General features: G+C 72.0%; 319 protein-coding genes, 7 tRNA genes, 1 other RNA gene, 2 pseudogenes and 1 riboswitch. Of the genes and pseudogenes, 171 read left to right on the forward strand and 158 right to left on the reverse strand.

The window, feature by feature from the left end:
- Window positions 1-140: 140 nt before the first annotated feature.
- Window positions 141-1,679, reverse strand: coding sequence for a long-chain fatty acid--CoA ligase (locus AB0912_RS01950; RefSeq protein WP_366695732.1), 1,539 nt, complete (start codon window positions 1,677-1,679; stop codon window positions 141-143).
- A gap of 572 nt (window positions 1,680-2,251) precedes the next feature.
- A complete protein-coding gene (locus tag AB0912_RS01955; protein ID WP_366695734.1) occupies window positions 2,252-3,439 on the reverse strand; it encodes a thiolase family protein in 1,188 nt (395 codons plus the stop codon).
- Window positions 3,440-3,815: 376 nt separating this feature from the next.
- On the opposite strand from AB0912_RS01955, the gene AB0912_RS01960 reads away from it, so the two are divergent.
- Window positions 3,816-4,628, forward strand: coding sequence for an SAM-dependent methyltransferase (locus AB0912_RS01960; RefSeq protein WP_366695736.1), 813 nt, complete (start codon window positions 3,816-3,818; stop codon window positions 4,626-4,628).
- A gap of 90 nt (window positions 4,629-4,718) precedes the next feature.
- Here the strand turns inward: AB0912_RS01960 and AB0912_RS01965 are convergent, their stop codons facing one another.
- Window positions 4,719-6,737, reverse strand: coding sequence for an ABC transporter ATP-binding protein (locus AB0912_RS01965; RefSeq protein ID WP_366695738.1), 2,019 nt, complete (start codon window positions 6,735-6,737; stop codon window positions 4,719-4,721).
- A 325-nt stretch (window positions 6,738-7,062) separates the two neighbouring features.
- Here AB0912_RS01965 and AB0912_RS01970 point away from each other — a divergent pair, with 325 nt between their 5' ends.
- Window positions 7,063-7,467 (forward strand): FKBP-type peptidyl-prolyl cis-trans isomerase, encoded by a 405-nt coding sequence (locus tag AB0912_RS01970; RefSeq protein WP_366695740.1) that lies wholly within the window; start codon window positions 7,063-7,065, stop codon window positions 7,465-7,467.
- A gap of 244 nt (window positions 7,468-7,711) precedes the next feature.
- Window positions 7,712-8,611, forward strand: a complete 900-nt coding sequence (locus AB0912_RS01975) for a GNAT family N-acetyltransferase (protein WP_366695742.1) — start codon at window positions 7,712-7,714, stop codon at window positions 8,609-8,611.
- A gap of 206 nt (window positions 8,612-8,817) precedes the next feature.
- Here AB0912_RS01975 and AB0912_RS01980 read toward each other — a convergent pair.
- A tRNA-Pro gene (locus AB0912_RS01980) sits at window positions 8,818-8,891 on the reverse strand.
- Window positions 8,892-9,068: 177 nt separating this feature from the next.
- Here AB0912_RS01980 and AB0912_RS01985 point away from each other — a divergent pair.
- Entirely contained in the window at window positions 9,069-9,770 is a 702-nt protein-coding gene (locus AB0912_RS01985) for a transketolase (RefSeq protein WP_366695744.1), read from the forward strand.
- A gap of 116 nt (window positions 9,771-9,886) precedes the next feature.
- The gene (locus AB0912_RS01990; RefSeq protein WP_366695746.1) at window positions 9,887-10,798 is read left to right on the forward strand and encodes a transketolase; all 912 of its coding nucleotides are present in this window, start codon (window positions 9,887-9,889) and stop codon (window positions 10,796-10,798) included.
- Between the two features lie 115 nt (window positions 10,799-10,913).
- On the opposite strand, the gene AB0912_RS01995 is transcribed toward AB0912_RS01990, so the two are convergent.
- The 13 genes from AB0912_RS01995 to AB0912_RS02055 all read right to left on the reverse strand — a co-directional run bounded on the left by AB0912_RS01995 (window position 10,914) and on the right by AB0912_RS02055 (window position 24,001).
- The gene (locus tag AB0912_RS01995) at window positions 10,914-12,152 is read right to left on the reverse strand and encodes an MFS transporter (RefSeq protein ID WP_366696262.1); all 1,239 of its coding nucleotides are present in this window, start codon (window positions 12,150-12,152) and stop codon (window positions 10,914-10,916) included.
- Window positions 12,153-12,927: 775 nt separating this feature from the next.
- On the reverse strand, window positions 12,928-13,287 hold the full coding sequence (locus AB0912_RS02000) for an MmcQ/YjbR family DNA-binding protein (protein WP_366695748.1): 360 nt from the start codon (window positions 13,285-13,287) through the stop codon (window positions 12,928-12,930).
- Window positions 13,288-13,337: 50 nt separating this feature from the next.
- Complete coding sequence (locus AB0912_RS02005; RefSeq protein ID WP_366696263.1) at window positions 13,338-13,907, reverse strand: GNAT family N-acetyltransferase; 570 nt, start codon at window positions 13,905-13,907, stop codon at window positions 13,338-13,340.
- 11 nt (window positions 13,908-13,918) lie between these two features.
- Entirely contained in the window at window positions 13,919-14,500 is a 582-nt protein-coding gene (locus AB0912_RS02010) for an XRE family transcriptional regulator (RefSeq protein WP_366695750.1), read from the reverse strand.
- Window positions 14,501-14,649: 149 nt separating this feature from the next.
- Window positions 14,650-15,561 (reverse strand): LysR family transcriptional regulator, encoded by a 912-nt coding sequence (locus tag AB0912_RS02015; RefSeq protein ID WP_366695752.1) that lies wholly within the window; start codon window positions 15,559-15,561, stop codon window positions 14,650-14,652.
- Between the two features lie 97 nt (window positions 15,562-15,658).
- The gene (locus AB0912_RS02020) at window positions 15,659-16,852 is read right to left on the reverse strand and encodes a glycine C-acetyltransferase (RefSeq protein WP_366695754.1); all 1,194 of its coding nucleotides are present in this window, start codon (window positions 16,850-16,852) and stop codon (window positions 15,659-15,661) included.
- A 19-nt stretch (window positions 16,853-16,871) separates the two neighbouring features.
- On the reverse strand, window positions 16,872-17,900 hold the full coding sequence (tdh, locus tag AB0912_RS02025) for an L-threonine 3-dehydrogenase (protein WP_366695756.1): 1,029 nt from the start codon (window positions 17,898-17,900) through the stop codon (window positions 16,872-16,874).
- A 224-nt stretch (window positions 17,901-18,124) separates the two neighbouring features.
- The gene (locus AB0912_RS02030; RefSeq protein WP_366695758.1) at window positions 18,125-18,712 is read right to left on the reverse strand and encodes a GAF domain-containing protein; all 588 of its coding nucleotides are present in this window, start codon (window positions 18,710-18,712) and stop codon (window positions 18,125-18,127) included.
- The gene (locus AB0912_RS02035; protein ID WP_366695760.1) at window positions 18,709-19,308 is read right to left on the reverse strand and encodes an ATP/GTP-binding protein; all 600 of its coding nucleotides are present in this window, start codon (window positions 19,306-19,308) and stop codon (window positions 18,709-18,711) included. The genes AB0912_RS02030 and AB0912_RS02035 overlap by 4 nt, the downstream gene beginning before the upstream one ends.
- Window positions 19,286-19,657 carry a DUF742 domain-containing protein gene (locus AB0912_RS02040; protein ID WP_366695761.1) on the reverse strand — a complete coding sequence of 124 codons (372 nt, stop codon included), beginning with the start codon at window positions 19,655-19,657 and terminating at the stop codon, window positions 19,286-19,288. The genes AB0912_RS02035 and AB0912_RS02040 overlap by 23 nt, the downstream gene beginning before the upstream one ends.
- Before the next feature lie 2 nt (window positions 19,658-19,659).
- Entirely contained in the window at window positions 19,660-20,094 is a 435-nt protein-coding gene (locus AB0912_RS02045) for a roadblock/LC7 domain-containing protein (protein ID WP_081220442.1), read from the reverse strand.
- Window positions 20,095-20,226: 132 nt separating this feature from the next.
- Window positions 20,227-22,440 (reverse strand): ATP-binding protein, encoded by a 2,214-nt coding sequence (locus AB0912_RS02050; RefSeq protein WP_366695763.1) that lies wholly within the window; start codon window positions 22,438-22,440, stop codon window positions 20,227-20,229.
- 343 nt (window positions 22,441-22,783) lie between these two features.
- Window positions 22,784-24,001, reverse strand: a complete 1,218-nt coding sequence (locus AB0912_RS02055; protein ID WP_366695765.1) for an MBL fold metallo-hydrolase — start codon at window positions 23,999-24,001, stop codon at window positions 22,784-22,786.
- A gap of 406 nt (window positions 24,002-24,407) precedes the next feature.
- Between AB0912_RS02055 and AB0912_RS02060 the strand changes: the two genes are divergently transcribed.
- A complete protein-coding gene (locus AB0912_RS02060) occupies window positions 24,408-25,586 on the forward strand; it encodes a Glu/Leu/Phe/Val dehydrogenase dimerization domain-containing protein (RefSeq protein ID WP_366695767.1) in 1,179 nt (392 codons plus the stop codon).
- Between the two features lie 49 nt (window positions 25,587-25,635).
- The gene (locus AB0912_RS02065; protein ID WP_366695769.1) at window positions 25,636-26,256 is read left to right on the forward strand and encodes a TetR/AcrR family transcriptional regulator; all 621 of its coding nucleotides are present in this window, start codon (window positions 25,636-25,638) and stop codon (window positions 26,254-26,256) included.
- 221 nt (window positions 26,257-26,477) lie between these two features.
- On the opposite strand, the gene AB0912_RS02070 is transcribed toward AB0912_RS02065, so the two are convergent.
- From AB0912_RS02070 to AB0912_RS02080, 3 genes are all read right to left on the reverse strand, one after another.
- Entirely contained in the window at window positions 26,478-27,263 is a 786-nt protein-coding gene (locus AB0912_RS02070) for an SGNH/GDSL hydrolase family protein (protein ID WP_366696264.1), read from the reverse strand.
- Window positions 27,264-27,527: 264 nt separating this feature from the next.
- The gene (locus tag AB0912_RS02075) at window positions 27,528-28,427 is read right to left on the reverse strand and encodes a LysM peptidoglycan-binding domain-containing M23 family metallopeptidase (RefSeq protein WP_366695771.1); all 900 of its coding nucleotides are present in this window, start codon (window positions 28,425-28,427) and stop codon (window positions 27,528-27,530) included.
- 4 nt (window positions 28,428-28,431) lie between these two features.
- Window positions 28,432-28,604, reverse strand: a riboswitch (cyclic di-AMP (ydaO/yuaA leader).
- A 283-nt stretch (window positions 28,605-28,887) separates the two neighbouring features.
- The gene (locus tag AB0912_RS02080; RefSeq protein ID WP_366695773.1) at window positions 28,888-30,960 is read right to left on the reverse strand and encodes an alpha-galactosidase; all 2,073 of its coding nucleotides are present in this window, start codon (window positions 30,958-30,960) and stop codon (window positions 28,888-28,890) included.
- A gap of 199 nt (window positions 30,961-31,159) precedes the next feature.
- Between AB0912_RS02080 and AB0912_RS02085 the strand changes: the two genes are divergently transcribed.
- Complete coding sequence (locus AB0912_RS02085) at window positions 31,160-31,957, forward strand: tyrosine-protein phosphatase (RefSeq protein ID WP_366695775.1); 798 nt, start codon at window positions 31,160-31,162, stop codon at window positions 31,955-31,957.
- 54 nt (window positions 31,958-32,011) lie between these two features.
- Here AB0912_RS02085 and AB0912_RS02090 read toward each other — a convergent pair whose 3' ends face one another.
- From AB0912_RS02090 to AB0912_RS02160, 15 genes are all read right to left on the reverse strand, one after another.
- Entirely contained in the window at window positions 32,012-32,161 is a 150-nt protein-coding gene (locus tag AB0912_RS02090) for a DUF6126 family protein (RefSeq protein WP_366695777.1), read from the reverse strand.
- A complete protein-coding gene (locus AB0912_RS02095) occupies window positions 32,158-32,868 on the reverse strand; it encodes an XRE family transcriptional regulator (RefSeq protein ID WP_366695779.1) in 711 nt (236 codons plus the stop codon). The genes AB0912_RS02090 and AB0912_RS02095 overlap by 4 nt, the downstream gene beginning before the upstream one ends.
- 61 nt (window positions 32,869-32,929) lie before the next feature.
- Window positions 32,930-34,330, reverse strand: coding sequence for an aspartate aminotransferase family protein (locus AB0912_RS02100; protein ID WP_366695781.1), 1,401 nt, complete (start codon window positions 34,328-34,330; stop codon window positions 32,930-32,932).
- The gene (dxs, locus tag AB0912_RS02105) at window positions 34,327-36,279 is read right to left on the reverse strand and encodes a 1-deoxy-D-xylulose-5-phosphate synthase (protein WP_366695783.1); all 1,953 of its coding nucleotides are present in this window, start codon (window positions 36,277-36,279) and stop codon (window positions 34,327-34,329) included. Before dxs ends, AB0912_RS02100 begins: the two co-directional genes overlap by 4 nt.
- A 27-nt stretch (window positions 36,280-36,306) precedes the next feature.
- A complete protein-coding gene (gene ispG / locus AB0912_RS02110) occupies window positions 36,307-37,464 on the reverse strand; it encodes a flavodoxin-dependent (E)-4-hydroxy-3-methylbut-2-enyl-diphosphate synthase (protein ID WP_366695785.1) in 1,158 nt (385 codons plus the stop codon).
- Between the two features lie 4 nt (window positions 37,465-37,468).
- Window positions 37,469-38,491 carry an adenosyl-hopene transferase HpnH gene (hpnH, locus tag AB0912_RS02115; protein WP_366695787.1) on the reverse strand — a complete coding sequence of 341 codons (1,023 nt, stop codon included), beginning with the start codon at window positions 38,489-38,491 and terminating at the stop codon, window positions 37,469-37,471.
- A gap of 5 nt (window positions 38,492-38,496) precedes the next feature.
- On the reverse strand, window positions 38,497-39,138 hold the full coding sequence (locus AB0912_RS02120) for a 1-hydroxy-2-methyl-2-butenyl 4-diphosphate reductase (RefSeq protein ID WP_366695789.1): 642 nt from the start codon (window positions 39,136-39,138) through the stop codon (window positions 38,497-38,499).
- Window positions 39,138-41,138 carry a squalene--hopene cyclase gene (shc, locus tag AB0912_RS02125; protein ID WP_366695791.1) on the reverse strand — a complete coding sequence of 667 codons (2,001 nt, stop codon included), beginning with the start codon at window positions 41,136-41,138 and terminating at the stop codon, window positions 39,138-39,140. The genes AB0912_RS02120 and shc overlap by 1 nt, the downstream gene beginning before the upstream one ends.
- A gap of 148 nt (window positions 41,139-41,286) precedes the next feature.
- The gene (locus AB0912_RS02130) at window positions 41,287-42,417 is read right to left on the reverse strand and encodes a polyprenyl synthetase family protein (protein WP_366695793.1); all 1,131 of its coding nucleotides are present in this window, start codon (window positions 42,415-42,417) and stop codon (window positions 41,287-41,289) included.
- On the reverse strand, window positions 42,414-43,820 hold the full coding sequence (gene hpnE, locus AB0912_RS02135; protein WP_366695795.1) for a hydroxysqualene dehydroxylase HpnE: 1,407 nt from the start codon (window positions 43,818-43,820) through the stop codon (window positions 42,414-42,416). Before hpnE ends, AB0912_RS02130 begins: the two co-directional genes overlap by 4 nt.
- A complete protein-coding gene (locus AB0912_RS02140) occupies window positions 43,817-43,957 on the reverse strand; it encodes a DUF6380 family protein (RefSeq protein ID WP_366695797.1) in 141 nt (46 codons plus the stop codon). Before AB0912_RS02140 ends, hpnE begins: the two co-directional genes overlap by 4 nt.
- Complete coding sequence (hpnD, locus tag AB0912_RS02145) at window positions 43,957-44,907, reverse strand: presqualene diphosphate synthase HpnD (protein ID WP_366695799.1); 951 nt, start codon at window positions 44,905-44,907, stop codon at window positions 43,957-43,959. The genes AB0912_RS02140 and hpnD overlap by 1 nt, the downstream gene beginning before the upstream one ends.
- Entirely contained in the window at window positions 44,904-45,806 is a 903-nt protein-coding gene (hpnC, locus tag AB0912_RS02150; protein ID WP_366695801.1) for a squalene synthase HpnC, read from the reverse strand. The genes hpnD and hpnC overlap by 4 nt, the downstream gene beginning before the upstream one ends.
- A gap of 358 nt (window positions 45,807-46,164) precedes the next feature.
- The gene (locus AB0912_RS02155; RefSeq protein WP_366696265.1) at window positions 46,165-46,914 is read right to left on the reverse strand and encodes an ABC transporter ATP-binding protein; all 750 of its coding nucleotides are present in this window, start codon (window positions 46,912-46,914) and stop codon (window positions 46,165-46,167) included.
- Window positions 46,915-47,185: 271 nt separating this feature from the next.
- Window positions 47,186-48,106 (reverse strand): ABC transporter permease, encoded by a 921-nt coding sequence (locus AB0912_RS02160; protein ID WP_366695803.1) that lies wholly within the window; start codon window positions 48,104-48,106, stop codon window positions 47,186-47,188.
- A gap of 161 nt (window positions 48,107-48,267) precedes the next feature.
- On the opposite strand from AB0912_RS02160, the gene AB0912_RS02165 reads away from it, so the two are divergent.
- Window positions 48,268-48,936 (forward strand): TetR/AcrR family transcriptional regulator, encoded by a 669-nt coding sequence (locus AB0912_RS02165; RefSeq protein ID WP_366695805.1) that lies wholly within the window; start codon window positions 48,268-48,270, stop codon window positions 48,934-48,936.
- Window positions 48,937-49,069: 133 nt separating this feature from the next.
- Here the strand turns inward: AB0912_RS02165 and galE are convergent, their stop codons facing one another.
- The 3 genes from galE to AB0912_RS02180 all read right to left on the reverse strand — a co-directional run bounded on the left by galE (window position 49,070) and on the right by AB0912_RS02180 (window position 53,251).
- Window positions 49,070-50,050 (reverse strand): UDP-glucose 4-epimerase GalE, encoded by a 981-nt coding sequence (galE, locus tag AB0912_RS02170; protein ID WP_366695807.1) that lies wholly within the window; start codon window positions 50,048-50,050, stop codon window positions 49,070-49,072.
- Between the two features lie 165 nt (window positions 50,051-50,215).
- On the reverse strand, window positions 50,216-51,895 hold the full coding sequence (locus tag AB0912_RS02175; RefSeq protein WP_366695809.1) for a glycosyltransferase family 2 protein: 1,680 nt from the start codon (window positions 51,893-51,895) through the stop codon (window positions 50,216-50,218).
- Between the two features lie 156 nt (window positions 51,896-52,051).
- Window positions 52,052-53,251, reverse strand: coding sequence for a glycosyltransferase 87 family protein (locus AB0912_RS02180; RefSeq protein ID WP_366696266.1), 1,200 nt, complete (start codon window positions 53,249-53,251; stop codon window positions 52,052-52,054).
- A 276-nt stretch (window positions 53,252-53,527) separates the two neighbouring features.
- On the opposite strand from AB0912_RS02180, the gene AB0912_RS02185 reads away from it, so the two are divergent.
- Window positions 53,528-55,123 (forward strand): glycosyltransferase family 39 protein, encoded by a 1,596-nt coding sequence (locus tag AB0912_RS02185; RefSeq protein ID WP_366695811.1) that lies wholly within the window; start codon window positions 53,528-53,530, stop codon window positions 55,121-55,123.
- Here AB0912_RS02185 and AB0912_RS02190 read toward each other — a convergent pair.
- Window positions 55,017-55,514 (reverse strand): MarR family transcriptional regulator, encoded by a 498-nt coding sequence (locus AB0912_RS02190; protein WP_366695813.1) that lies wholly within the window; start codon window positions 55,512-55,514, stop codon window positions 55,017-55,019. The genes AB0912_RS02185 and AB0912_RS02190 overlap by 107 nt on opposite strands.
- 122 nt (window positions 55,515-55,636) lie before the next feature.
- Between AB0912_RS02190 and AB0912_RS02195 the strand changes: the two genes are divergently transcribed.
- Window positions 55,637-56,050, forward strand: a complete 414-nt coding sequence (locus tag AB0912_RS02195; RefSeq protein ID WP_366695815.1) for an organic hydroperoxide resistance protein — start codon at window positions 55,637-55,639, stop codon at window positions 56,048-56,050.
- Window positions 56,051-56,086: 36 nt separating this feature from the next.
- On the opposite strand, the gene AB0912_RS02200 is transcribed toward AB0912_RS02195, so the two are convergent.
- From AB0912_RS02200 to AB0912_RS02240, 9 genes are all read right to left on the reverse strand, one after another.
- Window positions 56,087-57,799 carry a hypothetical protein gene (locus AB0912_RS02200; protein WP_366695817.1) on the reverse strand — a complete coding sequence of 571 codons (1,713 nt, stop codon included), beginning with the start codon at window positions 57,797-57,799 and terminating at the stop codon, window positions 56,087-56,089.
- Between the two features lie 84 nt (window positions 57,800-57,883).
- Complete coding sequence (locus AB0912_RS02205; protein ID WP_366696267.1) at window positions 57,884-59,140, reverse strand: hypothetical protein; 1,257 nt, start codon at window positions 59,138-59,140, stop codon at window positions 57,884-57,886.
- A 74-nt stretch (window positions 59,141-59,214) separates the two neighbouring features.
- Window positions 59,215-61,449, reverse strand: a complete 2,235-nt coding sequence (locus AB0912_RS02210) for a CDP-glycerol glycerophosphotransferase family protein (protein WP_366695819.1) — start codon at window positions 61,447-61,449, stop codon at window positions 59,215-59,217.
- A gap of 1 nt (window position 61,450) precedes the next feature.
- Window positions 61,451-63,610 carry a bifunctional glycosyltransferase family 2 protein/CDP-glycerol:glycerophosphate glycerophosphotransferase gene (locus tag AB0912_RS02215; RefSeq protein ID WP_366695821.1) on the reverse strand — a complete coding sequence of 720 codons (2,160 nt, stop codon included), beginning with the start codon at window positions 63,608-63,610 and terminating at the stop codon, window positions 61,451-61,453.
- Window positions 63,611-63,733: 123 nt separating this feature from the next.
- Window positions 63,734-66,325 carry a bifunctional glycosyltransferase family 2 protein/CDP-glycerol:glycerophosphate glycerophosphotransferase gene (locus tag AB0912_RS02220; RefSeq protein WP_366695823.1) on the reverse strand — a complete coding sequence of 864 codons (2,592 nt, stop codon included), beginning with the start codon at window positions 66,323-66,325 and terminating at the stop codon, window positions 63,734-63,736.
- Window positions 66,326-66,477: 152 nt separating this feature from the next.
- Entirely contained in the window at window positions 66,478-67,389 is a 912-nt protein-coding gene (locus AB0912_RS02225; protein WP_366695825.1) for a carbohydrate ABC transporter permease, read from the reverse strand.
- Window positions 67,386-68,726 (reverse strand): sugar ABC transporter permease, encoded by a 1,341-nt coding sequence (locus tag AB0912_RS02230; protein WP_366695827.1) that lies wholly within the window; start codon window positions 68,724-68,726, stop codon window positions 67,386-67,388. The genes AB0912_RS02225 and AB0912_RS02230 overlap by 4 nt, the downstream gene beginning before the upstream one ends.
- 7 nt (window positions 68,727-68,733) lie before the next feature.
- The gene (locus AB0912_RS02235) at window positions 68,734-70,146 is read right to left on the reverse strand and encodes an ABC transporter substrate-binding protein (protein WP_366695829.1); all 1,413 of its coding nucleotides are present in this window, start codon (window positions 70,144-70,146) and stop codon (window positions 68,734-68,736) included.
- Window positions 70,147-70,936: 790 nt separating this feature from the next.
- Complete coding sequence (locus AB0912_RS02240; protein WP_366695831.1) at window positions 70,937-75,118, reverse strand: FHA domain-containing protein; 4,182 nt, start codon at window positions 75,116-75,118, stop codon at window positions 70,937-70,939.
- A gap of 573 nt (window positions 75,119-75,691) precedes the next feature.
- On the opposite strand from AB0912_RS02240, the gene AB0912_RS02245 reads away from it, so the two are divergent.
- The 4 genes from AB0912_RS02245 (at window position 75,692) to AB0912_RS02260 (ending at window position 81,092) form a co-directional block, all read left to right on the forward strand.
- On the forward strand, window positions 75,692-77,377 hold the full coding sequence (locus tag AB0912_RS02245) for a serine/threonine-protein kinase (RefSeq protein WP_366695833.1): 1,686 nt from the start codon (window positions 75,692-75,694) through the stop codon (window positions 77,375-77,377).
- Between the two features lie 105 nt (window positions 77,378-77,482).
- A complete protein-coding gene (locus AB0912_RS02250) occupies window positions 77,483-78,736 on the forward strand; it encodes a serine/threonine-protein kinase (protein ID WP_366695835.1) in 1,254 nt (417 codons plus the stop codon).
- 223 nt (window positions 78,737-78,959) lie between these two features.
- On the forward strand, window positions 78,960-80,066 hold the full coding sequence (prfB, locus tag AB0912_RS02255; protein ID WP_366695837.1) for a peptide chain release factor 2: 1,107 nt from the start codon (window positions 78,960-78,962) through the stop codon (window positions 80,064-80,066).
- A 405-nt stretch (window positions 80,067-80,471) separates the two neighbouring features.
- Window positions 80,472-81,092, forward strand: coding sequence for a hypothetical protein (locus tag AB0912_RS02260; RefSeq protein WP_366695839.1), 621 nt, complete (start codon window positions 80,472-80,474; stop codon window positions 81,090-81,092).
- Window positions 81,093-81,335: 243 nt separating this feature from the next.
- Here AB0912_RS02260 and AB0912_RS02265 read toward each other — a convergent pair whose 3' ends face one another.
- Window positions 81,336-81,527 (reverse strand): hypothetical protein, encoded by a 192-nt coding sequence (locus tag AB0912_RS02265; protein WP_366695841.1) that lies wholly within the window; start codon window positions 81,525-81,527, stop codon window positions 81,336-81,338.
- A gap of 321 nt (window positions 81,528-81,848) precedes the next feature.
- On the opposite strand from AB0912_RS02265, the gene ftsE reads away from it, so the two are divergent.
- From ftsE to AB0912_RS02295, 6 genes are all read left to right on the forward strand, one after another.
- Window positions 81,849-82,538, forward strand: a complete 690-nt coding sequence (gene ftsE, locus AB0912_RS02270; protein WP_081217588.1) for a cell division ATP-binding protein FtsE — start codon at window positions 81,849-81,851, stop codon at window positions 82,536-82,538.
- Between the two features lie 33 nt (window positions 82,539-82,571).
- The gene (gene ftsX, locus AB0912_RS02275) at window positions 82,572-83,489 is read left to right on the forward strand and encodes a permease-like cell division protein FtsX (protein ID WP_366695843.1); all 918 of its coding nucleotides are present in this window, start codon (window positions 82,572-82,574) and stop codon (window positions 83,487-83,489) included.
- A gap of 67 nt (window positions 83,490-83,556) precedes the next feature.
- Window positions 83,557-84,723 carry a S41 family peptidase gene (locus AB0912_RS02280; RefSeq protein WP_366695845.1) on the forward strand — a complete coding sequence of 389 codons (1,167 nt, stop codon included), beginning with the start codon at window positions 83,557-83,559 and terminating at the stop codon, window positions 84,721-84,723.
- 69 nt (window positions 84,724-84,792) lie between these two features.
- Window positions 84,793-85,338, forward strand: coding sequence for an SsrA-binding protein SmpB (gene smpB, locus AB0912_RS02285; RefSeq protein WP_366696268.1), 546 nt, complete (start codon window positions 84,793-84,795; stop codon window positions 85,336-85,338).
- A 198-nt stretch (window positions 85,339-85,536) separates the two neighbouring features.
- Window positions 85,537-85,925: a transfer-messenger RNA gene (ssrA, locus tag AB0912_RS02290) on the forward strand.
- A 105-nt stretch (window positions 85,926-86,030) separates the two neighbouring features.
- On the forward strand, window positions 86,031-87,641 hold the full coding sequence (locus AB0912_RS02295; RefSeq protein ID WP_366695847.1) for a hypothetical protein: 1,611 nt from the start codon (window positions 86,031-86,033) through the stop codon (window positions 87,639-87,641).
- On the opposite strand, the gene AB0912_RS02300 is transcribed toward AB0912_RS02295, so the two are convergent.
- A complete protein-coding gene (locus AB0912_RS02300; protein ID WP_366695849.1) occupies window positions 87,620-88,846 on the reverse strand; it encodes an MFS transporter in 1,227 nt (408 codons plus the stop codon). The two genes, AB0912_RS02295 and AB0912_RS02300, sit on opposite strands and share 22 nt — an antisense overlap.
- Window positions 88,847-89,073: 227 nt before the next feature.
- On the opposite strand from AB0912_RS02300, the gene AB0912_RS02305 reads away from it, so the two are divergent.
- From AB0912_RS02305 to AB0912_RS02380, 16 genes are all read left to right on the forward strand, one after another.
- Window positions 89,074-90,036: a LysR family transcriptional regulator gene (locus AB0912_RS02305; RefSeq protein WP_366696269.1), complete on the forward strand. Its 963-nt coding sequence runs from the start codon at window positions 89,074-89,076 to the stop codon at window positions 90,034-90,036.
- Between the two features lie 870 nt (window positions 90,037-90,906).
- Window positions 90,907-91,863 carry a hypothetical protein gene (locus AB0912_RS02310; RefSeq protein WP_366695851.1) on the forward strand — a complete coding sequence of 319 codons (957 nt, stop codon included), beginning with the start codon at window positions 90,907-90,909 and terminating at the stop codon, window positions 91,861-91,863.
- A 459-nt stretch (window positions 91,864-92,322) separates the two neighbouring features.
- Window positions 92,323-94,452, forward strand: a complete 2,130-nt coding sequence (locus AB0912_RS02315; RefSeq protein WP_366695853.1) for a glycosyltransferase — start codon at window positions 92,323-92,325, stop codon at window positions 94,450-94,452.
- 182 nt (window positions 94,453-94,634) lie between these two features.
- Entirely contained in the window at window positions 94,635-95,960 is a 1,326-nt protein-coding gene (locus AB0912_RS02320; RefSeq protein ID WP_366695855.1) for an acyltransferase, read from the forward strand.
- 78 nt (window positions 95,961-96,038) lie between these two features.
- Window positions 96,039-96,701, forward strand: coding sequence for a hypothetical protein (locus tag AB0912_RS02325; protein ID WP_366695857.1), 663 nt, complete (start codon window positions 96,039-96,041; stop codon window positions 96,699-96,701).
- 113 nt (window positions 96,702-96,814) lie between these two features.
- Window positions 96,815-97,735 carry a hypothetical protein gene (locus tag AB0912_RS02330; protein WP_366696270.1) on the forward strand — a complete coding sequence of 307 codons (921 nt, stop codon included), beginning with the start codon at window positions 96,815-96,817 and terminating at the stop codon, window positions 97,733-97,735.
- 48 nt (window positions 97,736-97,783) lie between these two features.
- Window positions 97,784-98,107 carry a hypothetical protein gene (locus AB0912_RS02335; protein ID WP_366695859.1) on the forward strand — a complete coding sequence of 108 codons (324 nt, stop codon included), beginning with the start codon at window positions 97,784-97,786 and terminating at the stop codon, window positions 98,105-98,107.
- Between the two features lie 149 nt (window positions 98,108-98,256).
- A complete protein-coding gene (locus AB0912_RS02340) occupies window positions 98,257-99,444 on the forward strand; it encodes a hypothetical protein (RefSeq protein ID WP_366695861.1) in 1,188 nt (395 codons plus the stop codon).
- A 198-nt stretch (window positions 99,445-99,642) separates the two neighbouring features.
- Window positions 99,643-100,164, forward strand: a complete 522-nt coding sequence (locus AB0912_RS02345) for a hypothetical protein (RefSeq protein ID WP_366695863.1) — start codon at window positions 99,643-99,645, stop codon at window positions 100,162-100,164.
- Between the two features lie 20 nt (window positions 100,165-100,184).
- Complete coding sequence (locus AB0912_RS02350; protein WP_366695865.1) at window positions 100,185-100,859, forward strand: hypothetical protein; 675 nt, start codon at window positions 100,185-100,187, stop codon at window positions 100,857-100,859.
- A 202-nt stretch (window positions 100,860-101,061) separates the two neighbouring features.
- A complete protein-coding gene (locus tag AB0912_RS02355) occupies window positions 101,062-101,718 on the forward strand; it encodes a hypothetical protein (protein WP_366695867.1) in 657 nt (218 codons plus the stop codon).
- Window positions 101,706-102,758, forward strand: coding sequence for a hypothetical protein (locus AB0912_RS02360; RefSeq protein WP_366695869.1), 1,053 nt, complete (start codon window positions 101,706-101,708; stop codon window positions 102,756-102,758). The genes AB0912_RS02355 and AB0912_RS02360 overlap by 13 nt, the downstream gene beginning before the upstream one ends.
- A 192-nt stretch (window positions 102,759-102,950) precedes the next feature.
- Complete coding sequence (locus AB0912_RS02365) at window positions 102,951-104,336, forward strand: hypothetical protein (protein ID WP_366695871.1); 1,386 nt, start codon at window positions 102,951-102,953, stop codon at window positions 104,334-104,336.
- Between the two features lie 151 nt (window positions 104,337-104,487).
- Window positions 104,488-105,057 carry a hypothetical protein gene (locus tag AB0912_RS02370; protein ID WP_366695873.1) on the forward strand — a complete coding sequence of 190 codons (570 nt, stop codon included), beginning with the start codon at window positions 104,488-104,490 and terminating at the stop codon, window positions 105,055-105,057.
- A gap of 674 nt (window positions 105,058-105,731) precedes the next feature.
- Entirely contained in the window at window positions 105,732-106,907 is a 1,176-nt protein-coding gene (locus AB0912_RS02375; protein WP_366695875.1) for a uroporphyrinogen-III synthase, read from the forward strand.
- Window positions 106,908-107,038: 131 nt separating this feature from the next.
- Window positions 107,039-107,800: a maleylpyruvate isomerase family mycothiol-dependent enzyme gene (locus AB0912_RS02380; protein ID WP_366695877.1), complete on the forward strand. Its 762-nt coding sequence runs from the start codon at window positions 107,039-107,041 to the stop codon at window positions 107,798-107,800.
- A gap of 7 nt (window positions 107,801-107,807) precedes the next feature.
- Here the strand turns inward: AB0912_RS02380 and AB0912_RS02385 are convergent, their stop codons facing one another.
- Entirely contained in the window at window positions 107,808-108,305 is a 498-nt protein-coding gene (locus tag AB0912_RS02385) for an anthrone oxygenase family protein (protein WP_366696271.1), read from the reverse strand.
- Between the two features lie 323 nt (window positions 108,306-108,628).
- Between AB0912_RS02385 and AB0912_RS02390 the strand changes: the two genes are divergently transcribed.
- The 6 genes from AB0912_RS02390 to AB0912_RS02415 all read left to right on the forward strand — a co-directional run bounded on the left by AB0912_RS02390 (window position 108,629) and on the right by AB0912_RS02415 (window position 116,031).
- The gene (locus AB0912_RS02390; protein ID WP_366695879.1) at window positions 108,629-109,228 is read left to right on the forward strand and encodes a CGNR zinc finger domain-containing protein; all 600 of its coding nucleotides are present in this window, start codon (window positions 108,629-108,631) and stop codon (window positions 109,226-109,228) included.
- 403 nt (window positions 109,229-109,631) lie between these two features.
- Window positions 109,632-110,162 carry a sigma-70 family RNA polymerase sigma factor gene (locus AB0912_RS02395; RefSeq protein ID WP_037619265.1) on the forward strand — a complete coding sequence of 177 codons (531 nt, stop codon included), beginning with the start codon at window positions 109,632-109,634 and terminating at the stop codon, window positions 110,160-110,162.
- Window positions 110,163-110,200: 38 nt separating this feature from the next.
- Entirely contained in the window at window positions 110,201-110,980 is a 780-nt protein-coding gene (locus AB0912_RS02400; protein ID WP_366695881.1) for a zf-HC2 domain-containing protein, read from the forward strand.
- Window positions 110,981-111,063: 83 nt separating this feature from the next.
- Entirely contained in the window at window positions 111,064-113,484 is a 2,421-nt protein-coding gene (locus AB0912_RS02405; protein WP_366695883.1) for a UvrD-helicase domain-containing protein, read from the forward strand.
- 456 nt (window positions 113,485-113,940) lie between these two features.
- On the forward strand, window positions 113,941-115,374 hold the full coding sequence (locus AB0912_RS02410) for an NAD-dependent malic enzyme (RefSeq protein ID WP_366695885.1): 1,434 nt from the start codon (window positions 113,941-113,943) through the stop codon (window positions 115,372-115,374).
- Window positions 115,375-115,749: 375 nt separating this feature from the next.
- A complete protein-coding gene (locus tag AB0912_RS02415; RefSeq protein WP_007382399.1) occupies window positions 115,750-116,031 on the forward strand; it encodes an HU family DNA-binding protein in 282 nt (93 codons plus the stop codon).
- Between the two features lie 109 nt (window positions 116,032-116,140).
- Here AB0912_RS02415 and murA read toward each other — a convergent pair whose 3' ends face one another.
- Window positions 116,141-117,481: a UDP-N-acetylglucosamine 1-carboxyvinyltransferase gene (gene murA, locus AB0912_RS02420; protein WP_366695887.1), complete on the reverse strand. Its 1,341-nt coding sequence runs from the start codon at window positions 117,479-117,481 to the stop codon at window positions 116,141-116,143.
- A 282-nt stretch (window positions 117,482-117,763) separates the two neighbouring features.
- On the opposite strand from murA, the gene AB0912_RS02425 reads away from it, so the two are divergent.
- The 11 genes from AB0912_RS02425 to AB0912_RS02475 all read left to right on the forward strand — a co-directional run bounded on the left by AB0912_RS02425 (window position 117,764) and on the right by AB0912_RS02475 (window position 130,966).
- Complete coding sequence (locus AB0912_RS02425; RefSeq protein ID WP_366695889.1) at window positions 117,764-118,336, forward strand: YqgE/AlgH family protein; 573 nt, start codon at window positions 117,764-117,766, stop codon at window positions 118,334-118,336.
- Window positions 118,337-118,365: 29 nt separating this feature from the next.
- Window positions 118,366-118,665 (forward strand): DUF3039 domain-containing protein, encoded by a 300-nt coding sequence (locus AB0912_RS02430; RefSeq protein ID WP_081217546.1) that lies wholly within the window; start codon window positions 118,366-118,368, stop codon window positions 118,663-118,665.
- Window positions 118,666-118,978: 313 nt separating this feature from the next.
- Window positions 118,979-120,367, forward strand: coding sequence for an extracellular solute-binding protein (locus tag AB0912_RS02435; RefSeq protein ID WP_366695891.1), 1,389 nt, complete (start codon window positions 118,979-118,981; stop codon window positions 120,365-120,367).
- Window positions 120,368-120,371: 4 nt separating this feature from the next.
- Window positions 120,372-121,358 carry a sugar ABC transporter permease gene (locus AB0912_RS02440; RefSeq protein ID WP_366695893.1) on the forward strand — a complete coding sequence of 329 codons (987 nt, stop codon included), beginning with the start codon at window positions 120,372-120,374 and terminating at the stop codon, window positions 121,356-121,358.
- A gap of 2 nt (window positions 121,359-121,360) precedes the next feature.
- On the forward strand, window positions 121,361-122,239 hold the full coding sequence (locus AB0912_RS02445) for a carbohydrate ABC transporter permease (RefSeq protein WP_366696272.1): 879 nt from the start codon (window positions 121,361-121,363) through the stop codon (window positions 122,237-122,239).
- Window positions 122,240-122,246: 7 nt separating this feature from the next.
- Window positions 122,247-123,914, forward strand: coding sequence for a beta-N-acetylhexosaminidase (locus AB0912_RS02450; RefSeq protein ID WP_366695895.1), 1,668 nt, complete (start codon window positions 122,247-122,249; stop codon window positions 123,912-123,914).
- Between the two features lie 279 nt (window positions 123,915-124,193).
- Entirely contained in the window at window positions 124,194-125,087 is an 894-nt protein-coding gene (locus tag AB0912_RS02455; RefSeq protein ID WP_366695897.1) for an FAD binding domain-containing protein, read from the forward strand.
- Window positions 125,084-127,147 carry a 2Fe-2S iron-sulfur cluster-binding protein gene (locus AB0912_RS02460; RefSeq protein ID WP_366695899.1) on the forward strand — a complete coding sequence of 688 codons (2,064 nt, stop codon included), beginning with the start codon at window positions 125,084-125,086 and terminating at the stop codon, window positions 127,145-127,147. Before AB0912_RS02455 ends, AB0912_RS02460 begins: the two co-directional genes overlap by 4 nt.
- Window positions 127,144-129,450 carry a molybdopterin cofactor-binding domain-containing protein gene (locus tag AB0912_RS02465; RefSeq protein WP_366695901.1) on the forward strand — a complete coding sequence of 769 codons (2,307 nt, stop codon included), beginning with the start codon at window positions 127,144-127,146 and terminating at the stop codon, window positions 129,448-129,450. Before AB0912_RS02460 ends, AB0912_RS02465 begins: the two co-directional genes overlap by 4 nt.
- Window positions 129,447-129,599 carry a hypothetical protein gene (locus AB0912_RS02470; protein WP_366695903.1) on the forward strand — a complete coding sequence of 51 codons (153 nt, stop codon included), beginning with the start codon at window positions 129,447-129,449 and terminating at the stop codon, window positions 129,597-129,599. Before AB0912_RS02465 ends, AB0912_RS02470 begins: the two co-directional genes overlap by 4 nt.
- 191 nt (window positions 129,600-129,790) lie before the next feature.
- Window positions 129,791-130,966, forward strand: coding sequence for an SUKH-4 family immunity protein (locus tag AB0912_RS02475; protein ID WP_366695905.1), 1,176 nt, complete (start codon window positions 129,791-129,793; stop codon window positions 130,964-130,966).
- 66 nt (window positions 130,967-131,032) lie between these two features.
- Here AB0912_RS02475 and AB0912_RS02480 read toward each other — a convergent pair.
- Window positions 131,033-131,104, reverse strand: a tRNA-Cys gene (locus AB0912_RS02480).
- Window positions 131,105-131,325: 221 nt separating this feature from the next.
- Here AB0912_RS02480 and AB0912_RS02485 point away from each other — a divergent pair.
- The 4 genes from AB0912_RS02485 (at window position 131,326) to AB0912_RS02500 (ending at window position 137,632) form a co-directional block, all read left to right on the forward strand.
- Entirely contained in the window at window positions 131,326-132,777 is a 1,452-nt protein-coding gene (locus AB0912_RS02485; RefSeq protein ID WP_366695907.1) for an MFS transporter, read from the forward strand.
- Window positions 132,778-133,349: 572 nt separating this feature from the next.
- Window positions 133,350-135,152 (forward strand): DEAD/DEAH box helicase, encoded by a 1,803-nt coding sequence (locus tag AB0912_RS02490; protein WP_366695909.1) that lies wholly within the window; start codon window positions 133,350-133,352, stop codon window positions 135,150-135,152.
- 637 nt (window positions 135,153-135,789) lie between these two features.
- Window positions 135,790-136,431 carry a helix-turn-helix domain-containing protein gene (locus AB0912_RS02495; RefSeq protein WP_366695911.1) on the forward strand — a complete coding sequence of 214 codons (642 nt, stop codon included), beginning with the start codon at window positions 135,790-135,792 and terminating at the stop codon, window positions 136,429-136,431.
- A gap of 412 nt (window positions 136,432-136,843) precedes the next feature.
- Window positions 136,844-137,632 carry a S16 family serine protease gene (locus AB0912_RS02500; RefSeq protein WP_366695913.1) on the forward strand — a complete coding sequence of 263 codons (789 nt, stop codon included), beginning with the start codon at window positions 136,844-136,846 and terminating at the stop codon, window positions 137,630-137,632.
- A 155-nt stretch (window positions 137,633-137,787) separates the two neighbouring features.
- On the opposite strand, the gene AB0912_RS02505 is transcribed toward AB0912_RS02500, so the two are convergent.
- The 5 genes from AB0912_RS02505 to AB0912_RS02525 form a co-directional block, all read right to left on the reverse strand.
- Window positions 137,788-138,675: a glycine betaine ABC transporter substrate-binding protein gene (locus AB0912_RS02505; protein WP_366696273.1), complete on the reverse strand. Its 888-nt coding sequence runs from the start codon at window positions 138,673-138,675 to the stop codon at window positions 137,788-137,790.
- A 161-nt stretch (window positions 138,676-138,836) separates the two neighbouring features.
- A complete protein-coding gene (locus AB0912_RS02510) occupies window positions 138,837-139,703 on the reverse strand; it encodes an ABC transporter permease (RefSeq protein WP_366695915.1) in 867 nt (288 codons plus the stop codon).
- The gene (locus AB0912_RS02515) at window positions 139,700-140,911 is read right to left on the reverse strand and encodes a betaine/proline/choline family ABC transporter ATP-binding protein (protein ID WP_366696274.1); all 1,212 of its coding nucleotides are present in this window, start codon (window positions 140,909-140,911) and stop codon (window positions 139,700-139,702) included. The genes AB0912_RS02510 and AB0912_RS02515 overlap by 4 nt, the downstream gene beginning before the upstream one ends.
- A gap of 295 nt (window positions 140,912-141,206) precedes the next feature.
- Window positions 141,207-141,854 carry an ABC transporter permease gene (locus AB0912_RS02520; protein ID WP_366695917.1) on the reverse strand — a complete coding sequence of 216 codons (648 nt, stop codon included), beginning with the start codon at window positions 141,852-141,854 and terminating at the stop codon, window positions 141,207-141,209.
- Window positions 141,855-141,878: 24 nt separating this feature from the next.
- Complete coding sequence (locus tag AB0912_RS02525; RefSeq protein ID WP_366696275.1) at window positions 141,879-142,349, reverse strand: Lrp/AsnC family transcriptional regulator; 471 nt, start codon at window positions 142,347-142,349, stop codon at window positions 141,879-141,881.
- Between the two features lie 122 nt (window positions 142,350-142,471).
- On the opposite strand from AB0912_RS02525, the gene hppD reads away from it, so the two are divergent.
- Window positions 142,472-143,626 (forward strand): 4-hydroxyphenylpyruvate dioxygenase, encoded by a 1,155-nt coding sequence (hppD, locus tag AB0912_RS02530; RefSeq protein WP_366695919.1) that lies wholly within the window; start codon window positions 142,472-142,474, stop codon window positions 143,624-143,626.
- A gap of 141 nt (window positions 143,627-143,767) precedes the next feature.
- On the opposite strand, the gene AB0912_RS02535 is transcribed toward hppD, so the two are convergent.
- Complete coding sequence (locus AB0912_RS02535; RefSeq protein ID WP_366695921.1) at window positions 143,768-145,504, reverse strand: tetratricopeptide repeat protein; 1,737 nt, start codon at window positions 145,502-145,504, stop codon at window positions 143,768-143,770.
- A 92-nt stretch (window positions 145,505-145,596) separates the two neighbouring features.
- Here AB0912_RS02535 and AB0912_RS02540 point away from each other — a divergent pair, with 92 nt between their 5' ends.
- On the forward strand, window positions 145,597-147,012 hold the full coding sequence (locus AB0912_RS02540) for an FAD-linked oxidase C-terminal domain-containing protein (RefSeq protein WP_366695923.1): 1,416 nt from the start codon (window positions 145,597-145,599) through the stop codon (window positions 147,010-147,012).
- A gap of 191 nt (window positions 147,013-147,203) precedes the next feature.
- Here the strand turns inward: AB0912_RS02540 and AB0912_RS02545 are convergent, their stop codons facing one another.
- Entirely contained in the window at window positions 147,204-147,716 is a 513-nt protein-coding gene (locus tag AB0912_RS02545; protein WP_366695925.1) for an SsgA family sporulation/cell division regulator, read from the reverse strand.
- A gap of 329 nt (window positions 147,717-148,045) precedes the next feature.
- Between AB0912_RS02545 and AB0912_RS02550 the strand changes: the two genes are divergently transcribed.
- Window positions 148,046-149,839 (forward strand): RDD family protein, encoded by a 1,794-nt coding sequence (locus AB0912_RS02550; protein WP_366695927.1) that lies wholly within the window; start codon window positions 148,046-148,048, stop codon window positions 149,837-149,839.
- 65 nt (window positions 149,840-149,904) lie between these two features.
- Window positions 149,905-150,693, forward strand: a complete 789-nt coding sequence (locus AB0912_RS02555) for an RDD family protein (RefSeq protein WP_366695929.1) — start codon at window positions 149,905-149,907, stop codon at window positions 150,691-150,693.
- A gap of 166 nt (window positions 150,694-150,859) precedes the next feature.
- On the opposite strand, the gene AB0912_RS02560 is transcribed toward AB0912_RS02555, so the two are convergent.
- A complete protein-coding gene (locus AB0912_RS02560) occupies window positions 150,860-151,186 on the reverse strand; it encodes a hypothetical protein (protein WP_366695931.1) in 327 nt (108 codons plus the stop codon).
- 440 nt (window positions 151,187-151,626) lie between these two features.
- Between AB0912_RS02560 and AB0912_RS02565 the strand changes: the two genes are divergently transcribed.
- Window positions 151,627-153,981, forward strand: a complete 2,355-nt coding sequence (locus AB0912_RS02565) for an immune inhibitor A domain-containing protein (protein ID WP_366695933.1) — start codon at window positions 151,627-151,629, stop codon at window positions 153,979-153,981.
- Window positions 153,982-154,102: 121 nt separating this feature from the next.
- Window positions 154,103-154,438, forward strand: coding sequence for a hypothetical protein (locus AB0912_RS02570; protein ID WP_366695935.1), 336 nt, complete (start codon window positions 154,103-154,105; stop codon window positions 154,436-154,438).
- A gap of 27 nt (window positions 154,439-154,465) precedes the next feature.
- Here AB0912_RS02570 and AB0912_RS02575 read toward each other — a convergent pair whose 3' ends face one another.
- Together AB0912_RS02575 and AB0912_RS02580 are read right to left on the reverse strand one after the other, a co-directional pair.
- Window positions 154,466-155,050: a nicotinamidase gene (locus AB0912_RS02575; protein WP_366695937.1), complete on the reverse strand. Its 585-nt coding sequence runs from the start codon at window positions 155,048-155,050 to the stop codon at window positions 154,466-154,468.
- A 245-nt stretch (window positions 155,051-155,295) separates the two neighbouring features.
- Window positions 155,296-156,597, reverse strand: a complete 1,302-nt coding sequence (locus tag AB0912_RS02580; protein ID WP_366695939.1) for a nicotinate phosphoribosyltransferase — start codon at window positions 156,595-156,597, stop codon at window positions 155,296-155,298.
- A 222-nt stretch (window positions 156,598-156,819) separates the two neighbouring features.
- Here AB0912_RS02580 and clpS point away from each other — a divergent pair, with 222 nt between their 5' ends.
- From clpS to AB0912_RS02615, 7 genes are all read left to right on the forward strand, one after another.
- Window positions 156,820-157,137, forward strand: coding sequence for an ATP-dependent Clp protease adapter ClpS (gene clpS, locus AB0912_RS02585; protein ID WP_366695941.1), 318 nt, complete (start codon window positions 156,820-156,822; stop codon window positions 157,135-157,137).
- A 52-nt stretch (window positions 157,138-157,189) separates the two neighbouring features.
- Window positions 157,190-157,792, forward strand: coding sequence for a DUF2017 domain-containing protein (locus AB0912_RS02590; protein ID WP_366695943.1), 603 nt, complete (start codon window positions 157,190-157,192; stop codon window positions 157,790-157,792).
- A 372-nt stretch (window positions 157,793-158,164) separates the two neighbouring features.
- Window positions 158,165-159,622 carry an amino acid permease gene (locus tag AB0912_RS02595; protein WP_366695945.1) on the forward strand — a complete coding sequence of 486 codons (1,458 nt, stop codon included), beginning with the start codon at window positions 158,165-158,167 and terminating at the stop codon, window positions 159,620-159,622.
- 134 nt (window positions 159,623-159,756) lie between these two features.
- On the forward strand, window positions 159,757-160,179 hold the full coding sequence (locus AB0912_RS02600) for a M67 family metallopeptidase (RefSeq protein WP_366695947.1): 423 nt from the start codon (window positions 159,757-159,759) through the stop codon (window positions 160,177-160,179).
- 100 nt (window positions 160,180-160,279) lie between these two features.
- Window positions 160,280-160,381 carry a putative leader peptide gene (locus tag AB0912_RS02605; protein WP_323178196.1) on the forward strand — a complete coding sequence of 34 codons (102 nt, stop codon included), beginning with the start codon at window positions 160,280-160,282 and terminating at the stop codon, window positions 160,379-160,381.
- Between the two features lie 113 nt (window positions 160,382-160,494).
- On the forward strand, window positions 160,495-160,773 hold the full coding sequence (locus AB0912_RS02610) for a MoaD/ThiS family protein (RefSeq protein ID WP_366695949.1): 279 nt from the start codon (window positions 160,495-160,497) through the stop codon (window positions 160,771-160,773).
- Between the two features lie 17 nt (window positions 160,774-160,790).
- Window positions 160,791-161,741 carry a cysteine synthase gene (locus AB0912_RS02615; protein WP_366695951.1) on the forward strand — a complete coding sequence of 317 codons (951 nt, stop codon included), beginning with the start codon at window positions 160,791-160,793 and terminating at the stop codon, window positions 161,739-161,741.
- A gap of 135 nt (window positions 161,742-161,876) precedes the next feature.
- On the opposite strand, the gene AB0912_RS02620 is transcribed toward AB0912_RS02615, so the two are convergent.
- Entirely contained in the window at window positions 161,877-162,362 is a 486-nt protein-coding gene (locus AB0912_RS02620; RefSeq protein ID WP_366695953.1) for a type II toxin-antitoxin system PemK/MazF family toxin, read from the reverse strand.
- A 249-nt stretch (window positions 162,363-162,611) separates the two neighbouring features.
- Between AB0912_RS02620 and AB0912_RS02625 the strand changes: the two genes are divergently transcribed.
- Window positions 162,612-163,364, forward strand: a complete 753-nt coding sequence (locus tag AB0912_RS02625; protein ID WP_366695955.1) for an MBL fold metallo-hydrolase — start codon at window positions 162,612-162,614, stop codon at window positions 163,362-163,364.
- Window positions 163,365-163,434: 70 nt separating this feature from the next.
- On the opposite strand, the gene AB0912_RS02630 is transcribed toward AB0912_RS02625, so the two are convergent.
- Window positions 163,435-164,685 carry a PTS transporter subunit EIIC gene (locus AB0912_RS02630; protein ID WP_366695958.1) on the reverse strand — a complete coding sequence of 417 codons (1,251 nt, stop codon included), beginning with the start codon at window positions 164,683-164,685 and terminating at the stop codon, window positions 163,435-163,437.
- A gap of 274 nt (window positions 164,686-164,959) precedes the next feature.
- Window positions 164,960-166,246, reverse strand: a complete 1,287-nt coding sequence (locus AB0912_RS02635; RefSeq protein WP_366695960.1) for a PTS transporter subunit EIIC — start codon at window positions 166,244-166,246, stop codon at window positions 164,960-164,962.
- A 174-nt stretch (window positions 166,247-166,420) separates the two neighbouring features.
- Between AB0912_RS02635 and AB0912_RS02640 the strand changes: the two genes are divergently transcribed.
- The 4 genes from AB0912_RS02640 to rdgB all read left to right on the forward strand — a co-directional run bounded on the left by AB0912_RS02640 (window position 166,421) and on the right by rdgB (window position 168,885).
- Window positions 166,421-166,654, forward strand: coding sequence for a PTS glucose/sucrose transporter subunit IIB (locus AB0912_RS02640; protein WP_362501359.1), 234 nt, complete (start codon window positions 166,421-166,423; stop codon window positions 166,652-166,654).
- Between the two features lie 161 nt (window positions 166,655-166,815).
- On the forward strand, window positions 166,816-167,562 hold the full coding sequence (gene rph, locus AB0912_RS02645; protein WP_366695962.1) for a ribonuclease PH: 747 nt from the start codon (window positions 166,816-166,818) through the stop codon (window positions 167,560-167,562).
- 145 nt (window positions 167,563-167,707) lie between these two features.
- On the forward strand, window positions 167,708-168,106 hold the full coding sequence (locus AB0912_RS02650; RefSeq protein ID WP_366695964.1) for a hypothetical protein: 399 nt from the start codon (window positions 167,708-167,710) through the stop codon (window positions 168,104-168,106).
- Between the two features lie 176 nt (window positions 168,107-168,282).
- Window positions 168,283-168,885, forward strand: a complete 603-nt coding sequence (gene rdgB, locus AB0912_RS02655) for an RdgB/HAM1 family non-canonical purine NTP pyrophosphatase (RefSeq protein ID WP_366695966.1) — start codon at window positions 168,283-168,285, stop codon at window positions 168,883-168,885.
- Between the two features lie 67 nt (window positions 168,886-168,952).
- Here the strand turns inward: rdgB and AB0912_RS02660 are convergent.
- The 3 genes from AB0912_RS02660 to AB0912_RS02670 form a co-directional block, all read right to left on the reverse strand.
- Window positions 168,953-169,027 (reverse strand) — tRNA-Leu (locus AB0912_RS02660).
- A 326-nt stretch (window positions 169,028-169,353) separates the two neighbouring features.
- On the reverse strand, window positions 169,354-169,710 hold the full coding sequence (locus tag AB0912_RS02665) for a co-chaperone GroES (RefSeq protein WP_366695968.1): 357 nt from the start codon (window positions 169,708-169,710) through the stop codon (window positions 169,354-169,356).
- Window positions 169,711-169,753: 43 nt separating this feature from the next.
- Window positions 169,754-170,092 (reverse strand): DUF3618 domain-containing protein, encoded by a 339-nt coding sequence (locus AB0912_RS02670; RefSeq protein ID WP_366695970.1) that lies wholly within the window; start codon window positions 170,090-170,092, stop codon window positions 169,754-169,756.
- A gap of 134 nt (window positions 170,093-170,226) precedes the next feature.
- Between AB0912_RS02670 and bcp the strand changes: the two genes are divergently transcribed.
- Window positions 170,227-170,694, forward strand: coding sequence for a thioredoxin-dependent thiol peroxidase (bcp, locus tag AB0912_RS02675; RefSeq protein WP_366695972.1), 468 nt, complete (start codon window positions 170,227-170,229; stop codon window positions 170,692-170,694).
- Window positions 170,695-170,766: 72 nt separating this feature from the next.
- Here bcp and AB0912_RS02680 read toward each other — a convergent pair whose 3' ends face one another.
- Window positions 170,767-173,337 (reverse strand): transglycosylase domain-containing protein, encoded by a 2,571-nt coding sequence (locus tag AB0912_RS02680; protein WP_366695974.1) that lies wholly within the window; start codon window positions 173,335-173,337, stop codon window positions 170,767-170,769.
- Window positions 173,338-173,555: 218 nt separating this feature from the next.
- Between AB0912_RS02680 and AB0912_RS02685 the strand changes: the two genes are divergently transcribed.
- The 4 genes from AB0912_RS02685 to AB0912_RS02700 all read left to right on the forward strand — a co-directional run bounded on the left by AB0912_RS02685 (window position 173,556) and on the right by AB0912_RS02700 (window position 177,461).
- Entirely contained in the window at window positions 173,556-174,356 is an 801-nt protein-coding gene (locus tag AB0912_RS02685) for an ABC-2 family transporter protein (RefSeq protein ID WP_366695976.1), read from the forward strand.
- Window positions 174,349-175,296, forward strand: a complete 948-nt coding sequence (locus tag AB0912_RS02690; protein ID WP_366695978.1) for an ABC transporter permease — start codon at window positions 174,349-174,351, stop codon at window positions 175,294-175,296. The genes AB0912_RS02685 and AB0912_RS02690 overlap by 8 nt, the downstream gene beginning before the upstream one ends.
- A 205-nt stretch (window positions 175,297-175,501) precedes the next feature.
- On the forward strand, window positions 175,502-176,452 hold the full coding sequence (locus tag AB0912_RS02695) for an ABC transporter ATP-binding protein (RefSeq protein WP_366696276.1): 951 nt from the start codon (window positions 175,502-175,504) through the stop codon (window positions 176,450-176,452).
- A gap of 124 nt (window positions 176,453-176,576) precedes the next feature.
- Complete coding sequence (locus AB0912_RS02700; protein ID WP_366695980.1) at window positions 176,577-177,461, forward strand: DUF1707 domain-containing protein; 885 nt, start codon at window positions 176,577-176,579, stop codon at window positions 177,459-177,461.
- Between the two features lie 101 nt (window positions 177,462-177,562).
- Here the strand turns inward: AB0912_RS02700 and AB0912_RS02705 are convergent, their stop codons facing one another.
- Window positions 177,563-178,894, reverse strand: a complete 1,332-nt coding sequence (locus AB0912_RS02705; protein WP_366695982.1) for an SGNH/GDSL hydrolase family protein — start codon at window positions 178,892-178,894, stop codon at window positions 177,563-177,565.
- A 230-nt stretch (window positions 178,895-179,124) separates the two neighbouring features.
- Between AB0912_RS02705 and AB0912_RS02710 the strand changes: the two genes are divergently transcribed.
- From AB0912_RS02710 to AB0912_RS02725, 4 genes are all read left to right on the forward strand, one after another.
- Window positions 179,125-180,594 (forward strand): DUF445 domain-containing protein, encoded by a 1,470-nt coding sequence (locus AB0912_RS02710; RefSeq protein WP_366695984.1) that lies wholly within the window; start codon window positions 179,125-179,127, stop codon window positions 180,592-180,594.
- Between the two features lie 236 nt (window positions 180,595-180,830).
- Entirely contained in the window at window positions 180,831-182,372 is a 1,542-nt protein-coding gene (locus tag AB0912_RS02715) for an MFS transporter (RefSeq protein ID WP_366695986.1), read from the forward strand.
- A gap of 126 nt (window positions 182,373-182,498) precedes the next feature.
- A complete protein-coding gene (locus AB0912_RS02720) occupies window positions 182,499-182,984 on the forward strand; it encodes a hypothetical protein (RefSeq protein ID WP_366695988.1) in 486 nt (161 codons plus the stop codon).
- Window positions 182,985-183,178: 194 nt separating this feature from the next.
- A complete protein-coding gene (locus AB0912_RS02725) occupies window positions 183,179-183,538 on the forward strand; it encodes a VOC family protein (protein ID WP_366695990.1) in 360 nt (119 codons plus the stop codon).
- A 120-nt stretch (window positions 183,539-183,658) separates the two neighbouring features.
- Here the strand turns inward: AB0912_RS02725 and AB0912_RS02730 are convergent, their stop codons facing one another.
- A complete protein-coding gene (locus AB0912_RS02730; RefSeq protein ID WP_366695992.1) occupies window positions 183,659-183,934 on the reverse strand; it encodes a hypothetical protein in 276 nt (91 codons plus the stop codon).
- A 42-nt stretch (window positions 183,935-183,976) separates the two neighbouring features.
- Complete coding sequence (locus tag AB0912_RS02735; RefSeq protein WP_366695994.1) at window positions 183,977-184,465, reverse strand: DUF2269 family protein; 489 nt, start codon at window positions 184,463-184,465, stop codon at window positions 183,977-183,979.
- A gap of 296 nt (window positions 184,466-184,761) precedes the next feature.
- Between AB0912_RS02735 and AB0912_RS02740 the strand changes: the two genes are divergently transcribed.
- Window positions 184,762-185,724 (forward strand): helix-turn-helix domain-containing protein, encoded by a 963-nt coding sequence (locus AB0912_RS02740; RefSeq protein ID WP_366695996.1) that lies wholly within the window; start codon window positions 184,762-184,764, stop codon window positions 185,722-185,724.
- Between the two features lie 99 nt (window positions 185,725-185,823).
- Here AB0912_RS02740 and AB0912_RS02745 read toward each other — a convergent pair whose 3' ends face one another.
- Window positions 185,824-186,126 carry a hypothetical protein gene (locus AB0912_RS02745; protein WP_366695998.1) on the reverse strand — a complete coding sequence of 101 codons (303 nt, stop codon included), beginning with the start codon at window positions 186,124-186,126 and terminating at the stop codon, window positions 185,824-185,826.
- Window positions 186,127-186,347: 221 nt separating this feature from the next.
- On the reverse strand, window positions 186,348-187,280 hold the full coding sequence (locus AB0912_RS02750) for a helix-turn-helix transcriptional regulator (RefSeq protein WP_366696000.1): 933 nt from the start codon (window positions 187,278-187,280) through the stop codon (window positions 186,348-186,350).
- A 276-nt stretch (window positions 187,281-187,556) separates the two neighbouring features.
- Between AB0912_RS02750 and AB0912_RS02755 the strand changes: the two genes are divergently transcribed.
- From AB0912_RS02755 to AB0912_RS02770, 4 genes are read left to right on the forward strand one after another with little or no spacing between them, the layout of a single operon-like run.
- A complete protein-coding gene (locus AB0912_RS02755) occupies window positions 187,557-188,342 on the forward strand; it encodes a hypothetical protein (RefSeq protein ID WP_366696002.1) in 786 nt (261 codons plus the stop codon).
- On the forward strand, window positions 188,339-189,781 hold the full coding sequence (locus AB0912_RS02760) for a hypothetical protein (protein WP_366696004.1): 1,443 nt from the start codon (window positions 188,339-188,341) through the stop codon (window positions 189,779-189,781). The genes AB0912_RS02755 and AB0912_RS02760 overlap by 4 nt, the downstream gene beginning before the upstream one ends.
- Window positions 189,778-191,598 (forward strand): DEAD/DEAH box helicase, encoded by a 1,821-nt coding sequence (locus AB0912_RS02765; RefSeq protein ID WP_366696006.1) that lies wholly within the window; start codon window positions 189,778-189,780, stop codon window positions 191,596-191,598. The genes AB0912_RS02760 and AB0912_RS02765 overlap by 4 nt, the downstream gene beginning before the upstream one ends.
- Before the next feature lie 41 nt (window positions 191,599-191,639).
- Window positions 191,640-192,110 carry a very short patch repair endonuclease gene (locus AB0912_RS02770; protein WP_366696008.1) on the forward strand — a complete coding sequence of 157 codons (471 nt, stop codon included), beginning with the start codon at window positions 191,640-191,642 and terminating at the stop codon, window positions 192,108-192,110.
- Here AB0912_RS02770 and dcm read toward each other — a convergent pair.
- Together dcm and AB0912_RS02780 are read right to left on the reverse strand one after the other, a co-directional pair.
- Window positions 192,042-193,391 (reverse strand): DNA (cytosine-5-)-methyltransferase, encoded by a 1,350-nt coding sequence (dcm, locus tag AB0912_RS02775; RefSeq protein ID WP_366696010.1) that lies wholly within the window; start codon window positions 193,389-193,391, stop codon window positions 192,042-192,044. The genes AB0912_RS02770 and dcm overlap by 69 nt on opposite strands.
- Window positions 193,392-193,601: 210 nt before the next feature.
- Window positions 193,602-194,615: an SEC-C domain-containing protein gene (locus tag AB0912_RS02780; RefSeq protein WP_366696011.1), complete on the reverse strand. Its 1,014-nt coding sequence runs from the start codon at window positions 194,613-194,615 to the stop codon at window positions 193,602-193,604.
- A 182-nt stretch (window positions 194,616-194,797) separates the two neighbouring features.
- On the opposite strand from AB0912_RS02780, the gene AB0912_RS02785 reads away from it, so the two are divergent.
- From AB0912_RS02785 to AB0912_RS02800, 4 genes are all read left to right on the forward strand, one after another.
- Window positions 194,798-195,679 (forward strand): class E sortase, encoded by an 882-nt coding sequence (locus tag AB0912_RS02785; RefSeq protein ID WP_366696013.1) that lies wholly within the window; start codon window positions 194,798-194,800, stop codon window positions 195,677-195,679.
- A 205-nt stretch (window positions 195,680-195,884) separates the two neighbouring features.
- On the forward strand, window positions 195,885-196,190 hold the full coding sequence (locus tag AB0912_RS02790) for a DUF6412 domain-containing protein (protein WP_366696277.1): 306 nt from the start codon (window positions 195,885-195,887) through the stop codon (window positions 196,188-196,190).
- Window positions 196,191-196,301: 111 nt separating this feature from the next.
- Entirely contained in the window at window positions 196,302-197,183 is an 882-nt protein-coding gene (locus AB0912_RS02795) for a YidC/Oxa1 family membrane protein insertase (RefSeq protein ID WP_366696278.1), read from the forward strand.
- Window positions 197,184-197,357: 174 nt separating this feature from the next.
- On the forward strand, window positions 197,358-198,215 hold the full coding sequence (locus AB0912_RS02800; protein WP_366696015.1) for a fumarylacetoacetate hydrolase family protein: 858 nt from the start codon (window positions 197,358-197,360) through the stop codon (window positions 198,213-198,215).
- Window positions 198,216-198,470: 255 nt separating this feature from the next.
- On the opposite strand, the gene AB0912_RS02805 is transcribed toward AB0912_RS02800, so the two are convergent.
- Entirely contained in the window at window positions 198,471-198,956 is a 486-nt protein-coding gene (locus tag AB0912_RS02805; protein ID WP_366696017.1) for a heme-degrading domain-containing protein, read from the reverse strand.
- Window positions 198,953-200,038 (reverse strand): Gfo/Idh/MocA family oxidoreductase, encoded by a 1,086-nt coding sequence (locus tag AB0912_RS02810; RefSeq protein WP_366696019.1) that lies wholly within the window; start codon window positions 200,036-200,038, stop codon window positions 198,953-198,955. The genes AB0912_RS02805 and AB0912_RS02810 overlap by 4 nt, the downstream gene beginning before the upstream one ends.
- 57 nt (window positions 200,039-200,095) lie before the next feature.
- Here AB0912_RS02810 and AB0912_RS02815 point away from each other — a divergent pair, with 57 nt between their 5' ends.
- The 14 genes from AB0912_RS02815 (at window position 200,096) to AB0912_RS02880 (ending at window position 215,429) form a co-directional block, all read left to right on the forward strand.
- Window positions 200,096-201,397 (forward strand): ROK family transcriptional regulator, encoded by a 1,302-nt coding sequence (locus AB0912_RS02815; RefSeq protein WP_366696021.1) that lies wholly within the window; start codon window positions 200,096-200,098, stop codon window positions 201,395-201,397.
- A 405-nt stretch (window positions 201,398-201,802) separates the two neighbouring features.
- Entirely contained in the window at window positions 201,803-202,765 is a 963-nt protein-coding gene (locus AB0912_RS02820; RefSeq protein ID WP_366696023.1) for a hypothetical protein, read from the forward strand.
- A 212-nt stretch (window positions 202,766-202,977) separates the two neighbouring features.
- Window positions 202,978-203,736, forward strand: coding sequence for a GntR family transcriptional regulator (locus AB0912_RS02825; protein ID WP_366696025.1), 759 nt, complete (start codon window positions 202,978-202,980; stop codon window positions 203,734-203,736).
- Between the two features lie 143 nt (window positions 203,737-203,879).
- Window positions 203,880-205,004, forward strand: a complete 1,125-nt coding sequence (locus AB0912_RS02830; protein ID WP_366696028.1) for a TIGR03364 family FAD-dependent oxidoreductase — start codon at window positions 203,880-203,882, stop codon at window positions 205,002-205,004.
- Window positions 205,001-205,825: a phosphonatase-like hydrolase gene (locus tag AB0912_RS02835; RefSeq protein WP_366696279.1), complete on the forward strand. Its 825-nt coding sequence runs from the start codon at window positions 205,001-205,003 to the stop codon at window positions 205,823-205,825. The genes AB0912_RS02830 and AB0912_RS02835 overlap by 4 nt, the downstream gene beginning before the upstream one ends.
- Window positions 205,822-206,874, forward strand: a complete 1,053-nt coding sequence (locus AB0912_RS02840; RefSeq protein WP_366696030.1) for an ABC transporter ATP-binding protein — start codon at window positions 205,822-205,824, stop codon at window positions 206,872-206,874. Before AB0912_RS02835 ends, AB0912_RS02840 begins: the two co-directional genes overlap by 4 nt.
- A gap of 166 nt (window positions 206,875-207,040) precedes the next feature.
- Complete coding sequence (locus AB0912_RS02845) at window positions 207,041-207,835, forward strand: 2-aminoethylphosphonate ABC transporter permease subunit (RefSeq protein WP_366696280.1); 795 nt, start codon at window positions 207,041-207,043, stop codon at window positions 207,833-207,835.
- Window positions 207,822-208,619 (forward strand): ABC transporter permease, encoded by a 798-nt coding sequence (locus tag AB0912_RS02850; protein WP_366696032.1) that lies wholly within the window; start codon window positions 207,822-207,824, stop codon window positions 208,617-208,619. Before AB0912_RS02845 ends, AB0912_RS02850 begins: the two co-directional genes overlap by 14 nt.
- 65 nt (window positions 208,620-208,684) lie before the next feature.
- On the forward strand, window positions 208,685-209,776 hold the full coding sequence (locus AB0912_RS02855; RefSeq protein WP_366696034.1) for a 2-aminoethylphosphonate ABC transporter substrate-binding protein: 1,092 nt from the start codon (window positions 208,685-208,687) through the stop codon (window positions 209,774-209,776).
- A 273-nt stretch (window positions 209,777-210,049) separates the two neighbouring features.
- Entirely contained in the window at window positions 210,050-211,531 is a 1,482-nt protein-coding gene (locus AB0912_RS02860; protein ID WP_366696036.1) for an alkaline phosphatase family protein, read from the forward strand.
- Window positions 211,532-211,664: 133 nt separating this feature from the next.
- Window positions 211,665-212,444, forward strand: coding sequence for an HAD-IIA family hydrolase (locus AB0912_RS02865; protein ID WP_366696038.1), 780 nt, complete (start codon window positions 211,665-211,667; stop codon window positions 212,442-212,444).
- 190 nt (window positions 212,445-212,634) lie between these two features.
- Entirely contained in the window at window positions 212,635-213,186 is a 552-nt protein-coding gene (locus AB0912_RS02870) for a hypothetical protein (RefSeq protein WP_366696040.1), read from the forward strand.
- A 1-nt stretch (window position 213,187) separates the two neighbouring features.
- The gene (locus AB0912_RS02875; RefSeq protein WP_366696042.1) at window positions 213,188-213,853 is read left to right on the forward strand and encodes a class F sortase; all 666 of its coding nucleotides are present in this window, start codon (window positions 213,188-213,190) and stop codon (window positions 213,851-213,853) included.
- Window positions 213,854-214,415: 562 nt separating this feature from the next.
- On the forward strand, window positions 214,416-215,429 hold the full coding sequence (locus AB0912_RS02880) for a glycoside hydrolase family 6 protein (protein WP_366696044.1): 1,014 nt from the start codon (window positions 214,416-214,418) through the stop codon (window positions 215,427-215,429).
- A gap of 126 nt (window positions 215,430-215,555) precedes the next feature.
- Here AB0912_RS02880 and AB0912_RS02885 read toward each other — a convergent pair whose 3' ends face one another.
- The 3 genes from AB0912_RS02885 to AB0912_RS02895 all read right to left on the reverse strand — a co-directional run bounded on the left by AB0912_RS02885 (window position 215,556) and on the right by AB0912_RS02895 (window position 219,946).
- Window positions 215,556-217,493 (reverse strand): kelch motif-containing protein, encoded by a 1,938-nt coding sequence (locus AB0912_RS02885; RefSeq protein WP_366696046.1) that lies wholly within the window; start codon window positions 217,491-217,493, stop codon window positions 215,556-215,558.
- Window positions 217,490-219,439, reverse strand: coding sequence for a glycosyltransferase family 2 protein (locus tag AB0912_RS02890; protein WP_366696048.1), 1,950 nt, complete (start codon window positions 219,437-219,439; stop codon window positions 217,490-217,492). Before AB0912_RS02890 ends, AB0912_RS02885 begins: the two co-directional genes overlap by 4 nt.
- A 433-nt stretch (window positions 219,440-219,872) precedes the next feature.
- A tRNA-Lys gene (locus AB0912_RS02895) sits at window positions 219,873-219,946 on the reverse strand.
- Window positions 219,947-220,131: 185 nt separating this feature from the next.
- Here AB0912_RS02895 and AB0912_RS02900 point away from each other — a divergent pair.
- From AB0912_RS02900 to AB0912_RS02930, 7 genes are all read left to right on the forward strand, one after another.
- The gene (locus tag AB0912_RS02900; protein WP_366696050.1) at window positions 220,132-221,574 is read left to right on the forward strand and encodes a peptidoglycan-binding protein; all 1,443 of its coding nucleotides are present in this window, start codon (window positions 220,132-220,134) and stop codon (window positions 221,572-221,574) included.
- Between the two features lie 157 nt (window positions 221,575-221,731).
- A complete protein-coding gene (locus tag AB0912_RS02905; protein WP_366696052.1) occupies window positions 221,732-223,084 on the forward strand; it encodes an SPFH domain-containing protein in 1,353 nt (450 codons plus the stop codon).
- Window positions 223,085-223,342: 258 nt separating this feature from the next.
- Window positions 223,343-223,978, forward strand: a complete 636-nt coding sequence (locus AB0912_RS02910) for a lytic polysaccharide monooxygenase (protein ID WP_366696054.1) — start codon at window positions 223,343-223,345, stop codon at window positions 223,976-223,978.
- A 122-nt stretch (window positions 223,979-224,100) separates the two neighbouring features.
- Window positions 224,101-224,607 carry a DUF3592 domain-containing protein gene (locus tag AB0912_RS02915; protein ID WP_366696056.1) on the forward strand — a complete coding sequence of 169 codons (507 nt, stop codon included), beginning with the start codon at window positions 224,101-224,103 and terminating at the stop codon, window positions 224,605-224,607.
- Between the two features lie 73 nt (window positions 224,608-224,680).
- On the forward strand, window positions 224,681-226,429 hold the full coding sequence (locus AB0912_RS02920; RefSeq protein WP_366696058.1) for an AMP-binding protein: 1,749 nt from the start codon (window positions 224,681-224,683) through the stop codon (window positions 226,427-226,429).
- Between the two features lie 162 nt (window positions 226,430-226,591).
- Complete coding sequence (locus AB0912_RS02925; protein ID WP_366696060.1) at window positions 226,592-228,142, forward strand: sensor domain-containing protein; 1,551 nt, start codon at window positions 226,592-226,594, stop codon at window positions 228,140-228,142.
- A gap of 398 nt (window positions 228,143-228,540) precedes the next feature.
- A complete protein-coding gene (locus AB0912_RS02930) occupies window positions 228,541-229,842 on the forward strand; it encodes a M18 family aminopeptidase (RefSeq protein WP_366696062.1) in 1,302 nt (433 codons plus the stop codon).
- Window positions 229,843-229,896: 54 nt separating this feature from the next.
- On the opposite strand, the gene AB0912_RS02935 is transcribed toward AB0912_RS02930, so the two are convergent.
- From AB0912_RS02935 to ehuB, 6 genes are all read right to left on the reverse strand, one after another.
- Window positions 229,897-229,970, reverse strand: a tRNA-Lys gene (locus AB0912_RS02935).
- A 96-nt stretch (window positions 229,971-230,066) separates the two neighbouring features.
- A complete protein-coding gene (locus AB0912_RS02940; protein ID WP_366696064.1) occupies window positions 230,067-230,825 on the reverse strand; it encodes an IclR family transcriptional regulator C-terminal domain-containing protein in 759 nt (252 codons plus the stop codon).
- 253 nt (window positions 230,826-231,078) lie between these two features.
- Window positions 231,079-231,846: an ectoine/hydroxyectoine ABC transporter ATP-binding protein EhuA gene (ehuA, locus tag AB0912_RS02945; RefSeq protein ID WP_366696281.1), complete on the reverse strand. Its 768-nt coding sequence runs from the start codon at window positions 231,844-231,846 to the stop codon at window positions 231,079-231,081.
- A gap of 46 nt (window positions 231,847-231,892) precedes the next feature.
- Window positions 231,893-232,543 carry an ectoine/hydroxyectoine ABC transporter permease subunit EhuD gene (gene ehuD, locus AB0912_RS02950; protein WP_366696066.1) on the reverse strand — a complete coding sequence of 217 codons (651 nt, stop codon included), beginning with the start codon at window positions 232,541-232,543 and terminating at the stop codon, window positions 231,893-231,895.
- Window positions 232,540-233,289 carry an ectoine/hydroxyectoine ABC transporter permease subunit EhuC gene (ehuC, locus tag AB0912_RS02955; protein ID WP_366696068.1) on the reverse strand — a complete coding sequence of 250 codons (750 nt, stop codon included), beginning with the start codon at window positions 233,287-233,289 and terminating at the stop codon, window positions 232,540-232,542. The genes ehuD and ehuC overlap by 4 nt, the downstream gene beginning before the upstream one ends.
- Window positions 233,286-234,218, reverse strand: a complete 933-nt coding sequence (gene ehuB, locus AB0912_RS02960; protein ID WP_366696070.1) for an ectoine/hydroxyectoine ABC transporter substrate-binding protein EhuB — start codon at window positions 234,216-234,218, stop codon at window positions 233,286-233,288. The genes ehuC and ehuB overlap by 4 nt, the downstream gene beginning before the upstream one ends.
- 97 nt (window positions 234,219-234,315) lie before the next feature.
- Here ehuB and AB0912_RS02965 point away from each other — a divergent pair, with 97 nt between their 5' ends.
- Window positions 234,316-234,810 carry a DUF3830 family protein gene (locus AB0912_RS02965; RefSeq protein WP_366696072.1) on the forward strand — a complete coding sequence of 165 codons (495 nt, stop codon included), beginning with the start codon at window positions 234,316-234,318 and terminating at the stop codon, window positions 234,808-234,810.
- 304 nt (window positions 234,811-235,114) lie between these two features.
- Here AB0912_RS02965 and AB0912_RS02970 read toward each other — a convergent pair whose 3' ends face one another.
- A complete protein-coding gene (locus tag AB0912_RS02970) occupies window positions 235,115-236,527 on the reverse strand; it encodes an amidase (protein ID WP_366696074.1) in 1,413 nt (470 codons plus the stop codon).
- An 18-nt stretch (window positions 236,528-236,545) separates the two neighbouring features.
- A complete protein-coding gene (locus AB0912_RS02975) occupies window positions 236,546-237,532 on the reverse strand; it encodes a D-2-hydroxyacid dehydrogenase (protein WP_366696076.1) in 987 nt (328 codons plus the stop codon).
- Window positions 237,533-237,736: 204 nt separating this feature from the next.
- Between AB0912_RS02975 and AB0912_RS02980 the strand changes: the two genes are divergently transcribed.
- The 3 genes from AB0912_RS02980 to AB0912_RS02990 all read left to right on the forward strand — a co-directional run bounded on the left by AB0912_RS02980 (window position 237,737) and on the right by AB0912_RS02990 (window position 240,614).
- The gene (locus tag AB0912_RS02980) at window positions 237,737-238,516 is read left to right on the forward strand and encodes an aspartate/glutamate racemase family protein (RefSeq protein ID WP_366696078.1); all 780 of its coding nucleotides are present in this window, start codon (window positions 237,737-237,739) and stop codon (window positions 238,514-238,516) included.
- Window positions 238,513-239,244: a decarboxylase gene (locus tag AB0912_RS02985; RefSeq protein WP_366696080.1), complete on the forward strand. Its 732-nt coding sequence runs from the start codon at window positions 238,513-238,515 to the stop codon at window positions 239,242-239,244. Before AB0912_RS02980 ends, AB0912_RS02985 begins: the two co-directional genes overlap by 4 nt.
- 254 nt (window positions 239,245-239,498) lie before the next feature.
- Window positions 239,499-240,614 (forward strand): LLM class flavin-dependent oxidoreductase, encoded by a 1,116-nt coding sequence (locus tag AB0912_RS02990; protein ID WP_366696082.1) that lies wholly within the window; start codon window positions 239,499-239,501, stop codon window positions 240,612-240,614.
- 188 nt (window positions 240,615-240,802) lie between these two features.
- On the opposite strand, the gene AB0912_RS02995 is transcribed toward AB0912_RS02990, so the two are convergent.
- A complete protein-coding gene (locus AB0912_RS02995; RefSeq protein WP_366696084.1) occupies window positions 240,803-242,797 on the reverse strand; it encodes an EAL domain-containing protein in 1,995 nt (664 codons plus the stop codon).
- A 322-nt stretch (window positions 242,798-243,119) separates the two neighbouring features.
- Here AB0912_RS02995 and AB0912_RS03000 point away from each other — a divergent pair, with 322 nt between their 5' ends.
- On the forward strand, window positions 243,120-244,667 hold the full coding sequence (locus tag AB0912_RS03000) for a M6 family metalloprotease domain-containing protein (protein WP_366696086.1): 1,548 nt from the start codon (window positions 243,120-243,122) through the stop codon (window positions 244,665-244,667).
- 68 nt (window positions 244,668-244,735) lie between these two features.
- On the opposite strand, the gene AB0912_RS03005 is transcribed toward AB0912_RS03000, so the two are convergent.
- The 10 genes from AB0912_RS03005 to AB0912_RS03050 form a co-directional block, all read right to left on the reverse strand.
- On the reverse strand, window positions 244,736-244,861 hold the full coding sequence (locus tag AB0912_RS03005; protein WP_366696088.1) for a hypothetical protein: 126 nt from the start codon (window positions 244,859-244,861) through the stop codon (window positions 244,736-244,738).
- A gap of 77 nt (window positions 244,862-244,938) precedes the next feature.
- Window positions 244,939-245,205 (reverse strand): hypothetical protein, encoded by a 267-nt coding sequence (locus AB0912_RS03010; RefSeq protein WP_366696090.1) that lies wholly within the window; start codon window positions 245,203-245,205, stop codon window positions 244,939-244,941.
- Between the two features lie 451 nt (window positions 245,206-245,656).
- A complete protein-coding gene (locus tag AB0912_RS03015) occupies window positions 245,657-245,887 on the reverse strand; it encodes a hypothetical protein (RefSeq protein ID WP_366696092.1) in 231 nt (76 codons plus the stop codon).
- Between the two features lie 448 nt (window positions 245,888-246,335).
- A tRNA-Lys gene (locus tag AB0912_RS03020) sits at window positions 246,336-246,409 on the reverse strand.
- Window positions 246,400-247,140 carry a hypothetical protein gene (locus AB0912_RS03025; protein WP_366696094.1) on the reverse strand — a complete coding sequence of 247 codons (741 nt, stop codon included), beginning with the start codon at window positions 247,138-247,140 and terminating at the stop codon, window positions 246,400-246,402. The genes AB0912_RS03020 and AB0912_RS03025 overlap by 10 nt, the downstream gene beginning before the upstream one ends.
- A gap of 233 nt (window positions 247,141-247,373) precedes the next feature.
- Entirely contained in the window at window positions 247,374-247,751 is a 378-nt protein-coding gene (locus AB0912_RS03030) for a hypothetical protein (RefSeq protein ID WP_366696096.1), read from the reverse strand.
- A gap of 134 nt (window positions 247,752-247,885) precedes the next feature.
- The gene (locus tag AB0912_RS03035) at window positions 247,886-249,220 is read right to left on the reverse strand and encodes an AAA domain-containing protein (RefSeq protein ID WP_366696098.1); all 1,335 of its coding nucleotides are present in this window, start codon (window positions 249,218-249,220) and stop codon (window positions 247,886-247,888) included.
- Window positions 249,217-250,809, reverse strand: a complete 1,593-nt coding sequence (locus tag AB0912_RS03040) for a hypothetical protein (RefSeq protein WP_366696100.1) — start codon at window positions 250,807-250,809, stop codon at window positions 249,217-249,219. Before AB0912_RS03040 ends, AB0912_RS03035 begins: the two co-directional genes overlap by 4 nt.
- Window positions 250,800-251,999 carry a hypothetical protein gene (locus AB0912_RS03045; protein ID WP_366696282.1) on the reverse strand — a complete coding sequence of 400 codons (1,200 nt, stop codon included), beginning with the start codon at window positions 251,997-251,999 and terminating at the stop codon, window positions 250,800-250,802. The genes AB0912_RS03040 and AB0912_RS03045 overlap by 10 nt, the downstream gene beginning before the upstream one ends.
- A complete protein-coding gene (locus AB0912_RS03050) occupies window positions 251,950-252,951 on the reverse strand; it encodes a phosphatase PAP2 family protein (RefSeq protein WP_366696102.1) in 1,002 nt (333 codons plus the stop codon). The genes AB0912_RS03045 and AB0912_RS03050 overlap by 50 nt, the downstream gene beginning before the upstream one ends.
- 276 nt (window positions 252,952-253,227) lie before the next feature.
- Between AB0912_RS03050 and AB0912_RS03055 the strand changes: the two genes are divergently transcribed.
- Window positions 253,228-253,824 (forward strand): histidine phosphatase family protein, encoded by a 597-nt coding sequence (locus AB0912_RS03055; RefSeq protein WP_366696104.1) that lies wholly within the window; start codon window positions 253,228-253,230, stop codon window positions 253,822-253,824.
- Between the two features lie 259 nt (window positions 253,825-254,083).
- Here AB0912_RS03055 and AB0912_RS03060 read toward each other — a convergent pair whose 3' ends face one another.
- Window positions 254,084-255,700: a hypothetical protein gene (locus AB0912_RS03060; RefSeq protein ID WP_366696106.1), complete on the reverse strand. Its 1,617-nt coding sequence runs from the start codon at window positions 255,698-255,700 to the stop codon at window positions 254,084-254,086.
- Window positions 255,701-255,997: 297 nt separating this feature from the next.
- Between AB0912_RS03060 and AB0912_RS03065 the strand changes: the two genes are divergently transcribed.
- Entirely contained in the window at window positions 255,998-256,435 is a 438-nt protein-coding gene (locus AB0912_RS03065; protein WP_366696108.1) for a hypothetical protein, read from the forward strand.
- 410 nt (window positions 256,436-256,845) lie between these two features.
- Window positions 256,846-257,754 carry a fused MFS/spermidine synthase gene (locus tag AB0912_RS03070; RefSeq protein ID WP_366696110.1) on the forward strand — a complete coding sequence of 303 codons (909 nt, stop codon included), beginning with the start codon at window positions 256,846-256,848 and terminating at the stop codon, window positions 257,752-257,754.
- A gap of 51 nt (window positions 257,755-257,805) precedes the next feature.
- Here AB0912_RS03070 and AB0912_RS03075 read toward each other — a convergent pair whose 3' ends face one another.
- Entirely contained in the window at window positions 257,806-258,342 is a 537-nt protein-coding gene (locus AB0912_RS03075; protein WP_366696112.1) for a hypothetical protein, read from the reverse strand.
- Between the two features lie 155 nt (window positions 258,343-258,497).
- On the opposite strand from AB0912_RS03075, the gene AB0912_RS03080 reads away from it, so the two are divergent.
- The 3 genes from AB0912_RS03080 to AB0912_RS03090 all read left to right on the forward strand — a co-directional run bounded on the left by AB0912_RS03080 (window position 258,498) and on the right by AB0912_RS03090 (window position 262,241).
- Window positions 258,498-259,202: a response regulator transcription factor gene (locus AB0912_RS03080; protein ID WP_366696113.1), complete on the forward strand. Its 705-nt coding sequence runs from the start codon at window positions 258,498-258,500 to the stop codon at window positions 259,200-259,202.
- Window positions 259,199-260,575, forward strand: a complete 1,377-nt coding sequence (locus AB0912_RS03085) for a HAMP domain-containing sensor histidine kinase (RefSeq protein WP_366696115.1) — start codon at window positions 259,199-259,201, stop codon at window positions 260,573-260,575. The genes AB0912_RS03080 and AB0912_RS03085 overlap by 4 nt, the downstream gene beginning before the upstream one ends.
- Before the next feature lie 187 nt (window positions 260,576-260,762).
- On the forward strand, window positions 260,763-262,241 hold the full coding sequence (locus AB0912_RS03090) for a cellulose binding domain-containing protein (RefSeq protein WP_366696117.1): 1,479 nt from the start codon (window positions 260,763-260,765) through the stop codon (window positions 262,239-262,241).
- 223 nt (window positions 262,242-262,464) lie between these two features.
- Here AB0912_RS03090 and AB0912_RS03095 read toward each other — a convergent pair whose 3' ends face one another.
- The 4 genes from AB0912_RS03095 to AB0912_RS03110 form a co-directional block, all read right to left on the reverse strand.
- Entirely contained in the window at window positions 262,465-263,895 is a 1,431-nt protein-coding gene (locus tag AB0912_RS03095) for a GH1 family beta-glucosidase (RefSeq protein ID WP_366696119.1), read from the reverse strand.
- A gap of 156 nt (window positions 263,896-264,051) precedes the next feature.
- Window positions 264,052-264,963, reverse strand: a complete 912-nt coding sequence (locus AB0912_RS03100) for a carbohydrate ABC transporter permease (RefSeq protein WP_366696121.1) — start codon at window positions 264,961-264,963, stop codon at window positions 264,052-264,054.
- Window positions 264,960-265,988: a sugar ABC transporter permease gene (locus AB0912_RS03105; protein WP_366696123.1), complete on the reverse strand. Its 1,029-nt coding sequence runs from the start codon at window positions 265,986-265,988 to the stop codon at window positions 264,960-264,962. The genes AB0912_RS03100 and AB0912_RS03105 overlap by 4 nt, the downstream gene beginning before the upstream one ends.
- The gene (locus tag AB0912_RS03110) at window positions 265,985-267,310 is read right to left on the reverse strand and encodes an ABC transporter substrate-binding protein (RefSeq protein ID WP_366696126.1); all 1,326 of its coding nucleotides are present in this window, start codon (window positions 267,308-267,310) and stop codon (window positions 265,985-265,987) included. The genes AB0912_RS03105 and AB0912_RS03110 overlap by 4 nt, the downstream gene beginning before the upstream one ends.
- A gap of 389 nt (window positions 267,311-267,699) precedes the next feature.
- On the opposite strand from AB0912_RS03110, the gene AB0912_RS03115 reads away from it, so the two are divergent.
- Together AB0912_RS03115 and AB0912_RS03120 are read left to right on the forward strand one after the other, a co-directional pair.
- The gene (locus tag AB0912_RS03115) at window positions 267,700-268,755 is read left to right on the forward strand and encodes a LacI family DNA-binding transcriptional regulator (protein ID WP_366696128.1); all 1,056 of its coding nucleotides are present in this window, start codon (window positions 267,700-267,702) and stop codon (window positions 268,753-268,755) included.
- Window positions 268,756-268,981: 226 nt separating this feature from the next.
- Window positions 268,982-269,809 (forward strand): serine/threonine protein kinase, encoded by an 828-nt coding sequence (locus AB0912_RS03120; protein WP_366696130.1) that lies wholly within the window; start codon window positions 268,982-268,984, stop codon window positions 269,807-269,809.
- A gap of 2 nt (window positions 269,810-269,811) precedes the next feature.
- Here AB0912_RS03120 and AB0912_RS03125 read toward each other — a convergent pair whose 3' ends face one another.
- Window positions 269,812-270,318 carry a GNAT family N-acetyltransferase gene (locus tag AB0912_RS03125; protein ID WP_366696132.1) on the reverse strand — a complete coding sequence of 169 codons (507 nt, stop codon included), beginning with the start codon at window positions 270,316-270,318 and terminating at the stop codon, window positions 269,812-269,814.
- Window positions 270,319-271,044: 726 nt separating this feature from the next.
- Here AB0912_RS03125 and AB0912_RS03130 point away from each other — a divergent pair.
- The 4 genes from AB0912_RS03130 (at window position 271,045) to AB0912_RS03145 (ending at window position 282,219) form a co-directional block, all read left to right on the forward strand.
- A complete protein-coding gene (locus AB0912_RS03130; RefSeq protein ID WP_366696134.1) occupies window positions 271,045-272,295 on the forward strand; it encodes a hypothetical protein in 1,251 nt (416 codons plus the stop codon).
- Entirely contained in the window at window positions 272,296-274,773 is a 2,478-nt protein-coding gene (locus AB0912_RS03135) for a LamG domain-containing protein (protein ID WP_366696136.1), read from the forward strand.
- A gap of 128 nt (window positions 274,774-274,901) precedes the next feature.
- Window positions 274,902-281,363 (forward strand): RHS repeat-associated core domain-containing protein, encoded by a 6,462-nt coding sequence (locus AB0912_RS03140; protein ID WP_366696138.1) that lies wholly within the window; start codon window positions 274,902-274,904, stop codon window positions 281,361-281,363.
- A 73-nt stretch (window positions 281,364-281,436) separates the two neighbouring features.
- Entirely contained in the window at window positions 281,437-282,219 is a 783-nt protein-coding gene (locus AB0912_RS03145) for a tetratricopeptide repeat protein (RefSeq protein ID WP_366696140.1), read from the forward strand.
- A 638-nt stretch (window positions 282,220-282,857) separates the two neighbouring features.
- Here AB0912_RS03145 and AB0912_RS03150 read toward each other — a convergent pair.
- The 4 genes from AB0912_RS03150 to AB0912_RS03165 form a co-directional block, all read right to left on the reverse strand.
- A tRNA-His gene (locus AB0912_RS03150) sits at window positions 282,858-282,930 on the reverse strand.
- A gap of 108 nt (window positions 282,931-283,038) precedes the next feature.
- Window positions 283,039-283,641 (reverse strand): oligoribonuclease, encoded by a 603-nt coding sequence (orn, locus tag AB0912_RS03155; protein ID WP_366696142.1) that lies wholly within the window; start codon window positions 283,639-283,641, stop codon window positions 283,039-283,041.
- A gap of 153 nt (window positions 283,642-283,794) precedes the next feature.
- Window positions 283,795-285,042: a helix-turn-helix domain-containing protein gene (locus AB0912_RS03160; protein ID WP_366696144.1), complete on the reverse strand. Its 1,248-nt coding sequence runs from the start codon at window positions 285,040-285,042 to the stop codon at window positions 283,795-283,797.
- 383 nt (window positions 285,043-285,425) lie between these two features.
- A complete protein-coding gene (locus tag AB0912_RS03165; RefSeq protein ID WP_366696284.1) occupies window positions 285,426-286,073 on the reverse strand; it encodes a hypothetical protein in 648 nt (215 codons plus the stop codon).
- A gap of 481 nt (window positions 286,074-286,554) precedes the next feature.
- Between AB0912_RS03165 and AB0912_RS03170 the strand changes: the two genes are divergently transcribed.
- Window positions 286,555-287,082 (forward strand): universal stress protein, encoded by a 528-nt coding sequence (locus tag AB0912_RS03170; RefSeq protein WP_366696146.1) that lies wholly within the window; start codon window positions 286,555-286,557, stop codon window positions 287,080-287,082.
- 492 nt (window positions 287,083-287,574) lie between these two features.
- Here AB0912_RS03170 and glmS read toward each other — a convergent pair whose 3' ends face one another.
- Window positions 287,575-289,392 (reverse strand): glutamine--fructose-6-phosphate transaminase (isomerizing), encoded by a 1,818-nt coding sequence (gene glmS, locus AB0912_RS03175; protein WP_366696148.1) that lies wholly within the window; start codon window positions 289,390-289,392, stop codon window positions 287,575-287,577.
- 13 nt (window positions 289,393-289,405) lie between these two features.
- Window positions 289,406-289,663 (reverse strand): hypothetical protein, encoded by a 258-nt coding sequence (locus AB0912_RS03180; RefSeq protein WP_355863081.1) that lies wholly within the window; start codon window positions 289,661-289,663, stop codon window positions 289,406-289,408.
- Window positions 289,664-289,827: 164 nt separating this feature from the next.
- Here AB0912_RS03180 and AB0912_RS03185 point away from each other — a divergent pair, with 164 nt between their 5' ends.
- Complete coding sequence (locus tag AB0912_RS03185) at window positions 289,828-291,399, forward strand: metallophosphoesterase family protein (protein ID WP_366696150.1); 1,572 nt, start codon at window positions 289,828-289,830, stop codon at window positions 291,397-291,399.
- Between the two features lie 196 nt (window positions 291,400-291,595).
- Here the strand turns inward: AB0912_RS03185 and AB0912_RS03190 are convergent, their stop codons facing one another.
- Window positions 291,596-292,492, reverse strand: a complete 897-nt coding sequence (locus AB0912_RS03190) for a DUF4429 domain-containing protein (protein WP_366696152.1) — start codon at window positions 292,490-292,492, stop codon at window positions 291,596-291,598.
- A gap of 119 nt (window positions 292,493-292,611) precedes the next feature.
- Here AB0912_RS03190 and AB0912_RS03195 point away from each other — a divergent pair, with 119 nt between their 5' ends.
- Complete coding sequence (locus AB0912_RS03195) at window positions 292,612-294,261, forward strand: beta-N-acetylhexosaminidase (RefSeq protein ID WP_366696154.1); 1,650 nt, start codon at window positions 292,612-292,614, stop codon at window positions 294,259-294,261.
- Between the two features lie 93 nt (window positions 294,262-294,354).
- On the opposite strand, the gene AB0912_RS03200 is transcribed toward AB0912_RS03195, so the two are convergent.
- From AB0912_RS03200 to AB0912_RS03245, 10 genes and pseudogenes are all read right to left on the reverse strand, one after another.
- Window positions 294,355-296,127 carry an IucA/IucC family siderophore biosynthesis protein gene (locus AB0912_RS03200; protein WP_366696156.1) on the reverse strand — a complete coding sequence of 591 codons (1,773 nt, stop codon included), beginning with the start codon at window positions 296,125-296,127 and terminating at the stop codon, window positions 294,355-294,357.
- On the reverse strand, window positions 296,124-296,669 hold the full coding sequence (locus tag AB0912_RS03205) for a GNAT family N-acetyltransferase (RefSeq protein WP_366696159.1): 546 nt from the start codon (window positions 296,667-296,669) through the stop codon (window positions 296,124-296,126). The genes AB0912_RS03200 and AB0912_RS03205 overlap by 4 nt, the downstream gene beginning before the upstream one ends.
- Window positions 296,666-297,943, reverse strand: coding sequence for a lysine N(6)-hydroxylase/L-ornithine N(5)-oxygenase family protein (locus AB0912_RS03210; RefSeq protein WP_366696161.1), 1,278 nt, complete (start codon window positions 297,941-297,943; stop codon window positions 296,666-296,668). Before AB0912_RS03210 ends, AB0912_RS03205 begins: the two co-directional genes overlap by 4 nt.
- Window positions 297,927-299,369, reverse strand: a complete 1,443-nt coding sequence (gene desA / locus AB0912_RS03215) for a lysine decarboxylase DesA (protein ID WP_366696163.1) — start codon at window positions 299,367-299,369, stop codon at window positions 297,927-297,929. The genes AB0912_RS03210 and desA overlap by 17 nt, the downstream gene beginning before the upstream one ends.
- Before the next feature lie 187 nt (window positions 299,370-299,556).
- Window positions 299,557-300,150: pseudogene (locus tag AB0912_RS03220) on the reverse strand (siderophore-interacting protein).
- Window positions 300,151-300,231: 81 nt separating this feature from the next.
- Window positions 300,232-301,278 (reverse strand): ABC transporter substrate-binding protein, encoded by a 1,047-nt coding sequence (locus AB0912_RS03225; protein ID WP_366696165.1) that lies wholly within the window; start codon window positions 301,276-301,278, stop codon window positions 300,232-300,234.
- A 171-nt stretch (window positions 301,279-301,449) separates the two neighbouring features.
- Window positions 301,450-302,610 carry an acyl-CoA dehydrogenase family protein gene (locus AB0912_RS03230; protein ID WP_366696283.1) on the reverse strand — a complete coding sequence of 387 codons (1,161 nt, stop codon included), beginning with the start codon at window positions 302,608-302,610 and terminating at the stop codon, window positions 301,450-301,452.
- An 11-nt stretch (window positions 302,611-302,621) separates the two neighbouring features.
- Window positions 302,622-303,581: a hydroxymethylglutaryl-CoA lyase gene (locus AB0912_RS03235; protein ID WP_366696167.1), complete on the reverse strand. Its 960-nt coding sequence runs from the start codon at window positions 303,579-303,581 to the stop codon at window positions 302,622-302,624.
- Window positions 303,578-305,512 carry an acetyl-CoA carboxylase biotin carboxylase subunit gene (locus AB0912_RS03240; RefSeq protein ID WP_366696169.1) on the reverse strand — a complete coding sequence of 645 codons (1,935 nt, stop codon included), beginning with the start codon at window positions 305,510-305,512 and terminating at the stop codon, window positions 303,578-303,580. The genes AB0912_RS03235 and AB0912_RS03240 overlap by 4 nt, the downstream gene beginning before the upstream one ends.
- Window positions 305,513-305,520: 8 nt before the next feature.
- On the reverse strand, window positions 305,521-307,137 hold the full coding sequence (locus AB0912_RS03245; RefSeq protein ID WP_366696171.1) for a carboxyl transferase domain-containing protein: 1,617 nt from the start codon (window positions 307,135-307,137) through the stop codon (window positions 305,521-305,523).
- A gap of 96 nt (window positions 307,138-307,233) precedes the next feature.
- On the opposite strand from AB0912_RS03245, the gene AB0912_RS03250 reads away from it, so the two are divergent.
- From AB0912_RS03250 to AB0912_RS03265, 4 genes are all read left to right on the forward strand, one after another.
- Window positions 307,234-307,836, forward strand: a complete 603-nt coding sequence (locus AB0912_RS03250; protein ID WP_366696173.1) for a TetR/AcrR family transcriptional regulator — start codon at window positions 307,234-307,236, stop codon at window positions 307,834-307,836.
- A 179-nt stretch (window positions 307,837-308,015) separates the two neighbouring features.
- Complete coding sequence (locus tag AB0912_RS03255; RefSeq protein ID WP_366696175.1) at window positions 308,016-309,173, forward strand: acyl-CoA dehydrogenase family protein; 1,158 nt, start codon at window positions 308,016-308,018, stop codon at window positions 309,171-309,173.
- Between the two features lie 34 nt (window positions 309,174-309,207).
- Window positions 309,208-310,089, forward strand: coding sequence for an acyl-CoA thioesterase II (locus tag AB0912_RS03260; RefSeq protein WP_366696178.1), 882 nt, complete (start codon window positions 309,208-309,210; stop codon window positions 310,087-310,089).
- Window positions 310,090-310,113: 24 nt separating this feature from the next.
- Window positions 310,114-311,100, forward strand: a complete 987-nt coding sequence (locus AB0912_RS03265; RefSeq protein ID WP_366696180.1) for a cation diffusion facilitator family transporter — start codon at window positions 310,114-310,116, stop codon at window positions 311,098-311,100.
- Between the two features lie 106 nt (window positions 311,101-311,206).
- On the opposite strand, the gene AB0912_RS03270 is transcribed toward AB0912_RS03265, so the two are convergent.
- Window positions 311,207-311,995: a phosphatase gene (locus AB0912_RS03270; RefSeq protein ID WP_366696182.1), complete on the reverse strand. Its 789-nt coding sequence runs from the start codon at window positions 311,993-311,995 to the stop codon at window positions 311,207-311,209.
- Window positions 311,996-312,196: 201 nt separating this feature from the next.
- Between AB0912_RS03270 and AB0912_RS03275 the strand changes: the two genes are divergently transcribed.
- On the forward strand, window positions 312,197-312,538 hold the full coding sequence (locus AB0912_RS03275) for a DUF5713 family protein (protein ID WP_366696184.1): 342 nt from the start codon (window positions 312,197-312,199) through the stop codon (window positions 312,536-312,538).
- Between the two features lie 86 nt (window positions 312,539-312,624).
- On the opposite strand, the gene AB0912_RS03280 is transcribed toward AB0912_RS03275, so the two are convergent.
- Window positions 312,625-314,376 (reverse strand): helix-turn-helix domain-containing protein, encoded by a 1,752-nt coding sequence (locus tag AB0912_RS03280; protein WP_366696186.1) that lies wholly within the window; start codon window positions 314,374-314,376, stop codon window positions 312,625-312,627.
- A 180-nt stretch (window positions 314,377-314,556) separates the two neighbouring features.
- Here AB0912_RS03280 and AB0912_RS03285 point away from each other — a divergent pair, with 180 nt between their 5' ends.
- The 3 genes from AB0912_RS03285 (at window position 314,557) to AB0912_RS03295 (ending at window position 318,776) form a co-directional block, all read left to right on the forward strand.
- Window positions 314,557-316,020: a sodium:solute symporter gene (locus AB0912_RS03285; protein ID WP_366696188.1), complete on the forward strand. Its 1,464-nt coding sequence runs from the start codon at window positions 314,557-314,559 to the stop codon at window positions 316,018-316,020.
- Window positions 316,021-316,113: 93 nt separating this feature from the next.
- Window positions 316,114-317,094, forward strand: coding sequence for an agmatinase (speB, locus tag AB0912_RS03290; protein WP_366696190.1), 981 nt, complete (start codon window positions 316,114-316,116; stop codon window positions 317,092-317,094).
- Window positions 317,091-318,776 (forward strand): thiamine pyrophosphate-binding protein, encoded by a 1,686-nt coding sequence (locus tag AB0912_RS03295; protein WP_366696192.1) that lies wholly within the window; start codon window positions 317,091-317,093, stop codon window positions 318,774-318,776. Before speB ends, AB0912_RS03295 begins: the two co-directional genes overlap by 4 nt.
- Before the next feature lie 157 nt (window positions 318,777-318,933).
- Here AB0912_RS03295 and AB0912_RS03300 read toward each other — a convergent pair whose 3' ends face one another.
- The gene (locus AB0912_RS03300; protein ID WP_366696194.1) at window positions 318,934-320,421 is read right to left on the reverse strand and encodes an FG-GAP and VCBS repeat-containing protein; all 1,488 of its coding nucleotides are present in this window, start codon (window positions 320,419-320,421) and stop codon (window positions 318,934-318,936) included.
- Window positions 320,422-320,683: 262 nt separating this feature from the next.
- On the reverse strand, window positions 320,684-321,487 hold the full coding sequence (locus AB0912_RS03305) for an endonuclease (protein WP_366696196.1): 804 nt from the start codon (window positions 321,485-321,487) through the stop codon (window positions 320,684-320,686).
- Window positions 321,488-321,903: 416 nt separating this feature from the next.
- Here AB0912_RS03305 and AB0912_RS03310 point away from each other — a divergent pair, with 416 nt between their 5' ends.
- The 4 genes from AB0912_RS03310 (at window position 321,904) to AB0912_RS03325 (ending at window position 328,872) form a co-directional block, all read left to right on the forward strand.
- Window positions 321,904-322,827 carry a serine hydrolase gene (locus tag AB0912_RS03310; RefSeq protein WP_366696198.1) on the forward strand — a complete coding sequence of 308 codons (924 nt, stop codon included), beginning with the start codon at window positions 321,904-321,906 and terminating at the stop codon, window positions 322,825-322,827.
- A gap of 169 nt (window positions 322,828-322,996) precedes the next feature.
- Complete coding sequence (locus tag AB0912_RS03315; protein WP_366696200.1) at window positions 322,997-326,725, forward strand: ABC transporter ATP-binding protein; 3,729 nt, start codon at window positions 322,997-322,999, stop codon at window positions 326,723-326,725.
- Between the two features lie 118 nt (window positions 326,726-326,843).
- Window positions 326,844-327,233 carry a hypothetical protein gene (locus AB0912_RS03320; RefSeq protein ID WP_366696202.1) on the forward strand — a complete coding sequence of 130 codons (390 nt, stop codon included), beginning with the start codon at window positions 326,844-326,846 and terminating at the stop codon, window positions 327,231-327,233.
- A 175-nt stretch (window positions 327,234-327,408) separates the two neighbouring features.
- Window positions 327,409-328,872 carry a S28 family serine protease gene (locus tag AB0912_RS03325; protein ID WP_366696204.1) on the forward strand — a complete coding sequence of 488 codons (1,464 nt, stop codon included), beginning with the start codon at window positions 327,409-327,411 and terminating at the stop codon, window positions 328,870-328,872.
- A gap of 24 nt (window positions 328,873-328,896) precedes the next feature.
- Here the strand turns inward: AB0912_RS03325 and AB0912_RS03330 are convergent, their stop codons facing one another.
- The 3 genes from AB0912_RS03330 to AB0912_RS03340 all read right to left on the reverse strand — a co-directional run bounded on the left by AB0912_RS03330 (window position 328,897) and on the right by AB0912_RS03340 (window position 332,979).
- Window positions 328,897-329,529: a hypothetical protein gene (locus AB0912_RS03330; RefSeq protein ID WP_366696206.1), complete on the reverse strand. Its 633-nt coding sequence runs from the start codon at window positions 329,527-329,529 to the stop codon at window positions 328,897-328,899.
- Window positions 329,530-329,641: 112 nt separating this feature from the next.
- Window positions 329,642-331,531 carry a glycoside hydrolase family 3 protein gene (locus tag AB0912_RS03335; protein ID WP_366696208.1) on the reverse strand — a complete coding sequence of 630 codons (1,890 nt, stop codon included), beginning with the start codon at window positions 331,529-331,531 and terminating at the stop codon, window positions 329,642-329,644.
- Between the two features lie 536 nt (window positions 331,532-332,067).
- Window positions 332,068-332,979, reverse strand: a complete 912-nt coding sequence (locus AB0912_RS03340) for a LysR family transcriptional regulator (protein WP_366696210.1) — start codon at window positions 332,977-332,979, stop codon at window positions 332,068-332,070.
- A 141-nt stretch (window positions 332,980-333,120) separates the two neighbouring features.
- On the opposite strand from AB0912_RS03340, the gene AB0912_RS03345 reads away from it, so the two are divergent.
- Window positions 333,121-334,098, forward strand: coding sequence for an EamA family transporter (locus tag AB0912_RS03345; RefSeq protein WP_366696212.1), 978 nt, complete (start codon window positions 333,121-333,123; stop codon window positions 334,096-334,098).
- Between the two features lie 54 nt (window positions 334,099-334,152).
- Window positions 334,153-335,505, forward strand: a complete 1,353-nt coding sequence (locus AB0912_RS03350; protein ID WP_366696214.1) for a Gfo/Idh/MocA family oxidoreductase — start codon at window positions 334,153-334,155, stop codon at window positions 335,503-335,505.
- A 1-nt stretch (window position 335,506) separates the two neighbouring features.
- Here AB0912_RS03350 and AB0912_RS03355 read toward each other — a convergent pair whose 3' ends face one another.
- Complete coding sequence (locus AB0912_RS03355; RefSeq protein ID WP_366696216.1) at window positions 335,507-336,457, reverse strand: LysR family transcriptional regulator; 951 nt, start codon at window positions 336,455-336,457, stop codon at window positions 335,507-335,509.
- 49 nt (window positions 336,458-336,506) lie between these two features.
- Between AB0912_RS03355 and AB0912_RS03360 the strand changes: the two genes are divergently transcribed.
- Window positions 336,507-337,112, forward strand: coding sequence for an alpha/beta hydrolase (locus tag AB0912_RS03360; protein WP_366696217.1), 606 nt, complete (start codon window positions 336,507-336,509; stop codon window positions 337,110-337,112).
- A gap of 193 nt (window positions 337,113-337,305) precedes the next feature.
- Here AB0912_RS03360 and AB0912_RS03365 read toward each other — a convergent pair whose 3' ends face one another.
- Window positions 337,306-338,145, reverse strand: a complete 840-nt coding sequence (locus AB0912_RS03365) for a sugar phosphate isomerase/epimerase family protein (protein WP_366696218.1) — start codon at window positions 338,143-338,145, stop codon at window positions 337,306-337,308.
- Window positions 338,146-338,251: 106 nt separating this feature from the next.
- Entirely contained in the window at window positions 338,252-339,301 is a 1,050-nt protein-coding gene (locus AB0912_RS03370; RefSeq protein ID WP_366696219.1) for a LacI family DNA-binding transcriptional regulator, read from the reverse strand.
- A gap of 419 nt (window positions 339,302-339,720) precedes the next feature.
- On the opposite strand from AB0912_RS03370, the gene AB0912_RS03375 reads away from it, so the two are divergent.
- From AB0912_RS03375 to AB0912_RS03385, 3 genes are read left to right on the forward strand one after another with little or no spacing between them, the layout of a single operon-like run.
- Entirely contained in the window at window positions 339,721-340,872 is a 1,152-nt protein-coding gene (locus tag AB0912_RS03375) for a Gfo/Idh/MocA family oxidoreductase (protein WP_366696220.1), read from the forward strand.
- Entirely contained in the window at window positions 340,869-342,026 is a 1,158-nt protein-coding gene (locus tag AB0912_RS03380) for a dihydrodipicolinate synthase family protein (RefSeq protein ID WP_366696221.1), read from the forward strand. The genes AB0912_RS03375 and AB0912_RS03380 overlap by 4 nt, the downstream gene beginning before the upstream one ends.
- On the forward strand, window positions 342,023-342,853 hold the full coding sequence (locus AB0912_RS03385) for a sugar phosphate isomerase/epimerase family protein (RefSeq protein ID WP_366696222.1): 831 nt from the start codon (window positions 342,023-342,025) through the stop codon (window positions 342,851-342,853). The genes AB0912_RS03380 and AB0912_RS03385 overlap by 4 nt, the downstream gene beginning before the upstream one ends.
- Window positions 342,854-343,206: 353 nt before the next feature.
- On the opposite strand, the gene rbsD is transcribed toward AB0912_RS03385, so the two are convergent.
- The 5 genes from rbsD to AB0912_RS03410 form a co-directional block, all read right to left on the reverse strand.
- Window positions 343,207-343,596, reverse strand: coding sequence for a D-ribose pyranase (gene rbsD, locus AB0912_RS03390; protein ID WP_366696223.1), 390 nt, complete (start codon window positions 343,594-343,596; stop codon window positions 343,207-343,209).
- Window positions 343,593-344,495 (reverse strand): ribokinase, encoded by a 903-nt coding sequence (locus AB0912_RS03395; RefSeq protein ID WP_366696224.1) that lies wholly within the window; start codon window positions 344,493-344,495, stop codon window positions 343,593-343,595. The genes rbsD and AB0912_RS03395 overlap by 4 nt, the downstream gene beginning before the upstream one ends.
- 257 nt (window positions 344,496-344,752) lie before the next feature.
- Entirely contained in the window at window positions 344,753-346,702 is a 1,950-nt protein-coding gene (locus AB0912_RS03400; RefSeq protein WP_366696225.1) for a substrate-binding domain-containing protein, read from the reverse strand.
- Window positions 346,692-348,341, reverse strand: a complete 1,650-nt coding sequence (locus AB0912_RS03405) for a sugar ABC transporter ATP-binding protein (RefSeq protein ID WP_366696226.1) — start codon at window positions 348,339-348,341, stop codon at window positions 346,692-346,694. Before AB0912_RS03405 ends, AB0912_RS03400 begins: the two co-directional genes overlap by 11 nt.
- The gene (locus AB0912_RS03410; protein ID WP_366696227.1) at window positions 348,338-349,516 is read right to left on the reverse strand and encodes a substrate-binding domain-containing protein; all 1,179 of its coding nucleotides are present in this window, start codon (window positions 349,514-349,516) and stop codon (window positions 348,338-348,340) included. The genes AB0912_RS03405 and AB0912_RS03410 overlap by 4 nt, the downstream gene beginning before the upstream one ends.
- Window positions 349,517-349,751: 235 nt before the next feature.
- Here AB0912_RS03410 and AB0912_RS03415 point away from each other — a divergent pair, with 235 nt between their 5' ends.
- Both AB0912_RS03415 and AB0912_RS03420 read left to right on the forward strand, forming a co-directional pair.
- A complete protein-coding gene (locus AB0912_RS03415) occupies window positions 349,752-352,052 on the forward strand; it encodes an ATP-dependent RecD-like DNA helicase (RefSeq protein WP_366696228.1) in 2,301 nt (766 codons plus the stop codon).
- Window positions 352,053-352,249: 197 nt separating this feature from the next.
- Complete coding sequence (locus tag AB0912_RS03420) at window positions 352,250-353,539, forward strand: citrate synthase (protein WP_366696229.1); 1,290 nt, start codon at window positions 352,250-352,252, stop codon at window positions 353,537-353,539.
- 703 nt (window positions 353,540-354,242) lie between these two features.
- On the opposite strand, the gene AB0912_RS03425 is transcribed toward AB0912_RS03420, so the two are convergent.
- The 3 genes from AB0912_RS03425 to AB0912_RS03435 all read right to left on the reverse strand — a co-directional run bounded on the left by AB0912_RS03425 (window position 354,243) and on the right by AB0912_RS03435 (window position 357,740).
- Window positions 354,243-356,486: a heavy metal translocating P-type ATPase gene (locus tag AB0912_RS03425; RefSeq protein ID WP_366696230.1), complete on the reverse strand. Its 2,244-nt coding sequence runs from the start codon at window positions 356,484-356,486 to the stop codon at window positions 354,243-354,245.
- A 158-nt stretch (window positions 356,487-356,644) separates the two neighbouring features.
- Window positions 356,645-356,893 (reverse strand): heavy-metal-associated domain-containing protein, encoded by a 249-nt coding sequence (locus AB0912_RS03430; protein WP_366696231.1) that lies wholly within the window; start codon window positions 356,891-356,893, stop codon window positions 356,645-356,647.
- Between the two features lie 172 nt (window positions 356,894-357,065).
- A complete protein-coding gene (locus tag AB0912_RS03435) occupies window positions 357,066-357,740 on the reverse strand; it encodes a TetR/AcrR family transcriptional regulator (RefSeq protein ID WP_366696232.1) in 675 nt (224 codons plus the stop codon).
- Window positions 357,741-357,907: 167 nt separating this feature from the next.
- Between AB0912_RS03435 and AB0912_RS03440 the strand changes: the two genes are divergently transcribed.
- Window positions 357,908-360,394 (forward strand): MMPL family transporter, encoded by a 2,487-nt coding sequence (locus tag AB0912_RS03440; protein WP_366696233.1) that lies wholly within the window; start codon window positions 357,908-357,910, stop codon window positions 360,392-360,394.
- Between the two features lie 41 nt (window positions 360,395-360,435).
- Window positions 360,436-361,479 carry a zinc-dependent alcohol dehydrogenase family protein gene (locus AB0912_RS03445; protein ID WP_366696234.1) on the forward strand — a complete coding sequence of 348 codons (1,044 nt, stop codon included), beginning with the start codon at window positions 360,436-360,438 and terminating at the stop codon, window positions 361,477-361,479.
- 159 nt (window positions 361,480-361,638) lie between these two features.
- Here AB0912_RS03445 and AB0912_RS03450 read toward each other — a convergent pair whose 3' ends face one another.
- The 3 genes from AB0912_RS03450 to AB0912_RS03460 all read right to left on the reverse strand — a co-directional run bounded on the left by AB0912_RS03450 (window position 361,639) and on the right by AB0912_RS03460 (window position 363,907).
- Entirely contained in the window at window positions 361,639-362,217 is a 579-nt protein-coding gene (locus AB0912_RS03450; protein WP_366696235.1) for a GNAT family protein, read from the reverse strand.
- A gap of 202 nt (window positions 362,218-362,419) precedes the next feature.
- Complete coding sequence (locus tag AB0912_RS03455; protein WP_366696236.1) at window positions 362,420-362,620, reverse strand: MerR family transcriptional regulator; 201 nt, start codon at window positions 362,618-362,620, stop codon at window positions 362,420-362,422.
- 465 nt (window positions 362,621-363,085) lie between these two features.
- Window positions 363,086-363,907, reverse strand: a complete 822-nt coding sequence (locus tag AB0912_RS03460; RefSeq protein ID WP_366696237.1) for a sugar phosphate isomerase/epimerase — start codon at window positions 363,905-363,907, stop codon at window positions 363,086-363,088.
- Between the two features lie 304 nt (window positions 363,908-364,211).
- Here AB0912_RS03460 and iolC point away from each other — a divergent pair, with 304 nt between their 5' ends.
- The 6 genes and pseudogenes from iolC to AB0912_RS03490 all read left to right on the forward strand — a co-directional run bounded on the left by iolC (window position 364,212) and on the right by AB0912_RS03490 (window position 371,998).
- On the forward strand, window positions 364,212-365,162 hold the full coding sequence (gene iolC, locus AB0912_RS03465) for a 5-dehydro-2-deoxygluconokinase (protein WP_366696238.1): 951 nt from the start codon (window positions 364,212-364,214) through the stop codon (window positions 365,160-365,162).
- Entirely contained in the window at window positions 365,159-366,220 is a 1,062-nt protein-coding gene (locus tag AB0912_RS03470) for a deoxyribose-phosphate aldolase (RefSeq protein WP_366696239.1), read from the forward strand. Before iolC ends, AB0912_RS03470 begins: the two co-directional genes overlap by 4 nt.
- A 7-nt stretch (window positions 366,221-366,227) precedes the next feature.
- Window positions 366,228-366,647, forward strand: a pseudogene (locus AB0912_RS03475) (5-deoxy-glucuronate isomerase); the annotation flags it as partial.
- 143 nt (window positions 366,648-366,790) lie between these two features.
- Window positions 366,791-368,674 (forward strand): 3D-(3,5/4)-trihydroxycyclohexane-1,2-dione acylhydrolase (decyclizing), encoded by a 1,884-nt coding sequence (gene iolD, locus AB0912_RS03480; RefSeq protein WP_366696240.1) that lies wholly within the window; start codon window positions 366,791-366,793, stop codon window positions 368,672-368,674.
- A 14-nt stretch (window positions 368,675-368,688) separates the two neighbouring features.
- Window positions 368,689-370,191, forward strand: a complete 1,503-nt coding sequence (mmsA, locus tag AB0912_RS03485; protein ID WP_366696241.1) for a CoA-acylating methylmalonate-semialdehyde dehydrogenase — start codon at window positions 368,689-368,691, stop codon at window positions 370,189-370,191.
- A gap of 394 nt (window positions 370,192-370,585) precedes the next feature.
- Window positions 370,586-371,998: an APC family permease gene (locus tag AB0912_RS03490; protein WP_366696242.1), complete on the forward strand. Its 1,413-nt coding sequence runs from the start codon at window positions 370,586-370,588 to the stop codon at window positions 371,996-371,998.
- A 39-nt stretch (window positions 371,999-372,037) separates the two neighbouring features.
- Here AB0912_RS03490 and AB0912_RS03495 read toward each other — a convergent pair whose 3' ends face one another.
- Window positions 372,038-372,448, reverse strand: coding sequence for a GNAT family N-acetyltransferase (locus AB0912_RS03495; protein WP_366696243.1), 411 nt, complete (start codon window positions 372,446-372,448; stop codon window positions 372,038-372,040).
- A 116-nt stretch (window positions 372,449-372,564) separates the two neighbouring features.
- On the opposite strand from AB0912_RS03495, the gene AB0912_RS03500 reads away from it, so the two are divergent.
- From AB0912_RS03500 to AB0912_RS03515, 4 genes are all read left to right on the forward strand, one after another.
- Window positions 372,565-375,249, forward strand: a complete 2,685-nt coding sequence (locus AB0912_RS03500) for an alpha/beta fold hydrolase (protein ID WP_366696244.1) — start codon at window positions 372,565-372,567, stop codon at window positions 375,247-375,249.
- Entirely contained in the window at window positions 375,246-376,109 is an 864-nt protein-coding gene (locus AB0912_RS03505; protein ID WP_366696245.1) for an ABC transporter permease, read from the forward strand. Before AB0912_RS03500 ends, AB0912_RS03505 begins: the two co-directional genes overlap by 4 nt.
- Before the next feature lie 200 nt (window positions 376,110-376,309).
- Entirely contained in the window at window positions 376,310-377,926 is a 1,617-nt protein-coding gene (locus AB0912_RS03510; protein ID WP_366696246.1) for a von Willebrand factor type A domain-containing protein, read from the forward strand.
- 149 nt (window positions 377,927-378,075) lie between these two features.
- Entirely contained in the window at window positions 378,076-379,995 is a 1,920-nt protein-coding gene (locus AB0912_RS03515; protein WP_366696247.1) for an AMP-dependent synthetase/ligase, read from the forward strand.
- 96 nt (window positions 379,996-380,091) lie between these two features.
- Here the strand turns inward: AB0912_RS03515 and AB0912_RS03520 are convergent, their stop codons facing one another.
- Window positions 380,092-380,502, reverse strand: a complete 411-nt coding sequence (locus AB0912_RS03520; RefSeq protein ID WP_081217351.1) for a rodlin — start codon at window positions 380,500-380,502, stop codon at window positions 380,092-380,094.
- Window positions 380,503-380,705: 203 nt separating this feature from the next.
- Window positions 380,706-381,119, reverse strand: a complete 414-nt coding sequence (locus AB0912_RS03525) for a rodlin (protein WP_366696248.1) — start codon at window positions 381,117-381,119, stop codon at window positions 380,706-380,708.
- 252 nt (window positions 381,120-381,371) lie between these two features.
- Here AB0912_RS03525 and AB0912_RS03530 point away from each other — a divergent pair, with 252 nt between their 5' ends.
- From AB0912_RS03530 to AB0912_RS03540, 3 genes are all read left to right on the forward strand, one after another.
- On the forward strand, window positions 381,372-381,788 hold the full coding sequence (locus AB0912_RS03530; protein ID WP_366696249.1) for a rodlin: 417 nt from the start codon (window positions 381,372-381,374) through the stop codon (window positions 381,786-381,788).
- Between the two features lie 314 nt (window positions 381,789-382,102).
- Window positions 382,103-382,360: a chaplin gene (locus AB0912_RS03535; RefSeq protein WP_366696250.1), complete on the forward strand. Its 258-nt coding sequence runs from the start codon at window positions 382,103-382,105 to the stop codon at window positions 382,358-382,360.
- A 106-nt stretch (window positions 382,361-382,466) separates the two neighbouring features.
- On the forward strand, window positions 382,467-383,480 hold the full coding sequence (locus AB0912_RS03540) for a chaplin (RefSeq protein WP_366696251.1): 1,014 nt from the start codon (window positions 382,467-382,469) through the stop codon (window positions 383,478-383,480).
- A 63-nt stretch (window positions 383,481-383,543) separates the two neighbouring features.
- On the opposite strand, the gene AB0912_RS03545 is transcribed toward AB0912_RS03540, so the two are convergent.
- Both AB0912_RS03545 and AB0912_RS03550 read right to left on the reverse strand, forming a co-directional pair.
- Entirely contained in the window at window positions 383,544-384,815 is a 1,272-nt protein-coding gene (locus AB0912_RS03545) for an FAD-dependent oxidoreductase (RefSeq protein WP_366696252.1), read from the reverse strand.
- Window positions 384,815-386,317, reverse strand: a complete 1,503-nt coding sequence (locus AB0912_RS03550) for an ATP-grasp domain-containing protein (protein ID WP_366696253.1) — start codon at window positions 386,315-386,317, stop codon at window positions 384,815-384,817. The genes AB0912_RS03545 and AB0912_RS03550 overlap by 1 nt, the downstream gene beginning before the upstream one ends.
- Before the next feature lie 239 nt (window positions 386,318-386,556).
- Here AB0912_RS03550 and AB0912_RS03555 point away from each other — a divergent pair, with 239 nt between their 5' ends.
- The gene (locus tag AB0912_RS03555) at window positions 386,557-387,918 is read left to right on the forward strand and encodes a glycosyl hydrolase (protein WP_366696254.1); all 1,362 of its coding nucleotides are present in this window, start codon (window positions 386,557-386,559) and stop codon (window positions 387,916-387,918) included.
- Between the two features lie 22 nt (window positions 387,919-387,940).
- Here the strand turns inward: AB0912_RS03555 and AB0912_RS03560 are convergent, their stop codons facing one another.
- The 7 genes from AB0912_RS03560 to AB0912_RS03590 form a co-directional block, all read right to left on the reverse strand.
- A complete protein-coding gene (locus AB0912_RS03560) occupies window positions 387,941-389,083 on the reverse strand; it encodes a GNAT family N-acetyltransferase (RefSeq protein WP_366696255.1) in 1,143 nt (380 codons plus the stop codon).
- Window positions 389,080-389,736, reverse strand: coding sequence for a lipopolysaccharide biosynthesis protein (locus AB0912_RS03565; RefSeq protein WP_366696256.1), 657 nt, complete (start codon window positions 389,734-389,736; stop codon window positions 389,080-389,082). Before AB0912_RS03565 ends, AB0912_RS03560 begins: the two co-directional genes overlap by 4 nt.
- Before the next feature lie 15 nt (window positions 389,737-389,751).
- Window positions 389,752-390,864 (reverse strand): glycosyltransferase, encoded by a 1,113-nt coding sequence (locus tag AB0912_RS03570; protein ID WP_366696257.1) that lies wholly within the window; start codon window positions 390,862-390,864, stop codon window positions 389,752-389,754.
- Window positions 390,864-391,625 (reverse strand): polysaccharide deacetylase family protein, encoded by a 762-nt coding sequence (locus AB0912_RS03575; protein ID WP_366696258.1) that lies wholly within the window; start codon window positions 391,623-391,625, stop codon window positions 390,864-390,866. The genes AB0912_RS03570 and AB0912_RS03575 overlap by 1 nt, the downstream gene beginning before the upstream one ends.
- Complete coding sequence (locus tag AB0912_RS03580) at window positions 391,609-393,414, reverse strand: lipid II flippase MurJ (protein ID WP_366696259.1); 1,806 nt, start codon at window positions 393,412-393,414, stop codon at window positions 391,609-391,611. Before AB0912_RS03580 ends, AB0912_RS03575 begins: the two co-directional genes overlap by 17 nt.
- 434 nt (window positions 393,415-393,848) lie before the next feature.
- The gene (locus AB0912_RS03585; RefSeq protein ID WP_366696260.1) at window positions 393,849-395,300 is read right to left on the reverse strand and encodes an O-antigen ligase family protein; all 1,452 of its coding nucleotides are present in this window, start codon (window positions 395,298-395,300) and stop codon (window positions 393,849-393,851) included.
- Between the two features lie 4 nt (window positions 395,301-395,304).
- Window positions 395,305-396,242: exopolysaccharide biosynthesis polyprenyl glycosylphosphotransferase (locus tag AB0912_RS03590; protein ID WP_366696261.1), on the reverse strand; the 938-nt coding region annotated here is incomplete at its 5' end.

The raw sequence follows: 396,242 nt of genomic DNA on the forward strand, positions 1-396,242 counted from the left end.
GGGCGCGGGGCGGTCGCTCGGGCCTGGGGCTGTCACCCAGCGCCGGGAGGCCCCGGGCCGCAAGGCCCCGGGCCGCAAGGCCCCGGGCCGCAAGGCGCGTGGGTGGCCGGGGCTGGGGCGCGAGGTCGGCCGGGGCCGGGTCAGGCCGTTTGGCGGGGGGCCGTGTAGTGGGTGGCTGTGTAGCGGGTGCGGAGTTCGCGCTTGAGGATCTTCATGCTGGGGCCGAGGGGCATCTCGTCGGTGAACTCCAGGCGGCGCGGGTACTTGTGACGGCCCAGATGGTCCTTGGACCACTCGGCTATCTCCGCCGCGCCGGCCGTGGCGCCCGCCGCGCGGACGACGACGGCGCACACCTCCTCGCCGTGCAGTTCGTCGGGCAGTCCGATCACCGCGACCTGGGCGACGGCGGGGTGACGCATCAGCACTTCCTCGACCTCGCGCGGATAGACGTTGTAGCCGCCGCGGATGATGACGTCCTTCTTGCGGTCGACGATCCGCAGGAAGCCGTCCTCGTCCTTGGTGCCGAGGTCACCGGTACGGAACCAGCCGTCCACCACGGCCTCGGCGGTGGCCTCGGGCCTGCCCAGGTAACCGGAGAAGACGTTGTGGCCGCGGATGACGACCTCGCCCAGCTCACCCGGGGGCAGCAGTTCGATCCGCCCCTCGACCTCGGCCCGCGCGATCTCCACGTCGACGCCCCACAGCGGATGGCCGATCGTGCCCGCCCGGGTGCCGAACAGCGGCTGGTTGACGGAGGCGGTCGGCGAGGTCTCCGACAGCCCGTACCCCTCGTAGATCTTCGCGCCGAACGCGGCCTCGAACCGTTCCAGCACGGCGAGGGGCAGCGAGGCACCGCCGGAGATGCAGACCCGCAGCTCGGGCAGGGTCGCCGCGTCCGCCGCCGCGGCGGCAAGGGCCACGTACATCGTCGGGACACCGTGGAAGGTGTTGACGCCTTCCCTCACCATCAGCTCGATCGCCCGCGCGGCGTCGAATCGCGGCAGCAGGACGAGGGTGGCGCCCGCGCGCCAGGTGGAGTTGAGGGAGACGGTCTGGCCGAAGGCGTGGAAGAGGGGCAGGGCGCCGAGGGCGATGTCGTCGGGGCGGATGTCGTTGGCGTCGAAGGCGTTGACGGTCGCGTTCATCACCAGGTTGAAGTGGCTGAGCACGGCGCCCTTGGGCACGCCGGTGGTGCCGCTGGTGTAGAAGACGACGGCCGGATCGTCGGCGTCCCGGGTGACGTACGAGGTGAGGGGCTCGGCGTCCGCCGCGAGCGTCTCGAACTCGGCCCCGAGCGTGACGACTCGGACGCCGAGGGCACGCGCGGCGGCGCCGCCGGTCGCCTCCTGCGCCGGGTGACAGAGCAGCAGGGTCGCTCCGCTGTCCTTCAGGACGTGTTCGACCTCGGAGGCGGACAGGAGCAGGTGGACGGGGACGACCACGCCGCCGGCCGCCGCGATCGCGTAGTAGGCGTGCGGGAACTCCGCCGTGTTGGGCGCCATCAGGGCCACCCGGTCCCCGGGCCGCACACCGAGCCCGGTGAGCGCTCCGGCCTGCGCCAGCACGGACCGCCACACCTCGGCGAAGGTGAGACGCAGATCGCCCTCCACGAGCGCCGTCCTGGCGGGACGGCGCCGGGCGTTCTCGGCGAGGATCGCGGCGAGGGAGAGGGTTGCCATGGAGGGTGGCTCCGTTTCTTGCTGGTGCGGCTCTGGACCAGAGGGGGTGGGTGGGACCGGTGGGCGAGGGGACGGCGGTCGAGGGGTCAGGGGCAGGGGCAGGGTCGGGGTCGAGGCCGGTGGGCACGCGGCGGGGGCGTACGGCGGCTCGCCGTCTGGGATCGTGGGCGAGGCTGGGCCCGCGCGCGGTGGAGGCGGCAGGGCTCGTGGCCTACGGGCGTGGGCAGCGGCCGGGGTCCGGGGCGCCGGGCGTTGGGCAGGGGTCCGGCCCACGGGTCTCCGGCGGCTTGCCGGGGTTCGGGGGCCACCGGCGCTCGGGCGCCTGCCGGGGTCCCGGGCCACCGGCATTCGGCGCCCGCCTGCCGGAAGCGCAGGCCCACCGGCGTTCCGCGCCCACCTGCCGGAAGCCCAGGCCCACCGGCATTCCGCGCCCGCCTCCCGGGAGCCCAGGCCCACCGGCATTCCGCGCCCGCCTCCCGGGAGCCCAGGCCCACCGGCATTCCGCGTTCGGTCGCCCGCCGTAGACCCAGGCCGCGACCCAGGTCCACGGATGTCAGCCGCCTTGCCGGTGTTCAGTGGCGCTCGATCAGGACCGCGCTGCCCTGACCGACCCCGACGCACATCGTGGCCAGGCCGCGGGCGGCGCCGGTACGGCGCATGCGGTGCAGCAGGGTGGTGAGGATACGGGCGCCCGAACAGCCGAGCGGATGGCCGAGGGCGATGGCGCCGCCGGTGGGGTTGACGAGGTCGGGGTCGATGCCGAGGCGGTCGACACAGGCGAGGGCCTGCGCGGCGAACGCCTCGTTGAACTCGGCCTCCGCGATGTCGCCGACGCTCCAGCCGACGCGCGCGAGCGCCTTTTGGGTGGCGGGCACCGGCCCGATGCCCATGACGTCCGGGTCGACTCCGGCAGAGGCCCCGGCGACGTACCGGCCGAGGGATTCCAGATGAAGTTCGTTCAGGACCTCCTCGCTGACGAGGAGCACACCGGCGGCGCCGTCGTTCATGGGCGAGGCGTTGCCCGCGGTGACGGTCCCGCCCGCGCGGAAGACCGGCTTGAGGCGGGACAGCTTGTCGAGCGAGGTGTCCTCGCGGACGCTTTCGTCGCGGTCGACCACAACGCCGTCGGGGCGCTCCACGGGCAGCAGTTCGGCGTCGAAGTACCCGTTCTTGCGGGCGTCGGCCGCGCGCTGGTGGCTGCGGAGCGCGAAGGCGTCCTGACGCTCGCGGGAGACGTCGTACCGCTCGGCGACCTCCTCGGCGGTCTCCCCCATGGACAGCAGCCCGTGCAGTTCCTTCATCGCCGGGTTGACCAGCCGCCAGCCGAGCCGGGTGTCCACGGTCTCGATGCGGTGCGGCAGCGCCTCGTCCGGGCGCGGCAGGACGAAGGGGGCGCGGCTCATCGACTCGGAGCCGCCGGCGAGCACGATGTCGGCCTCGCCGGAGGCGATGGCGCGGGCGGCCGTGGTGACGGCTTCGAGGCCGGAGGCGCACAGCCGGTTGACGGTGGCGCCGGGCACGCTGTCGGGCAGCCCGGCGAGCAGGGCGGCCATGCGGGCGACGTTGCGGTTGTCCTCGCCGGCCTGGTTGGCGGCGCCCCAGTAGACGTCGTCGACGCGGGCCGGGTCGAGGGTGGGCACCTCGGCGACCAGGCCGCGGATGACACCCGCGGCGAGGTCGTCGGGCCGTACGGAGGACAAGGCCCCGCGCAGCTTGCCGATGGGCGTGCGGCGGGCGGCCGCGAAATGGACGGGACGCACGACTGGACTCCTGACGGACACCGAGATTAATTAGCACTGCTAGTTTTGGACTATACCCCCCGCTGTGGGCCCTTGGGAAGATCCGCCGACGGCCGGTATCCGCCCATCCGTCCCGCACAGGGATGCCTGAACACATGCCTGTACAGATGCCTGCACAGATGCCCGTGCACATGCCCTTACGCACGACCGTACGCACGCTCCTGCGTACGGCTGTGCGTCCGGGCGTGCGCGGCCCGGAAAGCCGGAGACCGACACCCGGTGGCCGGGGATCGACGGTCCCCCTGCCCGGTCCGCCCCCGGATGGCACACTGCTCGCGCACCGGCGGGACAGCCCGTCGGCGAGGTGAACAGGCCGAGCGGAAAAGGGAGTTGTCGTATGACGGGGACCGGATCCACCGCAGACCGGATCGACACCAGCAGACCCCATCCGGCACGGGTGTACGACTGGTACCTGGGCGGCAAGGACAACTACCCCGTGGACGAACAGCTCGGGCGGCACATCATGTCCCTCGACCAGGGCGCCGCACGGGCCGCGCGCAGCAACCGCTGGTTCATGCAGCGGGCCACCCGTCATCTGGTCCGCACGGCGGGAATCAGCCAGTTCCTCGACATCGGCACCGGCATCCCGACCGAGCCCAACCTGCACCAGATCGCGCAGACCACCGCTCCGGAGGCCCGGGTGGTGTACGTCGACAACGACCCGATCGTCCTGGCCCACGCCGAGGCGCTGCTGCGGGGCACCCCGGAGGGGGTGACGGAGTACATCCAGGCCGATGTCCGCGAGCCGGACAAGATCCTGGCCGAGGCCGGGCGGGTGCTCGACCTCGACCGGCCGGTGGCCCTGTCGCTGATCGCGCTGATGCACTTCATCTCCGACGAGTCCGGCGCGTACGAGCTGGTGGAGACCCTGGTGGACGCGCTGGCGCCGGGCAGTTGTCTGGCGCTGTCCGCCATGACCGCCGACTTCGAGCCGGAGAACGTACGGCGGGGCATCGAGACGTACGCGCGCGGCGGCGTCACGCTCGTGGGCCGTTCGCACGCCGAGGTGAGCGGCTTCTTCCAGGGGCTCGACCTCGTGGAACCGGGGATCGTGTCCGTGAAGGACTGGCGCCCCGACCTCGCCGAGGACGAGACGCCGATCGGCGACGAACCGGTGTCCCTGTACGGCGGGGTCGGCTTCAAACGCTGAGCGGCCCGGAGGCCCTGCCCTCCTTTCGGAGTCGTTCGTAGGGGTGTGGGCGGGCTGGTTGTCCGTACGGGTGTCGGCGGCCCGCCCCGGTCAGTGGTGCTCGGCCGGGGCTCCCAGGTCGTCCACCGGCGCGGCCGGCCCGTCGGCCGTCGGAGACAGGTCGGCCGCTGCCGGCAGGTCGGCCGCTGCCGGACCGCCGGCCGACACCAGACGGCCCGCCGATGCCGGACCGCCCACCGGCACCGGACCGCCGGCCGATACGAAACCGCCCGCCGAAGCCAGGCCGCCGCCCGAAGCCAGGCCGCCGCCCGATGCAGGGCCGTCGGCGATGAAGCCGCCCGACTGGTGGCGCCACAGCTTGGCGTAGGCCCCGTCGGACGCGAGGAGTTCCTGGTGGGTGCCCTGTTCCACGATGCGGCCCCGGTCGAGGACGACGAGCCGGTCCATGCCGGCGACCGTGCTCAGCCGGTGCGCGACGACCAGCGCCGTACGCCGCTCCATGAGCCGCCACAACGCCTCCTGGACAAGGATCTCGCTCTCGGAGTCGAGGGCGCTGGTCGCCTCGTCGAGGAGCAGGATCGGCGCGTCCCGCAGGATCGCCCGGGCGAGGGCGACCCGCTGGCGCTGCCCGCCGGACAGCTTGATGCCCCGCTCCCCCACCATGGTGTCGAAACCGTCGGGCAGCGCGTCGGCGAACTCCGTGACGTGGGCCGCCTTGGCCGCGCGCCGGATCTCGGCCTCGGTGGCGTCCGGGCGGGCGAAGGCGATGTTGTCCCGCAGGGTGCGGTGGAACATCGCCGGGTCCTGCGGCACGTAAGCGATCAGGCTCCGCAGATCGGCCTGGCGCAGCCGGCTGATGTCCTGGCCGCCGATGAGGATGCGGCCCGCGTCGACGTCGGTCATCCGCAGCAGCAGCCGGGTGAGGGTGGTCTTGCCGCCGCCGGACCGGCCGACCAGGCCGACCTTCGCGCCGCTCGGGACGACCAGGTCGAGTCCGGCGAACAGCGGCTTCGCGCCGCCGTGGGTGAAGTTCACCCGTTCGAAGCGGACGTCGGCGGCCCGGGTGCGCAACGGCTCCGGGGTGACCGGGTCGAGCACGGTCGGCGGTGTCAGGAGCAGCTCCGTGAACTGGGCCGCCTCCGTCATCGAGCTTTCCAGCCGCCGGTAGATCTGGTTGAACTCGAACATGATCCGGGTGGCGTTGGTGTAGTACGTGAACGCGACGACGACGGCCTCCACGCCGTGCCCGCTCCCGCCGAACGCGACCGCGAGCAGCAGACCGAGCGCGTTGGTCAGCACCGACATCGGCGCGACGAAGGTGTCGATGCGCAGGTTGCCGTAGTCCCAGGACCGCAGGGTGAGCCGGCGTGACGCGGCGACGCGCGAGCGGTGTTCGGCGGCCTCGCGCTCCTCGGCGGCGAAGGCGCGGACGGTGTCCATGTTCATCAGGCTGTCGGCGACATGGCCGGAGACCCGGGCGATCGCCTCCTCGCGCTGGGCGACGAGTGCCTGGCGGCGGCGGATGAGGGGGACCACGCACAGGGCCGTCACCGTGATCATGGTCAGGAGTCCGACGACCAGCAGGGGCTCGTAACACCACAGGACGGCCGAGCCGAACACCAGCGGCACGAAGCTGCCGACGACCTGGAAGGTCATGGTGTCGATGAACTCCTCGAAGCGGGTGGCGAAGCTCAGCACCCGCTTGGTGAGCGACCCGGCGAAGTTGTCGTGGAAGAACGCGGCGTCCTTCGCGAAGAGTTCGTCCATGCCGACCACGTAGAGGTGCTCGATGCCGAGGGCTTCCAGCCGGTTCAGACAGTGCACGCCGAGGCGCCACAGCGCCTCCGCGAGCAGCAGCACACCACCGAACCCGAGGACGTACGGGAGTGCCGTGCCGAGGGTGATGCCCTTGTCCTCGGCGATGCGGGCGACGAGCTTGGCGACGATGAGCGGCGCGACGTAGGCGATGCCGATGTTGCCCAGCGCGGGCAGCAGCGTGGTGGGCACCGTCAGCCCGCGGAGCCGGCGCAACTCCCGTCCGTAGTAACGGAGAGCGAGCAGCACCGGGCCCCCGCCCGGTAACGCCTTGCTCGTTTCAGGTGATGCCATCCCCACCCCCGTGTCGTCGGGGCGGCCCTGCCGACGCTTATGCGAGGGGGCCGCCGATACCTGAAGAGGCCGGTGCGCGAAGAGACCGCGCGCGGCGCGGAGCCGTCCGGGCCGGCCGAGACCTCAGTGTCCCGTGACCGTGTCTGCGGGGTCCACGCGTTTTTTGCCGAGCGGTCCCTGAAGGCCGCGCGGTAGCCGGGGCGGCGGCGGTGGACGCCGTGTGGCCGCGGCCTGGTACTGACGCCGGTGTCGGCCGGTGTCGCCCGTATCGGCGATGATTTCGGACAACGACGTCCGAGGTCCGACGGCGAGTGAGAAGGCTGCGATGAGTGAACCGACAAAGCCCGAGGTCGAGGTCCCGGAGGGTGACGCCCCTGCCGAGCTGACCGTCCGGGACCTGGTCATCGGGAACGGGGCCGAGGTGAGGCCGGGCATGGTGGTCAAGGTCCACTACGTCGGGGTGACCTTCGAGTCCGGGAAGGAGTTCGACGCCTCCTGGGACCGGGGTCAGCCGTTCAAGTTCGCCCTGGGAGGCGGCAAGGTCATCAAGGGCTGGGACCGGGGAGTGCGAGGGATGAAGATCGGCGGTCGGCGCGAGATCATCGTTCCCCCGCGTCTCGGCTACGGCAAGCAGTCGCCCTCGCCGTTGATCCCGCCGGGATCGACCCTGGTGTTCGTGGTGGACCTGCTGGACTCCTACTCGGGCACGACCGGGTGGAGCAACGCCTAGCAGGACCCCGGGGCCTTGAGGGAACTCTGCGTCGTCCCGCGAGCCCCTCCTTCACGGGGCGCGGAAATCCGTGGACGGACCACCAGAAGATCACGTACGGTGTGGTTCCACGCCCTGAGACGGACGGAAGGAGGCGAGTGCCGTGCAGTTCACATCGTTCCAGCGCTCCCTCTTCCGCTGTCCCGGCGTCGTTCGTCAGTTCTGACCGGGAGCGCTCCAAGCAGCCTGTATCCCGGAGGAATCCATGACCGATCCGGTCATCCGCGCGCTCTCCGCGAGCGACGCCCATCTCTTCGACGCACTCCCCGACCCCCTGGGCGCCCGTGCAGGCCATCGGCGTACCCAGTTCCGCCCCGACTGGAAGCGCGTCGCCCTGCGCGACGGCGAGGTGGTCGCGCGCGGCGCGTGGTGGGGCGGCCCCGACGATTCGGAGCCCGTCAACATCAACTGGTTCGACGTGGCCGAGGGCGAGGAGGAGGCCGGGGCCGAACTCCTGCGCTCCGCTCCCTGGCGGGTCGAACTCGAGATCAACCTGCCCGGCGGCTGGCGGGAGAAGACCGACCTGCGCGCCGGCGCCGAGGCTCGCTTCGCCGCCGCACGAGCCGCAGGGTACGAACTCCTGGTGGAACGCTTCCTGTACCGCTGGACCCCGGAGCGAGGTCTGCCCGAGCGGCCCGGACGCCTGCGCTTCAGCGCCGAACCCGACGACAGCGTGTTCTTCGACGCGTTGCGCCGCATCCACTCCGCCACCCTGGACGCCCACGCGCTCAGGGCCATCGAGGAGGGCGGCCTCGACCAGGCCGCCCAGGAGGAACTCGACTTCTTCCACTGGTGCCCCTCCCCTCGGGAATGGTGGCAGACCGCACACACGCCGGAGGGCGACCTGGCCGGCATCCACATCCCGGCCCACAACCCCTCCGGCCCGACCATCGGCTTCATCGGAGTCGTCCCGGAACAGCGCGGTCGTGGCTACGCCTACGACCTCCTCGCGGAGTGCGCTTGCCTCCTCGTCGAGCAGGGCGCGGAGTTCATCAGCGGAGCGACGGACCGGGCCAACTTCCCCATGGCCGCGAACTTCGCCAGGGCCGGTTTCCCCGTCGTCAGTGAACGCATCAACTTCCACCCGGCGGGCCGAACGACCTAGGGTGCGTCGTCTGGACCACATCCGCCGCCGGCCGAGCCGGCCTTTTCAATCCTTTTCAATGGTGGGCCGCTACGCCTCACTGGCCCGCCCGGCGAAACGGGGGGGGAGGTCCCCGGCGGAATCCAGTCCCCAGCCGGTCCCCGGGAACGATCAAGGGCCGGTCTCGGATGTCTCCGAAACCGGCCCTCACATGCGACTGTCTCCAGTCGGGACGACAGGATTTGAACCTGCGACCCCTTGACCCCCAGTCAAGTGCGCTACCAAGCTGCGCCACGTCCCGATGCCCGCCTGACCTGGGGTTTCCCCTGGCTGGACGTGCACGGAAACAATACCGCACTCACGCCCGTGGTCGCGCACCCGTTTATCCCGGGGCGGTCGCCCGGTGCGGTCCGGAAACAGGAGGCGGCTTCCGCGACCGCTTGACCTGAAGTTTGGTTGAGGTTGCACGATCGTTCGTATGACGATCACCGCGAAGCGCCGCCACACCTACGCCGACCTGCCGCGACTGATGGGGCTGATGACGGGCGACGAGAAGCACGGCCCGGCGGCGACCTCCACACTGGACGCGCTGTGGGTCCTGTACGACCGGGTTCTGCGCGTCACTCCCGAACGGCTCACCGACCCCGAGCGTGACCGGTTCCTCCTGTCCAAGGGGCACGGGCCGATGGCCTACTACGCGGTGCTCGCCGCCAAGGGGTTCCTGCCGGTGGAGTGGCTGCCCGGTTTCGGTTCCCACGACTCGCCGCTCGGGCACCATCCGGACCGGGTGCTGGTGCCGGGTGCCGAGATCGGCAGCGGGTCGCTCGGCCACGGGCTGCCGATCGGGGTCGGGATGGCGCTCGGGCTGCGGGCACGGGGTCTCGGCGAGCCGCGGGTGTGGGTGCTGGTCGGCGACGCCGAACTGGACGAGGGCAGCAACCACGAGGCCATCGCGTTCGCCGGACCGGCCGGGCTGGAGCGGCTGCACACCGTCGTGATCGACAACTCCTCGGCGAGCCATGGCCGGCCGGGCGGCATCGCGGCCCGGTTCGAGGCGGCCGGCTGGTCCACGGCCCCCGTGGACGGGCGTGACCACGAGGCCCTGTACGCGGCTTTCACCGCCCCGCATCCGGGCCGGCCGCACGTGGTCGTGGCCCAGGTCGAGCCCAAGAGCCCGTGATCGCCACCCCGGTTCCCGGCCTTGCGCTTCCCTCCCTCCGCGCTCAGTCGTCACGACCGCTTGTCCGGGGTCCACAGGCCCCGCTGCCCATCGTCTTCAGGAAGGACCCCGTACCCATGGACACCATGCGTGACCGTTTCGGACCCGTCGTCTCGCGGCTGCTCGCCGAGGACCCGCGCGTCGCGGTCGTGCTCGCCGAGATCGGCGCGGACGGCTTCACGGAGGCCCGGCGCCGGCATCCGGACCGGGTGATCAACGTCGGCATCCGGGAGCAGCTCCTGATCGGGGCGGGCGCGGGCCTGGCGCTGACCGGGTTGCGGCCGGTGGTACACACCTTCGCGAGCTTCCTGGTGGAGCGGCCATTCGAGCAGATCAAGCTGGACCTCGGGCACCAGGACGTGGGCGCCGTCCTGGTCAGCGCGGCGGCCTCCTTCGACTGGCCGGCCGGCGGGTTCACGCACATGGCGCCGGGCGACGTGGCACTGCTGGACACCCTCGACGGCTGGACCGTCCATGTGCCGGGTCATCCCGACGAGGCGGAGACCCTGCTGCGGCACGCCGTCGCCGCCGGGGACGACAAGGTGTACGTCCGGCTGTCCGTGCAGGCCAACGCGCACGGCCGCGTGGTCGACGGGGTCCGCTTCCACACGGTCCGGGAGGGCCGCGACGGTGTGGTGGTCGCGGTGGGGCCGATGCTGGACGCCGTACTGGCCGCCACCGAGGGACGCGATGTGAGCGTGCTCTACGCGACCACCGTCCGCCCGTTCGACGGGGCCGCCTTGCGCCGTGCCACCGGGTCGGCCGGCACCGACGTCGTGCTGGTCGAGCCGTATCTGGCTGGTACCTCGTCGGCCGCCGCCGGGGAAGCGCTGGCCGACGTGCCCCACCGCGTCCTCGGTCTCGGTGTGGGCCGCCGTGAACTGCGCCGCTACGGGACGGTCGAGGAGCACCTGACGGCGCACGGCCTGGACGCCGGGTCCCTGCGCGAGCGGATCGACGGCTTCCTCGGGGCCCGGGCACACGCCTGAACCGCCGGCCGACCGTGCCGGGTCCCCCGTCGAGCGGGCGTGCCCGTGCTCCGCCACCCGCGCCGGGTCCCCTGCCGCCCGGGGGTGCCCTTGCTCCGGGCCCGGCGCGCGCCGCTCACCCGGTCCGGCGTCTCTCTTTCCGGGCCGGTGTCGCGGCGGCGACGGTCGCGCCGAGCCGGGGCACGGGTCCCTCGACCCGGACCAGGTCGCGGATCGCGGGCACGGACAGCAGGGCCGCGGCCACGACGAGGCTCATGACCCCGCCGATGAGCAGGACGCGGTCGGCGCCGAGGGCGGCTGCCGCCGGTCCGGCGAGGGCCTGGCCCACCGGCATCATCGCCAGGGAGCCGGCGACGTCGTAGGCGTGGATGCGGTTGAGGACGTCGGGCGCGACCTGCGTCTGCACGCTGGTCGCCCACATGACCCCCCAGACGGACATCCCCGCCCCGGCTATGACCGCTCCCGCTGAGATGGCCCCGACACCGAGGCCGGCGCCGACGGAGGCGGGGAAGCAGGCGAAGGCGAAGAGGGCGATCGAACCGGCGCGCAGCATCCGGCGCGGACGCAGCCGCAGCGCGACGAGTCCGCCGAGGACAGTGCCCGCGCCGAGGGCGGAGTTGATGAGTCCGTAGGCGCGCGGGCCGTGCTGCTGCACCACCTCGGTCGCCACCAGGGGGACGGTCGGGCCCCAGACGGCGATCATGTAGACGCACCAGATGACGATCACGCCCCAGAGCCAGGTGCGCGCCCTGAACTCCCGCCAGCCTTCGGTGAGATCGGCGCGGAAGCTGGCGCCGTGCGCCCGGCTTCCGGGAGCCGCGGCCGGCAGGCGGAGCAGCAGCAGGCACAGGGCGCTGAGCGCGAAGGTCGCGGCGTGGGCGACGAACACCCCTCCAGCGGAGGCGAACGCGACCAGCAGGCCGGCGAGGGCGGGGCCGCCGAGCTGTGCGGCGGACTCGGCTATGCGGATCGCGCCGTTGGCCCCCTGGACGTCGGTGGCGAGGCGCGGGACGGTGCTGGCGACGCCGGGCTGGAAGACGGCGCCCGCGACGCCGTTGACCGCGCCGATCACGCAGATCTGCCAGAGGATGACGTGGTCGGTGAAGAAGAGCGCGGCGGCGGCGGACTGGGTGACCAGTCGCACCAGGTCGGCGCCGATCATCAGCTTGCGGGTGTCGAACCGGTCGGCGATCACCCCGCCGAAGATGACCAGTCCGGCGAAGGACGCGGCCGACGCGGCCATGGCGAGACCGACGGCGCCGACCCCGTACCCGTACTGGAGGAGTCCGGCGGCGAGGGCGACCGGCAGCATGGTGTCGCCGAGCCGGGCGAGGGCCCTGGCGACGAAGAACAGGGCGAAGTCGCGCGACCAGACGGACGCGGGCGGCGACGGGTCGACGCCGAGACCGGCGGCGCGGAGCGGACGCCTGTCCGAGGAGCCCTCAACAGCGCACCCCGGCCCACCGCCCGCCCCGGAGAGCCCGGACTCACCTGGGACAGGACCGGCGCCGCCCGCCTCGGACGGCCCGGACCCCCTTCGGGCAGGACCAGCGCCCTCCACCCCGGACGGCCGGGAACCACCTCGGGGAGGACCAGCGCCCTCCACCCCGGACAGCCGGGAACCACCTCGGGGAGGACCCGCGTCCTCCACCCCGGACGGCCCGGAACCGCCTCGGGCAGGACCGGCCCCGCTCATCCCTGACGGCCCCGAGCCCCCTGCGGCGGACCGAGCGACGCCCGCCCCGGACGAACCCGGACCTCCCGGCACCGGACCGGCACCGTCATCCGGCCGGGTAACGCCTACGGTCCCCGAGGGTTCCGCGGCGCCATCCTCCGTACCGGAAAGCCCACTTGACGGGCGGGACGCTCCCGGTGACAGGTCACGCCCGTCCCCGGGCGACCCCGTGCGCCGGGCCGCCGCGCCCCGCTCGTCCACGACGGGGTCCTTTGTCGCGCACCCCGACGGTCCCCCGCACCGCGGCTCGTCGCCCGATGAGGTCCTGGTCATCCCGCTCGCACCCCTCCCCTGGCCGCCGGCCTGCCTCACGACTCCCCCACGAAGCCGTCCGTCCGGCACTCCACTCCTGTTCCGGATCATGCCACGGGGGTCTGACAACGCCGGAGGTGTTTCAACCGGCGGACGGGGCGCCCAACTCCGGGTGGGCCTCGATCAGTCGGGGCGGGGCCGCCTGGCGCCAGGAGTCGGCGAGGATGTCCCGGAGTTCGTCCTCGTCCTCCAGGGCGGAGAGCCGGGCCCGGACCCAGGCGAAGCCGGCCTCGTGGTCGGCGGTCCAGAACTTGCCCGGCTCGGCCAGGACCAGTTCGTCGCGCTCCTCCTTCGGGCAGCGGACGGCGATGGAGGTCTCGGCCTCGGGCAGCGTCGCGAACATCTTTCCCGCGACCCGGAAGGTGGGCATGCTCCAGGCGATCTTCTCCGTCGTGTCCGGCAGGGAGAGGGCGATCCGTCGTACGTCTTCGGCATCCGGCATGCGTCGCACGCTAGCGGGCCGCACTGACATCGGCGGACGGAAGCGGCACGTCAGAGCGCGGCCGGTCCGGTGTCCGCGCCCAGCCGTTTGTAGAAGAGCGTCGTCGGTCGCAGCTCGCCGGACGGGGTCGCCGCGTAGTCGGGGATCGCCCCGACGCGGGTCCAGCCGGCCGAGAGATAGAGGGACTCGGCGGGGCTGTCCGTCTCGGTGTCGAGGTGCAGGAGGGTGACGCCCGTCGCGGCGGCGGCCGTCTCCGCCGTGGCCAGGAGCGTCCGGCCGAGGCCCTGCCCGCGCCCCGCCCGGTGCACCATCAGCTTCACGAGTTCCGCCCGGTGCACCATCAGCTTCACGAGTTCCGCGCGGTGGCGGCTGTTGGGCTTGTCCGGGCGGTCGAGGCTCACGGTGCCGAGCAGCCGGGTGCCGCGACGGGCGGTCCAGACGGTGAGGTGCCCCGCCGCGACGGCGGTCGCCCGTGCCTCCCACCAGGCGACGGCATCGGACCGGCCGAGCGGCGCGAGGAAACCGATCGAGGCCCCGCCCGCCACGGTGTCGACGAGCAGATCGGCCAACTCGCCTGCGGCGTCGAGGAGTTCACCCTCGTCGAGTCGGGACACGGTGATGATGGGGCCGGTCACGGGAGCACCACCGCCAGGACGTAGCGCACGTCTTCGGGGCCGGGGCAGCGAAAGCGCGTCGGGCCCCACACCCGCAGCCGGAGGCAGTCGCCCACGCCGAGCCGGTGCTCGACGTCCCGCGCGGTCACGTCGAGCGACCCTTCGAGGACCCAGATGTGCTGTTCCAGGCCGGGTACGGGAGGCCGGTCGTAGGCGATGTCGGCGCCGGCCGTGAGGCGACCCTCGACCAGTTCGCCCCGCAGTCCGGCGTGCGGGGGTGACACCGACCGCCGCTCGAAGCCGGAGGCCCGGTCCGTCCACACCGTCTGGTCGGCGGCGCGGACCAGCGGCGCCGGTTCGGCCTCGATCTCGCTCAGCAGGTGGGACATGGTCCGCCCGTACACGTGGCAGAGGCGGTTCAGGAGCGAGGCCGTGGGGCTGATCTCAGCGCGCTCGGCACGGGACAGGGTCGAGCGGCTGACCCCGCTCCGCTCCGCCAACTCGCCCAGAGACCAGCCCCGTTCGGCTCGCAGCTCGGCCAGCCGCGCCCCGAGCCGGGCGTCGACGGCGTCCGCCGCCTCAACTTCTCCGCTTCCCATATCCGGGATCGTATCCCATATACGAGACAGGGCGCGATCGTCAGTCGCCCGCCGCGGCCTCCGTCAGCGCCAGACACCCGTCGCGGCCTCCGTCAGCCCAGTCGCCCTCGCCGGCCTCCGTCAGCGCCAGACACCCGTCGCGGCCTCCGTCAGCGCCAGTCGCCGGTCGCGGCCTCCGTCAGCGCCTCCAGAACCGGCCGGATCAGCGGATGCCCCTCCGCTCCGCGGCGGACGGCGGCGAAGACCCGGCGGGTGGGCGGGACCCCGTCGACGGGGCGGACGACGACTCCGGTGAGTTCCATCCCCCGCAGCGCCGAGCGGGGCACGAGGGCGACACCGGCGTCGGCCGAGGCGAGGGCGACGACCGCCCGGAAGTCGTCCGAGGAGTGTTCGAGACGCGGCTGGAATCCGGCGTTCTCGCAGGCCAGGACGACCACGTCATGGCAGGGGTTGCCGGGGTAGGGGCCGATCCACGGGTCCTTGGCCAGTTCGGCGAGCGGCACCTCCTCGGCGCCGGCCAGCCGGTGGGCGACGGGGACGACCGCGTCGAAGGGCTCGGCGTAGAGCGGGACGTGGGTCAGGCGCGGGTCGTCCGCGTCCGGCGCTCCCCGGTACTCGACGGCCACCGCGATGTCGACCTGCCGGTCCAGCACCATCGGCAGGCTGGCGTCCCCCTCGGCGTCCTGGACCCGCAGACGGATACCGGGGGCGGAGACGGCCAGCCGGGACAGGGCGGGGGCGACGACCAGGTTGATGCCGGTGGCGAAGGCCGCCACCGTGACCGTACCGGCCGATCCCGAGCTGTACGCGGCCAACTCGGCCTCCGCACGCTCCAGTTGGGCGAGTACGGAGTTGGTGTGGCCGAGCAGGATCTCGCCGGCCGGGGTCAGCCGTACGCCCTTGGCGCCGCGCTCGACCAGCCGGTGGCCGGTCTCCTGCTCCAGCGCGGTCAACTGCTGCGAGACCGCGGAGGGGGTGAGGTACAGCGCGGCGGCTGCCGCGGTCACCGTACGGTGGTCCGCCACCGCACGGAGGATGTGGAGCCGCCGCGCTTCGATCATGCGACCGATTCTCTCAGGTCACAGGGGTACGCCGGTCATCCGACCGCGGGGCCGGGATCGGCGGAGCCGGGCCGTAGGACAGGCGTCTCCCCTCCCCTCAGCCCTGGAGTTCCGCCCGTGCCGCCACGAAGGCGTCCACCGCGCGGTTGACGTCCTCCGTGGAGTGGCCGGCGGAGAGCTGCACCCGGATGCGGGCCTTGCCCTGCGGGACGACCGGGTAGGAGAAGCCGATCACGTAGACGCCGCGTTCCAGGAGCAGTTCCGCCATCCGGCCGGCGACGGAGGCGTCACCGATCATGACGGGCGCGATGGCGTGGTCACCGGGAAGGATGTCGAAGCCCTCCTCGGTCATCCGGGACCGGAACAGCGCGGTGTTCTCGGCGAGCCGCACCCGCAGGTCGTCGGCGGACTCCAGCAGGTCCAGGACCTTCAGGGAGGCCCCGGCGATCACCGGGGCGAGGGTGTTCGAGAAGAGGTAGGGGCGGGACCGCTGGCGCAGCAGGGCGACGATCTCGGCGCGGGCCGCGACGTAACCGCCGGAGGCGCCGCCGAGGGCCTTGCCGAGGGTGCCGGTGATGATGTCGACGCGGTCCATGACGCCGTGCAGCTCGGGGGTGCCGCGACCACCGGGGCCGACGAAACCGACGGCGTGCGAGTCGTCCACCATGACCATGGCGTCGTAGCGGTCGGCGAGGTCGCAGATCTCCTTGAGCGGGGCGACGTAGCCGTCCATGGAGAAGACGCCGTCGGTGACGATGAGCCGACGGCGGGCGTCGGAGGCCTCCTTGAGCTGCGCCTCCAGGTCGGCCATGTCGCGGTTGGCGTACCGGAAGCGGCGGGCCTTGGAGAGGCGGATGCCGTCGATGATCGAGGCGTGGTTGAGGGCGTCGGAGATGACCGCGTCCTCGGCACCGAGGAGGGTCTCGAAGACACCGCCGTTGGCGTCGAAGCAGGAGGAGTAGAGGATCGTGTCCTCCTGGCCGAGGAACGCGGACAGCCGCGCCTCCAGCTCCTTGTGCACCTCCTGCGTACCGCAGATGAAGCGCACGGAGGCCATGCCGTAGCCCCAGCGGTCCAGGGCCTCGTGGGCGGCGGCGACGACCTCGGGGTGGTCGGCGAGGCCGAGGTAGTTGTTCGCGCAGAAGTTGAGGACCTCACCGGGGCGGCCGCCCGCGGTGACGTTCACGGTGGCGGACTGCGGGGTGCCGATGACCCGCTCGGGCTTGTACAGCCCGGCGGCGGTGATCTCTTCGAGGGTGCTGCGCAGGTCGTCACGGACGGAGTCGAACATCATCAGTTCCTTAGAGTCCTCAGAGGGTCCAGTCGAGGATGACCTTGCCGCCGCGACCGCTGGCGGCGTCGGCGAACGCGTCCTCGTAGTCGCGGAATCCGTAGCGGCCGGTGATCACGGGCGCGAGGTCGAGGCCGCCCTCCAGCAGGACCGACATCGCGTACCACGTCTCGAACATCTCGCGGCCGTAGATGCCCTTGATGGTGATCATGGAGGTGACGATCCGGGACCAGTCGACCGGGAACTCCTCGGAGGGCAGGCCCAGCATCGCGATCCGGCCGCCGTGCGTCATGTTGGCGATCATGTCGCGCATGGCCTCGGGGCGGCCAGACATTTCCAGGCCGATGTCGAAGCCCTCGCGCAGGCCGAGGGTGCGCTGACCGTCCGCGATGGTGGCGCCCGAGACGTCGAGCGCGAGGCTGACGCCGATCTTGCGGGCCAGTTCGAGGCGCTCCTCGCTGACGTCGGTGATGACGACGTTGCGGGCGCCCGCGTGGCGGGCCACGGCGGCGGCCATCAGGCCGATCGGACCGGCGCCGGTGATCAGGACGTCCTCGCCGACCAGCGGGAAGGACAGGGCGGTGTGGACGGCGTTGCCGAACGGGTCGAAGATCGCGGCGACATCCAGGTCGACGGGGACGCGGTGCACCCACACGTTGGCGGCGGGCAGCACGACGTACTCGGCGAACGCGCCGTCGCGGCCCACGCCGAGACCGACCGTGGCACGGCACAGATGGCGGCGGCCCGCGAGGCAGTTGCGGCACTTGCCGCAGACGAGGTGGCCCTCGCCGCTGACCCGGTCGCCGACGTTGATGTCGGCGACGTCGCGGCCGGTCTCGACGACCTCACCGACGAACTCGTGGCCGAGGACGAGGGGTGTGGTGATGGCCTGCTGCGCCCAGCCGTCCCAGTTGCGGATGTGCAGGTCGGTGCCGCAGATACCGGTCCTGAGGACCTTGATCAGCACGTCCGTGGGGCCTGCCTGCGGCTCGGGGACGTCCGTGAGCCAGAGCCCGGGCTCCGCCTTCTCCTTGACCAGCGCCTTCACGCGACGGCTCCTGTGGGTGAGGTCCCGGGAAAGGGCACGCCGAAGGCAGCCCAGGCCGGGGAGAGGGGTGAATTCCCTGAGGAATCTGCCCTACGACGGTACCTCCGGTCCATCGAGGTTTTCTTAAGCGCGGCCCCAGCTTTCCTTCACGCCCCGGATACGCCCCGGGGCCGCCCCGCATTTCCCCGCCTCTTTCCCGCCCTTTTCCGGTTTCCCTCCCCGCGTCAGAAGCCGTGGGCGCCTTCCCGCCGTTCGAGTTGTCCGGCCAGTTCCGCCGCCATCGACTTGATGGTCTCCAGGCCCGCCTTTCCCCACGGGCGCGGTTCGACGTCCTCGACGCAGATCGTGCCGAGCGCGATACCGGTGCTGTCGATCAGCGGAGCGCCGAGATAGGAGCGCACGCCGATCTCGTCGACGAGCGGATTGCCCGCGAAACGCGGGTAGTCGCGCACGTCCTCCAGGACGAGCGCCTTGCGGCGGACCACGACGTGCGGGCAGAAGCCGTACTCCCGGCCCAGACGTCGGCCGATGCCCCGCTCCCGTTCCCGCTCCCCCGCCGGAATGTCACCGAGCACACCGCCGCGGTCGGGCGTGTGCAGGCCGGCGAAGAACTGCTGTTCCTCGCCGACGAACGTGACCTTCGAATACGGAGCGGCGGCCACCCGCGCCAGCCGGTCGGCGAACACGTCGAAGGCGGGCTCGGCCCGCTCCCCGAGACCGAGCCGGCGCAGCCGCCGCACCCGGGCCGGGGCATCCCTGTCCTGGGGGGTCAGCAGCAGACGGCCTGTCGGCCTGGGCGGGTCGTAGCTCATGTCCGCACCCCCTGGCCGGGCAGACGCACGGGGGCGTGGGCGAGCAGATGGCGGACCAGGGTGAGCAGGGTCTGCACGCCCGAGCTGGAGATCCGCGCGTCGCAGGGCACGATGGGGATCGCGGGGTCGAGGTCGATCGCCGCGCGCACCTCGTCGGGGCTGTAGCGGTACGAGCCGTCGAACTCGTTCACCGCGACGATGAAGCCGAGGCCGCGCTGTTCGAAGAAGTCGACCGCCGCGAAGCAGTCCTCCAGGCGGCGGGTGTCCGCGAGGACGACCGCGCCGAGCGCGCCCTCGGAGAGTTCGTCCCACATGAACCAGAACCGCTCCTGCCCGGGTGTGCCGAACAGGTAGAGCACGTGTTCCTGGTCGAGGGTTATCCGGCCGAAGTCCATGGCGACGGTCGTCTCGACCTTGTTCTCGATGCCGTCGAGGTTGTCGGTCGCGGCGCTGACCGTGGTGAGCAGCTCCTCCGTGCTGAGCGGCGCGATCTCGCTCACCGCGCCGACGAAGGTCGTCTTGCCGACCCCGAACCCGCCCGCGACCAAGATCTTCAGCGCGGTGGGAAAGGGGTCAGAGCTGTCGTCGTAGTCCATCGAGCACTGCCTCCAGAAGAGACCGGTCAGTGGGGTTGTGGTGGAACTCCGGGGGCTTGGTGGTGAGCGCCCCGCAGTCGACGAGGTCGGACAGCAGCACCTTGGTGACCGCCGCCGGCAGCTTCAGATGAGCGGCGATCTCCGCGACGGAGACCGGTGCCCCGCACCGTTCGAGTGCCTGGCTGTGCTCGGGCCCCAGGTAGCCGAGGGGTGTGGCTCCGGTGGCCATGACCTGCGAGAGGAGGTCGAGGGCGGTCGACGGACGGGTTCGGCCGTTGCTGACGGTGTAGGGGCGCACCAGGCGTCCCGCGGCATCGTCCAGCCAGGGCCCGTCGCCGGCCGCGGTCACGCTCAAGACCTCATCGCCGGGGTTTCGACGGCGTGCTGCCGGGGCGCGGTGACCAGGTAGGGCCGGACGCTCTTGACCAGCATGGCCATCTCGTAGCCGAGCACCGCCGCGTCCGCCTCGCGCCCGGCGAGCACGGCCAGACAGGTGCCGGAGCCGGCGGTGGTGACGAACAGCAGCGTCGAGTCGAGTTCGACCACGACCTGCCGGACGTCACCGCCGTCCCCGAAGCGCACACCGGCGCTGCGCCCGAGGGAGTAGAGGCCGGAGGCCAGCGCGGCCATGTGGTCGGCGCTGTCCGGGTCGAGCCCGTGGACGGACTTCACGAGCCCGTCGCAGGACAGCAGTACGGCGCTGGTGGTGTGGGGTACGCGCTGGACGAGGCCGCTCATCAGCCAGTCGAGGTCGGAAACGTGGCCGGTCGGCGCATCGCTCGCCATGGGGGATCGACTCCTTGGGGTACGAAGGTCTGCGGGAGCGGTGGGGGGGGCTGTGTGGGGGTTGCGGTCAGGGGTGTGCGGTCAGGTGTGCGGTTCGTGGGTGTGTGTGGGGGGGGGGGGGGGGACGGACGGTCATCCGGCCGGTGGGCTCCCGTCCGTGCGGCCGGTACGCCCGGTTCGGTCGTGTCCGGACGCGGTGTCCGGGTCCTCGTGCGGCACCGGCGCGTACGTGCTGTGTGCCTCGCCCGCGTACGGCACCGGAGTCCCCTGCGTCAGGGGTACGGCGCCGGTGCCCGGGTCGTCGGAGGGCGGGGCCGGGGCGGGCACCCCACCGGGGTGGGACAGGGGGCCGTCCGCCGCCTGCTGAGGCGCCCGTTCCACCGGTCTCGGCACGCCTTCCGCCGCCCCGGGCGCCCTTTCTGTTTCCGCCGCCCCCGGCGCCCTTTCCGCCGGCGCCGGGACCGCATCCCGGTTCGGAGTCCCCGGGGACGCCTCCCTGGCATGGGCGGCCTCCGCGCGTCCGATACCGCGCTGGAACGCGGCCATGAGCCCCGGATCGTGCCCGACGACCTCTTCCGGTTCCTGCCGGGCCACGGGACCCTCGCGCAGTTGCGGGACCAGGTGTTCCTGGGCGCGCCGCCTGGGCAGGTGGGGCTTGCCCATGGTGCCGCGCACGGCGCCCGTGCGTGGGGTGGGCGGACGGCCCACGTGCTCCGCGGCGGCGGCCCGGTCCTCCGCCCGGATGCCGGGTACGGCGTCGGCGGGGTTGGGGCGTCGGGCGCGGTTCGTGCGGGTGGGGAGCGGCGCGGGGCCGCCGTCTGGCGTGCGGCCTGGGGCCGGGACCGGCGGAGGCGGCGTCTCGCCGGGGGCGAGTTCGCGCTGTGCCTGGCGCGGGATGGGGGCCACCGGGCGGCCGGTGGGGGCGGCGGCCGTGTGTCCCGTCACGGGCTGAGGAGCCAGAGCCGGGGCGGGCGCCCTCGAACCGCCGGGTGCCAGAGGCGCACCGGGCGGCAGAGGTACACCCGGCGTCACAGGCACGCCGGGCGCCAAGGGCACGCCGGGCGCCGGATGTCCGCCGCCCGCCCCCTGCCGTACGCCGGCCTCGTGCTGTACGCCCGCGGGCCCGAGCGCACCCGGCGCCGAGCCCAACAGCTCCTGCGGGACGACGAGTACGGCTTGGACACCGCCGTAGATGTTGCTCTGGAGGCGTACGTGGATGCCGTGCCGGCGGGCGAGTTGCGAGACGACGAACAGGCCGATCCGCCCGTCCTGGAGGAGGCTCGCGACCTGGACCTGGTCGGGGTCGGCGAGCAGGGCGTTCATCTTGTTCTGTTCGCCCGGCTGCATGCCGAGGCCCCGGTCCTCGACCTCGATGGCCAGCCCCGAGGTGACGAGGTTGACGCGGAGCAGGACCTGCGTGTGCGGGGCGGAGAACACCGTGGCGTTCTCCACGAGTTCGGCGAGCAGGTGGATCACGTCGGCGACGGCGTGGCCGCGCACGGTGCCCTCGATCGGCGGCACGAGTTTGACCCGGGAGTACTGCTCGACCTCGGCGATCGCGGACCGCAGCACCTCGGTCATGGAGACGGGGTTGCTCCACTGGCGGCGCGAGACGGCGCCGCCGAGCACCGCGAGGTTCTCGGCGTGGCGGCGGATGCGGGTGGCGAGGTGGTCGACGTGGAAGAGCCCCTTGAGCAGGTCGGGGTCCTCGATCTCGTTCTCCAGCTCGTCGAGGATGGAGATCTCCCGGTGCACCAGGGACTGCAGGCGCCGGGCGAGATTGACGAAGACCTCGACCTTCTGTTCGCTGCCCGCGTGGCCGGAGAGCCGCGCCGCCTGGACGACGGCGGCGACGGCGCCGTCGTGGACGCGGGACAGGTCGGCGGCGAGCAGCTCGAAGTCGTCGGCGTCGGCGGGCGGCTGCCTGCGGGACTTGCGCGCGGGCGGGCTCTCGCCGCGGCGCAGGCCCTCCACGACGGTGCGCAGGTCGGCCTCGGTGCGGGCGCTGGCGCGGCGCAGGGCGCCTATGCGTTCGCCGACGGACAGGGCGGCGCGGTCGGCGGCCACGGCGGCGATGAGGATGCCGGCCATGGCGACGGCCACCGCTCCGGCGAGGACCGCCCACAAGGCGGGGCCGGGCCGGGCGCCAGTGGAGCGGACGGTGAACAGGACCGCCGCGCACCCGCTGAGGGCCACCGCCGTGGGGGGCAGGACCGCGAGGCGCAGCAGTTGCGGCCGCAGGTGCGACTCGGCCGGTGCGGGGGTGGGGCGGGCGACGGGTCGTCCGTGTCGCCCGCCGCCCTCACGGCGGTCTGCGCGTGCGGCCGGTGCGCGAAGGTGAGACATCGGCGTCCTCGTACTGGATGCGTCGGGGCACAGGGCTCCCGCGGGTCTGCGACTCGGGCATGCGCCATCACGTGCCGGTCGACGAAGCCGGGGAAATCGACCCCGTGTCGCCCGACGGCAACTGACAGTAGTCGTCAACACGTCATGTGCGATGGGCTGTTGACAAACTCCCCCGGTCGAGGTCCCGCTCTGATATGAGGCTTCGTACGGCTGACCGATAACTTCGTCGGACACTCGTTCGTAGCAGCCGCGCATCCGATCGGACCTGGTCGGAAGCGGTCACGAACAGACGGCGAGGGCCGAGGAGCGGATAGCTCCTCGGCCCTCGCCGTCGACGGGTTCGTCAGCCCGCGGGCACCGCTTCGGGGTCTCCCGTGCCGTCCGCGGCGCCGGCCACGACGTCACCGGGTGTGTCCGCCACGGCCTCCGCGTGGACCGGCCAGCCGCCCCGCGGCGTACGGGCCACGGCGCGCCACCAGAGCTCCGAGGGGACGGTCTCGGCGGTGGGCTCGAAGGGCTCGCCGGGGCGCGGCAGGGCGACCTTCGCGCCCACCGCGCGGGCGGCGGCCACGGTGCCCTCGCCCGGGTCGGCCCAGGTGTGGTTGGCCAGGTTGAAGGTGGCCCAGTGGATCGGCATCATCACGCCGGCGGGCCGCCCGCCCTGGAGGTCGAGGTGGGAGCGCATGCCCTCCTCGGGCGTCATGTGGATGTCCGGCCAGTACTCGCTGTAGGCGCCGATCTGGATCATCGTGGCGTCGAACGGGCCGTGGGCCGCGCCGATCTCCTTGAAGCCCTGGAAGTAGCCGGTGTCTCCGCTGTGGTAGATCCGGTGGGCGTCGCCCTCGACCACCCAGGAGGCCCACAGCGTGTGCTGGAAGTTGCGCAGGCCGCGCCCGCAGAAGTGCCGGGCCGGTGTCGCCGTCAGAGTGATCCCGCCGACCTTCGCCGACTCGTTCCAGTCCAGCTCGCGCAGGCGGTCCGCGGAGACGCCCCAGCGCTCCAGGTGGGCGCCGACGCCGAGCGGGACGGCGAACACCGTGTCCGTGCCGGCCAGGGCCTTGATCGTGGGCAGGTCGAGGTGGTCGTAGTGGTCGTGGGAGATGACCACGACGTCGACCGGGCCGAGCGCGGCCAGCGGCAGGGGCACCGGGTGCAGCCGCTTGGGTCCCGCGAAGGCGAAGGGGGAACAGCGCTCGCCCCAGACGGGGTCGAAGAGCACGCGGTGCCCGTCGATCTCGGCGAGGACGCTGGAATGGCCCATCCAGGTGAGCCGCAGGCCGGTCGCGGCGGGCCGGGCCAGGTCGGCGACCGTCGTCGGGTGGACGGGGACGGTCCCTTCCGGGGAGCGGTGCAGGCGCTCCTCCTTGCGGAAGTAGACCTTCGCGAACTCCAGCATCGAGCCGTCGGGCCGGGTGCGGGCGCTCTCCGGGTTCTGGAAGACGCCGTCCGCGAAGTTCGGTGATCTGCGGATGCGCTCCAGGCGCGCACCGCCCGGATCCGCGCCGAAGGCGGCGGGCCGCAGCGTGCGGAGCCCGGAGCTCAGGGTACGGAAACCGGTCACGGGTACCTCCAGAAGGAGTCGGTCAGGCTTTCATTATGGTCGTCGCCTCTGACAGCGCCGCGTCGCCCCGGTCACGACGCGATGTCCGTGCGCCCGGGCCTGTGTCTCCTCAACCCCGGCACCCGTCCGCTTCTTCCGTCCCGGGCAAAGCTCCTTCCTTGCCACGGCTCGACCCCGAGGGCCTTGCCACGGCTCGCCCCGAGGGCGATGCCCGCACCGCGCCGCACGCCCGCTCCAGAGCGCCCGGGCACCCGCGCACCCACGCGCCCACGCACGCACCCGGCGCGTTGACAGGACGCCACACCGGTTTCGATACTGAACCATGGTTCAGTAATGATCCCCGATCCGCAGGCAGGCCCCCTGCGCACCCCGGCACCACCGGGACGCCCGTCCCCGAGGAGACCCCATGACCGCCCCCCTGATGTCGCTCACCTGGACGGACCACGTCACCGGACGTCAGGGGTTCCTCGTCGTCGACCGGCTCGTGCGGGGTGTGGCGAGCGGGGGCCTGCGGATGCGGCCCGGGTGCACGCCGGCGGAGGTCGCCGGGCTCGCCCGGGGGATGACCATGAAGGAGGCGCTGCACTACGACCCGGACGGGCGGTACGTCCCGCTGGGCGGCGCCAAGGGCGGCATCGACTGCGACCCCCGGGACCCGGCGGCGTACGGCCTGCTGGTGCGGTATCTGACGGCCATGCGCCCCTACATCGAGTCCTGCTGGACGACCGGTGAGGACCTCGGCCTCTCCCAGGACCTGATCGACCGGGCCGCCGGCGAAGTCGGACTCGTCTCGACCGTCCAGGCGGTCTACCCGCTGCTCGACGACGAGACGGCGGCCCGGCGACGGCTCGCGGACGCCTTCGCGGTCGAGGTCGACGGCATCGGCCTCGACGAACTGGCCGGCGGCCGCGGTGTCACCGAGTCGGTGCTCGCGGCGCTCGACCGGGCCGGGGTCCCGTACGCGGGGACGCGGGTGGCGTTGCAGGGGCTCGGCACGATGGGCGGGGCCACGGCGCGGTTCCTCGGCCGGGCGGGACTGAAGGTGGTGGCCGTCGCGGACGTCAAGGGGACGGTCGCCAACCCGGACGGCCTCGACGTCGAGGCGCTGCTCGCCGCGCGGGACGCGTACGGGACCGTCGACCGCGCGGTGCTGCGCCCCGGTGACCGCGAACTCCCGGGCGACGCCTGGCTGTCCGCCGACGCGGAGGTGCTGGTGCCGGCCGCCGTCTCCTATGTGATCGACGCGGCCAACCAGGCCGGGATCAGGGCGCGTTGGGTGGTCGAGGCGGCCAACATGCCCGTACTGGCGGACGCGGAGGAGCAGCTCGCGGCGCGCGGGGTCACCGTGCTGCCGGACGTGGTGGTCAACTCCGCGACGAACGCCTGGTGGTGGTGGACGCTGTTCGGCGACATCGGCGCCGACGCGGACGAGGCGTTCGCCCGCATCCGGCGCTCGATGCGCGCGCTCGTCGACCGGACGCTCGCCCGCGCGGAGGCCGACGGGACGACACCGCGGGCCGCCGCCCACGCCATCGCCGCCGACCGGCTGCCGGTCATCGCGGAGCGGTTCGGCTGGTACGGATGACGCGAACTCGTGTCCGACCGCGCGGGGACCGGCTGTGTAGGGTTGCCGCGTGGCGAGAGTGCGGTTGAGCGTGGCGGAGCGGCGCGAGGAGTTGCTGCGGGCCGCCGTCGAGCAGATCGAGGCGCGGGGCGTGGCGGCGGTGCGGATCGCCGACGTGGCCTCGTCCCTCGGTGTGAGCAACGCGCTCGTCCTGTACCACTTCTCGACGAAGGAGAAGCTGGTCGCCGCCGCGTTCGCCCACGCCGCCGAGGACGATCTCGCCCACCTGCGCAAGCTGCTCGGCCGCCGCACCACCGCGCTGCGGCGGCTGCGGACGGCGGTGCGCTGGTACGCGCCCACGGGTGCGGCCAAGGGCTGGCGTCTGTGGATCGAGGGCTGGGCCGCCGCGCTGCGCGAGCCGGCCCTGCTGGAGGTCACCCGCGATCTGGACCGCCAGTGGAAGGCCGCGCTCACCGAGGTGATCGCGGAGGGTGTCGCGGCGGGCGAGTTCCACTGCCCGGACCCCGTGGCCGCGGCCCTGCGTCTGACCGCGCTGCTGGACGGTCTCGCCGTCCAGATGACCGCCTACGGCGGCACGGTCTCCCGGGCCCGCACCCTGGAGTGGGCGGATGACGCCCTGGCCCGCGAACTGGGCCTGGAGCGGGCCCAGTTGGTGGCGGGAGTCCGCTGAGGACAGCGCGCCCGGGGCGGGCGCCCGCCCGGCGCGAACGTGGTCCGGGGCGGGGTTCGCCCGTTCGCCTCCCGGGCGCGGCGTCCGCACGGCAGACGACAAGTCGGCCCCGGGCCCGAAGGACCCGGGGTGCGTGAGCGTCGCGTGGCCGCTCGGGCCACCGGCTCGATACGACCGTCCAGGACCTACGACGCCCAGGACCGCCGGCTCGGTACGCCCGCTCAGGCCACCGACTCGATGCGCATCTTGATGTCGTCCGGGGAGAGCGTGCCCTTGGCGGCTACATGGTCGCCGGAGGACTCGCCGCGCAGCCGGCGGCCGATCCAGGGCACCAGGTACTCGCGCGCCCACTGGATGTTGTCGCGCCGCACCTCGAAGGTGCCGCGCGGCGGCAGGGGCGGCCAGGGCTGGTCCGGGTCGGCGGGCACCTCCAGGCCGAGCACCTGTCCGGCGCGCAGCGCCACCCGGGTGTGCCCCTCGGGCGAGAGGTGCAGCCGGTCGCCGTCCCAGGCGCGGCGGTCCTGGATCGTCTTGAGGGACCACAGGTCGAGCACCGGGCAGCCGTAGCGGTCCGCGATGGCCCGCACATGGCCGTTGTACGTGGCGATCTTGCCGCGCAGATGCTTGAGCACGGGTACGCCCCGGGTGTCGAAGCCGGTGGTCACCATGACCGTGCCGACGGCCGAGGTGAGGTCGGCGACGGCTCGCTCGAAGCGCTCCGCGACCTCGTCGGGGTCGGTGCCGGGCCGGATGATGTCGTTGCCGCCCGCGCAGAAGGAGACCAGGTCCGGGCCGAGTTCCTTGGCGCGGACGAGCTGGGTCTCGACGATCTGGTCGAGCAGTTTGCCGCGCACGGCGAGGTTGGTGTAGTTGAAGTCGCCCTCGGGCCGCCGGTCCGCGAGCAGTACCGCGAAGCGGTCCGCCCAACCGACGAAAGCCCCGTCGGGCCCCAGGTCGCCGACGCCCTCGGTGAAGCTGTCCCCCACCGCCACGTACGACCCGATCACTGATCTGTCGTCACTCTTCGAATCGTCTGCCACGTCGGCCCATGATTCACCTTCGGATGTGAGCTACGCGACCGTAGGGAAGGGTTGACGGCCGGTGAGATAGGCCACTCGTCAAGTGTTGGTCAACCGTGGAATAAGGCTCTCATCAGGGGTGTTGAGGCAGCCGCGACCAACATCGAAGGCCGGACCCCACGGATCGTGGGGTCCGGCCTTCGATGGCTGTCCTGCCGTCAGGAGCAGGTCGGGCGGGTGCGGTGCCAGGGGTCAGCCGACGGCGACACCGTGCGAGCGCAGGTAGGCGACCGGGTCGATGTCCGAGCCGTAGTCGGGCGTGGTGCGGACCTCGAAGTGCAGGTGCGGTCCGGTGACGTTGCCGGTCGCGCCGGAGAGGCCGATCTGCTGGCCCTCGGTCACGGTCTGGCCCGCCGAGACGGACAGGGCCGACATGTGGGCGTACTGCGAGTACTTGCCGTCGGCGTGCTGGATGACGACCTGGTTGCCGTAGGCGCCGCCCCAGCCTGCGGAGACGACGGTGCCCGCGGCGATGGCCTTGATGGTGGTGCCGGTCGGGACGACGAAGTCGGTGCCGGTGTGGTAGCCGCTGGACCACATGCTGCCCGCCACCTTGTAGTTGGTGCCGATGACGGCGCCGTCCACGGGGAGGGTGTAGCCCGAGCCGTTGTCGGCGGCGGCCGGCTTGGCGGGCGCGCTCACCGGCTCGGCCTTCTGGGCCGCGGGCTTGGCGGCGGAGGGCTTGGCTGCCGAGGGCTTCGCCGGGGCGGCGGCCTTCGGGGCGGCGGCCTTGGCGCCGAGCGACAGCTTCAGACCGGGGTGGATCAGGGACGGGTCGCCGCCGATGGCGGAGCGGTTGTCCGAGTAGATCTTCTTCCAGCCGCCGGTGACGTGGTGCTCGTCGGCGATCTTGGCGAGGCAGTCGCCGGCCTTCACCGCGTACGTCGTCGTCGCGGCGGCCTTCGCGGCGGCCGGGGTGACGGTGGCGGTCTTCTGGGTGTGCTGCGCGACGGCGGCGGCCGGCGTCGCGGCGTGGGCGCCGGTGGCTCCCATCAGGGGCAGCGCGAGCGCGGCGCCACCGGTTCCGGCCACGGCGATCGAGCGGGTGAAACGCAGGGACTTGGGACGGCGGTGCTTACCCTTCGCGGGCATGGCGAATTCCTCTCCGGCGCCTGCGAGGTGAGCTGTCGGGTGCGGGCTGGAGATGCCCGGCCGCGCTGCTGCGCGGCTGTACCCCTAGCCTGTTCCGGAGTCCGGACCAGGCACGGAACCTGTGGGTCCCCCGCTCCTGCCGTGTACGGGTGAGTGGATTCCGGGCGGCGGCAGGATTGGGCGTCCGTCCGGATTGAGGCAGAACGTAAGCGAGATGAGCGCGCGTCGACAACCAGCCGCGGATTCCGGACGCTCACCTTTCTTGATCCATGCGGAATTCACCGTCACCCTCCGTGGAATGACGATCTTTACGGCCTTTCAATCCGCCCGAATTCAAGGGTGCGTTGAGAAATGCCGACGGCAACGCATCGTCACGAATATGACCCTGCTCACGCCCCCGGACCCACCTCGCCCTATTCCAGGGCCAGTTGGAATGAAGGTGCCATTTCGGACAGAACAGTCAGATACGGCGCAGCCGGATGACCGTCGCGTCGAGATCGCCGCGCAGCCCGCTGTGCAGGCCGTGGTGCAGCAGCACGGCACCTCGGTGGATTTCGCCCGTTTCGACCCGTTCATAGCCGGCCGCGGGGTCGAGTCCGCGCAGCCTGAGGGGGGCGGGGTGCTCTCCGTAGTGCTGCGCCTGGAGCCAGGCGAGGACCACCACCTCGTCCCCGAGGACGTACTGCGTGGCGCTCAGCCCGCCCGCCGGGGGCCGCAGCCGGTAGAGGTCGCCACGCTGCACGACCGGCCTGATCTCCCGGTAGAGCCCGACCCAGTCCCGCGCCTCGGCCAGCTCCTCCTCGCTCCACCGGGCGAGATCGCCGCCGACGCCGAGGACCCCGGCCATGGCGCTCACGAAGCGGAAGCGCAGGCTGCTGACCCTGCCGTTGAGCAGGTTGTTCGGGCTGTCCGTGACCCAGGCCGCCATGACCCGCGCCGGATGGATCTGACTGAAGCCGTGCTGGATGGCGAGCCGGTCGAGCGGGTCGGTGTTGTCCGAGGTCCACACCTGGTCGGTACGGGCCAGGACGCCGAGGTCGACACGGCCGCCTCCACCGGAGCACGACTCGAAGGCGACGCCGGGGTGTGCGGCGCGCAGCCGGTCGAGCAGGGCGTAGAAGGCCTCGACGTGGGCCGTCCAGAGCTTTTGCGGATAGGGCTCACCCGGCCAGCCGGCATCCGTGAAGGACCGGTTGAAATCCCATTTCACATAGTCGATCGGCGCGCCGGCGAGCAGCGCGTCCAGCCGCTCCCAGAGATACTCCTGAACGTCCGGCCGGGCGAGGTTCAGGACGAGCTGATTACGGAACTCCGTCCTGGTTCGTCCCGTTTGGTGCTGCACCCAGTCGGGATGGGCGCGGTAGAGGTCGCTGTCGGGGTTGACCATTTCGGGCTCGACCCAGATCCCGAACCCCATGCCGAGGGCGTGAACGTCGTCGGCGAGCGGTGTGAGACCGGCGGGGAAGCGGTCCGGGTTGGGGGTCCAGTCACCGAGTCCGGCGCGGTCGCTGGTGCGGGCCCCGAACCAGCCGTCGTCGACCACGAACAGTTCGACGCCCATCCCGGCGGCCCGCCGGGCGAGCGCCCGCTGTCGCTCCTCCGAGATGTCGAAGGTGGTGGCCTCCCAGGAGTTGAACAGCACCGGCCGGTCCCGCTCCGCGTCCGGGATCACGTACGTCCGCTGGTACGCGTGCCAGGCGCGGCTGGCGCCGCCGAACCCGCCGTCGCTCCACAGCCCGGCGAAGACCGGCGTGGTGAAGGTCTCCCCCGGGGCGAGGGACAGCAGGCCGGAGTCGTCGTGTCCGGCACCGCCGGTGATCTGCACGCGCCCGTCGGGGAGTTGGGCGACCAAGATCCGCCAGGAGCCGGACCAGCCGAGCGCGCAGCCGTACACCTCGCCGCTCTCCTCGGTGGCCTCGCTGTCGAGGGCGACCCAGGGCAGATGCTGGTGGCCGGTGTGCCCGCGGCGGCTGCCGATGACCTGCTCGCCGTAGGTGAGGGGTGAGCGCGTCAGCCGGGACTCGGCGGCCCAGCGGCCGTGGAGCTGGGACAGCCGCCGGCCCTCGCGTTCGGGCAGGGTCCAGGTCGCGGAGTCGGCGCGCAGCAGCTCCAGGTCGCCGGGCCCGTCGTTGACGAGCGTGACCCGGCGCTCCAGCACATCGCCGCGCGGCCGGTAGTGCAGGGTGATGCCGAGGCCGGCGTCACGGAAGCGCAGCCGCAGCTCGTCGTCCTGGACCGTCGCGTCCTCGAAGCGCCACTCGGTGCCGCGGCGCTCGGCGGTCCGTACGCAGAGGGCGGGCCGGACGAAACGGGGGCCGCCCTCGACGGGGTACTCCTCGCGTCCGTCGAGCGGGGACTCGAAGGGGCGGTAGGGCGGTGCCGGGCGGGCGGCGAGGGCCTCGGCGTCGGCGAGCGTGATCCGCGGGCCCCAGTGCAGGTGGAGCAGTTCGTCGCGTTCGGTGAGGTGGAGTGCGTAGCCGCTGGTCGGGCCGGTGAGGAGCCAGGTCCGGCCGGCCGCGCCGATCTCGATCATCAGTCCCCCACAGATCCGAACAGGTGCGCTCAGGGATCAACATCTTCGGCGCTGTCGTGGGCGGGAGGCAACGCCTGTGGACAACTCAATGCACCAGGAACGCATGTCGTATCGTCGGGAGCGCGACCGAAGACACCAGCCGCCGGGCGCCGACCGGGTCCGCCCGATGGCGAGTGGCGGCCGAAGATGAGGAGCCCCCGTGACGCAGCAGGTCCCGTCGACCGAGCCCGAGCTCGCCGGAGTTCGCAACTTCCGCGACGTGGGCGGCCTGCCCACCACGGACGGCAGGCGGGTGCGCCCGGGCCGGCTGTTCCGCAGCGGCCACCTCGCGCACGCCACCGAGGAGGACGCCGCGTTCCTCGCCTCGCTGGGACTCCACACGATCTTCGACTTCCGCAACGCGGCGGACCAAAAGCTGGAGGGCCCGGACGTCGAGCTGCCCGGCGTGCGGAACGTGAACCTTCCGCTGACCGACCCGGCGGACGGCAGCGAGTTCTGGAAGATGGTCCGCGACGGCGACCTCGACCAGCTGCGGGCGATCCTCGGTGACGGCAAGGGCGCGGACCGCATGATCGGCTCCTACCGCTCGATCATCAAGGAGCGCACGGCGGAGCACTCCCGGGTGCTGCTCTCGATGGCGCGGGACAGTGTGCCCGCGCTGATGCACTGCGCGGCCGGCAAGGACCGCGCGGGACTGTCGATCGCGATCACCCTGCTCGCCCTCGGTGTCGAGCGGGACGCGATCTTCACCGACTACCTGGAGTCGAACGCCACGCACCGGCGCTACAAGGTGCGGCGCAGCAGCTCCGCCGCCTCCGCCTACTCCCCCGAGGTCATGGAGCTGCTCAGCCCGCTCTTCGACGCGCGCGCGGAGTATCTGACGGCGGCGTTCGAGACGGTCGAGGAGACCTGGGGCGGGGTGGACCCCTACCTGGAGAAGGGCCTCGGGCTGACCCCGGAGCTGCGCGAGCGGCTGCGCGAGCACCTGCTCGACTGAGCCGGGCGTCTCCTGAGCCGCGCCTTCGCGCCGGGCCGGAGCGCGGGCCGGCGGCTACTGGTTCTGCGCTCCCAGGGTGAAGAGCAGGTAGATGAAGGCCGCGAAGAGGTGGCCGACGGCCACGTAGATGATGAGCCGGACCCACAGGGCGCGCGGGAACTTCTCCTCCATGGACCGCTTCGGCGGTTCGGTGGGCTCGGTCATGAGGTCTCTCCCGGGGTCGGGTGGCCCGCCGCCGGCCCGAGGCACAGGGCGGCGGTCGGGCTCTGCAGCAGGGTGTGGACGAACAGGAGTGCCGCGCCGGTGCGATCGGCGGCGGCGATGCGGTGCGGGGTCAGCGAGTCGAAGTGCGCGCTGTCACCGGGTGCGAGCAGGTGCGCGGTGTCGCCGAGGCGCAGCCGGAGCCGCCCTTCGAGGACGTACAGCCACTCCTCGCCGGGATGGACCCGCACGATGTCGCCCTGCGAGCCGTAGGGGACGCGGACCCGCAGCGCCTGCATACCGCGCCCGGCGGAGCCGGCCTGCCAGTAGGTCCAGCCGCCGGCCGGGGTCGGTTCCATGTCGGCGGCGCGTACGACGGCGTCGCGGTCGGCGGCCGTCTCGCCGAGCAGTTCGGAGACCGTCGTACCGTAGACGCGGGCCACGGCGAGCAGCATCGGCAGCGAGGGCTGGCGCTGACCGGTCTCCAGCCGGGAGAGGTGCGCCGGGGAGAGTCCGGCGGCGCGGGCGGCGGCCTCCAGGGTGAGGGCGGCGCGCCGGCGCAGCGCGCGGAGCTGGGGCGCCACGGCGTGCAGTCCGGCGGAAGGGTCGTGAGGCGGCTCGGCGGACGGGTCGGCGGCTCGCCCGTCGGACAGCTCGGCGAAGAGGTCGGCGGGCGGCTCGGCGGCCGTTCCCGGATCGGCGGGACTCATATACCCATTGAGCCCGAGAATTACCTCCGGGGCAATTTTCTTGCCCCGGAGGCAAAAAGCGTCAGCGGTTCGCGACCGCCTGCTTCACCAGGGTCTTCCCGAAGTCCCACATCAGTCCGCCACCGCTGTGCGCGTCGTCCATCACGGCGGTGAAGGCCTCCACGAACCGGTCGACGTCCGCCTCGTCGACGACCAGTGGCGGGATCAGCTTGATGACCTCCAGGTGGTCGCCGGAGACCTGGGTGAGGATACGGTGCCGCTGGAGCAGCGGGACGACCACCATCTGCGCGAACAGCCCCTTGCGCGCGGCCTGGAGCATGGTCCACCGGCCCCGCAGTTTGATCGACTTGGGGCGCCCGAACTCGATGCCGATCATCAGTCCCCGGCCGCGTACGTCGCTGAGCAGTTCGTACCGGTCGATCAGCGCTGTCAGCCGGTCCTTGAGCCGCTCGCCGGTGGCCCGGGCGTTCGCGACGATCTGCTCGTTCTCCATGACGGAGAGCACGGCGAGGCCGGCCGCCATGGCCTGCGCGTTGGAGCCGAAGCTCGCCGAGTGGACGAGGACCCGGTCCATCGAGGAGTAGACCTTCTTGAAGATCCAGTCCTTGCCGAGGGTCGCGCCGACCGGCACATAGCCGCCGGAGAGCGCCTTGGCCACGCACACCAGGTCCGGTTCGACGCCCTCCTCGTGCTGGTAGGCGTAGAAGTCGCCGGTCCGCCCGAGGCCCGTCTGCACCTCGTCGGCGATGAGCAGCGCCTTGTGACGGTGCAGCAACTCCTGGGCGGCGCGCAGATATCCGGGCGGAGCCTCGTGGACGCCCTTGCCCTGGATCGGCTCCACGATCAGCGCGGCGACGTCGCCCTTCTTCAACTCCCGCGCCAGGGCGTCGAGATCGCCGAGCGGGACGGCGGTGTCGGGCAGCAGTGGGGCGAAGCCGTCGCGGAAGCCGTCCTCGCCGTTGACGGACAGGGAGCCGGTGGTCAGCCCGTGGAAGGCGTGCGAGCAGTACAGGACGCGCGGCCTGCCGGTGGCGAACCGGGCGAACTTGAGCGCGGTCTCGACCGCCTCCGTGCCGCTGTTGCCGAAGAACACCCGGTCCAGGTGCGGGCTGTGGGTGAGCAGCCGCTCGGCGAGCAGGCCCGGCAGCGGCTGGCAGTCGAAGCGGGTGAGGTCGGCGAGCGAGGCGTCGAGGACGTCGTGCAGCGCCCGCCGGACGACGGGGTGGTGGCGGCCGAAGCCCATCACCCCGAACCCGGCGAGCATGTCCAGGTAGTCGTTGCCGTCCGCGTCCCAGAAGTGGGCGCCCTCGGCCCGCTCGTACACCTTGTCGAAGCCGATGGTGTGCAGCATGCGCGGGAGCTGGTGGTTCAGGTACTTGGTGTGCAGCTCGTAGCGCTCGGCTCCGCGTTCGGCGAGGAGCGCGCCGAGGTCGAACTCCCCCTTCTGTGCTGGGTCGGTCATTCCTTCTTCTCCTTGGACGACTCGTTCCGGGCCGGCGCGTCGGCGGCCTTCGACATCTCGTGGGCGGCCCGGGCCCGTTCGCCTCCGGCGGCCAGGCCGGCGCTGATGCGCCCGGCGATCTCCACCGGCGTGAGCCCGATGTCGGCCAGCACCTCGGCCCGCTTGGCGTGCGCGAGGAACTGCTCGGGGATGCCGAACCGCCGTACCGGCACGTCGACTTCGGCGTCCCCGAGGGCCAGCGCGACGGCGCCGCCGACGCCCGACGCCCGGCTGTTGTCCTCGACGACGGCGACCAGGGCGTGTTCGGCGGCGAGTCCGGGCAGCGCCGGGTCGACGGGTTTGACCCAGCGCGGGTCGACCACGGTGCAGTTGATGCCGCGGGCCTCCAGGAGTTCCGCGGTCTGCAGACAGACCGGGGCCATCACGCCCACCGCGACGAGCAGCACCTCGGGGCGCTCGCCCCGGTGCAGCACGTCGAGTCCGCCCACGTGGTCCACCGCGGGAATCGTCGGTCCGACGGACTCCTTGGGGAAGCGGACCAGGGTGGGCGCGTCGTCCACGGCGACCGCCTCCCGGAGCTGGGCCCGCAGTTGGCCGGCGTCGCGCGGCGCGGCGATCCTGAGGCCGGGCACGACCTGGAGGACCGACATGTCCCACATGCCGTTGTGGGAGGCGCCGTCGACGCCGGTGACGCCGGCCCGGTCGAGGACGAAGGTGACCCCGCAGCGGTGCAGGGCGACGTCCATGAGGAGCTGGTCGAAGGCCCGGTTGAGGAAGGTGGCGTACACGGCGACGACGGGGTGCAGTCCGCCGGTCGCGAGGCCGGCCGCGGAGACGGCGGCGTGCTGCTCGGCGATGCCGACGTCCCACACCCGGTCCGGGAACTTCGCGGCGAACGCGCCGAGCCCCACCGGGTGCAGCATGGCGGCGGTGATGGCCACGACGTCCGGGCGTTCCTCCGCGATCCGGACGATCTCCTCGCCGAACACCGAGGTCCAGGAGGGTCCGTTGGACGGGGTGAGGGGCTCGCAGGTGAGCGGGTCCATCACCCCGACGGTGTGGAAGTGGTCCTCCTCGTGGGCGAGCGCGGGCTCGTAGCCGCGGCCCTTCTCGGTCAGGCAGTGGACGAGGACGGGCCCGTGGAAGCGTTTCGCCCGGCGCAGCGCGGACTCCACGGCGCCGATGTCGTGGCCGTCGATCGGGCCGACGTACTTGAGCCCGAGGTCCTCGAACATGCCCTGTGGCGCGAAGGCGTCCTTGAAGCCCTTCTTCGCGCCGTGCAGCGACTCGTAGACGGTCTTGCCGATCAGGGGCGTGCGCTGGAGGACCTTCTTGCCCCAGGCGAGGACCTGCTCGTAGCTGTCGGTGGTGCGCAGCGTGGCGAGGTGGTTCGCGAGGCCGCCGATGGTCGGCGCGTAGGACCGCTCGTTGTCGTTGACGACGATGATCAGCGGGCGGTCCTTGGCGGCGGCGATGTTGTTCAGCGCCTCCCAGGCCATGCCGCCGGTCAGGGCGCCGTCGCCGATCACCGCGACGACGTGCCCCTTCTCCCCCTGCACCTGGCGGGCCTTGGCGAGCCCGTCGGCCCAGCCGAGCGCCGTGGAGGCGTGGCTGTTCTCGATGACGTCGTGCTCGGACTCCTCGCGGGAGGGGTAGCCGGACAGGCCGCCCTTGCCGCGCAGCTTCGAGAAGTCCTGACGCCCCGTCAGCAGCTTGTGCACATAGCTCTGGTGGCCGGTGTCCCACAGGATGCGGTCGACCGGCGACTCGAAGACCCGGTGGAGGGCGATGGACAGTTCCACCACTCCCAGGTTGGGCCCGAGGTGCCCGCCGGTCCTGGCGACCGCGTGCACCAGGAACTCCCTTGTCTCCTCGGCCAGTTCCCCGAGTTCCGGCTCGGACAGCGCCTTCAGGTCGCGTGGTCCCCGGATGTTCTCCAGCCTCGTCACGTCGGGCCCCCTCTCGGTCCGTGCTGATCAGCTCACGGTGACGGCCGGTTCGCCGGAGGCGACGCCGTCCTTCTCCATCTGCTCGGCGAGCTTCATCGCCTCGTCGATGAGGGTCTCCACGATCTTCGACTCGGGTACGGTCCTGATGACCTGGCCCTTGACGAAGATCTGGCCCTTGCCGTTGCCGGAGGCGACCCCGAGGTCCGCTTCCCGCGCCTCGCCGGGGCCGTTGACGACACAGCCCATGACCGCGACGCGGAGCGGGACCTCCATCCCCTCCAGCCCGGCGCTGACCTCGTCGGCCAGCTTGTAGACGTCGACCTGGGCGCGCCCGCAGGACGGGCACGAGACGATCTCCAGGCGCCGCTGCCGCAGGCCGAGCGACTCCAGGATCTGGATGCCGACCTTGCACTCCTCGGCGGGCGGGGCGCTCAGCGAGACCCGGATGGTGTCCCCGATGCCCTCGGAGAGCAGCGCCCCGAAGGCGACGGCCGACTTGATGGTGCCCTGGAACGCCGGTCCCGCCTCGGTCACGCCGAGGTGCAGCGGGTAGTCGCACTGGGCGGCCAGCTGCCGGTAGGCGTTGACCATGATCACCGGGTCGTTGTGCTTGACGGAGATCTTGATGTCGCGGAAGCCGTGCTCCTCGAAGAGCGAGGCCTCCCACAGCGCCGACTCGACGAGCGCCTCGGGCGTCGCCCTGCCGTACTTCTCCAGCAGCCGCCGGTCGAGCGAACCGGCGTTGACGCCGATCCGGATCGGGATGCCGGCGTCCCCCGCCGCCTTCGCGATCTCCCGCACCTTGTCGTCGAACTGCTTGATGTTGCCGGGGTTGACGCGCACCGCCGCGCAGCCGGCGTCGATGGCCGCGAACACGTACTTCGGCTGGAAGTGGATGTCCGCGATCACCGGGATCTGCGACTTGGCGGCGATGGTCGCGAGGGCGTCCGCGTCGTCCTGCGTGGGGCAGGCGACGCGGACGATCTGGCAGCCGGACGCGGTCAGTTCCGCGATCTGCTGCAGGGTGGCACCGATGTCGGACGTACGGGTCGTCGTCATCGACTGCACCGACACGGGCGCACCGCCCCCGACCGCCACCGGTCCGACCTGGATGCGCCGTGAGACACGGCGCTCCGCGATCGGCCGGACCGGCACCTCGGGGAGGCCCAAGGAAACGGCGGTCATGACGTCACCCGCGGCTTTCCGTGAAGGTCTCACGGGCGGCGCGGATGGACTCCTTGAGGGACCCCATGGTGGCGAGGACGGCCGTCGGCTCGTAGCCGCAGTGCGCCATGCAGTTGGCGCACCGGTCGTCCTTGCCGCGACCGTAGGAGTCCCAGTCGGTCTCCTCCAGGAGCTGCTTGTACGTCTGCACGTACCCGTCGCTCATCAGGTAGCAGGGCTTCTGCCAGCCGAACAGCGAGTAGCTGGGGATCGCCCACGCGGTGCACGGGAAGTCGACCTTGCCCTCCAGGAAGTCCAGGAAGAGCGGGCTCTGGTTGAGCCGCCAGCGGCGCCGGTTGCCGCCCGCGAAGGCCTTCTTGAACAGTTCCCGGGTCTGCTGGACACCGAGGAAGTGCTCCTGGTCGGGCGCCTTCTCGTAGGCGTAGGCGGGCGACAGCATCATCTCGTCGACCTTCAGGTCGTCGTTGAGGAAGTTGAGGACCTCGATGATGGTCTGCGGGGTGTCGGTGTTGAAGAAGGTCGAGTTGGTGGTGACGCGGAAGCCTCGCCGCTTGGCCTCCTTGATGGCCTCGACCGCCTCGTCGAAGACGCCTTCCTTGGCAACCGACTCGTCGTGCCGCTCGCGCAGCCCGTCGATGTGCACGGCCCAGGCGAAGTACGGCGAGGGCTTGAACTTGTCCATCTTCTTGCGCAGCAGCATCGCGTTGGTGCACAGGAAGACGTACTTCTTCTTGGCCACCAACTGCCGCACGATCTCGTCGATCTGAGGGTGCATCAGCGGCTCGCCGCCGGCGATCGACACCATCGGCGCACCGGACTCCAGGACCGCGCCCACGGCCTGCGCCACGGGCATGCGCTGCTTGAGCACACCCGCCGGGTGCTGGATCTTCCCGCAGCCCTCGCAGGCGAGGTTGCACGCGAAGAGCGGTTCCAACTCGACGAGCAGGGCGAACTTGTCCCGCTTCCTGAGCTTCTGTTCAAACAGGTATGCAGCGACCTTCATGGACTGCCGGAGCGGCATGGCCATCTGGCTCACCTCCGAGGGAGCAACAAAGAACGGTGCCATTCAAAGAAAGCGGGGAGCACGGCACGAAGAACACGGAAAGCCGATATTCCACCGCGGACCGTGCCGATACGGACGAGTTCATGTTCTGGAGCGTCCACGACCACCCGTACGGCCGCAACCGGGCGGGTGCCCGTGCGGACCGCGGCGAGCAGCGTGGCCGCGGACTCCATGTCCACGGCGATCGCTCCGGTCGCGAGCAGGTCGGACCGCTCGTGACCTCGGACGACGTGATCGGAGCCGGTGAGCGGCCCCCTGTGCACGGTGCGGCCGGGCAGGGCCCGCACCAGTTCCTTGACGAGGAGGTCGGTCCCCAGGCACGGCGTGGTGCCGGCCGGGTCGCGGGTCTCCTCGGCGACGACCAGGTCACCGGGGTGCATGCCCGGGGCGAGCCCCGCGCAGAACCCGGTGGCCAGTACGGCCGCCGTACTCAGGGCCGGGTCGCCGAGGACCCGGGTGACGGACCGCTCGGCGGCCCTGGGGCCCATCCCCGTGCGCAGCACGGTGACGGGTCCGCCGGCGCCGCTCCGGTCGCCGCTGCGCAGCGCGAGGTGCTCGATGCCGAGCGCGCAGGCGATCAGCAGCGGGGCCGGGGCGGGATCACCGGTCATCAGGCTCCCTTCGCCACGGAGAAGGGCTCGCCGTTGACGTAGCGGCCCAGCGCGGTGAGCGGGAAGACCTGCCGGTAGAGGTGGTAGTTGATCGAGAAGTCCCACGGGAAGCCGGTCCCCGTGAAGTAGGGCTCGTCCCAGGAGCCGTCGGGCAACTGGGTCTCGGCGAGCCAGCCGACGCCGCGCTCGACGGCCTTGGACTCGCTCTCCCCCGCCGCCAGCAGGGCGAGCAGCGCCCAGCCGGTCTGGGAGGCGGTGGAGGCGCCGCGTCCGCTCCACCCGGCGACGTCGCGGTAGGAGCGCAGGTCCTCGCCCCAGCCGCCGTCCTCGTTCTGCACGTTCTCCAGCCAGGCCACGGCCCGCCGGATCGCGGGGTGCGAGGCGGGCAGCCCCGCGGCCACCAGCGCGGGGACCACCGACCCCGTGCCGTAGACGTAGTTGACGCCCCAGCGGCCGAACCAGGAGCCGTCGGTCTCCTGGTTGGCGAGCAGCCACTCGATGCCCCGCCGGGTGCGCGGGTCGTGCGAGAGGCCCTCGACGGCCAGCATCTCCACGACGTGCGCGGTGACGTCCGCGGAGGGCGGGTCGATCACCTCGCCGAAGTCGCAGAACGGCAGCCGGTTGGGGAACGGGCTGGTGTTGTCGACGTCGAAGGCGCCCCAGCCGCCGTCCTTGGACTGCATGCCGAGGTTCCAGCGGACCCCACGTCCGATGGCGTTCTCGACGCGGTCCGGGTCGTGGTGGCGGACGCGGCGCAGCGCGAGGACGACCTCCGCGGTGTCGTCGATGTCCGGGTAGTTGTCGTTGTGGAACTCGAACGCCCAGCCGCCCGGCGGGAGCTGGGGCCGTTTGACCGACCAGTCGCCGGGCCGGACGATCTCCTCGCCGAGCATCCAGTCCACGGCCTTGACGAGCTGCGGGTGGTCGGCGGGCACGCCCGCGTCGGCGAGCGCGATGGTCGCGAGGCAGGTGTCCCACACCGGGGACTGGCAGGCCTCGACCATCCGGGAGCCGTCCTCGCGCCAGACGGCGAACCGGTCGAGGGAGGCCAACCCGGCACGCATCACCGGGTGTTCGAGGTCGTAGCCGAGCAGGTGCAGGGCGATGACCGAGTAGACGGCGGGCGGCTGGATGCCGCCCCAGCAGCCGTCGTTCTCCTGCCGCTCGACGATCCAGCGTCCCGCCGTGTTCATCGCCGCTCTGCGCAGGGCGCGCGGCGCGACTCTGCGGTACTGGTGCAGGGCCTTGTCCAGACGCTGGAACATCCCGTCCCAACTGGCCACCCGCGCAAGGGGCTTGGGCGGATTGGGGTTAGTGGGGTCGGTGTGCAGTTCGTCGAGCGGGAACGGGGCGGGCCGGACCGGCCGCTTCGCCGACACGATGGTGAGCGGCACGATCGTCTGCCGCGCCCAGCAGCCGAAGTCGTAGATGTTCAGCGGCATCCACTTGGGGAAGTAGATGAGTTCCGGCGGGAGTTCGGGCAGGTCGTCCCACTTCCACCAGCCGAAGAGGGCGAGCCAGATCCGGGTGAAGACCCGGGCCGAGGCGATGCCCCCGCGCTCACGGATCCACGCGGACGCGCGCGCCATGTGCGGCGCGTCCGGGGCGTCCCCGGCCAGCCGCAGGGCGACGTACGCCTCGATCGTCGTGGAGAGTTCGCCCGGGCCGCCGTAGAACGAGGCCCAGGTGCCGTCCTCGCGCTGCTCGCCGCGGATGAACAGGGCCGCGCCACGGGTGGTCGCCTCGTCGCGGATGCCCAGGAACTGGCGGAGCAGGAGATCCTCGGCGTCCATGGTGACGTTCGTCTCCAGGTCGCCCTTCCACCAGCCCTGGTCGTCCTGCAGCGAGAGCAGGAAGTCCGTGGCGCGTGCCATGGCGCGCGTGGCGGCGTCTCGGGTCTCGACCGTCCCGGCCGCCGCGGGAGTGTCGTGCTGGATATCGCTGGCCGAGGCAGCGCGGGGAGGAAGTGCCCCGGTGCTTCCGTCGGTCGTCGCTGTCATGGCTTCCCCTTCGTGCAGTGGTACGACTCTGCTGTGGGTCCGCCGTCGGCCGGTGCGTGCGATGCGATGGTGGTCCGTGCTCGAACGGGGTTCGAGGCCCGGGAGGCACCGGCCGGCGACTACGCGAGGTGTATTCGACCGATAGTGATCATCTCTTTCGTACGACGACGAAGTCGGCGAGTGCCACCAGCTCGGCCCGCACGCGGTCGGGCATCGGTACGGCGTCCAGCGCCTCGATGGCGATCGCGTGCTGCCTGCGCGCTTCCTGGGCGGTCCAGTCCCGGCCGCCCGCCTCCTCGATGAGCGCGGCGCGCGCGGCGAACTCCTCCTCGGAGAAGTTCTCGAAGTCGCTGGCCTTGGCGTCCTCGGCGAGCAGGGCGCCGAGCCGCTCGGAGGCGGGGCCGCCCGCGGCGAGCGCGGCGACGACCGGCAGGGACTTCTTGCGCTGGCGCAGGTCGCTCCAGGTCTGCTTTCCGGTCGACTCCGGGTCGCCCCAGATGCCGAGGAGGTCGTCGACGGCCTGGAAGGCGAGGCCGAGGTGGTAGCCGTAGCGCTCCAGGGTGTCGGCGGTGAGGTCGTCGGCGCCGCCGAGGACCGCGCCGATGGAGCAGGCGCAGGCGAGCAGGGCGCCGGTCTTGTTGCCCTCCATCTCCAGGCACTCCTCGACGCTCACGCGGTCGCGGTGCTCGTAGGAGATGTCCTGGGCCTGGCCGTCGATGAGGGCCCGGGTGGCGGTGGTCAGACGGCGGGCGGCGCGGCCGGCCTCGACGCTGCCGAGTTCGAGGAGCACCTCGTTGGCCAGCGCGAACAGGGCGTCGCCGACCAGGATCGCCTGGGCGGGGCCGTGCACCTTCCAGACGGTGTCGCGGTGCCGGCGCTGTTCGTCGCCGTCCATCAGGTCGTCGTGCAGCAGCGAGAAGTTGTGCACCAGCTCGACAGCGACCGCGCCGGGGACGCCGACCTCGGGCTCGGCGCCGGCGGCCTGGGCGGAGAGCACGGCGAGCGCGGGCCGGACGGCCTTGCCGCCGTCGCCGTCCGCGGGGTTGCCCTCGGCGTCGATCCAGCCGAAGTGGTAGGCGGCGACGGTGTCCATGGGCGCGGCCAGCCGGTCGACGGCGGCCTTCAGCACCGGGGTGGACAGGGTCCGGCCGCGCTCCAGGAGCGCGGTCACGTCCACCGCGTCGGCAGCCGTTTCGGCCGGGGGCACAGTGGGCACAGTCTCTCCTTTTGTTGCGAAACCGGGGGTGCGGGGGCCTGTCGTGCTCTGTTCGAGCGTCATGCCGCCTCCTCGAAGAGTCCGAGGAGATGATCGCGGGACCGTCCCAGCGCGCCCAGCGCGGCGTCCGCCGCGCCGACGCCGCTGCGGACCGCACTCTCCATGGTCGCGGGCCACCCGGTGGCGGTCCACGCTCCGGCCAGGTACAGGCCGGGGGCCTTGGTCCGGGCTCCCGGGCGCAGCCGCCCGACGCCCGGGCCGGGGGCGAACGTCGCGGTGCGCTCCCGGGTCACGAAGAAGTCCTTCACCCCGGCGCCGCGCGTCCCGGGCAGCAGCCGCTCCAGCTCCGGGAGGTACCGCTCCCGCAGGGCGGAGACCGGCTCGTCGATCTCGTCCCGCGCCGCCGACTGCGACAGCGCGAGGTACTGGCCCTCACGCAGCCCGGAGGCCTCGGTGCGGTCGAAGACCCACTGCACCGGGGAGCCGAGCGCGGCGAAGAAGGGCGCGGTCAGGACGGGGCGGTCGTAGACGACGTGGACGTTGAGGATCGGCGCGGTGCCGATGTCCAGGAGCCGTTCGGGGGCGTCGAGCGCGCCCTCGGGGAGCAGATCGTGGGCCTCGCGCTGGGGTACGGCGAGCACGACGGCGTCGGCGTCGATGCGCTCGCCGGGAACCTGAACACTCCACCGCCCGTTCCCGTAAGGGGAGACGGAGGTGACGCGTGTACGGATCTCGGTGCGTACGCCCGCGGAGTCGAGCGCCTTGCGGGCCAGGGTGTCGTGCAGTTCGCCCAGCGGGACGCGTGCCCAGCCGATGTCGGCCGCGCCCGGGTCGGACAGCAGACCCGTCTTGAACACCATCGCGGCGAGGGCGAGCGAGCAGTCGCCCGCCACCGCGTTGAGGGTGGCGACCCCCACGAGGTCCCACAGTGCCTCGACGGCCCGTCGTGACTGGCCGTGCCGGGCGAGCCAGTCGCCGAAGCTCTGCGCGTCGAGCGCCGGATCGGTGAGGTCCAGGCCTTTGAGGGCGAGGGCGGCGCGGCCGACCTTGGCGCGCTCGGCGAGCGAGAGGTGCGGGTAGGTCGCGAGGCTGCGCGCGAGATGCAGGGGTACGGGCAGCGCGCTGCGGCCGATGCGTCCGAGGCGCCGCCCGACGGGTGCCTCCGCGTCGAGAACGGGCACGTCGAGACGATCCTGCAAGGGCGCGAGCGAGGCGGCGTCGATGCGGTCGAGGAACCAGCGGTAGGCGGTGCAGCAGCGCAGATAGACGTGCTGGCCGTTGTCGACGGTGAGGTCGCCGCGCTGGAAGGAGAACGCGAGACCGCCGAGCCGGGGCCGGCCTTCGAGCAGGGTGACGCGCAGCCCGGCGTCGGCGAGCGCGAGCGCCGCGGTGATCCCGGCGAGTCCGCCGCCGATCACCACGGCGGACCGGGCGGAGTCGCCCGCGGACTCCTGGACCTCGCTCATCGTGCACCCTCCCCTGGGGCCGCGCCGTGGTGATCGAACCACGCACGGCGGGCCGTCGCAGTCAGGGACGCGGACGGGGTCCGGAGGGTTGCCTGCCGTTTTTCACCGGCCGTGTCGCCTTGGCCCATATTGTCCATCAGGCGCGCCTCCGGACGGTGCGGCGGGAGACGTGGCGGGCGTCGAGTCCGGACAGACCGCGTACGGCGACGAACGCCTTCTCGCGTCCGGGCAGCGAGACCCGGCCGCGCAGTACGGCCTCGGGGTCGCGCTCGATGCGGTCGAGGAGCCGCCGGTAGATGCCGGCCATGGCCGCGACACAGGCGCCGCTGCGCCGGTCGAGCATGGGCAGCAGCCGGTAGCCCTCGGCGAACAGGGCGCGTGCCCGGCGGACCTCGAAGTGCACGAGGCCGGCGAAGTCCGAGCCGGGCGGCGGGGTCGGGCCGTCGAACCCGGCCGAGCAGCCGAACTTCGCCAGGTCGTCGGCGGGCAGATAGGTACGGCCGCCCTCGGCGTCCTCCCGGACGTCCCGCAGGATGTTTGTGAGCTGGAGCGCGAGCCCGAGCGTGTCGGCGTACTCCGGCGCGCGCTCGGCGCCGCGCGCCCCCGGTTCGGTGCCGAAGACGCCGAGCGAGAGCCGCCCGATCGCCCCGGCCACGCACCGGCAGTAGACCTTCAGGTCGTCCCACGTCTCGTAGGTCTCGCCGCGTACGTCCATGAGCACGCCGTCGATGAGTTCGTCCAGGCCCCCGAGAGGGACCGGGAAGTACTCGGCGGTGTGCGTGAGGGCGACCGCGACCGGGTCGGTGTCGTCCTCGTCGACGGCGCCCGCGCGGACGCGGGCGAGCAGGGCCCGCGTCTCCTCCAGGCGTGCCGCCTTCACGTCCGGTGCCAGCGTGCCGTCGCCGATGTCGTCGACACGCCGGGAGAACGCGTAGAGCGCCGACATCGCACGGCGCTTGGCCGTAGGCAGCAGCCTGATGCCGTACGCGAAATTGCGGGCCTGCTGGCCGGTCACTGCCTCGCAGTAGCTGTACGCGGCGAGTACCGGTGCGGACACGTGCTGTTCCGACTCCACGGTCCGGATCACCCCTTTCCTCGCAGAGTCACTCCCACCTCGCGCAGCAACTGGAGCTTGCCGGGCTTGGGCGGGCCTGTCAGTACGTCGTATTCGGCGGCGACGATCGCGTCGATCGCCGCCTTCCCCCCCGCGACGAACCCCGCGAGCAGCAGCTTCAGCCTGCCGTGGACGCTACCCACGAGGGGGGTGCCTTCATTCAGGAGGTTCAAGGCGCGTTCTGCTTCGTATGCAACCAGTGCTCGCACCGATGCGCCTGCTGTGGGGGCGGCGAGATCCGCTTCGGTGACATGAAAGCGCTTCATGTCCACGGCGGGGAGATAGACACGGTCGCGGCCGAGGTCCTCGGCGACGTCCTGGAGGTGCTCGACGATCTGCAGTGCCGTGCACACCGCGTCGGAGTGGCGGACCCGCTCGGGGGTGGAGGTCCCGGTCACGGAGAGGACCAGCCGGCCGACGGGGTTCGCGGACAGCTCGCAGTAGGCGAGCAGGTCGTCGTAGGTCTCGTACCGCTTGACAAGCTGGTCCTGACGGTTGGCCGCGATCAGTCCGAGGAAGGGCTCGGGGGTAAGGCCGGCGCGGCGGACGGTGGGCTGCAGACGGAGCATCAGGGGGTGGGCGGGCGTCGAGTCGAAGACCCGGTGGAGATCGGCTTCCAGGGCGTCCAGCAGGACCGCCCTGTCCTCGGCGTCGGTGGCCGGTACGCCGAGGAGGCGGGCGTCGGCGCCGCCGGGGGCGAGGTCGCCGTCTCCGATGTCGTCGACGAGGCGGGCGAAGCCGTAGACGGCCATCAGGTCGTCGCGCCAGGCCTTGGGCAGGAAGAAGGGGGCCACGGGAAAGTTCTCGTCCGCGGCTTTGTCCAGGGTGCCGCGCCCCGGATCACCGGGTCGGGCCGTACCGGCTTCGGTCACCGCTGGCCGCCCGGCGCGGGGACGGCACACGCGTCGCGGAGCTGGAGAGTCACCGTAGCCATTGCCGTCACATCTCCCGTTCTACACTGCCGACCCAACCCTGCCCATTTCGGACACGCCGCCCGGAGATCCGCGCGGCGCGACGCTGCCGGGTGTCGCGCATTATCGCCCCACTTGGCGCGATTCAGCACCGGTACAGCTTACGTTGTACAACGCTGCACACTCCGGCGGGGTGTCCTGCACATCACAACAACACACCGATTGGCGCCAAGATTCCTAACGCCGACCGGAGTTGACGTTTCCTTTGCAGACGCAGGACCCCGCCGGAGAGTTCCGGCGGGGTCCTGGGCGGAACGGGTCACTTGCCCGTGAACTTCTCGTATTCCTTGAGGACGTCCTCGGTGGGGCCGTCCATGCGCAGTTCGCCGCGCTCCAGCCACAGCACGCGGTCGCAGGTGTCGCGGATCGACTTGTTGTTGTGGCTGACCAGGAAGACCGTGCCCGCGCTCTTGCGCAGCTCCCGGATACGGGCCTCGGAGCGCTTCTGGAAGGAGCGGTCACCGGTGGCGAGCGCCTCGTCGATCATCAGGACGTCGTGGTCCTTGGCCGCCGCGATGGAGAAGCGCAGCCGGGCCGCCATGCCGGAGGAGTAGGTCCGCATCGGCAGGGTGATGAAGTCGCCCTTCTCGTTGATCCCCGAGAAGTCGACGATCTCCTGGTAGCGCTCCTTGACCTGCTCGCGGGACATGCCCATCGCGAGGCCGCCGAGGTAGACGTTCCGCTCACCGGTCAGGTCGTTCATCAGGGCCGCGTTGACGCCGAGCAGGGAGGGCTGGCCGTCCGTGTAGATCTTGCCGGTCTCCACCGGGAGCAGGCCCGCGACCGCCTTGAGCAGCGTGGACTTGCCCGAGCCGTTGGTGCCGATCAGGCCGATGGCCTCACCCCGGTAGGCGGTGAAGGAGACCGACTTGACGGCGTGCACCTTGCGGACGCCGGCCGCCTTCTCGGTCTGCTTGCGGCGCAGGATGCGGTTGAGGGCGGCGGTGGCGCTGCCGCGTCCGGCGCCGGTGCCGTTGACGCGGTAGACGATGTCGACGCCCTCGGCGATGACGGTGGGGACGCGCTCGGAGCCCCCGCCCGCCGGACCCCCGGTGCCTCGCGGCCGGGCGTCCTGCGGTCGGGCGTCCTGCGGCCCGGTGTCCTCGGGCCAGGCGCCTCGCGGCCGGGTGTCCTCGGGCCAGGCGCCTCGCGGCCGGGCGTCCTCCGGTTCGGCCCGCGTACCCGGCCCACCCTGAGCGCCGCCCCGCATCCCCTGTGTCTCCTGCATCCCCTGTGCCCCCTGAATCCCCTGCGTGTCCTGCGTGTCCTGCGTGATGGTGTCAGCCACGGCCGTAGGTCTCCTCGGCCTTCCAGAAGTAGATGAACCCGCCGACGCCGGCGACGAGCGCCCAGCCGACCGCCAAGGCCCAGACGTGGTGCGGCAGTTGGTGGGAGTGGAAGCTGTCGATCAGCGAGAAGCGCATCAGGTCGATGTAGACCGCCGCCGGGTTGTTCTGCAGCAGGATCATCGCCCAGTGCGGCAGGTCGTCGTGGCTGAGCACCTTGTCGATGCTCCACATGACACCGGAGACGTACATCCAGGTGCGCAGCAGGAACGGCATGAGCTGGGCGATGTCCGGGGTACGGGCGCCCATCCGGGCCATGACCATCGCGACGCCCGCGTTGAAGGTGAACTGGAGCACCAGCACGGGCACGGTGAGCAGCCAGGAGGCGCTGACCGGCACCCCGAAGCAGAGCAGGATGACCACGAGCGCGGCCATCGAGAACAGCAACTGCTGGAGCTGCTGGAGGGCGTACGAGACCGGCAGCGCGGCACGCGGGAAGTGCAGGGCGCGGACCAGGCCGAGGCTGCCGGAGATCGCCCGGGTGCCCGCCATGATCGAACTCTGTGTGAAGGTCCAGACGAAGACGCCGGTGACCAGGAACGGGATGTAGTCCGGGACGCCGTGCTTGGTGCCGAGCAGGATGCCGAAGATGAAGTAGTAGACCGCCGCGTTCAGCAACGGGGTCATCACCTGCCACACCTGGCCGAGCTTGGCCTGGCTGTACTGCGAGGTGAGCTTGGCCGTGGCGAACGCGGTGATGAAGTGGCGCCGGGCCCACAGCTGGCGGACGTACTCGGACAGGCTCGGGCGGGCGCCGCTGACGTTGAGGCCGTACCGGGCGGCGAGGGCCGCGGCTTCGTCGGCGGGGGAGACCGGCGCCGTCGTCACGGGCGGGGTGTGGAGGACCTGGCTCACATCCGTTGCTTTCGCTCGGGGGGTGGGGGTGCGGGTGCGCCGGCCTGACCGATTCGAGGACCGCTCTTTGCCGTTCTCTTACGTCGGGACGGGATCGTATCGTCGCAACGTGAGCGTAGGGCTCTCTACGTCGGAACGCAACCGTTTCGTCGTCACGGCCTATGCTGGTCCGTATGACCACGAACGCCGACACAGCCGCGAGTGCCGCCACGCCCGCGCCTGCCGACGGGAAGGCCCCGCGTCGCCGGGCGCCCGCCGGTGCGGCCGTCCTGAGGGAGGATGTGACCGAAGCGATCCGAGCCGCCGTCTTCGAGGAACTCGCGGCCGTCGGGTACGCCCGGATGTCCATCGAGGGCATCGCCCGCCGCGCCGGGGTCGGCAAGACCGCGGTGTACCGGCGCTGGCGCTCCAAACGCCACCTGGTGCTCGACCTGGTGTCGGCGATCGCCGTCCAGGGCCTGCCCGCCCCGGACACCGGCTCCCTGGAGGGCGACCTGCGCCTCCTCTACGAGGTCACCTCACGCGCGCTGCGCCACCCGGTGGCCGGCCAGATCATCCCCGACCTCCAGGCGGAGGCGGCCCGCAACCCCGAGATCGCGGAGGCGTTGCAGAAGGCGCTGCGGGAGGGCCAGCAGAGTGTGGCGAGCGGCATCGTCGCGGCGGCCACCGCCCGCGGCGAGGTCCGCGAGGGCGCCGACCTGGACCTGGCCCTGGACCTGATGTCCGGCCCCCTCTACTGGCGAGCGGTCGTGGCCCGAGCCCCCAAACTCCCCAAGGGCTACCTGGCCACCCTGGCCCGCACGACGGCGGCGGCGCTCAAGGCGCTGTGACCTCCGGGACGCCGCCGAAGGCGCTGTTCCGGGTCTCGAGGGGGGCTCGTCCTATTCGCTTACGGGGGCCCGCCGGGCGTGTCTGCGCCGGGCGGGCCCCCGGACTTCCTTCCGCGCGCGCCCTGTTGTGCCCTCAGCCCCGCTCCGCCCCCGGGTGGCGGTGGGTCCAGCCTGTCCAGGCCGAGGTGATCATGTCGGTTACGTCGTGGCGGGCCTTCCAGCCGAGTTCCGTGGCGATGCGGGTGGCCGAGGCGACGACGCGGGCCGGGTCGCCGGGGCGGCGGGGGGTGGTGACCGGGGGGAGGCCGTAGCCGGTGATCGTGTTGACGCGGTCGATCATCTCGCGGACCGAAACCCCCTCGCCGCGGCCGATGTTGAGGGTCAGGTCGGTGCCGGGGGAGGCCTGGAGGGCGCGGGCCGCGGCGACGTGCGCCTCGGCCAGGTCGACCACGTGGATGTAGTCCCGCACGCACGTGCCGTCCGGCGTCGGGTAGTCGTCGCCGAAGATGCGCGGCGGCGCGTTCTCCGTGAGTTTCTCGAACACCATCGGGACGAGGTTGAAGACTCCGACGTCGGCCAGTTCGGGGCTCGCCGCGCCCGCCACGTTGAAGTAACGCAGCGATGCGGTCGACAGGCCGGTGGCGCGGCCCGTCGCCCGGACCAGCCACTCGCCCGCGAGCTTCGTCTCGCCGTACGGGCTCATCGGCGCGCACGGCGTCTCCTCCGTCACCAGCTCCACGTCCGGCATGCCGTACACCGCCGCCGAGGACGAGAACACGAACGCCGTCACGGACGCGCCGGTCACCGCCTCCAGCAGGACGCGCAGCCCCTCGACGTTCTCCCGGTAGTAGTGCAGGGGCCGTTCCACCGACTCGCCGACCTGCTTCTTCGCCGCCAGGTGGACCACCCCGGTGACCGCGTGCTCGGCGAGGGTCCGGGCGACCAGTTCGCCGTCCAGGGTCGAGCCGACCACCAGCGGGACGTCGGAGGGAACCCGCTCGGCGATCCCCGTCGACAGGTCGTCGTAGACCACGGCCCGCTCGCCCGCCTCGCGCAACGCGCGTACGACGTGCGCCCCGATGTAGCCGGCGCCGCCGGTGATCAGCCAGGTCATGTGGGCCGTCCCTCGTCCGTGAGTCCGTGAGTCCGTGAGTCCGTGAGTCCGTGAGTCCGGGAGTTCGTGAGTCCGTGAGTTTGGTGAGTCCGGGAGTTCGTGAATCCGTGGTGCGTGTTTCGCGGGGCGCGGGGCGCGGGGCGCGGTTCGCGGAGCGCGGGCGTATCAGTGAAGCAGGCGGCCGAGTCTGCGGCGCAGCACTTCGGTCATTCCCCGCCAACCCGACGCCGTACGCAGGGCGAGCGACCCCGCGTGGGTCCGGTACGGCTGCACGAGCAGGACGCTGCGCACCCCGTGGCGGACGTCCGGGACGGCGCGGCGGCGCAGCAGGCCGGAGCCGCCCACCGCGTGCGCGGTCACCTCCCGGCCGGTGCCGTCCCGGAAGCGCAGGTTCAGGCGCAGGTCCCAGGTGCCCGGCTCCAGCGCCGACAGCTCCACCGGCGTCGTGGCCGTCCACAGATCCCCGTACCGGTCCGCCAGCAGCCGCGCCTCGGAGCGCGGGCCCTCGTGGCCGTCCTCCCGGCGGGTGAACACCACGTCCACCGCGACCGGCCCCGCCTCCGCCATCCGGCCGTACAGCTCGTGCAGGCGCAGCCGCAGCCGGGTGCCCCGCGCCCGGACCCGCAGCTCCGCGTCGACGGCGGCCGGCAGCAGATGGGCCGGGCGCTCCAGGAAGTGTTCCAGGGTGACCTGCGGCAGGTCGGAGGACCAGACCGGGGTGCCGTCGGAGGCGCGCGCGTACGGGGGGAGCAGCCGGGCAGGGCGGGCCGCCAGCTCGCGCAGGCGGGGCAGGTCGCGCGGGGCGGGCGAGGCGAGCAGCACCCGGGCGATCAGCCGGCCGGGGGCGCTCGGGTTGAGGGTGAGGTCGGCCGCGTCGAACGCCGACAGATACGCGCGCGTGTGGTCCCACCAGGCGCGCCGGTACCCGGCGGTGCGCAGCTCCAGCTCGCGGGTGTACATCCGCAGGTCGTGGTCGAGGAACTTGGCGCGCACGGCCCGCGCGAGCCGCTTCTCACCGGCGTTCAGGAGGATCTCGTACGCCTCCCGGTTGGCCTCGGTGCGCGCCCGCCAGTTGGAGATGTCCGAGCGGTCGAGCGAGATCGACAGCCGCTCGGCGTCGCGCCGGACGTGCCACACGTACACCGTGTCCGGGATGAGGGCGACGCGCGGCGCGGCGGCCAGGACGCGCGCGGTGAACACGCAGTCCTCGTAGGGGTAGTGGCCGACCGGGAAGCGGATGCCGTGCTCGCGCAGGAAGTCGGTGCGGTACAGCTTGTTGACGCAGAGCGTGTCGTGCGCGAGACGTGGCCGCCGGGACGGGTGGGGGAGCACGGCGGGCCCCGCGTAGAGGGCGCGCTCCCAGGGGATCTCGCGGCCCGAGGGCAGTTCGCGGCGCACACACAGCCCGGCCGTGACCTGGACGCCGTGCGCCTCGGCGGTGCCGAGCAGCGCGTCGACCGCGCCGGGCGGCAGGACGTCGTCGCTGTCGAGGAACATCACGTACGGCGCGCCGGCCGCGTCGATGCCGTCGTTGCGCGGGCTGCCGCAGCCGCCGCTGTTGACGGCCCGGTGGATCACCCGCAGCCGCGGCTCCCCGGCGGCGAGCGTGTCGAGGAGGGCCGCGCTGCCGTCCGTCGAGCAGTCGTCGACGGCGATCACCTCGCGCACGGCGTCTCCCTGGGCGAGGGCGGAGCGCACGGCGTCGGCGACATGGGCGGCGTCGTCGTAGCCGATGACGACGACGCTGACCTTCGCGCGATGAGCGGTCGCTGGAGCGGTCGCCGGAGCGGTCGTCGGGGCGGTCGCTGGAGTGGTCGCTGGAGCGGTCCTCGGAGAAGCGGTCATGGGCGCGGTCCACGGTCCGTATTCGGATGAGTTGCCGCAATTCTCCGTTACGGGGTGCTCACTGTCCTGTCCGGAGGCCGCCTGGTGACGCTGACCGCCCCGCGCGGACGCCGGCCACGGGTGCCGACCGCCCTGTCCGGAGCCCGGCCAAGGTGCTCACCGCCCCGCCCGGAGACCGGCCGGGTCGCGGCGCGGGCCGCGGGTGCGGCGGCGCGGGACGCGGCCCGTCGGGGCCGGGGGCAGGCCGGAGCGCCACAGCCGTACGAGTGAGAGGCCGGCCGCCGTCGCCAGCAGGCCGTTGCGTACGAGCATCAGCAGACAGCCCGTCCAGGTGCTGTGGATCACCTCGCCGTACAGCGCCGGGTACACCACCGTGCTGACCGCCGTCGCCGCCACGATCAGCGCGGCGACCGGGCGCTGGGTGGTGTGCCGCGAGGTCAGGCAGACGGCGGCGAGGCCCAGCAGCCACACCATGTACTGCGGGCTGATCACCCGGCTGGTCACCGTGAACAGCAGAACGGCGGCGAGCGCGGCGTCGTACGGGGTCGCCGCCGTCCAGTGCCGGGCCCGCACCCGCCACAGCAGCAGGACCCCGAACGCCGCGACGGTGAGGGCCAGCGAGAGGGCCGCGACCGAGCTGACGTACGGGCCCACGAACTCCATGGCGCCGTACTGGTAGCGCGCCCGGCCCGGCCAGCCCGCGTGCCGCGCGAGCCCGAGCGCCGTGCCGCCGAGCGACTCGATCTGCACGCCCCGGCCGCCCTGCTGGCGCAGGAAGTCGAACGGGTTGCTGAAGGCGGTGGCCAGCAGGGCGAGCAGCGCGGCGCCGGCGACCGCCGCCGAGGTCCAGGTCTGCCGGGTGGTGCGCCCCCGGGGCGTGCCGATCAGCGCCAGCGCGGGCCACACCTTCACCAGCGCGCCCGCCGCCGCCAACGCCCCGCCCACGCGCGGGGAGCGCCCCAGCGCCAGCAGGGACAGCACGGCGAACGCGGTGACCTGGACGTCGTACCGGGCCAGCGGTACGTGCAGCAGCAGCGGCAGGCCCAGCACCCACAGCAGGGCCCCGCGCGGACTCCGCCCCGGGCGCCGGCCCGCCCGCGTGAGGGCGGCCGTGATCACCAGGTCCGCGACGAGGGTGAGCACCACGAACGCGGTGAAGTACGTCAGCCACGGCAGCAGCGCCGGCGCCAGCAGGACCGGCCCCGCGCCCGGCGGGTACTGCCACAGCCGGTCGCCCGCGGGGAACGCGCCCTGCGACAGGACCCCGTACCAGCGGAAGTACAGATGGCCGACCTCGCGGGAGACCCCGCCCCGGCCGAGCAGGCGGTGATGGTCGTGGGCGAGGAGCCACAGCATCAGGGCGCGGGTGGCGAGCCAGGCCGCGCCGAGCGCGAGCGACCGGGGGTCGCCGGGCACGAGCGATCGGGGGTCGCCGGGCACGAGTGGTCGGGGGAGGCCGAGCACGAGCGGTCGGGGGACGCCGGGAGCCGGACGGCGGTCGGCGGGGGCAGGCGGGCGGGGGTTCCTGAGGGCGCTCATCAAGGCCGGATCGTAAGCCGCATGGATGGGCTATCGCGGGCGATACGCCGTCAATACCGGTCAAAGGTTGTTTAATAGCAAAAAATCTGGCCCATGGTGCTTGCGTGGGTCAGACGGTCGTGGTCGGCGGCGAGGCGTCCCGGGACGGTGGCCGTACTGCTGCCCGTGCTCGTCATGTTCGTGATCGGTCTCTGGGGGCTCGACCGCGGCGGCATGTGGCGCGACGAGGCGGTGACCTTCCAGGTCGCCCGGCGCTCGGTGCCGCAGATCTGGCACCTGCTGCACAGCGTGGACGCCGTGCACGGCCTGTACTACCTCCTCATGCACGCCGTCCTCGCCCCGCACCCCGGCGAGATCGCCCTGCGGCTGCCCTCCGTCTGCGGCGCCGCCGCGACCGCGGGCCTGATCGCCGCGCTCGGCGTCCGCCTGTGCCGTCCGCGCGTCGGCCTGTGGGCCGGCCTGCTGTACGCCGTCACGCCCATGGCCGGCCACTTCGCCCAGGAGGGCCGGTCCTACGCGCTCGTCGCGGCCGGCGCCGCCGCCGCGACCCTGCTGCTGGTGCGCGCCGTGCCCGCCGCCCGGCCCGGCCCCTGGTGGGCGTACGGCACGACGCTCGCCGTCACCTGTCTGCTGCACGAGATGGCCCTGCTCCTGCTGCTCGGCCACGCCTGCACGCTGGCCCTCGCGCGCCTCCCGCTCCCGGTGTGGCGGCGCTGGCTCACCGCCGCCGCGGGCGTGACCCTCGCCCTGCTGCCGCTGCTGCTCGTCTCCCAGGGCCAGTCCGCGCAGGTCGCCTGGCTGTCCCGGACCGGCCTCGGCAGCGCGGAACGCCTGCTCACCCTGTTCACCGGCCCGGCCCGGCTGGTCGTCCTGCCCTATCTCCTGCTCGCCGCCCTCGCGTTCCTGCCCGGCCTGCCCCGGCGCGGCGCGCTCACCCTCCCCGCCGTAGCCCTGCCGCTCGCCGCCGTACCGCCCCTCGTGCTGCTGACGGTGTCGCACTGGTGGCCGCTCTACGACGAGCGGTACGTCCTGTACGCGCTCGCCGGGGCCCCGCTGCTCGCCGCCGCCGGAGCCGAACGCGTCACCGGCCTGCTGCCCCGGATGCTGCCGCACGCGGTGCTCAGCGGTGTCCTCGGCGTCACCCTCGCCTTCGCCGTCCAGCTCCCGGTGCTCCGCCAGGACCGCAGCCCCGACCGGCGTCCCGACAACCTCGCCGCCGTCTCCGCCGTCGCCCACCGCGAACTGCGCCCGGGCGACCCGGTGCTCTTCCTGCCCTCGCTGGCCCGGCGCGCGGCCCTCGCCTATCCGAGGGGCTTCCGCGGGATCCGCGACATCGCGCTGAGCGTCCCCGCCCCGGCCTCCGGCACCCTGTACGGGCGTGAGGCGGGCGCGGCCGAACTGCGCCGCCGGCTGGCCCGGCTCGACCGGGTCTGGCTGGTCGCGGCACCGTTCGCCACCGCGCCCGCCTGGTATCCGGGCAGCCCCACCGAGCGGGCCAAACTCGCCGTCGTCGACGAGCAGTTCGTCCCCCGCGAGCAGGTCGTCCGGCGCGGGGTGACCATGCGCCTCTACGTGCGCAGGCCTACTCCGGCTCTGGCGTCTGCGACCGAGCCGCCCGGTCGAGAGCGGCCGTCAGCCGGTCGAGCCGGTCCCGGAGCTCTCGGATCTCCTCCAGGTCCGCCCCGGTAGCCGCCGCGATCCTGCGCGGCACGGACAGCGCGCGCTCCCGCAGGGCGCCGCCCGCCTCGGTCAGCCGTACCTGCACGGACCGCTCGTCGCGCGTGCTGCGCTCGCGCAGCACGAGTCCGGCCGCCTCCAGTCGCTTCAGGAGCGGCGAGAGCGTCCCCGAGTCGAGCCGCAGATGCTCGCCGAGCCGCTTCACGGGCAGCTCGCCGTGCTCCCACAGCACCAGCATCACCAGGTACTGCGGGTAGGTGAGCCCGAGGTCCTTGAGGATCACCCGGTACACCCCGCCGAAGGCGCGCGAGGCGGCGTTCAGCGAGAAGCAGATCTGCTGGTCGAGGCGGAGGAAGTCCCCGTCGAAGGGGGCCTGGGGGCTGGGCGCGGGTGTCGCGGTCATGACTCCAGGATAGCTCGGTCGAGCCATTGAGTTGTGCACAACTGAATTGTGTGCTCTAATTCTGGTCGTGGGGCGCCGGACCGGCGGCCCGCCAACGAACCGAATCGAGAGGGATGGTCCCCATGGACGCGCTCTACACCGCCGTCGCCACCGCCACCCACGGCCGTGACGGCCGTGCCGTGACCTCCGACGGCAAGCTCGACCTCCAGCTCGCCGTCCCGGTGGAGATGGGCGGCAGCGGACAGGGCACCAACCCCGAGCAGCTGTTCGCCGCCGGTTACGCCGCCTGTTTCGCGAGCGCCCTCGGCCTCGTCGGCCGCGCCGCGAAGGTCGACCTCACCGACGTCGCCGTCACCGGCGAGGTCGGCATCGGCAAGCAGGGCGAGGGCTTCGCCCTGGCCGTCACGCTCCGCGTCGAACTGCCCGACACCGTGGACGAGGCCACCGGCCGCAAGCTGGTCGAGCAGGCCCACCAGGTCTGCCCCTACTCCAACGCCACCCGCGGCAACATCCCGGTCGAGCTGGTCGTCGAGTAGCCGATCCTGCTGTAGCTGTAGCTGTAGCTGTAGCTGTTACCGGCCGGGGCGCGCCCCGGGACCGTCCGCCGGACCGGCGGTCTTCGTGCCCTCCCCCGCCGGCCCGGCCCCCGTGCCGACCCGGGCCAGCACCTCCCCGGTCTCCCGGCTCCACGCCACCACCGTCGCCTCCTCGGGAACCCGCCGCCAGCGCGTCAGCAGCAGCCAGCGGACGTGGTACCGGCGGGCGACGGCGGTGCGTTCGGCCCGCCTCGACGCCGGGTCGAGATAGGCGCGGACCGCCGCGACCCGCCGGCGCCGCTCGCCCTCGTCCAGGGCCGGGTCCGGCCAGGCGGGCGCGGCGAGGTCGGGGCCGTAGCCCGCGATCAGGTGGACCGCGTAGTACCCGTCGGTGATGACCGCCTCGCCGGGCCGGATGTGCCGGGCCGCCCAGTCGTACGTGGGCCAGCGCGGCGGCTGGTCGAAGCCCACCGGGTCGAGCGCGCGCGGCACGACCGCTCCGGCCTGCACGGCGAGGAATCCGGTCAGCGCCGCGCCGGCCGCCACCCACCCCAGCAGCCGCCGTCCCCGCCCCCACGGCCGCGCCGCCGCCAGTTCCACCCCGAGCGCGAACTGGAGCGGCACGAGCGACAGCCCGAGGATCCTGCCGTACGTGTAGTGCCCGCTCGCCCAGCCGTACGCCACCACCGCGCAGTCCAGCGCGAACAGCAGCACCAGCGGATCACGCCACCCGCGCCACCCGTTCCGTCCGCGCCACCCGCGCCACCCGTGCCGTCCGGGGCTCCCGGGCCCGCCGGCCCGCCGGGCGCTCCGGGCCCGCAGCCACAGGGCCGGCAGCCCGGCCAGGGCCAGCCAGAAGTGCCCCGGCATCCCGTCGTACAGCCGCGCGTGCATGGCGTCCACGCTGCGGTCCCCGGTCAGCGCCAGGACGTCGAAGTACGGCCAGGCGTACGCGACCGCCAGGGCCACCGCGCCCGTCAGCAGCCACCGGCCCAGCACGGCGGGCCGCCATCCGCGCTGGGACCCGGCGATGAACGCCACCGCGCCGAGCGCCGCCGCGACCGCGGTGATCGGGTGGACGAGCAGGATCAGCCCGTACAGCGCACCGAGGGCCGCGTATCCCCACCAGCCGGTGAGGCCGCCCGGGCCCACGAAGCGCACCGGGCCGCCGGTGGTGCCCGCCGCCCGCGTCCCCGTCAACGCCCAGGCCCAGAACGTCAGTCCGATGGCGAACGTCGACGGATAGCCGAGGTTGCCGGTCATCGACATCAGCCCGAGATAGCCGCTCCACCAGGCCCGGTCGGTGCCCCAGAGCAGCACCATCGCGAACAGGCAGAGCACCGGCGCCCATTGACGGGGCGTCAGCATCCGTGCGAAACGGCCGATCCCGGTCAGCAGCACCAGCAGGTTCACCGGGCCGGACAGCCGCACCACCGCCCAGCCGCCGAGCCCGGTCAGCCGGGCGAACGCGCCCTGCGCCACCGCGTACGGCGAGTAGTACGGGCTGCCCGCGCCCGGCAGGTCCGCCATCGGGTGGCGCGGATGGAGCAGATGTGCCCGCAGCCGCTCGACCACCGCCGCGTGCTGGCCCGCGTCGCAGCACAGCGGGACCCGCCAGTAGGCGAGCGTCATCACCAGCCAGAACAGACCGCCGAAGAGCTGGTACGGCGTCGGCCGCCAGGTCTTCGTGCCGCGCAGCGCGGTCGCGCCCCGGACAGCCGCCCGCCGGGTGAGGACATCGGCGCTCATCGGACGGCGGGGGAGAGGGGCTCAGCGGTTTCCGGCATTTGGCGTATATGCCCGCCCGGAGCGGGCCGCTAGCCCAAGATCACCTCATCGGGCGACCTCGGTGTCCCGCCGCGCCGGACCCGGCACCGTGCCGGTGAGCGCCCGTACGCCCGGACGGACCAGCGTGTCCAGGAGCAGCGGCAGGCCCACCACCGGGAGCAGCCACAGCACCACGATCAGCCGGTCGCCCCAGATGTTGATGTCCGGGTGCCCGGCCTGGTTGAGCACCCCGGTGGACGCCACCGCCAGCAGGAAGAGCGCGAAGACGCGGTGCCGGCGCAGCGCGCCCCAGCCGGCCGCCACCACGGCCGCGAGGAACAGCGGCTCCCACATCTGGCGGCGCAGCCACTCGATCCAGAACGCCGTCTCCAGGTGCAGGAACTCCGGCCACGGGTGGACGCGGTCGGGGCGGGCGAAGTGCCCGGTCAGCAGGTCCTGGAGGCTCTCCGACTCGGACGGGTAGCGCAGCAGCCCGGCCAGCACGACGGTGCCCACCGCCGCGCCGCCCGCGACCACCCCGAGGGTCCGCAGCGGCCCGTCCCACCGGCGCCGGCGCGCCATCAGCAGCGCGCAGACGGCGGCCAGGCACAGGCCGAGGAAGAGCGCCTGCGAGTGCTTGACCGTGAAGAGGACGGCGAGGGCGCCGCCGGCCAGCCAGGTCCCGGCCCGCGCGCGTCCCTCCAGGAGCAGCGCGCAGCCCCACAGCGCCGCCAGGGTGACCGTCATCATCAGGCCCTCGGTCATCGGCCGCATCGCCGTCGTCCCGCACGGCAGCACGTAGAACAGGGCCTGGCCGGTCAGGGCGGCGCCTGTCGAGGCGCGCAGGGTCCGCAGGACGAGGAAGACGAGGACGCCTCCGGCCACGGTCACGGCGACGCCCGCCGCCCACAGCCCCCAGGTCACCCCGAACACGGTGATGAACGGCACGAGGAGCACCGGGTAGCCGGGCCGCACCTCGAAGATCCGCATGAAGCGCGGCGGCATGAACGGCACGGTGTGCCCGGTGGTCTGCCCGGCCGCCAGCCGCGCGGACACCCCCCGCCACTGCTCGCGCCGGCACTCCTCGACGACCCGGCGCGTCGGACTCGCCCGGTGGAAGCGGACCACGTCGACGGCCTGGTTGCGGCGGGCGATGGACGCCTTGCTCGCGCACGCGTAGTCGATCGTCCGGGCCGCCGCCTCCTGCTTGCCCGCACCGCTCAGACTCAGCGCGTAGGCCAGGTAGTTCTTGGTGTCGGGGGTGTCCCGGCCGGTGACGTTGGCGAGCTGGAGCACGGCGAACAGCACGGCGATCACCACCACCCAGCCGCGCGCCGACCGCGGCCCGCGCGCGGCTCGCGCCCAGGAGCGCGGGGAGCGGGCGCCCGTCGGGGCCCTCACGACGACGCGAGGACGTCGTGCCCCGCCTGCGCGGGAACCGCGACCGCCGGGACCGGCGCCTCGGGCCGCTCGCCCAGCATCAGCGTCCGCACCACCCGCTCGGCGGCCCGCCCGTCGTCGAACTCGCAAAAGCGCGCCCGGAATCCGGCCCGCAGCCGCGCCGACTCGGCGTCCCGCCAGGACCCCGAGGCGAACAGCCACGCCAACTCCCGCTGGGTGCGCGCCACATGCCCCGGCGCCTCGGCGGTGACATCGAAGTAGACACCCCGGCTCGCCGCGTACGCGCCCCAGTCGTCGGCGAGGAGCACGATCGGCCGGTCCAGGTTGGCGTAGTCGAACATCAGGGCCGAGTAGTCGGTGATCAGGGCGTCGGAGGCGAGCATCAGGTCCTCCACGCGCGGTTCGTCCGTCGCGTCGACCAGCACGCCCCGCCGGTGCAGTTCGGCCAGGCCCATCCCGCGCGCCGGACCGTCCGCGAGCGAGGGATGCAGCCGCACGACCAGGGTGTGACCGGCGCCGAGATCCTCCGCGAACCGGGCCAGGTCGAGCCGGTCGACATGCCCGCCGCGCACGTAGTCCCGGCGGGTCGGCGCGTACAGCACCACCCGGTTCCCGGCCGGGACGCCGAGCCGGGCCCGCACCTCCGCCCCGGCCCCGGCCCCCGGCTCGCTCCCGCCTTCGGTGCGGGCCCGGACGAGGACGTCGTTGCGCGGGCTGCCGGTGCGCAGCGAGGTGAAGTGGCAGGGGTAGGCGCGGTCCCAGACCAGCTCGGAGTGGCGGTTGGCGACCAGGCTGTAGTCCCAGCGGTCGGCGCGGCGCAGCATCTGCGGCACGTCGAGCCCGTACCGGGCCCCCGGCTTGTGCAGCAGGTCCGCGGCCATGAACTTCAGCGGGGTGCCCTGATGGGTGTGGATGTGGACGCTGCCGGGCCGCTTCACCAGCGCGCCGGGCCAGTTGACGTTGTTCACGAAGTACGTGGCCCGCGCGGTGACCTGGCGGTAGCGCGCCGAGTCGAGCAGCACGTGCTCGGTGTCCGGCGGCAGCAGCGCCGCCTGCTCCGCGTCCCGGACCACCCACACCCCCCGGATGTGCGGGGCCAGTTCACGCGCCGCCGCGTACACGGCGGCGGGGTCGCCCAGCACTCCCCGGTGCGAGAACGCCGAGTACACCGCGAGGTGGGGGTCCAGCGGGCGGCGCGCGTGCGGCGCGGACCGCCCGCGCTCGATCCGCGCCGTGACCGCCCCGCGCACCCGCTGCCCGCGCCGGCTCAGCTCCCGGCCCGCCCGCCCCGCCTGCCGGCGCAGCCGGTAGCGCGTGAACCCGCCCTCCAGGACGCGCAGTTCGGGCGGTACGGGACCGCTGCGGTGCTTGCGGAACAGGGCGGCCGTCAGCCGGAAGAACTCGGCCTTGTCGCCCGGCGGCAGCCGGTCCGGCTTGGAGAGGATGTCGAGACAGTGCTCGCCCATCTTGTGGTGCAGATAGGGGCGCCAGCTCGACAGCTCCGGCCGGGCGTCGACGAACGCGAAGACCCGCTCGTACTGGTCGTGGATGTCGAAGTGCTTGCGGCTGGTGGTGGACAGGATGTTGCCCTGGCGGCGCTGCCGGTAGGCGAGGCAGATCCGGTCCAGCGCCGCGATCCGCCCGGCGCTGAGCATCACCGGGAACGTCCACGGGGTGTCCTCGTAGTAGCCGGGCGGGAAGGCGAACCCCTCCCGCTCGACGAACTCCCGCCGGTAGACCTTGTTCCACACCACCATCAACAGGTCGAGGATCTCCGGGTGTTCGGACGCCGTGAAGGTCTGGTCGCCGGCCTCCGCGAGCACCCGGGCCAGCACGTTCCGGCGGGTGCCGCCCCACCAGTAGGTGCGCGCGTAGTCGAAGACCAGCACGTCCGGGTCGGTGGTCTCCGCCAGCCGGTCGGCGACCGCGCGCAGCGCGCCCGGGGTGAGCGTGTCGTCGCTGTCGAGGAAGAACAGGTAGTCCCCGCCGGCCAGCGGCATGCCCGCGTTGCGGGCCCGGCCGAGCCCCACGTTCTCCGGCAGGTGCAGCACCCGCACACGCGGGTCGCGCTCCGCGTACTCGTCGAGGATCGCCCCGCAGCCGTCCGGCGAGCAGTCGTCCACGGCGATCACCTCCAGATCCCGGTACGACTGCTCCAGGACCGAGTCGAGGCACTCGCGCAGGAAGCCCTGCACCTTGAAGACGGGGACGATGATGCTGAAGCGGGGCACGTCAGCTCCTTACGAGGGTGGACGCGGCGGGAGCCGGGACGCGTTCGGCGAGCGGCAGGACGGGCGGGATCGCCTCCGGGGGTTCGCCGAGCAGCACCCGGCGGACCACCCGCTCGGCGGCCCTGCCGTCGTCGAACTGGCAGAACCGCTCGCGGAACCGGGCCCGCAGCGCCGCCGCCTCGGAGTCGGCGTACGAGCCGTCGGTGAAGAGGGCGGCCAGCTCGCCCGGGGTGCGCGCGACCCGGCCCGGCGGCTGCTCCAGCAGGTCGAAGTAGACGCCCCGGGTCTCCCGGTAGACCTCCCAGTCGTCGGCGTACACCACGACCGGGCGGTCCAGGTTGGCGTAGTCGAACATGATCGAGGAGTAGTCCGTGATCAGCGCGTCGGCGGCCAGGCAGACGTCCTCGGAGGAGCGGTGCCCGGTCACGTCGATGATCCGCCCGGAGCCGCGCCCGCTGCCCTCGTCGTAGAAGTAGTGGGCGCGCAGCAGCACCACGAACTGCTCGCCGACCGCCTCGCAGAAGGCCTCCAGGTCGAGCCGGGACTCGAAGCCGGTGCTGTAGTCGCGGTGGGTGGGTGCGTACAGCAGGGCGGTGCGGCCCTCGGGCACCCCGAGCCGCCGGCGGGCCCGGGCCACGTCCTCGGCGGTCGCCGTGCAGTACACGTCGTTGCGCGGATAGCCGTACTCCAGGGCCTCGTAGCCACCGGGGAAAGCCCGCTCCCACATCTGGGTGGAGTGCCGGTTGGAGGAGAGGTTGTAGTCCCAGCGGTCCACCCGGGCCAGCAGTTTGGTGAAGCTGCCCGTCGCGGCGGCCACCACCGGATACGTCGACTGGTCCACGCCCATCTTCTTCAGCGGGGTGCCGTGCTGCGTCTGGACGTGCACGCTGCCGGGCCGCTTGACCACGGCGTCCGCGAAGTTGGCGTTGTTGATCAGGTACTTGGCGCGGGCGAGGACCTCCCAGGCGCGCCGGGTGCCGATCACCGCGTGCTCGACGCCCTCCGGCACGGCGGCCACCGCGTCCGGCTCGACCAGGAACACCGAGCGGATGTGCGGGGCGAGTTCGCGGGCCTTGGCGTGGATCGCGGCCGGGTTGCAGGCGTAGCCGCGCCCCCAGTACGCGCAGTACACGGCGAGGTTCTCGTCCAGCGGGCGGCGCAACTGGGCGGCGTAGAAGAGCCGGGTGCGCAGCAGGCGCGGGCGCGGCACCCGCCGCAGGGCCCCGGCCGCCGCCCGGTTGGCGCCGCGCAGAGCGCGGAACGCGCCGTAGGCCCCGGTCGCGAGCAGCCGGTGCTGTACGCCCAGGCTGCCGCCGGGCGGCCGGAAACCGGCCGGGCGGTGGCGGCGGTAGAGGCGGCCCGCCCGGCGGAAGAAGGCCCGGCGGTGGCGGGCCGGCACCCGTGCGGGCTGCGCCGCCGTCTTCAGGACCAGCGCGAACAGCGCCCCGAACAGGGCCTTCGACGGGGCTGCCGGCAAAGGCCGTTCGCCCGCCGCGGTGAGGACCCGCTCGACCTGGTCGAGGAGTTCGAGGTGGTGCTCGCCCGGCACGTTGAGCCGGCTGCCCTGGCGGCGCAGCCGGTGCCGTACGCAGACCGTGCGCAGCACCGCCGTCCGCCCGGCGGCCACCGCCACCAGACCGCCCCAGCCCACGTCGGTGAAATGACCCTCGGGAAAGGCGAGTTGGCGGTCGAGGAGGAAGCCGCGCCGGTAGGCCGCGCTCCACGCCGGGACGTGCACACCGAGGATCTCGGGGGACTTGTCGAGCGGCGGAGTGCTCGGCTCGCCCTCCCACCAGTGGACCCGCTGGTGCCCGAAGTAGAGGACGTCCACCCCCTCCGGCAGCGCCGCGTCCAGCGCGCCGAGCGCACCCGGCGCCAGCTCGTCGTCCCCGTCCAGGAAGAGCACGTACGTGCCGGTCGCCGCCGCGAGCCCGGTGTTGCGGGCCCCGCTCAGCCCGCCCGAGGGCGGCGAGTGGACCGGCGCCACCCGGGAGTCGCGGGCCGCGTACCCGGCGGCGACCGCCGCGGCGGGCGAGCCCGGGCCGTCGCAGACCGGGATCAGCTCGACGTCGCCGAAGGACTGGGCGAGCACCGAGTCCAGTGCGTGGGACAGTCGCCCGGCGACTCCGAAGGTGGGCACGATGACGCTGAAGCGGGGCATGCTGCTCTTTCTCTCAAGGGGCACCGGACGGGGATGTCAGCGCCCGGGGCGCCCGGTCGGCCGCCAGGTGGTGGGCCGGGTGGGCGTGGGCCGCGACGGGCTGGAGGGCACACGGACTCCGGTTCAGTGCTGCTCGGTCAGGGGGACGGCACCGCCCGGCGCCGGGACGGTCGCGAGCGGTCCGGCGGGAGCACCCTCGGCGAGGGCCGGGGAAGGGGCCGGGGCCGGGGCCGGGCTCGGGGCCGAGACCGGGGACGGGGATGAGACCGAGGCGAGCTGCGAGGCCGGGGTCGAGACCGGGGACGGGGGTGAGACCGGGGCCAGGTGCGAGGCGGGGGCCGAGACCGGGGACGGGGGTGAGACGGGGACCAGGTGCGAGGCCGGGGCCGAGACCGGGGACGGGGATGAGACCGAGGCGAGGTGCGAGGCCGGGGCCGAGACTGGCGGGGACGGGGCCGGGGATGCGGCCGGGGACGGGGCTGTGGCGGTGGCTCGGGAGGCCGCCGCGCGGGGAGCGGTGGCGGCGGCCGAGGGGACCGGATGCCGCTCGGCGGACGGGATGAACGGCGGCAGCCCGGCGCTCTCCCCGAGCACCACCCGCCGCACCACCCGCTCGGCGGCGCGCCCGTCGTCGTACGGGCAGAACCGCTCGCGGAACGCGGCCCGCAGTTGCGCGGAGCGCGAGCCCCGCCAGTGGCCGGACGCGAAGATGTCGATCAGCTCGTCCTCACTGCGGGCGACCGCGCCCGGCGGGAAGGCGCGCACGTCGAAATAGGTGCCGCGGGCCGCCTCGTAGGCCGCCCAGTCGTCGGTGTGCACGACGATCGGTCGGTCCAGGCCCGCGTAGTCGAACATCAGCGACGAGTAGTCGGTGACCAGCGCGTCCGAGGCGAGGCACAGCGACTCCACGCTCGAATGGTCCGACACGTCGATGATCCGCCCGCCCGCCGCCTCGGCGAGCGGTTCCGCGTAGCGGTGGTGGGCGCGGGTGAGGATCACGAACCCCGGGCCCAACTGGCGCAGCACCCGCTCCAGGTCCAGGGTGCGGCGCTGGCCGGCGCGGTAGTCGCGGTACGTCGGCGCGTACAGCACCGCGACCGCCCCCTCGGGGATGCCGAGCGCGCCGCGCAGCCGCGCCACGTCCGCCGAAGTCGCCCGCTGGAACACGTCGTTGCGCGGCATCCCGTACTCCAGCGTCGTGTACGAGGAGGGGAAGGCGCGCTCCCACACCAGCGTGGAGTGGCGGTTGGCGGACAGGCAGTAGTCCCAGCTGTCGGCGCCGCGCAGCAGCTCGGCGAAGTCGGTGCCGCCCGCGGCGGCCGGCCGGTCCCGGAGGTCGAGCCCCATGTGCTTGAGCGGCGTGCCGTGGTGCGTCTGGATCACCACCTGGCCCGGCCGCTTCACCATGCGCCGGTCGAAGTCCACGTTGTTCACCAGGTACTTGGAGCGGGCGAGCGCCGTCCAGTACCCGGCGCTCCCCGGGCGCAGCCGGCCGGTGGGCGCCGGGATGGTGTGCTGGTGTTCGCGGTGCGCGATCCACGCGGTGCGCACCTGCGGCGCGAACGCGCGGAACGCCGACTCCAGCGCGCCCGGATTGCAGCCGTGCCCCCGGCCCCCGTGACTGGAGAACACGGCACGGTCGGCGCGCAGGGGCAGCCGGAGCTGCACCCGGTAGTGCAGGCGCAGCGCGGTGGCCCGCACCGAGCGGCGCAGCGCGCGGACCGTCCGTACGGTCCGCTTCCGGGTCCGCGACAGGAACGACAGCAGCCGGTACGTGCGATGGGCGCCGAACCCGACCAGGGCGTGCCGCAGCCGGAGTCGCGGACCGGCGGGGGAGCCGGGCACGCGGTAACGCCGGTAGTGCGAACGGGCCTTGCGGAGGAACTCGGCGCGCGCCCCGCGCGGCAGCCGGTCCGGCCGCACGAACACCGTGGCGAGATGGTCGACCATGCGCCCGAACAGCAGCGGACGCCACCGCTCCAGCTCGGGACGCGCGGCGAGATACGCGAACACCCGGTCGTACTGCTCGAAGACGTCGAAGTGCTTGCGGCTGCTGGTGCCGAGGATGTTGCCGTGCCGGCGCTGGCGGTAGTGCACGCACACCCGGTCGAGGGTGGCGATCGTCTCGGCGGACATCATCGCCGGATAGGTCCACGGCGTGTCCTCGTAGTACCCGGGCGGGAAGGCGAGGCCCGCGCGCTCCACGAACTCCCGGCGGTACGCCTTGTTCCAGACCACCATCAGCAGCCGCAGCAGTCCGGGCCGCTCGGTGAGCGGGAAGGGCGCCGGGCCCTCCTCGGCCAGCTCCGCCGCGAGCCGGTTGCGCCTCACCTCGCCCGACCAGTAGGTGCGCGCGTAGTCGTAGACCAGCACGTCCGGTTCGGAGGTCTCCTTCAGCCGGTCCGCGATGGCGAGCAGGGCGTCCGGGGTGAGGCTGTCGTCGCCGTCCAGGAAGATCAGGTAGTCGCCGGTGGCGCGTTCGAGACCGGCGTTGCGGGCCCGGCCGAGGCCCACGTTCTGGGGCAGGTGGACGGGCACCACACGGGCGTCACGGGCCGCGAACTCGTCGATGATCGCCCCGCACGCGTCGGGCGAACGGTCGTCCACCACGATGAGTTCGAGATCCGGACACGACTGTTCGAGCACCGACTCCAGGCACTCGTGCAGGTACGCCTGAACCTTGTACGCGGGGACGATGACACTGAACCGGGGCACGGGGACATCCATGGGTCGGCGCGGGCATACCTGCCCGGGAACGGCCGAAGGGGTGACTTGGTTACGCCAGATGTGGCATACGGGGGACGCCCGGTGAACGCCGAGGGGCGGGCCGGTGACCGGCCCGCCCCTCAAACACCGCTGAAACGAACTTATTTGACCGCGCCGGCCATCACACCCGACACGAACTGCCGCTGGAACGCGAAGAAAACGGCCAGCGGGATGACCATCGAGATGAAGGCGCCCGGCGCCAGCACGTCGATGTTGTTGCCGAACTGGCGTACCTGCGTCTGGAGCGCGACCGTGATGGGCTGGCTGCCCGAGTCGGAGAACACCAGGGCGACCAGCATGTCGTTCCACACCCACAGGAACTGGAAGATCCCCAGCGAGGCGATCGCCGGCCCGCCGAGCGGCATCACCACCCGGGCGAACAGCCGCAGTTCGCCCGCGCCGTCCAGCCGGGCCGCCTCCAGCAGCTCCCGGGGGATCTCCGCGAAGAAGTTCCGCAGCAGGAACACCGCGAACGGCAGCCCGTAGCCGACGTGGAAGAGGACCACGCCGATGATCGAGCCGAAGATGCCGATCTGCCCGAAGAGTTCGGCGATCGGGATCAGCGCCACCTGCACCGGCACCACCAGCAGACCGACCACGCCGAGGAACCACCAGTCGCGGCCGGGGAACTCCATCCACGCGAAGGCGTAGCCCGCCAGCGAGCCGATCACCACCACGAGCAGCGTCGCCGGCACCGTGATCAGCACCGTGTTCAGCAGCGAGTTGGTGATGTCGCTGTTCTCCAGGAGCTTCTGGTAGCTGTCCACGGTGAGCTGCGAGGGCGCGCTGAACACCTTCCACCAGCCGCTCGCGCTCATGTCCTCCGGCTTGCGCAGCGAGGACAGCAGCAGCCCGAGCGTGGGCACCAGCCAGAACAGGCCCACCAGCAGCAGGAACACCCGCAGGACACCGCTGCTGACGGCGCTCGCGATCCGTGAACCGAGCGACCGGCGGGCCGCGTTCACCGCCGGCGCCGGTGCCGTCTTCGTCAGATCCCCGGCATGGGCCGTCATCGCCGCACCTCCCGCCTGAGCCTGCGCACATTGAAGAGCATCACCGGGATCACCAGCAGCAGCAGGAACACCGCGATGGCGCTCGCGATGCCCGGCTGGTCCTCCGCGAAGCCCTTGCGGTACAGCTCGAGCGCCAGCACGTTGGCATCGTCCTGCGAGGAGCCCGGCGCGATGATGAAGACCAGGTCGAACACCTTCAGCACGTTGATCATCAAGGTCACCGCGACCACCGCGAGCACCGGCGCCAGCAGCGGCACCGTGACCCGGCGGAACACCTGCCACTCGTTCGCCCCGTCCACCCGGGCCGCCTCCAGGAGTTCCCGCGGCATGCCCGCGAGCCCCGCCGCGATCAGCACCATCGCGAAGCCCGCCCACATCCAGATGTACGAGCCGATGATCGCGGGCGTGACCAGCGACGGGCCGAGCCAGTCGAGGCCGTTGTACGGCTCCTTGAAGTTGCTCGCCGGCAGCCGCAGCAGCGCCCCGTCCGCCTTGCCCGACAGCGTGAACGTGCCGTCGTCGCGGACCGTCGTCGAGTCGACGACCTTGCCGTCCTTGACCGCCTCGACCCGCATCCCCGAGTAGCCCAGCTCACCCGCGTCGACCTGGCCGAGCCGGCCCACGCCCTTGCCGCGGGTGAAGTCCTGCCAGGCCGTGCCGGTGACCTTGCCGGGGTCCGCGCTCGCCCGCGCCGCCTTCCCGGCGCTGTCCGGCATCTGCTCCGGGGCGACGCCCACCAGCGGCAGCGCGACCGGCTGCCCGGCCCGCACGGCGTCCCGGGTGACGAACCCGCCCTTCTCCGCCTCCAGCGGCGACTGCCGGCCGGGGTGCGCCTTCGGGAACGCCGAGGACGAGACGAAGGTGTCGTGCACACCCACCCACACCGCGTTCGCGACGCCCTTGTCCGGGTCCTGGTCGTACACCAGCCGGAAGATGATGCCGGAGGCGAGCATCGAGATCGCCATCGGCATGAAGACGACCAGCTTGAACGCCGTGCCCCAGCGCACCCGTTCGGTGAGCACCGCGAAGATCAGGCCCAGCGCGGTCGCGACCGTCGGCGCGAACACCACCCAGATGATGTTGTTCTTCAGAGCAGTTCGGATGCCGTCGTCGCTGAACAGGGCCCGGTAGTTGTCGATCCCGGCGAATCCGTCGCCCGACTGGTCGTAGAAGCTGCGCACGACCGAATACCCGATCGGGTAGACCACGAGCGCGCCGAGCAGCACCAGGGCGGGCAGCAGGAACAGCGCCGCCACGGTTCTGCTGGTGCCGGTCACGCTCTTGCGCTTACGGGCCGGGGGCACCGGTGCGGCGCCCCCGGCCGTTGCCGACGTCATCGCCGGATCAGCCCTTGTAGGCCGCTGCGGCGTCGGCTTCCAGCTTCTTCTGCGCTCCCGCGACGTCCTTCGGGTTCTTCAGGAAGTCCTGGAGGTCCTTCCACTCGCCCTTGCCGGGGGTACCGCCGAAGGACTGCGGGGCCTGGTCGGACATGTCGAAGCGGAAGTCGTCGCCGGCCGCGATCAGCGCCTTGGCCATCTTCTGCTGGACCGCGTTCGGATAGGCCGACAGCGGCACGCTCTTGTTCGGCGACAGATAGCCGCCGAGCTTCGCCTGGATGGTCGCCGCGTCGGGCGAGGCCAGGAACGTGGCCAGCGCCTGCGCCCCCTTGGAGTCCTTCAGGATGACGGCCGCGTCACCACCGCTGACCACCGGCGGCTTGTCGCCGACCGCCGGGAACGGGAACACCTTCGCGTCCGTGCCGATCTTCGCCTTCGTCTCGGCGATGTTGACGGCCACGAAGTCGCCCTCGAAGACCATGCCCGCCTTCGGCTGGTCGCCGCCGGTGAACGTCTGCGTCACCGACGCCGGGAACTCCGTCTGCAGCGCGCCGTCCGGGCCGCCCGCGATGAGGTTCTTGTCGCCCCAGATCTGCGCGAGCGTGGTCAGCGCGTCCTTCACGGACGGGTCCGTCCACTTGATCTTGTGCTGGGCGAGCTGGTCGTACTTCTCCGGGCCCGCCTGGGAGAGGTAGATGTTCTCGAACCAGTCGGTGAGCGTCCAGCCGTCCGCGCCGCCGACCGAGACGGGGGTGACCCCGGAGTCGTAGACGGTCCGCGCGGTGCTGACGAAGTCCTTCCAGGTCTTGGGCTCCTTGGCGCCCGCGTTCTCGAAGACCTTCGCGTTGTACCAGACCAGCGACTTGTTGGCGGCCTTGTAGTAGACGCCGTACTGCTTGCCGTCCACCTTGCCGAGGTCCTGCCAGCCCTGGGCGTAGTTCTTCGCCAGCTCCGCCTGCGCCTCCGGCCCCACGGGCTTGGCCCACTTCTTGTCGACCGCCTGCTTGATGGCGCCGACCTGCGGGAGCATCGCGACGTCCGGCGGCGCGCCACCGGCTATCTTCGAGCCGAGGAAGTTGATGATCGGGTCCTGCGCCGGGACGAACGTGACCTTCGCGCCCGTGCGCTTCTCGAACTCCGCCAGCACCTTCTTGAAGTTGGCCTGTTCGGCGCCGGTCCACACGGCGGCGACTTCCAGGGTGGTGCCGTCGAGCTTGGGCAGGGTCACGGAGCCGGTGCCGCTGCTCGCGGTGCCCTTGCCGGTGTCGTCCTTCTTGTCGTCGTCGCCCCCGCCGCACGCGGTGAGCGTGAGCGCCCCCGCGACGAGGGCGGCGGCCGCGGCCTGTGCGGTCCTGCGTGAGCGGCGCGCGGTGTGAGCGGTGTGATCGGTCGACCTGTGTGTACGAAGAGTGCTGCGCATCAGTGCCCCGTTCTCCGTTCTGCGTTCCTCGTTGAACGTCCGAACAGACTGTCCCGTGCGCTCCGGTCTACGCCTCCTCGCTCCAGCCCGGCAAGAGCGCCGGTACTGTCAACTGGAAGATCGTAATTGGGTCGTGACGTGGGATGTGTGCGAGGGGGGCTTCAACGGGGGTTCGGGGGAGGGCAGTTGGGGCGGTTCGGCGTCCGGCGGAGGTGGGATGGGCCTCCACGCCGCGATGGCCTCCACGCCGGGTCGGCGCCTCGGCACGGGGTGGTTCGTACGCTGGTTGGTCCTGGCGCCGGTTGGCCATCACGCCGAGACGGCCCCAACCCGGTTGCGGGCCAACTTGGTTGGCCCTCGGCCCCGGTGAACCTTGTCCCGGGTGGGCCTCAACGCGGCCTGGCTCTCGCCCCGGTTGGGCCCTGCGCAGGGCGGGCCCTCGCCCTGGTTGGTCCCCGAGCCGGGGTGGCTCCAACCCGGCTGGGGCCTCCTCCCCCTGGGCGGCGGCCGACCTCGCGCCGGGGGCCGGGTGCCGGGTCGGTCTCAACGCCGGGTGGCGCTCACCCCGGTTTTTCCCCGGGGTTGTTGGCCTTCGCACCGGGCTGGTCCTCGCCTCGGGATGGCTCTCACGCCGGGTTGGCCCGTCGGCCCCGGGGTTGGTCCCGCCCCCGGTGTTGTTCCTCGCCCCGGGGTGGGCCCGGGGACTCCGGCCACGCTGGTCCCGGTCGCCCGCGCACGCGGGCCGGCTCCAGCGGGCCAGGGAGCGAAGCGCGACGGCATGCCGTCGCCTCTAGAGCAGGGACGGCACCTCTGTCGCGGAGACCGACCGCGCCGCGCGTTCCAGTGCGCTGGCCAGGAGGGCCAGGTCCGTCGGGCCGTTGCCCAGCTCGCGGACCGGGCGGCGGGTCGGCGGGTCGCCCATGCGGTGCCATTCCAGCGGGACGACCGTGGGGCGCAGCGTCGCCGTGCGGGGGATGCGACCGGTGACCCGGCCCCCCTGGAACGGGGTCTCCCGGCCGTCCGGACGCGCCAGCCGCCCCCGCCCGGGGGCAGGCTCGTCCGGTCCGGAGGCCGGCGCTTCGAGAGCGACCCGCAGCGCGGCGGAACGCGCCAGCTCCGACCCCGCCGTACGCCCGTCCGCCGCGGCTGCCGCCACGAGGTGCACGCCGAGCCGGTCACCCTCGCGGGCCACCGCCTCCAGCGCGCGGACGACCGAGCCGGCCGCCGGGCGCCCGGGGGAGCCCAGCGGCGGTGACAGCAGGGCGTCCAGGTCGTCCACGACCACGACCAGACGGGCCAGCGCGGGCCCCGGCTCGGCCTGTCGGCGGGCCGCCGCGGGCCGCAGCCGCAGTGTCGAGCTGGCCGGCGTGTCTATGTCCGCCGCCCCGGAGGACGGAGCCCCGCCCGACGCCGGGCCGGGCGCCCGCTGGGACACCAGCCTTCCGGACACCGCCCGCCCGGTGTGCCACTCGCCGAAGCCGAGCCGGCCGAGCAGCTCGGAACGCCGCTTCAGCTCGGCGCTCAGCGACTGTGCGAACTCCCGCATCCGCACGGGGTCGTTGGCCGTCAGGTGGGTGGTGACATGCGGCAGGTCGGTGCAGACCCGCAGCCCTTCACCGGTGTTCCCGGCGCCGTGTCCGCCCGTGCCGTCGCGGCCCTCCATCAGGACGATGCCGAGCCGGTCGGGCCGTTCGGCGGCGGCCAGGGACGCGGCGACCGAACGCAGCAGCTCCGTACGGCCGCTGCCCGGCGGTCCCTCGATCAGCAGGTGCGGGCCCTCGATGTGCAGGTCGACGGCGACCGGGCCGCGCGGACCGGCGCCGAGGACCGCCCGGGCGCGTCCGCCGAGCGCCTCCGTGTCGTCCGCCGCGTCCGCCCAACGGGCCATCAGGGACGCCGGGGTGGCCCGAGCGAGCCCCAACTCGTCCAGCAGGCGCGCCGCCTGGGGCAGCGGCGCGGACACGCGCGTGTGCCGGTCGCCGTGCGGCCCGTCCGTCCGCAGCGGGGCGAGCGCCCGCGCGAACCGCTCGGCCCACGCGAGCGAGACGGCGTCCACGGCGGCGACGGTGCCGTGCCCGACGGGACCCCGCGCCGGATGCGCCCCGGAACCGGGGGAGATGCGACCCGCCTGCGACGCGGGCGCACCGAAGGACGCCCCACTCGTTCCTTGCCCGGCGCCCGATCCGTGCCCGGCACTCGTTCCGCGTCCGGCGCCCGACGCCGGCCCGGCACTCGTTCCGTGCCCGGCCCCAGCTCCGTACCCGCCCCCCGATCCCCGCCCGGCCCCCGGATGCGGGATGCCCAGGTGCGTCGATCCGTCGTCCCGCGACCTGGCCGCCGACGGACCGCCGTACGCGGCGCCGGAACGCGGTGACGCCCCCGCCGACGGCCCCCCGTGCTCCACCCCGGGACGCGGCGAACCGCCGTACGCACCACTCCCGCCCCGCGAGGCCCCGCCCGGGGAACCAAGGGAACCCGGTGAACCCGGGGACGCCGGAGAGCCAAGGCCACCGGAACCCGGGGACCCGGGGAAGCCCGAGGAGTCCGGGAGAGCCGCGCCGGTCCCGCCGGCCGCCACCCGCAGCAGCCGCAGCGCCGTCGCCACATCCCCGCTGAGCAGGGCCACCGCCCCGCACGCCCGGAAGGCGGGCACGACCGCGCACGCCGCCTCGTACGTCTCCGTGACCGGGGACGCCGGCGACGCGGCCGGCGTCTCTGCGAGACACAGCACATGGATACCGGCCCGCGCACCCTCGTGGGCCAGGCGCAGCACGGCCTCCCGTACGTCCGCGCCCCCGGGGTCCCCGTCCACCACGACCACCGTGAACGGGCCCTCGAAGGCGCCCTCCGTACCCTGCACGGAACCGGAACCGGAACCTGAATCGGAACCAGTGCCGAAGCCGGGGCCGGTGCCGCCCGGGCCGTCGCTCGCGGCGCGGGCCCAGGCCGGCCGGTGTGCCGCACCGCGCGGACCGTCCTCGGCACCAGGACTCTCGGGGCGACCGCCCGCGTACCCCTCGGCCCTCCGGGCGCCCGGCACACCGGCACCCTCGCCGCCGGAGCGGAGACCCCGCCGGGGCCCGCCCTCCGTCTCCGCGAGGTGGTCCTCCAGCCGGCGCAGCAGCTCGTCGGTGCGCGCCGCCGCCTGTTCCCGGTCGTACGCGAGGAGGAGCCGGCAGTCCTGGCCGTGGGCCGGACGCAGATGGGGGAGCCAGCCGAGCCAGGACCACTCGGCGGTGCGCTCGGCCACCGGACGGGCGCGGTCCGCGCTGATGAGGACGATCTCCAGCGTGTCGGGCGAGTGCAGCGCGGCGAGCTGGGCGACGACCGCGCGGGCGAGTCCCGCGAGCCTCGGCCGCGGTCCCGCGAGGCCCAGCGAGCCGGCTTCGCGGAGCCCCGCGGTCACCGGCACCACGGGCAGCGGGCCCGAGCCGTCCGGGGCCGTCCGGTCCGCCGTGCCGAGCCGCACGGTCAGGGCCTCCGGGTGACCGGGGCCGCGCTCCCAGAGCCGGGGGCCCGGGCCGAGGGCGGTGAGCAGCAGCGTGGCCGGGTCGGGCCAGGTCTCGGGTGAGCGGTGCGCGGCGGCCGGCAGGTCCCGTACCGCGAACTCCGCGTCGTCGTACGTCTCGTGCGGGGGCTCCTCCGGGCCGCCGCGGCTGCCGGTCAGCCGCCGGGCCCAGGCGCCGAGGCCGCCCCGCCTGCGGAGTCCCGCCGGCACGTCGGTGCCCCGCATCGGCGTGCCCTTGCGGCCCGCCGGGAGCCCGGGTCCGGCGCCGAGGGCACCGTCCGGATACTCCTCGGACCATCCGTCGGCGGCTCCCGCGCGGCCACCGGTCCCGGCGTGACCGTCGTGGCCGCCGCCACCCCCCGGGCGGACCGCTCCATACGCGGACCCGCCGGAGCCGGAGGTAGTACCGAGGTCGGAGCCGGAGCCGGAGGCAAAGCCGGGGCCAGAGCCGGAGCCGGGGCCGGTCGTGGCGTCGCCGCGCGGTCCGTTCTCGATCCGGGGCGCCCCGCCCTGCTCCGGCACGACCGGCGGCACCGCCCGTCCGGGCCGGCGCTCCCCGTGGACCTGGCCGGGCGAGGCGGGCCACTCGGAGGTCCCGTAGGCGTGCTGCGTCTCGCCCACCGGGGGAAGCGAGCCGCCTTGCGGGAGCGAGGCGCTCTCCCCGCGCGCGTGCGGAACCGCCCCGTGCGGCTGCCGGCTCTCCGGGGAGGCGCCCGGCGCCGCCACGGACGAGGACGACGGGGCGCCACCCGGGAGGCCGGCCGCCGTCCCGTCGGGCGCCCCCACCGACACCCGTACATGGCCCTCGCCGTCCGGGGCCGTCGCCACCGTGCCCGGGCCGCCGGGCGGGGCCAGGCGCAGGGCGGACTCGCCGACGCGCAGCAGCGCGCCCTCGGGGAAGCGGACGGGACGGCTGCCCACGCGGGTGCCGTCCAGCGTCGTACCGTTCGTGGAACCCGTGTCGGCGACCGAGACGCGGCCTTCCGGGGACACCGTGACGGCGCAGTGCAGCCGGGAGACGTCCGGGTCGTCCAGGGGGATGTCCGCCGCGGCGGAGCGGCCCACGTCGATCCGGCCGCCGTGCAGCAGATGGACCCCGCCCGCGTCCGGCCCCGCGACCACGTGGAGCTGGGCCGAGACGTCGTCCAGCTCGGGACCCGGCTCGGCCGGCGCGCCGAGACCGAGCACCGCCCCGTCGGTCAGCGGCGGCTCGCCGAGGGTGCAGCGCTGGGCGTCGAGCCGCTCCGCCCCCGCGTACAGCACGATCTGGCCCCCGCCGGGCTCCCGCCCCCGCTCGCCCTGGGCCGTGCCCCCGCCGCCCCCGACCGCCGAGGCCAGCCCCGACGCGACCGCGGCCAGCGCCGTCCCGGCGGGCGCGGTCACCAGCACATCGCAGGCCGCGGCACGCCCCCGCGGCTCCGAGGGCGGGCCCAACGGGTCTACGACGGTCAGCCGGATCTGCATCGCCGTCAGGGGTCCCTTCCGCGCAGGTGTCCGCGCCGAGGACGAGGCTGTGCTGCGGTCCCCCACCGCAGAGTCCCCCCACCGCGCACGGGCACGTCGGCCAGTACTGGAGGCATCCTCGCACCTGCCACTGACAACACGCCCGCCCCCCACCCGTAAGTGATCTTGATTGGTCGGCTCTGCCCGTAAAAGTGCCTGACCGGTGCCCGCCGTGTGACCGCTTGAGATCGGTCACGCCCACCCGCGGCAACCAAGCGACCGGACCGAGCGTCTTTCCACCGAACATGCACGGGTCGCCGCCGGACACGCACACGTGACCGCGCCGAACACGCACACGTGACCGCGCGGAACACGCACACGTGACCGCGCGGAACACGCACACGTGACCGCGCGGACGCGCTTACGCGGACCACACGGCGCGCGGGGACCTATGGGCAAGCACACGACGACGACAGCCCGGGGTCCGGGAAGGCGGCACTACAGTGGTTCGGAAACCCGCGCCGCGGCGACGCCGGTGGACGGACCGGGCGACCAGGCAACGACCAGGCAAGCAAGCAGCAGGGAGCGCATGACGTGCGGCCGGTAGGGAGCAAGTACCTCCTTGAGGAGCCGCTGGGACGCGGCGCCACAGGCACGGTCTGGCGCGCCAGCCAGCGGGAGACCGCGGGCGCCGAGGCGGCCGTCGCGGGCCAGCCCGGCGAGACCGTGGCCATCAAGGTGCTGAAGGAGGAGCTGGCCAGTGACGCCGACATCGTCATGCGGTTCCTGCGCGAGCGGTCGGTGCTGCTGCGCCTGACCCACCCGAACATCGTGCGCGTACGCGACCTCGTCGTCGAAGGCGACCTGCTCGCCCTCGTCATGGACCTGGTCGACGGCCCCGACCTGCACCGCTACCTGCGCGAGAACGGCCCCTTCTCACCCGTCGCCGCCGCCCTGCTGACCGCCCAGGTCGCCGACGCGCTCGCCGCCAGCCACGCCGACGGCGTCGTGCACCGCGACCTGAAGCCCGCCAACGTCCTGCTCAAGCAGGACGCCGGCGGCATGCACCCGATGCTCACCGACTTCGGCATCGCCCGGCTCGCCGACTCGCCCGGCCTCACCCGCACCCACGAGTTCGTCGGCACGCCCGCCTACGTAGCCCCGGAGTCCGCCGAGGGCCGCCCCCAGACCTCCGCCGTCGACATCTACGGCGCGGGCATCCTGCTCTACGAGCTGGTCACCGGGCGCCCGCCGTTCTCCGGCGGCTCCGCCCTCGAAGTGCTGCACCAGCACCTCAGCGCCGAGCCGCGCCGCCCCTCCACCGTCCCGGACCCGCTGTGGACGGTCATAGAGCGCTGCCTGCGCAAGAACCCGGACGAACGGCCCAGCGCCGAGAACCTCGCCCGCGCCCTGCGCGCCGTCGCCGCGGGCGTCGGCGTGCACGCCACCCCCGCGCAGATCACCGCGGCGGAGGGCGTCGGCGCGCTGCTCGCGCCCGACCCGTCCCCGGCGACCGTCCCCGACATGCCCGGCGCCGCCGACCCCACGCAGGTGCTCCCGCACAACGCGGGCTCCTACGACCCCTACGCCGCCACCAGCGTCCTCCCGCACACCTCCGGCGACGCCGACCCCACCTCCGTACTGCCCAGCCGGGGCGCGGCCGACCCGACCGCCGTGCTGCCGCCCGTGCCGCAGAACCAGCCCGGCGGCCAGGGCGAGGACCCGCACCCCTGGCAGAACCAGCTCCGCGCGGCCCGCGACCGCAACGAACAGACGCAGGTCCAGTACCTCGACCCGAACGAGGACCCGCTGCGCCGCCGCCCCCAGCGCCAGGTGGCCCGCCCCCAGCAGCCCCCTCAGCGGCAGCGCCCGCAGCAGGGCCAGCAGCCGCCGCCCGGATACGGCTACCCCCAGCAGCAGCCGCAGCAGTACGCGCCGCGGCACCAGCAGCCGCAGCGCTATGCCCCCGCCCCCCAGCAGCAGCCCCAGCCGCAGCGCTACGCCGAGCCTCAGCGCCCCCAGCAGCCCGCCCCGCGCCCCGCGCGCGAGCCGAGGCAGCGCAGCTCCAACCCCATGAAGATCCCGGGGCTCGGCTGCCTGAAGGGCTGCCTGTTCACCCTCGTCATCCTCTTCGTGGCCGGCTGGCTGGTGTGGGAGTTCAGCCCGCTCCAGGACTGGATCGGCTCCACCAGGTCCTTCTGGGGCCAGCTCACGCACATGTACGACGAGGTCAGCGGCTGGGTCAAGGACCTCGGCAGCGGCAACGCCCCGAGCAGCTGACCCTGCGGATTTGTCGATATCTGACGGGTGATTTCCGCCTCGGGAGTGAAGGTTGGCTCCTCGGACGCGTACTTTTAGCGACAACACGCGTCTGTAGGAGCAGTCTTGGCACGCAAGATCGGCAGCCGGTACACCGCGAACCAGATCCTGGGGCGGGGGAGCGCCGGCACGGTGTGGCTGGGCGAGGGTCCCGAGGGTCCCGTCGCCATCAAGCTGCTGCGCGAGGATCTCGCGTCCGACCAGGAACTGGTGGGGCGTTTCGTGCAGGAGCGCACCGCCCTGCTCGGCCTCGACGATCCCCACGTGGTGGCGGTCCGTGACCTGGTCGTCGACGGCAACGACCTCGCCCTCGTCATGGACCTCGTGCGCGGCACCGACCTGCGCACCCGGCTCGACCGGGAACGCCGGCTCGCCCCCGAGGCCGCCGTCGCGATCGTCGCCGACGTCGCCGACGGGCTCGCCGCGGCCCACGCCGCGGGCGTCGTCCACCGCGACGTGAAGCCCGAGAACGTACTGCTCGACATGCAGGGCCCGCTCGGCCCCGGCGGCTCCCACCCGGCGCTGCTGACCGACTTCGGTGTGGCCAAGCTCATCGACTCCCCGCGCCGCACCCGGGCCACGAAGATCATCGGCACCCCGGACTACCTGGCCCCCGAGATCATCGAGGGCCTCCCGCCACGCGCCGCCGTCGACATCTACGCCCTCGCCACCGTGCTCTACGAGCTGCTCGCCGGGTTCACCCCCTTCGGCGGCGGCCACCCCGGCGCGGTCCTGCGCCGCCACGTCACCGAGACCGTCGTCCCGCTCCCCGGCATCCCCGACGAGCTGTGGCAGCTCATCGTCCAGTGCCTCGCCAAGGCGCCCGCCTCCCGGCTGCGCGCCTCCGAGCTGGGCGACCGGCTCCGCGAGCAGCTTCCCCTGCTGGCCGGGATGCCGCCGCTGGACGTGGACTCGCCGGACGCGGAGGCCGCCGACGCGGACGAGGAGCGGCAGGAGGGCGACGAGCGCGCCGAGCCGTCCGAGCCGGCCGCCGAGCGGGTCCGGCGCGGGGCCGTCCCGCTCGTCACCGGGGCCGCGCCCGACTCCAACCGGGACACGCACACCTCGATGCGGGTGCCCGCGCCCGACGAGCTGGCCGGCGGCGCCCGGGGCACCGCCCGCGCCCCCCGGGCCGCAGGCGCGCCCCGGCCCGGGTCCGCCCGGCACCGGGCCTCCGCCCGGCGGCGGCGGATCACGCTCGGGGCGGCGGCGGTCGCGCTGGTCGCCGCGGTGGGGGTCGGCACCTGGCTCGCCACCTCCGGCGACGACTCCGGCACCCCTCCCCAGGACACGAAGAACTCGGCCCCGTCCGCCCCGTGAACCCCGGGCCGGCGCCCTGACCAGGCGCTTTTCGCCCCTCCGCCCCTTCCCGTCCCCCTATCCGGGGGCTGCCGCCCCCAGGCCCCCGCTTCGGCCTGAGCGGCCTCGTCCTCCAACGCCGGACGGGCTGTTCCCCGGCCTCTCCGGCGTTTGAGGAGCGGGGTCCGGGACGGAGCCCCAGGTACGGCACGGCCCCGGTTGCCGTAGCCGTTACGCTGGAGGCGTGGCAGTCGTCGATGTATCCGAAGAGCTCAAGTCCCTCTCCTCGACCATGGAGTCGATCGAGGCCGTCCTGGACCTCGACAAGCTGAGGGCAGATGTCGCCGTGCTCGAGGAGCAGGCGGCCGCGCCGTCCCTGTGGGACGACCCGGACGAGGCGCAGAAGATCACCAGCAAGCTGAGCCACCTCCAGGCGGAGGTCAGGAAGGCCGAGGCGCTCCGCGGGCGCATCGACGATCTGAGCGTGCTCTTCGAGATGGCCGAGGAGGAGGACGACCCGGACACCCGCGCCGAGGCCGAGAGCGAGCTGGCGGCCGTCCGGAAGGCGCTGGACGAGATGGAGGTCCGCACCCTCCTGTCCGGCGAGTACGACTCCCGCGAGGCCGTCGTCACCATCCGCGCCGAGGCCGGCGGCGTCGACGCCTCCGACTTCGCCGAGAAGCTCCAGCGGATGTACCTGCGCTGGGCCGAGCGGCACGGCTACAAGACGGAGCTGTACGAGACCTCGTACGCGGAGGAGGCGGGCATCAAGTCCACCACCTTCGCCGTCCACGTCCCGTACGCCTACGGCACCCTCTCCGTGGAGCAGGGCACCCACCGTCTCGTGCGCATCTCCCCCTTCGACAACCAGGGGCGCCGCCAGACCTCCTTCGCCGGTGTCGAGATCCTGCCGGTCGTCGAGCAGACCGACCACATCGAGATCGACGAGTCCGAGCTGCGCATCGACGTGTACCGCTCGTCGGGACCGGGCGGCCAGGGCGTCAACACCACGGACTCCGCGGTGCGCCTGACCCACCTGCCCACCGGCATCGTCGTCTCCTGCCAGAACGAGCGCTCGCAGATCCAGAACAAGGCCTCGGCCATGAACGTGCTCCAGGCCAAGCTGCTGGAGCGGCGCCGCCAGGAGGAGCAGGCCAAGATGGACGCCCTCAAGGGCGACGGCGGCAACTCCTGGGGCAACCAGATGCGTTCGTACGTCCTGCACCCGTACCAGATGGTCAAGGACCTGCGCACCGAGTTCGAAGTCGGCAACCCCGAGGCCGTGTTCGGTGGCGAGATCGACGGCTTCCTGGAGGCCGGAATTCGCTGGCGCAAGCAGCAGGAGAAGTAACAGGAGAAGTAACAGGACAAGCAGCGGACGACGCGAGAGCGCGAACGGCCGCCCCCCGGAGGGGAGTTCCGCCCCCTGCGCGGACCGCTTTGTCGACAAGGCAACTGCCGCCCACTGGGCGGCAGTTGCCTTGTCGTTGCCTTTGCCGATGTCTTGCCGCGGCTTTGTTGTGGGGGCCCTCTGGGTTTTACGTCACAGTCAGATGTCCTCACGACCGGCAAAAGACGCCGTTCCGGACATCGCGTACGCAACGACCTTGACGTTGCTGTGAAAACTGGGAAGGGTGACGCGTGGCATGCGTGTCTCCGGGGCGCATGTGAACCGGGGGGCTGAGAGAGGCCACCTGTGACGCCGTGGCCCCGGGCGCTGCTCTACTGACGATCAGCTACTGGGGGTAGCAGGCAGATGACCAAGAAGACGCGGGTCCGCGCGGCGCGGATAGCCGCCGGTGCGGTGATTGCCGCCGGTGCTTCGCTCACCGCTGCGGGTGCCGCCTCGGCGCTCGACCTCAATGTCGGCCTCGGCGCGACCACCGCCGACCCCGACCCCACGGACACCGTGACGGGCATTCCGACGACCCCGGAGCCCACGGACCCGACCACCGACCCGGGGCCGACCGAGACGGAGCCCACCGACCCGGGCACCACCGACCCGGGTCCCACGGACCCGACCACCGACCCGGCGCCCACCGATACGGAGACCACCCAGCCGGCTCCCACGGAGTCCGACCCCACCGAGGACCCGACCGAGGACCCCTCCGACGGTTCGACCGCGAGCAGCGGCACGGGCACCGGCAACAACACCGACCCCAACGGCGGCTCCTCCGCCCAGGACGAGGGCTCCTCCGCCCTCACCGACACGGGCTCGGACACCGCGCCGCAGGGCAAGAACGACGGCGAGCTGGCCGAGACCGGTGCCGGCCAGACCACGTTCCTGCTGATCGGCGCCGCCACGATGATCGCCGGCGGCATCGGCTTCCGGATGCTCCCGCGCCTCGCGGCCGGCCGCGGCACCACCCCCGCCTGACGCACCCGGCGCTGACGCACCCCGCGCACCACGAAAGGCCCGGAGCAACTCGCTCCGGGCCCTTCGTCATGTCAGGGGCAGGTCATCGCCCGCGGGCCGTGATCGCCCGCCAGAGGCTCACCCCCGGGTCACGCGGCTGCTCGGGCCGCCACGCGCGTTCTCGTACAACCGTCACGCTCGTTCTCGTACAACCCCGCTCACACGTAACCCCCGCTTACGTGTAACCCTGCTCACACGGTCCGCTCACACCGTCTGGTGGGCCACCAGCGCCAGCGCCGCGATCAGCACCGCGAGCAGGGCGATCAGCGCCATGGGGTTCAGATTCCCGAAGGGGCTCTCCTGCTGGAGCCGCTCACGGTTGGCACGGCAGACGCGGCAGCGGCCCTCGCTGACGGGCCCCGCACAGTTAGCGCACACCAATCGGTCGTACGTCATGCGCCGGCCCTCCTTGCGCTGTCTCGCGCCGCACCGACTCTCGCGTGCGTGTCGCTCTCTTAACGCTACGGGGAACGCAACCGTTCCCCCTCCACTGTGCCAGGTTCCGCGGATTTCGGCGCGGTCCGCCTTATCCTGCCCCGCCCGGAGGCCCGCCAGCGGCCCGGAGCCGGGAAAGAACCCCGCGCATCCGGAGAGAATCGCACGTCAGATCCGTGACAAAACGTGCAAGCCGCGCGCAACCCCGTACGCCGACTGCGCTCGCACACCCGGTTCGCGTATGGTCACGCACACCTACCCCCGGCGACCCGTGGTGCATCCGTGATCCGATTCGACAACGTCTCCAAGGTCTACCCCAAGCAGACCCGCCCCGCCCTCAGGGATGTCTCCCTGGAGGTCGAGCGCGGAGAATTCGTGTTCCTCGTGGGCTCCTCCGGCTCCGGAAAGTCCACCTTCCTGCGGCTGATCCTCCGCGAGGAGCGGTGCAGCCACGGCCAGGTGCACGTCCTGGGCAAAGACCTCGCGCGCATCTCGAACTGGAAGGTGCCGCAGATGCGCCGCCAGCTCGGGACCGTGTTCCAGGACTTCCGGCTGCTGCCCAACAAGACGGTCGCCGAGAACGTGGCCTTCGCCCAGGAGGTCATCGGCAAGTCCCGCGGCGAGATCCGCAAGTCCGTGCCCCAGGTCCTCGACCTCGTCGGCCTCGGCGGCAAGGAGGACCGGATGCCCGGCGAGCTGTCCGGTGGTGAGCAGCAGCGCGTGGCCATCGCGCGAGCCTTCGTGAACCGGCCCAAGCTCCTCATCGCCGACGAGCCGACCGGAAACCTCGACCCGCAGACCTCGGTCGGCATCATGAAGCTGCTCGACCGCATCAACCGGACGGGCACCACCGTGGTGATGGCGACCCACGACCAGAACATCGTGGACCAGATGCGCAAGCGCGTCATCGAGCTGGAACAGGGCCGCCTCGTCCGCGACCAGGCACGCGGCGTCTACGGCTACCAGCACTGATCATCGACCACGGAAAGGTCTGAGGAAGACGCCATGCGCGCGCAGTTCGTTCTGTCGGAGATCGGTGTCGGTCTCCGCCGCAACCTGACCATGACCTTCGCGGTCGTCGTCTCGGTCGCCCTCTCGCTCGCCCTGTTCGGCGGCTCGCTCCTGATGAGCGACCAGGTGAACACCATGAAGGGCTACTGGTACGACAAGGTCAACGTCTCGATCTTCCTCTGCAACAAGAGCGACGCCGAGTCCGACCCCAACTGCGCCAAGGGCGCGGTGACCGCCGACCAGAAGAAGCAGATCCTGGCCGACCTGGACAAGATGACGGTCGTCCAGAAGGTGTCGTACGAGTCCTCGGACCAGGCGTACAAGCACTACAAGGAGCAGTTCGGCGACTCCCCGCTGGCCAGCAGCCTCACGCCGGACCAGATGCAGGAGTCGTACCGGATCAAGCTGAAGGACCCGGAGAAGTACCAGGTCATCGCCACCGCCTTCGACGGCCGGGACGGCGTGCAGTCCGTGCAGGACCAGAAGGGCATCCTGGACAACCTCTTCGGGCTCCTCAACGGCATGAACTGGGCCGCCCGCGCGGTGATGGCGATGATGCTCGTCGTCGCGCTGATGCTGATCGTCAACACCGTCCGCGTCTCGGCGTTCAGCCGGCGCCGCGAGACCGGCATCATGCGCCTCGTCGGCGCCTCCGGCTTCTACATCCAGGCGCCGTTCATCATGGAGGCCGCCGTCGCCGGACTCATCGGCGGCGGGGTCGCCTGCGGGTTCCTGCTGATCGCCCGGTACTTCATCATCGACCACGGACTCGCCCTGTCCGAGAAGCTGAACCTGATCAACTTCATCGGCTGGGACGCGGTGTTGACCAAGCTGCCGCTCATCCTCGCGACGAGTCTGCTGATGCCGGCGCTGGCCGCGTTCTTCGCGTTGCGCAAGTACCTGAAGGTGTGACACATGCCAAGAGGGCCGTACCGTCAACCGGCGGTGCGGCCCTTCGCGTTGTCCTAGACTCACCGGCATGTCAGGCCGTGACCCGTTCTGCGAACCCCGCCGCATGTGCCGCGGGGCGGCCCTGACGTTGGTGTTCGCGAGCGTCCTCGCCGCCGGAGCGGCCACCGGATCGTTCTCCGGCGCCGCGCCCAAGACCGTGGCCGACGCCCCCCGTCCGGCGCCGGCGCACCACCAGGAGACCGTCACCCGGGCCGCCGCCCGGGCGATGGCCGACGGCAAGTCCCCCATGGAGGCCGCCGAACGCGCGGTCAGCCGCAGCGGCGACCGCTGGGGCGCGGTCTACTCCCCAGGGGAGTTCGAGGAGTTCGAGGAAGCCCTCGACGGCCGGTACACCGGCGTCGGCCTCTGGGCCCGCCGCGAGCGCGACGGACGGATCGAGGTCACCCGGGTCGCGGCCGGCTCGCCCGCCGCCGCCGCGGGCATCCACCCCGGCGACCGGCTGCGCGCCGTCGACGGCACGCGCGTGGACGGCCGGCCGGTCACCGAGGTCGTGGCGTTACTGCGCGGGGACGCGGGCGACGCCGACGCCGGCACCGAGGTCCGCCTCGGCCTGGAGCGCGGCACCCGCTCCTGGAGCCGCACCCTGCGCCGGGCCACGCTCTCCACGGACTCCGTGACCGTCAACAGACTCCGTGGCGACGCCACCGTGATCAAGGTCGCCGCCTTCACCAAGGGCGTGGGCGCCGCCGTACGGACCGCCGTCGACCAGGCACCCCGGGGCGGCGGCATCGTCCTCGACCTGCGCGGCAACTCCGGCGGCCTGGTCACCGAGGCCGTCACCGCCGCCTCCGCCTTCCTCGACGGCGGCCTCGTCGCCACGTACGACGTGAACGGCTCCCAGCGCGCCCTGCACGCCGACTCCGGCGGCGACACCGACCGGCCCCTGGTCACCCTCGTCGACGGCGGCACGATGAGCGCCGCCGAACTGCTCACCGGCGCCCTCCAGGACCGCGGGCGCTCCGTCGTCGTCGGCTCCAGGACCTTCGGCAAGGGCTCGGTCCAGATGCCGAGCCGGCTGCCCGACGGCTCCGTTGCCGAGCTGACCGTCGGCCACTACCGCACCCCCGCGGGCCGCTCCGTCGACGGCCGGGGCATCACGCCCGACCTGGAGGCGGACAGCGAGACCCTGCGGCGCGCCGAGACCGTGCTGAGCGGTCTGGGCGACCCGTCCTGACCCGCCGGGCACCGGCCCGGTAATCGGCTTTCCCCCGAGCCCCCCTGTAGTGCGAAAATGGCCAGCACTATGAGCAAGGGAATGTACGTACCGAAGGAGTCCCAGCCCAAGCAGGGCGGCCAGGCCTCCGGCAAAGCCAAGGACGGCAAGCGCAAGATCGTCGCGCAGAACAAGAAGGCACGGCACGACTACGCGATCATCGACACCTACGAGGCCGGGCTCGTCCTGACCGGCACCGAGGTGAAGTCGCTGCGTCAGGGGCGGGCCTCGCTGACGGACGGCTTCGTCCAGATCGACGGGAACGAGGCGTGGCTGCACAACGCCCACATCCCCGAGTACAGCCAGGGCACGTGGACCAACCACACCGTGCGCCGCAAGCGCAAGCTCCTGCTGCACCGCGAGGAGATCGACAAGCTGGAGGCGAAGACCCAGGAGACGGGTCACACGATCGTGCCGCTCGCCCTGTACTTCAAGGACGGCCGGGCGAAGGCGGAGATCGCGCTCGCCCGCGGAAAGAAGGAGTACGACAAGCGGCAGACCCTGCGGGAGAAGCAGGACCGGCGCGAGTCCGACCGCGCGATCGCGGCGGCCAAGCGGAGGCAGCGCGGCGCGTGAGCCGCGTCCTCGGGACGCGGGGCCGAGGCGGCGCGGCGCGTGAGGGCGGGCCCGCGGGAATAGGCTGGCACCGTCGTGCGTTGGTCACGTACGATGGCAACGCACCTCACAGCGGGTGCGGGTTCCTCCTCGGAGGGGCCGGGCGTCACTGGGAAGCCGGTTAAGGCGGCTCCCGCCGGCGCTTTGAAAAATCAACATGGGGATGATCGGTTTCGACAGCGGCTGTTGAAGCAGGGGAAGCGTGTCGAGGAAGCGGCAATGATCTCGTAAACCATATGTCGCAAAAAATAATCGCCAATTCCAAGAGCGATTCCCAGTCCTTCGCCCTCGCTGCCTAATAAGCAGTGAGTGAAGGACCCTTAATGGGTGTCAGCCCGGGAGTGTTCCCGACCCGGACCCTGGCATAATCTAGGGAACTAAACCAGCGAGCCCGGTCACGGGGTTCGCTGGGAAATCAAACAGTGACTGAGCCCGTCGGCGACTTGTTCGCGTGATCGCCGGGGCTGAGAAAATCACAGCGAACTGCACACGGAGAAGCCCTGATTTTGCACCGTTGGACGCGGGTTCGATTCCCGCCATCTCCACTCATCCCATGTGGGCACAGGCCCCGCGGCTTCCGAGCCGCGGGGCCTGAGTCATGCCGGGGACCGGTCGCGTGCGTGAAGGGCCTGAACGGCCGGAGGGGGGCGAGGGTGACGGGTCGGCACGAGCCGTACAGCGTCAAAGGGCAGGGCGTCGGAGAGCAGGGCGTCGGAGGGCAGGGCGTCGGGGGGCAGGACCCGTACTACGTCCGCTACGACGGGGACTTCGGGCTCAGCGGGCTCGCCGAGGCGTTCGCCCTCGCGCCCGCTCCGGAGCATCCCCGCGCGGCACGCGGCCTCGTCACGGCGAAGCTCGACGCGTACGACCGGGAGACGCCCGTGGGGACCGTCGCCCATCTCGGCGCGGACGAGCGGCGCATCCTCGGGTTCGACACCAGCCACGACGAGTGGGGATACGCCGACGACCTGCGCACCGACGTGCGCACACTGCTCGACGCGTCGCTGCCGGACGAGACGATCCGCCTGGTGTGGCGGGCGGCGGCCGAAGACGGATGGGATCCGGCGGAGCACGGGATGAGCGCCGGTGACTGGCTGCGGAGCGTCGAGGAGATCTGCGCCGCGCGTGAGCCCCGGCGGATTCCCGGCCGGCGACCGGCCCCTTCCGCGCTGTGGGACGCCCGGCCGCCGTCGGCCGACGCGGTGCGAGGTGACGTGGTCGCGGAGATACGGGCCTGCCGCGAGCGCCCGGCCGGCTCACGGCCGGCTGCCCCTGCCCGCCTGTCTCCTGACATCCTCTCGGCGCTCGAAGAAGTCGCGGTCCCTGCCCCCGAGCTGGCCTTCCGGCTGCTGCTCCGCACCCTGAAGGCGTGCGCCGTGCGGATCGACAAGGAACGGCACGACCGGTTCCATGCCTTGGCCGACGGGTTCGGCCACCACGCCGGTCTGGTCGACACCGGCCTCGACGTCGCATGGGCGCCCCTCGACCCCGCCCGCCGCGACACCACCTGGGACTTCGGGCTCTCCGCACTCGCGGGGAAGGCGCGCGAGGACTGGGCCGGGCGACGGGAGGACATCCGGGCACAGGCCGAGGCGGACGACATCGGGCAGACCCCGGGTTCCGCGGCGGCCGTCCTCCTGGACGACGTGCTCCGCCTGCTGCGGTCCCAGCTCACCGACGCGGCGCTCTCCGCTCTGTGGTGCGCCGCCGCGGACCGGCCACGGGGCACGACCGGCGGGCGGGAGTGGTTGCGGCTGATCGCGGAGGTGTGCCGCGTGCGGCTGCGGGAGGCCGCCCCCGCGTACGTACCCGTCGTACCGCCCGTTCGTGCGGGACTGGACGACTCGGCTCCTCTCGCTCGCAGGGGGCTGGACGACTCGGCGGCCCTTGCTCGTCGGGGACTTGGCGGCTCAACGGACCCTGCTCGTCAGGCACTTGACGAGTCCGGGTCGTCGGCGCCTGTCGATCTTGTCGATGCCGTCCTGCGTGAACTCAGGGAGGTGGCGCCCGTGTTGACGAGCGGCACCGTCAACTCTCGCTGTCCCGTGCCTGAGACAGAGGGCACCGAGGTCATGGACGCGCTGGAACACGTGGTCACCCACGTCGATCCCGACCTCGGCTTCCGGCTGTTCCTGCGGGTGCTGGCCGCGCTGTCGGTGCCCCTCACGCGGGAGCGGTACGAGCGGTACCAGGCGATCGGGGAGCGCCTCGGGTACGGCGAGTATCACGTCTCCTGCGTGGACTACCTGGTCGAGACCGGCTGAACGGTTCCGGCGGAGGACGCGCCCAGCGCGGCGATCGTGAACGCGAGGGCGGCCGCCAGGACCGGTACCGCGTAGCCCGCCTCCGGGGACAGGTGTTCCACGACCCAGCCGCCGGTCGCGGAGCCGCCGGCTATCCCGCCCAGCAGACCGGTCACCGCCAGGGTCATGCCCTCGTTCAACCGGCCCTCGGGCGTGCGCCGTTGGACCAGCGTCATACCCGTCACCATCGTCGGCGCGGTCGCCATGCCCGCCACCAGCAGTGCCCCAGCGAGCAGCGGCAGCGAACCCGTCAGCGAGACGGCGAGCAGCGGCAGCGTCAGCAGGACGGCCATGGCGGCGACACAGCGCGGGAAGCGGCGCTCGGCGAGCGACTCCGGAGCCGCCCCGGTCTGCAGCACCGAGCCGTACAGCAGCCCCGACACGCACGACCCCGCCGCCTGGAGCGCGAGTACCGCGCCGGCCGCCGACTTGTGCCCCCGCGCGTCCGCGAACGCGATCGTCACCACCTCCATCGCGCCGAACACCGCGCCGGTCGCGAGGAAGGCGAGCAGCAGCGCGGGCATTCCCGGCGCGCGCACCGGGGATGCGGACGCCGTCCGTGGCCGCGGCGGCGGCTCCGTCGACCGCTGCGCCGCGAACAGCAGGACGCCCGTCATCAGCAGCACCGATCCGGCCAGCATGCCCGCCTCCGGGAACAGCGTCCCGGACAGGACGGCCGCGAGCACCGGGCCCAGCATGAAACAGAGTTCGTCCACGGCCTGCTCGAAGGAGTTCGCCGTGTGCAGCGCCGCCGGGTCGCCCGCCAGCAGGTGGGCCCAGCGCGCCCGGGACATGCCGCCCGTGTTGGGAGTGGTGGCGGTGGCGGCGTACGCGGCGAACAGAGTCCAGTCCGGGGCGCCGAACCGTACGCACAGCATGAGACCGGTCCCGCCGAGCAGCGCGACGGCCGTCGCGGGCACCGCCACCCGGGCCTGCCCGTACCGGTCCACGAGCCGCGCGGTCCACGGGGCGACCACCGCCGTCGCCGCCAGGCCGGTCGCGGTGACGGCGCCCGCGAGCGCGTAGGAGCCCCGGGCGCTCGCGATCATGACGACGGCGCTCACGCTGAACATGCCCATGGGCAGCCGGGCGACGAGGTTGCCGAGGGTGAAGGCGCGGGTGCCCGGGCGCGCGAACAGCAGGCGGTAGGGGGTGAGGGGTGACATGCGGCAACCGTCGCCCGGCGCCCCGGACGGGGTCCAACACCTATTCCGTGGTGATTGACGCGCCCGGGTTGTAAGTTCGCGTGGTGCCTGGTCGAACCCCTGTTCCCGGAGCGTCCCCCTCCGGACCGCCTGTTCCCCGAGTTTCCTCCGGGTCCTTTCCCGGAGTGTCCCGCGCAGTCTCCTCCGGGTCTTCCTCCGGAGGCTTCACCGGCCCCGCTCGTGGGCACCTGGACCCCCGCCTGCTGCGGGCGTTCGTCGCCGTCGCCGAGGAGTCGCACTTCACCCGGGCCGCCGCCCGGCTGTACGTCGCCCAGCAGGCGCTGAGCCGGGACATCCGGCGCCTGGAAAGGGAGTTGGGGACCGAGTTGTTCGTCCGGACCACCCGGCAGGTGGCGCCGACGGTCGACGGTGAGCGGCTACTGCCGTACGCGCGCCGCGTCCTGGAGGCGCACGACGCCCTGCTCGACGCGTTCGTACGTCCCGGCGGCGCCGAACGGCCGCTGCTCGTGGACGTCAACTCTCCCGGCCTGGTCGGCGGCCGTGTCCTGCGCCGGGCCCGCGAACTCGCCCCCGACAGCGAGCTGATGGCCCGCTACGAGAGCGGACTCACCGGTGCCGCCGCGGAACTGCTCGCCGGCCGGCTGGACGTGTCGTTCGGCCGCTTCGCCGGACTCGACCCGGCCGTCCGGGCCCGCCTGGAGCACCACTTCGTACGGTACGAGCCGATGGCCGTTCTGCTGCCGGAGGACCACCGGCTCGCGGAGCTGGAGGAGGTGCCGCTGGCCGCGCTCGCCGGCGAGACCGTGTACGCGGGGGACGGCAACCCCCGCACGCTGGAGTGGACCGACCTCGCACGTCACCTGTTCGAGGGGCGGGGGATCGAACTCGCGTCACCCGCACCGGTGGCGGTCGGGCCCGAGGAGTTCCAGCGCGTGATGGCCAAGTCCCGTACGCCTGTTCTGGCCGTGGTGGACTTCCCCGCGCTGGCCGGAACCGTGCTCCGGCCGCTGGTCGACCCCGTCCCGCTGTCACCCGTGTCTCTGGTGTGGCGCAAGGGGTGTGCGCACCCGGGGATCGACGCCCTGCGGTGCGCCGCCGCCCGGCTCGCGGCCGAGGAAGGATGGCTTATGAGCCATGAGGAAGGGTGGGTTCCGCGCGGAGAATCACTCATTCTGATGAGCCATGTGTAAGACCCGACCCCGCGAGTCCCGCACGGCGCTACCTTTCTTCCTCCGGGCGCAGTGTGATATTTGGGGTGCTTTTGACCGGGTGGGGGCCCGGTCCTGACGGCGAAACGACGCAGGGCCCGGAGCCGTCGCGCACCCCGTGAACAGTCCCGTGGGGGGAAGCGCGTGCGCGTGGAGAACTGGCGAGAAGACGCTCAACCGAATCGGCGAAGCGCCGATCAGCGGGACGGGCGGACAGCCGAACCGTCCCCGGGGCCAGGAGCCGCGGACCCGGTCGTATGGCCGGCGGCCGCAGGCGCAACGACATCGTGGCCGAGCGGGGGAGTGGGCATCAGTCCTGAGCGTGGTGAACGGGAGCGGGAACGGGCCGGGGGTGCCGAGGGCTTCGGGAGGCGTTCCGGAAGGGCGCCGGAGCCGGACGCCGATCTGCCGGCGGGGCGCGCGTCCGACGCGGGGCTTCTCGCCGGTGCGGCGGCGGGTTCGGGGCGGCGGTCCGGGCGGGCGGTGGAGGCTGGGCTGCTGTCCGGGCGGTCGGCGGGTGCCGGGTTGCCGTCCGGGCGGGCGGCGGGTGGGGGGCCGCTTGCCGGTCGGGGTGATGCCGTGGCCATGGCAGATGTCGATGCCGGCGCCAGTGTCGGTACGAGTGCCAGTGTCAGTACCGGTGTCGGTGTCGGTGCCGAGGTGAGACCGTCGGGCGGGCGTGCCCGGGCGGGGAGGTCGGGACGGTCGCGGTTCGCGTTCGGGGGATCCGCGGAGGGCGGAGCGTCGTCCCGCCGGGGGGCCGAGGGTGGTTCTTCGTCGCGTGGCCGGCGGGCCAAGGGGGTCAAAGAGGCCCAGAGGGGCAAGGAGGTCAAGGGGGCCAAGGGGCGGTCCGTGTTCGACGGCCCGCAGGGCGCCGAGGGTGTCGACGCCTCCCACCCCGCAGGCTCCACCGACTCCAACCGCTCCGAGCCGCCGACCGAGGTGCTCACCGGTTCCGTGGTGACCCAGCGGTCGTCCTCGGACCCGGGGCCCACGGCGCCGGGCTCCGGTACGGCCCCGCCCTCCTGGGAGCAGCCGGGCGTCCCCGGGCACAACCACGATCCACACGAGGTGACCGTGCAACTCGACGGCACGGGACGCCGGTTGGACGACCGGCTGGTCAAGCAGACCGAGGGCGGCGCGGCCGGGCAGGAGTCGGACGGGCCCGTCTTCGTGGACGAGTCCGGCCGCCGAAGCCGCCGTTACCGCCGCCTCGGCATCCTCGTCGCCGCGGCCTGCGCGGTCTACGCCGTCGTCATCGTCGCCACCCTCCTGTCAGGGAACTCGAACGCGCCCTGGCTGCCGGTGCCCGGCCAGAAGAAGGACCAGCCCGCGCGCAAGGTCGACACCAAACCGCTGCCCTCCCACGCGGTCGACCCGTCCGCGCCGGGAGAAGCCGCCGCACCGGGCGCGGTCGCGACCGCCGAGGACGGCACGACACCCGAGCCGGGCAAGTCCCCGAAGGCCAAGGCCTCCGGCGCCTCCAAGGCCCCGGGAGCGTCCGGCGAGCCGAAACCCAGCGCGTCGGCGACGAAGAAGCCGAAGCCGGGCGTCACGACCAAGGGGCCGGGGTCGGGGCTGGACCCCAAGCCCAAGCCGTCGGATACGGTCGTCAACCCGCCCGCGGAACCGAACCCGCCGACCTCGACGGAGACGACACCTCCGCCGGACACGGAGCCTCCGGCCGGCAGCGGCGGTGGTGGTGAGGCTGGGGGAGCAGGCGGCGTACAGCCCGCGGGCTTCACCCCGTCGGCGCCGGCCCCGAGCGACTCCGTCTCGTCGGCGCCTGCCGCGCCGAGCGACGCGTAGGCGGCCGATTCGGCCGGTTTCGCCGGTTCCGTCACTTCCGGCCGTTCCGTCGGTCTGTCGGATGGTGCTGAACGGTGCCTGTGCCGGGGGGAGTTGGCCGGAATCGCGCCAACCTCCTTTACCGGAAGGGAGGTTGTTGCCCCGGCGCACCTGCGGCGTGGCCCGTGACGGCCGTAGTCGCGAGTGCCGCCCCACCCCCGGGCTCGTAACCCCCGTACTCCTGCTGGCTATCCGCCACCCGCCACCCGCTACCCGCCATCCGCCTCTCGCCACCCGTCACGGCCGCGCGGCACCCCGCACTTCCGCTACCGCCACCCGACCCTCTCCCCACACGTTCCCGGAGCACCCTCTCTGATGGCATCCCGTACCAGCCGTCACGGTCCGGCGTCCAAAGCGCCGGGTCCTGGCCCACGCACCACCCAGAAACGTCACCGTGACGCCCGGCGCCGGCGGCTGCCGATGCGCCTGCTGCTGCCGATGTTCATCCTGCTCGCGATGATGGCGATGCTGATGCTGCGCGGCTATGTGCACAGCGAGATCCTCGCCGACCACCGCGTCCGACCGGAGGCCGCCACCGACCAGGTGCCGGAGAAGATCCTCGACGGCGGCCCGGTCATCGACACCCGCGGCGGCCGTACGACCAGCCTGCGCATCCCCGACCACCGGCTCGTCCTCACCTTCGACGACGGACCCGACCCGACCTGGACGCCGAAGGTCCTCGACGTCCTCAAGGCGCACCACGCCCACGCGGTCTTCTTCGTCACCGGCACCATGGCCTCGCGCTACCCGGACCTGGTCGAGCGGATGGTGCGGGAGGGCCACGAGGTTGGCCTGCACACCTTCAACCACCCCGACCTGTCGTACCAGTCGAAGGGCCGCATCGACTGGGAACTGTCGCAGAGCCAGCTCGCGTTGGAGGGCGCCGCCGGAATCCGTACGTCCCTGTTCCGGCCCCCGTACTCCTCCTTCGCCGACGCCATGGACAACCGGTCCTGGCCCGTGACGAAGTACATCGGCACCCGCGGCTACATCACCGTCGTCAACAACACCGACAGCGAGGACTGGCAGAAGCCGGGCGTCGCCGAGATCGTCCGCCGGGCCACCCCCAAGGGCGGCAAGGGTGCGATCGTCCTGATGCACGACTCCGGAGGCGACCGCCACCAGACCGTGCAGGCCCTGGACACGTTCATCCCCGAACTCCAGGAGCGGGGCTACGACTTCGAGAACCTCACCGAGGCCCTGAACGCGCCGAGCGCGCACACCCCGGTCACCGGGCTCGACCTGTGGAAGGGCCGGGCCTGGATCTTCCTCGTGCAGGCCGCGGAGAGGATCACCGACGTCCTGGTCGTCGGCATCGCCGTCATCGGCGTGCTCGTCTTCACCCGGTTCGGCCTGATGCTGCTGCTCTCCGCCACCCACGCGCGCAAGGTCCGCCGCGCCGGCTTCCGTTGGGGCCGCACGCCGGTCACCGAACCGGTGTCGGTGCTGGTCCCGGCGTACAACGAGGCCAAGTGCATCGAGAACACCGTCCACTCCCTGATGGCGAGCGAGCACCCCATCGAGATCCTCGTCATCGACGACGGGTCGAGCGACGGCACCGCCCGCATCGTCGAGGACCTGGAGCTGCCGAACGTCCGCGTGGTGCGCCAGCTCAACGCCGGCAAGCCCGCCGCCCTCAACAGGGGCCTGGCGAACGCCAGTCACGACATCATCGTGATGATGGACGGCGACACCGTCTTCGAACCCGCGACCGTCCGCGAACTCGTCCAGCCCTTCGCCGACCCGCGCGTCGGCGCCGTCGCCGGCAACGCCAAGGTCGGCAACCGCGACTCCCTCATCGGCGCCTGGCAGCACATCGAGTACGTGATGGGCTTCAACCTCGACCGCCGCATGTACGACCTGCTGCGCTGCATGCCGACCATCCCCGGCGCCGTAGGAGCCTTCCGCCGTACGGCACTTGAGCGCGTCGGCGGGATGAGCGAGGACACCCTCGCCGAGGACACCGACATCACGATGGCCCTGCACCGCGACGGCTGGCGGGTCGTCTACGCGGAGAACGCGCGCGCCTGGACCGAGGCCCCGGAGTCCGTCCAGCAGTTGTGGTCCCAGCGCTACCGCTGGTGCTACGGAACCATGCAGGCGATCTGGAAGCACCGGCGCGCCCTGATCGAGCGGGGCCCCTCCGGCCGCTTCGGGCGGGTCGGCCTGCCCCTGGTGTCCCTCTTCATGGTGCTGGCCCCGCTGCTGGCCCCGTTGATCGACATCTTCCTGCTCTACGGCGTCATCTTCGGCCCGACCCAGAAGACGGTCGCCGCCTGGCTCGGCGTCCTCGCCATCCAGGCGGTGTGCGCGGCGTACGCCTTCCGCCTGGACAAGGAACGCATGACCCACCTGATCTCGCTTCCTCTCCAGCAGATCCTTTACCGGCAGTTGATGTACGTCGTGCTGCTCCAGTCCTGGATCACCGCCCTCACCGGCGGCCGTCTGCGCTGGCAGAAGCTGCGCCGCACCGGCGTGGTGGGGGCGCCGGTATCGGCCCCGCGCCAGCGGGAGCCGCAGGACGGGAACGAACGGAGGCCGGTCGGATGACCGACACACACGAGTACCCGGCGGGCTCCACGCCGCCGTTGGGATCACCGAGGGTCGGAGTGCCACGGCAGCCCGGGGGCACGGGGGGCCGGAGCGAGGGTGGGGGAGCGAGTACAGGCGCGAGTACGCGCGCGAGTGCGGGAGCGAGTGCGGGAGCGAGTACGGGCGCGGCGCACCGGCGTATGAAGGCGGGAACCGAAACGGGAACCGGAATGGGAACCGGAGGGGAGGTGAGGGCGGCGGGGGTGCCGGTAAGTCCTGAGGTGCCTGGGGCTGCGGCAGCGGCTGGGGCGGGGGCTTGGGCGGAACCGGGGCGGGGGCCGGCCCCTGGCCCGCTGTCCACGGCACCCCGCCGCCCGGGCCGGGACCGCTACCTGGACCTGCTCCGTTCCATCGCCCTGGTCCGCGTGGTCGTCTACCACCTCTTCGGCTGGGCGTGGCTGTCGGTCCTGTTCCCCTCCATGGGCGTGATGTTCGCGCTGGCGGGCTCGCTGATGGCACGCTCGCTGAACCGGCCGGCGTGGAGTGTGATCCGGGGACGCGTCCGACGGTTGCTGCCTCCGCTGTGGGCGTTCAGCGCGGTGGTGCTGGCGCTGATGTTCGCCGGCGGCTGGAACCCCGCGCACGACCCGGACACCGGGGGCGGCGCGTGGGGTGTCGTCGACGTCCTCAACTACATCGTCCCGGTGGGCGCTCCGCCGTACCCGGAGCACATCGGCTCCGAGTCGGGCCTGCTGGAGGCGACTTGGGCGGAACAGGGCGCGGGCCCGCTCTGGTACCTGCGCGCGTACCTGTGGTTCGTCGTCGCGTCCCCGGTCCTGCTGTGGGCGTTCCGGCGGGTCCCCTGGGCGACGCTGCTGGCTCCGCTGGCACTGACGGCGGTCGTCGGCACCGGGCTGGTCACCATCCCCGGTGAAACGGGCAACGCCGTCACCGACTTCGCCGTCTACGGCGCCTGCTGGGTCCTCGGCTTCGCCCACCATGAGGGCAAGCTCGCGCAGATCCCGCGCTACGTCGCGATCTCGTGCTCCGCCCTGGTGATGGGCTTCGCCCTGTGGTGGGCGTCCGGCCATCTGGGCCCCGAGGGCTGGGACTTGAACGACATCCCGCTGGCCGACGCGCTGTGGTCGTTCGGGTTCGTGGTGATCCTGCTCCAGTACAGCCCGTCCTGGCAGGAGTTGCCGGGCCGCCTCGCCAGGTGGGACAAGCCGATCACGCTGTCGAACAACCGCGCGGTCACGATCTACCTGTGGCACAACATGCTCATCATGGCCACGGTCCCGATCATCGACCAGATGTACGCGCTCCCCTTCATGTCCGGCGACAGCGCCGCCGCGGCTCTCGACTCCACGTACTCCCTCTGGATGTTCATCCTGGTCTGGCCTCTGATCGCCCTGGCCATCCTCGCCTTCGGCTGGATCGAGGACATCGCCGCGAAGCGCCCACCACGGTTGTGGCCGGATGGGAGGAAGGGGAAGCGGAGGGGGAGGGGGGTTCGGGGGAGCTGATTCGCGCTGGTGTCGTCCCGTGGGCCCCGGATAGCGTGTTGCTGCCCTTTCGTACCCCACGTCGCACAGGAGCCTGCCGTGAACCGCCGTCCCCGCCTGCTTGCCACAGCCGCCGTCGGCGCGACAGCCGTACTGCTTTTGACCGCGTGCGGGGGCAGTGACGGCGAGTCCAAGGCCAACGACAAGATCGCGGGGGCGGACACCGGCAGCTCGGCGCCGGCTTCGCCGAGTGCGAGCGCGAGTGCTTCGGTGGATGCGGGGCGGCCGAAGATCGTGTTCCCGTCCGACGCGCGGAACGTGTTCGAGGGGCAGAAGACCGGAGACGCGAAGAAGGACGCCGTGCTGGCGGACAACGCCGAGCGCGTCAACTCCATCGACGACGCGATCTTCCGAGGACGTGTCAACACCGAAGCGCTGGGCTTCTACAGCGCCCAAGGGGCCCTGGACAGTGCGAGGTCGTTCGTTCGGGGCTACCTGGACCACAACCACTCGTGGACGGGTATCACGCGGTACTTCGACCGCGAGGTGAGCTTCCGGAGCGATGGCAGTGCCGTGGTCGTCTACTGCTCGGACGAGAGCAAATCGTTCCTGAAGGACCGCAAGACGAACAAGCGCGAGAACACGCCCACCTCGGCCGACAGCTACGTGCTGTACAACACCAAGTTGGTCAAGAACGCGGACGGCGTGTGGCAGACCACGAACGTGATCTCGAAGCGGGGAGCCGACCAGTGCCAGCCCTGAAGCGAGTAACCGGTTCGGCGACCTTCGTCGTGCTGCTCTGCCTTGCGGCGCTCAGCCCCCAGCTCTCGTACGCCGGTGGACGTGGCGACGAGGGCAACGAGAACACCTCGCCGATGCCGAGCGGCAACGTCACGGACGACGGCAAGCTGTCCGCCACCGCCGGAGCTGTCGTCTTCGATCGTTCGAAGAACGGGTCCGGAGCGTCGACGGGCCGAGTGACCGCTGCTTCGAGCAATTGGACGCCGCCCGCTTGCTATTACGCGCCGAAGTACACACCCGCACAGATGGAGAAGTACAAGGAGGCCATCTGGGGTGTCGATTCGACGGGTTACCAGTGGGACGCGTCGCAACGCGAGAAGTATGTGAACGGGCATCCGTACAAGGACTTCAACAAGGACAAGGCCGGCAAGGGCTACTGGTGGGACTCGTACGTCACCCCAGGCCGTGAGGGCGACCCCGGTGCGACGGACTGCAACGAGGACGTCTTCTGGGTCGATACCGGCGACACTCCACCGGCGAACATCCGCCAGGCGATCACTCCGGAGATTCTGGCGCAGTTGGCGTATGCGGAGATTCGGGTGCCGTCGACGGAGGTGGATTTGGCGCCTGCGGGGGTGACGAAGGTGAATTTGCCGACGTGGGCGTGGTTGGACACGGCGGAGTTCAGGCCGGTGTCGGTGACGGCGTCGGTGCCGTTGCTGAATGTGTCGGCGACGACGGTGGCGGAGCCGGTTTCGTTGAGGATCGAGCCGGGGACGGGGGATGCGGTGACGTATCCGGCGTCGGGGGTGTGTGAGATTGCGGGGGGCCGGATCGGTGAGGCGTATGCGAAGGGGCGGGCGAGGGAGACGCCACCCTGTGGGGTGAAGTATCTGCGTTCTTCGGGGGGTGGCTCGTTCTCTTTTCGGGCGACGGTTACGTGGCGGATCCATTGGACTGGTACGGGTGTTGCTCAGGCGCAGGACTTGCCGGATGGCACGTTCGGTGCTGATCAGGACGTGGTCGTACAGGAGATCCAGTCCGTCAATCGCTGAGTCCGGCGTGTGTTCCGGACTCGCTGAGATCCGGAAGAGGCACAGGGCGTGGCGGAGCGGTTGGCCGTTGACGGCGATGAGCTGTCGCACTTCATGAAGATGCTCAGGGCGTCGACCGACTCGCTGAAGGGCATGCGCAAGGCGCTGGAGGACGCCACGGTCACCGGTCTGGGCACGGACGACCTGGACCGGGCCTGCGAGGACTTCCAGGAGAACTGGAAGTTCGGCACCGACCAGATCGGTGAGCAGACCGAGGACCTGGCGAAGATCGTCGGAAAGAGCCGGGACAGTTACCGCGAGGTCGACAAGGCGCTGGAACGGGCCTTGGCGCACAGCAGGAACGGCCGTGGCGCCGGCGGTGGTACGCGGTGACGTACCCGCCCGGAGACACGGGAGCCGCCCTCGATCCACGATCCCGCGCCGACCGCTCGCGCCCGCAGGGCCTCAAGTCGGCACCCCCCATCCCGAACCCGCACTTCCCCCATCTCGGGTTCAATCCGGTACCCGGCAGCACGGACACCGTGGCGGGCCTGCGCAAGAAACTCACCGGCTGCGCGAAGGTTCTCGAAGAGACCCATGGCCTGGTGACGAGGCTGATGGACGGCAGCTATTGGGAGGGTGACGCGGCGGTCGCTTTCCGGGAGCAGCTCGACGGTGGTCCTTTGCCGCTGAATCTGAAGAACGCGGCCCACTCGATTCGCAAGGCGGCGCGTCAACTTGACCGCTGGGAGGCCGAACTCGACGACTTCCATCGGCGGGCCAAGCGGCTGGAGGCGGACGCCAAGGAGGCCCAGGCCGCGGTGGACCGCGCGAAGGGGCATGCCGCCCAGGCGGGCGAGGACCCCGACCTCCACCAGAAGAACTCGGCGAACACCGAGGCGCGGAAGGCCCTGACCAAAGCGAACCAGGCTGTGGACGACGCCGAGGACGCCTTGGAGAAGGTCCGCTCCAAGGCGCGGGAACTGGCCTCCGAACACGAGCACCAGGCCCAGCGGCGGGCGGCCAAGATCCGCGACGCGACGAAGAAACTCGCTCCGCACGAACCGGGCTGGTTCGACTCCGCCCTCGACTGGCTGGTGGACAACCTGCCGGACATTCTGAGTGCGGTGGGGGCTGTTGTGGGGCTGGTGGCGTTGTTCGTTGTTTCGGGTGGGACGGCGGCGGCGGTTTTGTTGCTTGCGGCGTCGGTTTTGAGCGCAACATCCCTGTCGTGGCGCATCACTCAGGATCCAGCGGTGTGGGCCTCGCTCAAAGACGGTTTTACCAAAGGTGAGCTGGATACGGACTTCTGGAGCAACTTCGTGACGGTAGGAGGCGACGTACTCGGCGTATTTCCGGGCCTGGGTGCGGCATGTAAGGGGGCGGTCGCCGGCCTGAGAGCCACCGGCGAAGCAGGGGAGGCCCTGGTCATCGGGCAGCGCGTATCGCGCTTCGGAAGCGTGACTATGGAGAACACCAAGGCCATTTCCGACCTTGACAACTCATTGCTGGGCTTCACGATCAGGGGCGCCCGAGCAGCTCAAGTGACGAGAGCTGTCGAGGTCACTTCAGCCGGGGTCGGCGTAGCCACGGCAGGCTTCGGCCTGGCCATGTCTGCCGTAGACACCGACGACGACGGAATCAAGGACGGATCCGTCGCGGGTATCGACGGACTTCGACTCGGAATTGACAGCGGAGCGCTCATTGATGTCGCTCGCCATGTCTTTTAGGGTAAGTCAAAGGGATCTCACTCGATGAACGCGACCAACTACACAACTGCCTGGGATCATCCGGCAACCCGACGTGCTTGGATCCAGCACGTAATCACCACCGGTCTGCGACTGGTTGGCTGGATCGCAGTCTGGGTTGGCTCTCTAGGGTTCCTAGTCTCCTTTCTGAGTCCGGGCTACGGTTTCCTGTTCATCCCGGTGCTGCTGTATTCAGCGTTCCGAGCCGTCCTCCAACTCGCCTACATCCGGCCCTCGCTCTACATCCGGCGTGTTCTCCAGCAGTACCCCTGGCAGCTCCTTACCGGCATTCCCCGTGGCCGGAACAAGCATCCCCAGGTGCAACAGGACGAGATGTGGCTGGAGTTGCCCAACCCGGAGCGGCCGGAAGAGCAGATCCCGCTGCTGTTCCTCTCCGGGATGCGTACCTTCTGGTGGATGCGACGGTTCGGGACCGCCCGTACGAAACCCGAGCTGAAGGCGCAGATCGAACCGCTCTGGTTCGCCGGAGACCCCCGGTTCATCGCCGTCATCGCTGCCACCGGCCGCAACGACAACGCCCCCCGGCGGTTGCACCTGCTCTACCAGCTCACGGCCACGGGTCACCGTGGCATCGAGCCCGTCGACTGGGACGCGAGCCCCGCCGCGCTGGAACGGGCCCGCCGTTCCGGAGCACACGTCCCCAACACGGTGAGCCCTCACCCGCACGTCCGCCCGCACTGACTCGCCCTTGGCAGGACCCGATGACCACAGCACCAGCACCGCACATCACCGTCGCAGAGTCGGCCGAAGACCCCGAGGCGGACATCTGGTTCGCCGAGCCGACGGGGTTCACCGCGGTACCTCTCGAAGCGTTGCTTCCGTCGGCGGAGTCGCCGTCGGGCGGAGACCTGAACTCGGTCCTGGAGCCGCTTCTCCTCGCGGCGCCCGACGAACTGGCTCGGCAACAGTTCATCGCCCGGCTGGCCCAGGGCCGGCAACTGCTCGGCGCCCTGGGTGAAGCAGGAGTCGTCCACTGCTCGATCGGTCTGCATCGTGACGATGTCGAGGGAGCGGGCGCGGGCGGCGGCGGGCTGCTGCTGTCGTTCCTCACGCTCTCCTGGAGTACGACGGCAGCGTCACCCCGTGCGGTGACGGCCGCTCGCGCGGTGAGCGACCTCGACAGCCAGACGGGCGTCGAGTACGCCGAACTGCCCTGCGGTCCGGCGACGTTCAGCGAGACGCTTCGGACTCCCAGGGCCGGTTACGGTCTGCCGGAGCTGCCGCTGCTCCAGTTCTACGCCCACCTGCCCCACCCGGACTGCCGACGGCTGGCGGTGTTCACCCTGAGCACCACGGCAGTGGCGCGTCAGCGGGAGTACAGGGTACTTCTCCGCCAGATCGCGGGTTCGGCGTGCTTCGTGAGTCCGCTGGAGTGAGTTTGCGGTGGCCAAGTCGGTGACGCATCCCACTCCGGTCGGTCACTCAATAGAGCTATAAGGGAGGGCAGTTGATCCCTGATTGCGCCGCTACGTCCGTCCCTGATCCGTTCGCTTGACGCCGTTCGCTCTGGTGTCGTCCCGTGGGCCCCCGATAGCGTGTTGCTGCCCTTTCGCACCCCACGTCGCACAGGAGCCTGCCGTGAACCGCCGTCCCCGCCTGCTTGCCACAGCCGCCGTCGGCGCGACAGCCGTACTGCTTTTGACCGCGTGCGGGGGCAGTGACGGTGAGTCCAAGGCCAACGACAAGATCGCGGGGGCGGACACCGGCAGCTCGGCGCCGGCTTCGCCGAGTGCGAGTGCTTCGGTGGATGCGGGGCGGCCGAAGATCGAGCTGCCCTCGGATCTGACGTACACCTTCGATTGGCCCAAGACGGGGGACAAGAAGAAGGATGCGGTTCTCTCGGACAGTGAGCAGTCGATCAAGGCAGTTGCCCTTGCCATCGCCAATCAGGACGCTCTCGACAAGGGCTACCTCTTCTATCACGAGGGCGAAGCGGCCGCAGCCACCCAGACGTTCATTGAGGCCTACGTCAAGGCCAAGGCCCGTACAACGGGTGCTTACCGCTACTACGACGCCGCGGTGAAGGTGAACGGCTCGGACAGCGCGTCGCTCGTGTACTGCGAGGACCAGGGCAAGGCGTACGACATGTACCTGAAGTCAAAGAAGATCAACAAGACGGCTGTCACGAAGAACAGTTACGTGCTTTACAACACCCAGCTCCACAAGAACGAAAAGGGCGTCTGGGTCATCGAGAAGCTTCTTTCCCAGAGGGGGAGTTCTAAGTGCCAGCCCTGAGGACCGGGTCACGCGTTCTGATCACCTCCGCGCTGATCGGCTCGATCTCCTTGAGTGCCACCCCAGCGATGGCCGACAACGAGATAGGTGGTGGTACGCGGAATCCTCCTCCCAACGGCCAGGCGCACGGTGACACGGATGGCGAGGGCAACCTGTCCGCCACAGCGGGCGTCGTGGTCTTCGATCGTTCGAAGAACGGCTCCGGTAACTCGACCGGTGGAGTGACCTCCTCGTCAGGTGACTGGACGCCCCCTGCGTGCTACTACGCCCCGAAGTACACGCCGGATCAGTTGCAGAAGTATCTGGAGCCGATCTGGAACGCGGAGTCGACCAGTCCCGAGTGGGATGCGACGCAGCGGGACAAGTACGTCAACGGTGGCGAGGCGAAGGATTTCAACAAGGACAAGGCCGGCAAGGGCTATTGGTGGGACTCGTATGTCACGCCGGGGCGTGAGGGCGACCCGGGGGCGCTGAAGTGCGACAAGTCCATCTTCTGGGTGGACACCGGTGATGCCCCGCCCGCCGATGTCCCGGAGGCGATCACTCCGGAGATTCTGGCGCAGTTGGCGTATGCGGAGATTCGGGTGCCGTCGACGGAGGTGGATTTGGCGCCTGCGGGGGTGACGAAGGTGAATTTGCCGACGTGGGCGTGGTTGGACACGGCGGAGTTCGGGCCGGTGTCGGTGACGGCGTCGGTGCCGTTGCTGAATGTGTCGGCGACGACGGTGGCGGAGCCGGTTTCGTTGAGGATCGAGCCTGGGACGGGGGATGCGGTGACGTATCCGGCGTCGGGGGTGTGTGAGATTGCGGGGGGCCGGATCGGTGAGGCGTATGCGAAGGGGCGGGCGGGGGAGACGCCACCCTGTGGGGTGAAGTATTTGCGTTCTTCGGGGGGTGGCTCGTTCTCTTTGCGGGCGACGGTTACGTGGCGGATCCATTGGACGGGTACGGGTGTTGCTCAGGCGCAGGACTTGCCGGATGGCACGTTCGGTGCTGATCAGGACGTGGTCGTACAGGAGATCCAGTCCGTCAATCGCTGAGTCCGGCGTGTTCCGGACTCGCTGAGATCCGGAAGAGGCACAGGGCGTGGCGGAGCGGTTGGCCGTTGACGGGGGCGAGTTTGAGCACTTCGTGAAGATGCTCAACTCGTCCGCCGATTCAGTGAAGGGCCTGCGCAAGGCGCCGAAGGAAGCACTGCGGAAGTCCGGGAACGCGCCCGCGAGGGGCGCGAAATGACCTACGCGCCGGGGATCGACCCCGATCCGTCCGCCAACTCCGCCAACTCCGCCAACTCCTCCGACTCCGCCGCACGGCACAACGGTGACCTTCCGCAGGGCCTGAAGTCCTCGCCGTACGACCCGGACATTCCGAACCCCGACTACCCGCACCTGGGGTTCAATCCGGTCCCGGGCAGCCCCGACACCGTGCGTGCCCTGCGCAGGAAACTCGGCAACTGCGCGAAGGTTCTCGAAGAGACCCATGGCCTGGTGACGAGGCTGATGGAGGGAAGTTACTGGGAGGGTGACGCGGCGGTCGCTTTCCGGGAGCAGCTCGACGGCGGTCCTCTGCCGCTGAATCTGAAGAACGCGGCCCACTCGATTCGCAAGGCAGCACGGCAACTTGACCGCTGGGAGGCCGAACTCGACGACTTCCAGCGGCGGGCCAAGCGGCTGGAGGCGGACGCCAAGGAGGCCCAGGCCGCGTTAGACCGGGCGAAGGGGCATGCCGCCCGGGCAGGGGAGGACCCCGACCTGCACGGCAAGGGGAGCCGCGGGGACTGCGCGCGGAAGGCGCTGACGCGGGCGAACGCTGCGGTGGACGATGCCGAGGACGAGTTGGAGAAGGTCCGCGGCAAGGCGCGGAGGCTCGCGGAGGAGCACGAGGACAAGGCTCGTCTTCGAGCCGGGAAGATCCGCGACGCCACGAAGAAGCTCGCGCCTCATGAGCCGGGCTTCTTCGATGAGGCCCTGGACTGGCTCACCGACAACCTGCCGGACATCCTGAGCTGGACGGCGGCCCTGATCGGCATCATCGCGCTGTTCGTGGTAACGGGTGGTACCGCCGCGGCTGCCCTGTTGCTGGCCGCTTCCGTGCTGAGCGCAGGCGCCGTCAGCCTGCGGCTTTCCGATCCCGCCGTGCGTGCGTCCCTGTGGGACGGTTTCAGGCATGGGGAGTTCGACGCGGACTTCTTCAGTAACGCGATCGGGCTGACGGCTGACGGGCTGGGCATGCTTCCGGGCATCGGAGCAGTCGGAAAAGGCGCGGCCGGCACGCTGCGCGGCGCGCGGGGTGCCGAGGAAGCCCTCAGCCTCGGACAGAAGTTGAGCCTGTTCGGAGAGAAGACCATGGCCGGTGCCCGGGAGTTCACCGATCTGGAGAACCCGTTGCTGGGCAAGGTGATTGTCAAAGCCCCGCAACTGACCAGGGCGGTCGAGCTCGGTGAGAAGGCCGCGCCCTGGGCGGGGTTCGCCACCGCCACGTACGGTCTCGCCGCCGGCTTGGCCGACACTCTTGACAATGACACGGCAGCGAATATCGGTACCGCGCTCGACGGGGCTTTCCTGGGTCCTGTCGACGGCGGGGAGGCCATTGACCTGCTCCGGCGTGCCTTCCAGTGACCCGAGACTCTCGACCGTCTCCAGCGAAAGCAGAACAGACATGAACCCCGCCGATCACCCGACCGCCTGGGACCACTCGCTCACACGGCGGGCCTGGGGCAGGCACATGGCTAGGAACGCGGTCGGTCTTGTGGGTTGGGCAGGGGCGTGGGTGGCGCTGCTGGGGATCTCGACGGAGTCTCCGGGATGGGTCGTCTGGATCTTCATGCCCTACTTCCTCTATGGGCTGTATCGAGTCTTCGTGCAGCTCGCCTGCTTTCCGTGGGCTTTCCGCATGCGGCGCATCCTCAGGGAATATCCCTGGTCGATCCTCAAGGACGTTCCGCGCGGACTAAAGAGGCATCCGGAAGCGGGCGACGACGGGATGTGGTTCGAGTTCCGGAATCCGCGGAACCCCGGCGAGAAGGTGCCGCTGGTCTTCATCAGGCATCACCGCTCGCATTGGTGGTTGAGGCGGATCGGCGGCCCCCGTACCGAGCCGCAACTGAAGGCGGAGATCGAACCGCTTTGGTTCTCCGGTGACCCTCGATTCATGGGAGTCGTCGCGGCCCCGTCCCGGGATGGAAACGCTCCGGTCCGACTCCATGTGCTGTATCAGCGAACGGCATTCGGCAGGACTTCGGCGGGCCCCGCGTGGGCGGCCGATCCGGAAGACGTGGAGCGCGCACGTCGTGCCGGTGCCCAGGCTTCCGTCCCCACTCCGCAAGCGCAGAAGATCTGAACCATGACCACAGCGCCCTGCACCCTCCACCCGAGCGTCTCCGAACCCGGCCCGGGTCTGTGGTTCGCGATCCCCGCAGGTTTCACACCGGTGCCTCTCGATTCCCTGCTGGGAACGGCGGGTGAAGCTCCCGGGGCTCGTATGGCCGCGGTTCTGGCACCCCTGCTTGATTCCGCTCCCGATGAATCCACCCGGCGGCAACTCGCCACACAGCTTGGCTCAGTCGAGTGGATGCTCCGGACCCTCACGGCGGAGGGCACGGTTCATTGCTCTCTCGGCCTGCACCGAGACGACACGGGTGGCGGGGGGAGCGGCGGTCCGCTCCTCTCCCTCTTCACCGTCACCTGGGTGCACACCGCGTGGGCCCGCAGAACTGGGCCCAGTATCCGCGTGCGGTATCTCCCACCGACGGCCGGATACGGCCGGATACGGCGGATATGGAGGGTCCGGACACGGAGGGTTATGGCGAGCATGGGGAGGGTACGCGGCCCCCGCCTCGTACGGTGCGCCCCCCGGGATTCGGCAGCCCCGCCGCGCCCCCTCCCCCACCCCCTCACCCGTAACGCCCCCGTCACCCCCCTGAACCTCCCACGTCATGGGGCGTTGGCAGGCTCCCGAAGTCTCGACCGGTGTCGGCGTCATCGGCTCCGGGGTGTGAGGTGAGAGCCGGAGTCATGTACGACGAACAGCAGGGGTCGGGGCACCGGCCGCTTTCCGGGTTCACCGTGGGAGTGACCGGGGTGCGTCGGGCCGGGGAGCTGGGGGAGTTGCTGCGGCTGCGCGGGGCCGCCGTCGTGCACGGGCCCGCCCTGCGGATCGTTCCTCCGGCCGATGACGGTGAACTGCGGTCGGTGACCGAGGCGTTGGTGGTCAGAGCGCCGGACGTCGTCGTCGCCACGACCGCCGTCGGGTTCCGGGGCTGGGTGGAGGCAGCCCGTGGCTGGGGACTCGGCGACGAACTGCTCCGGCGGCTGCGGGGCGCCGCGCTGCTGGCCCGGGGTCCCAAGGCCACGGGCGCCATACGGGCCCAGGGGCTGACCGAGGAGTGGGCGCCGGTCTCCGAGTCGATGTCCGAGGTGCTGGGGCGACTGCTCGGCCAGGGTGTCGAGGGGCGCCGTATCGCCGTACTGCTGCACGGGGAACCACTGCCCGGGTTCCTGGAGTCCTTGACGGCCGCCGGTGGCGAGGTCGTGCCCGTGCCGGTGTACCGGTGGACGCCGCCCGAGGACACCGGGCCGCTCGACCGGCTGCTCGACGCCGTCCTCACCCGTGGCCTGGACGCGCTCACCTTCACCAGCGCGCCCGCCGCCGCGTCCCTGCTCTCCCACGCCGAGAAGCGTGGGCTCCGCGCGGATCTCGTCGCCGCGCTGCGTCACGACGTACTGCCCGTCTGCGTCGGCCCGGTCACCGCACTGCCCTTGCAGGCCCAGGGCGTCGAGACCGTGCGGCCCGAACGGTTCCGGCTCGCACCCCTCGTCCAGGTGATCTGCCGGGAACTCCCGCACAGGGCAAGGGTGTTGCCAATCGCCGGACACCAGGTGGAGATTCGCGGGCACGCCGTACTGGTGGACGGCGCGCTGCGGCCCGTACCGCCCGCCGGGATGTCGTTGCTGCGGTCGCTCGCCCGGCGCCCCGGCTGGGTGGTCGCGCGGGCCGAACTGCTGCGCGCGCTGCCCGGCGCCGGACGCGACGAGCACGCCGTGGAGACCGCGATGGCCCGGCTGCGTACGGCACTTGGCGCGCCGGCGCTGATCCAGACGGTGGTCAAACGGGGCTACCGGCTCGCCCTCGACCCCGTGGCGGACTCCAAGTACGCCGACCTCGGAAGCGTTCCGGGACGCGCCCGTTGATGATCACGCGGCAGTCGGGCACCGGAAACGCCTCGTCGACCTGGCCGCCTCCCGCGAGATGCCCTGCCCCCGTCACGGGCGGCCGGGAAAACCGGGTGCGGTCCGCCGAACCGGGCTGATAGGCAGGCGATGTGACAGACAGAATCGAGTACTCCGCCCTGCTGCGACTGATCGACGAGCGGTCCGCCGCGTTCCGGAGCGCGGTCGCCGCAGCGCCCGGCCTCGACGCGCCGGTGCCGTCCTGCCCAGGGTGGACGTTGTTCGATCTGGTGCGGCACCTGGGTACCGGCCAGCGCTGGTGGGCCGCGATCGTCGCCGCGGGCCCGGCGGAGGCTCCGCCGGCCAAGGACGCCGCGGAGGTGCCGCGCGAGCCGGAGGCGCTGCTGGCCTGGTACACCGAGTCCAACGAACTGCTGCTGAGCGCCCTGCGCGCGGCCGGCCCGGAGCGCGAGTGCTGGGCCTGGTGGGCCGCGGGCGTGTCACCGGCGAACTCCTGGGGCGTCGCCCGGCGCCGGGTGCACGAGGTGCTGGTGCACACCTACGACGCCCAGCTCGCCGCAGGCGCCGTGCGGCCGATGCCGGCGGACGTCGCGATCGACGGCGTGGCCGAGTTCCTCGACACCTGCAACTCCACCCCGGAGGCCTGGCCGCACGAGCCCGCCAGCATCCACTACCACGCCACCGAGGGCCGCTCCTGGCTCCTCACCCTGGACGCCACCGGCGCCTGGCCCGCACCCCTCCCGGCCGACGCCGCCCCCGCCTCCGCCTCCGCCACCGGCACGGCCGAGCAACTGCTCCTCTTCGTCTGGGGCCGGCTCACGCTGAGCGACCTGAAGACCGAGGGCGACCAGCGGGTGTTCGAGCGGCTGATCGCCTGGGAGCCCGAGGAGTAGCCGGCCGTTACCGGCGCCGGAACACGTACAGCGCACGGGTCAGACAGGCCAGCGCGACCGTCGAGAACACGGCCCGTACGACGTTCCAGGCCACCCACGTGTCCTCGAACCGGGCCCGTACGGCGGCCGGGTCGGCGATCCGGGCCGGGGAGCCGGCGTTCGCCAGCTCGTCGTTGAGCGGGATGTGCACGGCCACCGTGACGAGGAAGACGAGCGCGTAGGCGGCGAGGGCGGCGTACACCCACCACCGGTGCGGCGCCCCGCGCGACTGCCACGCGGCGACCGCCGTCAGGGCGAGCGCCCCGAGGAAGCTCAGGAAGAACACCGGGTTCTGGATGACGTCGTTGATGTTCCGCATGACCTCGATGAACACCCGGTCGCCGCTGCGGGCCAGCGCGGGCATCACCGCGCAGGCGAAGATGTAGAAGACCCCGGCGATCAGGCCCATCGCCACGGTCGCCGCACCCAGAACACCCCCGGCGCCCAGAACACTCCCGGCGCCCAGACCACCCCCGGCGCCCGGACCACCCTGGACGCTCGAATCACCCCCCGCGCTCGGACCACTCACACTTCTCGGATCACTCACACTCCTCGGACCACTCACGTTCCTCGGATCGCCCACGTTCCCCGTGTCGTTCGCGTCGGTCGTCATGTCCGTCAGTCAACCGGCGCGGGCCGGCCACCGACATGGCCGAGGAGCGCGCCCGCATAAGCGGGCGTCCACCCCCTCGTGTCCGGTACGGGCCGGTACGGAGTCTTCCGGCACGGCCTGCGGGCATGCACTGTAGGAGGGATGACGGCGGGTGACCCCAAGGCGGTGACAGGCGCATGGCAGCGGGCACGGCAGCGGGCACGGCCACGGCCTCGTACGACCTGCGGTTCGACTCCGGGCGGATCTGCCTGGACCTGACGGCGACCACGCATCCCGGCGAACGGCTCGACTGCGCGGGCCGGTTGGCCGCCTGGGTCGTCGCCTCGGGGCTGGTACCCCCGGGCACCCCGCTGACCGGCGTGGACGCCCGCTGGCTGCTCGGCTTCCGCGAACTGCGCGGCCACATCGCCCGGTTGGTGCGCGGCGAACTGGACGGCCGGCCCGCCGACGGCGCGCTCGCCCGGGTCAACTCCGCCGCCCTCGTGGCCCCGCCCGCCCCCTGGGCCGTCCGCGCCGGCGACGGCTCGCTGCACCGCCGACTGCACTCCGAGCCCGGCTGCGCCGAACTGCTCGCCGTGGTGGCCCGGGACGCCCTCGATCTGCTCACCGACCCGCCGGCGCGGGCGAGTCTGCGCCAGTGCGAGGGCGACAACTGCCCGATCGTCTACCTGGACACCTCGCGTGGCCGACGGCGGCGATGGTGTTCCAGCGAGGTCTGCGGCAACCGCGAGCGGGTGGCCCGCCACCGCCGCCGCGCGGCCCTCGCCCGCACCTGACCCCCACGAGCGGCCCCCGGGCACGACCCTCGGCACGACCGGCCTCCCGGGGCACGACCCCCGGCACGACCGGCCCCCCGGGGCACGACCCCCGGCACGACCGGCCCCCCGGGGCACGCCCCCGGCACAACCGGCCCCCGCCGGCGCGGATCGCCCCCCACCCCGCCCGTCCCCACCACCCCACCCCTCCGTAACCTCCCTCTGACCCCACGTGATCAATACGCTTCCTTTTCGCCGTCTTCACAACTCAAACAGAAAAACCCCTGTGCACTTTGAACACCCGCCTGCCGGCACACGTACCCGGTGATGAGCGACCGACTGGGGGAACCCCCGGACACCGGAGGTAGGCGTGCGCAAGGATTCCGCCGTGGCTGATGAACGCAGGCCAAGGGCCCGACATCGCATGTCTCAGCAGTCCTCGTCGACCGAACCCGACGAGGAGCTGATGCGTGCGCTGTACCGGGAACACGCGGGGCCCCTGCTGGCCTACGTGCTGCGGCTGGTCGCGGGAGACCGGCAGCGCGCCGAGGACGTCGTGCAGGAAACACTCATCCGTGCCTGGAAGAACGCCGGCCAGCTCAATCGAGCGACCGGTTCGGTACGCCCCTGGCTGGTGACGGTCGCCCGGCGCATCGTCATCGACGGCCACCGCAGCCGGCAGGCCCGGCCGCAGGAGGTCGACCCGTCGCCGCTGGAGGTCATCCCCGCGGAGGACGAGATCGACAAGGCGTTGTGGCTGATGACACTGTCGGACGCGCTGGACGACCTGACCCCTGCTCACCGGGAGGTTCTGGTCGAAACGTACTTCAAAGGGCGTACGGTCAACGAGGCGGCCGAGACCCTCGGCATCCCCAGCGGCACCGTGCGCTCCCGGGTGTTCTACGCCCTGCGGTCGATGAAGCTGGCGCTGGAGGAGCGGGGGGTGACAGCATGAACACGTACGGGGGTTACGGAACAGGTGGTCCGGGAGCCATGCAGGGTCCGCGGGGACAACAGGGCCCCGGAGACATCCACGAGACCGTCGGCGCCTACGCGCTGGGGATTCTCGACGACGCCGAGGCAAGCGCTTTCGAGGAGCACCTCGCGGGCTGCGAGTGGTGCGCCCAGCAGCTCGACGAGCTGGCCGGGATGGAGCCGATGCTCGCCGCGCTCGCGGACCTGCCCGCCTCCCAGGGCAGCCCGGCCATCGCGGAGTCCCTCTCGGCCCGCCCGAGCCCACGGCTCGCGGAGCGGCTGGTGGACGAGGTCGCGGCCCGCCGCGCCCACAAGCGCCGGCGCGGCATGTACCTGGTGGCGGCCGCTGCCGCGCTGATCATCGGCGGTCCGCTGACGGTCATGGCGGTGAGCGGCGGCGACAGCGGTACGGCCATGCCGCAGGCGCACGCCACCAGCCCCGCCAAGGCCGCCTTCGAGGTGATGACCGACAAGAAGCAGGCCACCGACCCGGCCACCAAGGTCAACGCCGTGGTCGCCGTCGAGCCGAAGGACTGGGGCACCCACGCCGTCCTCCAGCTCAAGAACGTCAAGGGCCCGCTGAAGTGCTCCCTGATCGCCGTCGGCAAGAACGGCGAGCGCGAGACGGTCACCTCCTGGGCGGTCCCCAAGTGGGGCTACGGCATCCCCGACGCCAAGTCCGAGGAGGCGAAGCAGCCGCTCTACGTGCACGGAGGCGCCGCCTTCACGCCGAACCAGATCGACCACTTCGAGGTCATGACCTTCGACGGGAAGCGGCTCGTGGAGGTGGACGCGTGAGCGGACCCCGGGCGCGCACGTAGCCCGGCGGGCCCCCCTTCGCGTACGGTTGACGGCTGCCCAGCACGTCAGAAGGGGGCCCGGTGGCCGCTCAGGCTCAGCAGGAATCCGCGGTCGGTTCGGTCCGTCCGCCCGTACCGGAGAAGTCCGTCCAGGACGACTCCGTACGGGACCGGGAGATCGGCGTCGAACAGGAACATCTGGACCGGGTCTACCGGCGCCTGGAGGAGAAGATCCACGAGGCCGAGTTCCTGATGAACGACGCCGCCCAGCGCGGCCAGGTCGGCACACCGGGGGCGCTCGCGGAGCGGGACGCCCAGGTGTTCCGCGCCGGTATCCACCTCAACCGGCTCAACAACGAGTTCGAGGACTTCCTCTTCGGCCGGATCGACCTGCTCCTCGGGAAGGACGGCAAGAAGGGCCCCGACGGCGCGTACACAGCGGTCGAACCCGCCGAGGGCGCGGTCCGCGAGGACAACACGGCCGACATCGCGGAGACGCTCCACATCGGCCGTATCGGCGTCCTGGACGCCGACTACTCGCCGCTGGTCATCGACTGGCGGGCGCCCGCCGCGGCCCCGTTCTACCGCTCCACCCCCGTCGACCCCGGCCGCGTGGTGCGCCGGCGCGTCATCCGCTCCAAGGGCCGCCGGGTGCTCGGCGTCGAGGACGACCTGATGCGCCCCGAGCTGACGGCCACCCTGGACGGCCGTGAACTGTCCGTCGTCGGGGACGGCGCCCTGATGGCCGCGCTCGGCCAGGCCCGCAGCCACACCATGCGGGACATCGTGGCGTCCATCCAGGCCGAACAGGACCTGGTCATCCGCGCCCCCGCCGCCTCCGTCACCTACGTCGAGGGCGGCCCCGGCACCGGCAAGACCGCCGTCGCCCTGCACCGGGCCGCCTACCTCCTCTACCAGGACCGCCGCCGGTACGCGGGCGGCATCCTGATCGTCTCCCCGACCCCGCTGCTCGTCGCCTACACCGAGGGCGTGCTCCCCTCCCTCGGTGAGGAGGGCCAGGTCGCCATCCGGGCGATCGGCTCGCTGGTCGACGGGGTGAGCGCCACCCTGTACGACTCCCCGGCGGTGGCCCGCGCCAAGGGCTCGTACCGGATGCTGAAGGTGCTGCGGAAGGCGGCCCGCGGGGCGCTGGAGACACCGGCCGGGGCGAGCGGCGCAAACCGGGCGGGCGGTTCCGGTGACGGCGGCTCCGGGCAGCTCGCCTTCGGGGAGGCGGAGACCGCGGCGCCCGCCGGGCCGCCCGACCGGCTGCGCGTGGTGGCCTTCGGACGCCGGATCGAGCTGGAGTCCGCCGAGCTGGACCGCGTCAAGCAGAACGCGCTCGGCGGGACCGCGCCGGTCAACCTGCTGCGCCCGCGCGCCCGCAAGCTGCTGCTCGACGCGCTCTGGGCGCGCTCGGGCGCCGGGACCCGGCACACCGACCCGGAACTGGCGGCCGAGCTGCGCTCCTCCTTCGACGAGGACGTCACCTCCGAGGACTCCTTCCAGTCGTTCCTGGACGCCTGGTGGCCCGAGCTGACCCCGCGCGGTGTGCTGGCCGCGATGGCCGACGAACGGCGCCTCGGCCGCTGGGCGCGCCGCGTCCTCAACCCGGGCGAGGTGCGCCGGGTCGCCCGCTCGCTGAAGCGGGACGGGTTCTCGGTGCACGACGTGGCGATGCTCGACGAGCTTCAGGCGATCGTCGGTATGCCCGCGCGGCCCCGCAAGCGGCGCGATCTGGACCCGCTGGACCAGCTCACCGGCCTGGAGGAGCTGATGCCGGTGCGCGAGGAGACGCAGCGCGAGCGCGCCGAGCGGCTGGCCCAGGAGCGCACCGAGTACGCGCACGTCATCGTGGACGAGGCCCAGGACCTCACGCCCATGCAGTGGCGGATGGTCGGCCGGCGCGGCCGGCACGCCACCTGGACGGTCGTCGGCGACCCGGCCCAGTCCTCCTGGTCCGACCCCGACGAGGCCGCCGAGGCCCGTGACGAGGCCCTCGGCACCCGCCCCCGGCGCCGGTTCACACTCACCGTGAACTACCGCAACCCGGCCGAGATCGCCGAGCTGGCCGCCAAGGTCCTCGCGCTCGCGATGCCGGGCTCCGACTCGCCCTCCGCCGTCCGCTCCACCGGCGTCGAACCGCGCTTCGCGGTCGTACGGGACTCCCTCGCGCAGACCGTGCGCGCCGAGGCCGCCCGGCTGCTCGACCGGGTCGACGGCACGGTGGGCGTGGTCGTCGCCATGAACCGGCGCGAGGAGGCCGCCCGCTGGCTCGCCGGCCTCGGGGACCGGGTGGTGGCCCTCGGCAGCCTGGAGGCCAAGGGTCTGGAGTACGACGCGAACGTGGTCGTGTCGCCGGCGGAGATCGCGGACGAGTCGCCGGCCGGCCTGCGGGTGCTGTACGTGGCCCTCACCCGGGCCACCCAGCAGCTCACCGTGGTCTCCGCCGACCGCGACGACCCGGACGCGTCCGGCGTCCCCGACCTGCTCAGGGACTGACGCCCGCCGCCGACCCGCACCGCCCGCCCGTACCGCCTCGACGTCCCGCCCGCCCGGCCCCCCGCGCCGGGCGTGTCCCGCCCCGCCGAAAAGAACTCCCGGGACGGGAATTGCCTTACGGGGATCCTTTGTTACCTTTGACGTGACACCGGCCCGATCCAAGCCCCCGGGCCCAACCTTCGTCGCTACGAGCGACCACTTGCCGCGAGGCGAGCATGGCGGGTCGGTGTCATTGAACGGCGTCCTCCCCGGAGGACCGGAAGAGGCCCACGTCCGATGACGTGGGCCTCTTTCGTTGTCCCGGCAACTCTCGTATGGTGGAATCCGTTTTCCGAAAGTGCGGTCCGTGGCGAACAAAACGTTCGCAATCCGGGGCGACTACCACGTACTCAGGGGTAGGTGCGACGATCGGACGGCACAAACGCAGTGACACGGTGAAAGCAGAGGAAGTCGGCCATGGCAACGGCGCCCAGCGTCTCCTACTCGATGACGGTCCGGCTGGAGGTGCCCGCCAGCGGAACGGCGGTCTCCCAGCTCACCACGGCCGTCGAGTCCAGCGGAGGCTCGGTGACCGGCCTCGACGTGACCGCGTCCGGCCACGAGAAGCTCCGGATCGACGTCACCATCGCGGCGTCGTCCACCACGCACGCCGACGAGATCGTCGAACAGCTCCGGCACATCGAGGGCGTCACCCTCGGCAAGGTCTCCGACCGCACGTTCCTCATGCACCTCGGCGGCAAGATCGAGATGCAGTCCAAGCACCCGATCCGCAACCGTGACGACCTCTCCATGATCTACACCCCGGGCGTGGCCCGGGTGTGCATGGCGATCGCCGAGAACCCCGAGGACGCCCGCCGCCTCACCATCAAGCGCAACTCCGTTGCGGTCGTGACGGACGGCTCCGCCGTGCTGGGCCTCGGCAACATCGGCCCCAAGGCCGCGCTGCCCGTCATGGAGGGCAAGGCGGCCCTCTTCAAGCGCTTCGCCGGCATCGACGCCTGGCCGCTGTGCCTGGACACCCAGGACACCGACGCGATCGTGGAGATCGTGAAGGCGATCGCCCCCGGCTTCGCGGGCATCAACCTGGAGGACATCTCCGCGCCGCGCTGCTTCGAGATCGAGGCCCGGCTGCGCGAGGCCCTGGACATCCCCGTCTTCCACGACGACCAGCACGGCACCGCCATCGTGGTCCTCGCCGCGCTGACGAACGCCCTGCGGGTCGCGGGCAAGGCCATCGGCGACATCCGGGTCGTCATGTCCGGCGCGGGCGCGGCCGGCACGGCCATCCTCAAGCTGCTGATCGCCGCCGGGGTGAAGAACGCCGTCGTCGCCGACATCCACGGCGTCGTGCACGCGGACCGCTCCGACCTGGTCGCCGCCGCCCCCGACTCGCCGCTGCGCTGGATCGCCGACAACACCAACCCCGAGGGCCTCACCGGCACCCTGAAGGAGGCCGTGCACGAGGCGGACGTCTTCATCGGTGTCTCGGCCCCGAACGTGCTCGACGGCGACGACGTGGCCAAGATGGCCGACAACGCCATCGTGTTCGCGCTCGCGAACCCCGACCCCGAGGTCGACCCGGCGGTCGCCCGGCAGACGGCCGCGGTCGTGGCCACCGGCCGCTCCGACTTCCCCAACCAGATCAACAACGTCCTGGTGTTCCCGGGCGTCTTCCGTGGCCTCCTGGACGCCCAGTCGCGTACCGTCAACACGGAGATGATGCTCGCCGCCGCGGCCGCCCTCGCGGACGTGGTGACCGAGGACGAACTGAACCCGAACTACATCATCCCCAGCGTCTTCAACGACAAGGTCGCGGGCGCGGTCGCCGGAGCGGTGCGGGACGCCGCGAAGGCGGCGGGGGTGACGGACGCGGCCGCCGCGACCGCGTAGCCGAAGCGACCGCGGCCGGGCCGCGCGACCGGTCACAACCGGCCGCCGGCCCCGCTGTGACGGCCGCCACGGCCGCCCGGAACCCGGCGCGTCGCGGAACGCGGGGCCACCGGCCGCCTCTATGGTGGCGGCCAGGCTTGGGCCTCGCGGGCCTCTCCGTGTGACCCCCAAGGGTGTTCGTTCGACTCCCAGGGGTGCCGGATTGGCTTTCCCGCCGCAGGTGGGGGCAGGATGCCTCTTCGGGCGCGACGGTCTGGCTACGGACCCGGGTCCGGAGGCCGACCGAGGACCCTGGCAGCATCGGCTTCACTGTGCCCGATATGCGGCTCCGCCGCGTGGCACGCCTCAACAGCAAGAAGAACACGGGAGTACAACATGAACCGCAGTGAGCTGGTGGCCGCGCTGGCCGACCGTGCCGAGGTGACCCGCAAGGACGCCGACGCCGTTCTGGCCGCTTTCGCCGAGACCGTCGGCGAGATCGTCGCCAAGGGCGACGAGAAGGTCACCATCCCCGGCTTCCTGACCTTCGAGCGCACCCACCGTGCCGCTCGCACCGCGCGCAACCCGCAGACCGGCGACCCGATCCAGATCCCGGCCGGCTACAGCGTGAAGGTCTCCGCGGGCAGCAAGCTCAAGGAAGCCGCCAAGGGCAAGTAGGTCCTGGCCGGTACGTCCCCGTCACGGGAGGCGTACGAGGCGCGGAACGACGATGGGGCGGCCCCTTTTCAGGGGGGCCGCCCCATCGTCGTACGTACCGCCCTGCCCGCTAGCCGAGCGCCTTGCCGGGCAGCTCGACCTTCGCGCCCAGCTCGACGAGCTTCTCCATGAAGTTCTCGTAGCCGCGGTTGATCAGGTCGATGCCGTGGACCCGGGACGTGCCCTGGGCCGCGAGGGCCGCGATGAGGTACGAGAAGCCGCCGCGCAGGTCGGGGATGACCAGGTCGGCCCCCTGGAGCCTGGTCGGGCCCGAGACGACCGCCGAGTGCAGGAAGTTGCGCTGCCCGAAGCGGCAGTTCGAGCCGCCCAGGCACTCGCGGTAGAGCTGGATGTGCGCACCCATCTGGTTGAGCGCGGAGGTGAAGCCCAGCCGGGACTCGTACACCGTCTCGTGGATGATGGACAGGCCGGTGGCCTGCGTCAGCGCGACGACCAGCGGCTGCTGCCAGTCCGTCTGGAAGCCCGGGTGGACGTCCGTCTCCAGGGCGATGGACTTGAGCTGCGAGCCCGGGTGCCAGAAGCGGATGCCCTCGTCGTCGATCTCGAAGGCGCCGCCGACCTTGCGGTAGGTGTTCAGGAACGTCATCATCGACCGCTGCTGGGCGCCGCGGACGTAGATGTTGCCCTCGGTCGCCAGCGCCGCGGACGCCCAGGAGGCGGCCTCCAGACGGTCCGGGAGGGCCGCGTGGGTGTAGCCGCCGAGCGTGTCCACACCGGTGACGCGGATCGTCCGGTCGGTGTCCATCGCGATGATGGCGCCCATCTTCTGCAGCACGCAGATGAGGTCCTCGATCTCCGGCTCGACGGCCGCGTTCGAGAGTTCCGTGACGCCCTCGGCGAGCACCGCGGTCAGCAGCACCTGCTCGGTCGCGCCGACCGACGGGTACGGAAGCTGGATCTTGGTGCCGCGCAGCCGCTGCGGGGCCTCCAGGTACTGGCCGTCCTCCCGCTTCTCGATCTTCGCGCCGAACTGGCGCAGCACCTCGAAGTGGAAGTCGATCGGCCGGCCGCCGATGTCGCAGCCGCCGAGCCCCGGGATGAAGGCGTGGCCGAGCCGGTGCAGCAGCGGGCCGCAGAAGAGGATCGGGATGCGCGACGAGCCCGCGTGGGCATCGATGTCAGCGACGTTCGCGCTCTCGACGTGAGACGGGTCGAGGACCAGCTCGCCGGGTTCCTCACCCGGACGGACGGTCACACCGTGGAGCTGCAGCAGGCCGCGGACGACCCGCACGTCGCGGATGTCGGGGACGTTGCGCAGTCGGCTCGGACCACTGCCCAGGAGGGCGGCGACCATGGCCTTGGGTACGAGGTTCTTCGCACCGCGGACACGGATCTCGCCCTCAAGCGGGGTTCCGCCGTGGACAAGCAGGACATCGTCGTTGACGGTCATGTATCTCGCGTTCCGATGAGTTGGGCAGGTGTGAGTCGTCGGCAGGCCGGTCGTACGGGAGCCGAACAGCAAGGGTAATGGCCGCCCACCCCCCCTCTGTAAGCCCACGGACCCCGCGGACGCGTCATAGCTTCGCCACAACACGAACCGTTCCGAAACGGGCACGCGGGGTCACCGCCCCCCGGTGTGCGCGGGCGGTGCCTCCGCGCGCCCTGAGCTGCGTTCACTCCCGTACGGGTATTGGCTCCCCACCGGAGGGGAATGTGCGGGATCATGTCTGGCATGACCGAGGTGTCCTCGCTCACAGGGCGGCTGCTCGTGGCCACGCCCGCCCTGGCGGACCCGAACTTCGACCGCGCGGTGGTGCTGCTCCTCGACCACGACGAGGAGGGCTCCCTCGGTGTCGTCCTCAACCGGCCGACCCCGGTGGGCGTCGGGGACATCCTGGAGGGCTGGGCGGGCCTCACCGGAGAGCCGGGCGTCGTCTTCCAGGGCGGGCCGGTCTCGCTGGACTCGGCGCTCGGGGTCGCGGTCATCCCCGGCGGGGCGTCGGGGGAGCGGGCGCCGCTCGGCTGGCGGCGGGTGCACGGGGCGATCGGTCTGGTCGACCTGGAGGCCCCGCCCGAGCTGCTCGCCTCGGCGCTCGGCTCGCTGCGCATCTTCGCCGGATACGCCGGCTGGGGCCCGGGCCAGCTGGAGAACGAACTGGGCGACGGCGCCTGGTACGTCGTCGAGTCCGAGCCCGGTGACGTCTCCTCGCCGGCGCCCGAGCGGCTCTGGCGCGAGGTGCTGCGGCGGCAGCGCAGCGACCTGGCGATGGTGGCGACGTACCCCGACGACCCTTCCCTCAACTGATGGGCGCGGCCCCCAGTACCCTTGGCTCCATGAGCACTCTTGAGCCTGAGACCCAGCCCCAGCGAGGCACGGGGACGGGGACCCTCGTAGAGCCGACGCCGCAGGTGTCGCACGGCGACGGGGACCACGAGCGCTTCGCCCATTACGTCCAGAAGGACAAGATCATGGCGAGCGCGCTGGACGGCACGCCCGTCGTGGCGCTGTGCGGCAAGGTGTGGGTGCCGGGCCGCGACCCGAAGAAGTACCCGGTGTGCCCCATGTGCAAGGAGATCTTCGAGTCCATGGGCGCCGGCGGCGACCAGGGCAAGGGCGGCGGCGACAAGAAGTAACACCCGGCTCCCTCCGGCGCGGTACGCCGCGTGGACCGAGTGAGGCCGCGGCGCCCCTGACGAGGGGCGCCGCGGTTTTGTCGTGCGCGGGGCCGGACGGGTCGCGGGCGGGGTCGCGCGTTGTTGTGCCGTGGGGGCGGGCGCGTTCGCCGCGCGGGGTGCCGGGCGTTGCACGGAGTGCGTCCCGTGGTCACAGAGTGGTTGAGACCTCTTGTGGGCATGTTCCTGTACTCCATAGCCTCCGGGGTGTTGTGCAGAGCAAAACCGCCATTGCGCATGCTGCAACGCGCGCACCCCCACCGGAGGATGCTCGATGAACTTCCCCGCCCCCCGAGTCCGCGCTCCCCGCGTACCCGCCCCCCACGTCCGCGCCTCCCGCGTACCGGCCTCCCGAATCCGCGCCCCCCGCATCCGCGCGGCCCGTACCGCCGCCGCCCTCGCGGCCCTCGTCGTCGCCACCGCCTGCGCCCCCCAGACCTCCGGCGACTCCGCCTCGGGCAAGGACGAGAAGAGCGGCACCCTGCGGGTCTGGCTCTTCCAGGAGGTCGGCAACAAGCCCAAGGAGAAGGTCGTCGACGCGGCCGTCACCGCCTTCGAGAAGAAGCACGACGGCACCCGGGTCGAGGTCGAGTACATCCCCGTGGAGACCCGCGCCCAGCGCATCAAGGCCGCCTTCAACGACCCGAAGAGCGCCCCCGACGTCATCGAGTACGGCAACACGGACACCGCCGGCTACGTCAAGGACGGCGGACTCGCCGACGTCACCGGGGAGTTCGCGGCCTGGGACGACGCCAAGGACACCGACCCGACCGCCCGGCAGTCGGTCACCGTCGACGGCAAGGTCTACGGCGCCCCCTACTTCGTCGGCGTCCGGGCCCTGTACTACCGCACGGACGTCTTCAAGGAACTGAACCTCACCGTCCCGAAGACCCAGGCCGAACTGGCCGGCACCGCACGGAGGATCCACGCCGCGAAGCCGGACCTGTACGGCCTCGCCGTGGGCGGCGCCTACACCTACGGCGCCCTGCCGTTCGTCTGGGCCCACGGCGGCGAACTCGCCCGCGGCAAGGGCGGGTCCTACTCCGCCGCCATCGACAGCCCGGAGGCCCGCGAGGGCATCAAGGCCTACACCTCGCTCTTCGGCGCCGCCAACTGCCCCGCCGCCAAGTGCGCCGGCATGGGCGGCAACGACACGGTGACCGCCTTCGCCGCGGGCAAGGCGGGCATGGCCATCGGCGGCGACTTCAGCCACGCGGCCGTCGAGGCGGGGAAGGTGAAGGGCAAGTACGCGGTGGTGCCGCTGCCCGGCGTGCGCCCCGGCTCGGTGGCGCCCGCGTTCGCCGGCGGCAACAACCTCGGGGTCCTGAAGAGCACCGCCCACCGCACGCTGGCCGTCGCCCTGATGGAACAACTCGCGTCCAAGAAGACGCAGAGCGACCTCTTCGACGCGATGGGCTTCCTGCCCACCTACACCGACGTCCGCGAACAGGCCGCCGCCCGCGAGCCGTTCGTCGCCCCCTTCGTGAAGACCCTCGCCTCGGGCGCCCGGTTCGTGCCGGCCTCGCCCGCCTGGGCCCAGATCGACGCCTCCCTCGTCCTGCCGACGATGTTCCAGGAGATCGTCAGCGGCAAGAAGGACGTGGAGCGCGCCTCCGGCGACGCGGCGAAGAAGATGAACGACGCGTTCGGCACCGCGGGCTGACCGGATGACGACCCCCGACACCCTCGCCGAGCGCCCCGGGCGCGCAGCGGTCACCACGGCCGCCCGCCGCGCCCCGGGGCGCCGCGGCGGACCCACGGCCGGCCCCGCCACACGCGGACGGGCCGGCTGGACCCCCTGGCTCTACCTCGCCCCCGCCCTGGCCGTCCTCGGCGCCCTGCTCGTCTACCCGATCTGGCAACTCGGCCTGATCTCCTTCCTGGAGTACACCCAGGCCCAGGTCAGCGGCGGACAGCCGACCAGCTTCGTCGGCCTCGACAACTACACCGAACTGTTCGCCGACCCGCAGTTCCGGCAAGTGCTCCTCGCCACCGTGCTGTTCGCCGCGGCCTGCGTGGTGTCGACGCTGGCCACCGGCTGCGCCCTCGCGGTACTGCTCACCCGCGTACGGGCCGTGCCGCGGCTCGCGCTGATGCTGGCCGCCCTCGGCGCCTGGGCCACCCCGGCGGTCACCGGCTCCACCGTCTGGCTGTTCCTCTTCGACCCCGACTTCGGGCCCGTCAACCGGGTGCTCGGCCTCGGCGACCACTCCTGGACGTACGGCAGGCTCAGCGCCTTCGCCCTCGTCCTGCTCGAAGTGGTCTGGTGCTCCTTCCCGTTCGTCATGGTCACCGTGTACGCGGGCATCCGCGCCGTCCCCTCCGAGGTCCTGGAGGCCGCCGCCCTGGACGGCGCCTCGCAGTGGCGGATCTGGCGTTCGGTGCTCGCGCCGATGCTCCGGCCGATCCTGGTGGTCGTCACCATCCAGTCGGTCATCTGGGACTTCAAGGTCTTCACCCAGATCTACGTCATGACGGGCGGCGGCGGCATCGCCGGGCAGAACCTCGTCCTGAACGTCTACGCCTACCAGAAGGCGTTCGCCGCCTCCCAGTACAGCCTCGGCTCGGCCATCGGCGTGGTGATGCTGGTGCTGCTGCTCGCGGTCACCCTGGTGTACCTGCGGCTGCTGCGCCGGCAGGGGGAGGAACTGTGAGCCTGCTCAACGGGGTCGTCCTCAAGGGGGTTGTCCTCAAGCGGGCCGTCCGGCGTCCCCGGCGACCGTGGCGGCTCGCCGCCGAGGCGACCGCTCTGCTCGTCGCCGTCGTGGTCGCCTTCCCCCTCTACTGGATGGTGCTCGGCGCCTTCAAACCGGCCGGGGAGATCCAGTCCACCGAACCCCGGCCCTGGACGGCCTCACCCACCCTGGATTCCTTCCGGCGCGTCTTCGGGCAGCAGGAATTCGGCCGCTACTTCCTCAACAGCCTTGTCGTGGCGGGCTCCGTGGTGATCGCCTCCGCGCTCATCGCGTTTCTCGCCGCGACCGCCGTGACCCGATTCCGCTTCCGATTCCGGACCACCCTGCTGATCATGTTCCTGGTGGCCCAGATGGTGCCCGTCGAGGCCCTGACCATCCCGCTGTTCTTCCTCATGCGCGACACCGGCCGGCTCAACACGCTGGGCTCGCTGATCCTGCCGCACATCGCCTTCTCGCTGCCCTTCGCGATCTGGATGCTGCGGGGTTTCGTCAAGGCCGTTCCCGAGGCGCTGGAGGAGGCCGCCCACATCGACGGGGCGAGCCGCGCGCGATTCCTCTGGCAGATCCTTTTCCCGCTCGTCCTGCCCGGTCTCGTGGCCACCAGTGTGTTTTCCTTCATCTCCGCCTGGAACGACTTCCTGTTCGCCAAGTCCTTCATCATCAGCGACACCTCGCAGTCCACCCTGCCGATGGCGCTGCTCGTCTTCTACAAGCCGGACGAACCCGACTGGGGCGGTGTGATGGCCGCTTCCACCGTCATGACGATTCCGGTGCTGATCTTCTTCGTACTCGTACAACGACGACTCGTCTCCGGCCTCGGCGGAGCGGTAAAGGACTGATGGACTGATGGCACTGACGGACGTTTCGGATACGGGGCTGATTCCCGCTCCTCTTGCCGTCGAGGACGGCGGACGCGGCGCGTTCACCCTCGACGCGGACACCACGCTGGCCGCCGCGCCCGGCACCGAACGCACCGAACGCTGGCTGCGCTCGACGCTCGGCGCCGCCCTCGGACTGCCCCTGCGACCTGCGCCGCGAGACGCCCGGGGCGATGTGCGGCTGCTCCTCGACGACACCCTGGGCGCGGAGGCCTACCGGCTCGACATCGGCGACGGCGGCGCCGAGATCCGGGGCGGCGACGCGGCCGGCGTCTTCTGGGGCGCGCAGACGCTGCGTCAACTCGTCGGCCCCGACGCCTTTCGCCGCGCCCCCGTCGCTCCGGTGACGCGCCGGGAAATCGCGGCCCGCGCCATCGAGGACGCGCCCCGATTCCGCTGGCGCGGTCTGATGCTCGACGTCGCACGGCACTTCATGCCGAAGGAAGGCGTCCTGCGCTACCTCGACCTGATGGCCGCGCACAAACTCAACGTCTTCCACTTCCACCTCAGCGACGACCAGGGATGGCGTGTCCAGATCAAGCGCTACCCGAAGCTGACCGAGACCGGTTCCTGGCGGGCCCGCTCCAAATTCGGCCACCGCGCCTCGCCGTTGTGGGACGACAGACCGCACGGCGGCTTCTACACCCAGGACGACATCCGCGAGATCGTCGCCTACGCGGCCGACCGGCATATCGCCGTCGTCCCCGAAATCGACATCCCGGGACACTCGCAGGCCGCCATCGCCGCGTATCCGGAACTGGGCAACACCGACGTCATCGACACGACCTCCCTGACCGTCTGGGACAACTGGGGCATCTCCCGAAACGTACTCGCCCCCACTGACACCACCCTGCGCTTCTACGAGGGCGTCTTCGAGGAACTCCTCGACCTGTTCCCCGCGGACCCCGCCCGCTTCCCGGAGTTCTCGGGCTTCTTCCACATCGGCGGCGACGAGTGCCCCAAGGACCAGTGGAAGCAGTCGCCCACCGCGCAGGCGCGCATCAAGGAACTCGGCCTCGCCGACGAGGACGCGCTGCAGTCCTGGATCATCCGGCACTTCGACGAGTGGCTCTCCGCGCGCGGGCGCCGGCTCATCGGCTGGGACGAGATCCTGGCGGGCGGGCTCGCGCCGGGCGCCGCCGTGTCGTCGTGGCGCGGCTACCAGGGCGGGATCACGGCCGCGCGCGCCGGCCACGACGTCGTCATGTGCCCCGAGCAGCACGTCTACCTGGACTACCGCCAGGCCGCCGGCGAGGACGAGCCGGTGCCCATCGCGTACGTGCGCACCCTGGAGGACGTCTACCGCTTCGAGCCCGTTCCCGCGCAGCTCACCGAGGACGAGGCGCGGCACGTGCTGGGCACCCAGGCCAACCTGTGGTCGGAGGTGACGGAGGACCACACGCGCGTGGACTACCAGGCGTTCCCCCGGCTCGCCGCCTTCGCCGAGGTGGCCTGGAGCCGCCTCCCGGCCTCCGCCGAACGGGACTTCGCCGGATTCGAGCGCCGGATGACCGGCCACTACGCGCGCCTCGACGCCCTCGGGGTCGGCTACCGCCCGCCGGCCGGACCCCTGCCGTGGCAGCGGCGGCCCGGAGTCCTCGGACGCCCGATCGAGGGACCGCCCCCGAACGTGTGAGGGGCGGCCGACCGGTGTGCCCCGCGCCCGTCTCCCTGGCACGGTGACTCCCGTAAGGAAAAAGCCCCCAAGGATCACCGAAGAGTGGCAATCGACACTCACCGGTGATGCCGTGCCAAAACGGACCATCTCCCCAGCGACGGGGGCGAATGCCTCCTAGCGGACCCCCGCGCCGAGCGCCGGGGAAGATGTGCCAGAGTTGCCACGTCCGCCCTGTCAGCACGTACCGTACGGCAGCACAGGTGGGACCAGGTGGGGCAGCGGGAAGGGGCAGCCGGTTTGACCACGCACGCACCGCAGGCGGCGCAGGCCGTGACGCTGCCCGTGTCGCTGGACGAGGCAGTCGCGGCACTGTCCGCCATGCCCGCCGCCGTCCCGGTGGCCGGCGGCACCGACCTGATGGCCGCGGTCAACTCCGGGCAGCTCAGGCCGGCCGCGCTCGTCGGCCTCGGCCGGATCAGCGAGATCCGCGGCTGGCAGTACCAGGACGGGCACGCGCTGCTCGGCGCCGGCCTCACCCACGCCCGGATGGGCCGCCCCGACTTCGCCGCCCTCATCCCGGCGCTCGCCGCCGCCGCGCGGGCGGCCGGACCGCCGCAGATCCGCAACGCGGGCACCCTGGGCGGCAACATCGCCTCGGCCGCGCCCACCGGCGACGCGCTGCCCGTACTGGCCGCCCTGGAAGCCACGTTGATCATCGCGGGCCCGGGCGGAGGCCGCCGCGAGATCCCCGTGTCGCACCTGCTCGCGGGCGTGGACATGCTCCGCGGCGGCGAACTCATCGGCTACGTGCGCGTGCCGCTGCTGCACGCCCCCCAGGTCTTCCTGAAGGCCACCGGACGCACCGGACCCGGGCGCGCCATCGCCTCCGTCGCGCTCGTCCTCGACCCCGCCCGGCGCGGGGTGCGCTGCGCCGTCGGTGCCATAGCGCCGATGCCGCTGCGGCCCCTGGACGCCGAGGCGTGGGTGGCCCAGTTGATCGACTGGGACAACAGCCGGGCCATCGTCCCGGAGGCGCTGACCGCGTTCGGGGAGTACGTCGCGGCGGCCTGCATCCCCGACCCCGTCCCGGCCGAGGACGGCACCGTGCAACAGCTTCCGCCCGCCGTACTGCACCTGCGGCGCACCGTCGCCGCGCTGGCCCGACGAGCACTCGGGAGGGCGCTGTCGTGACCGACGACCAGCACGAGGAAGGCGCCCGCCACAGCGGGGGCCGCTGGGACCCGCTGCCCCAGGGCGACTACGACGACGGCGCGACCGCCTTCGTCAAGCTCCCCGAGGGCGGCATCGAGGCCCTCCTCGCCTCCAGGGAGCCGCTCGCGGCGCCCGGACACGGTTACGTGCCCCCGCGGATCGACGCGGCCCCCACCCCGCCCGAGGGCGCCGACCCGGCGGCCGGCGAGAACTGGGGCACGCGGCACACCGGCTCCTGGCCGGACCCGAACGCCGGCCGGCAGGACGCCGGGCAGCACGGAACCGGCGTCCACGACGACCGGTTCGCCTACCAGCCGGGCGGCACCGGGCAGTGGGAGTACACCGAGTACACCGAGTATGCCGACGAATACGCTGGCACCACCCGTGAGGACACCGGGCACGGGACGGTGTACGAGGGCGGACACGCCGGGGAGCACGGCTCGGCGGACGACGGCCGACACACCGGTGAGCACGGCGTGCCGTACGCGAGCCGTCAAGGCGGCGGACACGCCGGCGGACATGAGGCCGGGCACACCGGCGAGTACGCGGCCGGGCACCTCGGTGAGCAGGGGGCCGGGCACGATGTGACCGGGCAGTGGTCGATCCCGGTCGCCGGCGGGGATCTCCCGGACGAATCGGGCGAGTTCACCACGTCGGCGCTCGTCGAGCAGTGGGGCGGCACCCCGCCCGCGACGCTGCCCGGCGGCGCCTCGGCGCCCTGGGCGAGCGAGATCGGCCGGCCCTGGACGGCCGAGCCGCGCGAGGTGGCCCCTGAGGCCCCCGCGGACCCCGCCCCGCAGTCACCCCCGTCCCCGGACTCCCAGGCCCCCCAGCGGCCCGCCGAGCCCTCTCACGAGGCCGCCGGGTTCAGCGCCGCCGAAGCGGTGACCGGGCGGCACCCGGAGACGGCCGAGGCGACCGATGTGGCCGAGGTGTCCGAGGGGGTCGGGACGGCCGAGGGTTCCGGGACATCCGAGGTGTCCCGGACGTCCGAGGTGTCCCGGACGTCCGAGGTGTCCCGGACGGGCGAGCTGTCGGAGGTGCCGGAGGCGTCCGCGCCCGACCCGGCGCACCGGAGGCCCGAGGCACATGAGGCCGTCGGCGCCGACGGGTCCGGCGACCTCGCGGCGCCCCCGGCCCACGAGTCCGAGGCGGTCGCCCCCGGGGACGGCCGCGCGGGAGACACCGCCGAGGAGACCCCGGACGCGGATCACTCCGACCGGGAGCACTCCGACCGGGAGCACTCCGACCGGGAGCACCCCGACCGGGACCACCCGGACCAGAACCACCCGGACCAGAACCACCCGGACCAGAACCACCCGGACCCGGACCACCCGGACCCCGCCCCGCACGACGACCACCCCCTCGCCTCCTACGTGCTGCGCGTCAACGGCGCTGACCGGCCCGTCACCGACGCCTGGATCGGCGAGTCCCTGCTCTACGTGCTGCGCGAGCGGCTCGGCCTCGCGGGCGCCAAGGACGGCTGCTCACAGGGCGAGTGCGGCGCCTGCAACGTCCAGGTCGACGGCCGGCTCGTCGCCTCCTGCCTGGTGCCCGGCGTCACCGCCGCCGGCAGCGAGGTGCGCACCGTCGAGGGCCTGGCCGCCGACGGACAGCCCTCCGACGTACAGCGCGCCCTGGCCAAGTGCGGTGCCGTGCAGTGCGGTTTCTGCGTCCCCGGCATGGCGATGACCCTCCACGACCTCCTGGAGGGCAACCCGGCGCCGACCGAACTGGAGACCCGCCAGGCCCTGTGCGGCAACCTGTGCCGCTGCTCCGGCTACCGGGGTGTCCTGGACGCCGTCCGCGAGGTCGTCGCCGAGCGCGAGCACACCTCGGCGGCGGCCGAGACCGCCGCCGAGAGCGCCGACGTGGACGAGGCCCGCATCCCGCACCAGGCGGGCCCCGGCGCCGGCGGCGTCCACCTCTCCGCCTACGAGGACTCCGGCTACGAGGACTCCGCCCACGAGGGCGACGGTGGTTACGGCTCCCCGGCGCCGCACGAACAGCCGTACGGCCAGGACGGAGGCCAGGCGTGACCAACCAAGCCGCGACCGCGACACCGGCGACGCCCGACACGGGCCCCGAGCCCCTGCCGCACGGACTCGGCGTCTCCCTGCCGACCGCCGAGGCCCGCGCCAAGACCGAGGGCACCTTCCCGTACGCGGCCGACCTGTGGGCCGAGGGACTGCTGTGGGCCGCCGTGCTCCGCTCGCCCCACCCGCACGCGCGCATCGTCTCCATCGACACCCGCCACGCGCGCGAGATGCCCGGCGTGCGCGCCGTCATCACCCACGAGGACGTCCCCGGTAGCCCTCTGCACGGCCGCGGCAGAGCCGACCGGCCCGTGTTCGCCTCCGACGTCGTACGCCACCACGGCGAGCCCATCGCCGCCGTCGCCGCCGACCACCCGGACACCGCGCGGATGGCCGCCGCCGCCGTCATCGTCGAGTACGAGGTCCTCGAACCGGTCACCGACCCGGAGCAGGCCTTCGAGGCCGAAGCGCTGCACCCCGACGGCAACCTGATCCGGCACATCCCGCTGCGCCACGGCGACCCGGACGCGGCGGGCGACATCGTGGTCGAGGGCCTCTACCGCATCGGCCGCCAGGACCCCGCCCCCATCGGAGCCGAGGCCGGACTCGCCGTGCCGCGTCCCGACGGCGGCGTCGAGCTGTACGTCGCCTCCACCGACCCGCACACCGACCGCGACACGGCCGCCGCCTGCTACGGCCTGGACCCCGCGCGCGTGAAGGTCGTCGTCACCGGCGTCCCCGGAGCCACCGCCGACCGCGAGGACCAGGGCTTCCAGCTCCCGCTCGGCCTGCTCGCCCTGGCCACCGGCTGCCCGGTGAAACTCACCGCCACGCGCGAGGAGTCCTTCCTCGGCCACGCCCACCGCCACCCCACGCTGCTGCGCTACCGCCACCACGCCGACGCCGAGGGCAGGCTGGTCAAGGTCGAGGCGCAGATCCTGCTCGACGCGGGCGCCTACGCCGACACCTCCGGCGAGTCCCTGGCCGCCGCCGTCTCCTTCGCCTGCGGCCCCTACGTCGTCCCCAACGCCTTCATCGAGGGCTGGGCCGTCCGCACCAACAACCCCCCCTCCGGGCATGTGCGCGGCGAGGGCGCCCTCCAGGTGTGCGCCGCCTACGAGGCCCAGATGGACAAGCTCGCCAAGAAGCTCGGCGTCGACCCCGCCGAACTGCGCCTGCGCAACGTCATGGCCACCGGGGACGTGCTGCCCACCGGCCAGACGGTGACCTGCCCGGCACCCGTCGCCGAACTGCTCCAGGCCGTCCGCGACTTCCCGCTGCCCGCCCTCCCCAAGGACACCCCCGAGGACGAGTGGCTGCTCCCCGGCGGCCCCGAGGGCGCGGGCGAACCCGGCGCCGTACGCCGGGGTGTCGGCTACGCGCTCGGCATGGTCCACATGCTCGGCGCCGAGGGCGCCGACGAGGTCTCGACGGCCACCGTGAAGGTCCACGACGGCGTCGCCACCGTGCTCTGCGCGGCCGTGGAGACCGGCCAGGGCTTCACCACGCTGGCCCGGCAGATCGTCCAGGAGACCCTGGGCATCGACGAGGTGCACGTGGCGCCCGTCGACACCGACCAGCCCCCGGCGGGCCCCAGTTGCCGCGGCCGGCACACCTGGGTCTCCGGCGGAGCCGTCGAACGCGCCGCCAAGATGGTCCGTACGCAGCTCCTCCAGCCGCTGGCGCACAAGTTCGGCATGTCCACCGAACTCCTCCAGATCACCGACGGCAAGATCACCTCGTACGACGGTGTCCTGTCGACCACCGTCACCGAGGCGATGGACGGCAAGGAGCTGTGGGCGACCGCCCAGTGCCGCCCCCACCCGACCGAACCCCTCGACGAGGCCGGCCAGGGCGACGCCTTCGTGGGCCTCGCGTTCTGCGCCATCCGCGCGGTGGTGGACGTCGACATCGAACTGGGCTCCGTACGGGTCGTGGAGCTGGCGCTCGCCCAGGACGTGGGCCGCGTCCTCAACCCGGCCCAGTTGACCGCCCGTATCGAGGCGGGCGTCACCCAGGGCGTGGGCGCCGCGCTGACCGAGAACCTCCGCACCGCCCGCGGCCTGGTCCGGCACCCCGACCTCACCGGCTACGCCCTGCCGACCGCCCTGGACACCCCCGACATCCGGATCGTGAAGCTGGTCGAGGAGCGCGACGTGGTCGCGCCGTTCGGCGCCAAGGCGGTCAGCGCGGTGCCGGTCGTGACGTCCCCCGCGGCCGTCGCGGCGGCCGTCCGGGCCGCCACCGGCCGCCCGGTCAACCGCCTCCCGATCCGCCCGCAGGCCGCCGTGGTGACGACGCCGTGAGCACGCCCGAACCCGCGAACGGCGACACGGCCCCCGCCGACCAGCCGCGCTACGAGCCCCCGCCCAGCGTCGGAAAGCTGCTGATCTGGGTGCTGCTCTTCGTCCTGGCGGCGGTGGTCGTGGTGTTGGGCGGCGTGTACTTCACCTGAGGGCGCGGGGTCCGGGGCGCGAGTCCGTGAGGCTCGGCCAGGGCCCCGACCGGCCCCGGGAGGGGGCCCGCCCCTGAGCCCGCCGCGTTGTCAGTGGGGCGGCGTATGGTTTTCGCCAATGGGGAACTGCCGTGGAACCACCGGCCGTTCCCCTCGGGGGAAGCACAAGCGTTCACATGCGCGGGGGAGCCATGAGCACGACTGACACCGATGTCGGCGGCGCGATCACACTGTCCGACCACGAGCTGGATCCGTACGTCACCCACCTGCCCACGCGGCACCTCCTGACGGGCGCCGGACTGCCCGCCGAGAGCGCGCTGCTGGGGTTCGACACCCTCCGGGAGTACGGCCTGCGCACCCTGGCCGACCTGGCGGGGGACGCCGACCGGCTCGCGGAGGAGCTGCGCGACCGGCTCGTCATCGGGGCGCTGCGCAGCCTGGACCGGGACCTGGAGTCGCTGCTGCTCGACGGGACGACGGGCGAGGTCTCCTCGGCGTACGTCCCGAGGAACCCGGCGCACCTGGACCTTTCGCCGCTGGCCCCCTCCCTGGAGGCGCTGCTGCGCTTCGCGGCGGCCACCGAGGAACTCACCGCCCCGGGGAGCCGTCCGGCCCCCTTCGGCCCGAAGGCGGTGGCGGAGACCTCGGACCGGCTGGGCGCCGTCTTCGCGGACACGGCGGACCGGGCGGGCGCGGACGTGGCGCCGTACTGGCGGATGGCCGCGCTGATCCGCCCGCTGGCCCGGATCGCCGGCCCCGGCGAGGGCCTCGTGCTCGCCCTGCCGAAGCGGCTGCTGGACGAGGAGTTCGGGGTGGGCGCGATCATGCGCTTCGAGGACCTCGACTTCCCGCGCGCGCTGACGCACGAGCCGACCCGCCGCTTCCTGCGGGAGACGGGACTGCCCGAGGACGGGCTGCTCTTCCAGCTGGACACGGAGGTGGCGCTGCCGCCCCTCACCGAGTACTACGCGGACGAGCGCCCGCAGGCGTTCGCCGCAGCCCACCTGCCGGTCACCGCCGGCCGGCTGATCCGCCTCGGGCGGCTCGCGGAGGACACCAGCCTGGTGGTGGACGGGGCCACGGGCGCGGTGCTCGCCTGGAGCGAGCCGGACCTGACCCTGCGCCCGCTCAACGCGGACATCTCCACGCTGGCGTTCACCCTCTGGCTCCTGCACCGCGAACGCACCCTGGACGCGGTCCACGCCCTGAGCGATTCCCACGACCACCTGGCGGCGACCCTGACCCAAACCCTGGCCACGGTCGACCCCATCGCCTGCGACCCCACCCCGACCCTCCCCGGCGACGACGGCCTCCGCCACTGGCCGAAAATATTCGAGAACCGGGAGGCCGGCGTGCTGTACGCGTAGCGCGGGCGGTCGCCACCCGGAAACGAGAACCGGCCGCCCCCGAAACGGGACCGGCCGGCCACAGGGAGGCCGTGGCGGGAATCGAACCCGCGTAACTCGCTTTGCAGGCGAGTCCCTGAACCACTCGGGCACACGGCCGTTCTCAGGTGCGGCACGGCTCACTCGTTCCGAACCTGATGGGTCGACCGTAGGCGCGTGGGGTGCCCGGCTCAAGGGGGGCGGGGGCGCCGCAACGGGACTGCCATACGCCGTTCACGAACGCGAGGCGCGGAGGCGGCCGGGTCCTACGACCAAAGGACCGGGGGATCACCTACCTCCGACAGGAGTCAGTGCGGGCTGCGCACCTTACGCTGACGGTCATGGCAGCCCTGGACACCCCCGACACCGTGACCGTTCCCGCCCGGGGCGGGGGCGGTGTGCTGAGCCGGGACCACCGGGCGCTCAGCATCGGGATCGTGTCCGTCGTGCTGGTCATCGCCTTCGAGGCCACCGCCGTCGGTACCGCGATGCCCGTCGCCGCCCGGGAACTCCACGGAGTCGCGCTCTACGCGTTCGCCTTCTCCGGGTACTTCACCACCAGCCTGTTCGGGATGGTGCTCGCCGGGCAGTGGTCCGACCGGGACGGGCCGCTGGGGTCGCTCACCGCCGGCATCGGCGCGTTCGCCGCGGGGCTGCTGCTCTCGGGGACCGCCGCCGGCATGTGGGTGTTCGTGCTCGGGCGGGCCGTCCAGGGGCTCGGCGGCGGGCTCGTCATCGTCGCCCTGTACGTCGTCGTCGGCCGGGCCTATCCGGAGCGGCTGCGGCCCGCGATCATGGCGGCGTTCGCGGCGGCCTGGGTGGTGCCGTCCGTCGTCGGCCCGCTCGCCGCCGGTGCGGTCACCGAACACCTCGGCTGGCGCTGGGTGTTCATCGGCATCCCGGCCCTCGTCGGCATCCCCCTCGCCCTCGCCCTGCCCCAGATCCGGGAGCGGGCCGGCGGACCCACCGAGGGGGCGGAGGAGGGGTCCCTCTCCGGCCGCCCCCTCGACCGGCGGCGGATCCGGCTCGCGTTCGGGATCGCCTTCGGGGCCGGCCTCCTGCAGTACGCCGCCCAGGATCTGCGGGCTCTGGCGGCCCTGCCCGCGCTGGCCGGCGTCGCGCTGCTCGTGCCCGCCGTGCGCGGACTGCTGCCGCGCGGCACCTGGCGGGCGGCGCGCGGGCTGCCGTCCGTGGTGCTGCTGCGCGGGGTCGCGGCCGGTTCCTTCGTCGCCGCCGAGTCCTTCGTGCCGCTGATGCTCGTCACCCAGCGGGGACTGTCCCCGACGCTCGCCGGGCTCTCGCTCGCCGCGGGCGGGGCCACCTGGGCGCTGGGCTCCTGGGTGCAGGCACGGCCGCGCGTCGAGCCGTACCGGGAACGGCTGATGTTCCTCGGCATGGTGCTGGTCGCCGCGGCCGTCGCGACCGCGCCCAGCGTGCTCGTTCACGCCGTGCCGGTGTGGACCGTCGCCGTCGCCTGGGCGTTCGGCTGCTTCGGGATGGGGCTCGTGATCGCCTCGACCAGCGTGCTGCTGCTCCAGCTCTCCGCCCCGCACGAGGCCGGTACGAACTCGGCCGCCCTCCAGATCTCCGACGCCCTGTGCAACGTGCTGCTGCTCGCCCTCGGCGGAGCCGCCTTCGCGGCGCTCGGCGGCGGTGCCGTGGCCCACACGGAGGCCGGCCCGGCCTCCGGCGCCCACAGCTCCCACCCGGCCGCCTTCGCCGCCGTGTTCCTGCCCATGGCGGGCGTGGCCCTGGCCGGGGCGTGGGTGACCACACGGGTCCGGCGACGGTGATTCCGGTCCGGGAGCCGGGGTCCGGGGCCCAGGGATGGTGATTCCGGTCCGGGGGCCGGGGGCCGGGGCCCAGGGATGGTGATCCCGGTCCGGGGTCCGGGGTCCGGCGATGGTGCTCCCTGGTCCCGGGTCCCGGGTCCCCGGTCCCGGGTCCCCGGTCCGGCGACGGTGATCCCGGAGGCGGGTCCCGGGTCCGGCGACGGTGATCCCGGGTCCGCGCTCCCGGGTCCGGCGATGGTGCTCCCTGGTCCCCGGTCCAGGGTCTCCGGTCCCGGTCCGGCGACGGTGATCCCGGGGGAGGGACATCGCGGGCCGGGCGTGTCGCGGTGTCTCCGAGCCGGCACGCGACCCGCCGCACGGGCCCTGTGCAGGGGTGACTCCGGACCGTCATGTGACCTCAGTCCCATCCACCCGGGACCCGGTGTCGTCCGCGCGTGGACACGCCGTGGGCGCCGGTAGGGTGGCCCGGTTGTCATACGTAGCCGAGCCGACCGCCCGTCTGCCGTCACCGCCACATCCGACGCGCCGCGCGCGGACCCGGACGCTCCCAATCGACACCCAGACCGGAGACCGTGACTACCACCGCCGCCAGCGCCTCCGCGCACTCGCATCACCTCTCGCCCGCCTTCCCCGGCCGCGCCCCCTGGGGCACCGCCAACAAGCTGCGCGCCTGGCAGCAGGGGGCGATGGAGAGGTACATCCAGGAGCAGCCGCGCGACTTCCTCGCCGTCGCCACCCCCGGCGCCGGCAAGACGACGTTCGCGCTGACCCTCGCCTCCTGGCTGCTGCACCACCACGTGGTCCAGCAGGTGACCGTGGTCGCGCCGACCGAGCACCTGAAGAAGCAGTGGGCCGAGGCGGCCGCGCGGATAGGGATCAAGCTGGATCCCGAGTACAGCGCCGGGCCGCTCAGCAAGGAGTACCAGGGCGTCGCCGTGACGTACGCGGGTGTCGGTGTGCGGCCGATGCTCCACCGCAACCGCTGCGAGCAGCGCAAGACCCTGGTGATCCTGGACGAGATCCACCACGCCGGTGACAGCAAGTCCTGGGGCGAGGCCTGCCTGGAGGCGTTCGAGCCCGCCACCCGCCGGCTCGCGCTGACCGGTACGCCCTTCCGCTCCGACACCAACCCCATCCCCTTCGTGACGTACGAGGAGGGGCGCGACGGCATCCGGCGGTCGGCCGCCGACTACACGTACGGCTACGGTTCCGCGCTCGGGGACGGCGTCGTGCGGCCCGTCATCTTCCTCTCCTACAGCGGCAACATGCGCTGGCGCACCAAGGCGGGCGACGAGATCGCCGCGCGGCTCGGCGAGCCGATGACCAAGGACGCCGTCAGCCAGGCCTGGCGCACCGCGCTCGACCCGCGCGGCGAGTGGATGCCCAGCGTGCTGCGCGCCGCCGACCAGCGGCTCACCGAGGTGCGCAAGGGCATCCCGGACGCCGGCGCTCTCGTCATCGCCACCGACCAGGACTCGGCCCGCGCCTACGCCAAGCTGATCCGGGAGATCACCGGCTCCAAGGCCACCGTCGTCCTGTCCGACGACACCGGCGCCTCCAAGCGCATCGACGACTTCGCGGCGAGCGACGACCGGTGGATGGTCGCCGTCCGCATGGTGTCCGAGGGCGTGGACGTGCCGCGCCTCGCCGTCGGCGTGTACGCGACCACCATCTCGACGCCGCTCTTCTTCGCGCAGGCCGTCGGCCGTTTCGTACGGTCCCGGCGGCGCGGCGAGACGGCGTCCGTGTTCCTGCCGACCGTCCCCGACCTCCTCACCTTCGCCAACGAGATGGAGGTCGAGCGCGACCACGCCCTCGACAAACCGAAGAAGGAGACCGAGGACGACCCGTACGCCGAGTCCGAGAAGGAGATGGAGGAGGCGAACCGGGAGCAGGACGAGGACACCGGCGAGCAGGAGCAGTTCTCCTTCGAGGCGCTGGAGTCCGAGGCCGTCTTCGACCGCGTCCTCTACGACGGGGCCGAGTTCGGCATGCAGGCCCACCCGGGCAGCGAGGAGGAGCAGGACTACCTCGGCATTCCCGGGCTCCTCGAACCCGACCAGGTGCAGCTGCTGCTTCAGAAGCGGCAGGCCCGGCAGATCGCGCACAGCCGCAAGAAGCCGGACGAGGAGGCCGACCTCCTCGAACTGCCCGCCGAGCGGCGGCCGGTGGTCTCCCACAAGGAGATGCTGGAACTGCGCAAGCAGCTCAACACGATGGTCGGCGCGTACGTCCACCAGAGCGGCAAGCCGCACGGCGTGATCCACACCGAGCTGCGGCGCGTCTGCGGCGGGCCGCCGAGCGCGGAGGCGACGGCCGGCCAGCTACGGCAGCGGATCGCCAAGGTCCAGGAGTGGGCCACCCGGATGCGGTGACCCCCGGAGCCCCCCGGGGGTGGGGTGGGGTGTGGGGTCCCGGACGGAGGTCCGGGGCCCTTTCCGCGCGTGCCGGCTTCCGCGCGTGCCGGCTTCCGCGCGTGTCCTCCCGCCGGGCGGCGGGCGGCGGGCGCCGGTCGTCTGCCGCCTGCCGCCTGCCACCGGTCGGGGGTCGCCGGACCGCGCGGGGTTGGGCGGGGCCGGCCGGGGGCCGCGACATGGAGAACCGGTTACCTGCGGGGTGCCGGTATGCGGAACCCCGCGACGGGTGCCGGCAGTCCCCTCTTTCAGAGCGCTCGGACCTTCGGCCGGGCGTGCGCACTCGCCTGTGCGCTGCGTACGCGCGCGGTGTACGCGGAGTCCGCGCGCCCGTGCGTTCCGGGACAAACGGAATCAGTCCGTACGAGTCGATGCCCGGATTCTGGACGGAGACTTCCGCTCAGCGGACCGGCTCGCTACTGTCCCGCTACGCACACGCCCCGTGGCAGCGCCGCCGCGGAGCGCAGCCGTGAAGCGACTCCGCCCGGGGAAGAGCCCGGGTCGCCAGCCGACCGGCGGCCGCTGAGCGCGTCGCCGACGGGACTCGGTGACGCATCGCCGAGCGGGCCGTCGACCTCACCACTAAGGAGTGGGCGTCGTGACCGCGGAGACCTCCCAGACGCTCGACCGGGGACTGCGCGTCCTCAAGTTGCTCGCCGACACGGATCACGGGCTGACCGTCACCGAACTCTCCAACAAACTGGGCGTCAACCGGACCGTGGTCTACCGGTTGCTCGCCACGCTGGAGCAGCACGCGCTCGTACGCCGGGACCTCGGCGGTCGCGCCCGGGTCGGACTGGGGGTGCTGCGCCTCGGGCGCCAGGTGCACCCGCTGGTCCGCGAGGCCGCCCTGCCCGCGCTGCGCGCGCTGGCCGAGGACATAGGGGCGACCGCGCATCTGACGCTGGTCGACGGGACGGAGGCGCTCGCCGTCGCCGTCGTTGAGCCGACCTGGACGGACTACCACGTGGCCTACCGCGCCGGGTTCCGGCATCCGCTGGACCGGGGAGCGGCGGGCCGCGCGATCCTCGCCGCGCGGCAGGCCCCGGTGGGGGAGCCCGGGTACACGCTGACCCACGGCGAGTTGGAGGCCGGCGCGAGCGGGGCCGCGGCGCCGCTCATAGGGGTGACGGGGGTGGAGGGCAGCGTGGGCGTGGTCATGCTCGCGGACGCGGTTCCCGAGCGGGTGGGTCCCCGCGTGATGGACGCGGCCCGCGAGGTCGCGGACGCCCTCCGCTGACGCCGAAGCCGAAGCCGAAGCCGAAGCCGAAGCCGAAGCCGAAGCCGAAGCCGCACCGGCACCGGAGCCGACGCCCACGCCGAAGCCGCAGCGGCACCGAAGCCGACGCAGAAGCCGCACCGGCACCGGCCACCAAACTCGACGCAGAAGCCGGCCCGAGGGCGCCCCACAATGACACCGGCCGGAGAGGCTGGGGGGGTGTGTCTCGCGCCCACGCGGATCAGGGAGCGGACCCAGGAAACCGGCCGCCTGACGCTGACACCGGCACGGGACCCCGGGGCCGCCTTGTGCCGGCGTCGACCGGGGACCCCGGGGCCGCCTTGTGCTGGCGTCGGCCTGGGACCCCGGCATCTCATGACGCCCCCGGGACCTGTCCGGAGGGGCAGGTGGGGCGGGACGTTAGATTGACCCCGTGCTCTCTCGCCTCACGCGCCCCCAGGCCGTCGCCGTCTGCGCCCTCCCCGTCGTGGCCCTGCTCGCCACCGCGGTGTTCGCGCCGCTGCCCTTCTCCCTGGCGCAGCCCGGCCTGACGGCGAACGTCCTCGGCGAGAACAAGGGCGACCCGGTGATCACCATCACGGGCGCGCCCACCCGGAACACCCGGGGCCAGCTCCGGATGACGACGATCGAGGCGACCGGGCCGGACGCGAAGGTCTCGCTCGGGGACGTGCTCAGCGGCTGGTTCGCCACCGACAAGGCCGTGATGCCCCGTGACTCGGTCTATCCGAGCGGCGGCAGCGTCAAGGAGATCGAGCGGCACAACGCGAACGAGATGAAGAAGTCCCAGGACACCGCCACCGAGGCCGCCCTCGGCTATCTGCACGAGAAGGGCGACGTCAAGGTCACCCTGAAGCTCGCGGACGTCGGCGGTCCGAGCGCGGGGCTGCTCTTCTCGCTGGGCATCGTGGACAAGCTGGACGGCGACGGCAGCGGCGGCGACCTCACCGGCGGCCGGGTCGTCGCGGGTACGGGGACGATCGACGCCGACGGCAAGGTCGGCGCGGTCGGCGGCGTCGCCCTGAAGACGCAGGCGGCCCGCCGGGACGGGGCGACCGTCTTCCTCGTGCCGAGGGCGGAGTGCTCGGACGCCAAGACGGAGCTGCCGAAGGGGCTGCGGCTGATTCCGGTGACCACCCTCAAGGGCGCGGTCGACTCCCTGGTGGCCCTGGAGAAGGGCAAGGGCTCGATCCCGAGCTGCTGACTGCCGCGCCCGCGGCGACCCCGTACGACCGCCCGGTCACCCGAGACCGCCGCCCCGCCCGCTTCCGCGCCCCCGCCTCCGCTTCCGTTCCCCCCCCCCCCCCCACACACACTTCCGCCCCCCGGGCTTCCGCCCCGCAACTCCGGCTTCCGCTCTCAGTTCTCCTTCACGAACCCCTTCGACGTCATCCAGTCCAGTGCCACCTGGTGGGGGTCCTGGCCCTCGACGTCCACCTTGGCGTTCAGGTCCTGGGCGACCGTGTTGTTCAGGGCCTTCGTCACCGGCTCGATGACCTGGGCGATCTGCGGATACTTCTTGAAGGTCTTCGCGTTGACAACCGGCGCCGCGTTGTAGTTGGGGAAGAACTTCTTGTCGTCCCGCATCACCTCCAGGTTCATCGACTTGATGCGCCCGTCGGTGGTGAACACCTCCCCGTAGGTGCAACTGCCCTTCTTCACCTGGGTGTAGATGATCCCGGTGTCCATCTGGGTGACGTTCTTCGCCGGGACCGACATGCCGTACGCCTTCTCCATGCCCGGCAGTCCGTCGGCCCGGTTGGCGAACTCGCTCTCCACGCACAGGGTGACCGCGCTGGGGTCGGACTTCGACAGCGCGGCCACCTCCGAGAGCGTCCGCGTCCCGTACTTCTTGAAGTTGGCCTGGTTCATGGCGAGCGCGTACGTGTTGTTGAGGGCGGACGGGGGCAGCCAGATCACGCCGTTCTTCGGGTCGACGTCGTGCACGGCCTGCCACTGCTTCTGCGGGTCGGGGATCGGCTTGCTGTTGCCGAGGTAGGTGATCCACGCGGTGCCCGTGTACTCGTACGTGGCGTCCGCGTCGCCGTTCTTGATGGCCTCGCGGGTGCCGATCGAGCCCTGGATGCCGGTGCGGTCGACGACCTTCGCGCCGGCCGCCTGGAAGGCGATGCCCATGATCGCGCCGAGGACGAGCTGCTCGGTGAACTCCTTGGACGCCACCGTGAGCGTCGCGCCCTTGAGCGGCTCGCCCCTGCCGACCGTGCCGGGCCCGACGTCGTCGGTCATCGGGGAACCGCTGGTCAGCCCGCAGCCGGAGGCCAGCACCAGCAGCCCGGCGACCCCCGCGAGGGCACGCGTCCTCCTCGTCGGCCCCTGCGCGCCCGCGCTCCCGGTCCCCTTCGCGCCCGCGCCCCCGGTCCCCTTCGCGCCCCCGGCTCCCGCCCGCTTCACGTCCCCACCTCCAGGCCGCGCGGCCGCAGCAGCAGTTCCGCCAGTGACGCCAGCCAGTCGACCAGCAGCGCGAGCGCGACCGTGAGGATGGCGCCGAGGACCAGGACCGGCATGCGCTGGGTGGTGATGCCGGTCGTGATGAGGACGCCGAGTCCGCCGCCCCCGCCGAAGGTGGCGAGGGTGGCGGTGCCCACGTTCAGGACGAGCGCCGTCCGCACCCCGGCGAGGATCAGCGGGACCGCCAGCGGCAGTTCGACCCGGGTGAGCACGCCCAGCGGCGACATGCCGATGCCGCGGGACGCCTCCAGCAGCGTCGGGTCGTTGGCCTGGAGACCGGCGATCGTGTTGGAGAGGACCGGCAGGATCGCGTAGATCGTGATGCCGATCAGCGCCGACCGCTCGCCGGTGCCGAGCCAGATCACCAGGAGCGCCAGCAGACCGATCGCCGGTGTCGCCTGCCCCATGTTGGCGAACGTCATCGCGACCGGGGTCGCCTTGCGGAACGCCTTGCGGGTCAGCAGGATGCCCAGCGGGATCGCGATGACCAGCACGAAGAACGTGGAGATCACCGTCAGCTGGATGTGCTGCCACAGGGCCTTGGACACCTGGCCGTTGGACAGCGCGTTCTTCGAGATCGGGTCGAGGTCCGCCTGCTGGAACCACAGCCAGGTGCCCAGCAGCAGGGCGACCAGGAGAGCGGGCAGGAACGTCAGCTTCCGCCAGCCGATCCGCCGCCGGGGCGGCCCGGCCGACGGCGGGGCCTCCCGCTCGCCCTCGCCGTCACCGCCGCTGTCGTCGCGGAAGGCGAGCCCCTTGACCTCGTGCTCGCCCTCGGGGCGCTGTTCGGTGGGCGGGATGTTCACGCCTTCGCCTCCCCGCCGTCGACGCCCTCCTGCTCGAACTGGGTCTGCTGGGCGCGCGCCTCCTCCAGCTCGTGCTGGTGCTCCATGGCCTCCAGCCGGTCGGCCTCCAGGAGTTCGTGGACCGAGTTCATCAGGGTCTCCATGTCGACCACCCCGGTGTACTCGCCGCGCCGCCCGGTGACCGGCACCCGGCCCGAGTTGTCCGTGAGGACCGCCTCCAGGGCGTCGCGCAGGGTGGCGTCCCGGGTCACCGTGTCGTGCACCAGGGTGCCCGCGCGCGCCAGCGAGCCCCTGGCCCGCATCAGGTCGCCGCGCCGCAGCCACTTGTAGGGGCGGCCCCGTCTGTCGAGCAGCAGGATCTCGTTCGTCCCGCTGGAGCGGAGCTTGCCGAAGATCTCCTGGAGCGGGTCGTCGACGGTGACCGTCGGATAGTCGGTGATCTCCACATCCCGTACGCGGCTGAGGTTCAGCCGTTTCAGGGCGGCCCCCGCGCCGACGAACCCCGACACGAAGTCGTCGGCCGGGTTGGTGAGGATCGCCTCCGGGGTGTCGAACTGGGCGATGTGCGAGTGCTCGCGCAGCACCGCGATCCGGTCGCCGAGCTTGATGGCCTCGTCGAAGTCGTGGGTCACGAAGACGATCGTCTTGTGCAGCTCGTGCTGGAGCCGGATCAACTCGTCCTGGAGGTGGTCCCGGGTGATCGGGTCCACCGCGCCGAACGGCTCGTCCATGAGCAGCACCGGCGGGTCCGCGGCGAGCGCCCGCGCCACCCCGACCCGCTGCTGCTGGCCGCCGGAGAGCTGGCGCGGGTAGCGGCCCTGGAACTCGGAGGGGTCGAGCCCGACCAGGTCGAGCATCTCCTCGACGCGGGCCTTGATCCGCGCCTTCGGCCAGCCGACCATCTTCGGCACGAGCGCGATGTTCTGGGCGACCGTCATGTGCGGGAACAGCCCGGAGGACTGGATCGCGTACCCCACCTTGCGGCGCAGCTTCACCGGGTCCATGTCGGTGACGTCCTCGCCGCCGATCCGGATCCGGCCGCCGCTCGGCTCGATCAGCCGGTTGATCATCTTCAGGGTGGTCGACTTGCCGCAGCCGGACGGCCCGACGAACACCACGAGTTCGCCCGCCTTGATCTCCATGTTGACGCTGTCCACGGCCGCGCTGCGGCTGCCGGGGTAGCGCTTGGTGAGGTTCTCCAGCTCGATCGTGGCGCCCGTGGTCGAGGAGGCGGCGGCCCCCGCGGCACTCCCCGGGCGCCCGACGGACCCGGTCGAGCCGGTGGCCCCGGTGGAGCCGGTGGACCCGGCGGACCCGGCGGACCCGGTGGAGCCGGTGGAGCCGGTGGAGCCGGTCGGCCCGCTGGAGCCGGACGCGCCGACGGAGCCCGTACCGCCGGCGGAATCCGTACCGCGGGTGGAGCCGGTACCGTCGGCGGAGCCCGTGGCGCCGGTGGAGCCCGTGCCGCCGGTGGGGCCGGAGGTGCCGGCGGGGTCGGAGGTCTCAGGCACGGATCCCCCTCGGGATGGTCAGCCGGCCGATCAGGACGTACGCGGCGTCGAACAGCAGCGCCAGGATGATGATCCCGACCGTGCCGGCGAGCACCTGGTTGAGCGCGTTCTTGCTGCCCAGCGAGCTGATGCCACGGAAGATCTCGTTGCCGAGGCCCGGACCGGAGGCGTAGGCCGCGATGGCCGCGATGCCCATCAGCATCTGGGTGGAGACCCGGATGCCGGTGAGGATCGGCGGCCAGGCCAGCGGCAGTTCCACCCGCAGCAGCCGGGCCGCCCGCGACATGCCGATCCCGGTGGCCGCGTCGACCAGCGAGGGATCGACGCCGCGCAGACCGACGATCGCGTTGCGCACGATCGGCAGCAGCCCGTACAGCGTCAGGGCGATGACCGTCGGCGGGACGCCCAGGCCCACGATCGGGATCAGCAGACCGATCATGGCGAGCGAGGGGATGGTCAGGATCGCGGAGGTCGTGGTGGTGGCGAGGTTGCCCGCCCAGTCGCTGCGGTAGGTGAGGACGCCGATCAGCACCCCGATGAGCGTCGCCACGACCATGCACTGGAAGACCGCGCTGGCGTGCTGCCCGGCGTCCGTGAGGAGCTGCTCATGGCGGCTGCTCAGGTACTCCCAGAAGTTCACGCCATGTCACCCCGGTCGCTCGGTTCACTGCTCGGTCGCCGCTTGTTCCACCAGCGGGATGATCCGCAGCGGAACGGGGTTCTCCATGACGATCGCCGTGGAGGCCCGGACGATGCCATCAAAACCGACAACCCGGTCGATCACCCGCTGGAGATCGGCGTTCGACCGGGCCACCAGCCGGCACAGCATGTCCCCGCTGCCGGTCGTGGTGTGCAGCTCCAGGACCTCCGGCACCGTCGCCAAGTGCGCCCGCACGTCGGCGCCTTGGCCCTGCCGGATCTGCAGCGTGGCGAACGCCGTGACCGGATAGCCGAGCGCCGCCGGGTCGACCTCGGGACCGAAACCCCGGATGACGCCATTCGACTGAAGCCGGTCCATCCGGGCCTGCACGGTGCCCCGCGCGACCCCGAGCCGGCGGGACATCTCCAGCACGCCGATACGCGGCTCCCGCGCCAGCAGCACCAGCAGCCGCCCGTCCAGATGATCGATCGCCACAGCGCCCTCCGGGATGGTCATCGTGTACAGAAAGCCCGCAACTCTGGGCCATTCGCTGTACATGTTGTTCAGCGGATACGCGAACTATTGCGCACCTTGCGGAACGGCGGGAGTCTGCGGCCATGACAGCGACCTCCGCGAACACAGACCACGCTCCCGACACCGCCCGGCAGGCCGACCCCTTCCCGGTCAAGGGAATGGACGCGGTCGTCTTCGCCGTCGGCAACGCCAAGCAGGCCGCGCACTACTACTCCACGGCCTTCGGCATGCGGCTCGTCGCCTACTCCGGACCGGAGAACGGCAGCCGCGAGACGGCGTCGTACGTCCTGGAGAACGGCTCGGCGCGCTTCGTCCTCACCTCCGTGATCAAGCCGGCGACGCCCTGGGGCACCTTCCTGGCCGAGCACGTGGCGGAGCACGGCGACGGTGTCGTCGACCTCGCCATCGAGGTCCCGGACGCCCGCGCCGCCTTCGCTTACGCCGTCGAGCACGGCGCCCGCGCGGTCGTGGAACCCCACGAGGTCAAGGACGAGCACGGCACGGTCGTCCTCGCCGCGATCGCCACGTACGGCCAGACCCGCCACACGCTGGTCGAGCGCACCGGCTACGACGGCCCCTACCTGCCCGGCTACGTGACCGCCGACCCGATCGTCGAGCCGCCGGCCCAGCGCACCTTCCAGGCGGTCGACCACTGCGTCGGCAACGTCGAACTCGGCCGGATGAACGAATGGGTCGGGTTCTACAACAAGGTCATGGGCTTCACGAACATGAAGGAGTTCGTGGGCGACGACATCGCGACCGAGTACAGCGCCCTGATGTCGAAGGTCGTCGCCGACGGCACGCTCAAGGTCAAGTTCCCGATCAACGAGCCCGCCGTCGCCAAGAAGAAGTCCCAGATCGACGAGTACCTGGAGTTCTACGGCGGCGCGGGCGTCCAGCACATCGCGCTGAACACGAACGACATCGTCCGCTCCGTCCGCACCATGCGCGCGGCCGGCGTCCAGTTCCTCGACACCCCGGACTCGTACTACGACACCCTCGGCGAGTGGGCCGGCGAGACCCGCGTCCCCGTCGAGACCCTGCGCGAGCTGAAGATCCTGGTCGACCGGGACGAGGACGGCTATCTGCTGCAGATTTTCACCAAGCCGGTCCAGGACCGTCCGACCGTGTTCTTCGAGATGATCGAGCGGCACGGCTCGATGGGCTTCGGCAAGGGCAACTTCAAGGCCCTGTTCGAGGCGATCGAGCGCGAGCAGGAGAAGCGCGGCAACCTCTGACCGGACCCGTACGGGGGCGCCTGTCAACAGGCGCTCCCGTACGGCCGGTTGGCCCCTCTCGCGCCGGTCCGGCGTCAACTGGAGCCGGGAGTGGTGGCCATGGGCCTGTCCGGCTTCAACCAGCGAGCTGTGTACGAGAGTTCAGCGAGCCGGCGCCCCGGACGCCCCCGCACCCGCCGCCCCCGCACCGCCCGCCTCCGCCCCTGCCCCCGCACCTGCGGCCTCCGCCCCCGGTGGCCCCGCCGCCCCAGCCTTCCCGGCGTCCTCCCCGCCCTCCCCGGCGCCTTCCGCCGTCCCGGACGGGTCCGGGAGTCCCTCTGCCGAGGGTTCGCCCAGTTCCGCCAGGGCCTCTCGCGCGGCGGGCGCCAGCAGCGGGGAGAAGGACGGGTTGATGCGCAGCGCCTCGGCGAGATGCCGGCGCGCCGGGCCGGCCTTGCCCAACTCCCTTTCGATCTGCCCCCGGTGGTACGCGTACAGCGCGCTGCGCACCTCGCCGCCGTGCTCCTGGTCCATGGTCCGGACGGCGAACGTCAGCGCCTGCGCGTCGTCCCCGGCCCGGTGCAGCGCCCAGCCCAGCGCGTCCGCCACCGCGATACCCGGCTGCCGGTCCCACTCGGCGCGCAGCCGCCGCACCGCCTCCCGGGGATCACCGTGGTCCGCCTCCAGGAACCCGAGCACCAGCTCGTCGTCCACGCCCCCCGCGCCGTCCCGCCGCACCAGCTCCCGCACCAGGTCGTACTGCGCCCGCGCCGCCCCCGGCAGCCCCAACTTCTCGTACAGCTCGCCCAGTTCCAGCGCGGAGTGCGGCGCGGGCCGCTTGGCGAGCGCCGTCTGATAGGCGCGCAGCGCCTCCGAGGTACGCCCCAGCGCCGCCAGCGCGCGCCCCTGGCCGGCCAGCGCGCCGTGCTCGTCGGGGTCGGCGTTCAGCGCCGCCCGGTAGTGGTCGAGGGACTCCTGAACATCCCCGCGTTCCCAGGCGAGTTGGCCGCCCTGCTGGAGGAAGGCCGCCTCCTGGGAGGGCGTCGTCGCGGCGGCGGTCGCGTCGGCGATGGCCGCCCCCGCGTCCTCGCGCCAGCCCCGGTCCCAGTAGACGCGCGCCGCGACGGCCCGTGTCACCGGCCCGGACCGCAGGCCCAGCAGCTTGTCCAGCGCCTTGCGCGCCGCCTTGTGGTCGCCGAGCCCGCTGTAGGCGTCCACGAGCGCCGGATACGCCGTCCACCGTTTCGGCGCCGCCTTCACCGAGGCCTCGCCCCACTGCTTCGCCGCCCGGAAGTCACCGCGCGCGATCGCCAGCCCGGCGAGCCCGTCCAGCGCGGCCGTGTTGTCCTTCGGGCGGACGTCCAGCGAGGTGCGCAGCGCCTTCTCGGCCTTCGGGTAGTACGCGGCCGTCGCCGTCCGCCGCGCCTGCTCCGCGTAAGCGGTCCCGAGCACCGCCCAGGACTGGTCGTCGCGCGGATGGGCCCGCAGATGCCTCTCGCGGTCGCCGATGAGCGCGGTCAGGTCCGGCAGCGCGGCCGGCGCCCCGGCCCCCACCGCGGTCATCGCCCGGGCCACCGGCCCAGGCGACGGCGGCACCGCCCCGCCCGGCCCGGACGCGGGCAGCAGCACCAGCACACCGCCGAGCACGGCACAGCCGACGGCCGCCCCGATCAGGGTGCGCCGGACGGCCGGCGAGGGACGGTCGGACAGCCGCCGCCGGGCGGCCACCGCGCCCCGCCCGAAGGGCGACCGGCGGGCGATCAGCGCGCCCCGCGCGAACGGCGACCGGCGGTCCCCGGCGGACTCGCCGGTGGACGCCCCTGCCGACCCCCCGCTCCCCGTACCACTCCCGGCGTCCCCGGACCCGGCGGGCACCGGCTGTCGCTCTTCGATGTCCATGCCGCTCACTGTGCGTCAGTACGAAGACCACACCCCGGCATGCCAAGCCCCGCACGGATGGGGTTCACACCGATGGCCCCGGGTGCGACCCTGTGATCATGAGCCGTATCGAAGCCCCGCGCGATGAGGACACGGCCGTGACCGGCGGCCTCGTCGACCGTCTGCTGGGCGGCCTGCCGGCCGAGGCCGTCCTCACCGACCCGGACGTCACGGCCGCGTACGCCAACGACATGGCGAGCTTCTGCGCGGCGGGCACCCCCGCCGTGGTCGTCCTGCCCCGCACCGTCGAGCAGGTCCAGCACGTCATGCGCGTCGCGACCGAGCTGCGCGTCCCGGTCGTCCCGCAGGGCGCCCGCACCGGCCTGTCCGGCGCGGCGAACGCCTCCGAGGGCTGCGTGGTCCTCTCCCTCGTGAAGATGGACCGCATCCTGGAGATCAACCCGGTCGACCGCGTCGCCGTGGTCGAACCCGGCGTGATCAACGCCGTGCTCTCCCGCGCCGTCAACGAACACGGCCTGTACTACCCGCCGGACCCGTCGAGCTGGGAGATGTGCACCATCGGCGGCAACATTGGCACGGCCTCCGGCGGCCTGTGCTGTGTGAAGTACGGGGTGACCGCCGAGTACGTGCTCGGGCTCGACGTCGTCCTCGCGGACGGGCGGCTGATGTCCACCGGCCGCCGCACCGCCAAGGGCGTCGCCGGCTACGACCTCACCCGCCTCTTCGTGGGCTCCGAGGGCTCGCTCGGCATCGTCGTACGGGCGACCCTGGCCCTGAAGCCGCAGCCGCCCGCGCAGCTCGTGCTGGCGGCGGAGTTCGGGTCGGCGCGGGCCGCCTGCGACGCCGTCTGCCGGATCATGGAGGGCGGTCACGTGCCGTCCCTCCTCGAACTGATGGACCGTACGACCGTCAAGGCGGTCAACGACCTCGCCCACATGGGCCTGCCCGAGACCACCGAGGCGCTGCTGCTGGCCGCGTTCGACACCCACGACCCGGCGGCCGACCTCGCCGCCGTGGGCGCGCTCTGCGACGCCGCGGGCGCCACCCAGGTGGTCCCCGCCGAGGACGCGGCCGAGTCCGAACTGCTGCTCCAGGCGCGGCGGTTGTCGCTCACCGCGCTCGAAGCGGTCAAGGGCACCACGATGATCGACGACGTGTGCGTGCCGCGCTCCCGGCTCGGCGACATGCTGGACGGCATCGAGCGCGTGGCCGAGAAGTACGCGCTGACCATCGGCGTCTGCGCGCACGCCGGCGACGGCAACACGCATCCGACCGTCTGCTTCGACGCCACCGACCCGGACGAGTCCCGGCGGGCCCGCGAGTCCTTCGACGAGATCATGGCCCTCGGCCTCGAACTCGGCGGCACGATCACCGGCGAGCACGGCGTGGGCGTCCTGAAGAAGGAGTGGCTGGCCCGCGAGATCGGGCCGGTCGGCGTCGAGATGCAGCGGGCGATCAAGACCGCGTTCGACCCACTCGGCCTCCTCAACCCCGGAAAGCTCTTCTGAGACCCCTGGAACCGGTGGGACCCCTGAGACCCGTGGGATCCTTGGGACCCCTGGGACTCCCAAGGCCCCTGGGGCTCCTGGGAATCCTGAGAATCCTGAGCCTCCTGAGATCTCCGAGTCCCCCGAGGCTCCCGGGGCTCCCGGGGCTCCTGGGACCCGGCCGGCGGGACGGGCGCGGGACACCGCGCGGACTACTCACCGTCCGTGGACTCGTCCGAGGGCCACGGGTCGCGCAGCCACAGGTCGTCGGCCGCCCCGGCCGCGCCCTGTTCCAGCGTGGCCGACAGCCTCGGAGAGGGCGCGAGCAGCTCGGCGAGGCCGGCGTCGATGCCGAGCTGCTCGGCCTCAGAGCCCGGGGGGACCGCCCTCAGCGTGCGCTCCAGCCAGGCCGACACCTGCGCGGCGGGCGCTTCGAGCAGCGCGTCGCCGTCCGGTGAACTCAACGCCATCAGGACCACGGAACGGCCCCCCACCTTCGTCGGCCACACCCGCACGTCCCCGTGACCGCACGGCCGGAACACCCCCTCGACCAGCAGCTCGCGCGCGAACGTCCAGTCGACCGGGTGGTCCGAGCCGATGTGAAAGGTGATGTGGACGGCGTACGGGTCGTCGGAGCGGTAGCTCAGCCGCGCCGGCACGGGGATGCTGCGCTCGGGCGACAGGACGAGCCGGACCTCCAGCTCGCGTTCCACCACGGTGTGCATGTCGATGCCCTTCCCTTCGTCGTACGGGCCTCACGGCGGGCCCGTACGAGTGGAGAGCGCGTCCGGGCCGGACCATTACGCGAGTCGGGAGAAGTTTTTTTTCCGGGCCTGCCTTTCTCTGTCCGCCCGGCCCCCCCTCGCCGTGTCCCCGGGCCCGCTCGCCCCGTCTTCGGACACCTGCCGGACAGCTTCGCCACTTGCTTGGCGGAAGGTGGCGGATCCTGCCCGAAAGGGGGTGGGTACGGCGGGACCGGCCGTGACGGGCGCCCCGTTCTGGTAGATGTGGACCCCCGACACGACCACCCCCGAGCAGATACGGGACGACGGACATGAGCGCCCCAACCCCGGCACCCGGCGACGACAGGCCCCGCGAGGGGTACTACCCGGACCCGTCCATCCCTGGATACGTCCGGTACTGGAACGGTGCCGCCTGGGTGCCCGGCACCAGCCGCCCCGCGCCGTCCGCCGGCGAACCGCTCGTCGCCCCGGCCGGAGTGCGCCCCGCCCAGGTCCCCGGGCCCGCCCCGGCGCCGGCGGAGGAGACCGGCCCGCACTTCTTCGACGAGGACCCCGAGCCCCGTACGGCGACGCCCGCCGAGGCGCAGCACGGCAGCCGGCCCGAGCCCGCCGCCGCCTGGGGCGCCGACCGCTCCCGGCAGACCGGCTTCGGCGGCGAACCCGACCGGCGGGTGTCCTGGGGCGCGCCGCAGGTGGCCGACCCGCGGGTGCCGCGCTCGGCGGGACCCGCCGACCCGGCGTCCCGGTCCGACGGTGTGGTCCACGCGGACGGCACCACGACCATCCCGCCCGCCGAACCGGCGCCCGGCGCCCAGGCCCCGGCGTCCGGCGGCCCGGTGGTCTTCCGCCGCCCCGCCGACCCGGTCCGGCCCGCGGACGCCGAGCACCCGGGCGCCGCGGCCGGCACGGCGCCGAGCGGTACGAGCGCCACGAGGGGCTCCGACGGTACGAGCGGCCCCGGCGGTACGAGTCGTCCGGCGGCGGCGGGTTCGGGCGCCGCCGACGGGCGGGCACTGCCCGGTGCCGGGCGCCCCGGCGCCTCCACCGGCACCCAGGACCCGCCGCCCTCCGAGGGCACGATGGCCATGCGCGCGCTCTCCCCGCGCGCCGAGCGGCCGGGCGCGGCACACGGCGAGGGCACCGGTCGGGCCGGCACGAACGCCGGAAGTACGGACCAGAGGAGTACGGACCAGAGCAGTACGGACCGGGGGAGCGCGGGCAGGGGGAGCGCGGGTCAGGGGCGTACGGCCCCCGCCCCGGGAGCGGCGTCCGCCGCCTCCGCCCCCACTCCCTCCCCGGCCCCCTCCGCTTCTCCGGCGGCCGGGAGCGGATTCGGCGCCGGGCAGGCCGCCCAGGCCGCCGCGGCACAGGCATCCGCTCCGGCCCCGGCGTCAGCCCGCCCCCCGGCCCCCGCCGCGCACTCCGCCCCCGCACCCGCCGTGCCCCAACAGTCCGGTCCGGCCACGCCGATGGCCTCCGGGTCCGGTGGCGGTCAGCCCTCCTGGGCGCAGCAGGTGCACCGGCTCGCGGGTGACCCGGCCGAGCAGGGCGGCCCGGTCGCGCCGTGGAAGCCGCCGGTGGAGGACGTGTTCCAGGCGGCGGCACGCCGGCAGGCGGCGGCCCGTCCGGCCGGCCTCGGCCGACGGCTCGTCGCCCGCCTGTTCGACAACGTGATTCTCGCGGCGGTCACCGGCGTGGCCGCGGTACCGCTCGGCACCCGGGCGATCGACCACATCGAGCAGAAGATCGACGCGGCCAAGCTGTCCGGCGAGAAGGTCACCGTCTGGCTCCTCGACGGCACGACCTCCGTTTGCTTCGGCGGCATCCTCGCCGTGCTCCTCCTCTTCGGCGTCCTCTACGACGCCCTGCCCACCGCCAAGTGGGGCCGCACCCTCGGCAAGAAGCTGTGCGGGGTCGAGGTGCGCGACATCGAGGCCCACGAACCGCCGGCCTTCGGCCGGGCCCTCGCCCGCTGGCTGGTCTTCAGCGTCCCGGGTCTCCTGGGCATCGGTGTCCTCGGCATCCTGTGGGGGCTGTTCGACAGGCCCTGGCACCAGTGCTGGCACGACAAGGCGGCCCACACCTTCGTGGCCGGGCCCTCCTAGGAACCCGTCCCCCGGACGGCCCCTCGCCGGATGCGGAGGGGAGGGGTTCGCGGTCGACTCGGGCCATGAGCAGCGAACCGCCGCCCCCGGGCCCTGGCCAGCCATCGGACGACGACCCGTTCACGAAGCAGCCCCCGCCCGCGCAGGGCGGGGGTTCCCCGTACGACCCGCCCCCCGGCGGCCAGCCGCCGCCCTACGGCGCCCAGCCGCCCCCGCCGGGCGGCCAGCCCCCGCCCTACGGCGGCCAGCAGCCCCCGTACGGCGGGCAGCAGCCCCCCGGCGGCGGTGGCCCCTACGGCGGCGGCCCCTACGGCGGTCAACAGCCGCCCGGCGGTGGCCCCTACGGCGGCCGGGGCGGGGACCCCTACGGCGGTGGCGGCCCCTACGGCGGTGATCCGCTCGCCGGGATGCCGCCCCTCGCGGAGAGCGGCAAGCGCGTGCTCGCGAGGATCATCGACATGATCATCGTCGGGATCGTGGTCTGGCTGCTGTCCTGGGCGTTCGGCGTCACCGAGTACAACGTCGACTCGGACAAGATCGAGTACGGCAAGTCCTTCGGCCAGTCCCTGGTCGCCGCCGTGCTCTACATCGCCTACGACACGGTGATGATCAGCAGGACGGGGCAGACCCTCGGCAAGAAGCTGTTCAACCACCGGGTCGCCAACCTCGACAACGGCTCCACGCCCTCGGTGCAGACCTCGCTGGTGCGCGCCCTGGTCCTGTGGCTGCCGTTCGCGTTCTGCTGCGCCTGTATCTGGACGGCGATCGCGGGCGGCTGGAGCTTCTTCGACAAGCCCTACAAGCAGGGCCTGCACGACAAGGCGGCCAAGACGGTGGTGGTCCGCACCGCCTGACGGCCGGTCGGCGGCCGGTCGGCGGACGGGCGGGCGGCCCGAACCGCGAACCGTGGACGGCGAACGGCGAACGGCGAATGGCGGGCCCGTGAGGTACGGGCCCGCCATTCGCCGTTCGTCGTTCGTGGTCCGGGATCGACGCCTTGGGGGCGTCCCGCGCGCGGCCTCAGCGCTCCGCGTGCGCGCGCACCGGACGGCGCCCGTGCGTGGTGCGTACCGGACGGCGCCCGTGCGCGGAGGAGACGGCGACGGGCGCGGTCTCGCTTCGCTCCGCGGCCGGCTCGCGCACGGGCGGAGCGGTGGCGCTGGCGGACGGAGCCTGCCTGGGGAGCGGGACCGTCAGGGCGACGAGCAGTCCGAGAGCGAGTGCCGAGAGGGTGATCAGCACGATCCCCACGCTCGAACTCGTCTGTGACAGCAGCAGCATGGCGAGCGTGGAGAAGATCACGGTGCAGGAACCGTAGGCGAGCTGTGCGGCGGTCGGACGCGGCATGGCAATCGTGTCCTCGGATGGGGGTTCTCCCCCCGGGTGCCTCTCGCGACGGGGGAGGGTGCGGACAGGGATCGAGGGTGGACAACGACGTCGACCGGGCGTTTCGCCGATCTCCGGCGCTCCGCCCAGCGACTCTATTCGCCTGCATGCCCGACGGGAACGACCGGTAAGCGTGACCTTACCCACGGTGCCGGTGCACAGGGGGCGCACGGAGTCATCACGTCCACCAAGTGGACGTTCCGGCGCGCCGGTTGGGGGTGTCCGGGCGCGTTCGGATAGCGAACGACCGCTCCGCATAATGCACTTGCCAGGTTCAAGTCAAGATCTGTTTTTTCTTTGGTAACTCCGGTCAAATGTCGTCACTTGAATCGCGTTGCGCGCGCGGACCTCCATGACCCGGAACCCCCCTCCGCGTGAACGGACGCGGGGGAGGACATCAAGTGACCAGCAGACCATGGACGTTCAGAGCAGCGGCGGTGGGCGTAGCCCTCGCGGCGGCCACCGCCACGTTCTCGACGTACGCCGTGGCGGAGGCCGACTCGGCCGCCAAGGCACCGGTCGTGGACCGCCACGACCCGCAGCCGGTCAGGAACACGGTCGATCACGACCTGGACGGCCCGCTGAGCAAGACCCAGAACGCCCAGCGCCAGGAGGCGCTGAACCAGGTCATATCCGGCGGCGCCTCGGTCAAGGACCGCAACGGCTCGAAGGTCGTGCAGCTCAAGAGCAAGAAGGGCGCCGGCAAGTACGTCGAGCTGGGCCGCGAGAAGACCGACAAGATCTTCACGATCCTGGTGGAGTTCGGCGACAAGACGGACCCCAAGTACGGCGGCACCGCCGGTCCGCTGCACAACAAGATAGCCAAGCCGGACCGCAAGAAGGACAACAGCACGGCCTGGCAGGCGGACTACAACCAGAAGCACTTCCAGGACCTCTACTTCGGCACCGGCAAGAAGACCGAGTCGATGAAGAAGTTCTACGAGCAGCAGTCCTCGGGCCGCTACTCGGTGGACGGCGAGGTCGCCGACTGGGTCAAGGTCCCCTACAACGAGGCCCGTTACGGCAACAACGCCTGCGGCGCGACCAACTGCCCGAGCGTGTGGAACGTCGTCAGCGACGGCGTCACCGCCTGGGTCGCCCAGCAGAAGAAGGCCGGCAAGACGGACGCCGCCATCAAGACCGAGCTGAAGCAGTTCGACCAGTGGGACCGCTACGACTACGACGGCGACGGCAACTTCAACGAGCCGGACGGCTACATCGACCACTTCCAGATCGTGCACGCCGGTGAGGACGAGTCCGCGGGCGGCGGCGTCCAGGGCACCGACGCGATCTGGGCCCACCGCTGGTACGCGTTCGGCACCGACGCGGGCGCCACGGGCCCGAGCGACAACAAGCTCGGCGGCGCGCAGATCGGCGACACCGGCATCTGGGTCGGCGACTACACCATCCAGCCGGAGAACGGCGGACTCGGCGTCTTCGCCCACGAGTACGGCCACGACCTCGGTCTGCCGGACCACTACGACACGGCCGGCGGCGACAACTCCACCGGTTTCTGGACCCTGATGTCCTCGGGTTCCTGGCTCGGCACCGGCAAGGACTCCATCGGTGACCTGCCCGGCGACTTCAACGCCTGGGACAAGCTGCAGCTCGGCTGGCTGAACTACGACACCGCCAAGGCCGGCAAGCAGTCCACCCACAAGCTGGGCATCGCCGAGTACAACACCTGGAACAAGCAGGCGCTCCTGGTCACCCTGCCGGACAAGGCGGTGACGACCACGGTCGTCAACCCGGCGCAGGGCTCGACCCAGTGGTGGAGCGGCAGCGGCGACAACCTGAAGAACACGCTGACCCGGTCGGTGGACCTCACGGGCAAGTCGTCGGCCAAGCTGACGCTCGACGGCTGGTACGACATCGAGGCCAACTACGACTACCTCTACACCGAGGTCTCGACCGACGGCGGCGCCAACTGGACCGCCCTCGACGGCACGGTGGACGGCCAGGCGATCCCGCGTGACGGCAGCGACAAGCCCGCCCTCACCGGCACCATCGACGCCTACGCCAAGCTGTCGTACCCGCTCGACGCCTACGCCGGCAAGAAGATCGACCTGCGCTTCCGCTACCAGACCGACGGCGGGGTCGCCCAGAAGGGCTTCGCGGCCGACGAGATCAGCGTGACCGCGGACGGTTCGGTCCTCTTCTCGGACAACGCCGAGTCGGCGGACGCCGCTTGGACCGCGGCCGGCTTCTCCCGTATCGGCGCGTCCTTCACCAAGGACTACGCCCAGTACTACATCGCGGAGAACCGCCAGTACGTGTCGTACGACAAGACCCTCAAGGTCGGCCCGTACAACTTCGGCTTCTCGACGACCCGTCCGGACTGGGTGGAGCACTACCCGTACCAGAACGGCCTGTTGATCTGGAAGTGGGACACCTCGCAGGCGGACAACAACACCAGCCAGCACCCCGGTGTCGGTCTCGCGCTGCCGGTCGACTCGCACCCGAAGGCCCTGTGGTGGTCCAACGGCACCCTGATGCGCAACCGCGTCCAGGCCTACGACTCGCCCTTCAGCCTGTACCGCACGGACGGCATCACGCTGCACAACGCGGACGTGGCGACGAAGATCCCCTCCTCGAAGGGCGTCTCGGTCTTCAACGACCACACCAGTGACTACTACGACAACCGGAACCCCACCGGTGGCGTCAAGGTCACTGACACCAACACCAAGATCGAGATCGTCAAGGAGGCCAAGGACGGCTCCACGATCTCCCTCAAGGTCGGCCCCGCGGTGAAGTAGTCCGTATATCCGCAGGTCACAAGCGTATCGGCGGCAGCCCCCTGGCGGGTTGCCGCCGATCGTGTTTAGGTGCGTCCTGTGCCTGGCTTATTGACACCGAAACGCACGGGGGTGTGACCGCATGGCCGCAGGAGGCTTCTGCAAGCTGCCGAACGGCAGCGTCGTGGTGGCAATGAACCTGCCCAGTCCGGCAGGTTCCGGCAGCGGCTGTGTCCGGTTCCTGGTCGTCGCCCAGAACCGGGCCCGCGCCCTGACCCGGCTGCGGAATCTGGGCCTGCGCGCCGTCTACCTGCGAGGCAACGCCGCTCCGCCCACGCCGGACGAGATCACCGCCGTCCTGCACCATCCGGACGGCCTGATATGGCGGACGGCCCCCGACAGCGCCCTCCCCGAGCTGACCCAGGAGCTGTGGCACCCGATCAGAGCCCTGCTCAGACGCCCGGCACCCCAGCCCTGAGGGCGTGAGCGCGGGCCGCTCCGGTGGTCAGACCACCGGCTTGCCCGTGAGATCCACGCCCGCCTCGCGCAGCTCCTCCAGCGCCCGGTCCGTCGTCTCCTTCGCCACCCCGGCCGTCAGGTCGAGCAGCACGGTCGTCCGGAACCCCTCGCGGGCCGCGTCCAGGGCGGTGGCCCGTACGCAGTGGTCGGTCGCGATGCCGACCACGTCGACCTCGCCGATCCCGTGGGCGCGCAGCCACTGGGCGAGCCCGGTCCCGTTCTCGTCGACGCCCTCGAAACCGCTGTACGCCGCCGCGTAGGCGCCCTTGTCGAAGACCGCGTCGATCGCGCCCGAGGCGACGGCCGGGGCGAAGTTCGGGTGGAAGCCGACGCCCTCCGTGCCGGCCACGCAGTGCGCGGGCCAGGAGTGCACGTAGTCGGGGTTGTCGGCGAAGTGGCCGCCGGGCGCGATGTGCGCGTCCCGGGTGGCGACCACATGCCGGTAGCCGGCCTGGGCCTGCCCGATCAGCTCGGTGATGGCGGCGGCCACGTCGGCGCCCCCGGACACCGCGAGGCTGCCTCCCTCGCAGAAGTCGTTCTGCACGTCTACGACGATCAAGGCGCGGCGCATGGGCGGTGTCCTTCGGCTCTGTGGGGTCGGCGTCGGCGAACTGGTGTGTGCGGGGCCCGGCCGTTGAGCTTCCGAGCCTAGAGACTTCGCGGGCGGTGCGGGAGGGGCTGTCCGGCGGACTTCGCGGGCGTACGAGGGGCGGGGGCGGTGTCGGCGGGCCCGGCCGGGCGCGCTGGCCGTTGCATTCCCGCTCACCCGGCGTTCATGCGCGGCCCCCGCCCGCCCCTCCCGCGTGCCGTCCGCGCTCAGACGTACTCGGTGGGCAGCACCGGCTCGCCCCGGGAGAGCTGGGCCGCCGACAGCGGCAGCCGCTCGCGGGCCGCGGTGTGCCGGTCCCGTACGACGTCCAGGGACTCGCGGGCGAGGACCTGGCCGCCCTTGATCAGTTCCACGAGGAGCTGCTGGTCGGCCAGCTCGGCGGGGACCGGCCCGGTGCCGATGACCTCGGCCTCGGCGACCCCGTGCTCGTCCAGCCGGCGCGCGGCCCACTTGCGTCCGCCGATGGACGTCTTGCCCCCCGAGGACTTCTTCGCCACCGGCACCAGCGGCGCCGCCGGGTCGTCCGACTCGGCGCGGGCGACCAGCTTGTAGACCATCGAGCAGGTGGGGTGGCCCGACCCCGTCACGAGCTGGGTGCCGACCCCGTACGCGTCCACGGGCGCCGCCGCCAGCGACGCGATCGCGTACTCGTCCAGGTCGGAGGTGACGACGATCTTCGTGTCCCGCGCGCCCAGCTCGTCCAGTTGCTCGCGCACCCGGTGGGCGACGAGCAGCAGGTCGCCGGAGTCGATGCGGACCGCGCCCAGCTCGGTCCCGGCGACCTCGACGGCCGTCCGCACCGCCTCGGCCACGTCATAGGTGTCCACCAGCAGGGTGGTGCCCCGGCCCAGCGAGTCCACCTGGGCCTGGAAGGCGTCCCGCTCGGTGTCGTGCAGCAGGGTGAAGGCGTGCGCCGAGGTGCCCACGGTCGGGATGCCGTAGCGGAAACCGGCGGCCAGGTCGGAGGTGGTGGCGAAGCCGCCGACGTAGGCGGCGCGCGAGGCGGCGACCGCCGCCAGCTCGTGGGTGCGCCGGGCGCCCATCTCGATCAGCGGCCGGTCGCCCGCCGCGGTGGCCATCCGGGAGGCGGCGGCGGCGATCGCGGAGTCGTGGTTGAGGATCGACAGGATCACCGTCTCCAGCAGCACGCACTCCGCGAAGCTGCCCTCGACCCGCAGGATCGGCGATCCCGGGAAGTACACCTCGCCCTCGGGGTAGCCCCACACGTCCCCGCCGAAGCGGTAGGAGGAGAGCCACTCCAGGGTCGGTTCGTCCACGATCCCGCGCTCGCCGAGGAAGGCGAGGACGTCCGCGTCGAACCGGAAGTTCTCGACGGCGTCGAGCACCCGTCCGGTGCCCGCGACCACCCCGTAGCGCCGCCCCTCGGGCAGTCGCCGCGTGAAGACCTCGAAGACCGAGCGCCGCTCGGCGGTCCCGGCCGCGAGGGCGGCACGCAGCATGGTCAGCTCGTACTGGTCGGTGAAGAGCGCCGTCGACGGAACGCCCACCCGTCGCCCGTCACCACCCTTCCGAGGAAGCGCTTCGCGCCCTTCTTCTTCCGGCAACCCAAGGTCCGCTGTGTTCATGGCAGGGATCGTACCCCCATCTCGTCACTTTGACGATTTCTGGCCCGCCGGCGCCTCCGCGCGGGCCTCGCGCCCCGTTTCCCGGTAGCCGCCGCACCCTGTTCCGGAGGCCCGTTTGTGCGGCTGCCCCCCTCTGGTGGCAGCATGGGCGGTGTGACGGCTCCCGCACCTCTAGAGATCGAGAAGACCGAGTCGGCGGAGGAGGTCTTCGCCGTACCCGAGCCGGACCTCCCCTGGGTGACGATCGTCCACAACGACCCGGTCAACCTCATGAGCTATGTGACGTATGTCTTCCAGACGTACTTCGGCTACTCCAAGGACAAGGCCACCAAGCTGATGATGGACGTCCACCACAAGGGCCGGGCTGTCGTCTCCAGCGGCTCGCGCGAGGAGATGGAACGCGACGTGCAGGCCATGCACGGCTACGGTCTGTGGGCCACCCTTCAGCAGGACCGGAAGTAGCCGGACCCTGTCCACCGACCGCCCGCAGGACCGGAAGCAGCGAACACACTCCATGCCAGGACACTTCGAACCGCTCCCCGGCGGCGGCGCCGCCGTCGCCCTCGACGAGGTCGAGATCTCCATCATCCGCTCCCTCGCCGTCCAGCTCCTGGAGCTCATCGGACCCGGCCCGGCGGAGGACGCCCCCGACGACCCGCTCGCCGAGCTGTTCGCCGAAGGCCCGAGCGAACCGCCCAGCGACCCGGTCCTCAAACGCCTCTTCCCGGACGCCTACAGCGGCCCCGGCGTCGCGGCCGCCTCCGCCGAACAGGCCGAGGAGCAGCGCGCCCACTCCGCCGAGTTCCGCCGCTTCACCGAGAACGACCTGCGCGCCGGCAAGCGCGAGAACGCCCTCGCCGTGATCCGCTCGCTGGACGGCCTCGCCCCCGGCGACGGGGGAGCGGTCCTCACGCTGGACCCCGCCCAGTCCGAGCAGTGGCTGCGCGCCCTCAACGACCTGCGGCTCGCGATCGGCTCCCGGCTCGACGTCGTCGACGAGGAGGACACCGACCTCCTCTACCGCCTCCCGGACGAGGACCCGCGCAAGCCGATGGTGATGGCGTACCTCTGGCTGGGCGGCCTCCAGGAGACCCTGGTCGAGACCCTCATGCCGTGAACCTCGCGCCGTGAACCTCGCGCCGTGACCCTTGTGCCACGACCTGTCCGGACATAACACCTCTGGTGTTCGCTCAACGGACGCTCAATTCCGGATAACGATCGCGTCACCGTGACCGTGCCCTATGGGGCACGGTCCATTCTTTTGTCCGGTTTTTCCTGTGGTCCGCGCCACGCGCACCTCAACCGGTCAATGTGGCGGCCGTGATAAATCTTCACGACCGCCCGACGGGACACCACCCACGTCCCGCCGGGTGCGCCACCGAGCCGGCGGACCGCCGGCCAGGCACAGCTCCACCTATCCGGGGGGATCGGAAACCGATCCGAAGCCAAGGGACTGGCTCGGATCGGCATGGAGAAAGGCGCACCAGACATGACCTCATCGCAGGTCGACAAGCACTACGACGGCAGTGAGGCCGTGGGCGGCGACGCCCCCGAAGAGGGGTACGAGCGCGGGCTCGGGAGCCGCCAGGTCCAGATGATCGCGATCGGCGGCGCCATCGGCGTCGGCCTCTTCCTGGGCGCCGGGGCGAACATCGCCAAGGCCGGCCCCAGCCTGATCATGATGTACGCCCTCGCCGGCGTGATCATCTTCTTCATCATGCGGGCACTCGGCGAACTGCTGCTCTACCGCCCGGTCTCGGGTTCCTTCGCGGAGTACTCGCGCGAATTCCTCGGCCCGTTCTTCGGCTACTTCACCGGCTGGACGTACTGGCTGATGTGGGTGGTGACCGGCATGGCCGAGCTGACGGCCGCCGCGATCTACGTCCACTACTGGTTCCCGGACATCCCGCAGTGGGTGACGGCCCTGGTCTTCCTGGTCGTCCTCTTCGTGGCCAACCTGATCTCCGTGAAGCTGTTCGGCGAGATCGAGTTCTGGTTCTCGATGGTCAAGGTCACCGCGCTGATCGGCATGATCGTCATCGGCCTCGGTGTCCTCACCTTCGGCTTCAGCTCCGCCGGCGACACCGCCTCGGTCGCCAACCTCTGGCAGTTCGACGGCTTCTTCCCCAAGGGCATCGGCTCCTCCCTGATGACCCTCCAGGGCGTGATGTTCGCCTACCTCGCCGTCGAGCTGGTCGGCGTCACCGCGGGCGAGTCCGAGAACCCCGAGAAGACGCTCCCCAAGGCCATCAACACCCTGCCCTGGCGCATCGCCCTCTTCTACGTCGGCGCCCTCACCGTCATCCTCTGCGTGGTGAAGTGGACGGAGTTCGCGCCGGGCGTGAGCCCCTTCGTCGAGGCCTTCGCCAAGATCGGCATCCCGGCCGGCGCCGGCATCGTCAACTTCGTGGTCCTCACCGCCGCCCTGTCCTCCTGCAACTCCGGCATGTACTCCACGGGCCGCATGCTGCGCACCCTGGCCGACAGCGGCGAGGCCCCGAAGATCTTCAACAGGCTGTCGTCCACCAAGACCCCGGCGTTCGGCATCACGGTCTCCGTCCTCTTCATGGGCATCGGCGTGATCCTGAACTACGTCGTCCCCGAGAAGGCCTTCGGCTACGTCACCTCGGTGGCCACCGCCGCCGGCATCTGGACCTGGCTGATGATCCTGATCAGCCACATCCTCTACCGCCGCGCGGTCGACGCGGGCCGGCTGCCCGCCTCGTCCTTCCCGGCCCCCGGCGGCGCCCGGTGCAGCTATGTCGCGGTCGCGTTCCTGCTCTTCGTCACCGGTCTCATCGCCTACGACGCCGACTCCCGGGTCTGCCTCTACGTGATGGCCGTCTGGGCCGCCGCCCTCGCTGTCGGCTGGGCGGTCCTCAAGGCCCGCGACCCGCAGATCGCCCAGCGCCGCGAGCCGGAGCCGGAGCCGGAAAAGGTCGGCTGACCTCCCCGGTCCGCCGCCGGTCCGGCCGCCCCGCCCGAGCGCCCGGCCCGGCGGGCCCGGTTCTCGGTTCACGATGTGGGCCGCCCCGTACCACTCCTCGGTACGGGGCGGCCCCACTGCTTATGCTGGCCCGCATGCTGACCATCACCCAGGCCCTGTTCGACCAGATCGTCGCGCACGCGCGCCAGGACCACCCCGACGAGGCGTGCGGAGTCGTCGCGGGACCGGCGGGCACCGACCGCCCCGAGCGGTTCGTCCCGATGCTCAACGCGGCCCGCTCGCCCACGTTCTACGAGTTCGACTCCGGCGACCTGCTCAAGCTCTACCGCGAGATGGACGACCGCGACGAGGAGCCCGTCGTCATCTACCACTCGCACACGGCGACCGAGGCCTACCCCTCCCGCACCGACATCACCTACGCCAACGAGCCCGGCGCGCACTACGTGCTGGTCTCCACGGCCGACTCCGACGCCGCCGGGCCCTTCCAGTTCCGCTCCTACCGGATCGTGGACGGCGAGGTCACGGAGGAGGAGGTCAAGGTCGTCGAGGCCCACTGACCTCGCCGCCGGTCCCGCTCATCTCGCACGCCGGTCGGAAAACGTCCGTGATGTGAGATCACACTCCGGGACCCGTACCGGGAATCGATACGATGAGCCCATGGTTTTCCACGACGTGAGCGACAAGACGCCGGGCGCCCTGCTCGTGGCGCGGCTGCACGTCGACCTGTGCAGGCTGCAGAGCGCCATCTGTACGCGCTGACCCGCCGCCGCCGTACGGCCGAGAGCCGCGGCACCGCGACCCGGTACCACCCGCACCGCCCGCGCCGCCGCGCGTCTTCCGACCTGACTTCCTTCCGACAGGAGCCCGCAGACATGGCCATCGAGGTCCGCATCCCCACCATCCTCCGCACCTACACGAACGGCGAGAAGGCCGTCGAGGGCGGCGGGGCGACCCTTGCCGAACTCTTCGCCGACCTCGACACCCGGCACGCGGGCATCCGCGCCCGGATCGTGGACGGCGACGAACTGCGCCGCTTCGTCAACGTCTACCTGAACGACGAGGACGTCCGCTTCCTCGACGGCATCAGCACCAAGCTCACCGACGGCGACAGCGTCACCATCCTGCCGGCCGTCGCCGGCGGCATGGCCTGATCGGCCGCTGGTCCCCGATGCGCTACGACTCCCCGCTCGCCGCGGTGGGCAACACCCCTCTGGTGCGCCTGCCGCGGCTGTCGCCGTCCGAGGACGTCCGGATCTGGGCGAAGCTGGAGGACCGCAACCCGACGGGTTCGGTCAAGGACCGGCCCGCCCTGCACATGATCGAACAGGCGGAGAAGGACGGCCGGCTGACCCCGGGCTGCACGATCCTGGAGCCGACCAGCGGCAACACCGGCATCTCGCTCGCGATGGCGGCCAGGCTCAAGGGCTACCGCATGGTCTGCGTGATGCCCGAGAACACCTCCCGGGAACGCCGTGACCTGCTCGGCATGTGGGGCGCCGAGATCATCCCGAGCCCCGCCGCGGGCGGTTCCAACACCGCCGTACGGGTCGCCAAGGAACTGGCGGAGCAGCACCCGGACTGGATGATGCTCTACCAGTACGGCAACCCGGACAACGCCGGCGCCCACTACGCCACCACCGGCCCGGAGATCCTCGCGGACCTCCCCTCCGTCACCCACTTCGTCGCGGGCCTCGGCACCACCGGCACCCTCATGGGCGTCGGCCGCTTCCTGCGCGAGAACAAGCCGGACGTCAGGATCGTCGCCGCCGAGCCGCGCTACGACGACCTGGTCTACGGCCTGCGCAACCTGGACGAGGGCTTCGTCCCGGAGCTGTACGACGCCTCGGTCCTCACCACCCGCTTCTCCGTCGGCTCGGCCGACGCGGTCACCCGCACCCGGGAACTCCTCCAGCAGGAGGGCATCTTCGCGGGCGTCTCCACGGGTGCCGCGCTGCACGCCGCGATCGGCGTCGGCACCAAGGCCGTCAAGGCCGGCGAGTCCGCCGACATCGTCTTCGTGGTCGCCGACGGCGGCTGGAAGTACCTGTCGACGGGCGTCTACACGGCGGCGACGACGGAAGAGGCGATCGAGACACTGCAGGGCCAGCTCTGGGCGTAGCGCGTCCCGGATGCCGGGATGGCCGAGAGGAACCCCGGCCGCCGGGGGCGTTCCCGCGCTCCCGGCGGCGGGCGGCGTGTGGTCCCGGTGACCGGAAGCCCTGGGGCCGGGCGGGGCGGCCGGCCGTCCTTGTGGTCAGTCCGCCAGGTCGCGGACCCGGTCCCACAGGGCCGGATCGACCACGCCGACCCGGCGCCGGAAGTCACCCACCGGCACCTCGCGCAGCTCGTCCGTCTCCAGGTAGCTCCGCCGCCCCCGCGCGTCGCCGACGGCGCCCGGCGGCAGCGCGATCACGCCGGGCCGCTCGTCGTGGTGCTTGCTGGTGATCTTCGCGACGGTCACCCGCTTCCCGCGCACCGTCAGCACCAGACACGGCCGGTCCTTGGCGCCGGGCCCGTCCTCGTAGGGGACGTTCGCCCACCAGATCTCCGCCGGCCGGGGCAGCGGCCCGCCACGGAGTTTCGCTCCCCGGCGCGGACCCGTGGGCCGCCCCGGCGGACGCCCGCGCTCCGCCTTGCGGCCGGCCGGCCGGCGCCCGCGCCGCCCCCAGCCGTCCACCACTGCCGCGATCAGCGCGAGCAGTACCACCGCCGCCGACGCGAGCCACCAGGACGTGTCCATACCGAAGAAGGTACCGGCGCGCATCCGCGCGCGCCCGCCCGGTGCGGACCCCGGTTGCCCCAAGGTCCATCCGAACCGGTGACACCACAGGTGAGTTCCCCCACAACAGCCCCTGGCGGAGGAGCGACCGGCCCTGACGCGCCTTACGCTCGACGGACCGCACGACTCCCGTTCCCGTATCCGCACCCGGGTACCCGCACCTCGCAACCACTCTCTGCACGTCCTGCCAGCGCGGAGGTTCCAGCTCTTATGAAGCTCACCGTCGTCGGCTGCTCGGGGTCGTTCCCGTCCGTGGATTCGGCCTGTTCGAGCTACCTCGTAGAGGCCGACGGCTTCCGGCTGCTCCTCGACATGGGCAACGGTGCCCTGGGCGAGCTGCAGCGCCACTGCGGTCTCTACGACCTCGACGCGATCTTCCTCAGCCATCTGCACGCCGACCACTGCATCGACATGTGCGCGTACTTCGTGGCGCGCTACTACCGTCACGACGGCGGCCGCTGCGACCCGATCCCCGTCTACGGACCCGAGGGCACCGAGCACCGCCTGACCACGGCCTACGCCGACACGCCGTCCGCGTCCTCGATGAGCGAGGTCTTCGACTTCCACACGGTCAAGCCGAGCACGTTCGAACTCGGGCCGTTCACCGTGCACACGGAGCGGGTGCGGCACCCCGTGGAGGCGTACGGGATCCGGCTGGAGCACGGCGGGCGGTCGCTGACGTACTCCGGGGACACCGGACCGACCGCGGCGCTGGACGAACTCGCCCGCGATACGGACCTGTTCCTGTGCGAGGCGGCGTTCACGCACGGCAAGGAGGAGATCCCCGACCTCCACCTGAACGGCCGCCAGGCCGGCGAGTCCGCCACCCGAGCCGCCGCCCGCCGCCTGATCCTCACCCACATCCCCCCCTGGACCGACCCCCAGACCAACCTCACCGACGCCCGCACGGCCTACCCGGGCCCCCTGGAACTGGCGGTACCCCGGGTGACGTACGAGGTGTGAGGGCCGCGTGACGCGGAAGGCCCCCGGAACCAGACGGTTCCGGGGGCCTTCGCGCGTGGGACGGGACGGCTCACGCCTTGGTGAGGTCCTCGACCTCCTCCTCGGGCTCGCGGCCCGGGGTGGCGAGGTTGAACTTGATGATCGCGAACCGGAAGACCACGTAGTAGATCACCGCGAAGACCAGGCCGATCGGAATGATCATCCAGGGCTTGGTGGCCAGGTTCCAGTTCAGGAAGTAGTCGATGGCGCCGGCGGAGAAGCTGAAGCCGTGGTGCACGCCCAGGGCCCAGGTGACGGCCAGCGACAGGGCGGTCAGCACCGCGTGGATCACGTACAGGACCGGCGCGATGAACATGAACGCGAACTCGATCGGCTCGGTGATACCGGTGACGAACGAGGTGAGGGCGAGCGACATCATCATGCCGCCGACGGCCTTGCGGCGCTCGGGACGGGCGCAGTGCGTGATGGCCAGGGCGGCGGCCGGCAGCGCGAACATCATGATGGGGAAGAAGCCCGTCATGAACTGACCGGCCGTCGGGTCGCCGTGGAAGAAGCGCGGCAGGTCGCCGTGCCACACGGTTCCGGCGGCGTCCTTGTAGGACCCGATCTCCTGCCAGGCGACGGTGTTGACGAACTGGTGCATGCCGACCGGGAGCAACGCGCGGTTGATGGCGCCGAAGATGCCCGCGCCGACGGCGCCGAGACCGGTCATCCACTCACCGAAGTTGGTGATGACGTCGCCGACGGGCTCCCAGACGAGACCGAAGAAGACGCCGACGGCGGTGCCGATGAAGGCCATCAGGATCGGGACGAGACGGCGGCCGTTGAAGAAGCCGAGCCAGTCGGGCAGCTTGGTGCGGTGGAACCGCTGCCAGGTGACGGCGGCTATGAGGCCCATGATGATGCCGCCGAGCACCTTGGGGTCGTTGTACGTCGCGGCGATGTCCGCGCCCTTGGTGATCTTGGCGTCGGTGATGGGGAACGCCGTCAGCACGTTCTTGTAGACCAGGAAGCCGACCAGCGCCGCGAGCGCGGTGGAGCCGTCGGCCTTCTTGGCGAAGCCGATGGCGATGCCGACGCAGAACAGCAGCGGCAGGTTGCTGAACACCGCGTCGCCGGCGGTCATGAAGACGGCCGCGACCTTGTTCCAGCCGAGGCCGTCCTTGCCGAAGACGTCGTCCTGGCCGAGCCGGAGCAGGATGCCCGCCGCCGGCAGCACGGCGATCGGCAGCTGCAGGCTGCGGCCGACCTTCTGCAGGCCCTGGAACAGGCCGGATCCCCGCTTCTTCGCGGGTGCCGCCGATGCTGTGGCGGTGCTCATAGTTCCTCCATGTGCTGGCGCTGCCGGGGGGGACGGGGAAGGGTTGCGCAAAGGGGTGGGCAGCGGCCGCGTGGTCTACACCACTCAGTGGTGTAGACCTGTTGTAGCACGGTGAAGGCTGGATAAGGAACCCGGTGTTTTTGTGGTCTCGGCCATAACGGGAATAAGGGATTCCGGTCATGCCGAAGGCCCCCGGACCAGGTGGTCCGGGGGCCTTGGGGGAGAGCGGTGCTGGTGAGCGGCCCGGGGGAGGCCGCGGACGTTGCCCGGGGGCCTACGCCTTCGTCGTGTCCTCGACTTCCTCCTCCGGCTCCCGCCCCGGCGTCTTCAGATCGAACTTCGTGATCGCGAACCGGAAGATCGTGTAGTACACCGCCGCGAAGCACAGCCCGATCGGCACGATCGCCCACGGCTTCGTCGCCAGGTTCCAGTTGATGACGTAGTCGATCAGACCCGCGGAGAAGCTGAAGCCGTCGTGCACCCCGAGCCCCCACGTCACCGCCATCGACACACCGGTCAGCACCGCGTGCACCGCGTACAGCAGCGGCGCGATGAACAGGAACGAGTACTCCAGCGGCTCCGTGATGCCTGTGACGAACGACGTCAGCGCCACCGACAGCATCAGACCGCCCACCTCCTTGCGCCGGTGCGGCTTCGCGCAGTGCGTGATCGCCAGCGCCGCCGCCGGCAGCGCGAACATCATGATCGGGAAGAAGCCCGAGGTGAACTGCCCCGCGTTCGGGTCGCCCGCCAAGAACATGTTGATGTCACCGTGCACGACCTGCCCGTCCGGCTTGGTGAAGCTGCCGAACTGGAACCAGATGGGCACGTTCAGGAACTGGTGCAGCCCGATCACCAGCAACGCCCGGTTCGCCACGCCGAACACACCCGCGCCCCACGCGCCCAGCCCGACCAGCCAGTCGCTGAAGTTCTCCAGCGCGTCACCGATCGGCGGCCACACCCACACGCACAGCGAGGCGAACAAGATCGCCACGAACGCCATGATGATCGGCACCAGCCGGCGCCCGTTGAAGAAGCCGAGCCAGTCCACCAGCTTCGTACGGTGGAACCGCTGCCAGAAGTACGCCGACAGCAGGCCGATCACGATGCCGCCGAACACCCCCGGGTTCTGGTACGTGAACTCGACGACCGAGTTGTCCTCCAGCTGGCAGCCCAGCTTGACCGCCGTACTCCCCGACGGGCAGTCCTCCGGGAAGGCGCGCAGCACGTTGTAGTAGACGAGGAAGCCCACCACCGCCGCGAGCGCCGTGGAGCCGTCCGCCTTCTTCGCCATGCCGATGGCCACGCCCACGCAGAACAGCATCGGCAGACCGAGCTGGCCGTCGAGCAGCGCGCCGCCCGCCGCGCCCATCACCTTCGAGACGTTGTCCCAGCCGAGCCCGTCCGCGCCGAACACATCGGGCTGGCCGAGCCGGTTGAGGATGCCGGCGGCCGGCAGCACGGCGATCGGGAGCTGGAGGCTCCGCCCCATTTTCTGCAGACCCTGGAAGGTCTTGTTCCATCGGTTACGCGCAGGTGAGACGGCACTGACGGCACTCATGGGCGTCCTTCGGGCCGGGCCGGTTTGGCGACTGCCCGTCAACTGGTGTAGACCAGTTGACGACGGGTCGCTCTGTCGTGATCGCCATCATTCGGCACCTACGACATGACCGCTCGCGAAGTTGGGCCAACTGTGGGTTACTGCGACAAAGCGGTTCTGATCAGGGAGTAGGACATGGCCACGAAGGCTGAGAAGATCGTCGCCGGGCTCGGCGGCATCGACAACATCGAAGAAGTCGAAGGCTGCATCACCCGCCTGCGCACCGAGGTCAACGACCCCTCGCTGGTCGACGAAGCCGCCCTCAAGGCCGCGGGCGCCCACGGCGTCGTCAAGATGGGCACCGCCATCCAGGTCGTCATCGGCACCGACGCCGACCCCATCGCGGGCGAGATCGAGGACATGATGTGAGAACCGGGACCCGCTGAGGCCCGCGCCGCCGCTTCCGCCCCCCGCCCCCGTGCGAGCGGACCGCGAGCGGCACGTCGCCTCGACGCACCCGGCTCACCCTTGAGGGGCTGTTCCGTCACCGGCGGACAGCCCCTCACCCATGGGCCGATAGGCTCAGCCGCATGTCTCGCATCGACGGCCGCACCCCCGAACAGCTTCGCCCCATCACCATCCAGCGTGGCTGGAGCAAGCACGCCGAGGGCTCCGTCCTCGTCTCCTTCGGCGACACCAAGGTCTTCTGCACGGCCTCCGTCACCGAAGGCGTCCCCCGCTGGCGCAAGGGCAGCGGCGAGGGCTGGGTCACCGCCGAATACTCCATGCTGCCCCGCGCCACCAACACCCGCGGCGACCGCGAGTCCGTCCGCGGCAAGATCGGCGGACGCACCCACGAGATCAGCCGCCTCATCGGCCGCTCCCTGCGCGCCGTCATCGACTACAAGGCGCTCGGCGAGAACACCATCGTCCTCGACTGCGACGTCCTCCAGGCCGACGGCGGCACCCGCACCGCCGCCATCACCGGCGCGTACGTCGCCCTGGCCGACGCCGTCACCTGGGCCCAGGGCAAGAAGCTGATCAAGGCCGGCCGCAAGCCGCTCACCGGCACCGTCTCCGCCGTCTCCGTCGGCATCGTCGGCGGCGTCCCCCTGCTCGACCTCTGCTACGAGGAGGACGTGAAGGCCGACACCGACATGAACGTCGTGTGCACCGGCGACGGCCGCTTCGTCGAGGTCCAGGGCACCGCCGAGGCCGAGCCTTTCGACCGCAAGGAACTGAACGCCCTGCTCGACCTCGCCGTCGCGGGCTGCGACGAACTCGCCGCCGTCCAGCGCGCCGTGCTCGAATCGGCCGCCGAGGCAACCGAGCGTTAATCCCGAGCGTTCTAAGGGGTACGGGCGTACGGTCCTGCCGTGCGCCCGCCGGCCACCTCGGGCGGGATCGGGACGACCCCACCGCGGGACGCACCGGCCGCCGACGCGGCCGCACGCCATCATGCCCACGGGGAGGGACCGTTCCATGGCCGCGCGCCACCGCACTCGTCGCCGCACCGCCTCACTCGCCGTCGCCGCCGCGCTCGCCGCCCTGCCGGCGGCCGTCGGCTGCGACGCCGTCAACAAGGCGCTCGACTGTGTGCAGACCGCCGACTCGATAGCCGACAGCGTCACCGAACTCCAGCAGGCGGTCGAGAACGCGGCGAACGATCCGTCGCAGACCGACGCCTCCCTCGACTCGATCGAGACCAACCTCGACAACCTCGGCGACAAGACCGACGACGCCGACGTCAACAAGGCCGTCGACCAGCTCAACAAGGCCGTCGCCAACGTCCGCACCGCCGTCAGGAACGGCGACAGCACCCCCGACATCAGCCCCGTCACGGCCGCGGCGGGCGAACTGACAAAGGTGTGCACGCCCTAGCCGCCCGGGACCCCCGCTGACGGGGCCGTCCCCCGAACAAGGCCACCGGCAACACACGGAAGACCGGGACACCCGGCCGCGCCTGCGCGCGTCGCCCTGCCCGGGGTCGGTGAACACGCCCTTGCCACCGGGACACCCCTCCGGCGCCGGTCGCCCCCTCGGAGATACTGGCGACCATGACCCGCCTGATCCTCGCCACCCGCAACGCCGGCAAGCTCACCGAACTCAAGGCGATCCTCGCCGACGCAGGCCTCACCCATGACCTCGTCGGCGCGGACGCCTACCCCGACATCCCCGACGTCAAGGAAACCGGCGTCACCTTCGCGGAGAACGCCCTGCTGAAGGCCCACGCCCTCGCCCAGGCCACCGGGCTGCCCGCCGTCGCCGACGACTCGGGCCTGTGCGTCGACGTACTGAACGGCGCCCCCGGCATCTTCTCCGCCCGCTGGGCCGGACGGCACGGCGACGACCAGGCCAACCTGGACCTGCTCCTCGCCCAGCTCTCCGACATCGACGCCCCGCACCGCGGCGCCCACTTCGCCTGCGCGGCCGCCCTCGCCCTGCCGGACGGCACGGAACGCGTCGTCGAGGGCCAACTCCCCGGCACCCTCCGCCACACCCCGGCCGGCACCCACGGCTTCGGCTACGACCCGATCCTCCAGCCCGAAGGCGACACCCGCACCTGCGCGGAACTCACCCCGGCGGAAAAGAACGCGATCAGCCACCGAGGCAAGGCCTTCCGCGCCCTGGTCCCGGTGATCCGCGAACTCCTCGGCTGACCGGCGGGACGACTGGCGGTACGCGGAGGGGCGCGCCCTCACGAAGACGGCGCGCCCCTCACGACTGTGGGCCCGGTGGGACTCGAACCCACGACACACCGGACCTAAACCGGCGCCCTCTAGCCTGCTGGGGTACGGGCCCAACGCCGTCACTTTACTGGTCCGCGCGTGCCGTGCGTCCGCCGACTCCGGGAGCCGGGGCCGGCCGGGAGTAGGTCCCCCGGTGTCGGGCTCCCGCCGCACCAGCGCACCGCGTCGTCGATGTGTCGTGTCTCGCGAGCCGCTTCCTCCAGCAGCTCACGGGTGTATCTGGCGCCCATGTCTCCCTCGTTCCGGTCCGCCCGTTCGTTCCCCGAACGGATCAACGAGCAGTTCATCCGATCGTCACGCCCGGAAGGGCGGCAGAGGGCGTTGAACGCCGAAGGGGCCGGTGACCATGGTCACCGGCCCCTTGGTGGGCGGTCCTGCCTACAAATACAGGCCCGTCGAGTCCTCGGAGCCCTCGAAGCGGTCCGCGGCCACCGCGTGCAGGTCCCGTTCGCGCATCAGCACGTAGGCGATCCCGCGCACCTCGACCTCGGCGCGGTCCTCGGGGTCGTACAGGACCCGGTCGCCCGGCTCGACCGTACGGACGTTCTGGCCCACCGCGACGACATCGGCCCAGGCGAGGCGGCGGCCGACCGCGGCCGTCGCGGGGATCAGGATGCCCCCGCCGGACCGCCGCTCGCCCTCGGTGACGTCCTGCCGCACGAGCACACGGTCGTGCAGCATCCGGATGGGCAACTTGTCGTCATGCGTGTTGTGCTGTTCCCGATTGGCGCTCACGCCCAGAACCTACCTGTCCCCGAGACTTCCCAAGGCCGCCGGGTCAGCCCTTGCGCCGCCGCGTGCCCAGCACGAGCAGCCCGACGACACCCACCGCCAGCAGGGCCGCTGGCACGATGCGCTCCAGCCGGGGCGCGCCCTCCTCGGTGACGAACCGCCCCTTCACATCGCCGACGACCCGGTTCACGCCGACGTAGGCGCGCCCCAGCGTGTGGTCGATGTTGGAGGCGACCTTCGCCTTGGCGTCTCCGACGATCGTCTTCGGATGGACCCGCACGCCGATCTCGTCGAGCGTGTCGGCGAGCGTTGCGCGGCGGTTCTTGATGTCCGCCTCGATCTGCGCCGGAGTCCTGGTATCCGACGTGTCCGACGTATCCGACACCGCGCTGCCTCCGTGGTCGTATGAGTGACTGCCTGGTCCGGACAGTCTGTCAGCTCCTGCTGCGCCGCACCCCTCGGCACCCCCATTACGCTCGTTCCGTATCCATTCCACCCACCTGGCCACGTGAGGTACCGATGAGCGAGCGACTCCAGCCCGGCGACACCGCCCCCGCCTTCACCCTGCCCGACGCCGACGGCAACGAGGTCTCGCTGGCGGACCACAAGGGCCGCAAGGTCATCGTCTACTTCTACCCGGCCGCCCTCACCCCGGGCTGCACCAAGCAGGCCTGCGACTTCACGGACAACCTCGACGTGCTGGCGAGCGCCGGTTACGACGTCATCGGCGTCTCCCCGGACAAGCCGGAGAAGCTCGCCAAGTTCCGGGAGAAGGAGTCCCTGAAGGTCACGCTGGTCGGGGACCCCGACAAGTCGGTCCTGGAGGCGTACGGCGCCTTCGGCGAGAAGAAGCTGTACGGCAAGACGGTCGTCGGGGTCATCCGTTCCACGGTGGTGGTGGACGAGGAGGGCAAGGTCGAGCGGGCCCTGTACAACGTGAAGGCGACCGGTCACGTCGCGAAGATCATCAAGGACCTGGGGATCTGACCCGCCCCCTCTGATCCGGCCGCCCTCACCCGCCGGCCCTGGTCCGGCGCCCCGCCGCGCCCGCTCGACGCCTCAGGGTTTCCCCGAGGCGAACGGGCTCAGCGGGCCCTCGCCCGCGATGGTGCCCGTTCCGCCGTCCGTGTCCCCGCCGTCGCCGCCGGTCCCGCCGTCCGTGGTGGAACCGGTGGTACCGCCCCCGGTGGTGGTCCCCCCGGCGTCGCCGCCCGTGGTGCCGCCCCCGGTGTCGGCGCCGCCGTTGCTCTGCCCCTGGTTCTGGCCGGCGGTCTGGCCCTGGCTCTGGCCGTTGGTCTGCCCGGGGGACCGGCTCGGGCCCTGGGTCCCGCCCTGGTCCTGGCCGGGGGTCCGCCGGCCGCCGTCGGTGCCGCCGTCGTCGCCCTGGCCGCCGGTGGCGTCCGGTTCGCTGGGCTCGAAGGACGGGACGTCCTCCTGGTCCTCGGCGCCCGGCTGGACCTGGAGGTCGAAGTCGGACGCGTCGGTGCCGTCGAGGGCGTCCTTGGTGAACTGGGCCCAGATCTGGGCGGGATAGCCGCCGCCGTTGATACGGGCCTGGCCGAGCGCCCCGTACAGGGACTTGTGGGCGCCGGTCTCGGGGTCCTGGCCCATCACGGCGACGACGGTGGCGAGGTCGGGGGTGTAGCCCGCGAACCAGGCGGCGGTGTCCTCCTCGGCCGTGCCGGTCTTGCCGGCGGCGGGCCGGCCGGCGGCCTGCGCGGCCTGCCCGGTGCCGCCGTCGACCACGCTCCGCAGCATGGACGTGGTGGTGTCGGCGGCCTCCCGGCTCACCGCCTGGGTGGTCCGCCGCTCCGGCAGCTCCACGGCGTCCTCGCCGTCCTTGGTGATCTTCTCGACGAGGGAGTACGTGCCGTGCCGGCCGTGGTTGGCGAGCGTGGCGTACGCCTCCGCCATGTCGAGGACGCTGGCGGTGGCCGGGCCGAGGGCGATCGAGGGGGAGGCGGTCAGGTCGGGGGTGTTCGCGGGCAGGCCGAGCGCCACCGCGGTCTTCTCCACCTTGGCGGGGCCGACGTCCACGGCCATCTGCGCGTACACCGAGTTGACCGACTTGTCGGTGGCGGTGCGCACGGTGATGTCGCCGTACGAGACGCCGTCCTCGTTCTCCGGGGCGTAGCTCCCGCCGCTCCAGCCCTGCACCGGGCGCTCGTCGGTGCCGTCGTAGACGGTGTTCGGGGTGATCATGCGGCCGTCCTGGGTCGTGGAGAAGTTCTGCACGGCCGAGGTGAAGACGAACGGCTTGAAGGTGGAGCCGACCTGGTAGTCCCGGCGGGTCGCGTTGTTCACGTACTGCCTGGTGTAGTCGATGCCGCCGTACATCGCGCGGACCTTGCCGCTGGAGGGGTCGATGGCGACACCGCCGGCCCGGACGTACGTGTCGACCTTGCGGTTCTTCTTGTCGAGCCGGTCCGTCACCTGATCGTCGACGGCCTTCACGAAGGCGTCCTGCTTGGGCTTCTGGAGGGTGGTGGTGATGCGGTAGCCGCCGGTGGTGAGGGTGTCCTCGTCCAGGATCTTGTTCGAGGTCAGATAGTCGTTGACGGCCTGCACCAGGTAGCCGCGCTGGCCGGACATGCCCGAGGGGCCCTTGGCCTGCTTGGGCGGCTGGAAGGTGACCCGGGCGCGCGCGGGCTGGGTCAGCCACTTCTTCTTGACCATGCCGTCGAGGACGTAGTTCCAGCGGGCGAGGGCCGCCGCCTTGTTCTCGGGGTGCGCGATCACGTCGTACTCGCTGGGCGCGTTGAGCAGGGCGGCGAGGTAGGCGCCCTGGCCGACCGTCAGGTCGTCGGCGTCGACACCGTAGTAGGCCTGCGCGGCGGCCTGGATGCCGTAGGCGTTGCGCCCGTAGTAGCTGGTGTTGAGGTAGCCCTCCAGGATGTCGTCCTTGCTCTTCTCCCGGTCGAGCTTGATCGAGATGAAGAACTCCTTGATCTTGCGGGTGACGGTCTGTTCCTGGCCCAGGTAGTAGTTCTTCACGTACTGCTGGGTGATCGTCGAGCCGGACTGCTTGCCCTTGCCGGTCGCCGTGTTCCAGCCCGCGCGGACCATCGCCTTGGGGTCGATGGCGGACTCGGTGTAGAAGTCGCGGTCCTCGGCGGCGAGCGTGGCGTGCTGGGCGTCCTTGGAGATCTGCGCCAGTGACACGTTCTCGCGGTTGACGTCGCCGTCGCGGGCGAGCTGGCTGCCGTCGGCGTACAGATAGACGTTGCTCTGCTTGGTCGCGGCGGCGTTCGCCGGCGGGATCTTGACCAGGTAGTAGCCGAGCGCGAAGAGGCCGACGAGGACGAGGATCAGGCACACCAGGGTGCCGAGCAGCATCCGCCAGGTCGGCACGAGCCGGCGCCACCCGGTCCGCTTCCGCTTCTCCTTCGCCTGGCCGGCCTTACCCGCTGTGGCGGCTGTGGCCGCTGAGCCCGCTGTGCCCGCGTCGCCCTCCTGGCCGTTCTCCTCCCCCTCCGCCCCGGTCCCGCCCGGTCCCGCCGCGGACCCGGCCGGCCCCCGCGCCGGCCCGCCCGGTCCCGCCGCCGGGTCGCCGGCCGGGCGGGGGCCCGGTTCCGGTTCCCGGGGTGCCCAGCCCTGCTCGTTCCGCTGCGGCTGCGGCTCGTCACTCATCTGTTCGCCGGACTCCTGTTTCACGTCGTACGTCGCCGTACGACCTCTTACGCCTCTTACGCCTGGTGCGCCCCTCTTGAAGACTGTCGCACCCCGCGTTTCGTTCCCGGATCCCGGCACGCGTCCCGCCGGAAAATGCCTGGCGGCACACCCCGCACCGGGGCTAGGCTCCTGCGCTTTGGCTCAACTTGGCTCAACGCTCGGGAGGAGGACCGGTTGTGGGCACGGCGCGGTTGTACGCGTCCGTCGCGGCGGGCGGGTTCCGGCGGTACGCGACCTACCGGACCGCCACGGCCGCGGGCGTCTTCACCAACACCGTCTTCGGGCTGATCATCGCCTACGTCTTCATCGCGCTCTGGGACAGCAGGCCGCACCTCGGCGGCTACGACCAGGCCCAGGCGCTCAGCTATGTGTGGCTCGCCCAGGCACTGCTGATGGTGGTCGGGGTGATGGGCGGCGGCTTCGAGGAGGAGCTGATCGAGCGCATCCGCACGGGTGACATCGCGATCGACCTGTACCGGCCCGCCGACCTTCAGATGTGGTGGCTCGCGCAGGACCTGGGGCGGGCGCTGTTCCACCTGCTGGGCCGCGGCCTGGTCCCGCTGGTCTGCGGGGCGCTGCTGTTCGACCTGGCACTGCCCGCCGACCCGCTGACCTGGCTCGCCTTCCTGGTCGCGGTCGGGCTCGGGGTGGTCGTCGGGTTCGGGATCCGTTTCCTGGTGGCGCTGTCGGCGTTCTGGCTGCTCGACGGCGCCGGGGTCACCCAGCTCACCATGATCGCCGGGGTGTTCTGCTCGGGGATGCTGCTCCCGCTGAACGTGTTCCCCGGCACGCTCGGCGAGATCGTACGGGCCCTGCCGTGGTCGTCGCTGATCCAGGCCCCGGTGGACGTCCTGCTCGGCACGGCGGACCCGCTCGGCACATACGCGTTCCAGGCCGCCTGGGCGCTCGCGCTGCTCGGCGCCGGGCGGCTGCTCCAGTCGGCGGCGGCCCGGAGGGTGGTGGTGCAGGGTGGCTGACCCTGTGGAGGAGGCGGTGCGCGGGCGGGCCGGCGGGACCGGGCCCGTGGCGGCACACGCGGTCGGCGTACCCGGCACCTCGCGCGAGTGGGCGGTCGGGGAGCCCGGCGCCGGACGGGAGGGACCGTACCGGCGGCTGCTCGACGGGCTGCGCGCCTACCGGCTGATCACCGCGATGTGGATCCGCTCCACGATGGCCTACCGGGCGTCGTTCGCGATGACCGCGTTCGGGAACTTCGCCGCGACCGCCCTGGACTTCGTGGCGATCCTGCTGATGTTCTCGCAGGTCGACCGGATCGGCGGCTACGGACTGCCCGAGGTCGCCTTCCTCTACGGCGTCTCCGGCACCGCGTTCGGGCTCGCGGACCTCGCGCTCGGCTCGATGGACCGGCTCGGGCGGCGGGTCCGCGACGGCACGCTCGACACCCTGCTGGTGCGGCCCGCGCCCGTCCTCGCCCAGGTCGCCGCCGACCGGTTCGCGCTGCGCCGGCTCGGCCGGGTCGTCCAGGGCCTGCTCGTCCTCGGCTACGCCCTGGTCGTCCTCGACATCCAGTGGACGCTTCTCAAGGTGCTGCTGGTCCCGGTGATGCTGCTCAGCGGCGGAGTGATCTTCTCGGCGGTGTTCGTGGCGGGCGGGGCCTTCCAGTTCGTCGCCCAGGACGCCTCCGAGGTGCAGAACTCCTTCACCTACGGCGGCAGCACGCTCCTCCAGTACCCGCCGACCGTCTTCACCAAGGACATGCTGCGCGGGGTGACCTTCGTCCTCCCGCTCGCCTTCGTCAACTGGCTGCCCGCCCTCTACGTCCTCGGGCGGCCCTATCCGCTCGCTCTGCCGGAGTGGGTCACCTTCGCACCACCACTCGTGGCGGCGCTCTGCTGCGCGCTCGCCACCATCGCCTGGCGCGCGGGGCTGCGCGCCTATCGCAGTACGGGAAGTTAGGGGAACGGTCGTGGCCATCACCGAGGAGAGCGGACCCGGCGGGCGGGACGGCGGACCCGGCGGCGGGGAGAACGGGCCCGGCGGGCGGGACGGCGGGTCCACCGGTCCGGACGGCGGGTCCACCGGTCCGGACGGCGGGTTCACCGGTCCGGACGGCGGGCCGGAGCGGAGGGGGAGGGGGGCCGCCGGTCCGGACAGCGCCTTCATCGAGCTGGACGGTGTCGAGAAGGTCTTCGACGTGCGCAAGCGGACGGGGTTCCTGCGCGGGGAACGGCGGCAGGTGCGGGCGGTCGACTCGATCTCCTTCACCGTGCCGCGCGGCGAGATGGTCGGCTACATCGGTCCCAACGGCGCCGGCAAGTCCACGACCATCAAGATGCTCACCGGCATCCTCACCCCGAGCGGCGGCCGGCTGCGGGTCGCCGGACTCGACCCGTCCCGCGAGCGGACCCGCCTCGCCCGCCGTATCGGGGTGGTGTTCGGGCAGCGTACGACCCTGTGGTGGGACCTTCCGCTGATCGACTCCTACCGGCTGATGCACCGCATGTACCGCATCCCCGACGGACGTTACCGGGAGAACCTCGACCGCTGCGTCGAACTCCTCGAACTCGGGGCCCTGTTGGACGTGCCCGTGCGCCAGCTCTCGCTGGGGCAGCGGATGCGCGGCGACATCGCGGCGGCACTGCTGCACGACCCCGAGGTGCTCTACCTGGACGAGCCGACCATCGGCCTCGACGTGATCAGCAAGGCGCGGGTCCGCGAGTTCCTGCGCGACCTGAACGCCGAGCGCGGCACGACGGTCCTGCTCACCACGCACGACCTCACCGACATCGAGCAGCTCTGCCGGCGCGTGATGGTCATCGACCACGGCCGGCTGATGTACGACGGCCCGCTGGCCGGGCTGCACGAGGTGGGCCGGAGCGAACGGACCCTGGTCGTGGACCTGGAGCGCGAACTCCCGCCGATCCAGGCGGAGTCGGCGCGGGTGGTGAAGGTGGAGGGGCCGCGCCAGTGGCTGGCCTTCCCCGCCGACCGGTCGGCCGCCCCGCTGGTGGCGCGGATCGCGGCGGAGTACCCGCTCGTGGACCTCTCCGTGCGCGAACCGGACATCGAGGCCGTGATCAGCCGCATGTACGCCGGGAAGGCGGCCTCCTGAGCCCGCTGCCGGGGCGGGTCCCCCGCGGGCCCGTGGGCGGGTCCTGGCCGAGGCGTGTCGAAGGCTCTGTCCGAGGCGGCGAGCGGCATGGCGGGCGGGCAGGGGAACTCGTAGGCTGGCGTCCATGACCGACGACGAACTCCCGGAGCTGCGCGCCTCCGACGCCGACCGCGAACGGGTCGCCGAGAAGCTGAGGGACGCCCTCGCCGAAGGCCGCCTCGACATGGAGGAGTTCGAGGAGCGGCTGGAGGCCACCTACAAGGCCCGTACCTACGGGGAGCTGGCGCCGATCACCCGCGATCTGCCGGGAGTTGCCGCGGCGGCCCCGGTCTCCATGGTCAAGCAGCCGGTGGACGACGGCAGTTGGGCATCGCGGATCGTCGGCGGCGAGGGCTCCTCGTCCTGGGGTGTGGCCGTCCTGTCCGGGTTCGAGCGCAAGGGCCGCTGGACGGTGCCGCGGCGCTTCAACTCCTTCGCCCTCATGGGCGGTGGCGAGATCGACCTGCGCGAGGCGAACTTCGCGGACCGCGAGGTCGTCGTCAACTGCGTCGCGGTGATGGGCGGGATGAACGTCGTCGTGCCGCCCGGCGTCGAGGTCGTGGTGCGTGGCATCGGCATCATGGGCGGCTTCGACCACCGCGAGGAGGGCCGGCCCGGCGACCCCGGGGCGCCCAGGGTGGTCATCACCGGCTTCGCCTTCTGGGGCGGGGTCGGTGTCGAGCGCAAGCTCACCCGCGCCGAGCGCCAGCGCCAGCGGGAGGAGCGCCGCCAGGAGAAGCTGGAGCGCCGGGCCGCCCGCAAGGAGCTGGAGGGCTCGCAGGGCGGCCGGCTCGGTGACGTCTTCGACGCCCTGGACGACGCGCGGGACCTGATCCGCGACCGGCACGAGGATCACCACGAGTACCGGTACGAGCGGGAGCGCGAGCGCCGCGACCGTCAGGAGGAGCGCCGGGAGCGCCACCGGGAGCGCCGCGAGGACCGCCACCGCCGCCACTTCGGCGACCACTGACCAACTCCCGCCGCCCTCCGGCACGTTGACGCGCCGGAGGGGGGAGGGGCCGGGGTCACGGCCCAGGCAGGGCTGGGGTCACGGCCCAGGCAGGGCCGGGGTCACAGCTCCGCCGGAGCCGAGCCCCTCAGTTGCCGCAGGTCGAACACGTCGGCCATCCGCCGGAAGCCCCGGTCGCTCGGGTGGAGGTGGTCCCCCGAGTCGTAGTCGGGCCGCAGCCGGCGCGGGTTGTAGGGGTCGCGCAGGGCCGCGTCGAAGTCGACCACGGCGTCGTACACCTTCCCGGCGCGGATCTCCGCGTTCACCGCCTCCCGTACGGCCTCCCGCTGCGGGGTGTAGCCGCGGTGGCCCTGGAAGGGCATCAGGGTGGCGCCGACGACCCGCAGGCCGCGCGCGTGCGCCCGGGCGACCAGGGTCCGCAGCCCCTCCGTGACGGTGTTCGGGTCGACCTGGTTGGGGTTGCGCAGGATGTCGTTGATGCCGAGGTCGATGACGACGGCCTTGACGTTGGTGCGGTCGAGGACATCGCGTCCGAAGCGGCTCAGCCCGCTCGGGTTGTCGGCGGGACGGCCGAGGCCGGCGGCGAGGATCTGGTTGCCGCTGATGCCCTGGTTCACGACGCTGTAGCGGGGCGTCTCACCGGTTCCGGCCGAGGCGCGCAGCCGTTCCGCGAGGACGTCCGTCCAGCGGCGGTTGGCCCCCACCGTCGAGGTGACGCCGTCGGTGAGCGAGTCGCCGAGCACGACGACCGTGCCGTCCGCCTCGTCGCTGAGCACGTCGACGGCGGTCAGATAGCGCCAGTACGGCGTCCGCTCGGTGTACGCGGTGCCGCTCACGTCCTCCGTACGGTCGCCCCGCGCGACGTACGAGAGCTGGCGTGCCATCCGGTGGTAGGTGACCGGGCCGGACGGGGTCGGCGAGTACGTCGTCACGAGGAGGTCGGCGCCGTGCGGGACGCGCACGCGGACGGCGTCGCTCATCACCTGTCCGCCCGCCGGGATCACCACCGCGGCGGCGCCGCCGAAGGTGAGACGGCGCAGGGTGTCGGCCGCGGCGGCGGGGTCGTTGGCGGCCAGGGCGACCGCGATCGTGGCGTGCGCGATGGGCAGCGGGCGCTGGCCGTAGAGGTTGGACAGGGTGATGCGGGCGCCGGTACCGCCGACGGCCGCGTGCACGACGTTGCGCACCGAGCGGCCCGCCATGCCGGTGGTCTCCGTGCCGGGTTCCGCCCCGGACGGGGACGCCGACCAGGTGCCGACCCAGGTGCCGGTGGAGGCGGGCGCGGCGGAGTTGTGCGACGTACGCCCACCGGCGACGTCGGTCCGGGTGCCGCTGCCGTCGTCGGCGGCGACACCGATGTAGATGGCCCCGGAAAGGACCACGACCACGGCGAGAACCGCGGCGAGCAGGGCATAACCGTGACGCTTGGTCATGCGGTGCGTCTCTCCTCGAAACGATGGGAGCGAAATGCTCCGATGTGATCACCCCATGATGCGGCATGGGCCGGGAGAGTACCGACGCACCCCCCTTTGGGCCCCTCCGGTCGAATCCCCATCCGAACAGACGCCGGGAACCCGTGTGCCGTTCCCGTAGTCGGTCAAGAAGAGAGGGGAAAGGGACAATGGTGACCTGGCGGGTCGGGTTCTGTGGACGGGTGAAGTGAATGGAACGCACGAAATCGGGTGAACCGGACGGGGTGGGGCACGCGCACCCCGGGGAGACCGGGAGCACCACCCGCCCCGGCGGAACCGGGAGCACCTCCAACCCCGGGGGGACCGGGAGCACCTCCAACCCCGGCGGGACCGGGAGCACCTCCGGTCCCGGCGGGACAGGGAGCGCCTCCCGCGCCGCCGCGCCGCCGGGACGCGCCATGAACACCTTCAGCGCCGCCGACCTCGAGAAGCGGCGCGGGGTGCGCCGGATGAAGGCGACCGCCACCGGCCTGCTGCTCTTCGTCGCCCTGGTCTACGTCCTGGCGAAGTGGGCCTCGCACGAGGGCGCGGGCGCCTGGGCCGGCTATGTGGCGGCCGCCGCGGAGGCGGGCATGGTCGGCGCGATGGCCGACTGGTTCGCCGTCACCGCCCTCTTCCGGCACCCGCTCGGCCTGCCCATCCCGCACACCGCGATCATCCCCACCAAGAAGGACCAGCTCGGCGTCTCGCTCGGCGAGTTCGTCGGCGAGAACTTCCTCTCCGAGGAGGTCGTCCGGCAGCGGCTGCGGGCCGTCGGCATCGGCGGCAGGCTGGGCACCTGGCTCGCCGACCCCGACCACGCGGACCGGGTGACCGCCGAGCTGGCCACCGCCCTGCGGGGCGCCCTGACCGTGCTGCGCGACTCCGACGTGCAGGCCGTGGTCGGCGAGGCGATCACCCGGCGCGCCAACGCCCAGGAGATCGGGCCCGGCATCGGCAAGATGCTGGAGCGGGTCGTCGCGGACGGCGGGCACCGGCGGGTCGTCGACCTGGTGGTCAGCCGCGCCCACGACTGGCTGGTCTTCCACGACGAGCAGGTCATGGGCGCCGTGCAGGGCGGCGCGCCTGGCTGGACGCCCCGCTTCGTCGACAAGAAGGTCGGCGAGCGCGTCTACCGGGAGCTGCTGCGCTTCGTCACCGAGATGCGGGACTCCCCGTCCCACCCGGCCCGCGGCGCCCTCGACCGGTTCCTCACCGACTTCGCCTCCGACCTCCAGTCCGACACCGACACCCGGGCCCGCGTGGAGCGCCTCAAGGGCGAGGTGCTGGGCCGCGGCGAGGTCCAGGACCTGATCGCCTCCGCCTGGACGGCCGTACGGTCGATGATCGTCTCCGCGGCGGAGGACGAGCGCAGCGAGCTGCGGCTGCGCGTGCGGGCCTCGCTGCTCTCCCTCGGCGCCCGTATGGCCACCGAGCCCAAGCTCCAGGCCAAGGTCGACGGCTGGATCGAGGGCGCGGCGGTGTACGTGGTGACGACGTACCGGGGAGAGATCACCTCGCTCATCACCGACACGGTGGCCGGCTGGGACGCCGAGCACACGACCAAGAAGATCGAGGCAAACATCGGCCGTGACCTGCAGTTCATCCGGATCAACGGCACGGTGGTCGGCTCCCTGGTCGGCCTGTTGATCTACGCGGTGTCGCGGGCGCTGGGGGCGTGAGCGGGCGGAGAACACCGGGGGCGCGGCCGAGATCACCGGGGGCCTGAACGGAGGTCACCGGGGGGTTGAGCGGAAGTCACCGGGGGTGTGAGCGGCGGTCACCCGGGGCCGTGCGGGGAGATCACCAGGGGGCGTAAGCGGAGATCACCGGGGGGCGTGCGCGGAGATCATCGGGGGCGTAAGCGGGCGCGGATCGGGGAACACGTGCGGCGTTCACTCGAAGGAGAGGGACCCCCATGACCGCACCCGCATCCCCGGCCCCCACCCCAGCGTCGACCGGCACGATCACGACGAGCGTGCCCGCCCGGCTGGACCGGCTGCCGTGGTCCCGCTGGCACTGGATGATCGTGATCGGCCTCGGCACCGTCTGGATTCTGGACGGCCTGGAGGTCACCACCGTCGGCAACATCGCGGGCCGCCTCTCCGAGGACGGCAGCGGGCTGTCCATCACCTCGGCGCAGGTCACCGGTATCGCGGCGGCGCTCTATGTGGCGGGCGCCTGCGCGGGAGCCCTGTTCTTCGGCTGGCTGACCGACCGCTACGGCCGCAAGAAGCTGTTCATGGTCACCCTGATGGTCTATCTCGCCTCGACCGCGCTGACCGCCCTGTCCTTCGACGCCTGGTGGTTCTTCACCTTCCGGTTCCTCACCGGCTTCGGCATCGGCGGGGAGTACGCGGCCATCAACTCGGCGATCGACGAGCTGATCCCCGCCAAGTACCGCGGCCGGGTCGACCTCATCATCAACGGCAGCTACTGGCTCGGCGCGATCGGCGGCGCCCTGCTGTCGATCCTCATGCTGAACACCGACATCTTCCCCAAGGACCTCGGCTGGCGGCTCACCTTCGCCCTCGGAGTCGTCCTCGGCCTGGTGATCCTGCTGGTCAGGCGGCATGTCCCGGAGAGCCCGCGGTGGCAGTTCATCCACGGACACGGCGAGGAGGCCGACGAACTCGTCGAGTCCGTCGAACAGGAAGTCGAAAAGGAGACGGGCAAGCCGCTGCCGCCGCCCGCCGGCGAGATCACCGTCGAGCAGCGCAAGAGCATCGGCTTCGGCGTCATCGCCAAGACCGTCTTCGGCCGCTACCCCAAGCGCGCGGTGCTCGGCCTCGCCCTCTTCATCGGCCAGGCCTTCCTCTACAACGCCATCACCTTCGGCTTCGGCGCCATCCTCACCAAGTTCTTCGACGTCCCCACGGGCGGCACCGGCTACTACTTCGCCGTCATCGCGGCCGGCAACTTCATGGGCCCGCTGCTGCTCGGCAAGCTCTTCGACACCGTCGGCCGCCGGGTGATGATCTCCTCGACCTATCTGCTCTCCGGCATCCTCCTGTTCGTCACCGCGTGGCTCTTCGACCAGGGCTCGCTGACCGCCGTGACGATGACCGCCTGCTGGTGCGTGGTGCTGTTCTTCGCCTCCGCCGGCGCCTCCAGCGCCTATCTGACCGTCTCCGAGATCTTCCCCATGGAGACCCGGGCCATGGCCATCGCCTTCTTCTACGCCATCGGCACCGCGGCCGGCGGTATCAGCGGCCCGCTCGTCTTCGCCGACCTCACCGAGTCGGGCGTCGTCGGCGACACGGTCCTCGCCTTCCAGATCGGCGCCGGCCTGATGTGCGCGGCGGGCCTGGTCGCCGTGTTCCTCGCGGTCAACGCCGAGCGCCGCTCGCTGGAGGACATCGCCGCGCCCCTGTCGACGGCGAACTCGGGGCCCGGCGGCTCGGGCGGGTCCGGCGGCTCCGGGGAGGCGTCGTCCGACTCGTCGGCGCCGGTGAAGTGAGGTGCGTACGGGGCGGGGCGCCGCCCGGACGGGGCGCGGGGCCGGTCTGAGTATCCGGTGCTGAGTACCGGGTTCTGAGTACGCGTACTCTGTCGGGCCCCCGCCGCACAGGGAACGCTCGTACGCATGACCGAGAAGCTGCTCCGCCCCCTGCGAACGCGCCCATGGCCGGAACGCTGGCTGACCCGCGTGCTCGGCGCCGCCCTCTCCTGCGCGGCGTACCTCCTCTGCCTGCCCTGGGACCCGCGCAACCGCCCCGAGACCCCGGGCTCCCCGGTGGAGACCACCCCGGTGACCGGCACGGGCGTCCTCGCCCTCGCCGCCTGCCTGCTGCTCCTGGCCGCGTACGTCGGCCTCCGCGACGCGCTCGCCTGGCCCCTGCTGATCGTCGCCGCCCCACCGGCCGCCCTGCTCCACGTGTCCCTGCGCACGCATCCCGCGCCGCCGGACGGCTTCGCCGAGGCCTGGCCGCTGACCTGGGCGTTCTTCACCCTGCTGGGCGCGTCCGGGGTGCTGGTGGTGGCCGCGGTGGCCCGGCGGTTCAGGACGGACGGCACGGAACCGGCCGACAGCGAGGACTGGTTCGTACTCGCGCACGCGCACCGTTCGTAGGGACGCGGGGCGGGAGAGCCGCCCGCTGTCTGTGACGCCGGCGGGCAGAAGGGGCGCGCACTGTTTGGGACGCCGGTGGGCAGGAGGGCCGCGCGCTGTCTGTGACGCCGGTGGGCGGGACACCGGCACACTGGGCCACCCGGGGCACCTCGCCCCACCCCGAGACCTTTCCGAGTCGCCAGGAGGCACCGCTGATGAGCATCCGCAGGATCGTCCCCGACATTCAGGTCGGCTCCGACAAGGAGATGGAGACGAACCGTGACTTCTACGGCTTGCTCGGCTTCGAGGAGGTCATGAACCAGGGCTGGGTCATGACGCTGGCCTCCCCGGCCAACCCCACCGCCCAGATCAGCTTCCTCACCGAGGAACGCACCGCGCCCGTCGTCCCCGACCTGAGCGTCGAGGTGGAGGACGTCGACGCGGTGTACGCGCGGGTCCTCGCGTCGGGCGCGGAGGTGGTGCGGGAGCTGCGGGGCGAGGAGTGGGGCGTACGAAGGTTCTTCGTCCGGGACCCGAACGGGCGGGTGGTGAACGTGCTGGGGCACCGGGCCTGAGGGCGCTCCCCGGGTCCACCCGGTCCGCCTGGTCCACCCGGTCCGGGGGCCCCGGGGTTCACCGGGTCTGTCCCGGTCCCGGGGTCCGTCCGGGCCCCGGGTCCGTCCCGGTCCCGGGGTTCACTGGGCGTAGAAGTACCGCGTTGCCTTCTCCAGGAAGTACGAGGCGTAGACGCGTCCGAGGGCGGGCTTGCCGCGGTACATCCCCACGTACTGGCGGGAGCTGTCGACCACGACGGGCCGGGTCATACAGGCGAACTTGATCCGCTGCTGTACCTCGGCCCACTGCACGGCGGCCGGATCGACGCGGTCGCTGACCAGCACGGGGAAGGCGCCGACACCGTTCTGGAAGCCGACGGGCAGACCGCCCTTGGTGTCCTTGGCGTACTGCGTCACCTGGTCGGTGAAGGCGGGCGGCTGTGGGGTACGGCAGTCCGGTCAGGCTCCGGTCGTGGAGCCGGGCCGGATGATCATCAGGACGGTGACGGTGGCCCAGAGCAGGTTGAAGATCCCGGTGAACATGGCGAGTTGAACGGTGGCGGCGCGATCGAGGGCCCCTGCTCCGTCCCGCGTGCCCGCGAGCCCGTCCACGAGCCCGTCCACGAGGGCCTCCTGCCGGGGCAGCACGAGCAGGGCGAGGACGCCGGCCGCGAGGGCGGTCAGCACGATGGAGACGATCAGCCAGGTGTCGCCGAGCACCCCCATGTTGCTCGCGGTGGCGAACCCGAACACGGGAACGACGACGCCGACGACGGCGTAGACCCGGCAGACGCGGTGCAGCAGCCGCGCGGTGGAGAGGGCGCCGGCATCCCCCGGCGCCGCGAGGGCCCGGCGCGCGGCCGGCGGAAACATGCTCGCGGCGACCGTCACGGGCCCGATGGCGACGATCGCGGCGATGACGTGGACGGCGAGGAGGAACTTGGTCACGGGGTGACGTTAGGGGCGGGGGCCGATCTTGCAGAAGTGGCGCTTTTGCCAGAGGGCAACGGATTCTAGCCAGGGGTATCGATGCTGGTGGCGCTGGTGGTCGGGGCTGCAGATGGGGGGAATCCGCAGGCGGAGGCGGAGGCGGAGGCGGGAGCGGGAGCGAGGGCGGCGGCCGGGTGTGACGCTGGGGCGAGGCGGGTGGTCTCCCCGGGGTGGTGAAGGTCAGGGATGGACGTGAGGGATGGATGCAAGGGGGGGGACGTGACGAGAACCGGTCGTACCCGTACTCTCCAGACATGCACACCGTGGCCGTACTGGCGCTCGACCAGGTCATCCCGTTCGATCTCTCCGTCCCGATCGACACGTTCGGCTGGGCGAGGCTGCCGGACGGCAGGCCCGCGTACCGGACCCGGGTCTGCTCGGTTATGGCGGACGCGGAGGTGAACGCGGGGGCGTTCACGCTGCGCGCGCCGTACGGGCTGGAGGCGCTGGCGGAGGCGGACACGATCGTGCTGCCGGGTCGGTCCGACCCGTCGCTGCCGCTGCCGCCAGGGGTCGCGGAGGCGCTGCGCGCGGCGGCGGCGAACGGCACGCGGATCGCGTCGGTCTGCGTGGGAGCGTTCGTCTTGGCGGCGACGGGACTGCTGGACGGGCTGCGGGCGACGACGCACTGGCGGGCGGCGGCGGAACTGGCGGCCCGCCACCCGGCGGTGACCGTCGACCCGAACGTCCTCTACGTCGACAACGGCCAGTTCCTCACGTCGGCGGGGGCCGCGGCGGCGCTGGACATGTGCCTGCACATGATCCGCCGGGACCACGGCTCGGCGGTCGCGGCGGACGCGGCCCGGCTGTCGGTCATGCCTCTCGAACGGGAGGGCGGGCAGGCCCAGTTCATCGTGCACGCCCAGCCACCGGCGCCGGCGGGCACGAGGATGGAGCCGCTGCTCGCGTGGCTGGAGGAGAACGCGGAGCGCGAACTGACGCTGGAGGACATCGCCGTCAAGGCCGGCATGAGCACCCGCACCCTGAACCGCCGATTCCGCGAACAGACGGGTACGACGCCCTTGCAGTGGCTGCACCTGGCCCGCGTCCGCCGCGCCCAGTACCTCCTGGAAACGACCACTCACCCCGTGGAACGCATCGCCACCCAGGCGGGTTTCGGCTCGCCGACGGCGTTCCGGGAACGCTTCAAGAGGGTGGTCGGCACGAGCCCGCAGGCGTACAGGCGGGCGTTTCGGGGGGAGGGGGCGGCGGCGTAACGGGGCCGGGGTGAGTCCCCCCGGGGGGTGCCGGCTGGCCCCGCCGGTCAGCCCCGTCGGTGAGCAGTGCCCCGCTGGCCCCGCTGGTCGCCCCGCCGGTCAGCCCCGCCGGTCGGCGACGGCCCAGGAGGTGAGGGCCACGGCGCCGGCGACACCGAAGACGGCGGGCCAGGCGCCCACCTTCTTGGCGAGCGGGTGAGACCCGGCGAAGGCGGCGACGTACGCGGCGCTCAGCACCCCGGCGGCCGTCCCGCCGGCCCGCTGCTTCCACTGCTGAGCGGCAAGGACCCCGGCACCGGCGAGAACAACCCCGCCGAGCTGCCGCTTCCTGGTCCACCGGGCAACCCCGTACCCCCCGACAAGCCCCCCAGCAGCCACCACTCCACCAGGAACCTTCACCATCACTGCCTCCCACTACCGCCTACACCGCCCCAGCGCCGACCGCCGAACGGGTACCGAACGAATCGAGGCTAACGGGGCCGAATCGACGGAACGCACGGCACCCCGGCACGAGCACGCGCGGGTGCTCGGCGCGAACCCGTGTCCAGCATCACCTCGACGCCGGACCCCGGGGTGATTTGTGCAGCAGACCGGACCTGGAGGACGTGCTTGGCCAGCCTCACTCAAGAGGTGCCAGTCCGCGTCGTGAGAGCTGCTTGCAAGAGGGCGGCAGCGTCGTCGGGGTTTCCATTCTGGTGGAGATGAGCCGCTGCCCGCATCACGTCGGGATCGGAGTTGTCCCGCCCGTAGATGTGAATCAAGGTGGAAGCCAGGTCATCCAGTTGAGTCTCCCGCAAGACGTGGACAAGGGTCGCCGTCTCAGCCGGGCTGATCACCTCGGCAGACTGCCGAAGCAGTGACAGAGCCCCGTCTTGCCGGCCGCTGCTCTGCAGATCCCCGGCCTGCCGGGCGACGTGCAGAGCAGCCCGCATCTCAGGAATTCTCTGTTGCCGGTCCCCCTTCGAACGGGGGACCGGCAACAGAGCTGCGTCTTGTCGGGCACTCTGACGTGATCGCTGGCCGGCTCGAATGGCCCTCCGCGCCGTTCGTTTGAGTGCTCGCCCTTCACGGGCCTCCAATGCCCGCACCTGGTGCTTCAAGGCCGTGGCCCGCTTATGGAGGGCTGAGGCCTCCTGCTGCGCTGCGTCACGTTCAGCCCGTGTGCTGCCAAGCTCCACGGCACCGGCGGTGACCTGCCGCCGCAGTTCCACACAGGCGCGGCACTGCTCAGCGTCGGCTGCGGCATGCAGCTTCTCCAAGTGGCTGAGCGTGACGTCGGCTCCCTCGATGCCATCCACCGCGGTGTGGATCGTCCTAAGAACGGCCTGGCCCGGCAGGTACTTGCCGCTGAGGTACCGCGACAGTGACGTTTCGCTTACGTGCAGCCGGGCGGCTGCCTGCTTCTGAGTTGGAGCGCTGCCGTCAGGTTCCAGCGCCAGGAGACGGCAGAGCCGTTGCAGCTCCGTTGCCAGCGCGCGCTTTCCTGGCGAAATGTCACTGGCGAAGGGCTTCTCGGCCCAGCAGTAAGGCGCGTAGCTTCCTTTTGCTCGTGGCATACCAGATGCCTGGCCTTTCGGGAGTATGCGGGTGAAACGGTTGAAATCGATGCTGGATAGCGGGCGGGGGCGTTTCGTGTGTGTCAAGTGTGCATGGCCGTCGTGGAGTTGAAAGCTTGCTACTTGGTGCGCAAGTGTTCCATGGAGGACTGGTTTTCGGTTCGCGGTGGGACACTGGGGTTAGCCGCTCGTGGAGGAGCTCGTGGAGGAGTGGGGGGTAAGGCTGGGGGGTAAGGCGGGGCGGTGCGGCGCGAGTTACGGGCGCTCGTAAACCTCGTGAACATCGCCTTCGTTAACCTCGTGAACATCGCCTTCGTTGGGAAACGCGCGATTGACAGCAGGAGTGAGCAAATGGCAATGCCGTCCTGGCGGGACACCACTATCGGAAGCATGGCTCGGGCTGCACTCTGGCTGGTGCAGGAAGTAGGAGTGGGAAACATCTTCACGAAGGCGGAACTGCGGGAAGCATTCCCGGACGTTGCGCAGATCGACCGGCGTATTCGCGACCTGCGAGACCATGACTGGAAGATTTCGCCGAGTCGTGAGGATCCCACCCTTCGTCAGCAGGAGCAGCGCTTCGTTGCTCAGGGGGCGGAGGTATGGATTCCTGGGAAGTCGAAGGCGCCGAAGCATAAGGCGAGCCTTACGGCTGCCCAGCGCGCGAAGGTGCTGTATGAGGATGGGTACCTCTGCCGCACGTGCGGCATCGCAGCCGGTGAGGTGTATGAAGAAGGGATCGCACAGGCTGTGCTCAATGTGGCTCGCCGCCCGGTGGTTCAGCCTGACGGCGGTGTCGCCCACCAGCTGGTCACCGAGTGCAAGCGGTGTGGCGTGGGGAGCGTGGGCCGACAGGCGGACCTTCAGCAGGTCCTTGGGCAGGTGAGCGCCTTGTCTCCCATGGAGCGGCGGGTACTTCGCGCCTGGATTGCCGCTGACCGGCGTTCCTTGAGTCCTCTGGACAAGCTCTGGGGGCAGTACCGGACGCTTCCGGAGGTTTCCCGCAAGGCCGTGGCGGATGTTCTCGACGGCGTAGACGACTCGGACAGGACGGAACAGGAATGATGCGAGAACTTCCCCCGCCGCCCCAGGCGGACGAGCTGAGTGAACTGATCAAGAAGAAGGTTGCGGAGGCGCAGACCGCCGGCGGCACCCGCGAGACGGTGACCGTCGACTGGAATGAGCAGAAGGCACACGTCGATGTGATCGACCTTCCGCTCAGCAAGCTCTACTTCAACCCCAGTACGCACCGCATTCGTGCCCAGCGCAGCCACGACGCTGCGCGGGACGCGGAGCTGGACCAGAACCCGTGGAGTGCGGAGAGCCAGGACTATCTCCGTTTTCTCCTGCAGGCGTCGCCCACCGACACCCACCTGCGCGATGTGGACTTTGACGCTCTCAAGGAGAGCCTTGAGGAGTTCGGCCAGAACGATCCCGGGCTCGTTACCCATGACGGAATCCTGGTCAACGGCAACACGCGTGCCGCCGCGCTGCGTGAGCTTCGAGTGCAGTCGATGCGTGTGGGGGTGCTGCCGGAGTCGTTCACGTGGGCGGACATCAATGCCGTCGAGCTGTCCTTGCAGCTCCGTAAGGACCACCGTCGCGACTACTCGTACATCAACAGGATCATCGCCATGGAGGAGCAGGCGGCCCTGGGACGTACGCCGGAACAGATCGCCAAGGAGTTCCGGATCCAGGTCCGGACCTACCACCAGGAGCGCTGGATCCTGAGCACGATCCGTGAGCTGATCAAGCGCAGCCAGAGCGCCGGCGGCGACGGCCTTCGGCTGGTCGACTGGGAGGGCGCTCAGGAGCGTCTCAAGGAACTCCAGCGCCTGTACGTGAAGCTGGAAACTCTCGACCGTGACCAGGCGGAGATCCTCAAGGAGCTGCGGCTGGCCGCGATCCTGCTCAACTTCTCCAAGACTGATGTGCGTTACATCAACGAGGACTTCCTCAAGGAAGGGCTGGAACAGGGGCTGGTGGCCGCTGCCCTCGGGACTGTGGAACGGCCGGAGGCCAAGCCGGCGGGTGTCATGATCCCGGGGCTCGGGGTGGAGGTCCCGGCCGCGTCCTCCGCTGTGGCTGACATGAAGGCCCTCAACGACAGCCTGCTGCGTGCCAGCGCCGTCGTACGCGGCAAGAACGCCGGCGTGGACCTGGGGAACGAGGCAAAGGAGCAGGCTCAGAGCATTCTGGACAATGCGAAGAGGTCCTTCGACGAGGCCATTGAGGCGGCTGGCCGCAGCGCGCGCCTCCGGAAGCGCAAGCAGTTGGCGCCAGCCAGGCTCGCGGAGGCCTGTGCCAGCATCGACCAGTGTGTGAGCGATCTGGTGCAGGCCCGCACTTCGCGCAGTCTTGATGAAGAGGCCTTCGATGACGCGGTAGTCAAGCTTCGGGGCAGTCTGCTGAAGCTTGCCCAGCAGGCGGGCCGCGGACTTGACGACCCGGGAGATGGCGTCGCGTGGCTGGTGGAGGCTGTCGCCAAGGAGGGCCAGCAGTGACCACCGAATCGGATGAAACGTCCCTGCACCTGGGCTTCGACCAGAGCCACACGCTCGTCGTCCTGCGGACCACTCAGTACTACCAGGCGGACCTAGTCCAGCTCGCCGCCCGGTTTCGGACGGGCGGACAGCTTGATCTCCTCAGTGCCTCAGTCGCTCTTGACGATTTCCTGGCCAACCTGGAAGTCCTCGGCGACTGGCCGGATCCCGGCGGGGTGGAATGGTCCGACGCTCTGAGGAAACTGGTGACTGGTGTACTCCAGGACGCCAGGACCGTAGAAGCCCGGCTCGCGGGCACGGGTACGGCCGGCGAGGTGCAGGCCGACGAGGTCATGGGGCTGCTCGGCGACAACTGGAAAGGCGAGTTGAGCCCATTCCAGCAGCGGGACATCGCGAAACTCTTGTCCCTCCAGCACGGCGCCAACTTCAGCGTGCCCGGTGCGGGCAAGACGCGCGTCGCGCTTGCCGTCTACGCGGCTCAGAAGGCAGCGGGCCACGTCCGGCGGCTCCTTGTCGTCTGCCCGAAGTCGGCCTACGACTCGTGGCGCTTCGAGACATCGGAGTGCCTGACACACGCACTGCGCATCAATGTCCTGGACGGGTCCCGGGATCAGTGGGCCGAGGTCATAGTCGTCAACTACGAACGGCTGGACCGTTCCTTGGCGATGCTGACCGCGTGGCTGGCCGCCGAACCTTCAATGATCATCCTGGACGAGGCGCACCGGATGAAGCTCGGAGCCCGCGGCACATATGGCGCCGCGTGTATGGCCTTGGGGCCGCACGCCGACCGGCGGCTCATCCTCACGGGCACGCCGGCTCCCAACGGATCCAAGGACTTGGAGAACCTTCTGGGCTTCGTGTGGCCGGGGCACGGGCAGCAGACCGTTGTACGTGCCGTCGCAGGGGGTGACCTCAAGCGGGCGAGTACTGTCCTGCGGCCCTTGTTCACGAGGACGACGAAGCAGGAACTCGGTCTTCCGCCTGTCGATCTGGGCATCCGCTACGTGGACATGCCGCCGTTGCACGACGAGATCTACACCTCTCTCGTCGGCGGGATGGGCAGTGGGGCGGCACGGGAGGACCTTGGCGCGCTCGGCAAGACCGCCCTGCGGCTCCTCATGGCAGCGACGAGTCCGGCCCTCCTGCTGGAGGGAGCCACCAAATACGAACCGCTGGCATACCAGTTGCCTCCGCTGGAGGTTCCCGTGGGCGATTCGCTCTACTCGAAGCTGCAGAATCTCCCCGACTACGAGCTGTCGCCGAAGTACAAGGAAGCCGTTGCGATCATCGCCGAGAACGCGGCGGCGGGGCGCAAGACCCTGGTATGGACAACATTCGTCCGGAGTCTCACGACGCTGGAACAGATGCTGGGAAAATTCAGCCCGGCCGTGGTCTACGGAGGAACCCCCGACAGGGAAGAGCAGATCCGCCGTTTCCGCGAGGACCCGGCCTGCATGGTCCTGATCTCGAACCCGGCGACCCTCGGCGAGGGCATCAGCCTGCACCAGCACTGCCACGACGCTGTCTACGTGGACCGGGACTTCATGGCTGGCCGGTTCCTCCAGAGCCTGGACCGTATCCACCGCCTGGGACTGGCTCCGGACACCGAGACGCGGGTGACGGTTCTCGCCGTACGCAACTCCATCGATGAGGTGGTGGCCGCTCGGCTGGAGCAGAAGCTGGCCTTCATGGGACAGATCCTGGACGATCCCACCGTCCAGCAGCTCGCCGACCTGGAAGAGGAACCGTCGGTGGCTGCTGGTCTGGCGCCCAGTGACATCGAGGCGTTGCTGAGTCACCTGGGAGGCAGCCGGTAGGGCTGAGGCCGGAGGAGTCGGAGAGCACTACGATCGTTGCCGTGTCCTCCGACTCCTCCGAAGCCGAATGGGCGGCACCCGAAGGTTCGTGGGCTTCGTCTGCCGCCCGTCGCCGCAACATGCAGGCGATCCGAAGCCGCGACACGAAACCGGAGTGGCTGGTCCGGCGCTTGGTGCATGCCCAGGGGCTCCGTTACCGGGTTTCGGCGCGTCCCCTGCCAGACCTTCGCCGGACGGCCGACATGGTGTTCCGTCCGGCGAAAGTAGCGGTATTCATCGATGGCTGCTACTGGCATGGATGCCCTGAACACTATGTGCCGCCGAGAACCAACTCGGGTTACTGGTCCGAGAAGGTGGTGCGCAATGTGAAGCGGGACCGGGATACCGATCAAAAGCTCGCGGAAGCGGGCTGGGTCGTACTCCGCTTCTGGGAGCACGAGTCCTCAGCGGCTTGTGCCGACAAGATTGCCGCGATTGTCCTTGCGCGCCGAGGGGGCCCCGCCCACAGCTGAGACAGAGAGTTCCAACTGCTGTGGAACGTCCTCAACGACGGCCGTATCCGCGCTGTCGACGTGGTATTCACTCAGAAGCTCATCCCGGTGTTCCGGCCGCAGAACCGCAGCGATTGCCCGTCCGACGGCTTCCGCGACCGGAGGGGGAAAGGCATTGCCTACCTGCCTGTACTTGGCTGTCTTCCTCCCCTGAAACTGCCAGTCTCGTGGGAAGCCCTGAATCATCGCGGCTTGCTCGACAGTGAGCATCGGACCGTTGTCTCTGAACAGATCACGTTCCGGGTCGCAGGCCTCCGGGTCGTTGGCCACCCCCATGGCGTCAACCCCCATCGCCTGCCAGGCCCTCTTCGCGCGGGTGGGTCCAAGGTCGGCACCCCCGTGCTTCCTTGATCCGCCCACGAGCGTGGGGGCCACACCGCGGCCTGCCGCCGCCGATTTCTCGGCCGCTTCAAGCCACTCCTCGAAGACTTTTTCACCCGTGCGATCGTTCGGCCTCGGCGGCTTTCCGTACTTATTCTTGTTCCAGTACGGAGTGCACCGTTCCCGCATGGTCTCTTTGAGGGTTTCAGCGACAGTGGCTTCGTCAGCCTTGAGCGCCAGAGGCCATCGGAATTCTTCCGCATGGACATCTGGCAAGTCGTCACGGATCGCGACAAGGATGGCTCTGGGGCGCAATTGGGGAACGCCGAAGTCCTTGGCGTCGAGTCGGCGCCACACCTTTCGCATTTGAATATCTTGCGCTGTAGGCGAGAGTGACTCGTTGATTTCGGGTACCCTGTAGCCGGCCTGGCGCAGCTCGTCGAGAATCTCGATGCGATACTTGATGAAAACTTCCGGGGGCTCGAGAATCCCCCGGACATTCTCGATCATCACCGCCTTGGGGCGGAGCTTCCTGATGATGCTCAGTGCCGCAGGGAATAGGTCTCGCTCGTCATCGGCCCCAAGGCGCTTTCCAGCCAAAGAAAACGGGGGGCACGGGACGCCACCGGCAAACAAGTCAAGATCGCCCTCGTTGAGGCCAAGCGCCTTACGTGTGTCTGATTTGAGGAAGTTCTTGACGTCCATAGGGTCGAGGGCCTGGGCTTTTTCAGGCGTCCACCCAGGCCAGTGGCCGACGTTGGCCCGCAGGGTACTGACCGCGTGCTGGTCCCACTCAACAAGGGCCAAATGGTCAAATCCGGCGTTGTGCAGCCCCACGGCCTGCCCGCCGGCCCCCGCACAGATCTCGATCGAGGTCAATGGCGTGGCGAACTGCGGTCGCTTCTGGCCGCTGGGGGGCATGCCGCTCCTTCTGGAATGAGCCATCGTGCTGAGGAGCGTCCGTGCCGGTGACGGTCACTCCCAAACCAAGAGTCTCGCATTTTTCACGCCATCCAGATGCACCGGTGCATGACCGCGCCGCACCAGACTGACGAGGCCACCGCCCGATGGTGCGCTGGTTCTGCCACGCGAGGCCTCTCGTAGCGGGTGGCGGGTCTCCTCGGCCGCGTCCTAATACGCCCCGTGGCACTCCCCATAAGCATTCCCCGACCCGCACCAGCAGGCCCCCGTTCGCTGGGGCGGCCACGCGGTTGCCAGGCCGCGGGCGGCCAGGGTGGTCGCGTACTGGGGGAGGAGGGTCGTGTCCGAGGGGGATGAGGCCTCTGAGGCGGCGAAGGCCTCGTAGGACGGGACCGTGGCCGTGACGATGCCCAGGTTCGGGGTGCCGGACGTGGACAGTTCGCGCAGGGAGGACTCTATGGTCGCCAGGTGCTCCTGGTGGGAGGGGTACTCCTCGGCGAGGTCCGGGTACGCGGTGACCAGTTCCGCCAGTTCGGGGGCCGACCAGTGCAGGACCGCCACCGGGAACGGGCGGGACAGCGCCTCCCGGTACGCGCCCAGTTCCGCCTGGAGGCGGCTGATCTCGGCCTGGAGTTCCGCCGGGTTGTCCGAGCCGAGCGACCAGATCCGCTTCGGGTCGTGCAGTTCGTCCAGCGAGACCGCGGACGAGTGCAGGGTGTCGGCCAGCGCGTCCCACTCGTCGTGCGCCGCGCCCAGCATGCGCCGCACCCGGTGCCGGCCGAAGAGCAGCGGACGCGTGGCGTACGGCGGCTCCGCCACGTCCGTCAGCAGCAGGGTCGCTCCCTCGGTGAAGGTGTCCTGCGCCGCCTCCAGTTCGTCGTGGTGCTCCAGGGCCTCGGCCACGATGACCCAGGGAGCCGGGTCCCGGGGGGCGCCCGCGCGGACGCCGTCGATGATCGCGCGGGCCTCGGCCTCGTGGCCGTACTCCCACAGGTTCGACGCCTTCAGGGCGCGCACCAGGTGGGGGTTCTCCAGCGGGTCCGCCGAGGACAGCAGGCGGTCGTAGAGCGCGGTCGCGGCCGGCCGGTCTCCGGCCAGTTCGAGGTGGGCCGCCGCCTGCACGAGCAGGTGTTCGGCGTCCTCCGGGTAGAGGCCGGCGGTCCGCTCCAGGCGTGCCGCTTCGGCGGTGTGGTCGACGTTCTCGGCAGGCGTGTCGGGGCGCATGGATGACACCGTACTGCCGTTGGCCGACAAAGAAGAGAGAGGTGCTGGCCACGGCGGCGGGAGTCACCGGGGGCATATGCGAACCGGAACGGGGGCGCCCGTGCCAACCGGCGCTTTCCGTACGGCTCTGGTGACTTCGCGGGGTGCCGCCTATCGTGCGGGCCGGCGAAGGGGGCGGGCCGATGCGGGCTCCGGGGGTGGTGCACCACGGCACGCGACGGCGGCGGGCGGCTTGCCGGCGGGCCGTCTGGATCGGCGCCGAGGTACTCGTCACCGTCGGAGTGGTGCTGCTCCTCCTCGTCGTCCACCAACTCTGGTGGACCAACCGGCAGGCCCGCCACGACGCGGAACGCAAGGTGCAGGCCCTGGAGCGGGAGTGGGGGAAGGGGAACGGGGACGGGGACTGGGAGGCGGGGTCCTCGTCCGGAACTCCGGGAGGTCGGGACTCCGGATCTCCGGAAGGCCGGGGCCTCGGGACTCCCGGAGATCGCGACTCCGGAACTCCGGGACCTCGTGACTCCGGTTCCGGTGCGGAGGCCGTCGGCGGTGGGAGTCCGAACGGGGCGGGAGGCTCGGCCGGCGGTGGTGGCAGCGTGGCCGCCGCTCCCCGTTGGTCCCAGGCCTACGCCGTCCTCCGCATCCCCCGCCTCTCCCTCCGGGTTCCCATCGCCGAAGGCGTCGGCAAGACGGACGTCCTCAACAAGGGGTACGTCGGTCACTACCGGGGCACCCAGCAGCCGGGGCAGGCCGGGAACTTCGCGCTCGCCGGGCACCGGAACACCCACGGCGAGCCCTTCCGGTACCTGCCGAGGCTCAGACGCGGCGACACGATCACCGTCGAGACGCGGAGCGCCGTCTACACGTACGCCGTCGACCGGACCCTGCCGCAGACCTCCCCGCGTGACGGCGGGGTCATCCGGGCGGTGCCCCGCAGCAGCGTGCGGCCCTCCTACGGGTACAGCGAGCCCGGGTACTACATCACCCTCACCACCTGCACCCCCGAGTACACCTCCACCTACCGCATGGCGGTCTGGGGCAAGCTCACGGCGATGCGCCCTCGCTGAGCCTCGCCTCCCGAACCGCCCGGCGCCGGGCATCCTGTATAACCGACGGGAGGACAGCCAGGCGGTGACACAGCAGGTGGTGACACACCAGGCAGTGACATACCAGGCAGTGACATACCAGGCAGTGCACGCCAGGCAGAGTTTCCTCGGACTCGGACAGAGACAACAGACGCAGGTGCCGCGACCAAGTGGAGGGCAGCCCGTGATGCGTAGCTGGGCCAATGCCCGCCCCGCCGCCGTGCTGGCGCTCCTGCTGCTCCAGATCGCCCTGCTCGACACCGGCAGCCTCTCCGCCACCGTCGCGCTCGCCGCGACCGCCGCGGCCGGGTCCGCCTTCGTCGCCTGCTCGCTCCTCGCCTCGCGCTGCGCGCCCGCCGTGCCGCCCACCCGGGTCCGTACCGCCATCCGCGACCGTGCCCGCCGTACGGCCTTCCTCGCCCAGCGCGACCCGGACGCCAAGGGGCGCCCTCGGCCCAGGGCGCCCGGACACGCCCTCCCGACGGCCGCGTAGGGCACCCCGCTCCGCCTTCTGCACCCCCGGTGACCCCGCGTGGTCCGTCATGCCGCATTCCGTACTCCCGGCACGACGAGACCCCCGGAGGGCTCACCCATGTCCACGTTCCTGTCCGCGTTCGCGCATCTGGTCGAGAACTTCGCCGACCTGCTCCAGCCCGTCTTCCACGCCTCGGCCGCGGCCGTCGCGATCGTCCTGTTCACCGCGCTCGTACGACTCCTCGTGCACCCCCTCTCGCGGGCCTCGGCGCGCGGACAGCGGGCGCGTGCCGCGCTCCAGCCGCGGATCGCCGAGCTGCGCGAGAAGCACGGCAAGGACCGCGAGAAGTTCCAGAAGGCGCTGATGGAACTGCACGCCGAGGAGAAGGTGTCGCCGCTCTCCGGCTGCCTGCCCAGCCTCTGCCAGATGCCGGCCTTCTTCCTGCTCTACCACCTGTTCTCCAGCTCGACGATCGGCGGCGGCGCCAACTCCCTGCTCTCGCACACCCTCTTCGACGCTCCCCTCGGGGGACGCTGGGCGGGCGCCCTCCGCGACGGCGGGCTCTTCGGGCCGGCCGGGCTCGTCTACCTGGGCCTGTTCGCCGTCGTCGCGGCCGTGGCCACCTTCAACTTCCGGCGGACCAGGCGGATGGTCTCGGCGGCGGCTCCGGTCACCCCGGCGGGCTCTGCCGGCGGGGGCGCCGACGGCACCGGCGGCACGGGCAGGACCCGCGGCACTGGCGGCACCGGCGGCACCGACGGCACGGGCAGGACCCGCGGCACCGGCGGCGCTGGCGGCACCGGCGGCACCGGTGGTGAGTCCGTGCCCGGGCTCGCCTCGGTCAACAAGCTCATGCCGTTCATGTCCTTCTTCACGCTCTTCACCGTGGCCGTGGTGCCGCTGGCCGCCGCGCTCTACGTCGTGACCAGTACGACGTGGGCCGCCGTGGAGCGGGCGGTGCTCTACCGCGACATGCCGGGGGCCTCGCCCGCCGCGCCCGCCCTCGTCTGAGGCCGGGCGGGGGACCACGCCGGGCGCCGTTTTCCAGCCGGGCGGCCCAGCCGGGCGGCCGGGTCCAGTCCGTGAACGGGGTCTTGCGGAGTGGACCGCGAACTTGGAGGATCAGCCAGTCATCCGATGGCTGCACCCGTCGGCCGACGCCCGCGATCGAGGGAGACGGTGATCATGAAGCTGCTGCGAGTCGGTACGGCGGGGTCGGAGCGGCCCGCGCTGCTCGACGCCCGGGGGACGCTGCGGGATCTGTCGGGTCTCGTTCCCGACATCGACGGGGGACTGCTCGCCGACGAGGCCGCGCTCGGCCGGATCCGGTCCGCCGCCGCCTCCGGTGAGCTGCCCGAGCTGGACGCGGCCGGGCTGCGCGTCGGGCCGCCGGTCGCCCGGATCGGCAAGGTCGTGTGCATCGGGCTGAACTACCACGACCACGCCCGCGAGACCGGGGCCGAGGCGCCCGCCGAGCCGGTCGTCTTCCTCAAGGCCGCGGACACCGTCGTCGGACCGGACGACACGGTGCTCGTGCCGCGCGGGTCGGTGAAGACCGACTGGGAGGTCGAGCTGGCGGTCGTCATCGGACGTACCGCCCGCTATCTGGAGTCCCACGAGGACGCGCTCGCGCATGTCGCCGGGTACGCGGTGGCGCACGACGTGTCCGAACGGGAGTTCCAGATCGAGCGGGGCGGCACCTGGGACAAGGGCAAGAACTGCGAGACGTTCAACCCGCTCGGGCCGTGGCTCGTGACCGCCGACGAGGTGCCGGACCCGCAGGCGCTGTCGCTGAAGCTGTGGGTCAACGGGGAGTTGCAGCAGGACGGTACGACCGCCGAGCAGATCTTTCCCGTCGCCGAGGTGGTGCGGTACGTCAGCCACTTCATGACGCTGTACCCGGGGGATGTCATCAGTACCGGGACGCCGGCCGGGGTCGCCATGGGGCGGCCCGACCCCAAGCCGTATCTGCGGGCCGGGGATGTCGTGGAGCTGGAGATCTCCGGGTTGGGCAGGCAGCGGCAGGTTCTCACGGGGGCGTGAGCGCTCCGCTGCCTTTGGGGTGGGGCCGCTGGGGGGCGGAGTCCCTTTTGGCCGCGGGTGCGCTGTGGCTTGTCGCGCAGTTCCCCGCGCCCCTGAAACGGTCGCCCGGCTTCTTTGTCCGCGGCGTGCGCTGTGGTTGCTCGCGCGGTTCCTCGCGCCCCTGGAGTGGGCCGGGCGCGTTCGTCGTCTGGCGGCCTGCGCTCTGGTTGCCCGCGCCGTTCCCCGCGCCCCTCAGGGCGCGGGGGCAACCGGCGGTTACTGGCCCAGGAACCTTTCCAGGGCCTCTACCACCAAGGCGTGGTCCTCGGTTTGGGGGAGGCCGGAGACGACCACCGTGCCGATGACTCCCGTGTCCCGCACGGTGAGCGGGAACGCCCCGCCGTGGGCCGCGTAGGTGTCGGGGTCCAGGCGGGAGGAGTCCTCGAAGGTGGTCCCCTTCGCGCGGAAGCGGGAGCCGACCAGGAGCGAGGAGCAGCCGTAGCGCTCCACCACGCGGCGCTTGCGGTCGATCCACGCGTCGTTGTCCGGCGTCGAACCGGGCAGCGCCGCGTGGAACACCTGCTGGCCCCCGCGCCGGATGTCGACGGCCACCGGCGCGTTCCGTTCGCGAGCCAGCCCGACGAGGATCGTGCCGAGGGTCCAGGCGTCGTCGTGGGTGAAGCGGGGGAGCGTCAGCCGGCGTTCCTGCGCCTCCAGTTCGGCGATCAGCTCGGCGGTGCCGGGGGCGGCGGGCGCGTTCACAGGGACACCACCACTCCCTCGTGCGCGGAGCGGCGGGCCGCCTCCAGGACGTCGAGCGCCGCCGCGGCCGCGTGCGCGGTCACCGGGTTCGGGGCGCCGTCGCGCAGGGCGGCGGCGACGGCCGCGTAGTACGCCGGGTACGCGCCCGGAACGGTCGGCTGGGGGCGCCCGCCGCCGGTCAGCGGGGACTCGCCGGAGCCCACGCGCCCCCACAGGGACCGCGGTTCCTCGCCCCACGCGTCCGCGCCGCCGGGACGCTTGCCCTCGCGCAGGTCGGCCTCCTGCGGGTCGAGCCCGTACTTGACGTAGCCCGCCCGCGAGCCGAGGACGCGGAAGCGCGGGCCGAGCTGGGCGGTCGTCGCGGAGACGTAGAGGTGGGATCGGACGCCGCTCGTGTGGGTGATCGCGATGAACGTGTCGTCGTCGGTCGCGGCCCCGGTCCGGCGGATGTCCGACTCGGCGTACACCGAGGCGGCGGGGCCGAAGAGGACGAGTGCCTGGTCGACCACGTGGCTGCCGAGGTCGTAGAGGAGACCTCCGATCTCTGCCGGGTCGCCGGACTCGCGCCAGCCGCCCTTGAGCTGCGGACGCCAGCGTTCGAAACGGGACTCGAAGCGCCAGACCTCGCCCAGTTCGCCTTCGGCGACGAGCCCTTGGAGGGTCAGGAAGTCGTTGTCCCAGCGGCGGTTCTGGAAGACGGAGAGCAGCAGGCCGCGCTCGTCGGCGAGGGCGGCCAGCTCGCGGGCCTGCGCCGCCGTACCGGCGATGGGCTTGTCCACGACGACCGGGAGGCCGGCCTTGAGGGCGGCGGTCGCGACCGGGACGTGCGTCTTGTTCGGGGACGCGATGACGATCAGGTCGAGTTCGTCGGCGCGGGCCCACAGGTCGTCGGGTGTGGCGGCGAACCGGAGTCCGTCGCCGAACTCGGCGCGGGCCTGTTCCTGCCGCTCCGGGTTGGAGGTGACGACCGTGTCGAGGGTCAGGCCCTCGGTCGCGGTGATCAGCGGGGCGTGGAAGACGGAGCCCGCGAGGCCGTAGCCCACGAGACCCACACGCAGGGGCGTACCAGTCATGCCTGTCATGGCTCCCACTTTCGCAACGCTGTTGCCAAAGTGCAAGCGCGGGGGACAATGGGTCCCGTGAACAGGACCGATGTGGGTGGGAGCGGTGGCGTGACCGGGGGTCCCGGGGCGCCCGGCGTGACCGGGGTGTCCGGCGTGACCGGGGTGCCCGGGGGCTCCGGCGGCTCCGGGAGGGGCAGGGGTGCCGGGGGGGCCGGGGGCGGTGGGGGAGGCGCGGCGGTCGTCGGCGGGCCCGGGACTTCCGGGGTGAACCTCCCCGCGCTGCGCAGCCACAACACCGCCCTGGTGCTCGACCTGCTGCGCACGGCCGGGCCCGCCGGGATCAGCCGGCTCGAACTCGCCGAACGCACCCGGCTGACCCCGCAGGCCGTCAGCAAGATCACCGCGCGGCTGCGCGCGGACGGTCTGGCGACGGAGGCGGGCCGCCGCGCCTCCACCGGCGGCAAGCCCCGTACGGTGCTGCGGCTCGTGCCCGAGGCCGGTCACGCGGTCGGGCTGCACCTCGACCGGGACGAACTGACCGCCGTGCTCTGCGATCTCACCGGTGCCGTGGTGGCCGAGCGGCGCGCCCCGCTGGATCTCGGGGCCGGGGCGGACGCGGTGGTCGAGGGGGCGGCCCGCGAGGTCGAGGCCCTGCTCGGCGGGGTGGCCCCGCTGGGGGTGGGGGTCGCGCTGCCGGGGCCGCTGGACCACACGCTCGGCGTGCTGCACCGGGTGACCGGGTTCCCCGAGTGGGACGGCTTCGCGCTGCGCGACGCGCTGACCGCACGGCTCGGGCTGCCGGTCGTGGTCGACAAGGACACCAACGCGGCGGCCCTCGGGGTCGCCGTGGGCGTGGGCTCCGGCCCCGGCGCCGGCCCCCGCTCCGGTCTCGGCTCCGGTGTGGCGGGCGGCGGCTCTTTCGCGTACCTGCATCTCGGTACGGGGCTGGGCGCCGGGCTCGTGATCGGCGGGGCCGTGCATCGCGGGGCCCGTACCGGGGCCGGGGAGTTCGGGCACCAGGTCATCCAGCTCGACGGACCGCTGTGCGAGTGCGGGAACCGGGGCTGCGTCGAGGTGCTGTGCCTGGACGCGGTGGGACGGGGGAGCGTGGACGAGGCGGCCCGGGTGCTCGGCGCCGGGGCGGCGAACCTGGTCGGCCTGCTCGACATCGACCTCGTCTTGCTCGGCGGCCGTACGGTCGCCGCCCACGAGGAGGTCTTCGTACGGGGCGTCGGCGCCGTCCTCGCCGAACGGGCCCGGCGTGAAGGGGGCGGCCCGGCGGTCCCGGTCCGTATCGCCCCGGGCGGAGCCCGCGGCGTCGCGGAGGGCGCCGCCCAACTCCTGCTGGCGCCGTTGTTCGGGCGGGGGGAGGGCTGAGGGGAGGGGGTACGGGGGCCTGAGCCGAGCTGCTTCCGTCCCGGGGGCCGGGGTCGAGTTGCTTCCGCCCGGGGGACCGGGGGCTGGGCTGGGGGCCTCCTTCAGGCAGCGCCTCGGCGCCGCTCGGGCCCGCTCGGCATGGATGCCTGCGCCTGCCTCCGCGGTGACGGTGTCCTGCCCCCCCCGTGCCCCCCGCCCGGCAGCATCCCCGCCCCGAGGGGCATCACCGCCATCCGCCGGACACCCCCACCCGAGCGCACCCACACCCCCGAACGAGTGGCCCCCAGGCGTGGCGCGGCCGGGGGCCGTGGGTCCGTGTGGCAGGGTCGCGGCGCCGTTGCCCTGTATCTGCTGACGCTCGAAGCTTCCGATCCCCTTCCCCCACCGATCGGCCCGAGGCTCCTCATGCGACTGCGTACGTCCCGCCCGCTCGTCCCGGCCGCGCTCACTCTCGGGCCGGCCGTCGCCCTCGTTCTGAGCACCGCGCTCGCCCCCGCGCCCGCCCGCGCGTCGGAGCCGCGCCCCGCCTGTGTGGCCTCCGACGTCCACGACTTCCCGGTCAGGAGCCGGATCCACGGCGGCCCGCGCGCCTACCAGCCCGGCGGCGACTCCGGTACCTGGTACATCGACCTCACCAACACCACCTCGCACACCTGCGGCGCGATCCACCCCGTCGTCGTTCTCGCGGACACCCGGCGGACGCTGCGGCCGGAGCAGTTGCGGATGGAGTTCTACGAGGGCGAGCGGGCGCACCCGGTGACGTTCGAGCGGAGCGACGAGTCCGAGAACGTGGCGCCGTTCGACGACGGCTTCCCCGGGTTCACCGTGGCACCCGGCCGCACCCTCACCGTCAAGGTGCGGCTCTCCCTCACCTCCGCCGCGACCGCCCCGAACGACGTCGTGGCGACCGCCTCGGTCGTACAGCGGCACGGCGGGGACGGCGACTGGGTGGGGGAGTCCGGCGACTACCGGTTCCATGTCGGGGACCCCGGCGACCCCGACACCAGCCGGGAGACGGGCACGGACGAGGGCCGCACCACCGACCCCGGCACCGCCACGGCCGACGCCGACCCCGGTACCGGCAGCCCCAGCCCCCATCCCAGTACGGGCACCGCGTCCGCGGACGCGCAGTCCCCCGGAACCGGAACGGGCACCGCCAGCCCGGGGGCGAGTGAGGGCGCCGGCGTCGGTGCCCTGGCCTCCTCCGCCGGTACGGGCGCGGCGGCGCCGGACCTGGACGAGCTGGCCAGGACCGGGCCGGGCGGCGCCCCGAACCGTCCCGCACTGGCCGCGCTGGCGGTCGCCCTGACCGCCCTCGGAGCCGGACTCCTCGTCGTGGCACGGCGGTTGCGCACCCGCCGCCGGTGAGAGGCCGCCCCCGCCGCCGGTGAGACGCCACCCCCCCGCCGCCGGGGAGACCGCCCCCGCCACCGCTGAGAAGCCGCCGGGCCGGAGCGGATGGGAGCCGGGCCGGAGCGGGATCGGAGCCGGACCGGAGCGGGGCCGGAACCGGACCGGAGCCGGTCCGCCGCCGAGAGCTGGCACCCGCGCGGCCCGCTCCGTCTGCGACGATCGTGTCCGTGGACTACCCGACTGACCAGGCCCCCGGCGCCCCCGTCCGTTCCGGCATTCCGGAGCACGGCCGTATTCCGAAGTACTACGCGGTGAAGGCGCACATCGCCCGGCTCGTCGACGAGTTGGGCGAAGGGGGGCTGCTGCCCACCGAGCGGGACCTCTCGGAGACGTACGAGGTCGCCCGCGAGACCGTGCGGCAGGCGCTGCGCGAGCTGCTGCTCGAAGGAAAGCTGCGGCGCCAGGGGCGCGGCACGGTCGTCGCCGGTCCCAAGCTGGAGCAGCCGCTGTCGCTGGCGAGCTACACCGAGGGCGTGCGCAGACAGGGCCGGGTCCCGGGCCGTTCGCTGATCTCCCTCGACCGGTTCCCGTGTCCGGAAGCGCTCGCCGCCGAGGCGGGCCTGAAGCGCGGCGAACCGGTGTGGCACATGGAGCGGGTGCTGCTCGCCGACGACGAACGGGTGGGCCTGGAGAGCACATACGTGGCGGTGGGCCGGGTCCCCGGGCTCGACAGCGACTTCGACCCCGACTCCTCCTTCTACGCCTACCTCCACGACCGGCTGGGCATCGCGTTCGGCGACGCCGACGAGCGGATCGAGACCGTGCTCGCCACCCCCCGCGAGGCCCTTCTGATCGGCACCCCGCCCGCCCTGCCGATGCTCCTCATCCACCGGATCTCCCGGGACTCCGACGGGCAGCCGCTGGAGCGGGTGCGGACGCTGTACCGGGGCGACCGGTTCTCCTTCACCGCACACCTGGGCGACTGATTCAGGCCAGACCGAGGCGAGCGTCCGCTCGCCTCTTTTTATAACGACAAGATAACGGGTCTAGCCCAAACGTGATGGGCAGTTCACCATCTGGTTGCTGTGTGGACCCTTTTGATTCCCCCGTACCGAGGAGTGTGGCCGTCGTGAGAGTGATAGTCGTCGGAGCCGGCGTAGTGGGCACCCTGCACGCCTGGCATGCCCTGGAGCGCGGCCACCAGGTCGTACAGATCGAGCGTGAGGCGGAGGCCCGCGGGGCCTCGCTGCGCAATTTCGGCCAGATATGGGTCAGTGGCCGGGCCGGAGGAGAGGAGCTGGACACCGCCCTGCGGGCACGGGAACTGTGGGAGGAGATCGGCGCCCGGGTCCCGGGTCTCGGCTTCCGCGGCTGCGGATCGCTGACCCCGCTGCGCAACCCCCGCGAGATCGCCGTCGCCGAGGCCGCCCTGGCCCGCGACGACGCCGCCGCCCGCGGCTACAAGCTGCTCACCGCCGGTGAGGCGCGCGCCGTGAACCCCGCCCTGCGCGGAACCTTCGAGGCCGCCCTGTGGTGCGAGCGCGACGCGGCCGTCGAGCCGCGCACCGCCCAGGTCGCCCTGCGCGCCGAACTGCTGAAGTCCCCGGACTACACCTTCCTGCCGGGCCGCGAGGTCCGCGAGGTGATCGGCGAGAACGCCGTCCGCGACGACCACGGCGACGTCCACACCGGCGACGCGGTGGTGCTGTGCACCGGCGCCTGGCTCGGCGGACTCGTGCGCGAGCTGGCCGGACCCGAGCTGCCCGTGCGGCGCGTACGGCTGCAGATGATGCAGACCGACCCGCTGGGCGAGCCCCTCACCACCTCCGTCGCCGACGCGGACAGCTTCCGCTACTACCCGGCCTACCGGAGCGAGGCGCTCGACGCCCTCAACGCCGGCCAGCCGCAGGCGCCGACCGCCGCCGAGCACCGGATGCAGCTCCTCATGGTGCAGCGCGCGGACGGCGGCCTGACCATCGGCGATACCCACGAGTACGAGCACCCCTTCGCCTTCGACACCGTCGAAGACCCCTACGACCACCTCACCGAGGTCGTCGAGTCCTTCCTCGGCCGTCCGCTGCCGAAGATCCGGCGCCGCTGGGCCGGGGTGTACGCGCAGTGCACCGACACCAGCCGGGTCGTGCACCGCCAGCGCGTCCGGGACGGCGTGTGGCTGGTCACCGGGCCCGGCGGGCGCGGCATGACCTGCTCACCCGCGATCGCAGAGACCACCGCCGACGAGCTGGGATGGTGAACGAGATGACCGAGCCGAACAACCCGACCGCGCTGAACGAGCCGACCGCGGTGACCGCCCCGCACGAGCCGGCCGCGCAGCACGAGCCGACCGCCCCGAACGAGCCGACCGCCCCGCACGACATACGACTTGTGGTGCTCGACATGGCCGGCACCACCGTCGCCGACGGCGGCCTCGTGGAGCAGGCCTTCGCCGTGGCCGCCGGGGAACTGGGCGTCGAGCCCGGCTCCGCCGACCACACCGAGAAGCTCGACTACGTCCGCGCCACCATGGGCGAGTCCAAGATCTCCGTCTTCCGGCACCTGTTCGGCGAGGAATCCCTCGCCCAGCGCGCCAACGCCGCCTTCGAGAAGGCGTACGGCGAACTCGTCGACGGCGGCCGGATCGCGCCGATCGACGGCGCCCGCGAGGCGATCGAGGAACTCCAGGCGGGCGGCCTGACCGTCGTCCTGACCACCGGCTTCGCCCGCGTCACCCAGGACGCCATCCTCGCCGCCCTCGGCTGGCAGGACCTCGTACCGCTCACCCTGTGCCCGGCGGACGCCGGCGGCCGCGGCCGCCCCTACCCCGACATGGTCCTGGAGGCGTTCCTGCGCACCAAGGCCGCCGAGGACGTCCGGCAGACCGCCGTCCTCGGCGACACCTCCTACGACATGCTCAGCGGCGTCCGCGCCGGGGCCGGCCTGGTCGCCGGTGTCCTCACCGGCGCCCACGAGGAGGACGCGCTGCGCGCCGCCGGTGCCGCGCACGTCCTCGGCTCGGTCGCCGAACTGCCCGCTCTGCTCGGCGAGTTCAAGGCACCAGGCGGAGCCGGGCGATGAGCAGCGGGATCCGCTTCGACCGGGTGTCCGTCGCCTACGGCGGCACCACGGTCCTTGACTCCCTCGACCTGACCGTCGAGCCCGGCGAGGTGATGGCCCTGCTCGGACCGTCCGGCTCGGGCAAGACCACCGCGCTGCGGGCCGTCGCCGGATTCGTGCGGCCCGCGGCCGGGCGGGTGTTCATCGGCGACCGCGATGTCACGGACCTGCCGCCGCACCGGCGCGGGATCGGCATGGTCGTCCAGCAGTACGCCCTCTTCCCGCACATGCGGGTCGAGGACAACGTCGCCTTCGGGCTCAAGGCGCGGAAGGCCCCCAAGGGCGAGATCCGCGGGCGGGTGGCCGAGGCGCTGGAGATGACCGGGATGGCGGCGTACGCGCGGCGCTACCCGCGCGAGCTGTCCGGCGGGCAGCAGCAGCGGGTGGCCATCGCGCGGGCGCTCGCCATCCGGCCCGGTGTTCTCCTGCTCGACGAGCCGCTGTCCGCGCTCGACGCGCGGCTCCGCTCCGGGATGCTCACCGAACTCGCCCGGCTGCACCGCGAGTTGCCCGACGTGTCGATCCTCTATGTCACCCACGACCAGGTCGAGGCGCTGACCCTGGCCGACCGGATCGCCGTCATGGACAGGGCCCGGCTCCAGGACGTGGGCACGCCACAGGAGTTGTACCGGGCGCCGCGTACCGAGTTCACCGCGTCGTTCGTGGGCAACGCGAATCTGCTGCCGGTGACGGTGGGGACGGAAGGGGTCGACTTCGCCGGGACCGAGTTGAAGGTTCCCACCGGGGACGCCGGGCCCGGGGCGAGCGCCACCCTGTGCGTGCGTCCGCACCTCGTCGGGCTCGGCGAGGGCGCCAACTCCCTTGGCGGGACCGTCACCGAGGTGCAGTGGAGGGGGTCCACCCATCGGCTGTACGTGGATGTCGCGGGCCACCGGATGATGGCTGACCTGCGGGAGCTGCGCGATCCTCCCGTCCCCGGGGACTCGGTGGAGCTGCACTTCGCCTCCGAGGACGCGGTGCTCCTGGCCGGAGGGGTGACCGGTGGGTAGCTCCAGCGAACCCCTGACGACAAGTGGCCCGGCGTCGCCGGCTGTGCCCACCCGTCCAGCCCCGCGGAACGATTGCCCGCAGCCGGAGCGGCCACGGCCTCTCGACCGCGGGACGGCGAAGGCGACCCGAGGCCGGCGGAGCTGGTCCAGTGCGCCGCTCTGGGCCCTGCCGCCCGTTCTCGTGCTCGGGCTGGTCTTCCTCTATCCCCTCGGGCTGGTCGTCCAGCAGTCGTTCCGGCCCGACACCGGGGGGACCTCGGCCGCGGCGTACGGGCACGTGTTCGCCTCCGCCGCGTTTCGGGAGGCGCTCGGGACCACCGTGTGGCTGGCCCTCGGGTCCACGGCCGGGTGTCTGGTCCTCGGGTTCGTCCTCGCCCTGGTCATCGCCTTCGTACCGTTCCCCGGCGGGAAGGCGGTCGCCAAGTTCATCGACGTCTTCCTCTCCTTCCCGTCCTTTCTGATCACGCTCGCGCTGCTGTTCGTCTACGGCACCGTCGGCATGGCCAACGGGCTCTGGACCGGCGCCACCGGGGCGGCCGAGGGGCCCTTCCAGTTCCTCGGCACGCCCTGGGGTGTGCTCCTCGCGGAGGTCACCTACTTCACCCCGTTCGTGATGCGGCCGCTGCTCGCCGCCTTCTCCGGCATCGACACCGGGCAACTGGAGGTGGCGTCCTCGCTCGGCGCGCGGCCCGCGCGGATCGTGCGGCAGGTCATCCTGCCCGAGGCACTGCCCGCGCTCGCCGCCGGCGGCAGCCTGGTCCTGGTGCTGTGCCTGAACGAGTTCGGCATCGTCCTGTTCACCGGGGCGAAGGGGGTCACCACCCTGCCGATGCTCGTCTACAGCAAGGCGATCCTGGAGTCCGACTATCCGGGAGCGTGTGTCGTCGCCGTCGTCAACGTCCTGATCTCCGTGGGGCTCTACGGCCTCTACCGGGTGGTGAGCCGCCGTGTTGGTGCATAGCCGCAAGGGGAAGTGGGCCACCTGGGCCGTCTTCTTCGTCCTCTTCCTGCCCCTGTTCGCCCTGCCCCTGCTCGTCGTCCTCGCCGCGTCGTTCGCCACGAACTGGTCGAGCGCGTTCCCGTCCGGCTTCACCACCGGGCACTACACCGCCGCCACCCGCGGCGAATCCCTCCAGGCCCTCACCACCAGCCTGGTCACCGCCCTCACCGCGAGCGTCCTCGCGCTGGTCGTGGGCACCTGGGCGGCGCTCGCCGGGCACGCCCTGAAGAAGCGCGGCAAACGCCTGCTGGACGCGCTGTTCATGCTGCCGGTCGCGGTGCCCTCGGTCGTCGTCGGCCTCGCGACCCTGGTCGCCTTCTCCAAGCCGCCGGTGCTGCTCAACGGCACCCGGTGGATCGTCATCCTCGCGCACGCCGTTCTCGTCACGGCCTTCGCCCACCAGTCGGTCTCGGCCGCCATCGTGCGGCTCGACCCCGCCTACGAACAGGCCGCCGCCTCCCTCGGCGCCCGGCCCTCCCACGTGCTGTGGCGGGTGCGGCTGCCGCTGCTGCTGCCCTCGCTCACCGCCGCCGCCGGACTCTGCTTCGCCCTGTCCATGGGCGAGCTGAGCGCCACGATGATGCTCTACCCGCCGGACTGGACCCCGCTTCCCGTCCGGATCTACGCGGCCACCGACCGCGGCGCCCTGTTCACCGGCTCCGCGCTCGCCGTGGTCCTCATGACGGCGACCGTGCTCGTGCTGTTCGCGGTCTCCCGGCTCCGCACCAAGGCCACCTACCGCTGACGGACTGCTCCACCCCCCGTCGGACACCCTCAAAATCCCCACCTACGCAAGGAGTTCATCTCGCCATGCCCAGAAACGCCCGCTCGCTCCGCCTCGCCCCGATCGCCGCCGTGACCGGCAGCCTCGTCCTCGCCGGCTCCCTCACCGCGTGCGGCGGCGACTCGGCCGCCTCCGACGCCAAGGTCGTCACCGTCTACAGCGCCGACGGCCTCAAGGGCGAGAACGGCGACGGCTGGTACGACCAGGTCTTCAAGGACTTCGAGAACAAGACCGGCATCAAGGTCAAGTACGTCGAGGGAGGTTCGGGCGAGATGGTCCAGCGGGCCGTCCGCGAGAAGGCCAACCCGCAGGCCGACCTCCTCGTCACCCTCCCGCCGTTCATCCAGCAGGCCGACGGCAAGGGCCTCCTCCAGAAGTACGCCCCCCAGGGCTCCGACCAGGTGGACGGCGCCGACAAGGCCGCCGACGCCACCTGGACCTCCGTCGTCAACAACTACTTCGGCTTCATCTACAACAAGAAGGAGCTGAAGAAGGCCCCCACCACCTGGGACGAACTGCTCGGCGCCACCTACAAGAACAAGATCCAGTACTCCACGCCCGGTGTCGCCGGCGACGGAACCGCCGTGCTCATCAAGGCGATCCACGACTTCGGCGGCAAGGACGCGGCGCTCGACTACCTGAAGAAGCTCCAGTCCAACAACGTCGGCCCGTCCGCCTCCACCGGCAAGCTCGCCCCCAAGGTCGACAAGGGCGAACTGCTGGCCGCCAACGGCGACGTCCAGATGAACTACGCGCAGTCCAAGGACATGCCGAACCTCGGCATCTGGTTCCCCCAGGCCACCGAGAAGGCCGCCGACGCCGCCGGCAAGCCCAGCACCTTCGCCCTCCCGTACGCGGCCGGCCTCGTCACCAAGGCCCCGCACTCCGAGAACGGCAAGAAGCTCCTCGACTTCATGCTGTCCGTCAAGGCCCAGCAGCAGGTCAGCGAGATCGGCGGCGGCTTCTCCGCCCGCTCCGACGTCAAGGCCACCGACGCCAACGCCATCGCGCTGACCAAGCTCATGGACGGCGTCGAGATCTTCGAGCCCGACTGGGCGGACATCGACAAGAACCTCACCACGTACGTCGAGGACTGGAAGTCCGCCACCGGCAGCTGAACCACCGGCACCCGCCGACCCGCACCACGCGCCGACCCGCGCCACGCGCCGACCCGCACCATCCGCCGACCCGCGCCATCCGCCGATCCGCACCACTCGCACCACCCGCGCCACTCGCACCACCCGCGCCACCCGCGACGCCCCTGGACCCGCACCGCCGGGGGCGTCGCCATGCCCGGCCGCGGCACCCCGGACCGTCCCGCCGCGCCCCCCGCTGTTCCATCCGTGCCCCACACCCTCGTCCCCCTCCCGGAGGATCACGTGTCGTCACGCATGTCCCGTCGCTCCCTGCTCGTCTCCGCGGCCGGCCTCGCCCTCGCCGCCGGACCGCTCGCGTCCGTCGCCCGGGCCGCCGCCAAGACCCCCAAGGTCCTCGTCATCGGCCTCGACGGCACCCTGCTGAGCCGCGTCAAGGACGCCGACGCCCCCAACCTCGACGCCCTGATGGCCGCCGGCCTCACCGCGCCCAGCAGCATCTACGCCAACCCGTTCGCGCCGACCCTCTCCGGCCCCGGCTGGGCCACCCTCATCACCGGCGTCTGGCCCGACAAGCACAACGTCAAGGACAACAACTTCACCGGCCAGAAGTTCGCCCAGTACCCGGACTTCCTCACCCGGATCGAGACCGCCAAGCCCGCCCTGTCGACGTACGCCGTCTCCTCCTGGGCACCCCTGACGGACACCGTCTTCTCCTCCAAGGTCGACACCCGGGTCTCCACCCCGAGCGCCGAGTACGACACCGGCACCACCTCGCGCGCCGTCGCCCGGTTGCGCGACGCCGACCCCGACGCGGTGTTCGTCCAGCTCGACAACGTCGACCACGCCGGCCACAGCTACGGCGCCGCCAGCCGGCAGTACCTGGACGCCATCCACGGCGTCGACACCCAGGTCGGGCAGATGGTCGCCGCCGTCAAGGGCCGTGCCACGTACGCCTCCGAGGACTGGCTGATCATCGTCACCGCCGACCACGGGCACACCGACGCGGGCGGCCACGGCGGATCGAGCTGGCCCGAGCGGCAGACCTTCATGATCGCGACCGGCCCCACCCTGGCCGCCGGCTCGGTGCGCCACGACGTGAAGATGCCGGACGTCGCCGCCTCCGCGCTCGCCCACCTCGGCGTCGCCATCGACCCCGCCTGGGGCCTGGACGGACGGCCGGTCCAGCAGCCCTCCCCGGACGACTTCGACGCGCTGCGCCCGCAGCTCTCCACCCGCGTGGACGAGACCGGCATCGGCGCCACGGTGATCGGCTTCACCCACACCCCGCCGAGCGGCTGGTCGGTCGACAACTCCGCGATGGGCACGGGCGGCGTCACCGAGTGGCGCGGCTGGAGCTTCACCACGGACGAGTTCTGGACCAAGGCCCAGGTGGACCAGAACCGCGAGAGCAACGTCCGGGCCCGCAACGTTTTCGCGGTGGCCGACGGCGACGAGTGGGCGGACAAGACCTACTCGGGCACCTTCGACTCCACCCTCGTCAGCCCCGCCTACCCGGTCACCGGAGGCGCCCCCGCCACCCTCACGTACACCACCTACTACCGCCAGGAAGCCCCGCAGAAGGGCGAGGTGCTCGTCTCCTACGACGGCGCCACCCCGGTCAGCGTGAAGACGTACACCGCCGACACCTCCTCCCGCGTCGAGAAGCTGACGCTCCAGGTCCCGGCCGGGGCGAGGACCGCCCGGGTCCGCTTCCGCTACACCGGCGGGAACAACTGGTACTGGGTGGTCGACGGCGTCTCGCTCACGTCCGGCTGACCCGCCCCGCGTGCTCCCGGCCCGTCCGGGAGCACGCCGTCCTGACTAGGCTGGGGGCGTCGGCACACCGTCGTTCCGGCGCCCCCCGGAGCGAGTGCGTACGTACGCAACAGGACGGCAGGAGACCCAGCACATGTCAGAGCGCAAGCCCGTCGAGTCGTGGCTCACCGACATGGACGGCGTACTGATCCACGAGGGCGTGCCGATCCCCGGCGCCGACTCCTTCGTCAAGAAGCTGAGGGAGTCCGGCAAGCCCTTCCTGGTTCTGACGAACAACTCCATCTACACCGCCCGTGACCTGCACGCGAGGCTGCGGCGGATGGGCCTGGACGTGCCGGTCGAGAACATCTGGACCTCGGCGCTGGCCACCGCCAAGTTCCTCGACGACCAGCGGCCCGGCGGCACCGCGTACGTCATCGGCGAGGCCGGACTGACCACCGCGCTGCACGACATCGGCTACGTGCTCACCGACCACGAGCCCGACTACGTGGTCCTCGGCGAGACCCGTACCTACTCCTTCGAGGCCATGACGAAGGCGGTCCGGCTGATCAAGGGCGGCGCCCGGTTCATCGCCACCAACCCGGACGAGACCGGCCCCTCCACCGAGGGCCCGCTGCCCGCCACCGGCGCCGTCGCCGCGCTGATCACCAAGGCCACCGGCAAGCAGCCCTACTTCGCCGGCAAGCCGAACCCGCTGATGATGCGGACCGGGCTGAACGCCATCGGCGCGCACTCCGAGACCAGCGCGATGATCGGCGACCGCATGGACACCGACGTACTGGCCGGGCTGGAGGCCGGGATGCAGACCTTCCTCGTGCTGACCGGGCTGACCACGCCCGACGAGATCGAGCGGTACCCCTACCGCCCGTCCCAGGTCGTGGACTCCATCGCGGACCTCGTCGAACGCGTCTGACCCGCCGGGCCGCGCCCCCGGGCGCACCTCCGCCAGGCCGTACGGCCCCGGAGCGGACCCCGGCCGGACCCGTCCCGGCCGGTCCCAAACCCGGAACGCGCCGGGCACACCCGTACGGAGCAACGGCGGGCCGCAGAAGATGCGGGCCACCCCCGCCCGGGGGACTCTCCAGGTGTCTGGAGGTTTCACGATGCGTTCAGTGCGACTCACTCTCTGTGCGGGGGCCGTGGCCGCGGCCGCGTTCACGCCCGTCGCCCACGCGGCCGACGCCGGACCGGCCGGGGTCCTGGTGACACCCGCCGGCCCCGCCTTCGGCAGTGACATCCGGCTGCGGGCGATGGGCTGCGCGGGCCGGACCGGCACCGCCGTCTCGGACGCGTTCGTCTCGGACGCCCGGCTGACCGGCGGGGGCGGCGGCGGCCTGGTCGGCGAGACCCGCGTCCGCACCGCCCTGCGCCCCGGCAGCTACCCCGTCGAGGTCTCCTGCGACGGACGCGCCGACCGGGTCAAGGGCACGGTCACCGTCGCCGCCCCGGCCGCCGCGCCCTCCGTGACCGCGCCCGCCTCACCCGTCGCGCCCGTGCACGCCGGCGGCGGCGCCACCGCCCACTTCGGCTCCGTGGACGCCCGCGAGGCCGGCCCCGGCACCCGGCAGGCCGTGACCGGCCTGGTCCTCGCGGCCGTCGCCGCGGTCGCCGTCGCGCTGCGCAGCGCCCGGCGAGGCCAGGAGAGCCGCGACTGACATGGCCGAACGCGAACGTTCCGCCGGCCCCGGCCGGCTGCTGACCGGGATCGCCTGGCTGGTGCTGCTGCTCGGCCTGTGGCTGTGGGGGAGCGATGTGACGGAGCTGCGGCTCGGCCTGTCCGCGCCCACCACCGGGGACATCGCGGCCGTCGGGCGGCCCCCCGAGGTACGGCTGCCGCACGCCGTCAAACCCCTCGGCAACGCCCGCCCGCAGCGCGTCGACATCCCCGCCATGGGCGTGCAGGCCCCGGTCGTGGCCCGCGGCCTCGACCGGGCGGGCGCCATCGACCCGCCGCCCTACGACCAGCCGGGCGTCGTCGCCTGGTACGCGGCCGGTGTGGAGCCGGGCGCCGTGGGGACCGCGCTGATGGTCGGCCACGTCGACACCGACACCCGGCCCGCCGTCTTCTACAAGCTCAGCTCCGTCAAGCCCGGCGACACCGTCCGGGTGGTCCGCGACGACGGGACGGTCGCCGAGTTCACCGTGGACGACGTCCAGGTGCTCCCGCGCGACCACTTCGACGCCCGGCAGGCCTACGGGACACGCCGGCCGGGGCGCGCCGAACTGCGCCTGGTCACCTGCGGCGGCACCTTCGACAAGGCGACCGGGAGCTACACGGCGAACGTGGTGGTGTCGGCGTACCTCACCGGCCGCAGCGTGTGAACCGGCGCCGGGGTCGCTCGCCGGGCAGGGTCCCCTGGTGACTCGCCGGGCAGGGTCCCCCTGGTGACGGGTGACGGGTGACGGGTGACGGGTGACGGGTGACGGGTGACGGGTGACGGGTGACGGGTGACGGGTGACGGGTGACGGGTGACGGGTGACTGGCGACCGCCACCGTCGCCGCAGTCCGGCCGGCGGCCCGCTCCCCCAGAGAAGCCGCCGGCCGGACTGGTCCTCGACCGCGCGCGCACGGATCGCGGGAGTGACCCGGCACCGACGCGGGAGGTCTGGATCCCGCACGCCGGCCAGGCGGCCGGGCGGGGACACTGCCGGCCGGGGGCTGGGGCCGCTGGGGGCCACCCTAGACGGAACGGGCGAAACCTCCTAGAGGGTGTCCGAAAGTCAACTCGCCCCGGAAAGCGGCCCGATGGGGTCTCCGTGCCCGGTCCGGACGCGGTCGCGCCGGGGCTGTAACAGCTCCCGGCCAAGGGGCCGAGACCCCACGGGGGAAGCGGTGGGTATGTCACGATTGACTCTTAGGACGGTGCACCCGAGGGGGAGTTGGATGTACGGCAAAAAGGGTGCCGGGGCACGGGCGTCCACGGCGGTGCTGGGGGCGGCACTGCTGCTCGCGGGGTGCTCCTCCGGGGGCGGCGGCAAGGACGACGACTCGGGGGCCCCGGTCACACAACAGCCCAAGAACGCGGACCCGTTCTGGGTCAACCCGGACGGCAACGCGGTGCGCCAGGTCGCCGCCTACGCCAAGGCCGGCCGCGACGACGACGCCCGGCAGATCCGCAAGATAGCGGGACAGCCGACCGGCGAGTGGATCGGCCCGGAGAACCCCGAGCAAGAGGCGCGCGGCTACACCGAGGCCGCCGAGAAGGCCGACCGGGCCGCGATCCTCGTCCTCTACAACATCCCGCACCGCGACTGCGGCCAGTTCTCGCAGGGCGGCGCCGCCGACGGCAACGCCTACCGCGCCTGGATCGACGGCGTCGCCCAGGGCATCGGCGACCGCCCCGCCACGGTGATCCTCGAACCGGACGCCATCTTGCACCTGGTCAACCAGTGCACCCCGCCGGAGTTCCGCGAGGAGCGCTACGACCTGCTGAAGGGCGCCGTCACCCGGCTCACCTCGCTGAAGAACACGAAGGTGTACCTGGACGCGGGCAACGCCGGATGGGGCCACCCCGACCAGATCTTCGAGCCGCTGCGCGCCGCCGGGATCGACCGGGCCGACGGCTTCGCGGTCAACGTCTCCAACTTCTACTCGACCGAGGACTCCATCGCGTACGGCAAGCGGCTCGCGGCGAAGGTGGGGGACAAGCACTTCGTCATCGACACCAGCCGCAACGGCAACGGCCCCTACACGGGCGGCAAGCCCGAGGAGAACTGGTGCAACCCGCCGGGCCGCGCGCTCGGCGAGAACCCGACCACGAACACGGCGGACCCCCTCGTCGACGCCTATCTGTGGGTCAAGCGGCCCGGCGAGTCGGACGGCACCTGCAAGGGCGGCCCGAAGGCGGGCGAGTGGTGGGCGGAGTACGCGCTGAAGCTCGCCAAGGCGTCCAGGTGACGTCACCGGCCGCCGCGCGGTCCCTGTAGCGCCGGCCCTCGGTTCCGTATCACCCCATCCGCCGACACCCCAAGAGGGCGCCCTCCGCCGGAGCGAGGGGCGCCCTCTTCATCAACTCGCCTGCTTTCAGGGAACCTTGACCCACTGGGCCTTGCTCGGCGTGCCCTGGTCGTCCGTCACGAACAGCATGTACCAGCCGGACTCCACGAGGTTCCGGTTCTTCGGCACGGTCACCGAGATCCCCGTCCTCGTCCTGGTGAAGTCCAGGGCGATGGACCGCTGGTCGACGTCGGTGACATGGGTGGACGCGCTCGGCCGGATCAGCCGCGCCGTCTTGACGGACGAGGCGTGCGCCGAGGTGAACGTCGCCGAGCCGCCCCGGGGAATCGTCTTCGGCCCCCCGGACAGCGACGGCCGCGCGTCCCGGTACAGATAGGGCGGCGTGTAGATCTCGATGCGCTGCTCGAACGTGGCCGGTTTGGTGTTGGCCTTGTCCGCGTAGAGCGAGTTGGAGCCGAAGAACATCACGCGGCCGTCGGGCAGCAGGATCGACCCCGAGTGGTAGTTGCGGCCCACCAGCGGGTCGGCCACCCGGTCGAAGCGGTTGGACCTCGGGTCGTAGATCCGCGCCTGGAGGATGTCGGAGTCGCCGCGCCCCCGGTAGTCCTCGGAGCCGCCGGACACCAGCACCGTGTCGTCGGGCAGGATCGAGGACTGCGGATAGCGGGTGCCCTTCTCCAGCTCGGGCCCGTCCACGAACTTCGGCTTCGGGTCCAGCAGGTCGACCAGCCGGGTCTTCTTGCTGGACAGCCGGGACTCGCCGACCCCGCCGCCGCCGATCACCAGGTACTTCTCGTCCTGCGCGGGCGGCAGCAGCACCGTGCCGGACGTCTCCATCATGTTCGGGTCGCTCAGACCCGGGACCTTGGTGAAGGTGTTGCCCGCCAGGTCCCAGACGCCGGGGTCGCGGCCCACGTCGGCGGGACCGTAACCGGCGTTCGAGCCCGAGTAGAACAGCTTGCCGTTCTGCATCAGGGAGATCGCCGGGTAGGTCGGGAACTGCCGGACGCCCTTGGTGTACGTCCACTTCCTGGTCTTCGGGTCGAAGACCTCGTTCTTGCCGGGGACGAGCTGGCCGATCTCGTCCAGGCCGGACAGGCTGAGCACCTTGCCGTCGCCGAGCGTGGTCAGCGTCGGGTACCAGCGGGCCTCGTTCATCGGGTCGACCTTGATGTACCGCTCGGCGACCGGATCGAACTCGTAGGCGTCCCGGATGCCCTGGAAGTCCTTCTTGTCCAGGGCGAGTTTCTGGGCGATCCCGTAGGTGTTGCGGGCGTCGGAGCCGCTCAGGCCGTGGACCCGGTAGTTGTCCTGGGTGCCCGTCTCGTACTTCTGGCCGCTCTTCTGCGCCTCGACGTAGATACGGCCGAGCCCCGGGTCGTTGCGCAGGAACGCGCCGGTCTTCTTGTCGAAGACCTTGGTGGCGCGCGGGACGAGCACCGGGTCCTTGGAGACGAACGTCTTGCCGTTCTCCTTGCCGGTGAACACGCTGCCCGCGGGGAGGGTGATCGGCTTGTCCGGGTTCTCGTTGTGGACGACCATCAGGCCGCCCGCCTTGGTGACGTCGCCCTTCAGCGTCTCGTACCGCTTGGTGCCGCCCGCGATCAGCAGATTGCCGTTGGCGAGCTGGGTGTGTCCGGTGCAGAAGAGGTCGGCGGGGGTCGGGATCTTCTTGATCGTGCCCTTGACCGGGTCCCAGATCCGGGTGTCGAACTTCTTCGCGTCGAAGTTCTGCTGGTTGTTCCCGGAACCGGCGATCAAGAGAATTCTGCCGGTGTGCAGCAGGGCCGCGTGGATCGTGTTGAGCCGGTACCGCGCCGGGAAGTTGACGATGTCCCAGTGGCCGTTGTCGGCTTTGTACTCCGGTTTGTTGATCGTGTACTGGTGGTACCTGTCCGTCCCGAAGCGGTACAGCCAGGGCCCGTTCATGCCGGCCAGCGCGAGCACCACCACCCCGGTTATCCCGAGGCGGCGGGCACGGCGGCGACGGGCGCCGTCCTTCATTTCTTACGTCCCCCAAGGGCGATCTGCATGGTCTGGTCGCCGCCGCTGGTCGCGGCCCAACTGGGCCTGGGCTGCGGCGCGTGCGGGGTGTGCCGCTCTCGTTGCGGGGCCGGGACCTGCCGCTGCGCCGGGACGTCCTCGGGTGCCGCCGCCGAGGGCCTGCGCCGCTCCTGGCGCAGGCTCCACTGCCAGGCGAGGATCGGCGAGGCGGTGATCAGCAGGGCGAAGGCCCCCCACGTGATCATCGCCGGGTGGGAGTGCCCGAACACGAAGCCGGCGGTGATCGAGCCGGCGAAGACCAGGATGAAGAAGAGGTGGATCCGGAAGGTCCCGAACAGGGTGTCGGGGCTGGCCGAATCGCCCTTGGGGGTCACCACGAACCGGCTCTTGCGGCGCAGCACGGTGTCCAGCAGCGACCGCGCGTAGATCGGCGCGGACAGCGCGGACATCGCCATGCCGGCGACACCGCCGGACCCCTCCGGCTCGTGCGGCGAGACGTTGTGCCGGCGGTTCCAGACGTACAGGCCGATCTGGAGCGCCGAGGCGTTGCCGTAGAGCATCAGCCACACGGTCGGGTCGATGTTCACGCCGGAGGCGCCCAGGCCGAGGAACAGGGCGCAACTCAGCGCCGCGAGGATCCAGTTGAGCGCGGACATCGGGTAGAAGATGATCATCATCGTGTAGTTGAAGAGCTTGCCCGCAGGCATGCTGGCGAAGCCCTTCCAGTACTGCTTGAGGATCGTCTCGTAGGTGCCGCGCGACCAGCGCAGCTGCTGGGTGAAGAAGTCCGTCCAGGCGCCCGGCCCCTCACCGACGGCCAGCACGTCCGGGGTGTACACCGACTTCCAGCGGCGGCCCGTCGCCGGGTTCTTGGCGCGGTGCATCTCGAACCCGGTCGCCATGTCCTCGGTGATCGAGTCGTACAGCCCGCCGATCTGCTTCAGCGCCTTGATGCGTACGGCGTTGGAGGTGCCCACGAACATGGGGGAGCCGTAGAAGTTCCCGGCCCGCTGGATGAGGGCGTGGAAGAGGAACTGCTGGGACTCGGCGGCCTTGGTGATGGGGTTGTCGTAGTTGCCGTACACCTGGGGGCCGATGACGAAGCCGACGTTCGGGTCGCGGAAGAAGCCGAGCATCCGCTCCAGGTAGTTGGGCAGCGGCACATGGTCGGTGTCGACCGAGGCGAAGTAGTCGTACGCGTCGCCGTGCGCCTCCAGCCAGGCGTTGTAGTTGCCGTGCTTGGTCTTCGCGCGGTGGGCGCCCTTGGGCTGGTTCCACTTCTCGACGCCCTTGCGGGTGAAGTGGTGCACGCCCAGGCGCGCGCAGACCTCCTTCACCTCCGGGTCGTCGCCCTCGTCGAGGAGCCAGATGTGCAGAAGGCCCCGGTGGCGCAGCCTGACGGCGGCCTCCAGGGTCTTCGTCACCATGGCGAGCGGCTCCTTGCCGGGCACGAACGAGGTGAGGAAGGCGACTCTGGTGCCGGTCTCGGGCACCACCGGGATCGGGTCGCGGGCGACCAGGGTGGCGTGCGCGTTGGACAGCACGTTCATGCAGCGGAAGAACTCGATCAGGCCGATCGAGACCAGCATCACGATGTCGAGGGCCGGCAGGAAGTCGTAGGCGGGATAGTCCCGTTCGGTCCAGTGCTCGGGCCTCAGCAGCCAGCCGAGCAGGACCAGCGACAGCAGCGGGGCGGCGCCCAGCATGAGCGCGGCCCGCAGACGGTGCGGTTCCTGCGAGAGCAGGGAGCGGTACCGCACCCGGTAGGGCTTGTCCGGGTCGGGCTGGGTGAGCGGGCCCGCGAGCCGGCTGTAGTGCTCGTAGTCGTATCTCGGCAGTGTGTTCTTGATCCGCCGCATGCTGCCGGTCCGGTGGGACGGCATACGGAGCTGGGTCGTCTCGGACGGGTCGGCATCCTTTCGGGCGCCCGTCGGCGTCGACGTCATGAGTCATCCCCCCAACACGCGCCGTGCGGCACGTGTTCGTCGTTTCACTTCGTCCTCCGGGTCCCCTCCGACCCTTGCGGACGTGTCACTGGCAGGCCGGGACCGTCACATCATTCACACGATATGGACAGAAATCCCCGGCGTTCCGGTTGCGCGACGCCCCCCTCGGCGTCGGCCGTGAACGGGGCCCCCAACCCCCCCACGCCGCAACCGGCCAAGCCCCCCATTCCTCTCAACCGACGTCAATCGACAGCCGCTTGAGGGCCCAGGGTTCTACGTTCGCCGTCATGATCGCAAGATGCGAAACGCGGTGTTAACCGGTCATACGCGCTAATTGGGACGCGTGTACGAAGATGGGGCGGATGTGGGTCACCCGTGAGGGGGGCGGGCATGACGAAGGGCCCCTCGCGATGGCGAGGGGCCCTTCGGTCGGTGCGCCGCCAGGGACTCGAACCCCGGACCCGCTGATTAAGAGTCAGCTGCTCTAACCAACTGAGCTAGCGGCGCCTGCTGACGCGAGAACTCTACCCGACCCGAGGGGGTGCTCCCGACCGCGGGCCGCCGCTCCGCAGCAGGTGGGAGGGGTCCCGTACATCATTCGGACCGTCAACATGCGACACCGGACGACAGTTGAGAAACTGACGATTGTGCAGAAATGCGGACATTTCCATCTGGAGTGTGAGGGGCAGCGCATGGAGACTCCGGTATTCGAGGAACTCGATCCCGTGAGCGACTGTGACTGCCCCGGATGCGTTCACTGGCGGCGCGTCCTGCCCCCAGGGTTCCGGGCGGCGGGCCCCGTGGGCCACCCGGCGACCCTCTCCCACCTGCTCGGCCGCGCCCGCGCCGGGCGGACCCCCATGGCTCTCGCGCTGGCCGCCACGGCGGGCACCCTCCTCGCCGCCGGCCAGTCGGTGCCGGCCCTCGCCGCCGCGCACGGGCCCGCCCGGCCGGGCGCTCCGGCGAACGACGACGAGCCCGACACCCCGCAGGGCACCAAGGCGCCGCTGCACGGTCCCGCCGGGAAACCGGCGGCCACGGCCCAGTCCGGCACCGCCCTCAAGACGCCCGCCACCACCCGGGCCGAGATCATCAACCGGGCCAAGAGCTGGATCGACGCGGGCGTGCCGTACAGCATGAGCGCCTACTGGAAGGACGGTTACCGGCAGGACTGCTCCGGGTTCGTCTCGATGGCCTGGGGGCTGCCCGGCAACGAGTGGACCGGCAGCCTCGACGGGTTCGGCGTCCGGATCACCAAGGACCAGCTCCAGCCCGGCGACATGCTCCTCTTCCACAACCCGGCCAACCCGCAGAAGGGCTCGCACGTCGTCATCTTCGCCGGCTGGACCGACTACACCCACACCTACTACGCCGCCTACGAGCAGACCCCGCCGCGCGCCCGGAAGCAGTCCACCCCGTACGCGTACTGGTCGAACTCGGACCGCTACGTGCCCTACCGCTACAAGGGGCTGGCCGAGGGCGCGGGCGGCGCGGAGCCGTCCACCCCGACCGCCCCCGGCACGGCGACCGCCTTCCCGGGGGCCGCGTACTTCGGGCCCGGCGCGAGCAACGCCTATGTCACCCGGCTCGGGGAGCTGCTGGTCGAGCGGGGCGGTCGCCGCTTCTACACCACCGGTCCCGGCCCGCGCTGGACGAGCGCGGACCAGCGGGCCACCCAGGCGTTCCAGAAGGCCCAGGGCTGGACCGGCGCGGACGCGGACGGCCTGCCGGGGCCGACCACCTGGGCCTATCTGACCGGCAAGAAGGGCAAGGACATCCCGGCGGTGGCGGGCAGCTCCGGACCGCCGGGGACGGGCACGGGCACGGGTGCCGGCTCGGGCTCGGGTGCGGGAGCGGGTACGGGGGCGGGCTCGGGTACGGGTGCCTCGCAGCCGGTGCCCGCCTTTCCCGGACGCGCGATGTTCCGGCCCGGCGCGAACAACGCCTATGTCACGCAGCTCGGAAAGCAGCTGGTCAAGAAGGGCTTCGGCGCGCACTACACGACGGGGCCCGGGCCGCGCTGGGGCGAGGCGGACCGGCGCAACGTCGAGGCGTTCCAGCGGGCCCAGGGCTGGCGCGGCGGCGCGGCGGACGGCTACCCCGGCCCGGAGACCTGGCGCCGGCTCTTCTCCTGAGCCGGCCGGACCCCCTCATCCCGATCCGGCCGGGTTCCTCATCGAATCCCCGGCCGGGTTCCTCATCGAATCCCCGGCCGGGTTCCTCATCGAATCCCCGGCCGGGTTTCCCACGGCTCGTGAACACACTTCCAGGCGCGGAGGCATGGAGGCAGCTATGACCACGACGACGTCACACACGCCGGAGCACACCCCGGACCACGTCCCGGACCACACGCCGGAGCCCGAAAGGCCGGTCCCGTCCGGGGCCCGGGGCGCGGTACCGGGCGGCCCCGCCGTATCCACGGCGCCAGGCGGCACCACCGCACTCGGCGCACCGGCCGCACCCGCCGTACCGGCCGCACCCGCCGCCGTACCGGCGGTGTCCGCCGCACCGGCCGGCGGACCAGGCGGCTCCGCCGACGGCGGCGGACCCCGGTCCGTGCGGCTCATCCAGAACGAGGCGACCACCGAGATCCCCGTCCACCTGCTCTTCCGCGACGACCCCGACCCGGTGTCGGTGCCGCTCGCCCCCGCCGTCGTGGGCCGGCGGCGCGGCACCGGGGAACAGCCGAGGGTGCGGCGGCCCGCGATGGGCAGGCCCCCGCGCCCGGTCCCGGAGGCCGACCCCGACCTCGTGGAGCGGCCCGCCCGGGTGCTCCCGGGCCTGGCCGGTGTGCTCGCCGGGGCCTGCGGGGTGGCCGGCTGCGCGGTCACCTCCTGGTGGGCCGGCGTCCTGCCGCCCGCACTCCTCGACGCCCTGCACCTGTCCCAGGCCGCGGACGCCGGTCTCGGCCCCGCCCGCTGGGCGGCGTACGCGGGGGCGGGCGCCCTCGGCCTCTTCGGGTTCGGCGGCCTCGCCCGCGGCAGGACCGGCCGGGCCTGGGTGCTCGGCCTGTTCGGCCGCTACCGCGGCACGGTCCGGCGCACCGGCCTGATGTGGGTCAACCCGCTGGTGCTGCGCCGCCGGGTCGACGTCCGGCTGCGGCACTGGCGCAGCGAGCCGATGTCCGTGGTCGACGCGAACGGCGTCGCGCTGCGGGTGGTGGTGCTCGTCGTGTGGCGGGTCAGGGACACCGCGCGGGCCACGCTCGGGGTGGACGACCACCAGACGTATCTGCGCGAGTGCGTGGAGGCGGCGCTGTCCCGGGTGCTCTCGCAGCAGCCGGCCGAACTGCCCCCGGCCGTGGTCAAGGACCTGACCCTGCGCAACACGGACGCGGTCGGCGAGGCGCTCACCCGGATGGTGGCCGCGGACACCGCGCCGGTCGGCCTGGAGGTCTTCTCCGCCCAGCCGACCCGGATCGAGTACGCGCCGGAGATCGCCGCCGTGATGCAGCGGCGCCGGATCGCGGCGCTGGACGCGCAGCACCGGGACAGCGTGCTCGGCTCGGTCGTCGACTCGGTGGAGGACACGGTGACCCGGCTGACCATGCGGGGGCTGGTCGAACTGGACGACTACGAACGCAAGGCGCTCGTGAAGGACCTCACGGTGGCGTTCTGCACGGGCCGCGGGGAGGTGTCCTCGTAACCCCGGGTTCACGGCCGGAGCGCCCAACGGGGCTCGCGACCGGGCGCCCAACCGGGTTCACGGCCGGGGCGCCCAACCGGGTTCACGGCCGGGCTCGGGGAGGGGTGCGGGCGCCGGTACCGGCCGGGCCGCTCGGGACAGCTCCGCGATTGGTATGGACATGTTCAACTACCCGCAATAATCTGGGACTTGGTCTAGACCTGAGCACCGCGCGCACGGCTCACGGGAACATCCCCCACGTCCTCCAGGAGCGGCAGCATGCGCAAACGGACGCACAAGTCCCTCACCAGCCACAAGACGAAGATGTACGCGGCGGCCCTCGGCCTCGCCACGGCGGGCACGTTCGTGCTCTCCACCGGCGGGGCCAGCGCCCACGGCTACACCGACCAGCCCCTCAGCCGGCAGAAGATGTGTGCCAGCGGCGGCTCCGTCGCCAACTGCGGTGACATCCAGTGGGAGCCGCAGAGCGTCGAGGGGCTCAAGGGCTTCCCGGCGGCGGGTCCGGCCGACGGGCAGATCTGCTCCGCGGGCCACACCAACTTCAGCCAGCTCGACCAGCCCAAGACCCCCGCGGGCACGGCCTGGCCGACGACCAAGGTCACCGCGGGCCAGAGCTACAGCTTCCGCTGGCAGTTCACGGCCATGCACGCGACGACCGACTTCAAGTACTTCATCACCAAGACCGGCTGGAACCAGAACCACGCGCTGACCCGCGCGGATCTGGAGACCACCCCGTTCCTGACGGTCCCCTACAACGGACAGCGCCCCCCGTCCACGCTCTCGCACACCGGCACCCTGCCGAGCGGCAAGAGCGGACACCACATCATCCTCGGCGTGTGGACGGTCGCGGACACGGCGAACGCGTTCTACTCCTGCGCGGACGTCACGTTCTGAGGCCGCCCGGTTTCTGAGCCTCCCTTGAGGCGCGGACACCCCCGGCGCGGGTAAGTTCCCCGCATGCCGCCCCGATCGCGGTGGCATGCGGGGAAGCAGTGTCCGACCACCGGGGGTCCGTGATGAACGTGTTCTTCTATGCCGTGCCAGCCCTGATCATCGCTATGGTGCTGCTCGTCGCGGGCAAGGCGGTGCGCCGCTCGCTGGAACTGCGCAGCGCCTGGCGCAGCGGACTGACCGCCGAGGCCCGCTGTCTGCGCTCCTACACCACGACCGACGGCGGCACCGGCGACTCGGGGGTCACCACGACCCTGCACCACGTCTACGAGTTCACGACGCGCGAGGGCCGTGCCGTCCGCTTCGAGGAGACGAACGGCAAGCCGACCGTCGTCGAGGGCGACATCGTCACCGTGCACTACAGCGCCGACCGCCCCGAGAAGGCCACCGCCCACGCGCCGAGCCCGGTCAAGGCCACGGCGGGCACGGTCGCCGTACTGGCCTTCTGCGGCCTGATCGTCGCCTTCTGCGTCGGCTTCATGGTCACCTACCACCAGGAGTTCGCGGGGGACGAGTTCTTCGGCGGTCTGCCGGGCGTCACGGACGGGGCGCGCGCGGCCCTCCACATCTGATCGGCGGCCCCTTCGCATCCGGACGTCGCAGCGCACTCCACATCTGACGGTCCGTCAATTACCGTACGCACCCATGGAGTCCAGCGGGCGTACGGTCGGGGAACTCGTCGCGGAGCGGTGGGGCGACCACCGTCCCGGGCTGTGGTTCGAGGGACGGACCGTCAGTCATCACCAGGTCGCGGCGGGCGCGGCGCGGCGGGCCGCGCTGCTCGCCGACCTCCTGCCGCCCGGCGCCGAACCGCACGTCGGGGTACTGCTCGACAACACCCCCGAGTACGCCCTGTGGCTCGGCGCGGCGGCCCTCGGCGGAGCCGCCGTCGCCGGGATCAACCCGACCCGGCGCGGCCCCGAACTGGCCCGCGACATCCTGCACACCGAGTGCCCGGTCCTGGTCACCGAGCGGGCCCACCTCCCGCTCCTCGAAGGACTCCAACTCCCCGGCGTACGCGTCCTGGTGACCGACGAGGACGCCTACGCCCGCCTTCTCGCCCCGTACGGGGGAACGCGCCCCGACGCCTCCGCGGCCCGCCCCGGCAGCCGGTTCCTGCTGCTCTTCACCTCCGGGTCGACCGGCGCGCCCAAGGCCGCGATCCGCACCCAGGGCAGGATCGCGGCGGCCGGTCGCTCGCTCGCCGGCCACTTCGGGGTCCGCCCGGACGACACCCACTACATCTGCATGCCGATGTTCCACGGCAACGCGGTGATCGCCGACTGGGCGCCCGCGCTCGCCGCCGGTGCGCGGATCGCGCTGCGCCGCCGCTTCTCCGCCTCCGGGTTCCTCCCCGACGTCCGCGCGAGCGGCGCCACCTACTTCACCTACGTGGGCCGCGCGGTGCAGTACCTGCTGGCCACCCCCGCCCGCCCGGACGACCGGGACAACCCGCTGCGCGTGGGGTTCGGCACCGAGGCCGGAGCGGTCGACGCGGCGGCCTTCGAGAGACGCTTCGGGGTCCGGCTGGTAGAGGGATACGGCTCCTCGGAGGGCGGCGCCGCGATCCAGCGCACGCCCGGCACTCCCGCCGGGGCCATCGGACGGGCGGCGCCCGGCGACGACCTCGCGGTGATCGACCCGCGGACCCGGCGCGCCTGCCCGCCGGCCCGCTTCACCCCGGACGGCCGCCTGCTCAACGGGGCCGAGGCGATAGGGGAGTTGGTCAACCGGGGCGGCGGCCCCTTCGAGGGGTACTGGCGCAACCCCGGCGCCGAGGCCGACCGGCGCCGGGGACCCGGCCCCCTGCCGGGCGCCGCCGGCACCGGCCGGGACTGGTACTGGACGGGCGACCTCTTCTACCGCGACACGGACGGCTACCTCTACTTCGCCGGACGCGCCGACGACCGGCTCCGCGTCGACAGCGAGAACCTCGCCGCCGCGATGATCGAGAACATCCTCGCCCGCTACGGGGCCGCGGCGGCCGTCGCGGTGTACGCCGTGCCCGATCCGGTCGCCGGCGACCAGGTCATGGCGGCCCTCGCCCTGAAGGACGGGGCCTCTTTCGACCCGGCGGGCTTCGCGGCGTTCCTGGAGGCCCAGCCCGACCTGGGCACCAAGATGGCGCCGCGCTTCCTGCGCGTCCTGGCACGGATGCCGGTCACCGCCACCAACAAGATCCACCGGGTGGGCCTGCGCCGCGAGGGCTTCCGCTGCCCCGGCCCCCTCTGGTGGCGGCCCCCGGGCGAGGACATGTACCGGCCCCTGACGGCACCGGACACCGACGCGCTCGTCGCGCGGTACCGGGAACACGGCCGCGAGGAACTCCTCGACGGCCACCGACGCCCGGACGGCGAAGGGGAGTTGGCGCCGGACGGGGCGGCGCGGACGTAGATCTCGCGCTGGGTGAGCGCGGGTTGGCCGTCCCGGGGGCGGTGGCGCTCGGCCTGTTCCGGGAGCGGCGGCCGGTGGATTCCGTACCGGCGGCCGGGAGGATTCCGGATGCGCGGCGGGCCGGTTGGTTTCCAACTGCCGCACCCGCATACGGTGTTCGGCATGATCCGTCCGGTCGCGTACACGGGATATCTCGTCGGCGGAGTGCTGGTCGGCGCCCCGCTGGCGGTCGGCCTGCTGATTCTCGGCACCCTGGGCGCCGCGCTCACCCCCGTCCTCGTCGGACTGCCGCTGCTCGGGCTGCTCGCCCTGGCGGGCATCCCCGTCGGCGCGCTCGAACGCCGCCGGCTGCGCCCGCTCGACGCGCCCGCCGCACCCGACCCCGGCCGCCGCGACACACCCGCCCGGCCCCACCCCGGCCCGCACCGCGCCCCCGCCGAACCGGGACTCGCCCCCTGGGCCCGGCTCCGCCTCACCGAGCAGGCCACCTGGCGCGAACTGGCGTACGCCGTGCTGCTCGCGTTCCTGCTCTGGCCGCTGGACCTGCTGGTCCTGACCGGGACCTTCGCCTTTCCCGGCGCCCTGATCGCGGCGCCGGTCCAGTTCGCCCGCGCCGGTGACGGGACCCGTGTCAGCGGTCTCTGGCTCGTGCACGGCTATCCGCAGGCCTCCGTGATCGCCGTCGGCGGACTTCTCCTGCTCCTCGTCCTGCTGTGGCCGCTCGGCCTCTACACCCGGGCCCGCGCCGCCCTCGCCCGGCAGCTCCTCGCGCCGCGCGAGACCGAGGGGCGGCTCGCGGAGGTGACGGAGTCCCGGGCCCGGCTGCTGGCCGCCTTCGAGGCCGAACAGCGGGGCATCGAGCGGGAACTGCGTGACGGACCCCGGCGACGGCTGCTCGCGCTGAGCCTGCGGCTCGGCCTCGCCCGCCGCGACGCCCCGCCCGAACTCGCCGACTCCCTCGCCCAGGCCCAGCGCGAGGCCGACCAAGCCCACGAAGAAATAGGGGAGTTGCTGCACCGTATCCATCCCCGGGTGCTCGTGGAGCAGGGGCTCGGGGACGCCATCGCCGACGCGGCGGACCGCTCCCCCCTCTCCGCCGAGGTGGACGTCGAACTGCCCCGGTTCACCGAGGCCGTCGAGTCCGCCGCGTACTTCGCCGTGCGCGAGGCGCTCACGGACCTGGCACGACGCGAGGGCACCGGCCGGGCCCGGATCAGCGCCGGTTGCACGGCGGGGGGCGGGCACGGGCGGTACTTGTGGATCGAGGTGTGCGGCGAGGGGCGTGTTGGGGGTGAGGGCGGTCTTGGGGGCGAGGGCCGCTTCGGGGGTGAGGGCCGTCTCGGGGGAGAGGACTGCTCCGGGGGCGATGGCCGTTCCGGCGCCGTAACGCCTGACGCCGTAACGCCTGACGCCGTATCGCCCGGCGCTGTAACGCCTGACGCCGTATCGCCCGGCGCTGTAACGCCCGGCGCCCTACCGTCCGGCGTCATGCGGCCCCGCACCGGGAGCCCCGCTTCCGGACTCACCGGCACCACCGACCTCACGGGAACCACCGGCCTCACCCATTCCACTCACCGCACCCACACCACTCGCCCCACCCACACCACCCACCTCACCGCACTCTCCGACCGCCTCGCCGTCCTCGGCGGGACCCTGTCCGTCGCCGGCCCGCCCGGCGGTCCCACCGTGCTGCGGGTGGAGATCCCGTACTGAGCGGGTCGAGTCGGTCACGCCGGTCGAGTCGGTCGCGCCGGTCGCGCCGGTCGCGCGGTGCGCGGCGGCGCCTCCCGGGGGGAGCGGGAATCGCCCGCGCCGGGGACGGGAACCGGTGCGCCGTCGCCGTATTCGCTTGCCCGCAGGGCCAGTTGGGGCGGTTCGGGCTTCGCCGGAGTGCCGGGAAGGATGCCGGGGTGAGGAGTTCCGGCCGGTTCGGGCGGGGAGGATACCGGGACACGTGAACCGACGGGTTCGCGTATCCGACGCCCGCGCCCGGCGGGGTCTCTCCGAACGGAACCGGTCGGAGAGACGCCCCTCCCGGGGCCGGACCGCGCGCCCGGTCCGAGGGTTTGGCGGTGCCCCCACCCACCCCCGACAGCATCCGAAAGGCACTCATGTCCCCCACGCATGACACGCTCGACCGCGGACACGGCGACGACCTGCTCGCTTTCGTCCGGGCCAGCCCCTCGCCGTACCACGTGGTGGCGAGCGCGGCACAGCGCCTGGAGAAGGCGGGCTTCGTGGAGACGCGGGAGCGGGACGACTGGACGGCGGCGGCCGAGGGCGGCCGGTATGTCGTCCGCGCGGGAACGCTGCTCGCCTGGTACGTGCCGCCGGGCACCCCCGCCGCCACCCCGTTCCGGATCGTCGGCGCCCACACCGACTCCCCGAACCTGCGGGTGAAGCCCACCCCGGACACCGGCTCGGCGGGCTGGCGGCAGATCGCCGTGGAGGTCTACGGCGGGGTGCCGCTCAACACCTGGCTCGACCGTGATCTCGGCGTCTCGGGGCGGCTGGCGCTGCGGGACGGCTCGACCCGGCTGGTCTGCGTGGACGAGCCGCTGCTGCGGGTGCCGCAGCTCGCCATCCACCTGGACCGGGCCGTCAACGACGGGCTCGCCCTGGACCCGCAGGGCCATATGGCTCCGCTGTGGGGACTGGGCGAGGCGCGGCCGGGCGCGCTGCTCGACAGGGTCGCCGGGGCAGCCGGTGCCGACGCCTCCGACGTCCTCGGCTGGGACCTGATGCTCCACGACGCGCAGCCGCCCGGCTATCTGGGCGCGGACGAGGAGTTCATCGTCGCACCGCGCCTGGACAACCAGATCTCGGTGCACGCCGGAGTCACCGCCCTGGTGGCCGCGGCGGGCGCGGACCGGCCGCCCGCACACATACCGGTGCTCGCCGCCTTCGACCACGAGGAGGTGGGCAGCGGCTCCGAGTCGGGCGCCCAGAGCCCCCTGCTGGAGCGGGTGCTCGCCCGGTCCGTGGCCGCCCGTGGTGGTGGCCCCGAGGACGTGGGCCGGGCACTCGCCGGTGCGCTGTGCGTCTCCTGCGACATGACCCACGCCGTCCATCCCAACTACGCCGAGCGGCACGAGCCGGGCCACCACCCGCTGCCCAACGGCGGCCCGGTGATCAAGGTCAACGCCAACCAGCGGTACGCCACCGACGGCACGGGGTTCGCCGCGTTCGCGGGGGCGTGCGAGCGGGCCGGGGTGCCCTGGCAGCGGTTCGTCTCGCACAACGCGATGCCGTGCGGGACGTCGATCGGCCCGATCATCGCGGCCCGCCTCGGGGTCGCGACCGTGGACGTGGGGGTCGCCGGGCTGTCGATGCACTCGGCGCGCGAGCTGTGCGGGGCGCGGGACCCGGGGCTGCTGGCGCGGGTGCTGACGGAGTTCGTCACGGCGGAGTAGGTCCCGCCGGTACGCGTGAAGGCCCCCCACACGTGTGGGGGGCCTTCACCGATGTGCGCCGCCAGGGACTCGAACCCCGGACCCGCTGATTAAGAGTCAGCTGCTCTAACCAACTGAGCTAGCGGCGCATGACTCTCGCCTCCCGCTTCCGCAGGCGGCGACAAAAGAAATACTACCTGGTCCTCAGGGGTGCTTCCGACCACCCGCGCGACATCGTGACGGGCCTAGATCGTGAGGGAGAGCAGCACCGGGGCCGCCCCGCGGTTCAGCGTGTCCGCGGCGTGGCGCAGCCGGTGGGCCTGCTCGACGGGCAGGGAGAGGGCGAGGCTGCCGACGGAGGAGCCCGCGGTGACCGGGACGGCCGCGCAGACCGTGCCGATCGCGTACTCCTGGAGGTCGAGGACCGGCACGGTGGCCGGCTGGGAGTCCAGGCGGGACAGCAGCAGCCGCTCGCTGGTGATGGTGCGCGAGGTGAGGCGGGCCATCCGGTGCCGGGCGAGGTGGTCGCGGCGGCCGGCGTGGTCGAGCTGGCCGAGCAGGCTCTTGCCGGCCGCGCTGGCGTGCGCGGAGGAGCGGAAGTCGACCCACTCGTTGACCGCGGGGGCCCGCGGGCTGTCCGCGTACTGGGTGACCTGTACCTCGCCGTCGATGTACCGGCTCAGGTAGACCGCGGCGCCCACCGTGTCGCGGAGCCGGTCGAGGGTCCGCTGAAGCCTCTCGCGCGGGGCCTGGTCGTGGCTCTGGGCGGAACCGAGCCGGCTGAGGGAGCTGCCGGTCACATACGCCCCGTCGGTGATCTGCTCGACGTATCCCTCGCGGCGGAGCATCCGCACCAGCGCGGTCAGCCGGTCACCACCGAGGCCGGACTGGCGGGCCAGCTCGGCGCCGGTGACGCCGGTGCTGTGCCGCGCCACCGTCTCCAGGACGCGCAGGGCGTCCTGGGCCGAGTGGTACGGCGCGGACGGCTCGCGCTTCAGCGCCACGGTTCCCCCTGCGCTCGGTGGCCCGGCACGAAGGCGACGTCGGACCGGACGGCTGGGCTCACTCCACGATAACCGTCAAGTAGCTTCCCGGGAGAGCCCGTTGGTGAGATCGGGGGCGCGCTCCCGCCCACCCGGCGGGAGCGCACCGGCCTGGCATATGCCGAGGTCATGGCCGGTTCGGCATGATCCGGACGTCCGACCTGGCGCCTTACCGGCCGCGCCCGCCGTCGGCCCCCCCGTTCCCCGCCCGCTCTCACAGCACGGCGCTGAGGAATTCCCGGGTCCGTTCCTGCTCCGGATCGCTGAAGATCTTCTCCGGCGGGCCGGACTCGATGACATGGCCGGAATCGAACATGAGGACCTGGTCCGAGATGTCCCGGGCGAAATTCATCTCGTGGGTCACACAGAGCATCGTGATGTCCGTGGTGCGGGCGATGTCACGCAGGACGTCGAGGACCCCGGCGACCAGCTCCGGGTCGAGCGCGGAGGTCACCTCGTCGAGCAGAAGCACCCGCGGCCGCATCGCCAGCGCGCGGGCGATCGCCACCCGCTGCTGCTGGCCGCCGGACAGCCGGCCCGGCCGCTCGTCGCACTTGTCCGCGAGACCGACCAGGTCAAGCAGCTCCCGCGCCCGCTCCTCGGCCTCGTCCCTGGACATGCCGAGAACGGTCACCGGTGCCTCGGTGACGTTCCTGAGCACGCTCATGTTCGGGAACAGGTTGAAGTGCTGGAAGACCATCCCGATCTTCTTGCGGACCTCGCGGACCTGCTTGCGGTCGGCGGGGAAGAGCCGGTCACCGGCGACGGTGATCGTGCCCTCGTCCGGCCTGGTCAGCGTCATCAGCAGCCGCAGGATCGTCGTCTTGCCGGAACCGGACGGGCCGATCAGCGTGACGTGCTTGCCGGAGTCGACGCGGAAGTCGAGGTGGTCGAGGACGGTGTTGTCCCCGAAGCGCTTGGTGACCTGGTCGAAGCGGATCAGCTCACTGCCGTCCACCTTGGGGTTGGTGAGGTCGTCCACCTTGGGGTCGGTGAGGTCCTTCAGGGGACCGGTTCCGGTGTTCGGGTCAGCGGACAAGGCGTCGCTCCAGGGCTCGCAGCAGCAGGGAAGCCGGGTAGGAAATGAGGATGAAGGCCACGCCGATGACCGTGAGCGGCTCGGTGAACCGGAAGTGCTGCTGCGAGTACAGCCGCGCCTCCCCGAGCATCTCCAGCACGGTGATCGTCATCAGCAGCGGGGTGTCCTTGAGCATCGAGATGACGTAGTTGCCGAGCGCCGGCAGCACACGGCGGATCGCCTGCGGCAGGATCACCGCCGTCCAGGTGCGCCGCACGGGCAGGCTCAGCGCCGTGGCCGCCTCCCACTGGCCGGCGGGCACGCCCTCGATACCGGCCCGGTAGACCTGCATCGTGTACGTCGAGTAGTGCAGCCCGATCGCGATGACCCCGGTGGTCAGCGCGGAGAAGGTGATGTCCCACTCGGGCAGCACGTAGAAGAGGAAGAAGAGCTGCACCAGCAGCGGGGTGTTGCGGACGAACTCGGTGACCGCCCCGACCGGCCAGCGCACCCAGCGCGTCGGCGCGCGCATCAGCAGCGCCCACACCAGACCGAGCGCGAAGGAGATCACCGAGCCGAGGGCCAGCGCCTCCAGGGTGACCAGCAGGCCGTCCCAGAAGTGCGGCATGAAGTCGCCGACGGCGTTCCAGTCCCAGGTCATGAGGCACCCCCGCCCGCGGCACCGGCACCGGCACCGGCACCCGCGCCCACGCCGGTCGCTCCGGCCCGCTTCAGTTCGCGCTTCGCCATGCCGTCCGGCTCCTTGCCGATCCCGGCCTTCAGCCGCTTCTCCAGACCGCGCATCAGGCGGGTGAGCAGGAAGGCGATGACGAAGTAGATCAGCAGCACATACGTGTAGATCTCCGCGCTCTGCTGGAGCGCGAGCCGCACCAGGTTGGCGCTGAACGTCAGATCACCCATGCCCATCACGGAGACCAGCGCCGTGCCCTTCAGCAGCTCCACCAGCAGGTTGCTGAACGGCGGGATCATCTCCGGCACGGCCTGCGGCAGCAGGATCAGCCGCATCCGCTGCCAGTGCGTGAAGCTGAGCGCGATCCCGCCCTCACGCTGCGCCGGGTCGACCGCGTTCAGCGCGCCGCGCACGATCTCCGAGCCGTACGCGCCGTACGTCAGCCCCAGCGCCAGGGTGCCCGCCCACAGCGGGACGAGCTGCCAGCCGAAGGCGAGCGGCAGCACGAAGTACACCCAGAAGATCATGATCAGGGCGGAGGTGCCGCGGAACACCTCGGTGTAGAAGCCCGCGAGGAAGCGGACGATCCACCGCCGCGAGGTCCGCGCGATGCCCGCGACGAAGGACATGGCTCCGGCCAGCAGGGCGCTGAAGAACAGCAGTTGGACGGTGACCCAGACGCCTTCGAGGACGAGTTCCCAGAGTCCTGATGTCATCCGCGACAGAGCTCCTTCGCGGTCAGACCGGTCATCTCGGCCTCGGTGAAGCCGAACGGCCGCAGGATGCGCAGGACTTCGCCGCTCTTCTTCATCTTCCGCAGCTCGGTGTTGAAGGCGTCCCGCAGCCGCGTCTCCGGCGAACGGAACGCGAAGCCGCCGCCGTCGACGTGCGGCTTGCCCTTGACCAGGGGTGCGAAGGGTTTCGTGCTCTCGGTCCTACGGGACTTCCGCACCACCTCGCGGACGGTCACCGCGGTCCCGGCGAAGACGTCGGCCCGGCCCGCCTCGACGGCGTTCAGACCGGCGACCTGGTCGGGCACGATCAGGATCTCGCTCTCCTTGTACCCGGCCTCGACCGCGTACTGGATCTCCGCGTAGCCCGTGCCCGTCGCGAACCTGGCCTTCTTCGCCACGACGTCCTGGTAGTCGTGCAGGCCCTTCGGGTTGCCCTTGCGCACGATGAACGCGTCGAGCATCTGGTAGTCCGGGTCGGCGAAGATGACCTGCGCGCACCGCTCGGCGTTGATGTACATCCCGGCGGACACGACGTCGAACTGCTGTGAGTTGAGTCCGGGTATGAGCGAGCCGAACTCGGTCGGCACCGGCTGCACCCGGTCGACGCCGAGCCGCTTGAAGACGGCCTTGGCCAGTTCCGGTGCCTCTCCGGTGAGCCGGCCGTCCCGGTCGATGTACCCGAACGGGATCTCGCCCGCGATGCCGAGCCGGACCACGCCCTGTGCCCTCAGCCGGTCGAGGAGGTCACCGCCGTCCGTCGCGTCCGCGGTGTCCACCCGGCTGCACCCGGCGGCACCCAGCGCACCGAGCGCCGCGACCCCCGCGAGCAGCGATCGGCGCGTGGTGGTCCGGGGCGGGTGTCTGTCGTGTGCGCGGTCATTTCCACGTGCTTTCCCAAATGGTGGAGCCATGGGCGCGCCGCTACCCGAGATCACGCGGAGTATGCGGACCGATTTCGGCCCCGTCCGCCGGGCCGGTGTACTTGACCCCGGGGGGACCATGGAACGCATGGCTGATCGATTCATCGAAGTCTCGCTGGTCAAGCGCGATGTCCACTGCACCGCGAAACTCCTCGACGACCGCGCGCCGATCACCTGCGCGGCGGTCTGGAACGCCCTTCCGCTGAGCGGCGACGTCTATCACGCGAAATACGCGCGCAATGAGATCTACGGACTCTTCCCCCCTTTCGCGAAATCCGAGCCACCCCTGGAAAATCCGACAGTTACCCCTATTCCGGGAGACCTCTGCTATTTCGCGTTCGCGGGAACGGAACTGGGCACCAAGGCCTACGGCTACGACGCCGACGTCCGCCCCGGCACGACCGTGGTCGACCTCGCGCTCTTCTACGAACGCAACAACCTGCTCCTGAACGGGGACGTGGGCTGGGTCCCGGGCATCGTCTGGGGCCAGATCGTGGACGGCCTCGACCGGATGGCCGAGGCCTGCAACGACCTGTGGCGGACCGGCGCGGCGGGGGAGACGCTCAGCTTCCGACGGGCTTGAGGAGCAAGTGGGCTGTGGCGCAGGTGGCTTGAGGCACGCGAGACCCGTGGCGCACCGGTGGCGGCACCGGCAGCGGCACCAGCAGCGGGCGTTCCGCGCCGGCGCCCCGGCGCCCCGCTTCCCCGCCGCCCGCCCCCCACTGCTGGGGTCCTGCGCCGGTGCAGCCCCCCCGGGCCGCCGGGGGCCTGTGCCTGTGCCTGTGCCGCCCCCCCCGGGTCGCCAGGGGCCTGTGCCGGTGCCGCCCCCGCCCGCTGGGGAAAGCGGAGCCGCCGGTGTCGCCGGGAAGCCGGGACCGCCGCTGCCGCTACGGGAGGAGCGGGACCTCCGGTGGTGTCACCCCGGCCGCCCCCGCCTCGTACAGCGCGTGCGCCGTCCGCAGGACGAGGTCGTCCCGGTGCCGGGCCGCGACGATCTGGAGTCCGACGGGCAGCCCCTCGCCGTCCACCCCGACCGGCACCGTCGCCGCGGGCTGCTGCGTCAGGTTGAAGGGGTACGTGAACGGAGTCCAGCCCGTCCAGCGGCGCCGGCCCGAACGGGGCGGGACCTCGACGCCCGCCGTGAACGCCGTCAGCGGCAGGGCCGGGGTCACCAGCACGTCGTACTCCGTGTGGAACAGGCCCATTCGGCGGCCCAGCGCCATCCGCACGTCCGTCGCGGCGAGATACTCCAGCGCGCTGTAACGGGCGCCCCGGTCGCGGATCTCCCGCAGCCCCGGGTCGAGCAGGGCCACCCGCTCCGGGCCGAGCGACTGGGTCACCCGGGCCGCCCCGCTGAACCACAGGGTGTGGAAGGCCTCCACCGGATCGGTGAAGTCCGGGTCGGCCTCGGTGACATGCGCGCCGAGACCGGCCAGCCGCTCCACCGCCCGCCGTACCGCCGCCGCGACCGCCGGGGCCACCGCGACCTGCCCGCCGAAGGCCGGCGAGTAGGCGACCCGCAGCCCGCGCACCCCGCCGCCGAGGGCGTCCACGAAGGAGCCGCCCGCCGGTCCGAGCGCGGACCAGTCGCGGGCGTCCGGCGCGCCGATCACATCGAGCAGCAGCGCCGCGTCCGCCGCGTCCCGGGCCATCGGCCCCACGTGCGCGAGCGTCCCGAACGCGCTCGCCGGATACAGCGGCACCCTCCCGTACGTCGGCTTCAGCCCGAAGATCCCGCAGAACGCGGCCGGGATGCGCACGCTGCCCCCGCCGTCCGTGCCGAGCGACAGCGGGCCCGCGCCGAGCGCCACGGCCGCCGCGCTGCCCCCGCTGGAGCCGCCCGCGGTGCGCGTGAGGTCGTACGGATTGCGGGTCACGCCCGACAGCGGGGAGTCCGTGACGCCCTTCCATCCGAACTCGGGCGTCGTCGTCTTGCCGAGGAACACCGCGCCGTGCTCGCGCAGCCGGGCCACCGCGGGCGCGTCCTCCGCCCAACGCCCTTGCTCGCTCACGGCCTTGGAGCCGCGCAGCGTCGGATACCCGCGCAACGGCAGGATGTCCTTCACCGTGACGGGCACCCCGTCCAGCAGGCCCGCCGGCTCCCCGCGCCGCCAGCGGTCCGCCGACGCGCGGGCCCGGGCCAGGGCGTCGTCCGCGAGGAGCCGCACGAACGCGTTGACGGCCGGCTGCGCTTGCCCGGCCCGCTCCAAGGCGGCGCGCGTCACCTCCTCGGGGCCGAATTCGCCCTTGCGGTACCCGTCGACGAGTTGTACGGCGGTCAGTCCGGTGAGTTCCGACATCGGCCCCTCCACGTCAGGTCAGTGACCGGGTACGTACCCACGCTCCTTGTCGACCACGTTCCGCAGCGGCCGGCCCGCCGCCCAGCGGTCGAACAACTCCAGGAACTGGGCGCTCAGTTCGTCCCGCCAGCCGACCGTGTCACCGCTCATGTGCGGCGACACGATCAGATCCGGGACCCGCCACAACGGGCTGTCGGGACCCAGCGGTTCGTGCTCGAAGACATCGAGCGCCGCGCCCGCGATCCAGCGCTTCGACAGCGCGTCGGCGAGCGCCGCCTCGACCACGAGCTGCCCGCGCCCCACGTTGACGAACCGCGCCGAGGGCTGCATCATCCCGAAGCGCCGCGCGTCGAACATGCCCCGGGTCTCGGCGGTGAGCGGCGCGGCACACACCACCCAGTCCGCGCGGGCCATCAGCCGGTCCAGCTCCGCCGGTCCGTGAATCCCGGTGCGCGGGGTGCGGCCGACCAGCGCGGTGGTGATGTCCAGCGCCTTCAGCGTGCGCGCGATCGCCCGCCCGATCGGGCCCGAACCCACCACGCAGGCCCGGGTCCCGGCCACCCGCCGCGACTCGCGGTGCCGCCACTCCCGCTCGCGCTGGAGGTCCAGGGTGCGCGGCAGGTCCTTGGCCATGGCGAGCACCAGCGCCGCCACGTACTCGGCGATCGGCTGGTCGAACACCCCGCGCGCGTTGGTCACCACCGTTTCGGAGGCGGCGAGTTCGGGGCACATCAGATGGTCCACGCCGGCGCTCGCGGTGTGCACCCAGCGGGGGCGCGGTCCCTCGCCCGGCCAGGCGCGGCGCACCGCGTGCGAGGTGAAGTCCCACACCAGCAGCGCGTCCGCGTGCGGCAGCTTCTCCGCGAGCGTCGTGTCGTCGGCGTGCTCGACGCGCACGCGGCCGGTGAGCCGGCCGAGCCGGGGCGGCGGATCGGCGTCCAGCACGAGCAGGGTGGTCCCGGCGGAGGCGGGGGAGGACGGCGCGGGGGACATACGGGCGTTCATCGGGGGAAACCGTTTCGCAATGCGAGTCCGCTTCTCTGAGGTGTCCTGAGCCGGAACGACCGGGACGGCGTGCGGGCGTACAGGGGTCGAAGTCGTCTGAGATGCGCGGATTGACCACGCTCGCACCCGAACCTACCTTCGTCAACACGGGCCCGCACACGGTCCGTTGCCCGCCTGTTTCCCTCCGTGAGGCCGGTGTCAGCCATGGACGTCTCCTTTCTCGGCGGTCCGCATCCGCAGCGCGGGGTCGGCGTGGTCGCCCCGTTCGACTTCGCCCTCGACCGGGAGCTGTGGCGCTGGGTGCCGGCCGAGGTCTCCCTGCATCTGACCCGCACCCCGTTCGTGCCGGTCGAGGTCAGTCTCGACCTGGCCCGGCTGGTCTCCGAGCACGAGACCCTCGGCGACGCGGTCCGCGCGCTGAACGCGGTCGCGCCCGAGGTCGTCGCGTACGCCTGCGCCTCCGGCAGCTTCGTCGGCGGGCTCGCCGGCGAGAAGGCGATGTGCGAGGCGATGACCCGGGCGGGCGCGCTGCCCTCCCTCACCACCTCCGGCGCCCTCCTCGACGCCCTCACGGAACTCGGCGCCCGCCGGATCGCCCTGGTCACCCCGTACACCGTCTCCGTCACCCAGTCCCTGGAGGAGTACCTCGCCGAGGCCGGCATCACCGTCACCGACCGCGCCTTCATGGGCCTGACCCGGCACATCTGGAAGGTCCCCTACCGCGAGGTCGCCGACATGGCCCGGCGGGCGGCGCGCGGCCCGGCGGATGCCCTCTTCATCAGCTGCACCAACCTCCCGACGTACGACGTCATCCCGCAACTGGAGGCCGAGCTGCGGATCCCGGTGATCTCGGCCAACCAGGTGACGATGTGGGCGGCACTGCGCCAACTGGGTACCCGAGCGGTGGGCCCCTATCAGCGGCTGGTCGATCCGGCCGCCCGCCGGGGCCCGGTACTGCCGGAAGAACAGGTAGGTTGGGCATGACCGCACTCGGATTCCTCTACCCCGGCCACTCGGCCGAGGACGACTACCCGCGCGTGGAGCAGTTGCTCGGCAGCGACGTCCGGCTGACCGTCGTCCACACGGACATCGGGGAGGACGCCCACCGGGTGGACGCCCTGCTGGAGATGGGCTCGGCGGAACGCCTGGAGGCGGGTGTCGAGGAGTTGCGCCTGTCCGGCGCGGAGGCCGTGGTCTGGGCGTGCACCAGCGGCGGCTTCGTGCACGGCCGGCAGGGCGCCCACGAACAGGTCCGCGGCCTCGCGCGCGCGGCCGGCCTCCCCGCCTCCTCGACGTCCTTCGCCTTCGAGCACGCCCTCCAGGAGATCGGCGTGCACCGGGTGGCGATCGGCGCGACCTACCCCGAGGACGTGGCCGCGCTCTTCGCCGCGTTCCTCAAGGAAGCGGGCGCCGAGGTGGTCGCGGTGAGCGCCTCCGGGATCGTCACCGCCGCCGAGGTCGGCACCTGGGAGTACGACCAGGTCCTCGCGCTGGCCCGCGCGGCGGACCGCCCGGACGCCGAGGCGGTCCTCCTCCCGGACACCGCCCTGCACACGGTGTCCCACCTCCCGGACCTGGAGAAGGAACTCGGCAAGCCGGTCCTCACCGCCAACCAGGTCTCGGTCTGGGAAGCCCTCCGCCTCACGGACCGCCGAGTGAACGCCCCTCAACTGGGCGCCCTCTTCACCAGGGAACCGATCGTCCAGGCGTGACGGTCGCAGCCCTTCCGGCGCTTGCGATGTTTCAGCCCCTCCGGCGCCGGCGACGACTCAGCCCCTCCGGCGTTTGAGGAGCGGGGTCCGGGGCGGAGCCCCAGGTACGGGACGGGCAGGGGCGGAGGGGGCGAAACCCGCCTTCCCCGCCCGCCCCCGCCGGGGCGGCACCCGCGAGACCGGAGGAATAAACGGACCCCCCCTCCTGTTAAGGACCGCGAGGAAACGATCGCGCGGCAACAGGAGGCACCCCGGTGGACGAGAAGGCCGAAACGGACGAGATCCGAGGCACGACACAGGGCACCGCCCCCGTCCCCCTCTCCGTCCTGGACCTGGTCACCGTAGGAGCCGGCCGCACAGCGACCGACGCCCTGCGCACCAGCGTGGAGATCGCCCGCCTCGCGGAATCCCGCGGCTTCCACCGCTACTGGGTGGCCGAACACCACTCCATGCCTGGCGTCGCCAGCTCCTCACCCGCGGTGATCCTCGCCCACCTGGCCGCCCACACCTCCCGCATCCGGCTCGGCTCGGGCGGAGTGATGCTCCCCAACCACGCCCCGCTGGTCATCGCGGAGCAGTTCGGCACGCTGGAGGCGATGGCCCCGGGCCGTATCGACCTCGGCCTCGGCCGCGCCCCCGGCACGGACGGCGCCACGGCCGCCGCGCTGCGCCGCACCCAGCGGCTCAACGAAGGCGCCGACGACTTCCCCGAGCAGCTGGCGGAACTCACCCGCTTCCTGGACGACGACTTCCCCGACGGCCACCCGTACGCGCGCATCCACGCCGTCCCGGGACCCGTCCAGGCCACCTCGCCCGGCGGGGTCCAGTCCCCGCACCGGCCGCCGGTCTGGCTGCTGGGCTCGTCCGGCTTCAGCGCCCGCCTCGCCGGAGTGCTCGGCCTGCCCTTCGCCTTCGCCCACCACTTCTCGGCGCAGAACACCATCCCGGCGCTCGACCTCTACCGCGAGTCGTTCCGGCCGAGCGAGGTCCTCGACGCCCCCTACGCCCTCATCGGCGTCTCCGCGCTGGCCACGGACGACGAGCGGGAGGCCCGCCGCCAAGTGCTGGCCGCCGCGCTGAACATGGTCCGCCTGCGCACCGGCCGCCCGGGACTCGTCCCGACGCCGGAAGAGGCCGAGGCCTACGAATTCAGCCCGATGGAGCGGGAGTTCATCGACTCCTGGAACAGCAACGTCATCCACGGCACCGCCGACGAGGTCCGCGCAGGACTGGACGACCTCCAGAAGCGCACCGGGGCCGACGAGTTGATGATCACGGGCAACGCGCACGGCGGAGACGTACGCCTGCGCTCGTACGAACTCATCGCGGACGCCTACGGGTTCCGGAAGGACCAGCCCGCCGACGCCTGAGGGAACCCGGGCCGCCGGGGCCGGGAACGCGCCCGGCGCCCGGAACACGATCCGGACCGGCCGCCCGGGTCGGCGGACCGGCGGGCTCAGATCGGCGGACCGGCGGACCGGCGGGCTCAGGTTGGTGGACCGGCGGACCGGCGGGCTCAGGTCGGCGGACCGGCGGCTCAGGTCGGCGGACCGGCCGTTCAGGTCAGCGGGCAGGCGCCCGAGGTCAGCAGTTCGGAGATGAGATCCGGCGCCACCGGCCGGGAGTAAAGCCACCCCTGGCCGGTGTCGCAGCCGATCCCGCGCAGCCGGGACGCCTGCGACGCGGTCTCCACGCACTCCGCGGTCACCGTCAGCCCCAGCCGGTGCGCGAGCTGGATGAGCGCCTCGACGATCACCTCGTCGGCGGGGTTGGGGTGGGCGGAGGTCCCGTCGGCGTTCTCGTACTGGAAGCCGCGGACGAAGGAGCCGTCCAGCTTCAGCACGGACACCGGGAGCCGGCTGAGGTAGGCGAGGTTCGAGTAGCCGGTGCCGAAGTCGTCGATCGCGATGCGCACACCCATGTCGCTGAGCGCCTGGAGGGCCTGGAGCGGGCGGCCCGCCGAGCCCATCACCGCCGACTCGGTCAGCTCCAACTGGAGCAGATGCGGGGCGAGTCCGGTCTCCGCCAGGATCTCCGCCACATCGGCGACCAGATCGGAGTCCCACACCTGCCGTACGGCCACGTTGACGCTGACGAAGAGCGGCGGGGCGTCCGGATGGTCCACCTGCCAGCGCCGGGCCTGCCGGCAGGCGGTGGCCAGCACCCAGCGGCCGAGCTGCACGATCGAGCCGTCCTCCTCGGCCAGTCCGATGAACCGATTCGGCGTCAGCATGCCGAACCGCGGGTGGTTCCAGCGCACCAGCGCCTCCACCCCGTGCACCCCGCCGTCCTCCATACCCACCAACGGCTGGTACTCCAGGGCGAATTCACCGCGTTCGATGGCCGCGCGCAGGGTGGACGACAGGGCCTGGCGGGTCATGCGGTGCGCGTTGCGCTCCGGGTCGAAGAGCGTCCAGCGGCCCTTGCCGTCGGCCTTCGCCCAGTACAGCGTGGTGTCCGCGGCCTGCATCAGACCGGTCGCGGTCGTCCCGGTGGCGCGCCGCTCGACGACCCCGATCGACGCCGACAGCGACAGCCGCTGGCCCGACAGGTCGAACGGCGCCTGGAGCGCCTTTAGTACGGACTCGGCGAGATCCGCCAACTGCTCGGTGCCGGTGGAGTCCTCGACCAGCAGCGCGAACTCGTCCCCGCCGAGCCGGGCCACCAGGGGAGCGGCGGCGCGGGTCTGCCCCGCCTCGTCGGCGCAGCGCGTCAGCCGTTCCGCGACGGCCGCGAGCAGCCGGTCCCCGACCCGGTGGCCGAGGGTGTCGTTGACCGCCTTGAAGCCGTCGAGGTCCAGATAGCAGAGCCCGATCCGGCCGGTGCCGCCCTCCTCGTACGCCTCCGCCTCCAGGGCCGCCGTCAGGCGCTCGAAGAACAGGGTGCGGTTGGGCAGCCGGGTCACCGGGTCGTGCATCTGCAAGTGCCGTAGCCGCGCCTGGAGTTCACGCCGGGGACCGATGTCGGCGACCGACACCAGGACCGCCTGCTCCTGCGGGGGCAGCGGGGTGACCGTGATCTGCACCCACAACGAGTGCCCGTCGGGGTGCTTGAGCCGGCGGGTGCAGCGCAGCCGGGCCTGCCGGCCGCGCAGCACCTCGCGGTAGGCGTGCCAGGTCCGGACGTCGGAGGCCAGGTCCACCAGCTCGGAGGCGGACCGCCCGGCGAACGACCGGGAGTCGACGCCCAGCAGGGCGCCCAGCGACTCGTTCGCGGTGACGACCGTGCCGTCGCGGTCGACGACGGCCATCGCGAGGGGCGCGGTGGCGAAGGCCGCCTGGAAGGCGCGGGGTGACGTGCCGTCGGGAACCGGCGGATCGGTGAGAGCGCCCGGTGACGCGGGAGGCGCGGGGGCCGCCGCCGGGGCGGACGCGTCGAGGGAGGTCGCGCCGGGGGAGGCCGCGCCGAGTGAGGTCGCGCCGGGAGGAGGCCCGGGAGGTGACCCGGGGGACGACCCGGTGGACGTACGAGAAGACGTGTCGATGTGACGCTCTGTGACGGTCGGCCGGACGAGGTCTCCCGCGGGCGCCGGCCCTTCGGACGTTCCGCTCACCGCTCGCTCCCGCAGTGCAGTCGTTCTTCGTATGGGTCTCTCGGGTGGTCGGCCGGACTGGGCGGCCGCACAAGCCGTGTCGGTGCAGGAAAGTGTGCCGATCATAGAGGCTGCTCTCGGGACGGTGCAGCCTCTGTCCAGTGTCCCGGAACAACCACCCGTTCTGACAGATCGTTTCTGCCTGCATCTGGACGGGTTCCTTCCCTCGCCGATCGCATGTGACGTTCCGTGAGTGTTCGGGGGTGTCGGCCCGGAAGGCCTCTCACTCTTCTGGTGCAGACAAACAGGGCGAAGTAATACAAATCAACACAGTCTGGGTGCGGTGTCCCGAAATCCGCATCCGGAGGTCGACGTGCCGCGTCCGCTCCCCCTGGGGGTTCTCACCCGTGGAACCCTGCGCGGTCTCACCCGCGACGGAGTGCCCCGTTGGCGCAGTACGGCGGCGGCGTTCACCTCGATGACCGCGCTCGCGGCGACCTCGCTGGTGCCGGGCCCCGCCCTCGCCGAGCCGCTCGTGGACCCCTGCGCCCTGACGCGGACCGAGGCGCACCACTCGGAGGGCGTCGACACCTGGAACTCCGCCTATGTGCGCCCCACCCGCCCGCTCGACGCCGTGATGGTGTTCCTGTCCTTCCCGGACTCCGCCCCGCGCACCACCCCGGCCGAGCTGACCGGCGACTACTTCCCCGCGACCAGCCGTTTCTTCGAACGCGCCTCCTACGGCAAGTTCACGGTCCGCCCGCATCCCCAGCGCGACTGGATCCAGATGCCGCACGCCTCCACCTCGTACGCCATACAGCGCGACTGGAACGCCGCCGACCGGGCCGCCTATCTGCGGGACGCCCTCGCGGTGGCGGACCCGCGGGTCGACTTCTCGCGCTACGACGTCGTCTACTTCGTCGCCGACCCGGACGCGCCGGGCGTCGACTCGGACGCCACGAAGGTCGTCAACCTGGACACCCCGCTGCGCGCGGACGGCACGGACATCCGGCGGGTCGTCACGGTCTTCGAGAAGCACCCGCCGGACCGGCTGGTCCTCGCGCACGAGACCGGCCACGTCTTCGACCTGCCCGATCTCTACCACCGCCCCGAGGACGGCAAGGGCGACTGGGACACCTACGTCGGCGACTGGGACCTCATGGGCAGCCAGTTCGGCCTCGCGCCCGACCTCTTCGGCTGGCACAAGTGGCGGCTGGGCTGGCTGGAACCGAACCAGGTGGCGTGCGTACGGGGCTCCGGCACCACCCGTCTGACCCTGGAACCGCTGGGCACGGGACCGGCCGGGGCGGCGGGGCCGGACGGAGCGGCGACGGGTTCGGCGGGCTCGGGGCGTGCGGGGCGTCCCGGGGGCTCCCCGGAGCCGACGGAACCGACGGAGTCGACGGAGCCGACAGGAGCGGCGGGAGCGGTGGGAACGGTGGGAACGCCGGGGCCGGTGGGAGCGGCGGGGACGGTGGACGACAAGGCTCCCGTCGACGCCGAGCCCGGGGCGCTGGGGGTGGCGGCCCTGCCGGGGTCGCGGACGTTCGGAGTGGGGCGCGGCACCAAGCTGGCGGTCGTCCCGACGGGCCCCGGCAGCGCCCTGGCCTTCGAGGCGCGCGGCTCGGTGGGCAACGACGGCTCGACCTGCACACAGGGGGTTCTCGTCTACCGGGTGCGCAGCGGCACGGAGTCGGGCGGCGGCCCCATCCAGGTCCTCGACGCCCACCCGCACACCGAGGGCTGCTGGGAGGACTCGGTCTACCCGCCCCTGGCGGACGCCCCGGTGAGCCTGGGCGAGAGCTTCACGGTGCCGGGCGAGCGCGTACGGGTGGACGTGGAGGACCGGGCGGCATCGGGCGCGTTGACGGTCAAGATCACGACGGGCTGAGCGGGATGGTGCCCAGCGGGTTCGGAGCCGTTCGTTCTCGCTGGTCGGCAGTCTTCTGGCGTCACCGGCTACATGAGGGGCGGTTCCGGATCGTTCAGCGCTGCGATCATCCCCGTCGGCACGACCATCGGGGTGGCGACGCAGGAGGTGATCTCGGCTCGCGGTGCTGCGTCCTTGGCCGGTTCGAATGGCACAAAGATGCTGGTCTGGTCCGCCGACGGAACCGTCTTCGGCCTGTCGGCAAGGTCTGCGATCGGGCTGCGAGGAGGTGTCAACGTCGCAGTTCAGGGCTGAGCCATGCCAGGTGCGGTAGCACGTTCTCGGTTCCTCCGGCAGCGTTCGCCCCGGCCAGCATGGGGTTTGCCACGGTTCCGGGACGATAAGCCACGAGCCTGACCCGGTTGACCCCGGCGACTGGCAGGGTTTTCTCTGCTGGTTGTCCAAACGTCACATGCCAGATGCCCTTTGATTGGCTGTCGAAGTACACCTCGAAGGTGCCCTTCTCGTTGTCGTCAGGACTTGAGTCGAGCACCGCCATTCTTATTGTGAGCGTCCGATACCGGCCGCCGAGGTTGAATGAAACGACGCTTTCCGGCTTGTCTCCCTGTCCGGTGTTGCAGTACCAGTCGCAGACGAACGTGATGCTGTGGTCATACGTCTGGCCTTTGACAACCGCCGGCTCATCTACCTTGGTGTCCGACGGGGACCGCTGGACTGCCGTGAGTTCTGTAAGGGGGCGACGGCTCGGTATCAGAGGTGCGGTTTCGGACGGCGTGATGTCATCCGGAAGGTCCGTATCCGTAGGAGTCGGTGGGGCAGTGGAACTCGGGTGCGAGGGCGCCGGCGTGGGCCCGGGGCCGCCGTCCTGCTTCGTGTACGTGTTGTGGTCGCCGCAGTTGTACGTGTGCTGACAGGAGTTTTGGGTGCAGGCCGCGAGGCCGGTGGCAGCCAGGCAAGCTGCCACCAGGTAGGCCGCCGATGTGCTGGCCCTAGTTGCCAGTCGCACTGTTGCCCTCGGTGGGAGCCGACGGCGATGGCGTGGCTGCCGATGGGCCGATGTTGATCTGGTTGCTCTCGCCGCAGTTCTGAACGGTCTGTCGATCATTCTTGCAAGCGTTGGTCTTCGAGGAGCCTCCAAGGAGGCCGGTGAGGAGAGCTGCGACGATCGCGGCGACCGCCGCGATGACAGCCCCGATGATGATCGCCCTCGCTTGGGTCATGGCAGCACTCCTTGTCCCCGAGTGGTCATGGCCGGATTGTGTCACGGTGAAGTCGCGCTGGTTTTCGCAAAGTTGACGCAATGGATCATGTACCCGTGGGTCACAAAGGAAAGTCCTGATGAATGACTTGCGTGCAGTCGGCAGCAATCCGCTCACGTGGCCGGGATCACATTGCGTGAGAAAGAGGCCTATACCAAACGGGCGGTCGGTTGGAATTCCAGCGCCTCTTCACCGGCCACCCCGCCGACGCTCGGTCTCTTGGGCTGAGGGAACCGGGGCGGCGCATCGCTCGGGCCCGGAGCCGGCCACTTTGCGGGCGGGCAGCGACGAGCCCCAGGCTGTCCGCCGTGCGGCCGGATGAGGGCGCCGTTACCTCTTGCCGACATCCGACCTCTAAAACGACCAAAGGCATCCTTCTGAAGAGAAGGATGCCTTTGGTCACAGACTGTGCGCCGCCAGGGACTCGAACCCCGGACCCGCTGATTAAGAGTCAGCTGCTCTAACCAACTGAGCTAGCGGCGCCTGCTGACGTCGTAGACCTTAGCATCCTGATCGGCGGGAGGAAAAATCGATATCCGCACCGCCGCCGACACCGCCGCGCGGGCCGCCCGGACGGCCGCCCAGAGCAGGATCTCGGGCCCCGGGAGCCAGGGCTGACGGGTGTCGGGGGCGACCAGCCAGCGCGTGTCGGACCGGTCGGCGTCCGTCGTGGTCCCGGGCGCGGCGAGCGCAGGAACGGTCACCGCGTCCCCGGTGCCGTGGCAGAGCAGCGGCGGCACCTCACGGCAGCGGCCCACGCCCCGGTCGGACGCTCGCTCCGCGCCGCCCCCGCCGCCTGCGCCGCTCCCTCCGCCCGTGTCGTCTTCCCGGCCGTCGGTGCTCCGGGAGCCCCATTCCTCCCAGCGCATCAGCGACGGCAGCCGCTGGGCGGTGCCGGGGGCGGCGAACAGCAGTATCCGCCCCCGGTAGGCCGCCACCGGGCCGGAGCCGGGCCCGTCGTCCCAGAGGCGGTCGAGCATCCGTCGTCCGAACAGCGCCGGCGCGCTGACGACGTCGAAGGCGCTGCCGCACGGCAGTACGACCGGGGCGTCGGGCCGTTCCGCCCACAGGGTGAGCGTGCTGCGCGGATACGTGCCCGCCGAGGCGAGCCAGGCGGCCCCCTCGGAGGTGACCCCCGAAACATCCCGCCACTCGACCAGCGGTGTTCCGGCTCGGTGGGAACTACTGCTTACCGGGTTCCGAGTGCTGCTCATGCCGCCTACATCTACCCCCCGTGACCACCTGACCCCGAAGGGTTCCCGGAAACCGGGACAGGAACGGGGAGGGGGGAGTATCTTGCCCGGCTGGCATATGCCAGGAATGTGCCGGGCCGGGCGACGCCCAGGCCGGGCGAGGCCCGGGTTGGCCGCAGAGCCGGCCGGAGCGGGGCTGGCCGGGGCGGGGCTGGCCGGAGCGGGGCCGGCCGGAGCAGGGTTGGCGGGGCGAGTCAGAGGATGTCGGCGGCTCCGTGGCCGTGGCCCGTGTTCTCCGTGCCGGAGAGCAGATCGCGGCCGAACTCGACCATCTTCTTCGCGTAGTCCTCGGTCCACTCGGCCCGCCCGGCGATCTCGGCCGAGGTCAGCCGGTCGAAGCGGCGCGGGTCGGCGAGCTGGGCCGCCGCGATGGCCTGGAACTCGACCGCCCGGTCCGCCGCGGCGCGGAACGCCTGCGCCAGCTCCGTGGCCCGGTCGAGCAGCGCGCGCGGATCGTCTATCGACTCCAGGTCGAAGAAGTGCTCCGGGTCCCCGGCGGCTTCCGCGGGCTCGAAGAGCAGGGGCGCGGGGCGTAGCCGCGGTTCGTGGTGACGCGGCGTGGGCTCCGCCATGTCTTCTCCTCCTCGTACGGTTCAGGTGCCCCTCTCGGAAGAGGGCCACCGTCCATTGTCCCCCCGCGGCGCAAGTGGGCCCCTGGCGGCGCGAATGGCCCACCGGCGTCCGGACGCGCCTCTCGCGCCGGGGTTCAAGAACCCCAGGTCACCCGATGCTCCTCCAGGTGGGACAACACGGAGTGGTTGGCCTCCCAGCCGTCCGGGAACTTCACCGTGACGCCCAGCTGGACCGGCTCGGTCGAGGGGTGGTCGTCCAGCAGCCCGTCCACCCCCTCCCGGCACACCACGACGCAGGCGTGCCGGTGCCGGGAGGCGAGCACGCACAGCCGCCCGGTCTCCAGGTGGAACGCCGTGGCGTCCGGCCGCCCCGACAGCGGATGCAGCACCACCGTGACGTCGAACTCCCGTCCCTGGAGCCGGTTCGCCGTGTCGACGGTGACGTCCGCGACGCCGAGGGATGTCAGCGCCGCCCGCACGGCCGCGGCCTGGTCCCGGTGCGCGGTGCCGACGGCGATCCGGTCGGCGGTCAGCGGCACCGGCTCCGGCGACCGCTCCGAGGTGGCCGCCCCGCCCCGGTCCAGCAGCCGCCGTACGACCTCGGCCACCGCCCGTACCGCCTCCGGGTCCGTGCGCGGGGTGTGCCGGGCGGGGAGCTGGAGCAGGCCCCAACCGGTCGCCGCCGCCTCGTCGATGACCCGGTCGGTCCCCGAACCGTCCGACGGGACACCGAAGTCGAGCCGCCGGTCGCCGTGCCCGGTGCCGCTGCGGAACGGCGTGTACGGGTAGAAGGCGTCCGAGACGAGCGGCGCCGCCGACGCGGGCAGCCGCCAGGACACCGGAAGCCGGTGCTGCGGCAGGTGCGGGTTGTGCGCGAGCAGGGTGGTGACGGCGGACGCGGACGGGTCGTACGACAGCCCCGCCCACTGCTCCGAGCCGACGATGGCGAACGGGTCCAACTGGCCCGGATCGCCCACGAACAGGGCCCGCTCGAAGAGCCCCGCGACGGCCAGCAGCGCGTCCGAACGCATCTGGTACGCCTCGTCCACGATCGCGTGCCGCCAGGGCTCGACCCCCTTGACGTGGGCCCACTTCGCGGCCGTCGAGACGACCACGTCCAGCCCCGCGAGGTCGGCCGCCTTCGTCGACGTACGGACCTGGTCCAGGGCGTCGAGCGCCTTGTCGTAGGCGTCGGAGTCGGAGCTGTGCAGCCGGCCCACCGGCAGCTCCGGGGCCTTCTCGGCGATCCGCAGCACCAGGTCGTCCACCTGCGCGTTGGTCTGCGCGATGACCATCAACGGGCGCCCCGCCGAAGCCAGTTCGAGCGCGGCCCGGACCACGAGGGTCGACTTCCCGGCGCCCGGCGGGGAGTCGACCACCACGCCGCGGTCGGTGCCGTGCAGCGTGTCGTGGAGGATCGCGTCGGTGGCGCGGGCGGCCTCGGCACCCGGGTCGAAGACGGCGGTCACAGGACGTCCTCCTCGGTCACCGGGTCCGGCAGCGGCAGGGCGTCCGGCTCACCCGGCGGCCCGCCGTGCGTCCACGGCGTCTCCTCCGGGTCGGGCAGCTTCGCGCCACCGCGCTGCTCGTGCTCGAAGAGCGTGAAGCAGACGAGGTCGCCCTTCTCCGGCACGGACCCCGGCTCGGGCTCCTTGCCGCGCCCCATCTTGTCGGTGATCCGCAGCACCACGGCGGAGCCGTCGTCGTACCCCACGAACTCCGCGCACTGCGGCTTGCCGCCCAGCGAGCGGTACACCTTCGCCCGCTCGCCGAGATGCGGCCGGTCGGCCGTGCGCACGGTGACCAGCGGGCGGGGACTCGGCCGCTTGCCCTCGCTGTACGCCATCACGACCTCGGTGACCTCACCCGCGAACGCCTCCCCGGCGAGCCGCCGGCCCGCCATGACCAGCGGGTCGTCCAGCGCCTCCTGCGCCTCCAGCCGCGCCTGCTCCCGCTCGCGTGTGGCCAGCTTGTTCGCCGCGGTGACCGCGTCGTCCCGGCGCGGCTGCGGGGGTTCGCCCGCCGCCACCCGGTCGCGGTGCCCGGTGAACGACCAGCGGTCGCGGGTCCACCGGTCGGCGGCGTGCGCCCCCTCCGGGAGCGTGCGCAGCAGGTCGAGGCCCCGCCACACCGCGTCCCAGGTGGGCCGGGTGACGCTCGCGACGAGATCGCGGATCCGGTGCTCGGCCGCGGTCAGCTCACCGAGCCGGTCGTCCGCCTCGATGCCGTCCTCGGCGGCGGCGAGGGCCGTCCGCGCGCGGTCGTAGCGCTCGATGGCGGGGGCGAGGAGCTGGTTGTCGAAGGCGGGGTCGGTGGCGGGTCCGGCGGGCGGGCACACGAGCTGGCCCCGGCCGTCCCGCTCCAGCTCGGCGCGGATCGCGGCCTCGGCGCCGGGCTCGCCCTCGGGCGGGTCGATCCAGGCGAGCAGCGCCCCGAGGTGCTGGTCCTCCAGGCTGCTCTGGCCGGTGGCCCAGTGCCGGGACAGCACGTCGGTGAGGGCGAGGAGCAGCGCGGAGCCGGGCACCCGGGCCCGCTCCCCGAAGTGGGTGAGCCAGCGCCCGGCCAACGGCACCCGGGGCGGCGCCGGATGCGGTGTCTCGGGGTCCTGCTCGGCGGTGCGGCGGAACCGGGTGGAGCGCCCGAGGAGGCGGACGAACTCGATGCCGGCCCGGCCCGGCACGATCAACTGCGGTGCGTCCGCGCACAGTTCGACCTCGACCTTGACGCGCTTGCCGGTCTCCGGGTCGGTGTCGCTGCGCTCGGCCGCCTCCACCACGTCCGCGTAGGAGTCGATGTACGGCAGGACGATGTCCGCCAGCTCGGCGAGGAACGCGAACCGCAGGTCGCGGTCGCGGGGCTGCGGCACGACCAGCAGCCGCGGCGCGTCCCGGTCGGTACCGACGAGCGCGCCGAGCGGCGCCCCGGCCTCACCCGCGGTGGTCAACGGCACGAACACCAGCGGCCGTTCCACGAGATGCCGGTGCAGCACGGTCGCGGCGACCTGCGCCCGCCCGCTCTCCACGGCCTCCAGCCGGGCCAGCGTCGAGATCAGCGACATGCGCTCGCCTCCCGTCCGTCTTCCGAGGTCGCCGCCGCCGGCACCCGCGCCGGGACGGAACCCCCCGGGTCCCCGAAGGCTCGGGTCGCCAGTGCCTCTGTTCGTAGTTCCGCTGCTCTGCGGAGTGCGGCGACGGCCGGGTCCGTCGGGTCGCCTGCCTCTCCGTGGGCCGCCGCCAGTACCTCCGTGACCGTCGTCAGGCCGCCCAGCTCGGCGCGCAGGGAGCGGCCCAGGGACGTCACCGCGCCTCCCGCGCGGGAGCGGGCCCGGCAGTGGAAGGCCAGCTCGCAGGCGGACAGGCACTCGGGCGCGTACGTCGCGGGGACCGCCTCGACGGCCGTGATCAGCTCCTCGGCCGGGAGGTCGGGGGAGAAGCGGCTGCCCTCGGGGAGGGCCGCCGCGATGTCCTCGACCCGGGTCAGCCGGGCGAGCTGCCTGCGGGTGACCGCGCGCTGCTTGCGCACGTCGACCGCCGAGGCGGCCGGGAGGTTGGAGAAGTCCTTCGGGCAGACCAGCAGGACGCGGTGACGGACCTCGGGGGCCGGGTCGAGGCGGGCCGCGACCTCCTCCAGCGCGAGGACGTACACCGCGGACTGCCGGGCGGCGGCGCCCACCTTCGCCGGGTCGGCCGAACCGTCCAGCATCGGGAACGACTTGATCTCCACGACCGTCCAGCCGCCGTCGGGGTGCACGACCACCGCGTCCGGCTCCAGGAAGGCGGCGGAACCCGCGACGTCCAGGGCGAGCATCGGATGGTCGAGCAGCGTCCAGCCGCCGGCCACGGTGGCTTCCCGCAGGGCCAGCGCCGTACGCGCCGCGCGCCCCTCGGGGCCGACCGCGCTCAGATCGGGAACCGCGCCGGAACCGGGCGGCTCGGCGCCGGGGTCGAGCTTCTCGTGCACCAGCCGCAGCAGCTCCGCGCCGCCGTCGGCCTTGACCCGGGCCTCGAACGCGTTGCCCCGCATGAAGGCGAACTGGGACTGGCCGAACGCGGACGGGGCGCCCAGCGCGCCCGCCAGCCTCGCCTTGTCGACCCCCGCGCCGTCCAGCAGCGCCCGCCGGTCGCACCCGGGGTTGGTGGCCAGCGCCGCGAGGGCCCGCGCGTCCAGCGCCTTCGCCGGGACGCCCGGACCGCGCAGCTCAGCGAGCCGCTGCCGCAGCGCCGTCCCCCGCGTCCGCGGAAGAGGCACCCGGCTCGGCTCCCGGTCCGGATCGGGACTCGCGCTGTCGGGGAATGCGTTCACCCGGGGAAGTCTGGCACCCCGCACTGACAATCGCGGAACCCTCGCCCCGCGCGACCCCCGCGACCCACGGGACACGGCCCTCGAAGAGCGACCACACCCGGTTCGCCGCCCGCGTCACGAACGGGGTCAGCAGCAGGCCGACGCCCATCACCGCGGCGCCCGCGACGGCGTCCAGGAAGTAATGGTTGGCGGTGCCCATCACGACGATCGTGGTGAGCAGCGGATAGCCGACCCCGGCCACCTTCGCGGCGGGCGTACGGCCGTGGCGCCACAGCATCACACCGCACCACAGCGCCCAGCCCACGTGCAGGCTCGGCATCGCCGCGTACTGGTTGGTCATGCCGCCCAGCCCGCGCGGCGCGCTCGCCTCGCCGCCCCACCAGCCGTACGAGCTGTACTGGGCCATCGTGTCGACGAAGCCGTGCCCCGGCGACAGCAGCCGGGGCGGGCACGTCGGCAGCAGTGTGAAGCCGATCAGGCCGATGAACGTGGACGTCATCAGCCAGGTGCGGGCCGCCCGGTAGCGCACGGCCCGGGAGCGGAACAGCCAGACGAGGATCGCCGGCGTCACCAGGTAGTGCAGCGACGCGTACCAGAAGTCGGCGGGCACGCCCAGCCAGGCCTCCCGGGTGAACAGCCGGTTCAGCGGGTGCTCGGCGTTGAGACGGAGCAGCTTCTCGACGCGCAGGATCGCCAGGCCGTGGTCGACGGCGCCGGAGGTGTCCCCGCGCGCGAGCAGCCGGCCCGCGGAGTAGCACGCGTACACCAGGACGATCAGCGGCAGCTCGGTCCACCAGCGGAGCCGGCCCGGCGTGGCCGAGGACTCGCGCGGCTCCGTCTTGCGGCGCGGTCGGGCGCCTGGCGCCGCCTCCGTACGCGGTGCATCGGTCCGCGGCATCCGATCGCCCTCCCCCATCTGCTCGTGGTCCGTCTGCTGGTGACCAGTCTGTCGGCCGTGACCCGACAGTCTGCAGTCTGGCGACGGCGATCTGTGGCCACATGGGATTTTACGGTGCGCGCACCCGCCCCGAAGGGGCGCCCCCGGTCCTCGAAGACGCACGGATCGCCCCCCGGGTTGCCTCGCGCGCCGGTGCGCGATGATGGAGTGACCGACTTGTCAGCGGTTCCGAGCGCCTGTTCCCTCGTGCCGCCCGCCCCGGAAAGGCTCCTCTCCATGGCACCGCGCATCCTGCTGGCCCGGCACGGACAGACGGAATGGTCGCTGTCCGGAAAGCACACCGGCAGGACCGACATCCCGCTCCTCGAAGAGGGCCGGCGCGGCGCCAAACTGCTGGGCGAGCGACTGCACCGGGCCCCGCTGGACGGGCTCTCCGGCGCCGAGGTGCGTACCAGCCCGCTCGTCCGCGCGCGCGAGACCTGCGAGCTGGCCGGTTTCGGCGACCGCGCGGACACCTGGGACGCCCTCATGGAGTGGGACTACGGCGCCTACGAGGGCATGACCCCGGCCGAGATCCAGGCCGTCCGGCCCGGCTGGTTCATCTGGCGCGACGGGGTTCCCCGGGGCGAGACCCTGAAGCAGGTCACCGCCCGCGCGGACGAGGTCGTCTCCTGGGCCCGCTCCGCCGACCGGGACGTGCTGGTCTTCGCCCACGGCCACATCCTGCGCTCCATAGGCGCCCGCTGGCTCGGCCTCCCGCTGGACTTCGCGGCCCGTATCCGGCTGAACCCGACCTCGCTGTCGGTGCTCGGCTGGGCCTACGGCGAGCCCGCGATCGAGGCGTGGAACGACTGCGGCCACCTGAGCGGCTGACCCGCGCCGGGCACCCAGGGCACCCAGGGCACCGGGCCACCCGGGGCCTCACGCACGTGCCGGGCCTGCCAGGACTTCACCGCGCGCCGGGCACCCGGGCCTCACGCCCCCCGTCCCACCGGGCACCCCGGGTCCCACGCCCCCCGTCCCACCGGGCACCCCGGGCCTCACGCCCCCCGTCCCACCGGGCACCCCGGGCCTCACGCCCCCGTCCCACCGGGCACCCCGGGTCCCACGCCCCCGCCGGGCACCCCGGCCCTCACGCCGTGCGCGGCAGACCCGCGTGGCGGTCCAGGAACGCCGAGACCCCCGAGGCCCTGCGGTGCGGGAGCAGCACCCGCGCGGTGCCCGCCAGCATGGTCTGGATACGGGACGACTGCACCTCGCTCAGCAGCTCCAGGACGCGCAGCCCGGCGACAGCCGCCTCGTCGGGGCGCCCGCCGCGCGCCAGGTCGTCGGCGAGTTCGGCGGTGTAGAGGGCGATGTTGCGGGTGAAGTGCGGGTCCTGGAGATCGGCGGCGCGGCGCGCGTGCCGGGCCGCCCGGGGCCAGTCCCCCAGCGTCGACCAGCACTGCGCCTCCAGACCCTCCAGTTCGGCCTCCCCGTAGAAGGTCATCCACTCCGGGTCGGTGTCGGCGGGGCCCCGCGCGTAGAGGGCGTGCGCGCGGGCCAGCGCCTGTTCGCAGCTCCTGCGGTCGGCGAGCCCCGCCCAGCCGCCCGCCTCGCGCAGCGCGAGCAGCGAGAGCAGCCGGGACGAGCCGAGCGGCCGGGCCGCGCGCTGGGCAGCCTGGGCCGCGCGCACCGCCTCGCGCGGGCGGCCCGCGTCACGGGCGAGGAACGCCGTGTTGCAGAAGGCGTGCGCCTCCAGGCCCGTGTCGTCGGCCATCCGCGCGGTCGCGAGCGCCTCCGCGTAGTGCGAGCGCGCGTCGTCGAAGCGCCCGGAGTCGTGGGCCAGCCAGCCCACCGAGATTGCCAGTTCGCCGGCGCCCGCGTACAGCCGGTCGGCGGTCGCCTGCCGGGTGGTGCCCGCGTCGAGCAGCTCGTAGGCGGCGCGCAGGGGTGCCGCCGCGCGCCGGTACAGGCCGTCGGCGCCGTGCCGGTCGTCGAGCAGCCTGATCCTGCGGACTGCCTCCTCCAGGGCGCCGGCCTCGGAGGTCCCCGCGCGGTGGACACGCCGTTCGGCGGCCACGGCGCTGCCGCCGAACGCGACCGCGAACGGTCCCAGTGAGGCCGCCGCCACGGTGGCGGTGCCTCCCGTCATGAATGCGCGACGCTGCACGTCGCTCTCCTCGTCGTTCTGATCGTGTTCCTCGTACGGGGCGTACGGGGCGTACGGGGCGTACGGGGTGTACGGGGCGTACGGGTACGTGTCACACGCGTGCTGCGGGTCGCACGGAACGTGCGGGTCGTGTGCGGCGTACGGGTCGTGCGGGTCGTGTGCGGTGTGCGCGGCCCGTGGTTCGTAGGGGGTGGCCCGGTACGGGTCCGGTGTCTCATACGTCTCACCCGCCTCGCCCGTCTCACACGAGGCGGGTGAAGGGGGCGTGAGGTGCTCGGGGGGCGCCTCCTCGGCGTCGCGCGCCCCGCGTCCGCGTACCCATGAGCGGGGTGCGAAACCGAGGTCGGTCAGCGTGCGGCCGGGGAACATGTGCAGGAACACCCGCTCGTACGCGTAGTTGGGGCAGCGGATCTCGCCCGCCTCGACGCGCCCGATGTAGCGCGCGTCGCAGCTCACCCGCTCGCCGATCTCCCGCGCGGCCCGCCGGACCAGCGCGGCGAACTCGCCGGGGGAGCGCTGGCCGCGCAACCGCCTGAAGGCGAGATTCGGCCGGGGTGGCCGGGGGGACGGGGACGAGGTCACCGTTGACGACGCCATGGCCGGGCCCTCTCTTGCGAACCGTCGAACCATTCCGGAAGCGAGGCGAGTTGCCCGGGTTGTGCCCGGTAATGCCCTGCGTCCGGCGGGGCAAGAACGTACCTGCTGTGACGGGACCGCCACGCTGAGTTTGGCTACAAACCGGATATCTCATCCACGATCTGCCATGAACTGCCATCCTTTGCGGCGCGGTTTCGCCGTAGCCGTTGACGTCCTGGCGCGTTGAACCCGGTGGACCGGGAGCCGCCCGAACTCCCGACCCACTCGTCATGAGGAGGGGTTCCGTTGGAGGCGGGGATGCAGATCAGACAGAGCACCGAGGCGCGGACACCGCTGCCGGCGGCACCGTACGGACCGCCCCCGGAGTGCGGTGCCCCCCGGGGCCCGGCCGCCGGGTGCGACCTGGTGACCGTGCCGGCACGTCAGGGTCTTGAGGCGGTCGACATCCTGCGCCGTGGCGCGGGCGACGCCGTGGGGCCCGTCCTGCACGACGACGACTGCGACACGCTCGGCTTCTTGGTGCCGCCGGGCACCGCGGACGCCTGGGACGTGCCGGGCAGCACCTGTACCCAGACCGAGGGCCGGGGCCTGCGGCTGGCCCCCGAGCCCCCGGTCGAGGGCTCGGACTGGCTCCTCCCGCCCGGCGACGCCGACCTCGCCACCGACCCGGCGGTGCTGCGGGCCGCGCTGGGCGAGGCGGCCCGCCTGATCGAGGCGGCCGACGGCTGCCAGTGACGAGGGGAGCCGCGGTCAGCGGAACCGCGCCGAGCCGCGCCGCGGTCAGCGGAACGCGCACGGTGGTCTTGTGACCCCGCGATCCGGTGGTGGCCACGGCCGCGATCCGGTAGCCGGTGCCTTCGCCGACCGGTAGCCCGGCGCCTTCGCCGACCGGCAGCTCACTGCCTCCGCCGACCGGCAGCTCACTGCCTCCGCCAACCGGCAGCTCACTGCCTCCGCCAACCGGCGGCCCGCGCCCCACTGACCCAGCGGCCCGCGCTCCCGTAACCCGGCGGCCCGCGCCCCCCTGACCCGACGGTCGGGCCCCCGCCCCCCTGACCCGACGGTCGGACCCGCCCACCCATGCCCAGCCGCCCCCGCCGATCCGCCGTTGGGCTGAGCCGTCCGCGCCCCCGGATAATGGCGGGATGGCACGGGCGAAGAACCAGCGGTCGGACGAGCGACGCGACCGCGACACGGGGCGGGGCGCGCGGCGCGGTCAGGCGGCCGAGGCGGTGGTCGAGACCGTCGACGGCGGCCTCGCCGAACTCCTGCCCGACCGGGACCGGGCGCGGGCCTGGACGCTGCTCATCGACGGCGCCCCGCAGTCCCACGTGGACCTCGACGACCCGTCCTACCTGAGCTTCGAGTACCAGCGCCGCCTCGGCCACGTCATCGACCTCGTCGCGCCGCCGGGCAAGCCCATACAGGCCGTGCACCTCGGCGGCGGCGCCCTGAGCCTCGCCCGCTACACCGCCGCGACCCGCCCCCGGTCCACCCAGCAGGTCGTCGAACGGGACGCCGCCCTCGTCCAACTGGTGCGCCGCGAGCTGCCGTTGGACCCGAACGCGCGGATCAGGGTGCGGTCCACGGACGCCCGCGAAGGTCTCGGCAAGGTGCCCGACGGCTGGGCCGATCTGCTCATCGCGGACGTGTTCAGCGGCGCGCGCACTCCGGCGCACCTCACCTCCGTCGAGTTCGTCACGCGGGTGCGCCGCGCGCTGAAGGGCTCCGGGGTGTACGCGGCGAACCTCGCCGACGGGCCGCCGCTCGCCCATCTCCGGGGCCAGATCGCCACCGTGGCCGCCGTCTTCCCCGAACTCGCCCTGATCGCCGACCCGGCGGTGCTGCGCGGCAAACGCTTCGGCAACGCCGTCCTCGTCGCCTCCGGCCTGCCCCTCCCGGTCGCCGAACTCACCCGGCGCGCCGCCTCCGACCCGCACCCCGCGCGCGTCGAACACGGCAGACAGCTCGCGGACTTCACCGGCGGCGCGGTTCCGGTCACCGACGCGGTGGCCGTCGCGTCACCGGCCCCGCCGCCCTCCGTGTTCCGCTGAGCCGCGGCCCTGAACTCCCCGACTCCCGCCCGGGGCAGTCCTGGAGCGGGCTCAGTACGTCCCGATCTCCACGCGCGGCGGCCCGTCGTGCCAGGTGCAGAACACCGACACCCGGTCCGCGCCCGAGGTGTACTCCACGCGAATCCACGACTCGGTCTTCCACACCTGCATCGCCCAGCCGGCCTTCGGCGTCGCGGAGACCAGCGTCGCGTAGGCCGGCTTGATGTCGAAGACCGCACGGCCGCCGTCGGTGTCGTAGCTCTTGATCCGGCCGGACGGGCTCGGGGAGGCGGGCGCCCGGCTGCCGCTCGGGGAGGCCGGGACGGACGGGGCGGCCGACGGGGTCGTGCTCGGGCGCGGGGTCGCGGCCGGGCCGCTCGACGCCTTCTTCGAGGGCTCGACACGGTGGGTCGAGGAGGCGAGCGGTGACGACTCGCGCGCCGTCGCGCCGGCCGCCGTGATGGGCAGCGCGCGCGGCGGGTCGTACGCCGTCCCCGCCATCACCGTGTGCACGCCCCACCATGACAGCGTGACCGCCGCGCCGGTGGCGAGCGACCACGCGAGTACGTGTACGAGTCCTCTGCGCATCGCCGCCATACTGCACCACGCGCCCCACGGGTGTCGCGGGGACCCGGCACCGTACGGAGGGTCCGGGGCGTCCGGCCGGGATTGTCCACAGGTGCCCGGAAGGGGTTGTCCACAGGCGCCGTGCGGCCTCGCCCGGATGGCGTACGGTGCCGCCCATGGCAAGTGTGCTCGTGGTCGAGGACGACCAGTTCGTACGCTCGGCCCTCATCCGGCATCTGACCGAGGCCGCGCACACCGTGCGCAGCGTCGGCACCGCCCTTGAGGCGCTGCGCGAGGTCGCCCATTTCTCCTTCGACGTCGTGATCCTCGACCTCGGACTGCCCGATCTGGACGGGTCCGAGGCGCTGAAGATGCTGCGCGGCATCACCGACGTGCCCGTCATCATCGCCACCGCGCGGGACGACGAGACGGAGATCGTCCGGCTGCTGAACGACGGGGCGGACGACTATCTGACCAAGCCGTTCTCGGTCGAGCATCTGTCGGCGCGGATGGCGGCCGTGCTGCGCCGCTCCCGTACCAGCGCCGGCGAGGCCCCGCCGTCCACGGTCATCCGGGTCGGCGGCCTCGCCATCGACCCGCTGCGCCGTCAGGCCGAGCTGGACGGCGTGCGACTCGATCTGACCCGGCGCGAGTTCGACCTGCTCGCCTTCCTCGCCGGCCGCCCCGGTGTCGTCGTGCCGCGCCGGGAGCTGCTGGCCGAGGTGTGGCAGCAGGCGTACGGCGACGACCAGACCATCGACGTCCATCTGTCCTGGCTGCGCCGGAAGCTGGGCGAGACGGCGGCGCGCCCGCGCTATCTGCACACCCTGCGCGGGGTCGGCGTGAAGCTGGAGCCGCCGAGGGCGGAGCGACCGCTGTGAGGTGGGCGCTGGTCAAGGTGTGCGTGGCGGTGACCACGATGGTCGTGGTCGCCTTCGCGGTCCCGCTCGGCCTGGTCATCAAGGAGATGGCGCGGGACCGGGCGTTCTCCAACGCCGAGCGGGAGGCCGCCGCGATCGCGCCCGCCCTGTCCATCACCACCGACCGGGACGAGCTGGAGCGCGTCGTCGCCTCGGCCGGCTCGGACGCGGGCATCGCCGTGCACATACCCGCCGCCGACCGCGAGCCCGCGGTCGAGATCGGCGAGCGGCGGGCCGCCGCCAAGGACATCGCCATGACCCGCAGACTCGGCCGGGCCTCCACCACCGAGGTGGCCGGCGGGTCCACCCTGCTCCAGCCCATCGCGCTCAGCTCCGGCGAGATCGCGGTCGTCGAGGTGTACGTCCCCGAGGCCGAGGTCAGCAACGGCGTGGGCACCGCCTGGGCGGTCCTCGCCGCGGTGGGCGTCGCGCTCGTCATCGGGTCCGTCGCGGTCGCCGACCGGCTCGGCATCCGGATGGTCCAGCCCGCGCAGCGCCTGGTCGAGGGGGCGCACGAGCTGGGGGAGGGCAAGCTCGGCGCCCGCGTGCCCGAGGAAGGGCCGACCGAACTGCGGCTGGCCGCCGTCGCGTTCAACTCGATGGCCGACCAGGTCGTCCAACTCCTCGCCAACGAGCGGGAGCTGGCCGCCGACCTCTCGCACCGGCTGCGCACCCCGCTGACCGTGCTGCGCCTCAACACCGCCTCGCTCGGCGACGGTCCGGCCGCCGAGCAGACCCGGGCCGCCGTCGCGCAGTTGGAGCGCGAGGTCGACACGATCATCCGGACGGCCCGGGACGCCAAGCCGCGGACCGCGGCGATCGGCGCGGGCGCCGGGTGCGACGCGGCCGAAGTGGTCCGGGAGCGGATGGACTTCTGGTCGGCGCTCGCCGAGGACGAGGGCCGCAAGGTGCGGGTCGCCGGGGTGGACCGGCCGGTCCGTATCCCCGTCGCCCGCGCCGACCTGGTGGCCGCCCTGGACGCCCTGCTGGGCAACGTGTTCCGGCACACCGCCGAGGGCACCGCGTTCGCGGTCGACGTGCACAACGGCGAGGACGCGGTGATCGTGCTGGTGTCCGACGCGGGCCCCGGCATCGCCGACCCCGAGGCCGCCATGGCGCGCGGCCGGGGCTCGGGGAACGACGGCTCGACCGGCCTCGGCCTGGACATCGTCCGCCGGCTCGCGGAGTCGACCGGCGGCGACGTCCGGATCGGCTCCTCGGTCCTGGGCGGCACCGAGGTGCGCATCTGGATCCAGCTCGACGGCCGGGCCCCGGTCCGCCGCGGCCACCGGGGCACGGTCCGCCGGCGCAGACGCGGCGCGGCCGTGAGCTGAGCAGGGCCCGAACCCCCCATATTGGTCTCGACCTTTAACCGCCCCCGATGCCTTCCTTAAGCGGACCCTAAGATCCTCAACCGGCGCCCGGATGAACCGGTTTGACCGATTCCGGATCGCTAGCGTGCTGCCACACCCCCATGGGACACCCCCTGAACGCCCGTGAAACCGCGAAGGCAGGCACGTGATGAGCAAGACGCACCGGCGCAAGGTCAGTGGCAGGAACAAGGCGATAGGCGGCGTGGTCGCCGCGGCCGTGGTCGGTGGCGGCGCCCTCCTGTTCACCGGCAGCGCGCAGGCGGCGAGCGTCGGCGCGGCGTACACGAAGACCAGCGACTGGTCGACCGGCTACACCGCCCAGTACGTCATCACCAACGACACCGCCCAGGCCAAGAAGGACTGGAAGCTGGAGTTCGACCTGCCCTCCGGCAGCACGCTCAGCTCGCTGTGGAACGCCACCTCGAAGGTGAGCGGTCAGCACGTCACCGTCGTCCCCGCGTCCTGGGACAAGGACGGCCTCGCCCCCGGCGCGAGCGTCACCGTCGGCTTCGTCGTGAACGGCTCCGCGAACCCCACCGGCTGTCTCATCAACGAGGTGAAGTGTTCGGTGGACGGCGGCGCGACCCCCGAGCCGACCGGCCGCCCGACCGAGTCCGCGACCCCCACGGCCACCCCGAAGCCGACCGCCACCGCCTCCCAGAGCGAGAGCCCGAAGCCCACCGCGACGGCCACCACCCCGGCCCCCACCCAGAGTCCGGGCAGCGGCAGCGCCGCCACCGCAGGCTTCGCGCCCTACGTCGACACCTCCCTCTACCCGGCCTTCGACCTGGTGAAGGCGGCCGAGGCCACCGGCGTGAAGAACTACAACCTCGCCTTCATCACCGACGGCGGCGGCTGCACCCCCAAGTGGGGCGGCGTCAGCGACCTCGCGAGCGACGCCGTGGCCGCCCAGATCGGCGCCCTGCGTGCCAAGGGCGGCGACGTCCGGGTCTCCTTCGGCGGCGCCTCCGGCTCCGAGCTGGCCACCACCTGCTCCTCGGCGGACGCGCTCGCGACGGCGTACGGCAAGGCCGTCGACGCCTACAAGCTCACGAAGGTCGACTTCGACATCGAGGGCGGCGCGCTGCCGAACACGGCCGCGAACACCATCCGCGCCAAGGCCATCGCCAAGCTCCAGCAGCAGCACCCCGGCCTCGACGTCTCCTTCACCCTGCCGGTCATGCCCGAGGGCCTCACCCAGGACGGCGTGAACCTGCTGGCCGACGCCAAGGCGAACGGCGTGAAGACCAACACCGTGAACATCATGGCGATGGACTACGGGCCCGCGTACAGCGGTGACATGGGCACCTACGCCGAGCAGGCCGCCACCGCCACCCAGGCCCAGGTCAAGAGCGTCCTCGGCCTCTCCGACAGCGCCGCCTGGAAGGCCGTCGCCGTCACCCCGATGATCGGCGTCAACGACGTCTCCTCCGAGGTCTTCAAGGTCGACGACGCCGCGCAGCTCGTCACGTTCGCCCAGTCGAAGGGCCTCGGCTGGCTCTCCATGTGGTCCGCGACCCGCGACAAGCAGTGCGCGGGCGGCGCCAAGAACTCCGCCGACCCGGTGTGCAGCTCCATCACGCAGAGCGACGGCGCCTTCTCGAAGGCCTTCGCGGCCTACAAGTAGCCATCGGACCACGGGGGCCGCACGCCCCGGCCGGACTCTCCACCCCCCACCCGGCCGGGGCGTCACGGCGTCCCGGTGCGGACGCGCCCGCAGCACAGCGGGGCGCGGCACCCTCTCGGTGCCGCGCCCCGCTCCCGTTTCCCCCGCTCCCGTTTCCCCCGCTTGCGTTTCCCCCGCGGCCGGGGCCTTCCGGCCCGCACCGCCCGGCCAGCCCGGCGGCCGGCTACTCGGCGGCAGGCACCGGCGCCAGCGTGCCCGTGCGGGCCGCCTCGCCGTACCAGTGGGCGCTCGACTTCGGCGTACGGGCCTGCGTCGCGTAGTCGACGTACACCGCGCCGAACCGCTTGCCGTAGCCGTACGCCCACTCGAAGTTGTCCATCAGCGACCACAGGTAGTAGCCGCGCACGTCCGCGCCGTCGGCGATCGCCCGGTGCACGGCGGACAGGTGGCCGTGCAGGTAGGCGACGCGCTCGGGGTCGTGGACGCGCCCGTCCGGGTCCGGCTTGTCGTCGTAGGCGGCGCCGTTCTCCGTCACGTACAGCGGCAGGCCCGGCACCTCGCGGGTGTAGCGCATGATCAGGTCGTGCAGACCCGTCGGGTCGATCGTCCAGCCCATCTCCGTGCGCTCGCCCGGCGTCTGGTGGAACGCCACGTCGTCCGCGCCCGGCCACGGCGAGTGCGCGCTCGCCCCGTGACCGTCCGCGCGCGGCCCGTCCGCGGGCGCCTCGGCCGCCGAGACCAGCGCGGGCGTGTAGTAGTTGAGGCCCAGCGCGTCCAGCGGCTGCTTGATCGTCTGGAGATCGCCGTCCTGGACGAAGGACCAGTCGGTCACCGAGCGCGTCGCCGCGAACAGCGTCTGCGGGTACGCGCCGTGCAGCATCGGGCCGTGGAAGATCCCGTTGGCGAGGTCGTCGATCCGCCGCACCGCGTCCAGGTCCGCCGGGTCCTGCGAAACCGGCCTGACCACCGCGGAGTTGAGGCTCACCGCGACCGAGTTGCGGGCCGGCATCACCGAACGCAGCGCCGAAGTGCCGAGCCCGTGCGCCAGGTTGAGGTGATGGGCGGCGCGCAGCGAGGCCACCGGGTCCGTCCGGCCGGGGGCGTGCACCCCGGAGCCGTAGCCGAGGAAGGCGCTGCACCAGGGCTCGTTGAGGGTGATCCACTGCTCGACGCGGTCGCCCAGCGCCTCGCCCACGATCGCCGCGTACTCGGCGAACCGCAGCGCCGTCTCCCGCTCGGGCCAGCCGCCCGCGTCCTCCAGCTCCTGCGGCAGGTCCCAGTGGTAGAGGGTGACGGCCGGCTTGATGCCGTGCGCGAGCAGCTCGTCCACCAGCCGCCGGTAGAAGTCGAGGCCGCGCTGCACGGCGGGCCCCCGGCCGGTCGGCTGCACCCGCGGCCAGGACACCGAGAAGCGGTACGCGTTCAGGCCGAGGTCCGCCATCAGCGCCACGTCGTCGCGGTAGCGGTGGTAGTGGTCGACGGCGATGTCACCGTGCTCGCCGCCGGCCGTCTTGCCGGGCGTATGGCTGAAGGTGTCCCAGATCGATGGCGTGCGGCCGTCCTCCCGCACCGCCCCCTCGATCTGGTACGCGGAGGTCGCCGCACCCCAGAGGAAGGCCGGAGGGAAGGTCAGGGGCGGAGTGGACTCAGGCATGGAAGCGCTCCCAAGGGGGTCGTGAAGACCGACGGGTCGGAGGAGGGGACGGCGGGAGGAGGGGACGGCGGGAGGAGGGGACGGCGGGAGGAGGGGACGGCGGGAGGAGGGGGGACGGGGGCCGGGGCGGCGATGACCCGGCCCCCGGGCGGGCGGTCAGCCCTTGATCGCGCCCTGCATGATCCCGCCGACGATCTGCTTGCCGAACAGCAGGAAGGCGATGAGCAGCGGCAGGGTGCCGAGCAGCGCGCCCGCCATGATGACGGCCTGGTCGGGGATGTAACCGGTGCCCAGCGAGTTCAGGGCGACCTGCACGGTCGGGTTCTGCTGGTTGAGCGCGATGATCGGCCACAGGAAGTCGTTCCAGGCCATCACGAACGTCAGCAGCCCGAGCACGGCCATGGCCGGCCGCGCCGCCGGGAAGACGACGTGCCAGACGACCCGCAGACTGCCGGCGCCGTCGACCCGGGCCGCCTCGATCAGCTCGCTCGGCAGCGCCTGCACGAGGTACTGGCGCATGAAGAACGTGCCGAAGGCGCTCACCAGGGTGGGCAGGATGACCGTCTGGAGCTGGTTGGACCAGCCCAGGTCGCTCATCCACAGATACAGCGGGACGACCGCGAGCTGCGGCGGGATCATCATGGTGCCGATGGTGAGCAGCAGGAGCAGGCCGGAGAACCTGAACCGCAGCTTGGCGAAGGCGAACCCGGCGAGCGTGGAGAACACCACCGTACCGATGGTGATGGTCCCGGCGACGATCGTGGAGTTGACCATCGCGGTGCCGAGCCCGGCCTGCTCCCACGCGGTCTGGAGGTTCTTGAACAGGTTCCCGCCGAACCACAGCGGCGGCGGTGCCTGCGCCAGCCGTTCGTTGTTGCGCGAGGCGGCGACGGCCGTCCAGACCAGCGGGGCGAGCGAGACCAGCGCGAAGAGGGTCAGGACGAGATAGGTGACCGGACCCGCGTGCAGTTGCTTGCCCGCGCCGAGCACCCGGCGGCGCCCCGGGACCCGGTCCTGCGGGCTCCCCTTCGCCTCCGCCTGAGGGGCGGTCAGTTCAGTGGTGGTCATTGGGACTTCCTCAGCCGTCGGGTGACCAGCAGGTTGATCGCGGCGATGATCAGCAGGATCAGGAACATCGACCACGCGATCGCTGACGCCTTGCCGAGATTGCCGATGCCCCAGCCCTGGTCGTACATGTAGAGGCCGAGCGTCTGGTACTGGTGCGCGGAGCCGCCCTTGGAGCCGCTGACCCCGCCGAACAGGAGCGGCTCGCCGAAGAGCTGGGTCGCGCCGATGGTGGAGACGACCACGGTGAACAGGATCGTCGGCCGCAGCATGGGGACCGTCACATGGCGGAACTGCTGCCAGCGGCCCGCGCCGTCGAGCGCGGCCGACTCGTACAGGTCGGCGGGGATGGCCTGCATCGCCGCGAGGTAGATCAGCGCGTTGTAGCCGGTCCAGCGCCAGATCACGATCGAGGAGACGGCGAACTGGCCGCCCCAGTCGGACTCGCGCCAGTTGATCGGGTCGATCCCGACGAAGTGCAGCAGCCAGTTGACCATTCCGCCGTCCCACGAGTACAGCAGCGTGAAGACGAGCGTCGCGGCGGCCACCGAGGTGGCGTACGGGGTGAGCATCACGACCCGCCACACGGTCGAGCCGCGCAGCCGGTAGTTGAGCAGGTGGGCGATCCCGAGCGCCATGACCAGCTGCGGGACGGTGGAGATCACCCCGATGGTGAAGGTGTTCTCCAGGGCGTTCCAGAAGAACTCCGAGGACAGCAGGTTCTTGTAGTTGTCCAGACCGGCCCACGTCTGGTGGTCGAGGCCGGAGAGCTGCACGTTGTGCAGCGAGTACCAGGCCGTGTAGAGGAGCGGCACGAGCCCGAAGGCGCCGAAGACGATGAAGAAGGGGGCGATGAACGCGTACGGCGACGCCTTCATGTCCCAGCGGTACAGCCGGCTGCGCCAGGAGTCCGGGCCCGGCGGCGGCGTACCGCGACCCTGAGCGCCCCGGGCCGCGCCCGGCTGGGAGCCGGGCGCGGCGTCGGCGCTCGTCGCGGGGTGCGCGAGAGCCTGCTCGGAGCTGGTCACTGGCCGAGCACGTCCTTGATCTCGGCCTTGGCCGCGTTCCAGCCCTGCTCGGGGGACTTGCCCTTCTGCTCGACCTGGAGGATGCCGACGTCGGTGATGGCGGTGCCGATCGGCTGGTCCTTGGTGCCGAAGCTCTGCACGGGGATGGTCTTGGCGGAGTCGGCGAAGATCTGCGTGATCGGCGCGTCGGAGAAGTACGAGGTCGTCGCGGTGGCCGGCTTCAGGCTGTCGTACGCCGCCGGGGTCGACGGGAAGCTGGCCTGCTTGGCGAAGACCTTGGCCTGCTGCTCGGGCGCGGTCAGCCACTTGGCCAGGGCGATGGCCTCCTTCTGGTGCTTGCCCGCCGTCGGCACGCCGATGAACGAACCGCCCCAGTTGGCCGCGGTCGGCGCCGCCGCCACGTCCCACTTGCCCTTGCCGGCGTCACCGGACTTCTCCTGGATGTAGCCCAGCATCCAGGCGGGGCAGGCCACCGTCGCGAACGAGCCCTTGGCGAAGCCCTGGTCCCACGTCGGGTCGAACTGCTTCAGCTTCGCCGACATGTCGCTGGTCGCGACCGTCATCGCGGCGTTCCAGGACTTCTTCACGCCGGTCGACTTGTCCCAGATGACGTTGCCGTCCTTGTCGTAGTACCGCTGGCTCTCGCCGCCGAGCGCCGCGTTGTAGACCGAGGAGGCGGAGTCCACGAACTTGGTGCCGCTCGGCGCCTTCTTCATGTACTGCTTGCCGAGGTCGACGTACTTGGCCCAGTCGCCGTTCCACTGCTCGGCGAGCTTGGTCCGGTCCGTCTCCAGGCCGGCCTTGGCGAAGAGGTCCTTGCGGTAGCAGATCGCCATCGGGCCGATGTCCGTACCGAGCCCGATGGTCTTGCCGTCCTTGGTGGTGGCCTGGGCGAGCTTCCAGTCCAGCCACTGCGACTTGTCGACCTCCTTGCCGAGGTCGACGAACTTGTCCTCCTGGGTCTGGACGGCCTCGGTGATGTTGCCGACCTCGATCGCCTGGATGTCGTCGGTGCCCGAGCCGGCCTGCAGACGGGTGAGCGTCTTGGGCCAGTACACGTCGGTGCGGGTGGTGACGTTCTCCTTGATGGAGATGCTCGGGTGCAGCTTCATGTACTCGTCGTAGAGCCCGGCCTGCTTGTAGCCGAAGACGCCGAAGGTGCCGACGGTCAGGGTCGTCTTGCCCTTGCCTCCGCTTCCGTTGTCCGCGTCCGACGAGCCGCTGTCCGGGTCGCTGGAACAGCCGGCCAGCAGCCCCGTGGCGAGCGCGGCGACGGCCGCGATGGCCCCCAGCCTGCGGGATCGGCGGGTACTCGTGCGCATTGCGTCCTCCTGTTGCCTGACGTGCCGACCCCCCGGCCAACTGCATTGGTGGCGCCCGTTGTTACTCGCTGCGGCTCGGGCGGGGAACGTGCGGGTTGTGTATGTGTCAGGTACTGTGGGAGCGCTCCCACCAGTGATGTGTTGAAGAGTCGTCGGTTCCCGCGGGGGTGTCAAGGGTGGGGGAGCGGAGAGACGCGTTCAGTTATCGGCCTGTTAGCTGAAGATGTCGTTCCGCTACATGCCCGGAGTTGTCTTATAGCCCCTTCGGCGCCCGAAGACGAGCGCCGGGTCCGAGAAAGGTGCCCGAAGCCGTACGTGAGCGGCGCTCACCTCGGCGGACGGGGCTGTTAGATTCCAGGCCACTTGGTGTCGACGGGAGGGCGAATCCCATGGCAGTCCACGGAGCGCGGGGCCGCGGCGGCGGTCGGCCCACCCTCGAAGAGGTGGCCGCGCGCGCGGGCGTGGGCCGCGGCACGGTCTCCCGGGTGATCAACGGTTCCCCCCGGGTCAGCGACGCGACCCGCGCCGCGGTCGAGGCGGCGGTCGCGGAACTGGGCTACGTCCCCAACACGGCCGCCCGCGCGCTGGCCGCCAACCGCACGGACGCCATCGCCCTGGTCGTCCCCGAGCCGGAGACCCGGTTCTTCGCGGAACCGTACTTCTCGGACATGCTGCGCGGTGTCGGGGCCGAACTCTCCGACACCGAGATGCAGTTGCTGCTGATCTTCGCGGGCAGCGACCGGGAGCGGCAGCGCCTCGCCCAGTACCTCGCGGCACACCGGGTGGACGGCGTGCTGCTCGTCTCCGTGCACGCGGACGACCCGCTGCCCGACCTGCTCTCCCAGCTGGAGATCCCCGCCGTGATCAGCGGCCGGCGCTCGGCCGACGAGACGCTGCCCTCGGTGGACTCCGACAACTACGGAGGGGGCCGCGCGGCCGTGGAGCACCTGGTGTCCCGGGGCCGCCGCTCGATCGTCCACCTGGCCGGCCGGATGGACGTCTACGGAGCCCAGCAGCGCGTCGCCGGCTACCGGCAGGGCCTGCTCGACGCGGGCCGCCCGGTGGACGACGCGCTGATCGTGCCGGGCGACTTCACCGAGGAGGGGGGCCGCCGGGCGATGACCCTGCTCCTGGAGCGCTGCCCGGACCTCGATGCCGTCTTTGCCGGCTCCGACGTCATGGCGGCGGGCGCCCGCCAGGTCCTGCGCGAGTCCGGCCGCCGCATCCCGGACGACGTGGCGCTGATCGGCTACGACGACTCGGCGATAGCCCGCCACATGGAACCGCCCCTGACCAGCGTCCGCCAGCCCATCGAGGACATGGGCCGCGCGATGACCGACCTCCTCCTCGGCGAGATAGCGGACCGCCGCCCGACCGCGTCCCGCGCTCTGGAGCAGCGCCAGCTGGTGCTTCCGGCGGAACTGGTGGTGCGGGCGTCGTCGTAGGCCGCTCGTGAGCCCCGGGGTCCTGTGCCCGCAGTCTCTGAGCCTCTGCGCCTCTGTGCTCTGCGCCTCTGTGCCCTGAGTCCCTGTGCCCTGAGTTTCCTGGGGCGAGTCGGACCCCTTGGACGGCCTTGGGCGGCCTTGGACGGTCTTGGACGGCCGACGCGCCCGGAATGCCTGGCCTGGGGTTTCCGTCCTTTTGGGGGCCGAGTAGGGCAGGCTGGCGGGCATGGTGCTGCATCCCTTGCTCGGAGTCGACGAAGTGCCCGCCGTGGAGACGTACTTGGGCCGGGTGGGCGAGGTGTTCACGGTCTTCCGTGAGCAGGACTCCGGGTGTCTGTCCTACGGAGTGCGCCTGCTGGACGGCGCCCGCTGGTTCGTCAAGGAGGCGGCCGACGAACGCGGCCGGCGCTCGCTGGACCGGGGCTGGGCCTTCCACCGGGCCGTCCGGCACACGGCGGTCGTCCCCCAGGTGCACCGGATCGCGGTGCGGGACGGATGGGCGGTGGTCATGCCCTGGCGGGCGGGCGAGGTGCTGTACCAGCCCACCGCGGGCGGCCCCCGGGACCGTACGGGCCCCGCCGGCCCGATGGCCCGCTTCCGCTCGCTGCCCGTCGCCGACGTGCTGCGCGCCTTCGACCGCGTCCTCGACGCGCACCTCGCCGTCGAGGCCGCCGGCCAGGTCGCCGTCGACTTCCACGACGGCTCGCTGCTCTACGATTTCACCTCCCGCACGGTCCACCTGGTCGACCTGGACGAGTACCGGCCGGGCCCCTTCGTCCTCGACGAGGAGCGGTTGCCGGGGTCACGGCGGTTCATGGCCCCCGAGGAGTTCGAGCGCGGGGCCGTGATCGACACCCGTACGACCGTCTTCACCCTCGGGCGGACGGCCCGGCTGCTGCTCGACGCGGGCGATGCGGAGCGGGCCTGGCGCGGCACCCCGGAACTGCTGGCGGTGGTCGAACGCGCCACGTTCCCGGCACCGGACGACCGCTTCCCCGACGTACACCGCTTCGCGGCGGCCTGGCGCACGGCGGGCGGCTCCCGGCAGCGGTGACTTCACGGGCGTACCGACAGCTCCCAGCGGACTTCGCCGTCCTGGAGGGCTCCGGTCGGCGACAGCCCGGCGGCGGTGGCGACGGCGGCGGAGGCGTGGTGGCCGGGGTGGATGTGGGCGACGACGGTACGGACGCCGTACGCGGCGGTGACCAGCGGGACCAGTGACCGGGCCGCCTCGCTGGCGTACCCGCGCCCCTGCCAGGGCGTCCCCACCACCCAGGCGATCTCCGCGACCCCGCCCTCGACGGTGGCCTGCACGGTCCCCACCAGGCACCCTTCCGCTCGGGCCCGGAGCACCCAGTTGCACCAGACGACGGCCGGGTCGGGGGCCCCGGCGACAAGCCGCCCGTACCGCACCCGCAACGCGTCGACACCAAGCGGCTCCCCGCCGGTGAACGCGTGCAGCGCCGGGTCGGAGAGCACCCCGGCCATCTCCTCGGCGTGCTCCGCCCGCAGGGGGAGGAGATCGAGCCGGGCGGTGGCTACGCCGATCGGTTCGGGGTGCATGTCTTCTCCGTTCGGCGCGGCGCGCGGACTGGTTTCCTGGGAACGTAATCAGCCGGTGACCTGTGCGGCATCCGGTTTGACCGTGGCCAAATTCCCGCGGGGGACGCTGGGCGCGCGTGAAGCGCGGGGTGCGTACCGGCTTACGGCGGGATCGGTGGGCGCGGGCCTTCATTCAGGCGGGATCCAGGTATTCGCCGGGACCAGTGCCGTGTCATCGCCCGCGCAGCCCGGGGAGGACAGGCTAACGGAGAGATTCGGCGCTCTCCGGTCGAACGCTGCGGTGCCCAGCGTGTCGAACATCCCGGCCGGATCTCCGTGCGCGAGCCGACGAGGCGCTTGAGGCAGGCTATCGACGGCGCACCCGAGGAGACCGGGCAGTTCAGCGGGCGCGATGTCGAGCCGCACAGGGGGCGGCGGATGTGAGCGACCTCGTCCTGTAGTGGACTGGGCCTGATGGCCTTGGAATAGGCGACGACATGCGGCCGGGGATCTCGCGATGTGGGCCGAGCCTGTGGTCGGCGTATTCGAGCCGCACCACCCTCAAGGCTGGAGGCACTCCTGCTGATTCAAGGATCAATAAAGCAGACTTTGCTGTTTCCTTGACACTAGATGGCCATTCCGTGTGTCATGTGCATCACCTGTGTCGATCATGTGCGAGCAAGGGGTGGGGCGGTGGGGGACAGGCGGCAGCGTGCCCGAATAGGCATCTGTGGGCATCGAGGCGGCTTGGCTTGGCTGACCGCGCTTGCTGTACTGGCGACAGCGCCGGCGGTAGCACCCATCGTGGCGACACAGACAGCGGTTGCGGCTGAGAGCGGCGTTCTGACGGAGTCGGAGCGAGCACAGGAACAGGCGGCCGAGTCCGGTGAACAGGTCGAGGTAGTGGGCGAACGCACTGCACGGGAGACGGTGTTCGCCAATCCGGACGGCAGGACGTTCACGCTTCGGAAGTCGATTGCTCCTGTGCGCGTGGAAAAGCCCGACGGCGGCTGGACAGAGCCGGACGCGACGTTGGTCAAGCGAGCGGATGGAACCGTCGGGCCCAAGGCTGCCACGGTGGATCTGTCGTTCTCCGGTGGTGGGGACGGCAAGGATCTGGTGACGATTGCCGAGGGCGGGCAGTCGGTCACGCTGGGCTGGCCGGGAACGCTTCCGGCGCCTCGACTGGAAGGCGCGCGGGCGGTCTACGAGAACGTGCGGCCGGACGTGAACCTGATCCTGACAGCGACAGTGGAGGGCTTCCGGCAGGTGCTGGAGGTCGAGACGCTGGCAGCGGCGAAGGACCCGGCGCTGGCTTCGCTGAAGTATTCGATGGACGCCGAGGGTCTGCGGGTTCGTGATGGCGCGGCCGGGACCATGGAGGCCCTGGACGGCAACGGCCAGGTCGTCTTCCGGTCGCCGTCGGCCCGGATGTGGAACTCCGCCGGGCAGGCGGGGAGCAGCGGGGGTGGGAGCGCGCAGAACCTCGTGCTGCGACCTGCGGGCAAGATCTCGTCGACTGAGCCGCCCGAGGGATCCCAGTCGGTGACCTTGAAGGATGAGCGTCCCGCTGGCCCGACGGAGGAAGGCGATCCGCTGGCCGGTCCCGGCACCGGGGACGAAGCAGCTGTCATGGATGTGGATGTGACGCAGACCCAGATCACTGTCACACCCGATACCGGCCTGATAGCAGACACCACGAGCACCGAACTCCCGCTCTACATCGACCCGTCGGTAGAGATGAACGAGTCGGAGCGCACCGTGCTGTCATCGGACGGTGACGTCTTCTACAACTTCTCCGGCGGCGACAACGGCATGAGCGTGGGCCGGTGCAGCTCGGCGGTGATCGGCGGGGTCCGCTACTACTGCACCGCTGGCAGCGCCTACACCAACCGGATGTATTTCGAGTTCACGCCGGGCAAGCTCAAAGGTAAGGAGGTGTTGGACGCGACGTTCTCGGTGACGGAAACGTGGTCGTTCTCGTGTGACGCGCGCTGAGTGGATCTGGAGCGCACGGACGGAATCTCCTCATCCACCCACTGGCCTGGTCCCGGTGGGCCGAAGTCGGACAACTCCTGGGACCAGATGGGCGATCGGAATGTCTCGGCGGGACGGGGCAGCGCCTGCAGCCCATCCCAGCCGCGCGCGCCGATCGAGTTCAACGACAACCCGGCCGAGTCCGACGAGAACCTGACCCCGACTGTGAAGGCCTTCGCCGATGGTAAGTTCAAGACGCTGACGCTGATGCTGATGGCGAAGGACGAGTCGGACGCGATCTCGTGGAAGCGCTTCGATGACGACGCCGTCATCGATGTGACCTATGTCGGCAAGCCCGCCGTGCCGACCGAGTACGGTCTGGAGACCGGCACCAACCAGATCTGCTCGAAGAGCGCGAGCGCGCCGACGACATGGTCGGATCCCACTCCGAATCTGGCAGCCACGCCGCAGACAGTCGCCGGCGGTGAACCGTCTGCCTCCCTGCGGGTGTACTTCGACCTGGATGTCAAGAACGGCGATGGTACCTGGTCGGACGCGAAGGAGCCCTCCACCGGCTCGGAGAGCCCGACCAGCGGATTTGTGGGTGATGGCCACGATCTGAACAAGACGTGGGACGCCACCCTCACAGACGGAAAGCAGTACCGATACCGCGCCTGGACCCGCTCGTACTACAACAGCGGGAAAAGCACCCTCGGCGGATCTGCGACACCCTTCTGCTACTTCAGGATCGACAGCAGCGCGCCCAAGCCACCGACCATCACTTTCACCTCGACGTATTCCGAGTGCGTGACGGGTGGTGACTGTACGCCCAAGGGCGCTCCGGGCAAGTCGGGGACGGTAACGTTCGGACCGGCTGGCGGGGACACGAACGTCGCCTACGCCTACAAGCTGTCCACGGACAGCGTTTGGCGGCCGTGGAAGACGGGAGCGACGGTGACCGAGAGCATCACTCCGGTCGACTCCGGAACGATCACCCTGCAGGTCATGGCCAAGGACTCGGTGGGGAGGACGGGCGAGAACAAGGTCCGCTTCCTGGTCGATGAGGGTGACGGCCCCGTCGGCAGATGGACCTTCAACGAGCCCTCCGGTGCCGCCGTCGACGTCTCCGCGGCAGCATCGGCGCAGCGCGACGACGCGTCCATCAGCGGCGCCACCCGGGTGAACACTGGCCGCCGGGGTGTGGTAACCGAAAACGGCGGCACCGGTGAGGACAAGGCCCTGCGGGTCGGCGGTACGTCGTATGCGGCGACCTCCGGCAAGGTTCTGGAGACTCAGGCGTCCTACACCGTGTCGGCGTGGGTCCGGCTGGACGCCACCGGTACCACGTCGACCGTCCTGGGGCAGGACGGCACCTACTACAGCCCGTTCTTCCTCGGCTACTGCTCCAATGTGAACCGCTGGTGCCTGCGTCTGGCGGATGCCGACGCAGCGACGACCCCACTGGACAACCAGCGCGTCAACTCGCTGGACGCGCCGCAGGTGAAGGTGTGGACGCACCTGGCCGCGGTGGTCGACACCAGCGCGAAGACACTCGCCCTCTACGTCAACGGCGTGCCGCAGGGCACGGACACTCTTACCACCGGTGCCTGGTCGGCGGCCGGCGCACTGCAGATCGGCCGGGTGAAGTGCAAGGGCTCCTACGTCGACTACTTCCCAGGTGAGGTGGACGAGGTTGCGGTGTGGCAGGACGCCAAGTCGGCCGAGGTGATCGCCCGCGAGGTCAATCCGGTCGACGCGAACGGCAAGGCGTATGCGGAACTCGTGGCCCAGTACAAGCCGGAGGGCGCGACCGGCACCGCGTTGACCGACATCTCCGGATACGGCAACAACCTCACCCTGTCGTCCTCGGGCGCGTCCCTGGACGGTGAGGCTCTCGTCCTCGACGGCACGGCCGGCGCTGCGACAGCATCGCGACCTCTGGTGTCCGACAACGGCCCCTTCACCGTTGCTGCCACCGCCGACGTCGACACCGAGGCGCTGAAAGGGAAGCCGGACGGCTACCGCGCGCAGATCGTGGGCCAGCGCACTGCGACCGGCTCCTCCTGGAGTCTGTGGGTGGAGAAGACCGGAACGGACAGTGAGCCGATCCTGGACGACGACGGCAATCCGGTCCTGGACGACAACGGCGTCCCGCAAACCCGCTCGGTCGTGACCGCCCGCTGGCACTTCGGCAAGCTCACGGCCGACGGCACCGGCACCTCCGTCGTCAGCCAAGAGACGGCGGTCCTCGACAGTGAAGTCGGCCTGGTCGGCGCTTACGACGCGCGTACTGGCGAGATCACTCTGTTCGTCGGCAGCGCACGGCAAGGAGATCCGCTCGCTTACACCGCATCGGTCGGCAGCGGCGAGTTCGCGGCGGGCAAGGGCTACCTCGACGGCGTGTGGGGCAACTACCTGCCCGGCCAGATCACCGACATCCGTCTGTGGGCGGGTGCGGTGACCGACGGCACTCAGGTCGAAACCCTCATCGGCTACTGAACCCCACCTGTGGTGCCCCCACCCACCCCTGATATGGGCGGGGCGGGCACCGCAGCCGTTTTCACCTTCTTGGAGAACTCGCTGTGTTCCCTCGCCTGTATCCACCCGGCCGACGTGCCCGGCGGAGCGTGTTGACCGTACTCCTTACGGCGGTGTTGTCGGTCCCGGCCTCGCTGACACCGCTGGCGTCGGCAGCGGAACTGCCGGGACGCCCAGAAGTACCCCGGGTCAAGGCCGCCAAGGTACGGCAGGTCACCACTCCCCGGGCCAAGGCCGCGCGGGCCAAGGTGGCCCAGCAGAAGAATGCCAACGAGAAGTTGGTGCAGTCGGCTCGCGCGGAACGTGCGGCGGCGTGGCCGAAGGCTTCTTCGTCGACGACGGATCTGTCCGGCGTCTCCAGGACACAGGAGACAAAAGCCCTGGTTCTGGTGAAGCCGGCGAAGGCGGGCGCCGCGTCGGCCTCAGGCACGGCCAAGGTCGCGATCCTCGACCAGCGGGCTACCCGGCGGATGGGCGTGACCGGCGTAGTCTTCACGGTTGCGGCAGACAAACCGGGTGCCGCGCAAGTCACCGTCGACTACAGCTCGTTCGCCTCAGCGGTGGGTGGTAACTGGTCCTCCCGGTTGGGCCTGGTCAAGCTCTCGGGCTGTGCCCTCGCGACCCCCACTAAAGCGGCTTGCCGCACTACCACGCCCGTGGCTTCGGACAATGACGTCATCGGGCAGAAGGTCACCGCGCGTACCTCGGTGACCTCCACCGCCACTCCCACTGTCATGGCTCTGGCGGCTACCTCGGCGACCACGTCCACGGCCGGCTCGGGTGACTACGAGGCCACGCCGCTGTCCGCCTCGTCGAGTTGGCAGGCCGGGGCCTCATCCGGGTCGTTCTCCTGGTCGTACCCGATCGCCACGCCGCCCGCCGCAGCGGGGCCGGCGCCGTCCCTCGCTCTGTCCTACGACTCCGGGAGCATCGACGGGCGAACGGCCAACACCAACAACCAGGGCTCCCTGGTCGGGGAGGGCTTCGATCTGACCTCTTCGTACATCGAGCGCAAGTACGGTCTTTGCGACGATGACGGCCAGGATGACAAAAGCGACCTGTGCTGGAAGTACGACAACGCCTCCCTGGTGTTCAACGGCAAGGCCACCGAACTGGTCAAGGACGACACGACCGGCGTCTGGCACCTGAAGGACGACGACGCCTCCAAGGTCACCCGCCTCACGGACGCGGACAACGGTGACGCCAACGGCGAGTACTGGAAGATCGTTACCGGCGACGGCACCACCTATACCTTCGGCCTGAACAAGCTCCCCGGTGCGGGCAGCGAGCGCACCAACTCCACCTGGACCGTCCCGGTCTTCGGTGACGACAGCGGTGAGCCCGGCTATGACAAGGGCACCGAGTTCAAAGGCCGTTCGGAGACGCAGGCCTGGCGTTGGAATCTCGACCTGGTCAAGGACCTGCATGGCAACGCGTCCACGTACTGGTACGCGGCGGAGACCAACCACTACGCCAAGAACGGCGACAAGACCACCCTGGCCTCCTATACGCGCGGCGGCTACCTGGAAGAGATCCGCTACGGGCAGCGTGGCGACTCCCTGTTCACGGCCCCCGTCTCCGACAAGGTGACGTTCACCTACAAGGAGCGCTGCACCGCATCGGACTGTTCCTCACTGACGGAGGACACGTCCGACAACTGGCCAGATGTCCCGTTCGACGCGATATGCTCGGCAGGCGAGGACGACTGTCTGGCCATGGGCCCGTCCTTCTTCACGCGCAAGCGGCTGACGTCGATCAACACCTACTTCTGGTCACGGGCTGCGGAGCCGGACGCCTTCCTGCCCGTCGACTCCTACACCCTGGACCAGGAGTTCTTCGACGGCCAGGACATCGGCAACAGCTCCGATCAGGTGCTGGTCCTCAAGTCCCTGACCCGGACCGGAAAGAACGGCACGGACAAAGGCCTCCCGCCGGTGGAGTTCACCTACCAGCAGCGTCCGAACAGGGTCGACTCCACGAGCGACGACATCCTGGCCCTGACCCGGCCGCGCATCGCCTCGGTCGTCTCCGAGACCGGCGCGATCACCTCGGTCACCTTCTCGGACCCGGAGTGCGTGCGCGGCAGCATGATGCCCGCGGTCGAGGACGACAACGATCTGTCCTGCTATCCGGTCTACTGGAACATCAACGGCGGCGACCCGCAGCTGGACTGGTTCCACAAGTATCGCGTCACCGCGATCACCACCAACGACCCGGGCGCCGGCAACCCCGGCACGCAGATGTCGTACGAGTACTCAACCCCCGGCTGGCACTACAACGACGATCCCTTCACCAAGGAGAAGGAACGCACCTGGTCGATCTGGCGCGGTTACCAGAAGGTCACCGTGTACAAGGGTGACGTCGGGGCGATCCGTTCCAAGACAGTGAAGCTGTTCATGCAGGGAATGAACGGCGATAGGCGCAAGGACGGCACCGCCCGCACGGCGGTTGTCAAGGGCATAGACCTGGACAACGTGGCCAGGGTCACGACCGACAACCTCGACGTCGCCGACGCCAATGACTACGACTACTACGCGGGCCAGTTGCGCCAGGAGATCACCTATAACGGTGCGACCGCGATCTCGACCACGGTCAACAACCTGTGGTCCGGACAGACAGCGAGCCAGCAGAAGTCGTACGCGAATATCAAGGCGTACTTCGTCAGGACCGGGCGCACGTACAGCGATACGTACCTGACAGCTGCCCAGAAGTGGCGTATCGCGGCGACGTCGAACACATACGACTCGACGTACGGCATGGTCACCATGGTCGAGAACCACGGCGACTGGTCGGCCACGGGCGACGAGAGCTGCACGCGGACCTGGTACGCACGCAACGATGCCAAGGGCCTGACCGCACTGGTATCGCGTACCCGCACCGTCGCCAAGTCCTGTGCCACAACGGACGCTTCGCTGGCGCTCCCTGCCAGCTCCGCCTCCCGTGGCGACGTCCTGTCCGACATGGCGACGGTGTTCGACAACCCCTCGGCCACCGGCTGGGTTCCGGATCAGCTCCCGACTCTCGGGCTGGCGACCTGGACGGGCCGTGCGAAGGCCTACCCGGCAGCCTCCGGTACCGCCGAGCGCAACCCTCTGCCGGCCACCGGCTGGCAGACCATGACCACGACCACCTTCGACACGGCGGCGGCGAAGCTCGGCCGACCACTGACGGTTACCGACGCCAAAGGCCGGGTCACGACCACCGCCTACTACCCGGCTGCTGCGGGGCCGATGACCACGAAGGTCATCACCAAGCCCAAGCTCGCCTCCAACGGCCAGGCGCACCAGACGACCACGGTCTACGATCCGGCGCGCGGCACGGAGAGCTACGTCCTCGACGCGAACGCCAAGCGGACCGAAAACACGTACGACGCGCTCGGCCGGATCACGGCGTCCTGGCTGCCCAGCCGATCCAGGTCGGCCAATGACACGCCGAACATCAAGTACGCCTACGGGCTGGAGCGCAACAAGGCGCCCTGGTCCTCTGTGGCCACGCTCAAGGCCGACGGCGCCAGCTATACCACGACGTACACCCTGTTCGACTCGCAACTGCGTTCCCTCCAGACACAGAGCCCGTCACCCCAAGGCGGCCGGATCCTGACCGACACCCGCTACGACAGCCGCGGCCTGGCCTACGAGACCTACGCCGGTGTCTACGACAACACCACTGCCCCCAGCAGCACATACACGCAGACTCCATACGGTGGTGGGAGCCAGACCGAGACGGAGTTCGACGGCGCCGAGCGCGCCACCACCTCCACCCTGCTGGTAGACGGCGTGAACAAGTGGTCGACGACCACGACCTACACCGGCGATTCGACGGCGACCACGGCCGCCCAAGGCGGCAACGCCACCCGTACCATCACGGACGTTCTGGGGCGCACCGCCGAGACCCGAACCTATGCGGGCACGGCACCGAACGACACGGCCTACGGCGCCACCACCGGTACGTCGTACACAAGGGTTCGGTACACCTACACGCCAGACGGCAAGCAGGAGACGATCACCGGCCCCGATGACACCAAATGGTCGTACGCGTACGACCTGTTCGGTCGTCAGGTGAAATCGGTCGACCCGGACAAGGGCACCACTGTCACCACCTACACCGAACTCGACCAGGTCGACACCACGACCGATGACGAGGACCGGAGTCTGCTGTACGGATACGACGAACTCGGCCGCAAGACGGGCCTGTGGCAAACCAGTCGTACTGATGACAACAAGCTCGCCGCTTGGACGTTCGACAGCGTGGCCAAGGGCCAGGCGACCGCTTCCATCCGCTACGAGGGTGGTGTCAAGGGCAAGGCCTACACCCGGCAGACCACCGCCTATGACAATCTGTACCGGCCGACCAGCACAAGTGTCACCCTTCCCTCTGACGACCCTCTGGTGAGTTCCGAAGCCGTCGCGCGGACCAGCACGGTCGAGACGACGTACCGCCTCGACGGCACCGTCGGGACGAGCAAGGAACCCGCCGCCGGGGGGCTCGCCGCAGAGACCCTGGAGTACCGCTACAACAGCGCCGGGCTCAACAATGAGCTGTCCGGCAAGACCGGATACCTGCTCGCGACCGACTACACCGCGCTGAGCCAGGTCGGCCAGCTTCAGCTGGGTACGGCAACAGGGACCAAGCGGGTCTTCGTCACCAACACGTACGAGAAGGGCACTGGTCGGCTCCTCAACGCCGCGGTGGACGACCAGACCCGCGGTGCTGTCCAGAACCTCAGCTACGGCTACGACCAGGTTGGCAACGTCACATCGATATCCGACGGCGCCAACATCGGCGCCGGCACGGACAACCAGTGCTTCGCCTATGACGCCCAGCGACATCTGACCGAGGCGTGGACGCCGAAGACCACCGACTGTGCGGCCTCCGGCCGTACGACAGCCAACCTCGCCGGCCCGGCACCGTACTGGACGTCGTACACGTACACCACGTCCGGACAGCGCAAATCCGAGAAGCAGAACACCGCCACCCCGGTCACCACCACCTACTGCTACGGCGCGACCCGGCCGCATGCGCTGACGGCCACCACGACCGGCAGCACCTGCACGGGCGTGACCGCGCAGTACACCTACGACGACACTGGCAACACCGAGAAGCGTGTGGAGAAGACCGGTTCCAGCACCAGCCAGAGCCTGGACTGGAACGGCGAGGGCAAGCTGGCAAAGCTCACCGAGGGCACGACAGCCACCGAATACATCTACGATGCCGATGGTTCGCTCCTCATCAGGCGTGACACCGCGAGCGCCGGAGAGACGGTGCTGTACCTCGGTGCCACCGAGGTCCATCTGAAGTCGGGCCAGAAGTGGGCAAACCGGTATTACACCGCAGCTGGTTCCACCATCGCTCTGCGTACCAACCGGGGCGGCACGGAGAAGCTCAGCTTCCTCGCCGCCGACCAGCACGGCACCAGCTCGATCGCTGTCACCGCTGACTCCACCCAGGCACTGACCAAGCGCTACAGCACCCCCTTCGGCACCCCGAGGGGAGCAACTGTCGGTGTCTGGCCGGACGACAAGGCGTTCCTCGGCATGCCGACGGACGCTGGAACCGGCCTCACCCATGTCGGGGCACGTGAATACGATCCCTCAACGGGCCAGTTCATCAGCGTCGACCCGCTTCTGACTCTCGAACAACACCAGTCGCTCAATGGTTACAGCTATTCGGACAACAACCCGGTCACCACGTCCGACCCGTCCGGTCTGTCGAACCAGATCTCCTGTGAAGGAGACTCGTGCGACGGGGAGATGCGCTTCAAGGAATCCCACGCCGCTCCCGACTTCTCATCAGGGGAGACATGGGAGGAGAAGTATCCCTGGGAGACCTCGCACTACGACTACTACGACCCCAACGCGGTCTACTGCGACGCTTATTGCCAGATGCAGCTCCAGGCGGCGATGTTCACGCCGGCCGTCAACACGGGCCAGTGCGGATCCACCATCGGCGGAACCTCGTGCCCTGGATTCCTGACCCCGGGACAGATCCGGGCCGGCGCTGTCATCTCGATGCTGGACCCGACCGGGTTCATCGGTGGAGCCAACTGCATTCAAAACCCGTCCAAGCTCGGCTGTGGGTTTGCGCTGGCTGGTGCCGTGCCGATATTCGGCAAGGGGTTCAAGGGTGGCAAGGTCCTGCTGGAGGGCATCGACGGATTGGATAACCTTCCCAAGAAGCTGCCCCGCGAACTGAATTTCCCCGCCTTCCCTGAAGGGAAGACCGCAGCTTATTCCGACGGCAACTACACCCTCAGCGGCTACGGTGAACTCGCACCCGACGGTTTCGCCCGACCCGATGTCGGGGAAGTCGGCACCCTATTCGACATGCAGAAACGTCAGCCTTTCTTCATGGACAACGCAGCCGGCGACGGTGCCTACTACCTCAGCCACGCGGAGAAGCAGGCGGTCACGTTGAGCCCAGGAAGCCCAGTGGTAGTGACGAAGCCCATGTGCGACAACTGTTTTCAAGGATTCACGGACTTCGCTCGTGATACGGGACAGTCGCAATGGGTTCTTGATCCGAGCGGACTGTACGTATTCAGACCGCAGTGATAACTCGATAGAGAAAGGCGTGTTCGTGCTACAATTCGCGAACACGTCTTTTCTCTTTCATCTTGGAGCTACAGTGGATCGCGCCTACAAGAAGAAGCTCTTGGAGCAAGCTCGTGAGGCGGTCCGAGGAACGAGATCCCATAACGCTGAGGCGGCCAAGCGCCTGCAGCAGTTGTACCCGGAAGTACGCCAAATCGCGGACTCGGGTGACCCCGAGTTCCAGGAATTGATTGGCGGCATCGCGCTTGAGTACATGAAGGAGTACGAAGCCGCGCGCTGGTACTTCGGACAGGCCGCGAAGGCGGGGAATGTCGCAGCGCTACGCGGGCTCGGGTACATGCTGCTCCGAGGTCTGGGTGGTAATAAGAACCCCGAGAAGGCCGTAGAGCTGTTCCAGGCCGCCGCTGACGAGGGTGACAGTGCGGCGCAGTACAACCTGGGCGCCATGTACCTCAGGGGAGATGTGGTGCCGAAGTCCCGGGACAAGGCCCTCCACTACCTCGAAGCAGCGTCAGGGGCCGGAGAGGGCACGGCCTCCTGGCAACTCGGAGACATCAAGCTGGCAGAGCGGGACTACAAGGCAGCACGACGCTACATGGAACTGTCGGTCGATCAGGGCGCGTACGTCGGCCTCAAGGAACTTGCCCCGATGTGCCGTGACGGCGTCGGTGGAGACGTCGATCTGGTCCGAGCCCTCGGCTGTTTCCTGAAACTCCTGGATATCGGAGACGGTGACGGTATGCACGAGGCACACCAGATGGCGGATCGGATGACCGACGAGGAAATCAGGGAAGCCGCTGCCTGGGCGAATCGTGATGCTGAGGGCGAGTCCCTCATCAGGCGGGCTCGCCGCTGAGGCGGCAGGGAGCGCCCCGGGGCAACGCACTTTGCATGCTGAACAGATGTTGCGTTGTCTCGCGGGCCCGGTGCAGGGCGCCGGTGATCGCCGATGCGCTGTCCGAACCACGTGTGATCAGGCCGTCCGTCCGAGTGGCCGGGCATGATGCGATCTGGCATTCCGACTGGCCAACGGCCTGCAACGCGGTGACGGGTCGTCAAGTGCGTCGGGTTGGGCGTTCCTGTTGGTCGCGGCTGAGGTGGCTCGGCTGCTGGTCCTCGACAACGCGGCGACCCTGCCCCGCGCTTCCGCCGTTGGTTCATCGAGCCCCCGCGCCGCGCGCCCGGGCGCCGGTGAGCACTGGTTTCGGCGTCAGTGTCGTGACGTCTTACGCCGCCTCCGCGGCACCGCCGCCCTCCTGGCGGACGGGCCCATGAGTCTGATCAGGACCCGTCACTCAGCGCAGGATCGACGCACGAAAGGCACCGAACGCGTTACTGGGTGCATGCGTTAAGTGAGATTCTGGGCGGGCTCGCGGCTACCGCTCCTTCCCGGGACGACTCGAATCGCGGATGGACGGCCGTGGTTCGAATCGTGGCCAAACGGCAGATAGGCCCCTGGCCTGCGTTTTCGCAGGCCAGGGGCCTATCTCGTAGGGTGAGTGACGGGACTTGAACCCGCGGCCACCTGGACCACAACCAGGTGCTCTACCAACTGAGCTACACCCACCATGTCCGGTCTTGGTGTTTCTCCGACCGGCCGAGAAAAAGTGTACAGGGTCTTCAGGGGTGCTCGCGCACGGCTTTTTGCGGGGCCCGGGAGGGCCCCGGCAAAGGCCTACTCCGTGGGTACGACGTGCTGGGCCGCGATGGCGCGGGCGGTCTCCGAGTCGGGCCCGGGCTGCGGGACGAAGATCGCCTCGCGGTAGTAGCGCAGCTCGGCGATGGACTCGCGGATGTCGGCGAGGGCGCGGTGGTTGCCGTTCTTGTCCGGGCTGTTGAAGTACGCCCGGGGGTACCAGCGGCGCGCCAGCTCCTTCACCGAGGAGACGTCGACGATGCGGTAGTGGAGGTAGTTCTCCAGCGCCGGCATGTCGCGGAGCAGGAAGCCGCGGTCGGTGCCGACGGAGTTCCCGCACAGCGGCGCCTTGCCGGGCTCCTTGACGTGCTCCCGTACATAGGCGAGAACCTGCGCCTCGGCGTCCGCCAGGGTCGTGCCCCCGGCGAGTTCCTCCAGCAGGCCGGAGGCGGTGTGCATTCGGCGCACCACGTCCGGCATCGTCTCCAGCGCGGCCTCCGGCGGGCGGATCACGATGTCCACTCCGTCGCCGAGCACGTTCAGCTCCGAGTCGGTGACCAGCGCGGCCACCTCGATGAGCGCGTCATCCGACAGCGAGAGCCCGGTCATCTCGCAGTCGATCCACACCATGCGATCGTTCATGTGTCTCACCCTACGGCCCGCCCCGGCCAGGTGGACCCGCCCGTGCGCCGGGCCAGCGCGCCGGGTCGCGCCGGGCGGCACGCAAGGGGGCCCGTACGCGAGAGGGCCCGCACCCTGACAGGTGCGGGCCCCCGACAGCGTGGGACGGCCGGACTACGGCGCGCTGCGCTGGCCCGGCAGGCTCGGCCGGCCCGCCACATACAGCTCGGGCCGCTCGGGCCGCTCGCGCAGCGCCTCCCCGGACAGCGCCGCCGCGCCCAGCGCGCCGGCCGCCGCGGTGCGGCGGGTCTGCATCGGGACCGGGCCCGGATGCTCCTGGTGCACCGACGGTGGCGGCCCGACCGGACCCGGCGCGCTCTCCGCCTCCACCGCCCGCTCCGCCTGTGGCCGGCGGGCGCGGTACGCCGCCCGGTACGCGGCCGGGGACGACCCGAGCTGGCGCCGGAAGTGGCCCCGCAGCGCCACCGGCGAGCGGAAGCCGCACCGGCCCGCCACCTCGTCGACCGAGTAGTCGGACGTCTCCAGCAGCCGCTGCGCCTGGAGCACCCGCTGGGTGATCAGCCACTGCAGGGGAGCACTGCCGGTCAGCGAACGGAACCGGCGGTCGAAGGTGCGGCGGCTCATGTACGCGCGCGCCGCCAGCGTCTCGACGTCGAACTGCTCGTGCAGATGCTCCAGCGCCCAGGCGACGACCTCGGCCAGCGGGTCGGCGCCGATCTCCTCCGGCAGCGACCGGTCGAGGTAGCGCTCCTGGCCGCCGCTGCGCCGGGGCGGCACCACCAGGCGCCGGGCGAGCGCGCCGGCCGCCTCGTTGCCGTGGTCCGTGCGCACGATGTGCAGGCACAGATCGATTCCGGCCGCCGTACCCGCCGAGGTGAGCACGTCGCCGTCGTCCACGAACAGTTCGCGGGGATCGACGTGCACCGACGGATAGCGCTTGGCCAGCGTCGGCGCGTACATCCAGTGGGTGGTCGCCGGACGGCCGTCCAGTAAACCGGCCGCGGCCAGCACGAAGGCGCCGGTGCACAGTCCGACGATGCGGGCACCCTCCTCGTGGGCGCGGCGCAGCGCGTCGAGCGCCTCCTCGGGTGGCGGCGAGGTGATCGACCGCCAGGCGGGCACGACGACCGTGCCGGCTCTGGAGATCGCTTCCAGGCCATGTGGTGCGGTGAGTTCCAGGCCCCCTGTGGTCCGCAGCGGGCCTTCCTCGCCGGCACACACCAGAAGGCGGTAGCGCGGCACGCCGGCGTCCTGGCGGTCGATTCCGAACACCGACAGCGGTATGGAACTCTCGAAGATGGGGCCGCCGCTGAACAGCAGCACCGCGACGATCTCCTTGCGGCGTCGCCCGGACAGCTTCCGGGCCGCGGCATCCGGCGCGGCAGTGGAGTCGTGGCTCATCCCGCTAAGCCCCCCTCGGTGGTCGCGGCGCCCTGGTCCCTTCGGGTCTGTCGCTCCAACACGTTTCCCCTCGGTCCTGCACGAGTCCCCCGCCGTAAGACAAGATCGAATCTACTGTGTCCCGTGGCGCCAAGGTGACCAGATCGGTACTCCGCAGAATGTCGACATGGCAACTTGGCGTGAAGCATTCGATCACGAAGCGTTGCACTCGCGGGCCGCGCAGGGAAGTGCGCCTCGTGGCGGTGGCCAATCCACGTAGGGTGTGTGCGCCCTCCTCACCCCTGTCAGTGCAGGTGGAACGGGGGTTGGGGGGTCGTTCGAGCAAGGGATCGGCCATAACGAGAAGTTGGCTGAAAAGAAGCGCAGGAGTACGTGCAAACCGGTCAGTCGGCGGCCGGGTTTCCGGCGCTTCCGGCGGCTCCCGCGTTTCTCGCGAGGCCCGCGTTCCCCGGGGTTCCCGCGCTGTGACGCCCGCCGCGTCGCGCTCCCGTACCGCTGCCGCCCCGCTGGTCGCCCCCGGCCACCGCACCGCCCACCCGCCCCGCGTCCGCCACCGGCCCCTGCCCCGCCCCCGGCGCCATCCTTCCGTGCCGGCTCCGCTGCTGCGGGGTCCACTGCCCGGCGGGCGCGGACGCGGGCGCGGTGGCAGTGGCGGTGGCGGTAACAGAAGCGGAAGCCGGGGTCGAGTCCGACGCCGGGGCCGAGCCCGACGCCGGGGCCGAGGCCGACGCCTCCGTCGCCTCCCGCTCCCGCAGCACCGCCGCCCCCCGCTCCGACCGGCGCAGCAGTACCAGGCAGGCCCCGGTCACGGCGGCGAGACCGAGGGCGGTGCCGGTCGCGCCGGCCGCCGAGGTGCCGTACCAGAAGAGGACCACGGGGACCAGGACGCAACTGAAGGCGGCCCAGCGGACCACCTCGCTCACCGTGTCGGGGCCGGGCGCCGGTGGGCGGGGGGTGGCGGTCCGGGGTCCGGGGTGGGGCGCGGCCGGTGACGGGGTGGAGGGGTGGGGGGCGGTGTCGGGTCCGGGCACGTTCTGCTCCCTCGTACGTACTCCTGTTGTTCTCCATGCTCTCCATGGCGGTGGCCGCGCAGGGTTCAACGCCTGGTCGACCGCCCGGTCACTGCCCGGCCGCCCGCGTCCGCCGTCCGGCAGGGGAGAAAGGGAACCCGTATCCCGTATAAGGGAACCCGTATCCCGGATAGGCGCCCCTGCGGGGAGCGGGGAGCGGGGAGCCCCCGGCCAGGCGGGAGGCCCCTTCTCGCCCGTACGGATGGAAAAGCGTCCCTCCCCGGGTGAACCCCTCGCAAACCGCCTGTACGGGGCAGCAACCATTGCGTTACGGGCGCCTCTCATGCATGCTCCCTGGAACGCCGCGTAAGGCGCGCGGGATCTGGGCAGAGGAGGCGTGCCGCCGTACCCTTGGGGGTATGGGGTCGGGAAGACAGTTCCCGGACACAGCTCTGCCGATCGTTGTCGTCCCCACCACGAGGATCCAGACGCCGAGACAACCATGGCCGGTCACGAATTCTTCGATCACGCGGACCGCAAGCGCCCGCTCGCCGATCCCACGGCGGCCGAGCCCCTGGCGGCGGAAGCACCGCGCCAGTCCTGCGATCCCGCCTTCCAGCACGGCGTCGTCGTCGGTTTCGACGGCTCGACGTCCAGCGAGCGTGCCCTCGCCTACGCGATCGGCATGGCTCATCGCTCCGGCTCGGGTCTCATCATCGTGCACGTGGCCAACCGGCTGCCCACCACGGTCTGGGCGGGCTGTGAACCGCCGGTCTTCGTCGACGTCCCCGACCACCGCACCGAGGTGCTCGGTCTGGAACTCGCCTGCGCCGACTACCTCTCCGAGGTGCCCTGGATCCTGGTCGAGCGCGGCGGGGACATCTGCCACGAACTCGAAGAGGTGGGGCGGGAGTACGAGGCGGACGCGATCGTCGTCGGCTCCACGCACGGCATCGTCGGCCGTATCTTCGGCTCGGTCGCGGGGCGTCTCGCCAAGCGTGCCAAGCGCCCGGTGATCGTCATCCCCTGACGCGCTGTCATCTGCTGACGCATCGTCAACACCAACCCCCCGAGGTCCCGGTCGCCGGTCAACCTACCGGCGCGTAGCGGGTGTTCACGCCCTGGTGGGGGGAATGTAACGGACGCCGGTCCCTGTGGCGGCGACCGCCGGGACGCGATGTCCACCGCACCGGACAGCACCGTGATCGACGCCGCCCCGGACCGCCGCGACGCGCCGCGGCCGGGGTGTGACGGCCACCGGCTGAGATCGGCGCGGGCCGGGGCATGGGCGGCTCCGGCCCTTCGGGAACGGTCCCCGTGCGCAGGTGGCGCGCACGGGGACCGTTCATGTCCGACCCGGCCCGCGAGGCTCAAGTTCATCTGCCCGCACCCGATATGACGGAGCGTCTGCCCGACCGTCACGGTGGACGTCCACTCGACGGTCACGGGGACGTCCACCCGACGGTGACGGGGACGTCCACCCGAGGGTCGAGTAGACGTCCACTCGAAGGCGACGGGACGTCTACTCGACGGTCACCGACTTGGCCAGGTTGCGCGGCTTGTCGATGTCCCGGCCGAGTGCCAACGCCGTGTGGTAGGCGAGCAGTTGGAGCGGGATGCCCATCAGGATCGGGTCCAGCTCGTCCTCGTTCTTCGGGACGACGATGGTCTGGTCGGCCTTCTCCTGCTCCTGGTGCGCGACAGCCAGAATCCTGCCGCTGCGGGCCTTGATCTCCTCCAGGGCGGCGCGGTTCTTCTCCAGCAGGTCGTCGTCGGGGACGATCGCGACCGTGGGGAGCGCCGGCTCGATGAGGGCCAGCGGGCCGTGCTTCAGCTCGGAGGCCGGGTAGGCCTCGGCGTGGATGTACGAGACCTCCTTGAGCTTCAGGGAGGCCTCGCGGGCCACCGGGTAGCCCCGGACGCGGCCGATGAAGAGCATCGAGCGGGCCTCGGCGTACTGCTCGGCCAGCTTCTTGATCTCGTCCTCCTGCTCCAGGATCTCGGAGATCTGCGCGGGCAGCTTGCGCAGGCCCTCGATGATCCGCTTGCCGTCGCGGACCGACAGGTCGCGGGTGCGGCCGAGGTGCAGGGCGAGCAGCGCGAACGCCACGGTGGTGTTGGTGAAGCACTTCGTGGAGACGACGCAGACCTCGGGGCCGGCGTGCACGTACATGCCGCCGTCGGCCTCGCGGGCGATCGCCGAGCCGACGACGTTGACCACGCCGAGCACCCGCGCGCCCTTGCGCTTCAGCTCCTGCACGGCGGCCAGCACGTCGTAGGTCTCACCGGACTGGGAGACGGCGACGTACAGGGTGTCGGGGTCGACCACCGCGTTGCGGTAGCGGAACTCGGAGGCCGGCTCGGCGTCCGCGGGGATCCGCGCCAGCTCCTCGATCATCTGGGCGCCGATCATGCCCGCGTGGTACGAGGTGCCGCAGCCGAGGATCTTCACACGGCGGATCTGCCGGGCCTCGCGGGCGTCCAGGTTCAGGCCGCCGAGGTGGACCGTGGAGAACCGGTCGTCGATCCGGCCGCGCAGCACCCGGTCCACGGCCTCGGCCTGCTCGTGGATCTCCTTGTGCATGTACGTGTCGTGGCCGCCCATGTCGTAGGAGGCGGCCTCCCACTCCACGGTGGTCGGCTCGGAGGTCGTCCGGGTGCCCTCGGTGGTGTAGGTCCGGAAGTCGTCGGCCTTCAGGGTCGCCATCTCGCCGTCGTCCAGGGTGACGATCTGGCGGGTGTGGGTGACCAGCGCGGCGATGTCCGAGGCGACGAACATCTCCTTCTCGCCGATGCCGAGCACCACCGGGGAGCCGTTTCGCGCCACCACGATGCGGTCGGGGAAGTCGGCGTGCATCACCGCGATGCCGTAGGTGCCCTCGATGACCCGCAGGGTCTCGCGGACCTTGTCTTCCAGCTTCTCCTGCCGGGAGCGGGCGATGAGGTGGGTGAGGACCTCGGTGTCGGTCTCGGAGAGGAACTCGACGCCGTCCGCCTCCAGCTTCTTGCGCAGGTCGGAGGCGTTGTCGATGATGCCGTTGTGCACGACGGCCACCGAGCTGTCGGCGGAGAGGTGGGGGTGCGCGTTCACGTCGGAGGGGGCGCCGTGGGTGGCCCAGCGGGTGTGCGCGATACCGGTGGTGCCCGCGAACCGCTTGGGGACCTTGGCCTCCAGATCGCGGACCCGGCCCTTGGCCTTGACCATCTTCAGGCCGGCCGCCTTCGGGGAGGTCACGACGATGCCCGCCGAGTCGTAACCGCGGTACTCCAGGCGCTGCAGGCCCTCCAGGAGCAGCGGCGCCACGTCACGCCTGCCGATGTATCCGACGATCCCGCACATATATACGTATTCCTCAGCCGTAGACGATGCGGCGCAACTGCCGGAGGCTCAGCTCGGGCGGTGCGACCGCGCGGTACTTCAGGTCCGCCTCGATCCGTTCGAAGATCGTCGCGTTCACCAGGCCCTGCGCCTGGAGTTCGCGGTGGCGGCGACGGACGTATTCCTCGGTCGTCTCGTCGAACCAGGCGAGCACGTCCTGGACCACGCGCAGCGCCTCGCCCCGGCTCAGGGGCGTGGACCGCGTCAGATGATCAACAAGTTCGTCGTGCACCCGTTGATCCTGGGGTACCGGAAGGCGATGTGCAAGAATTCTGCCCGATATCGGGCAAGCGGTAGTTGAAACTCTTATGGACCGCTGTTTACAAGCTGTCCATCCTGCGTCTTGCACCCCGTCGACTGCCGAGAGCAACTTCTTCAGCCATGGACACTCCACGCATGGGCGTACCCGAGCGGCTCGCCGAGAAGATGAGCATGGTCGAGCAGCACGAGTACCTGCGCGCCAAGTTCTCCCGGCGCAACATGATCAGAGGCGGCGCCGTGACCCTCGGCGCAGTCGCCGGCGGCGCCTTCGTGCCCGGCGCCGTCGCCCAGGCGGCGGTCCCGGCGCACCGGCCCGCCGCTTCCCCCTCCACCGAGAAGGTGGACGGCGCGCTCGTCGCCCCCTTCGGCCGTCACCTCGCCTTCGGCAACGACCCGCGCACCGAGATGACCGTCTCCTGGCAGGTCCCGACCGCGGTCAGCAAGCCCTACATCCGTATCGGCGCCCACCCCTGGGACCTCTCCCGCAAGATCGAGGCCGAGGTCCGCACCCTCTACACCCCGGCCGGCGTCGGCGCGAGCGGCGACCACACCCAGTACTACCTGCACGCCAAGCTCACCCACCTGCGCCCCGGCAAGACCTACTACTACGGAGTGGGCCACGCCGGCTTCGACCCGGCCGCCCCCCACCTGCTCGGCACGCTCGGCACCTTCACCACCGCCCCCGCGCACGCCGAGCCCTTCACCTTCACCGCCTTCGGCGACGAGGGCGTCGGCTACCACGGCCTCGCCAACGACGCCCTGCTGCTCGCCCAGAACCCCGCCTTCCACCTGCACGCCGGCGACATCGCGTACGCGGACCCGTCCGGCGCGGGCAAGAAGGAGGACACCGGCTTCGACTCGCGGATCTGGGACCAGTTCCTCGCCCAGACCGAGACGGTCGCCAAGCAGGTCCCGTGGATGCCCGCCTACGGCAACCACGACATGGAGGCCTGGTACTCGCCCAACGGCTACGGCGGCGAGGAGGCCCGCTGGACGCTGCCCGACAACGGCCCCGACGCGGCCAACCTGCCCGGCGTCTACTCCTTCGTCCACGGCAACACGGCGATCATCTCGCTGGACGCCAACGACATCTCCTTCGAGATCCCGGCCAACCTCGGCATCTCCGGCGGCACCCAGACCAAGTGGCTGGAGAGCCGGCTCAAGAAGTACCGGGCCGCCCGGGACATCGACTTCATCGTGATCTTCTTCCACCACTGCGCGTACTGCACCTCCACGGCGCACGCCTCGGAGGGGGGCGTGCGACAGGAGTGGGTGCCGCTGTTCGAGAAGTACACCGTCGACCTGGTGATCAACGGCCACAACCACCAGTACGAGCGCACCGACGTCATCAAGAACAACGCGGTCACCAAGAAGCTCCCGATCGGCGGCACCGCCTACCCGGAGACCGACGGTGTCGTCTACGTGACGGCGGGCGCGGCCGGCCGCAGCCTCTACGCGTTCACCGCGCCGGAGTCCTACGAGGGCAAGGAGAACGAGGTCGAGTCCGTGGCCTCCTTCGTCAACCTCAAGGACGGCAAGCAGAACGAGACGGTCACCTGGTCGCGGGTGCGCTACCTCAACTACTCGTTCCTGCGCGTCGACGTCACCCCCGCCTCCCGGGGACGCCTCGCCACCCTGAAGGTGCGCGGCATCGCGGAGACCGGTGCCGAGGTCGACCACTTCACGGTCGCCCGCCGCGCCAAGTAACCACCCCGGTACGTCCGCTGCGCCCGTACGTCCCCGTGTGCCCTGAGCGCGGGGCGTGCGGGCGTGTGGGGCGCGGCTCTTACGGGTTGTACGGGCGTGCAGGGACTGCGGCGCGCGGGTGTACGGGCGTGCAGGGACTGCGGCGTGCGGGTGTCGAGCCCGTCGGGGGGTGGTCCTCGGTCCGTGTCCGGCGCCGTCACAGACGCTTGAGGACCGCCTGCTTGGCCATCGTGAACTCCTCGTCCGTCAAAACGCCCTCCCGGTGCAGCTCGCCCAGTTCCCGGAGCCTGCGCAGCAGGGCGTCGTGATCGGGCTCGGCGGCCGGGCCGGGGACCGCCGCCCGGACCGGTTCCGTCGCCTCCTCGGGCCGGGCGGCCCGCGTCTCCGGTGCCGCCGCCGGGTGCGGAAGGCGGGCCTGGACCGCCGCCGCGACCAGCGCCATCAGCGGGTCCTTCTTGAAACCCCACAGCTCGACCGCGTTCGGGTCGTACTTCGGCGGCGCCTTCGTCCGGGTGCCGCGCACGGTGAACCGCAGACAGCCGTTCTCCAGGCCGACCGCCGGATGCCACTCGACGGCCGTGATGTCGCCGAGGGCCAGCGTCCGCGCCCCGCCCGCCGACTTCGCCTCCTCGGTCTTCCAGTTCCACTCCAGCCGTACGGTCTCGCCGTCGAAGGCCGCCGAGCCGTCCCCGGCGGAGGCGGACAGCGGGACCGCCGGGCCGGGGAGCAGATAGCCGTCGACCGGCCCCGTGGGCACCTCGTCCAGCAGCAGCGCGTTGCGGACCTCGTCCACGAGGTACTCGGCGACGCCGAACCGGTCGGCCTCGACGCTCAGTTGGTAGGGATCGTGCGGCTCGCCGAGCTTGCCGCCGGTCGCCTGGAGCAGCGGGTCCGCGCCGTCGCGCAGCCGGAGCCGCAGCCGCCCGGACTTCCTGCCCTGCTCCAGCGAGATGCCCGCCAACGCCCCCAGCGGGACGGTCAGTTCACCCAGTTCCCTGCGCAGCAGACCGACGTTCCTGTCCCGTCCCGGGGTCAGCCGCAGCGCGTCGCCGTCGAAGACCCAGGTGCCGTCCCGCTGGATGATTTCCGCCATGCGGGGGATTGTTCCACCGCGACTGCGGGAGAGTGGTCTCGACCACTGCGCCGGCACGGTGAGCGGCCCGCCCCCCAGGGCCGCTCGGCTCCCCGTGCCGGGCACCGAAGGGAGCGCAGGTGAGACAGCACCACAGAACGCCCCGACTGCTCGGAACGCTGCTGCTCGTGACCGCGGCCGGTATCTCGCTGGCCGGAGCGGCCCCCACCCGGCAGGCCCCCACCCGGCAGGCCCCCGCCCCACAGGCAGTCCCCGCCCCGGCCGGCCCCACCACCCCGGCCGGGACGACCCCGCTGAGCCGGGTCGTCCCGGCCCCCGCCTCCGTCACCCCGGGCGGCACGCCGTACCGCATCACCCGGGACACCCGTATCCGCGTCGACGGCTCCCGCGCGGTCCGCGAGGTCGGCGCCTACCTCGCGGGCGTCCTGCGGCCCTCCACCGGCTACCGGCTGCCCGTCACCACCCACGGGGAGGGCGCGATCCGGCTGCGGTTCGGCGGCACCGGCCTCGGCGCCGAGGGCTACCGCCTGACCAGCGGCCGAACCGGCGTGACCATCACCGCCGGCCGCCCCGCCGGCCTCTTCCACGGCGTCCAGACGCTGCGCCAACTGCTGCCCGCCGCCGTCGAGAAGAAGACCGTCCAGCCCGGGCCCTGGACGGTCGCCGGCGGCACCGTCACGGACACCCCGCGCTACGGCTACCGGGGCGCCATGCTCGACGTCTCCCGGCACTTCTTCACCGTCCCCCAGGTCAAGCGCTACATCGACGAACTCGCCCTCTACAAGATCAACACCCTGCATCTGCACCTCAGCGACGACCAGGGCTGGCGCATCGCCCTCGACTCCTGGCCGCGCCTGGCCGCCTACGGCGGCTCCACCCAGGTCGGCGGCGGACCGGGCGGCCACTACACCAAGGCCGACTACCGCGAGATCGTCCGCTACGCCGCCTCCCGCTACCTGGAGGTCGTCCCGGAGATCGACATGCCCGGCCACACCAACGCCGCGCTCGCCTCGTACCCGCGGCTCAACTGCGACGGAGTCGCCCCGCCGCTCTACACCGGCACCGAGGTCGGCTTCAGCTCGCTGTGCGTGAACAAGGCGGTGACGTACGACTTCGTGGACGACGTCCTGCGCGAGCTGGCCGCGCTCACCCCGGGCCGCTACCTCCACATCGGCGGCGACGAGGCCCACTCCACCAGCCACGCCGACTACGTGACCTTCATGGACAAGGTGCAGCCGCTGGTCGCCCGGTACGGCAAGAAGGTCATCGGCTGGCACCAGCTCACCGGCGCCACCCCGGCCAAGGGCGCCATCGCCCAGTACTGGGGGCTCGACGACACCGACGCCGCCGAGAAGGAGCAGGTCGCGCGGGCCGCGCGGAACGGGACCGGGATCGTCCTGTCGCCCGCCGACCGGCTCTACCTCGACATGAAGTACACCGCCGACACCCCGCTCGGCCAGGACTGGGCCGGACTGGTCGAGGTGCGCCGGGCCTACGACTGGGACCCCGGCCGCTATCTCGCCGGGGTGCCCGCCTCCGCCGTCAAGGGCGTCGAGGCGCCGCTGTGGACGGAGACGATCACGACCTCCGCCGACATCGACGTCATGGCCTTCCCGAGGCTGCCCGGAGCCGCCGAACTCGGCTGGTCGCCCGCCTCGACGCACGACTGGGACACCTACAAGCAGCGCCTCGCCGCGCAGGCCCCGCGCTGGGACGCGCTCGGCATCGGCTACTACCGCTCGCCCCAGGTCCCCTGGCCCGCCGGTTAGGGCGACATGCCCTGGTCGGACACGCCGACGGGCGCCCCGGAGGACCGTCTCCGGGGCGCCCGCCTGTCCATGAGGGCTCGGGGAGCCCGTGGTTCAGAACCCGGCGATCGGGTTCTTCAGGGTGCCGATCAACTGGAGCGCGCCCGACGGGTCCGCCAGGTCCACCATCTGCCGGTTGTCGCGCAACTGGAGCCGGTTGAGGCAGGACAGCGCGAACTCGGGGGCGAACAGGTCGTACTGCCGGAACTTGTCGGCCAGTTCGGGATGCGCCTCCTGGTAGGCGCGCACCGACTCGGCGACCGTGCGCCAGAAGTCGTCCTCGCCGAGGATGCCCTCCTCGGCCAACTGCGCGGCCAGGAAACGGAAGTAGCAGTCGAAGACGTCCGTGAAGATGGACAGCAGCTTCGTGTCCTCGGGAACCTCGACCCGGATGCGCTCCACCGCGGGCGGCAGCACCGCCTGCGGGTCCATCACCGCGATCTCCTCGGCGATGTCCTTGTACACCGCCCGCCGCACCGCCCCGTCCGCAAGGACCAGGATGACGTTCTCGCCGTGCGGCATGTAGACCAGGTCGTACGCGTAGAAGCTGTGCAGCAGCGGCGTCAGGTAGGCGTGCAGATAGTCGCGCAGCCACTCCACCGGCGTCTGCCCCGACCGCTCGATCAGCGCGCCCGCGAAGGACGCCCCCTCGTGGTCGACGTGCACCAGTGACGCCATCGTGGCGAGGCTCTCGCCCTCCTGGAGCGAGGACACCGGGCTCTCCCGCCACAGCGCGGCCAGCATCTTGCGGTACGGCGAGTACCGGTCGGTGGCCGCCTCGTACTCCAGGTGCCGGTAGCCGACGGCCGCCCGCTCGCGGATGATCGACAGACCCGTCGACTTGAGCACCGGGTCGTTCTCGATGAGCTGCGCCAGCCAGTCGTTGATGGCCGGGGTCGCCTCCATGTACGCGGCGGACAGACCGCGCATGAAGCCCATGTTGAGGACGCTCAGCGCCGTCTTCACATAGTGCTTCTCGGGGCTCGTCGTGTTGAAGAACGTCCGGATCGACTGCTGGGCCAGGTACTCGTCGTCACCCTCGCCGAGACAGACCAGGTTCCGCTGGGCCACCTCGGCGGCGAAGGTCACCGACAGCTTGTTCCACCACTGCCAGGGGTGGACCGGGATGAGCAGGTAGTCGCCCGGGTCCAGACCCTGCCCCGACAGCGTCCGCGCGAACCGCTCGACCGTCTCCGCGCCCAGCTCGTCCCGCACGAACGACTCGTACGCGATGCCGGTCCCGGCGGTGAACGCGGCCCGCGAACGGTGCGCGGCCAGCCACACCAGCCGGACCGGGTTCGCGGCCTCCGGGGCGTACGCGAGGTACTCGTGCACACCGAAGCCGAGGCGCCCGTTGTTGGCGACGAAACAGGGGTGGCCCTCGGTCATCCCCGTCTCGATCGCCTGGAAGCCGGCGTCCGCCAGCTCGCGGACCGGGATCTGCGGCTTGGTCAGCTTGAAGCAGGTGCCCGAGAGCGTGGAGGAGATCTCCTCCAGGTAGACCGGCAGGATCTCGTCGCTCAGCCCCAGCGACTCCTTCAGCTCGATGAAGAAGTCCAGTGCGGCCGGCGGGAGTTCGGCGCCGCCGCGGTGCCGGGTGATGGACGCGGCGTCCACCTGCCAGTGGTCCAGGGCGCGCCGCACCGCGGTGTAGCGGTAGCGGGTCTGGCCGTCGTCGGAGCGGACCTCGTAGCGCCCGTCCGGCAACTGCTCCGGGGTGATCAGCCGCTCGTGGGCGAACTCGGCGAGCGCCTTGCGGACGAGAAGACGGTTGGCGGTGGCCCAGCGCTCGGGGGAGAGGTGGGCGACGCTGTCGGCGAGGGTCATGCCGCCACCGCCTTCTCGAACCGCTCCCGGGTGCAGAAGCTCAGCAGCGCCTTCTTCTCCGGCTTCTGGATCTCCCGCTCGGGCACGAAACCGACGGCCTCGTTCAGCGCGTGCACCGCCTTGTTGGCCACGTCCGGCTCGACGACGACACGGCGGGTGGCCGGGTCGGCGAACAGGTTCTCCATCACCGCGGTGATGACCGCGCGGGTGAAGCCGTGCACGGGCGTGTCGGTCGGCGCGACCAGGAAGTGCATTCCGACGTCACCGGGCTCGGGCTCGTACAGACCGACGAGTTCCACGTAACGGGGGTCGTAGCGCTCCATCAGGAAGACGGGCTCGCCGTCCAGCAGCCCGAGACAGGCGTCGTGGTGCTCACTGGCCGCGATGGCCATGTACTCCCGCTCCACGTCGTGCAGTTTCGCCTCCTGCATCATCCAGAAGGCGGCCTTGGGATGGGTCACCCAGCGGTGCAACAAGGGGGCGTCCCCGACGGGGTCGAGGGGGCGGATGCTGAAGGTGCCGATGGCGGTGGCGGTGGTCATACGGAGAACTCCTGGAACGCGATGGTCTTTTCGACCGGGTAGTACTCGGTGCCGAGCAGTTCTCGGATGATGTACGCGTTGCGGTACGCGCCCATGCCGAGGTCCGGTGAGGTGATCGAGTGCGTGTGGACACCCGCGTTCTGCAGGAAGATCCCGCGTCCCGTGGTGTCGATGGCGTAGTTGCGGGCCACGTCGAAGTTGCCCTGGGCGTCGTAGCGCAGCCGGTCGCGGACCGGGGCGAGGAACCTGGGCTCGGTGTAGTGGTAGCCGGTCGCGAGGATCAGGCCCTGCGACTGGAGTTCGTAGTCCTTGACCTGCTCCTGCTGGCGCAGGCCGAGGGTGTACGTGCCGTTCTCGTGGCGCACGGACTGCAGCGCGGAGTTGGTGAGCAGCCGCGCGGGGACCGGGCCGGCGAGGTTCTTCTGGTAGAGCAGGTCGAAGATCTCGTTGATCAGGTCGCCGTCGATGCCCTTGAACAGGCCCTTCTGCTCCGACTGGAGGCGGTAGCGGGTCGGTTCGGGCAGCGCGTGGAAGTAGTCGATGTACTCCGGGGAGGTCATCTCCAGGGTGAGCTTGGTGTATTCGAGCGGGAAGAAGCGCGGCGAGCGGGTCACCCAGTTCAGCCGGTAGCCGTGGACGTCGATCTCGCTCAGCAGGTCGTGGAAGATCTCGGCGGCGGACTGGCCGCTGCCGACCAGCGTGATCGACTCCTTGGCCTGGAGTGCCGCCTTGTTCTGCATGTAGCGGGAGTTGTGGATGAAGTCGCCGCCGAGGCCCGCGCAGGCCTCCGGGACATAGGGCTGGGTGCCGGTGCCGAGGACCAGGTGCCGGGCGCGGTACAGCTCGCCGGCCTCCGTGCGGACGACGTACACCTCGTTCTCGTACGTCACTTCCGCGACCGTCGTCCCGAAGCGGACGCTGTCGAGCTTGTTCGCGGCCCAGCGGCAGTAGTCGTCGTACTCGACGCGCAGCGGGTAGAAGTTCTCGCGGATGTAGAACGAGTACAGGCGGCCCGATTCCTTCAGGTAGCTGAGGAAGGAGTACGGGGAGGTCGGGTCGGCGAGGGTGACCAGGTCCGACATGAAGGGGGTCTGGAGGTGGGCGCCCTCCAGGAACATCCCGGAGTGCCATTCGAAGGACGGCTTCGACTCCAGGAAGACGCCGTCCAGTTCGGCGATGGGTTCGGTCAGGCAGGCGAGGCCGAGGTTGAAGGGCCCGAGCCCGATCCCCACGAAGTCGTAGGTCTTGTCCGTGGTGTCAGCAAGCGCGGTCAAGGGAGTCTCCCAGGTACTGCTCGGCGTGGCCGGCGATCAGGTCGAGAACGGCGGCGATGTCGTCCACCGTGGTCTCGGGGTTGAGCAACGTGAACTTCAGGTAGTGGCGTCCGCCGACCTTGGTGCCCGCGACGACGGCGTCACCGGAGGCGAACAGGGCTTTGCGGGCGTACAGGTTGGCGCGGTCGATCTCGGCCGGGTCGGTGACGCCGGAGGGGACGACGCGGAAGACGAGGGTGGAGAGCGAGGGCTCCACGACGACGTCGAAGCGCGGGTCGGCGGCGAGCAGTTCCCAGCCCTTCGCCGCCAGGTCGCAGACCTCGTCGAAGAGTTCGCCGATGCCGTCGGCGCCCATCACCCGCAGCGTCATCCACAGCTTGAGGGCGTCGAACCGGCGGGTGGTCTGGAGGGACTTGTCGACCTGGTTGGGGATGCGCTCCTCGACCATGCGGCGCGGGTTGAGGTACTCGGCGTGGTAGGTGGCGTGCCGCAGGGTGGCGACGTCGCGGACCAGCAGCGCGGAGGAACTCACCGGCTGGAAGAAGGACTTGTGGTAGTCGACGGTGACGGAGTCGGCGCGTTCGATGCCGTCGATGCGGGCGCGGTTCTTCAGCGAGGCGAGCAGACCGCAGCCGTAGGCGGCGTCCACGTGCATCCAGGCGGCGAACCGCGAGCAGAGTTCGGCGACTTCGGGCAGCGGGTCGATGGAGCCGAAGTCGGTGGTGCCGGCGGTGGCGACGACGGCCATGGGGACGAGGCCGGCTTCCTTGCAGCGCTCCAGTTCCCGGGCGAGGGCGAGGGTCTGCATCCGCTTGTCGTGGTCGACGGGGATGGAGACGACGGCGTCGGGGCCGAGGCCGAGGAGTTTGGCGGACTTCTTGACGCTGAAGTGGCTGACCTCGGAGGCGAAGACGCGCAGGTCGGCGAGGTTGTCCGTCTTGGCCTCCTCGCGGGCGAGCAGCAGGGCCTGGAGGTTGGACTGGCTGCCGCCGCTGGTGAACACGCCGTCGGCGGAGGGGCCGAAGCCGATGCGTTCGTTGGTCCAGTCGATGAGCTTGCGCTCGATGAGGGTGCCGCCGGCCGACTGGTCCCAGGTGTCCAGGGAGGAGTTGACGGCGGAGAGCACGGCCTCGCCGAGCACGGCGGGTATGACGACCGGGCAGTTGAGGTGGGCGAGGTAGCGGGGGTGGTGGAAGTAGACGGCGTCCTGGAGGTAGACCTCCTCCAGTTCGTCGAGCACGGCCGTCGTGTCGTGGAGCGGCTTGTCGAGGTCGATTCCCTCGATGCGGGGGGTGAGGTCGTCGACCGTGACACCCGTGAACGGGCGGGTGGTGGTGGCGAGTTTGGCCGCCACCCGCTCGACGCCTTCGGTCACGGAGCGGCGGTACCGGTCCGCGGTGGTGTCGTTGAGCAGGTGCGAGCGCATGTGGGGGTCCTCCGTGCGGGGGAGAGTCCGAGCGGGACAGAGAAAGGGCGGGTCGCGACGTTCGACTTAGGTTAGCCTAACCTAAGTTGATCACGCGTCCCGCCTGGTCCCGCCTCCGCCGCGCGTGACATACGCCTCGTTCGGATCACCGAGCCGCGTCCGCGAGCGCTGTCAACTACTCGCCCTGCTACCGCAGTTGCTCCTCGGTCAGCCCCGGCGCCAGTGGCCGACGAAGGTGACCCGCCGGCGGTCGAGGCCCCGGTCCCGTACGAGATGCCTGCGCAGTTCCTTCACACAGCCGGACTCGCCCGCGATCCAGGCGTACGGTGCCTCGGCGGCCGGCAGGTGAGCGGCGCGCGGGGCTTCCAGGGCCAAGGGGGCCGTCGCGCCGGGGTGTTCGTCCCGGACGAGCCAGGTGATCTCGGCGTCGGCCGCCGTCACCGTCTCCGGGATGTCCCCGGTGTGCTGGACCTCCAGCCAGGCGCGGACGCGCAGTCCCGCCGGCAGCGATTCGAGGATGGCGCAGACCGCGCGCAGCGCCGTCTCGTCGCCCCACAGGACGACGAGGCCGGTGCCGGCCGGCGGCCGGAAGCGGATGCCGCCGGCTCGCGCCGGCCGGGGTGCGGCAGGAAGAGGGAGAGCGACTGGTCGCGCCCGTCGGAGTGGAACGCCTCCAGGTCGGGCCCGCCAAGGTCACCCGGACCAGAGACGGACCGAGCCGCCTCGTCGTCACGACCCGGAGGGCGAAGAAACGGAACGGGGCGGCTACGGCCGTCGTCAGGCATGCTCCTGAGCGAACGTCAGGGGATCACGCCTGTCGTGTCGGGGACGCGCTGGTCGTGTCGGGGACACGCGGGTGGTGTCAGGCGACCTTCTTGGCGTTCTCGATGGCCTCGGCGAGCCGGTCGAGGATCGGGGCGCACTTGTCGTACGACAGGATCGGCTCGGGCGTGCGCGCGATGACCTGGCCGGCCTTGACGGCGGGCAGCTTCTTCCAGGTGGCCTCGGTGATGTCGGCCGGCTGGATGGTCGAGGTGCGGTCGTCCATGATGATGATGTCGGCCGGGTACCGGTCGACGTTCTCCCAGCTCAGGTTCTCGAACCAGCCGCCGCTGGCCTTCAGGGCCTTGGCGGAGGGCTCGACGATGTTCACGCCGAGCGCCTTGAAGTACTCCAGGTCGATGGAGAGGTTGGAGCCGGAGACGTAGAAGATGTCCTGGCTGGCGCTGCCCGCGAGGACCTTGATCTCCGGGCGGGCCTTGGCGGCCTTGCGCAGCCGCTCGGCGGCCGTCTCGAACTTCTTCTTCGCCTCGGTGATCTTCGCGGACTTCACGTCGGCGCCGAGGGACTCGGCCAGGTCCAGCATCCGCTGGAGGGGCTTGGGCATCTGCACGTCGAAGACGGAGAGGCCGACGCTCGGGGCCAGCTTGAGGATCTTGTCCTTGGACTCCTCGGGCACGTACCAGAGGGTGCCCGCGGCGTCGAACATCGTGGAGATCAGCACGTCGGGGGCGAGGCCCGCGTACTTCTCGATGTTGAACTGGCCCCACTCGTTGCCGAGGACGGTCACCTTGCTGATGTCCATGTCGCCGGCCTGGACGTCGGGCTTGCCGTCCTTGGTCTTGGTCGGGCCGAAGACGCCCTTGACCTGGATGCCGTAGTCGAACAGGGCGGCGGCGACACCGGTGAAGGCGACGATGTTCGCCGGGGTCTTGTCCAGCTTCACCGTGGTGCCGCGGTCGTCCTTGAAGGTCCAGGGGCCGGACTTGGCGGAGGCCTTCGTGTCCGAGCCACCCTTTTTCGAGGCGTCGTCGTCGCCGCAGGCGGCGAGGACGGCACCGAGGCCGAGGGCGCCGCCGGCGGCGAGGATGCCGCGACGGGTGAGGTGGGTGGCACGGGCGTTGGACATGAGTGTGGCTGCTTTCGGCACGGGGCGCCGCAGCGCCCGCCGGACAAGTTCGAAGGTAGGTTAGCCTAACCTCATCACCTGTCCAGCGGGCGGGGGTGCGCCGTGGCCGGACGTACCGGGCGGAACCTCACGGACCGCCCGTGTCGCAGACCTCCCGAGCCTCCCGGCGGATCAGCCCGTGAGCCCCAACTCGCGGGCGATCAGCATCCGCTGGACCTCGCTGGTGCCCTCGCCGATCTCCAGGATCTTGGAGTCGCGCCACATCCGGGCCACCGGGTACTCGTTCATGAAGCCGTAGCCGCCGTGCACCTGGGTGGCGTCCCGGGCGTTGTCGACGGCGATCGTGGACGAGTAGAGCTTGGCGATCGCCGCCTCCTTCTTGAAGGGCTCGCCCGCCACCAGCCGGGACGCGGCGTCGCGCCAGCCGACGCGGGCCATGTGCGCCTTCATCTCCATGTCGGCGATCTTGAACTGGATCGCCTGGTTGGCGCCGATCGGCCGCCCGAACGCGTGCCGCTCCTTCGCGTAGCGCACCGACTCGTCCACGCAGCCCTGCGCGAGGCCGGTGGCGAGCGCGGCGATGGCGATGCGGCCCTCGTCCAGGATGCGCAGGAACTGGGCGTAGCCACGGCCCTCCTCGCCCAGCAGGTTCGCCGCCGGGACCCGTACGTCGGCGAAGGACAGCTCACGGGTGTCCGAGGCGTTCCAGCCGACCTTCGAGTAGGGGGCCGCGACCGTGAAGCCCGGGGTGCCCGAGGGGACGATGATCGCGGAGATCCGCGGCTTGCCGTCGGGCTTGCGGCCGGTGACCGCGGTGACCGTCACCAGGCCGGTGATGTCCGTGCCCGAGTTGGTGATGAAGCACTTGCCGCCGTTGATGACCCATTCGTCGGTGTCGGGGTCGAGGCGCGCGGTGGTGCGGGTCGCGCCCGCGTCCGAGCCGCCGTCCGGCTCGGTCAGGCCGAACGCGCCGAGGATCTCGCCGGAACAGAGCCGGGGCAGCCACTCGGCCTTCTGCTCCGGGGTGCCGAAGAGATGGACCGGCATGGCGCCGAGGGAGACGCCCGCCTCCAGGGTGATGGCCACGGACGAATCGACCCGGGCCAGCTCCTCCAGGGCGACGCCGAGGGCGAGATAGTCGCCGCCCATACCGCCGTACTCCTCCGGGAAGGGCAGCCCGAACAGGCCCATGCGGCCCATCTCCCGCACGATCTCGTAGGGGAACTCGTGCCGCTCGTAGAAGTCGCCGATCTTCGGGGCGACGACGTCGTGCGCGAACTCCTCGACCGTGCGGCGGAGTTCTTCGAGTTCGGGGGAGAGGCGGTGGTCCAGCGGCATGGGGTTCACTCCTGGTCGGACTGAGTCGTGTTACCGAGCGCTTTGACGGTGCGGGACGGGCTGGGTCGGCCCAGTTGTCCGGCCATCCACACGCTGGTGGCGGTGAGGCGGCCGAGATCGACCCCGGTGTCGACACCGAGGCCCTGGAGCATCCACACGAGGTCCTCGGTGGCGAGGTTGCCGGTCGCGGACTTCGCGTACGGGCAGCCGCCGAGGCCGCCCGCGGAGGCGTCGACGGTGGCGACGCCGTGCTGGAGGGCGGCCAGGGTGTTGGAGAGGGCCTGGCCGTAGGTGTCGTGGAAGTGCACGCCGATCGCGCCGGTCGGCACGCCCGCCGTGTTCAACTCCGTGAGCAGGGACCGGACATGGCCGGGGGTGGCCACGCCGATCGTGTCGCCGAGGCTCAGCTCGTCGGCGCCCATGTCCATCAGCGCCGAGCACACCCGGACGACCTGGCCGACCGGGACCGGGCCCTCCCACGGGTCGCCGAAGCACATCGAGACATAGGCGCGGACCGTGAGCCCGGCGTCCTTCGCGCGGCGCACCACCGGCTCGAACATGGCGAGCGCCTCGTCCACCGTCCGGTTCAGGTTGGCCTTGGCGAAGGACTCCGTGGCGCTGGCGAACACGGCCACCTGCCGGGCGCCGAGCGCGAGGGCGCGGTCCAGCCCGCGTTCGTTCGGCACCAGGACCGGGAGGGCGACCGGGAGTCCGGAGATCTGCGGGAAGAGCCTTTCCGCGTCGGCCAGTTGGGGCACCCACTTGGGGTGCACGAAGCTGGTCGCCTCGATGGTGGTCAGCCCCGCGTCGGCGAGGCGGCGGATGAACTCCGCCTTGACCTCGGTCGGCACGGTCGCCTTCTCGTTCTGCAGGCCGTCGCGCGCGCCGACCTCGTAGATCCGCACCCGGGCGGGCAGGTCCGGGGCGGGGACGGCCATCGGCAGGCCCAGTTCGGACGTGGTCATGCCGTCTTCGCCTCCTCGGCCGGGGTGACGACCGCGAGGACCTGGTCCATGGCGACCGTGGTGCCCGGTGTGACGTCCAGCTCGCTGACCGTGCCGGCGTGCGGCGCGGAGATGACGTGCTCCATCTTCATCGCCTCCACCACCAGCAGGCTCTGACCGGCGGCCACCTCGTCGCCCACGGCGACCTTCACGACGGTCACCGTGCCCGGCATCGGGGCGGTCAGCGAGTCGGCGCCCGCGTGCGCGGCGCCGGTGAGCGAGGCGGCCACCGGGTCGTGGTCGCGGACGTGCCAGGCGTCGCCGTCGCGGCCGAGCCAGTCGGCGGCGCGGTGGAAGGTGTGGCGCACCCCGTCGAGGGTGACCGCGACCTTGTCCTCGGTGACCGTGTGCGTGCCGCGCGGGGTGTGCTCCACGGGGTCGAGGACGCGCAGCGGGAAGGTGACCGGCCGCGCGGTGCCGCCCAGCCGCCAGCCGCTCGGCACCGAGAACGGGTCGGTCCAGCCGTCCCCCGCCGGGGCCAGCCCGGCGAGCCGGACGGCCACCGCCGCCTCGTACACCTCCTCCGGCACCCCGTCCGGGACCAGCCCGGCCGCCTCGCGCTCGACCAGCCCGGTGTCCAGGTCGCCGGCCACCACGTCCGGGTGGGCCAGCAGCCGGCGCAGGAAGCCCGCGTTGGTCTGCACGCCGAGGGTGACCGTGTCGGCGAGGGCGGCCCGCAGCCGGCGCAGCGCGGTCGGCCGGTCGGGGCCGTAGGCGATGACCTTGGAGAGCATCGGGTCGTACAGGCTGCCCACCTCGGTGCCCTCCGAGAGGCCCGAGTCGGTGCGCACCCCGTCGCCCTGGGGCTCGCGCAGGGCGAGCACCGTCCCCCCGGAGGGGAGGAAACCGCGCGCGGGGTCCTCGGCGCAGATCCGGGCCTCCACGGCGTGCCCGGTGAGGGTGATGTCGTCCTGCGCGTAGGGGAGGGGCTCCCCGGCGGCGACCCGGAGCTGCCACTCCACGAGGTCGAGACCGGTGACCAGCTCGGTGACCGGGTGCTCGACCTGGAGACGGGTGTTCATCTCCATGAAGTAGTACGAGGACGGGTCGCCGCCCGGGACGATGAACTCGACCGTGCCCGCCCCGCGGTAGCCGCAGGAGCGGGCCGCCTGGACGGCCGCCTCGCCCATCGCGGCCCGGGTGGCGGGGGCGAGGAACACGCTGGGCGCCTCCTCGATGATCTTCTGGTGGCGGCGCTGGAGCGAGCACTCGCGCTCGCCCAGGTGCACCACGTGCCCGTGCCCGTCCGCGAGGACCTGGATCTCGATGTGCCGGGGGCGGTCCACCCAGCGCTCGACCAGGAGGGTGTCGTCGCCGAAGGAGGCGCGCGCCTCACGCCGGGCGGCGGCGATCTCGTCGGCGAGGAGTCCGGCGTCGCGGACCAGGCGCATGCCCTTGCCGCCGCCGCCCGCGCTCGGCTTCAGCAGCACCGGCACGCCGATCTCGCGGGCGGCCCCGATCAGTTCGTCGTCCGTGAGACCGCTGCCCGAGGAGCCGGGGACGACCGGGACCCCGGCCTTCTTCACCGTCTCCTTGGCGCGGATCTTGTCGCCCATCAGGGAGATCGCCTCGGGGGAGGGGCCGATGAAGACGAGTCCGGCGTCCGCGCAGGCCCGCGCGAAGGCGGCGTTCTCGGCGAGGAAGCCGTATCCCGGGTGGACGGCCTGGGCGCCGGTGCGGGCCGCCGCCTCCAGCAGCCGCTCCGCCGACAGATAGCTCTCGGCGGCGGGCGCCGGCCCGATCCGTACCGCCGTGTCGGCCTCCCGGACGTGCCGGGCGTCCGCGTCGGCGTCCGAGAAGACGGCCACCGAGCGCACGCCGAGCGCGCGCAGCGTGCGGATGACGCGGACGGCGATCTCGCCCCGGTTGGCCACAAGCACCGTGTCGAACATGGGTCCCCTCACATCCGGAAGACGCCGAACTGGGGGTCACCCAGGGGCGCGTTGGCACAGGCGGTCAGGGCGAGTCCGAGGACCTGCCGGGTCTCCATCGGGTCGATCACGCCGTCGTCCCAGAGCCGGGCCGTCGCGTAGTAGGCGTTCCCCTGCCGCTCGTACTGCTGACGGATCGGCGCCTTGAAGGCCTCCTCGTCGGCGGCCGGCCAGGACTCGCCGCGGCTCTCCGACTGGTCGCGCTTGACCGTCGCGAGGACCGAGGCCGCCTGCTCGCCGCCCATCACGGAGATCTTCGCGCCGGGCCACATCCACAGGAAGCGCGGTGAATAGGCCCGGCCGCACATCGAGTAGTTGCCCGCGCCGTAGGAGCCGCCGATCACCACGGTCAGCTTCGGCACGCGTGTGCAGGCGACGGCCGTCACCATCTTGGCGCCGTGCTTGGCGATGCCGCCCGCCTCGTACTGACGGCCGACCATGAAGCCCGAGATGTTCTGCAGGAACACCAGCGGGATGCCGCGCTGGTCGCACAGCTCGATGAAGTGGGCGCCCTTCTGGGCGGACTCGGAGAAGAGGATGCCGTTGTTCGCGACGATGCCGACCGGGTGGCCGTGGACGCGGGCGAAGCCGGTGACCAGGGTCTGCCCGAACTCGGCCTTGAACTCGGCGAAGCGGGAACCGTCGACCACGCGCGCGATGACCTCGCGTACGTCGTAGGGGGTGCGGGAGTCGACCGGCACCGCGCCGTACAGCCCGGCGGGGTCCACCTTGGGCTCGACCGGCTGCTCCACGGACCAGGGCAGCTCCCCGCGGGCGGGCAGGGTGGCCGCGATGGTCCGGACGATGCGCAGCGCGTGCGCGTCGTCCTCCGCGAGGTGGTCGGTGACGCCCGACACGCGCGCGTGCACCTCGCCGCCGCCCAGCTCCTCGGCCGTGACGACCTCGCCGGTGGCGGCCTTCACCAGGGGCGGGCCGCCGAGGAAGATCGTGCCCTGGCCGCGCACGATCACCGCCTCGTCGCTCATCGCCGGGACATACGCCCCGCCGGCCGTACAGGAGCCGAGGACGGCGGCGATCTGCGGGATGCCCGCGCCGGACATCCGCGCCTGGTTGTAGAAGATCCGCCCGAAGTGGTCCCGGTCGGGGAACACCTCGTCCTGCATCGGCAGGAAGGCGCCCCCCGAGTCCACGAGGTAGATGCAGGGCAGGCGGTTCTCCAGCGCGACCTCCTGGGCGCGCAGATGCTTCTTGACGGTCATCGGGTAGTACGTGCCGCCCTTGACCGTGGCGTCGTTGGCGACGATCACGCACTCCCGGCCGCTGACCCGGCCGATCCCCGCGACGACGCCGGCGGCCGGGGCCGCCCCCTCGTACATCCCGTCGGCGGCCAGCGGCGCCAGCTCCAGGAACGGCGAGCCGGGGTCGAGGAGGGTGTCCACGCGGTCGCGGGGCAGCAGCTTGCCGCGCGCGGTGTGCCGGGCGCGCGCCTTCTCGCCGCCGCCGAGCCGGGCCGCGGCCAGCTTGCCGCGCAGCTCCTCGCCCAGCGCGCGGTGCGCCGCCTCGTTGGCCCGCCAGGCCTCCGACGCGGGATCGGCCGCGCTCGTCAGCTCCGGTGCCTCGTGCATCCTGCGGTCCCCTCACCAGTGGTCGACCAGTTAATGAGCGTTAACGCATTTCCTTCAGGTTAACGACCGCTAACCTCCCTGTCTAGAATCACTTCCATGGCCACGAGAACCAACGCCCCCACCCGCCGCGAGCAGATCCTCAAGGAGGCGGCCCGCCTCTTCGCCGAGCGCGGCTTCCACGGGGTGGGCGTGGACGAGATAGGGGCGGCGGTCGGCATCAGCGGCCCCGGGCTCTACCGGCACTTCGCCGGCAAGGACGCGATGCTCGCCGAACTGCTGGTGGGGATCAGCGGCCAGCTCCTCACGGGGGGCAGGCGCCGGGTGGCCGAGGCGGACGGGAGCGCGGAGGCGCTCCTCGACTCGCTGATCGAGGGACACATCGACTTCGCGCTCGACGACCGCCCCCTGATCACCCTGCACGACCGCGAGCTGGACCGCCTGCGGGACAGCGACCGCAAGCTGGTGCGCCAGCTCCAGCGGCAGTACGTCGAGCTGTGGGTCGAGGTGGTCCGCGAGGTGTACCCGGCGCTGGCCGAGCCCGCCGCCCGCTCGGCCGTGCACTCCGTCTTCGGCCTGCTGAACTCCACCCCGCACCTCGGCCGCCCCGGCGCGCTGCCGGGCCGCGCGGTGACGGCGCGACTGCTGCACCGGATGGCCCGGGGCGCCTTCGGGGCGGCGGCGCAGGACCCCGGCGCCTGACGATCACCCCTTCCGGTGACGGCCTCCGGCGCGGGCCTTGCGGGGTCCGCGCGGTGATCCCCCGCGCGTGACGAGCGTCTCGGGCGGTGGCCCCTGGACGGGTGTCGTGACCGGCGGGTAACCTGGTATCTGAGCAAGCGCTTAGACATGACCCAGGTATCCAGGCGGAGGTGGCGGCGGTGCGCCGTACTGTGTTCAACGAGGACCACGAGGCGTTCCGGGAGACCCTGCGCGCCTTCATCGAGGCCGAGGTCGTCCCGGTCTACGACGACTGGTTCGCCGCCGGCCAGGCGCCGCGCGACTTCTACCTCAAGCTCGCCGAGCTGGGCGTCTTCGGCATCCGGGTGGACGAGGAGTTCGGCGGCGCCGGCATCGACTCGTACAAGTTCGAAGCCGTGATGTACGAGGAGACCGCCCGCGCAGGTGTCCAGTTCGGCGGCTCGGGCGTGCACGTGCTGCTCGGCCTGCCCTACATCAAGATGCTCGCCACCGACGAGCAGAAGAAGCGCTTCCTGCCGAAGTTCGTCACCGGCGAGGAGATGTGGGCCCTCGCGATGACCGAGCCGGGCACCGGCTCCGACCTCGCGGGCATGAAGACCACCGCCAAGCTCTCCGAGGACGGCACGCACTACGTCCTCAACGGCTCCAAGACCTTCATCACCGGCGGCGTGCACGCCGACCGCGTGATCGTCTGCGCCCGCACCTCCGCGCCCACCGCCGAGGACCGCCGCTTCGGCATCTCGCTGTTCGCCGTGGACACCAAGTCCGAGGGCTACTCCATCGGCCGCAAGCTCGACAAGCTCGGCCTGCGCACCTCCGACACCGCCGAGCTGGCGTTCGTCGACGTCAAGGTGCCCGTCGAGGACCTCCTCGGCGAGGAGAACAAGGGCTTCTACTACCTCGGCCACAACCTCGCCTCCGAGCGCTGGGGCATCGCCTTCGGCGCCTACGCGCAGGCCAAGGCCGCCGTCCGGTTCGCCAAGGAGTACGTCCAGGACCGCACCGTCTTCGGCAAGCCCGTCGCCTCCTTCCAGAACACCAAGTTCGAGCTGGCCGCCTGCCAGGCCGAGGTGGACGCCGCCGAGGCCGTCGCCGACCGCGCCCTGGAGGCCCTCGACGCGGGCGAGCTGACCCCCGCCGAGGCCGCCAGCGCCAAGCTGTTCTGCACCGAGGTCGCGCACCGCGTGATCGACCGCTGCCTCCAGCTCCACGGCGGCTACGGCTTCATGAACGAGTACCCGATCGCCCGCCTGTACGCGGACAACCGGGTCAACCGCATCTACGGCGGCACCAGCGAGATCATGAAGTCGATCATCGCGAAGAACATGGGCCTGTAAGGACCGCGAAACGACTGCACGGTACAACTGCCCCATGAGCGAGGCACTTCAGTCCCTCCTCGATCTGCTCGACCTGGAGCGGATCGAGGAGGACATCTTCCGCGGCCGGTCCCGTTCGGCCGTCGTCCCCCGCGTCTTCGGCGGGCAGGTGGCGGCGCAGGCACTGGTCGCCGCCGGGCGCACGGTCCCCGACGACCGCCCCGCCCACTCCCTGCACGCCTACTTCCTGCGGGCGGGCGACCCGGGCGCCCCCATCGTCTACACCGTCGACCGCATCCGTGACGGCCGGTCCTTCACCACCCGCCGGGTGGTCGCCGTCCAGCACGGACAGCCGATCTTCCACCTCTCCGCGTCCTTCCAGACGTACGAGGAGGGCCTGGAGCACCAGGCGGCGATGCCGCCCGCCCCCGACCCCGAGACCCTGCCCACGGCCGCCGAACTGCTGCCCCGGTACGCCGACCGCTTCTCCGGCTCCGACGTCCTCGAACGCCTCCTGGAGACCCGCGAGTCCGTCGACCTGCGCTATGTCGACCCGCCGCCGTACGCCACCGTCGGCGAGGCCCGCGAACCGCGCTCCCAGGTGTGGTTCCGCACCAACGGCAAGCTCGACGGCGCCGTGGACCGGCCGCTGCTGCACGTCGTCCTCGCCACCTACGTCTCCGACATGACCCTCCTCGACTCGATCCTCCTCGCGCACGGGCGCGGCGGCTGGGTCACCGGGGACGTCGTCGGGGCCTCCCTGGACCACGCCATGTGGTTCCACCGCCCGTTCCGCGCCGACGAATGGCTGCTGTACGACCAGGAGTCACCCTCCGCGTCCGGCGGCCGGGGACTCGGCCAGGCCCGCATCTACACGCGGGACGGCCGCCTCGCCATCTCGGTCATCCAGGAAGGCGTGGTCCGCGTCCCCCGGTAGCCCGTCCGGCGGTAAGACTGGGGCATGACTGAAGCAGCACGGGACGAAACGGCGGAGCCGGACGGCGGGGGCGAGAGCGTCGCCACGGTGATCGTCGCCGCCGTCGCCAACCTCGGGATCGCCCTCGCCAAGGCGGTCGCCGGCGTCATCAGCGGGTCCAGCGCGATGCTGTCGGAGGCCGCCCACTCCGTCGCCGACACCGTCACGGAACTCCTGCTGCTCACCGCCCTCAAACGCAGCGAGAAACCCGCCGACGAGGAACACCCCCTGGGCTACGGCCCCGAGCGCTACATCTGGGCGCTGCTGGCCGCCGTCGCCACCTTCGTCGGCGGCGCCGTCTTCTCCCTCTACGACGGCATCCACACGCTGGTCGCGGGCGAGGAACTCGGCAACCCGCTCGTCTCGTACATCGTGCTCGGCGTCGCCTTCCTGCTGGAGGGCTACTCACTGCGGACGGGACTGCGGCAGGCCGGCGGCGAGGCCGCCCGCGTCGGCACCACCTTCCGGCACTACCTGCGGCACACCCCCGACACCGCCGTGAAGGCCGTCGTCCTGGAGGACTCGGCGGCACTGATCGGTCTGGTGTTCGCCGCGGGCGGCCTGCTGGGCGGCCGGCTCACCGGCTCCGGCGTCTGGGACGGCGTCGCCTCGCTGCTCATCGGCGTGCTGCTGCTCTACGTCGCCTGGGTGCTCGGCCGGTCCAACGCCGAACTGCTCATCGGACGGCCGCTGCCCAAGGCGACCCGGGAGCGGATCCGGGCGGAACTGCTGGCCGTCGAGCACATCGAGGCCGTACTGGAGCTGACCACGCTCGTCCAGGGGCCGCGCGAGGCACTGGTCGCCGCCAAGGTCGACTTCCGGGACGTGTCGACGGCCGCCCAGATCGAATGGGCCTGCGAACAGGCCGAGGACCGGCTCAGGGCGGAGTTCCCCTCGGTGCTCCGGGTGTATCTGGACCCGACGCCGGGGTACGCCCAGCGCCGGGCGGAGGGGCTGAACCCCTGGCCGTGAGCGGCCTCCCGGCCCGGTACCGGAGAGCCGTCGGCACGCGCGCGTGCCGGGCGCCCGCCGGGCGTTACGCCAGGCCCGCCGGACGTTACGCCAAGCCCGCCGGGCGTTACGCCAGGCCCGCTTCCTTCAGCAGGTACGCCGTCATCGGGTCGTAGTGCCGGGGGCTGACGACGTGGTCGTCGAGGGGGACCACGACCTGGACGGTGCCCTCCGCCTCCGCGAGGAACAGGGCCGGGTCGTTGCAGTCCGCGTAGCCGACGGAGTCCACGCCCTGCTGGCCCGCCCGGCCGGCCCAGCCGTGGTCGGCCACGACCAGGTCGGGCAGCGGGCGCCCCTCCCGCTCCAGACCGTCGAGGATCGCCCGCATCGGCTCACCGGAGTGCGTGTGCCACAGCGTGGCGCCGTGCTCCAGCATGGCCACGTCCGCGAACTGCACGACGTAGCCCTCGTCCGTCCGGAGCCCCTCCGGGATCACCACGATCTCGCAGCCCGCGGCGCGCAGCGCGGCGGCCGTGGCCCGGTGCACGTCCAGGAGCCCGCCCGGGTGACCGGTCGCGAACAGCACCCGCTGTCCGCCCTCGGCCGCCTTGCGCAGCCGGGCCGCGAGCCGGTCGAGGCTGTCCACGGTCAGCTCGGGGTCGATGGTGTCCTGCCCGTACCGGTGCTCCGGGTCGTCGTTCACACCGACCCGCTCCGCCATCACCGCGAGCACGTCCTGCTCGTCGGTCCAGCGGTCGCCTAGCTCCAGGCCGAGCCACCAGTTGCGCTCGCCGTTGGCCAGCTTGCGGTAGTGGGAGAGGTTGTTCTCGCGGGGGGTGGCGACATCGCCCGCGATACGGGTCTTCACGAGATGGTCGACAAGTTCGGCGCGGCTGGGAGTCCCGGGTATCGGCATACCTCCCATTGTGCCGGTGGGGCCCGGCGCGGAGCGCGGCCGTCCCGTTCGCTGGGACGCGCGTCACTCGGGCGTGCGGGCCGGCGGGGCGCCGGGCGGGGCCCGTTGTCAGTGGCGTGGTGCAGGATCTCTCCCACGGGTCGGGGAACGCCGGGAGACGTCCGAGGGACGTCCGGGGGCGTCCGGGGAGCGGGGGAAGCGATGGCAGTCGTCAATGTTCAGGTGGGGGAGCACGCGTTCCTGCGCGGGCTGTACCGCGACGGGTACTACCCGGATCACGTGGTCGACCGCGGCCGGGCCATCCTGCTCGGCCTGTGCGAGCGGATCGAGGCGGAGCGCCCGGCCGACCTCGCCGCGCTCTACGCGCTCACCCACGCGGCGACCGAGGAGTTCAACGCGCTTCAGGACGCCTTCGAGGAGGCGGGCAGCGAGATCGAGACGGTCGCCCGCGAGGAGATAGCCGAGGACTTCTGGTTCGTGGCCTCGGCCTACGGGTTCGGCACGGCGGACGTGGAGGAGCTGATCGCGCCGCGGGACTGGTGAGGTGGAACTCCTCGGGTGCCGCGTGGCAGAGGACCGGGCCGGCGTCGGCGGGCGGGGCGCCGGTCGCCGGGGCGGTGGGCCGCGGCTCATCCCGACCTGAGCGCGAACCACAACTCCATGCGTACGTCCGGGTCGTCGAGGTCCGCTTCCAGCAACACCGAGCAGCGGGCGATGCGTTGGCGCACGGTGTTGCGGTGGACGGAGAGGGCCACCGCCGTCCGGTCCCAACTGCCGTGCAGGGAGAGCCAGGTGCGCAGGGTCTCGGTCAGCGCGGGCGTCCCGGCGACCGGGGCGAGCAGGGCGCGGGCGTGCGCCTCGGCGTCGCCCGCCGGGAGGAGATCGGCGAGCGCGGGCCGGTGCCCGTGCCGGACCAGCGCGGTGCGGGTCGCGCGGGCGCGGGCCAGTGCGCGGGCCGCCTGGGTGTCGGCGGCGGCCCAGGCGTCCGGGCCGGCCGGCGCGCTCACCCCGCAGGTCCAGCCCGGCTGCTCGGCGGGCTCGCGGTCCCCGGGGACGAGGACGCGGACCACGTCACCGTCCACGTCGACCAGCGCCGAGCCGAGGGCGGCGCCCAGCGCGGCGGCGGTGACGGCGTCCGGGGCGGCACCCTCGCCGGTGCGCCGCGCGTGCACGACCATCCACCGCTCACCGCCGAGGAGCGGCGCCACCGTCTCGGGCGCGGCCCCGAGCAGCAGCCGCACCAGCGCCGCCGACCGGGCCGCGCCGGTGCCGCTCTGGTGCTCCCCGGTGAGCAGGGAGAGCAGCACGGAGGCGACGGAGGCGATCGTGTGGTCCCCGGGGTCGCGGCGCGGCGCGGCGACCCCGAGCACGAAGCCCTGCCCGCTGCCGAGCGCGTACGCGGCGAGGTGCACCCCGCCGACGGTGTCGGTGGCGGAGGAGGGCCTGGGGGAAGGGGCCCCCGCTGCCTCCGCCGGCCGGACGACCCCGGCCAGACCGGTGAGGGCGGCCTCGGGGGGTGTCACGGTGGGACGCGCGTCGCCGGAACCGCCGGGGCGGGGCGGGCCCGGCGAGCCGGTCGCGGAGGCGGCCCCGGTCGGGGCGGTGTCGGCGGTGCCCGGGACCCCGCCCGAGCGGGCGAGGTCCGGGACCCCGCCCGAGCGGGCGAGTTCCGTGCCCTCGGGGCCGTACAGCACCGCGAGCCCGCCGAGGCGGTGGGCGAGCTGGCGGAGTACCGCCGGGACCGGGTCGGGGCGGGCCGCCGCCGCGGCGAGGCTCTGCTGTGCCTCGGTCACCCGGCGCAGTTCCGCCAGCCGGGCCTGCGCCATGAGCTGCCACACCGCGCGGGCCACCCCGGAGAACGTCGTCCGGGGCGGCACCTCCAGCAGCGGCAGCCCGTGGGCCGCGCAGGCCGCGACCAGCGCGGGCGGTACCCGGTCGTGCACTGGCGCCAGTCCGAAGCCGAGGGCCGCGCCGCCAGCCGCGACGATCCGGGACACGTAGGCGTCGAAGTGCTCCCGCAGGCCCCCGGCACCCGCCGCACCCGCCGCCTCACCCGCACCCGCCGCCTCCGCCGCACCCGCCGCCTCCGCCGCACCTGCCGCGTCCGCTGCCCCCGCCGAGTCAGCCGTCTCGGGGACGTGCACCCCCGCCGTCAGCAGCAGCTCGCCGCCCAGCAGGTAGGGATAGGGGTCGGCCATCTCCGAGGTGTGCGCCCAGCGGATCACGGTGCCCGAGCCGGCGGCGGGACCGGCGAGCTGCCGCAGGCCCAGGTCCTCGCGGGCGAGCAGCGCCGAGAGCGGCACCGGAGGCGTCGGCGGTACGGCGGGGGCGGCCGGGGCCGGGGAGGCGGAAGGGGCCGGCGGTGACTGCGGGTCCGGCATGATGGACGGTTCCTCCATCCCACTCGGCTGGAATGGATGAAACGTACACTTCGCAGTCGCTTTCCGGCCACCTAGTGTCGTTGCGACCGGCGGCCGCGGGTACGGGCGGATGTCCCCGCGATCAGTCGCCGGCTCTCCACACCACCGCACGACACGCCACCGAGCGCCCGGAGGAGACCCATGGCCGTCGACTACACAGTGATCGTCGTCTATCTGGCCGGCATGCTGGCCATGGGCTGGTGGGGCATGCGCCGCGCCCGCTCCAAGAGCGAGTTCCTGGTCGCCGGGCGGCGCCTGGGACCCGCGATGTACTCGGGCACCATGGCCGCGATCGTCCTCGGCGGCGCGTCCACCATCGGCGGCGTCGGCCTCGGCTACCAGTACGGGCTCTCCGGCGCCTGGATGGTCTTCACCATCGGCCTCGGCCTGCTGGCGCTCAGCGTGTTCTTCTCCGCCCGCATCGCCCGCCTGAAGGTCTACACCGTCTCCGAGATGCTCGACCTGCGCTACGGCGGCCGGGCCGGTGTCATCTCCGGTGTCGTCATGTGGGCGTACACCCTGATGCTGGCGGTCACCTCGACCATCGCGTACGCCACGATCTTCGACGTCCTCTTCGACATGAACCGCACGCTCGCGATCGTCCTCGGCGGCTCGATCGTCGTCGCCTACTCGACGCTCGGCGGCATGTGGTCGATCACCCTCACCGACATGGTGCAGTTCGTCGTCAAGACCATCGGCGTGCTGCTCCTGCTGCTGCCCATCGCCGTCGTCAAGGCCGGCGGGTTCGGCGAGATGAGGGCCAAGCTGCCCACCACGTACTTCGACCCGCTGGGCATCGGCGGCGAGACGATCTTCACCTACGTGCTGATCTATACGTTCGGCATGCTGATCGGGCAGGACATCTGGCAGCGCGTGTTCACCGCGCGCAGCGACACCACGGCCCGCTGGGGCGGCACCGTCGCCGGCACCTACTGCCTGGTCTACGCCGTCGCCGGAGCCGTCATCGGCACCGCGGCCAAGGTCATGTACCCGAAGCTGCCGAGCGCCGACACGGCCTTCGCGACCATCGTCAAGGACGAACTCCCCGTCGGCGTGCGCGGCCTGGTGCTCGCCGCGGCGCTCGCCGCCGTGATGTCCACCTCCTCCGGCGCCCTCATCGCCTGCGCCACCGTCGCCAACAACGACATCTGGTCGCGGCTGCGCGGCGCCGTCACCCAGGAGAGCGGCGCCGAGCGGGACGAGGTCAGGGGCAACCGCGTCTTCATCCTGATCATGGGCGTCGCGGCGATCGGTACGGCGATCGCGCTCAACAACGTCGTCGAGGCGCTGACCGTGGCCTACAACCTGCTGGTCGCCGGACTGCTCGTGCCGATCCTCGGCGGACTGCTGTGGAAGCGCGGCACGGCGCAGGGCGCGCTCGCCTCGGTGGCCGTCGGCGGGCTCGCCGTCATCGGCCTGATGGCCGGGTACGGCATCCTGGCCAACGAGCCCGTCTACTACGGGCTGCTCCTCTCGCTGGCCGCCTACGTGATCGTCTCGCTGGCCACGCCCGCGACCGACCCCGCGGTGCTGGCCGTCTGGCGGGAGCGGCTGGCCGGCCGTGGCGCCGAACCCTTGTCCGAGCCGGTCCCGGTTCACCAGTAGAGTCGTACTAGTTGTACTTAGTCGTACATTCGCGCACGAAACCGTGCCGAGTTGTGCATACGCGACGAAGCGTAGGAAAGAAGGCATCACCCCATGAGCAACGAGACGCCGAGCAACGAGACCCCGCGCGGCCCCGTCGACTCGTCCCGCGTCCCGCGGTACGCCGGCCCCGCGACCTTCGCCCGGCTGCCCCGCCTCGACGAGGTCGGCACCGCCGACGTCGCCGTGGTCGGCGTGCCGTTCGACTCCGGCGTCTCGTACCGGCCCGGCGCCCGCTTCGGCGGCAACGCCATCCGCGAGGCGTCCCGGCTGCTGCGCCCCTACAACCCGGCCCAGGACGCCTCGCCGTTCGCCCTCGCGCAGGTCGCCGACGCGGGTGACATCGCGGCGAACCCGTTCAACATCAACGAGGCCGTCGAGACGGTCGAGGCCGCCGCCGACGAACTGCTCGGCACCGGCGCCCGGCTGATGACCCTCGGCGGCGACCACACCATCGCGCTGCCCCTGCTGCGCTCGGTGGCCAAGAAGCACGGCCCGGTCGCGCTGCTCCACTTCGACGCGCACCTCGACACCTGGGACACCTACTTCGGCGCCGAGTACACCCACGGCACCCCGTTCCGCCGCGCCGTCGAAGAGGGCATCCTCGACACCGAGGCCCTCTCGCACGTCGGCACGCGCGGCCCGCTGTACGGCAAGCAGGACCTCACCGACGACGAGAAGATGGGCTTCGGCATCGTCACCTCGGCGGACGTCTACCGGCGCGGCGCCGACGAGGTCGCCGACCAGCTCCGCCGGCGCATCGGTAACCGCCCGCTCTACATCTCCATCGACATCGACTGCCTCGACCCGGCGCACGCGCCCGGCACCGGCACCCCCGAGGCGGGCGGCATGACCTCCCGCGAACTCCTGGAGATCCTGCGCGGCCTCGCCTCCTGCAACCTGGTCTCCGCCGACGTCGTCGAGGTCGCCCCGGCCTACGACCACGCCGAGATCACCGCGGTGGCCGCGTCCCACACCGCCTACGAGCTGACCACCATCATGTCCCGCCAGATCGCGGAGGCCCGGACCAAGTGACCCACGACCACGACCTGGTACTCCGTCCGTCGGCGGCCCAGACGGAGGCCGCGCTCAACCCTCCCCCCGGCCGCAACGGCGGAGACCTGGTCGTGGAGACCCTCTCCGGGCTCGGCGCGACGACCGTCTTCGGGCTGCCCGGACAGCACGCGCTCGGCATGTTCGACGCCCTGCGCCGCTCCTCCCTCCAGTACGTCGGACTGCGCGTCGAGAACAACGCCGGGTTCGCCGCGGACGCCTACGGCCGGGTCACCGGCGAGGCCGCGCCGCTGCTGCTCTCCACCGGCCCCGGCGCGCTGACCTCGCTGGCCGCCCTCCAGGAGGCACGGGCCGCCTCCGCGCCGGTCCTCGCCATCAGCAGCCAGGTCCCCACGGCGGGCCTGGGCGGCGGACGCCACGGCTATCTGCACGAACTCCCCGACCAGCAGGCCTCGTTCCGGGGCGTGGTCAAGTCGGTCCACACCGTCCGTACGCCCTCGCAGATCCCCTCCGCGATCGCCGCGGCCTGGGAGTCGGCGCTGACCGCCCCGCACGGTCCGGTGTGGGTGGAGATCCCGCAGGACGTCCTCCTCGCCGAGACCTCCCTGCCGGTGGTCACCGCCATGGACGCGACCCCCGAGGACGTCGTCCCGCGCCCCGAACTCACCGCCCTGGCCGCCCACTTGCTGTCCTCGGCGGCCCGCCCCGCGATCATCGCCGGCGGCGGTGTCGTCCGCGCCGACGCCTCCGGCAAGCTGCGCCTGCTCGCCGAGAGGCTGAACGCGCCGGTCGTCACCACCTTCGGCGGCAAGGGCGCCTTCCCCTGGGAGCACCCGCTGTCCCTCCAGTCCTGGCTGGAGGACCGGCACACCACCGACTTCCTGGAGGACGCCGACGTCCTGCTGGTGGTGGGGTCGGGGCTCGGTGAACTCTCCTCGAACTACCACACGTTCAAGCCCCGCGGCCGGGTGATCCAGATTGAGGCCGACCTCGGCAAGCTGGAGTCCAACCATCCCGCGCTCGGCATCCACGCGGACGCCCGCCTCGCGCTCTCCGCCCTCCTGGAGACGGTGGAGGAACGCCCCGATCCGACGGCCGCGGACCGGGTGACCTCGGTGCTCGCCCGGGTCGCGGACCGTATCGCGGGCCAGCGGCTCACCCTGGAACAGGACGTGCTGGCGGCCGTGCGCGGCGCCCTGCCGGCCGGCTCGCCGTCCTTCTGGGACATGACGATCCTGGCCTACTGGGCCTGGTCGGCCTTCGACCCGCGCGGCGCCAACACCATGCACTCCGCCCAGGGCGCGGGCGGCCTCGGCTACGGCTTCCCGGCGGCGCTCGGCGCGGCGGTGGCCGACCCCTCCCGCCCGGTCCTCGCGGTCTCCGGCGACGGCGGGGCGCTGTACTCCATCGCCGAGCTGGCGACGGCGAAGCAGTACGGCCTGCCCGTCACCTGGCTCATCGTCGACGACGGCGGCTACGGCATCCTCCGCGAGTACATGACGGACGCGTTCGGGGAGGCGACCGCGACCGAGCTGTCCCGTCCGGACTACGTGGCCCTCGCCGAGTCGTTCGGCGTGCCGGGCACGCTCACCAGCCCCGGGACGCTGGAGGCGGACCTCGCCAAGGCACTGGCCGCCCCCGGCCCCTCGGTGGTCGTGCTGCCCGCCGTACTGCGGATGTTCGCGCCGACCCACCTGGGCTGACCGGGAGCCGCCGGGCCGCCGGAGACGGAGGAGCGCCGGGGAGCGTGCGTGACACTCCCCGGCGCTCCTCCGTGTGCGGTGTGACGCGGGTGCGGTGCGGTGCTGTGTGATGCGGGTGCGGTGTGACGCGGTGCGGCGCGGTGTTACGCGTCGCGGGTCAGCGCAGGTACGCGCCGAAGTGCGCCTTCGCGGCCGGCGCCCCGATGGTCTTCGGGCCGAACGCGAGGGCGGACGTGGTGGTCAGACCGGTCTTGGTGCCGCGCAGCACCCAGACCGCGCCGGCCGAGGCGTTCTCGGCGGTGGAGGACGCGGCGAGGTCGCGGCGGCCGTTGCCGTCCACGTCCAGCAGCGCGGTGGCCACGCCGAACCGGTCGCCGCTCTCGGCGACACCGGGAACCCCGGCGGTGTCCTGGTGGAAGACCTGGGTGCCCGCGCCGGTGACACCGGAGGGGCCGCCGTGCACCAGGGCGACCGAGCCCGCGTTGGCGACCTTTCCGACGTCCTCGCCCGCGATGCCGAGCGCGATGTCCGCGTAGCCGTCGCCCGTGACGTCGGCGACCGAGACGGCCGAGCCGAGTTCGTCGCCCTTCTCCTGGACGCCGGGGAAGCCGGGCAGGTCCTGGTCGAAGGTCTGCGCGGGGGAGGTGAGTCCGGCGGCGGAGCCGAAGGCGATCCGCACCTTGGAGCTCCAGCCGTCGGCGCCCACGACGACATCGGCGAAGCCGTCGCCGTTCACGTCGCCGACACCGGTGCCCGACGGGGTCTGGTTCACTCCGTCACCGGGGGCGTCGGCGCGCTTGAAGCCCGTCCGGCTGCCGTACAGCAGGCGGTTGCCCCAGGTGCCGTCACCCGTGTAGTACCACTGCACGATGTCGTCGCGGCCGTCGCCGTTGACGTCACCCGTCTGGCCGGAGACCACCGGGCCGGTGATCGAGGCGGCACCCTCGACGCAGCCGCCGTGGGTGGCGCAGGACGCGTCGTCCGCGTCGTAGCCCCACCACTGGGACTTGTCGAGGATGTCGAGGACGGCGGCCGGCTTGCCGGCGCGGGAGAGGGGACCCTTCCACACGGTGGCCGGGGCGCCCTCCGGGTCGTCGCCGCCGACGGACTGCGCGGAGAACAGGGCGAGGTCGGTGGTGCCGTCGCCGTCGAAGTCGCCGGCCTGCGGGGCGGCGCCGTACTTGGCGATGGCCGTGCCGCCGGTGAGGCCCGAGGGGGAGCCCCACAGGACGACCGAGCCCGCCGTGCCGCCGGCGATCACCAGGTCGGTGTAACCGTCCTTGTCGACATCGCCTTTGGTGAAGGTGGCGCCGAAGCGCTGGCCGGCGGTGGCGGAGCCGGGCACGCCGGTGGTGGAGCGGCTGACGAGCTGCTTCTTCGCGGCGGACAGGCCGTTCGCGGAGCCGTACACGACCGCCACATAACCGGCCTTGGCCTTGCCCGACACGGTCGCGTCCGGGGCCGCTACGACCAGGTCGGCGTAGCCGTCCTTGTTGAAGTCGTCCTGGACGGCGGCACGGCCGGTGGCCGCCTGCGCGGTGGCGCCGGTGAGGGCCCAGGCGCCGGCTCCCCCGGCCAGCAGGGCGGCGGCGGCCAGCGGCGCGGTCAGCCGCGTGGAGGGGGCGCGGCGTCGTGCTCGGGACATCAGGTGCTGCCTTTCGTCGTCTTCCGGGCGCGGTGGTCTGACGCGTCCACAAAGTGCGACTCGGGCCGGGCGTCACTGGTTGTACACCCTGAGGCCATGCGTGTGTCACCGTTCGGTGACAGCGGGACCGGTGAGCCGCCTGAACTCATGTGATCACCGAATGAGTTCAGGCGACTACGCGGACCGGCGGGGCCCGTTGGTCACCGCGGCTCCGGCGAGCGCCGGGGTGGGCGCCCGGGTGAGCGCCGGGGCGGGCGCGCCGCTACCAGATCGCGTCCACCCACTCCGGGTGGTCGATGAACGGGTTGCGGTTGTGCTGGTAGGTGTCGTAGATGACCTGGTTGCGCTTCTCCTCGAAGGCGCTCGGCGGGTCCTGCTTGTTCCACTGCTTGAGCACCGACAGCTTGCCGATGTACGGGGCGCTGCCGTTGTTCACCTTCTCGTCGGGCTCCAGGTCGGCGAACCCGTCGCCGCCGTCGTAGCGCACCGCCATGTAGAGGATCATGCGGGCCACGTCGCCCTTGTCCGCGTCGCGCGGCTCGAAGGAGTCGGAGTCGACCCGGCTGCCGCCGCCGTTGGCCACCGCGCTGCCGCCGTTGTCGAAGTCCAGGTTGCCGCGCACGCCGTTGACCTGGACGTCCGCCGGGCGCAGATGGTGCAGGTCGGTGCCGGGACCGGTCACCTCGCCGAAGTCGCCGTGCGACTTGGCCCAGGTGTGCTCGCGGTTCCAGTCGCCCACGTCACCGCCGTTGAGCGACTTGCTCCGGGAGACACCGCTGTACAGCAGGATCACGTTGTTGCTGTTGTTCGGGTCCTGGTCGGTGACCTTCAGCGCGTTCCAGACCGCGGAGTACGAGATCTTGCTCTGGCTGCTGATGATGGTGTGCAGCGAGGACTTGAGACTCGCACCGGTCTTGCCGACCGCGTTCTTGTAGTACGTGCTGTCGTACGAGGTGTTCGTCGCGCTCGCGGGGGACGCGGTCACGGCCGGCAGGGTGAGTCCGACGAGTACCGCGGACGTCGTCAGCGCCAGGGTCTTCCAGCGCCGTAGGTGCGTGGCGGGCATGTGGGGTGTCCGTTCTACGCGGGTGGAATGGAGCGGATAACCGGGAGCGTGACATGGACATGAGGTTCGTGGGGTTAAGGTGAGGTGTCGGTTCCGTGTCGGGATCCGGCCAACGCGCTTTCGCCGCAACGGAGTTCGGCAACTCGGGCCTGTCTTCAGGGCGTTGGGCGCCGGGCGCTCACCTCGGCGGTGTTCGGCAACCCGGTCGTCCCGCCCGGGACTCGACCCCCTGGCCCCGCCTGGCCCCGCCTGGCGCCGTCGGCTCCGCGCCCGTTGCCGGAAGACGGCCCGGGCGACCCCGGGTACGCCGGCCGCCCGTTGGAACGCCCGTACAACTTTCGTACGCCCCGGCGAGTCATCTGGGGCGGACGTGCCGGGGGCGCGTCCGTATCGGTTCAAGGGGATGGGAAGCCTTCATGACGCACCGCATATCCCGGGGTGCCCGGGTGCTCGCAGCGAGCCTCGGCGCCGGGGTGATCGTGCCGCTCGCGGTCGCCGCGGCACCCGCCGCCGCGGCCCCGGCGCCCGCCGTGGCCTGCACCTCGGGCAAGGCGGGCCTGGCCGCCAAGCTGCAGAAGGACATCACGGCGGCGCTCGCCGGCCGCAAGGGCACCGTCGCGGTCGGTCTCGCCGACCGGAACACCAAGACCACCTGCACACTGCGGAGCACGTCCGCCTTCGACTCGGCCAGCGTCGTGAAGGTGACCGTCCTCGCCACGCTGCTCTGGGACGCCAAGAAGACGAACCGGTATCTGACCTCCCGCGAGTCGACGCTCGCCACCGCGATGATCACCAAGTCGGACAACGACGCGACGACCGCCCTGTGGAAGCAGCTCGGCGTGACCAAGGTCAAGGGCTTCCTCGCCGCCGCCGCGATGACCGGCACCAAGCCGGGCGCCGACGGCTACTGGGGCCTCACCCAGATCACCGCCCGCGACGAACAGAAGCTGCTCGCCCTGCTCACCGCCAAGAACGCGGTGCTGAGCGACAACTCGCGCGCCTACATCCTCAAGCTCATGGGCAAGGTCGTGTCCTCGCAGCGCTGGGGCACCCCGGCCGGGGCTCCCTCGTCGGTCGCCGTGCACGTCAAGAACGGCTGGCTCTCCCGCGCCACCAACGGCTGGCGGGTGCACAGCGTCGGCACCTTCGACGGCGGCGGCCACGACTACACGATCTCGGTGCTCACCCAGGGCAACAGCACCATGGACTACGGCGTCGCCACCATCCAGGCGGTCGCCCGGGCCATCCACAAGGACCTGGTCCCGGTCACCGCCAGTGCCCAGCGGTACACGCCGACGTCGGCACCCCGCGAGGCCTTCCCGGCGGTCCCCGCCCGCTGACCGGGCACCCGCCACCCGGTAGCGCTCCGTCTGCCGCTCCTCGTCCCGCCCGTCCGGCCTCCGCGCCGGGCGGGCGGGCGCCTGTCGCGACGATTGTTGCGGAGGGATGAAATCCGCTTCGCCCGGTGTTGGTGCCTCCGGCGGACTGGGATCGACGGAAGGTATCGGCGTGGCGACGGAACGGGGATGGGCGCGGCGGCTCGCCGGGTACGCGTGGCGGTACCCGAAGGACGTGGTGCTCGCACTCGGCTCGTCCCTGGCCGGCATGGGCCTGATGGCGCTGGTCCCGCTGGTCACCAAGGTGATCATCGACGACGTGATCGGCGACCACAGCCGCGGCATGGCCCCCTGGGCGGGCGCCCTGGTCGGCGCCGCCGTCCTCGTCTACGTGCTCGCCTTCGTGCGCCGCTACTACGGCGGCCGGCTCGCGCTCGACGTCCAGCACGACCTGCGGACCGACATGTACCGGACGATCACCAGGCTGGACGGGCGGCGCCAGGACGAGCTGTCCACCGGCCAGGTCGTCGGCCGCGCCACCAGCGACCTCCAGCTCATCCAGGGCCTGCTCTTCATGCTCCCGATGACCATCGGGAACGTCCTGCTCTTCCTGATCTCCCTCGGCATCATGGCCTCGCTCTCGCTGCCGCTGACCCTGGTCGCGCTGGCCGTCGCCCCGGCCCTGTGGTTCGTCGCCAAGCGCAGCCGCACCCGGCTGCACCCGGCCACCTGGTACGCGCAGGCGCAGGCCGCCGCCGTGGCGGGCGTGGTCGACGGCGCCGTCAGCGGCGTCCGCGTGGTCAAGGGCTTCGGCCAGGAGGAGCAGGAGACCGGAAAGCTGCGCGAGGTCGGCCGGCGGCTCTTCGCGGGCCGGCTGCGCACGATCCGGCTGAACGCCAAGTACACCCCCGCCCTCCAGGCCGTGCCCGCGCTCGGCCAGGTCGCGATGCTCGCGCTCGGCGGCTGGCTCGCGGTGCGCGGCCAGATCACCCTCGGCACCTTCGTCGCCTTCTCCACCTATCTCGCGCAGCTCGTCGGACCGGTGCGGATGCTCGCCGTCGTCCTCACCGTGGGCCAGCAGGCCCGCGCGGGCGCCGAGCGCGTCCTCGAACTCATCGACACCCGGCCCTCGATCAAGGACGGCACCAAGGAACTCCCCGCCGACGCCCCCGCCACCGTCGAGTTCGACGACGTGTCCTTCGGCTACGAGGAGGGCCGCCCCGTCCTCGACGGGCTCAGCTTCGAACTCCGGGCCGGCGAGACCCTGGCCGTGGTCGGCACCTCCGGCTCCGGCAAGTCGACGGTCTCGCTGCTGATGCCCCGCTTCTACGACGTGACCCACGGCGCCGTCCTCGTCGGCGGCCACGACGTCCGCGAGCTGACCACCGAGTCGCTGCGCGCCGCGATCGGCCTGGTCCCCGAGGACTCCTTCCTCTTCTCCGACACCGTCCGCGCGAACATCGCCTACGGCCGCCCCGACGCCACCCAGGACGAGATCGAGACCGCCGCCCGCGCCGCCCAGGCCCACCGCTTCATCGCGGACCTGCCCGCCGGCTACGACACCAAGGTCGGCGAGCACGGCCTCACCCTCTCCGGCGGCCAGCGCCAGCGCGTCGCCCTCGCCCGCGCCATCCTCACCGACCCCCGGCTGCTCGTCCTGGACGACGCCACCTCCGCCGTGGACGCCCGCGTCGAGCACGAGATCCACGAGGCCCTCAAGCACGTCATGGAGGGCCGCACCACCCTGCTCATCGCGCACCGCCGCTCCACCCTGAACCTCGCCGACCGCATCGCCGTCCTCGACGGCGGCCGGCTCGCCGACATCGGCACCCACGAGGAACTCCAGGCCCGCTCGCCGCTCTACCGGCGGCTGCTCACCGACCCGGACGAACTCGGCGGCGTCTCCCCGGGCCACGCCCGGCCGGCCGCACCCCGCGAGGACACCTCCGTACGGGACGAGCTGGACGCCGAGTTCGACGCCGAGCGCGGGGTGACCCCGCACCTGTGGACCGGCGACCGCGAACCCCGCGACACCGCCCTCGACGGGATGCCCGCCACCCCCGGCCTGCTCGCCCAGGTCGAGGCGCTGCCCCCGGCCACCGACCTGCCGGACGTGGACGAGGCCCGCGCGGTCCGCGCCGAGGACTCCTACGGACTGCGCAGACTGCTGCGCGGCTTCCGCACCCCGCTGCTGGTCAGCCTCGCGCTGGTCGCCGTCGACGCGGTGATGACCCTGCTGCTGCCCGTCCTGATCCGGCACGGCATCGACGAGGGCGTCAACCGGCTCGCGCTCGGCGCGGTCTGGGCCGCCGCCGCGCTCGGCCTGGTCACCGTGCTCGTCCAGTGGGCGGCGCAGATCGGCGAGACCCGGATGACCGGCCGCACCGGCGAGCGCGTCCTGTACACCCTGCGCCTGAAGATCTTCGCCCAGCTCCAGCGCCTCGGACTCGACTACTACGAGCGCGAGCTGACCGGCCGGATCATGACCCGGATGACGACCGACGTCGACGCCCTGTCCTCGTTCCTGCAGACCGGCCTGGTCACCGCCTTCGTCTCCGTCGTCACCTTCTTCGGCATCATGGTCGCCCTGCTGGTCATCGACGTGCAGCTCGCCCTGGTCGTCTTCGTGACCCTCCCGCCCCTGGTCATCGCCACCTTCTTCTTCCGCCGCGCGAGCGTCAGGGCGTACGAACTGGCCCGCGAACGCGTCTCGGTCGTCAACGCCGAACTCCAGGAGTCGGTCTCCGGGCTGCGCATCCTCCAGGCGTTCCGCCGCGAGAGCGCGAGCGGGGCGCGGTTCACCGAGGGCAGCGACCGCTACCGCGCCGCCCGCATCCGCGGCCAGTGGCTGATCTCCGTCTACTTCCCCTTCGTCCAGTTCCTGTCCTCCGCCGCCGCGGCGGCGGTGCTGATCGTGGGCGCCCACCGGATCGACGGCGGCACCCTCTCCACCGGCGCCCTGGTCGCCTACCTGCTCTACATCGACCTGTTCTTCGCGCCCGTGCAGCAGCTCTCGCAGGTCTTCGACGGCTACCAGCAGGCCACCGTCTCGCTGGGCCGCATCCAGGAACTCCTCCAGGAGCCGACCTCCACCAAGACCGCCGACGAGCCCCTGGAGGTGCTCTCGCTGCGCGGCGAGATCGCCTTCGAGGACGTCGACTTCGCCTACGGGCCCGCAGGCGAGGCCGAGGAGGCGCTCAGCGGGGTGTCGCTGCGCATCCCGGCCGGCCAGACGGTCGCCTTCGTCGGCGAGACCGGCGCGGGCAAGTCGACCCTGGTCAAGCTCGTCGCCCGCTTCTACGACCCGACCGGCGGACGGGTCACCGTCGACGGCACGGACCTGCGCGCCCTCGACCTCACCTCCTACCGGCACCGGCTCGGCGTCGTCCCCCAGGAGGCCTACCTCTTCCAGGGCACCGTCCGCGACGCCATCGCCTACGGCCGCCCCGACGCCACCGACGCCGAGGTGGAGGCCGCCGCCCGCGCGGTCGGCGCCCACGACATGATCGCCACGCTGGACGGCGGCTACCTCCACGAGGTCGCCGAGCGCGGACGCAACCTCTCCGCCGGACAGCGCCAGCTCATCGCGCTGGCCCGCGCCGAGCTGGTCGACCCGGACGTGCTGCTCCTCGACGAGGCGACCGCCGCGCTCGACCTCGCCTCCGAGGCCCTGGTCAACCAGGCCACCGACCGGCTCGCGGGCCGCCGTACGACGCTGGTCGTCGCCCACCGGCTGACCACCGCCGCCCGCGCCGACCGGGTCGTGGTGATGGACCACGGCCGGGTCGCCGAGGACGGCACCCACGAGGAGCTGCTGCGGCGCGGCGGCCGGTACGCCGCGCTGTGGCGGACCTTCGTCGGCGACCCGGAGCCGGAGGAGCCGGTCGGCTCCACCGCCTGAGCCGCGGATCTTGCGGCGCGGCGGCCCGGCGACGGGAGCCCTCCCCGCCGCACGCAACCGTCCGACGTACGTTCGGCGTCCGTACATCCGTACGCTGATGGCTGCGGAAGGGGCGAGAGTGAAGCGTGGTGCGATACGGCGGCGGCTGGCGGCCGGCGGGGCCGTGCTGGCCGCCGCCGTGGTGATCGCGCTCGTGACCCCGGGCAGCGCCCAGGCCGCGCCCGCCTTCTGCTCGGGCCGCAAGGTGCGCACCCTGCCCTTCTCGACGGGGTCCGTGTGGATCTACAAGCGCGGCGACTACGTGTGCGCGGTGACCGTGCCCCGGGTTCCGGGCGCCCGTAAGCGGATGTCCGTCAGCGTGCAGCCGCGCGGCGGGCGGCCCGTGGTCGACTCCGGGCGCTTCGCCCGGCGGGCGGGCCCGGTGACCGTCCACGCGGGCCACCGCTGCGTCCTGTTCAAGGGATCGGTCGGCCCGGGGTCGGTCAACTCCGGCTGGATTCTCTGCTGAGCGTCCGGCTGGATTCTCTGCTGAGCGTCGGCAGGCCGCGGGTGCCGTCGCGTATGTGGCCGCCTGTGCGGCGGCGTCACAACAAGCTCACAGGGTTTGCCCAATACCCCCTGGTGTCACGGCAGTTGCTCCGCTAGGTTCCGGCGGACACCTGCCACGACCCAGGGGAGAGTGCATGCGCAAGGCGCTCAGATGGCTGCTGGCGCTCACCGTGCTCATAGGCACACTGAGCACGGCCGGAGCCGCCACCGCGGCCCCGCCACAGGCCCACGGCACCACCACCGGCACCACCGGAAAGGCGGCCTCGGCCGACATCCTGGACCGCCTCCTCGCGGTCCCGGGCATGAGCCTCGTCGAGGAGAAGCCCTACCCGGGCTACCGGTTCTTCGTCCTGAACTACACCCAGCCGGTCGACCACCGGCACCCGTCCAAGGGCACCTTCCAGCAGCGCATCACGCTGCTGCACAAGGACACCGGACGCCCCACGGTCTTCTACACCGGCGGCTACAACGTCTCCACCACCCCGAGCCGCCGCGAGCCGACCCAGATCGTGGACGGCAACCAAGTCTCCCTGGAATACCGCTACTTCACACCGTCCCGGCCCGCCCCGGCCGACTGGTCCAAGCTCGACATCTGGCAGGCGGCCAGCGACCAGCACCGTGTCTTCGAAGCCCTCAAGCCGATCTACCACAAGAAATGGATCGCCACCGGCGGCTCGAAGGGCGGCATGACCGCCACCTACTTCGAGCGCTTCTACCCGCGCGACATGGACGGCGTGGTCGCCTACGTCGCGCCCAACGACGTCGTCAACGACGAGGACTCCGCCTACGACCGCTTCTTCACCCAGGTCGGCACCAAGGAGTGCCGCGACCGGCTGAACGCCGTGCAGCGCGAGGCCCTGGTGCGCCGCGAGCCGCTGGAGAAGAAGTACGCGGCCTACGCCGCCGACAACGGCTACACGTTCACCACCATCGGCAGCCTGGACCGGGCCTACGAGGCCGTCGTCCTCGACTACGTGTGGGGCTTCTGGCAGTACAGCCTGCTCGCCGACTGCGACACCATCCCGGCGAACGCGGCCTCCGCCACCGACGACGAGATCTGGGACTCCGTCGACACGATCTCCGGCTTCTCCTTCTACACCGACCAGGGCCTGGAGCCGTACACCCCGTACTACTACCAGGCGGGCACCCAGCTCGGCGCGCCCACGATCCACTTCCCGTACATCGAGAAGAAGTACCTCCGCTACGGGTACCAGCCGCCGCGGAACTTCGTGCCGCGCTCCATCCCGATGCGCTTCGACCGGTCCGCGATGCGCGACGTGGACACCTGGGTCCGTCACCACGCGCGGCACATGCTGTTCGTCTACGGCCAGAACGACCCGTGGGGCGCCGAGCGCTTCCGCGTCGGCCCCGGCGCGCGTGACTCCTACGTCTTCACGGCCCCCGGGATGAACCACGGCGCCAACGTCGCCGGCCTCGCCGCCGGCCAGAAGGCCCTCGCCGCCGCCCGCATCCTCCAGTGGGCGGGCGTCGCCCCCGCGGCGGTCGCCGCGGACCCCTCGGCCGCCCGGCCGCTCGCGCGCTACGACGCGAAGCTGGACCGGCGTGACGTCGAGCGGGAGATCACCCTGCGTCCCTGACGCCGGTGCCGCGCCCGCTCCCGGTCACAGGGGGCGGGCGCAGCCCACCGGGCGGGCGCCGCCGAGCTGCACGTAGAGCGCCGTGGCGGACGGGCAGTCGGAGCGGCTTCGCACCGCCGAGGTCACCCGGTACTCCGGGCGCCTCTTGCCCGTCCCGTCGCACGCCGTCTCCCGGACCTGGCCGCGGCCCGCGCCGTAGACACAGTCCCCGACGATCGTGCGGGGACCTCCGCCGCCGCCCGGATCGCCGGGGTGCGGGGGTTCGAGCCCGCGCATACAGGCGTAGCCCCGCGGGACCGTGCCGTCGCCGTCCTCGTCGGCGGCCGGCCGGCTCTCGCTGATGTGCAGGACGAAGTCCGTGGTCGCCGGGCAGGGCGGCCCGTCCGCGACCCCGCCGTCATGACGGGCGATCACCCGGGCGGCGGCCCGTTCACTGCCGCACGGCACCTCGGTGAAGCTGGTCGTGCCGAACGAACTGCACTCGCCCCGGTCGAGGAAGACCGTCCCGTATCCCGCCGGACGCGTCGCGGCCGGGGAGGGGCGGGGCTCGGCGGTCCCGGCCCCCGACCAGCGGTCGCACCCCGTGAGGACGGCCGCGACCAGCAGCAGAGCACCCGCCCCGCCCGCGCAACGCCCGAACACCGAGCCGGCTCGCATGGCTTACCCCCATACCCCGGGGCCCAGCGTGACCCGCCGAGGCGGGCACACGCCAGACATCCCGGTCGCTTTGGCGCAGTTGGAGGTGGGGCGCCGGGTGGGCTGCGTACGGCTAGTACGTCAGGCCGTACCCGATCGGATACAGCACCTGCTCCGGATCGTCCGCCCGCTGCACCGGCACCGGCAGCTTGCCGCGCGGCTCCACCCGGCCGGCGATCACCCGGGCGGCGGCGCGCACCTCGACGTCGATCCAGGAGTACGCGGCCACGCAGGCGCCGACCCCGGGGAGCTGGGCGACGTCGTACGGATTGCGGACCGAGACGGCGATCACCGGGACGCCGGTGGCCACGAGCCGTTCGACGAGGGTCTTCTGCGAACTCGTCGCCGTCACGTTGTAGGTGGCGACGACCACCGCGTCCGCGCCGCCCGCCGCCGTGACCGCCTCGGTGATCTTCGCCGCCGTCGGCGCCGTGCCGGTGGACAGGGCGGTCGCCGTGAAGCCGAGTTCGGTCAGGGCGCCGGCGAGCACGGTGGTGGGCGGGCCGTCGGAGAGCGAGGGGGAGGCCGGGTCGGCGCCCACCACGAGGACCTTCGGGGTGCGCCGCCGGGACAGCGGCAGCAGTTTCTCCTTGTTGACCAGCAGGGTGGTGGTCCGCTCGGCGATCCGGTCGGCGGCCCGGAGATGAGCGGGGGTGCCCACCACCCGGTCCACGGCCGCGTCCTTGACGTACGGGTCGCTCAGCAGGCCGAGCTTCGCCTTGAGCCGCAGGATGCGCAGGATCGACGCGTCGAGGCGGGCCTCGGTCAGCTCGCCGCCGCGTACCGCCTCCAGCACCGCGGTCCACGCGACGTGCAGGTCCGGCGGGTTGAGGAGCTGGTCGACGCCGGCCTTCAGGGCGAGGACGGGGACCCGGTCGTCGCCGTACTTCGTCCGCACGCCCTCCATGCCGAGCGCGTCCGTCACCACCACTCCGTCGTAGCCGAGTTCGCCGCGCAGGATGCCGGTGAGGATCGGGTGGGAGAGGGTGGCGGGGTCGCCGGCGTCGTCCAGGGCCGGGACCATGATGTGCGCGGTCATGATCGAGTCGATGCCGGCGCGGATCGCGGCCCGGAACGGCACGGCGTCGAGTTTCTCCCACACCTCGCGGGTGTGGGTGATGACCGGGAAGCCGAAGTGGCTGTCGACGGCCGTGTCACCGTGCCCGGGGAAGTGCTTGGCCGTCGCCGCCACGCCGGAGGCCTGATAGCCCTTCACCTCGGCCGCCACCAGCCCCGCCACCGCGTCCGGGTCGGCGCCGAAGGAGCGCACGCCGATCACCGGGTTGGCCGGGTTGACGTTCACGTCGGCGTCCGTGGAGTAGTCCTGGCGGATGCCGATCGCGCGCAGTTCGGCGCCGCTGAGCGCGCCCACCGTCCGGGCGTCGGACCGCGAACCGCCGGCTCCCAGCGCCATCGCGCCCGGGAACAGCGTCGCGGGCTTGCCCACCCGGGCCACTATCCCGTGCTCCTGGTCCGTGGCGATCAGCACGGGCAGACCGCGCGGCCGGCCGAGCGAGGCCCGCTGGATGCCGTTCGACAGACCGGCGATCTGGTGCGGGTCGCGGGTGTTGTGCGCCCAGGCGAAGTAGATGATGCCGCCGACCCGGTATTTGGCGATCAGTTCCTCGGCCGTCCGGACGCCGATCTCCGCGAGGTTGGCGTCGATGTCGGCCTGGTCGGGAGCGGTGGCCGAATGGCCGTAGACCCGCATCACGAAGAGCTGGCCGACCTTCTCCTCCAGGGTCATACGGGAGATGAGGGCGCGCAGTTCCCTGTCGCCGTGCGGGGCGCGCGGGCCGGCCGCGTGGGCGACGGGACCCGTGGCCAGGGCCGCGGTAACGCCCGCCGTCGCGGCGAGGACCGTACGCCGGCTGGGTCTTGACGGTGTGTCCGGGCCGGCCGGTCCGGGCTGTGGTGCGGTGCTTCCCGTGCCTTCTGTGCTTCCCGTGCTGGAGTCGCGCACAAGCGCTCCTTCCCTCGTGAAGGAAACTTCCAAGGAGCCCTGGATATCCAGGAAGTTTCTTCCAGTCAAGGGTGTGCACAGTAACGGGAGGAGGGCCGTCACCGGCGCAGTTGGAGGGGGGCGCGCCGGTGACGGCGTGCTGCCGGCCGCAGGCGGCGGAGAGGGTAGGTCAGCGATCGCAGCCAGCAGCGAGGCCGACACCGCTCTGCGGAGACTCGTCCGACAACACGCGAATGGGACGAACCGGGGGCACCCCGGGTTCCCCGAATCGCCCGGACTGCCGGAAGTCGGGACGGGTGGGGCACGCGGGTCGGGGGTGCCCGTGCCGCGGCTTCGCGGGGGTCGTCCGTGCCGGGGCTTCGCGGAAGCCGTCCGTGCCGGGGCTTCGCGGAAGCCGTCCGTGCCGGGGCTTCGAAGGGGCTTGTTCGTGCCCGGGGAGCCGGTGGGGGTCGCGCCGCGAGTTCCTCGTGCGTGCCCCTGCTTGCCTGGTTGCCCCTGCGGGGCGAGGCAGGCCCCGGCTCCGGCGCGTGTGTCGGTCAGGGATGGGTCGAGGCTGTGGGCCAGTGGGACTGGAGTGTGCGGACCGTCTCGGCGATGGCCGGCCGGCGCGCCGCGCCCGAGCGCCACAGCGCGTACAGCCGGCGCACGGGCAGCGGGTCGAGCGGGACCTCCACGACCCCGGCGGGCAGCGGGCCCCGGCCGAGCCGGGGGATGAGGGCGACGCCGAGACCCGCCGCCACCAGGGCGACCAGCGTCGGGTTCTCGTCCGCCTGGTGGACGATGTCCGGCTCACAGCCGGCCGCGCGCAGCGTACGGACCAGCCAGTCGTGGCAGACCCGCCCCGGCGGCTGGCAGATCCACCGCTCGCCGCCCAGGTCCTCGCGCCGTACCGAGGCCCGCCCGGCGAAGGGATGCCCGGCGGGCACGAGCAGATCGCACAGGTCCTCCCCGATCGCCGCCTGCTCCACCCCGGGCGGCGCGGGCAGCGGCGCGATGTCCCAGTCGTGCGCGACCGCGAGATCGACCGCGCCCCGGGCCACCAGGTCGACGGACAGATGCGGGTCGACCTCCGTCAGCCGGGTGTCCAGCGCCGGATGCCGGGCGGCCAGATCGGCCAGTACGGCGGGCAGCAGACCGCGCGCGGCGGAGGCGAACGCGGCGACCGTCAGCCGCCCGGCCGGCAGCCCCCTGCGCTCCTCCAGCTCGGTCTCGGCGCGCTCCACGATCGCCAGCAACTGCTGCGCCGTGGCGGCCAGTTGCTCGGCCTGCTCGGTGAGCCGGACACCGCGCCCCTGCCGCTCCAGCAGAACCGTCCTGGTCTCCCGCTCCAGCTTGGCGATCTGCTGCGACACGGCGGACGGGGTGTAGCCGAGCGAGGCGGCGGCCGCCCCGACCGTGCCGTGCACCGCCACGGCGTGCAGGGCGCGCAGGCGCTGGAGATCGAGCATGAGGCCTCCCGGCTACGGTGTCGCTCGCGGCCCCCGGCAGCGGTGTCGCTCGCGGCCACCAGCATACGTAAGCGCTGCTTCATCCATCCATGCAGATATCAGTGCTGGTGCTACACGGTGATCGCGGCCGATGCTCGACGCATGCGACCCACCCACATCGCCCTCGCCGTCCTCGTCGCCGCCGTCTGGGGCGTGAACTTCACCGTCATCGAGGTCGGCCTCGGTCACTTCCCGCCGCTGCTCTTCTCCGCCCTGCGCTTCCTGGTGGCCGCCCTGCCCGCCGTGTTCCTGGTGGGCCGCCCCAAGGTGGCGTGGAAGTGGATCGTGGCCGTGGGACTCGCCCTAGGCGTCGCCAAGTTCGGGCTGCTCTTCATCGGCATGGACGCCGGGATGCCCGCGGGCCTGTCCTCCCTGGTGCTCCAGATCCAGGCGGTGTTCACGGCCCTGATCGCCTTCGCCTTCCTCGGTGAACGCCCCTCCCGTGTGCGGGTGACGGGCATGGCGGTGGCCCTGTGCGGGGTGGCCCTCGCCGCCGTCGACGAGGGCACGGCGGGACCGCTCGGCGCCTTCGCCCTGGTCATCGCGGCGGCGGCCTGCTGGGGCGTGTCCAACGTCCTCACCCGCAAGGCGTCCCCGCCCGACCCGCTCAACTTCATGGTGTGGGTGAGTACCGTCCCCGTGCTCCCGCTGCTCGGCCTCTCGCTGCTCACCGAGGGTCCCGCCCGCGACCTCGACGCGCTGCGCGACCTGGACTGGCAGGGCGCGGGGGTCGTCGTCTACGTCGCCTGGATCACCACCGTGTTCGGCTTCGGCGCCTGGGGCTGGCTGCTGCACCGGCACCCGGCGTCCACCGTCGCTCCCTTCTCCCTCCTCGTCCCGGTCTTCGGGATGTCGTCGGCGGCCCTGTTCCTCGGCGAGTCCGTCAGCCCGCCGCGCTGGGCGGCGGCGGCCCTGCTGGTGGGCGGCGTCGCCCTGACATCGCGGACGCCCCGGGCGGCCCGGGCGCCTCGGGCGGGCACGGACACCCCGGCCGGCCGGGGAATCCCGCCCCGGCCGGACGTCCGGCCGGGGCCGGGCGCGTCGGCGGACGCCCTTGTCGGGCCCGGTGCCGACGGTTAGCGTTCCGGCAGACAGCGCTTACCGCGCCTGCGACCCGACCGGGAAAGCCCACCGATGCCCTCCGAAGCCACCGCCACGGCCGAAGCCACCGCGCCCGCCGGGGCCACCGCCACCGCCGGGGCCACCGCCACCCTCACCGCCGAGGCCACCGCCGGTCCCGGCCCGGTCGTCACGCTCGCCGTCGTGGGCGCCGGTGACCGGGGGACCCGGCACGCGCGCTGGGCGCTGGAGCACTCCGGGCGGGCCCGGGTGGTGGCCGTGGCCGAACCCCGCGAGCCGCGCCGCCGCCGGTTCGCCGCCGCCCACGCGCTGGAACCGGCCGCCGCCGTCGCGGACTGGCGGGATCTCGCCGCGCGCGGCCGGATCGCGGACGCCGTGCTGATCTGCACCCTCGACCGCGAACACCTCGAACCCGTCCTGGAGTTCGCCGCCCTCGGCTACCACATCCTGCTGGAGAAGCCGATGGCCCTCACCGAGGACGAGTGCCGCCGGATCGTGGCGGCGGTGGAGCGGGCGGGGGTGATCCTCGCCGTCGGGCACGTGCTGCGCTACACGCCCTACACCCGCGCGGTGAAGGAGGTCGTGGACTCCGGGCGGATCGGCGACGTCGTCAACGTCCAGCACCTGGAACCGGTGGGCTTCTGGCACCAGGCGCACTCCTTCGTACGCGGCAACTGGCGCAGCACGAAGGAGGCGACGTCGATGCTGATGGCCAAGTCCTGCCACGACATCGACTGGTTGCAGTACGTCATCGGCCAACCGCCCGTCCGCGTCTCCAGTTTCGGCCGCCTCTCGCACTTCCGCCCGGAGAACCGGCCGGAGGGCGCCGCCGACCGCTGCCTGGACTGCGCGGTGGAGCCCGACTGCCCCTACTCCGCCCGGCGGGAGTACGGCGACCGGCTCGCCCGGGGCGAACACCACTGGCCGCTCGCCGTGCTCGTCGACGAGTTCACCCCGAAGGCGCTGGAGACGGCCCTGCGCGAGGGCCCGTACGGGCGGTGCGTGTACGCCTGCGACAACGACGTGGTGGACCATCAGGTGGTGTCGATGGAGTTCGCCTCCGGGGCCACCGCCACGTTCACCATGACGGCGTTCACCGAACAGGCCGACCGCCGGACCCGGATCTTCGGCACCCGGGGCGAACTGCGCGGCGACGGCGCGAACGTGAGCGTCTACGACTTCCTGACCCGGACCGAACAGCCCGTCGACCTCGGCCTCACGGGCGCGATGGACGCGGCGGGCGGTCACGGCGGGGGCGACGCCGGGCTGATGGACGCCTTCGTCGCGGCGGTCGCCACCAAGGACCCCGGCCTGGTGAAGTCCGGCCCCCACGAGTCCCTGACCAGCCACCTCACCGTCCTGGCGGCCGAACGCGCCCGGCACGCGGGCACGGTGGAAACCGTCTGAGCTACACCGGCCCCGCCCGGCCCGCCAACTCCGCCGCTGTCAGCCGCAGTTGTTCCCGTACGGCGGTCAGTACCGGGTCGGTCTCCGCGCCCGCGCGGACGGCGGCGAACACGTTCCGGGACGGCCGCGCGCCCAGGACGTCCAGCAGGGCCAGCCGGCGCCGTTCGTAGAGCGGCCGGACGAGCCGCGGGATCAGCGCCACTCCCCGGCCCGCCTCGACCAGCGCGGCCAGGGCTCCCCAGTCGTCGACCGCGTGCCGCACGTCCGGGGTGAAACCGGCGGCGGCACAGACCGACCGGGCCACCGCCCCGCAGCAACTGGCCGGGTCGCCGATGATCCAGGGCTCGCCCGCGAGGTCCCCCAGGTCGACCGGGCCGCCGCCCGCGAGCCGGTGCCCGGTGGGCAGTGCCAGGTCCAGGACGTCGCGGAGCAGGTCGACGCGGTGGTAGCGCCGGTCGGTGTGCGGGGGAGCGGCGGCGAAGTCGACGGCCACGGCCAGGTCGACCTGCCCGGCGTCCAGCGCGGTGAACAGGTCCGGCGGCTCCGCCTCGACCACGTCGATCCGCACGTGCGGCAGGCGGTCCGCCAGCCGTGTCAGCGCATCCGGGAGGAGCCCGAGGATGCCGCTGGAGAAGCAGCCGACCGTGACCGTTCCCCGGCCGCCCGTGTCATAGGCCGCCAAGTCGGCGCGGGCACGCTCCAGTTGGGCGGCGATCAGATCGGCGTGCGCCAGCAGCACCCGGGCCTGCCCGGTCAGCCGGACGCCCCGCCCGTCCCGTTCGGTCAGCGGCGCGTCCACCTCGCGGGCGAGCGCGGCGATCTGCTGCGAGACGGCGGAGGGTGTCAGGTGCAGGGCCTCGGCGGTACGCGCCAGACTGCCCCGCCGCCGCAGCTCCCGCAGCACACCGAGCCGCCGCAGATCGAAACTGAAGCCCTGGCTTGTGTTTCCCACTCCAAAAGATTAACTGGACCGATCCTCCGCGATCGGAAACGATCACCCCATGACCAAGGACACCCCTGGCGAGACCCGGCGCTCCTTCCTGATCCTGCACGGCTGGCAAAACCGCCGGCCGGCCGGACACTGGCAGCACTGGCTGGCCGGCCGGCTCGCGGAGCGCGGCCAGCACGTCGTGTACCCGCAGCTCCCGGACCCCGACACGCCGGACCCGGAGGTGTGGCTGACCGAGTTCGCCCGCCACCTGGGGGAGCTGGACGGCACCGAGCGGGTGGTGCTCGCGCACAGCGCGTCCGCCGTGCTCTGGCTGCACGCCGCCGCCCGCGCGCTGCCGGGCCTGGACACCGTCGACCGGGTCCTGCTCGTCGCCCCGCCGTCGCCCGCCGTCCTCGCGGGCCACCCGGAGATCGCCGCGTTCACCCCGGCCGGACTCGACCTGCGCACCCTTCCCGCCCCGACCCGCCTGGTCGCGGGCGACAACGACCCGTACTGCCCCGAGGGCGCCGACACGCTCTACGGCACACCCCTGTCCCTACCGACGGAGATCCTCCCCGGCGCCGGACACCTCGACCTGAACGCCGGGTACGGGCCCTGGCCGTCCGTCCTCGACTGGTGCTTCGACGGCTCGGCGCGGGTTACGGGTACGGGGTGAGGCGGAGTCCCGCCGGCCGTCGCGTCACCCGCGTTCCGGTGGCGGGTAGGCGATGCCGTCGGTGGTCATGGTGGGACGGCCGCTGGTCGCGGCCCCCAAGGCTGCCAGGGGCCATCCGGCGACGAGCCGCGGTCATGCGCCCGGCAACGGAGATCGGTAACCGTACCGGCACCGGACGCGCTGGCGCGCCGCCTTAGCTGGGCCGGGACCGTGTCGCGTCCCCACCCCCCTTCCCGGTCCCGCTCACCAACCGGTCGAGGTACTCCCGCCCGGCCCCCAACAGCCCCTCCAGCGGTGCCGCCGACTCGTACCACCGCTTCTCGTACTCCCAGCACAGCCAGCCGTCCAAGCAGCCGTTCCGGACGAGGGTGTCGACGCACGCGGCCAGGGGGAGGACGCCCGCGCCGAGGGGGAGCGGGGTGGTGTCCTCGGCGGAGGCGATGTCCTTCACCTGGGTGTAGCCGAGGAAGGGGGACAGGGCGGGGTAGGTCTCGGCGGGGTCCTCGCCGCCCAGCCAGGTGTGCATCACGTCCCACAGCGAACCGACGTGGTGGTGGCCGACCTTGCCGAGGACCCGGATCGCGTCGGCGCCGGTGCGGTGCGAGTCGTGCGTCTCCAGCAGGACGCGTACGCCGAGGCCGGCGGCGTACTCCGCGGCGGCCCCGAGCCGTCGTGCCGCCCTCGCGTCCGACTCCTCCGTATCCGCCCCCGGGTCACCGCCGGGGAAGACCCGGATGAACGGGGCGTTCAAGTCCCTGGCCAGGCGCAGGAGTTCACGTATCTCCGCCAGTACCGGCGCGTCCTCGCCCGGCGCCGCGACCCGCGCATACCCGGCGACCCCGAGCACCTCGATCCCGGCCGCCGCGAACTTGGCCGCCACGGCAGCCCGTTCGTCCGCGCCGATCCCGGGATGCACGGGCTCCTCGGGGTGCGCCCGCAGTTCCACCCCCTGATAGCCGTGCGCCACGGCAAGCTGGACGACATCCGCGACGGGCAGCCCGGGCACACCGAGAGTGGAGAACGCCAGTTTCATGGGCGGGACCCTACGTCCTGCGCGGCGGCCGACCAAGGCCTCGCCCGGGACGCCGGGAAGCCCCTCCAGGGCGCCGGAAAGCTCCTCCAGGGCGCCGGGGGGAGTGTCATCCCCGGGGAGCCCCGCTGGACCCCCGCACCATCAACTCCCCCCGCACCGTGGCGATCCCGCCCGGCGGCGGCTCCTCGCGGCCCATGGCGACCCGGCCCGCCCGCGCACCCGCCTCGGACAGCGGAAGTCGTACGGTCGTCAGGGCCGGTACCGCGTCGACGCTGAACGGCAGGTCGTCGAAGCCCACCACGGACACGTCCTCCGGGATGCGCAGCCCGGAGTCGCGCAGCGCCGCGCAGGCACCCAGCGCCACCGTGTCGTTCGCGGCGACGACAGCGGTCAATTCCGGTTCACGGCGCAGGAGTTCGAGGGTCGCCTCGTAACCGGAACGGCGGTCGTAGCGGCCGTGCACGGTCAGCCGCGGAGCGTCCTCGACACCCTGCGCGGCGAGCGCGGCCCGGTGTCCCTCCAGCCGGTGACGCGTCGTCGTCCGCTCCTCGGGGCCCGCGATGTAGCCGAGCCGCCGGTGACCGAGGCCGAGCAGATGGCCGGTGAGCTGCCGGCCGCCGCCACGGTTGTCGAAGGTGAGCGCGATCGCCTCCGGCGCGTCCGGCATGGGCGGCCGTCCGCACAGCACCACCCGGGTCCCCGCCTCCGCCAGCCGGCGCAGCTTCGCGGCGACGGCCGCGGCGTGCCCCGCGTTCTCGATCGCCCCGCCGGTGAGGACCACCGCTGCGGCGCGTTGGCGCTGAAGGAGCGTGAGGTAGGTGAGTTCGCGCTCCGGGGAGCCGCCGGTGTTGCACACGACCCCGAGCCGCTCCCCGCCCGCGCGACCCCCGGGACCGCCGATCTCGGACTGGATCGCGGCGGCCATGACCCCGAAGAAGGGGTCGGCGATGTCGTTGACCAGGATGCCGACGAGGTCGGAGGTCGCGGCGGCCAGGGAACTGGCGGGACCGTTCAGCACGTAGTCCAGCTCGTCCACCGCGCGCAGCACCCGCTCCCGGGTCGCGGAGGCCACGGGATAGTTCCCGTTCAGCACGCGCGACACCGTCGCGGGAGAGACCTGCGCGCGGGCCGCCACGTCCGCCAGGGTCACCGTCATCTCGTCGTCCTCCGGTCATTCCGGTCGCGCGTCCCGCCACACCTCGTCGTGCGGCGGTCACATCGTCCTGCCGTACCTCGTCGTGCGGCGGTCGAGCCGTCCCGCCGTACGGCGGTTACGTCCTCGTGCGGCGCCGTGCGGCGTCCTGCCATGTCACGCCCCGCGGCCGAGCCAGAGGTCCAGGCTTCAGGGGGCAAGCTCCAAGCCCCGAGGTCCAGCCGCGAGGCCCAAGCCCCGAGGTCCAGGGCCCGTGCAGACCTTACGACCCCCACAACCACCCGGCCGCCCCGAACAACTCGCCCCCGAGACACCCTTGTCCCGACCAGTGCACAGAGGCTAGCTTCTCCCCGCATAGAAAGCGCTTGCTGTCACGCTCTTGCCGAGCGGGCGCGGCGCCCGACGCGTACGAAGGGAACGACGTGACACGCAAGACGGTGCGTATCGCCATGAACGGCGTGACGGGGCGCATGGGCTACCGCCAGCACCTCGTCCGCTCGATCCTCGCCCTGCGCGAGCAGGGCGGACTCGACCTGGGCGACGGCACCGTGCTGTGGCCCGAACCCGTCCTCGTCGGCCGCCGCGAAGCCGCCCTGCGGGCCCTCGCCGAGCGGCACGGCCTCGACCACTGGTCGACCGATCTCGACGCGGTCCTCGCCGACCCGGACGTCGAGCTGTACTTCGACGCCCAGGTCACCTCCGCCCGCGAGGAGGCGCTGCGCAAGGCGATCGCCGCCGGCAAGCACGTCTACACCGAGAAGCCGACCTCCACCGGCCTCGAAGGCGCCCTCGAACTCGCCCGCCTCGCGCACACCGCCGGCGTCAAGCACGGCGTCGTCCAGGACAAGCTCTTCCTCCCCGGCCTGCTCAAGCTCAAGCGGCTGCTGGACGGCGGCTTCTTCGGCCGTGTGCTGTCGGTGCGCGGGGAGTTCGGCTACTGGGTCTTCGAGGGCGACTGGCAGCAGGCCCAGCGCCCCTCGTGGAACTACCGCTCCGAGGACGGCGGCGGCATCGTCGTGGACATGTTCCCGCACTGGGAGTACGTCCTGCACGAGCTGTTCGGCCGGGTCACCTCGGTGCAGGCGCTCACCGCCACCCACGTGCCGCAGCGCTGGGACGAGCGGGACAAGCCCTACGACGCCACCGCCGACGACGCCGCCTACGGCATCTTCGAGCTGGAGGGCGGCGCGATCGCCCAGATCAACTCCTCCTGGGCGGTACGCGTCAACCGCGACGAACTGGTGGAGTTCCAGGTCGACGGCACCGAGGGATCGGCCGTCGCCGGACTGCGCAACTGCCGGGTCCAGCACCGCGCCACGACCCCCAAGCCCGTCTGGAACCCGGACATCCCGGCCACCTACTCCTTCCGCGACCAGTGGCAGGAGGTCCCCGACAACGCCGAGTTCGACAACGGCTTCAAGGCCCAGTGGGAGCTGTTCCTGCGGCACGTCTACACGGACGCCCCCTACCACTGGGACCTGCTGGCCGGCGCCCGCGGAGTGCAGCTCGCCGAACTGGGCCTGAAGTCCTCGGCCGAGGGCCGCCGTCTCGCCGTACCGGAGATCACGCTGTGACCATCCGACTCCCCGGCGCCGACGGCCGCCCGCGCACCTACGAGCCGCGCACCGACCCCCTCGCCGTCCTCCCCGGCGGCGCGCCCCTCGTCTCCCGTACCGTCTTCTCGGCCGCGCACGTCGTCGCCGATCCGTACGCCGACGTCTCGCCCGGCGGGCCCGCCGCCGTCGACTGGGACGCCACCCTCGCCTTCCGCCGCCACCTGTGGTCCCACGGCCTCGGGGTCGCCGAGGCGATGGACACCGCGCAGCGCGGCATGGGCCTGGACTGGCCGTCCGCCGCCGAGCTGATCCGCCGCTCCGCCGCCGAGGCCCGCGCCGCCGGCGGCGCCATCGCCTGCGGTGTCGGCACCGACCAGCTCGACGGCCCCGCCACTCTCGCGGAGGTCCGGGCCGCGTACGAGGAACAGCTCGCCCTCGTCGAGGAGTCGGGCGCCCAGGCGATCCTGATGGCCTCCCGCGCGCTCGCGGCGACGGCCGGCGGACCCGAGGACTATCTCGACGTCTACGGCCACCTGCTCCGCCAGGCCGCCGAGCCGGTGATCCTGCACTGGCTCGGCCCGATGTTCGACCCGGCCCTGGAGGGCTACTGGGGCGCGGACCGCCTCGACGCGGCGACCGAGGTGTTCCTCCAGGTCATCGCCGCTCACCCGGACAAGGTGGACGGCGTCAAGGTGTCCCTGCTGGACGCCCGCCGCGAGGTCGAACTGCGCCGCCGCCTCCCGGACGGCGTCCGCTGCTACACCGGCGACGACTTCAACTACCCCGAGCTGATCGCGGGCGACGAGCAAGGCTTCAGCCACGCCCTGCTCGGCATCTTCGACCCGCTCGGCCCGGTCGCCGCACAGGCCGTACGCGTCCTGGACACCGGCGACGCCAAGGGCTTCCGCGAACTCCTCGACCCCACCGTGGAGTTGTCCCGCCACCTGTTCCAGCCCCCGACCCGCTTCTACAAGACCGGTGTCGTCCTGCTGGCCTGGCTCGCCGGTCACCAGGAGCACTTCACGATGGTCGGCGGACTCCAGTCGGCCCGCTCCCTGCCGCACCTCGCCCGCGTCTACGAACTGGCCGACGGGCTCGGCCTGTTCCCCGACCCGGAGCGCGCCGAGACCCGGATGAAGAGCCTGCTGGCCGTCTACGGGGTGACCTCGTGAACGGCCTCGACCGGTTCTCCGTCAACCAGATGACGGTCAAGCAGCTCTCCCTGCCCGACCTCGTCAAGTCCTGCCTGGCGCTCGGCGTCCGAGGGGTCGGCCTCTGGCGCGAACCCGTCCGGGCGTACGGCGTCGGGGCGGCGGCCGCACTGGTCCGCGACGCCGGTCTGACCGTGACCACGCTGTGCCGGGGCGGCTTCCTCACCGCCCTCGACCCGGCCGAGCGGGCGGCGGCCCTGGACGACAACCGCGCCGCGGTCGACGAGGCCGCCACCCTGGGCACGGACACCCTGGTCCTGGTGTCGGGCGGACTGCCGGCGGGCTCGAAGGACCTGCGCGGCGCCCGCGAGCGGATCGCCGACGCGCTCGGCGAGCTGGGCCCGTACGCCGCCGCGCGGGGCGTGCGTCTCGCCATCGAACCGCTGCACCCGATGTTCGCCGCCGACCGCTGCGTGGTCTCCACCCTCGCGCAGGCCCTCGACCTCGCCGAACGGTTCCCCGCCGAACAGGTGGGCGTCGCCGTCGACACGTACCACCTCTGGTGGGACGACACGGCGCCCGCGCAGATCGCCCGCGCGGGCGCCACCGGCCGCATCCACACCTTCCAGCTCGCCGACTGGACGACGCCGCTGCCCGAGGGCGTCCTCAACGGACGCGGTCAACTCGGCGACGGCGCGATCGACTTCCGGGAGTGGCGCGGGTACGTCGAGGCGGCCGGGTACACCGGGCCCGTCGAGGTGGAACTCTTCAACGACGCCCTGTGGGCCCGCGACGGCCACGAGGTGCTCGCCGAAACGGCGGTCCGCTTCCTGGCGCACGCCGTCTGACCAGCGGTTCCGGCCCCCGGGAAAAAAACTTCGGAAGTCCGTGCAACCCTTCCCGCACTTGGCGGGTCGTACTTGGCATCAGGACACCTGGGGGGGATCTGGGGGGATCGCGGGGTTCTGATACGGAGGGGAAACCCGAGGGGCTCGGTCGACGGACCGGGCCCCTCGAAACATTTCCGCCGAGCCCGCCCCGGACGCGCTCGCCGCGAGCGGCGCCCGCCGTTCGCCGGTCGCTGCCCGCCCTTTCCCGGGCACCGCCCGCGCGTGTCACCGCCGCGAGGCCGGGAGAACACGCCAGGTCGGAAGAGCGCGCCCGGTCGGAAGAACGCGCCCGGTCGGAAGACCACGCCGGGTCAGAAGAACACCCCACACCGCAGCAGCACGTTCGCGTACGGCGTGGCCTCGCCCGTGCGGACCACGAGGCGCGCGGTCGCCGCGAGGGACTTCAGCTCCTCGTGGCCGACCAGTTCGAGGCCGGGCAACCGGGTCTCCAGCAGCTCTGCCGCCGCCGGATTCGCCCCGCGTATCTCGCGTGCCGCCGTGCCGCCCTCCGCCACCAGTTCGGCCAGCAGCCCGTCCAGTACCTCCGCGAAGGACGGCACGCCCGCCCGGAACGCCAGGTCGACCAGGCGCGGCCCCGCCGGGACGGGCAGCCCCGCGTCGCACACCAGCACCCCGTCCCCGTGCCCCAACTCGGCGATCGCGCCCGCCAGATGACGGTTCAGGATTCCGGCCCGCTTCACCGGGCGGCCACCTCCTCGGCGGTCGGGAAGGACTCCTGCGCCCCGGCCCGGGTGACCGCGACCGCCCCGACCCGCGCCGCGTACCCGGCGGCCTCCGTCAGGGACTCGCCGCGCCCCAGCCGCCAGGCCAGCGCGGCGGTGAACGCGTCACCCGCGCCCGTCGTGTCCACGGCCTCGACCGGCACCGACGGGACCCGGACCCGGGCGCCCGCCCGCTCCGCCACCAGCGCGCCCGCCGCACCCAGCGTGATCACCACCGAACGCGGGCCGAGCGCGAGCAGCGCCCTCGCCCAGTCCTCCGGGGAGTCCCCGAGGCCGTCACCGGCGATCACCCGCGCCTCGTGCTCGTTCACGATCAGCGGGTCACAGGCGGCGAGCACCTCGCGGGGCAGCGGGCGCGGCGGCGACGGGTTCAGTACGAACCGGCCGCCGTCCGCGAGACTCCGTACGACCTGGACGACCGTCTCCAGCGGGATCTCCAGCTGGGCCGACACCACCCGGGACGCCTGGAAGAGGCTCCCGGCGGCCCGTACGTCCTCGGGGGCGAGGCGGCCGTTTGCGCCCGGGGACACCACGATGCTGTTGTCCCCGGAAGGGTCCACCGTGATCAGCGCGACGCCGGTCGGGGCGCCGCCGACGAGCACGCCGACCGTGTCGACACCGGCCGCGCGCTGCGCGTCCAGCAGCAGCCGGCCGTGCCCGTCGTCGCCGACCCGCGCCAGCAGCGCCGTGCGCGCCCCGAGCCGGGCGGCGGCGACCGCCTGGTTGGCGCCCTTCCCGCCCGGGTGGACGACGAGGTCGGAGCCGAGCACCGTCTCGCCCGCGGCCGGCCGCCGTTCGACCCGGACCACCAGATCGGCGTTGGCCGATCCCACGACCAGAAGGTCGTAGTCGTACATGAACTGTCTCCCTGCGCAGATGAGTCGAGGACGGGTGGGTCGAGGTCGGATGGGCGAGTGAGCGGAGGTCGGGTGGGTCGGGCCGGGGTGCGTGAGGACGCCGGCGCGGCCGGGGGACGTGAGGCCGGCGTACGTGAGGACAGGTCCGGCGGCCGGCTCGTCCCGCCCGCCGGACCCGGCCCGGTGTCAGCTCCGGACCCACCGCGGTGCCAGCCGCCGAACTCGTCCCCGTGTCAGCCACCGGACTCCCCCCGAGGTCAGCCGCCGAACCCGGCGACGTTCTCCTTCGTGACGACCTTCACCGGCACCTTCACCGTCTCCTGGACCTTCTTGCCCTCGGCGGCCCGCAGCGCGTTGTCCACCGCGATCCGGCCCAGCTCCTTGGGCTGCTGGGCGACGGACGCGTACAGCGTGCCCGCGGAGACCGCCTTCAGGCCGTCGGGGGTGCCGTCGAAGCCGATGACGGCGACGGACTTGCCGGCCTTGGCGCCGAGGGCCTTGACCGCGCCGAGCGCCATCTCGTCGTTCTCGGCGAAGACGCCGTCGATGTCGGGGTGCGCCTGGAGCAGGTTCGTCATCACGTCGAGGCCCTTGGTGCGGTCGAAGTCCGCGGGCTGCCGGGCGACCACCTTGATGCCCGGGTAGGCCTTAAGGCCGGCGGCGAAACCGGACCCGCGCTCGCGGCTCGCGGAGGTGCCGGCCAGACCCTGGAGGATCACGATCCTGCCCTTGCCGCCCAGCTTCTCCGCCAGCGCCTTCGCGCCCAGCTTGCCGCCCGCGATGTTGTCGGAGGCGACCAGCGCGGCCGTCTTCGCCTTGTTGACGCCCCGGTCCACGCCGACGACGGGGATGTCCGCCTTGTTCGCGGCGCGCACCGAGGGGCCCGCCGCGTCCGAGTCCACCGGGTTCACGATGATCGAACCGAGCCCCGAACTGGTGAAGTTCTGGAGCTGGTTGGCCTGCTGCGAGGCGTCGTTCTGCGCGTCGGTGACGGTCAGGTCCACCCCGCGCTTCTTCGCCTCCTGCTGCGCGCCCGCCCTGATCTGCACGAAGAAGGGGTTGTTCAGCGTGGACAGCGACAGACCGACCTTCTGGGTGGCCGAGGTGGACGAGCCGCCGTGCACGAAGGACATCGCGCCGACGACCGCCGCCGCGACCACGGCCGCGATCACATACGTCGCCGCCTGCTTGCGCCGGTCGCCGCCCGAGGCGCCCCCGGCCGCCGGAGCCGCCCCCGCCTTGCGCCGCACGGTGTCGAGGAGCACGGCCAGCGCGATCACCACACCGATGACGACCTGCTGCCAGAACGCCGACACGGACAGGAGGTTGAGGCCGTTGCGCAGCACCGCGAGGATCAGCGCGCCGACGAGCGTGCCGGACGCCTTGCCGGTGCCGCCGGCCAGCGAGGCACCGCCGATGACGACGGCCGCGATGGCGTCGAGTTCGTAGCCCTGCGCGGCCTGGGGCTGCGCGGAGGAGAGCCGGGAGGCGAGCACGATGCCCGCCGCGGCGGCGAACAGCCCGGACAGGGCGTAGATGGCGAGCTTCTGCTTCCTGACGCGCAGACCCGACAGACGCGCCGCCTCCTCGTTGCCGCCGATCGCGTACATGGAGCGGCCGATGTACGTACGGCCCAGGACGAGCGCGGTCAGCAGGCCCATGACGACCATGACGAGGACCGGCACCGGCAGCCAGCCGCCGAGCGTGTCCCCGAGGTGCGAGACCGAGTCGGGGAAGGCGATCGGGCTGCCCTGGGAGATCACCAGGGACAGACCGCGGCCCACCGACAGCATGGCGAGCGTCGCGATGAACGGCGGCAGCTTCCCGTACGCGATCAGCACGCCGTTGACCAGGCCGCAGGCGATGCCGGTGGCGACCGCGAGGAGCACGGCGATCCAGACCGGTATGCCCTCCGAGGTGGCCGTCCAGGCGAGGACGGTCGCCGACAGGGCGGCGACCGAGCCGACCGACAGGTCGATGCCCGCCGAGACGATGACGAAGGTCACGCCGAAGGCGAGGATGGCGGTGACGGCCGCCTGGACGCCGATGTTCAGCAGGTTGTCCGTCGTCAGGAAGTCCCCGGACAGGGCCGACATCGCGATGACGAGGACGATGAGCGCGGTGAGCGCCCCGTTGTCGAGCAGGAGGCGGCGGACCGCGGAGGCGCCGCCCGCGCCCGCTGTGCTCGGTTGCGTGTCAGTGGCCACGGGGGGCCTCCTTGTCGTTCTCGTTCTCGTTCTCGTGGTCTTGGCCGTGGCCGTGGTCGTTCCGGTTCTCGTCCGCGGTCCGGTGCGCGGGGGAGGGGGTGCGCCCGTCCGCGTGCTGCCGCGCGGCGGTGGGGGTGCTGACGGCCAGGGCCATCACGGCGTCCTGGGTCGCCTGGCCGGCGCCGAGTTCGCCCGCGATCCGGCCCTGCGCCATCACCAGGACCCGGTCGCTCATGCCGAGCACCTCGGGCAGGTCGCTGGAGATCATCAGGACGGCGGCACCGGCGGCCGTCAGTTCGTTGACGAGCTGGTAGATCTCGACCTTGGCGCCGACGTCGATCCCGCGCGTCGGCTCGTCGAGGATCAGCACCTTGGTGTCGGCGAGCAGCCACTTGCCGATGACGACCTTCTGCTGGTTGCCGCCGGACAGGGTGCGCACGTGCTGGCCGAGTCCGGCCATCCGGACGCCGAGCTGCTTCGCGATCCGCGCGGCGGCGGTGCGCTGGCCCTTGAGGTCGACGAGTCCGCCGTGCGTCGCGGAGCGCAGCGTGACCAGGCCGAGGTTCTCCTCGACGGAAGCGTCCAGGACGAGCCCCTGGCCCTTGCGGTCCTCGGGCACCAGCCCGATGCCCGCCTCCAGCGCCGCGTTCACGTCACCCCGGCGCAGGCCGGTCCCGGCGACCTTCACGGACCCGCTGTCGTAGGGGTCGGCGCCGAAGACGGCACGGGCCACCTCGGTACGCCCCGCCCCCACGAGTCCCGCGATGCCGACGACCTCACCGGCCCGCACCTCGAAACTCACGTCGTGGAACACCCCGTCCCGGGTCAGCCCCTCCACGATCAGCAACGCGCTTCCGGTGTCCGGCCGTTCGCGCGGGTACTGCTGTTCGATGGAGCGGCCGACCATCAGCCGGACGAGTTCGTCCTCGGGCGTGGACGCGGGCACCTGGCCGACGCTGCGGCCGTCGCGGATGACCGTGACCCGGTCGCCGAGGGCGGCGATCTCGTCCAGGTGGTGGGTGATGAAGACGACGCCGACGCCGTCCTCGCGCAGCCCGCGCACGATCCGGAAGAGCTTGTCGACCTCCTCCGAGGTGAGTACGGCGGTCGGCTCGTCCATGATCAGGACGCGTGCCTGCAGGCTCAGCGCCTTGGCGATCTCGACCATCTGGAGCCGGGCGACGCCCAGTTCACGCACCCGGGCACGCGGGGACACGTCGACGCCGACGCGCTCCAACAGCTCCGCCGCGTCCGCCTCCATCCGCTTGCGGTCGATCAGCCCGAGGCGGCGCGGCTGCCGGCCCAGGAAGATGTTCTCGGCGACCGTGAGATCGGGGACCAGGTTGAACTCCTGGTAGATGGTGGCGATCCCGAGCCGCTCGGAGTCCTGCGCCCCGTGGATGCGCACCTCCTCGCCGTCGACGAGGATCCGCCCCGCGTCGGGACGGTAGGCGCCGGAGAGCATCTTGATCAGCGTGCTCTTGCCCGCGCCGTTCTCGCCGAGCAGCACGTGCACCTCACCACGGCGCAGATCGAAGTCGACACCGTCGAGCGCGACCACCCCGGGAAAGGTCTTGCGTATGCCCTCGATACGCAACAACTCCCGGTGCCCACCCACGAACACGCCCTGATCACTCACGACTGACTCCTTCGTACGGGGGACTGGGCGGCGGGGGACTGGGATGCGGGGGCCCGCGGTGCCGCGGGTTGCCGAGCGGGGGCGGACCGCACGGGGGCGGACTGCGCGGGTGCCTGCCGGGGTGCGGCCTCGCCGGGCTCCTGCCCGACGGCCACCGACTCGCCGGGGCCCTGCCCGGCACCCCCCGGCTCCCCGCAGGAGCGGCGGACGACGAGGCGGGCAGGGAGGGTGACGGACCGGGGGGTCCGTCCCTCGATGCGGTCGATCAGGGCGCGCACCGCCGCCCGGCCCAACTCGCCCGTCGGCTGGGCGATCGCGGTGACCGGCGGATCGGTGTGCACGAACCACGGGATGTCGTCGAACGCGGCGAGCGCGATGTCCTCGGGGACGCGCAGCCCGCGCGCGCGGACCGCGTCCAGCGCGCCGAGCGCCATCAGGTTGTCCGCGGCGAAGACGACCTCGGGCGGCTCGGCCAGGTCGAGGAAACCCTCGGTGGCGCGGCGCCCGCTCTCCGCCTGGAAGTCGCCCTGCCCGATGTAGGCGTCGGGCAGCGCGATCCCGTACGCGGCGAGCGCCTCGCGGAAGGCCTGGACGCGCTCGCTGCCGGTCGTGGTGGCGGCGGGCCCGGCGATGATGGCGAGCCTGCGGTGGCCGAGCCCGTGCAGATGGGCGACCAGGTCCCGGACGGCCGCGCGTCCGTCCGCCCGGACCACCGGCACGTCCAGGCCGGGGAGCCAGCGGTCCACGAAGACCATCGGCGTGCCCGCGCGGGCGGCGTCCAGCATGCCGGGGGAGCCGCCGTCGGTGGGGGAGACCAGCAGGCCGTCGATACGCCGGTCCAGCAAAGTGCGTACGTGGTGGTCCTGGAGGTCGGGCCGCTCGTCGGCGTTGCCGATGATGACGCTGTAGCCGAGCGCGCGGGCCTCCTCCTCGACGGAGCGGGCCAGTTCGGTGAAGTACGGGTTGAGCACGTCGCTGATGACCAGGCCGAGCGTGCGGGTCTGGTCGGTGCGCAGGGAGCGGGCGACGGCGTTCGGGCGGTAGCCGAGGCTCCGTACGGCGGCCAGCACGCGGGCGCGCGCCTCCTCGCTGACCGACGGATGGTCGTTCAGCACCCGCGAGACCGTGGCGACGGACACGCCTGCCTCGGCGGCAACGTCCTTGATGCTCGCCATCGTCGCTCCACCTCCTCGTGGAATCGATTACACGGAGGATTGGAATCGATTACACGGGCGTCGGGCAACCCCCCGGACCCATCCCGCAACCGGATCGTGATGAACGGGAGGAGGAGAGCGGGGCGACAGCGCCCGCCGGATCAGGCAGGCCCGTCTCCCGGGCCGCCCGCCCCGTTCGGGCGGGGTTGTCCACAGCCGCGGCGGGGCTGTCGGAGGCGGGCGGTACCGTCGGATCATGTCCAAACCGGCGGGGGCAGAGCAGCAGGGCGAGCGGCGGCTCGCCACGCTGGAAGGCGTGCTCGAACGCATCACGTATGCCAACGAGGAGAGTGGTTACACGGTCGCCCGGGTCGACACCGGCCGCGGCGCCGGCGACCTGCTGACCGTCGTCGGAGCGCTCCTCGGCGCGCAGGTCGGCGAGTCGCTGCGGATGGAGGGCCGCTGGGGCTCCCACCCCCAGTACGGCAAGCAGTTCACGGTGGAGAACTACACGACGGTCCTCCCCGCCACCGTCCAGGGCATCCGCCGCTATCTCGGCTCCGGGCTCGTCAAGGGCATCGGCCCGGTCTTCGCCGACCGCATCACCCAGCACTTCGGGCTCGACACCCTGCGGATCATCGAGGAGGAGCCCAAGCGCCTCATCGAGGTCCCCGGCCTCGGCCCCAAGCGCACCGGGCGTATCGCCGACGCCTGGGAGGAGCAGAAGGCGATCAAGGAGGTCATGCTCTTCCTCCAGACGGTGGAGGTCTCCACCTCGATCGCGGTGCGCATCTACAAGAAGTACGGCGACGCGTCGATCTCCGTCGTGAAGAACCGGCCCTACCGCCTGGCGGCCGACGTCTGGGGCATCGGCTTCCTCACTGCCGACAAGATCGCCCGGTCCGTCGGCATCCCGCACGACAGCCCGGAGCGCGTCAAGGCCGGCCTTCAGTACGCGCTGTCCCAGTCCACCGACCAGGGCCACTGCTATCTCCCCGAGGAGCAACTGATCGCGGACGCGGTGAAGTTGCTCCAGGTCGACACCGGCCTGGTCATCGAGTGCCTGGCCGAGCTGGCCGCCCCGGCCGAGGAGGGCGAGGACCCCGGGGTGGTCCGCGAGAAGGTGCCGGGCCCGGCCGGCGGCGAGCCGGTGACCGCCGTCTATCTGGTGCCCTTCCACCGCGCCGAGCTGTCCCTCGCCGCCCAGGTGACCCGCCTGCTGCGCACCGACCGCGACCGGATGCCCGGCTTCCGTGACGTGGCCTGGGACAAGGCGCTCGCCTGGCTGAAGGGGCGTACGGGCGCGGAGCTGGCCCCCGAGCAGGAGGCGGCCGTCCGGCTCGCGCTCACCGAGAAGGTCGCCGTGCTCACCGGCGGCCCGGGCTGCGGCAAGTCGTTCACCGTCCGCTCGATCGTGGAGCTGGCCCGCGCCAAGCGCGCCAAGGTGGTCCTCGCCGCGCCCACCGGCCGGGCGGCGAAGCGGCTGTCCGAGCTGACCGGAGCCGACGCGTCCACCGTGCACCGCCTGCTGGAGCTGAAGCCGGGCGGCGACGCGGCGTACGACAAGGACCGCCCGCTGGACGCCGATCTGGTCGTCGTGGACGAGGCCTCCATGCTCGACCTGCTGCTCGCCAACAAGCTGGTCAAGGCGGTGCCCCCGGGCGCGCACCTGCTTTTCGTGGGCGATGTGGACCAGTTGCCGAGCGTCGGCGCCGGCGAGGTGCTGCGCGACCTGCTCGCGGAGCGCGGCCCCGTCCCGGCGGTCCGGCTCACCCGGGTCTTCCGCCAGGCCCAGCAGTCCGGCGTGGTGACCAACGCGCACCGGATCAACTCCGGGCAGCACCCGCTCACCGACGGCATGAAGGACTTCTTCCTCTTCGTGGAGGACGACACGGAGGAGGCGGGCCGGCTCGCGGTGGATGTGGCGGCCCGCCGCATTCCGGCCAGGTTCGGCCTCGACCCGCGCCGCGACATCCAGGTCCTCGCGCCGATGCACCGCGGCCCGGCGGGCGCCGGCCATCTCAACGGCCTGTTGCAGCAGGCCATCACCCCCGGCCGCCCCGACCTCGCCGAGAAGCGTTTCGGCGGCCGCGTCTTCCGGGTCGGCGACAAGGTCACCCAGATCCGCAACAACTACGAGAAGGGTGAGAACGGCGTCTTCAACGGCACGGTCGGCGTCGTCACCTCCCTCGATCCGGTCGAGCAGCGCCTGACGGTGCGCACCGACGAGGACGAGGAAGTGGCCTACGAGTTCGACGAACTGGACGAGCTGGCCCACGCGTACGCGCTGACCATCCACCGCTCCCAGGGCAGCGAATACCCGGCGGTGGTGATCCCGGTCACCACCAGCGCGTGGATGATGCTCCAGCGCAATCTGCTCTACACGGCGGTGACCCGCGCCAAGAAGCTGGTCGTCCTCGTCGGTTCGCGCAAGGCGATAGGCCAGGCGGTGCGTACGGTGTCGGCGGGACGCCGGTGCACGGCCCTGGACTTCCGGCTCTCCGGCGCCCGGCCGGAAGCTTCTCCGGCCCCCGAAGCGGGGGAACGCAAAAAATGATCGATCAAATGAGTCACGAAGGTCACAGAGACCTTCCAGATGCGCGGCGGACGGGGCAGGATGAGCAGGTTGGCGGCACTGAGTGCCGCCAATAGGCCCAATGGTCGACCCCGAGTGCACTCTCCAGGGCCAAATGGGGGATGGTAGAGACAGTCAGGGCACCTCGAAGAAGAGGCACAACGTCGGTGAGGGATGACGTGAGCGACAACTCTGTAGTACTGCGGTACGGCGATGGCGAGTACACCTACCCGGTGATCGACAGCACCGTCGGCGACAAGGGCTTCGACATCGGCAAGCTCCGAGCCCAGACCGGTCTGGTGACGCTGGACAGCGGGTACGGCAACACCGCCGCCTATAAATCCGCGATCACCTATCTCGACGGTGAGCAGGGCATCCTCCGGTACCGCGGTTACCCGATCGAGCAGCTTGCCGAGCGTTCCACCTTCCTTGAGGTGGCCTACCTGCTGATCAACGGCGAGCTTCCGGACATCGACGAGCTCTCCACCTTCAAGAACGAGATCACGCAGCACACCCTGCTGCACGAGGACGTCAAGAACTTCTACCGCGGCTTCCCGCGCGACGCCCACCCGATGGCGATGCTGTCGTCGGTCGTCTCGGCGCTGTCCACCTTCTACCAGGACAGCCACAACCCGTTCGACGAGAAGCAGCGCAACCTCTCCACGATCCGGCTGCTCGCGAAGCTGCCCACGATCGCGGCGTACGCGTACAAGAAGTCGATCGGCCACCCCTTCGTCTACCCGCGCAACGACCTCGGGTACGTGGAGAACTTCCTGCGCATGACCTTCTCGGTCCCCGCGCAGGAGTACGACCTCGACCCCGTCGTCGTCTCCGCCCTCGACAAGCTGCTCATCCTGCACGCGGACCACGAGCAGAACTGTTCGACCTCCACCGTGCGTCTGGTCGGTTCCTCGCAGGCGAACATGTTCGCCTCGATCTCCGCCGGCATCTCCGCCCTGTGGGGCCCGCTGCACGGCGGCGCCAACCAGTCGGTCCTGGAGATGCTGGAAGGCATCCAGGCCAACGGCGGCGACGTCGACTCCTTCATCCGCAAGGTGAAGAACAAGGAGGACGGCGTCCGCCTGATGGGCTTCGGCCACCGGGTGTACAAGTCCTTCGACCCGCGCGCGAAGATCATCAAGGCCGCCGCGCACGACGTGCTGTCCGCTCTCGGCAAGTCCGACGAGCTGCTGGACATCGCGCTCAAGCTGGAGGAGCACGCGCTCTCCGACGACTACTTCGTCTCGCGCAACCTCTATCCGAACGTCGACTTCTACACCGGCCTGATCTACCGGGCCATGGGCTTCCCGACCGAGATGTTCACGGTCCTGTTCGCCCTCGGCCGGCTGCCGGGCTGGATCGCCCAGTGGCACGAGATGATCAAGGAGCCCGGCTCCCGCATCGGCCGCCCCCGCCAGATCTACACGGGTGTCGTCGAGCGCGACTTCGTGCCGGTCGAGAGCCGCTGACACCGTCACGAGCCGGCCGGGCCCCGTCCGCGGGGCCCGCTGAGCCCGTGTCCGGAGCGCCCGCCCGCCGGGTTCCGTACGCGGAGGCCGGGTCTGCTGAGGTCCGGGCCCCTTGAGGCCCAGGCCTGCCGAGGTCCGGACAGAGAACAGCAAAACGGAAAGCGCCCTGCTACTGGTCCCCCCACGGGCCGGCAGTCAGGGCGCTTTCCTTGTCCCGGTGCGGATTCCCCCCACGGGATCCGGCCGGGCGTCTATGGGACAGCGCCTGAATCGCTGTGTGCCGGCACGAGGCCGACGGTGAGCACGGCGAGCGGAACTCGTCATGCCACGGTGGTGCGTTGTGTGGTGCTCGTGTTACGGGCGGTGCGTTGCGATCTGCCGGGACCCGTACGGATCGGGAGGGCCGCTCAAAGCTCCCCGCTGTACGCGCCCCGGCGACGCAATTTCCGGGAACGTCCCCCAAGACATCCCCAGATGTCAGTCACGCCCCCCAAGACGCTTCTGACATCGCCAACTTAGACTCACGAACCCCTTCGATGGTTACGTTCACATCACTGTGATCTGCGTCTCTTGCATATGTCCTGAAGTTCGGCAAGAGCCCCGATACGGGAATCGAGGTCCCAGCGTAAGGAAGATGCGCGAGCCTTGTGAAGAGCTTATGTGAGGCTGCCGTTGGACTCTAGGGGGACTCTTAACTCCGTCGTCACGAGAATGCGCGGAGCCGCAGGCTGTTCGTCACCACGAACACGGACGAAAAGGCCATCGCCGCCCCCGCGATCATCGGGTTCAGCAGCCCGGCGGCGGCCAGCGGCAGCGCGGCCACGTTGTAGCCGAACGCCCAGACCAGGTTCCCCCGGATCGTGGACAGGGTCCTGCGGGCCAGCCGGATCGCGTCCGCCGCCACCCGCAGGTCCCCGCGCACCAGCGTCAGATCACTCGCCTCGATCGCCGCGTCCGTGCCGGTGCCCATCGCCAGGCCCAGGTCGGCGGTGGCGAGCGCCGCCGCGTCGTTGACCCCGTCGCCCACCATGGCGACGCTGCGCCCCTCGGCGCGGAGCCGCTCGACCACGGCCACCTTGTCCTCGGGCAGCACCTCGGCGAACACCCGGTCCACGTCGATGCCGACCGCCCGCGCCACCGCCTCGGCGACCGCCCGGTTGTCCCCGGTGAGCAGGACCGGCGTGAGCCCGAGGGCCCGCAGCTCGCGTACGGCCTCGGCGCTGGTCTCCTTGATCGTGTCCGCGACGGTCAGGACGCCCACCGCCGCGCCGTCCAGGGTGACCACGACGGCCGTACGCCCGTCCGCCTCGGCGGTGTCCTTCGCGCGGGCCAGCTCGTCCGGGAGCGGGCCCGGGAACCGGCCCACGGTGACCTCGTGGCCCTCGACCCGGCCGCGCACCCCCCGGCCCGGCACGTTCTCGAAGTGCTCGGGTGCCGGAAGGTCCCCGGCGCGCTCCCGGGCGCCCGCCGCCACGGCCCGGGCCACCGGGTGCTCGGAGGCGTGTTCGAGGGCTCCGGCGAGCCGCAGCAGGTCCCGTTCGGCGGTGCCGTCGGCTGCGTACACCTCCTGGAGGCTCATCCGGCCGGTCGTGACCGTGCCGGTCTTGTCCAGGACGACGGTGTCGACGCGCCGGGTGGACTCCAGGACCTCGGGGCCCTTGATGAGGATGCCGAGCTGGGCGCCCCGGCCGGTGCCGACCATCAGGGCGGTCGGGGTGGCGAGGCCCAGCGCGCACGGGCAGGCGATGATCAGCACCGCGACGGCGGCGGTGAACGCGGCGGCCGGCTCGCCGGTGACCGCGATCCAGACCGCGAAGGTGCCGAGCGCGATGAGCAGCACGACGGGCACGAAGACCCCGGAGATCCGGTCGGCGAGCCGCTGCACCTCGGCCTTGCCGTTCTGCGCGTCCTCCACCAGCCGGGCCATCCGCGCGAGCTGGGTGTCGGCGCCGACCCGGGTGGCCTCCACGACCAGCCGGCCCCCGGCGTTCACCGTGGCGCCGGTGACCGTGTCCCCGACGGTCACGTCCACCGGTACGGACTCGCCGGTCAGCATGGAGGCGTCGACGGCCGAGGCGCCCTCGACCACCGTGCCGTCGGTGGCGATCTTCTCGCCGGGCCGGACGACGAAACGGTCCCCGACGGCGAGCCTGGCCACCGGGACCCGTACCTCGCGGCCGTCCCGCAGGACGGTGACGTCCCGGGCGCCCAGCTCCATCAGGGCCCGCAGCGCCGCTCCCGCGCGCCGCTTGGAGCGGGCCTCCAGATAGCGGCCGAGCAGGATGAGGGCGACGACCCCGGAGGCGACCTCCAGATAGAGCGTGGATGCTCCGTCGGTACGGGAGACGGTGAACGTGAAGCTGTCGCGCATGCCCGGCATGCCCGCGTCGCCGAAGAACAGTGCCCACAGGGACCAGCCGAACGCGGCGAGGGTGCCGACCGAGACCAGGGTGTCCATGGTGGCGGCGCCGTGCCGGGCGTTGGTCAGGGCGGCCCGGTGGAAGGGCAGTCCGCCCCAGACCACGACGGGCGAGGCGAGCGTCAGCGCGAGCCACTGCCAGTTCTCGAACTGGAGCGGCGGGATCATCGACAGCAGGACGACGGGGAGCGCGAGCAGCGCGGAGACGGTGAGCCGGCCGCGCAGGGCGGCCGTCTCGGGGTCCTCGTCGGCGGCGGCCGGCGCGGGCTCCTCCGGTTCCGGCGGCGGGGGCTCCTCGGCGGTGTAGCCGGTCTTCACGACGGTGGCGATCAGATCGGCGACCTGTACCCCCTGGGGGTACGAGACGCGGGCCTTCTCCGTCGCGTAGTTGACGGTGGCGGTGACCCCGTCCATGCGGTTGAGCTTCTTCTCGACGCGGGCCGCGCAGGAGGCGCAGGTCATCCCGCCGATCGTCAGCTCGACCTGGGAGGTCGGCCGGCCTGCTATATCGGGTGGTGCGGTGGTCATCATCCGGCTCCCGGAATCAGCCGGGCCGCGCGGAGCCGGTATCAGCCGGTCGGCGCGGCCCGGTGCGGAGGAGAGGGGGGCGGACCGCTGGGTCCTGTCACCGCCGGGCGGGCGGGGACGGGGCTGCCTGGTCCGGGCCCGGGCGGGCGGAGACGGGCCTACGGGGCCTCGGACCGGGCGGCGAGTTCGAAGCCCGCCTCGTCCACGGCGGCGCGGACGGCGGCCTCGTCGAGCGGGGCCTCGGAGACGACGGTGACCTCGCCGGTCGCCGCGACGGCCTTCACCGAGCCGACACCGGGGATCTCGCGGATCTCGCGGCTGACGGAGCCTTCGCAGTGCCCGCAGCTCATTCCGCTCACCTGGTAGACGGTGGTGACGGAACCCGGGGTGTCGGTCTGGGCGGTCATGGCGTGCTCCTCGCTGCGGCGTGTGCTGCGTACAGGTGCGGAAGGGGACTCCGGGAACCCAGGGTTCCCTCCGACTCTCACCAGACTATACCCCTAGGGGGTATGAATCCAAGCGACCTCGGGGTGGACCGGCGCCGGGGGCGGCGGGGCTGGGCTCAGGGAGCGGCGGGACTCAGGGGGCGGTGGTGACGCCGTCCCCGAGGAGGGGTTCCAGATAGCGGTACATGACCGTCTTCAGCTCCGTGACGTACGCGTCCCGCTCGGCGCCCTCGTGGGCCATGATCAGCGTGAGGCCCGCCTTGAAGAGCATGAGCGTCATGCTCGCGACACGGCCGCGCTCGTCGGCCGGCCTGTCGGGCAGGCGGGTCCCGATCAGGTCCTCCACCCGGGTGAGGATCGCGCCGTGCAGGGTGCTGATCTCCTCGACGATCCGCCCCGGCGTGTCGGGGGCGTGCATCAGGACCCCGAAGGCGGGGTTCTCCACGTTGAACGCGATCAGCGGGTCGAGCACCGCGTCGAGCATCCGGTCCAGCGGGAGGCTGGTGTTCACCGCGGTGAGCGCCTCGCCGTGCGAGGTGGCCCAGTGCTCCAGCAGCCGGTCGCTGAGGCCGATCGCGATCGCTTCCTTGTTCGGGAAGAACTGGTAGAGCGTGCCGGGGGAGACCCCCGCCTCGCGTGCGATCGCGTTGGTGCTCGCCCCGGTGTAACCGGTCTGGCAGAACACCGAGGCCGCCGCTTCCAGGAGCTGGGTGATCCGCCGCTCGCCGCGGGCCTGGCGGCGGCGCGGCTTCTCCTCGGCGCGCTCCTGCGGGGCCGGTGACTCCTCGGTCTGCTGATTCTCGGGCACGGGTTATCCCCAGCTTCTCGGGACGCGATTGACAAACACGAGCGGTCACTCGCATTCTTGGAAAACGCGAGCGCAGACTCGTGTTTGCCAATTCTATGGCAAGGGGCGACTCATGCTGCCTGCACGGATGCGGGCCATCAGGGTCAGGGTGAAGGGGACACCGCATCATGTCCGACGTCAACAGCACGGGTGACGGGCCCGGAGCGCACCCCCGCGAGGGGACACGCGAGGTCACGGACCCGGGCGCGGACACCGGCCCGGCGGCGCGTACGGGTGGGAGCGGGGACGCGGGCGGGGGAGACGCGGGCGGGAGCGGAGGCGCGGGCGGGAGCGGAGGCGCGGGCGGGAGCGGAGGCGCGGGCGGGAGCGGAGGCGCGGGGACCGGCGGCAGCGGTGCGCGGCTCGGCGGCTGGACCCGGTTCGTGACCGCGCGGCCCCGCCTCTCCCTGCTCCTCGCCCTGCTGGTCACCGCGCTCGCCGTGGTCGCGGGCAGCGGGGTCGCCGACCGGCTGGGCAGCGGCGGCTGGGAGGACCCGACCGCCGAATCGACGTACGCGACCAAGGCGCTGGAGCGGGAGTTCCCCGCCTCCCAGCCCAACCTGCTGCTCCTGCTGGACGCGGGCGCCTCCTCCGTGGACGACCCGGCGGTCACCGCCGAGGCCAAGCGGATCACGGCACGGCTGGCCGCCGAGCCCGGCGTCACCGGCGTCGGCTCCTACTGGCAGTCCGGTTCCCCCGCGCTCAAGGCCCGGGACGGGCACGAGGCGCTGATCGCCGCGCGGATCACCGGCGAGGAGACGGCCGCCGCCGACACCCTGGACCGCGTCGCGCCCGCCTACCGGGGCAGGAGCGGGCCCGTCGAGGTCGAGATCGGCGGACCCATCGCCGTGCGGCACGAGATGCAGACGACCATCCGCGAGGACCTCACCCGCGCCGAGCTGATCGCCCTGCCGGTGACCCTGCTGCTGCTCGTCATGGTCTTCGGCAGCGCGATCGCGGCCCTGCTGCCCCTCGGGGTCGGCATCTTCGCGATCCTCGGCACCAACGCCGTGCTCCGCGGGCTGACCGAGGTCACCGACGTCTCGGTCTTCGCGATGAACCTGACGACGGCCCTCGGCCTCGGCCTCGCCATCGACTACGCCCTGTTCATCGTCCGCCGGTTCCGCGAGGAGCTGGCCGCCGGCGCCGCACCCCGCGCCGCCGTCGGCACCACCCTGCGCACCGCCGGGCGCACGGTGCTCTTCTCCTCCCTCACCGTCGCCGTGTCCCTGGCCGCGATGCTGCTCTTCCCGCAGTACTTCCTGCGCTCCTTCGCCTACGCCGGCATCGCCGTGGTCCTGCTGGCCGCCGGCGCCGCCCTGATCCTGCTCCCGGCGGCCCTCGTGCTCCTCGGCCACCGGGTCAACTCCCTGGACCTGCGGCGCCTGTTCCGCCGCGGCGCGCCCCGGCCCGCCGACGGCGGGGCCGCCTGGGGCCGGATGGCCTCCCTCGTGATGCGCAGGGCGCCGCTGTTCGCGCTGGCCACCACCGCCGGTCTCATCGTCCTCGGACTGCCCTTCCTGGGCGTGAAGTTCGGCACGGCCGACGACCGCCAGCTGCCCTCGACCGCCGAGTCCCACGTCGTGCAGCAGCACATCCGGGACGGCTTCCCGGGCAGCCCCGGCGGCGGTCTGGAAATCCTGGCCGAGGGCCCGGCCACCGCCACCCAGTACGCCGAGTACGGGAAGCGGATCGCCGCGCTGCCCGAGGTGCGCCGGGTGGACGGACCCCTGGTGCGAGGGGACGCGGCCTACTTCACGGTGCAGCCCAAGGGCGAGGCCGTGGACGAGGACGCCCAGCATCTGGTGGGTGAACTGCGCGCCACGGACGCCCCGTTCGACACCTCGGTTACCGGCACGGCCGCCGTCCTCGTCGACTCCAAGGACGCGATAGGCGACCGGCTGCCCTGGGCCGCCGCGTTCATCGCGATCGTCACCCTGCTGCTGGTGTTCCTGCTGACCGGCAGCGTGCTGATCCCGGTACAGGCCGTGCTGCTCAACGCGCTCAGTCTGACCGCGATGTTCGGCGCGGTGGTCTGGGTCTTCCAGGACGGCCATCTCTCCGGCCTGCTCGACTTCACCAGCTCCGGTTCCATCGAGACGACGCTCCCGGTCCTGATGTTCTGCGTCGCCTTCGGCCTCTCCATGGACTACGGCGTGTTCCTCCTCTCCCGCATCAAGGAGGAGTACGACCACACCGGCGACCACCGGGAGGCGGTCCGCTTCGGACTCCAGCGCACCGGCGGGCTCATCACGGCCGCCGCCGTCATCCTCGCGGTCGTCATGGTCGCCATCGGCACCTCGCGGGTGGCCAACACCAAGATGCTCGGCCTGGGCATCGCGCTCGCCGTCCTGATGGACGCGATGGTCGTCCGCAGCCTGCTGGTCCCGGCGGTGATGCGGCTCACCGGCCGCGCCACCTGGTGGGCACCCGGACCGCTGCGCCGCTTCCACGACCGGTTCGGCCTGAGCGAGGGGGAGCCGGCCACCGCGATACCGGCAGCGGCACCGGGCGCGACACCGGCCCCGGCACCCGACTCCGCTTCCGAGGCCGCCTCTGCCTCTGCCTCCGCCGGGGAGCCGGGGGCCGGCCGTGACCCGGTGGACGCGCGTTAGCGTTCCCCGCGGAAGGTCGTCTGCGCAGGAGGGCGGGACCCATGCAGGCAGTGGTGTTCGAGCGGTACGGGGAGCCGGCCGAGGTCAGGGAGATCGCGGACCCGGCGCCGAAGGAGCACGGCGTGGTGGTGCGGGTCGGCGCCACCGGCCTGTGCCGGAGCGACTGGCACGGCTGGATGGGCCACGACCCGGACATCGCCCTGCCGCACGTGCCGGGTCATGAACTCGCCGGTGTCGTCGAGGCGGTGGGGTCCCGGGTGACCGGGTGGCGGGCCGGAGACCGGGTCACCGTCCCCTTCGTCTGCGCCTGCGGAAGCTGCCCCGCCTGCGCGGCCGGCGACCAGCAGGTGTGCGAGCGGCAGACCCAGCCGGGCTTCACCCACTGGGGCTCCTTCGCCCAGTACGTGGCGCTCGACCACGCCGATGTGAACCTGGTCGCGGTGCCGGAGGACCTGTCCTTCGGGACGGCCGCGGCGCTGGGCTGCCGATTCGCCACGGCGTTCCGCGCGGTACTGGTCCAGGGCCGGGTGCGCGCGGGGGAGTGGGTCGCGGTGCACGGCTGCGGGGGCGTCGGCCTGTCGGCGGTGATGATCGCGGCGGCGTCCGGGGCGCGGGTCGTGGCCGTCGACGTGTCCCCGGCCGCGCTCGACCTGGCACGGAAGTTCGGGGCGGCGCGGTGCGTGGACGCCTCCGCCGTGGCGGACCCGGCGGAGGCGGTGCGCGAGCTGACCGGCGGCGGCGCACAGGTGTCGCTGGACGCCCTCGGATCGCCCGCCACCTGCGCCGCCTCGGTGAACTCCCTGCGCCGCCGGGGCCGCCATGTCCAGGTCGGCCTGCTGCCCTCGCCGACCGAGGTCACACCCGTCCCGATGGCCCGGGTGATCGGCCTCGAACTCGAACTCCTCGGTAGCCACGGCATGGCGGCGCACGCCTACCCCGCGATGCTGGAGCTGGTCCGCGCCGGAGTCCTGCGGCCCGACCTCCTCGTCACGTCCACCATCCCGCTGGACGCGGCCCCGGCAGCGCTGGCCGCCATGGGATCGGCGCCGGGCTCGGGCGTGACGGTCATCGAACCGTGGGGGTGAGCGGTGGGGCTGAACCGGGGCGCGGGCTCGGGGCGCCCGCGACCGAGGGCGGTGCCACCTTCAGCGGGCCGGGGCCTCCCTCGGCCGACCGGTGCCACCCTCGGCGAGTCGGGGCTGCCCTCGGCCGGTCGGGGCCATCCTCGGCGAGTCGGGCCTCCCTCACGGGGCCGGGGCTGTTTCAGGCCTGCCCCGGTGGGCGGCCCATTCCGGAGCCAGGACCGACATCTGTACGGAGTCGATCCACTCCCCGTCGCACAGCAGTGTCTGCCGCTCGACGCCCTCGGCCGCGAAGCCGGCCTTCTCGTAGGCGCGCCGGGCCCGGGGGTTGAAGGCGAAGACCTCCAACGCGACCCGGTGCAGGCCCAGTTGCTCGAAGGCGTGGCCCACGATCAGCCGGGTCGCCTCGGTGCCGAGCCCGCGGTCCCGGCCGCCCGGTCCGATGAGGATGCGGAACGTGCAGGAGCGGTTGCGGGCGTCCCACTCGAACAGGACGGCCTCGCCGACCAGTTCACCGGAGGCGCGGTCCACCACGCCGAGGTCCAGCCGGTCCGGCTGCGCGGCCCGGGAGCCGTACCACTGGCGCAGCCGTTCCTCCCCGAACTCCTCGTCAGGGCTGCCGGTGAGCCGCAGGACGTCGGGGTCGCGCAGGATCTCCGCCATCACCGGGGCGTCGTCCACGGTGAACGGACGGAGCACGGTCTTCTCGCCGGTGAGGACGGGTTTCACGGAGAAGCTCATCCGATGATCATCGGCGGGCGGCCGGGGACCCGGCAATCGAATTGCGCCGGCCCGGAAACGCCCCGGCCCCGGTACGCCCTGCCCGGACACGCCCCGGCCCCGGCACACCCCTCGCTCGGACACGCCCCGGCCCGGAGATACCTCGATCCGGGTACGCCCCGGCCCGGCACCCGTCGGGAAGCGGGGTGCCGGGCAGGGGGGTTCAGTCGGTTCTGCGGCCCCGGTTTCCAGGGCGGGAGGCGACCCAGGCGCGGACGGTGTCGGCGTACCAGTACGGCTTTCCGCCCTCGACATGGTCGGGCGGAGGCAGCAGCCCGTGCTTGCGGTAGGACCGCACCGTGTCCGGCTGCACCTTGATGTGCGCGGCGATCTCCTTGTACGACCAGAGTCTGGGGTCGGTCATGCGGGGCACCTCCCTGCGCGCGTGCCGCGGCGGCGGCCTGGGGCGGCCGGCGGGGGAGCCGGGGCGCTGCGCTGGTGATCACAAAGCCTGTGCCCGTTGAACGACACGGAGTGAGCGCCGGGCAGTGGCTGTCGACCGGGTGTGACGCAAGACCCGCGTACACGCGACATCCGTGACACGGAGGTGGTTTTTGTGACACGGGTGACGCATTGGCGCCCGTGGGGCGGAGGGGTGGCGAGGGTATGAGAGTCCCGCTGCCGCCCCCGGCCCACCCCGACTTCTCCGCCCGCCCCCACCCTCAACAAGATCCCCCACCCACAACAAGATCCCGCAGCCCCGCAGCCCCGCAGTTCCTTAGGCCCCGCCTGCCCCCAGACCCGGCAGCCCCCCAGCCCCCCCAGACCCGCGTGCCCTCAGACCCCTGTGCCCCTCAGACCCCTCCGCCCCCGATGTGCCCTCCGCCCCTCAGACCCCGCACCCCCTCAGGAACGCCCGTGTCCGTCGGGCGATCGGCAGGGGTTTGTCGGGTGGGCACGGGTACATGTCCTGCTCGACGATCGCGAAGAGGTCGACGCCGAGTTGCCGGGCCGCGGCCAGGACGGGTTCCAGCGCCGGTACTCCGGAGGGCGGTTCGCACATCACGCCCCGGGCGACCGCGGGCCCGAAGGGGACCCCCTCCGCGCGTACCCCGGCCAGCACCAGCGGGTCCACCTGCTTGAGGTGGAGGTACCCGACGCGCTCGCCGTACGTCTCGATGAGCTTGACGCTGTCGCCGCCGCAGTAGGCGTAGTGGCCGGTGTCGAGGCACAGCGAAACCAGCGACGAGTCGGTGGCGTCGAGGAACCGCGTGACGTTCTCCTCGCTGTCGATGTGCGTGTCGGCGTGCGGGTGGACGACGATCCGCAGCCCGTACCGCTCGCGCACCTCGTGGGCGAGCCGCTCCGTCTGGGCGGTGAGACTGCGCCACTGGCTCGGCGTCAGCGTGCTGTCCTCCAGTACCGCTCCCGTCTTGTCGTCCCGCCAGAACGCCGGGATGACGACCAGGTGTTCGGCGCCCATCGCCTGGGTCAGCGCGGCGATCTCCGCGACGTGTTCCCAGGTCGACTCCCATACCCCGGGCCCCCGGTGCAGCCCGGTGAAGACCGTGCCCGCCGAGACGCCGAGCCCGCGCCGGGCCGTCTCCTCCCGGAGCACGGCGGGGTCGGTGGGCAGATAGCCGTAGGGACCCAGCTCGATCCACTCGTATCCGGAGCCGGAGACCTCGTCGAGGAAGCGCCGCCAGGGCACCTGCCGTGGATCGTCGGGGAACCAGACGCCCCAGGAGTCGGGCGCCGAACCGATCCGGATGCGCGACAGTGAGGAGGAGGGCGAGGACGAGGACGAGGGCGATGGCGAGGAGGAGGGCGACGGCTCCCGCGACGGCTGGAGCCCGGACAGCGGCGAGGACTGAGGTGACGACGGCGTCATGGGCGCCAGCTTCCGGCGGCCCGAAAGTGGTGTCAAGGGCGTAGTCCGAATGTCCGGACAAAACGTTGACAGGGCTCCCCGTGCGGCACTAGACCTGGGGACAGCCGGAGGAGAAGGGAACGTGATGGCGTACGAGCTGATCACCATGGGCCGGATCGGGGTGGACCTCTACCCGCTCCAGGCGGGGGTGCCGCTGGCCCGGGTGACCTCCTTCGGCAAGTTCCTCGGCGGCTCGGCGACCAATGTGGCGGTGGCCGCCGCGCGACTCGGACGGCGTACCGCCGTCATCACCCGTACGGGTGCGGATCCCTTCGGGGCCTATCTCCACGAGGAGCTGCGCGGCTTCGGCGTCGACGACCGCTGGGTCACCCCGGTCCCCGCCCTGCCGACCCCCGTCACCTTCTGCGAGATCTTCCCGCCGGACGACTTCCCGCTCTACTTCTACCGGCTGCCCAAGGCGCCCGACCTGGAGATCGGCGCCCACGAACTCGACCTCGACGCCGTGCGCGCCGCCCACGTCTTCTGGATGACGGGCACGGGGCTGTGCGCGGAGCCGAGCCGCACGGCCACGCTCACCGCGCTGGCCCACCGCGCCCGGTCCGGTACGACGGTCTTCGACCTCGACTGGCGCCCCATGTTCTGGGACGACCCCGCCTCGGCCCGCCCCTTCTACACGGAGGCCCTGCGGCACGCCACGGTCGCCGTCGGGAACGTGGACGAGGTCGAGATCGCCACCGGGGAGCGCGACCCGCAGACCGCGGCCGCCGCCCTCCTCGACGCCGGCGTGGAACTCGCGGTCGTCAAACAGGGCCCCAAGGGAGTGCTCGCCGTCCACCGCGACGGCACCCGAGCGGAGGTCCCGCCGCTGCCGGTCGAGGTGCTCAACGGGCTCGGTGCGGGCGACGCGTTCGGCGGCTCCCTCTGTCACGGGCTGCTCGCCGGCTGGGACCTGGAGCGGATCATGCGGCACGCGAACGCGGCGGGCGCGATCGTCGCCTCCCGTCTGGAGTGCTCCTCCGCGATGCCGACCGCCCAAGAGGTCGAGGACGCGCTGACCGCCGGAGCGGTCCGGTGAGAGCGGGCCACGTCGGCGGCCCGCCCCCCGAACAGGGCGGCGACACGCCCCACGCGCAGGGCGGCGACCCCCCGGCCTCCACCCCCGACCCCGGTCAGGCCCCCGCCTCCACGCGCACCCTCACACCCACCCCCACCCCCACACCCACCACCTACGCCCCCCTCACCCCCACCTCCCCCCGCGTCGACGTCGGTTGGCTCGCGCGGACGCGGGCTCGGGAGCCTGAGGCGGTTGCCGAGGCCGCCGCGCGGCGGGTGCGCAGGCCCCTGCTCGACGGGGCGGGGCGGCTGATGATCGTCGCCGCCGACCACCCGGCACGCGGCGCGCTCGCCGTGGGAGACCGGAAGCTGGCCATGGCGGGCCGCGCCGACCTGCTGGAGCGGCTCTGCCTCGCGCTCTCCCGCCCCGGCGTCGACGGCGTGCTCGCCAGCGCCGACATCCTGGACGACCTGCTGCTGCTCGGCGCGCTCGACGGCAAGGTGGCCATCGGGTCGATGAACCGGGGCGGCCTCGCGGGCGCCGCCTTCGAACTGGACGACCGGTTCACCGGCCACCGCCCGCAGGACATCGAACGGTTCGGCTTCGACGGGGGAAAACTGCTGCTGCGCGTCGACTACGACGACCCGGGCTCGCTGCGCACCCTGGAGTCGGCGGCCCGGACGATCGACGCGATGGCGGAGCGCCGACTCCCGGTATTCGTCGAGCCGTTCCTCTGCCGTCGCCGAGCGGACGGCACGCTGCGCAACGATCTGAGCGCCGAGGCCGTCACCAAGTCCATCGCCATCGCCGCGGGCCTGGGCGGCAGTTCGGCGTACACCTGGCTCAAGGTCCCCGTCACCGAGAACCCCGACGACATGGCCCGCGTCATGGAGACGTCCACGCTGCCCGCGGTACTGCTGGGCGGCGATGTCGGCGACGACCAGGAGGGCGCGTACGAGAAGTGGCGCGGCGCGCTCCAACTGCCCACCGTGCAGGGGCTGGTGGCCGGACGTTCGCTGCTGTACCCGGCGGACGGCGAGGTCGCCGCGGCCGTGGACACCGCCGTGGGACTGCTGTGAGGAGCGCATGAGCCGTCCGGGCAACGGGCCGCACGTGCCGCGAGGCACCGCCGCCGACGCGCGCCACGCGCTCGACACCGACCCCGCGCGGGCCGGCCGGACCCCCAGCGCCCCGCCGATCGTGGAACCGGCGCCCGGGGGTACCCATACCCGTACGAGCGGGGCCGGCGAGTGGATCGTGCGGCCGCTCGCGGGCGGTCGCACGGTGCGCGTCGAGGACGGTATGGCCGAGGAAGAGTTCCCCCTCCGGGGCAGAGCGGGCGGGTTCGACGGAGTCACCGACTCCGCGTGTGTGCCCCGGGACGCCCCGGCCCAGATCGCCTCCGGCGTGGGAGGCCGCTTCGCCCTGGCAGGAGCGAAGTGCGAGCGCCGACTCCCCGCCCGCTACGGCCCCGCGCCGGAGGTTTCCGTCCAGCACCGAGGGGCGCCATCGTGTACGACGGGCCACCCGACCGTCCTGGCGGGACCGGGCGGCGACAGGGAACGGCGGCCCCGTTTCCACCCGGGTCTCCCGAACCTGTCGGGCCTCCCGGAACTCCCGGAACACGCGAAAAGCACAGGGGGATACCGATGACCTCGACGACGAGGCTGACGGTCGCGCAGGCGCTGGTGCGGTTCCTGGCCGCCCAGTACACCGAGCGGGACGGGGTGCGGCGCCGGCTGATCGGCGCCATCTGGGGCATCTTCGGGCACGGGAACGTCGCCGGGATCGGCCAGGCGCTGGTCGAGTACGCGCGGGACATGCCGTACCACCAGGGCCGCAACGAGCAGGCGATGGTGCACGCGGCCGTCGGCTACGCGCGGCAGAGCAACCGGCTCGCCACGCATGCCGTGACCACGTCCATCGGGCCCGGGGCCACCAACCTCGTCACCGGCGCCGCCCTCGCCACGGTCAACCACCTGCCGGTGCTGCTGCTGCCCGGCGACGTCTTCGCTACCCGCCCCGCCGACCCGGTGCTCCAGCAGCTCGAAGTGCCCTACGCGGGCGATGTGTCGGTCAACGACTGCCTGCGCCCGGTCTCGCGCTACTTCGACCGGATCACCCGCCCCGAGGCGCTGATCCCGGCGGCGCTCCAGGCGATGCGGGTGCTCACCGACCCCGTCGACACCGGCGCCGTCACGCTCGCGCTGCCCCAGGACGTCCAGGCGGAGGCCCACGACTGGCCGGGGGAGTTCTTCGCCGAGCGGACCTGGACCGTGCGCCGCCCGGCCGCCGACCCCGGCGAGCTGGCCGCGGCCGTCGCCGCCGTGCGCGCGGCCCGCCGCCCGCTGATCGTCGCGGGCGGCGGTGTGCACCACAGCCGCGCCGAGGAGGCGCTCGACGCGCTGGCCTCCGCGACCCGTATCCCGGTGGCCTCCACCCAGGCGGGCAAGGGCTCGCTGCGCTGGGACCATCCGCAGGACGTCGGCGGCATCGGCCACACCGGCACGGCGACCGCCGACGAACTGGCCCGCACCGCCGACCTGGTGATCGGCGTCGGCACCCGCTACACCGACTTCACCACCGCCTCAGGCACCCTCTTCGGCGCCCCCGGTGTCCGCTTCCTCAACCTCAACATCGCCCCGTACGACGGCCACAAGCTCGCCGGTGTCCCGCTGGTCGCCGACGCGCGCGCCGGTCTCCAGGCGCTCGGCGAGGCGCTGCTGCCGCACGGCCACCGCGTCGAGTCCGCCTACGTCACCGAGTACACGGACGACAAGGAGCGCTGGGAGTACCGGGTCGACGCGGCCTACGAGGCCGAGGACGTCGACGTCCGGCCCACCCAGCCGCAGGTGCTCGGCGTCCTGGACGAGCTGGTCACCGAGGAAGACATCCTGATCAACGCGGCCGGCTCGCTCCCCGGGGACCTGCACAAACTGTGGCGGGCGCGCTCGCGGGACCAGTACCACGTCGAGTACGGCTACTCCTGCATGGGCTACGAGATCCCGGCCGCGATCGGCGTCCGGATGGCGGCCCCGGACCGGCCGGTGTGGGCGCTGGTCGGCGACGGCACGTATCTGATGAACCCGACCGAGCTGGTCACCGCCGTCCAGGAGGGCCTCGCCATCAAGGTGGTCGTCCTGCAGAACCACGGGTACGCGTCCATCGGCGGCCTGTCGGCCTCGGTGGGCGCCGAGGGATACGGCACCGCCTACCGGCACCGGGCCGCGGACGGCACGTTCACCGGGGCGCCGCTGCCGGTGGATCTCGCGGCCAACGCGGCCAGCCTCGGCATGCGGGTTCTGCGCGCGAAGACCGTGCGTGACCTGCGGGCGGCCCTCGCCGAGGCCCGTGACGCGGACACTCCCACTTGTGTCTACGTGGAGACCGAAACGGCAGACACAGTGTCGGGCGCGCCTCCGGCCCAGGCCTGGTGGGATGTACCCGTGGCCGAGACCGCGACCCGATCGTCGGCGGTGGCGGCCCGCGAGGAGTACGACCGGCACGTCGCCGCCCGACGCCGCCATCTGTGAAGGAGTTCTTGGCCATGACGAAGACCGTCGACCACTGGATCGGTGGCAAGCCCACCGCGGGTGCCTCGGGGACGTACGGGCCGGTCACGGACCCGGCGACCGGCGCCGTGACCACGCGGGTCGCGTTCGCGAGCGTTGAGGAGGTGGACGCCGCGGTCGCCGCCGCGAAGGACGCCTACGCCACGTGGGGGACCTCGTCGCTGGCCAGGCGGACCGCGATTCTCTTCAAGTTCCGCGCGCTGCTCGACGCCCACCGCGACGACATCGCCGCGCTGATCACCGCCGAGCACGGCAAGGTCCACTCGGACGCGCTCGGCGAGGTCGCCCGCGGTCTGGAGATCGTGGACCTGGCGTGCGGGATCACCGTGCAGCTCAAGGGCGAGCTGTCGACCGAGGTGGCCTCCCGGGTCGACGTGTCCTCGATCCGCCAGCCGCTCGGCGTCGTCGCGGGCATCACCCCGTTCAACTTCCCGGCCATGGTGCCGATGTGGATGTTCCCGCTCGCCATCGCCTGCGGCAACACCTTCGTCCTCAAGCCGTCCGAGAAGGACCCGTCGGCCGCGATGAGGATCGCCGAGCTGCTGGCCGAGGCCGGTCTGCCCGACGGCGTGTTCAACGTGGTGCACGGCGACAAGGTGGCCGTCGACCGCCTCCTGGAGCACCCCGACGTCAAGGCGGTGTCCTTCGTCGGCTCGACCCCGATCGCCCGCTACATCCACACCACCGCCGCCGCCAACGGCAAGCGCGTACAGGCGCTGGGCGGCGCCAAGAACCACATGCTGGTGCTGCCGGACGCCGACCTGGACGCCGCCGCCGACGCCGCGGTGTCCGCCGCGTACGGCTCGGCCGGCGAGCGCTGCATGGCGATCTCCGCGGTCGTGGCGGTCGGCGCCGTCGGCGACGAGCTGGTGGCCAAGATCCGCGAGCGCGCCGAGAAGATCAAGATCGGTCCCGGCAACGACCCGGCGTCCGAGATGGGCCCGCTGATCACCGCCGCCCACCGCGACAAGGTCGCCTCCTACGTGGCGGGCGCCGCCGCCCAGGGCTCCGAGGTCGTCCTCGACGGCACGGGCTACACGGTCGAGGGCCACGAGGACGGCCACTGGATCGGCCTCTCGCTGCTCGACCGTGTGCCGGTGACGGCGGACGCGTACAAGGACGAGATCTTCGGCCCGGTGCTGTGCGTGCTGCGCGTGGACACCTACGAGGAGGGCCTGGCGCTGATCAACGCCTCGCCCTTCGGCAACGGCACCGCGATCTTCACCCGGGACGGCGGCGCCGCCCGCCGCTTCCAGCTGGAGGTCGAGGCGGGCATGGTCGGCGTGAACGTGCCGATCCCGGTGCCCGTCGGCTACCACTCCTTCGGCGGCTGGAAGGACTCCCTCTTCGGGGACCACCACATCTACGGCAACGACGGCACGCACTTCTACACCCGCGGCAAGGTCGTCACCACCCGCTGGCCGGACCCCTCCGAGGCGCCGGCCGGCGTCGACCTGGGCTTCCCGCGCAACCACTGAGCCCCCGTCCGGCCCCCCTCGCACCACCCCGTGAAGCCGTCCGCATAGCGGACGGCTTCATGTTTTTTTCACGCCCCCGCAACGATTCCCGTGGAGGTGGGAGGAACCGGGTGGCGCAGGGCATCCGTCTCAGCCGCCTTCGAAAGCATGGTCGTACTCGGAAAAGGCTTGCTGATTGATCTGGTGAGCTTCTGACGCCTGGGAAAGTGATGTGAGATGCGTCGCTCCGGTGCTGCGGATTCCGAAGGTAGACGGCCATTGACGCAACGGTTTCCGTCAGATTCCATCAGCGTGGGAGCGGACGACCAGATGTACGACGCGAGCCGCCGGAGGCGATAACGCTCCCCCGCGAACCACCTGACGCACGAACGCACGAGTCGATCGGAACCACTTCATGACCGACACGCTCCGCCCTGTCGAGCCCGCCCTCCCGGACGTCGCCCTCACGGCGGCCGGGAACCCCCAGAAGCTCAAGCGCTCCATCGGCGTCGTCGGCGGCACCCTCCTGACGCTCTCGTGCGTGACACCCGCCTCGACCCTCTTCGTCGTGGTCCCCGACCTGTTCTCCTCGCTCGGCACGGCCACCGCGCTCACCATCGCCATCGGCTCGGTGCTCTGTATCGCCGTGGCGTTCTGCTACTCGGAACTGGGCACCCTCATCCCCAGCGCCGGCGGCGAGTACGCCATGGTCTCCACGCTGGCCGGCCGCCTCGCGGGCTGGCTGGTCTTCGTGCTCTCCCTGCTGGTCGTCATGATCGTGCCGCCCGTGATCGCCATGGGCACCGCCGACTACCTGGCGCCCCTCGTGCACATGAACTCCTCGGCCGCCGGCGCCGGCGTGATGCTGCTGGCCACCCTCGCGGGCCTGCTCGACCTGCGGGCCAACGCCTGGATCACCGGCATCTTCCTGGTCCTCGAAGTCATCGCCGCCGGTGTCGTCGCCATCCTCGGCTTCGCGCACAGCGAGCGCGGCGCCGGCAGCCTGGTCTCCATGCAGGTCTCCGGCTCCGGCGGCCACACGGACACCGTGACGGCCATGCTGGTGGTCTCCGGGCTCGCCATCGCCCTCTTCATCACCCAGGGCTTCTCGACCGCCGTCTACCTCTCCGAGGAGCTGGAGAACCCGCGCCGCAACGTCGCCCGCACGGTGCTGGCCACCCTCGCCATCTCCACCGTCATCATCCTGGTCCCGGTCGTCGCCATCACCATGGGCGCCCCCGACCTGTCCGCGCTGACCGGCGGCGACATCAGCACCATGGTCACGGCCTGGTCCAACTCCGCCGTCGGCACCTTCGTCTCCCTGTGCGTGGCCCTCGCGATCATCAACGCGGGCATCGTCATGGTCATCCAGAACTCCCGCGTCCTGTTCGCCTCGGCCCGCGACAAGGCCTGGCCCGGCGCGGTCAACACCGGCCTGTCCCGGCTCGGCCGGTTCGGCTCCCCCTGGGTCGCCACCCTCCTGGTCGGCATCCCCGGCGCGGCCCTCTGCTTCGTCAACCTGGACACCCTGTACGGCGTGACGGGCGTCTCCGTGACGGCGATGTACCTGCTCGTCGCGGTCGCCGCGCTGCTCGCCCGGCGCGGCCACCACCGCCACACGGCCGCCTGGCGGATGCCGCTGTGGCCCGCCGTCCCGGTCCTGCTGATCGTCGTCCTCGCCTACGTCCTGACCCAGCAGGACGCCGTCTACCTGCTGTGGACCGGCGGCATCACGGCGGTCGCCACCCTGTACTGGGCCTTCTACCTGCGCCCGCGCCGCGCCACCCGCTGGCTGGTCTCGCTCCCCGAGGACGAGCGGGCGGCCTGACCCGCCCCGCCGGGCCCGCCCGGCGCGGCACGGCCGGCCTCAGCCGAAGTCCCACGTCACCACCGTGCACGTCCCGTCGTCCTTGCCCCCCGCACTGCGGTACGCGGCAAGGGCGACGTCGTTCCCGGTGTCCACGCCCACCCACATCCCGTAGCAGCCGCGCTCCCGTGCCAGCGAGGCCAGTTCACGCACCAGCGCCCGCCCGATCCCGCGCCGCCGGAACGGCTCGGCCACCGCCAGCTCGTACAGGAACATCTCGGTGCCCTTGTCCGGGTGCACGGTCTCGACCCCGCTGACGAAACCCACGGGCTCCCCGCCCTCGTAGGCCAGGTACAGGTGATGGCCCCGCGTCTCCAGGAACCGCCGGGCCCAGTCGGGACGCACGGGATGGTCGAAGAGGTACTCGGCGGCGGTCAGTTCCCCGACGGTGGCGGCGCGGCGCAGTTCCATGGCCCGTTCGTACCACGGACGCGGTACGCGGGGGGCGAACCGTACTCCCCTGGGAGGGGCCCGGGTTCAGCCGGGCGGCTGCCCCCGCTGTCGGCGCGCACCCGTACCGTTGAGCCATGGATCTTCGACTGCCCCGGCCGCGCCTGCCGCGCCGGGGACGCCCGCCCGCCCGGACAGACGCGCGAGCCCGCCGGCGGTGGGCGGGCGCCGTCGCGGCCCTCGTCGTGCTCGCCGGCGCGGGCACCTGGACGGCCGTCGCCTCCGACGGCTCCCCGGCCGTGCGCCGCAGCGACCGGATGCTGCCCATGGGCGGCGGAGTGCGGATCGACACCTCGTACTTCACCACCGGCCCCGCCGACCGCCGCCGCCCCGCCGTCCTGCTCGCGCACGGCTTCGGCGGCAGCAAGGCCGACGTCCGCGGCGAGGCCGAGCGGCTCGCCCGCGACGGATACGCGGTGCTGACCTGGTCCGCGCGCGGCTTCGGCCGCTCCAACGGCAGGATCGGGCTGAACGACGCGCGCGGCGAGGTCGCCGACGCCTCCCGGCTCATCGACTGGCTGGCCCAGCGCCCCGAGGTCCGGCTCGACAAGAGCGGCGACCCGCGCGTGGGCATGGCCGGCGCTTCCTACGGCGGCGCCGTCTCCCTGCTGACCGCCGCCCACGACCCGCGCGTCGACGCCCTCGCCCCGTCCATCACCTACTGGAACCTGGCCGACGCCCTGTTCCCGAACGGCGTGTTCAAGAAGGTCTGGGCCGGACTCTTCATCAACTCCGGCGGCGGCTGCCGGCGCTTCGAGCCCGAGCTGTGCGCCATGTACAACCGGGTCGCCGAGTCCGGAAAGCCCGACCCGGCGGCCGTCAGGCTCCTCCGGGAGCGCAGCCCCGAGGCCGTCGCCTCCCGCATCAAGGTGCCCACCCTCATCGCGCAGGGCCAGACCGACTCCCTCTTCCCGCTCGGCCAGGCCGACGCCCTGGAGAAGGCGCTGCGCGCCAACGGCGCACCCGTGAAGGTCGACTGGATCTCCGGCGGGCACGACGGCGGCGACCGCGAGGCGGACCGCCTCACCTCCCGCGCCGCCGCCTGGTTCGACCGCTATCTGAAGGACGACAAGAGCGCCGACACCGGCCCCGCCTTCCGCGTCACCCGCACCGGAGGCATCGACTCCACCGACGGCGCCGCCCTGCTGCGCGGCGCGAGCGCCGACCGCTACCCCGGCCTGGAGAGCGGCCGGCACACCGTCGCGCTGACCGGCCGGGAGCAGACCGTCCAGAACCCGGCCGGCGCCAGCCCGCCCGCCATCTCCGCCCTGCCGGGCCTCGGCGACTTCGGCGGCCTCACCCAGCTCTCCTCCCTCGGCGTCGGCGTCGGCATCGACTTCCCCGGCCAGTACGCCCACTTCGACTCCGCGCCCTTCCGGGACGACCTGCGCGTCACCGGCTCGCCCACGGTGACCGTGCACGTCACATCGAGCGCCGAGGACGCCGTCCTCTTCGGCAAGGTCTACGACGTCGGCCCGGACGGCAATCGCCAGGTGCTGCCCGCCCAGCTCGTCACCCCCGTCCGGGTGGAGGGCGCGCGGAGCGGCAAGGACGTCCGCCTCACCCTGCCCGCCGTCGACCACGAGGTGCGCAAGGGCCACCGGCTCCGCCTGGTCCTCGCCTCGACCGACCTCGGCTACGCCTCCCCGGCCGCCCCGGCCACGTACCGCGTGTCGGTGAAGAGCGGCCTGCGGGTGCCGACGGCGCCCGGGGTGACGACCGCCGCCGCCCCGCTCCCCTCCTGGGTGTGGTGGCTGCCGGCCGTTGGCACGCTCGCCGCGCTGGCCCTGCTGGTCACCGGCCGCCGCCGCACCACCGCCCCGGCCCCCGACCCCGCGCTCGCCGCCGTCCCGCTCCAGATCACCGGCCTGAGCAAGCGCTACGCGAAGTCGGCCGACCGGTACGCGGTCCGCGACCTGTCGTTCCGGGTGGAGAAGGGCCAGGTCCTCGGCCTGCTCGGGCCGAACGGCGCGGGCAAGACGACCACCCTGCGCATGCTCATGGGCCTCATCGGGCCCGACGCCGGAGAGATCCGCGTCTTCGGGCACGCCATCCGCCCCGGCGCCCCCGTCCTGTCCCGGGTCGGCGCGTTCGTCGAGGGCGCCGGCTTCCTCCCGCACCTCACCGGCCGGGAGAACCTGGAGCTGTACTGGCGGGCCACCGGCCGGCCCGCCGAGGACGCCCACCTCGAAGAGGCCCTGGAGATCGCCGGCCTCGGCGACGCGCTGGCCCGCGCCGTGCGCACCTACTCCCAGGGCATGCGCCAGCGCCTCGCCATCGCCCAGGCCATGCTCGGCCTCCCGGACCTGCTCATCCTGGACGAGCCGACCAACGGCCTCGACCCGCCGCAGATCCGCGAGATGCGCGAGGTGATGATCCGGTACGCCGCCGCGGGCCGCACGGTCATCGTCTCCAGCCATCTCCTCGCCGAGGTCGAGCAGTCCTGCACCCACCTGGTGGTCATGGACCGCGGCCGGCTCGTCCAGGCGGGCCCGGTCTCCGAGATCATCGGCTCCGGCGACACCCTGCTCGTCGGCACCGCGGCCCGACTCGACCCGCCCGTGGTCGAGAAGGTCGGGGCCCTGCCGGGTGTCGTCTCCGCCCTCGCCACCGACGAGGGACTGCTCGTCCGCCTCGGCGCGGACGGCAGCGCCCAGCGGCTGGTCGCCGACCTCGTTCGCCTCGACGTGCCGGTGGCGTCGGTGGGTCCCCACCGCCGGCTGGAAGACGCGTTCCTCACCCTGATCGGAGGCTCCGCATGAGCACGCTCGTCGAGCGGGCCGAGACGGCGGACGGCTACCGCGCCCACCACACCCTGCCGCTGCGCGTCGAGCTGCTCCGCCAGCTCAAGCGCCGCCGCACCCTGGTGATGGGCGCGGTCCTCGCGCTGCTGCCCTTCGTCCTCGTCGTCGCGTTCGCCGTCGGCGGTCAGCCGGGCGGGCGCAACGGCCAGGTCACCCTGATGGACACGGCCACCGCCTCCGGCGCCAACTTCGCCGCGGTGAACCTGTTCGTCTCCGCGGGCTTCCTCCTGGTGATCCCGGTCGCCCTGTTCTGCGGCGACACCATCGCCTCGGAGGCGAGCTGGTCCTCGCTGCGCTATCTGCTCGCCGCCCCCGTGCCGAGAACACGCCTGCTGTGGTCCAAGCTCACCGTGGCGCTCGGCCTCAGCCTCGCCGCGATGATCCTGCTGCCGGTCGTCGCCCTCGCGGTCGGCACCGCCGCCTACGGCTGGGGCCCGCTGGAGATCCCCACCGGCGGCGCCCTGTCCGCCGGGACCGCGACCCAGCGGCTGCTGGTCGTCATCGCCTACGTCTTCGTGTCCCAACTGGTCACCGCCGGGCTCGCGTTCTGGCTGTCCACCAAGACGGACGCCCCGCTCGGCGCGGTCGGCGGCGCGGTCGGACTGACCATCGTGGGCAACGTGCTGGACGCGGTCACCGCCCTCGGCCACTGGCGCGACTTCCTGCCCGCCCACTGGCAGTTCGCCTGGGCCGACGCCGTCCAGCCCACCCCCGAATGGGGCGGCATGATCCAGGGCGCCGCGATCTCGGTGACCTACGCCCTGGTCCTGTTCGCGCTGGCCTTCCGCGGCTTCCGCCACAAGGACATCGTCTCCTAGGGCCCCCTCGGGTGCGCCCGCCCGGCGCGCCCGAGGACACCCCCAGGTCTCCGGAAGATCACCCACCGGTCTCGACGGCCCGCCACCGTGGCCGGTTCGAGACGCTTCCGCAACGCTCCCGAGCGCTCGTCCGGACCCCCTCCGGCGTCACAGTCACACACGTCGGGCCACACCAGGGCCGTACGACCGAGGGGGCACGGATGGGGAAGAAGCACACCAGCACAGCGCACGGCACCGGGACCGGCACACGCGGCGCCCGGACGGCGGGCCGCCGGCGCCTGGCCGTCCCGCTGCTCGCCCTCGCCGCCGCCGGAGCGGTCCTGCTCACCGGCTGCGGCGCCGGCGACGGCTCCCACTCCTCCGACGGGCGCAAGTCCTCCCGGCACGACATCCCGCTGCCCGGCGGGCCGACCGGCGGCGGCGCCGAACGGGACCAGGAGGGCGAACAGCCGGACACCCCCGGCGCCACCCCGTCGGCCGACTACCTCTCCACCTTCGCCCTCGACGTCGACACCGCCTCCTACGGCTACGCCCGCCGCACCCTCGCGAGCGGCCACGCCCCCGACCCGTCCACCGTCCGCCCCGAGGAGTTCGTCAACAGCTTCCGCCAGGACTATCCGCGCCCCGAGGGCAACGGCTTCTCCGTCACCGTCGACGGCGCCCGCACCGGCGACGACCGCTGGTCCCTCGTCCGCGTCGGCCTCGCCACCCGCGCCGCCGAGACCGAGAGCAGCCGCCCGCCCGCCGCCCTCACCTTCGTCATCGACATCTCGGGCTCCATGGCCGAACCGGGCCGGCTCGACCTGGCCCGCGCCTCCCTCGACGTGATGACCGACCGGCTGCGCGACGACGACTCGGTGGCGCTGGTCACCTTCAGCGGCGAGGCGCAGACCGTCCTGCCGATGACCCGGCTCGGCGACCACCGCGACCGCGTCCACCACGCGATCGACCGGCTGGAACCCACCGACTCGACCAACCTCGGCGCGGGCGTGCGCACCGGCTACGCGACCGCCGTCGAGGGCCTGCGCGAGGGCGCCACCAACCGGGTCGTCCTCGTCTCCGACGCCCTCGCCAACACCGGTGACACGGACGCCGACAGCATCCTCGAACAGATCTCCGCCGCCCGCCGCGAGCACGGCATCACCCTGTTCGGCGTAGGCGTCGGCAGCGAGTACGGCGACGCCCTCATGGAACGCCTCGCCGACAAGGGCGACGGCCACACCACCTACGTCTCCGGCCGCGACGAGGCCTACAGCGTCTTCTGCGACCGGCTCCCGCAGAACATCGACCTCACCGCCCGCGACGCCAAGGCCCAGGTCGCCTTCGACCCCGAGACCGTCGAGCAATTCCGGCTGATCGGCTACGACAACCGCGCGGTCGCCGACGAGGACTTCCGCGACGACCGGGTGGACGGCGGCGAGGTCGGCCCCGGCCACACCGTCACCGCCCTCTACGCCGTCCGCACCCGCCCCGGCGCCTCCGGACACCTCGCCACCGCCACCGTCCGCTGGCTCGACCCCGCCACCCGCGCCGCGCACGAGAACTCCGGCCGCCTGGAAGCCGGTTCGCTGCGCGCCGACGTCTGGTCCTCCCCGCCCGCCTTCCAAGTCACCGCGGTCGCCGCCTACTTCGCGGACGCGCTGCGCTCGGGCGACGCCCGCCGGAGCCCCCTGCCCGGCGGGCGCCCGCTCGGCCAACTCGCCTCCCGGGCAAGCGACCTGGCCCGCGCCACCGAGGACAAGGACGTCGCCGCGCTCGCCACCGCGATCGGCCAGGCCGACGACCTGAACGTCTGTGCCCAGGACTGCGCCCGCTAGCACCGGTGCCCGCCAACCGCCGCTCCCTGAAAGGACCTTGACCCCCGGCCGGAACCGGCCGGGTGAACGGATCGTGCGCGGACCATTGAATTTCCGTTACGCACGAGTAAGTTGACTCGTCGGTAAGGACCCTGCGACCGGGAGCCGTGATGGGCGTACGCAAGGATCTGAAACGGGCGAAGCGGCGCGCGGGCCTGCCCGGCCGCGCCGCGCTGCAACTGGTCAGGGACGCGAGCGGTACGGTCCGCGAGGCACATGCCGCCCCTCTCGTCTGTGCCCCCACCACCGGCAGCACCGCGGACCTGCCGTACACCAACGCCGCCGAGGCCCCCGGCGCGATCGTCCTGCGCCGCCCGGAACACGGCACGTGGACCCCGGTCACCGCCGCCGCCTTCGCCCGCGACGTCACCGACACGGCCAAGGGGCTGATCGCGGCGGGCCTCGAACCGGGCGGCCGGGTCGCCGTGATGTCCCGCACCCGCTACGAGTGGACGGTCCTCGACTTCGCCGTCTGGGCGGCCGGCGGCCAGGTCGTCCCCGTCTACGCGACCTCCTCCGCCGAACAGGTCGAGTGGATCGTCCGCGACTCCGGCGCCCGCTTCGTGATCGCCGAGACCCCCGGCAACGCGGACACGGTGACCGCCGGCACCGCCGGCCACCCCGAACCCCCGCGCGTCTGGCGGCTCGACGCGGGAGCGCTCGCCGAACTCGCCGCCCTGGGACGGGACATCAGCGACGAGGAGGTCGGCAAGCGCCGCTCCGCCCTCACCCCCGAGACCATCGCGACGATCTGCTACACCTCCGGGACCACCGGCCGGCCCAAGGGCTGCGTCCTCACCCACGCCAACCTGCACGCCGAGGCCGCCAACACCGTCGAACTGCTGCACCCCGTCTTCCGGGAGGTCACCGGCCAGACCGCGTCCACCCTGCTGTTCCTGCCGCTCGCCCACATCATGGGCCGCACCCTCCAGATCGCCTGCCTGATGGCCCGCATCGAGGTGGGCCACTGCCCGAGCATCAAGCCCGACGAACTGCGGCCCGCGCTCAAGGAGTTCCGGCCCACCTTCCTGGTCGGCGTGCCGTACCTCTTCGAGAAGATCCACGCCACCGGCCGCGCCACCGCCGAGAAGCTGGGCCGCGCCGCCTCCTTCGACCGCGCCGACCGCACGGCCGTGCGCTTCGGCGAGGCGTACCTGAACAAGTTCCTCGGCACCGGCAAGGGCCCCGGCCCCGGCCTGTACGCCGCCTGGGCCCTCTACGACCTGCTGGTCTACCGGCGGATCCGCAAGGAGATCGGCGGCCGGGCGCACTACGCCATCAGCGGCGGCTCCCCGCTCGACCGCGACCTCAACCTGTTCTTCTACGCCGCCGGAATCCTCGTCTACGAGGGCTACGGACTGACCGAGACGACCGCCGCCGCCACCGTCGTCCCGCCGCTCGGCCCCCGCCCCGGCACCGTCGGCCTGCCGGTCCCCGGCACCGCCGTCCGGATCGCCGACGACGGCGAGGTGCTGGTCAGGGGCGGTGTCGTCTTCCCCTCCTACTGGAACAACCCGGCCGCCACCGACGCCGCCCTGACCGGCGACTGGTTCGCCACCGGCGACCTCGGCGCCCTGGACCAGGACGGCTACCTGACCATCACCGGCCGCAAGAAGGACATCCTCATCACCACGGGCGGCAAGAACGTCTCGCCCGCCGTCCTGGAGGACCGGCTGCGGAGCCGTGCGCCCGTCGGCCAGTGCCTCGTCGTCGGCGACAACCGCCCGTTCGTCGCCGCCCTGATCACCCTCGACCCGGAGGCGGTGGCCCACTGGCTCGCCGTCCGCGGCCTCCCGGCGCGGACCCCGCTGTCCGACCTCGTCCGCGACCCCCGGATGCGCGCCGACGTCCAGAAGGCGGTGGACCACGCCAACGCGGCGGTCTCCCGAGCCGAGTCCATCCGCGCGTTCGCCCTGGTGGAGGGGGAGTTCACCGAGGACAACGGCCTGCTCACCCCGTCCCTGAAGGTGAAGCGGCAGGCGGTGACGACGGCGTACGCGGCCGACATCGAGGCGCTGTACGCGAACTGACGGACCGTCCGACGGGCCGTCGCGGCGACCGGTCCCGGACACGGGAACAGCGGGCCGCTCCGAAGAGCGACCCGCTGTCCGCGGAGCTGGGGGTGATCAGCTGCCGGCCGAGCCGTTGCCCGACAGGACCGGGATGTTGTCCAGGATGTGCGACAGCGGCTCGTCGCCCTTGGCCTGGGTGGAGTTCTCGGTGCACTGCTGGTTCTGCGGGGCCGACAGGATCGGCACGTCCTGGAGGACGGTGACCGGCACGAGGCCGACCAGCGAGGCCAGGTTCGCCTTGACGGGCAGGCCGACACAGGGCTTGTTCAGCGAGCCCTGCACGAGCGAGAGCTGGGGGCTCATGTCGCCGTGCGTGGCCTGGTTGCCGTACTTCTGGACGGAGCCGTTGCCGTTCGTGGTGGTGACGCCGTCATCGTTGCCGATGGCGAGCGCCTGCGGCGCGGCGGCAGCCGAGACACCGGCGATGGAAGCGGCAATGGCCGCGGTCGCCCAGAGCTTCTTCATGTTCGTATTGCCCTTTCGGAGAGCGGACTCCGAGTGGAGCCGCGTCATGATCAACTGTGCTGCGGATCGTGAGGTTGCGGGGTGTGCCCCGAACGGCCCAGGGGATGTTCCCGGGCCGGGACGTCGCCGCCGCTGTCGTCGTGGAGGTGACAGCGGCAGCGGGCCGCCCGAGACGCCGGCGGCCCGCTGTACGCGGCGACGGGTCAGCTGCCGACCGTGCCGTTGCCCGACAGGACCGGGATGTTGTCCAGGATGTGCGACAGCGGCTCGTCGCCCTTGGCCTGGGTGGAGTTCTCGGTGCACTGCTGGTTCTGCGGGGCCGACAGGATCGGCACGTCCTGGGCGACGGTGACCGGCACGAGGCCGACCAGCGAGGCCAGGTTCGCCTTGGCCGGCAGGCCGATGCAGGGCTTGTTCAGGGAGCCCTGGATGAGCGCCATCTGCGGGCTCATGTTGCCGTACGTGGCCTGGTTGCCGTAGATCTGCGCGGCGCCGTTGCCGTTGGTGGTGGTGACACCACCGTCGTTGCCGATGGCCAGCGCCTGCGGCGCGGCGGCAGCCGTGGCTCCGACGACGGAAGCGGCGATCGCCGCAGCAGCCATAACCTTCTTGATCACTTGCTGATCCCTTCTGGAGTAACCCCGTCCACCGGAGCGACCTGGACAACTGGACCCCGCTCGCATAGTTGCTGCGATTCACCCCAATGGCCCACGCGCACGGCGTGAACGGCATGTGCTCGGGCCAGAGCTTCCGTGAATTCGGACGGGGTGAACGGTCCGATCGGGTGACGCCGCGGAACCAATCCCGCCGGCTCCGGTTGAGGTGGGAGCAGGAATATGTGTCACAGGCAGGAAAGGAAACCCGGAGAAATGCTCAAGAAGGCAATGGCCGTGGCTGCTGTCGCGGCTTCCGTCGCCGGTGTCTCGGCGGCGGCCGCCCCGCAGGCGCTGGCCATCGGCAACGACGACGGCGTCACCACCACCAACGGGAACGGTGCCGAGCAGTCGTACGGTAACGCCGTCGCCAAGGGCGACCTGAGCCCGCAGGCCAGCCTCGTGCAGGGCTCGCTGAACAAGCTCTGCCTCGGTGTTCCGGTCAAGGTCAACGCGGGTTCGCTCGTCGGCGTCCTCGTCCCGGTCACCGTTCTTCAGGACGTGCCGGTGCTCTCCGCGCCGCAGAACCAGCAGTGCGCCGAGAACTCCACCCAGGGCAAGGGCGACGAGCCGCTGTCGCACATCGCGGACAACATCCCGGTCCTGTCGGGCAACGGCTCCCTCGGCAGCTGACCCCGCCCCGGTCCGGGCCGCGCGCCCCCGTCCGGCGCGCGCGGCCCGGACCCGCTCCTGTTTCCCCTCCCCGCGGTGACCCCTTTTCCCGCCGGAAATCCCGCTGGTGTGAAGACTCCCGGGAAACGTTTCCCCCTTTTTCCGCTGAAACGCTTCTGCCCTGCTGCCGCCCCGCCTCTTCAGGGCGATTCGAGTGAATTATCAAGCGGCGCGTGCTCCGCAGTTTCTTCGGTCGTTCCTCCCTCGTTTACAGCCCGCGGGTCATGGTGCGAGCCGTTCCGTTGTGCTCGCTCGGTCTCGGCCGACATAGGGGCATGACCGCAGAGAAGGGAAAGCACGTGAAGCACAAGAAGAGCGCTGCTGTCGTCGCCGGAGCGATCATGGCCCTGGGCGTGGCCGCCCCGGCCTTCGCGGACGCCGGAGCCGAGGGCGCCGCCATCGGCTCGCCCGGTGTCCTCTCGGGCAACGTGATCCAGGTCCCGATCCACATCCCCGTCAACGTCTGCGGCAACACGGTCAACGTGATCGCCCTGCTGAACCCGGCGTTCGGCAACACCTGCGTCAACGGCTGACGCTCCCCGGCACCTCAGCCGCCCCCGGCTGTGCCACGGCCGGCCTTGGACCGCAGTGCGGCCCGAGGCCGGCTTCCTCACTTCTACCAGCAGGAAGACAACAAGAGTGCGACAGAACCTGAGTAGGGGAGTGGTCGTGGCGGCGGCCGCGACAAGCATCGTGTCCCTGTACGCCAACCCGGCCTTCGCGGACGCCGGCGCGGTGTCGGCCGCCTCGGGCTCCCCGGGGATCGCGTCGGGCAACAACGTGCAGGTTCCGGTGAACGTGCCCCTGAACGCCTGCGGCAACACGGTCGACGTGGTGGCCGCGCTGAACCCGGCGTTCGGCAACGCCTGCGCCAACCAGTCCGGTTCCTCCGGCCGGCACGCGGCCCCCCGCGTCCCCGCCCAGCAGCACACCGGCGCGCACCACGGCTCCGGCCACCCGGGCGCCGGCCACGGGCACCCGGGCCACGGAGGCACGGGCTACGGGGACTCGGGCTACGGCGGCCACTCGGGGTACGGCGACTCGGGCTATGGGGACTCGGGCTATGGCCACTCCGGGTACGGGGACTCGGGTTACGGCCACTCCGGTTACGGAGACTCGGGGTACGGCGGGCAGGGGTACGGCGACTCGGGGTACGGCGGCCACGGTGGCTATGGCGGGCACGGCGGGCATGGCGGCTCCTCCGCGCACGGTGGGGCGTACGACTCGCCGGGTGTGCTGTCCGGCAACCACGCCGGTGCCCCCGTGGACGCCCCGGTCGAGCTGTGCGGCGACACGGTCGACGTGATCGGCATCGGGAACCCGGTGTTCGGCAACGAGTGCGGCCACCAGCACACGCCGGGAGGCTACGGGTCCACCCCGGACGAGCCCTGCACCCCGCCCTACACGCCCCCGCCGCCGCACGAACAGCCGCCGGTCGACACCCCGTTCACGCCCGTCTCGTACAGCCCGCCGCCCGCGGTCCACGAGCAGCCGCCCGCGCCGCCCGCCCCGGCGCACCACCGGGCCACGCCCCCCGCCGCGCTGGCCGAGACCGGCTCCGAGGGGCTGCTCGCGGCCTCGGCCGCAGGCGGCCTGCTGCTCGCCGCCGGCTCTGTGCTCTACCGGCGGAACCGGGCCGTGCCGCGTCCGTGACGGCGGCGCCGGGTGCCGGACGCGACGCGACGCGGCGTCCGGCACCCGCACCTGCCCGGCAGGTCAGCTCCGGGCGCCGAGTTCCTCGTCGAACTCCCTGCGGCGGCGCTCCGCGGGCGCGGGGACCCAGACGCCGCCCGGCCCGGTGCGCAGCCGCCGCCGCACACCCTGTACGAGCGTGCCCGCGGTGAAGCCGGCGCCCTGCACGAAGCGCATGGCCGGTCCGAAGGCGGAGGCGGTGACCAGGCCCGCCATGAACAGGCCCGGCACCGACGACTCGAAGTCCCGGCCCACGGCGGGGGAACCGTCGGGCAGGGCGCCGACGCTCGCGCGCAGCTCGTCCGCGAGCAGGCCGAGCCGCTCGCGCCGGGCCCGGAAGCCGGTGGCCGCGATGACGTGGTCGGTCTCCAGGCAGGCCGGCGCGCCGTCCCCGTCGACCGTCTCGACGCGCAGGCCGATGCCCGAGGCGTAGACCGACGTGACCTCGTGACCGAGCATCAGCTCGACGGCCGGTTCGACGCGGTCGCGCACCCACCAGGCGCCCGCCGGTCCCAGCGCGGTGGCCGAGACCCGGGCCCGGGTGGCTTGCGGCAGCCGGTGGAAGAGGCCGGGCCGCTCGGCGTAGAACCAGTTGCGCCAGCCGCACCCCAGGCCGCTGTGCGGGGCGCGGGCCGCCTGCCACCACGGCCGTTCCCGGGCGGGCGGCACGTCGTTCCAGTGCAGCCGTCCGGCGCGGGCCAGCACCCGCACCCGGGTGCCCTGTTCGGCGAGCAGCGCCGCCGTCTCCAGGGCGGCCTGGCCGCCGCCGATCACCGTGACGTCCCGGTCCCGGAAGCGGGAGAGGTCGCCGTGGTGACTGCTGTGCGACACCTGCTCGGGGCCCAGGCCGCGCAGCGCGGACGGCATCTCCACGAACGGCATCACGCCGACGGCCAGCGCGACGGTCCGGGCGCGCAGCACCTCGCCGTCCTCGGTCAGCGCCTCGAACCCGCCGGAACAGGTCCGCACGCGGACGACCGTGCGCTCGTCGACGGCGGGCACCGCGTTGCGGGCGAACCACAGCCCGTACGAGGCGAACACTCCGACCGGGATCGGCTCGCCGTGCCGGGCGGTCACACCCCGGCCGGCGCAGTACGTCTCCAGGCGCCAGCGGCCCTCCGGGTCGGAAAGGTTCGACGCCCAGGGCTCGGACTTCAGGAACATGCCGCCGGGCATGTGGTCGCGCCAGGAGGCCATGGGCCGGCCGAAGACGCGCAGGCTGAGCCCGGCCGCCGCGGCGTGGGACGCGATGGACAGGCCGTAGGGTCCGGCCCCCACCACCAGCAGGTCGTACATCAGCGGCTGCTCGCTTTCTCGTCGTCGGCATGGGAGTCGGCCCGGGACCCGGCGCGGGACTCGGCCCGGGGACCGGCCAGGAGGTCGGAGGGTGTGTCGGCCGAGGGGGCGGGCGGGGGAGCGGGGATGTGTACCGGCCCGGCCTCCGGCCGGGTGCCGGCCTCGCCGCGCGGGCGGACGACCGCCGGGTCCTGGCCGGCGGCGCCCGGCCGCTCCACCGGGGCCGGGGCCTCCTCGGCCGCCCCGGTCGCCGTCGCCGTCACGTCCTGCGCGGGCGTGAGCGCCGTCGTGTCGTCGGTCTCACGGGACGCGGCCGGTCCGCTCAGCAGGCGGCCGACGCGCTGGGTCAGGCGGAGCGGCACATGCCGGGTCCACCGGCTCCACATGGCCCGGCCCGGGGCGGGGTCGTCCGGTGCGTGCCAGGCGAGTTCGCGCCCGGCGGGGGCGGGGCGCAGCGCGTCGAGCGGCGCGTAGTTCTCCACGACGAAGGCCCGCCCCGGCCGGGGCGCCGGCTCGGGCAGCGGACGGTGGGTCAGGTCCAGGTGCAGGGCGCGGACGACGTCCAGGCCGCCGGCGTCCTCGAAGAGCCGGAACTGGGCGCCGGGGCGGGGGTTGAAGTCGAGCAGGTGGTAGTGGCCGGTCGTGGCGTCCCGGCGGAAGTCGAGGTCGAAGATGCCCCGGTAGCCGAGGGCGCCGGTGAGCCGTTCGACGAGGGTCTCCAGCTCCGGGTTGGGCGTCCAGTGGCCGACCGCGGTGAGGCCCGCGCCGCGCGGCCAGGAGAGCCGCTTGCGGCCGGCGCCGCCGCCGTGCGTCGCGCCGGACCGGCCGACGTAGCCGTGGAAGAACCAGTCGCGGTCGGGCCCCGGCGGCAGGAAGGCCTGGAGCAGCAGCGGACTGCCCGCCTCCGCTCCGCGCAGATACAGCTCCTGCGCCTCGCGCGCCGAGCGGATCATCACGGTGCTGCGCAGTCCGCTGCCGGCCGGGATCAGCCACGGACGGCTCCACTTGGCCATTACCGGCAGCCCCAGTTGCCAGGCCGCCGCGGCGGCCTGCGCCGGGCTCTCCGGGATCAGCGTCACCGGGTGCGGAACGCCCACGCTCGCGCAGACGGCGGCGAGTTCGGCCTTGTCGGCGACGCGTTCGGCGAGCGCGCCGGGCTGTCGCGGCAGCAGATAGCCGTCGGCGAGATCCTCGCCCATGCGGCCCACCGCCAGCGCGCTCGCGTCGTCCATCGGGACCAGCACGGCCGGCCGGGACACCCGGGCGGCCACTCGGCGCAACACCGCGGCGATCTCGGCGGTGGACGAACCCGGGCGCGGCGGCGGATGCATCTCGCAGACAAAACGCGATCTGCGGACGGGACTTCCCTCGGCGTCGGCGACGACATGGACCTCCACACCGGCCCGGCCGAGGGAGCGGACGGCCCCCAGAGTTCCGTGGTGAAAGGGATTCCGGTCGATGCGGAGCAGGACGGCGGGGACCCGGGTGTCGAGAATCTGCACAGGCTTTTCCTCTGGTTCGGGGACAGGGTCGTCGAAGGGGTGAAGGGGAATGATTCCGGGGTCTTGTCGGATACGGGCGGGAGATTCTGTCGGGGAGGCGCTGACGGGTGGCTCACCCTTCCGAGTGATCATCAGGGGCGGGGGCGGCGGACTCGGTTGGCGGAATGGGTATTCGTATGACTGAGTGTCAGTAATCGGATAGGAAAATCCGATAAGCGAAGAGGGAGAGAGGAGCAGGCATGGCCCCACAGCAGCATCGGCCCCGCAGCAGCAGGCTGGCGTTCGTCGCGGCCGGCATCGTCACGTCGGTCGCGCTCGCGTCGGGTCCGGGATACGCCGTGGGCGCCGGGGTGGGCCGGGTCGGCGATCCGCCGGCTCCGACCCCCACGGTGGTGGCGCCGCCCGCGGCTTCCTCGACCACCGCCGGGTCCTCGACCCCGCCCCCGGCCGCCCCCAGCGCGCCCGCCGCCCCGTCCTCGGCACCCGCCAGGCCGGCCACGGCAGGCGCCACGCCCAAGCCGTCCGCCGAACCGGCCGCCCAGCGGCCCGCCTTCGGCGCCTACCTGGACTACGGCGCCAGGGGTATCGCCCGCATGGCCCAGCTCAGCGACTGGCTCGGCGGCGCCGAACTGCGCGTGGGGCACACGTATCTGCCCGGCGACCGCTGGAGCAACATCGAGGGCGCCCCCGGCTTCCTGGACGCCTGGGCGGACTGGCGGCGCGAGCGGGCCGACCGGATGCTCGTCCTCAACGTCCCGATGATGGAACGCAACGAGGACCGCGTCTCCGACGGCGAGGTCCGCTCCCTCCTCGCCCAGGCCGCCTCCGGCGCGTACGACAGCCACTTCCGCAAGCTCGCCGAGCGTCTCGTCGCGCTGAAGGTGCCCGACACCGTCATCGTGCTCGGCTGGGAGATGAACGGCATCACGTACACCCATCGCTGCGGTCCCGACCCGGAGGCCTGGAAGACGTACTGGAACAGAATCGTCACCACCATGCGCGCGGTGCCGGGGCAGAAATTCAAGTTCGATTTCGCCCCGAACCGCGGCCGGGACGGTATTCCCTGGACACAGTGCTATCCCGGGGACGACACGGTCGACATCATCGGCATGGATTCGTACGATCAGCCGTCGGGGCTCTCGTTCGACGAGCAGGTGAAGGAGCCCTACGGGCTTCAGGAGCAGGTGGACTTCGCGAAAGCCCACGGCAAGCCCATTTCCTATCCTGAATGGGGCTTGTTCCGCAACGGCGACAACGCCGAGTACATGAAGCGCATGCTCACATGGATGGACGAGCACAAGCCGCTGTACAACACCCTCACCGACTACTGTCCGCACGGCGTGTGGCAGTGCGCGGACAACCCGAAGGCGTCCCAGGCCTACCGCGCCGCGCTGTACGGCCGGACCGACCCGACGGCCCCGCCGACCACCGAACCGACACCCAAGCCGACACCCAAACCCACTCCCCAGCCGACCACTCCGGCCACCCCCGTCCCCCTGCCCCCGCCCAACTGCTCGCCGCTGAACCTGGGCGACTGGGTGGAGTACTGGATGGGCGGGAAGCTGTGCCTGCGCTTCGACTGGTGGTCGCGCAACCGGTGAACCCCGGACGGCGGCGGGTCCTTCAGGGCCTGCCGCCACCGCGTTCCCTCCAGCTCCGCAGCAGCGCCTTGCCCCGCCGGCGCGCGGCCACGTCGCAGACGACCGCCGACATCAGCGGCGCCGTACGCCGGCGGGCGAGCAGCAGCCGCTGGTTGACGACGGGCTCCGGACGCCAGTGCCGCTTGTACGGTTCGTCGCCGCGCAGCAGGCTCAACGTCCCCCGGGCACCCGCCGCGGTATGCCGGGAACAGGCGTTCAGCAGCATCACCGCCACGTCCGCCTTGCGTTCCCGCAGCCGCGGATGGGCGCCGTACAGATAGCCGCCCGCCAGCAGCGGAGACAGCAGTGTGAGATCCACGGCGACCACGGACCCGTCGAGACGGAACTCGGTGACCACCGCGTCCCCGGAACGCACCATCGGGACCACCGAGCGCACCAGATGCTCGGAGAACCGCTCCTGGAGATGCTCGGTCGTCACCTTCCGGCCCTGCCACTGCAGCCGGTGCAGCTCCAGCAGCCGGCGCAGCGCCGGCTCCGCCTCGTCCGGGCCCACCACCCGCTGCTCGACCCCGAGCGCGGTCAGCTTGCGCAGCTTCGCCCGGACGCGCTGCGCCTTGCCCGAGGGCAGCCGGCCCACCAGCTCCTCCATCGAGGCGCCGGGCAGCTCCAGGCACAGCGAGTCCCGCACCCGGCGGCGCGGTCCGCGCCAGCGCTCGTAGATCCGCTCCACCGCCCCGCCGGGACGGACCTCGCGGAAGTCGATCAGCGCGCTGCGGGCGGCGGCCGACAGGCCCTCGGTGAGCGTCGCCGCCCAGCGGTCGGCCTGCTCGTCGTCGAGGAGCACGTCCGCGTAGTCGGAGATCGCCCCGCCGAGCGGGACCAGCGCCGGCAGCGGACGGCGCACCAGCATCAGCGGCGCGACCGCCCGCAGCTCCCCGCCCTCGCGGACGACCACCAGCCGCAGCCGGCCCGCCCTCCCGTACGACAGCCACCACGAATGCAGCCAGGCGTGGCTCTGGAACGCGGTGACCGCGCCGCATCTGCGGTACAGGCGCTCCCAGGCGGGTGCCAGTTCCGCGAACTCCCGCTCGTCGGTGATGAGTTCCGCCCGGGCCGTGCCGCGTCCACGGAGCTGGGGCGGTTCGGTCCGGAGCGTCTCGGTCACAGCGCTCCGTGCAGGTCGGCGGCGACGGCGGGCCCCGGCACGGCGGCGGACCGGCCGGCCTCGGCGGACCGGCGGGGGCGGACGAGCAGCACCAGACCCCCGAGCAGGCCGCCGGCGCTCGCGCCGACCAGACCCGTCACCGTCGGCGAGGGCGAGGACGCCGAGGCCGGCTTGACCGCGCGGGAGAACGACAGGAGCTGGACGTGGGTGTCCTTCTGGCTGTTGTTCGCGTGCTGGGTCAGCGAGCGGGTGACCGCGTTGGCCATGTCGGCGGCCCGGTCGGGGCGCGAGGAGGTGGCCGAGACGGCGACCATCGGGGCGTCCGGCGAGGTCGCCGTGCGGACGTCCGCCTGCAGCGTCCTGACCGGCACACCGGCCCACACCTGCGCGTCGCCGAGGACCGCGAGCTGGGTCGCGACCCGGCCGTACGCCTGGGCGAAACCGAGCGCGGCCGACGGGTCGCCCTTGTCGGTCGGCACGGCGATGACATAGCTCGTCGCCGTGTACGTCGGGGTCTTCACCACGCCGTACGCGCCGCCGAGCAGACCGCCGAGGACGGCTCCGGCGGCCAGCAGCGACCACGGCGGGACGGTCTTCGCCCGGGCGAGGGCCGTTCGCGGGGAACGGTGGCCCCTGGTGGGGTTTTCGGACATGAGGGACTCTCCAGTTCAGGTGCGCGAGACAGCGGCCGCGTACACGTCCATGAGCCGTGCGGCGCTGCGGGTGATGCAGTAGTGATGGGCGGCGTCGGCCGCCGCGCGGGGCGCCGGGCCCTTCGCCCGGACGCGGGTCAGGGCGCGGGCGAAGGAGTCCGCGTCGCCGCCGACCCGCACGGCGCCGCGGGCCGCTTCGGGCGGCAGGTCCTCCACGGCCGGGCAGGAGACGTACACGACCGGCAGTCCGGCCGCCATTGCCTCGACCACGGCCAGCCCGAACGCCTCCTCGGGGCTGGGGGAGGCGAGGACGTCCATGGCCGCCGTCAGCGAGGGCAGGTCCGCGCCGGGCGAGCCGCCGGCGGGGCGCTCGCCGGTGAGCAGCACCCGGTCCGCGACCCCGGCGTCCCGCGCGGCCCGGCGCAGCACGCTCTCCTCCGTGCCGCCGCCGACCAGCAGCAGCCAGCAGTCCTCAGGGAGTTGGGCCAGCGCCCGGATCAGCACGTCGAACCGCTTGCCCGCCGCGAGCCGCCCGACCCCGCCGACGACATACGCGCCGTCCGGCAGCCCGAGCCGGCGCCGGGTGCGCTCGCGCAGCACCGGGTCGAAACGGAAGCCGGCGACGTCGATGCCGTTCGGCACCACCTCGATACGCGGACCGGGCACGCCCCAGCGGCGCAGCCGGTCGGCGACCGTGGGGGAGACGGCGACGGTGGACCGGCCGAGCCGCTCGCTGGCCAGATAGAGGGCGCGGACCCCCGGGCCGAGCCGGCGGCCCTCCATCTGGGAGTCGCCGAGGGAGTGTTCGGTGGCCACGACGGCCTTCACCCCGGCCAGCCGGGCGGCGAGCCTGCCGTAGACGCAGGCCCGGTAGAGGTGCGTGTGCACGAGGTCGTAGCGGCCCGCCCGGATCACCTTCACCAGCCGGGGCAGCGCGCCGAGGTCGCGGTTGCCGGTCATGCCGAGGTCGATGACCCGCACCCCGTCGTCGGTGAGCCCGGCGGCGACGGCACCCGGATTGGTGAGCGTCACCACGTCGCACTCGACCGGCAGATGCCGCAGCAGCAGCCGCAGTTGCTGCTCGGCGCCGCCGACACCGAGGCCGGTGATGATGTGCAGGGCCTTCATCAGACCCCCTCGACGGGCCGCCGGCGCAGCCGGTGCAGCTTGTGCTTCAGGAGCATGCGGACGGGGGTGTCGTTCTCGCCGACGTGGACGCGGGGGAGGGCGTGCGGGCCGGTCAGCGGGCCGGGGTCGATCGCGCACCCGTAGGCGTATCCGGCGTCGCGGACGGCCGTGACGACCCGCTCGTCCAGGGTCCCGTAGGGGTAGCAGAAGCCCTCGACGGGAGCACCGATCAACTCCGAGAGCACCGCTCTGCTCTCGGCGACCTCCGCGTGCAGCACCGCGTCGTCGGCCTTCGTGAGGTCGACGTGGGTCAGCCCGTGCGAGCCGACCTCGACGCCCTCGGAGGCGGCGGCGAGCCGGATGCCCTGCTTGGACAGCAGCCGCTTGCGGGGGCCCAGCGGGTCCCAGCCGTTCTCGCCGCCGAGCCGGCCCGGCAGCACGAAGAGGGTGGCGCCGAAGCCGTACCGGTGCAGCAGCGGGAGCGCGGTGTCGACGAAGTCGGCGTACCCGTCGTCGAAGGTGAGGCCCACCAGGTCGCGGCCCTCACCGCGGGCGCGGGCGGCGAGCAGGTCCGTCATCCCCACCCCGCGCAGCCCGCGCCGGCGCAGCCAGCCCAACTGCTGGTCGAGCCGGTCCGGGGAGACCGTGATGCGGTACGGGTCGTCGGAGCAGTCCCCGACCGAGTGGTACATCGCCACCCAGGGCGGCGCGTCGAGGGAGCTCGTGCCGGTACGTCTGCTGCTGTCAGCGGAAACGGGCATGCGGAACCCTTCGTGTGACGGAACGGAGTGCGGGTGCGAACCCCTCGACCCGGAGGACCCAGGCCAGCAGGGCGAAGACGACGGTCACGACCGTGCCGCCGAGGACGAGGCCGAGCAGCGGGGAGTCCGGGCGGCTGGCGCACAGACCCCCGGCCACCGTGGCGACCAGGGCGGCCCGCAGCGGTTTGCCGATCTCGGTCAGCACCCGGCGGATGCGGATCGGCACACTGCGCGGACCCGTGCCGTACAGCAGGAGCACGGCGCTGAGGGTGATGCCGGAGGCGTTGGCGGCGGCGATGCCGCACACTCCCCACGGACCGACGGCCAGCACGCCGATCCAGGAGGTCGCGATGATCCCGGCGGCCATCGCGAACAGCGGGTACCAGGTCGGCCGGCCCGAGGAGAAGTACGAGCGCACCAGCGCGCCGACCAGGGTGTGGCCCAGCAGCCCGAGGGCGTACACGCGCATCACCGACGCCGTGGCCGCCGTGTCCGCCGCCGTGAACGCGCCCCGCTGGAACAGGAGCTGGATGATCTGCGGGGCGCAGGCGACGACCGCCGCCGTGCCCAGCAGCACCGTGCAGGACACCAGCGCGAGGTCGCCCTCCACCCGGTCGCGGGCCCGCTCGGTGTCGCCCTCCGCGATCGCCTGCGCGACCACCGGGAAGGTGACCGTGCACAGCATCAGGGAGAGGACCATCGGCATCTGCGCCACCTTCTGCGCGTAGTTCAGATGCGAGATGGCCCCGGCGGGCAGCGAGGAGGCGAGGAAGCGTTCCACGAGGACCTGGGACTGCCGGCAGAGCGCGAACAGCAGCACCGTGCCCACCAGGGTCAGGTTCATCGGACGGGCCGGGTCGCCCTGCGGCAGCTCGCCGCCCGGCTCCCTGCGCCGCCACTGCCGCCCCGCCGAGGGGAGCTGCGCCACCACCATCAGGGCGCCGCCGACCGCCACACCGAGCGCCGCCGACCGCACCCCCCAGTGGCCGCCGAGCACGAACATCGCCGTGATGATCCCGGCGTTGTACGCCACGTAGATCGCCGCCGGGGCGACGAACCGGCGGTGCGCCCGCAGGGCCGCGCTGCAGTATCCGGCGAGCCCGAAGGAGAACACGCAGGTCGCGGTCAGCCGGGTGCAGTCCACCGCGAGCCGGGGGTCGGGCAGGCCGGGCGCGAGCGCGTCCACCAGGTAGGGGGCGCCGGCGATCAGCAGCGCGCCGACCGCGGCGAAGGCAAGCGTCAGCTTCGGCAGGGTGGCGGCCACCAGGGCCCGTACCGGATCCCCCGCCTCCCCGCGCGCCCGCCGGGCGACGGCCACGCTGAACAACGGGACCAGCACGAAGGCCAGTCCGTCCTCGATCAGCAGGGTCGCCGCGAACTCGGGGACCGTCCACGCGACGAGAAACGCGTCGGTGTCCGACCCCGCCCCGAACAGATGCGCGAGCGCCTGATCCCGGCCGAGACCGAGAACGGCTCCGGCGATCGAGAGCGCGATGGTGACGAGCGCGGCCTTCGCGAGGAAGCGGTTGGAGGCGGCGGCTTCGGACGGGGCGGCGGCTTCGGACGGGGCGTTCTTCGGGGGGTTCGGAGGCGCGGGGGAGCGGCGTGGTTCCGGGGTGGTTGGGGGGCGGGGCGGGGCGAGGGGGTTGGGGCGGGGGAGAGGTGCGGCCGAGGCGGGTTCGGGGGCGGCCGGGGGTTCGGCGGCCGTCGGGGACTCGGTGGCCGGCGGGGGAGCGGTGCGGGCGTTGGGGAGCGGGGCACCGGTGGCCGCCGTAGCCCCGAACTCCATCGTCCCGAACCCGGTCGCCCCTTGCCCGGCCGCCCCGAACCCGGCCGTTCCGAAGCCGGTGGGCCCGGCTTCCGGGGTGGCGATGCCGACCGTCCCGGGCTCGGTGGGCCCGGCTTCCGGAGTTGCGATGCCAACTGTTCCGAGCCCTGGGAGCCCGGCTTCCGGGGTTGCGATGTCCGCCGTTCCGACCCCCGTCCGTCCGGCCTCCGGCGTTGCGAGGCCCGTCCGTCCGGCCTCCGGCGTTGCGAGGCCGGCCGTTTTGAAGGCCGCCGTTCCGAACCCCGTCGTCGTGTTCGTGCCCTCGGTGTCGGGCTTGGCCGGGGGCGCCATCGGCCCTGTGCTCGCCGTAGCCCCCGTGCCCGCCGGTCCCCCCGTGTTCGCGCCCTCGTTCGCGTCCGTGTCCGCGTTGTCCCCCGCCCTGGGCGGCGTCACCGTCATCGTGCCGTGGCCTCCTCGGGTACGGAGGGGGCCGGGGCCGCGGCCTTCGGGGCGGCCGGGGTCGCCGGGTCGACCAGCGCCCACCAGCCGATGAGGCCGAACACCACGGCGGTCAGCACCGTGGAGGGACCGCCGATGTCCGCGTACACGAAGTCGGTCAACTGCCAGACGAGCAGCCCGCACGCGACGAGCGCGCAGTCCGTGCCCGCCGGGACCGGGACGGGCCCCGAGGTCGGACTTCCGGCCCCCGGGGTTCCGGCCCCCGGGGTTCCGGGCGCCGGGGTTCCCGGCGGCGCGCGGCGTACCCGTACGAGTCCGCGCAGCGCGCACACCAGGAGGGCGAGCCAACTGCCCGCCAGGGCGAGCAGCCCGACGAGGCCCTGCTCGCTGAGGACGAGGAGGTACATGTTGTGCGGCGAGAGCAGCGCCTGCTTGTGGTAGGCGGACCCCGCGCCGGCGATGTCGCTGCCCGAGGAGAGCGCGAGCGAGGCGTGGCCGTCCCGGTTGTCCGGGAAGCCCTTCAACCCGACGCCGGTGAGCGGGTGTTCGCGCCACATGTCGGTGGCGGCGGCCCACATCGTGTAACGGTCGACCACCGACTGGTCCGGCGCGTCCGTGACCTGCGTGATGCTGGCCATACGCTCCTGGAGCATCGCCGTGCCCACCCCGAGACCGCCCACCAGGATCACCCCGACGGCGAGGACCACCGCGCCCACCTTGGCGGCGCGCCGCAGCCCCGCGAGGACCAACTGCCCGACGCAGGCGACCGTGGTGGCGATCCAGGCGCCCCGGCTGAACGACAGGGCGAGCGGCGCCAGCAGGGCCAGCGCGCAGCAGAGGGCGATCGCGCGCTGCCGCGGGGCACTCGTGCCGAGGGCCAGCGCCACCGAGCACACCAGCCCGAACGCCACGACCGTCGCCATGCCCATCACGTCGGTCGGCCCGAAGGTGCCGACCGCGCGCACGTCCTCGCCCTGGTAGGAGGCACCCGTCCCGGTGACGTACTGCTGGACGCCGACCGCCCCCTGCCACAGCGCCAGGCCGACGAACGACCAGGCCAGCAGCCGGAAGTCGCGCCGGTCGCGGACCGTGAGCAGCACGGCGGCGGGCACCAGCACGAAGATCTGGAGGTAGCGGGCGAGACCGGTGAGCCCGGCCCCCGGGTCCGACGCCCCGGCCGCCGCGACGGCGACACCGATCACGGGAAGCCCGAGGACCAGCGCGGCGGTCCACGACAGCGGGCGCCGCCGGTCCCGTAGGAGACGGATCGCGCAGGCGGCCACCACCACACCGGACATGGCGTCCGCGAGGTTCGCGCCGCCCTCGTCGGTGGGCGCGACCGGCAGCCCGAGCAGGGCGATCACCACGACGACGGGCAGCACCGGCAGCGCGCGCCGCAGCACCCCGGCCAGACTGTCCAGGGGGGTGACGGGCAGGGCGTGGCTCATCGGCTCAGCTCCCCGTCGGACGGACGAGCGAGGCGGCCGTGCGCAGCAGGATGCAGATGTCCTGCCACAGCGACCAGTTGTCGATGTACGCGTTGTCGAAGCGGCAGCGGTCCTCGATCGAGGTGTCGCCGCGCAGCCCGTGCACCTGGGCGAGCCCGGTGATGCCGGTCCGCATCCGGTGCCGGGCCGCGTAACCGGGATAGGTCTGGCTGAACTGGGCCACGAAGTAAGGGCGTTCGGGACGCGGGCCGACCAGGCTCATGTCGCCCCAGAAGACGTTCCACAACTGGAGCAGCTCGTCCAGCGAGGTGCGCCGCAGGAAGTGGCAGAAGGGGCTCATCTGCTGCTCGTTGGCCACGCTCCAGCGGGTCGCCGCCTCGTGCGCGTCGACCGGGCGGTGGGTGCGGAACTTCAGCAGGGTGAAGGGCCGGCCGTCCTTGCCGATGCGCTCCTGCCGGAACACCACGCCGGGCCCGTCGGTCAGCCGCAGGACCACCGCGCACACCAGCAGCAGCGGGCTGACCAGCAGCAGCAGCGACCCGGAGACCGTGACGTCGAGGAGGCGCTTGCCGACGCTCGACCGGCGCGGCGTCATGGAGAGCCGGCGGCAGGCGAACCCGGCCAGCGTGTCCCGGCCGTCCCGTTCGTACGAGGGGGAGTCGGCGTCGATCTCCCACAGCTCGCAGCCGGCCTCCGCCAACGCCCGCAGCATCGGGGCGCGTTCGGCGGTCGGCTCGACCACCAGCACGGACCGCACTCCGTTCTGGATGAGGGCCCGCTGCACCTCCTCGCCGGTCGTCAGGACCGGCAGGCCCTCGACTCCGGCCGGCTGGTCGGCGACGACGCCGACCGGCCGTACCCCGCAGGCGGGGTGCCGCAGGAAGGCCGCCGCCACCCGCTGCGCGGTCGCGGCGGGGCCGAAGACCAGGGCCGCGCCGGGGC

The organism is Streptomyces sp. NPDC007084, from assembly GCF_040703595.1.
Classification (GTDB): domain Bacteria; phylum Actinomycetota; class Actinomycetes; order Streptomycetales; family Streptomycetaceae; genus Streptomyces.

Coding starts and splice junctions, on each gene's coding strand:
- AB0912_RS03370 (WP_366696219.1), bottom strand. CDS start 339,301: ATGACGGTGACCCTGGCGGACGTGGCGGCCCGCGCGCAGGTCTCTCCC.
- AB0912_RS02260 (WP_366695839.1), top strand. CDS start 80,472: ATGACCAAGAAGACGCGGGTCCGCGCGGCGCGGATAGCCGCCGGTGCG.
- AB0912_RS03440 (WP_366696233.1), top strand. CDS start 357,908: ATGTCCGACGTCAACAGCACGGGTGACGGGCCCGGAGCGCACCCCCGC.
- AB0912_RS02215 (WP_366695821.1), bottom strand. CDS start 63,610: ATGCCCCGCTTCAGCGTCATCGTGCCCACCTTCGGAGTCGCCGGGCGA.
- AB0912_RS02705 (WP_366695982.1), bottom strand. CDS start 178,894: ATGACCAAGCGTCACGGTTATGCCCTGCTCGCCGCGGTTCTCGCCGTG.
- AB0912_RS02090 (WP_366695777.1), bottom strand. CDS start 32,161: ATGACCGAGCCCACCGAACCGCCGAAGCGGTCCATGGAGGAGAAGTTC.
- AB0912_RS02415 (WP_007382399.1), top strand. CDS start 115,750: ATGAACCGCAGTGAGCTGGTGGCCGCGCTGGCCGACCGTGCCGAGGTG.
- AB0912_RS02265 (WP_366695841.1), bottom strand. CDS start 81,527: ATGACGTACGACCGATTGGTGTGCGCTAACTGTGCGGGGCCCGTCAGC.
- AB0912_RS03360 (WP_366696217.1), top strand. CDS start 336,507: ATGACCAAGGACACCCCTGGCGAGACCCGGCGCTCCTTCCTGATCCTG.
- rph (WP_366695962.1), top strand. CDS start 166,816: ATGTCTCGCATCGACGGCCGCACCCCCGAACAGCTTCGCCCCATCACC.
- iolD (WP_366696240.1), top strand. CDS start 366,791: ATGACCTCGACGACGAGGCTGACGGTCGCGCAGGCGCTGGTGCGGTTC.
- hppD (WP_366695919.1), top strand. CDS start 142,472: ATGACAGCGACCTCCGCGAACACAGACCACGCTCCCGACACCGCCCGG.
- AB0912_RS02120 (WP_366695789.1), bottom strand. CDS start 39,138: ATGACCGGTGATCCCGCCCCGGCCCCGCTGCTGATCGCCTGCGCGCTC.
- AB0912_RS02300 (WP_366695849.1), bottom strand. CDS start 88,846: ATGTCACCCCTCACCCCCTACCGCCTGCTGTTCGCGCGCCCGGGCACC.
- AB0912_RS01985 (WP_366695744.1), top strand. CDS start 9,069: ATGACGATCACCGCGAAGCGCCGCCACACCTACGCCGACCTGCCGCGA.
- AB0912_RS03505 (WP_366696245.1), top strand. CDS start 375,246: ATGAGCACGCTCGTCGAGCGGGCCGAGACGGCGGACGGCTACCGCGCC.
- desA (WP_366696163.1), bottom strand. CDS start 299,369: ATGCGCTCGCACCTGCTCAACGACACCACCGCGGACCGGTACCGCCGC.
- AB0912_RS02000 (WP_366695748.1), bottom strand. CDS start 13,287: ATGCCGGATGCCGAAGACGTACGACGGATCGCCCTCTCCCTGCCGGAC.
- AB0912_RS03350 (WP_366696214.1), top strand. CDS start 334,153: ATGCCCTCCGAAGCCACCGCCACGGCCGAAGCCACCGCGCCCGCCGGG.
- AB0912_RS02840 (WP_366696030.1), top strand. CDS start 205,822: ATGAGCAGCGGGATCCGCTTCGACCGGGTGTCCGTCGCCTACGGCGGC.
- AB0912_RS02780 (WP_366696011.1), bottom strand. CDS start 194,615: ATGCGCCCCGACACGCCTGCCGAGAACGTCGACCACACCGCCGAAGCG.
- AB0912_RS03325 (WP_366696204.1), top strand. CDS start 327,409: ATGCGCAAGGCGCTCAGATGGCTGCTGGCGCTCACCGTGCTCATAGGC.
- AB0912_RS02410 (WP_366695885.1), top strand. CDS start 113,941: ATGGCAACGGCGCCCAGCGTCTCCTACTCGATGACGGTCCGGCTGGAG.
- AB0912_RS02865 (WP_366696038.1), top strand. CDS start 211,665: ATGTCAGAGCGCAAGCCCGTCGAGTCGTGGCTCACCGACATGGACGGC.
- AB0912_RS02905 (WP_366696052.1), top strand. CDS start 221,732: ATGACCACGACGACGTCACACACGCCGGAGCACACCCCGGACCACGTC.
- AB0912_RS02195 (WP_366695815.1), top strand. CDS start 55,637: ATGGACGCGCTCTACACCGCCGTCGCCACCGCCACCCACGGCCGTGAC.
- AB0912_RS02910 (WP_366696054.1), top strand. CDS start 223,343: ATGCGCAAACGGACGCACAAGTCCCTCACCAGCCACAAGACGAAGATG.
- AB0912_RS03055 (WP_366696104.1), top strand. CDS start 253,228: ATGGCACCGCGCATCCTGCTGGCCCGGCACGGACAGACGGAATGGTCG.
- ehuD (WP_366696066.1), bottom strand. CDS start 232,543: ATGACCTGGGACTGGAACGCCGTCGGCGACTTCATGCCGCACTTCTGG.
- AB0912_RS03285 (WP_366696188.1), top strand. CDS start 314,557: ATGGCCGTCGACTACACAGTGATCGTCGTCTATCTGGCCGGCATGCTG.
- AB0912_RS03345 (WP_366696212.1), top strand. CDS start 333,121: ATGCGACCCACCCACATCGCCCTCGCCGTCCTCGTCGCCGCCGTCTGG.
- AB0912_RS03110 (WP_366696126.1), bottom strand. CDS start 267,310: ATGCGCACGAGTACCCGCCGATCCCGCAGGCTGGGGGCCATCGCGGCC.
- AB0912_RS02485 (WP_366695907.1), top strand. CDS start 131,326: ATGGCAGCCCTGGACACCCCCGACACCGTGACCGTTCCCGCCCGGGGC.
- AB0912_RS02050 (WP_366695763.1), bottom strand. CDS start 22,440: ATGTCTCACCTTCGCGCACCGGCCGCACGCGCAGACCGCCGTGAGGGC.
- galE (WP_366695807.1), bottom strand. CDS start 50,050: ATGACCTGGCTGATCACCGGCGGCGCCGGCTACATCGGGGCGCACGTC.
- AB0912_RS02130 (WP_366695793.1), bottom strand. CDS start 42,417: ATGACGCTCGAACAGAGCACGACAGGCCCCCGCACCCCCGGTTTCGCA.
- murA (WP_366695887.1), bottom strand. CDS start 117,481: ATGACCGTCAACGACGATGTCCTGCTTGTCCACGGCGGAACCCCGCTT.
- AB0912_RS02965 (WP_366696072.1), top strand. CDS start 234,316: ATGGCTGATCGATTCATCGAAGTCTCGCTGGTCAAGCGCGATGTCCAC.
- AB0912_RS03450 (WP_366696235.1), bottom strand. CDS start 362,217: ATGAGCTTCTCCGTGAAACCCGTCCTCACCGGCGAGAAGACCGTGCTC.
- AB0912_RS03200 (WP_366696156.1), bottom strand. CDS start 296,127: ATGACCCTCGCCGACAGCGTCGCCCACCTCTCCCCCGAGCGCTGGGCC.
- AB0912_RS02235 (WP_366695829.1), bottom strand. CDS start 70,146: ATGCGCAGCACTCTTCGTACACACAGGTCGACCGATCACACCGCTCAC.
- AB0912_RS02555 (WP_366695929.1), top strand. CDS start 149,905: ATGAGCAGCGAACCGCCGCCCCCGGGCCCTGGCCAGCCATCGGACGAC.
- AB0912_RS03565 (WP_366696256.1), bottom strand. CDS start 389,736: ATGTCCGAAAACCCCACCAGGGGCCACCGTTCCCCGCGAACGGCCCTC.
- AB0912_RS03160 (WP_366696144.1), bottom strand. CDS start 285,042: ATGAGCCACGACTCCACTGCCGCGCCGGATGCCGCGGCCCGGAAGCTG.
- AB0912_RS02980 (WP_366696078.1), top strand. CDS start 237,737: ATGGACGTCTCCTTTCTCGGCGGTCCGCATCCGCAGCGCGGGGTCGGC.
- AB0912_RS03205 (WP_366696159.1), bottom strand. CDS start 296,669: ATGACCACCGCCACCGCCATCGGCACCTTCAGCATCCGCCCCCTCGAC.
- AB0912_RS02435 (WP_366695891.1), top strand. CDS start 118,979: ATGAACTTCCCCGCCCCCCGAGTCCGCGCTCCCCGCGTACCCGCCCCC.
- AB0912_RS03535 (WP_366696250.1), top strand. CDS start 382,103: ATGACCGCAGAGAAGGGAAAGCACGTGAAGCACAAGAAGAGCGCTGCT.
- AB0912_RS03310 (WP_366696198.1), top strand. CDS start 321,904: ATGACGCACCGCATATCCCGGGGTGCCCGGGTGCTCGCAGCGAGCCTC.
- AB0912_RS02715 (WP_366695986.1), top strand. CDS start 180,831: ATGACCGCACCCGCATCCCCGGCCCCCACCCCAGCGTCGACCGGCACG.
- bcp (WP_366695972.1), top strand. CDS start 170,227: ATGAGCGAGCGACTCCAGCCCGGCGACACCGCCCCCGCCTTCACCCTG.
- AB0912_RS02625 (WP_366695955.1), top strand. CDS start 162,612: ATGAAGCTCACCGTCGTCGGCTGCTCGGGGTCGTTCCCGTCCGTGGAT.
- AB0912_RS02095 (WP_366695779.1), bottom strand. CDS start 32,868: ATGAGTCCCGCCGATCCGGGAACGGCCGCCGAGCCGCCCGCCGACCTC.
- AB0912_RS03280 (WP_366696186.1), bottom strand. CDS start 314,376: ATGCCGGACCCGCAGTCACCGCCGGCCCCTTCCGCCTCCCCGGCCCCG.
- AB0912_RS02710 (WP_366695984.1), top strand. CDS start 179,125: ATGGAACGCACGAAATCGGGTGAACCGGACGGGGTGGGGCACGCGCAC.
- AB0912_RS02560 (WP_366695931.1), bottom strand. CDS start 151,186: ATGCCGCGTCCGACCGCCGCACAGCTCGCCTACGGTTCCTGCACCGTG.
- AB0912_RS02190 (WP_366695813.1), bottom strand. CDS start 55,514: ATGACCGCGACACCCGCGCCCAGCCCCCAGGCCCCCTTCGACGGGGAC.
- mmsA (WP_366696241.1), top strand. CDS start 368,689: ATGACGAAGACCGTCGACCACTGGATCGGTGGCAAGCCCACCGCGGGT.
- AB0912_RS03300 (WP_366696194.1), bottom strand. CDS start 320,421: ATGTCCCGAGCACGACGCCGCGCCCCCTCCACGCGGCTGACCGCGCCG.
- AB0912_RS03235 (WP_366696167.1), bottom strand. CDS start 303,581: ATGACCACGTCCGAACTGGGCCTGCCGATGGCCGTCCCCGCCCCGGAC.
- AB0912_RS02900 (WP_366696050.1), top strand. CDS start 220,132: ATGGAGACTCCGGTATTCGAGGAACTCGATCCCGTGAGCGACTGTGAC.
- AB0912_RS03395 (WP_366696224.1), bottom strand. CDS start 344,495: ATGTACGACTACGACCTTCTGGTCGTGGGATCGGCCAACGCCGATCTG.
- AB0912_RS02400 (WP_366695881.1), top strand. CDS start 110,201: ATGCAGGGTCCGCGGGGACAACAGGGCCCCGGAGACATCCACGAGACC.
- AB0912_RS02575 (WP_366695937.1), bottom strand. CDS start 155,050: ATGCGCCGCGCCTTGATCGTCGTAGACGTGCAGAACGACTTCTGCGAG.
- AB0912_RS03240 (WP_366696169.1), bottom strand. CDS start 305,512: ATGTTCGACACGGTGCTTGTGGCCAACCGGGGCGAGATCGCCGTCCGC.
- AB0912_RS02015 (WP_366695752.1), bottom strand. CDS start 15,561: ATGATCGAAGCGCGGCGGCTCCACATCCTCCGTGCGGTGGCGGACCAC.
- AB0912_RS01965 (WP_366695738.1), bottom strand. CDS start 6,737: ATGGCATCACCTGAAACGAGCAAGGCGTTACCGGGCGGGGGCCCGGTG.
- AB0912_RS02425 (WP_366695889.1), top strand. CDS start 117,764: ATGACCGAGGTGTCCTCGCTCACAGGGCGGCTGCTCGTGGCCACGCCC.
- AB0912_RS02475 (WP_366695905.1), top strand. CDS start 129,791: ATGAGCACGACTGACACCGATGTCGGCGGCGCGATCACACTGTCCGAC.
- AB0912_RS02225 (WP_366695825.1), bottom strand. CDS start 67,389: ATGACGGCCCATGCCGGGGATCTGACGAAGACGGCACCGGCGCCGGCG.
- AB0912_RS02810 (WP_366696019.1), bottom strand. CDS start 200,038: ATGACAGGCATGACTGGTACGCCCCTGCGTGTGGGTCTCGTGGGCTAC.
- hpnE (WP_366695795.1), bottom strand. CDS start 43,820: ATGAGCGAGGTCCAGGAGTCCGCGGGCGACTCCGCCCGGTCCGCCGTG.
- AB0912_RS02350 (WP_366695865.1), top strand. CDS start 100,185: ATGACCACAGCACCAGCACCGCACATCACCGTCGCAGAGTCGGCCGAA.
- AB0912_RS03090 (WP_366696117.1), top strand. CDS start 260,763: ATGAGCAAGACGCACCGGCGCAAGGTCAGTGGCAGGAACAAGGCGATA.
- AB0912_RS03330 (WP_366696206.1), bottom strand. CDS start 329,529: ATGCGAGCCGGCTCGGTGTTCGGGCGTTGCGCGGGCGGGGCGGGTGCT.
- AB0912_RS02970 (WP_366696074.1), bottom strand. CDS start 236,527: ATGTCGGAACTCACCGGACTGACCGCCGTACAACTCGTCGACGGGTAC.
- AB0912_RS02535 (WP_366695921.1), bottom strand. CDS start 145,504: ATGGACATCGAAGAGCGACAGCCGGTGCCCGCCGGGTCCGGGGACGCC.
- AB0912_RS03570 (WP_366696257.1), bottom strand. CDS start 390,864: ATGAAGGCCCTGCACATCATCACCGGCCTCGGTGTCGGCGGCGCCGAG.
- AB0912_RS01975 (WP_366695742.1), top strand. CDS start 7,712: ATGACCGATCCGGTCATCCGCGCGCTCTCCGCGAGCGACGCCCATCTC.
- AB0912_RS02440 (WP_366695893.1), top strand. CDS start 120,372: ATGACGACCCCCGACACCCTCGCCGAGCGCCCCGGGCGCGCAGCGGTC.
- AB0912_RS02330 (WP_366696270.1), top strand. CDS start 96,815: ATGCCGAGCGGCAACGTCACGGACGACGGCAAGCTGTCCGCCACCGCC.
- AB0912_RS02570 (WP_366695935.1), top strand. CDS start 154,103: ATGGCCGCAGGAGGCTTCTGCAAGCTGCCGAACGGCAGCGTCGTGGTG.
- AB0912_RS03095 (WP_366696119.1), bottom strand. CDS start 263,895: ATGCCTGAGTCCACTCCGCCCCTGACCTTCCCTCCGGCCTTCCTCTGG.
- AB0912_RS01960 (WP_366695736.1), top strand. CDS start 3,816: ATGACGGGGACCGGATCCACCGCAGACCGGATCGACACCAGCAGACCC.
- AB0912_RS02230 (WP_366695827.1), bottom strand. CDS start 68,726: ATGACGTCGGCAACGGCCGGGGGCGCCGCACCGGTGCCCCCGGCCCGT.
- AB0912_RS01950 (WP_366695732.1), bottom strand. CDS start 1,679: ATGGCAACCCTCTCCCTCGCCGCGATCCTCGCCGAGAACGCCCGGCGC.
- AB0912_RS02745 (WP_366695998.1), bottom strand. CDS start 186,126: ATGGTGAAGGTTCCTGGTGGAGTGGTGGCTGCTGGGGGGCTTGTCGGG.
- AB0912_RS03270 (WP_366696182.1), bottom strand. CDS start 311,995: ATGCCGATACCCGGGACTCCCAGCCGCGCCGAACTTGTCGACCATCTC.
- AB0912_RS02975 (WP_366696076.1), bottom strand. CDS start 237,532: ATGAACGCCCGTATGTCCCCCGCGCCGTCCTCCCCCGCCTCCGCCGGG.
- AB0912_RS02640 (WP_362501359.1), top strand. CDS start 166,421: ATGGCCACGAAGGCTGAGAAGATCGTCGCCGGGCTCGGCGGCATCGAC.
- AB0912_RS02680 (WP_366695974.1), bottom strand. CDS start 173,337: ATGAGTGACGAGCCGCAGCCGCAGCGGAACGAGCAGGGCTGGGCACCC.
- AB0912_RS03340 (WP_366696210.1), bottom strand. CDS start 332,979: ATGCTCGATCTCCAGCGCCTGCGCGCCCTGCACGCCGTGGCGGTGCAC.
- glmS (WP_366696148.1), bottom strand. CDS start 289,392: ATGTGCGGGATCGTCGGATACATCGGCAGGCGTGACGTGGCGCCGCTG.
- AB0912_RS03050 (WP_366696102.1), bottom strand. CDS start 252,951: ATGCCGCGGACCGATGCACCGCGTACGGAGGCGGCGCCAGGCGCCCGA.
- AB0912_RS03030 (WP_366696096.1), bottom strand. CDS start 247,751: ATGGCGGAGCCCACGCCGCGTCACCACGAACCGCGGCTACGCCCCGCG.
- ispG (WP_366695785.1), bottom strand. CDS start 37,464: ATGACCGCCGTTTCCTTGGGCCTCCCCGAGGTGCCGGTCCGGCCGATC.
- AB0912_RS03260 (WP_366696178.1), top strand. CDS start 309,208: ATGAGCGAGGCACTTCAGTCCCTCCTCGATCTGCTCGACCTGGAGCGG.
- AB0912_RS02610 (WP_366695949.1), top strand. CDS start 160,495: ATGGCCATCGAGGTCCGCATCCCCACCATCCTCCGCACCTACACGAAC.
- clpS (WP_366695941.1), top strand. CDS start 156,820: ATGGGCGGTGTGACGGCTCCCGCACCTCTAGAGATCGAGAAGACCGAG.
- AB0912_RS01970 (WP_366695740.1), top strand. CDS start 7,063: ATGAGTGAACCGACAAAGCCCGAGGTCGAGGTCCCGGAGGGTGACGCC.
- AB0912_RS02365 (WP_366695871.1), top strand. CDS start 102,951: ATGACCTACGCGCCGGGGATCGACCCCGATCCGTCCGCCAACTCCGCC.
- AB0912_RS02725 (WP_366695990.1), top strand. CDS start 183,179: ATGAGCATCCGCAGGATCGTCCCCGACATTCAGGTCGGCTCCGACAAG.
- AB0912_RS03580 (WP_366696259.1), bottom strand. CDS start 393,414: ATGGAGTTCGGGGCTACGGCGGCCACCGGTGCCCCGCTCCCCAACGCC.
- AB0912_RS03425 (WP_366696230.1), bottom strand. CDS start 356,486: ATGACCACCGCACCACCCGATATAGCAGGCCGGCCGACCTCCCAGGTC.
- AB0912_RS03545 (WP_366696252.1), bottom strand. CDS start 384,815: ATGTACGACCTGCTGGTGGTGGGGGCCGGACCCTACGGCCTGTCCATC.
- AB0912_RS03025 (WP_366696094.1), bottom strand. CDS start 247,140: ATGAGCAGCACTCGGAACCCGGTAAGCAGTAGTTCCCACCGAGCCGGA.
- AB0912_RS02750 (WP_366696000.1), bottom strand. CDS start 187,280: ATGCCACGAGCAAAAGGAAGCTACGCGCCTTACTGCTGGGCCGAGAAG.
- dcm (WP_366696010.1), bottom strand. CDS start 193,391: ATGCCCCCCAGCGGCCAGAAGCGACCGCAGTTCGCCACGCCATTGACC.
- AB0912_RS03500 (WP_366696244.1), top strand. CDS start 372,565: ATGGATCTTCGACTGCCCCGGCCGCGCCTGCCGCGCCGGGGACGCCCG.
- AB0912_RS02450 (WP_366695895.1), top strand. CDS start 122,247: ATGGCACTGACGGACGTTTCGGATACGGGGCTGATTCCCGCTCCTCTT.
- AB0912_RS02430 (WP_081217546.1), top strand. CDS start 118,366: ATGAGCACTCTTGAGCCTGAGACCCAGCCCCAGCGAGGCACGGGGACG.
- AB0912_RS02035 (WP_366695760.1), bottom strand. CDS start 19,308: ATGGACTACGACGACAGCTCTGACCCCTTTCCCACCGCGCTGAAGATC.
- speB (WP_366696190.1), top strand. CDS start 316,114: ATGAGCAACGAGACGCCGAGCAACGAGACCCCGCGCGGCCCCGTCGAC.
- AB0912_RS03080 (WP_366696113.1), top strand. CDS start 258,498: ATGGCAAGTGTGCTCGTGGTCGAGGACGACCAGTTCGTACGCTCGGCC.
- AB0912_RS02790 (WP_366696277.1), top strand. CDS start 195,885: ATGCGTAGCTGGGCCAATGCCCGCCCCGCCGCCGTGCTGGCGCTCCTG.
- AB0912_RS02740 (WP_366695996.1), top strand. CDS start 184,762: ATGCACACCGTGGCCGTACTGGCGCTCGACCAGGTCATCCCGTTCGAT.
- AB0912_RS02720 (WP_366695988.1), top strand. CDS start 182,499: ATGACCGAGAAGCTGCTCCGCCCCCTGCGAACGCGCCCATGGCCGGAA.
- AB0912_RS02885 (WP_366696046.1), bottom strand. CDS start 217,493: ATGAAGGACGGCGCCCGTCGCCGCCGTGCCCGCCGCCTCGGGATAACC.
- AB0912_RS03365 (WP_366696218.1), bottom strand. CDS start 338,145: ATGAAACTGGCGTTCTCCACTCTCGGTGTGCCCGGGCTGCCCGTCGCG.
- hpnH (WP_366695787.1), bottom strand. CDS start 38,491: ATGGCCATGCCGCTCCGGCAGTCCATGAAGGTCGCTGCATACCTGTTT.
- AB0912_RS02820 (WP_366696023.1), top strand. CDS start 201,803: ATGCGACTGCGTACGTCCCGCCCGCTCGTCCCGGCCGCGCTCACTCTC.
- AB0912_RS02375 (WP_366695875.1), top strand. CDS start 105,732: ATGTACGACGAACAGCAGGGGTCGGGGCACCGGCCGCTTTCCGGGTTC.
- AB0912_RS02140 (WP_366695797.1), bottom strand. CDS start 43,957: ATGGACAATATGGGCCAAGGCGACACGGCCGGTGAAAAACGGCAGGCA.
- AB0912_RS01990 (WP_366695746.1), top strand. CDS start 9,887: ATGGACACCATGCGTGACCGTTTCGGACCCGTCGTCTCGCGGCTGCTC.
- AB0912_RS02100 (WP_366695781.1), bottom strand. CDS start 34,330: ATGACCGACCCAGCACAGAAGGGGGAGTTCGACCTCGGCGCGCTCCTC.
- ehuC (WP_366696068.1), bottom strand. CDS start 233,289: ATGACATCAGGACTCTGGGAACTCGTCCTCGAAGGCGTCTGGGTCACC.
- ftsX (WP_366695843.1), top strand. CDS start 82,572: ATGCGCGCGCAGTTCGTTCTGTCGGAGATCGGTGTCGGTCTCCGCCGC.
- AB0912_RS02760 (WP_366696004.1), top strand. CDS start 188,339: ATGATGCGAGAACTTCCCCCGCCGCCCCAGGCGGACGAGCTGAGTGAA.
- AB0912_RS03245 (WP_366696171.1), bottom strand. CDS start 307,137: ATGCACGAGGCACCGGAGCTGACGAGCGCGGCCGATCCCGCGTCGGAG.
- AB0912_RS03455 (WP_366696236.1), bottom strand. CDS start 362,620: ATGACCGACCCCAGACTCTGGTCGTACAAGGAGATCGCCGCGCACATC.
- AB0912_RS03190 (WP_366696152.1), bottom strand. CDS start 292,492: ATGGCGGAAATCATCCAGCGGGACGGCACCTGGGTCTTCGACGGCGAC.
- AB0912_RS02395 (WP_037619265.1), top strand. CDS start 109,632: ATGTCTCAGCAGTCCTCGTCGACCGAACCCGACGAGGAGCTGATGCGT.
- AB0912_RS03430 (WP_366696231.1), bottom strand. CDS start 356,893: ATGACCGCCCAGACCGACACCCCGGGTTCCGTCACCACCGTCTACCAG.
- AB0912_RS03120 (WP_366696130.1), top strand. CDS start 268,982: ATGGTGCTGCATCCCTTGCTCGGAGTCGACGAAGTGCCCGCCGTGGAG.
- AB0912_RS03170 (WP_366696146.1), top strand. CDS start 286,555: ATGGCCGGTCACGAATTCTTCGATCACGCGGACCGCAAGCGCCCGCTC.
- AB0912_RS02700 (WP_366695980.1), top strand. CDS start 176,577: ATGACCGACGACGAACTCCCGGAGCTGCGCGCCTCCGACGCCGACCGC.
- iolC (WP_366696238.1), top strand. CDS start 364,212: ATGGCGTACGAGCTGATCACCATGGGCCGGATCGGGGTGGACCTCTAC.
- AB0912_RS03445 (WP_366696234.1), top strand. CDS start 360,436: ATGCAGGCAGTGGTGTTCGAGCGGTACGGGGAGCCGGCCGAGGTCAGG.
- AB0912_RS03040 (WP_366696100.1), bottom strand. CDS start 250,809: ATGTCGCTGATCTCGACGCTGGCCCGGCTGGAGGCCGTGGAGAGCGGG.
- AB0912_RS03185 (WP_366696150.1), top strand. CDS start 289,828: ATGGGCGTACCCGAGCGGCTCGCCGAGAAGATGAGCATGGTCGAGCAG.
- AB0912_RS03015 (WP_366696092.1), bottom strand. CDS start 245,887: ATGACCCAAGCGAGGGCGATCATCATCGGGGCTGTCATCGCGGCGGTC.
- AB0912_RS03530 (WP_366696249.1), top strand. CDS start 381,372: ATGCTCAAGAAGGCAATGGCCGTGGCTGCTGTCGCGGCTTCCGTCGCC.
- AB0912_RS02180 (WP_366696266.1), bottom strand. CDS start 53,251: ATGCTGTGGCTCCTCGCCCACGACCATCACCGCCTGCTCGGCCGGGGC.
- AB0912_RS02615 (WP_366695951.1), top strand. CDS start 160,791: ATGCGCTACGACTCCCCGCTCGCCGCGGTGGGCAACACCCCTCTGGTG.
- AB0912_RS03010 (WP_366696090.1), bottom strand. CDS start 245,205: ATGGCGGTGCTCGACTCAAGTCCTGACGACAACGAGAAGGGCACCTTC.
- AB0912_RS02045 (WP_081220442.1), bottom strand. CDS start 20,094: ATGGCGAGCGATGCGCCGACCGGCCACGTTTCCGACCTCGACTGGCTG.
- AB0912_RS03250 (WP_366696173.1), top strand. CDS start 307,234: ATGGCCACGAGAACCAACGCCCCCACCCGCCGCGAGCAGATCCTCAAG.
- AB0912_RS02630 (WP_366695958.1), bottom strand. CDS start 164,685: ATGAGCACCGCCACAGCATCGGCGGCACCCGCGAAGAAGCGGGGATCC.
- AB0912_RS02165 (WP_366695805.1), top strand. CDS start 48,268: ATGCTGGTCCGTATGACCACGAACGCCGACACAGCCGCGAGTGCCGCC.
- ehuB (WP_366696070.1), bottom strand. CDS start 234,218: ATGGCTCCACCATTTGGGAAAGCACGTGGAAATGACCGCGCACACGAC.
- AB0912_RS02600 (WP_366695947.1), top strand. CDS start 159,757: ATGCTGACCATCACCCAGGCCCTGTTCGACCAGATCGTCGCGCACGCG.
- AB0912_RS03575 (WP_366696258.1), bottom strand. CDS start 391,625: ATGCCCGTTTCCGCTGACAGCAGCAGACGTACCGGCACGAGCTCCCTC.
- AB0912_RS03520 (WP_081217351.1), bottom strand. CDS start 380,502: ATGAAGAAGCTCTGGGCGACCGCGGCCATTGCCGCTTCCATCGCCGGT.
- AB0912_RS02240 (WP_366695831.1), bottom strand. CDS start 75,118: ATGCAGATCCGGCTGACCGTCGTAGACCCGTTGGGCCCGCCCTCGGAG.
- AB0912_RS02545 (WP_366695925.1), bottom strand. CDS start 147,716: ATGCACACCGTGGTGGAACGCGAGCTGGAGGTCCGGCTCGTCCTGTCG.
- AB0912_RS03225 (WP_366696165.1), bottom strand. CDS start 301,278: ATGTCCAACGCCCGTGCCACCCACCTCACCCGTCGCGGCATCCTCGCC.
- AB0912_RS03305 (WP_366696196.1), bottom strand. CDS start 321,487: ATGCCCGCCACGCACCTACGGCGCTGGAAGACCCTGGCGCTGACGACG.
- AB0912_RS03490 (WP_366696242.1), top strand. CDS start 370,586: ATGACCGACACGCTCCGCCCTGTCGAGCCCGCCCTCCCGGACGTCGCC.
- AB0912_RS02785 (WP_366696013.1), top strand. CDS start 194,798: ATGCGGGCTCCGGGGGTGGTGCACCACGGCACGCGACGGCGGCGGGCG.
- AB0912_RS03070 (WP_366696110.1), top strand. CDS start 256,846: ATGGCACGGGCGAAGAACCAGCGGTCGGACGAGCGACGCGACCGCGAC.
- AB0912_RS03415 (WP_366696228.1), top strand. CDS start 349,752: ATGTCCAAACCGGCGGGGGCAGAGCAGCAGGGCGAGCGGCGGCTCGCC.
- AB0912_RS03065 (WP_366696108.1), top strand. CDS start 255,998: ATGCAGATCAGACAGAGCACCGAGGCGCGGACACCGCTGCCGGCGGCA.
- AB0912_RS02185 (WP_366695811.1), top strand. CDS start 53,528: ATGGTGCTTGCGTGGGTCAGACGGTCGTGGTCGGCGGCGAGGCGTCCC.
- AB0912_RS03265 (WP_366696180.1), top strand. CDS start 310,114: ATGACTGAAGCAGCACGGGACGAAACGGCGGAGCCGGACGGCGGGGGC.
- AB0912_RS02280 (WP_366695845.1), top strand. CDS start 83,557: ATGTCAGGCCGTGACCCGTTCTGCGAACCCCGCCGCATGTGCCGCGGG.
- AB0912_RS03515 (WP_366696247.1), top strand. CDS start 378,076: ATGGGCGTACGCAAGGATCTGAAACGGGCGAAGCGGCGCGCGGGCCTG.
- AB0912_RS02075 (WP_366695771.1), bottom strand. CDS start 28,427: ATGCCCGCGAAGGGTAAGCACCGCCGTCCCAAGTCCCTGCGTTTCACC.
- rdgB (WP_366695966.1), top strand. CDS start 168,283: ATGACCCGCCTGATCCTCGCCACCCGCAACGCCGGCAAGCTCACCGAA.
- AB0912_RS02605 (WP_323178196.1), top strand. CDS start 160,280: ATGGTTTTCCACGACGTGAGCGACAAGACGCCGGGCGCCCTGCTCGTG.
- AB0912_RS02060 (WP_366695767.1), top strand. CDS start 24,408: ATGACCGCCCCCCTGATGTCGCTCACCTGGACGGACCACGTCACCGGA.
- AB0912_RS03410 (WP_366696227.1), bottom strand. CDS start 349,516: ATGGCGAGCATCAAGGACGTTGCCGCCGAGGCAGGCGTGTCCGTCGCC.
- AB0912_RS02880 (WP_366696044.1), top strand. CDS start 214,416: ATGTACGGCAAAAAGGGTGCCGGGGCACGGGCGTCCACGGCGGTGCTG.
- AB0912_RS03100 (WP_366696121.1), bottom strand. CDS start 264,963: ATGACCACCACTGAACTGACCGCCCCTCAGGCGGAGGCGAAGGGGAGC.
- AB0912_RS03060 (WP_366696106.1), bottom strand. CDS start 255,700: ATGGCGTCGTCAACGGTGACCTCGTCCCCGTCCCCCCGGCCACCCCGG.
- AB0912_RS02620 (WP_366695953.1), bottom strand. CDS start 162,362: ATGGACACGTCCTGGTGGCTCGCGTCGGCGGCGGTGGTACTGCTCGCG.
- shc (WP_366695791.1), bottom strand. CDS start 41,138: ATGACAGCGACGACCGACGGAAGCACCGGGGCACTTCCTCCCCGCGCT.
- AB0912_RS02320 (WP_366695855.1), top strand. CDS start 94,635: ATGAAGGCGGGAACCGAAACGGGAACCGGAATGGGAACCGGAGGGGAG.
- AB0912_RS03115 (WP_366696128.1), top strand. CDS start 267,700: ATGGCAGTCCACGGAGCGCGGGGCCGCGGCGGCGGTCGGCCCACCCTC.
- orn (WP_366696142.1), bottom strand. CDS start 283,641: ATGAACGATCGCATGGTGTGGATCGACTGCGAGATGACCGGGCTCTCG.
- AB0912_RS02590 (WP_366695943.1), top strand. CDS start 157,190: ATGCCAGGACACTTCGAACCGCTCCCCGGCGGCGGCGCCGCCGTCGCC.
- AB0912_RS02800 (WP_366696015.1), top strand. CDS start 197,358: ATGAAGCTGCTGCGAGTCGGTACGGCGGGGTCGGAGCGGCCCGCGCTG.
- smpB (WP_366696268.1), top strand. CDS start 84,793: ATGAGCAAGGGAATGTACGTACCGAAGGAGTCCCAGCCCAAGCAGGGC.
- AB0912_RS03275 (WP_366696184.1), top strand. CDS start 312,197: ATGGCAGTCGTCAATGTTCAGGTGGGGGAGCACGCGTTCCTGCGCGGG.
- AB0912_RS03555 (WP_366696254.1), top strand. CDS start 386,557: ATGGCCCCACAGCAGCATCGGCCCCGCAGCAGCAGGCTGGCGTTCGTC.
- AB0912_RS02860 (WP_366696036.1), top strand. CDS start 210,050: ATGTCCCGTCGCTCCCTGCTCGTCTCCGCGGCCGGCCTCGCCCTCGCC.
- AB0912_RS02930 (WP_366696062.1), top strand. CDS start 228,541: ATGTCCCCCACGCATGACACGCTCGACCGCGGACACGGCGACGACCTG.
- AB0912_RS02920 (WP_366696058.1), top strand. CDS start 224,681: ATGGAGTCCAGCGGGCGTACGGTCGGGGAACTCGTCGCGGAGCGGTGG.
- AB0912_RS02650 (WP_366695964.1), top strand. CDS start 167,708: ATGGCCGCGCGCCACCGCACTCGTCGCCGCACCGCCTCACTCGCCGTC.
- AB0912_RS03125 (WP_366696132.1), bottom strand. CDS start 270,318: ATGCACCCCGAACCGATCGGCGTAGCCACCGCCCGGCTCGATCTCCTC.
- AB0912_RS02315 (WP_366695853.1), top strand. CDS start 92,323: ATGCGCCTGCTGCTGCCGATGTTCATCCTGCTCGCGATGATGGCGATG.
- AB0912_RS02595 (WP_366695945.1), top strand. CDS start 158,165: ATGACCTCATCGCAGGTCGACAAGCACTACGACGGCAGTGAGGCCGTG.
- AB0912_RS02915 (WP_366696056.1), top strand. CDS start 224,101: ATGAACGTGTTCTTCTATGCCGTGCCAGCCCTGATCATCGCTATGGTG.
- AB0912_RS02925 (WP_366696060.1), top strand. CDS start 226,592: ATGATCCGTCCGGTCGCGTACACGGGATATCTCGTCGGCGGAGTGCTG.
- AB0912_RS03585 (WP_366696260.1), bottom strand. CDS start 395,300: ATGAGCCACGCCCTGCCCGTCACCCCCCTGGACAGTCTGGCCGGGGTG.
- AB0912_RS02985 (WP_366696080.1), top strand. CDS start 238,513: ATGACCGCACTCGGATTCCTCTACCCCGGCCACTCGGCCGAGGACGAC.
- AB0912_RS02020 (WP_366695754.1), bottom strand. CDS start 16,852: ATGTTCGACTCCGTCCGTGACGACCTGCGCAGCACCCTCGAAGAGATC.
- AB0912_RS02030 (WP_366695758.1), bottom strand. CDS start 18,712: ATGAGCTACGACCCGCCCAGGCCGACAGGCCGTCTGCTGCTGACCCCC.
- AB0912_RS02855 (WP_366696034.1), top strand. CDS start 208,685: ATGCCCAGAAACGCCCGCTCGCTCCGCCTCGCCCCGATCGCCGCCGTG.
- AB0912_RS02890 (WP_366696048.1), bottom strand. CDS start 219,439: ATGACGTCGACGCCGACGGGCGCCCGAAAGGATGCCGACCCGTCCGAG.
- AB0912_RS02390 (WP_366695879.1), top strand. CDS start 108,629: ATGGCAGCGGGCACGGCAGCGGGCACGGCCACGGCCTCGTACGACCTG.
- AB0912_RS02200 (WP_366695817.1), bottom strand. CDS start 57,799: ATGAGCGCCGATGTCCTCACCCGGCGGGCGGCTGTCCGGGGCGCGACC.
- AB0912_RS02875 (WP_366696042.1), top strand. CDS start 213,188: ATGGCCGAACGCGAACGTTCCGCCGGCCCCGGCCGGCTGCTGACCGGG.
- AB0912_RS03075 (WP_366696112.1), bottom strand. CDS start 258,342: ATGCGCAGAGGACTCGTACACGTACTCGCGTGGTCGCTCGCCACCGGC.
- AB0912_RS03510 (WP_366696246.1), top strand. CDS start 376,310: ATGGGGAAGAAGCACACCAGCACAGCGCACGGCACCGGGACCGGCACA.
- AB0912_RS02505 (WP_366696273.1), bottom strand. CDS start 138,675: ATGACCGACGACGTCGGGCCCGGCACGGTCGGCAGGGGCGAGCCGCTC.
- AB0912_RS02635 (WP_366695960.1), bottom strand. CDS start 166,246: ATGAGTGCCGTCAGTGCCGTCTCACCTGCGCGTAACCGATGGAACAAG.
- AB0912_RS02550 (WP_366695927.1), top strand. CDS start 148,046: ATGAGCGCCCCAACCCCGGCACCCGGCGACGACAGGCCCCGCGAGGGG.
- AB0912_RS02010 (WP_366695750.1), bottom strand. CDS start 14,500: ATGGGAAGCGGAGAAGTTGAGGCGGCGGACGCCGTCGACGCCCGGCTC.
- AB0912_RS02175 (WP_366695809.1), bottom strand. CDS start 51,895: ATGACCGCTTCTCCGAGGACCGCTCCAGCGACCACTCCAGCGACCGCC.
- AB0912_RS03495 (WP_366696243.1), bottom strand. CDS start 372,448: ATGGAACTGCGCCGCGCCGCCACCGTCGGGGAACTGACCGCCGCCGAG.
- AB0912_RS02080 (WP_366695773.1), bottom strand. CDS start 30,960: ATGATCGAGATCGGCGCGGCCGGCCGGACCTGGCTCCTCACCGGCCCG.
- AB0912_RS02870 (WP_366696040.1), top strand. CDS start 212,635: ATGCGTTCAGTGCGACTCACTCTCTGTGCGGGGGCCGTGGCCGCGGCC.